Source organism: Streptomyces sp. NPDC093546, from assembly GCF_044765045.1.
Taxonomy (GTDB): domain Bacteria; phylum Actinomycetota; class Actinomycetes; order Streptomycetales; family Streptomycetaceae; genus Streptomyces.
Window position 1 is genome coordinate 1 of sequence record NZ_JBIWJG010000007.1, and the last position, 425,892, is coordinate 425,892.

General features: G+C 72.6%; 393 protein-coding genes, 8 tRNA genes, 1 rRNA gene, 6 pseudogenes and 1 riboswitch. Of the genes and pseudogenes, 138 read left to right on the forward strand and 270 right to left on the reverse strand.

The genetic code is table 11. The annotated features are described in order from the left end of the window. Positions 1–159: 159 nt before the first annotated feature. The 4 genes from fxsA (ACIRNI_RS17065) to ACIRNI_RS17080 form a co-directional block, all read right to left on the reverse strand. The gene (gene fxsA / locus ACIRNI_RS17065) at positions 160–741 is read right to left on the reverse strand and encodes an FxsA family membrane protein (protein ID WP_403552219.1); all 582 of its coding nucleotides are present in this window, start codon (positions 739–741) and stop codon (positions 160–162) included. A 69-nt stretch (positions 742–810) separates the two neighbouring features. Next, a complete protein-coding gene (locus tag ACIRNI_RS17070) occupies positions 811–1,605 on the reverse strand; it encodes a polyprenol monophosphomannose synthase (RefSeq protein WP_403552220.1) in 795 nt (264 codons plus the stop codon). A gap of 409 nt (positions 1,606–2,014) precedes the next feature. Then, positions 2,015–3,625 carry an amidohydrolase gene (locus ACIRNI_RS17075; protein ID WP_403552221.1) on the reverse strand — a complete coding sequence of 537 codons (1,611 nt, stop codon included), beginning with the start codon at positions 3,623–3,625 and terminating at the stop codon, positions 2,015–2,017. A 22-nt stretch (positions 3,626–3,647) separates the two neighbouring features. After that, positions 3,648–4,088, reverse strand: a complete 441-nt coding sequence (locus tag ACIRNI_RS17080; RefSeq protein WP_236239047.1) for an Lrp/AsnC family transcriptional regulator — start codon at positions 4,086–4,088, stop codon at positions 3,648–3,650. A gap of 204 nt (positions 4,089–4,292) precedes the next feature. On the opposite strand from ACIRNI_RS17080, the gene ACIRNI_RS17085 reads away from it, so the two are divergent. Continuing rightward, positions 4,293–4,694: a hypothetical protein gene (locus ACIRNI_RS17085; RefSeq protein ID WP_355367315.1), complete on the forward strand. Its 402-nt coding sequence runs from the start codon at positions 4,293–4,295 to the stop codon at positions 4,692–4,694. 127 nt (positions 4,695–4,821) lie between these two features. Here ACIRNI_RS17085 and ACIRNI_RS17090 read toward each other — a convergent pair whose 3' ends face one another. From ACIRNI_RS17090 to ACIRNI_RS17100, 3 genes are all read right to left on the reverse strand, one after another. Continuing rightward, positions 4,822–5,994, reverse strand: coding sequence for an acyl-CoA dehydrogenase family protein (locus tag ACIRNI_RS17090; protein WP_403552222.1), 1,173 nt, complete (start codon positions 5,992–5,994; stop codon positions 4,822–4,824). Positions 5,995–6,189: 195 nt separating this feature from the next. Beyond that, positions 6,190–6,330 (reverse strand): SCO1431 family membrane protein, encoded by a 141-nt coding sequence (locus ACIRNI_RS17095; RefSeq protein ID WP_355367307.1) that lies wholly within the window; start codon positions 6,328–6,330, stop codon positions 6,190–6,192. Between the two features lie 147 nt (positions 6,331–6,477). Next, positions 6,478–7,893, reverse strand: coding sequence for a C39 family peptidase (locus ACIRNI_RS17100; RefSeq protein ID WP_403552223.1), 1,416 nt, complete (start codon positions 7,891–7,893; stop codon positions 6,478–6,480). Positions 7,894–8,050: 157 nt separating this feature from the next. Here ACIRNI_RS17100 and ACIRNI_RS17105 point away from each other — a divergent pair, with 157 nt between their 5' ends. After that, on the forward strand, positions 8,051–8,680 hold the full coding sequence (locus ACIRNI_RS17105; protein WP_403552224.1) for a uridine kinase: 630 nt from the start codon (positions 8,051–8,053) through the stop codon (positions 8,678–8,680). A 434-nt stretch (positions 8,681–9,114) separates the two neighbouring features. Continuing rightward, the gene (locus ACIRNI_RS17110; protein ID WP_403552225.1) at positions 9,115–11,076 is read left to right on the forward strand and encodes an AAA family ATPase; all 1,962 of its coding nucleotides are present in this window, start codon (positions 9,115–9,117) and stop codon (positions 11,074–11,076) included. Between the two features lie 35 nt (positions 11,077–11,111). Here ACIRNI_RS17110 and ACIRNI_RS17115 read toward each other — a convergent pair whose 3' ends face one another. The 10 genes from ACIRNI_RS17115 to ribD all read right to left on the reverse strand — a co-directional run bounded on the left by ACIRNI_RS17115 (position 11,112) and on the right by ribD (position 19,690). Continuing rightward, the gene (locus tag ACIRNI_RS17115; RefSeq protein ID WP_403552226.1) at positions 11,112–12,263 is read right to left on the reverse strand and encodes a hemolysin family protein; all 1,152 of its coding nucleotides are present in this window, start codon (positions 12,261–12,263) and stop codon (positions 11,112–11,114) included. Continuing rightward, a complete protein-coding gene (locus tag ACIRNI_RS17120) occupies positions 12,260–13,600 on the reverse strand; it encodes a hemolysin family protein (RefSeq protein WP_403552227.1) in 1,341 nt (446 codons plus the stop codon). The genes ACIRNI_RS17115 and ACIRNI_RS17120 overlap by 4 nt, the downstream gene beginning before the upstream one ends. Before the next feature lie 245 nt (positions 13,601–13,845). Next, entirely contained in the window at positions 13,846–14,295 is a 450-nt protein-coding gene (locus tag ACIRNI_RS17125; protein WP_355367290.1) for a PH domain-containing protein, read from the reverse strand. A 39-nt stretch (positions 14,296–14,334) separates the two neighbouring features. After that, positions 14,335–15,183, reverse strand: coding sequence for an ATP phosphoribosyltransferase (gene hisG / locus ACIRNI_RS17130; protein ID WP_403552228.1), 849 nt, complete (start codon positions 15,181–15,183; stop codon positions 14,335–14,337). Positions 15,184–15,235: 52 nt separating this feature from the next. After that, positions 15,236–15,508 (reverse strand): phosphoribosyl-ATP diphosphatase, encoded by a 273-nt coding sequence (locus tag ACIRNI_RS17135; RefSeq protein ID WP_403552229.1) that lies wholly within the window; start codon positions 15,506–15,508, stop codon positions 15,236–15,238. 85 nt (positions 15,509–15,593) lie between these two features. Beyond that, positions 15,594–16,079 (reverse strand): 6,7-dimethyl-8-ribityllumazine synthase, encoded by a 486-nt coding sequence (gene ribH, locus ACIRNI_RS17140; protein WP_361429192.1) that lies wholly within the window; start codon positions 16,077–16,079, stop codon positions 15,594–15,596. A gap of 32 nt (positions 16,080–16,111) precedes the next feature. Then, entirely contained in the window at positions 16,112–17,392 is a 1,281-nt protein-coding gene (locus tag ACIRNI_RS17145) for a bifunctional 3,4-dihydroxy-2-butanone-4-phosphate synthase/GTP cyclohydrolase II (protein ID WP_403552230.1), read from the reverse strand. Beyond that, positions 17,389–18,024, reverse strand: a complete 636-nt coding sequence (locus ACIRNI_RS17150) for a nicotinamide riboside transporter PnuC (protein ID WP_403552231.1) — start codon at positions 18,022–18,024, stop codon at positions 17,389–17,391. The genes ACIRNI_RS17145 and ACIRNI_RS17150 overlap by 4 nt, the downstream gene beginning before the upstream one ends. Then, a complete protein-coding gene (locus tag ACIRNI_RS17155; protein WP_403552232.1) occupies positions 18,021–18,629 on the reverse strand; it encodes a riboflavin synthase in 609 nt (202 codons plus the stop codon). Before ACIRNI_RS17155 ends, ACIRNI_RS17150 begins: the two co-directional genes overlap by 4 nt. Positions 18,630–18,631: 2 nt before the next feature. Beyond that, on the reverse strand, positions 18,632–19,690 hold the full coding sequence (gene ribD, locus ACIRNI_RS17160) for a bifunctional diaminohydroxyphosphoribosylaminopyrimidine deaminase/5-amino-6-(5-phosphoribosylamino)uracil reductase RibD (protein ID WP_403552529.1): 1,059 nt from the start codon (positions 19,688–19,690) through the stop codon (positions 18,632–18,634). Positions 19,691–19,927: 237 nt separating this feature from the next. After that, positions 19,928–20,058: riboswitch (FMN riboswitch) on the reverse strand. A gap of 238 nt (positions 20,059–20,296) precedes the next feature. On the opposite strand from ribD, the gene ACIRNI_RS17165 reads away from it, so the two are divergent. After that, positions 20,297–22,639 (forward strand): chitinase C-terminal domain-containing protein, encoded by a 2,343-nt coding sequence (locus ACIRNI_RS17165; RefSeq protein ID WP_403552233.1) that lies wholly within the window; start codon positions 20,297–20,299, stop codon positions 22,637–22,639. Positions 22,640–22,729: 90 nt separating this feature from the next. On the opposite strand, the gene ACIRNI_RS17170 is transcribed toward ACIRNI_RS17165, so the two are convergent. Further along, positions 22,730–23,920, reverse strand: a complete 1,191-nt coding sequence (locus ACIRNI_RS17170) for an ROK family transcriptional regulator (protein ID WP_403552234.1) — start codon at positions 23,918–23,920, stop codon at positions 22,730–22,732. A gap of 99 nt (positions 23,921–24,019) precedes the next feature. Here ACIRNI_RS17170 and ACIRNI_RS17175 point away from each other — a divergent pair, with 99 nt between their 5' ends. Beyond that, on the forward strand, positions 24,020–25,222 hold the full coding sequence (locus ACIRNI_RS17175) for an MFS transporter (protein ID WP_403552235.1): 1,203 nt from the start codon (positions 24,020–24,022) through the stop codon (positions 25,220–25,222). A 153-nt stretch (positions 25,223–25,375) separates the two neighbouring features. After that, positions 25,376–26,782: a uracil-xanthine permease family protein gene (locus ACIRNI_RS17180; protein ID WP_403552236.1), complete on the forward strand. Its 1,407-nt coding sequence runs from the start codon at positions 25,376–25,378 to the stop codon at positions 26,780–26,782. Here the strand turns inward: ACIRNI_RS17180 and ACIRNI_RS17185 are convergent. Then, a pseudogene (locus ACIRNI_RS17185) lies at positions 26,761–26,962 on the reverse strand (glycoside hydrolase family 6 protein); the annotation flags it as partial. The gene ACIRNI_RS17180 and the pseudogene ACIRNI_RS17185 sit on opposite strands and share 22 nt — an antisense overlap. A 193-nt stretch (positions 26,963–27,155) precedes the next feature. On the opposite strand from ACIRNI_RS17185, the gene ACIRNI_RS17190 reads away from it, so the two are divergent. After that, positions 27,156–27,920 carry a DUF5995 family protein gene (locus ACIRNI_RS17190; protein ID WP_403552237.1) on the forward strand — a complete coding sequence of 255 codons (765 nt, stop codon included), beginning with the start codon at positions 27,156–27,158 and terminating at the stop codon, positions 27,918–27,920. Here ACIRNI_RS17190 and ACIRNI_RS17195 read toward each other — a convergent pair. The 4 genes from ACIRNI_RS17195 to ACIRNI_RS17210 all read right to left on the reverse strand — a co-directional run bounded on the left by ACIRNI_RS17195 (position 27,881) and on the right by ACIRNI_RS17210 (position 32,652). Beyond that, positions 27,881–29,575, reverse strand: coding sequence for an NAD(P)/FAD-dependent oxidoreductase (locus tag ACIRNI_RS17195; protein ID WP_355367259.1), 1,695 nt, complete (start codon positions 29,573–29,575; stop codon positions 27,881–27,883). The two genes, ACIRNI_RS17190 and ACIRNI_RS17195, sit on opposite strands and share 40 nt — an antisense overlap. Before the next feature lie 84 nt (positions 29,576–29,659). After that, positions 29,660–30,457 (reverse strand): carbon-nitrogen hydrolase family protein, encoded by a 798-nt coding sequence (locus ACIRNI_RS17200; protein WP_403552238.1) that lies wholly within the window; start codon positions 30,455–30,457, stop codon positions 29,660–29,662. A gap of 265 nt (positions 30,458–30,722) precedes the next feature. Further along, entirely contained in the window at positions 30,723–31,178 is a 456-nt protein-coding gene (locus tag ACIRNI_RS17205; RefSeq protein WP_031078195.1) for an Lrp/AsnC family transcriptional regulator, read from the reverse strand. A gap of 10 nt (positions 31,179–31,188) precedes the next feature. Further along, a complete protein-coding gene (locus ACIRNI_RS17210) occupies positions 31,189–32,652 on the reverse strand; it encodes an amino acid permease (protein WP_403552239.1) in 1,464 nt (487 codons plus the stop codon). A 294-nt stretch (positions 32,653–32,946) separates the two neighbouring features. Here ACIRNI_RS17210 and ACIRNI_RS17215 point away from each other — a divergent pair, with 294 nt between their 5' ends. The 8 genes from ACIRNI_RS17215 to ACIRNI_RS17250 all read left to right on the forward strand — a co-directional run bounded on the left by ACIRNI_RS17215 (position 32,947) and on the right by ACIRNI_RS17250 (position 39,208). Then, entirely contained in the window at positions 32,947–34,077 is a 1,131-nt protein-coding gene (locus ACIRNI_RS17215; RefSeq protein ID WP_403552240.1) for an SGNH/GDSL hydrolase family protein, read from the forward strand. A 67-nt stretch (positions 34,078–34,144) separates the two neighbouring features. Continuing rightward, entirely contained in the window at positions 34,145–34,375 is a 231-nt protein-coding gene (locus ACIRNI_RS17220; protein WP_403552241.1) for a DUF5133 domain-containing protein, read from the forward strand. A gap of 196 nt (positions 34,376–34,571) precedes the next feature. Beyond that, positions 34,572–35,465: an STAS domain-containing protein gene (locus ACIRNI_RS17225; protein WP_403552242.1), complete on the forward strand. Its 894-nt coding sequence runs from the start codon at positions 34,572–34,574 to the stop codon at positions 35,463–35,465. Further along, positions 35,462–35,866, forward strand: coding sequence for an STAS domain-containing protein (locus ACIRNI_RS17230; RefSeq protein ID WP_403552243.1), 405 nt, complete (start codon positions 35,462–35,464; stop codon positions 35,864–35,866). The genes ACIRNI_RS17225 and ACIRNI_RS17230 overlap by 4 nt, the downstream gene beginning before the upstream one ends. After that, positions 35,863–36,474 carry an ATP-binding protein gene (locus tag ACIRNI_RS17235; protein WP_403552244.1) on the forward strand — a complete coding sequence of 204 codons (612 nt, stop codon included), beginning with the start codon at positions 35,863–35,865 and terminating at the stop codon, positions 36,472–36,474. Before ACIRNI_RS17230 ends, ACIRNI_RS17235 begins: the two co-directional genes overlap by 4 nt. Then, positions 36,474–37,484 carry an ATP-binding protein gene (locus ACIRNI_RS17240; protein ID WP_403552245.1) on the forward strand — a complete coding sequence of 337 codons (1,011 nt, stop codon included), beginning with the start codon at positions 36,474–36,476 and terminating at the stop codon, positions 37,482–37,484. Before ACIRNI_RS17235 ends, ACIRNI_RS17240 begins: the two co-directional genes overlap by 1 nt. Continuing rightward, a complete protein-coding gene (locus ACIRNI_RS17245) occupies positions 37,481–38,800 on the forward strand; it encodes a PP2C family protein-serine/threonine phosphatase (RefSeq protein ID WP_403552246.1) in 1,320 nt (439 codons plus the stop codon). The genes ACIRNI_RS17240 and ACIRNI_RS17245 overlap by 4 nt, the downstream gene beginning before the upstream one ends. A gap of 48 nt (positions 38,801–38,848) precedes the next feature. Further along, positions 38,849–39,208 (forward strand): ATP-binding protein, encoded by a 360-nt coding sequence (locus tag ACIRNI_RS17250; RefSeq protein WP_403552247.1) that lies wholly within the window; start codon positions 38,849–38,851, stop codon positions 39,206–39,208. A 69-nt stretch (positions 39,209–39,277) separates the two neighbouring features. Here the strand turns inward: ACIRNI_RS17250 and ACIRNI_RS17255 are convergent, their stop codons facing one another. From ACIRNI_RS17255 to fmt, 6 genes are all read right to left on the reverse strand, one after another. Beyond that, positions 39,278–40,126: an RNA polymerase sigma factor SigF gene (locus ACIRNI_RS17255; RefSeq protein WP_403552248.1), complete on the reverse strand. Its 849-nt coding sequence runs from the start codon at positions 40,124–40,126 to the stop codon at positions 39,278–39,280. A 208-nt stretch (positions 40,127–40,334) separates the two neighbouring features. After that, positions 40,335–41,777 carry a GuaB1 family IMP dehydrogenase-related protein gene (locus tag ACIRNI_RS17260; protein WP_403552249.1) on the reverse strand — a complete coding sequence of 481 codons (1,443 nt, stop codon included), beginning with the start codon at positions 41,775–41,777 and terminating at the stop codon, positions 40,335–40,337. A 156-nt stretch (positions 41,778–41,933) separates the two neighbouring features. Beyond that, positions 41,934–42,947, reverse strand: a complete 1,014-nt coding sequence (locus ACIRNI_RS17265; protein WP_355367414.1) for a sugar-binding domain-containing protein — start codon at positions 42,945–42,947, stop codon at positions 41,934–41,936. Between the two features lie 121 nt (positions 42,948–43,068). Next, a complete protein-coding gene (rpe, locus tag ACIRNI_RS17270) occupies positions 43,069–43,752 on the reverse strand; it encodes a ribulose-phosphate 3-epimerase (RefSeq protein WP_355367381.1) in 684 nt (227 codons plus the stop codon). 108 nt (positions 43,753–43,860) lie between these two features. Continuing rightward, on the reverse strand, positions 43,861–45,282 hold the full coding sequence (locus ACIRNI_RS17275; protein ID WP_403552250.1) for an RsmB/NOP family class I SAM-dependent RNA methyltransferase: 1,422 nt from the start codon (positions 45,280–45,282) through the stop codon (positions 43,861–43,863). A gap of 40 nt (positions 45,283–45,322) precedes the next feature. Then, a complete protein-coding gene (fmt, locus tag ACIRNI_RS17280; RefSeq protein WP_403552251.1) occupies positions 45,323–46,264 on the reverse strand; it encodes a methionyl-tRNA formyltransferase in 942 nt (313 codons plus the stop codon). A gap of 233 nt (positions 46,265–46,497) precedes the next feature. Here fmt and ACIRNI_RS17285 point away from each other — a divergent pair, with 233 nt between their 5' ends. Next, positions 46,498–47,022 carry a hypothetical protein gene (locus tag ACIRNI_RS17285; RefSeq protein WP_403552252.1) on the forward strand — a complete coding sequence of 175 codons (525 nt, stop codon included), beginning with the start codon at positions 46,498–46,500 and terminating at the stop codon, positions 47,020–47,022. A gap of 163 nt (positions 47,023–47,185) precedes the next feature. Here ACIRNI_RS17285 and ACIRNI_RS17290 read toward each other — a convergent pair whose 3' ends face one another. After that, the gene (locus tag ACIRNI_RS17290) at positions 47,186–49,342 is read right to left on the reverse strand and encodes a primosomal protein N' (protein WP_403552253.1); all 2,157 of its coding nucleotides are present in this window, start codon (positions 49,340–49,342) and stop codon (positions 47,186–47,188) included. Between the two features lie 68 nt (positions 49,343–49,410). Between ACIRNI_RS17290 and ACIRNI_RS17295 the strand changes: the two genes are divergently transcribed. The 5 genes from ACIRNI_RS17295 to ACIRNI_RS17315 all read left to right on the forward strand — a co-directional run bounded on the left by ACIRNI_RS17295 (position 49,411) and on the right by ACIRNI_RS17315 (position 55,558). Then, complete coding sequence (locus ACIRNI_RS17295; protein ID WP_403552254.1) at positions 49,411–50,091, forward strand: hypothetical protein; 681 nt, start codon at positions 49,411–49,413, stop codon at positions 50,089–50,091. Between the two features lie 189 nt (positions 50,092–50,280). Then, the gene (locus ACIRNI_RS17300) at positions 50,281–51,561 is read left to right on the forward strand and encodes a helix-turn-helix domain-containing protein (RefSeq protein WP_403552255.1); all 1,281 of its coding nucleotides are present in this window, start codon (positions 50,281–50,283) and stop codon (positions 51,559–51,561) included. A 78-nt stretch (positions 51,562–51,639) separates the two neighbouring features. After that, on the forward strand, positions 51,640–52,380 hold the full coding sequence (locus ACIRNI_RS17305; protein ID WP_403552256.1) for a toll/interleukin-1 receptor domain-containing protein: 741 nt from the start codon (positions 51,640–51,642) through the stop codon (positions 52,378–52,380). Beyond that, entirely contained in the window at positions 52,377–54,410 is a 2,034-nt protein-coding gene (locus ACIRNI_RS17310; protein WP_403552257.1) for a hypothetical protein, read from the forward strand. The genes ACIRNI_RS17305 and ACIRNI_RS17310 overlap by 4 nt, the downstream gene beginning before the upstream one ends. Then, the gene (locus ACIRNI_RS17315) at positions 54,407–55,558 is read left to right on the forward strand and encodes a hypothetical protein (RefSeq protein ID WP_403552258.1); all 1,152 of its coding nucleotides are present in this window, start codon (positions 54,407–54,409) and stop codon (positions 55,556–55,558) included. The genes ACIRNI_RS17310 and ACIRNI_RS17315 overlap by 4 nt, the downstream gene beginning before the upstream one ends. A gap of 81 nt (positions 55,559–55,639) precedes the next feature. Here ACIRNI_RS17315 and metK read toward each other — a convergent pair whose 3' ends face one another. From metK to pyrR, 13 genes are all read right to left on the reverse strand, one after another. After that, positions 55,640–56,848, reverse strand: a complete 1,209-nt coding sequence (metK, locus tag ACIRNI_RS17320; RefSeq protein ID WP_355367351.1) for a methionine adenosyltransferase — start codon at positions 56,846–56,848, stop codon at positions 55,640–55,642. A gap of 258 nt (positions 56,849–57,106) precedes the next feature. After that, positions 57,107–58,309, reverse strand: coding sequence for a bifunctional phosphopantothenoylcysteine decarboxylase/phosphopantothenate--cysteine ligase CoaBC (gene coaBC, locus ACIRNI_RS17325; RefSeq protein WP_403552259.1), 1,203 nt, complete (start codon positions 58,307–58,309; stop codon positions 57,107–57,109). 143 nt (positions 58,310–58,452) lie between these two features. Then, positions 58,453–58,725, reverse strand: a complete 273-nt coding sequence (rpoZ, locus tag ACIRNI_RS17330) for a DNA-directed RNA polymerase subunit omega (protein WP_355367345.1) — start codon at positions 58,723–58,725, stop codon at positions 58,453–58,455. Positions 58,726–58,764: 39 nt separating this feature from the next. Next, the gene (gmk, locus tag ACIRNI_RS17335; protein ID WP_403552260.1) at positions 58,765–59,334 is read right to left on the reverse strand and encodes a guanylate kinase; all 570 of its coding nucleotides are present in this window, start codon (positions 59,332–59,334) and stop codon (positions 58,765–58,767) included. A gap of 49 nt (positions 59,335–59,383) precedes the next feature. Further along, entirely contained in the window at positions 59,384–59,707 is a 324-nt protein-coding gene (locus tag ACIRNI_RS17340; protein ID WP_355367339.1) for an integration host factor, read from the reverse strand. Between the two features lie 288 nt (positions 59,708–59,995). Further along, entirely contained in the window at positions 59,996–60,838 is an 843-nt protein-coding gene (pyrF, locus tag ACIRNI_RS17345; protein WP_356648893.1) for an orotidine-5'-phosphate decarboxylase, read from the reverse strand. Then, positions 60,835–61,938 (reverse strand): quinone-dependent dihydroorotate dehydrogenase, encoded by a 1,104-nt coding sequence (locus tag ACIRNI_RS17350; protein ID WP_403552530.1) that lies wholly within the window; start codon positions 61,936–61,938, stop codon positions 60,835–60,837. The genes pyrF and ACIRNI_RS17350 overlap by 4 nt, the downstream gene beginning before the upstream one ends. A gap of 75 nt (positions 61,939–62,013) precedes the next feature. Then, positions 62,014–65,325 (reverse strand): carbamoyl-phosphate synthase large subunit, encoded by a 3,312-nt coding sequence (gene carB / locus ACIRNI_RS17355; RefSeq protein ID WP_403552261.1) that lies wholly within the window; start codon positions 65,323–65,325, stop codon positions 62,014–62,016. Further along, positions 65,318–66,460 carry a glutamine-hydrolyzing carbamoyl-phosphate synthase small subunit gene (gene carA, locus ACIRNI_RS17360; protein ID WP_403552262.1) on the reverse strand — a complete coding sequence of 381 codons (1,143 nt, stop codon included), beginning with the start codon at positions 66,458–66,460 and terminating at the stop codon, positions 65,318–65,320. Before carA ends, carB begins: the two co-directional genes overlap by 8 nt. Beyond that, positions 66,457–67,017, reverse strand: a complete 561-nt coding sequence (locus ACIRNI_RS17365; RefSeq protein ID WP_403552263.1) for a hypothetical protein — start codon at positions 67,015–67,017, stop codon at positions 66,457–66,459. The genes carA and ACIRNI_RS17365 overlap by 4 nt, the downstream gene beginning before the upstream one ends. Continuing rightward, the gene (locus ACIRNI_RS17370; protein ID WP_403552264.1) at positions 67,014–68,300 is read right to left on the reverse strand and encodes a dihydroorotase; all 1,287 of its coding nucleotides are present in this window, start codon (positions 68,298–68,300) and stop codon (positions 67,014–67,016) included. The genes ACIRNI_RS17365 and ACIRNI_RS17370 overlap by 4 nt, the downstream gene beginning before the upstream one ends. 5 nt (positions 68,301–68,305) lie before the next feature. Further along, entirely contained in the window at positions 68,306–69,283 is a 978-nt protein-coding gene (locus ACIRNI_RS17375) for an aspartate carbamoyltransferase catalytic subunit (protein WP_403552265.1), read from the reverse strand. Positions 69,284–69,409: 126 nt separating this feature from the next. Next, complete coding sequence (pyrR, locus tag ACIRNI_RS17380) at positions 69,410–69,988, reverse strand: bifunctional pyr operon transcriptional regulator/uracil phosphoribosyltransferase PyrR (protein ID WP_355365523.1); 579 nt, start codon at positions 69,986–69,988, stop codon at positions 69,410–69,412. A gap of 198 nt (positions 69,989–70,186) precedes the next feature. Here pyrR and bldD point away from each other — a divergent pair, with 198 nt between their 5' ends. Then, positions 70,187–70,687 carry a transcriptional regulator BldD gene (gene bldD, locus ACIRNI_RS17385; protein WP_064068023.1) on the forward strand — a complete coding sequence of 167 codons (501 nt, stop codon included), beginning with the start codon at positions 70,187–70,189 and terminating at the stop codon, positions 70,685–70,687. A gap of 213 nt (positions 70,688–70,900) precedes the next feature. Here bldD and nusB read toward each other — a convergent pair whose 3' ends face one another. The 15 genes from nusB to ACIRNI_RS17460 form a co-directional block, all read right to left on the reverse strand. Then, positions 70,901–71,329 (reverse strand): transcription antitermination factor NusB, encoded by a 429-nt coding sequence (nusB, locus tag ACIRNI_RS17390; RefSeq protein WP_355365527.1) that lies wholly within the window; start codon positions 71,327–71,329, stop codon positions 70,901–70,903. 2 nt (positions 71,330–71,331) lie between these two features. Then, complete coding sequence (gene efp, locus ACIRNI_RS17395; protein ID WP_355365530.1) at positions 71,332–71,898, reverse strand: elongation factor P; 567 nt, start codon at positions 71,896–71,898, stop codon at positions 71,332–71,334. Between the two features lie 77 nt (positions 71,899–71,975). Continuing rightward, positions 71,976–73,082 carry an aminopeptidase P family protein gene (locus tag ACIRNI_RS17400; protein WP_403552266.1) on the reverse strand — a complete coding sequence of 369 codons (1,107 nt, stop codon included), beginning with the start codon at positions 73,080–73,082 and terminating at the stop codon, positions 71,976–71,978. Between the two features lie 109 nt (positions 73,083–73,191). Next, a complete protein-coding gene (locus tag ACIRNI_RS17405) occupies positions 73,192–74,064 on the reverse strand; it encodes a Pro-rich N-terminal domain-containing protein (RefSeq protein WP_403552267.1) in 873 nt (290 codons plus the stop codon). Positions 74,065–74,192: 128 nt separating this feature from the next. Continuing rightward, positions 74,193–74,636 carry a type II 3-dehydroquinate dehydratase gene (gene aroQ, locus ACIRNI_RS17410; protein WP_403552268.1) on the reverse strand — a complete coding sequence of 148 codons (444 nt, stop codon included), beginning with the start codon at positions 74,634–74,636 and terminating at the stop codon, positions 74,193–74,195. Continuing rightward, on the reverse strand, positions 74,633–75,727 hold the full coding sequence (aroB, locus tag ACIRNI_RS17415; RefSeq protein WP_403552269.1) for a 3-dehydroquinate synthase: 1,095 nt from the start codon (positions 75,725–75,727) through the stop codon (positions 74,633–74,635). Before aroB ends, aroQ begins: the two co-directional genes overlap by 4 nt. Then, complete coding sequence (locus ACIRNI_RS17420) at positions 75,724–76,239, reverse strand: shikimate kinase (protein ID WP_403552270.1); 516 nt, start codon at positions 76,237–76,239, stop codon at positions 75,724–75,726. The genes aroB and ACIRNI_RS17420 overlap by 4 nt, the downstream gene beginning before the upstream one ends. After that, on the reverse strand, positions 76,236–77,420 hold the full coding sequence (gene aroC / locus ACIRNI_RS17425; RefSeq protein ID WP_355365548.1) for a chorismate synthase: 1,185 nt from the start codon (positions 77,418–77,420) through the stop codon (positions 76,236–76,238). Before aroC ends, ACIRNI_RS17420 begins: the two co-directional genes overlap by 4 nt. Before the next feature lie 139 nt (positions 77,421–77,559). Beyond that, a complete protein-coding gene (locus ACIRNI_RS17430) occupies positions 77,560–77,721 on the reverse strand; it encodes a hypothetical protein (protein WP_403552271.1) in 162 nt (53 codons plus the stop codon). Positions 77,722–77,757: 36 nt separating this feature from the next. Next, on the reverse strand, positions 77,758–78,690 hold the full coding sequence (locus ACIRNI_RS17435; RefSeq protein ID WP_403552272.1) for a shikimate dehydrogenase: 933 nt from the start codon (positions 78,688–78,690) through the stop codon (positions 77,758–77,760). Beyond that, complete coding sequence (gene mltG, locus ACIRNI_RS17440; RefSeq protein ID WP_403552273.1) at positions 78,668–80,380, reverse strand: endolytic transglycosylase MltG; 1,713 nt, start codon at positions 80,378–80,380, stop codon at positions 78,668–78,670. The genes ACIRNI_RS17435 and mltG overlap by 23 nt, the downstream gene beginning before the upstream one ends. Positions 80,381–80,479: 99 nt before the next feature. Further along, entirely contained in the window at positions 80,480–80,944 is a 465-nt protein-coding gene (gene ruvX / locus ACIRNI_RS17445) for a Holliday junction resolvase RuvX (protein WP_403552274.1), read from the reverse strand. Further along, positions 80,944–83,613, reverse strand: a complete 2,670-nt coding sequence (gene alaS, locus ACIRNI_RS17450; RefSeq protein ID WP_403552275.1) for an alanine--tRNA ligase — start codon at positions 83,611–83,613, stop codon at positions 80,944–80,946. Before alaS ends, ruvX begins: the two co-directional genes overlap by 1 nt. Next, positions 83,613–83,969: a DUF6167 family protein gene (locus ACIRNI_RS17455; RefSeq protein WP_403552276.1), complete on the reverse strand. Its 357-nt coding sequence runs from the start codon at positions 83,967–83,969 to the stop codon at positions 83,613–83,615. The genes alaS and ACIRNI_RS17455 overlap by 1 nt, the downstream gene beginning before the upstream one ends. A gap of 7 nt (positions 83,970–83,976) precedes the next feature. Continuing rightward, the gene (locus tag ACIRNI_RS17460) at positions 83,977–84,414 is read right to left on the reverse strand and encodes a DUF948 domain-containing protein (RefSeq protein ID WP_403552277.1); all 438 of its coding nucleotides are present in this window, start codon (positions 84,412–84,414) and stop codon (positions 83,977–83,979) included. A 174-nt stretch (positions 84,415–84,588) separates the two neighbouring features. Between ACIRNI_RS17460 and ACIRNI_RS17465 the strand changes: the two genes are divergently transcribed. Next, positions 84,589–86,667, forward strand: coding sequence for an ATP-binding protein (locus ACIRNI_RS17465; protein WP_403552278.1), 2,079 nt, complete (start codon positions 84,589–84,591; stop codon positions 86,665–86,667). A gap of 123 nt (positions 86,668–86,790) precedes the next feature. Here the strand turns inward: ACIRNI_RS17465 and rpsD are convergent, their stop codons facing one another. After that, the gene (rpsD, locus tag ACIRNI_RS17470) at positions 86,791–87,405 is read right to left on the reverse strand and encodes a 30S ribosomal protein S4 (protein WP_064068039.1); all 615 of its coding nucleotides are present in this window, start codon (positions 87,403–87,405) and stop codon (positions 86,791–86,793) included. A gap of 194 nt (positions 87,406–87,599) precedes the next feature. Here rpsD and ACIRNI_RS17475 point away from each other — a divergent pair, with 194 nt between their 5' ends. After that, positions 87,600–88,280, forward strand: coding sequence for a DUF2470 domain-containing protein (locus ACIRNI_RS17475; RefSeq protein ID WP_403552279.1), 681 nt, complete (start codon positions 87,600–87,602; stop codon positions 88,278–88,280). Between the two features lie 14 nt (positions 88,281–88,294). Here the strand turns inward: ACIRNI_RS17475 and ACIRNI_RS17480 are convergent, their stop codons facing one another. The 4 genes from ACIRNI_RS17480 to ACIRNI_RS17495 form a co-directional block, all read right to left on the reverse strand. Further along, the gene (locus tag ACIRNI_RS17480) at positions 88,295–89,653 is read right to left on the reverse strand and encodes a replication-associated recombination protein A (RefSeq protein WP_403552280.1); all 1,359 of its coding nucleotides are present in this window, start codon (positions 89,651–89,653) and stop codon (positions 88,295–88,297) included. 57 nt (positions 89,654–89,710) lie between these two features. Beyond that, complete coding sequence (locus ACIRNI_RS17485) at positions 89,711–90,331, reverse strand: vitamin K epoxide reductase family protein (protein WP_403552281.1); 621 nt, start codon at positions 90,329–90,331, stop codon at positions 89,711–89,713. A gap of 130 nt (positions 90,332–90,461) precedes the next feature. Beyond that, positions 90,462–91,724, reverse strand: coding sequence for a histidine--tRNA ligase (gene hisS, locus ACIRNI_RS17490; protein WP_403552282.1), 1,263 nt, complete (start codon positions 91,722–91,724; stop codon positions 90,462–90,464). 11 nt (positions 91,725–91,735) lie between these two features. Continuing rightward, the gene (locus ACIRNI_RS17495; protein WP_403552283.1) at positions 91,736–92,443 is read right to left on the reverse strand and encodes an MBL fold metallo-hydrolase; all 708 of its coding nucleotides are present in this window, start codon (positions 92,441–92,443) and stop codon (positions 91,736–91,738) included. Positions 92,444–92,610: 167 nt separating this feature from the next. Here ACIRNI_RS17495 and ACIRNI_RS17500 point away from each other — a divergent pair, with 167 nt between their 5' ends. Both ACIRNI_RS17500 and ACIRNI_RS17505 read left to right on the forward strand, forming a co-directional pair. After that, the gene (locus ACIRNI_RS17500; protein ID WP_403552284.1) at positions 92,611–93,390 is read left to right on the forward strand and encodes a peptidylprolyl isomerase; all 780 of its coding nucleotides are present in this window, start codon (positions 92,611–92,613) and stop codon (positions 93,388–93,390) included. A gap of 212 nt (positions 93,391–93,602) precedes the next feature. Beyond that, positions 93,603–94,832, forward strand: coding sequence for a DUF349 domain-containing protein (locus ACIRNI_RS17505; RefSeq protein WP_403552285.1), 1,230 nt, complete (start codon positions 93,603–93,605; stop codon positions 94,830–94,832). Between the two features lie 67 nt (positions 94,833–94,899). Here the strand turns inward: ACIRNI_RS17505 and ACIRNI_RS17510 are convergent, their stop codons facing one another. The 18 genes from ACIRNI_RS17510 to pgsA all read right to left on the reverse strand — a co-directional run bounded on the left by ACIRNI_RS17510 (position 94,900) and on the right by pgsA (position 112,459). After that, positions 94,900–97,392, reverse strand: a complete 2,493-nt coding sequence (locus ACIRNI_RS17510) for a RelA/SpoT family protein (protein ID WP_403552286.1) — start codon at positions 97,390–97,392, stop codon at positions 94,900–94,902. 171 nt (positions 97,393–97,563) lie between these two features. Further along, positions 97,564–98,109, reverse strand: coding sequence for an adenine phosphoribosyltransferase (locus tag ACIRNI_RS17515; RefSeq protein WP_355365598.1), 546 nt, complete (start codon positions 98,107–98,109; stop codon positions 97,564–97,566). Then, positions 98,106–99,221: a protein translocase subunit SecF gene (secF, locus tag ACIRNI_RS17520; protein ID WP_403552287.1), complete on the reverse strand. Its 1,116-nt coding sequence runs from the start codon at positions 99,219–99,221 to the stop codon at positions 98,106–98,108. The genes ACIRNI_RS17515 and secF overlap by 4 nt, the downstream gene beginning before the upstream one ends. 1 nt (position 99,222) lies before the next feature. After that, a complete protein-coding gene (secD, locus tag ACIRNI_RS17525; protein ID WP_403552288.1) occupies positions 99,223–100,995 on the reverse strand; it encodes a protein translocase subunit SecD in 1,773 nt (590 codons plus the stop codon). 153 nt (positions 100,996–101,148) lie between these two features. Continuing rightward, a complete protein-coding gene (yajC, locus tag ACIRNI_RS17530) occupies positions 101,149–101,631 on the reverse strand; it encodes a preprotein translocase subunit YajC (RefSeq protein WP_403552289.1) in 483 nt (160 codons plus the stop codon). Positions 101,632–101,807: 176 nt separating this feature from the next. Beyond that, the gene (ruvB, locus tag ACIRNI_RS17535) at positions 101,808–102,896 is read right to left on the reverse strand and encodes a Holliday junction branch migration DNA helicase RuvB (RefSeq protein ID WP_355365610.1); all 1,089 of its coding nucleotides are present in this window, start codon (positions 102,894–102,896) and stop codon (positions 101,808–101,810) included. A 19-nt stretch (positions 102,897–102,915) separates the two neighbouring features. Further along, entirely contained in the window at positions 102,916–103,527 is a 612-nt protein-coding gene (gene ruvA / locus ACIRNI_RS17540; RefSeq protein ID WP_403552290.1) for a Holliday junction branch migration protein RuvA, read from the reverse strand. Next, entirely contained in the window at positions 103,524–104,111 is a 588-nt protein-coding gene (gene ruvC / locus ACIRNI_RS17545) for a crossover junction endodeoxyribonuclease RuvC (RefSeq protein ID WP_403552291.1), read from the reverse strand. The genes ruvA and ruvC overlap by 4 nt, the downstream gene beginning before the upstream one ends. A 129-nt stretch (positions 104,112–104,240) precedes the next feature. Continuing rightward, positions 104,241–104,993 (reverse strand): YebC/PmpR family DNA-binding transcriptional regulator, encoded by a 753-nt coding sequence (locus ACIRNI_RS17550; RefSeq protein WP_351823323.1) that lies wholly within the window; start codon positions 104,991–104,993, stop codon positions 104,241–104,243. 62 nt (positions 104,994–105,055) lie between these two features. Further along, complete coding sequence (gene pdxT / locus ACIRNI_RS17555) at positions 105,056–105,649, reverse strand: pyridoxal 5'-phosphate synthase glutaminase subunit PdxT (RefSeq protein WP_403552292.1); 594 nt, start codon at positions 105,647–105,649, stop codon at positions 105,056–105,058. 13 nt (positions 105,650–105,662) lie between these two features. Then, positions 105,663–106,511, reverse strand: a complete 849-nt coding sequence (gene pdxS, locus ACIRNI_RS17560; RefSeq protein WP_403552531.1) for a pyridoxal 5'-phosphate synthase lyase subunit PdxS — start codon at positions 106,509–106,511, stop codon at positions 105,663–105,665. 184 nt (positions 106,512–106,695) lie between these two features. Beyond that, a complete protein-coding gene (locus ACIRNI_RS17565) occupies positions 106,696–107,235 on the reverse strand; it encodes a hypothetical protein (RefSeq protein WP_403552293.1) in 540 nt (179 codons plus the stop codon). A gap of 11 nt (positions 107,236–107,246) precedes the next feature. Beyond that, complete coding sequence (locus tag ACIRNI_RS17570; protein ID WP_403552294.1) at positions 107,247–107,960, reverse strand: N-acyl homoserine lactonase family protein; 714 nt, start codon at positions 107,958–107,960, stop codon at positions 107,247–107,249. 14 nt (positions 107,961–107,974) lie between these two features. Next, the gene (locus tag ACIRNI_RS17575; protein WP_403552295.1) at positions 107,975–108,721 is read right to left on the reverse strand and encodes a class I SAM-dependent methyltransferase; all 747 of its coding nucleotides are present in this window, start codon (positions 108,719–108,721) and stop codon (positions 107,975–107,977) included. A gap of 224 nt (positions 108,722–108,945) precedes the next feature. Next, the gene (locus ACIRNI_RS17580; protein WP_403552296.1) at positions 108,946–109,623 is read right to left on the reverse strand and encodes a class I SAM-dependent methyltransferase; all 678 of its coding nucleotides are present in this window, start codon (positions 109,621–109,623) and stop codon (positions 108,946–108,948) included. A gap of 57 nt (positions 109,624–109,680) precedes the next feature. Then, complete coding sequence (locus ACIRNI_RS17585) at positions 109,681–110,844, reverse strand: glycosyltransferase family 4 protein (RefSeq protein ID WP_403552297.1); 1,164 nt, start codon at positions 110,842–110,844, stop codon at positions 109,681–109,683. Beyond that, positions 110,841–111,803, reverse strand: a complete 963-nt coding sequence (locus tag ACIRNI_RS17590; protein WP_403552298.1) for a phosphatidylinositol mannoside acyltransferase — start codon at positions 111,801–111,803, stop codon at positions 110,841–110,843. Before ACIRNI_RS17590 ends, ACIRNI_RS17585 begins: the two co-directional genes overlap by 4 nt. Beyond that, positions 111,800–112,459 (reverse strand): phosphatidylinositol phosphate synthase, encoded by a 660-nt coding sequence (gene pgsA, locus ACIRNI_RS17595; protein ID WP_403552299.1) that lies wholly within the window; start codon positions 112,457–112,459, stop codon positions 111,800–111,802. Before pgsA ends, ACIRNI_RS17590 begins: the two co-directional genes overlap by 4 nt. Positions 112,460–112,799: 340 nt before the next feature. Here pgsA and ACIRNI_RS17600 point away from each other — a divergent pair, with 340 nt between their 5' ends. Continuing rightward, positions 112,800–115,010, forward strand: a complete 2,211-nt coding sequence (locus tag ACIRNI_RS17600; protein ID WP_403552300.1) for an elongation factor G-like protein EF-G2 — start codon at positions 112,800–112,802, stop codon at positions 115,008–115,010. A 192-nt stretch (positions 115,011–115,202) separates the two neighbouring features. Continuing rightward, the gene (locus tag ACIRNI_RS17605; RefSeq protein WP_403552532.1) at positions 115,203–116,846 is read left to right on the forward strand and encodes a hypothetical protein; all 1,644 of its coding nucleotides are present in this window, start codon (positions 115,203–115,205) and stop codon (positions 116,844–116,846) included. A gap of 9 nt (positions 116,847–116,855) precedes the next feature. On the opposite strand, the gene ACIRNI_RS17610 is transcribed toward ACIRNI_RS17605, so the two are convergent. The 4 genes from ACIRNI_RS17610 to ACIRNI_RS17625 all read right to left on the reverse strand — a co-directional run bounded on the left by ACIRNI_RS17610 (position 116,856) and on the right by ACIRNI_RS17625 (position 121,396). Further along, entirely contained in the window at positions 116,856–117,422 is a 567-nt protein-coding gene (locus ACIRNI_RS17610; RefSeq protein WP_403552301.1) for an HIT family protein, read from the reverse strand. A 72-nt stretch (positions 117,423–117,494) separates the two neighbouring features. Then, on the reverse strand, positions 117,495–119,477 hold the full coding sequence (gene thrS, locus ACIRNI_RS17615; protein ID WP_403552302.1) for a threonine--tRNA ligase: 1,983 nt from the start codon (positions 119,475–119,477) through the stop codon (positions 117,495–117,497). 108 nt (positions 119,478–119,585) lie between these two features. Continuing rightward, a complete protein-coding gene (locus ACIRNI_RS17620; RefSeq protein WP_403552533.1) occupies positions 119,586–120,833 on the reverse strand; it encodes a hypothetical protein in 1,248 nt (415 codons plus the stop codon). Then, positions 120,830–121,396 carry a DUF4365 domain-containing protein gene (locus ACIRNI_RS17625; protein ID WP_403552303.1) on the reverse strand — a complete coding sequence of 189 codons (567 nt, stop codon included), beginning with the start codon at positions 121,394–121,396 and terminating at the stop codon, positions 120,830–120,832. Before ACIRNI_RS17625 ends, ACIRNI_RS17620 begins: the two co-directional genes overlap by 4 nt. A gap of 156 nt (positions 121,397–121,552) precedes the next feature. On the opposite strand from ACIRNI_RS17625, the gene ACIRNI_RS17630 reads away from it, so the two are divergent. After that, positions 121,553–122,281 carry a 3'-5' exonuclease gene (locus ACIRNI_RS17630; protein WP_403552304.1) on the forward strand — a complete coding sequence of 243 codons (729 nt, stop codon included), beginning with the start codon at positions 121,553–121,555 and terminating at the stop codon, positions 122,279–122,281. A 57-nt stretch (positions 122,282–122,338) separates the two neighbouring features. Here ACIRNI_RS17630 and ACIRNI_RS17635 read toward each other — a convergent pair. Continuing rightward, a tRNA-Val gene (locus ACIRNI_RS17635) sits at positions 122,339–122,413 on the reverse strand. A 142-nt stretch (positions 122,414–122,555) separates the two neighbouring features. Here ACIRNI_RS17635 and ACIRNI_RS17640 point away from each other — a divergent pair. Beyond that, a complete protein-coding gene (locus ACIRNI_RS17640) occupies positions 122,556–124,895 on the forward strand; it encodes an SCO7613 C-terminal domain-containing membrane protein (RefSeq protein ID WP_403552305.1) in 2,340 nt (779 codons plus the stop codon). A 69-nt stretch (positions 124,896–124,964) separates the two neighbouring features. Here ACIRNI_RS17640 and ACIRNI_RS17645 read toward each other — a convergent pair. After that, positions 124,965–125,039, reverse strand: a tRNA-Val gene (locus tag ACIRNI_RS17645). A 77-nt stretch (positions 125,040–125,116) separates the two neighbouring features. Continuing rightward, complete coding sequence (locus ACIRNI_RS17650; protein WP_403552306.1) at positions 125,117–125,581, reverse strand: TIGR02611 family protein; 465 nt, start codon at positions 125,579–125,581, stop codon at positions 125,117–125,119. 190 nt (positions 125,582–125,771) lie between these two features. On the opposite strand from ACIRNI_RS17650, the gene ACIRNI_RS17655 reads away from it, so the two are divergent. Together ACIRNI_RS17655 and ACIRNI_RS17660 are read left to right on the forward strand one after the other, a co-directional pair. After that, positions 125,772–126,185: an SsgA family sporulation/cell division regulator gene (locus tag ACIRNI_RS17655; protein WP_003959770.1), complete on the forward strand. Its 414-nt coding sequence runs from the start codon at positions 125,772–125,774 to the stop codon at positions 126,183–126,185. Positions 126,186–126,483: 298 nt separating this feature from the next. Further along, positions 126,484–127,044: a CGNR zinc finger domain-containing protein gene (locus ACIRNI_RS17660; protein WP_403552307.1), complete on the forward strand. Its 561-nt coding sequence runs from the start codon at positions 126,484–126,486 to the stop codon at positions 127,042–127,044. A 7-nt stretch (positions 127,045–127,051) separates the two neighbouring features. On the opposite strand, the gene ACIRNI_RS17665 is transcribed toward ACIRNI_RS17660, so the two are convergent. Both ACIRNI_RS17665 and ACIRNI_RS17670 read right to left on the reverse strand, forming a co-directional pair. Continuing rightward, the gene (locus ACIRNI_RS17665) at positions 127,052–127,258 is read right to left on the reverse strand and encodes a hypothetical protein (protein ID WP_403552553.1); all 207 of its coding nucleotides are present in this window, start codon (positions 127,256–127,258) and stop codon (positions 127,052–127,054) included. Positions 127,259–127,308: 50 nt separating this feature from the next. After that, entirely contained in the window at positions 127,309–127,737 is a 429-nt protein-coding gene (locus ACIRNI_RS17670; RefSeq protein ID WP_355368396.1) for a hypothetical protein, read from the reverse strand. 146 nt (positions 127,738–127,883) lie between these two features. On the opposite strand from ACIRNI_RS17670, the gene ACIRNI_RS17675 reads away from it, so the two are divergent. Beyond that, positions 127,884–128,417 carry a DsbA family protein gene (locus tag ACIRNI_RS17675; protein WP_403552308.1) on the forward strand — a complete coding sequence of 178 codons (534 nt, stop codon included), beginning with the start codon at positions 127,884–127,886 and terminating at the stop codon, positions 128,415–128,417. 10 nt (positions 128,418–128,427) lie between these two features. On the opposite strand, the gene ACIRNI_RS17680 is transcribed toward ACIRNI_RS17675, so the two are convergent. The 4 genes from ACIRNI_RS17680 to ACIRNI_RS17695 form a co-directional block, all read right to left on the reverse strand. Further along, on the reverse strand, positions 128,428–129,081 hold the full coding sequence (locus ACIRNI_RS17680) for a 1,4-alpha-glucan branching protein (protein ID WP_403552309.1): 654 nt from the start codon (positions 129,079–129,081) through the stop codon (positions 128,428–128,430). A 107-nt stretch (positions 129,082–129,188) separates the two neighbouring features. Continuing rightward, entirely contained in the window at positions 129,189–130,037 is an 849-nt protein-coding gene (locus ACIRNI_RS17685) for a GNAT family N-acetyltransferase (RefSeq protein ID WP_403552310.1), read from the reverse strand. A 33-nt stretch (positions 130,038–130,070) separates the two neighbouring features. After that, on the reverse strand, positions 130,071–130,883 hold the full coding sequence (locus tag ACIRNI_RS17690) for an aminotransferase class IV (protein ID WP_403552311.1): 813 nt from the start codon (positions 130,881–130,883) through the stop codon (positions 130,071–130,073). Further along, on the reverse strand, positions 130,880–131,935 hold the full coding sequence (locus ACIRNI_RS17695) for a chorismate-binding protein (RefSeq protein ID WP_403552312.1): 1,056 nt from the start codon (positions 131,933–131,935) through the stop codon (positions 130,880–130,882). The genes ACIRNI_RS17690 and ACIRNI_RS17695 overlap by 4 nt, the downstream gene beginning before the upstream one ends. Before the next feature lie 145 nt (positions 131,936–132,080). On the opposite strand from ACIRNI_RS17695, the gene ACIRNI_RS17700 reads away from it, so the two are divergent. The 5 genes from ACIRNI_RS17700 (at position 132,081) to ACIRNI_RS17720 (ending at position 132,554) form a co-directional block, all read left to right on the forward strand. Beyond that, positions 132,081–132,153, forward strand: a tRNA-Gly gene (locus ACIRNI_RS17700). 35 nt (positions 132,154–132,188) lie between these two features. Further along, positions 132,189–132,262: transfer RNA gene (locus tag ACIRNI_RS17705), tRNA-Cys, on the forward strand. 1 nt (position 132,263) lies between these two features. After that, a tRNA-Val gene (locus tag ACIRNI_RS17710) sits at positions 132,264–132,335 on the forward strand. Positions 132,336–132,369: 34 nt separating this feature from the next. After that, positions 132,370–132,441: transfer RNA gene (locus ACIRNI_RS17715), tRNA-Val, on the forward strand. A gap of 41 nt (positions 132,442–132,482) precedes the next feature. Then, positions 132,483–132,554 (forward strand) — tRNA-Val (locus ACIRNI_RS17720). A gap of 56 nt (positions 132,555–132,610) precedes the next feature. Here the strand turns inward: ACIRNI_RS17720 and ACIRNI_RS17725 are convergent. The 3 genes from ACIRNI_RS17725 to ACIRNI_RS17735 all read right to left on the reverse strand — a co-directional run bounded on the left by ACIRNI_RS17725 (position 132,611) and on the right by ACIRNI_RS17735 (position 134,269). Further along, on the reverse strand, positions 132,611–132,892 hold the full coding sequence (locus ACIRNI_RS17725) for a zf-TFIIB domain-containing protein (protein ID WP_356649241.1): 282 nt from the start codon (positions 132,890–132,892) through the stop codon (positions 132,611–132,613). Positions 132,893–132,933: 41 nt separating this feature from the next. After that, positions 132,934–133,914 carry a phosphotransferase family protein gene (locus ACIRNI_RS17730; protein ID WP_403552313.1) on the reverse strand — a complete coding sequence of 327 codons (981 nt, stop codon included), beginning with the start codon at positions 133,912–133,914 and terminating at the stop codon, positions 132,934–132,936. Positions 133,915–134,062: 148 nt separating this feature from the next. Continuing rightward, complete coding sequence (locus tag ACIRNI_RS17735) at positions 134,063–134,269, reverse strand: hypothetical protein (RefSeq protein ID WP_403552314.1); 207 nt, start codon at positions 134,267–134,269, stop codon at positions 134,063–134,065. Positions 134,270–134,770: 501 nt separating this feature from the next. On the opposite strand from ACIRNI_RS17735, the gene ACIRNI_RS17740 reads away from it, so the two are divergent. Further along, a complete protein-coding gene (locus tag ACIRNI_RS17740; RefSeq protein ID WP_403552315.1) occupies positions 134,771–135,988 on the forward strand; it encodes a serine/threonine-protein kinase in 1,218 nt (405 codons plus the stop codon). 31 nt (positions 135,989–136,019) lie between these two features. On the opposite strand, the gene ACIRNI_RS17745 is transcribed toward ACIRNI_RS17740, so the two are convergent. The 8 genes from ACIRNI_RS17745 to ACIRNI_RS17780 form a co-directional block, all read right to left on the reverse strand. Next, positions 136,020–136,838 (reverse strand): TrmH family RNA methyltransferase, encoded by an 819-nt coding sequence (locus ACIRNI_RS17745; RefSeq protein ID WP_403552316.1) that lies wholly within the window; start codon positions 136,836–136,838, stop codon positions 136,020–136,022. Between the two features lie 34 nt (positions 136,839–136,872). Further along, a complete protein-coding gene (cobA, locus tag ACIRNI_RS17750) occupies positions 136,873–138,114 on the reverse strand; it encodes a uroporphyrinogen-III C-methyltransferase (RefSeq protein ID WP_403552317.1) in 1,242 nt (413 codons plus the stop codon). A 349-nt stretch (positions 138,115–138,463) separates the two neighbouring features. Beyond that, positions 138,464–141,718 carry a nicotinate-nucleotide--dimethylbenzimidazole phosphoribosyltransferase gene (gene cobT / locus ACIRNI_RS17755; RefSeq protein ID WP_403552318.1) on the reverse strand — a complete coding sequence of 1,085 codons (3,255 nt, stop codon included), beginning with the start codon at positions 141,716–141,718 and terminating at the stop codon, positions 138,464–138,466. Positions 141,719–142,031: 313 nt separating this feature from the next. Next, the gene (gene cbiE, locus ACIRNI_RS17760) at positions 142,032–143,240 is read right to left on the reverse strand and encodes a precorrin-6y C5,15-methyltransferase (decarboxylating) subunit CbiE (RefSeq protein ID WP_403552319.1); all 1,209 of its coding nucleotides are present in this window, start codon (positions 143,238–143,240) and stop codon (positions 142,032–142,034) included. Positions 143,241–143,307: 67 nt separating this feature from the next. Continuing rightward, positions 143,308–143,943 carry a GNAT family N-acetyltransferase gene (locus ACIRNI_RS17765; RefSeq protein ID WP_403552320.1) on the reverse strand — a complete coding sequence of 212 codons (636 nt, stop codon included), beginning with the start codon at positions 143,941–143,943 and terminating at the stop codon, positions 143,308–143,310. 171 nt (positions 143,944–144,114) lie between these two features. Further along, the gene (locus ACIRNI_RS17770) at positions 144,115–144,975 is read right to left on the reverse strand and encodes a MetQ/NlpA family ABC transporter substrate-binding protein (protein ID WP_403552321.1); all 861 of its coding nucleotides are present in this window, start codon (positions 144,973–144,975) and stop codon (positions 144,115–144,117) included. A gap of 68 nt (positions 144,976–145,043) precedes the next feature. Further along, entirely contained in the window at positions 145,044–145,715 is a 672-nt protein-coding gene (locus ACIRNI_RS17775; RefSeq protein WP_355362481.1) for a methionine ABC transporter permease, read from the reverse strand. After that, positions 145,712–146,800, reverse strand: a complete 1,089-nt coding sequence (locus ACIRNI_RS17780; RefSeq protein WP_403552322.1) for a methionine ABC transporter ATP-binding protein — start codon at positions 146,798–146,800, stop codon at positions 145,712–145,714. The genes ACIRNI_RS17775 and ACIRNI_RS17780 overlap by 4 nt, the downstream gene beginning before the upstream one ends. A 550-nt stretch (positions 146,801–147,350) precedes the next feature. On the opposite strand from ACIRNI_RS17780, the gene ACIRNI_RS17785 reads away from it, so the two are divergent. After that, positions 147,351–147,710 (forward strand): hypothetical protein, encoded by a 360-nt coding sequence (locus ACIRNI_RS17785; RefSeq protein ID WP_355362477.1) that lies wholly within the window; start codon positions 147,351–147,353, stop codon positions 147,708–147,710. A gap of 1 nt (position 147,711) precedes the next feature. Then, the gene (locus ACIRNI_RS17790; RefSeq protein ID WP_355362475.1) at positions 147,712–148,131 is read left to right on the forward strand and encodes a hypothetical protein; all 420 of its coding nucleotides are present in this window, start codon (positions 147,712–147,714) and stop codon (positions 148,129–148,131) included. Here ACIRNI_RS17790 and ACIRNI_RS17795 read toward each other — a convergent pair. From ACIRNI_RS17795 to ACIRNI_RS17805, 3 genes are all read right to left on the reverse strand, one after another. Then, the gene (locus ACIRNI_RS17795; protein WP_403552323.1) at positions 148,109–148,585 is read right to left on the reverse strand and encodes a GNAT family N-acetyltransferase; all 477 of its coding nucleotides are present in this window, start codon (positions 148,583–148,585) and stop codon (positions 148,109–148,111) included. The genes ACIRNI_RS17790 and ACIRNI_RS17795 overlap by 23 nt on opposite strands. A 39-nt stretch (positions 148,586–148,624) precedes the next feature. Continuing rightward, positions 148,625–149,203, reverse strand: a complete 579-nt coding sequence (locus ACIRNI_RS17800; RefSeq protein ID WP_403552324.1) for a sigma-70 family RNA polymerase sigma factor — start codon at positions 149,201–149,203, stop codon at positions 148,625–148,627. Between the two features lie 74 nt (positions 149,204–149,277). After that, positions 149,278–150,423: a glycerophosphodiester phosphodiesterase gene (locus ACIRNI_RS17805; RefSeq protein ID WP_403552325.1), complete on the reverse strand. Its 1,146-nt coding sequence runs from the start codon at positions 150,421–150,423 to the stop codon at positions 149,278–149,280. A gap of 280 nt (positions 150,424–150,703) precedes the next feature. Between ACIRNI_RS17805 and ACIRNI_RS17810 the strand changes: the two genes are divergently transcribed. Continuing rightward, positions 150,704–151,333, forward strand: coding sequence for a lysophospholipid acyltransferase family protein (locus tag ACIRNI_RS17810; RefSeq protein WP_355362507.1), 630 nt, complete (start codon positions 150,704–150,706; stop codon positions 151,331–151,333). Between the two features lie 92 nt (positions 151,334–151,425). Here ACIRNI_RS17810 and ACIRNI_RS17815 read toward each other — a convergent pair whose 3' ends face one another. Both ACIRNI_RS17815 and ACIRNI_RS17820 read right to left on the reverse strand, forming a co-directional pair. After that, positions 151,426–152,970 carry an MFS transporter gene (locus ACIRNI_RS17815; protein WP_403552326.1) on the reverse strand — a complete coding sequence of 515 codons (1,545 nt, stop codon included), beginning with the start codon at positions 152,968–152,970 and terminating at the stop codon, positions 151,426–151,428. Next, positions 152,967–153,518, reverse strand: coding sequence for a helix-turn-helix domain-containing protein (locus ACIRNI_RS17820; RefSeq protein WP_355362465.1), 552 nt, complete (start codon positions 153,516–153,518; stop codon positions 152,967–152,969). The genes ACIRNI_RS17815 and ACIRNI_RS17820 overlap by 4 nt, the downstream gene beginning before the upstream one ends. Before the next feature lie 86 nt (positions 153,519–153,604). Between ACIRNI_RS17820 and ACIRNI_RS17825 the strand changes: the two genes are divergently transcribed. After that, complete coding sequence (locus ACIRNI_RS17825) at positions 153,605–154,114, forward strand: HAD domain-containing protein (RefSeq protein WP_403552327.1); 510 nt, start codon at positions 153,605–153,607, stop codon at positions 154,112–154,114. A 9-nt stretch (positions 154,115–154,123) separates the two neighbouring features. Here the strand turns inward: ACIRNI_RS17825 and argH are convergent, their stop codons facing one another. Then, on the reverse strand, positions 154,124–155,551 hold the full coding sequence (gene argH, locus ACIRNI_RS17830; protein ID WP_403552328.1) for an argininosuccinate lyase: 1,428 nt from the start codon (positions 155,549–155,551) through the stop codon (positions 154,124–154,126). A gap of 95 nt (positions 155,552–155,646) precedes the next feature. Then, a complete protein-coding gene (locus ACIRNI_RS17835; RefSeq protein ID WP_403552329.1) occupies positions 155,647–156,840 on the reverse strand; it encodes an argininosuccinate synthase in 1,194 nt (397 codons plus the stop codon). A gap of 214 nt (positions 156,841–157,054) precedes the next feature. On the opposite strand from ACIRNI_RS17835, the gene ACIRNI_RS17840 reads away from it, so the two are divergent. From ACIRNI_RS17840 to ACIRNI_RS17860, 5 genes are read left to right on the forward strand one after another with little or no spacing between them, the layout of a single operon-like run. Further along, positions 157,055–157,231 (forward strand): hypothetical protein, encoded by a 177-nt coding sequence (locus ACIRNI_RS17840; protein ID WP_403552330.1) that lies wholly within the window; start codon positions 157,055–157,057, stop codon positions 157,229–157,231. 7 nt (positions 157,232–157,238) lie between these two features. Further along, positions 157,239–157,832 (forward strand): pyridoxamine 5'-phosphate oxidase family protein, encoded by a 594-nt coding sequence (locus ACIRNI_RS17845; RefSeq protein ID WP_403552331.1) that lies wholly within the window; start codon positions 157,239–157,241, stop codon positions 157,830–157,832. Between the two features lie 45 nt (positions 157,833–157,877). Then, a complete protein-coding gene (locus ACIRNI_RS17850; protein WP_403552332.1) occupies positions 157,878–162,851 on the forward strand; it encodes a caspase family protein in 4,974 nt (1,657 codons plus the stop codon). After that, entirely contained in the window at positions 162,844–163,218 is a 375-nt protein-coding gene (locus tag ACIRNI_RS17855; RefSeq protein WP_403552333.1) for a hypothetical protein, read from the forward strand. Before ACIRNI_RS17850 ends, ACIRNI_RS17855 begins: the two co-directional genes overlap by 8 nt. Beyond that, positions 163,215–163,817: a hypothetical protein gene (locus ACIRNI_RS17860; protein WP_403552334.1), complete on the forward strand. Its 603-nt coding sequence runs from the start codon at positions 163,215–163,217 to the stop codon at positions 163,815–163,817. Before ACIRNI_RS17855 ends, ACIRNI_RS17860 begins: the two co-directional genes overlap by 4 nt. 29 nt (positions 163,818–163,846) lie before the next feature. On the opposite strand, the gene ACIRNI_RS17865 is transcribed toward ACIRNI_RS17860, so the two are convergent. From ACIRNI_RS17865 to ACIRNI_RS17900, 8 genes are all read right to left on the reverse strand, one after another. Continuing rightward, a complete protein-coding gene (locus tag ACIRNI_RS17865) occupies positions 163,847–164,383 on the reverse strand; it encodes an arginine repressor (protein ID WP_403552335.1) in 537 nt (178 codons plus the stop codon). Between the two features lie 7 nt (positions 164,384–164,390). Beyond that, a complete protein-coding gene (locus ACIRNI_RS17870; RefSeq protein ID WP_403552336.1) occupies positions 164,391–165,602 on the reverse strand; it encodes an acetylornithine transaminase in 1,212 nt (403 codons plus the stop codon). Beyond that, positions 165,599–166,498: an acetylglutamate kinase gene (gene argB / locus ACIRNI_RS17875; RefSeq protein WP_355362447.1), complete on the reverse strand. Its 900-nt coding sequence runs from the start codon at positions 166,496–166,498 to the stop codon at positions 165,599–165,601. Before argB ends, ACIRNI_RS17870 begins: the two co-directional genes overlap by 4 nt. Before the next feature lie 6 nt (positions 166,499–166,504). Further along, positions 166,505–167,656, reverse strand: coding sequence for a bifunctional glutamate N-acetyltransferase/amino-acid acetyltransferase ArgJ (gene argJ / locus ACIRNI_RS17880; protein ID WP_403552337.1), 1,152 nt, complete (start codon positions 167,654–167,656; stop codon positions 166,505–166,507). Next, positions 167,653–168,681, reverse strand: a complete 1,029-nt coding sequence (argC, locus tag ACIRNI_RS17885; RefSeq protein WP_403552338.1) for an N-acetyl-gamma-glutamyl-phosphate reductase — start codon at positions 168,679–168,681, stop codon at positions 167,653–167,655. Before argC ends, argJ begins: the two co-directional genes overlap by 4 nt. Before the next feature lie 83 nt (positions 168,682–168,764). Then, the gene (locus ACIRNI_RS17890) at positions 168,765–171,158 is read right to left on the reverse strand and encodes an ATP-binding cassette domain-containing protein (protein ID WP_403552339.1); all 2,394 of its coding nucleotides are present in this window, start codon (positions 171,156–171,158) and stop codon (positions 168,765–168,767) included. Positions 171,159–171,383: 225 nt separating this feature from the next. Next, entirely contained in the window at positions 171,384–171,800 is a 417-nt protein-coding gene (locus ACIRNI_RS17895) for a VOC family protein (protein WP_403552340.1), read from the reverse strand. Positions 171,801–171,810: 10 nt separating this feature from the next. Continuing rightward, the gene (locus ACIRNI_RS17900; protein ID WP_403552341.1) at positions 171,811–172,293 is read right to left on the reverse strand and encodes a helix-turn-helix transcriptional regulator; all 483 of its coding nucleotides are present in this window, start codon (positions 172,291–172,293) and stop codon (positions 171,811–171,813) included. Between the two features lie 91 nt (positions 172,294–172,384). Between ACIRNI_RS17900 and ACIRNI_RS17905 the strand changes: the two genes are divergently transcribed. Both ACIRNI_RS17905 and ACIRNI_RS17910 read left to right on the forward strand, forming a co-directional pair. Continuing rightward, the gene (locus ACIRNI_RS17905) at positions 172,385–173,227 is read left to right on the forward strand and encodes a class I SAM-dependent methyltransferase (protein WP_403552342.1); all 843 of its coding nucleotides are present in this window, start codon (positions 172,385–172,387) and stop codon (positions 173,225–173,227) included. After that, a complete protein-coding gene (locus tag ACIRNI_RS17910) occupies positions 173,227–173,817 on the forward strand; it encodes a TetR/AcrR family transcriptional regulator (RefSeq protein WP_403552343.1) in 591 nt (196 codons plus the stop codon). The genes ACIRNI_RS17905 and ACIRNI_RS17910 overlap by 1 nt, the downstream gene beginning before the upstream one ends. A gap of 15 nt (positions 173,818–173,832) precedes the next feature. Here the strand turns inward: ACIRNI_RS17910 and ACIRNI_RS17915 are convergent, their stop codons facing one another. The 4 genes from ACIRNI_RS17915 to ACIRNI_RS17930 are packed head-to-tail and all read right to left on the reverse strand — an operon-like array spanning position 173,833 to position 178,006. Continuing rightward, on the reverse strand, positions 173,833–174,513 hold the full coding sequence (locus tag ACIRNI_RS17915) for a response regulator (protein WP_403552344.1): 681 nt from the start codon (positions 174,511–174,513) through the stop codon (positions 173,833–173,835). After that, positions 174,510–175,847: a sensor histidine kinase gene (locus ACIRNI_RS17920; RefSeq protein ID WP_403552534.1), complete on the reverse strand. Its 1,338-nt coding sequence runs from the start codon at positions 175,845–175,847 to the stop codon at positions 174,510–174,512. The genes ACIRNI_RS17915 and ACIRNI_RS17920 overlap by 4 nt, the downstream gene beginning before the upstream one ends. Before the next feature lie 25 nt (positions 175,848–175,872). Beyond that, positions 175,873–177,063, reverse strand: a complete 1,191-nt coding sequence (locus tag ACIRNI_RS17925; protein WP_403552345.1) for an acyltransferase — start codon at positions 177,061–177,063, stop codon at positions 175,873–175,875. After that, positions 177,056–178,006, reverse strand: a complete 951-nt coding sequence (locus ACIRNI_RS17930; protein WP_403552346.1) for an alpha/beta hydrolase — start codon at positions 178,004–178,006, stop codon at positions 177,056–177,058. The genes ACIRNI_RS17925 and ACIRNI_RS17930 overlap by 8 nt, the downstream gene beginning before the upstream one ends. Positions 178,007–178,284: 278 nt before the next feature. Between ACIRNI_RS17930 and ACIRNI_RS17935 the strand changes: the two genes are divergently transcribed. Next, positions 178,285–179,508 carry a beta-ketoacyl-[acyl-carrier-protein] synthase family protein gene (locus ACIRNI_RS17935; RefSeq protein WP_403552347.1) on the forward strand — a complete coding sequence of 408 codons (1,224 nt, stop codon included), beginning with the start codon at positions 178,285–178,287 and terminating at the stop codon, positions 179,506–179,508. A 33-nt stretch (positions 179,509–179,541) separates the two neighbouring features. Here the strand turns inward: ACIRNI_RS17935 and ACIRNI_RS17940 are convergent, their stop codons facing one another. The 3 genes from ACIRNI_RS17940 to ACIRNI_RS17950 all read right to left on the reverse strand — a co-directional run bounded on the left by ACIRNI_RS17940 (position 179,542) and on the right by ACIRNI_RS17950 (position 182,730). After that, positions 179,542–180,711, reverse strand: a complete 1,170-nt coding sequence (locus ACIRNI_RS17940) for a methyltransferase (RefSeq protein ID WP_403552348.1) — start codon at positions 180,709–180,711, stop codon at positions 179,542–179,544. A gap of 31 nt (positions 180,712–180,742) precedes the next feature. After that, positions 180,743–181,183 (reverse strand): GNAT family N-acetyltransferase, encoded by a 441-nt coding sequence (locus tag ACIRNI_RS17945; RefSeq protein WP_403552349.1) that lies wholly within the window; start codon positions 181,181–181,183, stop codon positions 180,743–180,745. Positions 181,184–181,290: 107 nt separating this feature from the next. Further along, complete coding sequence (locus ACIRNI_RS17950) at positions 181,291–182,730, reverse strand: PLP-dependent aminotransferase family protein (protein ID WP_403552350.1); 1,440 nt, start codon at positions 182,728–182,730, stop codon at positions 181,291–181,293. Here ACIRNI_RS17950 and ACIRNI_RS17955 point away from each other — a divergent pair. Beyond that, complete coding sequence (locus ACIRNI_RS17955) at positions 182,729–183,706, forward strand: DMT family transporter (RefSeq protein WP_403552351.1); 978 nt, start codon at positions 182,729–182,731, stop codon at positions 183,704–183,706. The two genes, ACIRNI_RS17950 and ACIRNI_RS17955, sit on opposite strands and share 2 nt — an antisense overlap. Positions 183,707–183,816: 110 nt before the next feature. Beyond that, positions 183,817–184,008 (forward strand): DUF1918 domain-containing protein, encoded by a 192-nt coding sequence (locus ACIRNI_RS17960; RefSeq protein ID WP_355362415.1) that lies wholly within the window; start codon positions 183,817–183,819, stop codon positions 184,006–184,008. A gap of 62 nt (positions 184,009–184,070) precedes the next feature. On the opposite strand, the gene ACIRNI_RS17965 is transcribed toward ACIRNI_RS17960, so the two are convergent. Then, a complete protein-coding gene (locus ACIRNI_RS17965; protein WP_403552352.1) occupies positions 184,071–185,351 on the reverse strand; it encodes a glycoside hydrolase family 10 protein in 1,281 nt (426 codons plus the stop codon). A gap of 160 nt (positions 185,352–185,511) precedes the next feature. Here ACIRNI_RS17965 and ACIRNI_RS17970 point away from each other — a divergent pair, with 160 nt between their 5' ends. Then, on the forward strand, positions 185,512–186,372 hold the full coding sequence (locus ACIRNI_RS17970; RefSeq protein WP_403552353.1) for a 3-hydroxybutyryl-CoA dehydrogenase: 861 nt from the start codon (positions 185,512–185,514) through the stop codon (positions 186,370–186,372). Between the two features lie 134 nt (positions 186,373–186,506). Next, positions 186,507–186,767, forward strand: coding sequence for a hypothetical protein (locus ACIRNI_RS17975; protein ID WP_355362409.1), 261 nt, complete (start codon positions 186,507–186,509; stop codon positions 186,765–186,767). 14 nt (positions 186,768–186,781) lie between these two features. Here ACIRNI_RS17975 and ACIRNI_RS17980 read toward each other — a convergent pair whose 3' ends face one another. From ACIRNI_RS17980 to infC, 10 genes are all read right to left on the reverse strand, one after another. Beyond that, positions 186,782–187,312 carry an NUDIX hydrolase gene (locus ACIRNI_RS17980; protein WP_403552354.1) on the reverse strand — a complete coding sequence of 177 codons (531 nt, stop codon included), beginning with the start codon at positions 187,310–187,312 and terminating at the stop codon, positions 186,782–186,784. A gap of 51 nt (positions 187,313–187,363) precedes the next feature. Then, the gene (locus tag ACIRNI_RS17985) at positions 187,364–188,704 is read right to left on the reverse strand and encodes a transcriptional regulator (protein WP_403552355.1); all 1,341 of its coding nucleotides are present in this window, start codon (positions 188,702–188,704) and stop codon (positions 187,364–187,366) included. 148 nt (positions 188,705–188,852) lie between these two features. Further along, positions 188,853–189,953 (reverse strand): PP2C family protein-serine/threonine phosphatase, encoded by a 1,101-nt coding sequence (locus tag ACIRNI_RS17990; protein WP_403552535.1) that lies wholly within the window; start codon positions 189,951–189,953, stop codon positions 188,853–188,855. Between the two features lie 159 nt (positions 189,954–190,112). Next, complete coding sequence (gene pheT / locus ACIRNI_RS17995) at positions 190,113–192,641, reverse strand: phenylalanine--tRNA ligase subunit beta (RefSeq protein WP_403552356.1); 2,529 nt, start codon at positions 192,639–192,641, stop codon at positions 190,113–190,115. Then, complete coding sequence (gene pheS, locus ACIRNI_RS18000; RefSeq protein ID WP_403552357.1) at positions 192,641–193,765, reverse strand: phenylalanine--tRNA ligase subunit alpha; 1,125 nt, start codon at positions 193,763–193,765, stop codon at positions 192,641–192,643. The genes pheT and pheS overlap by 1 nt, the downstream gene beginning before the upstream one ends. Before the next feature lie 139 nt (positions 193,766–193,904). After that, positions 193,905–195,062, reverse strand: coding sequence for an ATP-binding protein (locus tag ACIRNI_RS18005; protein WP_403552358.1), 1,158 nt, complete (start codon positions 195,060–195,062; stop codon positions 193,905–193,907). A 60-nt stretch (positions 195,063–195,122) separates the two neighbouring features. After that, positions 195,123–195,986 (reverse strand): TrmH family RNA methyltransferase, encoded by an 864-nt coding sequence (locus ACIRNI_RS18010; RefSeq protein WP_403552536.1) that lies wholly within the window; start codon positions 195,984–195,986, stop codon positions 195,123–195,125. Positions 195,987–196,087: 101 nt separating this feature from the next. After that, positions 196,088–196,474: a 50S ribosomal protein L20 gene (gene rplT, locus ACIRNI_RS18015; protein ID WP_031080021.1), complete on the reverse strand. Its 387-nt coding sequence runs from the start codon at positions 196,472–196,474 to the stop codon at positions 196,088–196,090. A gap of 105 nt (positions 196,475–196,579) precedes the next feature. Beyond that, a complete protein-coding gene (gene rpmI, locus ACIRNI_RS18020; protein WP_010476245.1) occupies positions 196,580–196,774 on the reverse strand; it encodes a 50S ribosomal protein L35 in 195 nt (64 codons plus the stop codon). Between the two features lie 124 nt (positions 196,775–196,898). Beyond that, positions 196,899–197,606 carry a translation initiation factor IF-3 gene (gene infC / locus ACIRNI_RS18025; protein WP_403552359.1) on the reverse strand — a complete coding sequence of 236 codons (708 nt, stop codon included), beginning with the start codon at positions 197,604–197,606 and terminating at the stop codon, positions 196,899–196,901. A gap of 292 nt (positions 197,607–197,898) precedes the next feature. Between infC and ACIRNI_RS18030 the strand changes: the two genes are divergently transcribed. After that, positions 197,899–198,306, forward strand: a complete 408-nt coding sequence (locus ACIRNI_RS18030) for a DUF1844 domain-containing protein (RefSeq protein WP_403552360.1) — start codon at positions 197,899–197,901, stop codon at positions 198,304–198,306. Between the two features lie 4 nt (positions 198,307–198,310). On the opposite strand, the gene ACIRNI_RS18035 is transcribed toward ACIRNI_RS18030, so the two are convergent. Genes ACIRNI_RS18035 through ACIRNI_RS18045 form a run of 3 tightly spaced genes read right to left on the reverse strand, consistent with a single transcriptional unit; the run spans position 198,311 to position 201,092 of the window. After that, a complete protein-coding gene (locus tag ACIRNI_RS18035; RefSeq protein ID WP_403552361.1) occupies positions 198,311–199,048 on the reverse strand; it encodes an SseB family protein in 738 nt (245 codons plus the stop codon). Positions 199,049–199,068: 20 nt separating this feature from the next. Beyond that, on the reverse strand, positions 199,069–200,247 hold the full coding sequence (gene mycP / locus ACIRNI_RS18040; protein ID WP_403552362.1) for a type VII secretion-associated serine protease mycosin: 1,179 nt from the start codon (positions 200,245–200,247) through the stop codon (positions 199,069–199,071). Next, complete coding sequence (locus ACIRNI_RS18045; protein ID WP_403552537.1) at positions 200,244–201,092, reverse strand: hypothetical protein; 849 nt, start codon at positions 201,090–201,092, stop codon at positions 200,244–200,246. Before ACIRNI_RS18045 ends, mycP begins: the two co-directional genes overlap by 4 nt. Positions 201,093–201,864: 772 nt before the next feature. Here ACIRNI_RS18045 and ACIRNI_RS18050 point away from each other — a divergent pair. Further along, positions 201,865–203,067: an amino acid deaminase/aldolase gene (locus ACIRNI_RS18050; RefSeq protein WP_403552363.1), complete on the forward strand. Its 1,203-nt coding sequence runs from the start codon at positions 201,865–201,867 to the stop codon at positions 203,065–203,067. 52 nt (positions 203,068–203,119) lie between these two features. Here ACIRNI_RS18050 and ACIRNI_RS18055 read toward each other — a convergent pair whose 3' ends face one another. Genes ACIRNI_RS18055 through ACIRNI_RS18070 form a run of 4 tightly spaced genes read right to left on the reverse strand, consistent with a single transcriptional unit; the run spans position 203,120 to position 207,598 of the window. After that, positions 203,120–204,007, reverse strand: a complete 888-nt coding sequence (locus ACIRNI_RS18055; RefSeq protein ID WP_403552364.1) for a DUF2510 domain-containing protein — start codon at positions 204,005–204,007, stop codon at positions 203,120–203,122. A gap of 55 nt (positions 204,008–204,062) precedes the next feature. Further along, a complete protein-coding gene (locus ACIRNI_RS18060) occupies positions 204,063–204,845 on the reverse strand; it encodes a 3-oxoacyl-ACP reductase (protein WP_403552365.1) in 783 nt (260 codons plus the stop codon). Positions 204,846–204,851: 6 nt separating this feature from the next. Continuing rightward, a complete protein-coding gene (locus ACIRNI_RS18065) occupies positions 204,852–206,225 on the reverse strand; it encodes an aldehyde dehydrogenase family protein (protein ID WP_403552366.1) in 1,374 nt (457 codons plus the stop codon). An 8-nt stretch (positions 206,226–206,233) separates the two neighbouring features. Further along, positions 206,234–207,598 carry a glutamine synthetase family protein gene (locus ACIRNI_RS18070; RefSeq protein WP_356645745.1) on the reverse strand — a complete coding sequence of 455 codons (1,365 nt, stop codon included), beginning with the start codon at positions 207,596–207,598 and terminating at the stop codon, positions 206,234–206,236. A gap of 78 nt (positions 207,599–207,676) precedes the next feature. Here ACIRNI_RS18070 and ACIRNI_RS18075 point away from each other — a divergent pair, with 78 nt between their 5' ends. From ACIRNI_RS18075 to ACIRNI_RS18085, 3 genes are all read left to right on the forward strand, one after another. Then, on the forward strand, positions 207,677–208,414 hold the full coding sequence (locus ACIRNI_RS18075; RefSeq protein WP_403552367.1) for a FadR/GntR family transcriptional regulator: 738 nt from the start codon (positions 207,677–207,679) through the stop codon (positions 208,412–208,414). A gap of 139 nt (positions 208,415–208,553) precedes the next feature. Next, positions 208,554–210,002 carry an ethanolamine permease gene (gene eat, locus ACIRNI_RS18080; RefSeq protein WP_403552368.1) on the forward strand — a complete coding sequence of 483 codons (1,449 nt, stop codon included), beginning with the start codon at positions 208,554–208,556 and terminating at the stop codon, positions 210,000–210,002. A 12-nt stretch (positions 210,003–210,014) separates the two neighbouring features. After that, positions 210,015–210,698 (forward strand): gamma-glutamyl-gamma-aminobutyrate hydrolase family protein, encoded by a 684-nt coding sequence (locus ACIRNI_RS18085; RefSeq protein ID WP_403552369.1) that lies wholly within the window; start codon positions 210,015–210,017, stop codon positions 210,696–210,698. On the opposite strand, the gene ACIRNI_RS18090 is transcribed toward ACIRNI_RS18085, so the two are convergent. Next, a complete protein-coding gene (locus tag ACIRNI_RS18090) occupies positions 210,695–211,600 on the reverse strand; it encodes a LysR family transcriptional regulator (protein WP_403552370.1) in 906 nt (301 codons plus the stop codon). The two genes, ACIRNI_RS18085 and ACIRNI_RS18090, sit on opposite strands and share 4 nt — an antisense overlap. 71 nt (positions 211,601–211,671) lie before the next feature. On the opposite strand from ACIRNI_RS18090, the gene ACIRNI_RS18095 reads away from it, so the two are divergent. After that, complete coding sequence (locus tag ACIRNI_RS18095; RefSeq protein WP_403552371.1) at positions 211,672–212,790, forward strand: TDT family transporter; 1,119 nt, start codon at positions 211,672–211,674, stop codon at positions 212,788–212,790. Here the strand turns inward: ACIRNI_RS18095 and ACIRNI_RS18100 are convergent. Together ACIRNI_RS18100 and ACIRNI_RS18105 are read right to left on the reverse strand one after the other, a co-directional pair. Beyond that, positions 212,729–213,445, reverse strand: coding sequence for a helical backbone metal receptor (locus ACIRNI_RS18100; protein ID WP_403552372.1), 717 nt, complete (start codon positions 213,443–213,445; stop codon positions 212,729–212,731). The genes ACIRNI_RS18095 and ACIRNI_RS18100 overlap by 62 nt on opposite strands. After that, on the reverse strand, positions 213,438–213,989 hold the full coding sequence (locus ACIRNI_RS18105) for a helix-turn-helix domain-containing protein (protein WP_403552373.1): 552 nt from the start codon (positions 213,987–213,989) through the stop codon (positions 213,438–213,440). The genes ACIRNI_RS18100 and ACIRNI_RS18105 overlap by 8 nt, the downstream gene beginning before the upstream one ends. Before the next feature lie 168 nt (positions 213,990–214,157). Here ACIRNI_RS18105 and ACIRNI_RS18110 point away from each other — a divergent pair, with 168 nt between their 5' ends. Further along, positions 214,158–215,069, forward strand: coding sequence for a 5'-3' exonuclease H3TH domain-containing protein (locus tag ACIRNI_RS18110; RefSeq protein WP_403552538.1), 912 nt, complete (start codon positions 214,158–214,160; stop codon positions 215,067–215,069). Positions 215,070–215,126: 57 nt separating this feature from the next. Continuing rightward, the gene (locus ACIRNI_RS18115; protein WP_403552374.1) at positions 215,127–215,984 is read left to right on the forward strand and encodes a siderophore-interacting protein; all 858 of its coding nucleotides are present in this window, start codon (positions 215,127–215,129) and stop codon (positions 215,982–215,984) included. A gap of 211 nt (positions 215,985–216,195) precedes the next feature. Here the strand turns inward: ACIRNI_RS18115 and ACIRNI_RS18120 are convergent. Next, a pseudogene (locus ACIRNI_RS18120) lies at positions 216,196–216,851 on the reverse strand (MerR family transcriptional regulator); the annotation flags it as partial. Between the two features lie 16 nt (positions 216,852–216,867). On the opposite strand from ACIRNI_RS18120, the pseudogene ACIRNI_RS18125 reads away from it, so the two are divergent. Both ACIRNI_RS18125 and ACIRNI_RS18130 read left to right on the forward strand, forming a co-directional pair. After that, positions 216,868–217,287 (forward strand): annotated as a pseudogene (locus ACIRNI_RS18125) (hypothetical protein); the annotation flags it as partial. A gap of 142 nt (positions 217,288–217,429) precedes the next feature. Then, a pseudogene (locus tag ACIRNI_RS18130) lies at positions 217,430–217,804 on the forward strand (ADP-ribosylglycohydrolase family protein); the annotation flags it as partial. 16 nt (positions 217,805–217,820) lie between these two features. Here the strand turns inward: ACIRNI_RS18130 and ACIRNI_RS18135 are convergent. The 11 genes from ACIRNI_RS18135 to ACIRNI_RS18185 all read right to left on the reverse strand — a co-directional run bounded on the left by ACIRNI_RS18135 (position 217,821) and on the right by ACIRNI_RS18185 (position 229,106). Then, positions 217,821–220,649, reverse strand: coding sequence for a DEAD/DEAH box helicase (locus ACIRNI_RS18135; RefSeq protein ID WP_403552375.1), 2,829 nt, complete (start codon positions 220,647–220,649; stop codon positions 217,821–217,823). 106 nt (positions 220,650–220,755) lie between these two features. Next, positions 220,756–221,709 (reverse strand): twin-arginine translocase subunit TatC, encoded by a 954-nt coding sequence (gene tatC, locus ACIRNI_RS18140; protein WP_403552376.1) that lies wholly within the window; start codon positions 221,707–221,709, stop codon positions 220,756–220,758. Positions 221,710–221,761: 52 nt separating this feature from the next. After that, positions 221,762–222,040 (reverse strand): Sec-independent protein translocase subunit TatA, encoded by a 279-nt coding sequence (gene tatA / locus ACIRNI_RS18145; protein WP_403552377.1) that lies wholly within the window; start codon positions 222,038–222,040, stop codon positions 221,762–221,764. Positions 222,041–222,259: 219 nt separating this feature from the next. After that, positions 222,260–222,457, reverse strand: coding sequence for a hypothetical protein (locus ACIRNI_RS18150; protein WP_355362351.1), 198 nt, complete (start codon positions 222,455–222,457; stop codon positions 222,260–222,262). Between the two features lie 19 nt (positions 222,458–222,476). Continuing rightward, positions 222,477–222,782 (reverse strand): hypothetical protein, encoded by a 306-nt coding sequence (locus ACIRNI_RS18155; protein ID WP_403552378.1) that lies wholly within the window; start codon positions 222,780–222,782, stop codon positions 222,477–222,479. A gap of 84 nt (positions 222,783–222,866) precedes the next feature. Beyond that, entirely contained in the window at positions 222,867–223,832 is a 966-nt protein-coding gene (locus ACIRNI_RS18160) for a helix-turn-helix transcriptional regulator (protein ID WP_403552379.1), read from the reverse strand. Between the two features lie 16 nt (positions 223,833–223,848). Then, entirely contained in the window at positions 223,849–224,805 is a 957-nt protein-coding gene (locus ACIRNI_RS18165; protein ID WP_403552380.1) for a helix-turn-helix transcriptional regulator, read from the reverse strand. 154 nt (positions 224,806–224,959) lie between these two features. Next, positions 224,960–225,340, reverse strand: a complete 381-nt coding sequence (locus ACIRNI_RS18170; protein WP_403552381.1) for an FKBP-type peptidyl-prolyl cis-trans isomerase — start codon at positions 225,338–225,340, stop codon at positions 224,960–224,962. Between the two features lie 55 nt (positions 225,341–225,395). Continuing rightward, positions 225,396–226,346: an FKBP-type peptidyl-prolyl cis-trans isomerase gene (locus ACIRNI_RS18175; RefSeq protein WP_403552382.1), complete on the reverse strand. Its 951-nt coding sequence runs from the start codon at positions 226,344–226,346 to the stop codon at positions 225,396–225,398. A gap of 108 nt (positions 226,347–226,454) precedes the next feature. Then, positions 226,455–227,816, reverse strand: coding sequence for a Pup--protein ligase (pafA, locus tag ACIRNI_RS18180; protein WP_355362339.1), 1,362 nt, complete (start codon positions 227,814–227,816; stop codon positions 226,455–226,457). Between the two features lie 9 nt (positions 227,817–227,825). Then, a complete protein-coding gene (locus tag ACIRNI_RS18185; RefSeq protein WP_403552383.1) occupies positions 227,826–229,106 on the reverse strand; it encodes an MFS transporter in 1,281 nt (426 codons plus the stop codon). A 132-nt stretch (positions 229,107–229,238) separates the two neighbouring features. Here ACIRNI_RS18185 and ACIRNI_RS18190 point away from each other — a divergent pair, with 132 nt between their 5' ends. Beyond that, complete coding sequence (locus ACIRNI_RS18190) at positions 229,239–230,276, forward strand: LacI family DNA-binding transcriptional regulator (RefSeq protein ID WP_403552384.1); 1,038 nt, start codon at positions 229,239–229,241, stop codon at positions 230,274–230,276. 76 nt (positions 230,277–230,352) lie between these two features. Here the strand turns inward: ACIRNI_RS18190 and prcA are convergent, their stop codons facing one another. The 5 genes from prcA to arc all read right to left on the reverse strand — a co-directional run bounded on the left by prcA (position 230,353) and on the right by arc (position 236,090). Then, positions 230,353–231,105 (reverse strand): proteasome subunit alpha, encoded by a 753-nt coding sequence (prcA, locus tag ACIRNI_RS18195; protein ID WP_403552385.1) that lies wholly within the window; start codon positions 231,103–231,105, stop codon positions 230,353–230,355. Positions 231,106–231,139: 34 nt separating this feature from the next. Continuing rightward, positions 231,140–231,985, reverse strand: coding sequence for a proteasome subunit beta (prcB, locus tag ACIRNI_RS18200; RefSeq protein ID WP_403552386.1), 846 nt, complete (start codon positions 231,983–231,985; stop codon positions 231,140–231,142). A gap of 171 nt (positions 231,986–232,156) precedes the next feature. After that, positions 232,157–232,375 carry a ubiquitin-like protein Pup gene (locus ACIRNI_RS18205; protein ID WP_062646942.1) on the reverse strand — a complete coding sequence of 73 codons (219 nt, stop codon included), beginning with the start codon at positions 232,373–232,375 and terminating at the stop codon, positions 232,157–232,159. Positions 232,376–232,540: 165 nt separating this feature from the next. Further along, entirely contained in the window at positions 232,541–234,052 is a 1,512-nt protein-coding gene (gene dop, locus ACIRNI_RS18210; protein ID WP_403552387.1) for a depupylase/deamidase Dop, read from the reverse strand. A gap of 271 nt (positions 234,053–234,323) precedes the next feature. Continuing rightward, on the reverse strand, positions 234,324–236,090 hold the full coding sequence (arc, locus tag ACIRNI_RS18215) for a proteasome ATPase (protein WP_403552388.1): 1,767 nt from the start codon (positions 236,088–236,090) through the stop codon (positions 234,324–234,326). 238 nt (positions 236,091–236,328) lie between these two features. On the opposite strand from arc, the gene ACIRNI_RS18220 reads away from it, so the two are divergent. Beyond that, the gene (locus ACIRNI_RS18220) at positions 236,329–236,634 is read left to right on the forward strand and encodes a ferredoxin (protein WP_403552389.1); all 306 of its coding nucleotides are present in this window, start codon (positions 236,329–236,331) and stop codon (positions 236,632–236,634) included. Between the two features lie 22 nt (positions 236,635–236,656). Here ACIRNI_RS18220 and ACIRNI_RS18225 read toward each other — a convergent pair whose 3' ends face one another. From ACIRNI_RS18225 to ACIRNI_RS18235, 3 genes are all read right to left on the reverse strand, one after another. Beyond that, entirely contained in the window at positions 236,657–237,247 is a 591-nt protein-coding gene (locus ACIRNI_RS18225) for a hypothetical protein (protein ID WP_403552390.1), read from the reverse strand. A 199-nt stretch (positions 237,248–237,446) separates the two neighbouring features. Beyond that, entirely contained in the window at positions 237,447–238,334 is an 888-nt protein-coding gene (locus ACIRNI_RS18230; RefSeq protein WP_355366909.1) for a tRNA (adenine-N1)-methyltransferase, read from the reverse strand. Between the two features lie 18 nt (positions 238,335–238,352). After that, positions 238,353–239,591 carry a site-2 protease family protein gene (locus ACIRNI_RS18235; protein WP_403552391.1) on the reverse strand — a complete coding sequence of 413 codons (1,239 nt, stop codon included), beginning with the start codon at positions 239,589–239,591 and terminating at the stop codon, positions 238,353–238,355. 113 nt (positions 239,592–239,704) lie between these two features. Here ACIRNI_RS18235 and ACIRNI_RS18240 point away from each other — a divergent pair, with 113 nt between their 5' ends. Together ACIRNI_RS18240 and ACIRNI_RS18245 are read left to right on the forward strand one after the other, a co-directional pair. Then, positions 239,705–240,631 (forward strand): RecB family exonuclease, encoded by a 927-nt coding sequence (locus ACIRNI_RS18240; RefSeq protein ID WP_403552392.1) that lies wholly within the window; start codon positions 239,705–239,707, stop codon positions 240,629–240,631. Between the two features lie 9 nt (positions 240,632–240,640). Further along, the gene (locus ACIRNI_RS18245; protein WP_355366900.1) at positions 240,641–241,315 is read left to right on the forward strand and encodes a response regulator transcription factor; all 675 of its coding nucleotides are present in this window, start codon (positions 240,641–240,643) and stop codon (positions 241,313–241,315) included. 90 nt (positions 241,316–241,405) lie between these two features. Here ACIRNI_RS18245 and ACIRNI_RS18250 read toward each other — a convergent pair whose 3' ends face one another. The 4 genes from ACIRNI_RS18250 to metH form a co-directional block, all read right to left on the reverse strand. Then, on the reverse strand, positions 241,406–242,989 hold the full coding sequence (locus ACIRNI_RS18250; protein ID WP_403552393.1) for an ABC transporter substrate-binding protein: 1,584 nt from the start codon (positions 242,987–242,989) through the stop codon (positions 241,406–241,408). A 66-nt stretch (positions 242,990–243,055) separates the two neighbouring features. Beyond that, on the reverse strand, positions 243,056–244,657 hold the full coding sequence (locus ACIRNI_RS18255; protein ID WP_403552394.1) for an ABC transporter substrate-binding protein: 1,602 nt from the start codon (positions 244,655–244,657) through the stop codon (positions 243,056–243,058). Positions 244,658–245,112: 455 nt separating this feature from the next. Beyond that, positions 245,113–245,814: an HAD family hydrolase gene (locus ACIRNI_RS18260; RefSeq protein ID WP_403552395.1), complete on the reverse strand. Its 702-nt coding sequence runs from the start codon at positions 245,812–245,814 to the stop codon at positions 245,113–245,115. 169 nt (positions 245,815–245,983) lie between these two features. Then, a complete protein-coding gene (gene metH / locus ACIRNI_RS18265; protein ID WP_403552396.1) occupies positions 245,984–249,517 on the reverse strand; it encodes a methionine synthase in 3,534 nt (1,177 codons plus the stop codon). 250 nt (positions 249,518–249,767) lie between these two features. Here metH and ACIRNI_RS18270 point away from each other — a divergent pair, with 250 nt between their 5' ends. The 5 genes from ACIRNI_RS18270 (at position 249,768) to ACIRNI_RS18290 (ending at position 256,169) form a co-directional block, all read left to right on the forward strand. Beyond that, positions 249,768–250,532: an IclR family transcriptional regulator gene (locus ACIRNI_RS18270; RefSeq protein WP_403552397.1), complete on the forward strand. Its 765-nt coding sequence runs from the start codon at positions 249,768–249,770 to the stop codon at positions 250,530–250,532. Positions 250,533–250,968: 436 nt separating this feature from the next. Continuing rightward, a complete protein-coding gene (locus ACIRNI_RS18275; protein WP_403552398.1) occupies positions 250,969–251,763 on the forward strand; it encodes an MIP/aquaporin family protein in 795 nt (264 codons plus the stop codon). A 38-nt stretch (positions 251,764–251,801) separates the two neighbouring features. After that, positions 251,802–253,328, forward strand: coding sequence for a glycerol kinase GlpK (glpK, locus tag ACIRNI_RS18280; RefSeq protein WP_403552399.1), 1,527 nt, complete (start codon positions 251,802–251,804; stop codon positions 253,326–253,328). A 6-nt stretch (positions 253,329–253,334) separates the two neighbouring features. Beyond that, positions 253,335–254,945 carry an FAD-dependent oxidoreductase gene (locus ACIRNI_RS18285; protein WP_403552400.1) on the forward strand — a complete coding sequence of 537 codons (1,611 nt, stop codon included), beginning with the start codon at positions 253,335–253,337 and terminating at the stop codon, positions 254,943–254,945. Between the two features lie 177 nt (positions 254,946–255,122). Next, positions 255,123–256,169 carry a PAC2 family protein gene (locus tag ACIRNI_RS18290; RefSeq protein WP_403552401.1) on the forward strand — a complete coding sequence of 349 codons (1,047 nt, stop codon included), beginning with the start codon at positions 255,123–255,125 and terminating at the stop codon, positions 256,167–256,169. Between the two features lie 120 nt (positions 256,170–256,289). Here the strand turns inward: ACIRNI_RS18290 and mshC are convergent, their stop codons facing one another. The 4 genes from mshC to ACIRNI_RS18310 form a co-directional block, all read right to left on the reverse strand. Then, entirely contained in the window at positions 256,290–257,519 is a 1,230-nt protein-coding gene (gene mshC / locus ACIRNI_RS18295; RefSeq protein ID WP_403552402.1) for a cysteine--1-D-myo-inosityl 2-amino-2-deoxy-alpha-D-glucopyranoside ligase, read from the reverse strand. Between the two features lie 143 nt (positions 257,520–257,662). Next, complete coding sequence (locus tag ACIRNI_RS18300) at positions 257,663–258,502, reverse strand: SCO1664 family protein (RefSeq protein WP_403552403.1); 840 nt, start codon at positions 258,500–258,502, stop codon at positions 257,663–257,665. Next, positions 258,466–259,056 (reverse strand): DUF3090 domain-containing protein, encoded by a 591-nt coding sequence (locus ACIRNI_RS18305; RefSeq protein WP_355366865.1) that lies wholly within the window; start codon positions 259,054–259,056, stop codon positions 258,466–258,468. Before ACIRNI_RS18305 ends, ACIRNI_RS18300 begins: the two co-directional genes overlap by 37 nt. A gap of 89 nt (positions 259,057–259,145) precedes the next feature. After that, positions 259,146–259,832 (reverse strand): histidine phosphatase family protein, encoded by a 687-nt coding sequence (locus tag ACIRNI_RS18310; RefSeq protein WP_403552404.1) that lies wholly within the window; start codon positions 259,830–259,832, stop codon positions 259,146–259,148. Positions 259,833–260,112: 280 nt separating this feature from the next. Between ACIRNI_RS18310 and corA the strand changes: the two genes are divergently transcribed. Further along, complete coding sequence (gene corA, locus ACIRNI_RS18315; protein WP_403552539.1) at positions 260,113–261,108, forward strand: magnesium/cobalt transporter CorA; 996 nt, start codon at positions 260,113–260,115, stop codon at positions 261,106–261,108. Positions 261,109–261,162: 54 nt separating this feature from the next. Here the strand turns inward: corA and ACIRNI_RS18320 are convergent, their stop codons facing one another. Together ACIRNI_RS18320 and ACIRNI_RS18325 are read right to left on the reverse strand one after the other, a co-directional pair. Next, positions 261,163–261,948 (reverse strand): ferritin-like domain-containing protein, encoded by a 786-nt coding sequence (locus ACIRNI_RS18320; protein WP_403552405.1) that lies wholly within the window; start codon positions 261,946–261,948, stop codon positions 261,163–261,165. Between the two features lie 268 nt (positions 261,949–262,216). Then, entirely contained in the window at positions 262,217–263,269 is a 1,053-nt protein-coding gene (locus ACIRNI_RS18325) for an LLM class F420-dependent oxidoreductase (RefSeq protein WP_355366856.1), read from the reverse strand. Between the two features lie 146 nt (positions 263,270–263,415). On the opposite strand from ACIRNI_RS18325, the gene ACIRNI_RS18330 reads away from it, so the two are divergent. Continuing rightward, positions 263,416–264,399, forward strand: coding sequence for an aldo/keto reductase (locus tag ACIRNI_RS18330; RefSeq protein WP_355366853.1), 984 nt, complete (start codon positions 263,416–263,418; stop codon positions 264,397–264,399). Then, complete coding sequence (locus tag ACIRNI_RS18335) at positions 264,396–266,585, forward strand: helix-hairpin-helix domain-containing protein (RefSeq protein ID WP_403552406.1); 2,190 nt, start codon at positions 264,396–264,398, stop codon at positions 266,583–266,585. The genes ACIRNI_RS18330 and ACIRNI_RS18335 overlap by 4 nt, the downstream gene beginning before the upstream one ends. Before the next feature lie 49 nt (positions 266,586–266,634). Here ACIRNI_RS18335 and ACIRNI_RS18340 read toward each other — a convergent pair whose 3' ends face one another. Then, positions 266,635–267,303 carry a hypothetical protein gene (locus tag ACIRNI_RS18340; protein WP_403552407.1) on the reverse strand — a complete coding sequence of 223 codons (669 nt, stop codon included), beginning with the start codon at positions 267,301–267,303 and terminating at the stop codon, positions 266,635–266,637. A gap of 47 nt (positions 267,304–267,350) precedes the next feature. On the opposite strand from ACIRNI_RS18340, the gene ACIRNI_RS18345 reads away from it, so the two are divergent. Then, positions 267,351–267,539, forward strand: a complete 189-nt coding sequence (locus tag ACIRNI_RS18345) for a DUF5703 family protein (RefSeq protein WP_005319466.1) — start codon at positions 267,351–267,353, stop codon at positions 267,537–267,539. Positions 267,540–267,620: 81 nt separating this feature from the next. Here ACIRNI_RS18345 and ACIRNI_RS18350 read toward each other — a convergent pair whose 3' ends face one another. From ACIRNI_RS18350 to ACIRNI_RS18360, 3 genes are all read right to left on the reverse strand, one after another. Beyond that, the gene (locus ACIRNI_RS18350) at positions 267,621–268,406 is read right to left on the reverse strand and encodes a chaplin (RefSeq protein ID WP_403552408.1); all 786 of its coding nucleotides are present in this window, start codon (positions 268,404–268,406) and stop codon (positions 267,621–267,623) included. 140 nt (positions 268,407–268,546) lie between these two features. Then, on the reverse strand, positions 268,547–268,780 hold the full coding sequence (gene chpH / locus ACIRNI_RS18355) for a chaplin ChpH (RefSeq protein WP_403552409.1): 234 nt from the start codon (positions 268,778–268,780) through the stop codon (positions 268,547–268,549). 168 nt (positions 268,781–268,948) lie between these two features. Continuing rightward, positions 268,949–270,283 carry a M20/M25/M40 family metallo-hydrolase gene (locus ACIRNI_RS18360; protein WP_355357261.1) on the reverse strand — a complete coding sequence of 445 codons (1,335 nt, stop codon included), beginning with the start codon at positions 270,281–270,283 and terminating at the stop codon, positions 268,949–268,951. 142 nt (positions 270,284–270,425) lie between these two features. On the opposite strand from ACIRNI_RS18360, the gene ACIRNI_RS18365 reads away from it, so the two are divergent. Together ACIRNI_RS18365 and ACIRNI_RS18370 are read left to right on the forward strand one after the other, a co-directional pair. Beyond that, a tRNA-Leu gene (locus tag ACIRNI_RS18365) sits at positions 270,426–270,510 on the forward strand. A 79-nt stretch (positions 270,511–270,589) separates the two neighbouring features. Continuing rightward, positions 270,590–271,852: an ROK family protein gene (locus tag ACIRNI_RS18370; RefSeq protein ID WP_403552410.1), complete on the forward strand. Its 1,263-nt coding sequence runs from the start codon at positions 270,590–270,592 to the stop codon at positions 271,850–271,852. Positions 271,853–271,899: 47 nt separating this feature from the next. Here ACIRNI_RS18370 and xylA read toward each other — a convergent pair whose 3' ends face one another. Next, positions 271,900–273,078, reverse strand: a complete 1,179-nt coding sequence (xylA, locus tag ACIRNI_RS18375) for a xylose isomerase (protein ID WP_355357257.1) — start codon at positions 273,076–273,078, stop codon at positions 271,900–271,902. A 103-nt stretch (positions 273,079–273,181) separates the two neighbouring features. Between xylA and xylB the strand changes: the two genes are divergently transcribed. The 4 genes from xylB to phsA are packed head-to-tail and all read left to right on the forward strand — an operon-like array spanning position 273,182 to position 279,835. Beyond that, positions 273,182–274,630, forward strand: coding sequence for a xylulokinase (gene xylB / locus ACIRNI_RS18380; protein ID WP_403552411.1), 1,449 nt, complete (start codon positions 273,182–273,184; stop codon positions 274,628–274,630). After that, a complete protein-coding gene (yicI, locus tag ACIRNI_RS18385; RefSeq protein WP_403552412.1) occupies positions 274,627–276,897 on the forward strand; it encodes an alpha-xylosidase in 2,271 nt (756 codons plus the stop codon). Before xylB ends, yicI begins: the two co-directional genes overlap by 4 nt. A 23-nt stretch (positions 276,898–276,920) precedes the next feature. Next, positions 276,921–277,892, forward strand: a complete 972-nt coding sequence (locus ACIRNI_RS18390) for an RluA family pseudouridine synthase (protein ID WP_403552413.1) — start codon at positions 276,921–276,923, stop codon at positions 277,890–277,892. A 59-nt stretch (positions 277,893–277,951) separates the two neighbouring features. Further along, entirely contained in the window at positions 277,952–279,835 is a 1,884-nt protein-coding gene (gene phsA / locus ACIRNI_RS18395) for an O-aminophenol oxidase PhsA (protein ID WP_403552414.1), read from the forward strand. Positions 279,836–279,922: 87 nt separating this feature from the next. On the opposite strand, the gene ACIRNI_RS18400 is transcribed toward phsA, so the two are convergent. Together ACIRNI_RS18400 and ACIRNI_RS18405 are read right to left on the reverse strand one after the other, a co-directional pair. Continuing rightward, positions 279,923–281,389 (reverse strand): amino acid permease, encoded by a 1,467-nt coding sequence (locus tag ACIRNI_RS18400; RefSeq protein WP_403552415.1) that lies wholly within the window; start codon positions 281,387–281,389, stop codon positions 279,923–279,925. A gap of 200 nt (positions 281,390–281,589) precedes the next feature. Next, positions 281,590–282,291 carry a FadR/GntR family transcriptional regulator gene (locus tag ACIRNI_RS18405; RefSeq protein ID WP_403552416.1) on the reverse strand — a complete coding sequence of 234 codons (702 nt, stop codon included), beginning with the start codon at positions 282,289–282,291 and terminating at the stop codon, positions 281,590–281,592. A gap of 119 nt (positions 282,292–282,410) precedes the next feature. Here ACIRNI_RS18405 and ACIRNI_RS18410 point away from each other — a divergent pair, with 119 nt between their 5' ends. Genes ACIRNI_RS18410 through ACIRNI_RS18420 form a run of 3 tightly spaced genes read left to right on the forward strand, consistent with a single transcriptional unit; the run spans position 282,411 to position 284,829 of the window. After that, positions 282,411–282,926 (forward strand): gluconokinase, encoded by a 516-nt coding sequence (locus ACIRNI_RS18410; protein ID WP_403552417.1) that lies wholly within the window; start codon positions 282,411–282,413, stop codon positions 282,924–282,926. Between the two features lie 58 nt (positions 282,927–282,984). Further along, positions 282,985–284,382, forward strand: coding sequence for a GntP family permease (locus ACIRNI_RS18415; RefSeq protein ID WP_403552418.1), 1,398 nt, complete (start codon positions 282,985–282,987; stop codon positions 284,380–284,382). Positions 284,383–284,442: 60 nt separating this feature from the next. Continuing rightward, positions 284,443–284,829, forward strand: coding sequence for a VOC family protein (locus ACIRNI_RS18420; protein WP_355357238.1), 387 nt, complete (start codon positions 284,443–284,445; stop codon positions 284,827–284,829). Between the two features lie 7 nt (positions 284,830–284,836). Here ACIRNI_RS18420 and ACIRNI_RS18425 read toward each other — a convergent pair whose 3' ends face one another. Beyond that, a complete protein-coding gene (locus ACIRNI_RS18425; RefSeq protein ID WP_403552419.1) occupies positions 284,837–285,436 on the reverse strand; it encodes a hypothetical protein in 600 nt (199 codons plus the stop codon). 95 nt (positions 285,437–285,531) lie between these two features. Further along, a complete protein-coding gene (locus ACIRNI_RS18430) occupies positions 285,532–287,187 on the reverse strand; it encodes an FAD-binding dehydrogenase (protein ID WP_403552420.1) in 1,656 nt (551 codons plus the stop codon). Positions 287,188–287,275: 88 nt separating this feature from the next. Between ACIRNI_RS18430 and ACIRNI_RS18435 the strand changes: the two genes are divergently transcribed. The 3 genes from ACIRNI_RS18435 to ACIRNI_RS18445 are packed head-to-tail and all read left to right on the forward strand — an operon-like array spanning position 287,276 to position 288,600. Then, complete coding sequence (locus ACIRNI_RS18435; protein ID WP_403552421.1) at positions 287,276–287,809, forward strand: NUDIX domain-containing protein; 534 nt, start codon at positions 287,276–287,278, stop codon at positions 287,807–287,809. A gap of 9 nt (positions 287,810–287,818) precedes the next feature. Continuing rightward, on the forward strand, positions 287,819–288,211 hold the full coding sequence (locus tag ACIRNI_RS18440; protein ID WP_403552422.1) for a YidH family protein: 393 nt from the start codon (positions 287,819–287,821) through the stop codon (positions 288,209–288,211). Next, positions 288,211–288,600, forward strand: a complete 390-nt coding sequence (locus ACIRNI_RS18445; RefSeq protein ID WP_403552423.1) for a DUF202 domain-containing protein — start codon at positions 288,211–288,213, stop codon at positions 288,598–288,600. Before ACIRNI_RS18440 ends, ACIRNI_RS18445 begins: the two co-directional genes overlap by 1 nt. A 10-nt stretch (positions 288,601–288,610) precedes the next feature. Here ACIRNI_RS18445 and ACIRNI_RS18450 read toward each other — a convergent pair whose 3' ends face one another. Next, the gene (locus ACIRNI_RS18450) at positions 288,611–289,546 is read right to left on the reverse strand and encodes an NADP-dependent oxidoreductase (protein WP_403552424.1); all 936 of its coding nucleotides are present in this window, start codon (positions 289,544–289,546) and stop codon (positions 288,611–288,613) included. A gap of 115 nt (positions 289,547–289,661) precedes the next feature. Between ACIRNI_RS18450 and ACIRNI_RS18455 the strand changes: the two genes are divergently transcribed. Beyond that, positions 289,662–289,961 carry a hypothetical protein gene (locus tag ACIRNI_RS18455; RefSeq protein WP_403552425.1) on the forward strand — a complete coding sequence of 100 codons (300 nt, stop codon included), beginning with the start codon at positions 289,662–289,664 and terminating at the stop codon, positions 289,959–289,961. On the opposite strand, the gene ACIRNI_RS18460 is transcribed toward ACIRNI_RS18455, so the two are convergent. The 4 genes from ACIRNI_RS18460 to ACIRNI_RS18475 are packed head-to-tail and all read right to left on the reverse strand — an operon-like array spanning position 289,958 to position 292,880. Continuing rightward, positions 289,958–291,016 (reverse strand): serine hydrolase domain-containing protein, encoded by a 1,059-nt coding sequence (locus ACIRNI_RS18460; protein ID WP_403552426.1) that lies wholly within the window; start codon positions 291,014–291,016, stop codon positions 289,958–289,960. The genes ACIRNI_RS18455 and ACIRNI_RS18460 overlap by 4 nt on opposite strands. Continuing rightward, entirely contained in the window at positions 290,997–291,929 is a 933-nt protein-coding gene (locus tag ACIRNI_RS18465) for a DUF6895 family protein (RefSeq protein WP_403552427.1), read from the reverse strand. The genes ACIRNI_RS18460 and ACIRNI_RS18465 overlap by 20 nt, the downstream gene beginning before the upstream one ends. Then, the gene (locus ACIRNI_RS18470) at positions 291,926–292,639 is read right to left on the reverse strand and encodes a hypothetical protein (protein WP_403552428.1); all 714 of its coding nucleotides are present in this window, start codon (positions 292,637–292,639) and stop codon (positions 291,926–291,928) included. Before ACIRNI_RS18470 ends, ACIRNI_RS18465 begins: the two co-directional genes overlap by 4 nt. 46 nt (positions 292,640–292,685) lie before the next feature. Next, the gene (locus tag ACIRNI_RS18475) at positions 292,686–292,880 is read right to left on the reverse strand and encodes a hypothetical protein (protein WP_403552429.1); all 195 of its coding nucleotides are present in this window, start codon (positions 292,878–292,880) and stop codon (positions 292,686–292,688) included. Between the two features lie 286 nt (positions 292,881–293,166). Between ACIRNI_RS18475 and ACIRNI_RS18480 the strand changes: the two genes are divergently transcribed. Next, positions 293,167–294,078, forward strand: a complete 912-nt coding sequence (locus ACIRNI_RS18480; RefSeq protein ID WP_403552430.1) for an MBL fold metallo-hydrolase — start codon at positions 293,167–293,169, stop codon at positions 294,076–294,078. A gap of 19 nt (positions 294,079–294,097) precedes the next feature. Here ACIRNI_RS18480 and ACIRNI_RS18485 read toward each other — a convergent pair whose 3' ends face one another. Continuing rightward, complete coding sequence (locus ACIRNI_RS18485) at positions 294,098–295,414, reverse strand: enolase C-terminal domain-like protein (RefSeq protein WP_403552431.1); 1,317 nt, start codon at positions 295,412–295,414, stop codon at positions 294,098–294,100. A 173-nt stretch (positions 295,415–295,587) separates the two neighbouring features. Here ACIRNI_RS18485 and ACIRNI_RS18490 point away from each other — a divergent pair, with 173 nt between their 5' ends. Then, positions 295,588–296,616, forward strand: coding sequence for a phosphotransferase family protein (locus tag ACIRNI_RS18490; protein WP_403552432.1), 1,029 nt, complete (start codon positions 295,588–295,590; stop codon positions 296,614–296,616). Between the two features lie 5 nt (positions 296,617–296,621). Continuing rightward, on the forward strand, positions 296,622–297,836 hold the full coding sequence (locus tag ACIRNI_RS18495; RefSeq protein ID WP_403552433.1) for an acyl-CoA dehydrogenase family protein: 1,215 nt from the start codon (positions 296,622–296,624) through the stop codon (positions 297,834–297,836). A gap of 48 nt (positions 297,837–297,884) precedes the next feature. Here ACIRNI_RS18495 and ACIRNI_RS18500 read toward each other — a convergent pair whose 3' ends face one another. Genes ACIRNI_RS18500 through ACIRNI_RS18510 form a run of 3 tightly spaced genes read right to left on the reverse strand, consistent with a single transcriptional unit; the run spans position 297,885 to position 300,950 of the window. After that, the gene (locus tag ACIRNI_RS18500) at positions 297,885–298,478 is read right to left on the reverse strand and encodes a TetR/AcrR family transcriptional regulator (RefSeq protein WP_403552434.1); all 594 of its coding nucleotides are present in this window, start codon (positions 298,476–298,478) and stop codon (positions 297,885–297,887) included. Between the two features lie 49 nt (positions 298,479–298,527). Continuing rightward, positions 298,528–300,186, reverse strand: a complete 1,659-nt coding sequence (locus ACIRNI_RS18505; protein WP_403552435.1) for an AMP-binding protein — start codon at positions 300,184–300,186, stop codon at positions 298,528–298,530. Further along, positions 300,183–300,950 carry an SDR family oxidoreductase gene (locus tag ACIRNI_RS18510; RefSeq protein ID WP_403552436.1) on the reverse strand — a complete coding sequence of 256 codons (768 nt, stop codon included), beginning with the start codon at positions 300,948–300,950 and terminating at the stop codon, positions 300,183–300,185. The genes ACIRNI_RS18505 and ACIRNI_RS18510 overlap by 4 nt, the downstream gene beginning before the upstream one ends. 156 nt (positions 300,951–301,106) lie before the next feature. On the opposite strand from ACIRNI_RS18510, the gene ACIRNI_RS18515 reads away from it, so the two are divergent. The 6 genes from ACIRNI_RS18515 to ACIRNI_RS18540 all read left to right on the forward strand — a co-directional run bounded on the left by ACIRNI_RS18515 (position 301,107) and on the right by ACIRNI_RS18540 (position 306,318). Then, complete coding sequence (locus tag ACIRNI_RS18515) at positions 301,107–302,348, forward strand: exo-beta-N-acetylmuramidase NamZ domain-containing protein (protein ID WP_403552437.1); 1,242 nt, start codon at positions 301,107–301,109, stop codon at positions 302,346–302,348. Positions 302,349–302,512: 164 nt separating this feature from the next. Then, positions 302,513–303,154, forward strand: a complete 642-nt coding sequence (locus ACIRNI_RS18520; RefSeq protein WP_403552438.1) for a hypothetical protein — start codon at positions 302,513–302,515, stop codon at positions 303,152–303,154. Between the two features lie 176 nt (positions 303,155–303,330). Beyond that, positions 303,331–304,053, forward strand: coding sequence for a 3-keto-5-aminohexanoate cleavage protein (locus tag ACIRNI_RS18525; protein ID WP_403552439.1), 723 nt, complete (start codon positions 303,331–303,333; stop codon positions 304,051–304,053). 105 nt (positions 304,054–304,158) lie between these two features. After that, positions 304,159–305,229: an RNA ligase (ATP) gene (locus ACIRNI_RS18530; protein WP_403552440.1), complete on the forward strand. Its 1,071-nt coding sequence runs from the start codon at positions 304,159–304,161 to the stop codon at positions 305,227–305,229. A 104-nt stretch (positions 305,230–305,333) separates the two neighbouring features. Beyond that, positions 305,334–305,759 carry an Hsp20/alpha crystallin family protein gene (locus ACIRNI_RS18535; protein ID WP_403552540.1) on the forward strand — a complete coding sequence of 142 codons (426 nt, stop codon included), beginning with the start codon at positions 305,334–305,336 and terminating at the stop codon, positions 305,757–305,759. Between the two features lie 91 nt (positions 305,760–305,850). Further along, positions 305,851–306,318, forward strand: a complete 468-nt coding sequence (locus tag ACIRNI_RS18540) for a DUF2267 domain-containing protein (RefSeq protein WP_403552441.1) — start codon at positions 305,851–305,853, stop codon at positions 306,316–306,318. Between the two features lie 19 nt (positions 306,319–306,337). On the opposite strand, the gene soxR is transcribed toward ACIRNI_RS18540, so the two are convergent. Beyond that, positions 306,338–306,826, reverse strand: a complete 489-nt coding sequence (gene soxR, locus ACIRNI_RS18545; protein ID WP_403552442.1) for a redox-sensitive transcriptional activator SoxR — start codon at positions 306,824–306,826, stop codon at positions 306,338–306,340. A gap of 123 nt (positions 306,827–306,949) precedes the next feature. Here soxR and ACIRNI_RS18550 point away from each other — a divergent pair, with 123 nt between their 5' ends. Next, a complete protein-coding gene (locus tag ACIRNI_RS18550) occupies positions 306,950–307,411 on the forward strand; it encodes a MaoC family dehydratase (RefSeq protein ID WP_403552443.1) in 462 nt (153 codons plus the stop codon). Here ACIRNI_RS18550 and ACIRNI_RS18555 read toward each other — a convergent pair. After that, positions 307,402–308,046, reverse strand: a complete 645-nt coding sequence (locus ACIRNI_RS18555) for a TetR/AcrR family transcriptional regulator (RefSeq protein WP_403552444.1) — start codon at positions 308,044–308,046, stop codon at positions 307,402–307,404. The two genes, ACIRNI_RS18550 and ACIRNI_RS18555, sit on opposite strands and share 10 nt — an antisense overlap. A gap of 410 nt (positions 308,047–308,456) precedes the next feature. Between ACIRNI_RS18555 and ACIRNI_RS18560 the strand changes: the two genes are divergently transcribed. Further along, on the forward strand, positions 308,457–308,762 hold the full coding sequence (locus ACIRNI_RS18560) for a cupin domain-containing protein (RefSeq protein WP_403552445.1): 306 nt from the start codon (positions 308,457–308,459) through the stop codon (positions 308,760–308,762). 89 nt (positions 308,763–308,851) lie between these two features. On the opposite strand, the gene ACIRNI_RS18565 is transcribed toward ACIRNI_RS18560, so the two are convergent. Then, positions 308,852–309,139: a YiaA/YiaB family inner membrane protein gene (locus ACIRNI_RS18565; protein ID WP_403552446.1), complete on the reverse strand. Its 288-nt coding sequence runs from the start codon at positions 309,137–309,139 to the stop codon at positions 308,852–308,854. A gap of 61 nt (positions 309,140–309,200) precedes the next feature. Further along, positions 309,201–310,352, reverse strand: coding sequence for an acyl-CoA dehydrogenase family protein (locus tag ACIRNI_RS18570; RefSeq protein WP_403552447.1), 1,152 nt, complete (start codon positions 310,350–310,352; stop codon positions 309,201–309,203). Between the two features lie 65 nt (positions 310,353–310,417). Between ACIRNI_RS18570 and ACIRNI_RS18575 the strand changes: the two genes are divergently transcribed. The 3 genes from ACIRNI_RS18575 to ACIRNI_RS18585 are packed head-to-tail and all read left to right on the forward strand — an operon-like array spanning position 310,418 to position 312,780. Further along, positions 310,418–311,086 (forward strand): TetR/AcrR family transcriptional regulator, encoded by a 669-nt coding sequence (locus ACIRNI_RS18575; RefSeq protein WP_403552448.1) that lies wholly within the window; start codon positions 310,418–310,420, stop codon positions 311,084–311,086. An 18-nt stretch (positions 311,087–311,104) separates the two neighbouring features. Further along, positions 311,105–311,803, forward strand: a complete 699-nt coding sequence (locus ACIRNI_RS18580; RefSeq protein ID WP_403552449.1) for an ArsR/SmtB family transcription factor — start codon at positions 311,105–311,107, stop codon at positions 311,801–311,803. Positions 311,804–311,835: 32 nt separating this feature from the next. Next, a complete protein-coding gene (locus ACIRNI_RS18585) occupies positions 311,836–312,780 on the forward strand; it encodes a DMT family transporter (RefSeq protein ID WP_403552450.1) in 945 nt (314 codons plus the stop codon). On the opposite strand, the gene ACIRNI_RS18590 is transcribed toward ACIRNI_RS18585, so the two are convergent. The 5 genes from ACIRNI_RS18590 to ACIRNI_RS18610 all read right to left on the reverse strand — a co-directional run bounded on the left by ACIRNI_RS18590 (position 312,777) and on the right by ACIRNI_RS18610 (position 319,076). After that, entirely contained in the window at positions 312,777–313,856 is a 1,080-nt protein-coding gene (locus tag ACIRNI_RS18590; protein ID WP_403552451.1) for a Zn-dependent alcohol dehydrogenase, read from the reverse strand. The two genes, ACIRNI_RS18585 and ACIRNI_RS18590, sit on opposite strands and share 4 nt — an antisense overlap. A 20-nt stretch (positions 313,857–313,876) precedes the next feature. Continuing rightward, positions 313,877–315,271 carry an aldehyde dehydrogenase family protein gene (locus ACIRNI_RS18595; RefSeq protein ID WP_403552452.1) on the reverse strand — a complete coding sequence of 465 codons (1,395 nt, stop codon included), beginning with the start codon at positions 315,269–315,271 and terminating at the stop codon, positions 313,877–313,879. 107 nt (positions 315,272–315,378) lie between these two features. Continuing rightward, entirely contained in the window at positions 315,379–315,858 is a 480-nt protein-coding gene (locus tag ACIRNI_RS18600) for a DUF3574 domain-containing protein (RefSeq protein ID WP_403552453.1), read from the reverse strand. 133 nt (positions 315,859–315,991) lie between these two features. Further along, positions 315,992–317,572, reverse strand: coding sequence for an amidohydrolase (locus ACIRNI_RS18605; protein ID WP_403552454.1), 1,581 nt, complete (start codon positions 317,570–317,572; stop codon positions 315,992–315,994). A 13-nt stretch (positions 317,573–317,585) separates the two neighbouring features. Then, a complete protein-coding gene (locus ACIRNI_RS18610) occupies positions 317,586–319,076 on the reverse strand; it encodes an APC family permease (protein ID WP_403552455.1) in 1,491 nt (496 codons plus the stop codon). A gap of 134 nt (positions 319,077–319,210) precedes the next feature. Between ACIRNI_RS18610 and ACIRNI_RS18615 the strand changes: the two genes are divergently transcribed. After that, the gene (locus ACIRNI_RS18615; RefSeq protein WP_403552456.1) at positions 319,211–319,861 is read left to right on the forward strand and encodes a TetR/AcrR family transcriptional regulator; all 651 of its coding nucleotides are present in this window, start codon (positions 319,211–319,213) and stop codon (positions 319,859–319,861) included. Here the strand turns inward: ACIRNI_RS18615 and ACIRNI_RS18620 are convergent. The 3 genes from ACIRNI_RS18620 to ACIRNI_RS18630 form a co-directional block, all read right to left on the reverse strand. Further along, entirely contained in the window at positions 319,846–321,108 is a 1,263-nt protein-coding gene (locus tag ACIRNI_RS18620; RefSeq protein WP_403552457.1) for an MFS transporter, read from the reverse strand. The genes ACIRNI_RS18615 and ACIRNI_RS18620 overlap by 16 nt on opposite strands. Further along, on the reverse strand, positions 321,108–322,505 hold the full coding sequence (locus ACIRNI_RS18625; protein ID WP_403552458.1) for a CitMHS family transporter: 1,398 nt from the start codon (positions 322,503–322,505) through the stop codon (positions 321,108–321,110). Before ACIRNI_RS18625 ends, ACIRNI_RS18620 begins: the two co-directional genes overlap by 1 nt. Before the next feature lie 123 nt (positions 322,506–322,628). Next, the gene (locus ACIRNI_RS18630) at positions 322,629–324,827 is read right to left on the reverse strand and encodes a molybdopterin oxidoreductase family protein (protein WP_403552459.1); all 2,199 of its coding nucleotides are present in this window, start codon (positions 324,825–324,827) and stop codon (positions 322,629–322,631) included. A 295-nt stretch (positions 324,828–325,122) separates the two neighbouring features. Between ACIRNI_RS18630 and hmgA the strand changes: the two genes are divergently transcribed. From hmgA to ACIRNI_RS18645, 3 genes are read left to right on the forward strand one after another with little or no spacing between them, the layout of a single operon-like run. Then, the gene (hmgA, locus tag ACIRNI_RS18635) at positions 325,123–326,454 is read left to right on the forward strand and encodes a homogentisate 1,2-dioxygenase (RefSeq protein ID WP_403552460.1); all 1,332 of its coding nucleotides are present in this window, start codon (positions 325,123–325,125) and stop codon (positions 326,452–326,454) included. Between the two features lie 12 nt (positions 326,455–326,466). Further along, entirely contained in the window at positions 326,467–327,216 is a 750-nt protein-coding gene (locus ACIRNI_RS18640; protein ID WP_403552461.1) for a GntR family transcriptional regulator, read from the forward strand. 14 nt (positions 327,217–327,230) lie between these two features. Beyond that, positions 327,231–328,448, forward strand: a complete 1,218-nt coding sequence (locus ACIRNI_RS18645) for a type ISP restriction/modification enzyme (RefSeq protein WP_403552462.1) — start codon at positions 327,231–327,233, stop codon at positions 328,446–328,448. Between the two features lie 22 nt (positions 328,449–328,470). Here ACIRNI_RS18645 and ACIRNI_RS18650 read toward each other — a convergent pair whose 3' ends face one another. Beyond that, the gene (locus tag ACIRNI_RS18650) at positions 328,471–329,178 is read right to left on the reverse strand and encodes a TetR/AcrR family transcriptional regulator C-terminal domain-containing protein (protein ID WP_355357132.1); all 708 of its coding nucleotides are present in this window, start codon (positions 329,176–329,178) and stop codon (positions 328,471–328,473) included. A gap of 63 nt (positions 329,179–329,241) precedes the next feature. Between ACIRNI_RS18650 and ACIRNI_RS18655 the strand changes: the two genes are divergently transcribed. Genes ACIRNI_RS18655 through ACIRNI_RS18665 form a run of 3 tightly spaced genes read left to right on the forward strand, consistent with a single transcriptional unit; the run spans position 329,242 to position 332,211 of the window. Further along, positions 329,242–330,180, forward strand: a complete 939-nt coding sequence (locus ACIRNI_RS18655) for an ATP-binding cassette domain-containing protein (protein ID WP_355357130.1) — start codon at positions 329,242–329,244, stop codon at positions 330,178–330,180. Next, positions 330,177–330,959: an ABC transporter permease gene (locus ACIRNI_RS18660; RefSeq protein ID WP_355357128.1), complete on the forward strand. Its 783-nt coding sequence runs from the start codon at positions 330,177–330,179 to the stop codon at positions 330,957–330,959. The genes ACIRNI_RS18655 and ACIRNI_RS18660 overlap by 4 nt, the downstream gene beginning before the upstream one ends. A gap of 49 nt (positions 330,960–331,008) precedes the next feature. Then, positions 331,009–332,211, forward strand: coding sequence for a CaiB/BaiF CoA transferase family protein (locus tag ACIRNI_RS18665; protein WP_403552463.1), 1,203 nt, complete (start codon positions 331,009–331,011; stop codon positions 332,209–332,211). A gap of 183 nt (positions 332,212–332,394) precedes the next feature. On the opposite strand, the gene ACIRNI_RS18670 is transcribed toward ACIRNI_RS18665, so the two are convergent. Next, positions 332,395–332,658: a hypothetical protein gene (locus tag ACIRNI_RS18670; RefSeq protein WP_403552464.1), complete on the reverse strand. Its 264-nt coding sequence runs from the start codon at positions 332,656–332,658 to the stop codon at positions 332,395–332,397. 223 nt (positions 332,659–332,881) lie between these two features. Between ACIRNI_RS18670 and ACIRNI_RS18675 the strand changes: the two genes are divergently transcribed. After that, positions 332,882–334,492, forward strand: a complete 1,611-nt coding sequence (locus ACIRNI_RS18675; protein WP_403552465.1) for a serine/threonine-protein kinase — start codon at positions 332,882–332,884, stop codon at positions 334,490–334,492. Here the strand turns inward: ACIRNI_RS18675 and ACIRNI_RS18680 are convergent. Further along, a complete protein-coding gene (locus ACIRNI_RS18680) occupies positions 334,476–335,282 on the reverse strand; it encodes an SGNH/GDSL hydrolase family protein (RefSeq protein WP_403552466.1) in 807 nt (268 codons plus the stop codon). The genes ACIRNI_RS18675 and ACIRNI_RS18680 overlap by 17 nt on opposite strands. 369 nt (positions 335,283–335,651) lie before the next feature. On the opposite strand from ACIRNI_RS18680, the gene ACIRNI_RS18685 reads away from it, so the two are divergent. Beyond that, on the forward strand, positions 335,652–336,761 hold the full coding sequence (locus tag ACIRNI_RS18685; RefSeq protein ID WP_403552467.1) for a DUF5925 domain-containing protein: 1,110 nt from the start codon (positions 335,652–335,654) through the stop codon (positions 336,759–336,761). A 25-nt stretch (positions 336,762–336,786) separates the two neighbouring features. Here the strand turns inward: ACIRNI_RS18685 and ACIRNI_RS18690 are convergent, their stop codons facing one another. Next, the gene (locus ACIRNI_RS18690; protein ID WP_403552468.1) at positions 336,787–337,176 is read right to left on the reverse strand and encodes a GntR family transcriptional regulator; all 390 of its coding nucleotides are present in this window, start codon (positions 337,174–337,176) and stop codon (positions 336,787–336,789) included. A gap of 83 nt (positions 337,177–337,259) precedes the next feature. On the opposite strand from ACIRNI_RS18690, the gene ACIRNI_RS18695 reads away from it, so the two are divergent. Together ACIRNI_RS18695 and ACIRNI_RS18700 are read left to right on the forward strand one after the other, a co-directional pair. Next, positions 337,260–338,183: a GNAT family N-acetyltransferase gene (locus tag ACIRNI_RS18695; protein ID WP_403552469.1), complete on the forward strand. Its 924-nt coding sequence runs from the start codon at positions 337,260–337,262 to the stop codon at positions 338,181–338,183. After that, positions 338,164–338,685 (forward strand): DUF402 domain-containing protein, encoded by a 522-nt coding sequence (locus ACIRNI_RS18700; protein ID WP_403552470.1) that lies wholly within the window; start codon positions 338,164–338,166, stop codon positions 338,683–338,685. Before ACIRNI_RS18695 ends, ACIRNI_RS18700 begins: the two co-directional genes overlap by 20 nt. Here ACIRNI_RS18700 and ACIRNI_RS18705 read toward each other — a convergent pair. From ACIRNI_RS18705 to ACIRNI_RS18720, 4 genes are read right to left on the reverse strand one after another with little or no spacing between them, the layout of a single operon-like run. Next, on the reverse strand, positions 338,664–339,113 hold the full coding sequence (locus ACIRNI_RS18705; protein ID WP_403552471.1) for a GNAT family N-acetyltransferase: 450 nt from the start codon (positions 339,111–339,113) through the stop codon (positions 338,664–338,666). The genes ACIRNI_RS18700 and ACIRNI_RS18705 overlap by 22 nt on opposite strands. Continuing rightward, complete coding sequence (locus ACIRNI_RS18710) at positions 339,110–340,606, reverse strand: tripartite tricarboxylate transporter permease (RefSeq protein WP_403552472.1); 1,497 nt, start codon at positions 340,604–340,606, stop codon at positions 339,110–339,112. Before ACIRNI_RS18710 ends, ACIRNI_RS18705 begins: the two co-directional genes overlap by 4 nt. Further along, a complete protein-coding gene (locus tag ACIRNI_RS18715) occupies positions 340,606–341,121 on the reverse strand; it encodes a tripartite tricarboxylate transporter TctB family protein (protein ID WP_403552473.1) in 516 nt (171 codons plus the stop codon). The genes ACIRNI_RS18710 and ACIRNI_RS18715 overlap by 1 nt, the downstream gene beginning before the upstream one ends. Next, positions 341,118–342,101, reverse strand: a complete 984-nt coding sequence (locus ACIRNI_RS18720) for a Bug family tripartite tricarboxylate transporter substrate binding protein (protein ID WP_403552474.1) — start codon at positions 342,099–342,101, stop codon at positions 341,118–341,120. Before ACIRNI_RS18720 ends, ACIRNI_RS18715 begins: the two co-directional genes overlap by 4 nt. Positions 342,102–342,224: 123 nt before the next feature. Here ACIRNI_RS18720 and ACIRNI_RS18725 point away from each other — a divergent pair, with 123 nt between their 5' ends. Next, positions 342,225–342,893 carry a response regulator gene (locus ACIRNI_RS18725; RefSeq protein WP_403552475.1) on the forward strand — a complete coding sequence of 223 codons (669 nt, stop codon included), beginning with the start codon at positions 342,225–342,227 and terminating at the stop codon, positions 342,891–342,893. A 69-nt stretch (positions 342,894–342,962) separates the two neighbouring features. Here ACIRNI_RS18725 and ACIRNI_RS18730 read toward each other — a convergent pair whose 3' ends face one another. From ACIRNI_RS18730 to ACIRNI_RS18740, 3 genes and pseudogenes are all read right to left on the reverse strand, one after another. Further along, positions 342,963–343,748: a hypothetical protein gene (locus ACIRNI_RS18730; RefSeq protein ID WP_403552476.1), complete on the reverse strand. Its 786-nt coding sequence runs from the start codon at positions 343,746–343,748 to the stop codon at positions 342,963–342,965. Between the two features lie 277 nt (positions 343,749–344,025). Beyond that, positions 344,026–344,448, reverse strand: coding sequence for a tyrosine-type recombinase/integrase (locus ACIRNI_RS18735; RefSeq protein ID WP_403552541.1), 423 nt, complete (start codon positions 344,446–344,448; stop codon positions 344,026–344,028). After that, positions 344,431–345,077 (reverse strand): annotated as a pseudogene (locus ACIRNI_RS18740) (transposase); the annotation flags it as partial. The pseudogene ACIRNI_RS18740 and the gene ACIRNI_RS18735, both read right to left, overlap by 18 nt. A gap of 99 nt (positions 345,078–345,176) precedes the next feature. On the opposite strand from ACIRNI_RS18740, the gene ACIRNI_RS18745 reads away from it, so the two are divergent. From ACIRNI_RS18745 to ACIRNI_RS18760, 4 genes and pseudogenes are all read left to right on the forward strand, one after another. Beyond that, the gene (locus tag ACIRNI_RS18745) at positions 345,177–345,599 is read left to right on the forward strand and encodes a hypothetical protein (RefSeq protein ID WP_403552477.1); all 423 of its coding nucleotides are present in this window, start codon (positions 345,177–345,179) and stop codon (positions 345,597–345,599) included. Between the two features lie 118 nt (positions 345,600–345,717). Further along, positions 345,718–346,287, forward strand: a complete 570-nt coding sequence (locus tag ACIRNI_RS18750) for a suppressor of fused domain protein (RefSeq protein WP_403552478.1) — start codon at positions 345,718–345,720, stop codon at positions 346,285–346,287. A gap of 67 nt (positions 346,288–346,354) precedes the next feature. Beyond that, a pseudogene (locus ACIRNI_RS18755) lies at positions 346,355–346,522 on the forward strand (transposase); the annotation flags it as partial. Between the two features lie 427 nt (positions 346,523–346,949). After that, positions 346,950–347,981, forward strand: coding sequence for a lytic polysaccharide monooxygenase (locus tag ACIRNI_RS18760; protein ID WP_403552542.1), 1,032 nt, complete (start codon positions 346,950–346,952; stop codon positions 347,979–347,981). A gap of 101 nt (positions 347,982–348,082) precedes the next feature. Here ACIRNI_RS18760 and ACIRNI_RS18765 read toward each other — a convergent pair whose 3' ends face one another. The 3 genes from ACIRNI_RS18765 to ACIRNI_RS18775 all read right to left on the reverse strand — a co-directional run bounded on the left by ACIRNI_RS18765 (position 348,083) and on the right by ACIRNI_RS18775 (position 353,640). Beyond that, positions 348,083–348,967, reverse strand: coding sequence for an esterase/lipase family protein (locus ACIRNI_RS18765; protein WP_403552479.1), 885 nt, complete (start codon positions 348,965–348,967; stop codon positions 348,083–348,085). Positions 348,968–349,222: 255 nt separating this feature from the next. Next, positions 349,223–350,197, reverse strand: coding sequence for a DNA polymerase thumb domain-containing protein (locus ACIRNI_RS18770; protein ID WP_403552480.1), 975 nt, complete (start codon positions 350,195–350,197; stop codon positions 349,223–349,225). Continuing rightward, positions 350,194–353,640: a DNA polymerase III subunit alpha gene (locus ACIRNI_RS18775; protein WP_403552481.1), complete on the reverse strand. Its 3,447-nt coding sequence runs from the start codon at positions 353,638–353,640 to the stop codon at positions 350,194–350,196. The genes ACIRNI_RS18770 and ACIRNI_RS18775 overlap by 4 nt, the downstream gene beginning before the upstream one ends. A 187-nt stretch (positions 353,641–353,827) precedes the next feature. On the opposite strand from ACIRNI_RS18775, the gene ACIRNI_RS18780 reads away from it, so the two are divergent. After that, a complete protein-coding gene (locus ACIRNI_RS18780) occupies positions 353,828–354,835 on the forward strand; it encodes a DUF3533 domain-containing protein (RefSeq protein WP_403552482.1) in 1,008 nt (335 codons plus the stop codon). 72 nt (positions 354,836–354,907) lie between these two features. Here the strand turns inward: ACIRNI_RS18780 and ACIRNI_RS18785 are convergent, their stop codons facing one another. After that, positions 354,908–355,981: a S1 family peptidase gene (locus tag ACIRNI_RS18785; protein WP_403552483.1), complete on the reverse strand. Its 1,074-nt coding sequence runs from the start codon at positions 355,979–355,981 to the stop codon at positions 354,908–354,910. A gap of 234 nt (positions 355,982–356,215) precedes the next feature. Here ACIRNI_RS18785 and ACIRNI_RS18790 point away from each other — a divergent pair, with 234 nt between their 5' ends. Then, positions 356,216–357,103, forward strand: a complete 888-nt coding sequence (locus ACIRNI_RS18790; RefSeq protein WP_403552484.1) for an alpha/beta fold hydrolase — start codon at positions 356,216–356,218, stop codon at positions 357,101–357,103. A 26-nt stretch (positions 357,104–357,129) separates the two neighbouring features. Here the strand turns inward: ACIRNI_RS18790 and fxsT are convergent, their stop codons facing one another. The 4 genes from fxsT to fxsA (ACIRNI_RS18810) all read right to left on the reverse strand — a co-directional run bounded on the left by fxsT (position 357,130) and on the right by fxsA (ACIRNI_RS18810) (position 364,906). Next, entirely contained in the window at positions 357,130–361,074 is a 3,945-nt protein-coding gene (gene fxsT, locus ACIRNI_RS18795) for an FxSxx-COOH system tetratricopeptide repeat protein (RefSeq protein WP_403552485.1), read from the reverse strand. Beyond that, complete coding sequence (gene fsxC / locus ACIRNI_RS18800) at positions 361,058–362,389, reverse strand: FxsC protein (RefSeq protein ID WP_355357069.1); 1,332 nt, start codon at positions 362,387–362,389, stop codon at positions 361,058–361,060. Before fsxC ends, fxsT begins: the two co-directional genes overlap by 17 nt. A 121-nt stretch (positions 362,390–362,510) precedes the next feature. Next, positions 362,511–364,718, reverse strand: coding sequence for a radical SAM/SPASM protein FxsBH, inactivated beta-hydroxylase extension form (fxsBH, locus tag ACIRNI_RS18805; RefSeq protein WP_403552486.1), 2,208 nt, complete (start codon positions 364,716–364,718; stop codon positions 362,511–362,513). Positions 364,719–364,759: 41 nt separating this feature from the next. Further along, positions 364,760–364,906: an FxSxx-COOH cyclophane-containing RiPP peptide gene (gene fxsA, locus ACIRNI_RS18810; RefSeq protein WP_403552487.1), complete on the reverse strand. Its 147-nt coding sequence runs from the start codon at positions 364,904–364,906 to the stop codon at positions 364,760–364,762. 249 nt (positions 364,907–365,155) lie between these two features. Here fxsA (ACIRNI_RS18810) and ACIRNI_RS18815 point away from each other — a divergent pair, with 249 nt between their 5' ends. Beyond that, positions 365,156–366,055, forward strand: coding sequence for a DUF4231 domain-containing protein (locus ACIRNI_RS18815; RefSeq protein WP_403552488.1), 900 nt, complete (start codon positions 365,156–365,158; stop codon positions 366,053–366,055). Between the two features lie 44 nt (positions 366,056–366,099). On the opposite strand, the gene ACIRNI_RS18820 is transcribed toward ACIRNI_RS18815, so the two are convergent. From ACIRNI_RS18820 to ACIRNI_RS18830, 3 genes are all read right to left on the reverse strand, one after another. After that, complete coding sequence (locus ACIRNI_RS18820; RefSeq protein ID WP_403552489.1) at positions 366,100–366,579, reverse strand: hypothetical protein; 480 nt, start codon at positions 366,577–366,579, stop codon at positions 366,100–366,102. Between the two features lie 146 nt (positions 366,580–366,725). Then, complete coding sequence (locus tag ACIRNI_RS18825; RefSeq protein WP_403552490.1) at positions 366,726–367,628, reverse strand: S1 family peptidase; 903 nt, start codon at positions 367,626–367,628, stop codon at positions 366,726–366,728. Between the two features lie 266 nt (positions 367,629–367,894). Then, complete coding sequence (locus ACIRNI_RS18830; protein WP_403552491.1) at positions 367,895–369,163, reverse strand: DUF5685 family protein; 1,269 nt, start codon at positions 369,161–369,163, stop codon at positions 367,895–367,897. Between the two features lie 296 nt (positions 369,164–369,459). Between ACIRNI_RS18830 and ACIRNI_RS18835 the strand changes: the two genes are divergently transcribed. Further along, positions 369,460–369,894 (forward strand): cell division protein SepF, encoded by a 435-nt coding sequence (locus tag ACIRNI_RS18835; protein ID WP_355357055.1) that lies wholly within the window; start codon positions 369,460–369,462, stop codon positions 369,892–369,894. Between the two features lie 10 nt (positions 369,895–369,904). On the opposite strand, the gene ACIRNI_RS18840 is transcribed toward ACIRNI_RS18835, so the two are convergent. Together ACIRNI_RS18840 and ACIRNI_RS18845 are read right to left on the reverse strand one after the other, a co-directional pair. Next, positions 369,905–371,095 (reverse strand): acyl-CoA dehydrogenase family protein, encoded by a 1,191-nt coding sequence (locus ACIRNI_RS18840; RefSeq protein ID WP_403552492.1) that lies wholly within the window; start codon positions 371,093–371,095, stop codon positions 369,905–369,907. A 112-nt stretch (positions 371,096–371,207) separates the two neighbouring features. Next, positions 371,208–372,938, reverse strand: a complete 1,731-nt coding sequence (locus tag ACIRNI_RS18845) for an MFS transporter (RefSeq protein ID WP_403552493.1) — start codon at positions 372,936–372,938, stop codon at positions 371,208–371,210. Positions 372,939–373,349: 411 nt separating this feature from the next. On the opposite strand from ACIRNI_RS18845, the gene ACIRNI_RS18850 reads away from it, so the two are divergent. Continuing rightward, complete coding sequence (locus ACIRNI_RS18850) at positions 373,350–374,441, forward strand: phosphatase PAP2 family protein (protein WP_403552494.1); 1,092 nt, start codon at positions 373,350–373,352, stop codon at positions 374,439–374,441. Between the two features lie 68 nt (positions 374,442–374,509). Here the strand turns inward: ACIRNI_RS18850 and ACIRNI_RS18855 are convergent, their stop codons facing one another. The 5 genes from ACIRNI_RS18855 to ACIRNI_RS18875 all read right to left on the reverse strand — a co-directional run bounded on the left by ACIRNI_RS18855 (position 374,510) and on the right by ACIRNI_RS18875 (position 378,980). Further along, positions 374,510–374,725 (reverse strand): I78 family peptidase inhibitor, encoded by a 216-nt coding sequence (locus tag ACIRNI_RS18855; RefSeq protein ID WP_403552495.1) that lies wholly within the window; start codon positions 374,723–374,725, stop codon positions 374,510–374,512. A 273-nt stretch (positions 374,726–374,998) separates the two neighbouring features. Beyond that, positions 374,999–375,793 (reverse strand): hypothetical protein, encoded by a 795-nt coding sequence (locus ACIRNI_RS18860; RefSeq protein ID WP_403552496.1) that lies wholly within the window; start codon positions 375,791–375,793, stop codon positions 374,999–375,001. Continuing rightward, positions 375,790–377,073, reverse strand: coding sequence for a glycosyltransferase family 4 protein (locus tag ACIRNI_RS18865; RefSeq protein WP_403552497.1), 1,284 nt, complete (start codon positions 377,071–377,073; stop codon positions 375,790–375,792). The genes ACIRNI_RS18860 and ACIRNI_RS18865 overlap by 4 nt, the downstream gene beginning before the upstream one ends. Before the next feature lie 94 nt (positions 377,074–377,167). Further along, positions 377,168–378,472 (reverse strand): ABC transporter substrate-binding protein, encoded by a 1,305-nt coding sequence (locus ACIRNI_RS18870; RefSeq protein ID WP_403552498.1) that lies wholly within the window; start codon positions 378,470–378,472, stop codon positions 377,168–377,170. Further along, complete coding sequence (locus ACIRNI_RS18875; protein WP_403552499.1) at positions 378,447–378,980, reverse strand: hypothetical protein; 534 nt, start codon at positions 378,978–378,980, stop codon at positions 378,447–378,449. The genes ACIRNI_RS18870 and ACIRNI_RS18875 overlap by 26 nt, the downstream gene beginning before the upstream one ends. Before the next feature lie 93 nt (positions 378,981–379,073). Here ACIRNI_RS18875 and ACIRNI_RS18880 point away from each other — a divergent pair, with 93 nt between their 5' ends. The 3 genes from ACIRNI_RS18880 to ACIRNI_RS18890 are packed head-to-tail and all read left to right on the forward strand — an operon-like array spanning position 379,074 to position 382,921. Then, on the forward strand, positions 379,074–379,478 hold the full coding sequence (locus tag ACIRNI_RS18880) for a hypothetical protein (RefSeq protein ID WP_403552500.1): 405 nt from the start codon (positions 379,074–379,076) through the stop codon (positions 379,476–379,478). A 3-nt stretch (positions 379,479–379,481) separates the two neighbouring features. Continuing rightward, the gene (locus ACIRNI_RS18885; protein WP_403552501.1) at positions 379,482–382,196 is read left to right on the forward strand and encodes an ATP-binding cassette domain-containing protein; all 2,715 of its coding nucleotides are present in this window, start codon (positions 379,482–379,484) and stop codon (positions 382,194–382,196) included. A gap of 8 nt (positions 382,197–382,204) precedes the next feature. Beyond that, positions 382,205–382,921, forward strand: coding sequence for an ATP-binding cassette domain-containing protein (locus ACIRNI_RS18890; RefSeq protein ID WP_403552543.1), 717 nt, complete (start codon positions 382,205–382,207; stop codon positions 382,919–382,921). Here ACIRNI_RS18890 and ACIRNI_RS18895 read toward each other — a convergent pair. Then, positions 382,863–383,432, reverse strand: coding sequence for a transglycosylase family protein (locus ACIRNI_RS18895; RefSeq protein WP_403552502.1), 570 nt, complete (start codon positions 383,430–383,432; stop codon positions 382,863–382,865). The genes ACIRNI_RS18890 and ACIRNI_RS18895 overlap by 59 nt on opposite strands. Before the next feature lie 141 nt (positions 383,433–383,573). Between ACIRNI_RS18895 and ACIRNI_RS18900 the strand changes: the two genes are divergently transcribed. Together ACIRNI_RS18900 and ACIRNI_RS18905 are read left to right on the forward strand one after the other, a co-directional pair. Next, complete coding sequence (locus ACIRNI_RS18900) at positions 383,574–384,383, forward strand: hypothetical protein (protein ID WP_403552503.1); 810 nt, start codon at positions 383,574–383,576, stop codon at positions 384,381–384,383. 59 nt (positions 384,384–384,442) lie between these two features. Continuing rightward, a complete protein-coding gene (locus ACIRNI_RS18905; protein WP_403552504.1) occupies positions 384,443–384,793 on the forward strand; it encodes a hypothetical protein in 351 nt (116 codons plus the stop codon). Positions 384,794–384,870: 77 nt separating this feature from the next. Here ACIRNI_RS18905 and der read toward each other — a convergent pair whose 3' ends face one another. The 5 genes from der to aroH form a co-directional block, all read right to left on the reverse strand. After that, on the reverse strand, positions 384,871–386,319 hold the full coding sequence (der, locus tag ACIRNI_RS18910; protein WP_403552505.1) for a ribosome biogenesis GTPase Der: 1,449 nt from the start codon (positions 386,317–386,319) through the stop codon (positions 384,871–384,873). A gap of 57 nt (positions 386,320–386,376) precedes the next feature. Beyond that, a complete protein-coding gene (locus ACIRNI_RS18915) occupies positions 386,377–387,057 on the reverse strand; it encodes a lysophospholipid acyltransferase family protein (protein WP_403552506.1) in 681 nt (226 codons plus the stop codon). Beyond that, positions 387,015–387,677, reverse strand: a complete 663-nt coding sequence (gene cmk, locus ACIRNI_RS18920; RefSeq protein ID WP_403552544.1) for a (d)CMP kinase — start codon at positions 387,675–387,677, stop codon at positions 387,015–387,017. Before cmk ends, ACIRNI_RS18915 begins: the two co-directional genes overlap by 43 nt. Before the next feature lie 145 nt (positions 387,678–387,822). After that, on the reverse strand, positions 387,823–388,908 hold the full coding sequence (locus tag ACIRNI_RS18925; protein WP_403552507.1) for a prephenate dehydrogenase: 1,086 nt from the start codon (positions 388,906–388,908) through the stop codon (positions 387,823–387,825). Further along, complete coding sequence (gene aroH, locus ACIRNI_RS18930; protein ID WP_403552508.1) at positions 388,905–389,267, reverse strand: chorismate mutase; 363 nt, start codon at positions 389,265–389,267, stop codon at positions 388,905–388,907. The genes ACIRNI_RS18925 and aroH overlap by 4 nt, the downstream gene beginning before the upstream one ends. A gap of 74 nt (positions 389,268–389,341) precedes the next feature. Here aroH and ACIRNI_RS18935 point away from each other — a divergent pair, with 74 nt between their 5' ends. The 3 genes from ACIRNI_RS18935 (at position 389,342) to ACIRNI_RS18945 (ending at position 390,937) form a co-directional block, all read left to right on the forward strand. Next, positions 389,342–389,665: a DUF952 domain-containing protein gene (locus ACIRNI_RS18935; protein WP_403552509.1), complete on the forward strand. Its 324-nt coding sequence runs from the start codon at positions 389,342–389,344 to the stop codon at positions 389,663–389,665. Between the two features lie 64 nt (positions 389,666–389,729). Next, on the forward strand, positions 389,730–390,140 hold the full coding sequence (locus ACIRNI_RS18940) for a Rieske (2Fe-2S) protein (protein ID WP_403552510.1): 411 nt from the start codon (positions 389,730–389,732) through the stop codon (positions 390,138–390,140). Positions 390,141–390,148: 8 nt separating this feature from the next. After that, complete coding sequence (locus tag ACIRNI_RS18945; protein ID WP_403552511.1) at positions 390,149–390,937, forward strand: DNA polymerase beta superfamily protein; 789 nt, start codon at positions 390,149–390,151, stop codon at positions 390,935–390,937. Here ACIRNI_RS18945 and ACIRNI_RS18950 read toward each other — a convergent pair. The 12 genes from ACIRNI_RS18950 to ACIRNI_RS19005 form a co-directional block, all read right to left on the reverse strand. Then, positions 390,845–391,624 (reverse strand): DNA polymerase beta superfamily protein, encoded by a 780-nt coding sequence (locus ACIRNI_RS18950; protein ID WP_403552512.1) that lies wholly within the window; start codon positions 391,622–391,624, stop codon positions 390,845–390,847. The genes ACIRNI_RS18945 and ACIRNI_RS18950 overlap by 93 nt on opposite strands. 4 nt (positions 391,625–391,628) lie before the next feature. Next, positions 391,629–392,678, reverse strand: a complete 1,050-nt coding sequence (locus tag ACIRNI_RS18955) for an ADP-ribosylglycohydrolase family protein (protein ID WP_403552513.1) — start codon at positions 392,676–392,678, stop codon at positions 391,629–391,631. Continuing rightward, complete coding sequence (locus tag ACIRNI_RS18960; RefSeq protein WP_403552514.1) at positions 392,675–393,427, reverse strand: NUDIX hydrolase; 753 nt, start codon at positions 393,425–393,427, stop codon at positions 392,675–392,677. The genes ACIRNI_RS18955 and ACIRNI_RS18960 overlap by 4 nt, the downstream gene beginning before the upstream one ends. Positions 393,428–393,635: 208 nt before the next feature. Next, positions 393,636–394,763, reverse strand: coding sequence for a pseudouridine synthase (locus ACIRNI_RS18965; protein ID WP_403552515.1), 1,128 nt, complete (start codon positions 394,761–394,763; stop codon positions 393,636–393,638). Next, positions 394,763–395,344, reverse strand: coding sequence for an SMC-Scp complex subunit ScpB (scpB, locus tag ACIRNI_RS18970; protein WP_356645219.1), 582 nt, complete (start codon positions 395,342–395,344; stop codon positions 394,763–394,765). Before scpB ends, ACIRNI_RS18965 begins: the two co-directional genes overlap by 1 nt. Further along, on the reverse strand, positions 395,344–396,294 hold the full coding sequence (locus ACIRNI_RS18975; protein ID WP_403552516.1) for a segregation and condensation protein A: 951 nt from the start codon (positions 396,292–396,294) through the stop codon (positions 395,344–395,346). Before ACIRNI_RS18975 ends, scpB begins: the two co-directional genes overlap by 1 nt. A gap of 88 nt (positions 396,295–396,382) precedes the next feature. Further along, positions 396,383–396,892: a hypothetical protein gene (locus tag ACIRNI_RS18980; protein WP_403552545.1), complete on the reverse strand. Its 510-nt coding sequence runs from the start codon at positions 396,890–396,892 to the stop codon at positions 396,383–396,385. After that, a complete protein-coding gene (locus ACIRNI_RS18985; protein ID WP_355357000.1) occupies positions 396,889–397,914 on the reverse strand; it encodes a ParA family protein in 1,026 nt (341 codons plus the stop codon). Before ACIRNI_RS18985 ends, ACIRNI_RS18980 begins: the two co-directional genes overlap by 4 nt. A 475-nt stretch (positions 397,915–398,389) precedes the next feature. Then, positions 398,390–399,505: an alanine dehydrogenase gene (gene ald, locus ACIRNI_RS18990; RefSeq protein ID WP_403552546.1), complete on the reverse strand. Its 1,116-nt coding sequence runs from the start codon at positions 399,503–399,505 to the stop codon at positions 398,390–398,392. 143 nt (positions 399,506–399,648) lie between these two features. Beyond that, positions 399,649–401,682 (reverse strand): tetratricopeptide repeat protein, encoded by a 2,034-nt coding sequence (locus ACIRNI_RS18995; RefSeq protein WP_403552517.1) that lies wholly within the window; start codon positions 401,680–401,682, stop codon positions 399,649–399,651. A 146-nt stretch (positions 401,683–401,828) separates the two neighbouring features. Then, on the reverse strand, positions 401,829–402,455 hold the full coding sequence (locus ACIRNI_RS19000; RefSeq protein WP_403552518.1) for an NUDIX domain-containing protein: 627 nt from the start codon (positions 402,453–402,455) through the stop codon (positions 401,829–401,831). Between the two features lie 85 nt (positions 402,456–402,540). Next, the gene (locus tag ACIRNI_RS19005) at positions 402,541–404,190 is read right to left on the reverse strand and encodes a CTP synthase (protein ID WP_355356994.1); all 1,650 of its coding nucleotides are present in this window, start codon (positions 404,188–404,190) and stop codon (positions 402,541–402,543) included. Positions 404,191–404,581: 391 nt separating this feature from the next. On the opposite strand from ACIRNI_RS19005, the gene ACIRNI_RS19010 reads away from it, so the two are divergent. Further along, positions 404,582–406,387 (forward strand): glycoside hydrolase family 15 protein, encoded by a 1,806-nt coding sequence (locus tag ACIRNI_RS19010; RefSeq protein WP_403552547.1) that lies wholly within the window; start codon positions 404,582–404,584, stop codon positions 406,385–406,387. Here ACIRNI_RS19010 and ACIRNI_RS19015 read toward each other — a convergent pair. Beyond that, a complete protein-coding gene (locus tag ACIRNI_RS19015) occupies positions 406,384–408,015 on the reverse strand; it encodes a flavin monoamine oxidase family protein (protein ID WP_403552519.1) in 1,632 nt (543 codons plus the stop codon). The two genes, ACIRNI_RS19010 and ACIRNI_RS19015, sit on opposite strands and share 4 nt — an antisense overlap. Positions 408,016–408,092: 77 nt before the next feature. Next, positions 408,093–409,604 carry an APC family permease gene (locus tag ACIRNI_RS19020; RefSeq protein ID WP_403552520.1) on the reverse strand — a complete coding sequence of 504 codons (1,512 nt, stop codon included), beginning with the start codon at positions 409,602–409,604 and terminating at the stop codon, positions 408,093–408,095. Between the two features lie 160 nt (positions 409,605–409,764). On the opposite strand from ACIRNI_RS19020, the gene ACIRNI_RS19025 reads away from it, so the two are divergent. Then, positions 409,765–411,402, forward strand: coding sequence for a PucR family transcriptional regulator (locus tag ACIRNI_RS19025; RefSeq protein ID WP_403552548.1), 1,638 nt, complete (start codon positions 409,765–409,767; stop codon positions 411,400–411,402). Between the two features lie 254 nt (positions 411,403–411,656). Here ACIRNI_RS19025 and ACIRNI_RS19030 read toward each other — a convergent pair whose 3' ends face one another. The 6 genes from ACIRNI_RS19030 to ACIRNI_RS19055 form a co-directional block, all read right to left on the reverse strand. Beyond that, the gene (locus ACIRNI_RS19030) at positions 411,657–412,754 is read right to left on the reverse strand and encodes a glycosyltransferase family 4 protein (protein WP_403552521.1); all 1,098 of its coding nucleotides are present in this window, start codon (positions 412,752–412,754) and stop codon (positions 411,657–411,659) included. A 90-nt stretch (positions 412,755–412,844) separates the two neighbouring features. Further along, entirely contained in the window at positions 412,845–413,600 is a 756-nt protein-coding gene (locus tag ACIRNI_RS19035; protein ID WP_403552522.1) for a hypothetical protein, read from the reverse strand. Between the two features lie 222 nt (positions 413,601–413,822). After that, positions 413,823–415,541 carry a DNA repair protein RecN gene (gene recN, locus ACIRNI_RS19040; protein WP_403552549.1) on the reverse strand — a complete coding sequence of 573 codons (1,719 nt, stop codon included), beginning with the start codon at positions 415,539–415,541 and terminating at the stop codon, positions 413,823–413,825. A 202-nt stretch (positions 415,542–415,743) separates the two neighbouring features. Beyond that, positions 415,744–416,670, reverse strand: coding sequence for an NAD kinase (locus ACIRNI_RS19045; protein WP_355356982.1), 927 nt, complete (start codon positions 416,668–416,670; stop codon positions 415,744–415,746). Next, complete coding sequence (locus ACIRNI_RS19050) at positions 416,667–417,482, reverse strand: TlyA family RNA methyltransferase (RefSeq protein ID WP_403552523.1); 816 nt, start codon at positions 417,480–417,482, stop codon at positions 416,667–416,669. Before ACIRNI_RS19050 ends, ACIRNI_RS19045 begins: the two co-directional genes overlap by 4 nt. 7 nt (positions 417,483–417,489) lie before the next feature. Further along, positions 417,490–417,777: a hypothetical protein gene (locus tag ACIRNI_RS19055; RefSeq protein ID WP_403552524.1), complete on the reverse strand. Its 288-nt coding sequence runs from the start codon at positions 417,775–417,777 to the stop codon at positions 417,490–417,492. 42 nt (positions 417,778–417,819) lie between these two features. Here ACIRNI_RS19055 and ACIRNI_RS19060 point away from each other — a divergent pair, with 42 nt between their 5' ends. Next, positions 417,820–418,167 carry an SCP2 sterol-binding domain-containing protein gene (locus ACIRNI_RS19060; RefSeq protein WP_355356978.1) on the forward strand — a complete coding sequence of 116 codons (348 nt, stop codon included), beginning with the start codon at positions 417,820–417,822 and terminating at the stop codon, positions 418,165–418,167. Here the strand turns inward: ACIRNI_RS19060 and ACIRNI_RS19065 are convergent. The 4 genes from ACIRNI_RS19065 to ACIRNI_RS19080 all read right to left on the reverse strand — a co-directional run bounded on the left by ACIRNI_RS19065 (position 418,156) and on the right by ACIRNI_RS19080 (position 422,410). Further along, complete coding sequence (locus ACIRNI_RS19065) at positions 418,156–418,977, reverse strand: ABC transporter ATP-binding protein (protein WP_403552550.1); 822 nt, start codon at positions 418,975–418,977, stop codon at positions 418,156–418,158. The two genes, ACIRNI_RS19060 and ACIRNI_RS19065, sit on opposite strands and share 12 nt — an antisense overlap. A gap of 89 nt (positions 418,978–419,066) precedes the next feature. Beyond that, entirely contained in the window at positions 419,067–420,080 is a 1,014-nt protein-coding gene (locus ACIRNI_RS19070; protein ID WP_403552551.1) for a FecCD family ABC transporter permease, read from the reverse strand. 20 nt (positions 420,081–420,100) lie between these two features. Continuing rightward, entirely contained in the window at positions 420,101–421,114 is a 1,014-nt protein-coding gene (locus ACIRNI_RS19075) for a FecCD family ABC transporter permease (protein WP_403552552.1), read from the reverse strand. Positions 421,115–421,345: 231 nt separating this feature from the next. Then, a complete protein-coding gene (locus ACIRNI_RS19080; protein ID WP_403552525.1) occupies positions 421,346–422,410 on the reverse strand; it encodes an HAD-IIA family hydrolase in 1,065 nt (354 codons plus the stop codon). Between the two features lie 70 nt (positions 422,411–422,480). On the opposite strand from ACIRNI_RS19080, the gene ACIRNI_RS19085 reads away from it, so the two are divergent. After that, the gene (locus tag ACIRNI_RS19085) at positions 422,481–423,770 is read left to right on the forward strand and encodes a DUF1015 domain-containing protein (protein WP_403552526.1); all 1,290 of its coding nucleotides are present in this window, start codon (positions 422,481–422,483) and stop codon (positions 423,768–423,770) included. Positions 423,771–423,817: 47 nt separating this feature from the next. On the opposite strand, the gene ACIRNI_RS19090 is transcribed toward ACIRNI_RS19085, so the two are convergent. The 3 genes from ACIRNI_RS19090 to rrf form a co-directional block, all read right to left on the reverse strand. Further along, positions 423,818–424,516, reverse strand: coding sequence for a tetratricopeptide repeat protein (locus tag ACIRNI_RS19090; RefSeq protein ID WP_403552527.1), 699 nt, complete (start codon positions 424,514–424,516; stop codon positions 423,818–423,820). Next, complete coding sequence (locus tag ACIRNI_RS19095; RefSeq protein WP_403552528.1) at positions 424,513–425,544, reverse strand: hypothetical protein; 1,032 nt, start codon at positions 425,542–425,544, stop codon at positions 424,513–424,515. The genes ACIRNI_RS19090 and ACIRNI_RS19095 overlap by 4 nt, the downstream gene beginning before the upstream one ends. A 256-nt stretch (positions 425,545–425,800) precedes the next feature. Next, positions 425,801–425,892, reverse strand: a 5S ribosomal RNA gene (gene rrf, locus ACIRNI_RS19100); the annotation flags it as partial.

Sequence of the window (425,892 nt, forward strand, 5' to 3'; positions counted from 1 at the left end):
GTGCCCCCCCTCCCCGCGCCCTTCCCCGCTGGCGCCCCCCCCCCCCCCCCCCCCCCCCCCCCGGCCGGGGCGGGGGGCCCGCCCCCCCCCCCCCCCCCCCCCCCCCCGCGGCTCTTGGCGTCGTACGGCCCGCTATGCGCGCGGTACGCGGAGGACGGGTCAGGGCGTCAGCGGCGGGCGGGGGCCCTCGTCGCCGTTCGGGCCCGGCCTCTGTCCCGGTGCGTCGGGGCGGATGACCTCGCCCTGCACGACCTTGCCGTCCGGCCGGTGCATACGGGCCTGCTGGAAGGCGTCGTTCAGGGAACCGGGCACCATCGCGCGCATCCGCCGGTCCAGCGCCCGGTCCGCGTAACGCCCCGCCATGGCACGGACCGGCGGCAGCAGCAGGAGCAGGCCGGCCACGTCCGACAGCAGCCCGGGCAGCATCAGCAGCAGGCCACCGAGCATCAGGAAGCCGTTTCCGGTGCTCCCCCGGTCCGGGGCGGGACCCGCGCCCGTCTGCTGCTGCTGGAGCGTCTCGGTGAGCGTCCGGAAGGCCCGCCGGCCCGCCCGCTTGACCACCGCGGCGCCGAGGATCCCGGCCCCGACCAGCAGGGCGAACACGGTGAGCCCGCCGGCGGCGCCGCCCACGAGGGTCAGCAGCCAGATCTCCACCACCAGCCAGGCGGCGACGGCGAGAGGGACGAGCGTGCGGGCGCGTGAGCGCTTACGGGCAGGAGGGGGCGGTGAGCCGGTCATCATGCCCCCCAGTGTGCCCAAGACCGCGCCAGGGCGACGTAAAGGGGTGGCCAGGAGGACGAGCGGCGGCGCTCAGGAGCGCTTGCGGCCCATGATGCGGTCGGCGCGGGAGCCGATGCCCCAGGCGGTGACGCGCCACAGCGCCTCGACCACGATGTCCCGGCTCATCTTGGAGTCGCCGTGCTCGCGCTCGACGAAGGTGATCGGGACCTCGACGACGTGGTACCCGGCGGCGACCGCGCGGCGGGCGAGGTCGACCTGGAAGCAGTAGCCCTGGGACGCCACGTCGTCGAGGCCGAGGCCCTCCAGGGTCTCCTTGCGGAAGGCCCGGAAGCCGCCGGTGACGTCGCGGATGGGGACGTCCAGCAGGAGGCGCGAGTAGGTGCTGCCGCCGCGGGAGAGGAACTCGCGGGACTTGGGCCAGTTGACCACCCGGCCGCCGGGGACCCAGCGGGAGCCCAGCACCAGGTCGGCGCCCTTGAGGGCGGTCAGCAGGCGCGGCAGCTCCTCGGGCTGGTGGGAGCCGTCGGCGTCCATCTCGACGAGCACGCCGTAGCCGTGCTCGATGCCCCACCGGAACCCCGCCAGGTAGGCCGCGCCCAGCCCTTCCTTGCCCTTGCGGTGCAGGACGTGGACGTGGTCGTCCTCGGCGGCCAGCTCGTCGGCGAGCTTGCCGGTGCCGTCCGGGCTGTTGTCGTCGGCGACCAGGACGTGGGCGTCGGGCACGGCGGCCCGCACCCTGGTCACGATCGGCTTGATGTTCTCGGCCTCGTTGTAGGTGGGGATGATCACCAGGGCCTTGCCGAGCGGACCGTATCGCCTCTGACCGGTCCGGCCACTCTGGCGACTCTGACCACCGTCGTTCACTGCTGCCCCTTACGTCCGTACGCTGGGCTCCACCATAGCGACCAGCGGCGTCGCAGGGGTCCGCGGACCGGGGCCCGGCGTCCTTCGGGCCGACCTGGGGCCCGCTGGCTGCGGGTCGACCGAGAGCCGTTGTCTACTGAACGTCCGGGCCCCACCCGGGTCGCACCCTCCTCCCCCGCTCCGTGGGAGCAGGGACCACCGGCCGGAAGAATCCTCGTTCCCCGCCGGCCGGACGGACGTCGCTCGGACGCCCTGTGGTGGACCCGGCCGAACCTACCGGCCGCCGACCGTTCGCTGTCAACACCCCTGCGACCTGCGGCTCTTGGCCGTACGGCCAGGTCAGCGACGAAGATCCGCAGGTCGCGGAGGACCCCCGCCGGGCGCGAATCCTGTACGAAATGTCCCTATCTCACTCGTTCGGTCGCACGAAGACGGTCCGCCCCGCGACGACCGTGCGCAGGCAGACGGGGAGCTCCAGCCCCGGCGTGAGATCGGGCAGGCCCGGCGTCCCGGAGCGCGGGTCGGTGGACCAGCGGGCGACCCGGTCGTCGGGCGCCTGGACGACCAGGTCGCCGGTGCGCCAGACCGCGTAGTCGGCCGGGGCGCCCGGGACGAGCACACCGGCGTCGTCCCGGCCGATCGCCCGCCACCCGCCGCGCGTGTGGGCGGTGAAGGCGGCCCGTACGGAGATCCGGTGCTCCGGCGTGCGGTGGAAGGCGGCGGCGCGGACGGTGCCCCACGGGTCCAGCGGGGTCACCGGGCTGTCGGACCCGAAGGCGAGCGGCACCCCGGCGCGCAGGAGGGCGGCGTACGGGTTCAGCGTGCGTGCCCGCTCGGCGCCGAGCCGCTGGGCGTACATGCCGTCCTCGCCGCCCCAGGCCGCGTCGAACGCGGGCTGCACGGAGGCGGTGAGGCCGAGCTCGGCGAAGGCGGCGATGGTCTCGGGGGTGAGCATCTCGGCGTGCTCGACGCGGTGGCGCGCGGCGCGCACGCGGGCCAGGCCGAGGGTCTCGGCGGCCGTCCGTACGCCCTCGACGACCGCGCCGACGGCGGCGTCCCCGATGGCGTGGAAGCCGGCCTGGAGGCCCTCCTCGGTGCAGGCGGTGACGTGGGCGGCGACGGCGGACGCGTCGAGGTGGGCCGTACCGGTGTGGTCGGCGTCGGCGTACGCCTCGTGGAGGCAGGCGGTGTGGGAGCCGAGGGAGCCGTCCACGAAGAGGTCGCCGGCCGCGCCGAGGGCACCGAGGGCCCGCGCCCGCTTCACGTCGGTGTCGGCCCAGTAGCCGACGACGCGGGGCCCGGGCTCGTCGGCGGCGAGGGCCAGCAGGGCGGTGAAGTCGTCCTCGTCGGAGATCTCGGGGCCGCCGCACTCGTGGAGGGTGCCGATGCCGAGCGAGGCGGCCCGGCGCAGGGTGGCGCGCTGGGCCTCGGCGCGCTGGCCCGGCGTGACAGCGGCGTGCGCGGCCGCGCGCACCGCGTGGTGGGCGGCGGCGGTGAGCGGCCGCTCGGGGTGGTAGCCGGTCAGGCCGGTCACGCCGGGCACCAGGTCGAGCAGGGCGCTGGTGACGACCGCCGAGTGGACGTCGATCCGCGGCAGGTACAGCGGGCGTCCTCCGGTGGCCTCGTCGAGCTCCGTACGGGACGGGGGGCGCTGTTCGGGCCAGCGGGAGGCGTCCCAGCCGTGCCCGAGGAGGATCCGGTCGCCGGGGCGCGCGGCGCTGTGCGCCCGTACGAGCTCCAGGGCCTCGGCGAGCGTACGGGCGCCGGACAGGTCGAGGCCGGTGAGGGCGAGGCCGGTGGCCGTGGTGTGCACGTGGGCGTCGGTGAAGGCGGGGGTCACCAGGGCGCCTTCGAGGTCGATCACCTCGTCCACACCCGAGGCGAAGGCGTCCGCCGCTCCCTCCGAGCCCACCCACGCGACATGGCCGCGCTCCACGACCATCGCGGTGGCGAAGGGATCGGCGGGGCTGTGGACTTCTCCACCGCGCAGGAGCACGGTGCGGTGTGCGGTCTCGGTCATGGTGACCAGCCTAGATACGTGTTCAGACGCGCGGCGGCCGGGCCTCGTACGGGGTGGACAGGACCACCGTCGTCCGGGTGGAGACGCCCGACTGGGAGCGGATCCGGGTGAGGAGGTGCTCCAGCTCCAGCGGGGTCGCCACGCGCACCTTCAGGATGTAGTTCTCGTCGCCGGCGACGCTGTGGCAGGCCTCGATCTCGGGGATGTCGGCGAGCCGGTCCGCGATGTCGTCGGGGGCGCTGGGGTCGAACGGTTTCACCGAGATGAACGCCGTCAGCGGCAGGCCGACCGCTTCGGGGTCGACGACCGCGGCGTAGCCGCGGATGACTCCGCGCTGCTCGAGACGGCGTACGCGCTGATGCACCGCCGAAGTGGACAGGCCCGTGGCCTTGCCCAGGTCGGTGTAGCTCATGCGCCCGTCTTTGACGAGCAACTCGACGATCTGACGATCCAGCTCCTCCATGCGGTCAACCTATTGCCCCGGGTGCCCTACGGCACAGTCGGAGGCACGTCAGAGGGGCACCTGCGAGCGGCATGTGACCAACACCACAGGTTTGGGGCCCGAGTCATCCGTAACCGGATGGTTATTCGGTGGACCGGAAGGGAATTGCTTGCTGTGGTCGAGGCCGCATGAGCCTGGTCGGCCCACCCGAGGGGGAGATTCTCCATGCAGGAGCCTGTTGATTCGGTCGAGACGGACGAGCTCGACCCCTATGACACGTACGAGATGGTCCGGGTCATCTGCCCGGACTGCGCACAGCCCATCGCGCTGCTGGCGGACGAGGACGTGCTGCCCGAGCACGCGCTGTGCCCCACACCGTGGAACCCGTTCGTGCTGTCGGTGTGTTCCGGCACCGGACGGCCCGCCTCGGAGGCGCGCCCCGCCGACGAGTCGCTGGACCTCCAGGAGCAGGACACCGGACTGCTGTTGACGCTCCCTCAGGGGCTCGACTGGCGGACGCAGCCCTTCTCGCACGTGGGCGGCCCCGGCTCGCGTCCGATCAAGGTGCCGCGCAGGGCGGAGGCGCAGCAGGCGCCCCAGGTGCCGCAGATGCGGCGGGCCGCCTGAGGCGCGCGCCAGACGCTCCATGACGATCGGCGTCGCCCGGTCCCGCACCGGCGTGGTGCGGGACCGGGCGAATTGCTGCCCGGTTCGGTACGGGGGGCCACGCCCGTCCGTGCCGCGCTGGGTGCCGTCAGCGGGACTCGGGGCCCAGCAGGTGCCGGGCGACGACCATGCGCTGGATCTGGTTGGTGCCCTCGACGATCTGGAGCACCTTCGCCTCCCGCAGGTAGCGCTCCACCGGGAAGTCGGCGGTGTAGCCGTACCCGCCGAGCACCTGGACCGCGTCGGTGGTGACGCGCATCGCCGCGTCCGTGCAGAACAGCTTCGCCATCGCCGCCTCGCGCGAGAAGGGGCGGCCCGCGTCGCGCAGCCGGGCCGCGGCGAGGTACAGGGAGCGGCCCGCCGCGATCTGGGTGGCCATGTCGGCGAGCATGAACCGCAGGCCCTGGAAGTCCGCGATGGGGTGGCCGAACTGCTGCCGCTGCGTGGCGTACGCGGCGGCCTCCTCCAGCGCCGCCTGGGCGACGCCGATGGCGCAGGCCGCGATGCCGAGGCGGCCGGAGTCCAGCGCGGACAGGGCGATGGCGAAGCCCTGGCCCTCGTCGCCGATGCGGCGCGCGTCCGGGACGCGGACGCCGTCGAAGTGCAGCTGGGCGGTGGGCGAGCCCTTCAGGCCCATCTTCTTCTCGGGCGCCGCGGCGCTGAGGCCCTCGGCGTCGCCGGGCACCAGGAACGCGGTGATGCCGCGCGCGCCCTCGCCGCCCGTACGGGCCATGACCGTGTAGAAGTCGGCGACGCCGCCGTGGGTGATCCAGGCCTTGGTGCCGCTGATGACCCAGTCGTCGCCGTCCCGGACGGCCCTGGTGCGCAGCGAGGCCGCGTCCGAGCCGGAGGACGGCTCGGAGAGGCAGTACGCGCCCAGCAGACCGCCGCCGAGCATGGCGGGCAGGTGCTCGGTCCGCTGCTCCTTGGTGCCGTACGCGGCCAGACCGTGGCAGGAGAGCGAGTGGACGCTGACGCCGAGGCCGACGGTGAGGCGGGCGGCGGCGAGCTCTTCGAGGACCTGGAGGTAGACCTCGTACGGCTGGTCACCGCCGCCGAAGTCGGAGCCGTACGGCAGGCCGAGCAGGCCCGCTTCGGAGAGCAGGGTGAAGATCTCCCGGGGGAAGCGGCCGGCGTCCTCCTCCTCGGCCGCGCGGGGAGCGATCTCCCGCTGCGCGATGTCGCGTACCAGGGCGATGAGATCCCTGGACTCCTCGGTGGGCAGCTGACGTTCCACCGGCTGCGGGGCGCGGTCGGACATTGCGGCGCTCTCCTCCCTGTCGGGCGCTACGGCGGACGCACGCGACTAGGGTGGGCGGCACCGCCGATCTCACTGCCTCGCCGATGCTGCCCTCCCGGATCACGGAAATGAGCTGGCCAGCGGCTGTGGCGCGTTGAGTATGCCCGATCAGCGGTCTCCCGTCACGGGGTCACCGGCGGGGGCCGCGGGCGGGGCTCAGAAGAGGCCGACGCGGGTGACGAGCATGGCGAACACGACGACGAGCACCCAGCCCAGGATGTGCTCGAGCAGCTCGGGGCCGTCGTCCTTCGGCCCTCCGGTACGGACGCGGGGGGCGGCAGCGGCGGCAGCGGTCATGGGGGTCTCCGGGCGGTGTGCGGTGTGGTCGGGCGGGGCCTTCCGTGGACGACGCCACGGCGCCCATCCACAGTGCCAGCGCGGGCGGGCCCCGGGGTAGAGACGTTCATCACGCCCCGGGGCCGCCTGGCGCCGTCCCGGTGCCGCTCAGCGGACGCCGACCGCCTCCAATGCCCTGCGCTGCGCGGCCGTGGGGTGGGCGGGCCAGTACAGGTAGCAGACGCCCCCTGTGCCGGACGCCACTTTCCCGGCGGCGTTGTAGCGCTTCGTCCGGAGCCAGATGTTCTCCCACTCCCGGCGCCGGTAGACGCGGCGGACGGCCGCGTTCGACGGTGACGCGGGGTCGTTGGCGATCACGTCGCCGTCGTCCGTGAAGCCGATCACCGTCATCAGGTGGCCCGCCGTGCCGTAACCGGCTCCGGTCAGCTCCTCCTTGAGGAAGGACTGCGAGGTGATGGCCGGGATGCCGGCCCGGATCAGGGTCTCCAGCTCGGTCAGCGACCGCAGCCGCGTGACGACGGCGTTCAGGTCGTCGTACGTGGCGGCGTAGGCGGCGTTGAAGGGCCAGTTGCCGCAGCCGTCGTACTGGTGGTCGTAGGTGTGGCGGGCCGCGTGGCAGACCTGCGGGTCCCCGAAGGCGGGGTTCACCCAGGCGAGCTGGGCCGCCGTGGGCCGGCGGCCCCAGTACTCGATGACCATCTGCGAGGAGGTGGGGCTGCACCAGGCCTCGCCACCGCCCCCGTACTCCGGGTACTGCCCGATGTGCGTGTGCTGGGAGTAGCGCGGCACCACCAGCTCACGGGCGGGACCGGGCTCGGAGGCCGGGACGGTGAAGCGGTCCGGGATGTCCGACGCCATCACGCCGAGCCGCCACACCGTGGGCGTGAGCCCGCTGCCCGGCCGGCGGTGGAGGGTGAGCCGCAGCCGGTACGCGACCAGGCGCACGCCGCTCGCGGCGTCGTCGACGGCGACGGTGTCGGTGAAGACGGTGCTCCGGCCGTCGCCCTGCCCGTCGACCGAGGTGCGGCGGATGTCCGTGTCACCCGCCGCCCAGCGGCCCATCACATACCAGGGGGTCTCGGTGCCGTCCGCGTACCGGCCGCGCAGTTCCACGGCGATCCAGGTGCCGGGCGGGGTGTCGGCGTTCCAGGAGGCGATGAGCTCGGTGGCCGGGACGGTGGAGGTGTGGCGGGGCGAGGTCCAGGTGGCGTACTCCCACTCGGACGTGCTGCCGGTGTGCGGGTCGGTGTGGTCGGTACGCCCGGCGGGGGCGCCGATCACCAGGGCGGGCCGGCGTGTGGCGACCGGGCGGGTGCCGGCGTGGTCGCCGGAGCGCCAGTCGGTGTACGAGGCCCAGAAGCGGTTGTCGACGAGGCCGGCGGGCGTCGCGGCCGGGGCTGCGGAGGTGGTGGGGGCGGTGGGCGAAGCGACCGCCGGGGCGGCGGACGCCGCCGCGGAGCCCGCGGCGGCGAGGGCGGCGGCCAGCACGGTTCTGCGCGCCGCGCCCGCCGATGCGGAGGGCGGTGTGGACGGTGGCGTGGAGGGCGGCGTGGAGCTGGTCATGGCGGTGACCCCCAGTCGGGATGTACGGACAGCTGTACGGATGGGGCGACAAGTGCACGACAGGTGCGCCCACTATCCGACGTCGGGGCCGGATCCACCAGCAACGGCGCCGGGGAGCGGCCGACCGGCTTCGATCGGGGCTTTGTAGGGTGGCCGCATGGACCAGCCCCGCCGCCTCGACCTCCGCCGCCTGGCCGGCGAACTGGCAGGGCTGCCGCCCTCCTGCGGGCCGGTGCGTCTCATCGCGGTCGACGGCCACGCCGGCTCGGGCAAGTCCACGTTCGCGGAGCGGCTCGCGGCGGCCCTCGGCGGCGCTCCGGTCCTCCATCTGGACGACATCGCCAGCCACGACGAGCTGTTCGCGTGGACGGACCGTTTCCGGGCCCAGGTTCTCGATCCGCTGCACCGCGGCGAGGTGGCGCGCTTTCACTCGTACGACTGGATTTCGCGCCGCTTCGCCGGTCCGGCCCGGGAGCTGCCGCCCGCCCCCGTTGCCCTGATCGAGGGCGTGGGCGCGGGCCGCCGTGACCTGCGCCCCTCTCTGGCACGGCTGCTCTGGATGGAGCGCGGGGCCGCCGAGTCGTGGGCGCGGGGCCGTCACCGGGACGGACCGGCGCAGTCCGCGTTCTGGGACGGATGGACAGTGGCGGAGACACGCCATTTCGAAGCGGACCCGTCCCGTCCCTACGCCGACACCCTGGTACGGGAGTGTCCAGAGGGATACGAGTGGCTGCCAGGGCCTGCCGGGACAGCCGGTCAGAACCACGTCGTCACTGAGTGTGACTGACTTCGGCCACCGTACCGAGCAGTCGGAATTCAGCCTCCGAGAGTGCCTCAACTTCGCTTGACCGACGGGGCGTACTGGTCTTACGTTCTCAATGTGCGGCTTTCCGGAGCCGCCGCAGACGCGAAGCCCCCGGTTGTTCCCCCGTGATCGGGGGCTTCGTTCTGCCCTCCACCCCCTCCCCCGCCGCCGCTCGGGCCGCCGCCGCTCACCGTCGGTCACTGTGGTCGGCGGGCGTCCGAAGCCGTTCGCCACCGCCCTCGGACCCTCTCGGCGCCCTTCGTCGCACACGCAGTGCGCAGGTACGATGCCTCTCGGTACACCTCGGTGCACCTCGGTGCGGCAGATCCCGTTCACAAGAGGGCGATTGGGCAGGCTTCCGCGGGCGGCGACGCCCGGCGGGAGGAGGTACGAGGGCACGGTTTGTGGGGGACCTGATGGACTTCGGCACGCAGGGCGGCGCGCTCGCCCCGGCCGACCTCGCCTGGCTGCGCGGCGTGGACGCCTACACCATGGGCGCGTATCCGCAGGCGGAGGAGGAGTTCCGCACCGCGGTGCGGATCGATCCCGGCATGGCCGACGGCTGGCTCGGGCTGCACGCGCTGAGAGTGGACACGACCACGGCGCTGCTGCGCATGTACCGCAACCGCGACCGCTTCGGCGAGCAGCGCGCCCGCCACCGCCGCAAGCTCAACTCCTGGTACTGGCTGGGCTGGTGGGTGCAGCCGGTGTTGGAGAGCCCGCGCGACCTGCTGCTCGCGCACGCCTCGCACTGGCTGGACGGCCGCCATGTGCCGGAGCTGGACCGGGCGCTGGCGGGGCTCCCGCCCGTCGACACCGATCCGCAGGTGCGGTTCCTGCACGCCTGCCGGGCCTACCTGGTCAAGGACTGGGACCAGCTCGTACGCCACACCGAGCCGCTCGTCGACGATCCGCTGCTCGGCATCGAGGCCGGCCTGTTCGGCGGCATGGCCCGGGTCAGGCTGGAGATGTACGGGCAGGCCGAGCCGATGCTGTCCGCCGCGCTGATGCGCTGCCGCAGCGAGCAGCCGCAGCGCAAGGAGCTGCGTTACTGGCTGGCGCGGGCCCATGAGGGCACCGGGCGCACCGCCGCCGCGCTCCCGCTGTACCGGGCCGTACACCGGGTGGATCCGGCGTTCATGGACACCGCGGCGCGGCTGGCCGCGATCGCCGAGTACGACGGGTTCGACGGCTCGGACGAAGCGGCGGCCGCGGCGGCCGGTCTCGCGGCGGTGTCGCTGGCCGGTACGGGGGCCGGGGCCGGGCAGGACGGCGTCCTCGACGGCCGGGACTCCGGGGACCTGCCCGAGGGCGGCGTGGACGCGCCGCCTCAGACACCGCAAGGGCCTCAGGCCCCGCCCCCGCCGTCCTCGCCGCCGTCCCAGCCGCCGCGGGGCGGGGCGGTACCCCCCGTCCACGGCGTACGGGAGAAGGCGGCGGGCCCCGGCCGGCCGAAGTCGCCGCCGTTCCCGGCGAGTCCGACCGACCCGGCGCTGCTCGCCGAGGCGCTCGCCGAGCTGGAGCGGATGGTGGGCCTGGAGCCGGTGAAGCGGCAGGTGAAGGCACTGTCGGCGCAGCTGGAGATGGCCAGGCTGCGCGCGGCGCAGGGGCTTCCGGTCCAGCCGCCGAAACGTCACTTTGTGTTCTCGGGTCCCTCCGGTACCGGGAAGACCACCGTGGCCCGGATCCTCGGGCGGGTCTTCTACGCGCTGGGGCTGCTCGGCGGCGACCACCTGGTGGAGGCGCAACGCGCGGACCTGGTGGGTGAGTTCCTGGGCCAGACGGCGGTGAAGGCCAACGAGCTGATCGACTCCGCCCTCGGCGGGGTGCTCTTCGTCGACGAGGCGTACGCCCTCTCCAACTCCGGCTACAGCAAGGGCGACGCGTACGGCGACGAAGCGCTCCAGGTGCTGCTCAAGCGCGCCGAGGACAACCGCGACCACCTGGTGGTGATCCTGGCCGGCTACCCCGAGGGCATGGACCGGCTCCTGGCCACCAACCCCGGCCTGTCGTCGCGGTTCACGACGCGCGTGGACTTCCCGTCGTACCGGCCGCTCGAACTGACCGCGATCGGCGAGGTGCTGGCCGCGGCGAACGGCGACGCGTGGGACGAGGAGGCGCTGGAGGAGCTGCGCTCGATCAGCGCGCACGTGGTGGAGCAGGGCTGGATCGACGAGCTGGGCAACGGCCGGTTCCTGCGCACGCTGTACGAGAAGTCGTGCGCGTACCGCGATCTGCGGTTGTCGGGCTACACCGGGACGCCCGGCCGCGAGGACCTGGCCACGCTGCGGCTGCCGGACCTGATGCAGGCGTACGGCGAGGTGCTGTCGGGCCGCGGTCCGGTGGACCGCGGCCCGCAGGAGCCGCCGGGTTACTGAGCCGGGTTACCGGGCCGGCACCCGGACCGGCCCCGCTACTGCGCGGCGAGCACGCCCTCCGCAGCGGCCGGGCGCGGCCCGACGGCCTCGGAGCCGCGGACGGCCCCGGTGAACGCGTCGGCCGCCGGCTCCACTGCCGCGGGCGCGGGCGCCGGCGCGCGGTGCGCGGGGTCGCGTACCTCGCCGACCAGCATCTCCAGCACGTCCTCCAGCGCCACCAGCCCGAGGACCCGTCCGGACGCGTCCGCGACCTGCGCGAGGTGCGTGGCCGCGCGGCGCATCACCGTGAGGGCGTCGTCGAGCGGCAGCTCGGCCCGCAGGGTGGCCATCGGCCGCCACACACGCTGCGGTACGGCCTTGTCGGCGTCCTCCAGGTCCAGCACGTCCTTGACGTGCACGAACCCCATGAAGACCCCGCCGCCGCCTTCCGCGCGCACGGGGAAGCGGGAGTACCCGGTCCGGACCGTCAGCGCCTCGACCTGCGCCGGGGTGACCGACGGGGTGACCGTCACCAGGGACGTACGCGGGATGAGGACGTCGGAGACGGGGCGGCTGCCCAGCTCCAGCGCGTCCTCCAGGCGCTCCTGCTCGGCCGGGTCGAGCAGCCCGGCCTGGCGGGAGTCCTCGACGAGCCGTCCGAGTTCGGCGCTGGTGAACACGGCCTCGACCTCGTCCTTGGGCTCGACGCCGAAGGCCTTCAGGACGAGCCGGGAGCACGCCCCGAGCGCCGCCGTCACCGGGCGGCACAGCCGGGCGAAGCCGACCAGCCCCGGGCTGAGCCACAGCGCGGTCCGCTCGGGCGCGGCCATGGCCAGATTCTTCGGGAGCATCTCGCCGATGACGAGGTGGAGGAAGACGACGACGGCGAGCGCGATGACGTAGCCGAGGGGATGGATCAGTCCCTCGGGCAGGTGCACGGCGTGGAACACGGGCTCCAGCAGGTGCGCCACGGTCGGCTCGGCGACGGCGCCCAGGGTGAGCGAGCAGATGGTGATGCCGAACTGCGCGGCGGCCATCATCTGCGGCAGGTTCTCCAGGCCGTACAGCACCTGGCGGGCCCGCGTGGACGCGGCGGCGAGGGGTTCGATCTGGCTGCGGCGCACGGACACGAGGGCGAACTCGGCGCCGACGAAGAAGCCGTTCGCGAGGACCAGCAGGCCCGCGAACAGGAGTTGGAGCACGCTCATCGGGCCGCCTCCACGGCGTGGGCCAGGTCGGCGGTGCGGACGAGCCGGACGCGCTCGGCGCGGTAGCGGTCGACCTGGCGGACGGCCAGGCGCCAGCCGGGCAGTTCGGCGCGGTCGCCGGGGGCCGGGATGCGGCCGAGCAGGTCGGCGACGAGCCCGGCGACGGTCTCGTACGGCCCGTCGGGGACGTCGAGGCCTATCCGCTTGAGCGTGTGGACGCGGCAGCTGCCGTCGGCCTCCCAGGCGGGGTGGCCGTCCTCGGCGGGGACGGAGACGAGCTCGGGCAGGTCGTCGCCCTCGGCGTCGTGCTCGTCGCGGACCTCGCCGACGAGCTCCTCGACGATGTCCTCCAGGGTGACGACCCCGGCCGTGCCGCCGTACTCGTCCACGACGACGGCTATCGGCTGCTCGCTGCGCAGCTGCTCCAGGAGTGCCTGGACGGGCAGCGTCTCGGGGACGAGGAGGGGCGGCAGGGCCACGTCGGCCACCGGGGTGCGCAGCCGCTGGGCGGCGGGCACGGCGAGCGCGTCCTTGAGGTGCACCATGCCGATGACCTCGTCGATGCGGTCCCGGTAGACCGGGAACCGCGACAGACCGGTCGCGCGGGTGAGGTTGACGACGTCCGCGGCGGTGGCGTCGGAGCGCAGGGCGCTGACCTTCACGCGCGGCGTCATCAGGTGCTGCGCGGTCAGCCCGCCGAGGGCGAGCGTCCGGACGAAGAGGTCGGCGGTGTCCTGTTCGAGGGCGCCGGCCCGCGCCGAGTGCCGGGCGAGCGAGACCAGCTCGCCGGGCGTGCGGGCGGAGGCGAGCTCCTCGGTGGGCTCGACGCCCAGGAGCCGTACCAGCCGGTTGGCGACGGCGTTGAGCAGCGCGATGACCGGCCGGAAGAGGGTGGAGAAGGCGTGCTGCGGGCCGGCGACGAACCGCGCCACCTGCAGCGGGCGGGAGACCGCCCAGTTCTTGGGTACGAGCTCGCCGATCACCATCTGGACGGCGGACGCGCCCAGCATGCCGATCACCACCGCGACGCCGGAGACGGCCCCCTGGGGCAGCCCGGTCGCGGTGAGCGGCCCGTCGAGGAGCTGCGCGAGCGCGGGCTCGGCGAGCATGCCGACGACGAGTGAGGTGATGGTGATGCCGAGCTGGGTGCCGGAGAGCTGGAACGACAGCTCCCGCAGCGCCCGGACGACGGTACGGGCCCGCCGGTCGCCCTCGGCGGCGGCGCGCTCGGCGTCCGCCCGCTCCACCGTGACCAGGCCGAACTCGGCGGCCACGAAGAAGCCGTTGGCGAGGATCAGAAGGAATGCCGCGGCGAGCAGCAGAAGGGGGATGATCATGCCGCCGCCTCTTCGAAGGGGGCGGCGCAGGTACTACCGGACGATCCGTCCATTGCTGGAGGGAGTCACTCCTCGGGTCGCAGGTGCCCCGCCGGCGGAAAGGTGCTGCTGCTGCCGCCGTATGCGCGAGGCGGTGGCGCACTCGGCGCCACCGCCACAAGAGTAAACACGCCAGGGCCGGGTGGGGCAGGGGGTCGGCGCCCGTACGAGGGACATACGCCCCGCGGGCGACCGATTCGTCCAGGTCAGCGCTCCGCCGACGTGCCCCGGCTCTCGGCCAGGGCCCGCAGGGCGCGCGCGTCGCGGATGGCCTGCTGCTTGCCGATGCCCGGCTGGATGCCGAGCGCGGGCAGGCTGGTGCCGTCGCTGAGGTCGAGGAAGACCCAGGGGTCGCCCTCGCGGAGGTTCACGCGCAGGATCTCCGCCCACTCCAGGCGGCGGGTGCGGGTGAGATTGACGACGGTGACGCCGGACTCGTCGGCGACGACCTTCGGGCGGCTCAGCAGGGCCAGGACGGCGAAGAAGAGGGCCGCGACGAAGACGAAGCTCGCGCGCTCACCGGCGTTGAGCCGCTCCAGCATGAGGGCGACCGCCGTGATGACGGCGAACATCACCGCGCCCACGGACAGGAGCACCACTCTTGTGCGGAGGGGCCGGAACGTGACCGGGAGCGCGGGGATCTGGGTGTCGGACATGGGCGCCGTTCTCATGGGGGCCGTTCTCAGGGAGCCGTCTCAGAGGCGGCAGGCGTGGATCTCGGTCGTCAGGATCGCCCGCGCGCCGAGGGCGTACAGGTCGTCCATGATCCGCTGCGCCTCCCGGGCGGGGACCATGGCGCGCACGGCGACCCAGCCCTCGTGGTGCAGCGGGGATACGGTCGGCGACTCCAGGCCCGGGGTGAGGGCGACGGCCTGCTCCAGGTGCTCGACGCGGCAGTCGTAGTCCATCATCACGTAACTGCGGGCGACCAGGACCCCCTGGAGGCGGCGCAGGAACTGCTGCACCTTCGGGTCGTCGGCCGGGGCGCCGGTGCGGCGGATGACGACCGCCTCGGACTTCAGGATCGGCTCGCCGATGACCTCCAGGCCCGCGTTGCGCAGGGAGGTGCCGGTCTCGACGACGTCCGCGATGACCTGGGCGACGCCGAGCTCGATGGCGGTCTCGACCGCGCCGTCGAGGTGGACGACGGAGGCGTCGATGCCCTGGTCCGCGAGGTGCTTGGCGACGATGCCCTCGTAGGAGGTCGCGATCGTCATGCCGCCGAAGTCGGCGGGGCCGCTCGCGGTGCCGGGCTTCGTGGCGTACCGGAAGGTGGAGCGGGCGAAGCCGAGCTGGAGGATCTCCTCGGCGTTGGCGCCGGAGTCCAGCAGCAGGTCGCGGCCGGTGATGCCGATGTCGAGCTTGCCGGAGCTGACGTAGATGGCGATGTCGCGGGGGCGGAGGTAGAAGAACTCGACCTCGTTCTCCGGGTCCACCAGCACCAGCTCTTTGGACTCCTTGCGCTGCTGGTAGCCGGCCTCATGGAGCATCGCCGACGCAGGTCCGGACAGTGAACCCTTGTTGGGGACGGCGATGCGCAGCATGGGGTGGGCTTCCTAACTGTGAAAAGGAGGTTCTCGTTGAAAGAGGAGCGGCTCAGAGGTGGGCGTAGACGTCGTCGAGGGAGATCCCGCGCGCGACCATCATCACCTGGACGTGGTACAGCAGCTGCGAGATCTCCTCGGCGGCGGCGTCCTTGCTCTCGTACTCGGCGGCCATCCAGACCTCGGCGGCCTCCTCGACGACCTTCTTGCCGATGGCATGCACGCCCTTGTCCACCAGCTCGGCGGTGCGGGAGGAGGCGGGGTCGCCGGTCTTGGCCTTGAGCTCCAGCTCGGCGAAGAGCTCTTCGAAGGTTTTGTTCGCCATGATGGTCCTAAGAGTACGGGGTGCCAAAAGGCGGGCGCGTAGCGCCTCCGTTGATGGGGTGGTGGTGGGCGACGGGTGGGCGCGCTCAGCGCCAGGGTTCGCTCACCGTACGCAGTGTGGCGGCGGTGGCGACGGCGGCGGTGACGGCCTCGTGGCCCTTGTCCTCGTTGGATCCCTCCAGACCGGCGCGGTCGAGGGCCTGCTCCTCGGTGTCGCAGGTCAGCACGCCGAAGCCGACGGGAACGCCGGTGTCGACGGAGACCTGGACGAGCCCCTGGGTGACGCCCTGGCAGACGTACTCGAAGTGGGGGGTGCCGCCGCGGATGACGACGCCGAGCGCGACGACCGCGTCGTAGCCGCGGCCGGCGAGGACCTTGGCGACGACGGGGAGCTCGAAGCTGCCGGGGACCCGGAGCAGGGTCGGCTCGTCGATGCCGAGCTCGTGCAGGGCGCGCAGGGCACCGTTGACGAGGCCGTCCATGATCTTCTCGTGCCACTGGGCCGCGACCACGGCGACGCGGAGGTCGCCGCAGTTCTTCACGCTCAGTTCGGGTGCACCCTTGCCGCTCACGTGCGTACTCTCCTCGTGCTTCGTTCTCGGGGTTACTGGTTGTTGCAGGGGGACGCGCCGGCGGCGGCGTCGAGCCAGGGCAGGTCGTGGCCCATCCGGTCGCGCTTGGTCCGCAGGTAGCGCAGGTTGTGCTCGCCGGCCTGGACGGGCATGGGCTCGCGGCCGTTGACCGTGAGTCCGTGCCGGACGAGCGCGGTCATCTTGTCGGGGTTGTTGGTCATCAGGCGCAGGCTGCGTACGCCGAGGTCGGCGAGCATCTGCGCGCCGGCGGCGTAGTCGCGGGCGTCGGCGGGCAGGCCGAGCTCCAGGTTGGCGTCGAGGGTGTCGTGGCCGCGCTCCTGGAGTTCGTACGCGCGCAGCTTGGACAGCAGGCCGATGCCGCGGCCCTCGTGGCCGCGCAGGTAGACGACGACGCCGCGGCCGGCCTCGGTGACGCGGCGCATGGACTCCTCGAGCTGGGGGCCGCAGTCGCAGCGCTGCGAGTGGAAGATGTCGCCGGTCAGGCACTCGGAGTGGAGGCGTACGAGGACGTCGTCGCCGTCGCCGACCTCGCCGTGGACGAGCGCGACGTGCTCCACGCCGTCGACGGTGGAGCGGTAGCCGTACGCGGTGAAGTCGCCGTACGCCGTCGGGAGGCGGACCTCGGCCTCGCGGCGGACGGTGGGCTCGTTGCTGCGGCGGTAGGCGATCAGGTCCTCGATGGAGATGATCGTCAGGCCGTGCTTGCGGGCGAAGGGCACCAGCTCGGGCAGGCGCAGCATCACGCCGTCCTCGCCGGCGATCTCGACGATCGCGCCGGCCGGGCGCAGCCCGGCGAGGCGGGCGAGGTCGACGGCGGCCTCGGTGTGGCCGTTGCGGACGAGGACGCCGCCGGGCCGGGCGCGCAGCGGGAAGATGTGGCCGGGGCGGACGAAGTCCGACGGCTCGGAGGTGCCGGCCGCCAGCAGCTGGAGGGTGGTGGCGCGGTCGGCGGCGGAGATGCCGGTGGTGACGCCGTGGACGGGGGCCGCGTCGACGGAGACGGTGAAGGCCGTCTTCATCGACTCGGTGTTGTCGGTGACCATCTGCGGCAGCTGGAGCCGGTCGAGCTCGTCGGCCTCCATGGGGGCACAGATAAGGCCGCGGCACTCGCTCATCATGAAGGCGACGATCTCGGGGGTGGCCTTCTCGGCGGCGATGACGAGGTCGCCCTCGTTCTCCCGGTCCTCGTCGTCGACGACCACGACGGGGCGGCCGGCGGCGATGTCACGGATGGCCTGCTCGACGGGGTCGAGGGCGAGGTCGGTGGCGTCCCAGATGCTGAGGGCGGTCATGCGGGTGCTCCTTCCAGGGCGGGAGTGCGCGTCCGAAGCCACCAGTCGCGCATGCCCCAGATGACGAGGGCGAAGTAGATCACGTACACCAGGCCGGAGAAGGCGAGGCCGCTGCTGAACGCGAGGGGGACGCCGACCAGGTCGACGAGGAGCCAGGCGAACCAGAACTCCACCAGGCCACGGGCCTGGGCCACCATCGCGACGAGCGTGCCGACGAAGATGTACGCGTCGGCCCAGGGGCTCCAGGAGAGTGTCGGGTACAGGGTGAACAGCCCACCCACGGCGAGGGTGCCGAGGACGGCGCCGGCCAGCAGCAGCCCGCGCTCCTTCCAGGAGGCGAACCGGACGGCGATGGAGCCGTCCTGTGCCTGCTGCCTGCCCTGGTGCCACTGCCGCCATCCCCACAGGGCGACGCCGATGACCAGGAGCTGCTTGCCCACACCGCCGCTGAGCTGGGCGGAGGCGTAGGCGGCGATCAGGATGACCCCGGACAGGAACTGCGCCGGCCAGGTCAGGATGGAGCGGCGCCAGCCGAGCGCGAGGGCGATCAGGCCGATGGTGTTGCCGAGCATGTCCGACCAGAGGATGTGCTGGCCGAAGGCGGTGAAGGCCTCGGAGTTGAGCCAGTTCACTGGGCTGCCTCCCGGCTGCGGTCGCCGAGCATGCGCTCGACGTACTTGGCGATCACGTCGACCTCGAGGTTCACCGGGTCGCCGGGCTCCTTGAGGCCGAGCGTGGTGAGGGCGAGGGTGGTCGGGATGAGGCTGACCGTGAAGTAGTCGGGGCCCGCGTCGACGACCGTGAGGCTGACGCCGTCGACCGTGATGGAGCCCTTCTCGACGACGTAGCGGCTCAGCTCCGCCGGGAGGGAGATCTTGATGATCTCCCAGTTCTCGGAGGGGGTGCGCGCCAGGATGGTGCCGGTGCCGTCGACGTGGCCCTGGACGATGTGGCCGCCGAGGCGGTCGCCGACCGCCATGGGGCGTTCCAGGTTGACGCGGGAGCCGGGGCCCAGCGCGCCGAGGCTGGAGCGGTTCAGCGTCTCGGCCATCACGTCGGCGGTGAACTCGCCGTCGGCGGTGTCCACGACGGTGAGGCAGACGCCGTTGACGGCGATCGAGTCGCCGTGCTTGGCGCCCTCGGTGACGAGGCGGCCGCGCAGACGGAAGCGGGAGGCGTCGCCGAGGCGTTCGACGGCGGTGACCTCACCCAGCTCTTCGACGATTCCGGTGAACACGCTCAGCGCTCCTTCGATGCGACGGTGGCAGTGATACGAAGATCGGGGCCGATGCGGACGGTCTCGGTGACGTCGAGCCGCAGCGCGTCGGTGAGGGTGGTGATCCCGGCGTCGGCGAGGGCGGCCGGGCCCGCGCCGAGGAGGACCGGGGCGAGGTAGGCGACGACCTTGTCGAGGGCCCCCGCGGCGACGAAGGCCCCGGCGAGGGTCGGGCCGCCTTCCAGGAGTACGGAGCGGACGCCGCGGTCGTGCAGGGCGGCGAGCAGCGCCGGGACGGACAGCCCCCGGCCGTCCGCCGAGCGGGGCAGCCGCACGGCCTCGGGCAGGCGGGTCTCGGCGTCCTCGGCGACCGCGATCAGGGTCGGCGCGGCGTCGTCCAGGACGCGGGCGCCGGGCTTGACGGCGGTGGCCTCGGTGTCGACGACGACCCGCAGCGGCTGGACGGCGCCCTCAATGCCGCGTACCGCGAGGTGCGGGTCGTCCGCGCGGGCGGTGCCGGCGCCGACGACGACGGCGTCGGCCTCGGCGCGCAGCCGGTGGACGTCGGCGCGGGACTCCGCGGAGGAGATCCAGCGGCTGGTGCGGTCCTGCGCGGCGATGCGGCCGTCGAGGGTGGCGGCGTACTTCCACAGGACGTAGGGGCGGCCGAGGCGTACGGAGGTGAGCCAGGCGGCGTTCCCGGCCTCGGCCTCGGCGGCCAGGACTCCGGGGACGACCTCGATCCCGGCGGCGCGCAGGGTGTCGGCGCCGCCGGTGGCCTGGGGGTTCGGGTCGGCGACCGCGTACACGACCCGGGCGATGCCGGCCTCGATGAGGGCCTGCGCGCAGGGGCCGGTGCGGCCGGTGTGGTTGCAGGGTTCGAGGGTGACGTACGCGGTGCCGCCGCGGGCGAGGACGCCGGCCTGGCGCAGGGCGTGGATCTCGGCGTGCGGGCCGCCGGCGCGCTCGTGCCAGCCGGCGCCGACCTCGTGTCCGGAGGCGTCGAGGATGACGCAGCCGACGACGGGGTTGGGGCTGGTGGAGCCGAGTCCGCGGGCGGCGAGTGCGAGGGCGCGGTGCATCGCGGCGCGGTCGGCGGTGTCGACGCGGTCGGCGTCTGCCGTGCCGGGCACGTGGGCGTCCGCTGCGGGGGCCACCGGGTCCTCCTGCCTCTTCGGGCGCGGACTCCGGGGCCTGTCGATGACGACAGAGAGCGGGACGACACCATCGCACAGGGAGGCCGAGGCCGACGGGACCGGGCGCCGGAAAACCGGCGACCAGCACACCTACGGCCGGCACACCCACTGAGGGGTCGCCCGCCGCGCACTGCCTCCCATCCGGACTTTCACCGTCGGTCCAGGAATTTCACCTGGTCAACCGGCCACTGGATGCGGCCGGGTCGCGGACTGTAACCGCCGGTTCGGAATTACACCGACCCCGGAGTGCGCTGCTGCTGATACAGGGCAAGTGTGCCACGGACGATCGTCGGCCACGCGGGCGGATGGTGTGTCCTGACTCACAGACCGGTCGGCGGCCCGCCGGCCATCGATCGGTGGTCCAGACCTATTGACCCGTTGGTCTAGTCCTTTTAATCTCTGCGTCACCCGCCGGTGTGCGCACACCAGGGCCGAACACGACCCATCCCCTTGCCAGTTGTGTGCCCTGAACCTCCACAGGAGGAACCGACCGTGCTGTCCCCCACACACAGACGAGCCACGCTGCTCGCATCCGGCGTCGCCGCCGCCGGGCTGCTGCTCGGCTCGCTGACCGGTGGCGTCTCCCACGCCGCCACCGACCACGAGAGCTGTCGCCCCGACGGCCTGTACAAGACCTCCGGCGTCGACGTCCCCTACTGCTCGGTCTACGACACCGAGGGCCGCGAGAAGATGGGCGCCGACCACCAGCGCCGCGTCATCGGCTACTTCACCGGCTGGCGCACCGGCAAGGACGGCACGCCCGCCTACCTCGCCTCGAACATCCCGTGGGACAAGGTCACCCACATCAATTACGCCTTCGGTCACATCGACTCCGCCAACAAGCTGTCGGTCGGCACGGACGGCCCGAACAACGCCGCCACCGGCATGACCTGGCCGGGCGTCGCGGGCGCGGAGATGGACCCCTCGTACACGTACAAGGGGCATTTCAACCTGCTGAACAAATTCAAGAAGCAGCACCCGGACGTCAAGACGCTGATCTCGGTGGGCGGCTGGGCCGAGACCGGCGGGTACTTCGACGACAGCGGCAAGCGCGTCAACTCCGGCGGCTTCTACACGATGGCCACCAACGCCGACGGCTCGGTGAACCAGGCGGGCATCGACACCTTCGCCGACTCGGCGGTCGCCTTCATCAAGAAGTACGGCTTCAACGGCGTCGACATCGACTACGAGTACCCGACGTCGATGAAGGACGCGGGCAACCCGCTGGACTACTCCGTCTCCAACGCCCGCCGGGCGGGTCTGGTCAAGGGCTACGCGGCCCTGATGAAGACCCTGCGCGAGAAGCTGGACAAGGCGGGCGCGGCCGACGGCAAGCACTACCTGCTGACCGTCGCGGCGCCCTCCTCGGGCTACCTGCTGCGCGGGATGGAGACCTTCCAGGTCCAGAAGTACCTGGACTACGTCAACATCATGTCCTACGACCTGCACGGCGCCTGGAACGAGTACGTCGGCCCGAACGCCTCGCTCTTCGACGACGGCAAGGACGCCGAGCTGGCGGCGGCGAACGTCTACGGCAGCCAGCAGTACGGCGGCATCGGCTACCTCAACACCGACTGGGCGTACCACTACTTCCGCGGCTCGATGCCGGCCGGGCGCATCAACATCGGCCTGCCGTACTACACCCGCGGCCACAAGAACGTGCAGGGCGGCACGGACGGACTGTGGGGCAAGGCGGCCGCGACCACCTGCCCGGCCGGGTCCGGCCTGACCAAGTGCGGTGACGGCGCGGTCGGCATCGACAACCTGTGGCACGACAAGGACGACAACGGCAAGGAGTCGCCGGCCGGCTCCAACCCCATGTGGCACGCCAAGAACCTGGAGAAGGGGGTTCTGGGCGACTACCTGAAGAGCTACGGCTTCCCCGCCGACACCCGTCTGACCGGCACGTACGCGCGCAAGTACGACTCGACGCTGGTCGCGCCGTGGCTGTGGAACGCCGAGAAGAGGGTCTTCCTGTCGACCGAGGACGAGCAGTCGGTCGCGCGCAAGGCGGACTACGTCGTGGACAAGGGCATCGGCGGCACGATGGTGTGGGAGCTGGCCGGCGACTACGGCTGGAACGCGGCCAAGGGGCAGTACGAGCCCGGCTCCACGCTGACCTCGCTGATGTACGACAAGTTCAAGGCGGCCACGCCGTACGGCGCGAAGGTCGCGAACAAGGCGCTGCCCACCAAGGCCGTCAACATCGGTGTGGAGTTCGGCGAGTTCAAGCTCGGTGACTCCAACTACCCGATCACGCCGAAGGTGAAGATCACCAACCACACGAAGACGACGCTGCCGGGCGGTACGGAGTTCCAGTTCGACTACTCCACCTCGGCCCCGGGCAACGCCTCGGACCAGTCCGGCTTCGGTACGAAGGTGATCAGCAGCGATCACACCGGGTCCAATGTGGGCGGGCTCAAGGGTGACTTCCACCGCGTGTCGCTGAAGCTGCCGGCGTGGCAGACGCTGGCGCCGGGTGCGTCGGTGGAGCTGTCCTTCAACTACTACCTGCCGGTGTCGACGCCGTGGAACTGGACCGTGAACATCGGCGGCACGACGTACGCGCTGGCCGGGGACCTGGCGCGGGGCACGACGGTGGTCGAGCCGGGCTCGGGCACCGGTCCGTCGCCCGACCCGACGAACCCGACCCCCACGCCGACGCCGACGCCGGGTGCGTGCACCGCGCCCGCGTGGAGCGCGGCCACCGCGTACGGCTCCGGCACCACGGTGTCCCATGCGTCCCGCACCTGGAAGGCGAAGTGGTGGACAAAGGGCGAGGAGCCCGGCACCACCGGCGAGTGGGGTGTCTGGCAGGACCTCGGCGCCTGCTGACCCGGTAGCGGGACGGAGCCCGGCGGCGGATGAACGGCCCTTGCCGCCGCCGGGCCTCTTGGCGTTGGCCGGCGCACCGCGCGGAAGTCCTCAGCGCGGGGCGCCGAACAGTTCGTCCTGCGCCCGGTCGCGGACGGTCAGCAGCGCACCGCGCAGGACCGCCGCTCCGCCGAGGGCGCTCGCGCGGACCTCGGTGCGCAGCGGCGAGAGGGCGGCCAGCCGGGTCTCGACGCGGGCGGCGAGGGCGGGGCCGCCCGCGAGGCCGATCTCGCCGCCCAGAACGACGCAGCCGGGGTCCAGTACGGCGCTGACGGCGGCCGCGCCGAGGGCGATGCGTTCGGCGAGCGCGTCCAGGAAGGCGCCCGCGGCCGGCGAACCGGTCTGCGCGAGTGCCGTGCGGACCGCCGCCGCGCCCGGCGGTTCCTGGCCCCCGGCGGTGTCGTCGGCCTCGATGGCGTACCGGCTCGCGAGCGCGTGGATCGCCGCGGAGCCCGCCAGCGCGTGGAAGCCGCCGTCGCAGCCGGTCGCCGACGGCAGCCCGCCCGTGCCCGGCACCGGCAGGAAGCCGATCTCGCCGGCGCCGCCGGACGCGCCGCGCCGCAGCCTGCCCTCCAGGACGACGGCCGCGCCGACGCCGTGCCCGAGCCACAGCAGGACGAAGGTGTCGCGGTCGCGCGCGGCGCCTTCGCGCTGTTCGGCGACGGCGGCGACATTGGTCTCGTTCTCGACGTGGACGGCCACGCCGGGCAGGCGCTTCTGCAGGACGGGGACGAGCCGCCGGTGCCAGGCGGGCAGTTGGGCCGAGTCCCGCAGTTCGCCGGTGGCCGGGTCGACGAGTCCGGGCGCCCCGATGCCGATGGTGTGCAGCCGCGCGGCGCCGGCCTTCCGCGTGGTGCGCTCCAGGAGGGCCGCCGCGCGCTCGACGGCCGGCTCGTCGCCGAGGCCCTCCATGGGCAGTGACGCCTCGGCGAGCGGGGCGCCCAGCAGGTCGGTGACGACGACGGAGACGCTGCGGGTGCGGACGTCGAGGGCGGCGAGGTGGGCGCGGTCGGCGACGATCCCGTACAGCCGGGCGTTCGGGCCGCGCCGGTCGCCGCCGGTCTCCCCGACGACCTGGATCAGTCCGGCGTCCTGGAGCCGTTCCACCAGGTCGGCGACGGTGGGCCGGGACAGCCCGGTCAGTTCCTTCAGCCGGCCCGCCGTCAGCGGACCCTCCTCCTGGAGGAGTCGCAGCGCGAGCCGGTCGTTGATGGCCCGGGCGGTGCTGGGCGATGCGGGCATGCCGTCATCCTCTCAGGGCTCGTCATACCAGCTTACTATCAGGCAGGCTTCCTGATAATTTACGGGACCGGGGAAGCGACGGGATGGACGGAGGGGCCGATGGCACAGGACGTGGCGTTCGGCAAGGAGCGGCTGAAGCGGGCACGGTACGCCGTGGCCGCCGTCTTCTGTGTGCACGGCGCCGTCACCGGCAGCTTCGCCACCCGCATCCCCTGGATCCAGGAGCACGCCGGGGTCAGCGCCGGCCAGCTCGGCCTCGCGCTCGCCTTCCCGGCGATCGGCGCCTCGCTGGTGATGCCGCTGGCCAGCGCGATCAGCCACCGCTTCGGCGCCCGCGCCGCGCTGCGCGGCCTGCTGGCCCTGTGGACCCTCTCGCTCGCCCTGCCCTCCCTCGCGCCGAACGTCTACGCCCTGTGCGCCGCGCTGTTCGTCTACGGCGCCACCGCCGGCATGTCCGACGTGGCCATGAACGCGCTGGGCGTCGAGGTCGAGAACCGCCTCGACAAGTCGATCATGTCGAGCCTGCACGGCATGTGGAGCGCGGGCGCGCTGATCGGCTCGGCCACCGGCACACTCGCCGCGCACCTCGGCGGCGACGCCCGGCTGCACCACCTCGCCGCGGCGATCGTCCTCACCGTCCTCGGGGCGGTGTTCTGCCAGGGCGTACTGGACCTGCGCAGCGCGCCGGACGAGGAGCCGCCGCCGCGGTTCGCGCTGCCGCCGCGCTCGGCGCTGGTGATCGGCCTGGTCGGCTTCTGCGGTGTGTTCGCGGAGGGCGCCAGCCTGGACTGGTCGGCGGTCTACCTGAAGGAGCAGCTCGGTACGTCGGCGGGCCTCGCGGCCGCCTCCACGACCGCGTTCGCGCTGACCATGGCGGTGACACGGCTGGTCGGCGACAAGGTCGTGGACCGGTTCGGCGCGGTGCGCACGGTACGGGTCGGGGGCCTCGCGGCGACGCTCGGCGGCGCCCTGGTGGTGCTGGCGCCGCACCCGGCGGTGGCGCTCGCGGGCTTCGGGCTCATCGGGCTCGGCGTCGCCGCCGTCGTACCGCTGGCCTTCGCCGCGGCGGGGCGCAGCGGCCCGAACCCGAGCCAGGCGATCGCGGGCGTGGCCACCATCACGTACACCTCGGGTCTCATCGCCCCCTCGGCGATCGGCGGTGTGGCCGACGTGACGTCGTTGACGGTGTCGTTCGGCCTGGTCACGCTGCTGGCGTTCGGCCTGGTCCTGGGCGCGGGCGTGCTGCGCACGGGCGACCGGACGGCGGCCCGCTCGGACGCGGGCGCGGAGGCCCGGCGGTAGCGAGGCAGTCCGCACAGGCACGCCCGTCCAGGTTCGTAGGAAAGTCGCACTACCATGGCGACCGGTCTTTTTCGGCCGCTCCCCGGCCGGGACCCGGCCGCGAGGCCGCGGCCGCCGAACCGGAGAACGAACCGGAGAAGTGGAGCCACCCCCATGAACCTCGGCGTGCGCTGGAGCCTGCACGGCGACGGCCGGACCCCCGCGCCCGGAGCCGTCGTCCGGCCCGACGAGCGGCTCTCCTGGCCGCGTACGGTCGGCCTCGGCGCACAGCACGTGGTGGCCATGTTCGGCGCGTCGTTCGTGGCGCCCGTCCTGATGGGGCTCGACCCGAACCTCGCGATCATGATGTCCGGCGTGGCGACGGTCATCTTCCTGCTCGCCACCCGGGGCAAGGTCCCCAGCTACCTGGGCTGCTCGCTCTCCTTCGTCGGCGTGGCCGCCACCATCCGGGCCACCGGCGGCGACAGCGCCACGGTCACCGGCGCGGTGCTGGTGGTCGGCGCCGTGCTGTTCCTGGTGGGGCTGGCGGTACGGCGCTTCGGGGCGCGGATCATCCACGCGGCGATGCCGCCGGTCGTGACCGGTGCCGTCGTCATGCTGATCGGGTTCAACCTGGCACCGGTCACCGCGTCGACGTACTGGCCGCAGGACCAGTGGACCGCGCTGCTGGTGATGCTCTTCACCGGGCTCGCGGTCGTCTGCCTGCGCGGCTTCTGGTCGCGCGTGGCGATCTTCCTGGGCCTGATCTTCGGCTACGCCGTCTCCTGGCTCTTCGACCTGGCCTTCGGGAAGATCCACTCGCCGCTGGGCGGTGCCGAGGCCGTCGACCACTGGCGCCTGGACCTGTCCGGCGTGGCCAAGGCCGACTGGATCGGCCTGCCGTCCTTCCACGCCCCCGCCTTCGAGTGGTCCGCGATCCTCGTCGCCCTCCCGGTCGTCATCGCGCTCGTCGCGGAGAACGCCGGGCACGTCAAGGCCGTCGGCGAGATGACCGGCGACCCGCTCGACGACAAGCTGGGCACCGCCATCGCCGCCGACGGCGCCGCGTCCGTGCTGTCCACCGCCGTGGGCGGCCCGCCGAACACCACGTACTCCGAGAACATCGGCGTCATGGCCGCCACCCGCGTCTACTCGACCGCCGCCTACTGGGCCGCCGCGGGCTTCGCGCTCCTCTTCGGCCTGTGCCCCAAGTTCGGCGCGGTCGTCGCCGCCATCCCCGGCGGTGTCCTGGGCGGGATCACCGTCATCCTGTACGGCATGATCGGCCTGCTGGGCGCGCAGATCTGGATCAACGCCAAGGTCGACCTGCGCAGCCCGCTCAACCTGGTCCCGGCCGCCGCGGGCATCATCATCGGCGTCGGTGGCGTCAACCTGAAGATCACCGACAACTTCGAGCTGGGCGGCATCGCGCTCGGCACGATCGTCGTCATCACCGGCTACCACGTGCTGCGCGCCTTCGCGCCCGCCCACCTCAAGGGGCAGGAGCCACTGCTGGACTCGGGCACGTCCGCGTACGACACCGACGAGGGCGACGACGCTCAGCCGGTCGCCAAGTCGTAGGCGCCGTCGGCGGAGAACTCCCCCGGCGACCCCGAGCAGCCGTCCGACTCCCCCCGGCAGCTTGATCCACAGGTAGGCGTCGATCCGGGCCTCGCCGGTCGTGGTCGTGGGCGTACGGCCCAGGGCGCGGCCGGACGGGTCGCACCACTCGCCGCGCGGCGGTGCGCCGTTGCGGGCCCGCGGGGCCGGCTCCTTCGGCTCCTTGGTGCCGGGCTTCGCCGTGGCCGAGGGTGCGCGCACGCCTGACACCGTGAGATCCCCCTCCCACGAAGGCGCCCCCCAAGGCCCTTCCCCCGGCCGGCGGTTTCCCCGTTTCGGGGAAGCCCCGGCTCGATGGCGCCGCCGGAAGCGTACCGACTGCGACCCTGCACCCATGGCACAGACCCAGCAGTTCACGTCGGCGGCCGGCTCCGTCGACCCCGTGGTGGCCCGGATGCGGGCGCTGCGTTCGCTGTGGCCGGAGAGCGACGGGGTGGCGGTCTTCAACCGGGTCTATCTGGCGGTCACCGAGGAGATCGACCAGCACATCGACGCGGGCTGCTTCGCGGACCGGCGGGCCGCCGTCACCTTGGACGTCCGCTTCGCGGAGCGCTATCTCGCGGCGGTGGACACGGTCGCCGCGGGCGGGCGCCCGCCGGAGTGCTGGCGGCCGCTGTTCCAGTACCGCCGCCATCCCGGCGTACGGCCGCTGCAGTTCGCGCTCGCCGGCATCAACGCGCACATCGGGCACGACCTGGCGCTGGCGGTGGTGGACACCTGCCGTACGCTCCGCTGCGAACCGGCCGACCTGGAGGGGGAGTTCGATCGCGTGGGCGACATCCTCACGCTGTTGGAGGAGCGCATCCGCGAAGAGGTGATGCCGGGCCCCGACCTGCTGGAGGTCGCGGACCCGCTGACGCATCTGCTCGGCTGCTGGAGCCTGGAGCGGGCCCGCGACGCGGCCTGGCTCGCGGCCCGCTCCCTCTGGCAGCTGCACCGGTTCCCCGGCCTGCCGGAGCTGGCCGAGGAGTTCACCGAACGCCTCGACCGCTCCGTGGGCCTGGTGAGCCGGATGCTGCTGACCCCCCTGGGGGCTTCCCCCAGGGGTCCCCTCTGCGCTCAGTCCTCCGGCAGCTCGACCGGCGCGATCTCGTCGTAGACGTCGCCCGGGCCCGGGTTGGACGGGTCGGTCTCGCCGCCGAAGTGGTGCATGACGCCCCACACGGCGTTCAGCGCGGTCTGCACGGCGCCCTCGGCCCAGCCGGCCGTCCACGAGATGTCGTCACCGGCGAGGAAGATGCCCCGCTTGTCCTCGGGCAGCCGGTCCTGCATGAAGTGCGTGAACAGGCGGCGCTGGTAGCGGTAGTGGCCGGGCAGGTTGGCCTTGAACGCGCCCATGAAGTAGGGCTCGTTCTCCCAGGACACGGTCACCGGGTTGCCGATGATGTGCTTGCGGATGTCGACCTTCGGGTAGATCTCGCCGAGCGACTTGAGCATGACCTCCATGCGCTCCTGCGCGGACAGCGGGAGCCACTTGAGGCTGTCGTCGCACCAGGTGTACGAGAGGCAGATGACGGCCGGCTTGTCCGGGCCGTCGTCCAGCAGGTACGTGCCGCGGGTCATACGGTCGGTGAGCGTCATCGACATGACGTCCCGGCCGGTCTCCTCGTCCTTGTCCAGCCAGAAGGGGCGGTCGACCGGGACGAAGAGCTTGGACGACTCCATGTAGTGGGTGCGCTCCATCGCCGTCCAGTGGTCGATGGGGAAGAGCGAGTCGTCACAGGCGATCTTGGACAGCAGCATCCAGGACTGGGCGGTGAAGATCGCCGCCTGGTAGGTGCGGATGTCGCCGTTCGCGTCGGTGACGGTGATGCGGTTGCCGGCGGTGCGGTGCAGGCGGGTCACGGCGGGCTTGGGGTCGCCGCCGTGCAGCTTCGCCAGCGAGGTGCCCTGCTCCCAGTGGACGATCTTCTCCGGCTCGCGCTCCCACAGGCGCAGCGGCAGCTGCTGCGAGCCGCCGACGATGCCGCGGTGGTGGTCGTCGGCCTCGGTGTAGACGACGCGGAGGATCTCCAGGATGGAGTTGGGGAAGTCGGTGTCCCAGCCGCCGGTGCCGAAGCCGACCTGGCCGAAGATCTCGCGGTGCCGGAAGGACTTGAAGGCCTCGGACTCGCACAGGAAGCCGTAGAAGGTCTGGTTGTCGAGCTTCTCGACGAGCTTGGCCCAGATCTCGCGGATGCGCGGGACGTCGCGCTCGCGCATGGCGCGGTTCATGTCGGAGAAGTCCGCGCCCTCCTCCAGGCAGTCGTTCCACGCCTTGGCGACGTCGCGGTAGACCTGCGGCAGGTCGTCGATGGTCTCCGCGTAGTGGGACTCGCCCTTGAGGTCGACGACGGTCGACGGGGTGGCCTCGGCCAGCGGGTTCGGGAACGGCCGGGTCTCCAGGCCCACGAGGTCGATGTAGTGCTGGAGCGCGGTCGAGGAGGGCGGGAAGCGCATGGCGCCCATCTCGGCGGTCAGGCCCTCGGTGCCGGTGCCCTCGAAGCCGACGGTGCGCAGGCGGCCGCCGATCTGGTCGGCCTCGTAGACGACCGGCTTGAGGCCCATCTTCATCAGCTCGTACGCGGCGACGATGCCGGAGAGCCCGCCGCCGATGACGGCGACCTCGGTGCCGTGCTCGGTCGCGGGTATCTGGCCGAGCCCGGCCGGGTGGGCCAGGAAGTCGTCGTACGCGTACGGGAAGTCCGGTCCGAACATGGTGATCGGCGGCTGCGCGTCGGTGTGCTGGACGGCGGTGGGCACCGTGGACGTCATGGGGTACGGACTCCTTGCACGGGTGAAGAAAGAGGGGCGAGCGGGGGCTCGGGTCAGGGGCCTGAGATCGGCGAGTCAGGGGGCTCAGATCAGCGAGGTGTAGAGGCCGGGGCGGCGGTCGCGCAGGTACGGGTTGGCCTCGCGCGAGGCCCGCAGCAGCTCCGGGTCGGCGTCGCCGGTGACCAGTTCCTCGGCGCGGCCCGCGCGGGCGCGGGCGGTGCCGTCGGGGCCGGCGAGGGCGGACAGGCCGACGAACTCGAAGTCGCCCTCCTGACCGATCCGGTTGGCGTACGCGATGTACAGCTGGTTCTCGAAGGCGCGCACCGGTACGACGGACTCGGCGACGACCTCGGCCGGGTGCATCAGCGCGGTCGGCACCAGGAGGAGGTCGGTGCCGGCCAGGGCGTGCGCCCGGACGTTCTCGGGGAACTCCACGTCGTAGCAGATCATCAGGCCGACGCGCAGGCCGCCGAGCTCGGTCTGCACGACGGGCTGGTCGCCGGGCGTGAACGAGTCGCTCTCGAAGCCACCGTAGAGGTGGGTCTTGCGGTAGCTCAGCAGCCGGGTGCCGTCCGGGCCGATCAGCTGCGCGGAGTTGTACACCTTCTCCCCGTCGCGCTCCGGGTAGCCGTAGGCGACGGCCACGCCGTGGCGTACGGCGAGGTCGGCGATCGCGTCGGCCCCCTCACCGTCGGCGGGCTCGGCCAGCCGGGCGACGCCGTCGCCGATCGCGTACCCGGTGAGGAACATCTCGGGGGCGACCAGCAGGCCGGCGCCGGTGGCGGCGGCACGGGCGGCGGCCTCGTCGAGGACCTTGAGGTTGGCGGCGACGTCACCGGGCTGTCCGGAGCTCTGGAGCAGGGCGGTGCGCAGCGGCGGCATCGGCAGACCTCTGTCGGGGTGCGTGAACGGGGAGGAAAAGAGCGTCGAGAAGACCTTCAAAACGGTACGGTCCGGCGTTCTCCCCGGACAAGGCGTGAGCGTTGCGGACCGACGATCGATCCATTGCGTGGATCTCCCCCTCTGCGGAGATTCATTGCGCGCCGCCGCGCCCGGGCCCCCGTAGGACCGGCCGCGCACGCACGAACGCCGCGGCGCTGCCCTGGCGACCGCGGCGGTGGAGGAGGAGGGAGGCTTCGTACGGGAGCTACGCCGGCGAGCCGGACGAGAAGCGGCGCAGCAGCGGGGAGAGGACCAGGACCGACTTGGTGCGCTCCACGAACGGCTCGCCCGCGATCCGCTCCAGCACCCGCTCGAAGTGACGCATGTCGGAGGCGAAGACCTGGACGATCGCGTCCGCGTCACCGGTGACGGTGGACGCGGACGCGATCTCCGGGTAGCGCTCGAGACCGCGCTGGATGGTCTCGGGCGAGGTGTTGCCGCGTGCGTAGATCTCGATGAAGCCCTCGGTCTCCCAGCCGAGCGCCGCCGGGTCGACCCGCACCGTGAAGCCGGTGATGGCGCCCTCCGCCCGCAGCCTGTCCACGCGCCGCTTGACGGCGGGTGCGGACAGGCCCACGAGCGAGCCGATGTCGGCGTAGGAGCGGCGGGCGTCCTCAGCCAGGGCGTGGACGATGCGTTCGTCGAGATCGTTCAGTCGCACTACGGGTGGGTCACTTCTCTGCGGTCGCCAGTCTGGAGCGGCTCATGCCGTACACGAAGTAGACCACGAGACCCACGGCCATCCAGATACCGAAGTAGACCCAGGTGATCATGTCGAGGCTGTACATGCTGTAGCCGCAGAAGAGGAAGCCCAGCACCGGGAAGACCGGGCCGAACGGCACCTTGAAGGTGCGCGACAGCTCGGGCCTGGTGAAGCGGAGCACGACGACCGCGATGTTGACCAGCGCGAAGGCGAACAGCGTGCCGATGCTGGTGGCGTTGACGAGCTCGCCGAGCGGGATCGCCGCGGCGAGGATGCCGCAGAAGAGCGAGACGATCACGGTGTTGACGCGCGGGGTGCCGGTCTTGGGGCTGACCTTGCCGAAGACCTTCGGCACCAGGCCGTCGCGGGACATCGCGAAGAGGATGCGGGTCTGGCCGTAGAGCACGGTCAGGACGACGCTGGCGATGGAGATGACCGCGCCGGCGGCGAGCAGGGTGCCCCAGAAGCTCTGACCGGTGACGTCGTTCATGATCGCGGCGAGCGAGGCCTCGGAGCCCTCGAACTTCTTCCAGTCCCAGGCGCCCACGGCGACGGCCGCGACGAGCACGTACAGCGCGGTGACGATGACCAGCGAGAGCATGATCGCCCGCGGCAGGTCGCGCTTCGGGTCCTTGGCCTCCTCACCGGCGGTGGAGGCGGCGTCGAAGCCGATGTACGAGAAGAAGAGGATGGCGCCCGCGGCACCGACGCTGCTCACGCCGAGCGGCATGAAGTCGGAGTAGTTGCCGGACGAGAAGCCCATGAAGCCGATGACGCAGAAGAGGACGAGCGCCGCGATCTTGACGGCCACCATGATGGTGTTGGCGCGGGCGGACTCCTTGGCGCCGCCGAGCAGGAACACCATCGCCAGCATCACGACGATCAGGGCCGGCAGGTTGAATATGCCGCCCTCGCCGGGGGGCGCGGTGAGCGCCGCGGGCAGGGTGACGCCGACCGTGCCGTCGAGGAGCTGGTTGAGGTAGTCGCCCCAGCCGACCGCCACGGCGGCGACGGACACGCCGTACTCCAGGAGCAGGCACCAGCCGCAGACCCAGGCGACGAGTTCGCCCATCGTTGCGTACGCGTACGAGTACGACGAGCCGGCGACGGGGATGGTGCCCGCCAGCTCGGCGTACGAGAGGGCCGAGAAGAGCGCCGTGAGACCGGCGAAGACGAAGGCCAGGGTGACGGCGGGGCCGGCCAGCGGGACGGCTTCGCCGAGGACGACGAAGATGCCGGTGCCGAGCGTGGCACCGATGCTGATCATGGTCAGCTGCCACATGGAGAGCGAGCGGCGGAGGCTGCCGCCCTCACCCTGCCCACCCTCTGCGACCAGCACATCCACCGGCTTGCGCCGGGTGAGAGCGGAGAGCCCGGACGCCTTGGGCGCGGATGGCTCGGTGGCGGGAGGGGCTGCGCCTTGGTCCAGCACTGCGGTGGCTCCTTCATCGCTGCGGGGGTCGGCGACGGCGACTCCGCGGCGGCTCACGGGGCGCAGCGCGCAACCCGCGGGGGAAGGGGACCGCCGAGCAGGCGGTCGCCGCCACTCCTGGTACGGGGCACGAGCCTAAGCGCCGAGCTTCGCGCTTGTAATGCAGCGTTGTTGCGCATCGACGCATGATCATTGCGCACTTGGGGCACGGACGGGGAAACATTGCGCCCTGCCGCACGAATCGACACATTGGGGCCGGGAGCAGGCACTTTTCACCGGCACGAGGAGATCCGTATGAGGTGGCTGGACCCGGCGCCGTTTCTGCGCGGTACGGCCTGGTTCGACGAGGCGGACGACGGCCGCGTCGCGGTGCGCGCAGCGCCGGACGTGCTGCCCCGGCTGCCGTGGGACACCGCCCAGCGGGCCGCGCTGCCCATCGGGGTGCGCCTGGAGTTCACGGCGTCGCCGGGCACCCGCGCCGTCGAGATCCGCTACCGGACGGCCGTACCGGAGGGCGGCGGCGACCCCGGGGACGGCGCACAGGAGCCGGACGGCCGCGACCACGGGGACGGCGAGGCGGGGCCGGACGGCCGCGACCACGGGGACGGCGCAGAGGCGCTGGGTGCGCTCGGCCACTGCTTCGCGCTCTGGCAGGACGACCGGTGCCTCGGCGAGACGTGTACGAAACCGGAGGACGGCGCCGAGGAGACCGTGATCACCCTGGAGCTGCCCGGAGCCCACCCCGGGCCCTTCACCGTCCACCCGCCCGAGGCCCTCGGACCCGTGATCCTCGGAGTGCGGGCGGTCGGCGGCGGCATCGCGCCCGCCGCGCCGCGACCGCGCTGGGTGGTGCACGGCGACTCGATCACCGAGGGCTGGTGGTCGACCCGCCCCGCGCACGCGTGGCCCGCCGTCGCCGGGCGCCTGCTCGGCGTGGACGCGGTGAACCTCGGCTACGCGGGCTCCGCGCGCGGCGAGCTGCCGGTGGCCGAGCAGCTCGCGGCCCTCCCCGCCGAGCTGCTGACCCTCGCGTTCGGCACGAACTGCTGGTCCGGCACCCCGTACTCCGCGCCGCTGCTGTACGAGACGGTGCGGGCCTTCGTCGCGCTCGTACGGCGCGGCCATCCGGACACGCCGCTGCTGGTGGTCTCGCCACTGCTCCGCCCGGACGCCGAGGCCACGCCCAACACGCTGGGCGCGACGCTGTCCGAGCTGCGGACGGCCATGGAGGAGGCCGTACGGGACCTGGTCGCCGCCGGGGACGCGCGGCTGTCGCTGCTCCCCGGCCGCGACGTACTGGGGCCGGAGCACCTGGTGGACGGGCTCCACCCCGACGACACCGGCCACGCCCGGATCGCGGCGGCGGTGGCGCGGGCGCTGCGCCCGTACACGGGTCGGGGCGAGTCGCCGCACTCACCGGAATGAGCGCGCGAACTCGGGGTAGGGGCGCCTTCGGTCGGTGACATCGCTCCGAGGAGGTTCAGTCGTGCTGATGGCACATCCGACGGTCCTGCGCAAGCTCGTGGCGCGGTACGAGGAGTTGACCGCGGCGGCGTCCGCCCCGGATCCGGCGCTCACGCGTCAACGCGAGGACACCGCCTACACGTTGTGCGTGTCGACGGGGACCCGGGACGTGCAGGACGCGCTGCGGGTGGCGAGACGAGCGCTGGAGGCGGGAGGCGGCCGGACCACCGCCCCCTCCCTGACCACGGCCGCGCGCTGAGGCGGGCGGGAAGGGCGGTGACCGGAGCGCCGGTCACCGCCCTTCCCGCCTCGCGCGACGAGGTCGTTTTCCTCCGGTTCGCGAACGCCATTACCATCCAACGGCCGTTGAACATGAGAAGCGGGCCGCGTACATCGACCTTCCGGCACCTGCATCCGGAAACCCGTCCGCCCGTTTCCGATTGGGAGAGGTGCTTGTGAACATCAGCGAATCCAACGCGCGTGACCGCCTGTGCGAGGCTCTGCGGGAGCGCGAGGAGGAGATCGCGGACCGGTGGGTCCGGCTCCAGCTGGAGCAGGCCTCGGTGCTCGGCTCCGACATGAGCGAGCAGGAGGTACGGGAAGAGGCGGACCTGCTCATCTCCGCCCTGGCCGCCGGCCTGGCGGGCGATACGCCCATGGAGCGGCTGGTCACCTCCCGCAACGAGCTGCGTCAGACGGTGATAGAGCTGTCCCTGCGCCGCGCGCGGGCGGGCGTCTCGCCGACGGCCACCTCGCTGGCCGTGCTGTCGCTCAAGGAGGCGCTGCTCTCCGCGGTCCAGCACACCACGCGCGACTCTGCCGACCTGTTCTCCGCCGCGATCCTCATCAACCGGCTGCTGGACGCGGCCGGTGTGCTCTCCTTCGAGACGTACGTGGAGGGGCGCGAGGAGATCATCCAGCGGCAGAGCCGGCAGCTCCTCGAAGTCTCGACGCCCGTCGTACGGCTGTGGCGGCACGTGCTGGCCGTACCGCTGATCGGCACGCTGGACACCGCGCGGACGCAGGTGGTGATGGAGAGCCTGCTGCAGGCCATCCAGGACAACGAGGCGCAGGTCGCCATCATCGACATCACCGGCGTACCGGCCGTGGACACCGCCGTCGCCCAGCACCTAATGCACACCGTCAACGCCGTACGGCTGATGGGCGCCGACTGCGTGATCAGCGGGATCCGGCCGCCGATCGCGCAGACGATCGCCCAGCTGGGGATCGACCTGTCGACCATCCTGACGCGGGCGACCCTGGCGGACGCGCTGGCGGCGGCCATCCGGCTCACCGACCAGCCCGACGTCGACTCCGCTTCGGCCTCGTCCCGGCCGGTGAACGCGTGACCACGCGCCGCGCCACGGGCGTTCCCATCCTCCGGCTCGGCGACGTGCTGATCACCGGGCTGCTCAACGAGCTGGACGATCAGTCGGCGCTGGCCTTCACCGACGAGCTCACCGAGCGGATCGCCTCCGACGGCGCCCGCGGCGTGCTGATCGACATCTCCCGCCTGGACATCATCGACTCGTTCGTGGCACGCACGCTGATGGAGCTGGCCACCATGGCCCGTCTGCTGGGAGCGCGGGTCATCGTCGCGGGGATGCGGCCGGCGGTCGCCATCACCCTGGTCGAGCTCGGGCTCCAGCTGACCGGTGTCGAGACCGCGCTCAACGCGGAGCAGGGCCTCACGGCCCTCGGCTGGCATCGCATGCCCCATCCCCCATCCCCCGGCGGAGGTCCTGAGTGACGTTCCACGGTGAACGGCTGGCGCCGGGTGTCGAGCTGGTACCCCAGCGGGGCCCGGTGACCGAGTCCGTCGGCAGAGGCCGGCCCACGCCCCGCCCCGGTGACCCCCGGGGCGGTGACGCCCGGGACGGTGGCGCGAGCAGCGGTGAGGCCGACCCCGCCGAGGTCGGAGCGGGCGACCCCGGAGCCGCCGCCGCGGACCTCCCGGACGGTGCGGCCCGCTACACCGTCGCCTCGGAGGAGGACCTCCTGACGGCTCGTCACGCCGTACGCGCCGCGACGGTCGCGGCCGGCTTCGGGCTCGTCGACCAGACCAGGATCGTCACGGCGGCCAGCGAACTCGCCCGCAACGCCTGCGTACACGGCGGTGGCGGCACTCTGGAGATCCGGCTCGTCTCCACGTCCGGCCGGCGCGGCCTGCGGCTCACCGTCCGCGACGAGGGCCCGGGCATCCCGGACGTCGAGAAGGCCCTCACCGACGGCTTCACCACGGGCACGGGCCTCGGTCACGGCCTGGGCGGAGCGCGGCGGCTGATGCACGAGTTCCAGGTGGACAGCGCCCCGGGCCGGGGCACCACCGTCGTCGTCACCCGCTGGAACGACCGCTGATGTCCGTCACCACCCACATCCCGGTCGACCACTACAGCGCCGTCCAGCTCGCCGCCTCCGCCGCGCGCCGGACGGCGCTCGACCAGGGGCTCACCGGCGCCCTGCCGGACCGGGCGGCCGTCCTGGCGAGCGAGCTGGCCAGCAATGTGTCCCGGCACGGCCGACAGGGGTCGCTGTACCTCCAGCCGCTGCCGCTGCGCCGGGGCGTGGAGATCCTCGCCGTGGACCGGGGCCCGGGCATGGCCGACCCCGAGCGCTGCATGACCGACGGCTACAGCACCGGCGGCTCACTCGGCTCGGGCCTCGGAGCCGTCCGCAGGATCGCCGACGAGTTCACCCTCCGTACGAAGGAGGGCACCGGGACGCTGGTGTGCGCCCGGCTCGGCGAACCGGGTGCCGACGACGGCTGGGCGGCGGACGGGACTCCGACGGTGGGGGCGGTACGCGTCCCCGCCGACGGCGAGAGCGCCTGCGGGGACTCCTGGGGCGTGGCCGTGACCGACGGCGCCGAGACGGCCCTGGTCGTCGACGGCCTGGGCCACGGCTCCGCCGCCTCCGAGGCGGCGGAGCTCGCCCTGCGCACCTTCCACCGCGACCCGGGGCAGCCGCTGCCGCAACTGATGAGGGCGATGCACCGGGCGCTGCGGCACAGCCGGGGCGCCGCGGTGGCCGTGCTGCGCCGGACGGCGGACGTGCTGGAGCTGTCCTCCGTGGGCAATGTGCGCGGGCTGCTGCTGACGCCGGGCGGCGTACGGCAGCGCTTCGGCGGCCAGCCGGGCGTCGTCGGCTGGAACATGCCGGAGCCCCGGGTGCAGCGGATCCCCGCCGAGCCGGGCACCGTCTCGCTGCTGCACAGCGACGGCATCGACGCCCGCTGGGCGGACTCCCCCTCGCCGTTCCTCACCTCGCTGCCCGCCCCGCTGCTCGCCGCCGCGCTCGTCCACGCGCACCGGCGCAGCCGCGACGACGCGACCGTCCTGACCCTCGGCCCGGTCCGGAGGGACCCATGAGCGAAAGCCCCGTGAAGCCGCAGACCACCACGCACCACTCGCTCGCCGGGCTGCGCACCACCTTGCGCCGCCTCGCGCACCGGGCCGGTCTGTCCGTCGAGACGCGCTACCGTCTCGCGCTGTCGGCGACCCGGGTGGCGGCCCCCGAGCTGCAGGCCGGGCGGCCCGTGTTCCTGGAGACGGTGCCCCCGTGCCCGGCCGAGACCGACGGCGCCGGAAACGGCGACGGCGACCGCGACGGCCGGCTGACCGTACGGCTCCACATGCCGTACGCGCCGCACCGGCCGGCCCTGGACGGGCTGCCGCTGCCGGCGGAGCGGCTGCCGGGGCCGGCGGTCGTGTGGCGGGTGCCCGCCGCTTCCTCCGCCTCCTGCGGTTCCTCCGGTTCCTCCGCCTCCTCGGCGTCGGAGCCGTCGGGCGACGGTCCGCCGGGGCTCGTGGAGCTCCTGGAGGAGGAGCTGAGCGCGGCGGTCGAACGCATGGACGCGCTCGCCGCGGACCACCAGCGGCTCAAGCACGAGCTGGCCGAGACGAACAGCGGCGTGCTGGCCCTCTACGTACAGCTGGAGGAGCGCGACGAGCAGCTGCGGCAGGCGCACGGGCGGATACTGCGCCAGCTGGAGGACGCGCTGCGCCCGCCGCCGGTGCGGGTACCCGGCCTGGAGCTGGCCGTCCACTACGAACCGGCGGAGAAGCACGCCCCGACGGGCGGCGACCTGTACGACTGGTTCGTCCTGCCGGACGGCACGGTGCACATCACGGTGGTCGACGCGCTGGGGCACGGGCTGACCAGTACGCGCAGCGCGCTCAACGTCACGCACGCGGTACGGACGCTGGCGCTGGAGGGGCACTCCTTGGAGTCCATCGTGGCCCGCACGGACGAGGTCCTGGCCACGTTCGACCACGAGCTGATGGCCACGGTGCAGCTCGTCCGGCTCGATCCGCGGAGCGGCGAGCTCGTGCTGGCCAACGGCAGCCACCCGCCCGCCCTGCTCGTCCGCGGCGACGGTGACACCCGGCTGCTGGAGGTACGCGGCCGGGGCATCGGCTTCCCGCTGCCGGGCAGCGAGCGGCTGCTGCGGGACCGGCTGGACCCCGGCGACCTGCTGGTGCTCTACACCGACGGGCTCACCGAGAGCCGCCGCGACCCGCGCGAGGGCGAGCAGCGACTGGCGAAGGCGGCGCGACGCCACCGGCACCGGCCGATAGAGGAGATCCCGGCCGCCATCGCCGAGGAGATGCACACGGTCATCCTGCACCCGGACGACACGGTGGCCCTCACCGTGCGGCGTGCCGACACCAACCGGGGTGGTTAACCCCCGGGGGCCGGGTAGGCGAATAGCTGACGCGAGGAGGAGCCGCCCATGTATGTCATGGAGTCGCCGCCCGGCGACAGCACCTCGGTCCGCTCCGTGACCGCCGGTTTCCTGGCCGAGCACTGTCCCTGGGTCGATCGGGACGCCGTGCAGCTCGTCGTGACGGAGCTCACGGCAAACGCCCTGCGCCACACCCAAGGGTGGTGGCGCCTGCGCCTGCGCGCCGAGGCCGACGAACTGTGCGTGGAGCTGGACGACGGAAGCACCCGCGCCCCGAAGGTGCGCACCCCGGACTTCACCGGCGGTGGCGGCTTCGGGTGGCCGATGGTGCTGAGCCTGGCGGGCCGGGTGGAGGTCCGGCGCCGCCCGTACGGCAAGACGGTCCGCGCGGTATGGGCGCGGTCGTGACCGGAACGCGGGAAGGCCCCGGCCGTGACGGCCCGGCGCCTTCCCGCGACTCCACTCACCCCACTGGATTCACTCCACCGCCAGCAGGCCCTCCCGCAGCCGCGCGGTGATCCGTGCCAGCAGCCGGGACACGTGCATCTGCGACACACCCAGTTCCGCTCCGATCTGGGACTGCGTCATCTCCTCCACGTACCGCATCCGCAGGATCTCGCGGTCGCGCTCGTCGAACTCCTCGATGAGGGGCTTGAGCGCCTGCACGTTCTCGACGATCTCCAGCTCCTTGTCGGGCTCGCCCAGCCGGTCGCCGAGGGTCTCCGACGCGGCGGCGTCCCCCGCGTCGTCCAGGGGCAGGTCGAGGGAGCCGGCCGAGTAGCCGTTGGCGGCGACGAGGCCCTCGATGACCTCGTCCTCCTCGATGCCCAGGTGGGCGGCGAGCTCGGCGGGCGTCGGCGAGCGGTCCAGCTGCTGGAACAGCACGTCGGTGGCGCGGGCCAGGTCGATGCGGAGCTCCTGGAGCCGGCGCGGCACGTGCACGGACCAGCTGGTGTCCCGGAAGAAGCGCTTGATCTCACCGACCACGCACGGCATCGCGAAGGTCGTGAACTCGACCTCACGGCTCAGCTCGAAGCGGTCGATGGCCTTGATCAGGCCGATGGTGCCGACCTGGATGATGTCCTCCATCTGGTCGGAGCGGCTGCGGAAGCGCGTGGCCGCGTACTTGACCAGGGACAGGTTGAGCTCGATGAGCGTGTTGCGAACGTACTGGTATTCCTCCGTGCCTTCCTCCAGCACGGCCATCCGTTCGAAGAACTGCTTCGAAAGTTCCTTCGCGTCCCTCGGAGCCACCTCGCCGGGGTTCGGCACGTCCGGCAGCTGGGTCGTCGGAGCGTCGGTCCCCGTCGAGATCGTGGTCGCCATGGACACTGCACCCTCCCTATCGTTCTCCTACGGTCGCAGGGCGCGGGTACCCGCTTCACCCGAGTGCACGCATCCGAATCCGGTCAAGCCCCGGGAAAAAACGATGGGCCGTTTACGCCAACGGCGCAAACGGCCCCGTCGTCTTGACGCGTGGGGACGCGGGGGCCGCACCGGCCGTCATGCAAGCGACCGGGCGGCTTACGGAGCGTCAGCTCCAGCTGGAGTGCAGCGGCTTGCCCTCGGCGTAACCCGCGGCGCTCTGGATGCCGACGATCGCCTTCTCGGCGAACTCCTCCAGCGAGCCGGCACCGGCGTAGGTGCAGGAGGAGCGGACGCCCGCGATGATCGAGTCGATCAGGTCCTCGACGCCCGGCCGGGACGGGTCGAGGAACATCCGCGAGTGCGAGATGCCCTCCTCGAAGATCGCCTTGCGGGCCCGGTCGTACGCGGACTCCTCGCTCGTGCGGTTGCGGACGGCGCGCTTGGACGCCATCCCGAAGGACTCCTTGTACAGACGCCCGTTGGCGTCCTGCTGGAGGTCGCCCGGGGACTCGTACGTCCCGGCGAACCAGGAGCCGATCATCACGTTGGACGCACCGGCGGCGAGCGCCATGGCGACGTCGCGCGGGTGGCGGACACCGCCGTCGGCCCACACGTGCTTGCCGTACTTCTTCGCCTCGGCGGCGCACTCCAGGACGGCGGAGAACTGCGGCCGGCCCACACCGGTCATCATGCGGGTGGTGCACATGGCGCCGGGGCCCACACCGACCTTGATGATGTCCGCGCCGGCCTCGATCAGGTCGCGCACGCCCTCGGCGGCGACGATGTTGCCCGCGACGATCGGCACCTGCGGGTCGAGGCCGCGGACGGCCTTGACCGCGGCGATCATCGACTCCTGGTGCCCGTGCGCGGTGTCCACGACGAGCGTGTCGACCCCCGCGTCGAGGAGCTGCTTGGCCTTGCCCTCGACGTCGCCGTTGATGCCGACGGCGGCGGCGATGCGCAGCTTGCCGTCGGCGTCGACGGCGGGGCTGTAGAGGGTCGCGCGCAGGGCGCCCTTGCGGGTCAGGATGCCGGCGAGGCGGCCGTCCTTGTCCACGGCGGGGGCGTAGCGGCGGTTGTGGTGGTCCAGCGTGTTGAACGCCTCGCGCGGGTCGATGTCCGCGTCGAGGAGCAGCAGGTCCTTGGACATGACCTCGGAGAGCTGCGTGAAGCGGTCCACGCCGGTCAGGTCCTGGTCGGTGACAACACCGATGGGACGCTGGTCGGCGTCGACGACCACACCGGCGTTGTGCGCGCGCTTCGGCAGCAGCGACAGCGCGTCGGCGACGGTCTGGTGCGGGTCGAGGACGATCGGGGTGTCGAGCACGTGGTGGCGGCTCTTGACCCAGGAGATGACGTCTGTGACGACCTCGATCGGGATGTCCTGCGGGATGACGACGAGACCACCGCGGCGGGCGACGGTCTCGGCCATCCGGCGGCCGGCGATCGCGGTCATGTTGGCGACGACCAGCGGGATGGTGGTCCCGGTCCCGTCGGGGGAGGAGAGGTCGACACCCTGGCGGGAGCCCACGGCCGAGCGGCTAGGCACCATGAATACGTCGTCGTACGTCAGGTCGTACGGCGGCTTCAGGTCATTGAGGAAACGCACGTGCTGAACATCCCAGTCGTTCGGAGTTGGCCCCCGGGCATTTCAGCCGGGGGGAAAACGCACGTACTTCATTGTCCCACGGCGCCGCCGGTATCGACCCCAGGCGAAAGCTCCAGGCCACGCGAGGTGCCCTGGTAGCTTCCTACAAGTGCGTCGCTATGCGTCGGGGTCGGCGCGGTCCAGGGCCGGCCGGGGGCCCGGGGTGAACTCGGTGAGCAGGTAGTCGGCGGCCGAGGTGTCCGTGACCAGGCTGGTGACCAGTCCGGACCGCAGGACGGCGCCGATGGCCGCGGCCTTGCGCTGCCCGCCCGCGATGGCCACCACCTCGGGGATGCGGCGGAGCCGGTCGGCCTCGACGGTGATGCACCGCTCGCCGAGGTCGCGGCCGACGCGCCGGCCGTGGGTGTCGAAGAGGTGGGCCGACATCTCGGCGGCGACGCCGAGGGAGGCGTAGTGGGCCCGCTCCTCGTCGCTGAGCATGTCGTGGACGGTGGAGATGCCCGGCTCCCACGAGCCGATGGAGACCGCCGCGACCGTCACCTTGTCGAAGTACTCGAAGGCGCGGGCGATGCCGGTCTGGCTGCGCAGCGCGGCGGCGGTGGCCGGGTCGGGCAGCAGCATCGGCGCGTAGATCGGGTGCGCCTCGCCGCCGGAGACCTGGGCGGCACGGCGTACGGCCTCGACCGAGCCGCGCTCGGCGGTGCCGGCGTCGTACACCCCGGTGAGCTGGACGACCGTGCAGGGCGGCAGCCGGTCGAGGGCGGCCGCCATGTGGATGGTGGAGCGGCCCCAGGCCAGGCCCAGGACGTCGCCCTCGTTCACGAGCTCGCCGAGCAGGTCGGCGGCGACCTCGCCGAGGTTCTCCGGGTCGGGCGACTCGTCCTCGCCCTCGGGCGGAGACTCCACGACGACCGCGTGGCGCAGCCCGTACCGGGCGCGCAGCGCGTCGGAGCGCTCCGCGTCGAGCTCGGCGGGCACCCGGATCTCGATCCGTACGAGATCGCGCTCCAGGGCGGTCTCCAGGACCCGCGCGACCTTGAAGCGGCTTACGCCGAACTCCTCCGCGATCTGGATCTTGGATTTGCCCTCGAGGTAGAAGCGACGGGCCATGGCCGCCGCCTGCACCAGCTCCGCGGGTCCCATCCGCAGGGCTGGCCGTCCCGCCGACATTGCAGACACCGCGATCTCCTCACTGCTGTTCGCACTCCGGATTGCCATCCTTGCAGATCCGGGGTTCCTTGATCAGTCCTGTTGGTTTGCGTTCACCGGGCCGTTGCTCGCCGGACCGGACTCAGTGGGCGCAGGCCCAGGCGGCGGACGCGGTGGTCCGCTCCGCCTTGTCGCGCAGCGCCCGTACGGCGGCGGCCGGGTCCTCGGCCCCGTACACCGCGGAACCGGCGACGAAGACGTCGGCGCCGGCCTCGGCGCAGCGCTCGATGGTCGACTCCGAGACACCGCCGTCGACCTGGAGCCACAGCTGGAGGCCGTGCTTGGAGATCAGCTCCCGGGTGCGGCGGATCTTCGGCAGCATGATGTCCAAGAAGGCCTGGCCTCCGAAGCCCGGCTCCACCGTCATGATCAGCAGCATGTCGAGCTCGGGCAGCAGGTCCTCGTACGGCTCGATCGGCGTCGCGGGCTTCAGCGCCATCGACGCCCGCGCCCCCTTGGCGCGGATCTCCCGCGCCAGCCGCACGGGCGCGGCGGCCGCCTCCGCGTGGAAGGTGACCGACCCGGCCCCGGCCTCCACGTACTGCGGGGCCCAGCGGTCCGGGTCCTCGATCATCAGATGGCAGTCCAGCGGGATGTCCGTCGCGCGCCGCAGCGATTCCACGATCGGCACACCGAGGGTCAGGTTGGGCACGAAGTGGTTGTCCATGACGTCGACGTGGAGCCAGTCGGCGCCTTCCACGGCCCGCGCCTCCTCGGCGAGACGGGCGAAGTCGGCGGACAGGATGCTGGGGTTGATCTGTGCCATGAGCCAAGCCTGCCATGCCTCATGGCGTTTCCTTTACCCGATGCCGGTCCGGGTCCCGGCGGACCGGTCGCACAAGCCGCATTCCCGGCGCAATCGCCACGCCCGCCGTCACGCCGTGCGCCGCAGCAGCGCCAGGTACATCGCGTCCGTGCCGTGCAGATGCGGCCACAGCTGTACGTCGGGGCCGTCGCCGAGCGCGGGGACGCCCGGCATCAGGGGCCTGGCGTCGATGAGCTCCGCGCCGCCGTGCTTCTTCAGTACGTCGTCGACGACGACCCGCGTCTCGGCCAGGTGGGGCGAGCAGGTGGCGTACCCGACCACGCCGCCGACCCGCGCCGCCCGCAACGCCTCGACGAGCAGGGTGCGTTGCAGCGGAGCGAAGCTGTCGAGGTCCTCCGGGCGCCGGCGCCAGCGGGCCTCGGGCCGACGGCGCAGCGCGCCCAGGCCCGAGCACGGCACGTCGACGAGGACGCGGTCGAAGGAGCCGGGGCGCCACGGCGGACGCGTGCCGTCGGCGGCGATCACCTGGTACGGGCCGGGGTTCCCGGTCAGCGCCCGGTCCACCAGGCGCGCGCGGTGCGGCTGCTTCTCGGAGGCGAGCAGCGCGGCACCACGCTCGGCGGCCAGCGCGCCCAGCAGGGCCGCCTTGCCACCGGGGCCCGCGCAGCCGTCGAGCCAGCGCCCGTCGGGGCCGTCGAGCGGGGCGTTGGCGAGGGCGATCGCCACGAGCTGGCTGCCCTCGTCCTGGACCCCGGCCCGGCCCTCGCGCACGGCGTCGATCGCGCCGGGCTCGCCGCCCTCGGGGAGCCGCACGGCGTACGGGGACCAGCGCCCGGGCAGGCCCGCCTCCTCGCCGAGCACGTCCAGCAGCTCGGCCGCGGTGGAGCGGCCCGGGCGGGCCACCAGTGTGACCTCGGGCCGTTCGTTGTCGGCCTCCAGCAGGTCCTCGATCCCGGCGCGGCCGCCGCCCAGCGCGTCCCAGAGCGCCGAGACGACCCAGCGCGGGTGCGAGTGCACGACCGCCAGGTGGTCCTCGGCGTCCTCCTCGTACGGCGGAGCCACCTGCTCCAGCCAGTCGTCGAGCTCGCGCTGCGCGATCTTCCGCAGGACGGCGTTGACGAACTTGGCGCGCCCGTCGCCCAGCACCACCCGCGCGAGCTCGACACTCGCCGAGACCGCCGCGTGCGTGGGGATGCGCGTCCCCAGCAGCTGGTGCGCGCCGAGCGAGAGCACGTCGAGGACCGGCGGGTCGACCTCGCGCAGCGGCCGGTCCACGCAGGCCGCGATGATCGCGTCGTACGTGCCCTGCCGGCGCAGCGTCCCGTACACCAGCTCCGTCGCGAGCGCCGCGTCGCGCCCGTCGAACCCGTCCTTCTCGCGCGCCTTCTTCAGCAGGGGCGGCAGGACGAGGTTGGCGTACGCGTCCCGCTCGTCGACCGCGCGCAGCGCCTCGAAGGCCAGCAGGCGCACCGGGTCCTTCTTGGGACGGCGGTACGGCTTGGACGGACGGCGACGGGACTGCTCGCTCAAAAGGTGCTCCGCTTTTCGGTGTTTCCGGTTCCCTTTCAGCCTACGCCGCGTGAACCCCCGCCTTCTCGCCCGGGGCGATCCGCACACCCCGCGCCCAGTCGGCGCCGCGCATCGGCTTCTTGCCCTGCGGCTGCACCCAGAGCAGCTCGACGGCGTGGGAGCCGGTGCCGACGTACACGTTGTTCTTGGCGGCCGCCAGCTCGCCCGGGGCCAGGTCCGTGCGGTCGGGCACCGGAGCGGCCTGGACGACCTTGAGCCGCTCGTCGCGGAAGACGGTCCAGGCGCCGGGCGCGGGCGTGCAGCCCCGTACGACGCGGTCCACGCGGAGCGCCGGGGCGTTCCAGTCGATCCGCGCGTCCTCGACGGTGATCTTCGGGGCGAGGGTGATGCCCTCGGCCGGCTGCGGCACCGCCTTCAGGGTGCCGTCCTCGATGCCGTCCATGGTCGCCACGAGCAGCCCGGCACCGGCGAAGGCGAGCCGCGTGAGCAGGTCGCCGCTGGTGTCGGTGGGCCGTACCTCCTCGGTGATCACGCCGTACACCGGCCCGGAGTCCAGGCCCTCCTCGATCCGGAACGTCGACGCGCCGGTCACCTCGTCCCCGGCCATGATCGCGTGCTGTACGGGCGCGGCACCGCGCCAGGCGGGAAGCAGCGAGAAGTGGAGGTTGACCCAGCCGTGCGCGGGAATGTCGAGCGCCGCCTTGGGCAGCAGCGCGCCGTAGGCGACGACCGGGCAGCAGTCCGGCGCGATCTCCCGCAGCCGCGCCTGGAACGCCTCGTCGCGGGGCCTGGCCGGCTTGAGGACCTCGATCCCCTCCTCCTCGGCGCGCTGCGCGACGGGACTGGCGACCAGCCGGCGCCCCCGCCCGGCGGGCGCGTCGGGCCGGGTGACGACGGCGGCCACCTCGTGCCGGTCCGAGGCGATCAGGGCGTCCAGGGCGGGTACGGCGACCTCGGGGGTGCCTGCGAAGACGAGCTTCATCGGTGGCTGACTGCCTGTCTGTTGGAGGCGGTGGTGGGCAACGCACCAGTCTAGGTCGTGGCCGCGGGGGGCGTACGCAGTCATGCGCGCCCCGCGCATATGCGGATACGCCTCTTCAGCGTGACCCCGACCACGGGTGGAGCGTTGGTCAAGCAGAGATTGACCGAAACGGGCCGCCCCGGTGCCCCAGGTGCGGCCCGACCCTTTTCAACGCCGGTTCGAGAGGCTTGTAAATGGCCGACCACGCAACCCACGACGCCCAAGCCCGGGCAAGCCTGCACCTGTTGGTGCGGGACATCGAGCGGGTCCGCCGGCAGGTGGACGCACTGCGCACGCTCACCGCCCAGCTGGGCAATGTCTACCGCCCGCGGCGATCCGGCCCGTCCACGGGCTTCGTCGTCTACGGCAGGGCCCCGGCCCCGACCGTCAGGCTCGCCCAGGAGCTGCGGGACAGCGTCGAGACACTGGTGACCGCGGCGGTCGACTTCGACCGCTCGCTCGGGTTCTCGTGGGACGCGGTGGGCTCGGCGCTCGGGGTCACGAAGCAGGCGGTCCACCGCCGGTACGGCTCCCGCGGCCGTCAGCCGGCCGCGCCGGAGCAGGACCGCGCGCCCGAGCCCGGCACCACCCGCACCATGCCGGTCGTCCCCCCGGTCCCTGCGGTCCCCGCGGCCCGCTCGATGCCGCCCCAGCCGACGGCCGGCTCGCTCCGCGAGGAGCCCCGCCCGAGCGCGTTCCCCTCCCCGCGCAACGGCTGACCCGCGCGACGACGGACCCGTACGACAGCTGACCCGTACACCAGCTGATCCACGCAGCGGCCGACCTACGCGGCGGCTCACGGAGCCGCTGCGGTCACCCGGCCCCCGCCCCGCCGGCCTCGCGGGGCGGGGGCCGACGCACGTCAGCCGATGGTCGCGCCCGTCACCCGATGTCCGGTGGGTCCACCCGGACCCGTACCGGGTCTCCCCCACCCCGTGCCAGCCGGGCCGCCTGCGCCGCCTTCAGCGCGGCGGCCAGCGCCGCCCCACTGCCCGGCGGCACGCGGAGCAGCGCCCGCTCCCACACCTCGCCGGGCGGGGGGTCGCCGGGGCGGCGCGGGGCCCCCGGCGGCGGGGGCGGCAGCGGCACCGGCCCCAGCACCTCGGTCTCGCGCGGCAGCTCGGCCGCCGCGAGGAACGCCGCCACCGCCTCCGCGCACCCCGTCACCGCCGCCATCCGCGACACCGGCGGGAACCCGAGCTCCGCGCGCTCGGCCAGCTCCCGCTGGGCGTGGCCCACCGGGTCCCAGCGCACCAGCGCCTGCACCGGCCGCAGGGTCGGCTCGGCCACCACGACCACGGTGCCGCCCTCGGCCTGCCCGCGCACCAGCGACGCCGCGTCGATCCAGCGCCGCAGCGCCTCCTCGCCCGCCCGCAGGTCGGGCCGGCCGAGCATGGCCCAGCCGTCGAGCAGCAGCGCCGCCGCGTAGCCGCCGCCCTCGGCGACCGGTTCGGCGCCCGGCGTGCTCACCACCAGCGCCGGCCGCGCGGGCACGGTGTCCAGCACGTGGTCGCGCCCCGACGTCCGCACCGGAACGGCCGGGAACGCCCGGCCCAGCTCCTCCGCCGTGCGCCGCGCGCCCACCACCTGCGCCCGCAGCCGCACGGCACCGCACTCCACGCAACTCCAGTCCGGCGCGCCGCGCCCGCACCAGCCGCACCGCAGGTCGCGCTGCTCGGGCGCCTCCAGCGGTCCCGCGCAGTGCCGGCAGCGCGCGGGCGTACGGCACCGCTCGCACGCCAGCCTCGGTACGTAGCCCCGGCGCGGCACCTGCACGAGCACCGGCCCGGTCTTCAGGCCCTCGCGTACGGCCTGCCAGGCCAGCGACGGCAGCCGGGCGGCGCGGGCGGCCTCGTCGCGCGCCAGCTCCCCGTCCCCCACGGTCCGTACCAGCGGTGCGGCGGCCCGCACCTGTTCGCGGGGCGCCAGGAGGGGCCGGGCCCAGCCGGTCTCGACGAGCTGCGCGGCCTCCACCGTGCAGCTGGTGGAGCCCAGGAGGAAGCCGCACTTGTCGTGGGCGGCGCGCAGCAGCAGCACCTCGCGGGCGTGCGGCAGCGGCGCGTGGGGCTCGCTGTGACTTCCGTCGCCGTCGTCCCACAGGGCGACGAGACCGAGGTCGGCCACCGGCGCGAACATCGCCGCGCGCGTCCCGACGACCGCGCGCACGGCCCCGCGCCGTACGGCGAGCCACTGCGCGTACCGCTTCTCGGGGCCCGCCTCGGCGGTGAGCAGGGCGTGCCGCCCCTCCCCCAGCACGCCCGTCAGGGCGGTGTCGACGCGCGCGGCGGCCCGCCCGTCGGGCACGACGACGAGCGCGCCGCGCCCGGAGGCGAGCGTGGCGGCCACCGCGCGGGCGAGCTCCTCCGCCCAGTGGGGCCCGGGCAGGGCGTTCCACACCGCCCGGGGCGCGCCCCCCTGGGCGAGCGCCCGCAGGAAGGCCGGCCCCTGCGCGTACCGCTCCCAGGTGCCGGGCTCGGGCGCGGCGGGCGGCGGCAGCGGTGCGGGCGACGGCCGGGCCTCGGCGCGGGCGTTGCGCGGCGGGATCGCCAGCTGGAGCACATCGGCGAGGCTCCCGGCGTACCGGTCGGCCACCGCGCGCGCGAGCCGCAGCAGCTCGTCGCTGAGCACCGGCTCGGGCGACACGACGTCGGCGAGCGCGGCGAGCGGCCCGGAGTAGTCGGACTCGGCGCGCCGCTCGATCAGGAACCCGTCGATGAGCCGCCCGCCCTCGCGCCGCCCGTCGCGCACCTGGTGGGACCCGGCCCCGAACCGCACCCGCACCCGCACGCCCGGCCGCGCTACGGCGTCGAGCTCCTCGGGCACGGCGTAGTCGAAGAACTGGTCCAGGTGGAGCACGCCCTTGTTGACCACGACCCGCGCGACCGGCAGCTCCTTGGCCAGCGCGGCCCCCCGCCAGGTCCGCGGCTTGGCCCGCGGCACCTTGGCCCTGCGCACGGTCTCGCGTATGAGCGCGAGCTGCTCGGGCGGCTCGGCCGCCTCCCGACCGCCGCCCTCCGGCTTCCCGTTGTCGCTGCTCACAGCCCCATTCCTACCAGAGCCCACTGACAACGCCCGCTGCCGTCAGTGGCATGGGCTTGGATGATCGCGTGACCGTCTACGACACCGCGAAGCTGCTGCCCTCGATATCCGCCCTGCGCGACCACTGCCGCGCGCTCGCCACGCTGGAGGCGATCATCCGCGCGGACGATCCCTTCTTCCGCCGGTACGCCTTCGACGCACGCTGGTCCGCGGCCGAGGAGCTCGCCACCATGAGCACGGGCTGGGGTGACGAGTTCTCCATCGTCTTCTCCCCGGCCGGCGCCTGGATCCGGGGGTTCGACCACTTCTCCCCGATGAGCCCGTACGTCGACGACGCGCCGTGGCCCGGAGTCGTCGACGAGGTCCCGGAGGACTTCCGGCGCTATGTGGAGGAGCCCGCGTTCTCGGACCCCGACGGGTTCCCAGTGGTGACCGCCTGCCTGTGGCGAACTACCGACGACGACACCTGGCGCACGGGCACGATCGACTTCCCGGAGAACGACAACGACGGCGACGACCCGGACGGCGCGGCGTACCTCTTCCAGCACCTGACGGACCGCTCCGCCGAGGCGTACCAGGAGTTCGCCGTCGAGCGCCACCAGGTCCCGGTCGACCTGACCGCCGTACGCCACGTCCTCGCCCTGCGCCCGCTCACCACCGAGGTGGTCACGGCCCTGCGCCCGGACCGCACCCTCGCGGACCTGGCCGACGACCTCGCGACCATCGGCTATCCGCGCGCCGGCCACTGAGAACGCCGCACAGCGGGAGCGGCGGAGCCAACATGGCTGAAATCCAGGGCGCTCACGATGAACCACTACAAGAGGAAACGGGAAACATCACCGAGTGCCTTGCTCACGGCATCGCTTTGCATCGAATCTTGCACGCGGCAAGCAACGACGTGACGGCGTCAAGACGAAGGCGAAACCGGAGGGGTACGGGTGACTCTGCAGCCACGCACGTTCGGTGGTGCGCTTCGAAGGCTCCGGATTGCCGCCGGTCTGACGCTGACCGACCTGGCGTCGCGCATCCACTACAGCAAGGGTCAGCTCAGCAAGGTCGAGACAGGGCAGAAGCGCCCTACTGCCGAGCTGGCCCGCCTCTGCGACGTCGTGCTCGAAACGGGAGGGGAACTGGAGGCACTGTTACGGAGCCCGGGCCCGATGGCCCGGGTCCCGGCCCTGCCCCCGGGGCAAGGACAGCCTGCAAGCACCACTGGACAGGAACTGGGCCGACGCCAGGTCATGACGGCCGGAGCGATGGGTGTGCTGGGTCTGGGCGCCGTCTCCCCCGACCAGGACATCGCCGAGACGGGCGGCGAGACACTACTGGACGTCGTCCGGACGCTGTTCGATCAATTCCGGCTACTCGGACAGTCCACGCCGCCGGAGGCCCTTCTTCCGGCTCTTGAGGGGCACGTCCGGTTGCTGCGTTCGCTCGCCAGGCGTACAGGTTCCCGCACTGCCATGGAGCTGGTGGCCCTGGCGGCGCGATACGCCGAGTTCGCAGGCTGGATGGCTCAGGAGGCGGGAGAGGAGCGGGACGCCCTCCGCTGGACGGAACAGGCTGTCGAGCTCGCCACGGCCTCGGGAGATCGGCACCTGTCCTCGTACGCCCTGGTGCGCCGAGCGCTGGTGGCGTACTACCGCGGTGATGCCTCGGCCACGATCGATCTGGCAGGAGGTGCCCGCTCGGGTTCTCTGCCTCCCCGCATCCGGGGGCTCGCGGCTCAGCGTCAGGCGCAGGGATATGCCCTCGCCGGCGACTACAGCGCCTGTATGCGGGCGCTCGACACTGCCCGCGAACTGCTGGAAGTCTCCGCGCGATCGGAGGAGACGCCGGTCCTCGGCACCACGAACCTCCGCAATCCGGCCGACATGACGATCGGCTGGTGTCTCCTCGATCTGGGACGTCCGGCAGAGGCCGCCGAGGTACTGGATCGTGAGTGCGCGCGCATCCCCGCTCAGGCCCTCCGCACACAAGCGCGGTATGGAATCAGGCAGGCCTTGGCTCATGCGCTGTCAGGAGAGCTGGAGGTCGCCTGCGAGGTGACCGGCCGGCTCCTCCTGACGACCGAGCTGGTCGGATCGGCAACCATCGCCACTGACGTAAGGCGCCTGGCCCGAGCCCTGTCCCGGCATTCTCGGCACCCCGCATATCTGGCGATCGCACCGCAGCTCGCCGCCTGCCTGGCCACCGCCCGTGGAGCGGATAAGCGTTGACGAGGCTGTGCCTGCCGCCCGTCCACCCGCTTTACCTCCTGTCCCCTCACGATTCCCGTCTAGCAGAGGAGCTCCGCCATGCCTGATGTATTCGTCAACTACCGCACGGGAGACGGCGAAGAAACCGCTGTCGCGATCGAACGGGAACTGTCGCATCGCTTTCCCGGTGGGCGCATTTTTCGCGCCGGCAAGTCGCTGACACCAGGACGGCCCTTCGGCCCCGACCTGATCACGAATGTGCGGCGCAGCGGCGCCCTCATCGCCGTCATCGGGCCGCGTTGGACGGAGTACACCCAGCTGCACGATGCGGGCGACTGGGTGCGCAAGGAGATCGAGGAGGCGTTCCGCTGCGCCGTGCCGGTAATCCCCGTGCTAGTCGGCCGAACAACGGAACGGCTCAGGGAGGAGGGCCTGCCGCCTTCTCTGGCGCCGCTTGCCGCATGCCACTCCATCCGCTTCGACACCCACGACGCGGAGTACGGCCTGCGGCGCATCGGTGACGCCGTCGCCGACCTGGTTCCCGGGCTCGCGTCCTACGCGCGGCAGGCCGGGCCCGACGCCGACCCAGGAACGAGCCCCTACAACTCCATGGCCAATGTCTCGGGCGGCACGAACATCCAGGCCAGGGATATCGGCGGAGACGCAGGAGGCACGATCATCAAGGACGTACACGCCTCGCTGCACCTCGGTTCCGGGGCCCAGCACAACCACGCGCCTCATCTCTCCGGCGACGGCGCCCAGTACGTAGCCGGCGACAACAACGGCGGTGTCCACCACTCCTGGAACCGGGAGCGGCGCAAGGAGGACGGGAGCCGGTGAACGACGTTCCCCCGGCATGGGTCCACGGGGTCACGGGGTCGGTCCACTCTGGAACAGGATCGCAGTACAACATTTACCACCAATACCCCGGCCGGCCCGTCGGCCCCGATGATCCCCGCACACTGCTCAACAACAGCGAGGGCAAGGCTCCTCGCGCCGTCGCCGAGGACGAGCTCATATGGCTGCGGCGGCATTTCATCCATCCGCGCGGCTACGACCGGGCGTACGAACTCCTCGAACGACGGCACACGGTCCTGCTCGATGGGCACCCGGGGAGTGGACGCACTGCCACCGCTTGGATGCTTCTGCGAGATGTGCCTCGTGCCGGCGGAAAGTTCCTGGAACTCCTGCCGGACGGGGACGAGGAGGAGCGGCGCCTCGACCCGGACAGGGTGGGCGAGGCGGACCAGCTGTTACTCGATCTGTCGGACGCGGATCAACAGGTGTGGCGGGGAATCCAGGCCGAGCTTTCGGGCTTCCGCGCGTCCGTCAGCCAGAAGCGCGCCCATCTGGTGGTCGTCCTGCCGCCACAGGTGGGGCACCACCTACACCAGGAGTACGCGGCCTTGCGGGTGGAGATCAGCCGCCCGCCGGGCATGCGGCTGGAGCTGGACATCATCCGAAGGCGCCTTCGGTACGCAGGGGTCGACCCCACTGTGGCCGAGTCGGTGCCGGATACCCTCCGCGACTACCTGGTCCAGCGACCGCCCCTGCGCGAGGTCGCCGGTCTGGCACGGTTGCTGTGCGAAGAAGCGGCACGCTTACCTACGCCCGCACGCTCGTTCGACGACTGGTGCGCGGCGGCGGTGGATGCGGCGACGCGCCGCGAACCGCAGGTGGCGGAGCTCCTCGAGGGCCTGTCTCAGGCGCCCGAGCGGGCACTCCTCCTGTCAGCCGCGATGCTGCACGGGGCACGGGCTGACAGTGTGCACAAGGCCTCGGTCGATCTGCTGGCCGCCGTCGGACACCCAGAGGACGCCACTTCCTTGCTGGAACGACGTGGGCTGGACGAGCGGCTCCAGGCGATCAAGGCAGCCACGGACACACGAAGACTCGTCAGGTTTGATCAGCTTCGCTTCGATGAGGCCGTCCGTCATCACTTCTGGGACAACCACCCCGATCTCAGGCCATCCCTCCGCACGTGGATCGGCGGGGCGCTCGCACTGCCCGGCCTCACCGACGCCGACCGGGACCGTCTGGTACAGCGTTTCGCCGAGCAGTGCTGTCGTACCCGCCGTGCTGAGGACCTGTTCGGACTCGTGGAACGGTGGGCGGGCACAAGCGACCGGGGTCCTGGCATTCGCGCGGCGGCCCAGCTGCTGAAGCACGGTTTGGACAACGCGGAGCTGGGTCGCGCTTGCCGCAGCCGGATCTACACCTGGGCCACGGGACAGCGGCTCTCCAGAGGGCTCCGCCGAGTGCTGATCAGCGTATGCCTGGAAGTGATGCCCGTGCGGCATCCGTACGCGGCCATGGTCCGGCTGCATCATCTCGCCGCACGGGAGACTCCCGGCGACGAGGCCCGCCGGGCACTGGTTGAGCTCGTCCTCGGCGATCATCGGCTCCACCGCCGCATGCTGGAGCGGCTGGCATCCCCGTCGTCGCAGCGGGACGCGGTTACGGACGTCAGCCTGTTCCTGGAACTGGCGGACCCCCGAGCGTTGACCGAGGCAGGCCTCCGTGCGTTTCCCCTACTGGCCGAAGCACACGTGGGTCACTGGCTCACGGAGGGGTGGCGAAACGTCTTCCGCAGCCGCCCCTGGGGGGAATGGCGGAGTCGGGCGGAGAGCTGGTTCGACGCAGCATGCGACGGCCTACCGTACGGGCACCGGTTCCTCGACATCCTCACCGCGGCATGCACGGAGGACGTAGGCGTCCAGGCCCGCCTCCACGCTTCCGCCCGTGACTGGGCGCGAGCCCATCCGCATCCAGGTCCAGAGCGTGCCGGTCTGGCGGCCGCGCTCCTCAAATCGATCATGACGAAACGAAATCTTCGTTCGGCAGTGCAGCAGGAGGCAGCCGCGCCATGACCACCGGCCAGAAGACCATCATCCTCTTCGTCACCGTGATCGCTGCCTTGCTCGTGACCATCCTCGGGCTGTACCAGCGGTGGCCTGGTTGGGCGTGGCCGGTGGCAGCGGCTGTCCTGTGCCTGGCGCCAGCGCTGGCCATCAGGGCAGGGAGCCGGAACCCCGAGCCGTTTCCGCCCGGCACACTGCCGGATCCGGATCTGCCGATCCCTCCGGTAGAACGGCGGGAACTGCGGGTTTGTGACGTGGCCCTGCCCAGCGCGGAGCAGGACTACGACTTCCTCTTCTCCGCCACGGTGCGCTGGTGTCCCCTGGAGCCATCAGCGGAGTCCCCGACGGTGAATGCCAGCGGTCTGGCTGTGGAGGCGATCCTCAACAGGGCGCGTTCCGTCACAGCAAGCCGGGCTCCCTCCGTCAGCACCTTCATCCAGCATGAGCTCGCCGGTGCTCTGGCGACCATGCACCCGGATGAGAGTGGACAGCTCCAGGCCATGGCGCTCGACGTCTCGCTGGTCCTGTCGAAGGACGATCAGGAGCGTCTGGACAAGCTGGCGGCTGTCCGGAAGGACGAGGCGGTGTGGGCGCATGAGCGGAAGTACGAACAGAGCCGCCGTGCGTATCTGGGGGAGGACGTGCTCAAGGACACGGGAAGTGCGGTCGTGTGGTGGCTGCACAAGAACGACGACCAGGTGGCCAGGACGGTGCAGGACATAGGGCTTCTGGCCCAGCTCACCTCGGCTTCGAAGAACGAGCACGTAGCCGAGCCGTTCAGGCATCTCGTCCCGGATGCCGCTCCTGACCCCGGCAGCGGCAGCTTCGAGGGTGATCGCTCCGGCGCCTCCCCCGCTTCCCCGGAAACAAAGGTGGGTACCGAGGCCTCCGCGAGGGCTCCGGAGGATGTTCTCGCCGAGTTCCTGGATGCTGCGGGCTTCAGCCCCGCGGACGCAGAGTACTTCTTCCTCAGTGCTCAGGCTGCGGAGACCCTGGAACAGCTCAAGCCTGATGTGGCGGCCGCGATCCGGCGGCGCTTCGATGACACACCGGCTCCGCACACGGAGCCGGTCCCGCCTCAACCACAGCCCTTCTCCATGAACGGCCACGCTCCCATGACCGGCGAAGCGTCCGGCCTCGGTGACGCACCGCACTGACGCGCCGAAAAGGGCCTGACAGGCACGCGATGGCCCCGGACCGTGTGGGTCCGGGGCCATCGCACCACATCAATACAGTCGTTACAGACCGGCGGCCGCGCGCAGCGCGTCCACGCGGTCCGTGCGCTCCCAGGTGAAGTCGGGGAGCTCGCGGCCGAAGTGGCCGTAGGCGGCCGTCTGGGAGTAGATCGGGCGCAGCAGGTCGAGGTCGCGGATGATCGCGGCCGGGCGGAGGTCGAAGACCTCGGCGATGGCGGTCTCGATCTTCTCGACGTCCACCTTGGCGGTGCCGAAGGTCTCGACGAAGAGGCCGACGGGCTCGGCCTTGCCGATGGCGTAGGCGACCTGGACCTCGCAGCGGGAGGCCAGGCCGGCCGCCACGACGTTCTTGGCGACCCAGCGCATGGCGTAGGCGGCCGAGCGGTCGACCTTGGACGGGTCCTTGCCGGAGAAGGCGCCGCCGCCGTGGCGGGCCATGCCGCCGTAGGTGTCGATGATGATCTTGCGGCCGGTCAGGCCGGCGTCGCCCATCGGGCCGCCGATCTCGAAGCGGCCGGTCGGGTTGACCAGCAGGCGGTAGCCCTCGGTCTCCAGCTTGATGCCGTCGTCCAGGAGCTGCTTGAGCACGTGCTCGACGACGAACTCGCGGATGTCGGGCGCGAGCAGCGACTCGAGGTCGATGTCGGAGGCGTGCTGCGAGGAGACGACGACCGTGTCGAGGCGGACGGCCTTGTCGCCGTCGTACTCGATGGTGACCTGGGTCTTGCCGTCGGGGCGCAGGTAGGGGATGGTGCCGTTCTTGCGGACCTCGGTCAGGCGGCGGGAGAGCCGGTGGGCGAGGTGGATCGGGAGCGGCATGAGCTCCGGCGTCTCGTCCGACGCGTACCCGAACATCAGGCCCTGGTCGCCGGCGCCCTGCTTGTCGAGCTCGTCCTCATCGCCCTCGACCCGCTGCTCGTACGCGGTGTCGACACCCTGCGCGATGTCCGGGGACTGGGCGCCGATGGAGACCGAGACGCCGCAGGACGCGCCGTCGAAGCCCTTCTTCGAGGAGTCGTAGCCGATCTCGAGGATCTTGTTGCGCACGAGCGTGGGGATGTCGGCGTACGCCTTGGTCGTCACCTCGCCGGCCACGTGCACCAGGCCGGTGGTGATCAACGTCTCCACTGCGACACGGGAGGTGGGGTCCTCCCGCAGCAGCGCGTCGAGAATCGTGTCGCTGATCTGGTCAGCGATCTTGTCGGGGTGACCCTCGGTCACGGACTCCGAGGTGAAGAGACGACGGGACACAACGCTCCCTGGGTTTGCAGCGGCTGCTGGCTGATCGTTTGCGGACCGGCAGGGGGCTGCGCCCCGCGTCGTTCCGAGGACAGTTTATCGGGCGCTCTCGATCGTCGGACCAGGTGTCTCGCACCGTGGGAGTCGGATTGGCCACGCACAGCCGTTCGTGGCTCGAATTCGCTCCCGTTCCTACCCAGAACGCCCGTCTTCTTACGGTTTCATCCCCACAAAGGGGCGTATGTGACATTCATCAGGCTTTTAGCCGTTTCACCCCAGACGGGGTACGACGAGGTCCCAGACGGTGTCCGCCAGGGCCTCCTTCGGGCCGTACGGAACGGGCGTCTCGGTACCGTCCGCCGCCAGCACCACGGCCTCGTTCTCGGCGGAGCCGAAGGTCTTGCGCTCCCCCACCTCGTTGACGACGAGGAGGTCGCAGCCCTTGCGGCGGAGCTTGTCCCGGCCGTTGGCGAGGACGTCGTCGGTCTCGGCGGCGAAACCGACGACCACCTGGCCGGGGCGGGCGCGGTCGGCGGAGATCTCGGCGAGGACGTCCGGGTTGCGGACCAGCTCGACGGGCGCGGGCTCCTGGCCCTCGCGCTTCTTGATCTTGCCTTCGGCGTACATGGCGGGACGGAAGTCCGCGACGGCCGCGGCCATCACCACGGCGTCCGCGTCCGCCGCCGCCTTGAGCACGGCCTCGCGCAGCTGGACGGCGGTTCCCACGTGGACCACGTCGACGCCCGCCGGGTCCGGCATGCCGGTGTTGGCCTCGATGAGCGTCACCCGGGCGCCCCGGGCCGCCGCGGTCCGCGCGAGGGCGTAGCCCTGCTTGCCGGAGGAACGGTTCCCCAGGTAGCGGACGGGGTCCAGCGGCTCGCGCGTACCGCCCGCGCTGACGACGACGTGCCGGCCCGCGAGGTCGGGCGCGGCAGCGCCCCGGGCGAGCACGCGGCGGCAGACCTCGAAGATCTCGTCCGGGTCGGGCAGCCGGCCCTTGCCCGTGTCGGCGCCGGTCAGGCGGCCGACGGCGGGCTCGATGACGACGGCGCCGCGCCGCCGCAGCGTGGCGACGTTCTCCTGGGTGGCGGGGTGCTCCCACATCTCGGTGTGCATGGCGGGCGCGAAGACGACCGGACACCGGGCGGTGAGGAGCGTGTTGGTGAGCAGGTCGTCGGCGAGGCCGTGCGCGGCCTTCGCCAGCATGTCGGCGGTGGCGGGGGCCACGACGACGAGGTCGGCCTGCTGCCCGATCCGGACGTGCGGGACCTCGTGGACGTCGGACCAGACCTCGGTCGAGACGGGGTTCCCGGAGAGGGCGGACCAGGTGGCGGCGCCCACGAAGTGCAGCGCGGAGTCGGTCGGGACGACGCGGACGTCGTGGCCGGACTCGGTCAGCCGCCGCAGCAGCTCGCACGCCTTGTAGGCGGCGATGCCGCCGCTGACGCCCAGGACGACCTTCTGCTTGTGCACTCGTGCCTCCTCAAGGCATTTCCCACCGCGATGACACCACCACACGGCACATCACCGCACGGCACATCACATGACACACCACAGGCCCGGCGGTGGGTACCGCCGGGCCTGCGAACGACGTGCTGATGCTGAAAAGCGCTGCTTCAGTGCGCCGGGCCCTCAACGGCCTCGGACGTCAGCAGACCCGCGTTGATCTCGCGCAGCGCGATCGACAGCGGCTTCTCGTGGACGTGGGTGTCCACCAGCGGACCGACGTACTCCAGCAGGCCCTCACCGAGCTGCGAGTAGTACGCGTTGATCTGACGCGCGCGCTTGGCCGCGTAGATCACGAGGCTGTACTTCGAGTCCGTGGCCTCGAGCAGCTCGTCGATCGGCGGGTTGATGATGCCCTCGGGCGCAGTGATGGAAGAGGACACGCTCTACCTTCCGAAAACTTCTGGAAAATGGGACAAAGATCAAACAACTTGCATCAAGGCTAGCAGCTCACGCGCTACGTCCTCGACCGAGGTGTTGACGAGCGTGGTGTCGAACTCCGATTCGGCGGCGAGTTCGATCTTGGCGACCGCGAGCCGGCGCTCGATGACCTCCGGCGGCTCGGTGCCGCGCCCGGTCAGGCGGCGGACCAGCTCGTCCCAGCTCGGCGGGGCGAGGAAGACCAACTGGGCCTCGGGCATCGACTCGCGGACGAGCCGGGCGCCCTGGAGGTCGATCTCCAGCAGGACGGGCTCGCCCGCCTCCAGCCGCTCCATGACGGCGCGGCGGGGGGTGCCGTAGCGGTTGCCCGCGAACTCGGCCCACTCCAGCAGCTCGCCGTTGGCGATCAGCTTGTCGAACTCGTCATCGCTGACGAAGTGGTACTGGACGCCGTCCCGCTCGCCGGGCCGCGGCTTACGGGTCGTGGCGGACACCGACAGCCAGACCTCGGGGTGCACCTTGCGCATATGAGCGACGACCGTGCTCTTGCCGACCCCGGAGGGGCCGGAGAGCACGGTCAGCCGCGGACGTACGTCCGATGTTGCAGCCATGGGGCGATTATTCCAGGTTTACCTCGATGCCCCGGACCGGCCCCGGTCGTCAGGCTCCGGAGCCACCGAACTCGCGCTCCAGGGACGCGATCTGGTTGGAGCCGAGCCCTCGCACGCGACGGCTCTCGGAGATGCCCAGCCGTTCCATGATCTGCTTGGCGCGGACCTTGCCCACGCCCGGCAGCGACTCGAGGAGGGCGGACACCTTCATCTTGCCGATGACGTCGTTCTTCTGGCCCTGCTGGATGACGTCGTGGAGGGAGGCACCGGAGTGCTTGAGTCGATTCTTGACCTCGGCCCGCTCCCGGCGAGCCGCGGCGGCCTTTTCGAGCGCGGCTGCGCGCTGTTCAGGGGTAAGGGGCGGAAGAGCCACGCCTACGTCACCTCGGATGTCGAACTGTCGGATACGGACCGGTGAGGAACCTAGTCGGCCCACACCAGGGGAGCAACGAGCAACGCAGTGCACGTTGGCTCTGCGACGGAGACTAGCGGCCATGGCCGCTGGAGTCAGCGAGAACAGACGAAAAGTCCTGGTCAGCATCGCTCTACCACGACAATACGGGCATATCGGTCGGGTTTTGCGGCCTGTTCCCGCCCTCTCGCCGTCAATGGACCCGCGAACAGCACCACCGTGTGGCGTGATGCAGCTCACACGACAGTCTCACGCATCGGTCGCCGCGCGCACCTCGTCCGCGTACCGCACCGCCGCCTCGCGCAGCGCCGCCGCGTCCGGGCCGTGCCGCAGCACGCCGCGGCTGACGTTCGGCACCACGTTCCGCACGGCCGCGCCGAAGACGCCCGGGAGGTCGGCGGGGGTGGCGCCCTGCGCGCCGATGCCGGGGGCGAGCAGCGGGCCGTTGATGTCCAGGTCGTACGAGGAGAGGTCGCCGAGCGTCGCGCCGACGACCGCGCCGAAGGAGCCGAGCGGGGTCTCTCCCGCGTTCTCCTCGGCGAGGTGGGCCAGCATGGTGGCGCCGATGGTGCGGCCGTCCTCGCGTACCGCGCGCTGCACCTCGGCGCCCTCCGGGTTGGAGGTCAGGGCGAGCACGAACAGCCCGGCGCCGCTCTCGCGCGCCAGGTCGACGGCCGGCTTCAGGGAGCCGTACCCGAGGTAGGGCGAGACGGTCAGGGCGTCCGAGAAGAGCGGGGAGTCCTTGCGCAGGTACGTCTCGGCGTACGCCGCCATCGTGGAGCCGATGTCACCGCGCTTGGCGTCCATGACGACCAGCGCGCCCGCGTCCCGCAGGTCCGCCACGGCCCGCTCCAGGACGGCGATGCCGCGCGAGCCGAACCGCTCGAAGAAGGCGCTCTGCGGCTTGAAGACGGCGACGGTGCCGGCGAGGGCGTCGACGACGGTGCGGGTGAAGGTCTCCAGGCCCGCCACGTCGTCGTTCAGGCCCCAGGCGGCCAGGAGGGAGCTGTGCGGGTCGATGCCGACGCACAGCGGGCCACGGGTGTCCATGGCGCGGCGGAGACGGGCGCCGAAGGGTTCGAGCGGGCTCATACGGTGGCCTTTCGGGTGTCGGCGCCGACGGCCTCGGCGAGGGTGGCGTACGGGGAGGCGTTCAGCCGGGCGGCGAGGCCCTTGTGGATCGTGCGGGCGTAGAACGGGCCCTCGTAGATGAAGGCGCTGTAGCCCTGGACGAGCGTGGCGCCCGCGAGGATCCTCTGCCAGGCGTCCTCGGCGTTCTCGATGCCGCCGACGCCCACGAGGGTGACGCGGTCGCCCACGCGCGCGTAGAGGCGGCGCAGGACCTCCAGGGAGCGCTCCTTCAGCGGCGCGCCGGACAGGCCGCCGGTCTCGCTCGTCAGGTACGCCGGGGACTTCAGGCCCTCTCGGCCGATGGTCGTGTTGGTGGCGATGATGCCGTCCAGGCCGAGCTCGACGGCGAGGTCGGCGACGGCGTCGACGTCCTCGTCGGCGAGGTCGGGCGCGATCTTGACGAGCAGCGGTACGCGGCGGCCGGTGACCGTGCGGTCGGCGGCCTCGCGCACGGCGCTCAGCAGGGGCCGCAGGTGCTCCACGGCCTGGAGGTTGCGCAGGCCGGGCGTGTTCGGCGAGGAGACGTTGACGACCAGGTAGTCGGCGTGGCGCGCGAGCCGCTCCGTGGACTTCACGTAGTCGCCGACGGCCTCGGCCTCCGGCACGACCTTCGTCTTGCCGATGTTGACGCCGACGACGGTCTTGAAGACCGGCACGCGCGCGTCGAGGCGGTCCGCGACGGCGGCCGAACCGTCGTTGTTGAAGCCCATGCGGTTGATCAGGGCGCGGTCCGCGACGAGGCGGAAGAGGCGCTTCTTGGGGTTGCCGGGCTGCGGCTCGCCGGTGACCGTGCCGATCTCGACGTGGTCGAAGCCGAGCATCGCCATGCCGTCGACAGCCACGGCGTTCTTGTCGAAGCCGGCCGCGAGCCCGAAGGGGCCGTGCATGCGCAGGCCGAGCGCCTCGGTGCGCAGCTCCTTGTAGCGGGGGGCGAGGGCGGCGGCGAGGAACGTGCGCAGCACGGGGACGCGGACGGCCAGGCGGATCCAGCGGAAGGCGAGGTAGTGGGCCTTCTCGGGGTCCATCCGCTTGAAGACCAGGTGGAAGAAGAGCTTGTACATGGTGTGTGTCCTCATGAACGGCTTCATGAGAAGGGGGACACCGGTTGTGCCGGTGTCCCCCTCCCCCGTGGCTGACTAGTCCTCGCGGGCCGCGGTCAGGTGCTGGGCGTGTTCCTGGAGGGAACGGACGCCCACGCCGCCGTGGTTGAGGGCGTCGATGCCCTGGACGGCGGCGGCGAGCGCCTGGACCGTGGTCAGGCACGGCACCCCGCGGGCGACGGCGGCGGTGCGGATCTCGTAGCCGTCGAGACGGCCGCCGGTGCCGTAGGGGGTGTTGACGATCAGGTCGACCTCACCGTCGTGGATGAGGCGCACGATGGTCTTCTCCCCGCCCGGCCCTTCACCTTCGGACTGCTTGCGCACGACGGTGGCGTTGATGCCGTTGCGCTTGAGGACCTCGGCGGTACCGGAGGTGGCCAGCAGCTCGAAACCGTGCGCGACCAGCTCACGCGCCGGGAAGATCATCGACCGCTTGTCCCGGTTGGCCACCGAGATGAACGCCCGCCCCTTGGTCGGCAGCGGACCATACGCACCGGCCTGCGACTTCGCGTACGCGGTGCCGAAGACCGCGTCGATGCCCATGACCTCACCGGTCGAGCGCATCTCCGGACCCAGGACGGTGTCCACACCCTGGCCCTGGACGTCGCGGAAGCGCGACCACGGCATCACGGCCTCCTTGACGGAGATCGGCGCGTCCAGCGGCAGGGTGCCACCGTCGCCGGTCTTCGGCAGCAGTCCCTCGGCACGCAGCTCCGCGATCGTCGCTCCCAGGGAGATGCGGGCGGCGGCCTTCGCCAACGGCACCGCGGTCGCCTTCGAGGTGAAGGGCACCGTGCGCGAAGCGCGGGGGTTGGCTTCCAGGACGTAGAGGATGTCGCCGGCCATCGCGAACTGGATGTTGATCAGCCCGCGTACACCGACACCGCGCGCGATGGCTTCGGTGGAGGCGCGCAGGCGCTTGATGTCATGCCCGCCCAGGGTGATGGGAGGCAGGGCGCAGGCGGAGTCACCGGAGTGGATACCGGCTTCCTCGATGTGCTCCATCACGCCGCCCAGGTAGAGCTCGGTACCGTCGTACAGCGCGTCGACATCGATCTCGATCGCATCGTCCAGGAACCGGTCGACCAGGACCGGGCGGGTCGGGGAGATCTCGGTGGACTCGGCGATGTACGCCTCCAGGCGCGCCTCGTCGTACACGATCTCCATGCCGCGGCCGCCCAGCACGTAGGAGGGGCGCACCAGGACGGGGTAGCCGATCTCGTCGGCGATCGCCTTGGCCTCGGCGAACGTGGTCGCCGTACCGTGCTTCGGCGCCGGCAGCCCCGCCTCGTGCAGGACCCGGCCGAACGCGCCGCGGTCCTCAGCGGCGTGAATCGCCTCCGGAGACGTACCCACGACCGGTACGCCGTTGTCCTTCAGCGCCTGGGCCAGACCCAGCGGCGTCTGGCCGCCGAGCTGGACCACGACACCGGCGATGGGGCCGGCGAGGGACTCGGCGTGGACGATCTCCAGCACGTCCTCGAGCGTCAGCGGCTCGAAATACAGGCGGTCGGAGGTGTCGTAGTCCGTCGAGACCGTCTCCGGGTTGCAGTTGACCATCACCGTCTCGTAGCCCGCCTCCGACAGGGCGAAGGAGGCGTGGACGCAGGAGTAGTCGAACTCGATACCCTGCCCGATGCGGTTCGGGCCCGAGCCCAGGATGATCACGGCGGGCTTCTCCCGCGGCGCGACCTCGCTCTCCTCGTCGTAGGAGGAGTAGAAATACGGCGTCTTCGCCGCGAACTCCGCCGCACACGTGTCGACCGTCTTGTAGACCGGGCGCACACCAAGAGCCTGGCGGACCTCGCGCACCACGTCCTCACGCAGGCCCCGGATCTCGGCGATCTGGAAGTCCGAGAAGCCGTGACGCTTGGCCTCGGCGAGGAGGTCGGCATCCAGGCGGTCGGCGGCGGCCAGCTCGTCGGCGATCTCCTTGATCAGGAAGAGCTGGTCGACGAACCACGGGTCGATCTTCGTCGCGTCGAAGACCTCCTCCGGCGTGGCACCCGCACGGATCGCCTGCATGACCGTGTTGATCCGGCCGTCAGTAGGCCGCTGGGCCTCCTGCAGAAGAGCGGCACACTCTCCCGGCTCCCCCACGAACGTGAACTGGCTGCCCTTCTTCTCCAGCGACCGCAGCGCCTTCTGCAGCGCCTCGGTGAAGTTACGGCCAATCGCCATCGCCTCGCCCACCGACTTCATGGTCGTGGTCAGCGTGGAGTCGGCGGACGGGAACTTCTCGAACGCGAACCGCGGCGCCTTCACCACCACGTAGTCGAGCGTCGGCTCGAACGACGCCGGAGTCTTCTCCGTGATGTCGTTCGGGATCTCATCGAGCGTGTAGCCCACCGCCAGCTTCGCTGCGATCTTGGCGATCGGGAAACCAGTCGCCTTCGAGGCGAGGGCGGAGGAGCGCGAGACGCGGGGGTTCATCTCGATCACGATGACCCGGCCATCGACCGGGTTGACCGCGAACTGGATGTTGCAGCCGCCGGTGTCCACGCCGACCTCGCGGATGATCGCGATACCGACATCACGCAAGATCTGGTACTCGCGGTCGGTCAGGGTCATCGCCGGGGCGACGGTGATCGAGTCACCGGTGTGCACGCCCATCGGGTCGAAGTTCTCAATCGAGCACACGACCACGACGTTGTCGTGCTTGTCCCGCATCAACTCCAGCTCGTACTCCTTCCACCCCAGGATCGACTCCTCCAGGAGCACCTCGGTAGTCGGAGACAGCGTCAGACCCTGCCCTGCGATGCGGCGCAGCTCCTCCTCGTTGTGGGCGAAGCCGGAGCCGGCGCCGCCCATGGTGAAGGAGGGGCGCACGACGACGGGGTAGCCGCCGAGGGTGTCGACGCCCTTGAGGACGTCGTCCATGGAGTGGCAGATCACCGAACGGGCCGACTCACCGTGCCCGATCTTCTTCCGGACCTCTTCCACGACGCCCTTGAACAGGTCGCGGTCCTCGCCCTTGTGGATGGCCTCCACGTTGGCGCCGATCAGCTCCACGCCGTACTTCTCCAGCACACCCTGCTCGTGCATGGAGATCGCGGTGTTCAGCGCCGTCTGACCACCCAGGGTGGGCAGCAGCGCATCAGGGCGTTCCTTGGCGATGATCTTCTCGACGAACTCGGGGGTGATCGGTTCGACGTAGGTGGCGTCGGCGATCTCCGGGTCGGTCATGATCGTCGCGGGGTTGGAGTTGACCAGGATGACCCGCAGGCCCTCCGCCTTCAGCACGCGGCACGCCTGGGTACCGGAATAGTCGAACTCGGCGGCCTGGCCGATCACGATCGGGCCGGAGCCGATGACCAGGACGGACTGGATATCGGTGCGCTTAGGCACGCTCGGCCTCCATCAGGGATACAAAACGGTCGAACAGATACGCGGCGTCGTGCGGTCCGGCAGCCGCCTCCGGGTGGTACTGCACACTGAAAGCCGGCTGGTCCAGCAGCTGGAGGCCCTCCACCACGTTGTCGTTCAAACACACGTGGGAAACCTCAGCCCGGCCGAAGGGGGTGTCGGACGGCTTGTCCAGCGGAGCGTCCACGGCGAAGCCGTGGTTGTGCGCGGTCACCTCGACCTTGCCGGTCGTACGGTCCTGCACGGGCTGGTTGATCCCCCGATGCCCGTACTTCAACTTGTAGGTGCCAAAACCGAGCGCCCGGCCCAGGATCTGGTTGCCGAAGCAGATACCGAACAGGGGCGTCCGGCGCTCCAGGACGGCCTGCATGAGCGCGACAGGGTGATCGGCGGTAGCAGGGTCGCCGGGGCCGTTGGAGAAGAACACACCGTCGGGGTTGACGGCGTATACGTCGTCGGCGGTGGCGGTGGCGGGCAGCACATGCACCTCGATGCCACGCTCGGCCATCCGGTGCGGGGTCATGCCCTTGATGCCAAGGTCGATGGCGGCGACGGTGAACTTCTTCTCGCCGATCGCCGGCACGACATACGGCTCACTCGTGGCGACCTCGGCCGACAGGTTCGCACCCTTCATCTGCGGCTGCGCCTGGACCTTCGTCAGCATGTCGGCGTCGCCGCCGATCGCGTCACCGGAGAAGATGCCGACGCGCATGGCGCCGCGCTCGCGCAGGTGGCGGGTGAGCGCGCGGGTGTCGATGCCGCTGATGCCGACGACGCCCTGGGCGGCCAGCTCCTCGTCCAGCGTCCGCGTAGCGCGCCAGCTGGACGGGATACGGGCGGGGTCGCGGACGACGTAGCCGGAGACCCAGATCTTCTTCGACTCGGGGTCCTCGTCATTCACACCCGTATTACCGACGTGCGGCGCCGTCATCACCACCACCTGGCGGTGGTACGACGGGTCGGTCAGGGTCTCCTGGTAGCCGGTCATACCGGTGGAGAAGACGGCCTCGCCGAAAGTCTCCCCCACGGCCCCGTAGGCGCGGCCGCGGAAGGCGCGGCCGTCCTCCAGGACGAGTACGGCGGGAGTCTTGGCAGCTCCCCTTGTGGAGGTGGTCATCGTGCGGTGCCTTCCGTCGTAGTGATCATGGTGTTCAAGGTGTCGACCCAGGTGGCGTGCTCCGCCGCCCGGTCCGAGCGGAAGCCGGAGTCGATCAGCTTCTCGCCGTGCGCCCAGGTGACGATCAGCAGACCGCCCTCGGCGAGGACCTTGCCCGCGATGCCCTTGTCGAGCCGGGCCTCGCGCAGCTGCTCCGCCGGGACGAAGAAGTCGCGCGCCCCCGGGCGTACGACCGCCAGGCCCGCGTCGGTGAGCGTCAGCTCGACGCGGCTTCGGGTGCCCAGGCCGTGGGCGACGATGCGGTCGAGCCACTGCCCCGCGGTGGTGGAGCCGTGGTAGCGGCCGCTCATCGTCAGTTTCGGCTCACCGGGCGCGTCCGGCATTCCCGGCAGGTCCGGGAGGTCCGACTGGAGGGTGCCGCGCCATTTCCAGCCCTGGCGCATCAGCCAGTAGACGAAGGCCACGAAGAGGAGCAGTCCGGCGACCCAGCCGAGCCGGGCGGCCCAGTCGGTCACCTCGGCGGACTTCTGTTCCGCCGCCAGTTCGAAGAGTGTCACGCCAGCTTCCCGTCCATGAGCGTCGCCCGGCCCCGCAGGAAGGTGTGGGTGACACGGCCCGGCAGCTCGCGGCCCTCGTAGGGCGTGTTGCGGCTGCGGGAGGCGAAGCCCGCGGGGTCCACGACACCACGGTATGCCGGATCGACCAGGGTGAGGTTGGCGGGCTCACCAGCCGAGACGGGGCGGCCGTGGCCGGTGGCGCGGCCGATCCGCGCGGGCGCGAAGGACATGCGGTCGGCGACGCCGGCCCAGTCGAGCAGCCCGGTCTCGACCATCGTGTGCTGGACGACGGAGAGGGCGGTCTCCAGGCCGACCATGCCCATGGCGGCCGCGGCCCACTCGCAGTCCTTGTCCTCGTGCGGATGCGGGGCGTGGTCGGTGGCGACGATGTCGATCGTGCCGTCGGCGAGCGCCTCCCGCAGCGCCATCACGTCGCGCTCGGTGCGCAGCGGCGGGTTGACCTTGTAGACGGGGTTGTACGAGCGGACCAGCTCGTCCGTCAGGAGGAGGTGGTGCGGGGTGACCTCGGCGGTGACGTCGATGCCACGGGACTTGGCCCACCGGACGATCTCGACGGACCCGGCGGTCGACAGGTGGCAGATGTGCACGCGGGAGCCGACGTGCTCGGCGAGGAGCACATCGCGGGCGATGATCGACTCCTCGGCGACGGCCGGCCAGCCGCCGAGACCGAGCTCGGCGGAGACGACGCCCTCGTTCATCTGGGCGCCCTCGGTGAGGCGGGGCTCCTGGGCGTGCTGGGCGACGACGCCGCCGAAGGCCTTCACGTACTCGAGGGCGCGGCGCATGATCACGGCGTCGTCGACGCACTTGCCGTCGTCGGAGAAGACGGTGACGCCGGCGGCGGACTCGTGCATGGCGCCCAGCTCGGCGAGCTTCTTGCCCTCCAGGCCGACGGTGACGGCGCCGATGGGCTGTACGTCGCAGTAGCCGTGCTCCTGGCCGAGCCGGTAGACCTGCTCGACGACACCGGCGGTGTCGGCCACCGGGAAGGTGTTGGCCATGGCGAACACGGACGTGTAGCCGCCGCCGGCGGCGGCGCGGGTGCCGGTGAGGACGGTCTCGGAGTCCTCGCGGCCCGGCTCGCGCAGGTGGGTGTGGAGGTCCACCAGGCCGGGCAGCAGGACCTGCCCCTCGGCCTCGACGACGGTCGCGCCCTCGGCGCTGAGCCCGCTGCCGACCTCGGCGATGGTCTCGCCGTTGATCAGGACGTCCTGGGCCTCGCCGCCCAGCACCCGCGCACCACGGATCAGGATCTTGCTCATGGGTCTTACTTCTCCTCGGTACGGGGGTTGGCGACGGCGGACTCGTTGCCGCCGAGAAGCAGGTAGAGGACGGCCATGCGGATGGAGACGCCGTTGGCGACCTGCTCGACGACCGTGCAGCGGTCGGAGTCGGCGACCTCGGCGGTGATCTCCATGCCGCGGACCATGGGCCCGGGGTGCATGACGATGGCGTGCTCCGGCATCTTCGCCATGCGGTCGCCGTCCAGGCCGTAGCGGCGCGAGTACTCGCGCTCGGTGGGGAAGAACGCGGCGTTCATGCGTTCCCGCTGGACGCGCAGCATCATCACGGCGTCGGACTTCGGCAGGGTGCTGTCGAGGTCGTACGACACCTCACAGGGCCACGTTTCGACGCCGACCGGGACGAGCGTGGGCGGGGCGACGAGGGTGACCTCGGCGCCGAGGGTGTGCAGCAGGTCGACGTTGGAGCGGGCGACCCGGCTGTGCAGGACGTCGCCGACGATCGTGATGTGCTTGCCGGCCAGGTCCCGGCCCAGGCCCGCGTCGCGGCCGACCAGTCGGCGGCGCATGGTGAAGGCGTCGAGCAGCGCCTGCGTGGGGTGCTGGTGGGTGCCGTCGCCGGCGTTGATGACGACGGCGTCGATCCAGCCGGAGGTGGCCAGGCGGTACGGGGCGCCGGAGGCGCCGTGCCGGATGACGACGGCGTCGACGCCCATAGCCTCCAGGGTCTGCGCGGTGTCCTTCAGGGACTCGCCCTTGGAGACCGAGGAGCCCTTGGCGCTGAAGTTGATGACGTCGGCGGAGAGGCGCTTCTCGGCGGCCTCGAAGGAGATGCGGGTGCGGGTGGAATCCTCGAAGAAGAGGTTGACCACGGTCCGGCCGCGCAGGGTGGGCAGCTTCTTGATCGGCCGGTCGGCGACCCGGGCCATCTCCTCGGCGGTGTCGAGGATGTGGACGGCGTCGTCGCGGGTGAGGTCGGCGGCCGAGATGAGGTGGCGCATCATCGGGGGTGTTTCTCCGGGTTCGTGGAGTTCGAGGGCCGAGGCGAGTCCTGCTGCGGGGGCCCAGGAGACGTGCGGGGGCGCAGCGAGGCCGCGCACCGTACGGCGGGGACGTACGGGGCGTGCGTGCTACCGCTCGGCGGCCGGGGTGGTCTCGCGGACGCCGAGCAGCACGGCGTCGCGGCCGTCCTCCTCGGCGAGCTGGACCTTGACCGTCTCCCGGAGCGACGTCGGGAGGTTCTTGCCGACGTAGTCGGCGCGGATGGGGAGCTCGCGGTGGCCGCGGTCGACGAGGACGGCGAGCTGGACCGCTCGGGGGCGGCCGAGGTCGCCGAGGGCGTCGAGGGCGGCGCGGATGGTGCGACCGGAGAAGAGCACGTCGTCGACGAGGACGACCAGGCGGCCGTCGATGCCGTCACCGGGGATCTCGGTGCGGGCCAGCGCGCGCGCCGGGCGCATGCGCAGGTCGTCGCGGTACATGGTGATGTCGAGGGAGCCGACCGGCACCGTGCGTCCGGTGATCTGGTCGAGCTTGTCGGCGAGACGGCGGGCGAGGAACACGCCGCGCGTGGGAATGCCGAGGAGGACCACGTCGTCGGCGCCCTTGGCACGTTCGACGATCTCGTGGGCGATACGGGTCAGAACCCGGGCGATGTCGGGACCCTCAAGAACAGGGCGCGCCGCATCGGACTGCTGAATGGCGTCCATACGAAAAGGACCTCCTTCTCCGCCTCACGGGACGGACCTTAAAGGACGTCGTCATTGCGCCATCCACCGTACCAGGCCCCGACGACTGCTCCCGCGCCCACCCCGTGAAGACGGTCGGTATGGACCATTCGGCTTGACGCAGCCAAGTAACGCTGCGTAACCTCACAGTGAGTTACCACTCTTCGTCCCGGGAGCTATATGTCCAGCGAATACGCAAAACAGCTCGGGGCCAAGCTCCGTGCCATCCGCACCCAGCAGGGCCTCTCCCTCCACGGGGTGGAGGAGAAGTCCCAGGGCCGCTGGAAGGCCGTCGTGGTCGGTTCGTACGAGCGCGGCGACCGCGCCGTGACCGTACAGCGCCTCGCCGAGCTGGCCGACTTCTATGGCGTCCCGGTGCAGGAGCTGCTGCCGGGCACCACGCCGGGCGGGGCCGCCGAGCCGCCGCCGAAGCTGGTCCTGGACCTGGAGCGCCTGGCGCACGTCCCCGCCGAGAAGGCGGGCCCGCTGCAGCGCTACGCCGCGACGATCCAGTCGCAGCGCGGCGACTACAACGGCAAGGTGCTCTCCATCCGCCAGGACGACCTGCGCACGCTCGCGGTCATCTACGACCAGTCGCCCTCGGTCCTCACCGAGCAGCTCATCAGCTGGGGCGTGCTGGACGCGGACGCGCGGCGGGCAGTCGCCCACGAAGAGGCCTGAGCCGGCCCTTTCCCCGTACGTACACGTCGTACCTACACGTCCGTACACGTCCGTACACAGCAGAAACGTTGCCGCCAGGAGCGGCGGGACCTCGCGGGGTTCCTGCCGCACCTGGCGGCTTTCGTATGCGTACGTATATGCGTACGCGTCCGGGTACGCCGAAGGGCCCGCGGCGCTCGGCGGCGCTGCGGGCCCTTCGTACGGGCTTGGATCTCAGGCCCGGCGGAGGCTGGGCTTCAGGTCCTTGAAGCGGCCCAGGAGGCCGTTGACGAACGACGGGGAGTCGTCGGTGGAGAACTCCTTGGCGAGCTGTACCGCCTCGTCGATCACCACGGCGTCCGGGGTGCCGTCCACCCACACCAGTTCGTACGCACCGAGGCGCAGGATGTTCCGGTCGACGACCGGCATGCGGTCGAGCGTCCAGCCCTCGGCGTAGGTGGAGATGAGCTCGTCGATGCGGGCGGCGTACGGCGCGTACCCCTCGACCAGCTCCATCGTGTACTCGCTGACCGGCGGCTGCCGGTCGTCCGACCGGGCGTGCCGGATCCAGTCCGCGAGGACCTCCTGCACGGACACGCCGCGCTGGTCGGCCTCGAAGAGGATCTGGAAGGCCCGCTTGCGGGCCTTGTTGCGGGCAGCCACGGTTAGCTGTTCACCCGGCCGAGGTAGTCGCTGGTGCGGGTGTCGACCTTGATCTTCTCACCGGTGGTGATGAAGAGCGGGACCTGGATCTGGTGGCCGGTCTCCAGGGTGGCCGGCTTGGTGCCACCGGTGGAGCGGTCGCCCTGGACGCCCGGCTCCGTCTCCTTGATGGTCAGCTCGACGGCGGCGGGGAGCTCGACGTAGAGCACCTCGCCCTCGTGGGTGGCGACGGTGGCGGTGAAGCCCTCGATCAGGAAGTTGGCGGCGTCGCCGACGGCCTTGCGGTCGACGTGCAGCTGGTCGTACGTCTGCATGTCCATGAAGACGAAGTGCTCGCCGTCCATGTACGAGAACTGCATGTCGCGGCGGTCGACGGTGGCGGTCTCGACCTTCACACCGGCGTTGAAGGTCTTGTCGACGATCTTGCCGGAGAGCACGTTCTTGAGCTTGGTGCGCACGAAGGCCGGGCCCTTGCCGGGCTTGACGTGCTGGAACTCGACGACGGACCACAGCTGGTCGTTGTCGAGCTTGAGCACCATGCCGTTCTTGAGGTCGTTCGTGGTGGCCACGGTTGCGGAATCTCCTGGACTGACGCTGGTGGACGACCGAGGCGTGGTGCGTTGCGCGCCGATTTAGGGCGCGAGCCCTAGAGCGCGAGCAGCTCCTTGGTCGTGATGGTGAGTAGCTCGGGTCCGCCGTCCGCCTCCTGGCGCACGACGAGCGTGTCATCGATCCGGACCCCGCCCCGGCCCGGGAGGTGGACCCCCGGTTCGACGGTGACCGGCACACAAGCGTCCAGTTTACCCATGGCGGCGGGTGCCAGCTGCGGGTCCTCCTCGATTTCGAGCCCGACACCGTGTCCGAGGAAGGGCGCGATGGCGTCACCGTACCCCGCCGCGTCCAGGATCTGGCGGGCGGCGCGGTCCACGTCGCGGTACGCGGTGCCGGGGGCGAGGGTCTCCCGGGCGGCCCGCTGAGCGGCGAAGACGAGGTCGTACAGCTCGATCTGCCAGTCGGCCGGAGAGGTGCCGATGACGAAGGTGCGGCCGATCTCGCAGCGGTAGCCCCGGTAGTTCGCGCCGAGGCAGACCGAGAGGAAATCGCCTTCCTCGACGCGGCGGTCGGAGGGGCGGTGGCCACCGCGGCCCGCGTGCGGGCCGGTGGCGACGGAGGTGGGGAAGGCGGGGCCGTCGGCGCCGTGGTCGACGAGGCGGCGCTCCAGTTCGAGGGCGAGGTGGCGTTCGGTGCGGCCGACGAGGATCGACTCGAGGAGCTCACCGAGGGCCTGGTCGGTGATCTCGGCGGCGATCCGGAGACAGGTGATCTCGTCCTCGTCCTTGACGATACGTTCCTGCTCGATGGCGCGGCCGAGGTCGGCCAGACGCAGGCGGGGCGCGACGGAGCCCATCGCGCGGTAGCGGGCGACGCTGAGGTGGTGCTCCTCGACGGCGAGCGTCTCCGTGCCCGCCTTGCGGGCGAAGTCGCAGGCGGCGACGGCGGGGTCGCCGCCGGAGGCCTGGAGCACGACCTGGCGCAGGTCCTCGTCGAGGCGGCCCTCGACGAGGTCGCCGGTGGGGGGCCGGGGGCACACCAGCACGTCGTCGTCGGCACCGATCAACAGGACCGCGCCGGGGGGCGAGCCGCCCGCGAGGTAGCGGACGTTCGCGGGACGGGAGACCAGAGCCGCCGCTGTGCCGGCCGCCGCACACCGGTCGCGCAGCCGCCCGCGGCGGGCCGCATACACCTGTGACATGCCACGAGCCTACGATCGCGGCGCCGCCCCGGCAGTTCGAGCAGGTCCGGACGGGGTGCGGCGCGTCTCCACAGGCGCCGGGGCTCCCCCGGCCCCGGTCCGTTCCCGGTCAGTACGACGGGGGGCTGGCTATCGAGCGGGCCAGGATGTCGTCCAGGACGCGGGCCGTGGTCTCGACGTCGTACGTGGAGTTGTCGATGATCGGCAGCCCGGAGCCGTACCACCCGGCCATGCGACCGTGGATGCCCGCGACCTCCTCGTCCGACAGGCGCCGGTTGCCGCTGCGCTCGGCGTTGCGCTCCAGGACGATCTCCAGGCCCGGCAGCAGCACCACGGGCAGCAGGCCCGGGCCGACGTGGCGCTTCCAGCCGCCGAGGCCGACGACGGGGCGGTCGGGGAACACGGCGTCGTCGAGGATGCAGGAGATGCCGTTGGCGAGGAAGTTCCGGGCGGCGAAGCCGCAGGTGCGGCGGGCGAGGCGGTACTGGGCCTCCGACTGGTCGTTCCAGCCGTCCTGGGGGTCGGCGAAGCCCGCGCAGACCCATTCGCGTACGTCGTCGAGGCTGATGTGCGCCGTGGGGACCTGGCGGTTCCTGGCCCAGTGGCGGGCCACCGTGGTCTTGCCCGCCCCGGCCGGGCCGATGAGGAGGACGGCGAGGGTGGCGTTGCCGGTGCCGTGGCCGGTGTGCGGCGGGGTGGGCACGGCCACCGGGCCGCCGGGCGGCAGCTGGATGTGTCCGGTGGCGTCACGCGGGGGCGCGACCGGCGGCGCGGTCTGCGGGGGCATGGCCTGCGGCGGCGCGGCCTGCGGCGGCGTCTGTGGGCCGGGGGCGGTCCAGCCCGGTGCGGGCGGGGTGTGCGGGATGGGTGGCGGCCCTGGTGGGGTGGGGGGCTGGAGGTGCTGGTGCTGGTTCATCCATGCGGCGGCTGCGTGCCCCGGCTGGTGGGGCGGCGGCAGCGGAGCCCCCACTGCGTGCTGCATCCGGTGCCACTCCGTCTCGTCCGATCGGCGCTGGTCGGACGGCCGTTGGGGCCGCCCGTTACCGAACCGTACCCTCCCCGGCCGCCCCTATGGGAACGGCCGGGGTGAGTAGGGGGAGGGTACGGCCGTCAGACCGTCAGTTCCTCGGCGAGGGCGCGCAGCGCGAGGCGGTATGAGCCGATTCCGAAGCCCGCGACCGTGCCGCTGGCCACGGCGGCGACCACGGAGGTGTGGCGGAACTCCTCGCGCGCGTACGGGTTGGAGATGTGCACCTCGATGAGCGGGGCGGTGCGCTGCGCGGCCGCGTCCCTCATGCCGTACGAGTAGTGCGTGAAGGCGCCGGGGTTGAGGACGACCGGGAGGGAGCCGTCGGCCGCCTCGTGGAGCCAGCGGATCATCTCGCCCTCGTCGTTGGTCTCGCGTACGTCGACGTCGAAGCCGAGCTCCTTGCCGAGCGTGCGGCAGGCGTCGACGAGACCGGCGTAGGAGGTGGAGCCGTAGACGTCTGGCTCGCGCGAGCCGAGGCGGCCGAGGTTGGGGCCGTTGAGGACGAGGACCCGGCGGGCGGTCACGCGGAGACCTCCCCGTACGCGGCGACCAGGATGGCCGGATCCGGGCCTTCGAGGACCGTCGGCCTGGCGAGGCCGTCGAGGACGATGAAGCGCAGCAGGTCGCCGCGGGACTTCTTGTCGACCTTCATGGTCTCCAGCAGCTTGGGCCACTGGTCGCCGCGGTAGGTGAGGGGAAGGCCGACGGCCTCCAGGACCGTGCGGTGCCGGTCGGCGGTGGCGTCGTCCAGACGGCCGGCGAGGCGGCCGAGCTCGGCGGCGAAGACCATGCCGACGGAGACGGCGGCGCCGTGGCGCCACTTGTAGCGCTCGTTCTTCTCGATGGCGTGCGCGAGGGTGTGGCCGTAGTTGAGGATCTCGCGCAGGCCCGACTCCTTGAGGTCGGACGAGACGACGTCGGCCTTGACGCGGATGGAGCGCTCGATCAGCTCGGCGGTGTGCGGGCCGTCGGGCGCACGGGCGCCGGCCGGGTCGGCCTCGATCAGGTCGAGGATCACCGGGTCGGCGATGAAGCCCGCCTTGATGATCTCGGCGAGGCCGCTGACGTAGTCGTGGACCGGGAGGGAGTCGAGCGCGGCGAGGTCGCACAGGACGCCGGCGGGCGGGTGGAAGGCGCCGACGAGGTTCTTGCCCTCGGCGGTGTTGATGCCGGTCTTGCCGCCGACGGCCGCGTCGACCATCGCCAGCACGGTGGTGGGGACGGCGATCCAGCGCACGCCGCGCAGCCAGGTCGCCGCCACGAACCCGGCGAGGTCGGTCGTGGCGCCGCCGCCCACGCCGACGATGACGTCGGTGCGGGTGAAGCCGGTCTGGCCGAGCGCCTTCCAGCAGTACGCGGCGACCTCGGCGGTCTTCGCCTCCTCGGCGTTCGGCACCTGGATGGCGACCGCCTCGTACCCCTGCTCGGCGAGGTCGGCGCGCAGGGCCTCGCCGGTCTCGGCGAGCGCCTCGGGGTGGATGACGGCGACGCGCTTGGCCCTGGGGCCGATGAGGCCGGGGAGTTCGCCGAGCAGCTGCCGGCCCACCAGTACCTCGTACGGGTCGGTGCCGGCGGTGCCGGCGACCTGGATGCGGGTCACTGCGTGGTCAGTCACTTCTGAAGCTCCAGTGCGTCGAGGACCGCCTGGGCGACCTCGTCGGGGGTCTTGTCGTCCGTGGCCACGACGACCCGGGCGACCTCGGTGTACAGGTGCCGCCGGGCGTCCATCAGCTCGCGCCACTGGCGGCGCGGGTTGACGGCGAGCAGCGGGCGGGCGGTGTTGAGGCCGACGCGGCGGACCGCTTCCTCGACGTCCATCGAGAGGTAGACGACCGGGAGCCCGGAGAGGAGCTGCCGGGTACCGGCGTCGAGGATGGCGCCGCCGCCGAGGGCGAGGACGCCCGTGTGTTCGGCGACGGCGGCCCGTACGGCCTCGCGCTCCAGCTCGCGGAAGTGCTCTTCGCCGTCCTCGATGAAGATGTCGGAGATCTCGCGGCCCTCGGCGGCGACGATGTCGGCGTCGGTGTCCCGGTAGGACGTGTCGAGCCGCTCGGCGAGCAGCGCGCCCACGGTGGACTTGCCGGAGCCCATCGGTCCGACCAGGACGATCAGCGGGCCGGTGCTCACCGGATCTGGAGGTTGTCGAGGTACGAGCGGACGTTGCGGCGGGTCTCCGTCACGCTGTCGCCGCCGAACTTCTCCGCCACCGCGTCCGCGAGGACCAGCGCCACCATCGCCTCGGCGACGATCCCGGCGGCCGGTACGGCGCAGACGTCGGAGCGCTGGTGGTGGGCCTTGGCGGCCTCGCCGGTGACCACGTCGACCGTGGCGAGCGCCCGCGGAACGGTCGCGATGGGCTTCATCGCCGCCCGCACGCGCAGCAGCTCGCCTGTGGTCAGGCCGCCCTCCGTACCGCCGGAGCGGCCGGTGGTGCGCTTGATGCCCTCGGGCGTGGAGACGATCTCGTCGTGGGCCTTCGAGCCCGGCACGCGGGCCAGTTCGAAGCCGTCACCGACCTCGACACCCTTGATGGCCTGGATGCCCATGAGCGCGGCCGCGAGACGGGCGTCGAGGCGGCGGTCCCAGTGGACGTGCGAGCCGAGGCCGACGGGCACCCCGTAGGCGAGGACCTCGACCACACCGCCGAGGGTGTCGCCGTCCTTGTGGGCCTGGTCGATCTCCGCGACCATCGCCTTCGACGCGTCCGCGTCCAGGCACCGCACCGGGTCGGCGTCCAGCTTCTCGACGTCGGCGGGGGTCGGGTAGACGCCGTACGGGGCCTTCGCCGCCGCCAGCTCCACCACATGGCTGACGATCTCGATACCGGCCGTCTCCTTGAGGTAGGAGCGGGCCACGGCACCGAGGGCCACGCGGGCGGCGGTCTCGCGGGCGGAGGCGCGCTCCAGCACGGGCCGGGCCTCGTCGAAGCCGTACTTCTGCATGCCGGCCAGGTCGGCGTGGCCGGGGCGCGGGCGGGTCAGCGGGGCGTTGCGGGCGGACTCGGCGAGCTCGGCCGGGTCGACCGGGTCGGCCGCCATGACCTTCTCCCACTTGGGCCACTCGGTGTTGCCGACCATGACCGCGACCGGTGAGCCCATGGTGAGACCGTGGCGGACGCCGCCGAGGAAGGTGACCTCGTCCTGCTCGAACTTCATCCGCGCGCCGCGTCCATATCCGAGGCGCCGCCGGGCCAGGTGGTCCGCCACCATCTCCGTGGTGATCGGGACACCGGCGGGAAGGCCCTCCAGCGTCGCCACCAGTGCGGGGCCGTGCGACTCCCCCGCGGTCAGCCAGCGCAACCTGCTCAACGGTGCTCCTCTTGCTCGCGCCTCGACTGCGACGGCGCGACCGGGTGCGCGGCCCTGGCCCGCCTTACCCCGATCCTCCCATGTCCCGGGGCCGGACCGGTCGACCGGTCCAGCAGGCGGACGCGACTTCGCAGCAGGATCAGGTCCGGTATCTGCGCCGGACCTTCGCCACCAGAGCGGCCACGACGCAGGCCGCGACGACCGCGGCGAAGGTCCACATCACCCACTTGGGCAGCATGGCGAAGATCGCGCGGGTGATCGCGGCGCCGTTCGACGCCGCCAGGTGCTGCCCATGGTCCATGCCGTGCTCCGCCTCGTTCGGGTGATCCGGCGGATCCTAGTGGGCGGGGTCCTCGTGGGCGGGGTCCTCGTGGGCGGGGTCCTCGTGGGCGGGGTCCTCGTGGGCGGGGTCCTCGTGGGCGGGGTCCTCGTGGGCGCCGAGGGCCTGCTCCCCCGCGGCCCTCATGGCCGCCAGCGGGGCCGGGGCCAAGCCGGTCATCTGCTCGACCTGGAGCACGGCCTGGTGGACAAGCAGGTCCAGGCCGCCCACGACGGCACCGCCGCGCGCCGACCAGGCGGCCGCCAGGGCCGTCGGCCAGGGGTCGTACAGCACGTCGAAGAGGGTGCCCGGCCGGTCGGGGACCGCGACGGCGAGCGCGTCGGCCGTCCCGGCGGGCGTGGTGGCGATGACGAGCGGCGCCCGGAAAGCCTCGGCGGCGTCGCTCCAGGGGGCCGTACGGACCTGGACGCCGAGCCGCTCGCCCCAGACGCGCATCTCGGCGGCGCGGGCCTCGCTGCGTACGTACGCGGTGACGGGTCCCGTACAGATGCGGGACAGCGCGGCGAGCGCGGAGGAGGCGGTGGCGCCGGCGCCGAGGATCGCGGCGGAGTCCACCCGCTCCACGCCGCGCTCGCGCAGTGCGGCGACCATGCCCGGGATGTCGGTGTTGCCGCCGACGCGGCGGCCGTCGGGCCTGAGGACCACGGTGTTGACGGCCTCCACCGACGCCGCCGTCTCGGTGATCTCGTCGAGGAGCGGTATGACGGCCCGCTTGAGCGGCATGGTCAGCGACAGCCCCGCCCAGCTCTCGTCCATCCTCTCGAAGAACCCGGGGAGCGCGGTCTCGTCCACGTCGTACCGGTCGTACGTCCAGTGGGTGAGGCCGAGCTCCGCGTAGGCGGCCCGGTGCAGGACCGGGGAGAGGGAGTGGGCGATGGGCGATCCGAGGACGGCGGCCCTGCGCGGGTCAGCCCCTGCCCTTGCTGTCATTGAATTTATCCTTCAGTTTCAGGAATTCGTCGTGCGTCTTCGCGAATTCCGTCTTGTTCATGCCGTCGGTCGCGACGAAGTACATCCAGCCTTCCTTCGTCGGATTCATGGCGGCTTCCAGCGCCTCGATACCGGGATTGCTGATCGGCCCGGGGGTGAGGCCCTTCTGGGTGTACGTGTTGTACGGGTCCTGGTTGCTGTTGATCTCGGCTTCGCTGATGTCGATGTTGCTCTCGCCCTGGAGGTAATTGAAGGCGGAGTCGAACTGCAGCAGCTGGTTGGTCTCGGTGTTGGTGGGCTTGAGGCGGTTGTACACGACCTCGCTCATCCTGCGGAAGTCGTCGTCCGTCTTGCCCTCGACCTGGACCAGGCTGGCGACCGTGAGCAGCTCCCAAGGGTTCTTCAGGCCAAGGGACTTGGCCTTGCCCTCCAGATCGGCCTTGGTGTACTCGGCCTTCGCGCGAGCGACCATCTTCTTGAGGACGTCCTCCGGCTTGGCGCCCTTCGCGACCGGATAGCTGGCCGGGAAGAGGAAGCCCTCCAGGGGGTCCTTGACGTCGCGGTGGCCGACCGCCCATGCGGGGAGGCCGAGGTTCTTCGCCTCCGCCGCGGCCACCGCTTCGGTGGTTCCGGCCTTCAGCTGGAGCTTCTTGTCGATCTGCTCGTAGATCCAGGCATTGCGCCTGCCCTCGGGAATGATGAGGGTGCTCTGGCTCTGGGGATTCAGCATCAGTTCGACGGCGCTCGCCGCGGACATGCCCTTCTTGAGGGTGTAGACGCCCGCCTGGATGTTCTTGCCCTTGGGGTGCTTGCTCTGCGCGGAGACAAAAGCGCCCTGGCTCTTCACGACACCGTTCTTGACGAGAATGCTGCCGATTTCGTAGCCGCCGGCGCCCTGCGGGATCGTCACCTGGACGGTCTCGCTGGTGCCCGTGCCCTCGAAGTCGGGGGCCGCGCCGAACTGGCTCTGCCAGAACTGGTAGCCGAAGTACGCGACGCCGCCCGCGCCGCCCACCAGCACGAGGGCGACGACGAGGCAGGCCACGCCGTTGCGGCTCTTGCGCTTCTTCGCCTTCTTGGAGTCCTTGGAGCCCTTGGCGGTCCTCGACCGGCCGCGGCGCTCGCTCCGGGTGGACGCGGGGTCGTCGGCCTCGGGGTCGTCGCGGTCGGCGTCGTCGCCGTTCGAGAAGAAGGGGTGGTTCTCCTCCTCGTGCTCGGGCTCCCGCTCCTCCGCATAGGCGGGCTGCGGGTCGGCCGGGCGCCGCTGGCCCGGGGGCTGCGGCGGCGGGTAGGCCTCGGGGGTGCGGTACGGGTCGGGGTCGCCGGCGCCGTACGGGGCGGCCGGGGCAGGCGGGGTGCCGTACGGCATCGCCGCCTGCTGGCCGGTGTCCCAAGCCCCGTCGTACTGCTGACCGTCGTACTGCTGGCCGTTGTGCTGCTGGCCGTCGTACTGCTGCCCGGTGAACTGCTGTCCGCCGTACTGCTGGGCGCCGTATACCGCGGCCTGCTCCTGGTACTGGTACTGCTGGCCGTCGTACGGCTGCGGGTGCGGCCCCGGGTGCGCCTGCGGCTGCTGGGCGTGGTGGTGGGGCGAGCCGTCGGTCTGCTGACCTCTCCACCCCTGGTCCCCATACAGCGGGTCCTCGGGGTGCCACGGCTCGGAGCCGGGGCCCCGTCCATATCCAGTCATCGATCCCCAAACGGCCGCGAGGCTTCCGGACATCCGCCTCTACGTAGTACGGCGCTTGTTCGAACGCGCCGCATCGCGCGGAACGTTACCGTATCGCGATCAGATGACCACTTCGACGCTCTCGCCGGGCGGATTACCGGATACCCGTTCGGACTCAAGAGCGTTCTGGAGGATGATCACAGCGGCTGCCTGGTCAATCACAGACCGGCCTTTTTTGGACTTGACGCCCGACGCGCGGAGTCCCTGAGTGGCCGTCACTGTGGTCATCCTCTCGTCCACCAGCCGCACCGGCACCGGCGCGACCGAGCGGGCGAGCTCCTGGGCGAAGGCCCGGACCTTGACCGCCGCCGGGCCCTCGCCCCCGCTGAGGGAACGAGGGAGCCCGACGACGATCTCGATCGGTTCGTACTCCTCGGCGATCTGCCGCAGCCGCCGGTGCGCGGCCGGGACGTCCCGCCCCGGCACGGTCTCCACCGGCGTCGCGAGGACCCCGTCGGGGTCGCACGAGGCGACCCCGATCCGGGCGTCCCCGACGTCTATCGCGAGGCGACGGCCGCGTCGCATCAGGCCGTTTCCGCGACGAGCCGCTCGACGGCCTCGACGGCCTCGCCGATCGCCTCGACGTTCTGGCCGCCGCCCTGGGCGACGTCCGGCTTGCCGCCACCGCCACCACCGAGGGTCTTGGCGGCCGTACGGACCAGCTCGCCGGCCTTCAGGCCGCGCTCGCGGGCGGCCTCGTTGGTGGCGATGACCGTCAGCGGGCGGCCGTTGGCGGTGGTGAACAGCGCGACGACGGCCGGGCGGTCACCCGGGATGCGGCCGCGCACGTCGAGGACCAGCTTGCGCAGGTCGTCGGCGGACGTGCCGTCCGGCACCTGGCCCGTCACCACGGCCACGCCCCGTACGTCCTTGGCGCCCTGGACGAGCCCGGCGGCGGCCTGGAGGACCTTCTCGGCGCGGAACTTCTCGATCTCCTTCTCGGCGTCCTTCAGCTTGCCGAGCATGGCGGAGATCTTGTCCGGCAGCTCCTCGGGGCGGCCCTTGACCAGCTCCTGGAGCTGGGCGACGACCGTGTGCTCCTTGGCGAGGAAGTGGTACGCGTCGACGCCGACGAGGGCCTCGATACGGCGCACGCCGGAGCCGATCGACGACTCGCCGAGCAGCTTCACCAGGCCCAGCTGGGCGGTGTTGTGGACGTGCGTGCCACCGCACAGCTCCTTGGAGAAGTCGCCGATGGTGACGACGCGGACCTTCTCGCCGTACTTCTCGCCGAACTCGGCGATGGCGCCCTGCCGCTTGGCCTCGTCGATCGGCATGACCTCGGCGTGCACGTCGAGCTCGCGGGCGAGGACCTCGTTGATCTTCTGCTCGACGTCGGTCATGACCGTCTGCGGCACGGCGGACGGCGAGCCGAAGTCGAAGCGGAACCGGCCGGGCTGGTTCTCCGAACCGGCCTGGGCGGCCGTCGGGCCGAGGGCGTCGCGCAGCGCCTGGTGGGTGAGGTGGGTGGCGCTGTGGGCGCGGGCGATGGCCCGGCGGCGCTTGACGTCGATCGTGGCGTACGCCGTGGAGCCCACGGTCACCTCGCCGACCTGCACCGAGCCCTTGTGGACGGAGACGCCCGGGACCGGCTGCTGGACGTCGCGCACCTCGATGACCGCGCCGCTGTGCAGCCGGATGCGGCCGGTGTCGGCGATCTGGCCGCCGCCCTCGGCGTAGAAGGGGGTGCGGTCGAGGACGACCTCGACCTCGTCGCCCTCGGTGGCGGCGGGCGAGGACACGCCGTTGACGAGCAGGCCGACGACCGTGGTCTCGCCCTCGGTGTTGGTGTAGCCCACGAACTCGGTGGCGCCGGCGGTGTCGGCGATCGAGCGGTAGGCGGAGACGTCGGCGTGGCCGGTCTTCTTGGCCAGGGCGTCGGCCTTGGCGCGCTCCCGCTGCTCCTTCATCAGGCGGCGGAAGCCCTCCTCGTCCACGGAGAGGCCCTGCTCGGCGGCCATCTCCAGGGTGAGGTCGATCGGGAAGCCCCAGGTGTCGTGGAGCAGGAACGCCTTGTCACCGGGGAGCACCGTGCCACCGGCGGCCTTGGTCTCGTTGACGGCGGTGTCGAGGATGTTGGTGCCGCCCTTGAGGGCCTTGAGGAACGCGGCCTCCTCGGCGAGCGCGACCGTCTCGATGCGCTTGCGGTCGGTCTCCAGCTCCGGGTACTGCTCGCCCATCGTGCGGATGACGGTGTCGACGAGCGCGCCGACGACCGGGCCCGAGGCACCGAGCAGCCGCATGTTGCGGACGGCGCGGCGCATGATGCGGCGCAGTACGTAGCCGCGGCCTTCGTTGCCGGGGGTGACGCCGTCGCCGATGAGCATCACGGAGGTGCGCATGTGGTCGGCGACCACACGGAGCGAGACGTCGCTCTCCTGGGACTGGCCGTAGCGCACACCGGTCAGCTCGGTGGCCTTGTCGATGACGACCTTCAGGGTGTCGGTCTCGTACATGTTCTGTACGCCTTGGAGGATCATCGCCAGGCGCTCCAGACCGAGGCCCGTGTCGATGTTCTTGCTCGGCAGGTCGCCGAGGATCTCGAAGTCGTCCTTGCCGGTGCCCTGGCCGCGCTCGTACTGCATGAAGACGAGGTTCCAGATCTCGACGTACCGCTCGTCGTTGACGGCCGGGCCGCCCTCGACGCCGAACTCGGGGCCGCGGTCGTAGTTGATCTCGGAGCAGGGGCCGCAGGGGCCGGGGACGCCCATGGACCAGAAGTTGTCCTTCTTGCCCAGGCGCTGGATGCGCTCGGCGGGGACGCCCACGACGTCGCGCCAGATCTGCTCGGCCTCGTCGTCGTCCTGGTAGACGGTGATCCAGAGCTTCTCCGGCTCCAGGCCGTAGCCGCCGTGCTCGACGGAGCTGGTCAGCAGCTCCCAGGCGAGCTTGATAGCGCCTTCCTTGAAGTAGTCGCCGAAGGAGAAGTTGCCGCACATCTGGAAGAACGTGCCGTGCCGGGTGGTCTTGCCGACCTCCTCGATGTCCGGCGTGCGCACGCACTTCTGGACGCTGGAGGCGCGCGCGAACGGCGGCTTGACCTCACCCAGGAAGTACGGCTTGAACGGGACCATGCCCGCGGGGACGAGGAGCAGAGTCGGGTCGTCCGCGATGAGCGACGCCGAAGGGACGACGGTGTGCCCGCGCTCCTCGAAGAAGCTCAGCCAGCGGCGGCGGATTTCAGCCGACTCCATCAGTGGTCCTCATTCCGGTTGTACGAGTGGTGGGTACGGGGGTGGTGCGGGTCCCGGCGGTCGGGGTGGTGGGCCCCGGGCTCCAGCGCCGCCGACCGGCGGGGGGCCGGGAGCGCGCGGTCGTCGACCGGCGCCTGAAGACCCAGCGCCTCGCCCAGCTCGGCCTCGCGCTGGAGCATGCCCGCGCGGACGTCGAGCGCGAAGTCCTTGAGCCGGTGGCCGGTCTCGATCGCCTTGTCGGCGGCCTGCGCGGCGAGGCTCTCGGGGGTCAGCTGCTTGAGCTTGCGGTTGACCTTGGTGGTGGCCCACACGCCGGCTGCTGCGCCCGCGGTGAACCAGAAAGCACGGCGGAACATCCCTGCGTCAGCCCTTCCGCTTCTTCCTGCTGCTCCGGGCCGACGGCACCGTACGGCCGACGACGACCGTGCGCCGGGGTCGCTCGGCCGGCGTGTCGTTCCTGCTCCGGCTCATCGCCCGGCGCACGCCGTAGCCGAACGCCGCGACCTTGACCAGCGGTCCGCCGAACGTCGAGGCGACCGTGGTGGAGAGTGCGGAGGCGTTGGAGGTGACCTCCTGGACGTCCGTCGCGATGGCGTCGACCCGGTCCAGCTGGGTCTGTGCGGCGCGCACCGTCGTGGAGGCGTCGGCCAGTAGCGGAACCGCCTGCTCCGTCACCTCTGCCACGAGCCGGGTGGTCGCCTTCAGCGTCTGGGCCAGCCTCACCAGCACCACGGCCAGGAAGGAGACCAGGATCGCCCAGAAGACGGCCACCAGAATCCCGGCAACCTCTCCACCGGTCACTGCGCACCGCTCTCTCAATGGATGCTTCGAAAAGTCGTGATCCGAGCCTATCGCGCCCGCCCGCGCTCCCCGAACCGCATTACGCGTGGCCTGGGGCGGAGATGAGGACGAGCCCCGCGGAGCCGTACCGTCCGATTGTACGGAGCGCTGCGGTCTCGGTACCCTCCGTGTTCCATGCGACGGAGCAACCTTCCGGCAGAGCTGAACCGGTTCGTCGGGCGCGAGGGCGAACTGGGCGAGTTGAGACGGCTCCTGGCGGAGTTTCGGCTCGTGACGGTGGTGGGCGTCGGCGGGGTGGGAAAGTCCCGGCTGGCGCTGCGCGTCGCGGCGACCGTGGCCGACGGCGTGGCGAAACGCTCCTGCGACGGGGTCCGGCTGGCCGGGCTCGCCACCCTGCGGGACGCGGGGCTGCTGGAGCACGCGCTGATGGAGGCGCTGGGCCTGACCGACCACACGTGCCGGCCGCCGCGCGAGGTGCTGGTGGAGTACCTCGCCGAGCGGCGGCTGCTGCTCGTGCTGGACGGTTTCGAGCACCTCGTGGAGGGGTGCGCCGCGCTCGTACGGGAGTTGCTGTGCCGTGCGCCGGGGCTGACCGTGCTGGCCGCCGGGCGCAGGCCGCTGCGGATCGACGGCGAGGCGGTGCTGCCGCTGGCGCCGATGTCCGACGACGACGCGGTGCGGCTCTTCCTCGACCGGGCCGCGGCGGCCGTGCCCGGCTTCCGGGCCGCCGACCCCGGCGCCGTACGGGAGCTGTGCCGCCGCCTGGACGGGATCCCGCTGGCGCTGGAGCTGGCGGCGGGGCGGCTGCCGGCCCTCGGCCTCGAGGGCCTGCTGCACCGGCTGGACGACCGTTTCCGGCTGCTGACCTGCGGGGCCAGGGGTGAGCTCGCGCGCCATCGCACGCTGCGGACCGCCATCGGCTGGAGCCATGAGCTGTGCACGCCCGAGGAGCGGCTGCTGTGGGCGCGGCTGTCGGTCTTCGCCGGGCCGTTCGACCTGGAGGCCGTCGAGTACGTGTGCGCCGGCCCGCAGCTGCCCGCCGAGCGGGTGCTGGACGTGCTCGGGGAGCTGATCGCCCAGTCGGTGGTGGTGCGCGAGGACACGGCGGCGGGCGTGCGGTACCGGATGCTCGACACGGTCCGGGCGTACGGCGCCGAGTGGCTGTCGGCGCTGGGTGACGAGGACCGGCTGCGGCGGCGGCACCGGGACTGGTACCTGGGCCTGGCCGCGTGGTGCGAGCTGGACTGGTTCGGCCCGCGCCAGGCCGAGGTCGCGGCGTGCACCGACAGCGCCCTGCCCGACCTGCGGGCCGCGCTGGAGCTGTGCCTGGAGGAGCCCGGCGAAGCGCACCTGGCGCAGCACCTCGCCGGAACGCTGTGGTTCTACTGGGTGGGGTGCGGGCGGCTCGCGGAGGGCCGGCACTGGCTGGACCGGGCCGTGGCGCTGGAGTCCCGCCACGGCGAGGCGCGGCTGAAGGCGCTGTGGGTGCTGGGCTATGTGGCGATCCTCCAGGGCGACACCATCGCGGCGATGGCCGCGCTCTACACCTGCGAGGAGGACGCGGCGCGGTCGGGGAACGCGCTGGCCGCCGCGTACGCCGTCCACCGGATGGGGTGTCTGGCGCTGATCTCGGACGACATGCCGTACGCGGAGGAGCTGCTGGGGCGGGCGCAGGAGGCCTACCGGGCGCTGGGCGAGCTCAACAGCCAGGTGCTGATGGCCCAGGTCGAACTGGCCATGGCGAAGGTGTTCCTGGGGGACCTCGACGGTGCGGTGGCGCTGTGCCGGGAGGTCCGCGAGGCCTGCGAGGAGCGCGGCGAGCGGTGGACCCGGGCGTACGCGCTGTACGTGCTGGCCTACGCGGCCTGGACGCGCGGCGAGCACGGCGAGGCGCGGGGCCTGCTCGGCGAGTGCATCACCATCGACCACGCCTTCCACGACCTGGTGGGGCTGGTGCTGGCGGTGGAGCTGCTCGCGCTGGTGACGGCGAGCGAGGGGGACCCGGCGGAGGCGGCGGTGCTCCAGGGCGCGGCCGCGCCGATGTGGGAGGCGGTCGGCCTGCCCCTGTTCGGCTCCGGCTACTTCGGTGCGCCCCGCGCCCTGTGCGAACGACGGGCGACCGAGCTGCTGGGCGCGGAGCGCTATCGCGCGTACGAGGCGGAGGGGCGGGCCCTGCCCCTGGAGGCGACGGTGGCGCGGGCGCTGGCGGGCGGGCCGGAGGAGGCGCGGGCGTGCTCGGCGCCGTCGGCCTGAGGGGCGGGAGCCCCCGGGGGCGACCCCGGAAGGCGGCCCGGGAACGCGGCCCGGAAATGCGGAGAGCCCGCCGCCTCCCCAACGGGAAGCGGCGGGCTCGAAGCCGGTGAGGCTACGCCTGCGTCAGCGGGCGTAGTACTCGACGACCAGCTGCTCGTCGCAGATGACCGGGATTTCCTTGCGGTTCGGCTCGCGGTCCAGGCGGAAGGCCAGGGCCTTCAGGTTGACCTGGAGGTAGCGCGGGGTCTCACCGTCGGGGGCGAAGCCACCCTCGCGGGCGACCTGGAACAGCGTCTTGCTGCGGCTGCGCTCGCGGACCATCACGACGTCGTCGGGGCGCACGCGGAAGGACGGCTTGTCGACCTTGCCACCGTTGACCTCGATGTGGCCGTGGACGACCATCTGGCGGGCCTGGTAGATGGTGCGGGCGATGCCCGAACGCAGGACCAGGGCGTCGAGGCGGCGCTCGAGCTCGACGACCAGCGCCTCGCCCGTCTTGCCCTCGGCCTTCTTGGCGCGGTCGTACGCACGCGCCATCTGGCGCTCGCTGATGTCGTACTGGGCGCGCAGACGCTGCTTCTCGAGCAGACGGACCTTGTAGTCCGAGTTCTGCTTGCGGCCACGGCCGTGCTCACCCGGCGGGTAGGGGCGAGCCTCGAAGTACTTGACGGCCTTCGGCGTCAGCGCGATACCGAGCGCACGGGACTTCTTGACCTTGGGACGCGACTGGTTAGGCACGTTCTCCAGACCTCCGATATAGGTTAGGTTAGGCTTACCTTAATCAAGGAGATCGCATGTCGAGCCCTGGGAACACCACGCGCATCACAGACTGCAGCACAAAGAGCGATGCTCCTGCCTCGCAGAGCATCGATGTGACGGAGGTCCGATCAGCTCATGGTCAGCCGCGTCCCAGCGGGCTTGAAACCGCCCGGATGCCGTCAGCAGCCGAGCGCACACGAACTCTCGTACAGAGTACATGCTCCGCAGTACTCATCGCGCCGGGGACCGAGGGCGCCCGCCCCGAGCAGCTGGTGCCCGACGCCCGGACCGTCGGCACCGGCGGCGAGGTCTTCCTCCTGTACCCCGCCGACTCCCCCGCCGTACGCGCCGCGACGCACGCGCAGGACGACGAACTGCCCGCCGTACTGGAGCTGACCGACGTCGCCCCGGTCGCCGTCCCGGACCGGATCCGTGGCCGCGCCTGGGTCTCCGGCTGGCTGACCAGCGCGCCCGGCATCGCCGCCCCCGGCCACATGATGCTGCGCCTGGAGGTCGGCGAGGTGTACGTCGACGACCTCTGGGGCGACGCGGCGGTCGAGCCCGAGGACTTCGCGGCGGCCCGGCCCGACCCGCTCACCGGGTACGAGACCGAACTGCTCCAGCACCTCGCCGCCGCCCACGACGACCACGTCCAGGCCCTGAGCACCCTGCTCGGGCGCGATGACGTGAAGAGCGTCGTGCCGCTCGCGGTGGACCGGTTCGGGCTGCGGGTGCGGTGCCGCGACGCGGCCGGGGGTGCGTTCGACGCGCGCTTCGACTTCCCCACGCCGGTGACGGACGTCCACGGGCTGCGGCGCGCCATGCACACCCTCTTCCAGGCGGCGCGGAGCTGACCCGCCGGCGCCGATTAGGCGGTGCCCTCGCCGCGCAGCCGCTCGCGCACCTTCTCCACCACGTCCGCGTACCGCGCCTCCGCGCCGTACCGCGTCGGTTCGTAGTACCGCTTGCCGTGGATCGCGTCCGGCGCGTACTGCTGGGCGGCGATGCCGCCCGGGACGTCGTGGGGGTAGACGTATCCCTGGGCGTGACCCAGCTTGGCCGCGCCCTTGTAGTGGCCGTCGCGCAGATGGGGCGGCACCGGTCCCGCCAGCCCGTTCCGCACGTCCGCCTGGGCGGCGAAGATCGCCGTCGTAGCGGCGTTCGACTTCGGGGCCAGGGCCAGCGCGATCGTGGCGTGGCTCAGCGTGAGAGCCGCCTCCGGGAAGCCGATCATGGCCACCGCCTGGGCCGCCGCGACCGCGAGGGGCAGCGCCGTCGGGTCCGCGAGCCCGATGTCCTCGCTCGCGGAGATCATCAGCCGGCGGGCGATGAACCGCGGGTCCTCCCCCGCCTCGATCATCCGCGCCAGATAGTGCAGGGCCGCGTCCACGTCCGACCCGCGGATCGACTTGATCAGCGCGCTCGCCACGTCGTAGTGCTGGTCGCCGTCCCGGTCGTACTTCACCGCTGCCCGGTCGACCGTCTCCTCCACGGTGGCGAGGGTGATCTCCGGCTCCCCCTTGGCTATCGCCGCACCGGCGGCCGCCTCCAGGGCGGTCAGCGCCCGGCGGGCGTCGCCGCCCGCGATCCGCAGCAGATGCGCCCGGGCGTCCTCGGGCAGGGTGACCGCGCCGCCCAGGCCCCTCTCGTCGACGAGCGCGCGCTCCAGCAGGCCACTGATGTCGTCGTCGGTGAGCGGCTCCAGGGTGAGCAGGAGCGAGCGGGAGAGCAGCGGAGAGATCACCGAGAAGTACGGGTTCTCGGTGGTGGCGGCGATGAGGGTGACCCAGCGGTTCTCGACCGCCGGCAGGAGCGAGTCCTGCTGGGCCTTGCTGAAGCGGTGGATCTCGTCGAGGAAGAGGACGGTCTCCTTGCCGAACCCGCCGGCCGCGCGGCGGGCCCCGTCGATGACCGCGCGGACCTCCTTGACGCCGGCCGTGATCGCGGACAGTTCGACGAAGCGCTTGTTGGTCGCCTTCGAGACGACGTACGCCAGGGTCGTCTTCCCGGTGCCGGGCGGTCCCCACAGGATCACGGAGGAAGCGCCCGCCGGGCCGCCGGCGCCCTCGCCGACCAGGCGGCGCAGCGGTGATCCGGGCTTGAGCAGATGCTGCTGGCCGACGACCTCGTCCAGCGTGCGCGGACGCATCCGGACGGCCAGGGGGCGGCCGGCCGGATCCTTCTCCTGGCGGTCTTCGGCTGCGGCGGTAAAGAGGTCGGGCTCCACATCCAGAAGCCTATGTCAGCCCACTGACAGTCCCGGCCGGGCCGGTCAGCCGACCGGTCAGCTGGTCCAGAAGTCCCACCAGCGGGTGAGGATCAGCATCCCGATGATCCCGATGTGGACGGCCGGCAGGACCCAGGTGAACTCGTCGAAGAAGCCGCGCAGCACGCGGGGCGCGGGCAGCAGCCCGTTGCGGACGTTGTGCGAGGTCACGTACCAGAACATGACGATCGTCGCGACCCACGCCAGCGAGCACCAGAGGCACAGGGCGTTGATCTCGTACAGCGACTGGTACATCAGCCACATGCAGAAGCCGACACCGAAGAGCGTGCCCGCGTTCAGGCCGAGCCAGTACCAGCGGCGGTAGCGGGCGCCGCCGAGCAGCGCGACGCCGATGGCGATCACCATGGCGTACGTGACCAGGCCGAGCATCGGGTTGGGGAAACCGAAGGCCGACGCCTGCTCGCTCTTCATGATGTTGCCGCAGGAGACGACCGGGTTCAGGCTGCAGCCCGGCGTGAAGGTCGGGTCCTCCAGCAGCTTGAACTTGTCCAGCGTGATCACCCACGCCGCCAGGAGCCCCGCCGCGCCCGTGACCACCAGCATCCACGCGAACGCCCGGCCCGCCCCCGTACCCGCACGGGAGTCCGGGGACACGTCCTGAACCGTCGCAGTCGTCATATCGCCGTTCCATCGTTCGGAGGCTGGTGGGCAGGGGTCATTTTGCCGCACCCGGGCCCCCGTCCGCCGTTCGGTGGACATAAGAAGGGCGGGGTCCGGCCATGACCGGACCCCGCCCCGGGCGTGCGTGTCAGGCGTAGCGCGCCTGGAGCACCTCGACGACCGAGTCCAGCGCGACCGCCTCCTGCTCGCCGGACTCCATGTCCTTGAGCTGGACCACGCCGTCGGCCAGGTCGCGCTCGCCGGCGACCAGCGTGTACCGGGCGCCCGACCTGTTGGCCATCTTCATGGCGCCCTTCAGGCCGCGGCCGCCGTACGCGAAGTCCGTCGCGACCCCGGCCCGGCGCAGCTCGGTGACGATGCCGAACAGGATCCGGCGCGCCTCCTCGCCCACCGGCACGGCGAAGACGCTCGTCGTCGCCGGCAGGTCGAGGGTGAGGCCCTCCGCCTCCAGCGCAAGGACCGTGCGGTCCACGCCCAGGGCCCAGCCGACGGACGGCAGGGCCGGGCCGCCGATCATCTCGGAGAGGCCGTCGTAGCGGCCGCCGCCGCCGACCGCGGACTGGGAGCCGAGGCCGTCGTGGACGAACTCGAAGGTCGTGCGCGTGTAGTAGTCCAGGCCGCGCACCAGCTTCTCGTCGTCCTCGAAGGCGACACCCGCCGCCGTCAGCAGCTCGCGCACCTGCTCGTGGTACGCCTTGCACGCCTCGCACAGGGAGTCGCGCAGGAGCGGCGCGCCGACGAGCTGCTTCTGGACCTCGGCGCGCTTGTCGTCGAGGACCCGCAGCGGGTTGATCTCGACGCGGCGGCGGGTGTCCTCGTCCAGGTCGAGGTCGCGCAGGAAGCCCTGGAGGGCCTCGCGGTAGGCGGGGCGGCACTCGCGGCAGCCCAGGGAGTTCAGCAGGATGCGGAACTCACGCAGGCCCAGCGAGCGGTACGCCTGGTCGGCGAGGATGATCAGCTCGGCGTCGAGCGCCGGGTCCTCCGCGCCGATCGCCTCGGCGCCGACCTGCGAGAAGTGGCGGTAGCGGCCCTTCTGCGGGCGCTCGTAGCGGTAGTACGAGCCCGAGTACCAGAGCTTGACGGGGAGGTTGCCCGCCTTGTGGAGGTTGGCCTCCAGCGCGGCGCGCAGCACGGACGCGGTGCCCTCGGGGCGCAGGGCCAGCTTGTCGCCGCCCTTGGTCTCGAAGGCGTACATCTCCTTGGTGACGATGTCGGTGGACTCGCCGACACCGCGCGCGAACAGCTCGACGTTCTCGAAGCCGGGGGTCTCGACATAGCCGTAGCCGGAGTTCTTCAGCGGCGCGGCGATGGCCTCGCGTACCGCCAGGTACGTCGCCGAGTCCGGCGGAAGCAGGTCGTACGTGCCCTTGGGGGCCTGGAAAGTACTCACGGAAAGTCTCGTCACATTCCTCGTCGGGGAGCGTCCACGCTCCCGAGGCCGGCGGCCACTTCCCGCAGGTACGGGTTGGTGGCGCGCTCGCGGCCGATGGTCGTCTGGGGACCGTGGCCGGACAGCACCACGGTCGAGTCGTCGAGCGGCAGGCACACGCGGGCAAGCGACGCGAGCATCTCGTCCATGTCACCGCCCGGCAGGTCGGTGCGTCCGATGGAGCCGGCGAACAGCAGGTCGCCCGAGAAGAAGACGGGCGGGATGTCCGCCGCCTCGGGCATGCCGAAGGTCACCGACCCCTTGGTATGGCCGGGCGCGTGCGACACGGTCAGCTCCAGACCCGCGAGGCTCAGCTTCGCCCCGTCGGTGAGCTCGTGGACGTCGTCCGGCTCCCCCACGGTCAGCTCGCCCATGAGCGGCATCCCGATCGAGCGGCCGAGGGACCTCTCCGGGTCGCTCATCATGTACCGGTCGGCGGGGTGGATCCACGCGGGTACGTCATGGGCGCCGCAGACCGGGACGACGGAGGCGACGTGGTCGATGTGGCCGTGGGTCAGCACGACGGCGACGGGCTTCAGCCGATGCTTCTTGAGCGTCTCCTCGACTCCCTGGGCGGCCTGGTGGCCCGGGTCGATGATCACGCACTCCTCACCGGCGGCGGGGGCGACCAGGTAGCAATTGGTCCCCCAGGCCCCGGCGGGGAACCCGGCAATGAGCACGATCGTCCTTAAAAAGTCGTCCGGCGGAAGAATGCAGCAGATCAGAGCCTACCGGCGCTGCTCATTCCACAGCCAACCCGTATACGGTACGGGCACGCTCCGCCAGGACAGGTGGGAACGGACGGACGGCCGACAACCGACCGACAACCGACAAGGAGAAACACCCGGTGGTCAGCAGCGATCAGCGGCGGCGCCAGCTCGCCAGAGAGAAGTACGAGCGGCAGATGAAGCGCCGTGAGGAGGCCCGTAAGAAGGCCAAGCGCCGCAACACGGTCATCATCGCCTCGGTCGTGGCGGTGCTGGTGGTCGGCGCCGGGGCGTACACCACCTTCCGCTCCGAGTCCGCCGCGGACGCGAAGAAGCCCGTCGACCTCCCCCCGTCGCCGTCGGCGAGCGAGAGCTCCGCGCCGGAGCCGAAGATGGCCATCGACGCCAAGGCGAAGTACACGATGGCGCTCACCACCAACCACGGCGGCATCAAGATCGCCATGGACGCGGCGAAGACCCCGCGCACGGTGAACTCGTTCAAGCACCTCGCGGACAAGAAGTACTTCGACAACACCAAGTGCCACCGCCTCACCACCCAGGGCATCTTCGTGCTCCAGTGCGGCGACCCGAAGGGCGACGGCACGGGCGGCCCCGGCTACACCATCCCGGACGAGAACCTGACCGCGCTGGGCAAGGCGGGCGCGGACGGCACGGTGACCTTCCCCGCCGGGACGGTGGCGATGGCCAACACCATGCAGCCGAACACCGGCGGCAGCCAGTTCTTCCTCGTCTACAAGGACACCAAGCTGCCCCCGCAGTTCACTCCTTTCGGCACGATGGACGCGGCGGGCCTGAAGGCCGTCCAGGAGATCGCCGAGGGCGGGGTCGAGGGCGGCACCACGGACGGCGCGCCGAAGAAGGCCGTCACCATCGAGAAGGCCACCGTCGGCAAGGCGTGAGGCGCCTCCCGCCCGCCCGGGGCGGAGTGACGCGTGAACTGCCGAATTTCGGTCGCGCTGAGTGCGGACAGCCGGGCGGCCGGTCGCCTAGATTGGCGTTGTGCAGCGCGACCTCGACCGGCGCGTTGTGGAGGGCGGGCGAGGCCCGTCAGGGAACTGTGGACGATGCCCGGGGGTGACCGCCCTCGTCGGCATCATGTGGAGGAGGCGCTGTGAGCAGCGACCCGTGGGGCCGCGTCGACGAGACGGGCACCGTGTACGTGCGTACAGCCGACGGCGAGAAGGTCGTCGGATCGTGGCAGGCCGGTTCCCCCGAGGAGGCACTGGCCTACTTCGAGCGCAAGTACGAGGGCTTGGTGGTCGAAATCGGCCTCCTCGAGAAGCGGGTGAAGACCACCGATCTGTCGGCCAAGGACGCGATGGCCGCGATCGACCACATCCGTCACCAGGTGGACGAGCACCACGCCGTGGGTGACCTCGACGCGCTGCGCAAGCGGCTGGACCAGCTGGTCGCGACCGTCGAGGCGCGGCGCGAGCAGCGCAAGGCCCAGAAGGCCAAGCAGACCGACGAGGCCCGCAAGGCCAAGGAGGCGCTGGTCGTCGAGGCCGAGGAGCTGGCCCAGAGCGAGCAGTGGCGGGCCGCCGGTGAGCGGCTGCGGGCGCTGGTGGACACCTGGAAGGGCCTGCCGCGGCTCGACCGGAAGTCCGACGACGAGCTGTGGCACCGGTTCTCGCACGCCCGGTCGGCGTTCTCCAAGCGGCGCAAGGCGCACTTCGCGTCGCTGGACGCGCAGCGCGAGGAGGCCCGCAAGGTCAAGGAGAAGCTGGTCGCCGAGGCTGAGGCGCTGTCCGGATCCACGGACTGGGGTGTCACGGCCGCCCGCTACCGGGAGCTGATGGCGGAGTGGAAGGCCGCGGGCCGCGCCCAGCGCGAGCACGAGGACGAGCTGTGGAACCGTTTCCGCGGCGCCCAGGACGTGTTCTTCGCCGCGCGCAGCGAGGTCTTCGCGGAGCGTGACGCCGAGCAGGCCGAGAACCTCAAGCTGAAGGAGGAGCTCGCCGGCGAGGCCGAGAAGCTGGTGCCGGTGACGGACCTGAAGGCGGCCCGCGCGGCCTTCCGGGCCATCAACGAGCGCTGGGAGGCCATCGGGCACGTACCGCGCGACGCCCGGCCGAAGGTCGAGGGCCGGATGCACGCCGTGGAGCGGGCCATCCAGGAGGCCGAGGAGGCCGAGTGGCGGCGTACGAACCCGGAGGCACGCGCGCGTGCGGCGGGTCTGACGGGGCAGCTGCAGGACGCGGTCGACAAGCTGAAGAAGCAGATCGACGCGGCCCGGGCGGCGGGCAACGACGCCAAGGCCGACAAGCTGGCGCGTGAGCTGGAGGGCCGGCAGGCGCTGCTGGACCAGGCGCTGAAGGGCCTGCAGGAGTTCGGCGGCTGATCGACGCACACGTCGACGCACACGGAAAAGGGCCTCCCCTGGCGGGGAGGCCCTTTTCCGTGCCTTGTTACGGCCGGCGGGCCGAGGTCACGCGGTACACGTCGTACACGCCCTCCACGCCGCGCACCGCCTTCAGGACGTGGCCCAGGTGCTTGGGGTCGCCCATCTCGAAGGTGAAGCGTGAGGTGGCGACGCGGTCGCGGGAGGTCTGGACGGCCGCCGACAGGATGTTGACGTGCTGGTCGGACAGGACGCGGGTGACGTCCGACAGGAGCCGGGAGCGGTCCAGCGCCTCGACCTGGATGGCGACCAGGAAGACGGACGACTGGGTCGGCGCCCATTCGACGTCGAGGATCCGCTCGGGCTGCTGCGAGAGCGAGTCGACGTTGACGCAGTCGGCGCGGTGAACCGATACGCCGCTGCCGCGGGTGACGAAGCCGATGATCGGGTCGCCCGGCACCGGCGTACAGCAGCGGGCCAGTTTGACCCACACGTCCTCGACGCCCTTGACCACGACGCCCGGGTCGGCCTTGGTGCGGCGCTTGCCGCGGCCGCGGCTCGGCGGCGCCGACTCGGCGATGTCCTCGCTGGCGGCCTCCTCGCCGCCGAGGGCCTGCACCAGCTTCTGGACGATGGACTGGGCGGTGACATGGCCCTCGCCGATCGCCGCGTACAGCGACGAGATGTCGCTGTAGCGCATCTCGTGCGCCAGCGTGACCAGTGAGTCGCCGGTGAGGATGCGCTGGATCGGCAGGTTCTGCTTGCGCATGGCGCGCGCGATGGCGTCCTTGCCCTGCTCGATCGCCTCGTCGCGGCGCTCCTTGGAGAACCAGGCGCGGATCTTGTTCCTCGCCCGGGGCGACTTGACGAAGCCGAGCCAGTCGCGGGAGGGGCCGGCGCCGGCGGCCTTGGAGGTGAAGACCTCCACCAGGTCGCCGTTGTCGAGGGTGGACTCGAGCGGGACGAGCCGCCCGTTGACCCGGGCTCCTATGGTGCGGTGGCCGACCTCGGTGTGGACGGCGTACGCGAAGTCGACCGGCGTCGCCCCGGCGGGCAGCGCTATGACGTCGCCCTTCGGGGTGAAGACGAAGACCTCGTTGCGGGAGAGGTCGAAGCGCAGCGACTCCAGGAACTCGCTCGGGTCCTCGGTCTCCTTCTGCCAGTCGAGCAGTTGGCGCAGCCACGCCATGTCGTTGATGTGGTCGTCCTTGCCGGGCTTCTTCGGTACGTCGGTGCGCACCTTGGAGGCGCCGGCGACGGCCTCCTGCTTGTACTTCCAGTGGGCGGCGATGCCGTACTCGGCGCGGCGGTGCATGTCGAAGGTGCGGATCTGCAGCTCGACCGGCTTGCCGTTGGGGCCGATGACCGTCGTGTGGAGCGACTGGTACATGTTGAACTTCGGCATCGCGATGTAGTCCTTGAACCGGCCGGGGACCGGGTTCCATCGCGCGTGGACGGTGCCGAGGGCGGCGTAGCAGTCGCGGACCGTGTCGACGAGGACGCGGATGCCGACCAGGTCGTAGATCTCCGCGAAGTCGCGGCCGCGGACGATCATCTTCTGGTACACGCTGTAGTAGTGCTTCGGCCGCCCGGTGACGGTGGCCTTGATGCGGGCGGCGCGCAGGTCGGACTGGACCTCGTCGATGACGGTGGCGAGGTACTCGTCGCGCTTGGGGGCGCGCTCGGCGACGAGGCGGACGATCTCGTCGTACATCTTGGGGTAGAGGATCGCGAAGGCGAGGTCCTCGAGCTCCCACTTGATGGTGTTCATGCCCAGGCGGTGGGCGAGCGGCGCGTAGATCTCCAGGGTCTCGCGCGCCTTCTTCTCCTGCTTCTCCCGCTTGAGGTAGCGCATGGTGCGCATGTTGTGCAGGCGGTCGGCGAGCTTGATGACCAGGACGCGGGGGTCCTTGGCCATGGCGACGACCATCTTGCGGACGGTCTCGGCCTGCGCCGCCTCGCCGAACTTGACCTTGTCGAGCTTGGTGACGCCGTCGACGAGGAGGGCGACCTGGTCGCCGAAGTCCTTGCGCAGCTGCTCCAGGCCGTACTCGGTGTCCTCGACGGTGTCGTGGAGGAGGCCCGCCATCAGCGTCGCGGGGTCCATGCCGAGCTCGGCGAGGATGGTGGTGACGGCGAGCGGGTGCGTGATGTACGGGTCGCCGCTCTTGCGCTTCTGGCCGCGGTGCCAGCGCTCGGCGACCTGGTAGGCGCGCTCGATCTGGCGGAGCGTCGACGTCTCGATCTTCGGGTCGTTGCTGCGGACTATGCGCAGCAGGGGCTCCAGGACCGGGTTGTACGGCGACGAGCGCTGCACGCCGAGCCGGGCGAGGCGGGCGCGGACGCGGTTGGAGGAGCCGCCGGAGCGGGCGGCGGCGGTCGGGGTGGGCTTCGGGGCCGAGACGGGGGCCGGGCCGGAGGCGCGCTGCGGAGTGGCCGGGGGCCTGGGCGCGCCCTCCGCGGGCTCGTTCCGGTTCTGGGGCGTGGCTGGGGACGCCGCGGCCTGGTCGGCCCGCTGGTCGGGTTTCGCGGCGGAGAGTGGCTGGGCCTCGTCTGGCAAGAGCGCTCCTCGTGCGGGTCCCGGGTCCCCCGGTCGAGCCCGGACACCCATGGTATCGACCCGGGCGGCCGGGTGCTTCACGCGGTTGCGGACGGGGAAGGCGGTACGCCGACGGGCGCCGCGGGGGTGTTCCCCGGGGCGCCCGTCGTCGTACGTGCCTGCCTCGCGTGGTCAGAGCGTGATGAGGGCCTCCAGCGGCGCGCCGCCCAGAGCGGGCTCCAGGCGGGCCCGGCCGCCCAGGAAGCCGAGCTCCATGAGGACCGCGACGCCCGCGACCTCCGCGCCGGCCCGCCGGATGAGCTCCAGCGAGGCCTCGGCGGTGCCGCCGGTGGCGAGGACGTCGTCGATGACCATCACGCGGTCACCGGGGAGGAGGTCCTCGGCGTGCACCTCGATCTCGGCGGAGCCGTACTCCAGGTCGTACGCCTGGCTCAGTGTGGCGCCGGGCAGCTTGCCCGCCTTGCGGACGGGGATGAAGCCCAGCTGCGCCGTGACGGCGACCGGCGCGGCCAGGATGAAGCCGCGCGCTTCCAGGCCGACGATCTTGGTGGCGCCGCTGCGGACGCAGAGCTCGGCCAGCGCGCCGGTGAGCGCGTGGAACGCCTGCGGGTCGGCGAGCAGCGGGGTGATGTCCTTGAAGACCACGCCGGGCTTGGGGTAGTCCGGGACGTCCCGGATGCGGCTGAGCAGGAGCTCCTGTGTGCTGCTGACGGTCATCGCCGCTTCCCCCGGCCGCGGGTCGGCTGACGGCGCTGGCCGACGACCGCCCCGGCGGGCGTCGCGTCCTCGGCGTCCCGGTCCGCGCCGTCCTGCGGCTCGGCGCCGCCGTCCGTGGCGTCGGCGCCGGCGGACTCGCCCTTGGCGGCGGCGGCGCGCTTGGCCAGGACGCGCTTCTTCAGCGCCTTCATGCTCGGGTCGCGCTCCTTGAGGTCGGCGACGAGCGGCGTGGCGATGAAGATCGAGGAGTACGCGCCGGCGGCGAGGCCGACGAAGAGCGACAGCGAGATGTCGTTCAGCATGCCGGCGCCCAGGAAGCCGCCGCCGATGAAGAGCAGACCCGCCACCGGCAGCAGCGCCACCACGGTGGTGTTGATGGAGCGCACCAGGGTGCTGTTGAGGCTGCGGTTGGCGATCTCGCTGTACGTCCAGCGGGTCTGCTTGGTGATGTCCTTCGACGCCTCCTTGAGACCGTCGAAGACGACGACGGTGTCGTAGAGGGAGTAACCGAGGATCGTGAGCAGACCGATCACGGTGCCGGGCGTGACCTCGAAGCCGACCAGGGCGTAGATGCCGACCGTGATGGTGAGGTCGTGGATCAGGGCGATCAGCGCGGCGACCGCCATGCGCCACTCGAAGGCGATCGCGAGGTAGATCACCACGAGGATCATGAAGACGCCGAGGCCCGTCCAGGCCTTGTTGGCGATCTGCTCGCCCCAGCTGGGTCCGACCTGCTGGGCGTTGAGCTGGTCCTCGGGGACCTTCAGGTCGTCGGAGAGGGCTGCGGCGATCTTGTCCGCCTGAGCCGTGTCGACGTCGCTGATCTGGATGCGCAGGCCGCCGTTGCCCAGCTCCTGGACGATCGGGGTGTGGCCGGAGACCTCCGCGGTGGCGTCCCGGGCCTCGGCGACGGAGACCGAGGTCTTGGGGGTCGTGATGACCACGCCGCCCTTGAACTCGATGCCCATGTTGAGGCCCTGGACCATCAGGCCGGCGATGGCCGTGATGGTGATCAGGATGGAGACGCCGTACCAGAGCATCCGCTTGCCGACGAAGTCGTAACCGACCTCACCGCGGTACAGGCGGGCGCCGAGGGTGCCGAGTCGTGACATCTCACGCCTCCTTCGGGTCGATGGTCACGGAGGCGGAGCGGCGCGAGCGGCGCAGCGGAGGCTTGACTCCGAGGCGCTTCGGGTCCAGACCCGACCACGCGTGGCCGCTGCCGAAGAACTTCGTCCGGGCGAACAGCGTCATCAGCGGCTTGGTGAAGAGGAACACGACGACGACGTCGAGGAGGGTCGTCAGGCCGAGCGTGAACGCGAAGCCCTGGACCTTGCCGACGGTCACGATGAACAGCACCGCGGCGGCGAGGAACGACACGAAGTCGGAGACGAGGATCGTGCGCCGGGCGCGCGGCCAGGCCCGCTCGACGGCCGGGCGGAGCGTGCGGCCCTCGCGGATCTCGTCACGGATGCGTTCGAAGTACACGATGAACGAGTCCGCGGTGATGCCGATCGCCACGATGGCACCGCAGACGGCCGGCAGGTTCAGCGCGAAGCCGATGGCCGGGCCGAGCAGCGACATCAGGGCGTAGGTGAGGACCGCGGAGGCGAGGAGGCTGAGGAGCGCGATGAGCGCCAGGCCCCGGTAGTACACCACCAGGTAGATCACGACGAGCGCGAGGCCGATGGCACCGGCGATCAGACCGGCCATGAGCTGCTCACCGCCGAGCGCCGGGCTGACGGTGTCGACGCTCTCCTCCTCGAAGGACAGCGGGAGCGCGCCGTAGGACAGGATGTTGGCCAGGTCGGTGGCGGTGTCCTGGTTGAAGCTGCCGGTGATCTCGGCGCTGCCGCCGCCGATGACGCTGTTGACGGACGGGGCGGAGACCACCTGGCCGTCGAGCATGATCGCGAACTGGTTCATCGGCGGGGCCTGCGAGGCGAGCTTGCCGGTGGTGGCGGCGAACTTCTTGGCGCCCTTGTCGGTGAAGCCGAGCTGGACGATCCAGATGCCGCGCTGCGGGTCGAGAACGCCCTTGGCCTCGTCGACGTCCGTGCCCTCGACCTCGGACGGGCCGAGGATGTACTTGGCGTCGCCCTCGCTGCCGCAGGCCACGGTGGGCTTGGCCGGGTCGGCGTTGCGCGCCGGGTTGGGCACTTCCTTGTTCTCGCCCTTCGGACGGCAGTCGAGGGCGGCGAACTGCGCGTCCAGGGCGGCGGTGCCCGCGTCGGCGGAGCCGGACGGCTTCGGGGCGCCGGACGGGGTGCCGGAGGGGCTGCCGGACGGGGCCGGCTTGCCGGAGGTGGTCGCCGACGGCGAGGGGGCCTTCTTCAGGGCGTCCGGGACGGCACGGCCCTGGGTGGTGGCGCTGGGCGAAGGGGTCGCCTTCCCACTGGGCGTGGCCTTGCCGCTGGGGCTGGCGCTGGGGCTCGGAGAGCCGCTCGCGGCGGGCGGCTCCCCGACGGGGCCGCTGCCGGCGGCGGTCAGCACCGGCCGGAAGTACAGCTGGGCGGTGGTGCCGACCTGCTCACGGGCCTGCTTGGGGTCCGTCGCCTTGGGGATGTTGACGATGATGTGCCGCTCGCCCTGCTGCTGGACCTCCGACTCCGAGACACCCAGACCGTTGACGCGGCGCTCGATGATGCCGATCGCGGTCTGCATGTTGGTGTCGTTGATGGAGTCCGGCTTACCGGGCTGGTTCTCCGCCCTGAGCGTGATGCTCGTGCCGCCGGCGAGGTCGATGCCCAGGCGCGGGGTGAGGTCCCCGGACGCGAACATCCCGCCGATCAGGGCGCCCATGACGATCAGGATCAGGGCCAGGGCACGCCCTGGCCTGCCCTGGCCCCCCGTCGCCTGTCCTCTGCCCTTCTTGGGTGCTGCCACCTTCTCGTTTCTCCCTGTCCAACCGCCACGCGCCGGGTGAGCGTCGAGGCGGCCACGAAGTGGTGTGGGGATTCCCCCGCGTGTGTCGGCACGGACGCGCGGACCGCGGTCCGCCGCTACGCGGCGTCGCGCGGTCCCCGGATGATGCCAGCCTTACTTCGCGTCGGTGTCGCCGTCGCTCTTGTCGTCGCTCTTGGCGTCCTTGGCGTCCTTGGTCGCGTCGATCGCCTCGGGAGCGGTGCCGGCGTCGTCGGCCGCGTCCTTCTTGCCCAGGTCGATCTTGTCACCCTCGGTGAGCGAGGAGATGTCGTCCGGGACGACGGCCTCGTCGGCATCGGCGTCGGTGCCGGTCGTGTCACCGTGGACGATGCGGTTGTACTCCTCGTCCTCGAGGACGGCGCCGATCGCGTTCTTCGCGTAGACGGCGTGGACGCCCGGGGCGACCTCGAGGAGGACCGTGTCGTCGCCGACCTCCTTGACGGTGGCGTACATCCCCCCGATCGTCCGCACGCCGGAACCGGGCTGCATCTGGTTGCGCATCGCCGCTGCCTGCTGCTGCTTCTTCTTGGCGGAGCGGGTCATCAGGAACATGGCCCCGATGAGGACGATGAACGGGAGAAGGGTCACGATATCCACGGGACGACAAATCCTTCGCACGGTCGCGGTCGGCGTCGGGGTCGGCCGCGGCCTGGTCTTCGGGGGTGGGTACGCCGACCGAAGGGTCGGCATCGGCGGAGTCTAGGCGAGTCCGCATCAATGGAACAACGCCCAGCATGGCACCGTGGTTCCGGGCCCGGCGAGTGACCTCGCCGTCACGCCCCGAACAGCCCCTGTTGTCCGCTTCCCGCGCCCTGGGCCTGCGGCGGTACGAGGCCGAGGTGGGCCCACGCGGCGGGCGTCGCGACCCGCCCCCTGGGCGTACGGGCCAGCAGGCCTTCCCGTACGAGGAAGGGCTCGGCGACCTCCTCGACGGTCTCGCGCTCCTCGCCCACGGCGACGGCGAGCGTGGACAGCCCGACCGGGCCGCCGCCGAAGAGCTTGAGGAGCGCCTGGAGCACCGCGCGGTCGAGCCGGTCGAGACCGCGGCCGTCCACCTCGTACACCGCGAGCGCGGTGGCGGCGATCTCGCGGGTGATCACGCCGTCGGCCTTGACCTGGGCGTAGTCGCGGACGCGGCGCAGCAGGCGGTTGGCGATGCGGGGCGTGCCGCGGGAGCGGCCGGCGATCTCGGCGGCGCCGTCGGCCTCGATCTCGACGTCGAGGAGCCGGGCGGAGCGGTGGATGACGCGCTCCAGTTCGCCGGGGGCGTAGAACTCCATGTGCGCGGTGAAGCCGAAGCGGTCGCGCAGCGGGGGCGGCAGCAGGCCGGCCCGGGTGGTGGCGCCGACCAGGGTGAAGGGCGGCAGCTCCAGCGGGATGGCGGTGGCGCCGGGGCCCTTGCCGACGATGACGTCGACGCGGAAGTCCTCCATCGCCATGTAGAGCATCTCCTCGGCGGGCCGGGACATCCGGTGGATCTCGTCGAGGAAGAGGACCTCGCCCTCCTGGAGGGAGGAGAGGATCGCGGCGAGGTCGCCGGCGTGCTGGATGGCGGGGCCGGAGGTGATCCGGATGGGGGCGCCCATCTCGGCCGCGATGATCATGGAGAGGGTGGTCTTGCCGAGGCCGGGGGCGCCGGAGAGCAGGACGTGGTCGGCGGTGGCCCCGCGTGCCAGGGCTGCCTTGAGGACCAGGTCCAGCTGCTCGCGCACCCGCTCCTGGCCCACGAACTCGTCCAGCGACTTGGGGCGCAGGGCGGCCTCGACGGCCTGGTCCTCGCCGTCGGCGGCGGCTCCGACCAGCCGCTCGCCGGGGGCGGTCGCGGTGTCGTCGGCCGGGGGTGCGGTGTCGTCCCAGTTCACAGTGGAATGCCTCGTGGGGTCAGCGGGTGCGGTTGAGGGTCTGGAGCGCGGCCTTGAGGAGCTGCCCGATCTGGGGCTCGCCGCCGACCGCCTCGGCCTGCGGGGTGACGGCGGCGACCGCCTCGTCGGCCTCGCGGGTGGCGTAGCCGAGGCCGATCAGGGCGGCGTGCAGCTGGTCGCTCCAGGAGCGGACGGTCGTCGCTGCGCGGGCGGCGGGTACCGAGCCGATGGGCTCGCCGAGCCGGTCCTTGAGTTCGAGCAGCAGCTTCTGGGCGCCCTTCTTGCCGATGCCGGGCACGGCGGTGAGCGCCTTCTCGTCGCCGGAGGCCACCGCGGCACGCAGCGCGTCGGGGCTGTGCACGGCGAGCATGGCCTGCGCGAGGCGGGGGCCGACGCCGCTCGCCGTCTGGAGCAGCTCGAAGACCTGGCGCTCGTCGTCGTCGGCGAAGCCGTACAGCGTGAGGGAGTCCTCCCGTACGACCAACGAGGTGGCGAGGCGGGCATCCTGACCCACCTTCAGGCCGGCGATCGTGTGCGGCGTGCACTGGACGGCCATGCCGATGCCGCCGACCTCGATCACGGCGGTGGTCGGTGCGAGGGCGGCGACGGGGCCGCTCACGAAGGCGATCATGCGGTACGGCCTTTCACGGTCATGGCTTGGTTCGTGGCCCGGTTCGTGGCCTGGTTCGTGGCCTGGTTCGTGGCCCGGTGGGCGGCGACGGCCTGCTGGAGCCGGTTCTGGGCGGGGGCCCGCCAGATGTGGCAGATGGCGAGGGCGAGGGCGTCGGCGGCGTCGGCCGGTTTCGGCGGGGCGTCGAGCCGCAGCAGCCGGGTCACCATGGCGCCGACCTGCGCCTTGTCGGCGCGGCCGCTGCCGGTGACGGCGGCCTTCACCTCGCTGGGGGTGTGGAGGGCGACGGGCAGTCCGCGGCGCGAGGCGCACAGGATGGCGACGGCGCTGGCCTGGGCCGTGCCCATCACCGTACGGACGTTGTGCTGGCTGAAGACGCGCTCCACGGCGACCAGTTCGGGCCGGTGCTCGTCCAGCCACTCCTCGATGCCGCGCTCGATGGCGACGAGACGGTGTCCGGTCTCCGCGTCGGCCGGTGTGCGCACGACTCCGACGCCGAGCATCGTCAGCGGACGGCCGGCGACGCCCTCGACGACGCCGACGCCGCACCGCGTCAGCCCTGGGTCCACCCCGAGAACGCGCACGCCACCCCTCCTTCGTTCAGCCGTTCAGCTGTTTGTGCAGGCTATCGGGTGGCACTGACAACGCGACGGGCCGGCAAGGTACGTGTCCCTTGCCGGCCCGTCGCGTACCGCTGCGTCAGGTGTCGCCCGTCAGGCGTCGACCTTCGCCATGACGTCGTCGGAGACGTCGAAGTTGGCGAAGACGTTCTGCACGTCGTCGCTGTCCTCGAGCGCGTCGATCAGCTTGAAGATCTTGCGCGCGCCCTCCTCGTCCAGCTCGACCTGCATGGTCGGGACGAAGTTGGCGTCGGCCGAGTCGTAGTCGATGCCGGCCTCCTGGAGGGCGGTGCGCACCGCGACCAGGTCGGTGGCCTCGCTGATCACCTCGAAGCTCTCACCGAGGTCGTTGACTTCCTCGGCACCCGCGTCCAGGACCGCGCCGAGCACGTCGTCCTCGGTCAGCTCGCCCTTGGGGACGATGACGACGCCCTTGCGGTTGAACAGGTACGAGACCGAGCCCGGGTCGGCCATCGAGCCGCCGTTGCGGGTCATGGCGACCCGGACGTCGGAGGCGGCGCGGTTGCGGTTGTCGGTGAGGCACTCGATGAGCACGGCGACACCGTTCGGCCCGTACCCCTCGTACATGATCGTCTCGTAGTCGGCGCCACCGGCCTCCAGGCCGGCGCCGCGCTTGACCGCGGAGTCGATGTTCTTGTTCGGGACGGAGCTCTTCTTCGCCTTCTGAATGGCGTCGTAGAGCGTCGGGTTACCGTCCGGGTCGCCGCCGCCGGTGCGGGCCGCCACCTCGATGTTCTTGATCAGCTTCGCGAAGAGCTTGCCGCGCTTGGCGTCGATCACGGCCTTCTTGTGCTTCGTCGTAGCCCATTTAGAGTGGCCGGACATCTGCCTGTCTCCTTCGCGTAACCCATTTCAGAACGAACCCCAGAGATCCTACCGGGATCGGATCAGCGGGCGGCGCGCACCATCTCCACGAACAGGCCGTGGACGCGGTGGTCGCCCGTCAGTTCCGGGTGGAACGACGTGGCGAGCGCGTTGCCCTGCCGTACGGCGACGATGTGGCCGTCGTACTCGGCGATGACCTCGGCCTGGGCGCCGACCGACTCGACCCAGGGGGCGCGGATGAAGACGCCTTCCACGGGGCCGCCGTCGATGCCCGCGACCTCGACGCCCGCCTCGAAGGACTCGTTCTGCCGCCCGAAGGCGTTGCGCCGCACGATCATGTCGATGCCGCCGAGGGTCTCCTGGCCCGAGCGCGGGTCGAGGATCTTGTCGGCGAGCATGATCAGGCCGGCGCAGGTGCCGTAGACGGGCATGCCCGCCTCGACGCGCTCGCGCAGGGGCTCCATGAGCCCGAAGAGCACGGCCAGCTTGGAGATGGTGGTGGACTCGCCGCCGGGGATGACCAGGCCGTCGACCTCGGCGAGCTCTTCGGGGCGCCGGACCGGCCTGGCCACGGCGTCCGCCGCGGCCAGGGCGATCAGGTGCTCCCGTACGTCGCCCTGGAGGGCCAGGACGCCTATCACGGGGGTGTCACTCATGGTGTTCTGTGCCCTACCAGCCGCGGTTCGCGTAGCGCTCGGTCTCGGGGAGGGTGTCGCAGTTGATGCCGACCATGGCCTCGCCCAGGTTGCGGGAGGCGTCGGCGATGATCTTCGGGTCGTCGTAGAAGGTGGTGGCCTTCACGATGGCGGCGGCGCGCTTGGCCGGGTCGCCCGACTTGAAGATGCCGGAGCCGACGAAGACGCCCTCGGCGCCCAGCTGGCGCATCAGCGCGGCGTCGGCGGGGGTGGCGACGCCACCGGCGGAGAACAGCACGACCGGCAGCTTGCCGAGCTCGGCGACCTCCTTGACGAGCTCGTACGGGGCGCGCAGCTCCTTGGCGGCGGCGAACAGCTCGTTGTTGTCGAAGCCGCGCAGCTTGGCGATCTCGTTCTTGATCTGGCGCAGGTGGCGGACGGCCTCGACGACGTTGCCGGTGCCGGCCTCGCCCTTGGAGCGGATCATGGCCGCGCCCTCGGCGATGCGGCGCAGGGCCTCACCGAGGTTGGTGGCGCCGCAGACGAAGGGGGTGGTGAAGGCCCACTTGTCGGAGTGGTTGACCTCGTCGGCCGGGGTGAGGACCTCGGACTCGTCGATGTAGTCGACGCCGAGGGACTGCAGCACCTGGGCCTCGACGAAGTGGCCGATGCGGGACTTGGCCATGACCGGGATGGAGACCGCGTCGATGATCTCCTCGATCATGTTCGGGTCGGACATCCGGGCCACGCCGCCGTCCTTACGGATGTCGGCGGGGACCCGCTCCAGGGCCATGACCGCGACGGCGCCGGCGTCCTCGGCGATCTTCGCCTGCTCGGCGTTGACCACGTCCATGATCACGCCGCCCTTGAGCTGCTCGGCCATGCCGCGCTTCACGCGGGCGGTGCCGGTCTCGGGGGACTGCGGGGTGGTGGGGAGCGTGCTGGACACGAGGGACCTCACTCGAAAGAACAGGGGGTTTTCGACAACATTGAGGAAACCCGGCGCGGCCAGTCCACATCAAGGGCCAATAGTGAGGTGGTGGCTCGTTTTTCCCACGGTGTGGGCGTTACGGCCGGTCCGCGAGTGCCACGGGGGGCTCGTCGTCCATCTCGAACGCCATCGGGAACGGCGCGTGGCCCGCCAGCCGGAACCAGCGCACCGTGCGGTGCCTGCGCAGCGCCCGCGCCGCCCGTACGGCGTCGTTGTGGAACCGCCGTGCCATAGGCACCCGGCGCACCGCCGCCGCGAGCTCCAGGGCCGCTTCCTCGCCGCCGGGCGCCTCCCGGACCGCCTCCATCTGCTCCGGCTCCCCGAACACCGCGCGCAGCGCCTGGCTGAGCTCGCTCTCGGCGACCTCGCGGTGCTCCTCCTCGGCCTGCCGGGCCGCGTGCGCCGCCTCGTACAGCACGATCGACGCCGCCGGGTCCAGCACCTTGGAGGTGGCCAGTTCCTGGGCGACGGACGCACGCCGTACGAGCTGGGCGTCGAGCGCGGCGCGGGCGGCGTCGATCCGGGCGTGCAACCGGTCGAGCCGGCCCGCGGTCCAGCTCAGGTAGAGACCGATCGCGACCAGGCCGACGACGATCCAGATGAGGGTTTCGATCACGGGCGCACAGGCTACCGGGGCGCCGGCATGCGCCCTTCCCACACCGACCGGTCGTGCGCGAAGAGGACGCGGCTCGGCTTGAGCTCGGCGAGCCGGTCCAGCCACGGCCGGTAGCGGCCCTCGAACTGCTCGACCCCCTCGGCGCGGGCGCGGCGGGCCATCTCGTCGGACGCGAACTCCGAGGCGAAGTCGTACGCCTGCCCCGCCAGCACCGTGGTGCCCTCGCTCCCGGAGAGCACCAGGGACTGGTGCCCGGCCGTGTGCCCGGGCGTCGGGACGACACGGACCCCCGGCCACACCTCGGCCTCGCCGTCGAGCTCCTCGTAGCGGGCGCCGGGGAAGTCGACGAGCGCGTCGATGGTGTAGTCGCCGGCGCGGGCGGTGGCGAGTTCGCCGCGCTGGACGAGGACGGGACGGCCCGCGAGGAGCGGGTTCCCGCCGCAGTGGTCGAAGTGGAGGTGGCAGTTCACGACGATGTCGATGTCGTCCGGCGTCACGCCGCGCGCCGCGAGCGCCGCGACGAGATCCTTGCGGCGCGGCCGGTAGTGCGCCTCCGCCTCGGGGTCTCCGGCACCGAGGCCGGTGTCGAAGAGCAGGAGCCCGGCCTCGTGCCGTACGAGGTACGCGAGTACGGGCTCGACACGCGGGTGCTCGGTGCCCGCCTCGGCGGCGGGGCGGACGAAGTACCCGAGGTCGAGCCTTTCGATGGCGGTGTGCTGTCCCATGCCCCCCATGGTCTCTACGCGTTGGCGCGGCGGAAGAGGGCCGTCCACAGGAAGGGCTCGCCGAAGCGCGGTGACTCGTGCGGTTCGTCGCGCATCCGGCGCAGCTCGACCTCGGTCAGCCCGGCGAAGACGCGGCGCAGCGCGTCGGGCGTGTAGGCGAGGCCGCCGTGGAGTCCGCCCTCGCGGTCCTCGCGGTAGAAGGACGCGTCGGGCAGCTCCGAGCCCATGCCGCCGGGACCGGCCGCGAAGCACGCCAGGCCGAAGTGGCCCCCGGGCGCGAGGACCCGGTCCAGGAGGGCGAGGTAGCTCACGCGGCGGTGAGGCGGCAGGTGGTGGAAGCAGCCGGAGTCGTACACCAGGTCGTACGGGCCACCGGGCCGGTCGGCGTCGAAGGCGTTTCCGCAGTGGAAGCGGACCTTCGCCCCCGTCTCGCGGGCGCGCTCCTCGGCCCAGGCGATGGCAGCCGGGGACAGGTCGACGGCGTCCACCTCGCACCCGAGGGAGGCGAGGTACAGGGCGTTGCGCCCGGGCCCGCAGCCCAGGTCCAGGACGCGGGCGCCAGGCGCGAGCAGCCCGCGTTCCCCGTACGAGACGAGGTTCTCGTCCGGCTTCCCCACGAAGAACGGCACCGGCTTGGACCGGTCCGCGTAGAACCCGTCCCACCAGCCCGCCGCCCCGCCCGTCCACCGGTCGGCCTCTGGCGCGAAGAGCCCGTCCAGGAGCGCCATGACGTCGTTCATCGTGCGAATGTCCCGGTCCATCCGGTCCCCCTCCCGTGTGGTCCCGATCGTAGGCGGGAACACGCTAAAACCCCAGGTCACCAGGGGTGTGGCGGACCCGCTGGGGGCCTCACGGCGGGTTTCCCGCAGGCGACCCGGCCCTGTCCCAGGCCCCGCCGAAGCCCGGGAAGGGGCCTTTACGGACGGCTCCGGAACGGCTTTTTCACCGCCGGCCGCGCCCGCCCCTTCTGGCGCCCTTCGCCGCCTCACACCCGCGCCACCACCGCGTACCGCTCGTCCTCCACCGGGCCGCCCCACAGCTCCGCGGCACCGCTGAGCGGCTCGACCTCCAGGTCGGCGACGAGCGGACGCACCACCGAGGCCAGCTCGTCCGCGCCCACGCCACCGTTCCACGGCAGGCCCTCGGCGCCCGGTACGTAGGCGGCGGGCCCGGCCTCCCGCCAGCGGCCCTCGACCAGCACCAGCCGGCCGCCCGGGCGGATCCGGTCCACCCACGCGCGCAGCGCCGCCTCGGGGTCCGGCAGCGTCCATATCAGGTGCCGCGAGACCAGCATGTCGAACCGGTCCTCGCCCGTGGGCGGCGCCGCCGCGTCACCGACGAGGAAGCGCGCGCCGAGCCCGGCGGCGGCCGCCTTGGCCCGCGCCCGCTCGACCATCCGCGGCGCCAGGTCCACGCCGGTCACCCGGTGCCCGGCCGAGGCGAGGAGCGCGGAGAGCGAGCCGGTGCCGCAGCCCACGTCCAGTACGTCGGACGGCTCGGGCGGCGCCCACCGCAGCACCCGGCTCCGCCACGCGGCACGGGTGGGCGCCGCCCGCAGGCCGTGATCGGGCTCGTCGTCGAACGTCGCCGCGGCGGCGTCCCAGTAGCGCGAGATGGCGGAGGTCAGCTCGGCCTGATCGGTCGGTGCGGTCGGCTCGGTCATGGAAGTGATCGTCGCAGGCACCACTGACAACGCCCGGCAAGATCCGGAAGACAGGCCCTAGTCCCGCGCCAGCCCCCAGCGGGCCCGCAGACCACCCACCCGCTCGTCGGCTGCCACTGAGGCCGCGCCGTCCGTCACCGTCTCGTACACCGACAGGATGTCCGCGCCGACCGTCGACCAGTCGAAGCGCCGTACATGCGCGCTGCCCCGCTCGTGGAGTTCCTGGCGGCGGGCCGGGTCGCCGAGGAGGCGGATCGCCGCGTCCGCCAGCGCGTCCGCGTCCTCGTTGGCGAACAGCTCGCCCGCCGCGCCCTTGTCCAGCACCTGCGTGAACGCGTCCAGGTCGCTGGCCAGCACCGGCGCGCCCGCCGACATGGCCTCGACCAGGATGATGCCGAAGCTCTCGCCGCCCGTGTTGGGCGCCACGTACACGTCCACGCTGCGCAGCAGCCGCGCCTTGTCCTCGTCGCTGACCATGCCGAGGAACTCCACCCGGCGGCGCATGGCGGCCGGGAGGGAGGCGACGGCCTCCTCCTCGTCGCCCCGGCCCGCGACCAGCAGCCGGGTCTCGGGCCGTGCCTCCAGGATCCTCGGCAGCGCCTTCATCAGCACCGGCAGCCCCTTGCGCGGCTCGTCGATCCGGCCGATGAAGCCCAGCGTGTTGCCCTGCCACTCCGGCTTGGGGTCGGCCTTGGCGAAGAAGTCGACGTCCACCCCGTTCGGGATGACCACGGCGTCCCCGCCCAGGTGCTCGACGAGCGTCCGGCGGGCGTACTCGCTCACCGCGATCCGCGCGCTGATCTTCTCGAGCGCCGGCTGGAGGATCGGGTACGCCGCGATCATCGCGCGTGAGCGCGGGTTGGAGGTGTGGAAGGTGGCCACGATGGGCCCCTGCGCCGCCCAGCACGCCAGCAGCCCCAGCGACGGCGACGCCGGCTCGTGGATGTGGATCACGTCGAACGTGCCGTCGTGCAGCCAGCGCCGCACGCGCGCCGCCGACAGGAAGCCGAAGTTCAGCCGGGCCACCGAGCCGTTGTACGGCACGGGCACCGCCCGCCCCGCCGACACCACGAACGGCGGCAGCGGCGTGTCGTCGTCGGACGGGGCGAGGACGGACACCTCGTGCCCGAGCCGGATCAGGTGGTCCGCGAGGTCACGGATGTGGAACTGGACGCCGCCCGGCACATCCCAGGCGTACGGGCATACGATGCCGATCCTCACGACGTCACCTGGTCCTGGTTCTGACCCCGGTCCTGGCCCCGGCCCCGGCCCCGGTCCCGGTCCTGGTCCAGGTCCGCCAGCCACAGCCGCTGCAGCATGTGCCAGTCCTCCGGGTGCTCGGCGATCCCGGTGGCGAAGGCGTCGGCCAGCGCCTGCGTCATGGCCGCCGTCTTCTCCGCCCGCGTCCCCGTCTCCGGCACCTCCACCGGCGGATGGATCCGCGCCTTCAGGACCGGCGTGTCGTCGTACCAGAGCGTCGCCGGCAGCAGCAGCGCACCCGTCTGCTGCGCCAGCATCGCGGGCCCCGCCGGCATCCGCGCCGCCTCTCCGAAGAACTGCACCTCGACGCCCGACGACGCCGACAGGTCCCGGTCCGCCACCAGGCACACCAGCCCGCCCGCGCGCAGCCGCCGCGCCAGCGTCCCGAACGCCGACCCGCCGGTGTGCGGCAGCACCTCCATGCCCAGCGACTCGCGGTACGCCACGAACCGGTCGTACAGCGACTCCGGCTTCAGCCGCTCGGCCACCGTCGTGAACGGCACGCCCAGCGACCGCGTCACCCACACCCCGGCCAGGTCCCAGTTCGCCAGGTGCGGCAGGGCCAGCACCACTCCGCGTCCGGAGGCCAGCCCGTCCGTCAGGCGGTGGACCTCCCGCACCTCGACGCTGTCGGCGACCCGCCGCGCACTCCACGCGGGCAGCCGGAAGGACTCCATCCAGTAGCGCATGTACGAGCGCATCCCGGCCCGGGACAGCTCGGCCAGCCGCTCCGGGGACGCGTCGGGCACCACGCGCGCGAGGTTGGACTCCAGCCGCAGCACGCCCTTGCCGCGCCGCTTCCACGCCGTGTCGGCGATGCCCCGCCCGAGGCCCACCGCCACCGGCTCGGGCAGCTTCTTGACCGCCGCCCAGCCCAGCCCGTACAGCGCGTCCGTCAACCGGTCACTCGCCCCGCTCATGTGGCCTCACTCCCCCGTGCCCCGGCGGCGTCCGCCTCCGCGGCCTCACGCCGCACCGTCACCACCCGCTGACCCAGGGTCACCACGCTTCCCACGGCCACCAGCCACAGGGCGATCGGCAGCAGCACCTGGATGCCCGGTACGCCGAAGCCGTGCAGCCCCGCGAGGCCCGCCGCCACCAGCGAGACGACCAGCCGCTCCGCGCGCTCGACCAGGCCGTTCACCGCCACCGGCAGGCCGATGGACTCGCCCCGCGCCTTCGTGTACGACACCACCTGGCCGCTCGCCAGGCAGAAGATGGCCACGGCACACAGCACATTGTCGTCGCCCTTGCCCGCGTACCACAGCGCGAAGCCACCGAAGATGGCGCCGTCCGCCACCCGGTCCAGGGTCGAGTCCAGGAAGGCCCCCCAGCGGCTGGAGATCCCGGCCTGACGGGCCATGTTGCCGTCCACCAGGTCCGAGAACACGAACAGCGTGATGACGATCGTGCCCCAGAAGAACTCGCCCCGCGGGAAGAAGACCAGCGCCCCGGCCACCACCCCCGCCGTGCCGATGAGGGTGACGGCGTCGGGACTCACTCCGCGGCGGAGCAGAAACGCGGCGAACGGTGTGAGAACACGCGTGAAAAACGCACGCGCGTACTTGTTCAGCATGGCCTTCCCGAGGGTCGGTGAGCCGCGCGGCCCCATCGGCCACCGGCTGGCCCATCGTAGCCAGCGCCGCCCCGTCAATACCCCCGGGCACCGCACACCCCACGTGGCGTCGGCGAATACCCGCTCGCGGCCCGTCGCGTACAGCCCGCATACATCCCGCGCACATCCCGCGTACGTCCGTCGTATGTCCGTCGTATGGACGCGGCCTGACCGGAGTGGAAAGCTCGAAAGACCACCGCGGGCACCGCCGGAGCTGCCCCGCTCAGGGTCGCTCCCCCGCGCCCGCGCCCCCCACCTCCACCGTGCACGCACCGTGCACCGGCGATCAGGAGGAAGAATCATGGGCGACAAGGCGAACACCCACCCAGGAGCCGCCGGCAGGGCTCTTACGGCCGACCAGCCCGCATCGGTACGGAATGTGGTGCTGGTCGGCCACAGCGGATCCGGCAAAACCACCCTCGTCGAGGCCCTCGCGCTGACCGCCGGAGCGGTCAACCGGGCAGGACGGGTCGAGGACGGCGCCACGGTCTCCGACTACGACGAGATCGAGCACCGTCAGCAACGCTCCGTACAGCTCTCCCTCGTCCCCGTCGGCTGGGACGGCTACAAGATCAACCTGCTCGACACCCCCGGGTACGCCGACTTCGTCGGCGAGCTCCGGGCCGGCCTGCGCGCCGCGGACGCGGCCCTCTTCGTCATATCGGCGGCCCAGGAGGCCGACGCGGTCGCCGGCTCCACCCGCATGGTCTGGGAGGAGTGCGCGGCCGTCGGCATGCCCCGCGCCATCGTCGTCACGCACCTCGACACCGCGCGCACCGACTTCGAGCGGCTCACCCAGGTCCTCGCCGGCATCTTCGGCGGCGACGACCCCGACGCCATACTCCCGCTCTACCTGCCCGTGCTCGGCCCCGAGGCGCCCGACGGGCATGCCCCGGCCACCGGCCTGGTCGGCCTGCTCACCCAGAAGATCTTCGACTACTCCTCCGGCGAACGGAAGGAGAACCCTCCCGACGACACCCAGCGCGACCTCATCGCCGAGGCCCGCAACCGCCTGATCGAAGGGATCATCGCCGAGAGCGAGGACGAGACCCTCATGGACCGCTATCTCGGCGGCGAGGAGATCGACCTCAAGACCCTCATCGAGGACCTGGAGAAGGCCGTCGCACGCGGCACCTTCCACCCCGTCCTGGCCGCCGCCCCCGCCGCCCCCGGCGGCAAGCAGGGCCTCGGCACCGTCGAACTGCTGGAGCTGATCACCCGCGGCTTCCCCACGCCCCTGGAGCGCGAGGCACCCGCCGTGACCACCCCGGACGGCAGGCCGCGCCCGGCGATCGGCTGCGACCCCGACGGGCCGCTGGTGGCCGAGGTCGTCAAGACGTCGTCCGACCCGTACGTCGGCCGGATCTCACTGGTACGCGTCTTCTCCGGCACCCTGCGCCCCGACGAGACCGTCCACGTCTCGGGGCACGGCCTCGCCGACCGCGGCCACGAGGACCACGACGTCGACGAACGCGTCGGCTCCCTGTCCGCGCCCTTCGGCAAGCAGCAGCGGCAGATGAACCACTGCATCGCCGGCGACCTGTGCTGCGTGGGCAAACTGGTCCGCGCCGAAACCGGGGACACCCTCTCCGCCAAGGACGACCCGCTCCTCATGGAGCCCTGGACCATGCCCGACCCGCTGCTGCCGCTCGCCATCCAGGCCCACAGCAAGGCGGACGAGGACAAGCTCTCCCAGGGCCTCGCGCGGCTCGCCGCCGAAGACCCCACCATGCGCCTCGAACAGAACCAGGACACCGGACAGGTCGTCCTGTGGTGCCTGGGCGAGGCCCACATGGACGTCGCCCTGGAACGGCTGCGCACCCGCTACGGCGTCCAGGTCGACGCCGTACCGCACAAGGTGGCGCTCCGCGAGACGTTCGCCGACGCGTCGGCGGGACGCGGACGGCACGTCAAACAGTCCGGCGGACACGGCCAGTACGCCATCTGCGAGATCGAGGTCGAACCGCTGCCCCAGGGCTCCGGCATCGAGTTCGTCGACAAGGTGGTGGGCGGCGCGGTGCCCCGCCAGTTCATCCCGTCCGTCGAGAAGGGCGTACGGGCCCAGGCCGCGAAGGGCGTCGCCGCCGGGCACCCGCTCGTCGACGTACGCGTCACCCTCCGCGACGGCAAGGCGCACTCGGTGGACTCCTCCGACGCCGCCTTCCAGACCGCCGGCGCCCTGGCCCTGCGCGAAGCCGCCGCCGACGCCCGGATCAACCTTCTCGAACCCGTCGCCGAACTGCAGGTCCTCGTCCCCGACGAGTACGTCGGCCCCGTCATGAGCGACCTGTCCGGCCGCCGGGGCCGCGTCGTCGGCACCGAACAGGCCGGCCCCGGACGGACCCTCGTCCGCGCCGAGGTGCCCGAGCTGGAGATCGGACGGTACGCCGTCGACCTCCGCTCCCTCTCCCACGGCACGGGCCGGTTCGACCGGACGTACGCGCGCCACGAACCCATGCCCGCCCATGTGGCCGAGAAGATCCGAGAAAAGACCGAAATCCGACAAAGCTGACCCCGACTGATCAGCCGCCCGCCGCAACTCACCCGCGGTGGGCGGCATTCAGCCGTCTCCGGACACCGGACCGCGCACCCCGATAGGCTGTAGTGCTCAGCTCAGCCCGGCCACCAGGTGTGCCGGGCACGGTCGTTGGGAAGGCCGCAGAGCGGACAGCTGTGAGAGGTGGGGGCAGCGGCAGTGACGACGATGAACAGTTTCGGCCCCGGGGCACAGATCCCGATCCAGGGCTCGGCCGGACAGACGGCGGCGACGCACGCCCTCGCGTCCGCCGCGTACCGCGACGACAAGATCGAGAAGATCCTCGAGACCAACAACGAATGGCACGAGTCGACGGTGAAGAAGGGCAGGTTCTCGCTCTTCGAACCCAACCTCGGCGAAGCCTTCTCCCGCGCCGTACAGGTCAGGATGCTGGGCGGCGCCCGCAAGCCGCTCATCCAGTCCTTCGGCGCCGAACCCCAGACGGTCGTCGAGCACTGCCTGGCCGCCACCAACATCCGCAAGCAGCGCGACAAGCTCCTCACCCTGATCACCGTCTTCCTCGGCGTCGTCTTCCTGCCCGGCATGCTCGTCTGGATGACGGTCTTCCAGGTGCGCAGCAGCCTGGCGAAGTCCTCCAAGAACAAGAACGCCGGCGCCCTGGGCACCGGCCTCCTCGTCGGCGTCGGCATCCTCGCCGTCATCTTCCTGCTCCGGCTGCCCTTCACCGGCCTCCTGGCGCTCTACCTCCGGCTCATGATCGTCGCCCCGTTCATCGGCTGGTTCCTCGCGAAACGGGTCTGCGAGCGCACCGCCACGGACCTGCGCGCCCGCTGGGACTCCCTGCTCAGCGGGGGCGGCGGCATCGGCCCCAAGATCCCCGAGGCCGTGCCCCACGACCCCAACGAGACCGCCGCCGAGGAGCTGCGCCAGTCCCTGGAGAAGCTCACCGCCGAACAGCGCTCCAACGTCGTCTTCTACGCCGGCCCCAAGGGCATACTCGGCATGGGCACCCGCTGGGGCAGCTGGCACCTCGCCGAGGAGCTCGTCCCCAAGGACGGCAAGGAGATCCACGCGTTCCGCACCTGGGACGTCATCCGCCCCATCCACGACCAGCTCAAGATGCTCGAACGCGGCACCCTCAAGACCGGCTTCCCCACCCCGTCGGTCAACCACTGGATCGTCTCCCCCGTCGGCGAAGGCGCCAAGGAGGTCGCCCGCCCCGAGGGCGAGGACGTCGTCGCGTACCAGGTCAAGCCGCACGAGATACAGCGCGTCTGCAACGAGAACCAGTTCGGCAAGGGCAACCGCCACTACCTCGGCGTGCAGTTCGTCCTCTGGGACGGCCAGCTGGTCCTCACCATGATGGTCACCGTCACCGCCCTCCTGCACACGCTCCGCATCGAGGTCACCGGCCACGCCCTCGGCCCCGTCCACTCCCTCTTCACGACGAAGCCGGAGGCGCCGAAGAAAGAGGTCTCCAAGACCGTCCGGTTCTGGGAGACCAAGGAGGTGCTGCTGCCGCTGATCACCAACGACGAGGTCGTACGGCTGGCCGTCCGCGCCCCGCTGACCTGGTTCCCGCCGGTCCTCGACTTCCTCGGCGGCAAGCTCGTCCTGCCCGAGCCCTTCGGCCTGCGGCACGCCTGGGCCGCCCAGCCCTGGCGCCACCGCTTCATGGCCGACGACGCCATCCGCGCGGCCACGCCCGTCCTTCGGGCGGTGCACTCCGCGACCATCAAGATGCTCGACGAGCACGGCGTGGACACGGAGCGCTTCACCAACCGCTCGATGGTGCTCAGCGGGTTCGTCCAGGACCCGGTACCGAAGAAGGCGGACGTGTACGACGCGTGAGGCGTGTGCCTAGGCGGTCGTCGTCGGCCAGGCGTCGGCGAGCATCCTGCGGGTGTCCGCGAGGAGTTGCGGCAGCACCTTGGTATGGGCGATGGCCGGCATGAAGTTGGTGTCGCCGCCCCAGCGCGGCACGACGTGCTGATGCAGATGGGCGGCGATCCCAGCGCCGGCGGCCGAGCCTTGGTTCATGCCGATGTTGAACCCGTGCGCGCCGGAGGCGGTGCGCAGGGCGGTCATCGCCTGCTTGGTGAACACCGCCAGCTCGGCGGTCTCGGCGTCGTCGAGCTCGGTGTAGTCGGCGACGTGCCGGAACGGGACGACCATGAGGTGCCCGCCGTTGTACGGGTACAGGTTCAGCACCGCGTACACCTTCTCGCCCCGCGTGACGATCAGCCCGTCCTCGTCGGACTTCGCCGGGATGGTGCAGAACGGGCAGCCGTCGTCGGCCCCGGGGCCGGTGGGCTTGTTCTCACCCTGGATGTACGCCATCCGATGGGGCGTCCACAGGCGCTGGAACGCGTCAGGCGTCCCTACTCCGATCTGCTGCTCCGGCTCAGTCGTCATGCGAGCCAGCATATTCGCTGGGGGTGACGGCGGATGCGGCGAGGGGCGGTCCCATAAGGGACCGCCCCTCGCCGTGCCTCGGGGTCAGACCTGGACGCGGCGCTCCACCACGTCGAGGACCTTGGCGATGGCCTCGTCCTTCGGGATGCCGTTCTCCTGCGAACCGTCGCGGTAGCGGAAGGAGACCGTGCCCGCCGCCATGTCATCGTCACCGACGATGATCATGAACGGAACCTTGCTGCGCTGCGCGTTGCGGATCTTCTTCTGCATCCGGTCCGAGGACGCGTCCACCTCGACCCGCAGGCCCTTCTTCTTCGCCTCGGCGGCGAACTCCTGGAGGTACGGGACGTGCGCGTCGCCGACCGGGATGCCGACCGCCTGGACCGGAGCCAGCCAGGCCGGGAAGGCGCCCGCGTAGTGCTCCAGCAGCACCGCGAAGAACCGCTCGATCGAGCCGAAGAGCGCCCGGTGGATCATGACCGGCCGCTGCTTGGAGCCGTCGGCCGCCGTGTACTCCAGGTTGAACCGCTTGGGCTGCTGGAAGTCGACCTGGATGGTCGACATCTGCCAGGAGCGGCCGATGGCGTCCCGCGCCTGCACCGAGATCTTCGGGCCGTAGTACGCCGCGCCGCCCGGGTCCGGGACCAACGGCAGGCCCTGCTTCTCGGCCGCCTGGCGCAGCGCCTCGGTGGCCTCCTCCCACTCCTCGTCCTCGCCGATGAACTTGTCGGACTCCGGGTCGCGGGTCGACAGCTCCAGCTCGAAGTCGGTCAGGCCGTAGTCGCGCAGCAGGTCGAGGACGAAGGTGAGGAGCGAGTCGAGCTCCTGCGGCATCTGCTCCTTGGTGCAGTAGATGTGCGAGTCGTCCTGGGTGAAGCCGCGGGCGCGGGTCAGGCCGTGCACCACGCCCGACTTCTCGTACCGGTAGACCGTGCCGAACTCGAACAGCCGCAGGGGCAGCTCGCGGTACGACCGGCCGCGTGCGCGGAAGATCAGGTTGTGCATGGGGCAGTTCATCGCCTTGAGGCGGTAGTTCTGCCCGTCGAACTCCAGCGGCGGGAACATCGCGTCCGCGTAGTTCGGCAGGTGCCCGGAGGTCTCGAAGAGCTGCTCCTTCGAGATGTGCGGCGTGTTGACGAACTCGTAGTCGGCGTCCTCGTGGCGCTTGCGCGAGTACGCCTCCATCTCGCGGCGGACGATGCCGCCCCGGGGGTGGAAGACGGCCAGGCCGGAGCCCAGCTCCTCCGGGATCGAGAAGAGGTCCAGCTCGGCACCCAGCTTGCGGTGGTCGCGCTTCTCGGCCTCGACCAGGAAGTCGAGGTACGCCTTCAGCTCGTCCTTGGACGGCCAGGCGGTGCCGTAGATGCGCTGGAGCTGCGGGTTCTTCTCGCTGCCGCGCCAGTAGGCGGCAGCCGAGCGCATCAGCTTGAACGCCGGGATGTTGCGGGTGGTGGGCAGGTGCGGGCCCCTGCAGAGGTCCTTCCAGCAGAGCTCGCCGGTCTTGGCGTCGAGGTTGTCGTAGATCGTCAGCTCGCCGCCACCTACCTCGGCGTCGGCGCCCTCGGCGGCCTGCGCGGCGTTGCCCTTGAGGCCGATGAGCTCCAGCTTGTACGGCTCGTTCGCCAGCTCCTCGCGGGCGGCCTCATCGGTGGTGACCCGGCGCGAGAACTTCTGGCCCCGCTTCTGGATCTCCTGCATCTTCTTCTCGATGCGCTTGATGTCCTCGGGGGTGAACGGCTCCGCGACGTCGAAGTCGTAGTAGAACCCGTCCTTCACCGGCGGCCCGATGCCCAGCTTCGCCTCGGGGAAGAGCTCCTGCACGGCCTGCGCCATCACGTGCGCGGTGGAGTGGCGCAGGATGTTGAGGCCGTCCTCGGAGGAGATCTCGACCGGTTCGACGGTCTCGCCGTCGCGGACCTCGTACGCGAGGTCCTTGAGCTCGCCCGCGACGCGCGCCGCGACGATGGTGCGCTCGCCGGCGAAGAGGTCGGCGGCGGTAGTGCCCGTCGTCACCACGCGCTCTTCCCGCTCGGAATCGCGTTGGATGATCACACGGACGTCTGACACCGGTCTCTCCTACCTGAAGGGGAAGCGCCGCATTCGTATCGCGCGCGCCGTACCGAATGGTACCGAGGGACCGAGTCCGCCCGCGAAACGGTTTCCCCTTTCGCCCGCTCAGTCCGCGGGCCCGTCCGCCTCCCCGAAGAAGCCCAGGTTCTCCTGGAGGGACTTCATCAGCCGGTCCCGTTCCGCCTCGTCGACCTGGACGGGTACGACGTCGGAGGCGTCGGTCAGCCGCCGGAAGCCGCCCCGGCTCTCCAGGCGCCCGGTGACCCGGAGGGGCAGGCCGTGCAGGTGGGCGTGGCCCGCCGTGCGGTACGCGTCCTCGTCCAGCGCCACCCGCACGTGCGGCACCTCCGCCCCTGCCAGCACCCGGAGCCGTACGGTGCCGGCCCCGCGCGGTCCCGAGCGGCGCAGGCGTACGACGGCTCCGGTGAGGCGGACGGGGACGGAGGGCTCGTCCTGGAGGTAGCGGGCGCCGGCCTCGCGCAGGGCGGGCAGGTCGCCCGGGGAGAACTCGACCGGTTCGGGGCGGGGCGCGCACCCTTCGGGCGCTCCGGCGGCGGGGGCCCAGGCGAGGGCGATCGCGGCCCCTTCGGCGCCTCGTACGAACGCGATGAGGGCCTCGGTGAGCTCTCGGCTGGCGCCGGCCTCGACGGCGGCGTCGAAGGCGTCGTGCCGGCCGGTGGCCCGCTGGTAGTCGACGGCCTCGCGGGTGGCGTACAGGGCGTGGTAGAGCCGTGCGGTGACCGCCCGGCCGGGTTCGACGGGGACGAAGGCGGTGAGGCCGCGTCCGCCGGGGGCCGCCGCCACGAGGACGCCGTTCAGGAGGGCCTGGGCCTGCCGGCGGTGGCGTGCGCCGTGGTAGCGGGCGCGGCCGCGTACGGCGAGGGCTCCGGCGAGGAGGATCTGGCGGGCGGCGGAGCGCAGCTGTTCCTGGGCGCTCCAGGTGGCGGTGGCGGAGGGGCCCGGGGGTGTGTCGCGCCACCAGCGGATCTCGTCGCTGGGCACGGTGAGGCCGACGAGCACCTCGCGGGCGGAGGGCGCGGGGCAGCGGGCGAGCGCGGTGAGGGCTTCGCCGAGGAGGTCGTCGCAGTCCGGGAAGGCGCGGCTTTCGGGGACGAGGAGGCTGATGGGTGTGGTGCCGGGCCCGGGCGGGGTCCAGCGGCTGTAGTGGCCGGTCGCGCCGCCGCGACGCCGCCAGCCGTGCCGGCCGAGCAGCGCGCCGAGGACGAGCGGGTCGACGCGGGCGGGGTCGAGGGCGGGGCCCGTCCACGGGGACGCCGGGGATGCCGGGGGCGGGGCCCCGGTCACAGGGTGGGGGTGGGGCCGCATGGGCTCATCGGTCGGCCGGTGCATCAGGGTCTTCCTCCCGCCCCGACCCGGGTCATGATCTCGCAGAGTGCCCGGTCGTCGAAGATCCGTGTGGTGGGGATGCGCACGGTGGTGCGGCGCCTGCCGGTGACCGGGTGGCCCGCGAGGTTGGTCCAGTAGCAGCAGTGCCGCAGGTCGAGGCCGTCGTGGCCGGCGCGCAGCCACTCCTCCCGGACCCTGGGGACGATCATCACGACCAGGATCTTGTGCACGGCGACGGGGGTGCGGGCGAGCTTCACCAGGTGCTCGTTGTCGAGAGTGAAGGAGAAAGTCGGCCCCCGGGGATGCGGTGGGATCTGGTACGTGGCCTTGAGCTGCACCTTGATGGTGACTTCGTCGTCGACCACGTGCCCGGGGGCGCTGTGGCTGACGTGCCAGTCGATGCCGTTGTCGGGAAAGGGCTGGGAGAGCGAGCAGCCGGCGGCGGCCGCGACCGCGTGGAGGTAACCCACTTGGAGGGTCTCCATGCAGGCGGTGGTGGCGAGTGCGCCCCGCAGCGGTGCGATCTGCTGGGGAAGCAGCCCCCCGTGTTCGGGCTGCGCGAGCGCCATGGCTCTTCATGCCTTCCAGGCGACGACGGGGCGTCAGTTCGACAACCCCTCACCTGTGTTGTCACCGTGTTGCGTACGGTGCAAACGGCGCGGGTATCACCGTTCCGGGCAGATCGCATGACGCCATCTGCCGGGTACGCGCGAGGAGTTCGGGGTATGACGCTCTGGTACGAGGGGCCCCTGGCCGCATTCGACACGGAAACCACGGGAGTTGACGTCGAGCGGGACCGGATCGTGTCGGCCGCCGTCGTCGTTCAGGACACCGCGGGCGGGCGGGTCCGGGCCACACGGTGGCTGGTGAATCCGGGGATACCGGTGCCGCCCGAGGCGACCGAGGTGCACGGCCTGACGGACGATCACCTGCGGCGCAACGGGCGCTGGCCGGCTCCGGTGATGGAGGAGATAGGCCGGGCGCTGGCGGATCACTGTGCGGCGGGGCGGCCGCTGGTGGTGATGAACGCGCCGTTCGATCTGACGCTGCTGGACCGGGAGCTGCGCCGTCATCGGGCCTCGTCGTTCGGGCGCTACCTGGAGAACGTGCCGTTGTGCGTGCTGGATCCGAGGGTGCTGGACAAGCATCTGGACCGGTACCGCAAGGGCCGGCGCACGCTGTCGGACCTGTGTGCCGAGTACGAGGTCGCGCTGGAGGGAGCGCACGACGCGGCGGCGGACGCGACGGCGGCGCTGGAGGTGGTACGGGCCCTGGGGCGGCGGTTCGCGGCGCGCCTGGAGCGGCTGTCGCCGGCGGAGCTGCACACCTTGCAGGCGGTGTGGCACGCGGCGCAGGCGCGTGGGCTGCAGGCGTGGTTCGCGCGCAACGGGACGCAGGAGGTGGTGGATCCGGCGTGGCCCCTGCGTCCGGAGGTGCCGGCGGCGGCCGCGTAGTACCGCTTCATGGGATACGAAAAAGCCGGTCCGTACGGTGACGGACCGGCTTCCCGGTGGTGGGCGATACTGGGTTCGAACCAGTGACCTCTTCGGTGTGAACGAAGCGCTCTCCCACTGAGCTAATCGCCCGGGAACGCACTGAACCATACAGGTCCGGGTGCGTTTCCTTCAAACCCGTTGCGCTGGGTCCTCGTGGGTCGGGGCGTACTCACGCGCATCTGAGTACGAGCGCCGATGCCGGGGCCGCGTGACGGGCGCCACACTCCGCCGTATGGACAACATTCCGCCGCCCGCGCAGGAGCTGGTGCTCCTCGACCGTGAGCTGGCTCGACTGGATGCGCGCCGCGCGCAGTTGCTGGCGCGCCGGGCATGGCTGCTGAGCGTGCTGCACTCCCCTCTTCCGTCCGTTGCGCCGATGGCGGGGCGTGGAACCGCGCCCGGGGAAACCACGCCCCGGAGCGCGCAGAACGTGCTGCTGATGCTGGGCGGGGTGCTGCTGGCGGTGGCCGCCGTCGCCTTCACGCTGGTCAGCTGGGGCCACTTGGGGATCGGTGGCCGTGCCGCCGTGCTCGGTGTCGTGACGGCCGTGGCGCTGGCGGCGCCGGTGGCGCTGCTGCGGCGGGGGCTGGCGTCGACGGCCGAGTCGGTGGCGGCGCTGGGTCTGGTGTTGATGGTGCTGGACGCGTACGCGCTGCACCGGGTGGCGCTGCCGGGCGCGGACGGGCTGGGGTACGCGGCGGTCGCCTCGGGCGTGCTGGCGGTGGTGTGGGCGGGCTACGGCGCGGGGGCCGGGCGGCTGCGGCTGCCGTTGCCCGCGGCGGTGGCGGCGGCGCAACTTCCGTTGCCGCTGGGGGCGCTGGCGGCGGACGCGGGCGCGTTGTCGGTGGCGTGGGCGATGCTGGTGACAGCCGGGTTGGACGCGGTGCTGGCGCTGTGGGCGCGGCCGTCGATGGCGGTGCGCGGGGTGGCGTGTGCCGGGGCGTGTGTGGCGGGTGCCTGGGTGGTGCTGACGGGTGTCCGGCTGTCGGTGGTGACCGGTGGCGCCGGGGCGGCGGTGCTGCTGCTGGCGGCGTCGGGCCTGGCGCTGTACGTGGCGTGGCGCACGGCCGTGCTCCGGGAGGACGTGGCGGTGGTGTGCGCCGTGGTGGCGGGCCTGGCGGCGGTGGCCGGTGTGGGCGGGCTGCTGCGGGGGCCGCTGCCGGCGGGGTGGGCGGTGCCGGGGTATCTGCTGTGCGCGGTGGCCGTGGCGGCGGCGGCCTGGGCCGGGCGGGTGCCCGGCGGTGTGCGGCTGGGGCTGCTCGGCGCGTCGGGCGTGGTCCAGGGTCTGTCGGTGGCGTGGGCGGTGGCGCCGCTGGCGGTGGCCGTGGTGCGGCCGGGCCATGGGGTGCCGTGGACGACGCCGGTGGTGCTGGTGACGGTGGCTGCGGCGCTCATGGCGCCTCGGCGGGCGGAGGCCCGCACGGGTGCGCTGATCGTGGCGTCGGCGGCGGCCCTGTCCCTCCCGGAGGCCGTGCGGCTGCCGTACGCGGCGTCCCTGACGGCGCGGCTGGTGCTGACGGCGGCACTGCTGGCGCTGGTGGCCCGTCCGGGGCCGTGGGCGCGGCGGCTGCCGCGGGAGGGCCGGACGGGTGCTCCCGGCGGTGTTCTGGCGGCCGTGGCGCTCGCCTGCGCACTGGCGTCGGCCGCGGTGGCCGCGTGGGCGGCGAGTACGGGGCCGGTGGCCTCGGTGGTGGTGCCTGGGGTGCTGGCCGCGCTGTTCGCGGGCGCGGCGCTGGCGGCGGTGGCGCAGGGCGTGACCGTACGGGCGGTGGCGGCGTGCGTGGCGGTCGTGGCCGCGACGGGGTGCGTGGGCGCGGGCGCCGGCCTCGCCGCGCTGCCGGCGCACGGCACGGCGCTCGCGTTGCTCGCCGTACCCGCCGCGACCGTCGCCGTGGGTGCCCGGCTGCGGCTCCACCCGGTGGCGCTGCCGGTCGAGCTGACCGGTGCGGGCGTGGCGCTCGTGGCGGTGGGGCTCACGGCCGTCCGCCCGGCTCACCTGGCGCTGGTGCTGGCGCTGTGCGGTGTGCTGGCGGCGGCGACGGCGCTGCGCCCGGAGCGGCGTCCTGCCGCGGGGTACGCGGCCGCGGTGCTGTTCGTGGCGGCGGCGTGGGTGCGGCTGGCCGCCTCGGGGGTGGCGGCGCCGGAGGCGTACACGCTGCCGGTGACGGTGCCGGCGCTGGTGGTGGGCGTGCTGCGCAGGCGGCGCGACCCGGAGGCGTCGTCGTGGACGGCGTACGGGCCGGGGCTGGCCGCGACGCTGGTGCCGAGCCTGGTCGCGGCGTGGGGCGACGCGGGATGGGCGCGGCCGCTGCTGCTGGGGCTGGGGGCGCTCGCGGTCACGCTGGCGGGGGCGCGGCTGCGGCTCCAGGCGCCGCTGGTGCTGGGCGGTGCGGCACTGGCGCTGGTGGGGCTGCACGAGCTGGCGCCGTACATCGCGCAGGTGGTGGGCGCGCTGCCGCGCTGGCTGCCGCCGGCCCTGGTGGGGCTGCTGCTCCTCGCGGTGGGCGCGACGTACGAGCAGCGGCTGCGGGACGCGCGCCGGCTGCGGGAGACGGTGGGCCGGATGCGTTGACGGCGCGAGGTCCGGGCGGAACGCCGGAGGCCCGGAGACGTGATCACGTCTCCGGGCCTCCGGTCCGGGTGGTGGGCGATACTGGGTTCGAACCAGTGACCTCTTCGGTGTGAACGAAGCGCTCTCCCACTGAGCTAATCGCCCGGGCGCACCGCAAACATTACCGCATGTCAGAGGGTCCCCCCGCCGCAGGTGGGGGAAGGGTGCCTCCGACCACCTGATCAGCGCGGGATCCTCCACGGCATGACGATGCCGTACTTCCAGACGTAGACGCCGACGAGCGCCGCGACGATCACCAGACCGATGGTGGTGAGGATGATGTTGCGCCTGCGTACCCTCGGGTCGAGGGCGCGCTGTGCCGCCTCGGTGACCTTCCGCTTCGTCCAGCGCAGCACCAGCTGGGCCCAGACGAACTCGGTGGCCCAGATCGCCATCCCGCCGAAGATCACCACCCAGCCCGGGCCCGGCAGCGGGAGCATGACGACACCCGTCCCGACCACGGCGAGGCCGACGACGAAGACGCCGACCTGCCAGCTGAGGTGGAGCGTGCGCCGCGCCTTGATGAAGGCGGGCGCCCGCGAACCGAGCTCCCGTTCGGTGTCCTCGCCGCTCGTCACGTCCCCCGTGGCGGGTACCGGAGCCGCCGGTTGGGCGCCTCTCCTCCGCTCGTCACTCTCCGCTTTCATGAGGCCCAACCTACCGGACGGGGCGGCGACACCGGAATGGCCGTATAACCACCGGTTACACACCGCCGTACGAGCGAGCTCAACCATCACAAAACAGACAGAGGGGTTTACAACGGCACCGTAGGTGGCATGTCGATTTCGCCGACGTGCGAATCCCCGAGCGCACACTGAGCGAAAGGCCCTGGCGCTTATGAACACCACGGTCAGCTGCGAGCTGCACCTGCGCCTCGTTGTATCGAGCGAGTCCTCACTGCCTGTACCGGCGGGCCTGCGGTATGACACGGCCGATCCCTATGCCGTGCACGCCACCTTCCACACCGGAGCCGAGGAGACGGTCGAGTGGGTGTTCGCCCGCGACCTTCTCGCCGAGGGGCTGCACCGCCCCACCGGAACCGGCGACGTCCGTGTCTGGCCGTCTCGCAGTCACGGCCAGGGCGTCGTCTGCATCGCGCTGAGCTCCCCGGAGGGAGAAGCCCTGCTCGAAGCCCCGGCGAGGGCCCTGGAGTCGTTCCTGAAGCGGACCGACGCCGCCGTCCCGCCGGGCACCGAGCACCGACACTTCGACCTCGACACGGAGCTCTCGCACATCCTGGCCGAAAGCTGACCGGCTGACGAGCTGAGCGGCTGAGCCAGGCCGAGAGCCGCACGGCGCCGTCCGACTCGGGGCGACGGCGCCGCGCGGACAACCCCACACGGCCACCGACAGGCCGTACAGGACGGACACCGCGCCGTCACGGTGGAACCACCGCCGTGGCGGCGCGGTCGTGCTCCGTCCCGCTCCCCCGTGCGAGCCGGTGCGAAACCGGCACGCATCCGGCGCGGCGCGCACGAGCCGCTAGAGTCGGCGCCACATGCGGCGGGCGTCCGCCCGCGGCATCAGGCCAGGGAGCGGAGCGGAATACGTGCTGATCCCCCACGACACCCGGATCGCCCTCGACACCGTCGTCGACCTGATGAACACGGCGCCCGAGGGCGGGCGGGACGACACACTCGGGGACGTCGCCGCCTTGTACGCGTTCGTACGAAGCCACGACGTGAGCGGCGTCGACGCGCTCGACGCGCGGGATCTGAAGGCGGTGCAGGACGTACGGAAACGGTTCGCCGAGGTGTTCGCGGCGCCCGACGCCCATGCCGCCGCCGAGCTGATCAACCAGCTGGTGGCCGCGGCCGGCACCACGCCGCAGCTCACCGACCACGACGGCTACGACTGGCACGTGCACTACTTCGCGCCGGGCGCGTCGGTCGCCGACCACCTGGCCGCCGACTGTGGCATGGCCCTCGCGTTCATCCTGGTCGCGGGCGAACGGGAGCGTCTGCGGCGCTGCGAGGCACCGGACTGCGGGCGGGCCTTCGTCGATCTGTCCCGCAACCGCTCCCGCCGCTACTGCGACAGCCGTACCTGCGGTAACCGTCTGCATGTGGCGGCGTACCGGGCCCGCCGCAAGGAAGCCACGACCGGCTGATCCGGAGTCACAGCAGGAACAGGTCGTGGACCGCGGCCATGAGCAGCAGGCCACCGATCACCCCGAGGAAGATCATCAGCGGGGGCTGGGACAGCGCGAAGAGGCAGCCGCGCGGCTCTTTCGTGGTGGCGGGGGGACGCTCCCGCGAGGTATCCAGCATCTCGGGCCCGATGATGGCGCAATCGGGGTCCCGCTGATCGGGGAATACGCTCATCAACACGCTTGTGGGGGACGCCGGATGCTTCGGCTCCCCTCAGCGGCTCGTCAGATGCCGTGCTTCTTGAGGATGGCCTCGATGTCGCTGAAGTCGTCGGCGGAGCCGGACTTCCCGGCCGGGCGACGCCCGGTGGCTGTACCCGTACCCGCGCCGGAGCCGGTACCCAAGGAGGGCGCCGACGCGGCGGGCGCGACCGCGTCCGGCTGCGCGCGCCTGCCGGCCCGGCGCCGCTCGACGGCCCTGGTGGTCGTGAACAGCAGCCACGCCACCCCGAGCACGCCGAACCCGGCCCACGCCACCGGACTGAAGGCCGTGCCCGCCAGCCACTCCACGGCGCCGGTCATCACCAGCCCGAGCGGGACGAGCGCGTAGGCGGCGATACGGGCGGCGGCGAGGAACCGCCTGCGGTACGCGGTGATGGCCGCGATGCCCAGCCCTGCCGCCGACACGGCGGAGCAAACGGTCTCGGCGAGCATCCGGTCCTCCAGGGTCTGGGCGGCGGGCGGGGTCGTACGTCCCTTCCATCCTGCACCGGGCACGCACCCGGCGGCCATGGTGACCGGCCAACCTCAGGGAGATCTCCGGGTTGGGGGCGCGCGGCTCCTGCTGGAAGACTGGCCTCATGAGCGACTCCACCACCGACCGCACCGCCGAGCGCACCGCCGACCCCGTCGTCCTCGACGTCTGGTGCGAGCTCCAGTGCCCCGACTGCCACGCCGCGCTGGAGGACCTGCGCGCCCTGCGGGCCCGTTACGGCGACCGGCTGGAGGTGCGGCTGCGGCACTTCCCGCTGGAGCGGCACAAGCACGCCTACGCGGCGGCGCAGGCCGCCGAGGAGGCGCTGGAGCAGGGCAAGGGCTGGCCGTACGCGGAGGCGGTGCTGGCCAGGACCGAGGAGCTGGCGTCGCGGGGCGAGCCGCTGCTGCTGGAGGTGGCGGCGGAACTGGGCCTGGACGCCGAGGAGTTCGACACGGCGCTGATCGACGGCCGGCATCTGCTGATCGTCGACGCCGACGAGGCCGAGGGCAAGGCGATCGGCGTCACGGGCACGCCCACGTATGTGATCGGGGGCGAGCGGCTGGACGGCGGCAAGAGCCAGGAGGGTCTGCGCGAGCGCATCGAGGAGATCGCCGACCGGCTCCTGGCCCAGGACTAGGCCGCCGCTCTCAGCGCCGCAGGACGGCGACCAGGCCCCGCGCCCGGCTGCCGTCCGGCAGCTCCCAGGCGCCCGCGACATGGCCGACGGCCCCCTCGGGCAGGTCCGCCGGGCCGTCGGAAGCGGGGCTGAGGATCCGGTGCAGGAGGAGCGTCGTGCCGTCCGGCGCGGACAGCTCGGTGCGGTCGCGATGATCGACGACGGTGGTGAGGTCCGCCGGGACCGGGCCGTCGCCGGTGAAGGAGCGGGCGACCTCCTCGTCGACGGTGTCGCTGATGCTCTGGGCCTGGGCCTGGACCCGGCCCTCGATCAGGGCGAGCAGCTGGGCGACGAGGACCGGGTCGTGGCAGCCGTCGTAGACCCAGCGCTTGCCGAGCACCCCGTGCTCCGCGGTGCTGACGAGCGCGTGCTCCGCGCCCTCCAGCGGGGCGCCGCGGTAGGTGAGCGGCACCAGATAGCAAGCCGGGGCCGCGCCGGTTGCGGCGTCGGTGACCACCATGAACTCGATGCCGACCTCGCCCTCCGGGTCGTCCAGCCGGAAACCGCCGGCCGTCGTCAGCCGCGGCTCCCCCTCGCCTCCTCGGTACCACGGGCGTGAGGGCAGCCAGGAGGTGAGCATCTCCAGCTTGCTCGGCGTGATGGTGGTCTGGTGGATGACGGCCATGCCGTGGACTCTCCTCGTCGGGCGGTCGGGCGGGGTACGTACCAAGATCCACAAGGTACGCCGCCGCCTCACCGGCTGCCTAGCCCCGCTCCGGCCATGAAGCGGCCCTACAGCAGGGGCTTGAAGACGTGGAGGTGCGTCGTGGCGTAGCCGAGCGACTCGTAGAGCCGGGCCGCCGGGGTGTTGCCCGCGAAGACGTGGAGGCCGACGCGGCGCAGTCCCCAGCCGTGGGCGGTCCGTTCGGCGGCGAGCATGAGGGCCCGGCCGTAGCCCTGGCCGCGATGGCCCTCGGCGACCTCGATGTCGTACACGTACGCGACCGGCTCGCCACCGGGGTCCAGCGCGCGCCGGCCGGTCCATATGTGGCCGGCGACGGCGCCGCCGTCGCGTACGGCCACGTGGAAGGCGGTGCCCTCGGTGGCGAGGCCGTCGGGGAGGTTCGTGCGGTGGCTGGTTTCGGACGCCGCCCTGGCCGGGGCCTCCGGCACACCGCGCGCGGTCCACTCGCGGGCGAAGGCGTCCTCGGCCGTGGCGTACCACTCCTGGAACTCGGCCTCGCTCATCGGCCTCACCGTCACGCCGTCCTCGAGCAGCGGGGGCGGCGGCCCGGTGAGCTCCTTGGCCATGGTGCGGCCGCGCTCGGTGTAGCCGAGGGCCTCGGTCAGACGGAGCGCGACGGTGGCCTCGACGGGGACGGCGACCTGGACCTGGCGGCAGCCCCACCCCCGCAGGACCTCCTCGGCGGCGAGCGCGGCCACGGTGGCGCGGCCGCGCCGCCGGTCGGGCTCGTCGACGCGCAGCGAGCGGACGGTGCCGATCGCCGTGCCGAAGCCGGGCAGGGTGGCGAGCTCGACCGCGCCGACGGGACGGCTGTTCACGCAGATGTCGTACGCGCGTGAGCGCACGCCGTCGGGGGCCTGCTGAAGCGGCCCGGTCGGCCGCAGGGTGGTGGTCATCAGCTGGTTCCTACCCACCCCGCGACCGGGGGCTCACATCTGCGCGGCACGCTCCGCGAAGATCCGCATCGCCTTGGCGGTGACGGGCCCGGGTGCGCCGGGCAGGTCGCGCCCGTCGACCCGGTGGACGGCCTGGACGTCGCGCAGGGTGGAGGTCAGGAAGATCTCCTCGGCGCTCTGGAGGACGTCCATCGGCAGGTCGGTCTCCTGGGCGCCGGTCCACTCCACGGTCAGGGCGCGGGTGATGCCGGCGAGGCACCCGGAGGCGAGCGGCGGGGTGTGCAGCTGCCCGTCGACGACGACGAAGACGTTGGAGCCGGTGCCCTCGCAGAGCTGTCCGACGGTGTTGGGGAAGAGCGCCTCGGAGGCGCCCTCGGCGTGAGCCCTGGCGAGGGCGACGACGTTCTCGGCGTACGAGGTGGTCTTCAGGCCCGTGAGGGCGCCGCGTTCGTTGCGGGTGAAGGGAACGGTGATCACGGCCGTGGTGTCGGGACGGCGCTTGGCCTCGCCGAGGGCGACGATCAGGGTGGGCCCGGTGTCGCCGCGCTCGGAGCCGAGCGGGGACAGGCCGCCGGTGTAGGTGATGCGCAGCCGCCCGAGCGGCATGGGGTTGGCCTCCAGGACGGCGGCGCAGGCGCGGCGCACCTCGTCGAGGTCCGGGTCGGGCAGGCCGAGGCCGCGGGCGGAGCGGGTGAGCCGGTCGAGGTGGAGGTCGAGCGCGAACAGGCGGCCGTCCTCGGCCTTGACCGTCTCGAAGATCCCGTCGCCCACGGTCAGGCCGTGGTCCAGTACGGAGATCCGGGCGGTGTCCGCGTCACGCAGCCCGCCGTCGACCCACAGCTTCATTTTCCGATGGTCCTTCCGCTCGCCTCGTACGTCCCCGACGCTACCGCGAGCAGCCGGGAGGCCTTGAGTTCGGTCTCGGCCCACTCGCGCTCCGGGTCCGAGCCCCAGGTGATGCCCGCGCCGGTGCCGAAGCGCAGAACGCTTCCGCCGTCCGTACGGTCGATCCAGAAGGTGCGTATGCCGACGGCGAGCTCCCCGGTGCCTCGGTCGGCGTCGACCCAGCCGATGCCGCCGCAGTACGGACCGCGGGGCGCGGTCTCCAGCGCCTCGATGATCCGCAGGGCGCTGGACTTGGGGGCGCCGGTGACGGAGCCGGGCGGGAAGGTGGCGTCCAGCAGGTCCTTCCAGCCCGCTCGCGGGGCGAGCTCGCCGCGCACGGTGGAGACGAGGTGGACGAGTCCGGGGTGTGCCTCGACGGCGCAGAGGGCGGGGACGGTGACCGATCCGGTGGCGCAGACGCGGCCCAGGTCGTTGCGGACCAGGTCGACGATCATCACGTTCTCGGCGTGGTCCTTGTCGAGCAGGTCCTCGGGGGTGCGGCCGGTGCCCTTGATCGGGCCGGACTCGACGGTGCGGCCGTCGCGCCGCAGGTAGAGCTCGGGGGACGCGGTGGCGATCTCCACGCCGTGGGCCGGAAGCCGAATCGTTCCGGCGTACGGCGCGGGGTTGCCGCGCGCGAGGAGCGCGGTGAGCGCGTCGACGTCGGCGGCACCGTCCGGCAGGGGCGCGGAGAGCACCCGGCAGAGGTTGGCCTGGTAGACCTCGCCCGCCGCGATGTGCTCCCGGATCCTGCGGACGCCCGCGGTGTACGCGGCGCGGTCGAGCGACGACGTCCAGTCGCCGGCCGCGGGTCCGCTCCAGGCGCCGGGGACGGGCGCGGGGACCGGGGCCGTACGGACGTCACCGAAGCGAGCGCAGGTCAGGCGGCCCTCGAAGTCGGCGCTGACGGCCCAGAAGCCGGTCGAGTCGAGGGCCTCGGGGTCACTGGTGACATCCCGCAGGTCGGTGGCGAGGAGGCCGCCGAAGCGGGCCAGAGGAGCGAGGTCGTGCACGCTTGCGAGTCTATGGCGGGGGCCGGCGGGACGGCGCCGGGCGAGGTCAGGGCAGCACGCTGGGCAAACGCGTTTTTGTACTGGCCCGGGAATCCGCTAGAGTTCAACACGTCGCCGGGACGCGAAAGCGAAACGGAAACGACAAGCGGACGTGGCTCAGTTGGTAGAGCATCACCTTGCCAAGGTGAGGGTCGCGAGTTCGAATCTCGTCGTCCGCTCGAAGTGGGGGATCTTCCCGACCCCCTGCACTCCGGGTGGAGTGGCCGAGAGGCGAGGCAACGGCCTGCAAAGCCGTCTACACGGGTTCAAATCCCGTCTCCACCTCCAAGGACGATTAGCTCAGCGGGAGAGCGCTTCCCTGACACGGAAGAGGTCACTGGTTCAATCCCAGTATCGTCCACTGGATCTTCGGATCCCGGATCTTCGGATCCCCCGCGCGATTAGCTCAGCGGGAGAGCGCTTCCCTGACACGGAAGAGGTCACTGGTTCAATCCCAGTATCGCGCACGCAGTGCCCTTGATCCCGATGCTTTGGATCATGGTCCCGAGGACGATTAGCTCAGCGGGAGAGCGCTTCCCTGACACGGAAGAGGTCACTGGTTCAATCCCAGTATCGTCCACACCGTCCGGAGCCCCGGCCGCGTCTCGCGGCCGGGGCTCCGTGCTGTTCCCCCGCTCAGGAGGAGAAGAGCAGACGGCCGAAGCCGCGGTGGTGGCTGCCGTGGTGCCCGTGGTGGCCGTGGTGCGGCGCGCCCCAGGCGGGGGCGGAGGGAGCCGGGTAGGCCTGCGGGGCCGGCGGCGCGGGCGGGGCCTGCTGCACCCACTGGGCCTCCAGACGGGTCAGCGCCTCCAGCTCGCCGTAGTCGAGGAAGATCCCCCGGCAGCCGCTGCACTGCTCGATCTGGACGCCGTTGCGGTTGTACGTGTGCATGGGCGCATGGCACTTGGGACACTGCATGGTTGGGCTCAACTCCTCGCCGTACGGATGGTGTCCTCACCCTACGACGTGCAGTCGGGGTCCAACTCGGGCAGGAGTGTCGCAATTCGGGTACAGGCTTCCACGACGGCGAGCTCGACGTCGTCCAGGTCCCGGTGCTCGGCACGGGACTTGGCGACCGCGAGGGCGGCGGTCTGCACCGTCAGCGCGCGGGCCGGTACGTCGAGCCGGGGCCACGGATCGCCGTCCGGAGGGACCGCCGGGCCCCCTGCCGCGCGGTACGCGCCCAGGAACCGCGCCCACACGTCGGGCGCCAGCAGGCCGGCCGCGTACCAGGCCGCCGGGCGGGCCAGGTCCCAGGCGGGGTCGCCGAGGCCGAGGTCGTCGACGTCGATGAGCAGCCAGGGGCCCGTGGCGGCCGGGTGGCGAACGAGCTGGCCGAGGTGGAGGTCGCCGTGGCAGAGCGCCGTAAGAGGGGGGTCCGGTGGCTCGGGCTCGGCGCGGGCCCAGGGCGGGAGGCGGGCCCAGGCGGCCAGGACGGGAGCCGCCGCCGGGTGCGGCCCGGCGGCGCGCATGCGGGCCACGGCCAGGGCCGCCTTGGCCGGGCCGCGCATGGGCGGCAGCGGGCCGGGGAGCTCGGCGGGCGGTACGGCGTGGAGGCGGGCCAGCAGCGTCGCCGCCTCCTCCCAGGGCGCGGCGTCCGGGTCGGTGGGGTCGACGGGCGTGCCGTACGGCCAGGCCGTCACGGGGCGGCCCCGCACCTCGGCGGCGCTCACCGGCAGGGGCGGCAGCAGGATGCCGGACAGCCGCGGATGCGCGGCGACCGCGAGACGCGTGCGGTGCGCGGCATCGTCTGTGCCGGGCGCGTGCGCCTTGGCGACGGCGTGCCCGTGCCGTACGACGGTCCCGTCCGCCCGGTCGGCCAGCACGGCGGGCGCGACCCGGCCGCACGCGGGGCACCCCGCGCGCGCCGGCCCGCGAGGATGCGCGGCACGCCGCGCGACCCCGGCGAGTTCCTGGACGAGTGCCTTCCCGGTCTCCATGCGCCGACCCTACGGCCCGGGAAAAACCTGGTGGCCGGCAGCTCCCCAGCTGCCGGCCACCCATAGCCGTCCGCCGCACCCCCGTCCCCACGGGGTTGTTGGCCGGATGTCCCCGACCCGGGCCGCTCTCCCGGATCCGGGGCGCCGCTCAGCGCCCCAGCATCACGCCCACGGACGACGCCTGTGTGAGCACCGCGTCCCAGCCGCCGAAGGCGACCGCCAGCAGTGCCGCCAGGGGAAGAACCATCGCGGTCGCCACCAGCGGGTGGCGCCTGCCGGACGGGCGGTCGCCGAACGGGGCGTAGGCCTTCCGTCCCTGCGTGCGGACCAGGGTCCGCGGTGCCGTGTCCGCCATGGTTCCTCTCCTGTCGATCTGGCAGCGGCGGGCGTCCGACCTCGGGGGACGAGTACCGCACCCGCCGCTTGACCTCAACATTAGGGACGCGGCGGGTCGAGGGCGTCATGCCCGCGTACCGATTGCCAGGCCTCCCGGAGGATGAGCCGCGGGCCCGGCGCGTACTCCCCTGGGTGGAGACGCAGGCCCGGCGATGGGGGACATCCCCGAGGGGGCGGTAGGGGTCCCTCGGGGGGTGGGGGCTGCGGGGTGACGTCGATCACCCCGTCCGGCGCCGGCGCGGGACGTTTCCCTGCCGCGGCCCAACTCCCCCTTGCGCGGCGGGTCGTGAGACGCGCGCCCGCCGGAAGCCGTCTCCGGGAGGCTTCCTGACCCCTCCTCAATCCGGCTGCCAGGGCGCGGCCTATGAGCACACCGGGGCGCGGGTACGTAAGCTGTGCCCGTCAAACGGATAACCGCGGCTGCGGGGTGGGGGCTCCCCACCGTAGGTAGGGGACGGACATGGCGATGATGCGGCTCCGGCGCGAGGATCCGCGTGTCGTCGGCTCGTTCCGGCTGCACCGGCGGCTGGGCGCCGGCGGCATGGGGGTCGTATACCTGGGCTCCGACCGGCGTGGACAGCGGGTGGCCCTGAAGGTGATCCGGCCGGATCTCGCCGAGGACCAGGAGTTCAGGTCGCGGTTCGCCCGCGAGGTGTCGGCCGCGCGGCGCATCCGCGGCGGATGCACGGCGCGGCTCGTGGCGGCCGACCTGGAGGCGGACCGCCCGTGGTTCGCCACCCAGTACGTACCCGGCCCTTCCCTCCACGACAAGGTCGCCGAGGAGGGGCCGCTGTCGGCGGCCGACGTCGCCGCCATCGGCGCCGCGCTCTCCGAAGGGCTGGTGGCCGTCCACGAGGCCGGCGTCGTCCACCGTGACCTCAAGCCGTCGAACATCCTGCTGTCCCCCAAGGGCCCCCGGATCATCGACTTCGGCATCGCCTGGGCCACCGGCGCCTCCACCCTCACGCATGTCGGCACAGCGGTCGGCTCCCCCGGCTTCCTCGCGCCCGAGCAGGTGCGGGGCGCGGCGGTCACCCCCGCCACGGACGTCTTCTCGCTGGGCGCGACCCTCGCGTACGCGGCGATGGCCGACTCGCCGTTCGGGCACGGCAGTTCCGAGGTCATGCTCTACCGGGTGGTGCACGAGGAGCCGCAGCTGCGCGGCGTACCGGACGCGCTCGCCCCGCTCGTACGGGCCTGCCTGGCGAAGGACCCGGAGGAGCGGCCCAGCACGCTGCAGCTGTCCATGCGGCTCAAGGAGATCGCCGCGCGGGAGGCGCAGGGCCTGTCGGAGCGGCCCCTCGCCCAGCGGTCGGCGGGGCGGACCCTCGACGAGCGGCCCACGGACCGGCTCACCGAGCAGTACACGGACCGGAACGGGGAACGGGCTCCCGGGCGGGACACGGAACGCAACACCGGCCGGAACACCGGTGCGCGTACGACCCAGGGGCGCGGCGGACCGCGGACGCCGGCGCCGCATCCCTCGCGCGGCGGCGCGCGTACCGGCGGCGGCCGCCCCGGGGCCCGGCCCGCGGGGTCCCGCCCCGGTGTGCGGACCTCCCCCGGCGGGCGCCGGCCCGCGAACCCGCGGCTGCTGCGCCAGCGGATCGTCGTCTTCGTCGTCGTGACGCTGATCGTGCTGCTGGGGATCGCGGCCGCCCAGGGCCTTCAGGGGTAGGTGCTCAGGGCCGGGCGTTGACGGCCGGCGGTCAGGACGCGGGGCGGCCGGTGGCCACCGCGTAGAACGCGACCGCGGCCGCCGCGCCCACGTTCAGCGAGTCCACCCCGTGCGCCATCGGGATGCGGACCCATGCGTCGGCCGCCCGCAGCGCCTTCGCCGACAGGCCCTCGCCCTCCGCGCCCAGCATCAGCGCCACCCGCTCCATGCGGTGCGGGGCCACCTCGTCGATCGCCACCGCCTTCTCGTGCGGCGTCAGCGCGAGCAGCCGGAAACCCGCCTCCCGTACCGTCTCCAGACCCTGGGGCCAGGACTCCAGCCGGGCGTACGGCACGGAGAACACCGCGCCCATCGAGACCTTCACCGAGCGGCGGTACAGCGGGTCCGCGCAGTCCGGCGACAGCAGCACCGCGTCCATGCCGAGCGCGGCGGCGCTGCGGAAGATCGCGCCGATGTTGGTGTGGTCGTTCACGCCCTCCATCACGGCGACGCGGCGGGCGCCGGACAGCAGCTCGTCCGCCGTCGGCAGCTGCTTGCGCTGCATCGAGGCGAGCGCGCCGCGGTGCACGTGGTAGCCGGTCACCCGCTCGGCGAGCTCCGGGCTCACCACGTACACCGGCGCCTCGGCCCGCTCGATGACGTCCCGCATGACGTCGACCCACTTCGCCGACAGCAGCATCGACCGCATCGTGTAACCGGCCTCGGCGGCCCGCCGGATGACCTTCTCGCCCTCGGCGATGAACAGCCCCTCCGCCGGTTCGCGCCTGCGGCGCAGCTCGACGTCGGTCAGGCCCGTGTAGTCGCGCAGGCGCGGGTCGTCGGGGTCGTCGAGGGTGAGGAGTTCCGCCACGGGGATGCTGCCTTGTCGTCGTCGGGAGGAAAAGTTACGCGGAAGGCGCGAGGTGCTTGTGCGGACCCTCGTGGACGACGTCGCCGATGACGATGACCGCCGGCGGACGTACGTCCTCCGCCTCGACCGTCTCCGCCACGGTCGCGAGCGTCGCGTCCACGCGCCGCTGCGTGGCCGTCGTACCCTCCTGGATCAGCGCCAGCGGCGTCTGCGGGTCCTTGCCGTACGCGACCAGCGCCCGCGCGATCGCGCCGATCTTGTCCACGCCCATGAGGATCACCAGGGTGCCGCGCAGCTTCGCGAGGGACTCCCAGTCCACGAGCGAGCGCGGGTCGTCGGGCGCCACATGGCCGCTGACCACCGTGAACTCGTGCGCCACGCCGCGGTGCGTCACCGGGATGCCCGCCGCGCCCGGCACGCTGATCGAGCTGGAGATGCCCGGCACCACCGTGCACGCGATGCCCGCCTCCGCGAGCGCCTGCGCCTCCTCCATGCCCCGGCCGAAGACGAACGGGTCGCCGCCCTTGAGGCGGACCACGGACCTGCCCGCCTTCGCGTGCTCGATCAGCGCGTTGTTGATCGCCTCCTGGGCCATGAAACGGCCGTACGGGATCTTCGCCGCGTCGATCACCTCGACGTGCGGCGGCAGCTCGTCGAGGAGGTCACGCGGGCCCAGGCGGTCCGCGATGACGACGTCCGCCTCCGCGAGCAGGCGGCGGCCGCGGACCGTGATCAGGTCCGGGTCACCGGGGCCGCCGCCGACCAGGGCGACGAACGGCGTACGGGCGCGGTGGTGCGGCGCGCCGATCGAGCCGTCCCGCAGGCCCTCGAGGATCGCGTCCCGCACGGCGGCGGAGCGGCGCGGGTCGTGGCCCGTGAGGACCGCGACCGTGACGCCCTCGCCCCGGCCCGTCGCCGGGGTCCAGGCCGTGGCCGCCTCGGCGTCGTCGGAGCGCACGCACCACACGCGGTGGCGCTCCGCCTCGGCGGAGGCGCGGGCGTTGGCCTCGGGGTCGGTGGACGCGACCAGCGCGTACCAGGCGTCGGCGAGGTCGCCGTCCTCGTAACGGCGCCTCACCCAGGTGATCTCGCCCGCCTCCGCCATGGCCTCGACGGACGGGGTCGCGGACGGCGACACGAGGGTGATGTCGGCGCCGGCCGCGATGAGGGCGGGCAGGCGGCGCTGGGCGACCTGGCCGCCGCCGATGACGACGACCCGGCGCCCGGAGAGGCGAAGTCCGACGGGGTAGGCGGGCTGCTCGGCGTACTCGACCATGAGGGTGCGGCTCCTCGGCGGGGGCGGTGGTGCGGTGTGCGGTCTGCGATGTGCTGTCTGCGAGGCCGCTGCGACGGTGAAGCGGCTGGTGGGGCAGGGGGTGGCGCGGGAGGCGCGCGGCGGTGGGGCGCTTGCGACCACCTTACGGTGCGGCCCGGGCGGGTGGTCCGGGGGCTTTCGCGCCGGGGGCGGGGCGGCTCGCGTGGTGGGCCGGTGCGGCTTGTGCTCGCGGGCGGGGGCCGGTGGGCCGGTGCTTGGGGGCGAGGGGCTGGTGGGCCGGTGCTTGGGGCCACCCCCTCACGTGAGGGGGTGGCCCCAAGGTGGTGCTCCGAGCTGTGGGGGGCGTCCCCTACTTCTCCGTGACGCCCGCCGAGTCGAACGTCGCCACCTCGTGCATCGCGCGCGCCGCGCTCTGGACCACCGGGAGGGCCAGCAGCGCGCCCGTGCCCTCGCCGAGACGGAGGTCCAGGTCGACCAGCGGGCGCAGGCCCAGCTTGTTGAGGGCCGCGACGTGGCCCGGCTCCGCGCTGCGGTGGCCCGCGATGCACGCCGCCAGGGCCTCGGGCGCGATGGCGCGCGCCACGAGCGCCGCGGCGCCCGCGCTGACGCCGTCCAGGATGACGGGCGTACGCAGCGACGCGCCGCCGAGGATGAAGCCGGCCAGCGCCGCGTGCTCCAGGCCGCCGACGGCCGCGAGGACACCGATGGGGTCGGCCGGGTCCGGCTGGTGCAGCTCCAGGGCCCGGCGGACGACGTCCACCTTCCGGGCGTGCATCTCGTCGTTGATGCCCGTGCCGCGACCGGTGACCTCCGCCGGGTCGACCCCCGTGTACACGGAGATCAGCGCGGCGGACGAGGTGGTGTTCGCGATGCCCATCTCGCCGGTGAGCAGGCCCTTGTTGCCGGCCGCGACCAGGTCGCGGGCCGTCTCGATGCCCACCTCGATCGCGGCGAGCACCTCCTCGCGGCTGAGGGCGGGGCCGATGGTGAAGTCGGCCGTGCCGGGGCGCACCTTGCGGGGCAGCAGGCCCGGCGTGGCGGGCAGGTCGCCCGCGACGCCGACGTCGACGACGCAGACCTCCGCGCCCACCTGGTTGGCGAAGGCGTTGCAGACCGCGCCGCCGCCGAGGAAGTTGGCGACCATCTGGGCCGTCACCTCCTGGGGCCAGGCGGTGACACCCTGGGCGTGGACGCCGTGGTCGCCCGCGAAGATCGCCACGGCGGCGGGCTCCGGGATCGGCGGCGGGCACATCCGGGACAGGCCGGAGAGCTGGGCGGAGATGATCTCCAGCATGCCGAGCGCCCCGGCGGGCTTCGTCATGCGCTTCTGCCGCTCCCACGCCTCGCCGAGCGCCTTCGCGTCCAGCGGGCGGATGTTGGCGACGGTCTCCTGGAGGAGGTCGTGCGGCTCCTCGCCGGGCAGCGCGCGGCGGCCGTACGTCTCCTCGTGGACGACCCACGAGAGCGGGCGGCGCTTGGACCAGCCCGCCTGCATCAGCTCCGGCTCCTCCGGGAACTCGTCGACGTAACCGACGCAGAGGTACGCGACGACTTCGAGGTGCTCGGGCAGGCCGAGGGCGCGGACCATCTCGCGCTCGTCGAAGAAGCTGACCCAGCCGACGCCGAGGCCCTCGGCGCGGGCGGCGAGCCACAGGTTCTCGACCGCGAGGGCCGACGAGTACGGCGCCATCTGCGGCTGCGTGTGGCGGCCCAGCGTGTGGCGGCCGCCCCGGGTCGGGTCGGCGGTGACGACGATGTTGACCGGGGTGTCGAGGATCGCCTCGATCTTCAGTTCCTTGAACTGCTTGGCCCGGCCCTTGGGCAGCGACTTCGCGTACGCGTCGCGCTGGCGCTGGGCGAGCTCGTGCATCGTGCGCCGGGTCTCGGCGGAGCGGATGACGACGAAGTCCCACGGCTGCGAGTGGCCGACGGACGGGGCCGTGTGGGCGGCTTCGAGGACCCGGAGCAGGACCTCGTGCGGGATCGGGTCGCTGCGGAAGCCGTTGCGGATGTCGCGGCGCTCCCGCATCACGCGCAGGACCGCCTCGCGCTCGGCATCGTCGTAGCCGGGGGCGGGCGGGGTGGCCGCTTCGGGGGCCGGGGCCGTCTCCGGGACCGCTTCTTCGGTCACTGGAGCCGTCTCCGGGATCACTTCTTCGGTCGCTGGGGCCGTCTCCGGGGCCGTTTCAGTGGCCGGAGCCGTCTCCGGGGCCGTTTCGGTCCCGGGAGTGGTGTCGGCCGCGGGCGGCTCGTCGGCGGGGGCCTCGGGTGCCGCGACCTGCTCGGGCTGCTCGACCTGGACCGGGGCTTCCTGGACCGGAGCTTCCTGGACCGGTTCCTCGACGACCGGAGGCTCTGCGACCGGTTCCTCGACGACCGGGGTCTCGGCCACGGGGGCCTCGACGGGCTGCTCCTGGACGGGCTGCTCCTCGACGGCCGGGGCCTGGGCCACGGGGACCTCGGGCATCGGCTGCTCGATTACCTCGGGGGCCACAGGCGCCGCAGGCACCTCGGGGGCCTCAGGGGCCTCAGGGGCCTCGGGCGCCTCAGCCACCGGAGCGGCCTCGGGCTCCTGCGGGGCCACCTCGACGGGGGCCGGGGCCTCCGCCGGTGCCACGGGCTCAGGGGCGGCCGCGCGCTGCGCCGGTACGGTCGCGACCGGCTCAGGAGCGGGCTCGGCGACGGGCTCCTGGGCGGAAGGCTCCGGGGCGGACGGCTCCACCGGCGGCTCCGGAACGACCGTTTCTGCTGGGACCGGGGCCTCCGGCTGGGGCTCCTGTGCCACGGGCGACGGCTGAACGGTCTCGACGGGCTCCACCGCCTCCACGGGCTGCGGGAACCACGGCTCCGCGCCCTGCGGCGGGATCTCCGTGAGCTGCGGCGCGGCCACGACGGGCGCCGGCTCCTCGTGGGCCGCTGCGAAGTACTCGGGGCCGGTCGCCACCGGGGCGGGGTGCTGTACCGGCACCGGCTCCGGGGCCGGAGCGGGGGCGGGAGCCGACGGAGCAGCGGCCGGGCCACGGTCGGCGAGGGAGCGGACCACACCGGACGGCGCGTCCGACACCGGCGGCCCCATGTGCAGCGGGCGCCGCGCGGACGGCGGACCCTGGACGGCCGGGGCCGGGGCCGGGGCCGACGCCGGGGCGGGCATGGGTGCGGGCGCGGGAGCCTGTGGCGGCATCCGTACGGCGCCGAGGTCGACCGACCCCGAGTCACGGCCGCCCGCCACGTGCGCGTCCGCCTCCGGGGCGACCGGTTCGTACGCCGCCTGCGGCTGCGGCTGCTGCTGCTGCTCGGGGGCGACCGGTTCGTACGCCTCGTACGCCTCCGGCACCTGAGGTGCCTCCGCGACCGGGGTCTCGTGCGCCGGCATCGCCTGCGCCTGAGCGGGCATCTGCGGGGGCGGGGGCGCCACGGCGGCGGCCTGCGGGTCGCTGCCCCACGCGCCCTGGGCGCCCGGCATCAGCAGCAGGTCGTCGTCCTCGGCGGCGGTGTCGGCAGGGTCCAGGAAGGTGTACGCGTCCGGAGCGGGGATGCCCGGCTGCTCCACCATGCCCGGGCTCTCCGGCTGTCCCTCGCCCGGGACCTGGCCGGTGTCAGTCATGCGTACCCCTCGCCCATCGGTTGTGCTCCTTCAGACCTTCGCCCGCCCTCACCGAAGAGAACGAGCGTGCGCGCCGCGCGGCACGAAGGGCCCGCGGGACACCACGTATTCTCGCGGGCTTCGGCCAGGCATGGCAGCGGGTTCCGCCACCGTTGGCTGTGGACTGCGCCACGTCGCGCACCCCCCGATCGCGCCATACCACAGAGGCCACCCCAAACGGGGCTCCTTTTCCGGACATTGGCGTACGAAGTGCCGAACGCCCGGCTGCGGTACAACAATCCGCCAGCCTACCTCCCGCGCCGTAGTGGCATGGTCACGGGGCCGGTGCCGGCCTGGTCCCTGCCAGCAGGAACACCACGGAGCGGTCGCGTTCCCGCCAGGCGGAGGTGTCGAGTTCGACGCTCTGGAGCAGCGCGCACTCGACCGCGTATCCGCCCTCCGCCAGGGCGGCGCCGATCGCCTCGGCCTCGTCCCTGGTGGTGGCGTGCGCCACGATCCGCTCGGGGCGGCGGTCGGCGCAGGCGGCCACGACCGGCACTCCCCCGCCCCCGACGCGTACGACATCGGGCTCGGGCAGCCGTTCCAGGACGTGCGGCGCGCGGCCCGCGACGGTCTGGAGCTGGACGCCGAAGCGGCGCGCGGCGGCCTCGGTGCGGGCGCAGGCGTCCGGGTCGGCGTCGACGGCGATGACGGCGGCGCCGAAGCGGGCGGCCTCCACGGCGAGCGCGCCGGAGCCGCAGCCGATGTCCCAGACGAGGTCGCCGGGGCGGGGGCCGAGGCGGGCGAGCTGGGCGGCGCGCAGGTCCGCGGACTCGCCGCGGGAGGGTTCGCCGTCGTACGCGCCGGGCGGCAGCGCCCAGCCGCGTACGGGGCCGGGGTCGCGGCCCATCAGCCAGGGCCCGGTGGAGGCGGGGGGCGTGGCGCCGCCGATGACGATGACGACGTTGGGGTCGCGCCAGGCGTGGTCGGCGGCCTTGTCGGAGGTGAGGACCGTGACCTGTTCGCGCTCGGTGCCGAGCTCCTCGCAGATGACGAAGGTGCGGTGTACGCCGTCGAGGAGCAGGGCGAGTTCGGCGGGGCCGGCGCCCGGGGAGGTGAGGACGGCGACCTTGGTGTGGGCGCGGCACACGTTGACGGCCCGTCGCAGCGTACGGCTGTGGGCGACGACGACCTGCGCGTCGTCCCAGGGCATGCCGGCCCGGGCGAAGGCGGCGGCGACGGAGGAGACGGCGGGCACGACCTCCACCTCCAGCCCGTGCTCGGGTGCGCGCAGGGTGCGGACGACGCCGAAGAAGCCCGGGTCGCCGTCGGCGAGGACGACGGCGGTGCCGCGGTGGCCGGCGATGCGGCGCGCGGCGAGGTCGAGGCTGCCGAGCCGGATGCGCTCGGCGTTCGGCGGCACCTCGGGGAGCGCCAGGTGGTGGGCGGCTCCGGCCACCAGGGTGGCGGCCGAGAGGGCGGAGCGCGCGGCCGCGGTGAGGGGCGAGCCGTCCCAGCCGATCACCGTGACCCGGTCGGCCATCTTCGTCTGTCTCCTGGGGTGTTGGTGCAGGTCGGGGGCAGCCTGAGGGTACCGCGCGGGGCGGCGGTCAGTTCCAGTCGGTGAAGCCGGAGTAGCCGGCGTCGGCGTGCTGGTCGGCGGCGCCTTCGAGGTCCTCGGGGAGCAGGCTCCAGACGATCAGGTCGGTGCGGATGTCGGTCCAGCCGCCGTCCTCCGTCCGGCTGCGGGCTATCCACGCGTTGCGCAGCACGCCTTCGCTGATGCAGCCGATCTTCTGGGCGACCTGCTGCGAGGCGGTGTTGCCGGCCGCGGTGCGCAGTTCGAGGCGCTCGAAGTGCCGGTCGCGGAACAGCCACTGGGCGACGGCGAGGAGGGATTCGGTGGCGTAGCCCTCGCCGCGGGCCCAGGGGGCGGTGACGTAGGCGGCCTCGGTGGCGCGGGTGTGCCAGTTGGTGTTGCGGAGGTGGACGGTGCCGACGAGCCGCTGGGTGAGGAACTCGGTGACGGCGAGGACGATGCCGCGGCCTTCGGTGCGCTCCGCAGGAGCGATCCTGCTGACCCACTCCTCGGAGTGGGCGGTGGTGTAGGGGTGGGGGACGGTGGTCCAGGCGACGATCAGCTCGTCGTTCATCATCTCGGTGTGGGCGGGAATGTCGGTTTCGTCGTAGGGGCGCAGCACCAACCGTTCCGTGCTGATGGAGATGTCCGGAAAGGTGGATGTCATGCGCTGCTCCATGCCGAAGACCGTCCGTAAAGCCATGAACGCACAGCATGCAGCATGGGGCACGCGGTACGCATGGGCGGGTCGGTACGGCCGCGTCGTTACGTCACCGTTGTGACGCCGCAGGCCCCGCGTACCGGACGGGGTGCGCGGGGCCTGCGGGGTTCAGGGGTGTTACTTCGCGGCGCCGAAGGCGGGGATGACGGCGCCGTTGCTGTAGGTGTCCTCGATGTACTTCTTCACCTCGGGCGAGTTCAGCAGCTTGACGAGCTTCTGCACACGGGCGTCGTTCTCGTTGCCCTGCTTGACGGCGAGGAAGTTGGCGTACGGGTTGCCATCGGCCTTCTCCAGCGCCAGGGCGTCCTTGGCGGGGTTGAGCTTGGCCTCGATGGCGTAGTTGCCGTTGATCACGGCGGCGTCGACGTCGTTCAGGGCGCGGGGCACGGTGGCGGCCTCCAGCTCCTTGAACTCCAGGCCCTTCTTGTCCTTGATGTCGGAGAGCTTGGCGTCGGCGCCGACGCCGTCCTTGAGGGTGATGACACCGTGGTCCGCGAGCAGCTTGAGCGCGCGGCCCTCGTTGGTGGTGTCGTTGGGGACGGCGATGGTCTGGCCGGCCTTCAGCTCCTTCAGGTCCTTGACCTTCTTGGAGTAGAAGCCGAGCGGCTCCAGGTGGACGTTGACCACCGGGACGATGTGCGTGCCGTTCTTCTTGTTGAAGTCGTCGAGGTACGGCTTGTGCTGGAAGTAGTTGGCGTCGACCTGGCCCTGCTCGGTGGCGGTGTTCGGCAGGACGTAGTCCGTGAATTCCTTCACCTCCAGCTTCAGGCCGGCCTTCTCGGCCAGGTTGTCCTTGACGAAGGTGAGGATGTCGGCGTGCGGCGTCGGGGACGCGGCGACGACGAGCGGCTTCGACGGGTCGGCCTTGCCGGAGTCGGACTTGGCGCCCGGGTCGGAGGCCGTGCCGCAGGCGGTGAGGCCGAGGGCGAGGGCGGTGATGCCGGCGAACGCGGACGTGAGCTTGATGTTCTTACGCACGAAAAGTGCCTCTTTCTGGTGGTGCGGACAACGCCCGGACAAGGAGTGCGGGCTGTGTGGGGGAAAGGTCAGGAAGCGGTACGCCCCCGGCGGGCGAGGAGCCGTACGGCGAGGTCGCCGATGAGCTGGACGACGGTGACGATGACGATCAGCAGCACCACGGTGATGAGCATGAACTCGGTCTCGAAGCGCTGGTAGCCGTAGGTGATGACCTTGGAGCCGAGCCCCTCGCCGCCGACCGCGCCGGCCAGCGCCGAGTAGCTGATCAGGGTGATGACCGTGGTGGTGAGGGCGGCGATCAGGGACGGCAGGGCCTGCGGGAGCAGCACCTTCCGCACGATCGTCGGGATGGAGCCGCCCATGGACTGGACGGCTTCGACCAGCCCGTGGTCGACCTCGCGGATCGCCGTCTCGACCAGGCGCGCGAAGAAGGGGATGGCGCCGATGGAGAGCGGCACGATCATCGCGCTCGGGCCGATGAAGGTGCCGACCACGAAGGTGGTGAAGGGGATCAGCGCGACGAGCAGGATGATGAACGGCAGCGAGCGGCCGACGTTCACGATCGCGCCGATGACCTTGTTCACCGGACGGTTCTGCAGCAGTCCGCCCTTGTCGGTGAGGACGAGGAGGACACCGAGTGGCAGACCGCCGATGACGGTGACGACGGTGGACCACAGCACCATGTAGAGCGTGTCGACGGTGCCCTGCTCCAGCAGGGGCCGCATCTCTTCCCAGGTCACTTCGCGACCTCCTTGACCAGCAGCGGCTCTTCGGTGGCGTCGATGACCTCGACCTGGAGGCCCTGCTCGCGCAGGAAGCCGACGGGCACGACGTTCTCCTCGTAACGACCGGGCAGCTCGATGCGCATGCGCCCGATCTGCTTGCCGCCGACGGTGTCCATGGCGGCGCCGAGGATCGAGATGTCGACGTTGTACGTACGCGACAGCTGGGAGATCACCGGCTGGGTGGCGGCCTCGCCGTGGAAGGTGACGTCGAGGACCGTGCGGTCCGGGCCGGTGGGGGCGCCGGTGACCGGGAACAGCTCGTGGGCGAGCTCGGAGCCGGGGGTGGCGAGGAGCTCGGAGACCGTGCCGGACTCGACGATCCGGCCCTTCTTCATCAGGGCGGCGGAGTCGCAGATCTGCTTGACGACGTCCATCTCGTGCGTGATGAGGAGGACGGTGAGGCCGAGCTGCCGGTTGAGGTCGCGCAGCAGCTGGAGGATGGAGCGGGTGGTCTCCGGGTCCAGTGCGCTGGTCGCCTCGTCGGAGAGCAGCACCTTGGGGTTGCCGGCGAGCGCGCGGGCGATGCCGACGCGCTGCTTCTGGCCGCCGGAGAGCTGGCCGGGGTACGCCTTGGCCTTGTCGGCGAGGCCGACGAGGTCGAGGAGTTCGAGCGCGCGGGCCGAGCGCCTGGCGGCGGAGACGCCGAGGATCTCCAGGGGCAGCTCGATGTTGTCCTGGACGGTGCGCGAGGACAGCAGGTTGAAGTGCTGGAAGACCATGCCGATGCGGCTGCGCGCGCGGCGCAGTTCCTTGCCGGCGCGGCGGCCCCGGCCGGCGAGCGCGGTGAGGTCGGTGCCGTCGACCGTCACGGTGCCGGAGGTGGGGCGCTCCAGGAGGTTGACGCAGCGGATGAGCGAGGACTTGCCGGCGCCGCTCTGTCCGATGACGCCGAAGACCTCTCCTTCGCGGACGTGGAGGTCGACGCCGTCCAGAGCGGTGACCTGGCGGCCTCTCGTCTCGTAGACCTTGGTCAGGCCCGAGGTGGTGATCACAGGGGTTTCCGTCACTGTCGAGTGCGCGGCGCGGTGTCCGCCGGGCACGGGGCATTCGTCAATCGGACGCGTGGCACGGCTGGTTCGGCGGGTGGCCGGGGGGTGGCACGTGCGCGGGGCGGGCGGCGTGGTCCGGCGGTCGCGGTGTGGGTTCCGCTTGCGTACGGACGCGGCGGCCGGCTCGGCTGTCGGTCTCGCTTCGGGGCGCGAGGCTCACGCGGGGGCCCTCAGAAGGCGCACATTCGACACATACAACGAGCACCGGGCGTCATCATCGCCTCGGTCGCAAGGGTGCGGCTGCTCGTCGTGGTCATGCGTGCCAGTAAAGCAGACACCCCTCCGGGCTTCGGACGGTTGTCCGTATAGCGGACTGCCGCGTCACACCATCCGGACGGCGGCGTTCCGCTCGCCGCGCGGCGGCACCACCCGGGTGACCTGCGCGGATGCCGTGCGGCGACCGCTACGGCGGCCTCGGCGGCGTCCTCCGCGCGGTGGCATGTTGTGGTCAAGACCACGGCTGCGGGAGCGGCGGACCGAGCCGGGCGCCGCCACCGGGGCCGGTCGCACCGGGCTTTTTGGCCCGTATTAGTCTCGGCGCATGCTCGACGCCCTGACGGTCGCGGTCTCCGTGGCCGCGCTCGCCCTCGCCGCCTGGTGCGGCTTCGCCGCCTACCGGGACCAGCCCACGAAGGACTGGCACTTCATCGGCATGGCGGTGGTGACGGTCCTGGCGCTGGCTCAGCTGGTCTTCGGCATCGTGCAGCTGGCGCGCGGCGAGAAGGCCGACGAGGGCACGGCCATCTTCGTGGCGTACCTGCTCGGCGCGTTCTGCGCGGTACCGGCGGCCGGCTTCATGTCGCTGGCGGAGCGCACCCGCTGGGGCTCGGCGACCGTCGCGGCGGGCGCGGTGGTGCTGGCCGTGCTGGAAGTGCGCCTCTTCGACATCTGGGGGGCCTGACATGGCGGCGGGCGCGGCGGGACGCAGGCTGGTCCAGGGCCCGGGCATGCTCGTGGTCTGGCTGTACGGGGTGATGTCGGTCGGCGCCGTGTCGCGGTCGGCGTACCAGATCGCGACCGAGTTCGACCGGGCGCCGCTGCCGTACACGCTGTCCGCGCTCGCGGCCCTGGTGTACGTCTTCATCACGTACACGCTCGTTCGGGGCGGGGAGACGGCCCGCAAGGCGGCGCTCGTGTGCTGCGCCGCCGAGCTCGTGGGCGTACTGGCCGTGGGCACCTGGACCCTGCTGGACCCGGGCGCCTTCCCGGACTCCACGGTGTGGTCCCGGTACGGGTACGGCTACGTCTTCATCCCGGTGCTGCTGCCGGTGACCGGGATCCTGTGGCTGCGGAAGGCGGCTACGCGGCCTTCTCCAGCGTGACCAGCGTGAGGCGCGGGCCCACCTGCCGGGTGGCGACCGCCTCGTATCCCTTCTTGCGGTAGAGGCGCAGGTTGCCGTCGCTGCGGTGGCCGGTGAAGAGCTGGTAGCGCTTGGCGGCGGGGTCGGCGGCGAAGTGCTGCTCGATGGCGTCGAGCAGGCGGCTGCCGAGGCCGTGGCGGCGCATGCGCGGGTGGACGATGAGCTTGGCGATGCGGGCCGTGCCGGTGCCGTCGATCTCACCGCGCACGGAGGCGACGACCTCGCCGCCGAGCCGCGCCACGAGGGCGTGGCCGCGGGCGATCTCGGCCTTCAGGTCGTCGAGGGTCTGGGTGAGGGGCTCGATGGTGTAGTCGCCGTAGAGCTCGGCCTCGCTCTGGTAGCAGAGGTACTGCAGCTTGAGGATGTGTTCCGCGTCGTGCTCGTCCGCCGCTGAGATGGTCACGCTCATGCCCATGTGTGCATGCCTCCGGCTCACCTGATACGCCCTGTCGGTCTACCGCACCCTTCCCCGATGGGCGGGAGCGGCAACCTCTGCCGGCAGCATTCTGCGCAGACATCCCAGGCAACGGGAACGCATGGGCCCTAGACTCCCCTGTGAGATACCCAACTCTCCTGCGATTTCGCGGTAGGTCGGGTCCTTTGGGGACAACATCGCAGCCAGCAGCCTTCGGCAGTGGGCGGGCGCGCGGTTGATCGCCTTCTCCAGGACGCGGCGCCGTTCGGCGGTGAGCGCGGCGCTCTCGGGCTCGGGTTCGCGCCCGGCGTCCGGGAACCGCTCCTCGCCGCCGTACGGGTGCTCCCGTACGGCCGTACGGCGGGCGCGGCGGGCCTCCGCGCGGACGGCGCGGCGCAGCCAGTCGGCGGGGTCGTCCGGGACGCCGGGCCGGGCGGCGGGGCCGGCGCCGTCCAGCCGCTCCAGGAGGCGGAGCCACACCGCCTGTTCGAGGTCGCCCGACTCGACCCCGGCGGCCGTGGCCTCGGCGTGACACTCGGCGGCGAGGAGGGGCGCGAGGGCGCGGAAGGGCTCGGGGAGGTGGGGGGTGGCGGGGGCCCCGGTCGGTGTCGTCGTCATGCCGTGCATGACTCGGGCGGTTCGGGCGACGGTTTCCGCGCGCCGCCCAAACCGCCCGTGAGGGTGACCTCGGGTCAGCGGGTGCGGGTCCCCTCCGCGCGGGCGTCCGCCGCCGCCAGCAGGGCCGTGTCCGGGTGGTCGGTGAAGATGCCGTCGATGCCCGTGGCGAAGTACTTCTCGTAGGCACCGAAGACGTCCCCGAACGCCGCCGGGTCCGTGCCGCGGCGGAAGTCGGCGGGCAGGAAGCTGTTCTCGTTGCGCAGCGTGTACGGGTGGACCAGCAGCTTCGCGGCGTGCGCGTCGCGCACCAGGGTGGTCGTCCTGCCCAGCTTGCCGTCCTTGTCCTTCGGGATGACCAGGTCGAGCAGCGGGCCGATGCCCTGCGCGTACGACGCGATGCCCTTCAGGCCCTCGGGCGTGATCAGGTCGGCGACCGTGCGCGGGTCGCCCGTCTCGCGGAAGTCCCACGGACGGTCGTCCGGGGTCCACAGCAGCACGACGCGCGGCGTGGAGACGAGCTTCGCCATGCGTTCCATGCTGGTCGGCTCGAAGGACTGGAGGAAGGTCGGCGAGTCGGCGCCGTGGCGCCCGTACCGGCGCAGCAGCCGGGCGAGCGGCTCCTCCAGGGGGAGGCCGAGCTTGCGGAAGTAGGTGGGGTGCTTGGTCTCGACGTACAGCCAGACCGGCCGGCCGCGCCGGCGGCCCTCCTTCTCGGCCCAGCGCAGCACCTCCTCGAAGGTGGGGACGGTCCAGCGCCCGTCGTAGAGGGTGTTCTCCTGGCGGGTGGCCGGGATGCGCTCCTTGGCACGCAGCGTCTTCAGCTCCGCGAGGGTGAAGTCCTCGGTGAACCAGCCGGTGAGGGAGGTCCCGTCGACGGTCTTGGTCGTCTTGCGGGAGGCGAACTCGGGGCGGTCGGCGACGTCCGTGGTGCCGGTGATGTCGTTCTCGTGGCGGCAGACGAGGTGGCCGTCCTTCGTCGGGACGAGGTCCTGCTCGATGACGTGCGCCCCCATGTCGAGGGCCAGCTGGTACGAGCCGAGGGTGTGCTCCGGCCGGTAGCCGCTGGCGCCGCGGTGCGCGATGACCGTGGGGACGGGCAGCCGCCGGTGCGGGGCGGATGGCCTGGCCTGCGCCGTACCGGCGCTCCCCGCCGAGAGGACGGCGGCCGAGCCGAGCACCGCCGCGCCGATGACGGCTCGCCTGCGCGCACCGTGTGTCATGAAGGCTCCTTACGTCAGCGTGATCGTCCTTTCGGACGAATGAGCGAGGCCCGATCGTAGGTAGTTACGCCTTACATAGGGGAGACCCCCGACGAACGTGTGGAAAACACAGGTCAACGTCGTGTATCGGGTATGTCAACCCGATGTGCGGCGCGGGGTGACCCGCGAGTATCGTCCTCACCCGCACATACTGGTCACATACTCGGTTGGCTTCTCGGCTACTTCGTCGGAGGACTCGTTGTCCCGCTTCGCCCTCATCAAGGCAGTGCTCGGCCCCGTCATGCGCCTGATGTTCCGCCCTCAGGTGGAGGGCGCGGAGAACATCCCCGGCTCGGGGCCGGTCATCCTCGCGGGCAACCACCTGACCTTCATCGACTCGATCGTCCTGCCGATCGTCTGCGACCGGCAGGTCTGCTTCATCGGCAAGGACGAGTACGTCACGGGCAAGGGCCTCAAGGGCCGCCTGATGGCCTGGTTCTTCACCGGCGTCGGCATGATCCCGGTGGACCGCGACGGCGCCAACGGCGGCGTCGCCGCGCTGATGACCGGCCGCCGGATCCTGGAGGAGGGCCGGGTCTTCGGCATCTACCCGGAGGGCACCCGCTCCCCCGACGGCCGGCTCTACCGGGGCCGTACGGGCATCGCGCGGCTGACGCTGATGACGGGCGCGCCGGTGGTGCCGTTCGCGATGATCGGCACGGACAAGCTCCAGCCGGGCGGCGCCGGGCTGCCGCGCCCCGGCCGGGTGACGGTGCGCTTCGGGGAGCCGATGGAGTTCTCCCGGTACGAGGGCATGGACCGCGACCGGTATGTGCTGCGGGCGGTGACGGACTCCGTGATGGCGGAGGTCATGCGGCTGTCGGGCCAGGAGTACGTGGACATGTACGCCACGAAGGCGAAGGCCGCGTAAGGCGGCATAGCCGGTACGTATACGAAAGGAGCCGCACCCGGCGTGGGGTGCGGCCCTTCGTCTTTCGGTTTCTTCTTCGGTGTTCCGCGGTGCTACGGGTGCTCGATGCCCTCCGCCAGCTTCTGGCCCCGCAGCAGGAACCACGCCGCGACCGCCGTCGCCAGCAGGACCACCGCGCCGGCGCCCGCCGCGATGCGCAGGCCGTCGACGAAGGCGTCCTGCGCGGCCGTGACGAGCGCGGTGGCCGTGGCGTCCGGCAGGCCGGCGGACGCCTCCACCGCGCCGCCCAGCGATTGGTGCGCGGCCGCGGCGGTACCGGCGGGCACGCCGTCCGGCGTGGCGAAGTCGCTGTAGACGCCGGTGACGACGGAGCCGAGGAGCGCGATGCCGAGCGCCGCGCCGAGTTCGTACGCCGTCTCGGAGACCGCGGACGCGGCGCCCGCCTGCTCCCGGGGGACGCTGGAGAGGATGACGTCCGCGGTGACGGTGAACGCGAAGCCCGCGCCCACGCCCACGACGAGCAGCGACGCCCCGAGCAGCGGATAGCCGGTGGAGCGGTCGAGCAGCGTCAGCGTGGCGAGGGCCAGGCCCACGGCGGCGAGGCCGCCGGAGACGACCGACCGCACCGTGAAGCGGCGGGCGACGGTGCCCGCCATCAGACCGGCCGTCACGGCGCCGATCGCGGCGGGCAGTTCGGCGAGGCCCGCCTCCAGCGGGGGGCGGCCCTGGACCAGCTGGAGGAACTGGGAGAGGAAGAACACCAGCCCGGACAGGCCCAGGATGGTCAGCAGGTCCGCGAGGACCGCCCCGGAGAAGCCCCGGTGGTGGAAGAGCCGCATGTCGAGCAGGGGCGACTCGAGCCGGAGCTGGCGCCGTACGAACCAGGTCAGCGCGGTGAGACCGATCACGGCGGCGACGGCCATGTCGAGGTGCAGGCCGTGCGCGGCCGCCTCCTTGACGGCGTACACGACACCGATCATGCCGACGAGCGAGAGCGCGACGCTGGGCAGGTCCCAGGGGCCGGGCGCGGGGTTCTTGGACTCGGGGATGAACTTGATGCCGACGACGACCAGGACCACCATCACGGGCAGGTTGATCAGGAAGACCGAGCCCCACCAGAAGTGCTCCAGCAGGAAGCCGCCCACGACCGGGCCGACGGCCGCGCCGGCCGACGCCATGGCGCCCCAGATGCCGATGGCGAGGCTGCGCTCGCGCGGGTCGTGGAAGAGGTTGCGGATGAGCGCCAGCGTGGACGGCATGAGGGTCGCGCCGGCGACGCCGAGCAGCGCGCGGGCGACGATCATCAGCTCGGGGGTGGTGGCGTACGCGTTGAGGACGGACACCGCGCCGAAGGCGGCGGCACCGGTCAGCAGCAGCTTCTTGCGGCCGATGCGGTCGCCGAGGCTGCCCATGGAGACGAGCAGGCCGGCGATGACGAAGGAGTAGACGTCACCGATCCACAGCAGCTGGGTGCCGGTGGGGCGCAGGTCCTCGCTGAGGAAGGGGGTGGCCAGGCCGAGGACGGTGGCGTCGACCGCGACGAGCAGCACGGCCAGGACGAGTACGGCGAGCGCCAGCCACCGCCCGGGGCGGCGTACAACCTCCGATCCCTTGGTGAGCTGTTCTGTACGGGTCATCTCTCCACGCTCCTGCGTGCTCCGCCGAGCAGCAACTCGGCGATCATGTACTGGAAGTCCTTGCCGGCGACCCGGCCGTCCTGCACGGCCCAGGCACAGGTGCCGATGAGGCCGTAGAGCGCCTCGGTCAGCCAGGCGGGCGTGAGGTCGATCCGGAACGCGCCCTCCTCCTGGCCGCGCCGGAAGAGCGCGGCCACGCGGGCGTCGAGGCGGGCCCAGCCCTCGTTCATCTGGTCGCCCTCGAAGAGCTGGTTCTCGGTGACGAGGAACGCGAGCAGTCCCGCGACGGGCTCCACTCCGGCGATGAGCCGGCGCAGCGCCGCCTCGGCGGGGCCGTCGTCGAGCCGGGCGGCGTCGATGGCCGCCTCGAACTCCTGGATGCCGAGCGCCTCCAGCGCCCTGACCAGCGCGTCCCGCCCGGCGAAGTGCCGGTGGAGGGTGGCCCGGCCGATGCCCGCGGCGCGGGCGACCTCGTCCATGGTGGCGGTCGCCTTGCGGGAGAGGAGGGCGGCGGCGGTGCGCAGCACCTGCTCACGATCGACTGTCATGAGACAACCATAGCCCAGGTGAGACATCAACGTCTCATTCGAAATAGGATCGACTCACCACAGGAAGGAACAGGATGCTGAGGCGCATGAAGAAGCCGCTGCTGCTGATCGACGTGGACGGTCCGCTCAACCCGTATGCCGCCCAGGCCCAGCGAAGACCGGAGGGGTACACCACCCACCGCATGCGACCCACGGGGTGGACAGAAGGCAAGCCCCTGCGGGTGTGGCTCGATCCCGGGCACGGCGAAGAGCTGCTCGGCCTCGCGGAGGACTACGAGCTCGTGTGGGCCACCACCTGGAAGGGGGAGGCCAACGACTGGATCGGGCCGCACCTGGGCCTGCCCGAGCTGCCCTACATCGACTGGCCCCAGATGCACGGAAAGGCCCCTCGCGGGACCTTCTGGAAGACGCAGTACATCCTCGAGTACGCGGCGGGGCGGCCGTTCGCGTGGGTGGACGACGACATCACGGCGTACGACCGCGAGTACGTGGAGCGGGAACACCTCGCCGCCGCCCTGTTGCTGCACGTCGACCCCCGTATCGGACTGATACGGCCGGACTTCGACGCGCTCGCGGAGTGGGCGGCGGCGCTGTGACCTGTGGTGTCAGTGCTTGGCGGTGGCCCAGGCGCGCTGGATCACCAGGTCGGCCTTGACCTCGGCGAGCTGGGTGGCGACGGCCGAGGGGGCCGTGCCGCCGCGGCCGTCGCGGGAGGCGAGGGCGCCGCGGACGTTCAGGACCGTGCGGACCTCGGGGGTGAGGTGCTCGGAGATCTTGGCGAACTGCTCGTCGGTGAGCTGGTGCAGCTCGATGCCGTGCGCCTCGCACTCCTTGACGCACTCGCCCGCGACCTCGTGCGCCACGCGGAACGGCACGCCCCGCTTGACCAGCCACTCGGCGATGTCGGTGGCGAGCGAGAAGCCGGCCGGGGCCAGCTCCTCCATGCGCTCCCGGTTGACGGTGAGCGTGGCCATCATGCCGGTGAAGGCGGGGAGCAGGACCTCCAGCTGGTCGCAGGAGTCGAAGACCGGCTCCTTGTCCTCCTGGAGGTCGCGGTTGTAGGCGAGGGGCAGGGCCTTGAGGGTGGCCATGAGCCCGGTGAGGTTGCCGATCAGGCGGCCCGACTTGCCGCGCGCCAGCTCCGCGATGTCGGGGTTCTTCTTCTGCGGCATGATCGACGAGCCGGTGGAGAAGGCGTCGTGGAGGGTGACGAAGGAGAACTCCTTCGTGTTCCAGATGATGATCTCCTCGGCGATCCGGGAGAGGTTCACCCCGATCATCGCGGTGATGAAGGCGAACTCGGCGACGAAGTCGCGCGAGGCCGTGCCGTCGATGGAGTTGCTCGCGCTGCCGTTCTCGAAGCCCAGGTCCTTGGCGACCGCCTCCGGGTCGAGCCCGAGGGACGAGCCGGCGAGGGCGCCGGAGCCGTACGGGGAGACCGCCGTGCGCTTGTCCCACTGGCGCAGCCGCTCGGCGTCCCGGGAGAGCGACTGCACGTGCGCGAGGACGTGGTGGGCGAAGAGCACCGGCTGCGCGTGCTGAAGGTGCGTACGGCCCGGCATGGCGACGTCCGGGTGGGCCTCGGCCAGGCCGACCAGCGCGTCCTGGAGGTCGGCGAGGAGGCCGCCGATGATCCGGGCGTGGTCGCGCAGGTACATCCGGAAGAGCGTGGCGACCTGGTCGTTGCGGGACCGGCCGGCCCGCAGCTTGCCGCCGAGGTCCGGGCCGAGCCGCTCCAGCAGGCCGCGCTCGAGGGCGGTGTGGACGTCCTCGTCGGCGATGGTGCCCGTGAAGGAGCCGTCGGCGACGTCCGCCTCCAGCCGGTCGAGGCCCGCCAGCATGCGCGTCAGCTCGTCCTCGGTGAGCAGCCCCGCCTTGTGCAGCACGCGCGCGTGGGCACGGGAGCCGGCGATGTCGTACGGCGCGAGGCGCCAGTCGAAGTGCACGGACGCCGACAGCTTGGCCAGGGCCTCGGCGGGGCCGTCGGCGAAACGGCCGCCCCAGAGCCGGACGTCACCGGTGTTGCTGCTCACTTGCTCAAGCTCCTCAAGGCTGTGGAACGGCTGTGGAAGGACGACGCCTCCCCCTCCGGGCGCGGACGGGGAGGCGGCTGTCGAACGAGTCGGCGTCAGGCCAGGTCACGCCGGGCGGCGATCTTCGCCGAGAGGGCGAAGATGTCGATGAAGCCCTGCGCCTTCGACTGGTCGAAGGTGTCGCCGGTGTCGTACGTGGCGAGGTTGAAGTCGTACAGCGCCTGCTCCGACTTCCGGCCGGTGACGACGGCGCGGCCGCCGTGCAGGGTCATCCGGATGTCGCCGGAGACGTGCTGGTTGGCCTCGTTGATGAAGCCGTCCAGGGCCCGCTTGAGCGGGGAGAACCACAGGCCGTCGTAGACGAGCTCGCCCCAGCGCTGCTCGACCTGCCGCTTGTAGCGGGCCAGCTCGCGCTCGACGGTGACGTTCTCCAGCTCCTGGTGGGCGGTGATCAGGGCGATCGCGCCGGGGGCCTCGTAGACCTCGCGGGACTTGATGCCGACGAGGCGGTCCTCGACCATGTCGATCCGGCCGACGCCCTGGGCGCCGGCGCGCTCGTTGAGCTGCTGGATGGCCTGGAGGACGGTGACGGGCTTGCCGTCGATGGCGACCGGGACGCCCTCCTTGAAGGTGATGACGACCTCGTCGGCCTCGCGCGGGGTGGCGGGGTTCGAGGTGTACTCGTAGATGTCCTCGATCGGCGCGTTCCAGATGTCCTCGAGGAAGCCGGTCTCGATGGCGCGGCCGAAGACGTTCTGGTCGATGGAGTACGGGGACTTCTTGGTGGTGGCGATCGGCAGCTCCGCCTTCTCGGCGAAGGCGATGGCCTTGTCCCGGGTCATCGCGTAGTCCCGGACCGGGGCGATGCACTTCAGGTCGGGGCCGAGGGCCTGGATGCCGGCCTCGAAGCGGACCTGGTCGTTGCCCTTGCCGGTGCAGCCGTGCGCGACGATGCCGGCGTTGTGCTTCTTCGCGGCGGCGACCAGGTGCTTGACGATCGCGGGGCGGGACAGCGCCGAGACCAGCGGGTAGCGGTCCATGTACAGGGCGTTGGCCTTGATCGCCGGGAGGCAGTACTCGTCGGCGAACTCGTCCTTGGCGTCCGCGACCTCCGCCTCGACCGCACCGCAGGCGAGCGCGCGCTTGCGGATGACGTCCAGGTCCTCGCCGCCCTGGCCGACGTCCACGGCGACGGCGATGACCTCGGCACCCGTCTCCTCGGCGATCCAGCCGATGGCGACGGAGGTGTCCAGTCCGCCCGAATAGGCGAGTACGACGCGCTCGGTCACGGGTTTCTCCTTACAGTGCATGCGGTGATGGGTATAAGTATGCAGAGGTCTGTATGGTTCGTCAATCTCGACCCCCGGGCGCGACGCCAGCCGATCCGGCCGCGCTCCTGCTCTACGTGCTGTACCGGGTGGGGCCGGCGGGCGCCGTCTTCCAGGCGGTGAACACCCTGGACCGGGGCATGGGCGCGCTGAACCTGCCGTACGCGGCGCCCGCGTGTCGCGCGAGTGCGCGCTGCCGGTCATCGCGCACCGGTACTCCACGATCCGGGCGGCGGACGTCATCGTCGTCCTGGAGGGCGGACGGGCCGTCGCCGCGGGCACGCACAACAAGTTGTCGTCCGCGAGCGACCATCATCGTTTCCCGGCCCGGGCTCAACGGGTGAGTCGATAATGAGCCCATGGGACAACGATATGAACGCATCGAAGGCCGGATACGCGACTTCATCGAAGAGCAGCCGGTCTTCTTCACCGCCACCGCCCCGCTGACGGGCGACGGCCATGTCAACCTCTCCCCCAAGGGCCGCAAGGGCACCCTCGTCGTCATCGACGAACTGACGCTCGCCTACCTGGACTTCGGCGGCAGCGGCGCCGAGACCATCGCCCACCTGCGCGAGGAGGGCAACGGCCGGATCACGCTGATGTGGTGTGCGTTCAGCGGTCCCCCGAAGGTGCTGCGGGTGCACGGGACGGGCGAGGCGGTCTTCCGGGACGATCCGCGCTGGGCGGAGTACATCGCGCACTTCAAGGATGTTGACGGCCCGTCGGCCCGCGCGGTCATCGTCGTCCGCGCGAAGCGGATCAGCGACGCGTGCGGCTACGCCGTGCCGTTCATGGACTACCGCGAGGAGCGCACCCTGCACGCCGAGCACTTCGGCCGCAAGACGGACGAGGAGTTCGCGGCGTACTGCGAGAAGAAGGACCACATCGGCGTGAGCTTGGACGGCCTGCCGGCGCTGCCGTTGCCCCTGCCGCCGCGCGCGGACGTGGTCTGACGCCCGGCCGGTACGATCACGGGGCTCTGTTCGGGGGGAGAGACCATGGCGGAAACCCGCGTCGCGCTGCTCATCGGAGTGGCGTCCACACCGGACGCCGAGCACAGGTTCGGCCGCCTCGAAGAAGCGGTCGCCGCCGACCAGCGGGCTCTGGGCGACTCGCTCCGAGCCGCCGGCTACACGGTCGAGACGCTGCCCCACGCGACGCGGGCCGAGATCACCACCACCATCCACGAGGTGTCCCGGCGCGTGCCGTCCGACGGCACCCTCCTGATCCACTTCTCCGGGCACGGCATCCGGGTCGGTGACACCGACTACCTCGTCCCGGCCGACGCCCGCGCGCCGCACACGGCCGGAGACGCGTGGTGGCAGCCGTACCTCGCCACGCTCGTCCCGGCCGACATCAGCCCGTTCCTCGCCGCCTCCGCGGCCGGCACGGTGCTCTGGCTGATCGACGCCTGCCGCAGCGGCGACACCGACGGCACGGAGCCGTTCGGCAGCCGCATCCTCAGAGGCCAGCCCTCGGGCCGCTTCGCGGTGATGACCGCGTGCGGGCCCGCTCAGCAGGCCGGGTTCACGTCCGAGGGCAGCTTCTTCACCCTCGCCCTCGCGGAGGCCCTCGGCCCCCTGACCCGCGCACGCACCGTCCAGGAGGTGTACGAGGCGGCCAAGCAGCGCACCGTGCGCATGGCCCGCCGACGGGCGGGCGCACGCCAGGAACCACAGGTCTATTACGGCACCGAGCTGGGCGAGGAGGCCCGGACCGCGGTCGTCTGCGAAGGGCGGCCGCTGCTGGACGCCTGGCGCGGTGCCGCGGTGGACACCCCCCTGTGGGAACGGGTCACCGACCGGGAAGGGCTCGGCGTGCGGGCGCTCCAGGAGCACCTGGCCGCGCTGGCCGAGACCTGCGCCTCCGTGGTCCACCTCGCCCAGAAGCGCATGCCGGACCCCTGGGCGGACGACGCCTTCCCCGTCCGGCTCCTGCGGGACCGGCTGCCGGGGCTGCTGCCCAAGGCGGTGAGGCTCGACCCCGTCGAAGCCGCCGCGCTGGTCGCCGCGCCGTTCCTGTACGAGGCGGCCCGGGCCCGGCTGCTGAGCCAGGCGCGGGACATCAAGGCGTACACGGTGTGGCGCCGGGAGGACGGCGACGCCTGGCGCAGGCACTACGAGCAGGTGGCCGAGCACCATCCGCACATCGCGCAGAAGGTGTCCGCGTGCTGGTTGAACGGTTCGCGCGAGGAGGCCATGAGCGTGGCGCTCTGGCTGGTGCACCGGTGGATCGAGGAGCGGTTCGAGACCGACGAGGACCCCGTCCCGGACGTGGAGGCCGGACCGTTCGCCGCGGCCCTGCTGAGCAGGCAGGGTGACGGGGGCGGCCGGGCGCCCGCACTGGCGGCGGCTCTGCGGGCGGTCGCCGCGGGCATCGCCGTCGGGGCTCCCGAGGAGGACCCGCCGGGCCTCGCCTCCGGCCGGATCCTGCTACCCGGCGGACACCAGACCCTGCGCCTGCGCGAACTGGCGGGGCTGCTGCGCCTCGCCGCCGTCCTCGCGCTCGATGCCCGCACCCTGCCCGACGTCATCGCCGAGCACCTCGCCGTCTCGGACCCCGTCCTGCCGCAGGACGTGGTCGACGGCGTACGGCGAGCGGCATGGGACACCGACGACCACGGCACCCACCTGGACCTGGAGTGCTCCCATCCCGCACTCCACGCCGCGCTCGCGGGCGTCGTCGAGCACGCGGACGAGCTCGCGCGCGCCCTGAGGGAGTCCGCGCAGCAGCTGCCGCCGTCGCGCGCCGGCCTGCTGGCCGGGGTGCCGGCCCGGGTGACGGACCGGGGGCTGCGCCCCTCCGGGGACAACGGCCGCAACGCCTACGACGTCCCGCTGCTGCGTTTCAGTCTCGCGCAGACCGAGGTACGGGACCTCCTCATGGGAGAGCGGCTCTACGAGGGCGAGTCGGCGCTGGCCGTGCGCGAGCTGTACCAGAACGCCATGGACGCCTGCCGCTACCGGGCGATGCGATGGCGCTACCTGGACAGCAGGGGCAGCGAACCGGTGAGGTGGTCGGGCCGCATCTCGCTCACCGAGGGCGAGGACGAGCGCGGGCGCTACATCGAGTGCCTGGACAACGGCGTGGGCATGAGCGTGGAGCAGCTGAAGAGCACTTTCACGCAAGCCGGCCGCCGGTTCGGGCAGACACGTGCCTTCCGGCAGGAGCAGGCCGCCTGGCTGCGGCACGACCAGAGCCTGCGGCTCTACCCCAACAGTCGTTTCGGTATCGGCGTGTTCAGCTACTTCATGCTGGCCGACGAGATGTCCATCGTCACGAGGCCCGTCGCCCCCGACGGCACGGTGGCGGGCAGGGGCCTGAGGGTCGACATCTCCAGCAGCGGCAGCCTGTTCCGGATCCAGGAGTACGGCCGCGGGGAGGGGGGCTGCGCCGAGGGCGGGACACGCGTGCGGCTGTATCTGCGCGACTCCGCCCGGGCGGTGTCGTGTCTGGCCACGCTGCGCGAGCTCGTGCTGGTCAGCGAGTTCGACCTGCGGGTGTCCGACGCGTCCGGACGGGAGAAGCACTGGCGCGCCGGAGAGCTCCAGCCGCCTGCAGAGGCCGACGGCACATGGGCGGTGGAGGCCGTTCCCGGGGTGCTGTGGTGGGTGGCCGACGGCGGTGCGGTGCTGTGCGACGGGATCCGCACGGACAAGAAGCCGTTCGGGTACGTGCTCAACCTCACCGGGCCGCACGCCGGTGAGCTGAGCGTCAACCGCAAGAAGCTGCAGTCGTACGACCACCGTTGGGCGACGGCGATGTGGCGGGAAGGTGCCGGCGCGCTGGCGTCGTCGTCGGGGCTGTCGTTCGAGTGGCTTTGGACCCTGGAGAGCCGGAACCCCTCCGCGGCCCGGCAGCTCTGGCGGGACTGGCAGGGCAAGGGTCTGCGGATGGACGCGTGGGGCGCGCCGAAGGACCTCGACACCGTCGGCTGGTTCCACTGGGACGCGAACGTCATGAGGAGCAGTCCCGCGCCGTACCGGAACGAGAACCGCTGGGCCTACACCAGGGCATGGCGGGCGGCTGCCCTCGGCAACCGCCATCTGGCACGCCAGGAGCCCGCTCCGGCGTCGCTGGCGGGGTACCCCGTGCCGGAGCCCGGCTGGGCGGGCGTCGTGTCGGCGGTCACGCAGGACTGGCGTACGGCAGTGGCGGCGGCGTACGCACAGGGCGTCACCGTGGCCGCGGTGCTGCGGGCGGCACGCGCCCTGCGCGTTGCCCATCCGCGGCTGGCGCCGCCGGCTGTGCGCCGGCCAGGGGACCTGGAGTGGGTGCCCGATACGCGTGACTCCCAGATCATGAAAGGCTTGCTGGGGCCGGAGGCCGAACCCTGGCAGAAGCGCGAGGGCAACAACTACCGGCACTCCCCCGACGACCTCGGTGGCCTGGTCCGGGCCTCCGCCGCCGCGCACCTCCCCCTCGGTGACCTGGCACGGGCGGCCGAGCGCTACGCGCCCTTCCTGCGGGCGCCGGTCGCCGCCGTACCGGAGCACCATGACAAGCATGTGTGCGACAACGGCGATCTCCAGATCCTCTACCTGGAGGAGAACGACGCATGGCGCCGGACACGGTGGCCGTGGGACGTGGTGCGTATCGCGCGCCGACTGCACCTCGATCCGCACTCCGTACGGGAACGCCTGGCGCTTTTCGACTGGTTGGGATGGACGGCTCCCAGCGAGCGGTCCGTCGAGCGGTGGGATCGCCTTCCGTTCGACATCCTGAACGTGGTCGTGGACTATCTGCTCCCCACCGAGGATGGGGGCGTGGAACTGGCCTGGGGAGCGACCGTCAAGCTCGCGGCGCAGTGGGAGGTCTCCCTGCGCAAGGCGGAGAAGGAACTGTCGCGCTGGGCCGCGCTCCTGGGCCTGCGCCACACGCGGCGCTACCGAAAAGGGACCGGCAAGGGCGTCCACGTGGAGCCGGACACCGCCGCGCTCCTGAGCAGCGCCTATACCTGCGGCATCCGGCCCGAGAACGGGCTGACGCTGCGCGACCTGGCGTACGCACGGCCCCATGACATGGACTGGGAGGGGCTGTCGTACGCGGTCGAGGAGCTGCAAACCGCCGGACTGGACGTTCCCCCAGCCGGCGCCCTGCTGCGGTCATGGAGCGCCATGCCGCTGACGGATCAGTACCTGTTCTCGGGTCAGGACACGTCGTTCGACGCGTCCGACTACCCCGTGCTGCCCACCGGGGACGTGCTCTACTCCGCAGCCCTCCTGCTGAGGTCGCCGCTGGGCAAGACGTGGAAGCGGGCCCGGCGGTGCGCGAAGGGCCTCGGCCTCACCGTGCCTCCGCTGCCGGCGGAACTGGCGGATCTGCGCCCCGGCCGTGAGGAGGCGGGTGCCCTGCTGGGGTGGGGCGACGACGATGACGACCCCCTGCGCGACGGCGAGTGGTTCGAGCCGCCGCGGTGGGCGCCGCTGACGGCCGACAGACTCGCCGAGTACGCCCGCGCGCTCCACATCGGGCCCCGCGACGCCTACCGCCGCCTGTCGCGGCTGAGGCCCGTCGGAGCGCTCGTGCCGGAGCTCACCGAGGGGGAGGTGGGGTGCCTTCCGCAGGAAAGGCCAGAGGCCGAGGACCAGCTGGCCCTCAAGGCCGAACTCCGCGTCTCCGCTGCGGGGTCCCCGCTCGTACCGCTCGACCTGGTCGGTATCGCGGCGCGGCTCGGCGAGGACGTGCGTCGCAGCTGGCGGCGCGTCGCGCCGTACCTCTGCATGGAGGAGACGCCCCGCCTGCCCGGATGGCCGCAGCCGGCCGTGCCGGAGGTGCTGCCCCTGTGGCAGGACCTGATCCTGCTGTCCGCGTACGGGGACGGCATGCTGCCCGCCCTGCACGGGCCCGTGAGCGCGCACCAGGTGAGCTTCGCCGCCCACGCCACCGGCGCGACCGAGGCGTGGGTGAGGGAGCGCCTGCGCCTGTACGCACCGCTGTTCGAGCTGACCATGGAGGACGAGGTTGACTGACCACCCCGCCGCGCACGACGTCGGCGTTCCGTACCTGGAGACCGACTTGGGGCGTGCCGTCACACCCTTCTCCCAGCGCACCACGGCGGACGGCCTGCGGATCGTGGTCGAGGGTGTCTGCCCGCGCTGTTACGGGCCCACGGTCACCGAGTATCCGTACGGCATGCCCGGTGTCGGTATGAAGAGCCCGTGGCCCTTCCGGGCCCGCGCGGCGCATCCCGCTCCCGATGTCCTCGCCGACGAGGTGCACTTCTGCGAGTGCGGCCATCCGCATCCGTCCCTGCCCCCGGACGCCGCCTTCGTCGGCTGCGGTGCGAGCTGGCGTCTGGCGGCCGGCGCGGAAGCGGCCGCGGACGGCGGGTCGTGAGTACGCGGTCGGACCGGCGCTGGGCGGAGCTGGCGCGGGAGCTGGAGTTCACCCAGCTTCCCGAGCTGCGCCGCCAGGCCGAGGGCTGGAGGAACGGGCTGGCGGGTCTGACGGCCCTGCTCGCCGTCCTCACGGTGGTCAAGGGGCAGGACCAGCTGTCCGGGCTGCCCGCCGCCACCGGCCGGTGGGCCGCCGGGCTGGCCGCGGCGGCCTTCGCGGCGCTGGTGTGCGGCGCCCTGCTCGCCGTGCGGGCCGCGCACGGGCGTCCGGGGAAGCGGATCGTTCTCAGCGGTCAGAACCTGCGCCGCTGGACGGCGGGCGAAGTGGTCCGCGTCACCCGCTCGCTGCGGTGGGCCGCCGTGTGCTGCGTCTCGGGGCTGGCGCTCGCCGCCGGGGCCACCGGAGTGGTGTGGACGGCGGCCGCCGCGCCGCCGGGGCATCCCGTGCGGGTCACCACGCCGTCGGCCGAGCTGTGCGGCGATCTGGTGAAGGCGGATCGCGCCGGTGTCGTGGTGCGGACCGGGCGGGGCGCCGCCAAGGCGCTCCACACCGTTCCGCACACGGCCCTGGTGTCCCTCACCCCGGTCGGCGGTTGCTGACCAGGGCCGTTGCCGACCAGGGCATCGCCCTACCCCTCCTTCTGCGCCAGCCGCAGCAGATGGTCCGCGAGCGCCTGGCCGCCCGACGGGTCGCGGGAGATGAGGAGCAGGGTGTCGTCGCCCGCGATGGTGCCGAGGACCGCGTGGAGCTCGGCCTGGTCGATCGCGGAGGCGAGGAACTGGGCCGCGCCCGGCGGGGTGCGCAGCACCACCAGGTTGGCGGAGGCCTCGGCGGAGATCAGCAGTTCGCCGGAGAGGCGCCGCATGCGCTCCTCCTTGGCGGACTCGCCGAGGGGCGCCTGCGGGGTGCGGAACCCGCCCTCGCTGGGGACGGCGTAGATCAGTTCGCCGCCCGTGTTGCGGATCTTCACCGCGCCGAGCTCGTCGAGGTCGCGGGAGAGCGTCGCCTGGGTGACGCTCAGCCCGTCGTCCGCGAGGAGCTTCGCCAGCTGGCTCTGGGAGCGGACCGGCTGCCGGTTGAGGATGTCCACGATCCGGCGGTGGCGTGCGGTGCGCGTCTGCGGAACGGACGGCCCGCCGTGCTCGTTGTCCTGGGCCTCGCTCATCGTCGTCTCATTCTCCGGATCGTCCGTCCCCGTTGGCACTTGCGTCGAGGGCGCCGGGCAGGGCCCGGAGGAAGGCGTCCACCACGTCGTCGCCGATGATCAGCGGGGGCATGAGCCGTACGACATCGGGGGCGGGCGCGTTCACCAGGAGGCCGGCGTCCTGAGCCGCCTGCTGCACCCGCGGTGCGAGGGGCTCGGTGAGCACGATACCCAGCAGGAGGCCGGCACCACGGACGTGGGAGACCAGCGGGTGGCCCAGGGCCTCGATTCCGTCGCGCAGCTTCTCGCCGACGCGCTTGACCTGGTCGAGGGCCCCGTCGGCCGCGAGGGTGTCGATCACGGCGAGTCCGGCGGCGCAGGCGACGGGGTTGCCGCCGAAGGTGGTGCCGTGGTGTCCGGGCTTCAGCAGGTCGGCCGCCGGGCCGAAGGCGACGGTCGCGCCGAGCGGCAGGCCGCCGCCGAGGCCCTTGGCGAGGGTGACGATGTCCGGGTCGACGCCGTGCGCCTGGTGCTCGAACCAGTGGCCGCACCGGCCGATGCCCGTCTGCACCTCGTCGAGGACGAGGAGCGTGCCGGTGGCGCGGGTGATCTCCCGGGCCGCCTTCAGGTAGCCGGCGGGCGGGACGACGACGCCGTTCTCGCCCTGGATCGGCTCGATGACGACGAACGCCGTCTCCTCGGTGACGGCTGCGCGCAGCGCGTCGGCGTCTCCGTACGGTACGTGCGTGACGTCACCGGGCAGCGGCAGGAACGGCTGCTGCTTGGCGGGCTGGCCGGTGAGGGCGAGCGCGCCCATGGTGCGGCCGTGGAAGCCACCGTCGGTGGCGACCATGTGGGTGCGCCCGGTCAGCCGGCCGATCTTGAAGGCGGCTTCGTTGGCCTCGGCCCCGGAGTTGCAGAAGAAGACCCGGCCGGGCCGGCCGAAGAGCTGGAGCAGCCGCTCGGCGAGCGCGACGGGCGGCTCGGCGACGAAGAGGTTGGAGACGTGGCCGAGGGACGCGATCTGCGTGGAGACGGCCTCCACGATCGCGGGGTGGGCGTGGCCGAGGGCGTTGACGGCGATGCCGCCGACGAAGTCGAGGTACTCGGTGCCGTCGGCGTCCCAGACCTTGGCGCCCTCACCGCGTACGAGGGGGAGCCGGGGCGTGCCGTAGTTGTCCATCAGCGCGCCCTGCCACCGCTGGGTCAGCTGCGCGTTGCCGCTCGTGGTCGCGGTCATGACTCCCCCTGTCCGTCCGGCACGACCATCGTGCCGATGCCCTCGTCGGTGAAGATCTCCAGCAGGATGGAGTGCTGCACGCGGCCGTCGATGACGCGCGCGGTCGTCACGCCGTTGCGTACGGCGTGGAGGCAGCCCTCCATCTTGGGGACCATGCCGCTGGAGAGCTCGGGCAGCAGCTTCTCCAGCTGGGTGGCGGTGAGTCGGCTGATGACCTCGTCGGAGTGGGGCCAGTCCTCGTACAGGCCCTCGACATCGGTCAGGACCATCAGCGTCTCGGCGCCCAGCGCCGCAGCGAGTGCCGCAGCCGCCGTATCAGCATTGACGTTGTAGACATGTCCGTCGTCCTGGGAACGGGCAATCGACGAGACGACCGGGATGCGGCCGTCGGCGAGCAGGGCCTCGATGGCGCCGGTGTCGATCCCGGTGATCTCCCCGACGCGCCCGATGTCGACGAGCTCGCCGTCGATGCGCGGCTGGTGCTTGGTGGCGGTGATGGTGTGGGCGTCCTCGCCGGTGAGGCCGACGGCGAGCGGGCCGTGCTGGTTGAGCAGCCCGACGAGCTCGCGCTGGACCTGTCCGGCCAGGACCATCCGTACGACGTCCATCGCGTCCTCGGTGGTGACCCGGAGGCCCGCCTTGAACTCGCTGACGATGCCGTGGCGGTCGAGCGCGGCGCTGATCTGCGGGCCGCCGCCGTGCACGACGACCGGCTTGAGGCCGGCGTGGTGCAGGAAGACGACGTCCTGGGCGAAGGCGGCTTTCAGGTCCTCGTCGATCATGGCGTTGCCGCCGAACTTGATGACGACGGTCTTGCCGCGGTGGCGGGTCAGCCAGGGCAGCGCCTCGATGAGGATCTGGGCCTTGGGCAGGGCGGTGTGCTTACGGGTGCTCATGAGTCCTCAGGAGGAGTACGCGCTGTTCTCGTGGACGTAGTCGGCGGTGAGGTCGTTGGTCCAGATGACGGCGGACTCGGACCCGGCGGCGAGGTCGGCGGTGATCGTCACCTCGCGGTAACGCATGTCGACGAGGTCGCGGTCCTCGCCGACCGAGCCGTTCTTGCAGACCCAGACGCCGTTGATGGCGACGTTGAGCCGGTCCGGCTCGAAGGCGGCCTTGGTGGTGCCGATGGCGGACAGGACGCGGCCCCAGTTGGGGTCCTCGCCGTGGATGGCGCACTTGAGGAGGTTGTTGCGGGCGATGGAGCGGCCCACCTCGACGGCGTCCTCCTCGGAGGCGGCGTTGACCACCTCGATACGGATGTCCTTGGACGCGCCCTCGGCGTCGCCGATGAGCTGCCGGCCGAGGTCGTCGCAGACGGTGCGTACGGCGTCGGCGAACTCCTCGTACGCGGGCGTCGCGCCGGAGGCGCCGGAGGCGAGCAGCAGGACGGTGTCGTTGGTGGACATGCAGCCGTCGGAGTCGACCCGGTCGAAGGTGACGCGGGTGGCGTCGCGCAGCGCCTTGTCGAGCGTCGGGGCGTCGAGGTCGGCGTCGGTGGTGAGGACGACGAGCATGGTGGCGAGGCCGGGGGCGAGCATGCCCGCCCCCTTAGCCATGCCGCCGACGGTCCACCCGTCCTTGGTCACCACAGACGTCTTGTGGACGGTGTCGGTGGTCTTGATCGCGATGGCGGCCTTCTCGCCGCCGTGCTCGCTGAGCGCCTCGGCGGCCTTCTCCACGCCCGGCAGGAGCTTGTCCATGGGCAGGAGTACGCCGATGAGGCCGGTCGACGCGACGGCGACCTCGCCCGCGCCGATGTCCAGGACGTCGGCGACCTTCTCGGCGGTGGCGTGGGTGTCCTGGAAGCCCTTCGGGCCGGTGCAGGCGTTGGCGCCGCCGGAGTTGAGGACGACGGCGGTCAGCTCGCCGCTCTTCAGGACCTGCTCGGACCACTGGACGGGCGCCGCCTTGACGCGGTTGGAGGTGAAGACGCCCGCGGCTGCGCGGCGGGGCCCGGTGTTGACCACGAGGGCCAGGTCCGGGTTGCCGTTCTGCTTGATCCCGGCGGCGATGCCCGCCGCCGTGAATCCCTTCGCTGCCGTGACGCTCACGGTGCCACTCCGATCGTGGAAAGTCCGGTGGTCTCCTCGAGACCGAGGGCGATGTTCATGCTCTGCACCGCGCCGCCGGCGGTGCCCTTGGTGAGGTTGTCGATGGCGCTGATCGCGATGACGCGGCCGGCCGTCTCGTCGTACGCGACCTGGACCTGGACGGCGTTGGAGCCGTAGACGGAGGCGGTCGCGGGCCACTGCCCCTCCGGGAGGAGGTGGACGAACGGCTCGTCGGCGTACGCCTTCTCGTACGCGGCGCGTACGTCCTCGGCCGTGGTGTCCGGCTTGGCCTTGGCGCTGCAGGTGGCGAGGATGCCGCGGGCCATGGGGGCGAGGGTCGGGGTGAAGGAGACGGTGACCTTCTCCCCCGCCACACCGCTGAGGTTCTGGCTCATCTCGGGGGTGTGCCGGTGCCCGCCGCCCACGCCGTACGGGGACATGGAGCCCATGACCTCGGAGCCGAGGAGGTGCGGCTTGAGCGCCTTGCCCGCGCCGGAGGTGCCGGTGGCCGCGACGATCACGGCGTCCGGCTCGACGAGCCCGCCGCCGTACGCCGGGAAGAGCGCGAGCGATACGGCGGTGGGGTAACAGCCGGGCACCGCGACGCGCCGGGACCCCTCCAGCGCGGCGCGGGCGCCCGGCAGCTCGGGAAGGCCGTAGGGCCAGGTCCCGGCGTGCGGGGAGCCGTAGAACTTCTCCCAGTCGGCGGCGTCCTCCAGCCGGAAGTCGGCGCCCATGTCGACGACGAGGACGTCGTCGCCGAGCTGCTCGGCGACGGCGGCGGACTGCCCGTGCGGCAGCGCCAGGAACACGACGTCGTGCCCGGCGAGGACCTCCGCGGTGGTCGGCTCCAGCACCCGGTCGGCGAGCGGCAGCAGGTGCGGCTGGAGCCCGCCGAAGCGCTGTCCGGCGTTGGAGTTGCCGGTCAGGGCGCCGATCTCGACGCGGGGGTGGGCGAGAAGCAGGCGGAGGAGCTCTCCGCCCGCGTATCCGCTCGCGCCCGCCACTGCTGCTCGTACTGCCATCGGTCCTCCTCGGTGATGGCATGACTATACGCAGCTATGCAGTTTTATGCAAAGGTTTTCCGGAGTCCCGCCGGCCGTCCCGCTCAGGCCCCGACGTACGCCGCGAGGTGCTCGCCGGTGAGGGTGGAGCGGGCGGCGACGAGGTCGGCGGGGGCACCTTCGAAGACGATCCGGCCGCCGTCGTGGCCGGCGCCCGGGCCGAGGTCGATGATCCAGTCGGCGTGCGCCATGACCGCCTGGTGGTGCTCGATGACGATGACCGACTTGCCCGAGTCGACGAGCCTGTCGAGCAGGCCGAGCAGCTGCTCGACGTCGGCGAGGTGGAGGCCGGTGGTCGGCTCGTCGAGGACGTACACACCGCCCTTCTCCGCCATGTGCGTGGCGAGCTTGAGCCGCTGCCGCTCGCCGCCGGAGAGCGTGGTGAGCGGCTGGCCCAGGGTGAGGTAGCCGAGCCCGACGTCGGCGAGCCGCGTCAGGATCTTGTGGGCCGCCGGGGTGCGCGCCTCGCCGGTGGAGAAGAACTCCTCGGCCTCGGTCACCGACATCGCGAGCACCTCGCTGATGTCCCGGCCGCCGAGGTGGTGGTCGAGGACGGAGGCCTGGAACCGCTTGCCCTCGCACTCCTCGCAGACGGTGGCGACGCCCGCCATCATCGCCAGGTCGGTGTAGATGACGCCCGCGCCGTTGCAGGTGGGGCAGGCGCCTTCGCTGTTGGCGCTGAAGAGCGCCGGCTTGACGCCGTTGGCCTTGGCGAAGGCCTTGCGGATGGGGTCGAGCAGCCCGGTGTACGTCGCCGGGTTGCTGCGCCGCGAGCCGCGGATCGGGGTCTGGTCGATGGACACCACGCCGTCGTCCGGGCGGATCGACCCGTGGATGAGGGAGCTCTTGCCGGAGCCGGCCACGCCCGTGACCACGCAGAGCACCCCGAGCGGGACGTCGACGTCGACACCTTGCAGGTTGTTCGTCGTCGCGCCGCGGATCTCCAGCGTGCCGGTGGGCTTGCGCACCGCCTCCTTGAGGGCGGCCCGGTCGTCGAGGTGGCGGCCGGTGACGGTGTCGGCGGCCCGCAGCCCCGCGACGGTGCCCTCGAAGCAGACCGTGCCGCCCGCCGTGCCGGCGCCGGGGCCGAGGTCGACGACGTGGTCGGCGATGGCGATCACCTCGGGCTTGTGCTCCACGACGAGCACGGTGTTGCCCTTGTCGCGCAGCCGCAGCAGCAGGTCGTTCATCCGCTGGATGTCATGGGGGTGCAGGCCCGCGGTCGGCTCGTCGAAGACGTAGGTGACGTCGGTGAGCGAGGAGCCGAGGTGGCGGATCATCTTGACGCGCTGCGCCTCGCCGCCCGACAGCGTGCCCGACGGCCGGTCGAGCGAGAGGTAGCCGAGACCGATCTCCACGAAGGAGTCCAGGGTCTGCCGCAGCGAGGCGAGCAGCGGCGCCGCCGAGGGCTCGTCGAGACCGCGGACCCATGCGGCGAGGTCGCTGATCTGCATCGCGCAGGCGTCGGCGATGCCGACGCCGCCGATCTTGGAGGAGCGGGCCGCCTCGGTGAGCCGGGTGCCGTCGCAGTCGGGGCAGGTGGTGAAGGTGACGGCCCGGTCCACGAACGCCCGGATGTGCGGCTGGAGCGCCTCCCGGTCCTTGGACAGCATCGACTTCCGGAGCTTCGGGATCAGTCCCTCGTAGGTGAGGTTGATGCCCTCGACCTTGATCTTGGTCGGCTCCTTGTGGAGGAGGGCGTCCAGCTCCTTCTCGGTGAAGTCGCGGATCGGCTTGTCGGGGTCGAAGAAGCCGCAGCCGCTGTAGATGCGGCCGTACCAACCGTCCATGGTGTAGCCGGGGATGGTGAGCGCGCCCTCGTTGAGCGACTTGGAGTCGTCGTACAGCTGGGCCAGGTCGACGTCGGAGACCCTGCCCATGCCCTCGCAGCGCGGGCACATCCCGCCGGTGATCTTGAAGTCGCGCCGCTCCTTCGTCGTCTTCCCGCCGCGTTCGAAGGTGACCGCGCCCGCTCCGCTGATGGAGGCGACGTTGAAGGAGAAGGCCTGCGGCGAGCCGATGTGCGGGCGGCCGAGCCGGCTGAAGAGGATGCGCAGCATCGCGTGGGCGTCGGTGACGGTGCCCACCGTGGAGCGGGGGTTGGCGCCCATCCGCTGCTGGTCGACGATGATCGCGGTCGTCAGGCCTTCGAGTACGTCGACGTCGGGCCGCGCCAGTGTCGGCATGAAGCCTTGGACGAAGGCGCTGTAGGTCTCGTTGATCAGCCGCTGCGACTCCGCGGCGATCGTGTCGAACACCAGCGAGCTCTTGCCCGAACCGGAGACTCCGGTGAACACCGCCAGCCGGCGCTTGGGGATCTCCAGGCTGACGTCCTTGAGGTTGTTCACACGCGCGCCGTGCACACGGATCAGGTCGTGGCTGTCCGCGGTGTGCGGCGGCACGGGCGACTGCGTGTCCGTCGTCGTGGCCATGCTCATCGTCTCTCCCTCTGCGGGCGGGGCCGGTGTCTCTGTCGGCCGCTGCGGCCGGCGATCTTGCGGCGTCGGGGAAGTATCCCTCCTGCCGGGGAGCGCGACCACCGCCGGCCGCGCTCCCCGACGGGACGGCCGAGTCGCTTGCCCCGCCGGGGAGTTGGAGCGCTCCGCGGCAGGGGGCCGGACCCGGCCGAGGCCGGTCCTTACCGCGGCCTGCGGGGCTGGTCCTTACCGCTTGCGGGGCTGGTTGAAGCGGAGCATGTTGCCGGCCGGGTCGCGGAAGGCGCAGTCGCGCACGCCGTACGGCTGGTCGATCGGCTCCTGCAGCACCTCGCCGCCGGCGGCCCGGATGCGTTCGAAGGTGGCGTCGCAGTCGTCGGTGGTGAAGATCACGCCGCGCAGCATGCCCTTGGCCAGCAGTTCGGCCATCGCCTGCCGGTCGGCGGGCGAGGCGTTGGGGTCGGCGAGCGGCGGCTCCAGAACGATCTCCACGTCCGGCTGCGCGGGCGAGCCGACGGTCACCCAGCGCATCCCCTCGAACGCGACGTCGTTGCGCACCTCGAAGCCGAGGACGTCGCGGTAGAAGGCGAGCGCCTTGTCATGGTCGTCGACGGCGATGAAGCACTGCGAGAGTTTGATGTCCATGCCCTCGACGCTACGAGGCGGCGGCGGCTTCCGCTTCTCCGATCCTGACCGATGCTTCTCCGGCCCCGACCGGTTGTTCCCCGACCCTCACCGGTTCGCGGTTCCTGGCCGGTCGGGTGAGGACCTTGGCGACGCACGCCGGGATCCCGGCACCGGCCTCGTGGGGGCGGGCCCGGTAGGCGCTCGGGCTCTCGCCCACGAGCTCGGTGAAGCGCGAGCTGAACGAGCCGAGCGAGGTACATCCCACCGCGAAGCAGACCTCGGTCACGCTCATGTCGCCCCGCCGCAGCAGCGCCTTCGCCCGCTCGATGCGGCGGGTCATCAGGTAGTTGTAGGGCGTCTCCCCGAACGCGGCGCGGAAGCTGCGGGAGAAGTGCCCGGCCGACATGTGGGCGACCCTGGCCAGCGCGGGCACGTCCAGCGGCTGCGCGTAGTCGCGGTCCATCACGTCCCGGGCGCGTCGCAGCCGTACCAGGTCATCCAGGGTCGCCATACGCACCAGCATGGCACGCGGCCGGGGCGCCGGGGCGGGCGCGGCGTCGTGGACCTTGACGAGTGGGCATGCGCCCACTAAGGATGGGCACATGCCCACTCCACCGGAGCGAGGTCGCTCCTCCGCGCACGAGCCTCACCAACACCGCCGGGTGGCCGAGTCGTTCGGCACGGACGCCGAGCGCTACGACCGGGCCCGGCCTCGCTATCCCCAGGCCCTGGTGGAGCGGATCGTCGCCGGCAGCCCGGGCCCCGGCGTCCTCGACGTCGGGTGCGGTACCGGCATCGCCGCCCGGCAGTTCCAGGAGGCCGGCTGCCGGGTCCTCGGGGTCGAGCCCGACCCGCGTATGGCCGACCGGGCGCGGCGGCTGGGAACCGAGGTGGAGGTGGCGACGTTCGAGGCGTGGGATCCGGCGGGCCGGGCCTTCGACGCGGTCGTCGCCGGCCAGGCCTGGCACTGGATCGACCCCGCCGCGGGAGCGGCCCAGGCCGCGCGCGTACTGCGCCCCGGCGGCCTGCTGGCCCCGTTCTGGAGCGCCTTCGAGTTCCCGTCCGACCTGGCGGAAGCCGTCGCCGAGGTCTGCCGGCGGGCGCTGCCCGACGCGCCGTTCGACCCCCACGCGATGGCGCGGGGCGCCCTGGACGCGTACCGGGCGGTCTTCGCCAAGGCGGCCGACGGCATGCGCGAGGCGGGCGGCTTCGGCGCCCCGGAGCAGTGGCGCTTCGACTGGGAGTGGTCCTACACGCGAGACGCGTGGCTGGATCAGATGCCCACCCAGGGCGCCTTCACCCGCCTCCCGCCGGACAAGCTGGCGGAGGTTTTGGAGGGTGTCGGGGCCGCCATCGACGCGCGGGGCGGCGGCTTCACGATGCGTTACGTCACGGTGGCGGTCACCGCGGTGCGAGGCGGGGCCGGAACTCGAGGCGGGGCCTGATGCCGACGGGAGTGGCCCTCCGCGACGCCCGCGAGCAGCTGTTCGACGCCGCCGAGCGCGTCCTGCTCCGGGACGGGCCGAACGCGTTGACCAGCCGGGCGGTCACCACGGAGGCGGGCTGCGCCAAGGGCGTCCTGCACCGGCACTTCGCCGACTTCGACGCCTTCCTCGCCGAGCTCGTACGCGACCGGGTCCGGCGCATCGACGACCAGGCCGGGGCCCTGCGCGCCTGCGCCGGGAGCGGTTCGGTCACCGACAACCTCACCGGCGCGCTGACGGGCCTGTTCCGGTCGGTCGCCGTGTCCATCGTCGCCCTCGTCATCTCCCGCGACGAGCTGCGCGCCCGGCTGCGCCGGGACAGGCCGGCCGGCGTCCCGGTCCTGGCGGAAGCCGCCGCGATGATCGCCTCGTACCTGACCGCCGAGCGGGAACGGGGGCGCATCGACGCCGACGCCGACGTCGACACCCTGGCTCCCACGCTCATCGGCGCCGTGCACCTGCTGTTCGCCGACCGGGAAGGCGCGCCGCCGGAGGACGGAGCCGTCGCCAAGGTCGTGACCGCGGTCCTCGCCGGCGCCGTACGCCGGTGAGGGCGCCCGACCGGCTCAATACCCGGCCGGGCGGACCAGGCCCGTCTCGTACGCGAAGACCGCCGCCTGCGTGCGGTCGCGCAGGCCCAGTTTGACGAGGATCCGGCCGACGTGGGTCTTCACGGTCTGCTCGGCGACGACCAGACGCTCGGCGATCTCCGCGTTGGACAGGCCCTGCGCGATCAGCGCCAGCACTTCGGTCTCGCGCTCCGTCAGGTCGCCGGCGCGGCCCTGGCGCGGGGTGCGGACGGTGGCGGTGCGGGTCACGCGGGCGAACTCGGCGATGAGCCGCTTGGTGATGTTCGGCGCGAGCAGTGCCTCGCCCCCGGCCACGACCCGTACCGCCTGGGCGAGTTCGTCGGCCGACGCGTCCTTGAGGAGGAAGCCGGAGGCGCCCGCGCGCAGCGCCTCGTACACGTACTCGTCGAGGTCGAAGGTGGTCAGGACCAGGACGCGCGCGGTGGCTCCGGGTGCCGCGGTGATGCGGCGCGTGGCCTCGATGCCGCCGAGGCCGGGCATGCGGATGTCCATCAGGACGACGTCCGGGGCGAGTTCGGCGACCTTGGCGACGGCGTCGAGACCGTCCACGGCCTGGCCGACGACCTCGATGCCCGGTTCGGCGTTGAGCAGCACCGTGAAGCCCTGGCGGACCATCATCTGGTCGTCGGCGATCAGGACGCGGATGGGGGTCGTCATACGGGGTCCTCGGTGGTCGGGTTCGTCGCGTGCGCCGGCAGGACCGCGGTCACCTCGTAACCGCCGTCCGGGGTGGGCCCGGTGGCGAGGTCGCCGCCGAGCATCGCCGTGCGCTCCCGCATGCCGAGCAGTCCGTGACCGGTGCCTGGCGAAGGCTGGGCGGGGTGGAGCGGCGGAGTGTTGGTGACGCGGACGGTGAGCCCGGAGGGGTGGTACCCCGTCTCCACGCGCACCTCCGCCCCGGGCGCGTGCCGCATCACGTTGCTGAGCGCCTCCTGCACGATACGGAACGCCGACAGCTCGACACCCGGCGGCAGCGGACGCGGGGTTCCGGTGGTGCGGGCCGTGACGGTGACACCGGCGCCGCGCACGCCCGCGACGAGCTCGTCCAGCTGGGCGAGGGTCGGCTGCGGGGCGTGGCGCGCGCCCTCGGCGAGGGCCTCCTCGGAGCGCAGGACGCCGAGGACGCGGCGGAGTTCGGTGAGGGCCTCGACGGCGTTCTGCCGGATGCCGGCGAGGTTCTCACGCAGCTCGTCGGACGGGTCGGCGACGAGGTGCGGGGCGACCTGCGCCTGGATGGAGATGACCGACATGTGGTGGGCGACCACGTCGTGCAGCTCGCGCGCGATCCGGTGGCGCTCCTCCAGCAGGGTGCGCCGGGCCCGTTCCCCGGCGGTGAGCTCCGCCTGGGCGACCAGTTCGGTACGGGCCACCTGGCGGCCGCGCAGAGCCGAGCCGAGCACGGTCGCGCCCACGAGGACCGGCACGGCCAGGCTGACACTCCCGAGGTGGTATCCGGAGCCCACGGCGTCCAGCAGCAGAAGGAGGCCCGCCAGGAGGGTGAGGACCAGTGCCGTGGCCGCGGCCCGCAGCCGCACCCGCAGGGCGAGCAGGAACAGCACGCCCGCCTGCACCACCAGCCCGCCGGACGTCCAGGGGTACGGCACCCCCGCGTGGGCCGGGAGCGGGCCCGGTATCCAGGAGTGCGGGGCGACGGCGCCGTCGGCCACCGGCTGCGTGGCCATGATCATGACGAGTGTCGCCGCCCACCAGGCCGGGACAGGGAAGTACAGCCCGGCGACGAGCGCCGCAGCCTGGACGGAGGCGAGCAGCAGGCCCAGCCCGTCGCCCAGTCCGTAGTCCTCGCCGTACTCCTCGGTGCCCAGGATGACCAGCGTCCCGGCGATCAGCATCAGCGGCACCACGAGCGCGGGCCGCCAGTCGAGCCAGCGCGGGGCCCGGGCACCCGGCAGTCCTTCCGGGTCCGCCGTCAGCAGGTCCTCGCGCAGGGCGCGCAGCACCGCACGCGGGCCCTTCGCCCAGCGCTCCCCCATGATCCCCCTCGTCACAGGGCTCACCCTAAAGCGTGTCTTGCCGGTCACGCCGCGCCTCCCTATCCCGCGCGGGGCCGCCCACGCGCACCACTCGGCTCGCGCCCGGACCCGAGGGCCTGCCGGAGCCCTGTTCGTACGTGCGGAACGCCACCCGGCACACCAGCAGCGCCGCCGCGAACAGCGGCAGCCAGGCGAGGCGGGCCAGGATCCAGCCGGCGCCGTCCGGCACGGTGTGCAGCCCCGGAAGGGGCCCGTCCGCGAGCAGGCCGAGCGCGGTGACGGCCATCATCGCGGTCTGGTGCCAGAGGAAGACGGTCATCGCGGAGAGGTTCACCAGCGCCACGGCCGCCCACGCCGCGGGCCGCCTCAGCACCCGCCGCAGCGGGCCCGTCAGCAACAGCGCCGCCCCGCACTGGGCGAGTCCGAAGGTGACGGCGGCGAGCGTCGGCGGGTTGAGGTTGGAGACCGCGGCGCCGGGCACCCCGACCATGGACGCCGGGTAGCCGGCGAACAGGACGAGACCGGCGGTGGCGGCGGCGCCGACGGCGAGCAGCGCCCATCCCGTCGTACGCCCCGGCAGGCCGTGCCGCGCCCAGAGCGTGCCCAGGCAGTACGGCACCAGCCAGCCGGCCGCCACGTTGGCCCAGCCGAGCGCGTCCGGGCCGCCGAGGCCGAAGCGCGCCAGGTCGACGTGGAGCACGACGGCGAGCGGCCACAGCGGGTGCAGCCGCGCGACCAGCGGGGTCGCCGCCGTCAGCGCCGCGAGGACGAGCAGGAACCACAGGGGCGACAGCACCAACTTGAGCAGGGCGCGTACGGTCCCGTCGCCCGCCCCGGCGGCCAGCATCGCGACCGCCGCCACGGCCCACACCGCCACCACGGCGACCACCGGCCGGGACAGCCGGACCAGGCGCGCGCCGAGCCACCTCCGGTACGGCGCACCCCCGGCGCGCGCCGCCGCGTGGCTCTGCGCGGCCACGTACCCGCCGACGAGGAAGAAGACGGCGAGGGTCTGCAACAGCCAGGAGACGGGGGCGAGGTGGGGCAGGTACGACACCGGGCTGGTGGCACGGACCGTGCCGCTGTCGGCGACGAGGGCCGTCACCAGCCAGTGCCCGAGGACCACGCCGAGGATGGCGAGCGCGCGCAGGGCGTCGACGGCGCGGTCGCGACCGGGCGGGGTGGCGGCGTCGATCCGCCGGACGAGCTCACGCATCGGGAACCTCCCCGGAGACGATGCGGGCGAGGGTGCGCAGGGGTACGGAACCGGGTGCGAGGTAGTCGCTGTGGCCGCCCGCTCCGGCGTCGAAGACGCGCGCGCCGAACTCCGGAGACACCGGATCGGTCCCGAACCCGACGGTGGTGAGGAAGGGGACCCGGAGCCGTACGTGCGGCACGTCGGCGATCCAGTCGGCGGCGCCCCGGCCCGCCCAGACGGTGGCCGTGGTGCGCAGCTGCCGGGCGGTGCCGGTGCGGCCCGTGCCCGGGCTGCCGTACAGGACGATGTCGGCGACGGGCAGGCCCGGGGCCGCGTCGGCGCAGACGACGGAGCCGTACGAGTGGCACAGGAGCGCGATCCGGGCGGCGGGCTTGGCGCGGGCCAACTCCCTTACGAAGGCGGCCAGTCGCGGCCCGGCGTCCGCGGCCCGGCCGTCCGTCAGGGCCTCGGGGCCCAGGGTGCGCGGCGTCGCGTAGCCGAGCCAGGCGACGACGGCCGCCCGGTCGCCCAGCTCGCGCTGGAGCGCCACGGCGCCGGCGTGGAAGCGCCCGTACGTATCGAGGCCGGTGTCGGCGCCCGGGACCAGGACCGCGACGCGGTCGGCGCGTGCCAGGTCCCCGACGACCTCGGCGGTGCGGCCGCCGTCGCGGCCGTCGAAGTGGAGGAAGCGGCGTTCCGGGTCCGCCATCGCGCGCAGCGCGGCGGCCCGCCGGCGGTCGCCGTGGCCGGCGGCCATGCGCTCGGCCGCGCGGAGGGAGGCGCGGTTCGCGGCGTACCGCGCGTCGAGCGTCCCGGGCGTGGCCGTGGCGGCCGTCAGCGGCGCGAGGCGGGGCGGGGCGGGCGCCGGGACGGCCGAGGGGCGGGCCGCGGCCGACACCGGCAGCGCCACCGAGGTGGTGAGGAGCGCGGCGAGCAGGGCGCGGCGCAGGCGGGACGCCATGAGCGGTCCTTCCGTACCGGAGGAGGTGTGGTGGTGCGTGCTTCCGGTGCGGACGTTATGGATCGCGTCGGGTGATCCGCGTCCCGCCAGGGTGGGCATTCGGGCGGTGGCTCTCAGGTATGACGGGTAGGGGGTGGCGGCCCACGTGACTGTGGGTTTCCTCTAAACACGCGCGACCGGATTCCGTGGAGACACGCACCTGACGATGGATCGGATCGCTGACAGAGTGACAGGCGAAGTGATCTTGTTGTGTGGTTTCAATAAAGGAGGGTGTGCCAGTGAGCGCTTACACGAGTGACGTGGTGGTGACGGGTCTCGGCGCCACCACCCCGCTCGGCGGGGACGCCGCCGCCACGTGGGCGGGGATGCTGGCCGGCCGGTCGGGGATCCGCCCGATCGAGGAGGAGTGGGCGGCCGGGCTGCCCGTACGGATCGCGGGCCGGCTCGCGGTCGAGCCGACCGAGGTCCTGGACCGCGTCCAGGCCCGGCGCCTGGACCGCTGCGAGCAGGTCGCGCTCGTCGCCGCCCGGGAGGCGTGGGCCGACGCGGGGGCGCCGGAGGTCGAGCCGGAGCGGCTGGCCGTGGTGGTCGGTACGGGCACGGGCGGGGCCCTGACCATGCTCGGCCAGGACGACGTGCTGGAGGCGTCCGGGGTCCGGCGGGTGTCCCCGCACACGGTGCCGATGCTGATGGCGAACGGCCCGGCCGCCTGGGTCAGCATCGAGCTCGGCGCCCGGGGCGGCGCGCACACCCCGGTCAGCGCCTGCGCGTCCGGCGCGGAGGCGATCGCCATGGGCCTGGACCTGATCCGGCTGGGCCGGGCGGACGTGGTGGTGGCGGGCGGCGCCGAGGCGTGCGTCTGCCCGCTGACGCTGGCCGGGTTCGCGCAGGCCAGGGCCCACTCGACGCGTAACGACGCCCCGGAGCGGGCGTCCCGGCCCTTCGACGTGGACCGGGACGGCTTCGTCATCGGCGAGGGGGCCGGGGTGGTGGTGCTGGAGCGCGCGGACTTCGCCGCGGCGCGGGCGGCTCGCGCCCATGCGGCGCTCGCCGGGGCGGGCGTGACGTCGGACGCGTACCACATCACGGCCGCGCACCCGGAGGGCCAGGTGCGCGCGATGCGCCTGGCGCTGGCGGCGGCGGGCCTGTCACCGCTGGACATCGGGCACGTCAGCGCCCACGCGACCTCCACGCCCAAGGGCGACCTGGCGGAGGCGCAGTCGGTGGCCGAGGCCGTCGGCACGCACGCGGCCGTGACCGCGACCAAGTCGATGACGGGTCATCTCTTCGGCGCGGCGGGAGCGGTGGGCGCGCTGGCGGCGATCCTGGCGGTGCGCGACGGCGTCGTCCCGCCGACGGTGAACGTCGAGACGCTGGACCCGGAGGTGAAGCTGGACGTCGTCACCGGGGCGCCGCGGCGGGGGCCGGTGGGCGCGGCGCTGACGAACGCGTTCGGCTTCGGCGGGCACAACGCCTCGCTGGTGTTCACGGCGGCGCCGTAGGGCCCGTGCCGACACCCCCCTAGGGGGCGGGCGTTACCGCTTCGCCGCCCGCAGGACCACGAACTTCGGGCTGCCGGCGACGACCTGGCAGTTGCCGAAGATCCGCCGCAGCGTCAGGTGGTAGCCCAGGTGCCGGTTGCCGACGACCCACAGCTCTCCGCCGGGCCGCAGCGCGCGGCGCGCGTGCGTGAACATGCGCCGGGCCGTGCGGTCGGTGGTGGCCTGGTGGCTGTGGAAGGGCGGGTTGTTCAGGACGAGGTCCACGGAGTCCGCGGGGACGTCCGCGAGCCCGTCGCCGACCAGGAACTCCGCCTTCGTCCCGCCCGGGCCGCTCTCCCGGTACGTCTCCTCCGCCGACGCCACCGCCTGGTACGACTCGTCGGCGAAGAGCAGTTCCGCGTCCGGGTCGGCGAGCGCCATCGCGAGGCCGACGACGCCGTTGCCGCAACCGAGGTCGACGACGCGGCGGCCCGGACCCGCCGCCGGCAGGTGCCGGAGGAAGAAGCGCGTGCCGATGTCGAGGCGGTCGGCGCAGAAGACGCCCGCGTGGTTGACGACGGTCCGGCCGGCCACGGGGGCCGGGGCGTCGTCGGGCAGCGCGTACCGGTACGGCCAGGGGCTCGTGGTGCGCGGCAGCGACGGGTCCGGCGTGGAGAAGATCAGGCGGGCCTTCTTGACGGCCAGCGAGGTGCGGGTGGGGCCGACGAGCCGCTCGAAGAGCTGCAGCGTGGAGGTGTGGATCTCCTTGACCATGCCGGTGCCGACGACGACCGTGCCCGCGTGCAGCGCGGGGGCGAGGCGGTGCAGCTGGTCCTCCAGGAGCGCGAGGCTCCTGGGGACGCGGACGAGCAGCACGTCGACGCGGTCGGGCGGGGTGTCGCGCGTGGTGAGGAGCCGCACGGACGCCTCCTCGACCCCGTTGCGGGCGAGGTTGGCGCGGGTGGCCTCGCGGGCGAGGAAGGAGTCGGTGATCTGTACGGGGGCGGGGCCGGTCCGTTCGCGGTGGAGCCCGGCGAGCGAGGTGACCAAGGCCCCCCACCGGTCGCCGACGACGGCCACGGTGCCGGAGAGGTCGGTGGACTCCTCCGCCAGGTGGCGCAGCAGGTACTCGTCGGCGGCGTCCCACGCGCGCAGCGGGTCGCGCGGGTCCTCGGGGAAGCGGGCGAGCTCGGCATCGCCCCAGGGCGTGGTCAGACGGTTCATCGTGACCTCAGGCTAGCCGCTCGCCCGCGGCCTACCGGAATCGGAGCGCCATCCAGTGCTCGGGCACGTCGAGGGAGCGGAAGCCCACCTTCTCGTACACGCCGTGCGCGTCCTCGGTGGCGAGCATGATGCGCTTGACGCCCAGGGGGGCGAAGTGGTCGCGGACCGCTTCGACGAGGGCGGTGCCCAGGCCCTTGCCGCGGGCGGCGCGGTCGACGTAGACGTCGCAGAGCCAGGCGAAGGTGGCGTGGTCGGTGACGGCACGGGCGTAGCCGACGAGTTCACCCGAGCCGGTCTCGTAGAGGCCAAAGTTGAGCGATCCGTCGATCGCCCGGTCCTGCTTGTCGCGGCTGCGGCCGAGCGCCCAGTACGCGTCGGTCGACAGCCAGTGGTGGACGCGGGCGCGGTCGAGGCGGGCGGGGTCGGTGGAGATCTCGTACGCGTCCAGGGCGTTCGCCGTCAGGGGGTCCATGATCGGACTCTGGCAGGGCGGGGGGCGGTTGTCAGTGGCGCGTGCCACGCTTTTCTGCGAGGGGCCGGTTTCCCCGAGGGGCCGGTTTCCCCGAGGGGCCGGTTCGCTCACCGCCGCAGTTCGTCGTGGGCGGCGCGCAGCCGGCGTACGCCCTCGGCGAGCTCGGCCGGTCCGGCGACGGCGGCGAAGCTGAGGCGTACGTGCCCGGCGGGCGGTTCGGCGCAGAAGTAGGGGCGGCCGGGGGCGACGGCGACGCCCGCGCGCAGGGCGGCGGCGAGCAGGGCGGGCTCGTCGGTGGTGTCGGGGAGGCGGAGCCAGAGATGGTGGCCGCCGGTGGGGAGGTGCGGGAGGGCGAGTTCGGGCAGGTGCAGCGCGAGCGCGGCGGCCATGGCGTCGCGCCGGGACTTCAACTCGGCCGACACGGCGCGGAGGTGACGGCTCCAGGCCGGAGACCCGACGAGCTCCAGGGCGGCTTCCTGGAGGGGGCGCGGCACGAAGAAGGTGTCGACGACCTGGATGGCGCGGAGCCGTTCCAGCACCGGGCCGCGCGCGGCCAGCGCGCCGACCCGCAGGCTGGGCGAGGCGATCTTGGTGAGCGAGCGGACGTGGACGACGACGCCGTCCGGGTCCTCGGCGGCGAGCGGCGCGGGGAGCGGGCCCGCGTCCTCGTGGACGAGGTGGCGGGCGAAGTCGTCCTCGACGACGAAGGCACCGGCCTCGCGGGCGATGCGCACCACCTCGCGGCGCCGCTCGGCGGGGAGGACCGCGCCGGTGGGGTTCTGGAAGAGCGGCTGGGTGACGAAGACACGGGCGCCCGTGGCCCGGAAGGCGGCGGCCAGCAGGTCGGGGCGGACGCCGTCGCGGTCGGCCGGTACGGGCACGGGGCGGACCCCGGTGGCGCGGGCGACGGCCAGCATGCCCGGATAGGTGGGTGACTCGACGAGGACGGGGGCGCCGGGCGGGGCGAGGGCCCGCAGCGCGGTGGCGATCGCGGACTGGCCGCCCGCGGTGATCAGGACGTCGGCGGCGGTGACGGTGCCGCCGATCTCGCGGGCGAACCAGTCGCGCAGCTCGTGCAGTCCGTCGGTGGGCGGCCGGCTCCAGGCGCCGGGCCGCCGTCCGGCGCGGGCGAGCGCGGCGGCGAGGGCCCGCTCGGGCTGGAGGGAGGGGTGGAGATAGCCGCCGTTGAACTCGACCACGCCGGTGTGCGGCGCGGCGAGGGTGACGAGGACACCGGACGCGTCGACGGAGCGCGGCACGAGCTCGGTCGCGGAGTCGGCGCTGAGGGCGACCTCCTGCCAGGAGGTGTCGCCCGCCTCCGGTGTGCCGGTGGCGCGCGGCCGGGCCCGGAAGGCGCCCGCGCCGGGGCGGGTGACGACCAGGCCCTCGGCGGAGAGCTGGGCGAGGGCCCGGGAGACGGTCACCGGGGAGACCCGGTAGCGCTCGACCAGGGCCCGACTGGAGGGCAGCTTTCCACCTGGAGAGTAGCGGTCCAGCTCCTTTTTCAGGGTGGCTGCCAGTTCAGCGACGCTGCTACGCTCGTGCATGACAGCACAGAATAGCGCTACCACCCCGAACGCGATAGCGGTGGAGACCCCCGCCGCCCCCCGGACCCCGACGCCCGCACCCGCGTCCGGGACCCCGACGCCCGGGGCCGCCGCCGACCGCCGCGGCATGGGCACGCTGCTCGCCTCGCTGGGCGTCGTCTCCTTCTCGCTCACCTTCCCGTCCACCGCCTGGGGACTGGAGAGCTTCGGCCCCTGGTCGCTCGTCGCCGTGCGCTCCACGCTCGCCGCGCTGATCGCCGGAGCCTTCCTGCTCGCGCTGCGCGTACCGGTCCCGGACCGCCGCCACTGGGCCGGGCTCGCGGTGGTCGGCGGCGGTGTCGTGGTGGGCTTCCCCCTGCTGACCACGCTGGCGCTGCGGACCTCGACCACCTCGCACGCCGCCGTGGTGGTGGGGCTGCTGCCGCTGACGACCGCCGTGTTCGCCGCGGTGCGCACCGGCCGGCGGCCGTCGCGCGCCTTCTGGGCGGCCGCGCTGGCCGGGGCGGCGGTGGTGATCGCGTTCACCGTGCAGCAGAGCGGCGGCGACGTGTCGGCCGGCGACCTGTATCTGTTCGGGGCGCTACTGGTGTGTGCGGCCGGTTACACCGAGGGTGGCCGGCTGGCCCGGGTGATGCCGGGCTGGCAGGTCATCGGCTGGGCGCTGGTGATGTGTCTGCCGCTCGCCGTGGCCGGTTCGGCGGTCGCGCTGGCCTACGAGCCGGTGCGGCTGACCACGCACGGCGTCGTGGGTCTGGTCTGGGTGGCGGCCGGATCGACCTTCTTCGGGCTGTACGTCTGGTACCGGGGCATGGCGGCGGTGGGCATCGCCCGGGCCAGCCAGCTCCAGCTGGCCCAGCCGCTGCTCACCCTGGCCTGGTCGGTGTGGCTGCTGGGCGAGTCGGTGTCGGCCGCCGCGCCGCTGGCGGCCGGAGCGGTCCTCGTCTGCATCGCGGTCACCCAGCGGACCGGCTCCTGAGCCCCCCGACACTCGGGTGACGCGGGACACACCCTCGGACGTAGACTCCCCATACGGGACAACTCCGACAAGTCCGACGGCGCCGATGCACGGCGCGAGGAGGTCACTCGATGCACGCGAGCAAGGGCGACAAATTGACGGTCCACGGCAGGACCGTCGGCCAGCACGACCGGACGGCCGAGGTCGTCGAAGTGCTGGGAAAGGACGGCAACCCCCCGTACCGCGTCCGCTTCGAGGACGGGCACGAGACGGTGATGTCCCCCGGCCCCGACAGCGTCGTCCGGCACGACGAACCGAGGTAGGCCAACCGGCCGGCGACCCGCCGGCCGGTCAGCAGCCACCTCGACGGCCGGTCGGCGGCCGGTCAGCGCCATGGACGGGCCGGGGCCGGGTAGTGGTCGGCCACCACCCGCGCCATCGCCCCGACGCGGTCCGCCCGGACCTCCCTGGCCGCGAAGAAGACATGGCCGCGCACCTGGTCGTACCGCTCCGTCAGCGTGAGGTGGCGCGACAGCTCGGCCGGGTCCTGCCAGGGCTCGGGCTGGGCCGGGTCACCCGCCTTGTACAGCGCCTCCCCCACGTACAGCCGCACGCCCGTGTCCCGGACGACGTCGTTCCACCAGGGCACCAGCTTGGCGTAGTCGGCGGCGGCGAACCCGATGTGCCAGTAGAGCTGCGGCACCACGTAGTCGATCCAGCGCTCCTTCACCCAGGTGCGGGTGTCGGCGTGCAGGTCGTCGTACGTCTGGACGCCCGCCCGGGTGTCGGAGCCGAGCGGGTCGGTCGCGGCGTTGCGCCACACCCCGAAGGGGCTGACCCCGAAGCGGGCACGCTGCCTCGTCTCCTTGATCCGGTACGACATCTCGCGCACCAGCCGGTCGATGTTGTCCCGCCGCCAGGCGGCCCGGTCCGGGAAGCCCGCGCCGTACGCCTCGTACGCCTCGTCGTCGTCGAAGGACTGCCCGGCCACCGGGTACGGGTAGAAGTAGTCGTCGAAGTGGACGCCGTCGACCGCGTACCGGCGTACGGCGTCGAGCATGGCGTCCTGCACGAAGCGCCGCACCTCGGGCAGGCCCGGGTTGTAGTAGAGCTTCCCGCCGTACGGCACCACCCAGTCGGGGTGCACCCGGGCGGGGTGGTTCTCCGCCAGGCGCGCCGGATCGGTGTGGTTGGCCACGCGGTACGGGTTGAACCAGGCGTGCAGCTCCAGGCCGCGCCGGTGCGCCTCCTCGACGGCCGTCCCCAGCGGGTCCCAGCCGGGGTCCTTGCCCTGCACCCCGGTCAGCACGTGCGACCAGGGCTCGTACGGCGAGGGCCACAGGGCGTCGGCGGTGGGCCGCACCTGGAAGACCACCGCGTTGAGCCGCCGCTCGACGGCGGTGTCGAGGTGGGCGAGCAGTTCGGCGCGCTGTGCGTCGGCGGTCAGCCCGGGCCGGGAGGGCCAGTCCCGGCCCGCGACCGTGGCCAGCCACATCCCGCGGAAGTCCTTGCCGCCGGGTGCGCGTGCCGCGGAGGAGGCGGGCGCCGTCCGCTGCCGGGCGCCCGCGCCCGCCTCGGCCGCCGCCCAGAGCGAAGTCAGCGCCGCCGCCGCGCCCACCACCAGACCTCTTCTCCGGATACTTCCGTTCCTTCCGATCTGCCGCATTCATCGCCCCTTACCGGTTGGATTGTCCGGACGTCCCCGCAGAGCATGCCCGCCCCGGGCCGCGCCCCACCGGCCCGAACGGAGTAACGTCAGGGGGTCGAGGCGGGCGCCGGAATCACACGGGGAACCTGCCACCGGGAAGAACAGCGAAAGGCACGATGTGACCGACATCGAACGCGTCGGAGTGGTGGGCTGCGGCCAGATGGGCGCGGGCATCGCGGAGGTGTGCGCCCGCAGCGGCCTCGAGGTCAAGGTCGCCGAGACGACCGGCGAGGCGCTGGAGATCGGCCGTACCCGGCTGTACAACTCGCTCTCCAAGGCCGCCGAGCGCGGCAAGATCACCCAGGAGGAGCACGACGCGACGCTGGCCCGCCTCAGTTTCACCACCGACCTCGGCGAGTTCGCCGACCGTGACCTGGTCATCGAGGCGGTCGTGGAGAACGAGCAGGTCAAAACGGAGATCTTCCAGGTCCTCGACCAGGTCGTGACCCGTCGGGACGCGATCCTCGCCTCCAACACCTCCTCCATCCCGCTGGTGAAGCTGGCCGTGGCGACGTCCCGCCCCGACCAGGTCATCGGCATCCACTTCTTCAACCCGGCCCCGGTGCAGCAGCTCGTCGAGCTGATCCCGGCGCTCACCACCTCCGAGGGCACGCTCAGCCGCGCCCAGGCCGTGGTCGAGAAGGTGCTGGGCAAGCACGCCATCCGTGCCCAGGACCGCTCCGGTTTCGTGGTGAACGCGCTGCTGATCCCGTACCTCCTCTCCGCGATCCGGATGTTCGAGTCGGGCATCGCCAGCCGCGAGGACATCGACAACGGCATGGAGCTGGGCTGCGCCCACCCGATGGGCCCGCTGAAGCTCGCGGACCTCATCGGCCTGGACACCGTCGCCTCGGTCGCCGACTCGATGTACGCGGAGTACAAGGAGCCGCTGTACGCCGCGCCCCCGCTGCTCCAGCGGATGGTGGACGCGGGCCGGCTCGGCCGCAAGACGGGCTCGGGCTTCTACCCGTACGCGTAACGCGGCCTTCGGGGAGCGTGATTCGCACGGGGTGTGCGGAGCGTGTGCGCATATGCCCTTCGCACACGCTCCCCCCGCTCCACCAGGGGGAGTTGACTCGGCTGCGGCCCGTCAACGAAGAGGAGCGTAGAACCGTGACCACCACCGACCCCGAACACTTAGCGGCCGTCGAGGAGTTTGCAGAGCTGCGGCGCTGTCTCGACGTCGGTCTCGCCCGGATCGACGGCCAACTGGCGCTGCTCGCCCAGCGCCACGGCCAGATCGATCGCGATCTGACCGATCTGGCCTCGCGCGTCTCCGCACTGGAGCACACCAGGTGGCCCTTGCCCGCGCTGTCCGTGCTGACCGCGGTGGGTGCGCTCGCGGTCGCGGTGTGGCAGGCCCTCGGGCGCTGACGTCCGGGCGGGCCTCAGCCCAGCCGCAGATGGTGCAGCATCAGCAGCCCGGCCGCCATGTTGGCGGCCGGGACCTCGCCGCGGGCGATCATGTCGGGCACCAGCTTCAGCGGGACCCACTCGCGGCGCGAGGACTCGAAGGCGTCCTCGGGAGGCCCGGTGTAGGTGGCCTCGTCCGCCCAGTAGAGGTGATGACGGGCGTCGGTGAGGCCGTTGGACGGCTCCACGGTGAGCAGGTGCCGCAGGGGCCCCGGGCGCCAGCCCGTCTCCTCCTCCATCTCCCGCGCCGCCGCGGCCTGGACGTCCTCGCCGTCCTCGACGACCCCCGCCGCCAGCTCCCACCCCCAGCTGTCGGTGATGAAGCGGTGGCGCCACAGCAGCAGCACCTCGTTGGCCTCGTTGACGGCGGTCGCCACCGCGACCGGGCGCAGCCGGATGAGGAAGTGGTCGAGGTGCCGGCCGTCGGGGAGTGCGACGTCCGCGAGGTTCACCTTGAACCAGCGGTTCTCATACACGGTTTGTTCGTTTAAGTTCGTCCACTGCACAGTTCTGCCACCTTCCGACACGTAGGTGGCAATATCGCAGCAGGTGCGGGGTCACAGGGGAACGCGCAACGCCCCGTCGATGAGCTCGGCCGCCTCCCGCGCCTCACCGCACCCGCTCGCCACCAGGTGCTCCCGCACCGCGCGCAGCCGGTCCCGCAGCCGCAGCGACTCCATCCCCCGGGCCCGCTCGGCCATCTCCACGGCGGTCCGCGCGGCGCGATCGGCCTCGCCCTGCCGCAGCTCGATCTGGCTGAGCATCGCCAGCCGGTGGACCCTGCCCCGGTCGTGCGCCGGCGTGCGCACGGCGGCCGCCGCGTGCTCCCGGGCGCCGCTCAGGTCCCCCAGGCTGAGCAGCGCCTCCGCGACCTGCACATTGACCAGCCCGGGCTGGACGTAGCCGGTCTCGTCGGGCTCGCGCCCCGGCCGGATCCGGTCCGCCTCCGCCTCCGCGTGCCGGATGCACCGCAGCGCCCCGGCACCGTCGCCGAGGTGCGCGTACGCCTTCGCCTGCATGGCGTACAGGTCGGCGGTGAGCGCCGGGGTGATCTGCCCGCCCGCGGTGCGCAGCGCCGCCTCCGCGAACGCCACCGCCTGCCGGTGCTCCCCCAGGAACAGCGACTGGTTGACCAGCAGCGCGATCACATACGCACCGAGCCCGCGGTCCCCGCTCGCCTTCGCCAGCCGCAGCGCCTGGTGGAAGTAGCGCTGCGCGAGCCCGTGCGCGTCGGAGTCATACGCGCAGATGCCGGCCACCGCCACCAGGCCGCCGGTGGCGCGGTGCAGCTGCCGGCCGAGGGCGTCGCTGTAGGAGCCGCGCAGCAGCGGCGCGGTCTCGGCGTTGAGGAACCCGACGATCCGGGCGCGCGTGGCGATGCCGCCCGCCTTGCGGTACATCAGCTCGTAGTGCGCCCGGGCGGCGCGCAGCATCTGGATGTCGCCGTCCGAGACGTGCGTCTGCCCGTCGCGCGAGACGTCCGCGTCCTCGGGAGGGTTCTCCCACTCCCACACGGGCATCACGGCGGGCGTGCCGGTGACGGCCGGGGCGCCCAGTATGTGCGGCCGCTGCTGCTCGTCCGAGCGCCACAGGGCGGTCGCCCGCTCGACGAAACCGGACAGCGGCGAGCCGTGCCCGGCGGCGGTGTCACCGGCCACGCCGAGGCCGACGTCGTCGAGCGTGACCGGCCGGTGCAGCCGGGCGCTCAGCACCTCGCAGATCAGGTCCGGCACCTGGCCGCGCGGACGCTGGCCCTTCAACCACCGGGCCACCGCGGTGTGTTCGTACCGCAGCGCCATGCCTCTGGCGCGGCCGGCCTGGTTCACGTGCGCGGCGAGGCCGGCGTGGGAGATGCCCGCCTCGTCGAGCAGGGCGTCGAGCAGGGTGTTGGGCTGCATGGGGCCCCTCCGATGCCTCGGTGCGGCCAGCGTAGTGCAGGCGCGTTCGCACGGGGTGTGAACCAAGTGCCCCGGTCCGTGCCCCGCGTACGCTCCCGCCCTGCCGCGGGCGCCGGTTGACTGAGCTGTCTCTCACAGAGGCGGCGGGTCACCGGCTCCCCCTCGTACAGTTGCGGTGGCCCGTCGCGCGCCGTCCGTCCTGCCGGATCTGCCCGATACTCCGCGGCAGGGCGGGCGGCGCCAACGACGGGCGGCCGACGTCGTTGCGCAGGACGACCAGGGCGACGTCGTCGGTCAGCCGCCCGCCGGTGTGCCGCAGCAGCGCCGCGTGCACGCGCTGCACGACCGCCGTCGGCGGCGCGCCCGTCCGCGCGGCCCGTTCCAGCACCTCCTCCAGCCGGAAGAACCGCCCCTCCCGGTCCCTCGCGTCCTCGGCGCCGTCCGTGTGCAGGAACAGCGCCTGCCCCGGCAGCAGCCGGGTGCACCGCTGCGCGGGCAGCTCGTCGGGGAGCGGGAAGACACCCAGCGGCGGCAGGGGGTCGCCCGCCGCGACCGGTTCCGCACCGGGGCCGAGCCGGTAGGGCCAGGGGTGCCCGCAGTTGAGCGCCCGCACCTCGCCGTCCCGGGCTACCTCCAGCAGCAGGACGGTGACGAACTCCTCCGCCGACGGGCTGAGCGGGTTCCAGCAGCCGGAGGCCGGGTGCTCGTGGCGCGCCCGCTCGCGCAGGTGCCGCGCCAGCGCCCGGTCCAGCCTCCGCAGTACGCCGCCGAGTTCCGGCTCGTCGTGCGCGGCCTCCCGGAAGCTGCCGAGGACGGCGGCCACCGCGCCCAGGGCGCCGAGCCCATGACCGCGTACGTCCCCGATGACGACGCGCACGCCGTACGGCGTGGCCACCGCCTCGTACAGGTCGCCGCCCACGGCCGCGCCCGGGGCGGCGGAGAGCTGGCCCGCGGCGACGGACAGGCCGTCCAGCCGGGGCGGCAGCGGGCGCAGCAGCACCTGCTGCGTGGCCTGCGCGATGGCCCTGACCTGCCGCAGCTCCCGCGCCAGTCCCCGCCAGAGGCCCCAGATGAGCCCGGTGCCCACGGTGAAGAAGACGACGCTGGTGGCGAGCCGGGTGGGCAGGCTCTCCTGCTGGGCCAGCGGGCAGGTGAGCTTCCACAGCACGGCGACCCCGCCCCAGAGGGTGGGCAGCGCGAGCGGGACGGGCGAGGCGGGGTGGCGAGGCCGGGATCGCGTACGGGCCATACGGATCATGCGGACCGCCCTTCTTCAGGCCCCTGTCGCGGTCGGGACGATTCTGTCGATCGTCGCCGTCGCGGGGCGAGGTCCACCAGACTTCCCACTCGAACGAGTGAGGGGCATGGCCGGTGTTCCGGCCATGCCCCTCATCGTGCTTCGGATCGGTCAGGCGCCGCGCAGCACCGCGCCCGTCCGCTCGGCGGCCAGCGCCACCGCGGTGTCACGGGCGGCCGAGGCCTCCTCGACGGTCAGCGTGCGGTCGGCGGCGCGGAAGCGCAGCGCGTACGCCAGCGACTTCCTGCCCTCGCCGATCTGCTCGCCCTCGAAGACGTCGAACAGCCGGAGGGACTCCAGCAGTTCGCCCGCGCCCTCGCGCAGCGCGCGCTCGACGTCGGCGGCCGGCACGTCCTTGCCGACGACCAGCGCGACGTCCTGCGTGGCGACCGGGAACGTCGAGATCCGCGGCGCGCGCAGGGCACCGCCCGAGGAGCGCTCGACGGTGTCGAGGTTCAGCTCCATCGCGCACGTACGGGCGGGCAGGTGCAGCGCCTTGACGACGCGCGGGTGCAGCTCACCGGCGTACCCGACGACCTGCTCCTCGCCCTCCACGACGACCGCCAGCTCGGCGCAGCGGCCCGGGTGCCACGGGCCGTACTGGCCCTGGCGGACGACGAGCTCGGCGCCGGCCTCGCGGGCGACGCTCCGCGCGGCCTCGACCGCGTCGGCCCAGTCGGCCGGGCGGTCCCGGCCCCACCAGCCGGCCTGCTCGCGCGCGCCGGCGAGGACGACCGCGACGTGGCGCGGCTGCTCGGGGAGCGGGGCGTTGAGGGCCGCGATCTCCTCGTCGGTGGGACGGCGGTCGACGGGCAGGACCACGGCGGTGCCGGCCTCGGCGGCCGGGTGGAAGACCAGCCCGGTCTCGAAGAGCGCCAGGTCGTGGCTGCCGCGCCCGTCGTTGCGGCGCAGGGCGCCGAGCAGCCCGGGCAGCAGCGTGGTGCGCAGCGCCGGCTCTTCGTCGGAGAGCGGGTTGACGAGCTTCACGACCTTGCGATTCGGGTCGTCCGCCGCCAGGCCCAGCTGGTCGAAGACCTGCTCGGCGACGAACGGGTAGTTCGGCGCCTCGACGTACCCGGCGCCCGCGAGGACCCGCCCGACGCGGCGGTGCAGCCGCTGCCGCGCGGTCAGGCCGCGGCCGGCCGGGGGCTTCGGCAGCGTGGACGGGAGGTTCTCGTACCCCTCCAGCCGGATGACCTCTTCGGCAAGGTCGTTCGGGTGGGCGAGGTCCGGGCGCCACGACGGGACGGTGACGGTCAGCTCGTCCTGCCCCAGGACGTCGCAGCCGACCTCCTGGAGGCGGCGGACGACGGTCTCGCGGCCGTAGACGACACCGGCGACGCGGTCGGGGTGGTCGGCGGCCATCGTCACCGTGCGCGGGGCGGACGGCGCGATGATCTCGGTGACGCCGGCCTCGGCGGTGCCGCCCGCGAGCAGGACCAGCAGGTCCACGGTGCGCTGCGCGGCAGCGGCGGCGGCCTGCGGGTCGACGCCGCGCTCGAAGCGCCGGGACGCCTCGGAGGACAGCTTGTGGCGGCGCGCGGTGCGGGCGATGGCGACCGGGTCGAAGTGGGCGGCCTCGATGACGACCTCGGTGGTGCCGCGCACCTCGCCGGTCTCGGGGTCGGTGACGGAGTCGGCGATCTCGGTGTTCGCGCCGCCCATCACGCCCGCGAGGCCGATGGGCCCGCGCTCGTCCGTGATCACCAGGTCCTCGGCGTCGAGGACGCGCTTGACGCCGTCGAGGGTGGTGAACTTCTCGCCCTCCTCCGCGCGGCGCACGCCGATCGCGCCCTGGACGCGGGTGCGGTCGTACGCGTGCAGCGGCTGGCCGAGCTCGAGCATCACGTAGTTGGTGACGTCGACGGCGAGCGAGATCGGGCGCATGCCGGCCTTCTGGAGGCGGCGCCGCAGCCAGATCGGGGAGCGCGCCTCGGGGTCGAGCCCGACGACGGTGCGCGCGGTGAAGCGGTCGCAGCCGACGGGGTCGGAGACCTTCACGGGGTAGCCGTACGCGTTCGGCGCGGGCACGTCGAGCAGCGCCGGGTCGCGCAGCGGCAGGCCGTAGGCGGTGGCGGCCTCGCGGGCGACGCCGCGCATCGACAGGCAGTAGCCGCGGTCGGGCGTGACGGCGATGTCGAGGACCTCGTCGTACAGCTCCAGCAGCTCGGTGGCGTCGATGCCGATCTCGATCTCCGGCGGCAGCACGATGATGCCGTGCGTGCCGTCGTCGCCCATGCCGAGCTCGTCGGTGGAGCAGATCATGCCGCGGGACATCCGGCCGTACGTCTTGCGCTCGGCGATCCGGAAGTCGCCGGGGAGCACGGCGCCGGGCAGGGCCACGACGACCTTGTCGCCCTCGGCGAAGTTGCGGGCGCCGCAGATGATCTCCTGGGGCTCGCCGGTGCCGTTGGCCTGGCCGACGTTGACGGTGCAGAAGCGGATGGGCTTCTTGAACTCGGTCAGCTCCTCGATGGTGAGGACCTGGCCGACGACCAGCGGGCCCGTGAGCCCGGCGCCGAGCTGCTCGACGGTCTCGACCTCCAGGCCCGCCGACACCAGCTTTGCCTGTACGTCACGGCCGGTTTCCGTCGCCGGCAGGTCGACGTACTCCCGCAGCCACGAAAGCGGGACCCGCATCAGATCTCCATCCCGAACGGCCGGGTGAACCGGACGTCACCCTCGACCATGTCTCGCATGTCTTCGACGTTGTGGCGGAACATCAGCATCCGCTCGATGCCGAACCCGAAGGCGAAGCCGCTGTACTTCTCCGGGTCCACGCCGCAGGCGGTCAGCACCTTGGGGTTGACCATGCCGCAGCCGCCGAGCTCGATCCAGCCCTCGCTGGAGCAGGTGCGGCAGGGGCGCTCCGGGTTGCCGACGGACTCGCCGCGGCACACGTAGCAGACCATGTCCATCTCGGCGGACGGCTCGGTGAAGGGGAAGAAGTTCGGCCGCAGCCGGGTCTTCATGCCCTCACCGCCGAAGAGCGCCTGGACCATGTGGTCGAGGGTGCCCTTGAGGTCGGCCATGGTCAGGCCCTCGTCGACGGCGAGCAGCTCGACCTGGTGGAAGACCGGGGTGTGCGTGGCGTCCAGCTCGTCCGTGCGGTACACGCGGCCGGGGCAGATCACGTACACCGGGGGCTCGCGGTCCAGCATGGAGCGGACCTGGACCGGCGAGGTGTGCGTGCGCAGCACGACACCCGAGCCGGAGGTGCCCTCGGCGTCGGCGACGAAGAAGGTGTCCTGCTCACCGCGGGCGGGGTGGTCGACGGCGATGTTCAGCGCGTCGAAGTTGAGCCACTCGGACTCGACCTCGGGGCCCTCGGCGACCTCGTAGCCCATGGCGACGAAGACGTCCTCGATGCGCTCCATGAGGGTGGTCAGCGGGTGGCGGGCGCCGGCCGGGACGCGGTCGTACGGAAGGGTGACGTCCACCGCCTCCTCGACCAGGACGCGCGTGTCGCGCTCGGCCTCCAGCTCGGCCTGGCGGGCGGACAGTGCCTTGTTCACGGCACCGCGGGCCTGGCCCACGCGCTTGCCGGCCTCGGCCTTGGCGTGCGGGGGCAGGGCTCCGATCTCCCGGTTGGCGAGCGCCAGCGGCGAGGTGGGGCCGGTCTGCGCGACCTTCGCCTCGTGCAACGCGTCGAGGTCGCCGGCGGCGGCGAAGGCGGCGAGCGCCTCGTCCCGCATGCGCTCGATCTCTTCCGGTTTCAGTGCCTCGACCTCAACAGGGTCGTACGACTTATTGGGTGCCGACATCTCTTCCGTACTTCCGATGGGCTGGCTGGGGACCCCGCTCGACGACCGAGGACGCAAAGGTGCCAAAGGACGAGTCTAACGGGGGATGGAGTGGCGGATGCGCCGAGGATCAGCCCGTGGACACCTGCGCGGCCTTCCGTTACGCCAGGTAGGCCGGGGCGCCCACGGGCAGCGTAAATCGGAACTCGGCGCCGCCGGCCGGTCCGCGGCCGACGGTGATCGTCCCGCCGTGCGCCTCGACGATGCCCTTGACGATGTACAGGCCGAGGCCGGTCCCGCCGCGCTTGCTCCCCCGCCAGAAGCGGGTGAAGACACGGCCCATCGACTCCTCGGGGATGCCGGGGCCTTCGTCGCTCACGGTGACCGCCGTTCCCTTCTCGTCGTCGCCGGCGCCGGTGGGTGCCACCTCGATGGTGACGGTTCCCTCGCCGTGGCGCACCGCATTTTCGAGGAGGTTGCCGAGGACCTGGTCGATCTTGTCGGGGTCGGCCCACAGGTCGGGCAGCGGGCGGCGTACGCGGACGAAGAAGCGGTCCGGGGACTGGCCGCGCGCGGTGTGCGCCTGGATGTGGCGGCCGATGGCCGCGGCGATGTCGACGGGCTGGCGGCGCACCTCGAGGCGGCCGGAGTCTATTCGCGAGATGTCGAGCAGCTCGGCGATGAGCCGGGTGACGCGGCCCGCGTCGGCGTCGACGGTCTCCAGCATCAGCCGCTTCTGGTCGTCGGTGAACCGCTCCCACTTGGCGAGGAGCGTGGCGGTGAAGCCCTTGACGGAGGTGAGCGGGGAGCGCAGCTCGTGGGCGACGGTGGCGATCAGCTCGGCGTGGCTGCGTTCGGTACGGCGCCGGGCCTCGGTGCCGCGCAGGGTGACGACGACCTTCCGGACCGGGCCCAGGGGGTGCTCGCGCACGTAGCGGGCGGCGACCAGGACCTCCCGGTTGCCGGGCAGCAGCAGGTTGCGCTCGGGCTGGCCGCCTCGGATGGCGAGCCCGCCGTACGGGTCGGTCAGCGCCCACCAGCGGCGCCCTTTGAGGTCCTCCAGGGGGAGGGCCTCCTCCAGCGGGCGCCCGAGGGCCGCGTCGCGGCGGACGGCGGTGAGGCGCTCGGCCGCGGCGTTGAAGCAGACCACGGTGCCGTGCCGGTCGGCGATGACCAGGCCGTCGGGGAGGTCGTCGGGCTCGTACCCGCAGGCGTACGCGCCCGCGGCGTCGGGTTCGGCGAGCGCGCTGGTCTCGGCGGGCGCGTTGAGTAAAGCGCCCCGCGTCGTCGCCGACGGCCTGCTCGTCCCGGGCGTCATCCCCGAATCCCACCCCTCCGTACCGCACAGTGGGCCGTTCCCCCGCGGCCCGCCAGCCTACTAGCTGGAGGTGACGGAGCGGCACCCTCCGGCAGCGCGCTGCGCACGCGCGGAGCCGTAGAGGCATACGGCGGCGGCGGTCGCCAGGTTCAGGCTCTCGGCCTTGCCGTGGATCGGTACGCGAACGACCGCGTCGGCGAGGGCGCGGGTCTCCTCGGGGAGGCCCCAGGCCTCGTTGCCGAAGATCCAGGCGGTGGGGCCGCCCATGGTGCCCGCGTCGAGCTCGGCGTCCAGGTCGGCCTCGCCCGCCCCGTCGGCGGCGAGGATCCGCACCCCGGCGCTCCGGAGTCCGGCGACGGCCTGCTCGACGGGGACGCCCACCGCGACCGGCAGGTGGAAGACGGAGCCGACGGAGGCGCGTACCGCCTTGGGGTTGTACAGGTCGACCGAGGCGTCGGTGAGGACCACGGCGTCGGCACCGGCCGCGTCGGCGCAGCGCAGCACGGTGCCGGCGTTGCCGGGGTCGCGTACGTGGGCGAGGACGGCGACGAGCTTGGGGCGGTTCTTGAGGATCTCCTCGAACGGCGAGTCCAGGAACCGGCAGACCCCGAGGAGGCCCTGCGGGGTCACGGTCTGCGAGACCTCGGCGAGGACGGCGTCGGAGGCGTGGTGGACGCGGGCGCCGGCGGCGCGGGCGGCCTCGACGATGTCGGCGTACCGCTCGGCGGCCTCGACGGTGGTGAAGAGCTCGATCAGCGTCGGCTCACCGCCGCCGCGGTGGGCGACGGCCTCCCGCACGGCCTGCGGGCCCTCGGCGATGAACCGCCGCTCCTTGCCCCGGAAGTTCCGCTTGGCGAGCCGCCGGGCGGCGATGACGCGCGGGGAGCGGGGGGAGATCGGCTCGGGGAGCTCGGGGGTGCCCATGGTGGTCGGCGGCTCTCTTCTCGTACGCACGGGGGTCGAACAGACCGGACCCGCAGGCTCGCGGCCTGCGGGTCCGGGAGGAAGAACTGCGGCCTGGGAGATCAGGCGGCGGCCTTCGGGGCGTTGACGTCGCTCGGGAGCGCCTTCTGGGCGGCCTCGACGAGCGCGGCGAACGCGTTGGCGTCGTTGACGGCCAGCTCGGCCAGGATCTTGCGGTCCACCTCGATGTTGGCGGCCTTCAGACCCTGGATGAAGCGGTTGTAGGTGATGCCGTTGGCGCGGGCAGCGGCGTTGATGCGCTGGATCCACAGCTGACGGAAGTCGCCCTTGCGCTTCTTGCGGTCGTTGTAGTTGTAGACGAGGGAGTGGGTGACCTGCTCCTTCGCCTTGCGGTACAGGCGCGAGCGCTGGCCGCGGTAACCGCTGGCCTGCTCGAGGATCGCCCGGCGCTTCTTGTGGGCGTTGACTGCCCGCTTGACGCGTGCCACGTGTTAACTCCTTGTAGCGGGGTCGTGGTTGGACTCACACGACCCGGAAACGAATGGATCCCGGCGGTGACCGGATGCCCCCGTCACCGAGGGCGGGAGGTCAAGTCAGATGCCCAGCATCTTCTTGATCTTGGCGCTGTCACCCGGGGCCATCTCGGCGTTGCCGGTGAGGCGACGCGTCAGCTTGGACGACTTGTGCTCGAGCAGGTGGCGCTTGCCGGCGCGCTCGCGCAGCACCTTGCCGGAGCCGGTGATCTTGAAGCGCTTCTTGGCACCGCTGTGCGTCTTGTTCTTCGGCATAGCGCCGTTCTCTCCTCGTCAGTGGCGCTCCCAGCCGGTCCGGGGACCGGCACGCGGGAGCGTCAGGTGTATCGGTTGAGTCCCGGGCGGATGCCCCGGACACAGGCCCTCGGGGTCCTCGGGCCTACTGGGCGGACTCCGCCTCGGCGGGCTGCTCCACCTCGGTGGGCTCGTCCGCCTGAGCGGGCTGGCCCTGGCGCTCCGCCTTGCGGGCGGCCTGCGCCTCGCGGGCCTCGGCCATGGCCTCGGTCTTCTTCTTGTGCGGACCGAGAACCATGATCATGTTGCGGCCGTCCTGCTTCGGGTTCGACTCGATGAAGCCGAGGTCCTGGACGTCCTCCGCCAGCCGCTGCAGCAGTCGGTAGCCGAGCTCCGGCCGGGACTGCTCGCGACCACGGAACATGATCGTGATCTTGACCTTGTCGCCCTGCTTGAGGAACCGGACGACGTGACCCTTCTTGGTGTCGTAGTCGTGCGGGTCGATCTTCGGCCGGAGCTTCATTTCCTTGATGACCGTGTGCGCCTGGTTCTTGCGCGCCTCACGGGCCTTCATGGCCGACTCGTACTTGAACTTGCCGTAGTCCATGAGCTTGCAGACCGGCGGCCGTGCGGACGCCGCGACCTCAACCAGGTCCAGGTCGTACTCCTGCGCAAGCTCCAGCGCCTTGGCGAGCGGCACAATGCCCACCTGCTCGCCGCTGGGACCGACAAGTCGCACCTCGGGAACGCGAATCCGGTCGTTGATGCGGGGCTCGGTGCTGATGGATCCTCCTCGGTAGCACCACGCGACCGCCTGGCGGACGGACGCGTAACGTCTGTTTTGTGAGACCAACCGCGCCGGTGCATGAAAAATGCCCCGGACGGGACACAGGCGGGGCTCCTCGTCATACCGGAGCACCGCCACGGGTGTACCGCGGGGCGCGCATTCGGATGGCCCCATCGTCCGTACGGAACGATGGTCGCCACCTGACCGGTGACCCGCCGTCCCGGAGGACGGTCAGGTGGGAGAGCGGAGCCTCCACTTGTGGGCCGGAGCACGAGTCGTGTCCAGCCGGTCGTCACACCAGGTTAGCAGCTCCCGGGGGGTGCGGCTAACTGTGAGGCCTGCGCCTATCGTGGGCGTCATGAGTGACGCCACGCCGAGCAACGCCTCCGCCTCCTCCCCCGCCTCCGCCTCCGCACCGGAGACGGCCGGGACGACCGACTTCGAGACCATGACCCGCGACATCGCGGAGGTGCCCGCGGTCGAGGTGATCGTCACGGTCGCCGTCAACCTGATGAGCGCCGCGGCCGTCAAGCTCGGTCTCACCGAGGAGGGCGACGCGTACAAGGACCTCGACGAGGCGCGCAAGCTGATCCACGCGCTGGCGGGTCTGCTGGACGCGGGCGTGACGGAGATCAGCTCGTTCCACGCGGCGCCGCTGCGCGACGGGCTGAAGTCGCTGCAGCTGGCGTTCCGCGAGGCGTCGATCGTGCCGGACGAGCCGGGTCAGGGGCCGGGCGAGAAGTACACGGGTCCCGTGTACGGCTGACCGCTCACCGCTTGACGTAGAAGGGCTCGCCAGGGGGCGTGGCCTCGGCCGGCAGCAGCGCCAGGTCCAGGCCCCGCACCAGGCGGGCCCTCAGTGTTTCGTCGGCCGCGAGCGCGCGGGCCACGCGCTGGGCGGTCTCGGCGGGCGGCGCGGCCGGACCGGTGACGAGCGCGAGCGTGCCGTCCGCGCCGCCGCCGGACACCAGGTACGCGCGGAGCACGGCGGGCTCGGCGGCCACCACGGCGCGTACCGCCTCGGTGACGGCGGGGTCCGCGAGCGGGTCGGTCGTCGTGCGCCCCTCGGCGGCGGCGAGCAGCGCGCGGCCGGTCAGCTGGTACGGCACCGGTCCCGCGAGGTCCAGCACCAGCGTGTCGGCCTTCTCGTGGGCGGCCGCCTGGAGCGCCTGGTGCAGCGGTACGGCGACGGGGCGCGCGGCCGGGTCCCACAGGGCCAGCGACGCGATCGACGTGAACGCGGGCAGGGCGCGGCGGTCGCCGGCGGTGAGCGTCGGCACGGCCATGTCGCTGGTCTTCTCGCGGCGCAGCCCGGTCTCCTCGTCCTCCTCGACCTCGCCGAGGACGGCGACGACGGGAACCAGCAGCCGGGCGCCCTTGAGCGCCGCGAGCACGCGCGGCTCGGCCGACCGGTCCTCGGCCCAGGCCGCCAGCGCGGCCGTGAGCTCGGGGTCGGCGGTGCCGTCGTCGTCGGAGAAACCGGGGTCGGGGATGTTCTTGAGCGCCACGCGTCGAGCCTATCCGGGGGTCAGTACCCGCTCGCGCGGCCCCCTCGCCACAGCACGACCGCGACGATCACCAGCAGCACGCCGACGCCGCCGGTGACGGGTGCGAGCAGCCCGGTGCCCGCCCCCTCCTCGGGCGCGGGGCTCGGGCCGGTGCCGAAGTAGCGCTTGGCGTAGCCGGACGTGGCGGCCTTCGGGTCGGCCGGGCGCAGCCTGCTCCCCGCCTCGATCGCGGCGGCGGGGTCGACCGTGCCGTACCCCTTGTCGTCGTCGTGGCCGCCGCCCCTGGGGCGGTCGCGGGCCGTGTCGGCGAGGAGCTTCTTGATCTGCGCGGGGGTCAGTTCGGGGTGGGCGGCGCGGACCAGGGCGACGGCTCCGGAGACGAACGCGGAGGCGGCGCTGGTGCCCCAGCCCTGGTAGTACTTGCGGTCGGGGTCGGGGATGACGATGTCGACGCCGGGCGCGCTGACGGTGGCGTACCAGCGGCTGGTGGAGAAGGCGGCGTGGGTGCCGTAGCGGTCGACGGCGGTGACGGCGATGACGCCGGGGTAGGCGGCGGGGTACGAGATGTGGTCGCCCTTCTCGCCGCCGTTGCCGGCGGAGGCGACGACGACCACGCCCTTGGAGAGGGCGTACTGGACCGCGGCGTCCTCACCGGCGTCGGGGTGGGCGGACTCGCTGTCGTCGCCGAGGGAGAGGTTGATGACGTCCGCGCCCTGGTCGACGGCCCAGCGGATGCCCTTGGCGAGGGCGGTGCCGCGCGTGGCGCGGGCCTTGGTCCGGGCGGGGTCGGAGCCTTCGAGGATGACGCGGACGGGGAGGATCTTCGCCTCGGGCGCGATACCGAGGACGCCGTCCTGGCCGCCGCGCCCATGGCCGTGACCGGCGATGATCCCGGCCATGGCGGTGCCGTGGCGGGCCCAGGCGCGCTCGCCGCGGCCGGCGCCGAAGCCGATGAGGTCCTTGCCCGGCAGGACGTTGCCCGCGAGGTCGGGGTGGGTGTCGTCGACGCCCGTGTCGAGGACCGCGACGGTGACACCCGCGCCCTTGGTCGTACGCCAGGCCTGGGTGGTGTGCATGGCCTCCAGGCCCCACTGCTGGGCGCGGATCGCGTCGGCGTGGGCGGGGGCGGCGGGCAGCAACGCGAAGCCGACGGCGGCGAGGGCGGCGGTGAGGGCGCGGGCGCGGGGGCGGCGTCTCACCGCGGCTCCTGGGTGCTGGTGGCCTTGGCGAGGGTGGTGCGCAGTCCGCGCTCGACGCGGTCGGCTATGCCCTTGGCCTCGTGGCCGAGGCCGGCCTGCGCGGACGCGGTCGTCTGGCCCTCCGCCATGGCCTCGGTGGCGGGCTGCGGGTCGGGGACGGTGCGGCCGTCGGCGAAGCCGGAGACGGCGTACACGATCACCGGTGCCTCGGTGAGGACGCTCACCCGCCAGCTGGCGCGCTGCTTGTCGCCGAAGCCGGCGGCGACGGTGCCGGGGGCCGGGAGGGTGCGGGGCATCAGGTCGGCGCGCTCGTCGAGGCTCTCGTCGCCGAAGCGGGCCCTGAGGGCGGTCATGGCGGTGGCATCGGCCTCGGTGAAGACCATGCCGACGGTGGTGACGCTGGTCGAGGTGGCGTCGGTGTACGTGGCGCGCAGCACGCGTGCGCAGCCGACGGGGCGCAGCGCCTTGAGGAGCAGCGGGTCGAGCGCGCCCGCGCAGGGGCCGTCGGGCGCCACGGCCACACGCGTCCACACCCGGTCGGCGCGGCCGGGTCCGGCGCCGTCGCCCTTGAGGGTGCGGGGGAAGAGGGTGTCGACGGGGACGCTGTGCCAGAGGGTGCGGGCCTCGGTGTACGCGGTACGGGTGGCCGGGTCGGGGCCCGAGTCCCCGGCGAGCCACGCACCGGCCACGGCGCCGCCGATCAGTCCGAGCCCGAGCACCAGGCACGCGACGGCCACCCCGGCGCGCGCCGGGTGCCGGTCGCGGACGGGGCGCAGGCGGGTGGTCTGCTCCACGGGCGCCTCGGGGGGCAGCGGCCCCCAGTACGGGTGCGCGGCGTGGGGCAGGGCCCCCTGGGGCGGGGTGCCCTGGGGTGGGCCGGAGGGCGCCGGCCCGAGGTTGACGGCCCCGACGGGCAGCCGCCGCGAGGGCGCGGGGGCCCCGGCCGTACCGGACGTACCGGACTGCTGCGGCACGGGCCGGAGGCGGGCGGTGGACTCGGCGCCCGGCTCCTGCCGCACGGGCCGCAGGCGCGCGGTGGTCTCGGCGGGGGCGGGCTGCTGCGGCTGTTCCGGTCCCGTCGGGCGCGGGGGCCCGGCCGGGGGCTGTGCGTGCGGTACGCCGGGGGCGCGCGGCGGCTCCTGGGCGGCGGCGGGCGCGGGCAGGGGGGCGGCGGGGCGCGGCGGGGTGGACTGCGCGGTGCCCGGCGCAGTGCCCGGCGCGAGCGGCGGCAGCGGGGCGGAGGCGGAGGTACGCGGCGGCGTGGCCGACGGCGCGCTCTGGGCGAGCGGCGGCAGCGGGGCGGCCTTGCGCGGCTCTCCGGAGGGCGCGGACGGCGGCGCAGGCGGGGCCGGAGGGTCCGGCGGGGCGGGGCGCTCCGGAGGGAGGAAGGCGTCGCCGATACGGGAGGACGGGCGTCGTGCTTCGGTGCTCATCCGCCCCCCTGGTTGTCGTCCGGATCGCCTTTCGGGGCAGGCCCGTTCGTCGGCGCGTGTCGTCACTCTAAGGCTTCCGCCCAGGTCCGCCGCAACGCGGCCGCAGGTGGGAGGGGCAGGCCCGCACCGATCTGACCGGAACATCCCCCTACCCGGAGGTAGCACCGTCTGGCAGGCTCGGGCCATGACTCCCCGTGCCGCTGACCGGGCCCGGTACGACCGGGCCACCGCCCATCTCGACGCGCCGCTGGCCGTCGTCGATCTGGAGGCCTTCGACGCGAACGCCGACGACCTGGTCCGCCGGGCCGGCGGGAAGCCGATCCGGGTGGCGAGCAAGTCGGTACGGTGCCGGGCGCTGCTGGAGCGGGTGCTCGCGCGGGACGGGTTCGCCGGGATCATGTCGTTCACGCTGGACGAGTCGCTGTGGCTGGCGCGGGCGGGGTTCGAGGACGTCCTGCTGGCGTACCCCTCGGTGGACCGGGCCGGTTTCTCGGAGCTCGCACGGGACGCGAAGCTCGCGCGCGCGGTGACGGTGATGGTCGACGACCCGGCGCAGCTGGAGCTGATCGACCGGGCCCGCGAGGGCGGGGCCGAGGAGATCCGGGTCTGCCTGGAGCTGGACACGTCGCTGCGCCTGCTGGGCGGTCGCGTACGGATCGGGGCGCGGCGCTCCCCGCTCCGCACGCCCGCGCAGGTGGCCGAGGTCGCCCGGGCGGTGGCGCGGCGGCCCGGCTTCCGGCTGGTCGGGCTGATGGCGTACGAAGGGCATGTCGCGGGTGTCGGGGACGCGGTCGCCGGGCGGCCGGCGCGGTCGCGGGCCGTGCGGCTGATGCAGGCGGCCGCCCGCAGGGAGCTGGCGGTGCGGCGGGCGGCCGTGGTGGACGCGGTCCGGGCGGTGGCGCCGGAGCTGGAGTTCGTCAACGGCGGCGGTACGGGAAGCGTGCAGCACACGGCGGCCGAGGACGCGGTGACCGAGATCGCGGCGGGGTCGGGGCTCTATCTGCCGCGGCTGTTCGACCACTACACCTCCTTCACGGGCCGGCCTGCCGCGCTGTTCGCGCAGCCCGTCGTCCGCCGCCCGGGCGTGGGCGCGGTGACCGTGCTCGGCGGCGGCTACCCCGCGTCGGGCGCGCCGGGCAGGGACCGGCTGCCGGTGCCGTACCTGCCCGAAGGCCTGCGGTACGACCCGCAGGAGGGTGCGGGCGAGGTGCAGACGCCGCTGCTGGGCTCCCCCGCCGACGATCTGCTGATCGGCGACAAGGTGTGGTTCCGGCACGCGAAGGCGGGCGAGCTGTGCGAGCGGTTCGACGCGCTGCACCTGATCGAGGGCGACCGGATCACGGCGACCGTGCCGACGTACCGGGGTGAGGGCCGGACCTTCTTGTAAGCCGGACCCTTTGGTAAGCCGGGGTTGCAAGCCGGACCTTCTTGTCAGGAGGTCAGGGCCCGATGGAGCTGCCGACGCCGCCGCCCGTGGCGCTGCCGATGGGGCGGATCCCGCGCGTGATCTCGTCCATGAGGGCGAGGGGCGGGCCCGCCGGGCCGGCGTCGAAGGCGAACCGTACGACCACGGGGGCCCCGGTGCCGGAGGGGGAGGGGAAGGCGAGCGACTGGACGTACCCGCCCGGGCCGTTGCCGGTGGTGACCTGCCAGCGGACCAGGTGGCCGGTGCGACCCGCGACGACGGCCGGGCGCGAGGCGACCACCTTGTGGGAACGGATGCCGCCGTGGAGGCGGTTGCCGAGGGCGTCCGCCTCGTATGCCCGGTCGGCGGCGGTCACGACGTCCTGTTCGGCGATGGTCTTGAAGCTGCTGCCCTCCGGCGCGCTGACGGTCCAGGAGCCGACGGTTCCGGGCTTGCAGAAGCGGCGGGTGTGGCCGGGGCAGGGGACGTCGGCCACGGTGGTGAGGGTGGCGACGTCGGCGACGGTGTGTTCCGGCTTCTCCCAGCCGTCGGGGATGGGGAGGGTGATGCCGTTGAGCTGGTCGACGAGGACCGCGGGGCCGTCCTCGGTACCGGACGGCGAAGGGGTGGGTGTCGCCGCGGGCGTCGTCACCGGGGCCGCGGTGGAGGGCGGCGGAGCGAGCGCCTCGCCGTCGTCGGAGCCGTCGGACGGCCCGAGGACGACCGCCGCCACGGCGACCGCCGCCACCAGGGCGGTGCCCGCGACGGCGAGTGGCAGCACGCCGCTCCTGCCCCGGGTGGGGCGCGGGCCGGGGTGGGCGGCGGGACGGGTCTGTCCGGTCCACGCGGCGCCGTCCCACCAGTGCTCGACGGCGGGGTCGCCCGGGTCCGGGTACCAGCCGGGAGGAGTCGTCATGCTCATGCGGTCAGCCTAGGCCGGGCGTCGCGCGACGGCGCCCGGCCCTCCGGCGGTGTGCCTACAGGGGCGTGACGTACGCGCCCGAGATGCCGCCGTCGACGAGGAAGTCGGTGGCGTTGACGAAGGACGAGTCGTCGCTGGCGAGGAACGCGACGGCGGCCGCGATCTCCTCGGCCTCGGCGAAGCGGCCGACGGGGATGTGGACGAGGCGGCGCGCGGCCCGCTCCGGGTCCTTGGCGAACAGCTCCTGGAGGAGCGGGGTGTTGACCGGCCCGGGGCACAGGGCGTTGACACGGATGCCCTCGCGGGCGAACTGCACGCCGAGCTCGCGCGACATGGCGAGCACGCCGCCCTTGGAGGCGGTGTACGAGATCTGGCTGGTGGCCGCGCCCATGCGGGCGACGAAGGAGGCGGTGTTGATGATGGAGCCCTTGCCCTGGCGCCGCATGTAGGGGATGGCGGCCTTGCAGCACAGGTAGACCGAGGTGAGGTTGACCTCCTGGACGCGCTTCCACGCCTCCAGGCCGGTCTCCAGGATGGAGTCGTCGTCGGGCGGCGAGATGCCCGCGTTGTTGAAGGCGATGTCGACGCTGCCGTAGGTGTCGTACGCCGTCTTGAAGAGCGCCTCGACCTGTTCGGCGTCGGTGACGTCGACGCGTACGAAGGTGCCGCCGACCTCGTCGGCCGCGGCCTTGCCGGCCTTCTCGTCGATGTCGCCGCAGACGACGTGGGCGCCTTCCGCGGCGAGGCGGCGGGCGGTGGCGAGGCCGATGCCGCTGCCGGCGCCGGTGATGACGGCGGTACGGCCGACCAGGCGGCGGCACACGATGTTCTCGGTCATGGGGTCTCAGGCCTCCGTGCTGATGAAGACGTTCTTGGTTTCGGTGAAGGCGGTCAGGGCGTCGGGGCCGAGCTCACGGCCGAGGCCGGACTGCTTGAAGCCGCCGAACGGCGTCCAGTAGCGGACGCTGGAGTGGGAGTTGACGGAGAGGGCGCCCGCGCGGACGGCGCCGGAGACGCGCAGGGCGCGGCCGACGTCGCGGGTCCAGATGGAGCCGGACAGGCCGTACTCGGTGGCGTTGGCGAGCCGTACGGCGTCCTCCTCGTCCTCGAAGGGGAGGACGACGGCGACGGGTCCGAAGATCTCCTCCACGGCGGCGGGCGCGTCGGCCGGGAGGCCGGTGAGGACGGTGGGCGGGAACCAGAAACCGGGTCCCTCCGGGGCCTTGCCGCGGATCGCGTCCGCGCCCTCGGGGACGTACCCCCGCACCCTCTCCAGCTGCGTGCGTGAGATCAGCGGGCCCATCTGGGTCCGCTCGTCGGACGGGTCCCCGACGACGACCTCCTCGATGGCGGGGACGAGGAGCTCCAGGAAGCGGTCGTACGCGCCGCGCTGGACGAGGATGCGGGTGCGGGCGCAGCAGTCCTGGCCGGAGTTGTCGAGGAACGCCATGGGGGCGGAGGCGGCAGCGGCCTCGATGTCGGCGTCGGCGAAGACGATGTTGGGGCTCTTGCCGCCGAGTTCGAGCGTCACGCGCTTCACGCGGTCGGCGCACTTCGCCATGATCTGCTTGCCGACGCGCGTGGAGCCGGTGAAGACGATCTTGGCGACGCCGGGGTGCTCGACGAGGGCGTTTCCGGCGACGGGGCCGGCTCCGGGCAGCACCTGGAACAGGTGCTCCGGAAGGCCCGCCTCCAGGGCGAGTTCGGCGAGCCGGAGCGCGGTGAGGGGGGTGGTCTCGGCGGGCTTGAGGACGACGGCGTTGCCGGCCGCGAGGGCGGGGGCGGTGCCCCAGGCGGCGATGGGCATCGGGAAGTTCCAGGGGGCGATCACGCCGACGACGCCGAGGGGTTCGAGGATCGTCACGTCCAGGCCGCCCGGGACGGGGATCTGGCGGCCGTTGAGGCGCTCCACTCCCCCGGCGGCGTAATCCAGCAGGTCCCGGACGTTGCCCGCCTCCCAGCGGGCGTTGCCGAGGGTGTGGCCGGCCTCGCGGACCTCCAGCCGGGCCAGCTCCTCCACGTGCTCGTCGACGGCGGCGGCGAAGCGGCGCAGGAGGCGGGCGCGGTCGGCGGGGGCGGCGGCGGCCCAGGCCCGCTGGGCGGCGGCAGCGCGCGTGACGGCGGCGTCGACGTCGGCGGCGGTGGCCGCCGGGACGGTGGCGACGACCTCCTCGGTGGCGGGGTTCAGTACGAGGTGCTCGGTGGGCTCGGTGCTCACGTGGGTCCTTACATCCGTTCGAAGGAGCGGCGCAGCTCCCAGTCGGTGACCGCGGCGTCGAAGGCGTCCAGTTCGACCCGCGCCATGTTGCGGTAGTGGGCGACGACCTCGTCCCCGAACGCCGCCTTCGCCAGGGGGCTGTTCTCCCACAGTTCGGCCGCCTCGCGCAGGGTGGTCGGCACGTGGGCGTAGTCGGCGGTGTAGGCGTTCCCCTCGCACGGCTCGGGCAGCTCCAGCTCGTGCTCGATGCCGTAGAGACCGGCCGCGACGAGGCCCGCGACGGCGAGGTGCGGGTTGACGTCACCGCCGGGGAGGCGGTTTTCGAAGCGCAGGGAGCGGCCGTGGCCGACCACCCGGAGGGAGCAGGTGCGGTTGTCGTACCCCCAGGCGACGGCGGTGGGGGCGAAGGAGCCGGGCTGGAAGCGCTTGTACGAGTTGATGTTGGGCGCGTAGAGGAGGGAGAAGTCGCGGAGGGCGGCGAGCTGCCCGGCGAGGAAGTGGCGCATGACCGGGGACATGCCGCCGGGTCCGTCGCCCGCCATGGCGTTGCGGCCCTCGGCGTCCTGGAGGGAGAGGTGGATGTGGCAGGAGTTGCCCTCGCGCTCGTTGTACTTCGCCATGAAGGTGAGCGAGACGCCCTCCTGGGCGGCGATCTCCTTGGCGCCCGTCTTGTAGATGGCGTGCTGGTCGCAGGTGACCAGGGCTTCGTCGTACTTGAAGGCGATCTCGTGCTGGCCGGGGTTGCACTCGCCCTTGGCGGACTCGACGGTGAGGCCCGCGGCCGCCATCTCGTTGCGGATGCGGCGCAGGAGGGGCTCGATGCGGCCGGTGCCGAGGACCGAGTAGTCGATGTTGTACTGGTTGGCCGGGGTGAGGCCCTGGTAGCCGGCGTCCCACGCCTGCTCGTAGGTGTCCTTGAAGACGATGAACTCGAGCTCCGTGCCGACGTGCGCGGTGTAGCCGTGCTCGGCGAGCCGTTCCAGCTGGCGGCGCAGGATCTGGCGGGGGGCTGCGACGACCGGGGTGCCGTCGCTCCAGGCGAGGTCGGCGATGAGGAGCGCCGTGGCCTCGTTCCAGGGGACGCGGCGCAGGGTGGACAGGTCGGGGCGCATGGCGAAGTCGCCGTAGCCGTTGTTCCATGAGGACATCGCGTAGCCGTCGACGGTGTTCAGCTCGACGTCCACGGCGAGGAGGTAGTTGCAGCCCTCCGTGCCGTGCTCCAGCACGTCGGAGAGGAAGAACGGTGCGGCGAACCGCTTGCCCTGGAGCCGCCCTTGCATATCGGGGAAGGCCAGGACCACTGTGTCGATCTCACCGCTCGCGACGAGGGCGCGCAGCTCCTCGACGGTGAGCGGGGGTTTGCGGTCTGCCACGGGAATGCTCCTCCTTCGGTCAGCCGGGAGCCATAAGGTATTGCCGGAGACCATTGCTTGGGAAGGGGAAACCGCGAGGTGGCGAAGAAGAGCGAACCGGAGGACCGGCTCACGCCGGTCCTGCGCCCGGTGCGGGCGGGCAACGGCTTCGAGGAGGCGCTGGAGCAGATCCTCCAGGTCGTCCGGCTCGGCCTGGTGCCCGGCGGGGAGCGCCTGCCCGCCGAGCGGGAGCTGGCCGAGCGGATGGGCATCAGCCGGGTCACCCTGCGCGAGGTGCTGAAGGTCCTCCAGGAGCAGGGGCTCGTGGAGAGCCGGCGCGGCCGCTACGGCGGAACGTTTGTGCTGCGCCGCGACCGCGCGCCCGGCGACCAGGGCGAGGAGGAGCTGCGCCGCCGCGTCGCCGCCGTCGACGTCGAGGACACGCTGCGCTTCCGCGAGGTGCTGGAGGTGGGCGCGGCCGGGCTGTGCGCCGCGCACGGGCTCTCCGAGGAGGGCGCGGAGCGGCTGCGTACGGCGCTGCGGGCCACGCACGACGCACCGCTGGAGGACTACCGGCGCCAGGACACGCTGCTGCACCTCACGCTGGCGGAGCTGTCGGGGTCGCCGACGCTGACGGCGCAGTACGCGGCGGTCCGGGCGACGGTGAACGACCTGCTGGACTGCATCCCGCTGCTGGTGCGGAACCTGGAGCACTCGCAGCACCAGCACACCGCGCTGGTGGAGGCGGTGCTGGAGGGGGACGCGGACGCGGCGCGCGAGGTGATGCGGGAGCACTGCGCGGGGACGGCGGCGCTGCTGCGCGGCTTCCTGGCGTGAGCCGGTGTCCGGGCCCGGGCCCGGCGGCCCGGCCCGGCGTAACCGGAACGTAACGCACGGGGGTTGCGCTCCCCTCCCGGCCACCGCAAAGGTATGGGTCCATTCCATTGGGCCCCGACCGATGCGGGAGCACGCTGCCATGACGCTGGAAGAAACCAAGGACACCCCCGGAGCGGCCGGCTCCGACGACTACCTCAAGCGCCGGGCCCTGCGGCAGGGCAGCGCGGGCTGGCTGCTGCTCACCGGCCTCGGGGTCGGCTACGTCGTCTCGGGGGACTTCTCCGGCTGGAACATCGGCCTGGCGGAGGGCGGTTTCGGCGGGCTCGCGATCGCCACCCTCCTGATGGGCGTGATGTACGCCTGCCTGGTGTACGCGCTCGCCGAGCTGTCCGCCATCCTCCCCGCCGCGGGAGGCGGCTACGGCTTCGCGCGCCGCGCGCTCGGCACCTGGGGCGGCTTCCTGACCGGGACGGCCATCCTCATCGAGTACGTCCTCGCCCCGGCCGCCATCTCCATCTTCATCGGCGACTACGTCGAATCGCTCGGCCTGTTCGGCCTGGAGTCCGGCTGGCCGGTGTATCTGGCCTGCTTCGTCGTCTTCATCGGCATCCATCTGTGGGGCGTTGGCGAGGCGCTGCGCTTCAGCCTGATCGTGACGGCGATCGCGGTGGCGGCGCTGCTGATCTTCGCGGCCGGCGCCCTCACGGAGTTCCGTGCCGACGGGCTGGACGACATCCCGGTGGACGGATCGGCCTTCGGGGCGAGCTCCTGGCTGCCCTTCGGCCTGCTCGGCATCTGGGCGGCCTTCCCCTTCGGGATGTGGTTCTTCCTGGGCGTGGAGGGCGTGCCGCTGGCCGCCGAGGAGGCCAAGGACCCGGTGCGGTCCATGCCGCGTGCGCTGTCCCTGTCGATGATGGTGCTGGTGCTGCTCGCCGTGCTGACGTTCTTCGCGGCCACGGGGGCGCGGGGCTCGGCGGCCATCCAGGACGCGGGCAATCCGCTCGTCGTCGCGCTCCAGGGGGACGGCGGCCCGACCCCGCTGAGCCGGTTCGTCAACTACGCGGGCCTCGCGGGCCTGGTGGCGTCGTTCTTCTCGCTCATCTACGCGGGCTCGCGCCAGCTGTTCGCCCTGTCCCGCGCGGGCTACCTGCCCCGCTTCCTGTCGCTGACCAGCCGCCGCAGGTCCCCGTACCTGGGGCTGCTGATCCCGGGCGCGATCGGCTTCGCGCTGGCGGCCGGGACCGGCGACGGCGCGCGGATGCTGAACATCGCGGTCTTCGGCGCCACCATCTCCTACGCCCTCATGGCGCTGTCCCACATCGTGCTGCGGCGCCGGGAGCCGGACCTGCCCCGCCCCTACCGCACGCCGGGCGGGGTCCTGACGTCGTCCGTCGCGCTCGTCCTCGCGCTGTCCGCGCTGGTGGCGACGTTTCTGGTCGACGTGGACGCGGCACTCATCGCGCTGGGGGTGTACGTCGTCGCCCTCGCGTACTTCGCCTTCTACAGTCGGCACCGTCTCGTCGCGAGCGCGCCCGAGGAGGAGTTCGCGGCGCTGGCGGCGGCCGAAGCCGAGCTCGAACGCAACTGAGAGGAACCAGCCGTGCCGAAGCCGCTCATCGGCCTCACCACCTACCTGGACCGCGCCCGGTGGGGCGTATGGGACATGCCGGCGGCGCTGCTGCCGGAGACGTACCCGCGCCTGGTCCAGGCGGCGGGCGGTATCGCCGCGATGCTCCCGCCGGACGCGCCCGCCACGGCCGCGGAGGCGGTGGCCCGCCTGGACGGCCTGGTCGTCGCGGGCGGCGCCGACGTCGACCCCGCACGGTACGGCGCCGAGCGCGACCCCCGTACCGGCCCGGCGGCCGCGGAGCGCGACTCCTGGGAGCTCGCGCTGATCGACGCGGCCCTCGCGACCGGCACGCCGCTGCTGGGCGTCTGCCGCGGCATGCAGCTGCTCAACGTGGCCCTCGGCGGCACGCTGGTGCAGCACCTGGACGGCCACACCGGCGGCGTCGGCGTCTTCGCGGCCCACACGGTGAAGCCGGTCCCGGGCACGCGGTACGCCTCGCTGGTCCCGGAGGCGGTGACGGTCCCGACGTACCACCACCAGGCGGTGGACCGGCTCGGCAGCGGCCTGACCGCTTCGGCGCACGCGGAGGACGGCACGGTGGAGGCGGTGGAGCTGCCGGGCATGCGCTGGGCCCTGGGCGTGCAGTGGCACCCCGAGATGGACGCCGACCTTCGGGTGGTGGAGGGGCTGGTGGCCGCGGCGTCCGACGGTTAGGGGGTGCCCCGCGCCAGCGAGAGCAGGTCGCGGGCCGGGCCCGTCGGCAGGGGGCCCGTCGGCCAGACCGCGCGCAGGGCGCGGTGGAGGTGGACGCCCTCGACCGGTATCTCCACCAGGCGGCGGGAGGCGAGCTCCTCGGTGACCGCGAGCTCGCTGAGGACCGCCGGGCCCGCGCCGGTCACGGCCGCCGCCTTGACGGCCGTGGTGGAGGCCAGCTCCAGCAGCGGGTCCGCGAGGCCGCCGTGGTCGGCGAGGGCGGCGTCCAGCACCTGACGGGTGCCGGAGCCGTACTCGCGCAGCACCAGGGGGGTCGCCGCCAGCTCCGCCGGGGTGACGGGGCCGCGGCGGCGGGCCCAGCGGTGCGAGGGCGCCGCGACCACCACGAGCCGGTCGTGCGCGACGACCACCGCGTCCAGGCCGTCCGGCACGGCGAGGCCCTCGACGTACCCGAGATCCGCCTCGCCCGCGAGCAGGCAGGCGGCGACGGCCGCCGAGTTGCCCGCCTGGAGCGAGACGGCCGTGTCGGGGCGCTCGGCGCGCAGCGCGATGAGCCATCCGGGCAGCAGGTACTCCGCGATGGTCATGGACGCGGCGACCCGGAGGCGCGAGTCGCGCCGGTCCCGCAGCGCCTGCGCCCCCACGTCGAACGCCTCCGCCGCCTCCACCACCCGCCGCGCCCAGTCGGTGACGAGCGCGCCCGCGTCGGTGAGCCGCGAGCCGCGCGGCGAGCGGTCCACCAGGGCGACGCCGAGCTGCCGCTCCATGGAGCGGATCCGGCTGCTGGCGGCCGGCTGCGTGATGCCCACCTCGCGCGCGGCCCGGCCCAGGCTGCCGTGCCGGGCGACGGCGAGCAGCAGTTCGAGGGCTCCGAGGTCGGGGACGCGATGCGACAGGCTCATAACCTCAGTTTATGGGGTCATAGGAACAAGATCCCTGGTGGTGGGCATCAGCGCAGGTCAGGGTGGGGGATATGGCAACAACGCTCGCGCAGTACACCCCCCTCCCCCGCGTCCCCCGCACCCTGGCGGTCCGCCACCTCGGACCCAACTGGTACGCGACGGTGATGGGTACCGCGATCGTCGCCGGCGCGGGCGCCGCCCTGCCCGTCCGGGTGCCCGGCCTGCACACCGCCTGCACCGCCGTCTGGGCCCTGTCCCTGATGATGCTCGCCGTGCTCCTCGTGGCGCGGACGCTGCACTGGGCGCACCACCGCGACCAAGCCCTGGCGCATCTGCTGGACCCGGCCATGGCGCCGTTCTACGGGTGCGTGGCCATGGCCCTGGTCTCGGTCGGCGGGGGCGCCCTGACCGTCGGCAGGGACTGGATCGGGCTGGACGCGGCCCTCGCCCTGGACGGTGTGCTGTTCACCGTGGGCACGGCGCTCGGCGTGGCGGTCGCGGTGACCGTCCCGTACCTGATGGTGGTGCACCACCGGATAGAGGCGGCGTCGCCGGTGTGGCTGCTGCCGGTCGTGGCGCCCATGGTGTCCGCCGCGCAGGGCCCCTTCCTCGTCCCTCACCTGCCGGCGGGGCAGTGGCAGGGGACGCTGCTGCTCACCTGCTACGGGCTGTTCGGGCTGAGCCTGCTCGCGGTGCTGCTGATGCTTCCGCTGGTCTTCGGGCGGCTGGTGACGGGCGGGCCGCTGCCGCTCGCCCTGACCCCGACGCTCTTCCTGGTCCTCGGCCCGCTGGGCCAGTCCACGGCGGCCGCGAACAACTTCGCCGACGCCGCCCCGCACCTTCCCTACGGGACGACGCTGGCAGTCCTGTACGGCGTGCCCGTCATGGGCTTCGCCCTGCTGTGGCTGGTCCTGGCCGGTGCGCTGGTGGTGCGAGCCCGCCGGAAGGGCATGGGTTTCGCGATGACGTGGTGGGCGCTGACGTTCCCCGTCGGGGTGTGCGTCACCGGAGCGGAGGGGCTGGCCCGCCACACCGGGCTCACGCCGCTGCTGTGGCTGGCGGTGGGGCTGTACGTGCTGCTGGTGGCGGTCTGGCTGGTGGCCGCGGTGCGGACCGTACGGGGGCTCATCAGCGGAGCGCTGCTCGCAGCGCCGCCGGTGCCGTCGCCAGTGACGGCCCGTACCACGTGAGGTGGCGCCCGTCGACGAGCGCGGCGGGGATCCCCTCGAACGCCTCGGGCCCGTCGTCCGCCGTGAAGCGGTACGGCTCGTCCGGCAGGACCACCAGGTCGGCGCCGGAGGCACGCAGCTCGTCGAGCGGGACGCGCGGGTAGCGCTCGGCGTGGTCCGCGTACACGTTGGCCACACCGAGGCGGGCCAGCAGGTCGCCCGCGAAGGTGTCGCGGCCCAGCACCATCCAGGGGCGGCGCCAGATGGGCACGACGGCCCGGCGGTACGGGTGCGGGGTGAGCCCGGCCCAGGCCGCCTCGGCCTCGTCGAGCCAGCGCGGCCGCGTCCGCACCCCGCAGGCCCGCAGGACGCGGTCCAGCTCGGCGAAGGCCTGCTCCAGGGTGCGCACCTCCGTCACCAGCACCTCCGGTCCGGCGGCGCGCAGGGCGGCGAGGTCGGGGGCGCGGTTCTCCTCCTCGTTGGCGAGGACGAGGTCGGGACGCAGGGCGGTGATGGCGTCCACGTCCGGGTTCTTGGTACCGCCGATCCGGGCGACGTCAAGCCCGGACGGGTGAGTGCACCAGTCCGTGGCCCCGACGAGCAGGCCGGGCGCCGTGGCGGCGACGGTCTCGGTCAGGGAGGGCACCAGGGAGACGACCCGCGGGCGCTCAGCCATCGCGCGGCGCCGTCCCCATGTGCTCGGCGACGGCGACGACCAGGATGCGGGTGGCGGGCCCGGCGGCGCGCCAGCGGTGGCGCACGCCACCGGAGAGGTACAGCGTGTCGCCGCGTTCGAGCTGGTAGGCGCGGCCCTCGGCCTCGACCTGGGCCGCGCCGTCGGCGACGTACAGCAGGGCGTCGTTGCGCAGGACGAGCTCCCGTCCGGCGTCGTGCTCGCCGGTGAACTCGTCGGCGTGCATCTGGTGCTCGCCGCGCACCAGGGGCCGTACGCCGGGCACGCCGGAGGCGTCGTCGGCCCGTACGACGTCGACGGTGCGCGTCGAGTCGGCCGCGTAGAGCAGCTCCACGGCCGTGGTCTCCAGTGCGTCCGCGACCCGCTCCAGGGAGCGGGTGCTGGGCCGGGCGCGCTCGTTCTCGATCTGGCTGAGAAACGGCACGGACAGTCCACTGCGCTCGGCCACCGCGGCGAGGGTGAGCGAGAGTGCTCTTCGCCTCCGGCGGACGGCCGCTCCCACGCGAAGCGTCTCCTTGTCGTCCATCTCTACGGCTCCCTCCCTCTCCGACCACCTTACGCAGCGGCGGTACCACCGAGTAGCGCCACGGGTGGGAAAGGCGCGATACGGAGGGCCTCCCGTGCAGCTCGTCACCGACGCGACGACCGGCTGTCAGTGGGGTGGTGCATGATCGGTGGTGTGACGCGACGCCTGATGCTCCTCGACACCGCCTCCCTGTACTTCCGCGCCTATTTCGGGGTCCCGGACTCCGTGAAGGCGCCGGACGGCACGCCGGTCAACGCCGTGCGGGGGCTGCTGGACTTCATCGCCCGGCTGGTCCAGGACCACCGGCCGGACGAGCTGGTGGCGTGCATGGACGCGGACTGGCGCCCGCACTGGCGGGTGGAGCTGATCCCGTCGTACAAGGCGCACCGGGTGGCGGAGGAGGCCCCTGCGGGGGCGGGGCCGGACGAGGAGGAGATCCCGGACACGCTGTCGCCGCAGGTGCCGGTGATCGAGGCGGTGCTGGACGCGGTCGGCATCGCCCGGGTCGGCGTCGCGGGGTACGAGGCGGACGACGTGATCGGCACGCTCACGGCGCGGGCGGCGGGGCCGGTGGACATCGTCACCGGGGACCGCGACCTGTACCAGCTGGTGGACGACGCCCGGGGTGTGCGGGTGCTGTATCCGCTCAAGGGCGTGGGCAGCCTCCAGGTGACGGACGAGGACTGGCTGCGGTCGAAGTACGGCGTGGACGGGCGGGGGTACGCCGATCTGGCGCTGCTGCGCGGGGACCCGAGCGACGGGCTGCCGGGGGTGCCGGGCATCGGGGAGAAGACCGCCGCGAAGCTCCTGGCGGCTTACGGGGACCTCGCCGGGATCATGGCGGCGGTCGACGATCCGGCGGCGAAGCTGTCGCCGGCGCAGCGCAGGCGGCTGGACGAGTCGCGGGAGTACGTGGCGGTCGCGCCGAAGGTGGTGCGGGTCGCCGACGACGTGCCGCTGCCGCGGTTCGACCCCGCGCTGCCGGCGGCGCCGCTGGATCCGGAGGCGCTGGACGGGCTGGCGGCGCGGTGGGGCCTGGGCGGCTCGCTCGACCGTTTGCTCTCCGTGCTGCGGGGGTGAGGTGTTAGCTTAGGTAAGCCTAAGCAACCACATTCGGGGAGAGACGGGGAGACCACCGTGGCGCAGCAGCCTGCTCGCAAGGCACCGAAGGCCCGCGAAGCTCGTGTCGTTCGCACCGAGCGGCTCACGCCGCACATGGTGCGGGTCGTCCTCGGCGGTGAGGGGCTGTCCGATTTCCGCGCGGACGAGTTCACCGACCACTACATCAAGCTGCTCTTCCCGGCTCCGGGTGTGACCTACCCGGAGCCGTTCGACATGGACCGCATCCGGGAGGAGTTCCCGCGTGAGCAGTGGCCGACGACCCGTACGTACACGGTACGGGCGTGGGACGCCGCCGAGCGGGAGCTGACCGTCGACTTCGTCGTCCACGGCGACGAGGGCCTCGCCGGCCCCTGGGCGGCCTCCGCCCAGGCAGGCGAAACGATTCGCTTCCTCGGCCCGGGCGGCGGGTACGCGCCGGACCCGGCGGCCGACTGGCACCTGCTCGTGGGCGACGAGAGCGCGCTGCCGGCGATCGCCGCGTCGCTGGAACGGCTGCCGGAGGGCGCCGTGGGGCACGCCTTCGTGGAGGTCGAGTCCCCCGACGACGAACAGAAGATCGCGGCCCCGCCCGGCGTCGAGCTCCGCTGGTTCCACCGCACGGGCCGCCCGGTCGGCGAGGCGCTCCTCACCGCGGTCCGGGACCTGGACTTCCCGCCCGGCGACGTCCACGCCTTCGTCCACGGCGAAGCGGGCTTCGTCAAGGACCTCCGCCGCCACCTCCGCCTGGACCGCCAGATCTCCCGGGAACGCCTCTCGATCTCGGGCTACTGGCGCCTGGGCCAGACGGACGAGGCCTGGCGCGCGATCAAGCGCGACTGGAACGCCCAGGTGGAACGCGAACAGGAATCCCCGGCGGACCCGGCGGCCGCCTGACACCGGCTCTCCGCGACGGCCCTCCACGACGGCTCGCTGCTCCGACTCGCCACTCCGGCGACGGCCGGAGGCCGATGGAGCCGCGAGGGGCTGGTCGCCGGGCGCGGCGGCGGCCGGGCTCGCCGGGCGCCAGGCCGCCTGGCACGGGGCGACAGCCCCGCCGGGTCCGGGGCGGAGCCCCGGTTTCGGGAAGGGGCGGGGTGGGGGAAGAGCCCGCCGCAGGCGTCCCCGCCCCCGCGTCCTCCCCCTCCCCGTACCACCGCGCCGACGCGTCCACATGCGCCAACCGCCGCAGCGCCGCGAACACCGCCTCCCCCAGCACCGTCCGATCACCGCGCTCTCCACCAGGTCCTTCCGCTTGACGCCCCCCGCGACGTACGCGAGGTCCACCGCGGCGACGCGCTCCGCCGCGTCCGCGTAGGTGTCCAGGCTCTGCCGGAGGAAGCCCGCGTGCCCCACGCGCCGTAGTGCGGCCAGGGCTCCGGCGAGCACGTCCAGCCCGGGGTTGTCGTCCCCGACGCGCCACGCGCGCTCCGCCACCAACTCCCGCGCCGTCTCGCGGGCCGCCTCCAGCTCCGGGTTCGCCTCGCCGCCGCTCTTCGCCGCGAGGCGGTGAGTCGCCTCGCCCAGCACCTTGCGCACCGGCTGCTCGGTGTCGTCGATCGCGTCGAGCACCTCGCGCAGGGCCGCCACCGACATTCCGCCGACGTCGATCAGGGCCCGGACCGAGCGGAGCCGACGCTCGTGCGTCTCGTCGTAGGACGCCTGATTGGGGCTGGTCAGCCGCCCGGCCGGAAGCAGTCCTTCCCGTACGTAGTACTTGATCGTCGGAACCGACACCCCGGTCCGTCGGCTCAACTCCCCCACGCGCGTGCCGGGCGTCTCCGAGGTGGTCGGCGCGCACAGCGTCGGCGTACCGGACGGAGGCCCGGGCATGCCCCTCACCGGCTGGTCGACGACCGGCGGCGACCTGCGCATCCCGCACTTCGTCGGCATGCACGCGCTCCAGCTGCTCCCGCTCTTCCTGCTCGTCCTCCTCGCCCTGGCCCCTCGGTTCGTCCTGCTGCGCGACGCACGCGTACGCCTGCGACTGGTGCTCGTGGCATCGGCCGCGTACGCGGCGGTCTTCGCCCTGGTCACCTGGCAGGCCCTGCGCGGCCGGCCGCTGGTCGACCCGGACGGCGCGACGCTCACCGCCGCGGGTGTCATCGCGCTGCTCACGGCGGCCGGTGGCTGGGCGGCGCTGCGCACCACGGCATCGACGCCCGCGTCCGACCCCGCGCGGCTGGAGCGCGCGGCCTGACCGTCCCCCTCTTCGGCCCGAGCCACACAACACCCCCTAGCCTGAACGGATGCGCCACCTCGACCGCGTCACCGGCACCGTCCTGGGCTCCGCCGTCGGCGACGCCCTCGGCGCGCCCTTCGAGTTCGGCCTCCCGGGCGTGTACCGCGCCCGGTTCCCGGTCCTCGCGCCCGGCTGGCACCCGGACGACGCCACCGAGTTCAACGGCGCCGTCTGGCCGTGCCTCGGCTCCGCGCTCTGGGCCCTGCGGACGACCGGCTCCTTCGAGGAGGCACTGGCGGCGGCGATCGACCTGGGCGGCGACACCGACACCGTCGCGGCCGTGACCGGCGCGCTGGCGGGCGCGGTGTACGGCGCGGACGCCATCCCGCCGCGCTGGACGTCACCGCTGCACGTCCCCCTCCCGGGCCACGGTGACCGGGTCCTGCGCGCTCCCGAACTCGCCACCCTCGCCGAACGCCTCAGCACAAAGAACCAGGGCCCGGCCGGATCATTCCGGCCGGGCCCCAGCCCTTAACAGGGGTGAAACGCCGTCAGCCCACCGAGCTGTACGCCACCACACCCCGCAGCAGTCCGTCGACCGCCTTGCGCGCGCTCTTGGCGACCGTGCTGTCCTCCCGCGGGGCCGCGGCCGCGATCTGGCCGAGGACGTCGATCACCTGCTTGCACCAGCGGACGAAGTCGCCGGCCGGCATCTCCGTCTCGCGCAGCACCTCGTCGAGGCCGCTGCCGGAGGCCCACTGGTGGGCCGCCCAGGCGAAGCCGAGGTCCGGCTCCCGCTGGCCGACGCCCTCCGTCTGGTTGATCCTGAACTCCTCCTCCAAGGCGTCCAGGCGGCCCCAGATCCGGACCATCTCGCCGAGCGCGGCCTTGCTGCGGCCCGTCGGCAGCTTCGGGGCGACGGCGTCGTCCGACTGCCGGGACTCGTACACCAACGCCGAGACGCAGGCGGCCAGTTCGGCCGGGTTGAGGCCCTCCCACACCCCCTCGCGCAGGCACTCGCTGGCCAGCAGGTCCAGTTCGCCGTAGAGGCGGGCGAGCCGCTTGCCGTTCTCGGTGACCTCGTCGGCGCGGAGGTAGTCCATCTCGGTCAGCAGCGCGACGATCCGGTCGAAGGTGCGGGCGATCGTGTTCGTCCGGCCCTCGATGCGCCGCTCCAGCTGGCGCGTGTCCCGCTGGAGGCGGTGGTACCGCTCCGCCCACCGGGCGTGGTCCTCGCGCTCGTCGCACCCGTGGCAGGGGTGCGCGCGCAGGGCCTTGCGCAGCCGGGCGATCTCGCGGTCGTCGGCCGCCTCGGAGCGCTGCTTGCGCTGCCGGTCCGGGACGATGTGCCCGGCCTTGGTGCGCAGCGCGGACGCGAGGTCGCGCCGCGACTGCGGGGAACGGGGGTTGAAGGTACGCGGAATCCGCATCCGCTCCAAAGGCTCCACCGGCACCGGGAAGTCGATGGCGGCGAGCCGCTTGACCTGCCGTTCGGCGGTGAGCACCAGCGGCCGCGGCCCGTCGGCGTGCTCGAAGCCGCGGTGCCCGTTGGACCGGCCGGCCGGCAGACCGGGGTCCAGGACCAGCGCCAGCCCGGCGAACTTGCCGGTCGGCACGTGGATGACGTCACCGGGCTTGAGCTTCTCCAGCGAGGAGGCGGCCGCCGCGCGCCGCTGCGCCGCGCCCTGCTTGGCCAGTTCGTTTTCGCGGTCCTTGAGTTCGCGGCGCAGCCGCGCGTACTCCTCGAAGTCCCCGAGGTGGCAGGTCATGCCCTCGCGGTAGCCCTCGAGCCCCTCCTCGTTGCGCTGGACCTGCCGGGAGATGCCGACCACCGACTTGTCCGCCTGGAACTGCGCGAACGACGTCTCCAGCAGCTCGCGCGAACGGTGCCGCCCGAACTGGTCGACCAGGTTCACCGCCATGTTGTACGACGGCTTGAAGCTGGAGCGCAGCGGGTACGTGCGCGTGCCGGCGAGGCCCGCCAGGTACTCGGGGTCCATGCCCCGCTGCCAGAGCACGACGGCGTGGCCCTCGATGTCGATACCGCGCCGCCCGGCGCGCCCGGTCAGCTGGGTGTACTCGCCCGGCGTGATGTCGGCGTGCTGTTCGCCGTTCCACTTGACGAGCTTCTCCAGCACCACCGACCGCGCGGGCATGTTGATGCCCAGCGCGAGCGTCTCCGTGGCGAACACCGCCTTGACCAGGCCCCGTACGAAGAGCTCCTCGACGACCTCCTTGAAGGTCGGCAGCATGCCGGCGTGGTGCGCGGCGATGCCCCGCTCCAGGCCTTCGAGCCATTCGTAGTACCCGAGGACGTGCAGGTCCTCCGTCGGGATGGACGCGGTGCGCTCCTCGACGATCTCCCGCACCCGCCGGCGCGACTCCTCGTCGTTGAGGCGGAGCCCCGCGTACAGGCACTGCTGTACGGCGGCCTCGCAGCCGGCTCGGCTGAAGATGAAGGTGATGGCGGGCAGCAGCCCTTCGGCGTCGAGCCGCTCGATCACCTCCGGCCGTCCGGGTGTCCAGATCCGCGAGCGCTGGCGGCGCTCGCGCTCCCGGTCGGCCTCACTCATCCTGCCGCGCCGCCGGTCACGGCCGTTGAATGGGCGGGAGTTCTCCATGCGGGCCAGGCGCAGCAGGTCGGGGTTGACCTCGCGCCGCGCGGAGCCGCGGCCGCCGTGGTCGGTCTCCTCCTCGAAGAGGTCGTACATCCGGCGCCCGGCCAGCACGTGCTGCCACAGGGGGACGGGGCGGCTCTCGGAGACGATCACCTCGGTGTCGCCGCGGACGGTGTCCAGCCAGTCGCCGAACTCCTCGGCGTTGGACACGGTCGCCGAGAGCGACACAAGCGTCACCGAGTCGGGGAGGTGGATGATCACTTCCTCCCACACGGCGCCGCGGAACCGGTCGGAGAGGTAGTGCACCTCGTCCATGACCACATAGCCGAGGCCGCGCAGCGACTGGGAGCCCGCGTACAGCATGTTCCGCAGGACCTCGGTGGTCATCACGACCACCGGCGCCTCGGAGTTGACGCTGTTGTCGCCGGTGAGCAGGCCGACCTTCTCGGGGCCGTAGCGTTTGACGAGGTCGGCGTACTTCTGGTTGGACAGCGCCTTGATCGGCGTGGTGTAGAAGCACTTGCGCCCCTGCTCCAGGGCGAGGTGCACGGCGAACTCACCGACGATGGTCTTGCCGGAGCCGGTGGGCGCCGCGACGAGTACGCCCTTGCCGTCCTCCAGGGCACGGCAGGCCTCGATCTGGAACGGGTCCAGCTCGAAGTCGTACAGGTCCCGGAAGGGAGCGAGCGCGGTCGCCTGCTCGGCGGCGCGGCGCCGGGCCGCCGCGTACGCCTCCGCGGGTGTGAGGTCTTCTTGGGTCATCTTGTTATCGAGCGTACCCGTCGGCACTGACAGTCAGCTCGATCTTTAATCTGCCTTGCACCACACCACGGGCGGCGAGGGGATGACCGCGGTACGTCGCCGCGCCTCAGGTGATGTCGTCGTAGCCGTTCAGCCGCTGCGGACGGGAGCCGCCGGACTCACCGGTGGCCTGCTCGGGCAGGGCGGCTCGCGCGGACGACACGGTTTCCACCTCGCCGATCGGGGCCGGGGTGAGGTCGACCGGGGCGGCCTCGTCGTCGTCCAGCTCGGCGTCCGGGTCGTTGCGCCGTCGCCGCTTGTCGTTGAGGAGGGCGATGCCGACGGCGAGGAAGTACAGCAGGATGATGGGCCCGGAAAGGGCGATCATGCCGAGCGGGTCCGTGGACGGGGTGGCGATCGCTCCGAAGACGAAGATGCCCATGATCACACCGCGCCACCAGCCGGCCATGCGCCGTCCGGTGACGATCCCGGCGGCATTGAGCATGATCAGCAGCACCGGCAGCTCGAACGAGAAGCCGAAGATCAGGACCATCCGGACCGTGAAGTCCAGGATCTTGTCGACTTCGAGCAGGTTGGCCGCGGGGTCCGGCGTGATGCTGAGCAGCACGCTCATGCTCACCGGCATGATCAGGTACGCGACGTAGACGCCGGCGGCGAAGAGCGGGACCGCGGCGGCGGCGAAGTAGTACGTGTACTTCTTCTCGCTCTTGTGCAGGCCGGGCGCGACGAAGGCCCACAGCTGGTAGAGCCAGACCGGGCAGGACAGGACGATGCCCGCCATCAGGACGACCTTGACCGTGGTCGTGAACGGGGACAGCAGGTCGTTGTAGACGATGGTGGCGCACGTGCCACCGGTCTCCATGACTCCCTTCGGGCACCGTTCGACCGGTGACGAGAGGAAGTCCATCAACTCCTGGCTGTAGAACGCCGCGGCGATGGACGTGATGGTGATCGCCAGCATGGCCTTCGCGAGCCGGTTGCGGAGCTCGCGCAGGTGGTCCGCGAGCGGCATCCGCCCCTCGGGGTCCTTCTCCTTCTTACTGCGGGCAGGCTTGAGCAACCCACGTCCTCATCTCGTGCGGCGGGCCGTCGGTGCGGCCGGCGGCCTTGGGTCAGCGCTGGGTGGTGTCGGACGGCTCGGTGACCGGGCGGGCGCTCGTCACATCGCCGGGCGCGGCCTTGATGGTGCGCTGGGCCGGGGGCTGGTCGGCCGGCGGGTCGGCCGGGGCGGGCTGCTGCCCGTCCGTCTTCATGGCCTTGGCCTCGCTCTTCAGGATGCGGGCGGACTTGCCGAGCGAACGGGCCATCTCCGGGAGCTTCTTGGCGCCGAAGAGGAGGACGATGGCCAGGACGATGAGAGTGATCTCAAGAGGGCCGATCTGTCGGAACATAACTGTTGTCTACCTTCTCACCGAGGCGGCTTGGGGCGGGCTCCCGACCGGTGAACCGGACTGGTGTCCGAGCCAACGGCCGTCAGGATCGTAACGCGCACGGGTAAACGCCCGGCAATCCCTGTGCGTACTCCCGTTTGCGGCGGATATCGGGAATCCGTCGCAATCAGCAGCGTACCTTCCGGCAGTGGACGCGAGGAGGCCGCGTGCGCTATCGCGTCACCGCAGAGTCTCGCCGGTACGGGCCAGATCGGTGGCCGCCCGTTCCAGGTCCTCGGCCGCACGATTGATCCGCTGTGTGGCGTGCGTCACTTGACGGCCGAGGCGCTGGGCCTCGATGAACACCCGGATCCCCAGGACGCCGAGGACGGCGATGCCGAGGAAACCGAGGGCGATGGCGAGCATGGGCCAGAACATGCGCAGAGCCTAGACCTCGTCAGACGGTGGAGTGGAGGCGCAGCGTCCGCACGCCGCCCCCGGTGAGGAGTTCGATGATGCGTTCGCCGGCCGGCTTGCGGACGGCCGAGCCGCACGCGGGGCAGGTGAAGGAGTAGAAGGTGGTACGGCGGCTGGCGCCGATGGCGAGCCGGAGCGAGCCGGCGGAGAGTTCGCAGCGGGCGTGGCACTCGGAGCAGGCGGCCCTGAAGAGGACCGGCACGAGCGACGAGGCCACGACCCCGGCACCGGTCCCGGCACCGGATCCGTTGCCGACGCTGGTTCCGGTTCCGGGCGTCGCGGACATATCGCTCAATCCCCTCGACTTTTCGTCTACTCGCCGGCTCTCATATGGCCGGTTCTCGGCGGCCGTCGTCTCACGAAGGAGGCGTCAGGCCCCGTCGTACGCGGCCAGCGCCTCGGCCGCCGCCCGCCGCGCGCTCTCGGCCAGCTCCGGCGGCGAGACGATCCGCCCGTCCCGCCCCAGCCGCAGCGCGAGCCGCCGCAGCGAGGCCGGATCGGGTGTGCGCACGGTGATGCGCAGGCCGCCGTCGGGCAGCTCCTCGGCGCTGTCGTGCGGGTAGTACTCGGCGACCCACCGGCCGCCGGGGCCCACCTCGATCACCACCTCGGGGTCGTCGGCCGACGGCTGCACGAGCCCCTCGGACAGGTCGCGCAGCTCGATCTCCGGCGGCGCCGACGGCTCGTCGAGGATCCGGATCTCGGCCACCCGGTCGAGCCGGAAGGTGCGCCGCGCCTCGGAGAGCCGGCACCAGGCCTCCATGTACGTGTGCCCGACGGCGAAGAGCCGGATCGGGTCGACCTCGCGCTCGGTGAGCTCGTCGCGCGCGGGCGAGTAGTACCGCACCCACAGCCGGCGCCGCTCCGAGATGGCGCGGTCGACCTCGGCGAAGACGCCGCCCTCGGACTCGAAGGTCACCGAGAGGCGGGAGCTCGCACCCGCCGCCTCACCGGCCGCGGCCTCCAGCTTCGCGGTGGCGCGCAGCAGCGCCTCGCGGTCGCCCTCGCGCAGCCCCGGCAGGGTGGCGACGGCCCGCGCCGCGACCAGCAGCGCGGTCGCCTCGTCCGCGGCGAGCCGCAGCGGCTCGGCCGCCTCCGCCGCGAGGGCGGCCGGGTTGTGCCACCAGATCCGCTCGCCGTCGGTGTCGATGTCCAGCAGGTCGCCGCCGCGGAAGCTGGTCCCGCACATGGGCAGCACGTCGAGGTCCGAGATCAGCTCGTCCTCGGTGATCCCGAAGGCCCGGGCGACGTCGCCGACGTGCGCGCCGGGGCGCTCACGCAGGTACGTCACCAGGGACAGCATCCGCCGGGTCTGGTCGATCGCGTTCGTGGCCATCGTTTCGTACGTCCCCTCAACCCTTGGCCACGGCACGCAGCCGGTCCACCACGTCGGCCCGCAGATCGGCCGGTTCCAGTACGACGACGTCCGGCCCGAACTCGACGAGCCAGGCGTCCAGGCCGTGCCCGTACGGAATCTCCAGCTCGTCCCAGCCGTCGCCCAGCTCCCGCACGGACAGGGCGCGGGCGCGCAGCGGGTAGCCGCAGTCGGTGCGCAGCCGGATCCGCGCGGAGCGGGTCGCGCTCTCCCCCGCCCACCGCTCGACGGTCTCGCGGACGGTCGAGACGTCCGGTACGGGCGCGGTGAAGGCACCCGCCCGGGAGCGGACCGTGCCGGTGATCCGGGAGAGGCGGAAGACGCGCCCGGCGCCCCGCTCGCGGTCCCAGCCTGCCAGGTACCAGTGGCCGCGCCAGCACTCCAGCGTCCACGGTTCGACCTGGCGGGTCTCGGGGCGGGCGGCGTTGGCCTTGCGGTACTGGAAGACGACCGGGCGGCGGTCGCGGCAGGCCAGCATGAGCGGCTCGAAGGCGGCCTCGTGGACCGGGATGCGCGGTTCGAGGGCGCTGTGCCGGTCGTCGAAGGCGTCCTCGGCCTCGGGCATGCCCGCGGCGCGCAGCTTCTGCAGGGCGCCGCTGGCGGCGCCGGCCAGACGCGCCTGCTGCCACACCTTGGCGGCGAGGCCGAGCGCGGCGGCCTCCTCGGCGTCGAGCCGGACGGGCGGCAGGCGGTTGGAGTCGCGGCGGGCGAGATAACCGGTCTCGCCGTCGAGGTTCTCCACGGTCTCGATGACCAGGCCCAGTTCGCGCAGGTCGTCCTTGTCCCGCTCGAACATGCGGTTGAAGGAGTCGTCCGAGCCGGCTTCCAGATACGCCTCGATGGAGCCGCGCAGCTCGCGCTTGCTCAGCGGGCGGCGGGTCCCGAGCAGGCACAGCGCCAGATTCATCAGCCGCTCGGCCTTGGCAATGGCCATCGACGCCCTGCACCCACCTCTGCTCGTGGAGACACTCTCGGCGATGACGGTACCGCCCCGGGGTGTCGCGGCAAAAGCCGAGGCCCACGCCGCGGAAACGGCGTGGGCCTCGAACGACCGGTACGACCGAGAACGGTCTCGACGGCCGGGCGCGTCAGCGCTTGCGGACGGCCACCAGGTCGCAGACGAAGATCAGGGTCTCGCCCGGCGCGATGGCGGAACCGGCACCGCGGTCACCGTACGCGAGGTGCGCGGGGATGATCAGCTGGCGGCGGCCGCCGACCTTCATGCCCTGCACGCCCTGGTCCCAGCCCTCGATGACCTGGCCGACACCGAGCTGGAAGTCCAGCGGGGTGCCGCGGTTCCAGGAAGCGTCGAACTCCTCGCCGGTGGAGAAGGCGACACCCACGTAGTGGACCCTGACGAGGTCGCCGGCCTCGGCGACCTCGCCGTCGCCCTCCCAGACGTCCTTGATCTCAAGGTCGGCCGGCGGCTCGCCGCCCGGGAAGTCGACCTCGGGCTTGTCGATGCTCACGGAAACATGCTCCTTGGTGTGCGATGTGCAAAGGGACAGTCTTACAGACGCCCGCTCACACGACCCCGAGGATGTCCACCGAGAAGACGAGCGTCGCCTTGGGCGGGATCGGTCCCTGACCCTGGTCGCCGTACGCCTTGTCCGGCGGTACGACGAGGAGCACGCGGCTGCCGACCTTCTTGCCCGCCAGGCCCTCGGACCAGCCGGGGATGACGTTGGCCAGCGGGAAGGTGATCGGCGCGCCCTTCGAGAAGCTGCTGTCGAACTCCTTGCCGCCGTCCCACAGGACACCCTTGTAGTGCACGGCGACCGTGTCGCTCGGCTTCACCGCCGGGCCGGTGCCCTCGATGACGTAGTTCGAGACCAGCTTCTTCGGCGCGGCCTTCTTCGGCACCTCGATCGACGGGGCCTTGCCGTCGGTGTTGGTGCCGACCTTGGGCAGGTCGATGTTGTCCTGCGCGACCTCGGTGCCCTTGGCGGAGGACATGAAGGTCGTGGCCTTCACGATGTCCATCACGAACACGAGCGTGGAGTTCGGCTTGATCTGGCCCTGGCCCTGCGCGCCGTAACCGAGCTCCGGCGGAATCGACACCTCCAGGCGGCTGCCGACCTTCTGGCCGTCGAGCGCCTTCTGCCAGCCCTCGATGACACCGCCCCCGCCGATGGACACGGAGAAGGGCTCACCACGGTCGAAACTGTTGTCGAAGGGCTTGTCGGAGTCCCAGGTCTGCCCGAGGTAGTGGACCTGGGCCTGGTCGCCCTTCTTGAGCTGCTGGCCCTTGCCCTCGCTGAGGACCTCGACCTTGAGCTCCTTGGGCGGGGCGCCCTCGCCCTTGGCGAGGGTGGGCTTCTCTCCGAACTTGGCTCCCGCGGTGATCGCCGGGAGGCCGTTCTTCATCGAGGCGGTTTCGGAGGCGTTAGAGGCGTTGGAGCCCTTGTCGTCACCGCACGCCGCCGTGGACAGCAGCAGCAACGGGACGACGAGTAGGCCGGCAAGTCGGCGCACGTGTTCCTCAGATCTCAGACGGCACAGTGGTCGTCCGCCACTCTAGGGCGTGACAGAGCCCCGCACGAGAAACGTACGGGGCCCTGTTCTCGTCCGGCGGGATCCGGATCACATCCCGGCGATCAGCTTCTCCACCCGGTCGTCGACCGAGCGGAAGGGGTCCTTGCACAGCACCGTGCGCTGCGCCTGGTCGTTCAGCTTGAGGTGCACCCAGTCGACCGTGAAGTCCCGGCGCTGCTCCTGGGCGCGGCGGATGAAGTCGCCGCGCAGCCGTGCGCGGGTGGTCTGCGGGGGCACGGACTTGCCCTCGAAGATCTTCACGTCGTTGCAGATCCGGGCGGCCTGGCCGTTCTTCTCCAGCAGGTAGTAGAGCCCGCGCCGACGGTGGATGTCGTGGTACGCGAGGTCTATCTGGGCGACCCGCGGGTGCGACATGGTCATGTTGTGCTTGGCCCGGTAGCGCTCGAGCAGCTTGTACTTCATGACCCAGTCGATCTCGGTGTCGATCCGGTCGAGGTCCTCCTGCTCGATGGCGTCGAGGGTGCGGCCCCACAGCTCCAGCACCTGGGCGACCGTGCCGGTGCGGATGCCGCGCCGGTCGACGAAGTCGACCGCCTTGTCGTAGTACTCGCGCTGGACCTCCAGGGCGGACGCCTCCCGTCCGCTGGCGAGGCGCACCTTGCGCTGGCCGGTGATGTCGTGGCTGACCTCGCGGATGGCCCGGATCGGGTTCTCCAGGGTGAGGTCGCGCATGACCGTGCCCGCCTCGATCATGCGCAGGACGAGGTCGGTGGCGCCGACCTTGAGCAGCATGGTCGTCTCGGACATGTTCGAGTCGCCGACGATGACGTGGAGCCGGCGGTAGCGCTCGGCGTCGGCGTGCGGTTCGTCGCGGGTGTTGATGATGGGCCGGGAGCGGGTCGTCGCGGAGCTGACGCCCTCCCAGATGTGCTCGGCGCGCTGGCTGACGCAGTACACGGCGCCGCGCGGGGTCTGCAGCACCTTGCCGGCACCGCAGAGCAGCTGCCTTGTCACCAGGAACGGAATGAGGATGTCCGCGAGCCGGGAGAACTCTCCGTGGCGGGCGACCAGATAGTTCTCGTGGCAGCCGTAGGAGTTTCCCGCCGAGTCGGTGTTGTTCTTGAAGAGATAGACGTCGCCCGCGATTCCCTCCTCGTGCAGACGGCGTTCTGCGTCGACGAGCAGGCCTTCCAGAATGCGCTCGCCGGCCTTGTCGTGGGTGACCAGTTCGGTCACGTTGTCGCATTCGGGCGTTGCGTATTCCGGATGCGATCCCACGTCGAGGTAGAGACGGGCGCCGTTCCGCAGGAAGACGTTGCTGCTGCGGCCCCATGACACGACACGGCGGAAGAGGTAGCGCGCCACTTCGTCAGGAGACAGTCGGCGCTGTCCCCTGAACGTGCACGTGACGCCGTACTCGTTCTCCAGCCCGAAAATGCGGCGGTCCATGATGGAACATTACGCCTGATGGCCCGTGCTGAAACCGGGTTCGACTACACCGTTTCGATCATTTTCCGAAGTCGCCACGACATCGTCGGCGGGTTGTGCCGTACGCGGCGGAACTGCCAGCACCCGCTGGGTGGCCAGCAGGACCAGCAGGGCGGCGAATCCGGCGGCGCCCGCGACGGCGAAACTCGCGGCCGTGCCGGCGAGCTCTACTGCCGGACCCGCCATGGCCGTTCCCGCCGCGGCGCCCACACCGAACGTGGTGACCAGCCAGGAGAACGCCTCGGTGACCGTGCCGCGCGGCGCGTGCCGGTCGACGACGATGAAGGCGCAGGCGATGGCGGGCGCCAGGAAGACGCCGGAGAGGGCCGCCAGGGCGGTCATGGCAATCACGCCCGGGGTGAGCATCAGCGGCAGATAGCCGAGCGCCAGCAGGGCCACGAGGGCGCTCAGCCGCCGCTCGGGGGCCCCGGCCCACTGGCGGGCGCCGTACAGCCCGCCGCCGATCAGGGCGCCGAGCCCGAGGGCGGCCATCAGCCAGCCGTACACCGACTGGCTGCCGTGGTCCTCGGCGTACGCGTACGCCGCGACCGTGATGGAGCCCAGGGCGAGCCCGACGAAGAAGAAGGAGCCGAGCAGCGCGAGCAGCCCGGGCGAGCGCAGGGCGCCCAGCCAGTGCGCGTCACGGGGCGCGGAGCGCCAGGTGCGGGACGGCTCGGAGACGACGACGGAGAGGGCGCCGAGAACCCCGAGGGCGTTGATGACCAGCAGCGCGGCGGAGGGCGACCAGAGCGCGACGAGCACCGTGACGAGCAACGGGCCCACGGTGAACATGACTTCCTGGGCGATCGCGTCCATGGCGTACGCCCGGTGCACCCGGTCCTCGCGGCCCAGCACGCTCGGCCACAGGGCGCGCAGCCCGCCCTCCAGCGGCGGGGTGAACAGTCCGGCGACGGCGACGGCCGCGTACGTCAGCGGCAGGGGGTCGGTTCCGGTGAGGACCAGCAGCGCCATGCCGAGCGCGGAGACGACGGCGGCGGGCAGCTGCACGCGGGGCTGGCCGTAGAGGTCGACGGCGCGGCCGAGGAGGGGCTGACCGACGGCGTTGGCCAGGCCGTACACGCCGGCGAGGGCGCCGGCGAGGCTGTAGCTGCCGCCCTCCGCCCGGGTGAAGACCATGATCGCGATGGGCCCGGTGCCGTTGGGCAGCCGCCCCACGAGGGTGCCGACGAGCAGCCGGAGGGCATGGGGTGCCCGGAGTATGTCGGCGTATCCGCCGGCCGTGGCGGCCATGTGCTGCCCCTCTCCCCCGGCGGCGCGCCGAGGTTTTACGTATAACGTCCTGCGTCATACGTACCATGACGGCATTCCGCGGGTCCAGCCCGCGGCCCTTGATCGTCGAGACGTCGAGACGCGGAGGCGCGCGTGCACCACCCGGACCCGGACCCGGCACCCAGGGCCACGGCCCCGCCCACCAGCCGGGACGTGGCACGCGCGGCCGGGGTGTCGCAGGCCACCGTGTCGCTCGTGCTCGGCGACAAGTGGCGCGGCCGGGTCTCGGAGCGGACCGCCGCCGTGGTGCGGGACGCGGCGGACGAGCTCGGCTACCGGCCCAACCTCGCCGCGCGCAACCTGCGCCTCGGCCGCACGCGCACGGCCCTGCTGGTGGTACCCGCCCTCACCAACGAGTTCTTCGCCCGCGTCTACACCGGCGCGGCCGCCGTCGCCGCCCAGCACGACTTCGGCGTGGTCCTCTACCCCTCACCCGAGGGCGTCGGCCCGGCGAAGGACCCGTTCGCCTCGGCACGCGCCGCACTGGACGGGGTCATCGCCTCCTCGATGGCCGCCGACGCGCTGCGGGCGATCCGCGGCACGGACCTGCCCCTGGTGATGCTCGACAGCGACCCCGCCGACCCGGGCGCGGCCGCCCATGTGAACCTCGACGTCGCCGACGGCATGCGGCAGGTGCTGGACCACCTGCTGGACCTGGGCCACCGCCGCTTCCTGCACCTGTCGTCGGCCGTGCCCTCCTGGACCTTCGACGTACGGGCCCGGGCCCTCGCCACCCGCCTGCGCGGCGTGCCCGACGTCGACGTACGGACCGTCCCGGCGCGCCTCAGCGTCGCGGGCGGCCGCGAGGCGGCCGAGCGGGCGCTGAGCAGATCGGGGCCCCGCCCCACGGCCGTCGTCTGCGACGACGACATCCTGGCGGCCGGCGCCTGCAAAGCGGCACGGCGCCTGGGGCTGCGGGTACCCGAGGACGTGTCGGTCACCGGCTTCGACGACCTGGCGCTGGCCACCGCGGTGGAGCCCGAGCTCACGACGGTGCGGCTGCCCGCCGAACGCATCGGCGAACGCGGCATGGCGGCACTCCTCGCCGTGCTGACCGGCCGCTCCCCCGAGCCCGGCGACCTCCCGGTGACCCTGATGCCCCGCGGCTCCTCGGGCCCCGCCCCCGCCTAACCGGGCCCCGGCGCGCGGATGCCCCCGTCCCGCCTGAGCGGTCCGGGGGCATCCACGGCGCGAAGGAACCCGAGGGCTACTCCTCCTCCGCCTCGTCCGAAGGCGCGTCCGTCGGGGTCGAGGCCGCGCCGTCCGCCTCCAGCAGACGGACCAGCTGCCGGCCGACGATCCGCTTGAACTTGCGCTGCTGCGGGCGCGTACGGTCCAGGACCGCCACCTCCAGCCGCTCCGCGGGGATCTCCCGCTCGCTGCCGTTGGTGTCCCGGGACAGCGCCTGCACGGCGAGCTTCAGCGCCTCGGCGAGCGACATCCCGTCGCGGTGCCGCTGGTCGAGGAAGCTGCTGATCTGCTCCGCGTTGCCGCCGACCGCGACCGAGCCGTGCTCGTCCACGATCGACCCGTCGTGCGGCAGCCGGTAGATCTGGTCGCCCTCCGGGGAGGTGCCGACCTCGGCGACGACCAGCTCCACCTCGTACGGCTTCTCGCCCGCGCTGGAGAAGATGGTGCCGAGCGTCTGCGCGTAGACGTTGGCCAGCCCACGGGCCGTCACATCGGCCCGGTCGTAGGTGTAGCCGCGCAGGTCGGCGTAGCGCACACCGCCGATCCGCAGGTTCTCGTACTCGTTGTACTTGCCGGCGGCGGCGAAGGCGATCCTGTCGTAGATCTCGCTGAACTTGTGCAGGGCGCGGGACGGGTTCTCACCGACGAAGACGATGCCGTCGGCGTACTGCAGCACAACCAGGCTGCGTCCACGGGCGATGCCCTTCCGGGCGTACTCCGCCCGGTCCTGCATGGCCTGGGCGGGCGAGACATAGAACGGCGTCGTCACCGGCTATCCGTCCCTTTCTTCAGTGGCGGGTTCATCAGAGCAGCGCGGCGCGCGGGCCGTCGGGCTGTTCGAGGCGGCGCTCCAGCACCGAGCGGGAGATCTCGGAGGCCTCGGCCTCGGTGAGCCGCCGGAAGCCCTCGTCCGTGATCACGGTGAGGACCGGGAAGATACGGCGGGCCACGTCGGGGCCGCCGGTCGCCGAGTCGTCGTCCGCCGCGTCGTACAGCGCCTGCACGACGAGGGTGACCGCCTGCTGCTCGGTGAGGTCCTCGCGGTAGAGCTTCTTCATGGAGCCGCGCGCGAAGATCGAACCCGAGCCGGTGGCCGCGAAGCCGTGCTCCTCGGAGCGGCCGCCCGTCACGTCGTACGAGAAGATCCGGCCCTTCTCGCGCTCGACGTCCCAGCCGGCGAAGAGCGGGACGACGGCCAGGCCCTGCATGGCCATGCCCAGGTTGCTGCGGATCATCGTGGAGAGGCGGTTGGCCTTGCCCTCCAGGGAGAGCTGGGTGCCCTCGACCTTCTCGAAGTGCTCCAGCTCCAGCTGGAAGAGCTTGACCATCTCCACGGCGAGGCCGGCGGTGCCGGCGATGCCCACGGCCGAGTACTCGTCGGCCGGGAAGACCTTCTCGATGTCGCGCTGCGCGATCATGTTGCCCATGGTGGCCCGCCGGTCACCGGCGAGGACCACGCCGCCGGGGAACGTGGCGGCGACGATGGTGGTCCCGTGCGGGGCTTCGATGGCCCCCTGCAGGGGCGGCAGCGTCCGGTTGCCGGGAAGCAGCTCCGGCGAGTGGTCGGCCAGGAAGTCCATGAAGGACGAGGAGCCAGGCGTCAGGAAGGCTGCCGGCAGACGCCCGGTGCTACGAGGGTTGGCTTCCACGCGAATCCTTCCGAAATGAGGCGGCGGCCCGCCGCTGCGACGGCCGGGCCGATCATGCGTGCTGTGCACGGACCTTACCCGTGCCGTCGCCGGTCATCCGCCCCGGTGCCGTCGGGATCGGAGTCCTTGGCGGAGCTCCTCCACCGACGGCCCGGAAACGGACAACGTCTTTTACTGTCCGCCCTTTTGCACGAAGGACCGCACGAAGTCCTCTGCGTTCTCCTCGAGCACGTCGTCGATTTCGTCCAGCACGGAGTCGACGTCGTCCGACAGCTTCTCCTGGCGCTCCTTGAGGTCCTCGGAGGCCTGCGCCTCCGGGGCCTGCTCCTCGACCTCCTCGGTGGAGCGCGTCGCCTTCTGCTGCCCGCCGCCGGTGTCCTTGGTCGCCATATCCCTCACCCCGCTCGGTTTGCCCGCTTGGTTCGGTCTCTCAAGATCAGACCCTACAAGGACGGTCTGACATCGGCCCTGCACTTTCCTCAACGTCCAGGGATCACCCCCATGATTCCCGGAGATCCCCGGCCGAAGCTCTTTTCGAAAGACTGATCCGTTGTCTCAGTGGCCGGACAGGACGCGCACCAGCTCCTCGGCCGTGCGGCAGCGGTCCAGCAGCGCCTTCACGTGGTCACGTGTACCGCGCAACGGTTCCAGGGTCGGCACGCGCTGCAGGGAGTCGCGGCCGGGCAGGTCGAAGATGACCGAGTCCCACGAGGCCGCCGCGACGTCGTCCGCGTACTGCTCCAGGCACCGGCCGCGGAAGTAGGCCCGGGTGTCCTCCGGAGGCTTGCTCTGGGCCCGCTGGACCGCTTCCTCGTCCAGCAGGCGCTTCATCTTCCCGCGGGCCACCAGACGGTTGTACAGGCCCTTGTCGGGGCGTACGTCGGCGTACTGGAGGTCCACCAGGTGGAGCCGGGCGGCGTCCCAGTCGAGGTTGTCGCGGCGCCGGTAGCCCTCCATGAGCTCGCGCTTCGCGATCCAGTCGAGCTCGCCGGCGAGGCTCATCGGGTCGTTCTCGAGCCGGTTGAGGGTGTCCTCCCAGCGGGAGAGGACGTCCTTGGTCTGCTCGTCGGCGTCGGCCCCGAACCGTTCCTCCACGTACTTGCGGGCCAGCTCGAAGTACTCCATCTGCAGCTGCACGGCGGTGAGCGTCCGGCCGTTACGGAGCGTGATGAGCCGCTGCAGTGAGGGGTCGTGCGAGACCTGGTGGAGGGTGCGGACCGGCTGGTCGACGGCGAGGTCGACCGTGATGAAGCCGTCCTCGATCATGGACAGGACCAGGGAGGTCGTGCCGAGCTTGAGGTACGTCGAGATCTCCGACAGATTCGCGTCGCCGATGATCACATGGAGGCGGCGGTATTTCTCGGCGTCGGCGTGCGGCTCGTCGCGGGTGTTGATGATGGGCCGTTTGAGGGTGGTCTCCAGGCCGACCTCGACCTCGAAGTAGTCGGCGCGCTGGCTGATCTGGAAGCCGTGCTCGTGGCCGTCCTGGCCGATGCCGACCCGGCCGGCGCCGGTGACGACCTGCCGGGAGACGAAGAACGGCGTCAGGTGGCGCACGATGTCCGAGAAGGGGGTCTCCCGCTTCATCAGGTAGTTCTCGTGCGTGCCGTAGGAGGCGCCCTTGTTGTCGGTGTTGTTCTTGTAGAGGTGGATCGGCTGGGCGCCGGGCAGCTGGGCCGCCCGCTCGGCGGCCTCGGCCATGATCCGCTCGCCCGCCTTGTCCCACAGGACGGCGTCGCGCGGATTGGTGACCTCGGGGGCGCTGTACTCGGGGTGGGCGTGGTCCACGTAGAGCCGGGCGCCGTTCGTGAGGATCACGTTGGCCAGGCCGATGTCCTCGTCGGTGAGCTGGCTGGAGTCGGCGGCCTCGCGGGCGAGGTCGAAGCCGCGGGCGTCCCGCAGCGGGTTCTCCTCCTCGAAGTCCCAGCGGGCGCGGCGCGCCCGGTGCATCGCCGCCGCGTAGGCGTTGACGATCTGGGACGAGGTGAGCATGGCATTGGCGTTCGGGTGCCCAGGGACGGAGATCCCGTACTCCGTCTCGATGCCCATTACTCGCCGTACAGTCATGCGGCCCTCCTTGCCCGGCGGCGTCCCCGTTCGGAAACGGCGCTCAAGTACCGCTGCTTCCCCGATGCGCATGCGGTGCCCGTCCCCGCACTGCGCGACTCGGCGGTACGGAAGAGCCTAGAACGCCTCCGCGCTGGTGGGGAGATCCATTGCGTCATTGCTGCGGTGTGGTCGGAATGATGCCCCCGTGGCCGTTCATTCGCTCATTTGTTCATCACGTAAAGCAACCGGCTGCGGATGCCCGGTACGGACACCCGCAGCCGGTTTGCGTTTACAGGTACTGGCCGGTATTCGCCACCGTGTCGATGGAGCGACCGGTGTCCGCGCCCTGCTTTCCGGTGACGAGGGTGCGGATGAAGACGATCCGCTCGCCCTTCTTTCCGGAGATCCGGGCCCAGTCGTCCGGGTTGGTGGTGTTCGGCAGGTCCTCGTTCTCCTTGAACTCGTCCACGCACGCCTGGAGGAGGTGGGAGACCCTCAGACCCTTCTGGTTGTGGTCGAGGAATGCCTTGATGGCCATTTTCTTCGCCCGGTCGACGATGTTCTGGATCATCGCTCCGGAGTTGAAGTCCTTGAAGTACAGGACTTCCTTGTCGCCGTTCGCGTACGTGACCTCGAGGAACCGGTTCTCCTCGGACTCCGCGTACATCTGCTCCACGACCGACTGGATCATGGCGTCGACGGCGGCTTCCTTGTTGCCGTTGTGCTCGGCCAGGTCGTCGGCGTGCAGCGGCAGCGAAGGTGTCAGGTACTTGGCGAAGATGTCCTTGGCCGCCTCGGCGTCCGGACGCTCGATCTTGATCTTCACATCGAGTCGGCCGGGCCGCAGGATGGCGGGGTCGATCATGTCCTCGCGGTTGGAGGCGCCGATGACGATGACGTTCTCCAGGCCCTCCACACCGTCGATCTCGGCGAGCAGCTGGGGGACGATGGTGTTCTCCACGTCCGAGCTGACGCCGGAGCCGCGGGTGCGGAAGAGGGACTCCATCTCGTCGAAGAAGACGATGACGGGGGTTCCCTCGCTCGCCTTCTCGCGAGCGCGCTGGAAGACCAGGCGGATGTGCCGCTCGGTCTCGCCGACGTACTTGTTGAGGAGCTCGGGGCCCTTGATGTTGAGGAAGTAGCTCTTCCCCGCGGGCTGGCCGGTCACCTCGGCGACCTTCTTGGCAAGGGAGTTGGCGACGGCCTTCGCGATCAGCGTCTTGCCGCAGCCGGGCGGGCCGTAGAGCAGGATGCCCTTCGGCGGCCGCAGTTCGTGCTCCTGGAAGAGGTCGGGGTAGAGGTACGGGAGCTCGACCGCGTCGCGGATCAGCTCGATCTGGTTGCCCAGACCGCCGATCTTGGTGTAGTCGACGTCCGGAACCTCTTCGAGGACGAGCTCCTCGACCTCGCTCTTCGGGATGACCTCGTACACATAGCCGGACCTGGGTTCCAGCAGCAGGGCGTCGCCGGGGCGGATGGTGGTGTCCAGCAGCGGCTCGGCGAGCCTCACCACCCGTTCCTCGTCGGTGTGCCCGAGCACCAGGGCCCGCTCGCCGTCCTCGAGGATCTCCTTGAGGGTGACGATGTCCCCGGCGCGCTCGAACTCCATGGCCTCGACCACGTTGAGCGCTTCGTTGAGCATGAGTTCCTGGCCGCGCCGCAGCTCGTCGAGCTCGACGCTGGGGCTGACGTTCACCCGGAGCTTGCGGCCCCCGGTGAAGATGTCGCAGGTGCCGTCCTCGTTCGCCTGCAGGAAGACACCGAAGCCGGCCGGCGGCTGCGCGAGCCGGTCGACCTCCTCCTTGAGGGCCACGATCTGATCGCGGGCCTCACGGAGCGTGTTGGCGAGCCGCTCGTTCTGCGCGGACACGCCGGCCAGATTGGTCTGCAGCTCGACGATCCGCTCTTCGAGAATCCTCGTGTGACGCGGAGAGTCGGCGAGCTTACGTCGCAGGACGGCGATTTCCTGCTCGAGATAGGCAACCTGGCCGGCTGGGTCCTCAGACCCCCGCCCGGGCCGGATGCCGCGGTTGATGTCGTCGTCGTGGGCTGCCACGGTCCTCACCTCCTCCAAGGGGAGCTGGACGCTTCCTGACCCTACCTGGGTGGGTGGTGATTGAAACCCCTAGATCACAAAGACTCTCGAGGTGTGTCCGATCTTCACCCTTGCGCTCTCCCTCACTGCCAGGGGGATACCCACCCATCAACATCTGAAAGCGGGCGGTTGTATGGTCGGAGGGGCCAACACCCGTCAGGGGTGGCCGGACTTAGACGAACGAAGCTAGGGGAATGGCGTGCAGCACGAGGCTCCGACCGCGGGCGCCGACGAGGCCCTTGAGGTGTGGATCGACCAGGACCTCTGCACCGGTGACGGGATCTGTGCGCAGTACGCCCCCGAGGTCTTTGAACTGGACATCGACGGGCTGGCGTACGTCAAGAGCGGCGACGACGAGCTGTTGCAGGACAAGGGCGCCACGACGCCCGTGCCGCTGCCGATCCTCCAGGACGTCGTCGACTCCGCCAAGGAATGTCCGGGCGACTGCATCCATGTACGACGCGTTTCGGACAAGGTCGAGGTGTACGGTCCCGACGCTGAGTGACAGCGTCGATACGGACATACCTCTACATATCACTGGGCTCGGCGACCGCTGAGCGGACGAACTTTCCGCCGGTCCACCGCCACTTGACCGTCTCCACCTGATCCGGGCAGCAGCGCGGCACGTCCGCCGACGAGTACCCCATGAGCGTCGCGGTGACCGCTCCGTCACGGACCGCGAGCTCGCTCGCGGAGAGCCGCTCGGCGGGTTCCACCAGGGTGGCCACCACGCGCGCACCGGTGCCGTCGCGCCGCGTCGCGAGGACGTAGAGGCCGCTCGGCGGCGTACCGGAACCGGCGTCGCAGCGGACGGCGGTGACCGTCTCGGGGCGGCCGTCCCCGTCGAGGTCCCCCGACGCGTCCTTGGCCACCGCGGTGGGCGCTCCGCCGCACTCCAGCGGGTACGTCGCCGCTCTCGCGTCCGGAGCGGGGGCCGGCGCCGGGGCGCCCGGGGCCGCGGCCGTGGTGACGGCGCTGCCGCTCTGCGAGGCGGTGGCGGCGCCGGGTTGCAGCAGTCCGGCGGCCGCGACCACCGCGGCCATCGCCGTGGCGGTGGCGAGCCAGTGCACCGGGCGGGCGTGGGTGTGCGCGAGGTCCAGGGCGGCGGAGGGCTGCACGCGGAGTGCCTCCTGTGGGCTGTGCGGTGGGGTGGCCAGCATCGTGCCATATGTCACAGGTGGGCGGAACAGCGGGGTCGGGCCCGGGTGAACGGGAAGGCGCCGCCCTCCGGTTCTCGCGTCGGTGGCGGGAACTGGAGGGCGGCGCCCTTGCGTTGTCGGGGCGTCAGCCGCAGAGCGAGGCGTCAGCCTGAGGGCGTCAGCCCTTGTTGGGGCCTTCGTAGTCCTCGCCGTACGCGCCCTTGGCGGGGCGGCGGCGCCGCATCGGCGGCTCGACGCCGTCCGCGAGGCGGCGGGCGGTGACCAGGAAGCCGGTGTGGCCGATCATCCGGTGGTCGGGGCGGACGGCCAGGCCTTCGACGTGCCAGTTGCGGATCATCGACTCCCAGGGCTGCGGCTCGGCGTAGCAGCCGATCTCGCGGATGGACTCGACGGTGCGCGCGAGCTGGGTCGTGGTCGCCACATAGCAGCAGAGGATGCCGCCGGGGACGAGCGCCTTCGAGACGGCCTCCAGGCACTCCCAGGGGGCGAGCATGTCCAGGATGACGCGGTCGACGTCGGCGTCCGACAGGTTGTCCTGGAGGTCGCCGACGGTGAGCTGCCAGGCGGGGTGCGGGCCGCCGAAGTAGCGCTCGACGTTGGCCTTCGCGATCTCGGCGAAGTCCTCGCGGCGCTCGTAGGAGTGCAGCATGCCGCTGTCCCCGATGGCGCGCAGCAGGAAGCTGCTGAGCGAGCCGGAGCCCACCCCCGCCTCGACGACGCGCGCGCCGGGGAAGATGTCGGCGAAGGCCAGGATCTGCCCCGCGTCCTTGGGGTAGACCACGGCGGCGCCGCGGGGCATGGACAGGACGTAGTCGGGGAGCAGGGGGCGCAGCGCGAGGTAGGCGACGTTTCCCGTGGTTCGGACAACACTGCCCTCGGGAGCACCGATCAGCTCGTCGTGCGGGAAGGAACCCTTGTGGGTGTGGAAGTTCTTCCCGGCCTCGAGCGTGAACGTGTAGTGGCGTCCCTTGGGGTCGGTGAGCTGGACCTGGTCCCCGACCTTGAAGGGCCCGCGACGGCGGGCGGCACCGGTCGGTTCGGACATGTGACCAGTGTATGGGGTTTACGAACCGGGCCGTGCCATGGCCTGGACGAAGGCCCGCTCGACGTCGGCCGTGGACAGGACGCCGTAGATCTCGCCGGTCTCCTCGACGACGAGGTACTCGCTGGCGGGGGTGGCGCGCAGGCGGTCCAGGAGCGCCTCTCCGGCGAGCTCGGCGGGGACCCGCATGCCCTCGGTGAGCTCCTGGGCGAGGCCGCTGACGGCGACCCAGGGGCGGCGGTGCTGGGGGACGCCGACGATGGCGGTCTCGCGGACCAGGGCGGTCGGTTCGCCGTGGCCGTCGACGACGACGAGGGCGCGGGCGCCGGCTTCGTTGGCGCGGCGCAGGGCCTCGGAGAGGGGGGTGTCGGACTCGACGGGGACGGCGCGCCGGGTGAGGGCGCGGGCGCGCAGGTCGGGGAGGTGTTCGCGCAGGCGGGCCATGCGCAGGCTGTTGCCGGCGCCGGTCCAGATGATCGCGGCGAGGATGGCGGCCAGGAGGGCGTCGGTGACGGTCTCCATGCCGCTGATCTCGTCGCCGGCGGTGCCGAGGGCGCCGGTGTGGGTGAGCAGCGGGAGCCCGATGAGGACGGCGACGGCGAGGGCGCGGCCCACCCAGGCGGCGGCGACGGTGCCGGCCATGGGCCTGCCGGTGATCTTCCAGACGACGGCGCGGAGCATGCGGCCGCCGTCCAGGGGCAGGCCGGGGAGGAGGTTGAACGCGGCGACGATCAGGTTGGAGATCATCAGGCCGGCGAGGAGGACGCCGGGGACGGTGCCGGGCTCGACGGCGTACAGCGCGGCGTAGAAGACGCCGGCGAGGATCAGGGAGAGGAGGGGGCCGACGAAGGCGAGGACGAATTCGCGGCCGGGGGTCTCGGACTCCTTCTCGATCTCGGAGACGCCGCCGAAGAACTGGAGCTGGATGCGGCGCACCGGCAGTTTGAAGCGGAGCGCGGCGAGGGTGTGGGCCAGTTCGTGGACGAGTACGGAGGCGTAGAAGGCGACCGCGAAGAAGAGGGAGACCAGGTAGCGGATGTTGCCGAGCTCGGGCAGGACGCGGTCGAGCTGGCCGCCGAAGACCCAGGTGATGAGGGCGGCCACCAGGAACCAGCTGGGGGCCACGTATACGGGCACGCCGAAGAGGCGGCCCATGAGGATGCCACCGCCGGGTTCGCGTGGTGTGCCGGTGTCGGGGCCGGCTCCGGCCGTGTCGGACCTCGGGCGGGGGGTCTCGCCGCTCTCGTCGTCCTTTTTCACGGGTTCCCTTCGGTGCGTAGCGTGATGAGCTACTCACGATCATGCAATGGCGGGGGGTCTGGCGTCGATGGTATGCCGCTCGCTGTCAGTGGCGGGCCGTAGGGTTCTGAACCATGACCACGAGCCCTTCCAGCTCGCCGGGCCCGGTCGGCCCCGCGAGCCCCCGGCCGCCCGCGTCGCTGTCGCCGTCGCGGGCGAGCGACTTCATGCAGTGCCCGCTGCTGTACCGGTTCCGGGTGATCGACAAGCTGCCCGAGAAGCCGAGCGAGGCGGCGACGCGGGGCACGCTGGTGCACGCGGTGCTGGAGCGGCTCTTCGACGCCCCGGCGGCGGAGCGTACGGCTCCGCGGGCGAGGTCGCTGGTGCCCGGGCAGTGGGAGCGGCTGCTGGAGGCGCGGCCGGAGCTCGGGGAGCTGTTCGAGGGAGATGCAGAGGGCGAGCGGCTGACGCTGTGGCTGGCGGAGGCGGAGCAGCTGGTCGAGCGGTGGTTCACGCTGGAGGATCCGACGCGGCTGGAGCCGGCGGAGCGGGAGCTGTTCGTGGAGACGGAGCTGGAGTCGGGGCTTCGGCTGCGGGGGGTGATCGACCGGGTCGACGTTGCTCCTTCGGGTGAGGTGCGGATCGTCGACTACAAGACGGGCAAGGCGCCGCGGCCGGAGTACAGCGAGGGGGCGCTGTTCCAGATGACGTTCTACGCCCTGGTGGTGTGGCGGCTGAAGGGCGTGGTGCCGCGCCGGCTGCAGCTGGTGTATCTGGGGAGCGGCGATGTGATGACGTACGACCCGGTGGAGGCGGATCTGCTGCGGGTGGAGCGCAAGCTGCTGGCGCTGTGGGACGCGATCCGCCGGGCGACCGAGACGGGTGACTGGCGGCCGCGGCCGACGAAGCTGTGCGGTTGGTGCGACCACCAGTCGTTCTGCCCGGAGTTCGGCGGGACGCCTCCGGTGTACCCGCTGCCGGTGATCCCGGCGCAGCGGGCGGACGCGCCGGAGGGGGCAGGGCAGAATGGGGCCGGTCAGCCGAGCCTTGACGGCCCTTAAGGAGTTCTCGTGGCCATCCGCGTCCTACTGGTCGACGACCAGCCGCTGTTGCGCACCGGTTTCCGGATGATTCTGGAGGCGGAGCAGGACATCGCGGTCGTCGGGGAGGCCGGGGACGGCCTCCAGGCCCTCGACCAGGTGCGGGCGCTGCAGCCCGATGTGGTGCTGATGGACATCCGGATGCCGCGGATGGACGGGGTGGAGGCAACCCGGCAGATCACCGGGCCGGAGCGGGACGGGCCGGCGAAGGTGCTGGTGCTGACGACCTTCGACCTGGACGAGTACGTGGTGGAGGCGTTGCGGGCGGGGGCGAGCGGCTTCCTGTTGAAGGACGCGCCCGCCCATGAGCTGGTGCAGGCGATCCGGGTGGTCGCGGCGGGTGAGGCGATGCTGGCGCCGAGCATCACGCGCCGGCTGCTGGACAAGTACGCGGGCCATCTGCCCTCCGGCGAGGAGCCGGTGCCGGACGCGCTGAACACGCTGACGGACCGTGAGGTCGAGGTGCTGAAGCTGGTGGCGCGCGGGCTGTCGAACGCGGAGATCGCCGCGGATCTGTTCGTCAGCGAGACGACGGTCAAGACGCATGTGGGCCATGTGCTGACGAAGCTGGGTCTGCGCGACCGGGTGCAGGCGGCGGTGTACGCGTACGAGAGCGGGCTGGTGCGTCCCGGGGCGCAGCAGTAGCGGGGTCTGCCGGTACAGCGAGGCGGAGTACGACGAGACGGGGTGTCCGGCAGTCGCCGGGCACCCCGTCTCGTCTTCGTCTGGAGCCGGTCAGGCCTTCTTGATCTCCCAGAAGCGGAAGACGGTGGACGTGTCGAGCGTCCATTCCAGGCCGGTGATGCCGTCGCGGGCCACGGCGTACTGCTTGCCCTGCCACAGCGGGAGGATCGGCAGTTCCTCGGCGACGAGGTCCTGGAGCTTGCCGAAGTCGTCCTCGGTGGCCGTGCGGTCGGCGGCGGCGGCGGTCTTGGGGATGATCGTCCCGCTGATCCGCTTGTTCTCGTAGTTGTTCTCGAGGACGTTGCCCTCACCGAAGAACGGCGCGGTGAAGTTGTCGGGGTCCGGGTAGTCGGGGACCCAGCCCTTGACGTAGACGCCGTACTTGCCGGCCTTGATGTCCTTCTCGTACTGCTCGTACTCGACGGACTTCACGGTGACGTCGAACAGGCCGCTGGCGTTGAGCTGCTTGGCGATCGCCTTCAACTCCTCGTCCGTGGAGGGGCCGTAGCGGCTGGGGGTGGACCACAGGGTGAGCTGGACCTTGCCCTCGACGCCGGCGGACTTCAGGGCCTGCTTGGCCTTCTCGGGCTGCGGCCGGTCGCCGTAGGTGTCGAAGAAGGCGGTGTTGTGGCCGGTGATGCCGGCCGGGACGATGGAGTAGAGCGAGGTGGCGGTGGCCCGGTGGACGTCCTGCACCAGGGCGTCGCGGTCGACGAGGTAGGCGATGGCCTTGCGGACGCCGAGCTTGCCGACGACGGGGTCCTTCACGTTGAAGACGAGGTGCTTGACCTCGGCGCTGGTGCCCTCGATGACCTCGATCTTGGAGTCGGCCGTCGCCGACTCCTTCAGCTCGGCGATGTCGGCGGCGGCGAGGCCGCGGTAGGCGACGTCGATGTCGCCCTTCTTCAGGGCGTCGGCGAGGGACTTGCGGTCGCCGTTGTAGAACTTCAGCGTGACGCCGCTGTTCTTCACCTTGGCGGTGCCGTGGTACTCGTCGTTGACCGAGAAGACGGCCTTGCCGTCGGAGTACGACTCCAGCTTGTACGGGCCGGAGCCGACGGCCTTGCCGTCGGTGCGCAGGCTTCCGGCGTCGTACTCGCGGTGGTCGACGATGGAGCCCGCGCCGGAGGCGATCTTGCTGGGGAAGGTGGCGTCGGGGACCTTCAGCTTGAAGACGACGTTCTGCTCGTCGGGGGTGTCGATCGACGCGATCGTGGACAGCAGCGGCGCGGGGCCGGCCGGGTCGTTGATCTTCAGCGCCCGCTCGAAGGAGAACTTCACGTCCTCGGAGGTCAGCGGGTTGCCGTTGCTGAACTTCAGGTCGTCGCGGAGCGTGCAGCGGAAGATTGTGCTGCTGCCCTGGTCGAAGCCGCACTTCTCGGCCGCTTCCGGCTGGGGCGTGGAACCGCCCTTGGGGAAGCTCAGCAGGGACTGGAAGACGTTGTTGAACAGCAGCCAGGAGCCGGGGTCGTAACCGGCGGCGGGGTCGGTCGACAGGACGTCGTCGGACATGCCGACGAGCACCGTGACGCCGCTCTCACCCGCGTCGCCCTTCTCCGAACCGCAGCCGCTCAGCATGGCGGCCGCCAGCACTGCCGAGAGGGGGGCGGTCAGCCACTTGTTGTGCACCTTCACAGGAACCTTGCCTCTGGATCTTGCATGTGACGACCGCGCCCGTCGCGCGGCCGGGTACATCGTGGGTCAGGCGATGCCTCGGGCCAGCTCCCAGAGCTGGAGGTCCGAGGAGGTGTTGAGGGCCCACTCGACACCGGTGAGGTCGTTGCGGTGGGCGACGTACTGCTTGCCCTGCCACAGCGGGAGCACGGGGACGTCGTTGGCGACGATGTCCTGGAGCTGCTCGAAGGCGGGCGAGGCGGAGTTGCGGTCGGCCGCGCGGCGCGACTGCGGGATGAGCTTGCCGCGCGCCTCGGTGCTGACGTAGGGGGAGTTGAGGAAGTTGTCCGCGTCGAGGAACGGCGCGATGTAGTTGTCCGGGTCGGGGAAGTCGGGGACCCAGCCGAGCCCGTAGACGGCGTACTCGCCGCGCTTCTGGGCGGGCCGGAACGTCGACCACGGAACGCCCTCGACGCGGACGTCGAAGAGCTTGGTGGCGTTGAGCTGGTCGCGCAGCGCCTCGAACTCCTTGGCGGTGCCCGGGCCGTAGTAGTCGCTGGTGTAGTGCAGGGTCAGCTTGACCGGGGTGGAGATGTCGGCTTCGCGCAGGATGGAGGCGGCCTTCTGGCTGCTGGGCTCGCCGTACTTGTTGAAGAACGAGTTGGTGTGCGCGGTGATCGTCGACGGGATCAGCGAGTAGAGCGGGGTGGCCGTGGAGCCGTAGACCTTGGCGGCGATCTGGCCACGGTCGACGACGGCGGCGACGGCCTGGCGGACGGCCTTGTCCTGGACGGAGGCGTCCTGGGTGTTGAAGGCGAGGTAGCGGATCTCCAGGCCCGGCATCTCGCGGAGCTCGATGCCCTCCTTGGAGTGCTCGGCGAGGTCCTTGATCTGCTCGGGCGACATGGTGCGGGTCATCATGTCGATGGAGCCGGCTTGCAGGGCGTCGCCCATGGCCGCGGAGTCGTCGAAGGAGCGCAGCTCGACGCGGTCGTTGCGGAGCTTGATGTCGCCCTTGTAGTGCTCGTTCCGGGTGAAGACGATCTTCGTGACCTGGTCGTCCCGCACCTCGGCCCGCATGGTGTACGGGCCGGAGCCGTCGACCTGGAAGCCGTCGCGGAGCTTCTTGGCGTCGTACTTGTCCCCGCTGAGGATGCCCGCGACGGGCGTGGACAGCTTGTACGGGAAGGTGGCGTCGGGCGTCTTCAGGTGGAAGACGACCTCGTCGTCGGCCTTGGTCTCGATGGTGTCGATGTTCGAGAGGAGGCCGGCGGCGCCGTTGTCGGAGTTGATGGCGAGGACGCGTTCGATGGAGAACTTCACGTCCTTGGCCGTGATGGGCGTCCCGTCGGAGAAGGTCAGGCCTTCGCGCAGGGTGCAGCGGTAGCGCTCGCTGGCCCGGTCGGTGAAGGAGCACTGGGAGGCGGCCTCGGGGACCGGCGTGCCGCCGCCGCGCGGGACGCGCATCAGGGTCTGCACGGTCTGGCGCAGGACGTTCCAGGCGCCGGCGTCGTACGCGAAGGCCGGGTCGAAGGGGGCGGAGGCGTCCTTCGTGGCGGTGAACCGGTCCGTGGTGCCGACGACGATGGCGCTGCCGTCGCCGGATCCCGCCTCCGAGCCGCCGCAGGCTGCGAGTGCGGGGGCCAGCAGGCCGATGACGGCCGGCAGCACCAAGGTCTTGCGGTTCATCTGGACGTTCTCCTCATCCGGCACTGGGTACAGCGTGGGGCGTACTCCGCCGCGGCCACCCGGTCTGGGCGGGGCGATCGGGCCGGGATACAGAGCGATCGGTCCGGTGTCCGGCGCCTGCTGGTGGCTTGACGCGAACACGCGGATTAGTGCGGCGAAGTTCTCGCCAAGAGATTAGTGGGCGGTGCCAGGCGCTCTTGAACGGGCTTGAGTTGAGCCCGCATCAGACAGTGAGGAGTAATGCGTCATCGGCGATCACTATGCGCGGAATGTTTCGTACACCCCTTGATGAATCGGGACACAAAGGTGCACCCGAGGGGCCGGAAGCGGGGCCCGGGGGCCCCGGGGTCACGGCTCGATCACCACGGAGCGTGACCAACGTCACGCCGGATTCCTCTTTTCCCGGTTACGGAAAAGACCCGGCCGGGCGCTCTCGGTTTTCCCCGATGTGGGGTTCAGTTCATTCCGTTGATCAATGAACGGAGAAAACCGAGGTCGACCTCTTCCAGGGAACGGACGACGGCCCGGCCGGCGGCGGGAGCGATGGGCGCGACGGACGGGACGGCGACCACCCGGCAGCCCGCGGCCTCGGCGGCGGCGACCCCGGTGGCGGTGTCCTCGATGACGGCGCACCGGCCCGGCTCGGCGCCCACGCCGCGGGCAGCGAGCAGGTACGGGTCGGGGTGCGGCTTCGTACGGGGCACCTCGTCGCCCGCGACGGTGAGGGTGAACCGCTCGGGGCCCAGGGAGCGCAGGACGCGGTCGATGATGCGGCGGTGCGAGGCGGAGACGAGCGCGGTGGGGACCTCGTGCGCGGCGAGCTCGGCCAGCAGCCGCTCGGCCCCCGGCATGAGCGGCACACCGTGGCCGATGCGCTGTTCGAATCTGTCGTTGAGCAGCACGGTCAGCTCGGGGAGGGCGATGTCGGCGCCGGTGGCCTCGATGAGGAACCCGGCGCTGCGGGTCATCGGCCCGCCGACCACCACGTCACGCCAGGACTCGTCGAGCCGGTGGCCCAGTTCGCCGAAGACCTCGACCTCCGCGTCCCACCAGAAGCCCTCGGTGTCGACCAGCGTGCCGTCCATGTCCAGGAAGACGGCCTGAAGGGCGGCTCCATCGGCCGTACGGGTCAGGGACGCGGGGACCGTGCTGGTCATCGGCACACCTCCATCGAGGGACGAGAAGGCCGGTCGCGCTCCCCGTGGGGGAACCCCCGGTGGGAAGAGCGACCGGCCTGCACTGGACCGACCAGTGTACGTCGCGTTCCGGAAACGCGCCTTCAGTGATGCGGTGTGCTGCTTCAGCGAGGTGCCTCAGCGGCCTGCCTCAGCGGGCGTTGAAGTACTTCGCCTCCGGGTGGTGGAGCACGATCGCGTCCGTGGACTGCTCCGGGTGGAGCTGGAACTCCTCGGAGAGGTGGACGCCGATGCGCTCCGGCTGGAGGAGGTCGGCGATCTTGGCGCGGTCCTCCAGGTCGGGGCAGGCGCCGTAGCCCAGGGAGAAGCGGGCGCCGCGGTACTTCAGCGCGAACATGTCCTCCACGTCGGCCGGGTCCTCGCCGGCGAAGCCGAGCTCGGCGCGCACGCGCGCGTGCCAGTACTCGGCGAGGGCCTCGGCGAGCTGGACGGACAGGCCGTGCAGCTCGAGGTAGTCGCGGTAGGAGTCGGCGGCGAACAGCTCGGCGGTGGCCTCGCCGATCTTCGAGCCGACGGTGACGACCTGGAGGCCGACGACGTCGGTCTCGCCGGACTCCTCCGGGCGGAAGAAGTCCGCCAGGCACAGGCGTCGGCCGCGGCGCTGACGCGGGAAGGTGAACCGCGTGCGCTCGTGGCCGCTGTCGTCGAGGAGGATCAGGTCGTCGCCCTTGGACACGCACGGGAAGTAGCCGTAGACGACGGCGGCCTCGAGCATGTTCTCGGTGTGGAGCCGGTCCAGCCAGCCGCGCAGCCGCGGCCGGCCCTCGGTCTCCACGAGCTCCTCGTACGTGGGGCCGTCGCCGGTACGCGCCTGCTTCAGGCCCCACTGGCCCTTGAACAGCGCGCCCTCGTCGAGCCAGGACGCGTAGTCCTTGAGCGGGATGCCCTTGACGACGCGGGTGCCCCAGAACGGCGGATCGGGCACCGGGTTGTCGGTGGCGACGTCGGAGCGGACACCGCCCTCCGGGGCCGGCTCCTCCACCACGGTGGCGGCCGCCCTGACGCGGCGCTGCTTGAGCTCGGGCAGGGTGGCGCCGGGCACTCCGCGCTTGACGGCGATCAGGGCGTCCATCAGGCGCAGGCCCTCGAACGCGTCGCGGGCGTAGCGGACTTCGCCCTCGTAGATCTCGTGGAGGTCCTGCTCGACGTACGCGCGGGTGAGGGCGGCGCCGCCGAGGATGACGGGGAAGCGGGCGGCCAGGCCGCGCTGGTTGAGCTCCTCCAGGTTCTCCTTCATGATCACCGTGGACTTGACCAGGAGCCCGGACATGCCGATGACGTCGGCCCTGTGCTCGTCGGCGGCCTCGAGGATGGCCGAAACCGGCTGCTTGATGCCGAGGTTGACGACGTTGTAGCCGTTGTTCGACAGGATGATGTCGACGAGGTTCTTGCCGATGTCGTGGACGTCGCCGCGCACGGTGGCCAGGACGATGGTGCCCTTGCCGGCCTCTTCGCCCTCGACCTTCTCCATGTGGGGTTCGAGGTAGGCGACCGCGGTCTTCATGACCTCGGCGGACTGGAGCACGAACGGCAGCTGCATCTGGCCCGAGCCGAACAGCTCACCGACGACCTTCATGCCGTCCAGCAGCGTCTCGTTGACGATGTCGAGCGCGGGGCGGGTGGTGAGGGCCTCGTCGAGGTCGGCCTCCAGGCCGTTGCGCTCGCCGTCGATGATGCGGCGCTTGAGCCGCTCCTCCAGCGGCAGCGCGGCCAGCTCCTCGGCCTTGCCGGCCTTCAGCGACTTGGCGGTGGCGCCCTCGAACAGCTGCATGAGCTTCTGGAGCGGGTCGTAGCCCTCGGCACGGCGGTCGTAGATCAGGTCCAGAGCGGTCTGGACCTCCTCCTCGCTGAACCGGGCGATCGGCAGGATCTTGGAGGCGTGCACGATCGCCGAGTCGAGGCCCGCCTTGACGCACTCGTCGAGGAAGACGGAGTTGAGCAGGATCCGGGCGGCCGGGTTGAGCCCGAAGGAGATGTTGGACAGGCCGAGCGTGGTCTGGACGTCCGGGTGGCGGCGCTTGAGCTCGCGGATCGCCTCGATGGTGGCGATGCCGTCCTTGCGGGACTCCTCCTGGCCGGTACAGATGGTGAAGGTCAGGGTGTCGATGAGGATGTCCGACTCGTGGATGCCCCAGTTGCCGGTCAGGTCGGCGATCAGCCGCTCGGCGATCTCCACCTTCTTCTCCGGCGTACGGGCCTGGCCCTCCTCGTCGATGGTGAGCGCGATCAGGGCGGCGCCGTGCTCCTTGGCGAGCGCGGTGACCTGGGCGAAGCGTGACTCGGGGCCGTCGCCGTCCTCGTAGTTCACCGAGTTGATCACCGCGCGGCCGCCGAGCTTCTCCAGGCCGGCGCGGATGACCTCGACCTCGGTGGAGTCCAGCACGATCGGCAGCGTGGAGGCGGTGGCGAAGCGCCCGGCGAGCTCCTCCATGTCGGCGACGCCGTCACGGCCGACGTAGTCCACGCACAGGTCCAGCATGTGGGCGCCTTCGCGGATCTGGTCGCGGGCCATCTCCACGCAGTCGTCCCAGCGGCCCTCCAGCATGGCCTCGCGGAACTTCTTCGAACCGTTGGCGTTCGTCCGCTCGCCGATGGCGAGGTAGGAGGTGTCCTGGCGGAACGGCACCGTCTGGTACAGCGACGCGGCGCCCGGCTCGGGGCGCGGGTCGCGCGGGGACGGGCTCAGGCCGCGGACGCGCTCGACGACCTGGCGCAGGTGCTCCGGGGTCGTACCGCAGCAGCCGCCGACCAGCGACAGCCCGTACTCGCGCACGAAGGTCTCCTGCGCGTCGGCGAGCTCGGGGGCGGTCAGCGGGTAGTGCGCGCCGTTCTTGCCCAGGACCGGCAGGCCGGCGTTGGGCATGCAGGACAGCGGGATGCGCGAGTGGCGGGCCAGGTAGCGCAGGTGCTCGCTCATCTCGGCGGGGCCGGTGGCGCAGTTCAGCCCGATCATGTCGATGCCGAGCGGTTCCAGGGCGGTGAGCGCCGCGCCGATCTCGGAGCCGAGCAGCATGGTGCCCGTCGTCTCGACGGTGACGGAGACGATGAGGGGCAGGTCGGCGCCGAGCGCCTCGAGGCCGCGGCGCGCGCCGAGGACGGCGGCCTTGGTCTGGAGCAGGTCCTGCGTGGTCTCCACGAGCAGGGCGTCGGCGCCGCCGGCGATCATGCCCTCGGCGTTCTGCTGGTAGGCGTCGCGGAGCGCGGTGTACGGGGCGTGGCCGAGCGTCGGCAGCTTGGTGCCGGGGCCCATGGAGCCGAGCACCCAGCGCTGCTGTCCGGTGGAGGCGGTGTACTCGTCGGCGACCTCGCGGGCGATGCGGGCGCCGGCCTCGGACAGCTCGTGGACGCGCTCGGGGATGTCGTACTCCCCCAGGGCCGCGAGGTTCGCGCCGAAGGTGTTGGTCTCGACGCAGTCCACGCCCACGGCGAAGTACGCGTCGTGGACCGCGCGGACGATGTCGGGGCGGGTGACGTTGAGGATCTCGTTGCAGCCTTCGAGGTTCTCGAAGTCCTCGAGGCTCGGGTCCTGTGCCTGGAGCATGGTGCCCATGGCTCCGTCGGCCACGACCACACGGGTGGCGAGGGCCTCGCGGAGGGCGGCGGCTCGGGTCCTGCTGTCAGTGATCTGATTGCTGTCAGCGGAAGGGGTCGGCGACGAGGCCATGGAAGTGCTCCCTAGATGCGACGGCTGTCGGCTTTGCGCCTCCATCCAGTGGGAAGCGCACCGGGTCAGGGTAACCGCGTACCCCCTGGGGTGGACATCTCGTTCCACGTGCCGGACTGCATGCTGTCCCCATGCTGTCGGGGGTGGCCGGTTTCCGAGTACTCCTCGGGTTACTCCTCGGGTGTGGCTCAAGGTCGGCATCGGCCGATAGTGTTCAGCATTGTCGAACTGTGGAAGAAGGGCCGGGGCGATGCCGAAGAACATCCAGTCGCTTGAACGAGCGGCGGCGATGCTGCGCCTGCTCGCGGGTGGGGAGCGCCGTCTCGGTCTGTCCGACATCGCCTCGTCGCTGGATCTCGCGAAGGGTACGGCGCACGGCATCCTGCGCACCCTCCAGGCGGAGGGGTTCGTCGAGCAGGACCCGGCCTCCGGGCGCTACCAGCTGGGCGCGGAGCTGCTGCGGCTGGGCAACAGCTATCTGGACGTGCACGAGCTGCGGGCGCGGGCCCTGGTGTGGACGGACGACCTGGCCCGCTCCAGCGGCGAGAGCGTCCACCTGGGCGTGCTGCACCAGCACGGCGTGCTCGTCATCCACCACGTCTTCCGCCCGGACGACAGCCGCCAAGTGCTGGAGGTCGGGGCGATGCAGCCGCTGCACTCCACGGCGCTGGGCAAGGTGCTCTCGGCGTACGACCCGGTGGCGCACAGCGAGGCCGTGGAGGCCGACCGCAAGGCCTTCACGCCGCGCACCATCACGACGCTGGACGACTTCGAGACCGTACTGGAGATGACGCGGGCGCGCGGCTGGGCGGCCGACGTCGAGGAGACCTGGGAGGGCGTGGCCTCGGTGGCGGCGCCCATCCACGACCGGCGCCGGATGCCGGTCGGCGCGGTCGCCATCACGGGCGCGGTGGAGCGGGTCTGCAACGACGGCGAGCTGCGCTCGGAGCTGATCGCGGCGGTACGGGACTGCGCCCGCGCCGTCTCCCGCGACCTGGGCGCGAGCCGCTTCTGACCCACGCGCGAGGCCGTCGATTCCGACCCGCGCGCGAGGCCGACGCCTCCGGCGCACGCGCCCCGGGCCTTGGGCGGCTTGCGCCGCCGTGCACCCCCCGGACCGTCCGCATCCCCTCCGAGGACACCCCTCCGAGGGGCGCACTCTCTTGCCCCCAGGCCTTTGCGGGCTCCGCGCCCGCGTGCCCGGGGCCGGGCACTCCCCTGCCGCCTCAGGCCTGGTAACGAACGCGTTTCGGCCAGCCGAACCCATTGACGCCGCGTTTAACCGACGGCAAAACTGCCGTTCATCGGTCGGCATTGTCGAACACCTACCGGCAATAGGCGCTAGAGTGTGGCAACGCCAGGAGGCCGGTTAACGCCCTCAGCCGAGGGCGCGGACCACCGGAGGGACCCGGGGTTCGCCTTCCCCTGGACGAAGGACAAAGGAGTCGCGGGTGTCCAGCTCCGACATCTTCATCGGCGAGATCATTGGTACCGCCGTACTCATCCTGCTCGGCGGTGGCGTGTGCGCCGCCGTCACACTGAAGCGCTCGAAGGCGCAGAACGCCGGCTGGCTTGCCATCACCTTCGGGTGGGGCTTCGCGGTCCTGACCGCGGTCTACATGACGGGTTCCCTGTCGGGCGCCCATCTCAACCCGGCCGTCACCGTCGGCATCGCGATCAAGGACGGGGACTGGAAGAACGTCCCCGTCTACTTCGCGGGCCAGCTCCTCGGTGCCATGATCGGCGCCGCGCTGGTCTGGATCGCGTACTACGGCCAGTTCCACGCGCACCTCACCGATCGCGAGATCGTGGGTGACGACCCCGCGGACAAGGCCATCGAAGGCCCGCACAACGAGAGCGCCGCCAAGGCCGGGCCCGTCCTCGGCGTCTTCTCCACCGGCCCCGAGGTCCGCAACGTGTGGCAGAACCTCGCCACCGAGATCATCGGCACCGTGGTGCTCGTCCTGGCCGTGCTGACGCAGGGCCTCAACGACAGCGGCAAGGGCCTCGGCACGCTGGGCGCCCTGATCACGGCGCTCGTCGTGGTCAGCATCGGCCTCTCGCTCGGCGGTCCGACCGGTTACGCCATCAACCCGGCCCGCGACCTCGGCCCGCGCATCGTGCACGCCCTGCTCCCGCTGCCGAACAAGGGTGGCTCCGACTGGGGGTACGCCTGGATCCCCGTCGCCGGCCCGCTGATCGGCGGAGCCCTCGCCGCGGGTATCTACACCCTCGCCTTCGCCTGAGCCGTCCTTCGTCCTCTTACCGACTTCCGGGAGCAACCGTGACCGACGCACACACCACCGGCCCCTTCATCGCGGCCATCGACCAGGGCACCACCTCCAGCCGCTGCATCGTCTTCGACCGCGACGGACGCATCGTCTCCGTCGACCAGAAGGAGCACGAGCAGATCTTCCCCAAGCCCGGCTGGGTGGAGCACAACGCGGCCGAGATCTGGACCAACGTCCAGGAGGTCGTCGCCGGCGCCATCGAGAAGGCCGGCATCACCGCCGCCGACGTCAAGGCCATCGGCATCACCAACCAGCGCGAGACCACGCTGCTGTGGGACAAGAACACCGGTGAGCCCGTCCACAACGCCATCGTCTGGCAGGACACCCGCACCGACGCCCTCTGCCGGGAGCTCGGCCGCAACGTCGGCCAGGACCGCTTCCGCCGCGAGACCGGCCTGCCGCTCGCGTCGTACTTCGCCGGGCCGAAGGTGCGCTGGCTGCTCGACAACGTCGAGGGCCTGCGCGAGCGCGCCGAGCGCGGCGACATCCTCTTCGGCACCATGGACTCCTGGGTCATCTGGAACCTCACGGGCGGTGTGGACGGCGGTCGCCACGTCACCGACGTCACCAACGCCTCCCGGACCATGCTGATGAACCTCCACACCATGGAGTGGGACGACAAGATCGCCCAGTCCATGGAGGTCCCGATGACGGTCCTGCCGGAGATCCGCTCCTCCGCCGAGGTCTACGGCACCGTCAAGGGCGGCGTCCTCGACGGCGTCCCGGTCGCCTCCGCGCTCGGCGACCAGCAGGCCGCCCTCTTCGGCCAGACCTGCTTCTCCGAGGGCGAGGCGAAGTCGACGTACGGCACGGGCACCTTCCTGCTGCTGAACACCGGCGAGAAGATCATCAACTCGTACTCGGGCCTCATCACCACCGTCGGCTACAAGATCGGCGACCAGGCCCCGGTCTACGCCCTGGAAGGCTCCATCGCCGTCACCGGCTCCCTGGTGCAGTGGATGCGCGACCAGATGGGCCTGATCAGCACCGCCGCCGAGATCGAGACCCTCGCCTCCTCCGTCGAGGACAACGGCGGCGCGTACTTCGTGCCGGCCTTCTCCGGCCTCTTCGCCCCGTACTGGCGCTCCGACGCCCGCGGTGTGATCGCCGGCCTCACCCGGTACGTCACCAAGGCGCACATCGCCCGCGCCGTGCTGGAGGCCACCGCCTGGCAGACCCGCGAGATCACCGACGCCATGACCAAGGACTCCGGCGTCGAGCTCGCCGCGCTCAAGGTCGACGGCGGCATGACCTCCAACAACCTGCTGATGCAGACCCTCTCGGACTTCCTGGACGCACCCGTCGTGCGCCCGATGGTCGCCGAGACCACCTGCCTCGGCGCCGCCTACGCCGCCGGTCTGGCCGTCGGCTTCTGGCCCGACACCGACGCGCTCCGCGCCAACTGGCGCCGTGCCGCCGAATGGACCCCCCGCATGGACGCGGACATCCGCGACCGCGAGTACAAGAACTGGCTCAAGGCCGTCGAGCGGACCATGGGCTGGATCGAGGACGAGGAGTAAATCGACATGACCACCCTGCAGAGCGTCCCTGCCCTCGGGACGCACCCGGCTGCCGGTTCCCTGCCGAGCCGTGCGGAGACGCGGGAGCAGCTCTCCAAGGCGACGTACGACCTCCTGGTGATCGGCGGCGGCATCCTGGGCATCTCCACCGCCTGGCACGCCGCCCAGTCCGGGCTGCGGGTGGCCCTGGTGGACGCCGGCGACTTCGCCGGCGCCACCTCCTCCGCCTCCTCCAAGCTGCTCCACGGCGGCCTGCGTTACCTGCAGACCGGCGCGGTGAAGCTGGTCGCGGAGAACCACTTCGAGCGCCGTGCGGTCTCCCGCCAGGTGGCCCCGCACCTGGCGAACCCGCTCACCTTCTACCTGCCGGTCTACAAGGGCGGCCCGCACGGCGCCGCCAAGCTCGGCGCGGGCGTCTTCGCCTACTCGGCGCTCTCCGCCTTCGGCGACGGCGTCGGCCACCTGCTCAGCCCGGCCAAGGCCGCGCAGGACGTGCCGGAGCTGCGCACCGACAACCTCAAGGCCGTCGCCGTGTACGGGGACGACCAGATGAACGACGCGCGCATGGCGCTGATGACCGTGCGCGCCGCCGTCGACGCGGGCGCCACCGTCCTCAACCACGCCGAGGTCACCGGCCTGCGCTTCACCCGCGGCCGGGTCACCGGCGCGGACCTCAAGGACCGCCTCACCGGCGAGGAGTTCGGCGTCGACGCGCGCCTCGTGCTCAACGCCACCGGCCCCTGGGTCGACCACCTGCGCCGCTTGGAGGACCCGAACGCGGCCCCCTCCATCCGCCTGTCCAAGGGCGCGCACCTGGTCCTGAAGCGCACCTCCCCCTGGCGGGCCGCGCTCGCCACCCCCATCGACAAGTACCGCATCACCTTCGCCCTCCCCTGGGAGGACATGCTGCTGCTCGGTACGACCGACGAGGAGTACGAGGGCGACCCGGGCGAGGTCGCGGTCAACGACAAGGACGTCACCCAGATCCTGGACGAGGCCGCGTTCTCCATCCGCGACCAGCAGCTGTCCCGGGACCTGATCACGTACTCCTTCGCCGGTCTGCGGGTGCTGCCCGGAGGCCCCGGCGACACCTCCAAGGCCAAGCGCGAGACGGTCGTGACCGAGGGCCGCGGCGGCATGCTGTCGGTGGCCGGCGGGAAGTGGACGACCTTCCGCCACATCGGCCGTACGGTGATGAACAAGCTGGCGTCCCTGCCCGGCGGCCCCCTCGGCGAGGACATGGAGCCGATCTCGGCCCTGCCGAAGAAGCTCCCGCTGCCCGGCATAGCCAACCCCAACGCCGTGGCCCACCGGCTGCTGGTCGACGGCGGCACGCCGGGCCCGCGCATGGCCGCCGACACCGCCCGCCACCTGGCGACGCACTACGGCTCGCTCTCCTTCGACATCGCGCGCATGGCGTACGACAACCCGGAGCTGGGCGAGCGCATCCACCCGGACGCCCCGGAGATCTGGGCGCAGGTCGCCTACGCCCGGGACCACGAGTGGGCGGAGACGGCGGACGACGTGCTGCGCCGCCGTACGACGCTGACGATCCGTGGCCTGGCGACGGACGAGATCCGCGCCAAGGTCGAGGACATGCTCGGCAAGAAGGCCTGATCCCGCGGGGTCTTGTGACGACGAGGGCGGCTCCCGACGGGGGCCGCCCTCGCCCCGCTTCCGGGGGTGGCCGCCCGGGCTCGAACAGAGCACTCGGACGTGTACAGGGGCTGCGGCCGGGCCCCCTGGAAGCCGTAAGGTTGGTTCGTACGCACGGAACTTCGGAAGGAGGCCTGGGTGATCGAGCTCGAGGGGGTTCCCGAGCTGATCGACCCGGTCATGGTGGCCGCGTTCGAGGGCTGGAACGACGCCGGCGACGCCGCCTCCACCGCGGTCGCGCACCTGGAGCGGGAGTGGAAGGGCGAGGTGTTCGCGGCGCTCGACGCCGAGGACTACTACGACTTCCAGGTCAACCGCCCCACGGTGTACCTGGACGGCGGGGTACGGAAGATCACCTGGCCCACCACCAGACTGTCGGTGGTCCGGGTGGGCGGCGACAAGCCGCGTGATCTGGTGCTGGTCCGCGGTATCGAACCGTCGATGCGCTGGCGCTCGTTCTGCAACGAGCTGCTGGGCTTCGCCCACGAACTGGGCGTGGAGATGGTGGTCATCCTGGGCGCGCTGCTCGGCGACACCCCGCACACCCGGCCGGTGCCGGTCACCGGCGTGACGTCCGACCCGGACCTGGCGCGCACCATGGACCTGGAGGAGACCCGGTACGAAGGGCCGACGGGCATCGTCGGCATCCTCCAGGAGGCGTGCACGCACGCGGGCGTGCCGGCGGTGAGCCTGTGGGCGGCGGTGCCGCACTACGTGTCGCAGCCGCCGAACCCGAAGGCGACGCTGGCGCTGCTCAACCGGCTGGAGGACCTGATCGACCTGCGCATCCCGCTGGGTGAGCTGGCGGAGGACGCGCGGGCCTGGCAGGTCGGCGTCGACCAGCTCGCCTCGGAGGACAGCGAGGTGGCGGAGTACGTGCAGACGCTGGAGGAGGCGCGGGACACCGCGGAGCTTCCGGAGGCGTCGGGCGAGGCCATCGCCCGGGAGTTCGAGCGGTACCTGCGGCGTCGCGACGGCGGCCCCGCAACCGGTCCAGGGGCCGGGGGCCAGGGAGCCGCTCCGGGGCACGCGACCGACATGGGCGACAGCTCGTACCTGCGCGACACCTCCAGCGGGCGTACGCGGCCGCCGAAGCCGCCGAAGCGGGAGACCGAGTCCGGGCCGGGAGCGGGGCCGGAAGCCGGGCCCGATTCCGGTGAGGAAGACGGCTCCGCCGAGGAGTGACAGCGCGGCGGAAGGGGCGGCACCGAGGAATCGGTGCCGCCCCTCCGTCATGGTCGCGGCTGCCGAACGGCCGCCCGGCGCCCGCCGCCTGACGGTACGTCGGGCGGCGGGCGGAAGGCGCTACAGCGCGACGCCCATCAGCGCGTCGACGGTACGGGAGACGAGACCGGGCGCGGTCTCGTCCGTGCCGCCGCCGGACTCCTGGAGCGCGGCCCAGCGGTCCACGGCCGCCAGTGCGCGCGGGGTATCGAGGTCGTCGGCGAGCGCCTCACGGACCTCCTCGACCAGGGCGTCGGCGGACGGGCCGTCGGGGCGGGAGACGGCGGCGCGCCAGCGGTCGAGCCGCTCGACGGCGTCCTGGAGGACCTGGTCGGTCCACTCCCAGTCGGCGCGGTAGTGGTGGGCGAGGAGCGTGAGCCGGATGGCGGCCGGGTCGACGCCGTCGCGGCGGAGCTTGGAGACGAAGACCAGATTGCCCTTGGACTTGGACATCTTCTCGCCGTGGAGGGCGACCATCCCGGCGTGCACGTACGCCTTGGCGAACGGGTGCTCGCCGGTCAGGGCCTGCGCGTGCGAGGCGCCCATCTCGTGGTGCGGGAAGATCAGGTCCGAGCCGCCGCCCTGGACGTCGAAGCCCATGCCGAGGTGGTCGAGGGCGATGGCCACGCACTCGATGTGCCAGCCGGGCCGTCCGGGGCCGAGGCTGGCGCCGTCCCAGCTGGGCTCGCCGTCGCGGGCGGCCATCCACAGCATCGGGTCGAGGGGGTTCTTCTTGCCCGGGCGGTCCGGGTCGCCGCCGCGCTCGGCGGACAGGGCCCGCATGACCTCGTGGTCGTAGCGGGACACCTCGCCGAAGTGCGGGTCCGCCTCGACGGAGAAGTAGACGTCCCCTTCGAGTTCGTACGCGGCGCCGGCGTCGCGCAGCCGCTCGATGAGCGGCACGATGCCGGGTATCGCCTCGACGGCACCGATGTAGTGCTGCGGCGGCAGCATCCGCAGGGCGGTCATGTCCTCGCGGAACAGCGCGGTCTCGCGCTCGGCGAGGCCGACCCAGTCGATGCCGTCCCGCTGGGCCCGCTCCAGGAGCGGGTCGTCGACGTCGGTGACGTTCTGGACGTAGTGGACCTGCCGCTTGGTGTCGAGCCACACGCGCTGAACGAGGTCGAACGCGTTGTAGGTCGCCGCGTGACCCATGTGGGTCGCGTCGTACGGCGTGATGCCGCAGACGTAGATACGGGCGACGGGGCCGGGGGCGAGGGTCACTCGCCCGCCGGTCGCGGTGTCGTGGATCCGGAGGTCGCGGCCCTTGCCGGGCAGGGCGGGGACCTCAGAAGCGGGCCAGGCATACATGTCACGAGCGTAACCGGACGGGTGTTCCGGATACGAACCGGATCCAGGATCATGACGCGATGGGCACTCTTGCACTGCGGCGCCGTTTGTGCAGGTGGCGCCCGGTCACGCCGCGGCCGGGGTGCCGGGGATGCAGGGGTGCGTCAGACCGGGGGCCAGGGGATCGCGGGCCACTGCCCCGACGGCTCGGGGTGGCGGGCGGACTTGCGCAGCTCCGCCACCCGGTCCCGGGCCGCCGTCACCTCGGCGGGCGTGAGCAGCTCGGCCAGGCGGGTGGCGAGGGCCGCGCCGGGGGCCAGGGCGGCGTCCAGGCGGGCCAGGACCTCGAGCGCGTCCTCCGGGAGCGGCTCGCCCGCCCAGCCCCACAGCAGCGTGCGCAGCTTGTCGTCCACATGGAAGGTCACGCCGTGGTCGATGGCGTACAGCCGCCCGTCCGGCCCCGGCAGCAGGTGTCCGCCCTTGCGGTCGCCGTTGTTGATCACCGCGTCCAGGACGGCGAGCCGTCGCAGCCGTACGTCGTCGGCGTGGACGAGCAGCGCCGTGCGGCCCTCGCCGACCTCCGCGAGACCCACCGCCTTCCAGCCCTCCCCCGGGTCGTCCTCGTCGACGAGGGCGAGGAGCGGGGCGGCCGACGGGTCGCCGTCGATCCACAGCTGGACCATGCCCGGACCGTACGGCCCGTCCCGCAGGACCGTCGGCGGGACCAGGCCCCAGCCGGTCGCCTCGGACACCTCGTACGCCGCGACCTCGCGTTGCGCCAGGGTCCCGTCCGGGAAGTCCCACAGGGGGCGCTCCCCCGCGACGGGTTTGTAGACGCAGTCGGCTTCCCGGCCTTCGTACGCGACGGAACAGAGCAGCACCGCGTTGGACGCCTCGCGGACCTGGCCGCGTACGGTCAGCTCCCCCTCGGCGAGCAGATCGAGCTGCTCCACCACGTCGAGGCCGGTCAGGCCCCTCGGCGGTATCCGTTCTGACGCGGGCATACGTGTCCTTCCGGATCGAGCGGCAGGCTGCACAGCGGGCACGGCGGCCGGCCGGCGTTGACGACGTCGAGGGCGCGCTTGGCGAAGGCCCGCGCCTGGGCCCCGGTGAGCCGGACGCGCAGCATCGGCGGGCCGTTCTCCTCGTCCTGGAGCAGCCGCTCCTCGGCCTCGGCGAGGTCCTCCTCGGAGTCCGCGTCGAGTTCGACGAGCGCCTGCGCCTCGACGATCATGCGCTGGTTCTCGCCGTCCCACGCGAGCGCCATCGTGCCCACCCGGAACTCCTCCTCGATGGGGGCGTCCAGGGGGGCCGTGTCGGCGGTGTCGGGGGGAGCCACGGCCGGGACCGGGGCGTTGCCGCCGGTCCGCCGTACCACCTCGTCGAGCAGTTCGTCGATCCGCTCGGCGAGCGCGGCCACCTGCGTCTTCTCCAGCGCGACGCTGGTGACCCGGCCCCCGGCGGACGCCTGCAGGAAGAACGTACGGCGCCCCGGCAGCCCGACCGTGCCGGCCACGAAGCGCTCCGGTGGGTCATAGAGGAACACCTGACGGGACACGTTCCCTCTCCCTTGCGTCCTTGAGTTGTGCGGTGCGACGGCATGCGTCCGACGGCACTTCGGCCCGTCCACCCTACTGTGCCGGGCGATCACGGTGCGCCCGCGCCGCCGCCCACCTCCGCCGCCCCTCCGCCGCTGCGCTCGCGCGGTATCAGCGCCGCGAAGTCGCCGGTGTCGCCGAGCCGTACGAGAAACGGCCGCAACCGGGTGTAACGGATCACGGTCACGGAGCAGGGATCCACATGGACCCGCTGGAACAGATCGAGATGCAGGCCGAGGGCGTCGGCCACCAGGGATTTGATGATGTCGCCGTGCGAGCACATCAGATACACGGCGTCCTCGCCGTACTCCGCCTCCACGCGCGCGTTCCACTCCCGTACGGCGTCGACGGCGCGCGCCTGCATGGCGCGGATCGACTCGCCGCCGGGGAAGGCCGCGGCGGAGGGGTGCTGCTGGACGACCTCCATCAGCGGTTCGTCGGCGAGCTCGGCGAGCTTGCGCCCCGACCAGTCGCCGTATTGGCACTCGCCGATCCGCTCGTCGGTGTGGACGGGCAGCTCGGGACGGGCGTCCAGGAGCGGCTGGAGGGTCTCCCTGCAGCGCTGGAGCGGGCTGGTGACGGCGGCGGCTATCGGCACGCCGGCCAGCCGCCCGGGCAGCGCGGCGGCCTGCGCGGCGCCGCGCTCGTCGAGCGCGACACCGGGCGTCCAGCCCGCGAGCACACCGGCCGTATTGGCGGTCGAACGTCCGTGCCTTACGAGGATCAGCGTGGCCATGCCTGCCAGCCTAGGGCCTGTCTTCCGGATCTTGCCGGGCTCGCGCGGCCTGGCACCGCACCTCGCCGCGTTGTCGTCGGTCGCCAATGGCCCCCGTAGCCCTTCGGGCACGGGAGGTGCCCCCACCGCAGTGGCTCCCTCCTCCGCCTTGCGATCCGTCCCCTAGGCCCTGCGGGCCTGGGGAGACCCCATGCACCAGACCCCGCTCCCTGATCCAGCCTGATCCGGAAGACAGGCCCTAGGCGGATTGGGGAGTGCAAAGGCGCGAGGGCGGGGAAGAATACGCGCCGTGATCGTGGACTGCGCCATCTACCGGGACGGGCACCGTAGCGAGGGCCCCTCAGACTTCTCCGACGCCTTGGACCAGGCAAGAGCGTGGGGCGGCGACGCGTTCCTGTGGATCGGGTTGCACGAGCCGACGGAGAGTGAGTTCGATCACGTCGCGGAGGAGTTCGGGCTGCACCCGCTCGCCGTGGAGGACGCCCTCAAGGCGCACCAGCGGCCGAAGCTGGAGGTGTACGACGACTCGCTGTTCATGGTCCTCAAGCCGGTGGTGTACGAGCCGCAGGGCGACACCGTCACCACCGGCGAGCTGATGGTGTTCATGGGCGACTCCTTCGTGGTCACCGTCCGGCACGGCGAGGGCGCGCCGCTGGGGGCCGTGCGCAAGCGGCTGGAGGCGGAGCCGGAGCTGCTCCGGCACGGGCCGACGTCGGTGCTGTACGCGATCAGCGACGCCGTCGTGGACCACTACATAGAGGTGGCGGGCGAGCTCCAGGTCGACCTGGAGGAGATGGAGACGGAGGTCTTCCAGCCCACGGGTAGCGACGCCAAGAACACGGCCTCACGGATCTACATGTTCAAGCGCCAGGTCCTGGAGTTCCGGCGGGCCACGGGTCCGCTGGCCGCGCCGATGACCCGCCTCGCGGGCGCGGGCGTGCCGTTCGTGAACGAGGAGGCCCAGCCGTTCTTCCGGGACGTCAGCGACCATCTGACCCGGGCCACCGAGCAGGTGGAGGGGCTGGACCGACTGCTTTCGGACATCCTTTCGGCGCACCTCGCGCAGATGGGCGTGCGCCAGAACGACGACATGCGCAAGATCTCGGCGTGGGCGGCGATGGCGGCGGTGCCCACGATGGTCGCGGGCGTCTACGGCATGAACTTCGAGCACATGCCGGAGCTGGACTGGGTGTTCGGCTACCCCATGGTGATCGTCCTGATGGCCGTCGCGTGCGCGGGCCTGTACCGACTCTTCAAGCGCCGCGGCTGGCTCTAGGGCCTGTCTTCCGGATCTTGCCGCGACCGTCGCACGCGGGACCGGGCCGGCCCGTCAGAAGGCCGGGGCCGGCTCGGCCGGGCCGCCGAGCGCGTCGCGCCGCTGGGGCATGGTGAGGCTGACCATCCGCCGCCAGCCGCCGGCCCGTTCGTACGCGTACATGGCCCGGATGCCGAGGGCGAGGGCCGTCCTCTTGGGGCGGGGCCACTTCAGGAGGCGGCCCATGTGGTCCATGACGGCGAGGCTGACGTCGCGGTAGACCTCGACCTCGGCGAGGGCGGACTCGCGCAGGGTGCGCTGGATGGTGCGGCCGTGTCCGGCGCGCGCGAGGCGCAGCAGCTCCTCGTGGCAGTACGCGAGGTGGTTGTCCTCGTCGTTGCAGATCATGCGGATGGCCTTGCCCACCTCGGGGTGGTCGGAGAAGTGCTTGACCAGCATGTCCATCTGGTCGGCGGCGCGCTGCTCGGTGACCCGGCTGTGGGACAGGTAGACGACGATGTCGTGTTCCGTCAGCGGCTCGTCGCGGCGGAGCTTGTCGTGGGCCAGGCCGATGCCGCGCCGCTCCAGCAGCATGGTGTAGTCGGTCTCCGGCGGGACGGGGACCGGGTCCAGGCCGCGCTTCTTGAGCAGGGCGTGGAAGATCCGGCCGTGCTTGTCCTCGTCGGCGCCGTGCCGGGTGATCTTGGGGGCGAGCTCGCTCATGCTCTCGGGGACGAGGGCGGCGATCCGAGCGTTCTCCCACCCGCCCTGGGCTTCGCCGCTGGCGGCGATGGAGCAGAACAGCCGGTAGGAGTCGTCGTTGTCCAGGATCTCCTGGAACAGGCTTCGCGCCGAAAGCATCACTGCACCTCCGTACAGGGCGGTCGGCCCTGTTTGTCCGCACTTACGCAAAGAACGAGTCAAGTGCGGTGAGGGGGGCGTGGCAACAGGGCCACGGGACAACTCCGTCGAAAGGAGCAGCGCGGAGGCGGACCGGGCGCTTCCCGACGCGTCCAGGCAGTAACCGACGGGGGCGGTGGCGCGTTGTGCAGCGTGACGGCCGTGGCGGGGATGACCCCGAGCCCCCACCACGGCCGCAGGCTTGTCCGCCCGCGGCGGACGCGACCGTCTAGTCCGCGAGGCCGGCGCGCTCCAGGGCCTCCGTACCGGCGCGGAGCGCGGCGATCCGCTCCTCCAGGGTGAAGCCGGCCGGGGCGAGCGTCAGCGTGGTGACACCGGCCGCCGCGTAGGCCGCCATCCGGTCGGCGATCCGCTCCACGGAGCCCAGCAGCGTGGTCTGGTCGATCAGCCGGTGCGGTACGGCGGCCGCCGCGCCCGCCTTGTCGCCGGAGAGGTACTTCTCCTGGATCTCGGCGGCTTCCTTCTCGTACCCCATGCGCTGGGCGAGCTGGTTGTAGAAGTTCTGCTTGCGGCTGCCCATGCCGCCGACGTACAGGGCGGTGTACGGGCGGAAGGTGTCAGCGAGCGCGGGGATGTCGTCGCCGAGGGCGAGCGGGACGGTCGGGACGACGTCGAAGCCCTCCATGGTCAGGCCGGCCTTCTCGCGGCCCGCGCGCAGGTGCCGCAGCGCGGTCTCCTCCAGGTGCTCGGCGGAGGGGAAGATCAGCAGCGCGCCGTCGGCGATCTCGCCGGTCTGCTCCAGGTTCTTCGGGCCGATGGCCGCGATGTAGAGCGGGATGTGCTCGCGCTGCGGGTGCACGGTCAGCTTGATGGGCTTGCCGGGGCCGCCCGGGAGCGGGAGGGTCCAGTGCTCGCCCTCGTGGGTCAGGCGCTCGCGTGCCATCGCCTTGCGGACGATCTCGACGTACTCACGGGTCCGGGAGAGCGGCTTGTCGAACTTCACGCCGTACCAGCCCTCGGAGACCTGCGGGCCGGAGACGCCGAGGCCGAGGCGGAACCGGCCGCCGGAGAGCGTGTCGAGCGTCGCGGCCGTCATCGCCGTCATGGCGGGCTGGCGGGCCGGGATCTGCATGATCGCCGAGCCGATGTCGATGTTCTCGGTCTGCGCGGCGACCCAGGCCAGGACGGTCGGGGCGTCGGAGCCGTACGCCTCCGCGGCCCAGCACACGTCGTAGCCGAGGCGGTCGGCCTCCTGGGCGACGGCGAGATTGTCGCCGTCCATGCCGGCGCCCCAGTAGCCGAGGTTGATGCCAAGCCGCATACCGGCCCCTCTCACTCATCTACCCATCAGTAATGTCCTGGTGCCGGACTCTAGCGCGCGAGCCCCCGTACGCGGCAGGGGACGGCCGCGGGGAGGTTGTCCACAGGGTCTCTGCGCGTGGGCCCTTGGCCAGTAATCTCGCGACCATGGAGCAGAGGCATCTCGGCCGTACGGGCCTGCGTGTGTCCCGGATCGGGCTCGGCACCCTCACCTGGGGCCGGGACACCGACGAGCACGACGCCGCGGACCAGCTGAAACTGTTCTGGGAAGCGGGCGGGACGCTGATCGACACGGCGGACGTGTACGGCGGCGGCGAGGCGGAGTATCTGCTCGGGCAGCTCGTGGAGCGGCTCGTGCCGCGGCGGGATCTGGTCATCGCGACGAAGGCCGGCAGCGTGCCGGACCCGGACCGGCGGTTCGACGGCTCGCGCGGCCATCTCTTGGCGGCGCTCGACGCCTCGCTGGCCCGGTTGGGCACGGACTACGTGGACCTGTGGCAGATCCACGCCTACGACCCCGAGACGCCGCTGGAGGAAACGCTCCAGGCCCTCGACATCGCGGTGAGCAGCGGACGCGCGCGGTACGTGGGCGTGTCGAACTTCTGCGGCTGGCAGCTGGCGAAGGCGGCCACCTGGCAGCTCGCGCACAGCGGGATACGCGCCCGGCTGGCCAGCACGCAGATGGAGTACTCGCTGCTCCAGCGGGGCGTGGAGCGCGAGGTGCTGCCCGCCGCGCGGGACCTGGGCGTGGGCCTGCTGCCGTCGTCGCCGCTGGGGCGGGGAGTGCTGACGGGCAAGTACCGGCACGCCACCCCGGCCGATTCGCGGGGCGCGTCGGAGCGGCTGGCGGCGTTCGTGGAGCCGTACCTGGAGGAGGCGTCGAGCCGGATCGTGGACGCGGTGGTGACGGCGGCGGACGGGCTCGCGACCACCCCGCTGCACGTGGCGCTGGCGTGGGTGCGGGACCGGCCGGGCGTGGTGGCGCCGATCGTGGGCGCGCGCGACGCGCGGCAGCTCGGCGAGGCGCTGTCAGTGGAGAGCCTTAGTCTTCCAGACGAGATCCGCCGGGCGCTGGACGATGTGTCCGCCCCGGTGCACCGCTATCCCGACCAGGACTGGAGCACGCTGTGACCGCGCTTCCCCGGGGGACCGCCCCCGGCCCCTCCTCCGACGACCAGGCGCCCGCTGTGGAGCCCGAACCGGGCGTACCGGCCGAGGGCGAGGCCGAGGCCACCGCGGAGGAGAGCTCGGAGGCGGGTGCCGAGGAGAGCTCTGAACCGAGCGCGGAGCCGGGTACGGAGTCGGACACGGAGGCGGATGCGGAGCAGGGTTCGGCGGGGCTCTCCGAGGCGGAGGCCGAGCTGGCCGCCCAGCGGGAGCTGCGGACCCGCATCGAGCGGCGCAAGGCCGAGCAGGCCGGGCCCATCGAGGCGGGCACCAAGCTCAGCGGGCGCGCGGCGGACCTGCTCGCGGCGGTCCGGGCCGTGGAGAGCGGCGAGAAGCCCGCCGCCTCCTTCCTGGACTCCCCCGCGCCCGCTCCCCGGCGCCCCGCCCCCGAACCGTCCGCGCCCGAGCGGCCCCGGGCCGTCGAGGCCCCGCGCCCGCCGCGCACGGCCGACGCCGACACCGTGGCGGCCGTGCGGGCGGTGCTGGCCGAGGGCGGCGCGCCGGAGGCCCTCGCCGTCCGGGTGGCGACGGTGCTCGGCGAGTCGGCGGCGCAGGTGCTGCGCGACGACCCGTGGCAGCTGCTGGCGGTGCCGGGTGTGCTGCCCGAGCAGGCCGACGGCTTCGCGCGGGCGCTGCTCGGCGCGGAGTGCGGACCGGGCGACGAGCGCCGGGCGGCCGCGCTCATCGGATGGCTGCTGGAGCGGGCGGCGCTCCAGGGGCACACGGCGCTGGAGGCGGCCGCCGTGCGCGCGGCGCTGGCGGAGCGCTCGGTTCCGGAGCCCGACGAGGCCGTACGGCACGCCATCGCCGAAGGCGTGGTGCTCGTCTTCCACGAGGAGGAGGAGCCGGAGGAAGGACCGGAGGAGGAGCCCGCCGAGGCGTCCGCCGACCCTGCGGAGCCGGTGCCCGTGCTGCTCGGGCTGGACCGGTACGCGCTCGCCGAGGAGAGCCTCGCCGACGGCCTGGCCCGGCTGGCCAAGTCGGGGCCCGACCCCCGCTGGGAGTCCGCCGAGCCGACCGAGCTGACCCGCGCGGTCGCCGAGCACGGGCTGGTCGCGCACACGGGCGGCGAGGCGGCTCGCGCGGAGCCGCTGGCCCTGGCCGAGGCGGCACACGGGCTGGGCCTGCGGGCCGCGGTGGCCGCGTACACGGAGAACGGCCGCCGCAGGCTCGGCGAAGGCGCGGACGCGGGCGCGGGCGCGGACCATGGTGTGGAGACCGTGACGGTCGCCGGTCTGCTCGCGGGAGCCGTGGACACGGCCGCACTGGACCTGCTGGTGGTGCTGGACGCCCCGCAGCTGGACGTGGAGACCGCCGCGATGCTGGTGGAGTCCCTGCCGGACGGCTGCCGGCTGGTGCTCAGCGGCGATCCGGGGGTGCTGTGGTCGGCGGGCGCGGGGCGGGTGTTCGCGGACGTCCTGGCGGCGCGGGTGTGCCCGCAGATCGCCTCCCGCAGGCCGGATCCGGGACCCCTGGGTGAGCTGGTCTCCGGCATCGGGATCGGCGAGCTGCACCAGGTGGAGGCGCCGGGCAAGGAGGTCGTGATCGTCCCGGTGCGGGACGCGGGCGAGGCCGTGCACCGTACGGTGCAGCTGGTCGCGGACTCGGTGCCGCGGGCGTTCGGGATCCCCGCCGAGCAGACCCGGGTGATCACCGTCGGCCACGGCGGCTCGGCGGGCACCCGGGCGCTGAACGCGGCGCTGAAGCAGCGGCTCAACCCGGGGCCGGGCCGTTTCGGCGGCTTCGACCCGGGCGACCGTGTCGCGTACGCCCCGGCGCCGGGCCGTACGGTGCCGGGCACGGTGGTGTCGGCCGACGCGCAGGGGCTGCACCTCGACTGCGAGGGCGAGCGGGTCGTCGTACCGAAGGAGCGGGTGGAGTCGGCGGTCCGCCACGGCTGGGCGCTGACCGCGCACCAGGCGGCCGGCGCGCGCTGGCCGGCGGCGGTCGTGGTCCTGCCGGGCGACGCGGCGCAGGGCCTGAACCGGGCGTGGGTGTACACCGCGTTCAGCCGCGCCGAGCGGCATCTGTCGGTGGTGCACGGCGTGGACCAGGCCCTCCCCCGCGCGGTCGCCGAGGTGCTGCCCGCGCCGCGGACGACCCGGCTGCGCGCGCTGCTGGAGTCGCTGCTGGCGGCGCCGCAGGAGTAGGCACGGGGCAGCCCCCGCCCGGGTCGGCCGGGCGGGGGCGCCCCACGGGTCAGGAGCTGCCGGGCGGGGCCTCGTCCGGGTCGCCGTGGAGCTCGTCCTCGTCGAACACCGCGCTCACGTCGAAGCGGCAGATCACCCGCCCCGGGTCCGCCTGGTCGAAGGGCGTGCTCAGCCATTCGCCCGGTTCGGGAAGCTCGTCGGCGGCGGCGACCCAGAGCGTCGAGTCGCCCTCCTCCAGGCCGAACTCCTTGTGCCGCGAGGCGATCTCGTCCGGCTCGAACTCGCCGAAGAGCACGCCGAGCGCCGCGTGCACGCTCGACCCCACCACCGCGGCCGCGTCCGCGCCGTCCTCCTCGCGGTCCCCCCGGTCCAGGTCGGCGATGCGCTGTGCCTGGGCCAGCAGCCGGTGGGGCTCGGCCACGGCGTAGTCGCGGCGGATCAGCACGGTGAGGGCGCTCGGGTCCTCGGGGCCCTCGTAAGGCGGCAGTGAGTCCTCCACGCCCGGGATTTCGAAGGGCGTGACCTCGTCGTAGCGGTCGTAGAGACGTTCGTCGTACGCCTCGGCCGCCGCGGCGAGGTCGTTGAACGCGGCGTAGACGGCCGGGTCGTCGTCACCGGTGCGGTTCTCGACCGCCTCCAGGTGGCGGTCCAGTGCGGCTTTGACCGCCTCGGCGGCGGCGCGTACCTCGGCAGCGGTGGGCTGCGCAGCATCAGACATACCCCAGACGCTATCCGTACGAAGCCCGTGCTTGCACAATAGATGCGATGCCGGAATACGAATTTGTCGACGTGTACGTACCTCGCGGGGTGTCCCGCAAGGAGGCGACCCGTCTGCTGACCGACCATGCCGAGTACGGACACTGGGAGTTGGACCGACTGAGTCTGCACCGGGACGGCAGCCGCCGTGTGCGGCTGCGCCGGCGCATCATCCGTCAGGTACGCGCCACCTGGTGAGGTGGCGCACAGGACGGAGCGGGCCCCGCGATCGCGGGGCCCGCTCCGTCGTTTGCGTACGCCGGTGACTACCGACGGCGACTACGAGGACTGCCGGGCGCGGCGGTAGAGGACCGTCCCGCCGAGCAGGAGGCCCGCACCCGCCGGGATGAGCATCCCGAGCGCGCCGGCACCGGTCTGCGCCAGCTCGTCCTCCGCCTTCGGCGGGGTGACGGTCTGGGCGCCGGGCTCGTTCGGCTCGATCGGGGAGCCGGGCTCGTCCGGAGTGGTCGGCTCGTCCGGGTTGGCCGGCTGACCGGGCTTGCCGGGCTCGTCCGGGCCGGGCTGGCCCGGCTCACCGGGACCAGGGTTACCGGGGTTGCCGGGGTTGCCGGGCTCACCGGGGCCCGGGTTACCGGGGTTGCCGGGGTTACCCGGGTTGCCGGGACCGGGGTTGCCCGGGTGGCTGGGCTCCTCGTGGCCGTTGCCGCAGCCGTTGCCGAACGCCGGGTTCATCGCGCCGACGACGTCGACGCTGTTGCCGCAGGCGTTGACCGGCACGCTCACCGGGGCCTGGACGTTGTTGCCGGACGCGACACCGGGCGAGTTGCTGGTCGCACCGCTCGCCTTGGCGCCGCTCGACTTGTTGACGCACTTGTTCCCGAACGCGGGGTTGAGCGCCCCCACGACGTTCACGGAGTTGCCGCACGCGTTCACCGGCACGCTGACCGGCGCCTGGACCGAGTTCCCGGACGCGACGCCCGGGGAGTTCGTCGCGGCACCGTGGGCGCCGGCGCCGTTGTGCGCCTGTGCGTACCCGCCGCCGAGAGCGAGTACCCCGCCCGCGGCCGCCATGATGGTCAGGCCCTTTCGCGTGACCTGTCGCATAGCTAGTTCCCTGCCTTCTGGGCTCCGGAAATACCCCCGGGCACACCGCGCGGAGGCGTCATGTCCACCGGCCCCGGAGCGCGTCGCGCGCGCTCCGGGGCCGGCCGGGCCTCATACCCTCGCGGGCCGAGGCCCGGGCATCACTTGTTGATGCAGACGTTGCCGAAGGCCGGGTTCAGCAGGCCGACGATGTTGATCGTGTTGCCGCAGACGTTCACCGGGATGTGGATGGGAACCTGAACCACATTGCCCGAGATGACGCCCGGGGAGCCCACAGCGGCACCGTGCGCACCGGCGTCGGCGACGGCCATGCCAGCGCCCGCCAGAACCAGGCCCCCGGTGGCGGCCGCGATGGCGACGACCTTCTTGATCATTATTCCTCCTTGTTGGCAATGCGATCCCAGCCGCGGACCGCATCACCTGTAACGAGGGGGAAGTAAGGGGGCTACGTCGTGATGACCGTGTTCACCCTTTTCGGTCGCATGTGCACAGGCGGTCGATTATTGGAGTTTCGTTTCAGCCGACTAATCCCCCGAGAGGACTCAGCTGGCGTCGATGAAGCGGTCCAGCACCCGCACGCCGAACTTCAGCCCCTCCACCGGCACCCGCTCGTCCACGCCGTGGAACATCCCGGCGAAGTCCAGCTCCGGCGGCAGCTTCAGCGGCGCGAAGCCGAAGCAGCGGATGCCAAGGTCGTCGAAGGACTTGGCGTCGGTGCCGCCGGAGAGCATGTACGGCACGGCCCGGGCGATCGGGTCCTCCGCCCGCAGCGCGGTCTGCATGGCGTCCACCAGGTCCCCGTCGAAGCTGGTCTCCAGCGCCTTGTCGGCGTGGACGTCCTCGCGCCGCACGCGCGGGCCCAGGATCCGGTCGAGGTCGGCGAGGAACTCCTCCTCGTACCCGGGCAGGAAGCGCCCGTCCACATGGGCGGTGGCCTGCCCGGGGATGACGTTGACCTTGTAGCCGGCGCCCAGCATGGTCGGGGCGGCCGAGTTGCGGAGCGTGGCGCCGATCATCTTGGCGATGCCGCCGAGCTTGGCGAGCGTCGCCTCCATGTCCTCGGGGTCCAGCGGGGTGCCGAGCGCGTCCGAGAGCTCGTCCAGGAAGGACCGCACGGTCTTGGTCACCCTGACCGGCCAGGTGTGGCGGCCCAGGCGGCCCACGGCCTCGCACAGCTCCGTGATGGCGTTGTCGGTGTTGGTCATGGAGCCGTGGCCGGCCGTGCCCTCGACGGTCAGCCGCATCCAGTGCATGCCCTTCTGGGCGGTCTCCACCAGGTACAGGCGCAGGTTCTCGTTGACCGTGAAGGAGAAGCCGCCGACCTCGCCGATCGCCTCCGTGACGCCCTCGAAGAGCCCGGGGTGCTTGTCGACCAGATGGCGGGCGCCGTACGTGCCGCCCGCCTCCTCGTCGGCGAGGAACGCCAGGACGATGTCGCGCGGGGGCTTGCGGCCGCTGCGCAGCCGGTCCCGTACGACCGCGAGGGTCATCGCGTCCATGTCCTTCATGTCGACCGCGCCGCGGCCCCAGACGCAGCCGTCGGCGACCTCGCCGGCGAAGGGGTCGTACGTCCAGTCGGCGGCGTCGGCGGGCACCACGTCGGTGTGGCCGTGGATGAGGAGGGCGGGCCGGGACGGGTCCTCGCCCTCGATGCGGGCCACCGTGGAGGCGCGGCCCGGGTGCGACTCGATGATCTTCGGTTCGAGCCCGACCTCGGCGAGCTTCTCGGCGATGTACTCGGCGGCCGCGCGCTCCCCGGGGCCCGAGTGGTCGCCGTAGTTGCTGGTGTCGATCCGGATGAGGTCGCGGCAGAGGTCGGTGACCTCGTCCTCGCCCGCCGTGACGTTGGCGGTCCGTGCCGTGCTCGACTCGCTCACGCTGGTTCCTCCCGCGTAGCTGCTGCTGGGTCCCCTCATCCTGCCCCCTCCCCCGGTACGGGCGGGGGCGTGATCGAGCACCTCGAATGTTTGCTATGGTTTTCCACGTCGGAACGGCCACGGGCCGCGAGACAGACACCTTGTCCGGGTGGCGGAATGGCAGACGCGCTAGCTTGAGGTGCTAGTGCCCTTTATCGGGCGTGGGGGTTCAAGTCCCCCCTCGGACACAGAGAAGGAGAGCGGGTCCGGTCGGCAGACCGGGCCCGCTCTTCGCATGCCGGGGCTTCGCATAGGCTCGGCGGCACGATGAGGAACACGCTGGATCCGCTGGAGCCCAAGGCCGACAAGGCGACCGTGCGCCGGCACAACCTGAGCCTGGTGCTGCGGGCCGTGCACGACGAGGGCGAGGCGACCCGCGCGGCGGTCGCGGCGCGGGTCGGGCTGACCAGGGCGGCGGTGTCGTCGCTGGTCGAGCAGCTGATGGTGAGCGGTTTCCTCACCGAGTCGGGCAAGACGTTCAGCGGGCACGCGGGGCGGCCGGGGACGGCACTGCGGGTGGCGCGCACCGGGCCCGCGGGGCTCGGCGTGGAGATCAACATCGACTACGTCTCGGTCTGCGCCGTGGACCTCGCCGGCGCCGACCGCGTACGGCTGACCGAGCACCTCGACAACCGCGGCGCCGAGCCGGGCGAGGTGCTGGAGCGGGCGGCGCGGATCGCGGCGCGGGCGCTCGGGGCGGCGGCGGAGGAGCGGCTGGATCCCGCCGGGGTGCGGCTCGCGCTGCCGGGTCTGGTGTCGGGCGGGAGCGTGCGCCAGGCACCGAACCTGGGCTGGAACGGGGTGGCGGCCGAGGAGCTGTTCGGGCGGGCGCTGGGCGGGCTGCTGCCCGGGCGGCCGGCGCTGCCCGTCGGGTCGGACAACGAGGCCAACGCGGCCGCCCTCGCGGAGCTGTGGTTCGGCGGGCCGGACCGGGTCCGCAGCTTCCTGTACCTGTCGGGCGAGATCGGGGTGGGCGGCGCGATCGTCGTCGACGGCGAGCTGCTGCGCGGGGCGCACGGTTTCGCCGGGGAGATCGGGCACGTGGTGGTGGACCGCGACGGGCCGGAGTGCCGGTGCGGCTCGCGGGGCTGCCTGGAGCAGTACGCGGGCCAGGCGGCGCTGCTGCGGGGCGCGGGGCTCGACGAGGCCGCCGGGATGCCGGGGGTGGCGCGGCTGGAGCGGCGGGCCCGGCGCGGGGACGCGGCGGCCGTGGCGGCGCTGGAGCGCGCCGGGCGGATGCTGGGTCTCGTGGTGTCGGGTGCGGTGAATCTGCTGGACCCGGAGGCGGTGGTGCTGGGCGGGATCTACCGGGGACTGATGCCGTGGCTGGGCCCGGCGGCGGACCGGGAGCTGACGGCGCGGGTGGTCTCGGGCCTGTGGTCCGCGGGGAGCGGCCGGCTGCGGGCGTCGTCGTCCTCGGGGGACGCGGCGCGCGGGGCCGCGGCGCTGGTGGTGCGGGACGTGATCGCGGACCCGGCGGGGTACGTGGAGCGGGCGGGCGCCGCCCCGTCCCACGCCCCCTTGGCGTAAAGCGCCGCCAGGGAGCGCGGGGCGTCTCGCGCGGGTGCCGGCGGGAGTCAGCGGGTGGCGAGCAGGTGCTCCCACGCCAGCTGGTCGAGGCGCTCGAAGGACATGGAGCGGGCGGCCGCCGCCTCGGGGTCGAAGGACTCGTACGCGGAGGCGTCCGCGAGGAGGCCCGCGAGGCCGTCCTCGGCGGTGGGGCGGGCGAGCTCGGGGAGGCGGGAGGCGGCCAGGGCCTCCTGGACCTCGGGGTCGGCGCGGAATGCGGCGGCGCGGGACTTGAGGATCAGGTAGTTGCGCATGCAGTTCTTCGCGGACTCCCAGACGCCGTCGGAGCCGTCCGTGCGCACGGGCTTGAAGTCGAAGTGGCGCGGCCCCTCGTAGCCGGCGCTCTCCAGGAGGTCGACCAGCCAGAACGCCTGGCGCAGGTCGCCGGCGCCGAAGCGGAAGTCCTGGTCGTACTTGATGCCGGACTGGCCGTTGAGGTCGATGTGGAACAGCTTGCCGGCCCACAGGGCCTGGGCGATGCCGTGCGGGAAGTTGAGGCCCGCCATCTGCTCGTGGCCGACCTCGGGGTTGACGCCGACCAGGTCGGGGCGCTCCAGGCGCTCGATGAAGGCCAGGGCGTGGCCGATGGTGGGCAGGAGGATGTCGCCGCGCGGCTCGTTGGGCTTGGGCTCGATGGCGAAGCGCAGGTCGTAGCCCTGCTCGGTGACGTACTGGCCGAGCAGGTCGAACGCCTCCTTCATGCGGTCGAGTGCGGCGCGGACGTCCTTCGCGGCGCCGGATTCGGCGCCCTCGCGGCCGCCCCAGGCGACGTACACCGTGGCGCCGAGTTCGACGGCGAGGTCGATGTTGCGGAGGGTCTTGCGCAGGGCGAAGCGGCGGACGTCGCGGTCGTTGGCGGTGAAGCCGCCGTCCTTGAAGACCGGGTGCGTGAACAGGTTCGTCGTGGCCATGGGCACCTTGAGGCCGGTGCGGTCGAGGGCGGCGCGGAACCGCTTGACGGCGGCCTCGCGCTCGGCGTCGGAGGACCCGAAGGGGATGAGGTCGTCGTCGTGGAAGGTCACGCCGTACGCGCCGAGCTCGGCGAGGCGCTCCACCGACTCGACGGGGTCGAGCGCGGGGCGGGTGGCGGTGCCGAAGGGGTCGACTCCCTGCCAGCCCACCGTCCACAGGCCGAACGTGAACTTGTCCTCGGGGGTAGGGATGAAGCGTTCCGGGCGTTCCGGCATGTGCGGGCCTCCAGGTCTATTTGTTTTCTCGCATTACTAATACGCTACGGATGCCCCGCCGCCAAGCACCGAGTACACCGAGAGAACCGAAGAGAGGTACGCGATGCCGTCGTCCCCGGCCGTCATCGGCGTGGACAGCTCCACGCAGTCCACCAAGGCGGTGGTGGTGGACGCCGCCTCCGGGCGGGTCCTGGCCATGGGCCGGGCCGCCCACACCGTCAGCGGCTCGGACGGTGCCCGCGAGAGCGACCCCGAGCAGTGGTGGCGGGCGCTCACCGAGGCCGTCGCCGAGGCGCTGCGCGGGCTGGACCCGCGCGCCGTCACCGGGATCGCGGTCGCGGGGCAGCAGCACGGCCTGGTGGTCCTGGACGGCGCCGGGCGGCCGCTGCGCCCCGCCGTGCTGTGGAACGACACCCGCTCGGCGCCGCAGGCCGCCGCCCTCACCCGCGAGCTCGGCGCCCAGGGCTGGCTGGACCGCACCGGGTCGGTGCCGGTGGCGTCCATGACGGCCGCCAAGTGGCGGTGGCTGCGCGAGAACGAGCCGGCTGCGGCCGACGCGGCCGCCGCCGTACGGCTCCCGCACGACTTCCTCACCGAGCGGCTGGGCGGGGTGGCCGCGACCGATCCGGGCGACGCCTCGGGCACCTGCTGGTACAGCACCGCGACGGGCGCGTACGACCCGTTCCTGCTGGAGCTGCTGGAGCTGGACGAAGGGCTGCTGCCGGCCGTCGCGCCGGGCGGGGCCACGGCCGTCGGCGCGCTGACCCCCGCCGCGGCGAAGGAGCTCGGGCTGCCGGAGGGCATCCCGGTCGCCGCCGGTACCGGGGACAACATGGCCGCCGCCGTCGGCCTGGGGCTCGGGCGGGCGGGGCTCCTGGACCACCCGGTGGTCTCGCTCGGCACCTCCGGGACCGTCTTCGCGGCCACCCGCACCCGGCCCGCGACGGCCGCGCTCGCCGGTTTCGCCGCCGCCGACGCCCCCGGGACGTACCTGCCGCTCGGCTGCACGCTGAACTGCACGCTCGCCGTCGACAAGGTCGCCGCGCTGCTCGGGCTGGACCGCGAGGACGCCGCGCCCGGCGGGGAGGCCGTCCTCATGCCGTACCTCGACGGCGAGCGCACCCCCGACCTGCCGCGCGCCTCCGGGCTGCTCACCGGGCTGCGCCACGCCACCACGCCGCAGCAGCTCCTCGGGGCGGCGTACGAGGGTGCCGCGTTCACCGTGCTGCGGGCGCTGGACGCGCTGCCCGGGGCCGCCGGGGAGGAGGTGCCGCTGCGGCTCGTCGGGGGCGGCGCCCAGGGGCGTACGTGGGTGGAGACCGTGCGCCGGCTCTCCGGGCGGGCCGTCGTCGTGCCCCGTACGACCGAGCTCGTCGCCCTGGGCGCCGCCGCGCTCGCCGCCGGGGCGGCCACGGGTGAGGACCCGGTGGCCCTCGCGACCGCCTGGGGCACCGGGGACGGCGAGACGATGCCGCCCGTCGAGCGCGACCATGCCACCTGGGGCCGGATCGCCGCGGCCCTGGACACCTACGTCTCCCTGGGGGCGCTGTGAAGTTCACGGACGGCTTCTGGCTGATGCGCGACGGCGTCGACGTCGCGTACGCCACCGAGGTGCGGGACCTGCACGTCAGCGACGACCACTTCACCGCGTACGCGGCCGTCCGGCGCGTGGAGCACCGGGGGCACACCCTCAACTCGCCGCTGATCACCGTGGAGTGCTTCTCGCCCGCCGAGGGCGTCATCGGCGTCCGCGCCACCCACCACGCCGGGAAGGCGCACCGGGGGCCGGACTTCGCCCTGCTGGGCGACGGGACGCCGTACGCGGCGCGCACCCGGCGCGAGGGGTCCGTGACGGAGCTGACGAGCGGGCCGCTCACGGTGCGGCTGGACCGGGAGGGGCCCTGGGGGCTGACCTTCCTGGACGCGCAGGGCCGGCGGCTGACCGCCGTCGAGGCCAAGGGCACGGCCTTCGCCACGACCGGCGACGGCGCCCACCACATGGTCGCGCAGCTCGCGCTCGGCGTCGGCGAGCACGTGTACGGGCTCGGCGAGCGCTTCACGCCGTTCGTGAAGAACGGCCAGAGCGTCGACATCTGGCAGGCCGACGGCGGCACCAGCAGCGAGCAGGCGTACAAGAACGTGCCCTTCCACCTCTCCTCGCGGGGGTACGGCGTCTTCGTCAACCATCCCGGGCGGGTGTCGTACGAGGTCGGCTCCGAGTCGGTCGGACAGGTGCAGTTCAGCGTCGAGGACCAGTCGATCGAGTACTACGTCGTCGCCGGGCCGACGCCGAAGGAGGTACTGGCCCGCTACACGGCGCTGACGGGGCGGCCCGCGCTGCCGCCGGCCTGGTCGTTCGGGCTGTGGCTGACGACGTCGTTCTGCACGCCGTACGACGAGGAGACGGTGACGTCCTTCGTGGAGGGGATGGCGGAGCGGAACATTCCCTTGTCGGTCTTCCACTTCGACTGCTTCTGGATGCGCGAGTACCAGTGGAGCGACTTCCGGTGGGATCCGGACACCTTTCCGGACCCGGCGGGGATGCTGTCCCGGCTCAAGGAGCGCGGGCTGCGGATCAGCCTGTGGATCAATCCGTACGTCGCGCAGAAGTCGGCGCTCTTCGAGGAGGGCGCCCGCCGCGGCTATCTGGTGAAGCGGGCGAACGGCGACGTCTGGCAGTGGGACCTGTGGCAGGCCGGGATGGCGCTGGTCGACTTCACGAACCCGGAGGCGCGGGCGTGGTTCCAGTCGAAGCTGCGGGGCCTGCTCGACCAGGGCGTGGACTGCTTCAAGACGGACTTCGGCGAGCGGGTGCCGACGGATGTGGTGTGGCACGACGGCTCCGACCCGGAGCGGATGCACAACTACTACGCACAGCTGTACAACGGTTGCGTCTTCGAGCTGCTGGAGAAGGAGCGCGGGGCGGGCGAGGCCGTGCTGTTCGCGCGGTCGGCGACGGCGGGCGGGCAGCGGTTCCCGGTGCACTGGGGCGGCGACTGCTTCTCGTCGTTCGGCGCGATGGCGGAGTCGCTGCGGGGCGGGCTGTCGCTGTCCCTGTCCGGGTTCGGCTTCTGGAGCCATGACATCGGCGGGTTCGAGGGCACGCCCGACCCGGAGGTGTTCAAGCGGTGGCTGGCGTTCGGCCTGCTGTCGTCGCACAGCCGGCTGCACGGGAACATGTCGTACCGCGTGCCGTGGGAGTTCGGCGACGAGGCGGTGGACGTGGCGCGGCAGTTCACCGAGCTGAAGCACCGGCTGATGCCGTACCTGTACGGGGCGGCGGTGGAGGCGCACCGTACGGGAACGCCGCTGATGCGGCCCATGCTGCTGGAGTTCCCGGACGACCCGGGCTGCCGGACGCTGGACCGGCAGTACATGCTCGGCCCGGACCTGCTGGTGGCGCCGGTGTTCACGGCGGAGGGGGACGTCGAGTTCTACCTCCCGGAGGGCGTCTGGACGCATCTGCTGACCGGCGAGACGGCGACCGGGCCGGGCTGGCGGCGCGAGCGGCACGGTGTCGACAGCCTGCCGCTGTACGTGCGGCCGGGCGCGGTGCTGCCGCTCGGCGCGGACGACCAGCGGCCGGACGGCGACTGGACGGCGGGCCTGACGCTGCTCGTCGCCCCGGGCGCGGACGGCCGGTCGGTATCGGTGACCGTTCCGGACCACGGCGGGGCCCCGGCCGCCACGTACACCGTCGAACGCGAGGGAGGCGCGGTGCGGGTCACGGCGACCGGTACGGACCGGCCCTTCCGGGTGCGCGTGGTCGGCGGAGGGTCGGCCCTCGGGGCGGGCGAGGTGACCGTGCCGCCGCGCTGAACGGCGCGGTTTACGGTGGGGCGGTGAGACGCAGAACGAAGCCCCCGGCGGCCCCGCTGCCGCAGCGCGCCGGCATCGACCCGGTGCGGCTGCGGCTGCCCGCCGACCACGGCGGGAGCTGGGCGACCGTACGCGACCACCTGGTGGGGCGGTACGCGGCGGCGATCGGTGAGGGGCGGGTGGACGCGATGTTCGCCGAGGGCCGGTTCGTCGGCGCGGACGGGGTGCCGGTCGCGGCGGACGAGCCGTACGCGGAGGGCCGGTACCTGTGGTTCCACCGGGACTTCCCCGCCGAGGAGCGGGTGCCGTTCGAGGTCGGCGTCGTGTACCGCGACGAGCGGATCGTCGTCGCCGACAAGCCGCACTTCCTGGCGACGACGCCGCGCGGCCGGCACGTGACCGAGACGGCGCTGGCCCGGCTGCGGCGCGACCTCGGCCTGCCCGCGCTCCAGCCCGCGCACCGGCTGGACCGGCTGACGGCGGGGCTCGCGCTCTTCGTCGTACGGCCGGAGGACCGGGGCGCGTACCAGACGCTGTTCCGGGACCGGCGGGTGCGCAAGGAGTACGAGGCGGTGGCTCCGTACGACCCGGACCTGGCCCTGCCCGTGACCGTCCGGAGCCGGATCGTGAAGGAGCGGGGCGTGCTGGCGGCCCGGGAGGAGCCGGGCGAGCCGAACAGCGTCAGCCGGGTCGAGCTGCTGGAGCGGCGGGCGGGGCTCGGCCGGTACCGGCTGGTGCCGGAGACCGGCCAGACCCATCAGCTGCGGGTCCACATGAACCGCCTGGGCATACCGATCCTCGACGACCCGCTGTATCCGGTCGTACGGGAGGACGGTACGGAGGACTACGCGCGGCCCTTGCGGCTGCTCGCGCGGGTGCTGGAGTTCACCGATCCGGTCACCGGTGAGGAGCGGCGGTTCGTCAGCGGGCTGACGCTCGGCGAGCTGTCCACCCGGGGACCGGTTTCGGCCGAAGGGAGCTCGGGCGGAAACTGATCGGCGGACCGGGGCGTCCTCACGAGTGCAGGGCCACACCACTGCGCTACGGGGGAAACATGACACAAACCGTCGAAGAGGGCGAGACCGTCGAGAACCTCGCCCAGAAGATCGTCGAGGCAGTCTCGGGCAGCGCCGCCACGAGGGACGGGGAGCTCGTTCCGTACGTCGACCCGCTGACCGTCCCGCCCGTCATCCGGCCCGACCAGCCGGACATACGGCAGGAGATCGAGATCGCGCTCCGGCCGACGTGGGTGCGGATGCACTCGCAGCTGCCGCCGACGCTGATGTGGGGGTACGAGGGCAGCGTCCCCGGCCCCACCATCGAGGTGCGGCGCGGGCAGCGCATCCGGATCGCCTGGACCAACCGCATCCCGCCGGGCAGCGAGTACCCGGTCACCGCCGTGGAGGTGGAGCGGGTGGCGGGGCGGCCCGACCCGCACAACCGGCCCGGGCGGGAGGGCGTCGAGCCCAGCAAGGACGTGGCGGCGCTGCCCGCCTGGTCCGTGACGCACCTGCACGGCGCCCAGACGGGCGGCGGGAACGACGGCTGGGCGGACAACGCCGTCGGGTCCGGCGACGCCCAGCTGTCGGAGTACCCGAACGACCACCAGGCCGTGCACTGGTGGTACCACGACCACGCCATGAACATCACCCGCTGGAACGTCTACGCGGGGCTCGTCGGCACGTACCTCGTACGGGACGACGAGGAGGACGCGCTCGGGCTGCCCTCCGGTGCGCGGGAGCTGCCGCTGGTCCTCGCCGACCGGAACCTGGACACCGAGGAGGACGGGCGGCTGAACGGGCGGCTGCTGCACAAGACGACCGTGCTGACGCGGGAGCACCCGGAGACGGGCAAGCCGGTGACGCTGCCGTTCCTGGGTCCGTACACGACCGTCAACGGCACGATCTGGCCGTATCTGGACGTGGAGGACGGCTGGTACCGCTTCCGGCTGGTGAACGCCTCCAACGCCCGCGTGTACGACCTGGTGCTGGTCGACGAGGAGGACAACCCGGTGCCGGGGGTCGTCCACCAGATCGGCAGCGACGGCGGGCTGCTTCCGCGGCCGGTGGCGGTGGACTTCGAGGGCGGTGAGCCGCTGACGATCGCCCCGGCCGAGCGGTTCGACCTGCTGCTCGACTTCCGGGGGCTCGCGGGGCGGAGCGTGCGACTGGTGAACAAGGCGGCGGGGCAGGCGCCCGGTGTGCCGGACGCGACGCGGAACGTGCCGTATCCGCAGGTGATGGAGTTCCGGGTGGCGGAGGGCGCGTGCGCCGACACCTTCGAGCTGCCGCGGGTGCTGTCGGGGTCGTTCCGGCGGTTCGACCACGACCACATCGACCACGGGCACCGGCTGATCGTGCTGACGCCGCCGGCGACGGTGGGCGGGGGCGGTCACCCGGAGATCTGGGAGATGACCGAGGTCAAGGATGTCGACGTACAGGTGCCGACGACCGGGATCATCCAGGTGAAGGGCCCCGACGGCAAGGTGCGTACGTACCGGCGCACGGCCCGCACCTTCAACGACGGGCTCGGCTTCACCATCGGGGAGGGGACGTACGAGCAGTGGTCGTTCCTGAACCTGGGTGCGCCGCTGCATCCCATGCACATCCACCTCGCGGACTTCCAGGTGGTGGGCCGGGACGCGTACTCGGTCGCCGAGTTCGACCCGGCGCTGGGCGGGACGCGGGCGCCGGTGGCGTACGACCCGGGGCGGCCGATTCCGGTGCCGGCGAACGAGCAGGGCTGGAAGGACGTGTTCCGGGTGGCTCAGGGCGAGATGGTGCGGGTGATGGGCCGGTTCGACGGGGCGTACGGGCGGTTCATGTACCACTGCCACCTGCTGGAGCACGAGGACATGGGCATGATGCGGCCGTTCGTGGTGATGCCGAGGGAGGCGCTGAGGTTCGACCACGGCGGCGGACACGGCGGGCACCACTGACGCCCGTATGACGAAAGCCCCCGCACGACGAAGCCCCCGCCGGACGACGCTGTCCGGCGGGGGCTCCGTGCTTCGTACGGGAGGGGGTCAGTCCTGCTGCCGCGCCGCGGCGAGGGCGAGGACGCGCTTGCGGACCACGAACCAGCCGCCGACGAGCAGCGCCGCGATGACCGGCAGCAGGTTGACGGTGGTGCGGCCGACGCCGCCGCCGTACCACATCAGGAACAGGACGGTGGCGAGGAAGACCAGCGTCACGATCTGCGTGTACGGGGCCCACGGGAGCTTGTAGGAGGGGCGGGTGACCCTGCCGTCCTTGGAGCGGAACCAGAACAGCAGCGAGCAGAGCATGATCATGCCCCAGGTGCCGAGGATGCCGATGGAGGCGAGGTTCAGCACGATCTCGAAGGCCTCGCCGGGCATGACGTAGTTCAGGCCGACGCCCAGGACGCCGAAGGCAGCGGTGAGCAGGATGCCGCCGTAGGGCACCTGGCCCTTGTTCATGCGGGCGGTGAACTTGGGCGCGGAGCCGGACATGGCCATCGAGCGCAGGATGCGGCCGGTGGAGTACAGGCCGGAGTTCAGGCTGGACAGGGCGGCCGTGAGGACGACCAGGTTCATGATGTGGGCCGTGCCCGGGATGCCCAGCTTGTCGAAGACGGTGACGAAGGGGCTCTGGTCCGCGGAGTACGAGGTGTACGGGAGCAGCAGCGCCAGCAGCACGACCGAGCCGACGTAGAACAGGCCCACGCGCCACATGATCGAGTTGATCGCCTTCGGCATGATCTTCTCGGGGTTCTTGGTCTCACCGGCGGCGACACCGACCAGCTCGACGGAGGCGTACGCGAAGACGACGCCCTGGACCACCATCAGCATCGGCAGCACGCCGGTCGGCAGGATGCCGCCGTTGTCGGTGATGGTGGCGAGACCCGGGGTGTGTCCGCCGACCTCGTGCTGGGTGACGACGAGGAAGATGCCGACGCACATGAAGATCACCAGCGCGGCGACCTTGATGATCGCGAACCAGAACTCCATCTCGCCGAAGTACTTCACCGAGATCAGGTTCGCGGTGAGGACCACGGCGAGGGCGATCATGGCGAGCACCCACTGCGGGATGTCGCTGAACAGTGACCAGTAGTGGGCGAAGACCGCGGCCGCGGTGATGTCGGCGACGGCGGTGGTCGACCAGTTGAGGAAGTACAGCCAGCCGGCCGTGTAGGCGCCCTTCTCGCCCATGAACTCACGGGCGTAGGAGACGAAGGCGCCGGAGGAGGGCCGGTAGAGCACCAGCTCACCGAGGGCCCGGACCACGAAGAAGGCGAAGACGCCGCAGACGGCGTACGCGATGGCGAGCGAGGGGCCCGCGCCGGCCAGGCGGCCACCGGCGCCGAGGAAGAGGCCGGTACCGATCGCACCACCGATGGCGATCATGTTGACGTGGCGGGACTTGAGGTCCTTGCTGTAACCGGCGTCACCGGCGTCGATGTGGGGGGCGTCCGTCGCCGCCGGGGATCCGGGGCTCAGGGTGTCGGCCGCAGGCATGGTGCGGTCACTCATCTGGAAGTCGCCTTTGTGAGGGGTCGTGCGGTATCAGCCGTACGCAGGTGATGAGGGTGGTCACCGGGGCACGCAGGCCAGGGGCCATAGTCACGGCTACGCTGCCGTTTTGGCTGTGGCCTATGTCACGTACGGGCGGATCTGAGATGTTTTTGAGGTTACCGGCCGGTTAATCGGCGTCAGCAGTTTAAGCGCGCCGCTCAGGGGGCGAGCACATCGAGCTCACGCAGGGCGCCGACCGCGATCTGCCGGGTGAGCTCCTCGGCGCGCGCCGCGTCCCGCTCCCGTACGGCCTCGGCGACCTGGACGTGGAGCGTGACGGCGGCCGGGTCGGGGTCCTCGAACATGACGTGGTGGTGGGTGCGGCCGGCCAGGACCTCCGCGACGACGTCCCCGAGGCGGGCGAACATCTCGTTCCCGGAGGCGTTGAGGATGACGCGGTGGAAGGCGATGTCGTGCACCAGGTAGCCCTCCAGCTGCCCGCCGCGCGAGGTGGCGACCATGCCGAGCGCCTGCTCGGTCAGCTCCCGGCACTGCTCGGGGGTGGCGTGGACGGCGGCGAGGCCCGCGGCGACCGGTTCGACGGCGGAGCGCAGGACGGTGAGCGAGCGCAGCTGGCGGGGGCGGTCGGCGCCGGCCAGCCGCCAGCGGATCACCTGCGGGTCGTAGACGTTCCACTGCGCGCTCGGGCGGACGGTCACACCGACGCGGCGGCGCGACTCGACGAGGTGCATGGACTCCAGGACGCGGACCACCTCGCGGATGACCGTACGGGACACCTCGAAGCGCTGCGCGAGCTCGTCGGTGCGCAGGACGCTGCCGGGCGGGTACTCCCCCGCGGAGATCGCCAGGCCCAGGGTGTCCAGCACGTGCGTATGGAGGCCCCGGGTCTGAGTCGTCATGCACATAGCGTAACCGGCCCAATTAAGTATGACTTTTAAGTCACAGGGTCTTGAATATGTCGTACCCGATGGGTTTCAGTGTGCGGCGACAGTGAGTCGGCGTCGATGTCAGGAGACCCATGCAGAACCCCCCAGTCGTCGTGGTGATGGGCGTCGCCGGCACCGGCAAGACCACGATCGGTCCGCTGGTCGCCGAGCGCCTGGGCGTGCCGTACGCCGAAGGCGACGACTTCCACCCCGAGGCGAACATCGCCAAGATGTCGGCCGGCACCCCGCTGGACGACGACGACCGGTGGCCCTGGCTCGACGCGATCGGGCGGTGGGCGCAGGGCCGCGAGGGCCTCGGCGGGGTGGTGAGCAGCTCGGCGCTGAAGCGGTCCTACCGCGACCGGCTGCGGGCGGTCGCCCCCGGCGTCGTGTTCCTGCACCTGACCGGCGACCGGGCGCTGATCGAGGAGCGGATGACGGCGCGCAAGGGGCACTTCATGCCGACGGCGCTGCTGGACTCGCAGTTCGCCACGCTGCAGCCGCTGGCCGACGACGAGGCGGGCGTCGCCGTCGACGTCTCCGGCGGTCCGGAGGCCATCGCCGACCGCGCCGTCGAGGCGCTGCGGCGGCTCCTGACGAACCCCTGACCCCCACTCCCAACCCCACCCCCGGGCACCCTTCCCCCCCGACCCCCGAGGACCCCCTGTGACCAGTCTCAACGTCGAGATGCTGGCAGCGGACGCCACCGAACCGATCACCTCGGCCGGCAACGCTCACCTGGGCATCGCCGTGCTGGCGGGCATCGCCGTCATCGTCCTGCTCATCACCAGGTTCAAGCTCCACGCCTTCCTGGCCCTGACCATAGGCACGCTGGGGCTCGGCGCCTTCGCCTCCGCCCCGCTCGACGCAACCATCGCGTCGTTCACCAAGGGCCTCGGTTCGACCGTCGCCAGCGTGGGCGTGCTCATCGCGCTGGGCGCGATCCTCGGCAAGCTGCTCGCGGACTCCGGGGGCGCGGACCAGATCGTCGACACGATCCTGGAGAAGGCGGGCGGGCGCTCCATGCCGTGGGCGATGGTGCTGATCGCGTCCGTGATCGGCCTGCCGCTCTTCTTCGAGGTCGGCATCGTGCTGCTGATCCCGGTGGTGCTGCTGGTCGCCAAGCGCGGCAACTACTCGCTCATGCGGATCGGCGTCCCCGCGCTCGCCGGACTGTCCGTCATGCACGGGCTCGTCCCGCCCCACCCCGGGCCGCTCGTCGCGATCGACGCGCTCGGCGCGAACCTCGGCGTCACGCTGGCGCTGGGCGTGCTCGTCGCCGTCCCGACGGTGATCATCGCCGGTCCGGTGTTCTCGCGGTACGCGGCCCGCTGGGTCGACATCCCGGCGCCCGACCGCATGATCCCCGAGCGGGCCACCGAGGACCTGGAGCGGCGGCCGGGCTTCGGTGCCACCGTCGCCACGGTGCTGCTGCCGGTGGTGCTGATGCTGGCCAAGGCGCTGGTGGACATCGTCGTCGACGATCCCGAGAACCACGTCCAGCGGGTCTTCGACGTCGTCGGCTCGCCGCTGATCGCCCTGCTGGCGGCGGTCGTCGTGGGCATCTTCACGCTGGGCCGCGCGGCCGGCTTCACCAAGGAGCGGATCTCCTCCACGGTCGAGACCTCCCTCGCGCCCATCGCGGGCGTACTGCTGATCGTGGGCGCGGGCGGCGGCTTCAAGCAGACGCTCATCGACGTGGGCGTCGGCCGGATGATCCTGGAGTTCTCCGAGGACTGGTCGATCCCGGCGCTGCTGCTGGCCTGGCTGATCGCGGTGGCCATCCGGCTCGCGACCGGCTCGGCGACGGTGGCCACCATCTCGGCGGCCGGCCTGGTGGCACCGCTGGCGGCCGACATGTCGACGACGCACGCGGCGCTGCTGGTGCTGGCGATCGGCGCCGGCTCGCTCTTCTTCAGCCATGTGAACGACGCCGGATTCTGGCTGGTGAAGGAGTACTTCGGGATGAACGTCGGCCAGACCATCAAGACCTGGTCGGTGATGGAGACGATCATCTCGGTCGTCGGCATCGCCGTGGTGCTGCTGCTGTCGCTGGTGTTGTAGCCGCCCGCGCGCACCATGCGCGCAGCCTGCGTGCCGGCGTTCCGGGCGTAGGCTGCGCGCATGGTGCATGTACTCGGCAGCAGGATCCTGCTGCGCCCCATGGATCCGCAGCGCTCGCGCGACTTCTACGGCGGGGCGCTGGGGCTCGCGGTGTACCGGGAGTTCGGTACGGGGCCCGAGCGGGGCACGGTGTACTTCCTCGGCGGCGGGTTCCTCGAACTGTCCGGCCGCTCGGACGTCCCGCCCTCCCCCGGCATGCGGCTGTGGCTCCAAGTGGCCGACGTCCAGGCCGCGTACGAGGAGTTGCGCGGGCGCGGGGTGGAGGTGCTGCGGCCGCCGCTGAAGGAGCCGTGGGGGCTGGTCGAGATGTGGATCGCGGACCCGGACGGGGTGCGCATCGCGGTGGTGGAGGTACCGGAGGACCACCCGCTGCGCTACCGGCCCTGACGAGGTGTCAGCGCGCGAGGGGCAGGTTCCACAGGGCGTGCTCGCGTGACTCCTTGGTGACGTGGGTCTCGAAGGACAGCCACCGTGCGTCGGCGGGGACGTTGACGCGCACCGGGACCGTGACGCGCTCGCCCTCCGCGAGGGTGTCGGGGAACCAGTCGTCGTCCTTGCGCGGGTTCTTGGCATCGTAGGCCAGCCCCGCCATGGGGCCGGTGCCGCCCTTGTCCGCGGTGATCTCCTCGAAGTCGCCGATCTCGACGGTCCCGTCACCGCCGTTGACGTACGTCACCGAGAACTCGTAGGTCAGCTCGCCGGGCCGGCGCCGCTCGTCGTTCGGTACGGGCGGGATGCGCCGCGCCTCGCTCACCGTGGCGCGTACGCCGTCCTCGTACGTGGCCGTCCACCCCGGCTCGAGGCCGTAGCCCTCCCCGGTCAGGTCGATGCTCGCCGCGTCCTTCTCCGCCTCCAGGGACCGCTCCAGGTAGACGGCACCCGCCACGAAGACGCCCAGGACGGCGAGGACGACCCCGCCGACCGTCCAGGCCAGGATGCGGAGGAAGGAGCTCAGGGGCGTACGGCCCTCGGTGAGGAGCGGGTCGCTGGTCATGCCCCTGACGCTACGGCCTGCCCACCGCGCTGCCCTGCGGTGGACTACTCAATTCCGCGTGGGGCGCCGTACTCAGGCGGCCTCAGCCGACCGCCTCAGCCGACCGCCTTCGCCGCCGCGCGTCCCGCCGTACGGCCGGAGAAGAGGCAGCCGCCGAGGAAGGTGCCCTCCAGGGAGCGGTAGCCGTGAACGCCGCCGCCGCCGAAGCCGGCGGCCTCACCGGCCGCGTACACGCCGGGCAGCGGGGTGCCGTCCGGGGTGAGGACGCGGGCGGAGAGGTCGGTGGCCAGGCCGCCGAGGGACTTGCGGGTGAGGATGTTGAGGCGCACGGCGATCAGCGGGCCGGCCTTGGGGTCGAGGATGCGGTGGGGTGCGACCGTGCGGATCAGGCGGTCGCCGAGGTACGAGCGGGCGCCGCGGATCGCCGTCACCTGGAGGTCCTTGGTGAAGGGGTTGGCGACCTCGCGGTCGCGGGCGACGATCTCGCGGCGCAGCGCGGCCTCGTCGACGAGCGGTTCCTCGGTGAGCGCGTTCATGCCGCGCACCAGGGACGACAGGTCCCGCTCGATGACGAAGTCGGCGCCGTGGTCCATGAACGCCTTCACCGGGCCGGGCACGTCGGCGCGGGCGCGGTCGAGGACGCCGCGTACGGACCTGCCGGTAAGGTCCGGGTTCTGCTCGGAGCCGGAGAGGGTGAACTCCTTGCCGATGATGCGCCGGTTGAGGACGAACCAGGTGTAGCCGTACCCGGACCGCATGATGTGTTCGAGGGTGCCGAGGGTGTCGAAGCCGGGGAAGAGCGGAACGGGCAGGCGGCGGCCGCGGGCGTCCAGCCAGAGGGAGGACGGGCCGGGCAGGATGCGGATGCCGTGCCGGGCCCAGATGGGGTTCCAGTTCTCGATGCCCTCGGTGTAGTGCCACATCCGGTCGCGGTTGATGTGGTGGGCGCCGGCCTTCTCCGTGATGCCGAGCATCAGGCCGTCGACGTGGGCGGGCACGCCCGAGAGCAGCTTCTCGGGCGGGGTGCCGAGCCGCTCCGGCCAGTGGGCGCGCACGAGGTCGTGGTTGCCGCCGATGCCGCCCGAGGTGACGATCACTGCCTGCGCCCGGTACTCGAAGGCCCCCGTGACAGCACGGCTGCTGGCGGTGCCGCGCTCGGCGTCCGACGGCTCCAGGATCTCGCCGCTGACGGTGTCGACGGAGCCGGCGGTGCGGCCGAGGGCGGTGACGCGGTGCCGGAACCCCAGGCGTACGAGGCCCTTGGCGACGCCCTCGCGGACCCGCCGTTCGAAGGGGGCGAGGAGCCCGGGGCCGGTGCCCCAGGTGATGTGGAAGCGCGGCACCGAATTGCCGTGCCCGGTGGCGTCGTAACCGCCGCGCTCGGCCCAGCCGACGACCGGGAAGAAGCGGACGCCCTGCCGGTGCAGCCAGGGGCGCTTCTCGCCGGCCGCGAAGTCGACGTACGCCTCGGCCCACTTGCGGGGCCAGTGGTCCTCGGGGCGGTCGAATCCGGCCGTGCCGAGCCAGTCCTGGAGGGCGAGGTCGCGGCTGTCCCGGATGCGCATCCGGCGCTGCTCGGGCGAGTCGACGAAGAAGAGGCCGCCGAAGGACCAGTGGGCCTGGCCGCCGATCGACTGCTCCGGCTCCTGGTCGAGGAGGAGGACGCTGCGCCCCGCGTCGACCAGCTCGGCGGTGGCGGTCAGGCCGGCGAGGCCCGCCCCGATCACGATCACATCAGCGTCGTACGCCATGGGCCTCTTCCTTGTCGGCGCCGGCAGGTGCTCCGATCTTCGGTACGCGGGAGTAACCCGTCAACCACCGGGGTGGTTTCATGTCGGCATGACTTCCCCCGCTGACGAGATCCTGGACGTCGTCGACGAGAACGACGTGGTGGTGGGGCAGGCCCCGCGCGGCGAGGTGTACGCCCGGGGCCTGCGCCACCGCTGCGCGTTCGTCCTGGTGCGGGACGCCGAGGACCGGATCTTCGTGCACCGCCGGACGCCCACCAAGCTGGTGTTCCCCTCGATGTACGACATGTTCGTCGGCGGTGTCGTCGGCGCGGGCGAGAGCTACGACGAGGCGGCGCTGCGCGAGGCCGAGGAGGAGCTGGGCGTGAGCGGCCTGCCGCGGCCCACGCCGCTCTTCCGGTTCCTGTACGGGGACGGCGGCGGGCACGGGTCCTGGTGGTCGGCCGTCTACGAGGTGCGGTGCACGCTCCCGGTGGCGCCGCAGCCGGAGGAGGTGGCCTGGCACGCCTTCCTGCCGGAGGCGGAGGTGCGGGCACGGCTGGCCGACTGGCCGTGGGTGCCGGACGGCGCCGCCGCGTACGAGCGCCTGCGGGCGTACCGGGCGGACTCCTCCACACCCCGTTAGTGTGATCATGTGAGCGATTTCGTGCGAGGGCTGCGGCTGTGGATAGCGCCGCGGCGGATCCGGGACGAGGGCGACACACCGGACTACCGCTTCTCCCTCGCCAACGAGCGCACGTTCCTCGCCTGGATACGCACCGCGCTCGCGCTCGTCGGGGGCGGCTTCGCCGTCGACCAGTTCCTGCCCGATCTGCGGTGGGGCGTACGGGTCGGGATGGCGCTCGCGCTGCTGGCCGCCGGGGCGCTGTGCGCCTTGCGGGCAATGAACCACTGGGTGCGGTGCGAGCGGGCGATGCGGCGCGGCGAGGACCTGCCGATGAGCCGGTTCCCGGCGCTGCTGAGCATCGCGGTGGGGGTGGTCGCCGGCGCGATGGTGATGGTCGTGCTCTTCGGGTGGCGGGACTGATGAGGGCGGCGGGGCCGGCCGGGGCCGCGGGCTCGGGCGCCGGCGCGGGTACGGGCGCCGGCGACGGTTCCGGTGCGGCGGCGGGCGAGGTGCGGGACCCCGGCCTCCAGCCGGAGCGGACTCGGCTCGCGTGGCGGCGTACCACGCTCTCGGCGACGGTCGCCGCGGTGCTGGCCGCCAAGCAGGCGGTGCACGACGAGATCACGGCGGGCGGCCTGGTGGGGGCGGCGCTGTCGCTGCTGGTCTGGCTGGCGTTCCTGGGCGTGGCGCACCGCCGGATGCGGGCCCTGGGCGCCGTCCGGCCCCCGTCGCTAGCGCCGCGGGGCGCGCTCGCGGCGGTGGCCTGTACGGTCGCGCTCGCCGCGTTCGCGGTGGCGGTGGTGGTGTGAGGGAGCGCCTTCAGCCGGTCCGGTCGACGGTGACGACGACCTTGCCGCCGAGGCCGCCCTCCCTGTTCGCCCGCTGGGCGTCGGCGGCGTGCTCCAGCGGAAACGTCTTGGCGACCCGTACGGCCAGCGCCCCCTGCTCCGCCAGCTCGGCGAGCGCCGTCAGGTCCGCCGGGTCCGGGCGGACCCAGCAGTAGCGGCCGCCGAGGCCGATCACCTCGCCGTCCGCGACGGAGGCGAGGCGGCCCTCGGGGGCCAGCAGGTTGGCCGCGTCCTTGAGGGCCTGGCCGCCGAGGGTGTCGAAGGCCGCGTCGACGCCGTGCGGCGCCAGGGCCTTGACCCGTCGGGTGAAGCCGTCGCCGTACAGCACCGGCTCGGCACCGAGCTCGCGGACCCGCTCCTCGCCCGACGCGCGGGCCGCGCCGATGACACGGGCGCCGAGGTGGCGGGCGATCTGGACGGCCATGGAGCCGACTCCCCCGGATGCCGCGTGCACCAGCACGGTCTCGCCCTGCCGCACCTGGAGGGCCCCTTTGAGCACCTGGTAGGCGGTCAGTCCGGCCAGCGGGAGACCCGCCGCCTCCTCGAAGCCGAGGGTGCGGGGCTTGCGCGCCAGGGTCCGTACGGGCGCGGCGACGTACTCGGCGAAGGTGCCGTGCCACAGGGCGTCCTCGCGGACGTACCCCATGACCTCGTCACCGACCCCGAACTCGGTGACGGAGATCCCCGGCTGGACGACCACCCCGGAGACGTCCCACCCGGGGATGACCGGGAAGACGGCGTCCAGAGCCGTGTCCATGTACCCGGCCTGCACCTTCCAGTCGACCGGGTTGACGGCCGCGGCGCGCACTTCGACGAGCACCTTGTCCGGCCCGACCTTGGGATCGGGATGCTCACCGAACTCCAGGACCTCGGGGCCGCCGTAACGGCTGTAGCTGATCGCCTTCATGCTCCGACCCTCCGGTCCGCTCCGCACGGGCGCAAGCCGAAAGGGATCAACCGCAACAAAGGGGATTAGCCTGGAAGTGTCACGACCCTCCGTACAGGCTCCCCAGGGGCGCGCCATGACCGTTCCGCTGCACCACGAGCACCTGGCCCACGAGCACGCGCACGGTCCGGCCTGCGGGCACGAGGCCGTCACCCACAACGATCATCTCGACTACGTCCACGAGGGGCATCTGCACCGCGAGCACGCGGGCCACTGGGACGAGTGCGAGCCGGGCGAGCACATCGCCCACAGCGGGCACGCCCATGAGCACGGCAACGGCTGCGGACACCCGGCCGTCGCCCACGGCGACCACGTCGACTACGTCCATGAGGGGCACCGGCACGCCGCCCACGGCGGGCACTGGGACGACCACTAGGCAAGTGCCTGGCTCCGCAGGAGGAGGTAGGCGTTCTGGACGAACCGGCTGGTCGGGGTGGGGCTGGTGTTGGTGAGGGCGACGACTGCGGTGAGGGGGTGGGGGCAGAAGCCGATGAAGGCGGTGAAGCCCCTGGTGGCGCCGCTGTGGAAGTACAGGTGGCGATCCCGCACGGTTCGTCTGCTCCAGCCCAGGGGCGTGTCCGGTTGTGGCGGCCCGGGGTGGAGCACGGTGTGCAGGCCGGTGCGCAGGGCGGTGCCCCATGGGTGCCGCTCCGCTGGGCAGGCGTCGGGTGCCGCCAGGCAGCGCAGGTAGTGCAGGAGGTCGCGGGCGCTGGAGCGCACGGCGCCCGCGGCGGGCAGGGCGGGGATGAGGCTCGGCGGGCGGGGGCGGCCGTGCCAGTGGCCGGTGGCCTGGGCGCAGCCGGGGTCGTCGGTGGTGTCGGTGAGTCCCAGCGGGTGGAGGACGTGGTCGCGGAGCAGCGCGGAGTAGCCGCGGCCGGTGGCGCGGGACATGAGGTGGCCGAGGAGGCCGACGCCGAAGTTCGAGTAGTGGCGCCGGGTGCCCGGTGGGTGGCGCAGCCGGGTGCGTGCCAGGGAGGCCCACAGGAGGTCGGGGCTGTAGGACTGGTAGGGGTTGGTGGTCCAGGTGGCCAGGGCGGTGCGGAGCAGGCCGGGTGGCAGGCGGGGCAGCCCTGCCGTGTGGGTGGCCAGGTGGCGTGCGGTGATGTCGGTGGCTCCGGGCCCGCGCGGGAGTGCTCCGCTCGGGACGTGGCGGGCGAGGGGCTCGTCCAGGGCGAGCGTGCCGTGGGCCGCCAGGGTGGCCAGGAGCAGGGCGGTGAAGGTCTTCGTGGCGGACCCGATCTCGAAGCGGGTGCGGTCGGTGACCGGGAGCGTACGGGTGCGGTCGGTGTGGCCGTGGCACAGCAGGGAGGTCACCCCGTGGCCGTGCACCGCCACGACGGTGCCCGCGTGGCGGCCTGCCGCCTCGATCGCGGCCTGCGCGCGTGCCGGTATGGGCGCCGGGCGCCCGGAGTCAGTCGAGGGGTACGGCATCGCTGTCACGGAGCAGGGTCAGGGCTCCGGCCATCACCGCCACGGCGGTGGTGTGGTGGTGATCGGTGAACGCCTGCCGCTCCCCGCTGTCGACGGGCTTGCCGTCGCGGGGCACGAGTCCGTCGGCACGCTGGACGGACGCCAACCGCCGCCACACGTCCGCCGTGCACCGGGGCTGCGGCAGGCACGCGTCGACGATGACGAGCTCGGCGAGCAGGTCCCATTCGGAGATCTCCGCCCACACCTGCATCCACACCGGCAGCCAGTGCGTCAGGTACTCCACCACAGGGTCGGGCAGCGCGTGCGGTCGCCGGCCCCAGTCGGTGACGTGGAAGACGGTGTGGGTCATGCAGTAGGCCGTCATCCAGTCGAGCAACCACGGTTCGGGTCGCCGTCCGAGCCAGGTCGCCTCCGTGAGCGAGGCCCAGTCGCCGTCGACCGGCAGGCCGGTGAGGCGGGCGGCGTTGGCGACGGCCAGGCGCCGGTTGGGCATCTGTTCCACCGCCCAGTAGGAACCCGTGACGGTGAGGTGGGCCAGCAGCCCGTCCAGCCGGCCGTGCCGGTAGCCCGCCGCGGCGAAGGGCGCGTAGACCTCCAGCGGGTCGGTCATGGTCGGGTAGCGCAACTGCCGCTCGTACAGCAGATCACCGCGCCGCAACTGGTCCCAGCCGAACTCCAGCAGTGCTCGCGCGGCGTTCTCCTTGTCGGGCAGGACCCCGGCGGCGCGCCGGGCCATGCCGGCGGCCAACGCCGATTCGCCCAGCGGCTTGTACACGCCGTCGGGGTCGGCGAGCTCGGCCGACGTGTCGGCGGGGAAGGAGCCCAGGTGGCGGTTGCGGTGGAGCCATCCCAGCGCGCGTGCGGACACCTGACGCGCCAGGTCCCGCCGCTCCACGGCCTCGTCCTGACTCATCCTTCCTCCTGCCGGGCCGGGCTCAGACGCTGGAGGACGGCCACGTCCAGCGCCATACGGGCACTGCTGCTGCCGCACTGGACCACGTGGGCCACCACGGGCTCCAGCCGCAGAGCCTCCGCCGCGCCATGCCCGTTCACCAGCGCCGACCAGCGGGCCAGCCGGGCCGCTGTCGGGTAGTCACGCCGCAGCATCGCCCGCACCACTCCCCTGCTCACATCCAGGCTCCGCCGACGGGCCAGGTCGGCGACGGCGCTCTCGCACCTCGGCAGAGCCAGGGGGGACATCCGCGCGAGACACTGCGCGAAGGAGACCCAGTCCGCGTCGGCGAGGGTCGTGGCTTCCGTCCGGTGCTGCCGGGTCCCGGCGTCCGGGCGGTCCGAGCGCGCGATCACCGCGGCCTGCGCCTCGGCCAGGACGATCGCCTCGACCGGCTCTCCCGGACCGACGGGGAACGCGCGCAACGCCTCCGCGACCGCCTCGCGATCCAGGGGGCCGGGCAGCACCCCGGCCAGCAGCGCGGGTGCGAAGACGTCCGGTCCCAGCACCCGCACCGCGGCCAACGCCGCCTTCGTGTCGGCGGCCCGGCGGACATGCCCGGCCACCACCCCGTCACTGTGCACGGGCTCGAGCAGAGCTTCGTGCAGGCACTGCGCCAGGCTCTCCACCGATGCGGCGTACGCCGCCGCCGGCGCGTTCGAAAGCGGCATCTGCTCGTGGTCCTCCTCCCGGGAAGCGGTCAGATCCCCGTCGCCGTCACCGCTCCCCGGGCTCCTTCGGCTCCTTCGGGGAGAGCAGCGTCAGGACGAGGATCAGGGCGGCTGCTTCCGGTGTGTAGACCGGTGCGCCGCTGACAGGGGCCTCCGGGGCGCTGATCAGCGCGGTGACGGCGGCCTGTTCCTGTGCGGTGGCCGGGGCCACGGGACGCGAGAGCAGAGCTGATGTGGACATGTTGCCTCCCAACCGGCGTACCGGGACGCGAGCCCGGTCACCGTGATCGGTCAAGGTGCGGAAGATGCGCGGACGCCCATCTCTCACCGGAGCGTTTCCGCTGCACCGAGCACGAAATTTCCCCGAGGCCACCACCACCCGGAAGAGTGAAGAGGGATGTCGACAACTCGCCTTGACCGACGGTTTGGTGATCTTTTCCCCTCGGTTCCGATGCCGCTGTCCCCATCTCATCAGTCAACTGGCAGGCTCGCTCGGAACAGTTGACCAACGATCCCTGGGAGCGCCGGTGCCCGCCACCGATCCGTACACCGTCCAGCTCGCCCCTGGCGTGCACGCCTACGTCCAGCCGGACGGCGGCTGGTGCCTCAACAACGCCGGTTTCGTCACGGACGGCGAGACCACCGTCCTCGTCGACACCGCCGCCACCGAGCGGCGTGCGCGGTGGTTGCGCGACGCGCTGCTGGAGCACGGTGCCGCTCTGCCGCGGTTCGTGGTCAACACGCACCACCACGGGGACCACACGTACGGCAACTCCGTCTTCACGCCCGGCGCGACGGTCGTCGGCCACGGGGCCTGCCGGCGGGAGGTGCTGGCGGCGGGGAAGCAGCTGCACCTGGTGTGGCCGCAGACCGACTTCGGCGACATCCGGGTCACCGCGCCCTCGCTCACGTACGAGGACCGGCTCACGCTGCACGTGGGCTCCACGGAGGTGGAGCTGATCCACCCGGGCGTGGCGCACACGCCCGGGGACACGATCGTGCACCTGCCCGAGCAGTCCGTCGTCTTCACGGGAGACCTGGTCTTCGAGGGCGGTACGCCGTTCCTGGCCTCCGGCTCGCTGCGGGGGTCGCTGCGCGCGGTGGAGCTGCTGCGCTCGCTGGGCGCGCGCACCGTGGTGCCCGGGCACGGCCCGCTCACCGGCCCGGCGGCGTACGACGCGACCGAGCGCTATCTGCGGTACGTCGCCGAGCTCGCCGAAGAGGGGCACGCGAAGGGGCTGAAGCCCCTGGAGGTGGCGCGCCGGGCGGACCTGGGCGAGTTCGCCGAGTGGCGGGAGAGCGAGCGGCTGGTGGCCAACGTGCACCGGGCGTACGCGGAGCTGGACGGCGAGCCGGAGGGTGCGCCGCTCGACATAGCGGCCGTCTTCGGGGACATGACGGTGATGAACGGCGGGGTGCCGGTGGCCTGCCACGCCTGACCGCTTCCGAGTTCCGCGTTCACCAGCGCGGCACGGCGGGCGTGACCCACGTGGGGTCCGCCCTGCGCATCGCCGCCGCGTCGTCGCGCTCGCGCAGTGTGCCGTCGTCGTCCAGCCAGCGGCGGTGGAGGGCGGCGAGCCGCTCCCGGTCGAGCTCCACGCCGAGGCCCGGCGCGTCGGAGACGGCGAGCCGGCCCTCCGCGAAGACGTGGCGGGCGGTGATGACGTCCTCGGACTGCCAGGGGTAGTGGGTGTCGCAGGCGTAGTCGAGGTGGGAGACGGTCGCGGCGACGTGGTTCATGGCGGCGAGGCTGATGCCGAGGTGGGTGTTGGAGTGCATGGACAGGCCGATCCCGTACGTTCGGCAGATCGCGGCCAGTTCGCGGGTGCGGTGCAGGCCGCCCCAGTAGTGGTGGTCGGAGAGCACCACCTGGACGGCGCCGCGGGCGAACGCGTCGGGGATCTCGGCGAACGTCGTCACGCACATGTTGGTGGCGAGGGGCACGCCGGTGCGGGCTGCGGCGATCTCGGCCATGCGGTGGGTGCCGCTCGCCGGGTCCTCCAGGTACTCCAGGACGCCGGCGAGCCGCTCGGCGACGTACAGGGAGGTGTCCACGGACCAGGCGCCGTTCGGGTCGAGGCGCAGCGGGAGGCCGGGGAACGCCTCGGCGAGGGCCTCTACGGCGGCGATCTCCCGCTCCGGCGGGAAGACGCCGCCCTTGAGCTTGAAGGAGCGGAAGCCGTGGTCGCGGACGAGGCGCCGCGCCTGGGCGACGATCCCGGGCGGGTCGAGCGCGGCGCCCCAGTCGTCCTGCTCGCCGCCGGCGCCGGCGGGGTGCTCGGCCCAGCGGTAGAAGAGGTAGGCGCTGTAGTCGACGTGGTCGCGGACCTTGCCGCCGAGCAGCGCGTGGACCGGCAGGCCGAGCGTCTTGCCGAGGGCGTCGAGGCAGGCGACCTCGAAGCCGGAGACGACGGAGAGGCGCAGCTTCTCGGCGGTGCGGACGCCGCGCAGCCCGCCCGCGTCGACGCCCGCCCCGACGAGGTCCTCGGTGACACGCGCACCGCCGCACACCTCGTCGGCGGCGAGGAACAGGCCGTTCACGTCCGTGACCGAGCGCCCGGGAAGGACCTCGGCGAGCGACCGGGCGAGGTCGAGGTACACCCCGTCGCCGTAGGTCTCACCGACGCCGGTCACGCCGCCTCGGGTGACGACCTCCACGATGAGGCGCGGCGTGTAGGGCTGGTGCACTCCCTGGGTGTTGAGGAGGGGCGGGTCGGCGATCAGGACCGGGGTCAGCCGGACGTCCTCGATCAGCAGCGCAGCGCTCGTATCCATACGTGAACCCTATTCATGGTCACGACCCTGGGGCCAGAGCCGCGCAGGCGGTTTCCGGCCCGGCACTGGACGACATACCGACTGGTCGGTCATGCTGCTCCGTACGACCGCCGTACGACCGGCTCCAGCGGCCCCGCCCCAGTCCCAGTTCCTTCACCCCGGAGGTGCGAACGATGAGCGCAGTCCATCCACCAGGTCTCGACCCCGAGCAGTTGCGCGGCTTCCTCGACCGCGAGCGGCCCGGACTGGTGAGCGGACCGCTCAGCGCCCGGATCGTGGAGGGCGGCCGGTCGAACCTCACGTACGTCGTCACCGACGGCACCGGCCGGTGGGTCGTACGCCGCCCGCCCCTCGGCCACGTCCTGGCCACCGCGCACGACATGAAGCGCGAGCACCGGGTCATCAGCGCCCTGCACCCGACGCCCGTCCCGGTCCCGGAGCCGGTGGTGCTCTGCGAGGACGAGTCGGTGCTCGGAGCGCCGTTCTACGTCATGGAGTTCGTGACCGGCACCCCGTACCGCACGGCGGAGCAGCTCGCCCCGCTCGGCGCCGAGCGCACGCGCGCCGCACTCCTCGGGCTCGTCGACACGCTGGTCGACCTGCACGCCGTGGAGCCGGAGGCGGTGGGCCTCGGCGACTTCGGGCGGCCCGACGGCTTCCTGGACCGGCAGTTGCGTCGCTGGGGCAAGCAGCTGGACGCCTCGCGCAGCCGCGAGCTGGCCGGGATCGACGAGCTGCACGCCACGCTGGGGCGCCGGCTCCCGGTCTCGCCCGCCGCCGCCGTCGTCCACGGCGACTACCGCCTCGACAACGTCCTGCTGGGCGAGGACGACTGCGTCAACGCCGTACTGGACTGGGAGATGTCCACGCTCGGCGACCCGCTCACGGACGTGGGCCTGCTGTCGATGTACAGCGTCCGGCTGGACCTGCCCGGCTCGCCCATCTCCACCACGGCGGCCGCCCCCGGCCACCCCTCCCCCGGCGAGCTGATCGCGCGGTACGCCGAGCGCTCCGGCCGCGACGTCTCCGCCCTCCCCTGGTACACGGCGTTCGCCTGGTTCAAGCTCGCCGTGATCCTGGAGGGCATCCACTACCGCTACACGCTCGGGCAGACCGTCGGGGCCGGTTTCGACCGGATCGGCGAGCTGGTCCCCGTCTTCATCGAGCACGGCCTGACCACCCTCCGCCGCCAGGAAGGCTGACCCCCATGGACTTCGCATTCGACGCGCGTACCGAGGAGCTGCGGGCCAGGCTACTGGCCTTCATGGACGAGCACGTGTACCCGGCGGAGGCCGTGGCGCACGCGCAGCGGGCGGAGCTCGCCTCGCCGTGGGACACCCCGCCGGTCGTGGAGGAGCTCAAGGCGGAGGCGCGCAGGCAGGGCCTGTGGAACCTCTTCCTCCCCGACACGGAGTACGGCGCCGGGCTGACGAACCTCCAGTACGCGCCGCTCGCCGAGATCACCGGCCGCTCGCCGCAGCTGGCGCCCACCGCGCTGAACTGCGCGGCGCCCGACACCGGGAACATGGAGGTGCTCGCCCAGTTCGGCGACGAGCGCCAGAGGAAGCAGTGGCTGGAGCCGCTGCTGGCCGGGGAGATCCGCTCCGCGTTCGCGATGACGGAGCCGGAAGTGGCCTCGTCCGACGCGACGAACATCGAGACCCGGATCGAGCGGGACGGCGACGCGTACGTCGTCACCGGACGCAAGTGGTACATCTCCGGGGCGATGAACCCGGACTGCGCGATCTTCATCGTCATGGGCAAGACCGACCCGGACGGCGAGGACATCCGGCGCCAGCAGTCGATGATCCTGGTCCCGCGCGACACCCCCGGCGTCGAGGTGCGGCGCGCGATGCAGGTGTACGGGTACGAGGACCACTCCCACGGCGGCCACGCCGAGGTGGTCTTCGACGGCGTCCGCGTCCCGGCCGCGAACCTGATCGGAGAGGAGGGCGGCGGCTTCGCCATCGCCCAGGCGCGGCTCGGTCCCGGCCGGATCCACCACTGCATGCGGCTGATCGGCATGGCCGAGCGGGCCATCGAGCTGATGTGCCGCCGGGCGGTGTCCCGTACGGCCTTCGGCAAGCCGCTGGCCGCGCAGGGCCAGGTCCAGGCGTGGATCGCGGACGCCCGGGTGACGGTCGAGCAGCTGCGGCTGCTGGTGCTGAAGACGGCCTGGTTGATGGACACGGTCGGCAACCGGGGGGCGCACACCGAGATCCAGGCCATCAAGATCGCCACCCCCCGCGCGGTGGTGGACATCCTCGACAAGGCCGTCCAGGTGCACGGCGCGGGCGGTGTCAGCCAGGACTTCCCGCTCGCCGAACTGTGGGCCTCGGCGCGGACGCTGAAGCTGGCGGACGGGCCGGACGAGGTGCACCAGCGGTCGCTGGCCCGCCGGGAGCTGAAGAAGTACGCCTAGGAAGCCGGGGGCCGGGGATTCACGGCCAGGAAGGCCGGGACCCGGGTTTCACGGCCGCAGGGCCCTCAGCAGGAGGTCGGCCAGGTGGTCGGCCACCTGCTGGGGGGTGAGGGGCCCGTCCGGGCGGTACCAGGTGGACAGGTGGTGGACGGAGCCGAAGTGGTAGTCCACCACCAGGTCGGCCGGGGTGGCGGAGGAGAAGACGCCGGCGGTCTGTCCCTCCTGGACGAGCGCCCGGAACCGCTCGTGGTAGCGGCGCCGCTCGGCCCGTACCTGCTTGTTCTTCTCGGGGCTGAGGTGGTGCATGGAGCGGAAGAAGATGGACGCGTCGTCGAGGTTCTCGATGGTGGTGACCACCACGTCGGCGGCGGCGTCGCGCAGCCGCTCCTCCACGGGCGCGTCGGCGCCCGCGAAGGCGTCCAGCCGTTCCTGCTGGAGCCGCAGCACGCGCGCGTAGACCTCCTGGAGGAGGTCCTCCTTGGAGCCGAAGTAGTGGTAGAGGGCGCCCTTGGTGACGCCGGCCGATTCGACGATCTCCTGGACCGAGGTGCGGTCGTAGCCCTGTTCGGCGAAGAGCCGGGTGGCGGCGGCCAGCAGCCTCTGGGGGACGGGGGTGCCGCTCCCGTCCGTCGTCCTGGCCATGTGCCGCCACCTCTCTCGTGTCTCGTGTCTGTCTCGATCTCGACGCTGCCTACGCGGGGGAACGCAGTTCCCGCCTGAGGATCTTCCCACTCGTCGTCTTGGGCAGCTCCGGCAGGATCTCGACCTCGCGGGGATATTTGTACGCCGCCAGGCGCTGCTCGCAGTAGGCGGAGAGCTCGGCGGGCTCGGCCGAGGCGCCCGGCCGCAGGCTGACGTACGCCTTGACCGTCTCCCCCCGGTACGCGTCGGGGACGCCGACGACGGCCGCCTCGCGCACCGCGGGGTGGGTGTAGAGCACGTCCTCGACCTCGCGCGGCCAGACCTTGAAGCCGGACGCGTTGATCATGTCCTTCTTGCGGTCGACGACGTACAGCCAGCCGTCCGGGTCCATGAAGCCGATGTCGCCGGTGCGCAGTTCGCCGTCCGGGAAGGCCTCGGCGGTGGCGTCGGGGAGCCGCCAGTAGCCGGGGACCACCTGGGGGCCGCTCACGGCGATCTCGCCGAGCTCCCCGAAGGGCACCTCCCGGCCGTTCTCGTCCAGGATCCGGACGACGGTGTCGGGCCCCGGGACGCCGACCGAGAGGGTGCCGGACGCCGGGTCGACGGGGGCCTCCTTCTCGGGCGGGACGGAGGCGCAGGGGGCGGTGCACTCGGTCAGGCCGTAGCCGTTGCGGATGTACGGGCCGAAGCCGGCGCGGAACTTCTCGACCAGCGCCGGGGGAAGCGGCGCACCGCCCGAGGAGATCACCTGGAAGGAAGCGAAGTGGTCCGGCGTGGCGGAGGGGTGGGCGGCCAGCGCCATGAAGGCGGTGGACGGGCCCACGGTGTAGGCCGGGCGGTGCTCGGCGAAGGCGTCGAGGACGACGCCGGCCTCGAAGCGGTACGCGAGGACGAGGGTGCCGGCGTTGGCGACGCAGGCGCCGAGCTCGCAGACCATGCCGGTGATGTGGAACAGCGGCGCGAGCGCGAAGTAGGCGGAGCCTTCGGCGATGGCGTGGCCGGTGCGCTGCCGTTCGGCGTTGTACGTGATGCCGCCGTGCAGGTTCATGGCGCCCTTGGGCGTGCCGCTGGTGCCGGAGGTGTAACTGATGAGCGCCACGTCGGCGGCGCCGGGCTCCCGGTCCGTGGGGGCCGGGTGGCCGGCGCGGGCGACGGCGGTGAGGTCGTCGGTGTCGGCCGGCGCGGGGAGCCGTTCGAAACCGAGCACGCGCGGGTCGTCGCGGGTCTGCAGGTCCTTCTCGCACGCGGTGAGGGCGACGCGTACGGAGGAGCCGGCGGCCGTGTCGCGCAGGTACGTCTCCCAGGCGCGGTCCGCGCAGACGAGGGCGGTGGCCCCGGAGTCCTTCAGGACGTGCGCGACCTCGGCGGACTTGTACATCGGGTTCAGCGGGACGACGGTGGCGCCCGCCTTCCAGGCGCCGAGCAGCGCGAGCACGAAGTGCGGGGTGTTCTGGAGCATGATCGCGACCCGGTCGCCGTGCCGTACACCGCGGGCGGCGAGGAATCCGGCCACCGAGTCGGAGAGCTCGTCGGTCTCGCGGTAGGTCAGGCGCCCGTCGAAGTAGGCGAGGGCGGTGTGCTCGGGGGCGCGGGCCACGGCCGCGCGGAAGGCGTGCACCACGGTCGGCGCGGGCCGTATCGGTGCCCGCTGGGCGTCACTGAGCTGCGCGAGCCACGGCTTGGCCACGTAGATCGAGGTCGCGGTCACTGTCCGGTGCCCTCCCACTTCTGCTGGATGTGGCTCATATTGTTCAGCCAGCGCTCCGGGTCGCTCGCCCGGGCCCGGTAGTAACCGGCCACCTCGGGGTGGGGCAGGATCAGGAACCGGTCGGCCTCGATGCCCTCGAAGAGCGCGTCGGCGACGTCCTCCGGCTCGATGGCGGTGGGCGCGAGGACGAGTTCGCCGGCCGTTCCGGCGGCCGTGAGCATGTCCGTACGGACGCCTTGCGGGCAGATGGCGTGCACCTTGAGGCCGCGGTGGCGGTAGGTGAGGGAGAGCCATTCGGCGAACGCGTACGCGCCGTGCTTGGAGACGCTGTACGGTGCGGCGCCGACCATGGTGAGCAGTCCGGCGGCGGAGACGGTGGAGACGAAGCGGCCCTGCCCGCGCTCCAGCCAGTCGGGCAGCAGGGCCCGTGCGGCGCGCACGTGGGCCATGACGTTGACGTCCCAGGCGGCCGCCCAGACGTCCTCGTCGGCGAAGGCGTCGCCGGGTGAGGCCAGTCCGGCGTTGGCGCAGTAGACGTCGACGGTGCCGCCGAGCGCCTCGCGGGCCTCCTCGACGATCGCGGAGGCGTCGCCGGGGACGGGCGTCGCGCCGATCTCGTCGGCGATGGCCTTGGTACGGCCCGGGTCGATGTCGTTGACGACGACCCGCGCGCCTTCGGCGACGAACCTGCGGGCGAGCGCGGCGCCGATGCCGCCGCCCGCTCCGGTGACCACCACGCCCGCGCCCTGGACCGTCGTACTCATCGAGACCCGCCTCTTCCGTCGTGACTGCGGCAACGGCCACAGACTAACCAGTCGGTATGTACGGGGGGAAGGCCACGGCGCGCGCTTCGTTCCCTGCGGCCGAGGCGCGCGCTAGCGTGCGTGGACGGATCGGTCGAACGTCACGGAGGTGTGCGGATGAGCGTGTCCAGACGAGGTCTGCTGATCGCCGGCGGCGTGGCGGGGGCGGCTGCCGCCGCGCCCGCCCGTGCCGGCGCGCACGAGCGCGGCCGCCGGGTGCGGACCGGTTTCGACCGGCTCGCGGCCGACGGGTACGCGGCGCTGGCGGGGCAGCGCGTGGGCGTGGTGACCAACCCGACCGGGGTCACGGCCGAGGTGCGGCACATCGTGGACGTCATGCACGCCGACGAACGGGTGGACCTGGCGGCCGTGTTCGGCCCCGAGCACGGTTTCCGGGGCACCGCGCAGGCGGGCGGCTCGGAAGGCCGGTACGACGACCCGGCGACGGGGCTGCCGGTGTACGACACGTACCTGAAGAGCGGGCAGGCGCTGGCGGACGTCTTCACCGCCTCGGGCGTCGACACGGTGGTGTTCGACATCCAGGACGTGGGCGCGCGGTTCTACACGTACATCTGGACGCTGTACGACTGCATGGTGGCGGCCGCCCTGGCGGAGAAACGTTTCGTGGTGCTGGACCGGCCGAACCCGGTGACCGGGCGGGCGGCCCTCGGGCCCGTACTGGACAAGGCGTTCGCGACCTTCGTCGGGCGCGAGCCGATCGCGCAGGCGCACGGGATGACGGTGGCGGAGCTGGCGCGGCTGTTCCAGGCCGAGTTCCTGACGCGGCCGCTGGAGCTCGCGACCGTACGGATGTCGGGGTGGCGGCGGACGGACTTCTTCGACTCGACGGGGCTCCCCTGGGTGCCCCCGAGCCCCAACATGCCGACCCCGGACACCGCGCTGGTGTACGCGGGCACCTGCCTGTTCGAGGGGACGAACCTGTCCGAGGGGCGGGGCACCACCCGCCCCTTCGAACTGCTCGGGGCGGAGGGCGTCGACCGACGCTGGGCGGAGGCGGCGAACGCGCTGGAGCTGCCCGGAGTGCGGTTCCGGGAGGCCTACTTCACGCCCACCTTCTCCAAGTTCCAGGGCAGGACGGTGGGCGGGGTGCAGCTGCACGTCCACGACCGCGCGGCGTACGACCCGGTACGGACGGGGATCGGGCTCCTGGTGACGGCGAAGCGCACCTGGAGCGGCTTCGCGTGGCGCCCGGACCACTGGATCGACAAGCTGACCGGCTCCGCGAAGGTGCGCACCCTGATCGACGCGGGCGCGGGAACGGACGACGTCGTGGCGGCGTGGGAAGCGGACCTGGCGGCCTTCCGGGCGGTACGGCGGCGGTACTTGGCGTACCGGTGAGGTGAGCGGCCGTCACTTTCCGCCGCTCCCCACGCGGCGCGACGGGCACGTTTCGCGCCAGATGTACCGATGATGGCTCCCATCCGTTTTTCGATGGAGCCGGAACGGGCACTCGTACGTCCATTCATCGACGCCGAAGTACGAGCGACGGAGGTGGCAGTGCGATGGCCGGTTTCCGCAGTCTTGCGAGACAAGTCCGCGATCCGGGGTGCGATCTGGCGCTGCGGCGGTATTCGCTGCGCAAGTGCCTGGAGCGGTTCGCCCCTTACGGGCACCGAGCCACTTGGGACCACCTGTGCGGCAGGCACAGGTTCGGGCCCGAGGACCGGGCGCCGGATCCGGCGCGGCTGGTGGCCGCGCTCGACGAGGTGGAGGAGGCGCGGGCCGTGTGGCTCGCGTACGAGGAGGAGTTCGCGGCGCGCCGCAAGCGCGAGAAGCACGACGGGCTGCGCCGGCCGGGCTGGATCGACGACTGGCACCGGCGCACCTGGGGCGGCAACGGCGTCGCCCGGTGCGACGACCCGTCGCTGCATCCCACCCTGCCGCTGGCGGAGGCCCTGCGTCGGCTGATCACGGCACTGGAGTCGGCGCCCGGGGAGAACTGCCCGGTGTGCGCGGACGACCGGATCGTGTGGCGGCCGGAGCTGGGCGCGGAGCCGTGGTTCGGGCCCGTCTGCACGGGCTGCGGGATCGTGGTGCCGCAGCCCGTGCTGACCCCCGAGGCGCTGGCGGAGGCCAAGCGGCGGATGCGGATGGGGGTACGGACGGCGCCGCGACCGCGCAGGGAACTCGTGTCGGTGGGGTGAGACGAGTCGACGCAACGGGGCAACGGGGGCACGGGGGACACACGGGGTTTACGGGGGGCGCACGGTCGGGGGGGGCCGCGGGGGCGTGGCGCGCGCCGGGCCGGGGTGGGGTCCCGGCGCCGGCGTCGGCGTCGGCGTACCGGTCCGTTGTCAGTGGTGGGTGCCACCATCGAGGCATGATTCAGGTCTGTCTCAACGGGCCGCGCGGAGCGGGTGATTCCGCGGCCGTGCCCATGTCTCCGGCGGCCATGGCCGAGTCGGCGGCCGCGGCCGTGGCGGCCGGCGCCGCCGAGGTGCACGTGCATCCCAAGACGCCGTGCGGGCATGACACGCTGTCGGCGCGCGTGTTGGAACCCGTTCTCACGGCGATACGGGACGCGGTGGACGTACCGGTCGGGGTGACCACCGGCGCGTGGGCCGAGCCGGACCCGGAGCGCCGTGCGCAGCGGGTGCGTTCCTGGACGGTGCTGCCCGACCACGCCTCGGTCAACTGGCACGAGCGCGGCGCCGAGGAGGTCGCGGCCGCGCTGCTGGAGCGCGGCGTGGGCGTCGAGGCGGGCATCTGGTCGGGTACGGACGCGGCTCGCCGCTTCCTGGCCTCTCCCCTGGCACCCCGCGTGACGCGCGTGCTGGCCGAGGTGACGGACCCTGACCCCGCGACCGCGAGCGCCACGGCCCGGGCCTTGCTGGACGAGCTGGGCCCGGCCCGTGGCGTACCGGTGCTGCTGCACGGCGAGGACGGCGGGGCGTGGCCCGTGGCGCTGCTGGCGATACGGCTGGGGCTGGACACCCGCATCGGCCTGGAGGACACCCTGTTCCTCCCGGACGGGCGGCCCGCCCGGTCCAACGCCGAGTTGGTGGAGGCGCTCCGGCGACTGCGGCTGCCCGGAAGCGCGTGACGCTACCAGCCGGAAAACCACTGGGCCATCCGATTCGGCGCCGGAACAGTGGTCGGCGATGCGAAAACACCGCTGAACACGCCGAACGCACCTGAGGGGTCCCCCATGTCGACGCTGCGCGTCACCGCCGAGCTGCTGACCGTCCACGAGCATCCCAACGCCGACGCCCTGGAGCTGGCCCAGGTGGGCCTGTACCGGGCCGTCGTCGCCAAGGGCGCCTATCGCAGCGGTGACGCCGCCGTGTACATACCGGAGCAGGCCGTGCTGCCGCCCGCGCTCATAGCGGAGCTGGGGCTGACCGGCCGTCTGGCGGGCAAGGCGTCCGACCGCGTCAAGGCGGTGCGGCTGCGCGGGGAGCTGTCGCAGGGCATCGTGTGCCGACCGCGCGCGCTCGCCGACGTGGACCTGGTGCGTGCCGTCGCCGAGGGGACGGACTTCGCGGAGCTGCTGGGCATCACCAAGTGGGTGCCGCCGGTGCCGACGACGATGGACGGCGAGGTGGAGGCGGCGCCCGACCTTCTGCCGTGGGTCGACGTCGAGAACGTCCAGCGGTATCCGGACGTCTTCGAGCCCGGCGAGCCGGTGGTGCTGACGGAGAAGGTGCACGGCACGGCGTGTCTGGTGACGTACGTCGCCGAGGACGAGCGGGTGTACGTGTCCTCCAAGGGCTTCGGCGCCAAGGGGCTGGCCCTGAAGGAGGACCCCGGCAACCTGTACTGGCGGGCCGTGCGCGCGTACGACGTCCCGGCGGTCGCCGCGCGCCTCGCCACCCGTCTCGGTGCCACGCGGGTCGGGATCTTCGGCGAGGTGTACGGCGCGGGGGTCCAGGACCTGGCGTACGGCGCGAACGGCCGCGGCGAGGACGGGCCGGGGTACGCGGTCTTCGACGTGTCGGCCGAGATCGACGGCCGGGTGTGCTGGCTGGCGGCGGACGAGCTGCCGACCGGCGAGCTGCCGCTGGTACCACGGCTGTACGCGGGGCCGTACGACATCGCGACCGTGCTGGAGCTGGCAACCGGCCGGGAGACCGTGTCGGGGCGGGCGCTGCACCTGCGGGAGGGGGTGGTGATCCGTCCGGCGGCGGAGCGGTACAGCCCGGTCGTGGGCGGGCGGGCCATCGCGAAGGCGGTCAGCCCGGCGTACCTCACCCGGAAGGGCGGCACGGAGTACGAGTGAGCTTTCTTGAGTCCCCTCTTGTCAACTTCGGAAGGGCGCGCTATAGAAGAAATGTAACGGTCAGCACCATCTGCGAGGACATGGAGCAGACAGAGGAGGGACCGATGATGCTGATGCGTACCGAGCCCTTCCGTGAGCTCGACCGGCTCACCGAGCGGCTGACGGGCACCGCCGCGCATCCCGCGGCCATGCCGATGGACGCGTACCGCGAGGGAGACACCTTCGTCGTGCGGCTCGACCTCCCGGGTGTCACACCGGAGAGCATCGACCTGGACGTCGAGCGGAACGTCCTGACCGTCCGGGCCGAGCGCCGTACGGCCCCGCAGGAGGGGGCCGAGGTGGTGATCGCGGAGCGGCCGGCCGGCACCTTCAGCCGCCGGCTCTTCCTCGGCGAGACCCTGGACACCGACCGCATCGAGGCCACCTACGACATGGGTGTCCTGACGCTGCGGATCCCGGTCGCCGAGCAGGCGAAGCCGCGCAGGATCTCCGTCAGCGGGGGCGGCGACCGCAAGGAGATCAGCGGCTGAGCCGGGCCGCCACATCCCGCCGTACGCCGCACGGGGGCGGGGACCCGGCCCGAGCCCCCCGGCCCACTGGTCGAAAGGCCCAGGGAGAACCATGCGCATGCACTGGGACGCGTTCCTGACCGCGGTGCAGGAACGCGGCGAATACCCGTCCACACGGGAGGCCGACCGCGCCACCCGCGTCGTCCTCGCCCTGCTCGGTGCCCACCTGGTCGGCAACGAGCGGGCCGAGCTGGCCGCCGGGCTGCCGGAGACGTGCGCCCTGGTCCTGCTCAACCCGCTCACCGCGGCGGAACCCCTCAGCCCGGAGCGGTTCGTGCGCGCGACCGCCGCGTGGATAGAGGGAGCCACCGAGGAGACCGCCAAGTGGGACATCGGCGCCGTGCTGAGCGTCGTGGCCGACACGGCGGACGAGGACCTGATGCGCCGGATCCTGCTCCAGCTGCCGCCGGGCTACGACCTGCTCTTCGGCCGGCCCGGCATGACGGAGCGGGAGCCGGAGCCCGGGCAGCCGTACCGGGACCGGGCCGAGCGGCCCGAGCGGTCCGCGGCTTCCGAGTAGCCGGCCGGCCCCGGCCCGGTCAGCCCTCTGCCGGCTGCGCGGGCGTCGGCCGGCCGGCTTCGGGCATGAGGCGGGAGCCCGTCATGCGCTCGCCGAAGACGTCGTCCGGGTTGGAGAGCACGCAGGTCTTCAGCGACAGGCAGCCGCATCCGATGCAGTCGGTGAGGTGGTCCCGCAGCCGGCTCAGCTGCTTGATGCGTTCGTCCAGCTCCGAGCGCCAGGTCTCGGAGAGGCGGGCCCAGTCCTCCCGGGTCGGCGTGCGCTCCTCGGGGAGTTCGGCGAGGGCGTCCCGGATCGTGGCGAGCGGGATGCCGACGCGCTGCGCGGCGCGGACGAAGGCCACCCGGCGCAGCGCGTCCCTGCCGTAGCGGCGCTGGTTGCCGCTGGTGCGCCGACTGCTGATCAGGCCCTTGGACTCGTAGAAGTGCAGGGCGGACACGGCCGCGCCGCTGCGCGCGGACAGCTGTCCGACCGTGAGCTCGTGGATCTTCTCTGGAATCTTCGGCACCCGCCGCACCCTACTGGCCGCGCCGGAGCGTCCGTTGACAGGAGTGCCTCCCCCCGACCATGCTGAGCAAGCGCTTAGACACCCGAGTCGAGTCAGTGAGAGTCAGGTCAGGGGAGCTGGGACATGGCAGAGCCGAGGATCTTCACGTCCGCCGACGAGCTGCGCGCCGCGGTCGGCGAACAGCTGGGCCACAGCGACTGGCTGGAGATCGACCAGAAGCGGATCGACCTCTTCGCCGAGGCGACCGGCGACCACCAGTGGATCCACGTGGACCCGGAGCGCGCGGCGACCGGGCCGTTCGGCACGACCATCGCGCACGGCTACCTCACGCTGTCGCTGCTGCCGCTGTTCGTGCCGCAGGTGCTGCGGGTCGACGGCGTGAAGATGGGCGTCAACTACGGGGCCAACAAGGTCCGCTTCCCCGCCCCTGTGCCGGTCGGCTCGCGGCTGCGCGCGACCGCCGTGCTCAAGGCCGTCGACGAGGCGGGCGGCGGCGTACAGGTGACCGCGCTCGTGACGGTGGAGCGCGAGGGCGGCGACAAGCCGGTGTGCGTCGCCGAGTCGGTGTCCCGCTACTACTTCTGAGCCCCGGGGGCCGGCTGGGCCCCCACCATGCGCAGGACGAGGTCGGCGTAGAGCGCGCCGACCTCGTCGGGCGTCCGGCGCCCCGCGGTGTTGAACCAGCGGGCCACGTCGATGCAGAGCGAGAGCACCGCGAGGGTGGTCCCGGAGACGTCCGGCACGTCGAACTCGCCCGCCGCGACGCCCTCCTTGAGGATGCGGCGCACCACCGCGTCGCTCCTGCGGCGCAGCTCGAAGATCTCGGCGCGGTGCTCCTCGCTCAGCGATTCGAGCTCGTACTGGACGACCCGCGCGGTGGTGCGCCGCCCGGCGTGCCAGCGGACGAAGGAGCGAACGGCGTCGGCGAGCCGCTCGGCGGCGGTGCCGCGGCCGTTCTCCGCCGCTTCCAGGATCTTCAGGGCCTTGTCGTGCCCGATCCGGCTGATCCGGTGGAGCAGCTCTTCCTTCGTCTTGTAGTGGATGTAGAGCGCGGCCGGGCTCATCCCGGCGCGGCTCGCGATGTCACGCGTCGTGGTGGCGTGGTAGCCGCGCTCGGCGAAGGCGTCGACGGCGGCGACCAGCAGCCTCCTGGCCGCCTCGGGTGTGACCTCGTCCCACGGCGTGTCCTCGCCGCCGGCCGTCTCCTCCGCCGTGCTCATCGTGCGCCCCTTCCATGACCACCAGGACGAACACCATACCGCGACGGTGAGCAAGCGCTTAGAGAAGCGGGGTACGGGGCGCCGCCCGGGTCGCCGGCGAGGCCGTCGCGAATCAGCAGCCGGGGCAGGTACCCGCACGCGCTCAGTGCGTCGCGGGCCCGTGTGGCGACAGCGTGGACGAGCCTGCGTGATGGCGAATCGCTCGTCTTGTGCGCCGAGGTGCGGTGGCCGGGTGATGGATGAGCCTCTGGCGTGGTCCGGGGGTTGGCTTCGGTCTGGCCCCGGCGACAGGCTTTGCCAAACGGTCGACCACTTGTTTTCCCTGGCCAGGTAGCTTTCAGGGCATCCATTGATCTTTATGTGCGGGTCCGTTCGGCGTGATCGCCCGGGTCCGTGAGGAGGGGTGTGCCATGAGTGTGGTCGACCTGGCGGAGACGGCGGCCGGCCTGCCGGACGCGTGGAGCTCTCGCAGGCTGGGCATGGTGGGGGCAGCCTGCGTGAAGGTACTGCGAATGGACGAGCTACCGGTCGAGGAAGAGAGCCATGGGGCCGCCGAGGCGTTGCTGGTCCTCGACGGCCGGCTGGAGCTGGAGGTGGACGGCATGCCAGTGTCGGTGCGGGCGGGCGAGCTGTTCATGGTGGCGGCGGGAGCTGCACACGCGGTCCGCCCCGGAAGCCGGGGCACGTTGGTGATCGTGGAACTGCCGGAGGAGTGACGGCTCTTCAGGCTGCCTTGGCCGGGCAATCTGTCCAGGTGCGGTGGGCGAACCCGAGGGCGAAGCAGCGCAGGGCGGCGAACTCATCCTCAGAGCTTCTGGAACGGGTCGTGCTCGGCGAGCAGTTTCTCCAGACGGGCCTGGTCGACCCGGCTGACGATGTGGCCGGCCTCCTGGCGGTCGCGTACGACCTTGGCGAGGGTGAAGGCGGAGGTGGTGAGGTACAGGACCGCGATGCCCAGGAAGGCCCGCACCCAGGCGTCGGCGTCCAGGTTGAAGATGCCGATGGCCACCGCGCCCAGGGCGATCGCGAAGGAGGCCACGGCCTGGCCGTAGTAGGCGGCCGTGTTCTGCTGCTTGACCGGTGTGTCGCTCATGGCCACGAGCATGCGCGGCCGCGGACCCGCCCACATCCGCTCCCGTACTCAGAAGCCGTACTCAGAAGGCGGAAACCCCCGTCAGCGCCCGCCCGATGATGAGCTTCTGGATCTGGCTGGTGCCTTCGTACAGGGTCATCACGCGCGCGTCCCGCAGCAGCTTGCCGACGGGGTACTCGTCGATGTAGCCGTAACCGCCGAAGACCTGGAGGGCGTTGTTCGCGCAGCGCACGGCGGCCTCGGAGGCGAACAGCTTCGCCTGGGAGGCGGCGGTGGCGAACTCCTCGCCGCGGTCGACGAGGTCGGCGACCCGCCAGGTCAGCAGCCGCGCCGCGTCGACGTCCACGGCGATGTCGCTGATCAGCTCCTGCACGAGCTGGTACGAGGCGATCGGCTTGCCGAACTGCTCGCGCTCGCCCGCGTACCGTACGGCCGCGTCCAGCGCGGCCTGTGCGATGCCGACGCACCCGGCGGCGACCGACATGCGTCCCTTGGCGAGCGCGGACATCGCGATCGAGAAGCCCTTGCCCTCCGGGCCGAGGAGGGCGGCGGCGGGCACCCGCACGTCCTCGAGGACCAGCTCGGCGGTGGCCTGGCCGCGCAGGCCGAGCTTGCCGTGGACGGTGCGGCGGGTCAGGCCGGGGGTGTCGGCCGGCACGAGGAAGGCGGAGACGCCCCGGTGGCCGGGGGTGTCGTTGGTGCGGGCGAAGAGGAGCACCACATCGGCCCAGGTGCCGTTGGTGATGAACATCTTGCTGCCGTTGATCACGTACTCCTCGCCGTCGCGCACCGCGCGCGTGGTGAGGCTTCCGGCGTCGGAGCCGGTGCCGGGCTCGGTGAGGCCGAAGCAGCCCAGGGCGTCCCCGGCGGTGAGGCGGGGCAGCCAGTGGCGCTTCTGCTCCTCGCTGCCCCAGGCGGCGATGGTCTTGGTGACCAGGCCGAGCGAGACGGAGACGATGCCGCGCACGGACGAGTCGCCGCGCCCGAGCTCCTCGGTGACCAGGCAGTACGCGAGGTGGTCGCCGCCGCTGCCGCCGTACTCCTCGGGGATGGTGAGGCCGAGGAAGCCGACCTCGCCTAGCTTCCTCACGATCGACCGGTCGACGCTCTCGGCGCGGTCCCAGGCGACGACGTGCGGGGCGATCTCGCGCCGCACGAACTCCTCGGCGAGCTGCCGGACGGCTGCCTGCTCCTCGCTCAGCTCCAGGTCCACGGCGGACACCCTCCCTTTAACTACCACTGCTAGTTTCTTTTTCGGCAGGGCCTACTATGTGCCGCATGGCCCGACCGCGCAAGCCCCTCCTCAGCAGAGAACGCATCGTCACCACGGCACTCGCGCTCGTGGACGCGGAGGGCCTGGAAGCGGTCTCGACCCGCCGCCTCGCCGCCGAGCTGGGCGTCAGCGGCCCCTCGCTCTACAACCACTTCCGCAACAAGGACGAGATCCTGGACGCGGTCGCCGACTCCGTCAGCGCCCAGGTCGACCTGTCGATGTTCGACGAGGCCGACGGCCGCGACTGGCGTACGGCGCTGCACGACTGGGCGGTCTCCTACCGCGCCGCGCTGGCCGACCACCCCCACATCGTCCCCGTCCTGGCCCGCGGCCCCGGCCGCCGACCGGCCGGCCTGCGCGTGGCCGACGCCGTCTTCGGCGCGATGGTCCGCGCGGGCTGGCCCCCGGCGCACGCCACCCACATCGGCGCGCTGATGCGGTACTTCATCACCGGCTCGGCGCTCGGCTCCTTCGCGCGCGGCTTCGTCGACGACGAGACGGCGTACGACCCCGCCGACTACCCGCACCTGGGCCAGGCGCACCTGCTCGCCGAGCACCAGCAGCAGGTCGACGAGGGCGCCTTCGAGACGGGCCTGCGGGCGCTGCTGGACGGGCTGGCGGTGCGGTACGGAGCCGTACGCGGCGGGCACGCTTCGGCCGCCGCCGAACAGTAGGTGCTCCATTCTGGGGGCATGGCTCCCAAAGACCTCGCCGCGTTCGCGGCGCTCTTCGCCGACGAGACGCGCGCCTCCTTCTGCCTCGCCCTGCTCGACGGGCGGGCCTGGACCGCCGGGGAGCTGGCCCGGCACGCGCGGGTGGCGGCGTCGACCGCCAGCGAGCACCTGGGGCGGCTCGTCGCGGGCGGGGTGCTCGTGGAGGAGCGGCAGGGGCGGCACCGGTACGTGCGGCTGGCCGGGGAGCGCGTCGCGCACCTGGTCGAGGACCTGGCGGCGCAGGCGGGGAGCGGGCGGGGGCCGTCGGCGCCGCGCTCGCTGCGGGCGGCGAGCGCGGACAGCGCCATGGCGCGCGGGCGCACCTGTTACGACCACCTCGCCGGGAGGCTCGGCATCGCGATCACTCAGGCCCTGACCGTACGGGGGTTGCTGCGGCAGGACACCGGGTTCGCGCTCACCGACGCGGGCGTGGGCTGGTTCGCAGCGAGAGGGATCCCGCTGGAGCCGAAGGGGCGGCGTCCGCTGGCACGCGGCTGCCTGGACTGGACGGAACGCCAACCCCACCTGGCGGGGGTGGCGGGCGCGGCACTGTGCCGGCACGCGCTCGACGCCGGCTGGTGCGTACGGATCGGGTCCGAGCGCGCGGTGAAGGTGACGGCGGACGGCGAGCGGGCACTGTACGCGCTGCTCGGGATCGAGCCCGGGATATTGCGGTGAGCGCCGAACGGTTCCGCCCGTACGGTCGGCCCATGACGAACCCCCACTCCCCGGCCCCGTCCTCAAGGGTCCTTCCGCTCGCCGCCGCCGGTGTCACCGTCGTGCTGTGGGCCTCGGCCTTCGTGTCGATCCGCAGCGCCGGCGCCGCGTACTCGCCGGGGGCCCTCGCCCTCGGGCGGCTGCTCGCGGGTGCGCTCACGCTCGGGTGCGTTCTGCTGATCCGCCGCGAAGGGCTGCCGCCGCGCGCCGCCTGGCGCGGGATCGCGGTGTCCGGCCTGCTGTGGTTCGGCGTCTACATGGTGGTGCTCAACTGGGGTGAGCAGGAGGTCGACGCGGGCACCGCCGCGATGATCGTGAACATCGGGCCGGTCCTGATCGTCCTGCTCGGCGCGCGGCTGCTGGGCGAGGCTCTGCCGCCGCGCCTGCTCACCGGGATGGCGGTGTCGTTCGCGGGCGCGGTCGCCGTGGGCCTGTCCATGTCGGGCCGGGACGGCGAGGGCCACGCCTCGGTCCTGGGGGTGCTGCTGTGCCTGCTGGCGGCGGTCGGGTACGCGGCCGGCGTCGTGGCGCAGAAGCCGGCGCTGGCGCACGCGAGCGCACTGCAGGTGACGGCGTACGGCTGTCTGACCGGCGCGGTGCTGTGCCTGCCGTTCGCCGGGCAGCTCGTCGACGAGGCGGGCCGCGCGCCGCTGGCCGCCACGCTCAACATGGTCTACCTGGGCGTCTTCCCGACCGCGCTGGCGTTCACGACGTGGGCGTACGCGCTGGCCCGTACGACGGCGGGGCGGCTGGGCGCCACGACGTACGCCGTGCCCGCGCTGGTGGTGGCCATGTCGTGGCTGTTCCTCGACGAGCTGCCGGGGGCCCTGACGCTGGCCGGTGGCGCCCTGTGCCTCGCGGGCGTGGCGGTGTCGCGCTCCCGGCCGCGGCGCGCGGCGCGGCCGGGAGCTCCGCAACAGGGGCAGGAGCCGGGCTAGAAGACGACCAGCGCCCGGCCGCCCTTGCCCGCGATCATGTTCTCGAAGGCGGCGGGGATGCCGTCCAGCGCGATCCGCTCGGTCACCAGGGCGCCCAGGTCGAGGCGGCCGGCCCGGATGTGCCCGGCGAGGAGCGGCAGGTCCTCGGCCGGGTTGGAGTTGCCGAACACGCAGCCGGACAGGGTGCGCCCCCAGTGGAAGATCTCCAGGGCGTTGAAGGTGACCTGCTGGTCCTTGCCGCCGATGCCGACGACCGTGGTGCGGCCGCCGCGCCGGGTGGAGTCCCAGGCGGTGCGGATGGTGGCGGCGCGGCCGACGCACTCGATGGCCACGTCGGCGCCGTGGCCGCCGGTGAGCTTGCGGATCTCCCTGGCGGTGGTCTCGGAGGCGACCACGTACTCGGTGGCACCGGCCCGGCGGGCCAGCTCCTCCTTCTCCGGCGACACGTCGACGGCGATGAGGGGGCCCGCTCCCGCGATCCGCGCCGCCTGGAGGGTGGCGAGGCCCACCCCGCCGACGCCGAACACGACGACCGACTCGCCCGCGCGGACGCGGGCGGAGTGGTGGACCGCGCCCCAGCCGGTGAGGACGGCGCAGCCGAGCAGGGCGGCGTCGACGAGCGGGACACCGTCCGGGACGGGCAGGACGCAGTTGGCGGCGACGACGGTCTCCTCGGCGAACGCGGCGACGTTCAGACCCGGGTGGAGCTCCGTGCCGTCCTCGGTGACGGCGTAGACGCTGCCCGCGCCGGTGAGGGCGTCGGCGCACAGCCACACCTCGCCGAGCGAGCAGGGGTGGCAGGAGCCGCAGGACGGCGCCCAGTTGAGGACGACGCCGTCGCCGGGGGCGACGTGCGTGACGCCCTCGCCGACGGCGAGGACGGTGCCGGCGCCCTCGTGGCCGAGGACGGCGGGGACGGGCACGCGCATGGTGCCGTTGGACAGGGACAGGTCGGAGTGGCAGACACCGGCGGCGGCGAGGCGGACCCTCACCTGGCCGGGTCCGGGCTCCGGGAGCTCGATGCCGGTGATCTCCAGCGGAGCACCTATGGCGGGCAGGACGGCGGCGCGGACCACGATCTTCTTCTCCCGGGCGGTCAGAACTGGAGGGACTTGGTCTGGAGGTACTCGGCGAGGCCGTGGGTCCCGAGCTCGCGCCCGACGCCCGACTGCTTGTAACCGCCGAAGGGGGCCAGCGGGTTGAACCGTCCGCCGTTGATGTCGACCTGGCCCGCCTCCATGCGGCGCGCGAAGGCGGCCGCCTCCGCCTCCTCGCCGGCCCACACCGCGCCCGCGAGGCCGTACACCGTGCCGTTGGCGATGCGCAGGGCGTCGTCCTCGTCCTCGTACCGGAGGAAGGAGACGACGGGCCCGAAGATCTCCTCCTGGGCGATCGTCATCTCGGGCGTGACGTCCGCGAAGATCGTCGGGCTGACGTAGTAGCCCCGGTCGAGGGGCGCCTCGGCGCCGCCCACGACGAGCCGCGCGCCCTCCTCGACGCCCTTCTCGATGTAACCGCGCACGCGCTGCAGCTGCTTGGCGTTGACCATCGGCCCGAGCCGGTCGCCCGGGGTGTACTTGGCGACCGCCTCCGCGGCGAGGGCGACGGCCTCGTCGTACTGGTCCTTGTGCACCAGGACGCGGGTGAGGGCGCTGCACCGCTGGCCGGAGTTGGACAGGGCGTTGGCGAGGCCGGTGTGGACCGCCTTGGCCAGGTCGGCGGAGGGCAGGATGACGTTGGCGGACTTGCCGCCGAGCTCCAGCGCGACCTTCTTGACGGCGGCGCCCGCGATCGCGCCGATCTTCCTGCCGACGGCGGTCGAGCCGGTGAAGGAGATCAGGTCCACGCCGTCGTGCTCGGCCAGGGCCTGGCCGGCGACCGGGCCGAGACCCGTCACCAGGTTGAACACCCCGGCGGGGAACCCGGCGTCGTGGACGGCCTGGGCGAAGAGCTGCGCCGTCAGGGGGGTGTCCTCGGCGGGTTTGAGGACGACGGTGCACCCGGCGGCCAAGGCGGGCGCCACCTTGGCGACGACCTGGTGCAGCGGGTAGTTCCAGGGCGTGATCGCGCCCACCACGCCGACCGGTTCGAGCAGCACGGTGGAGTTGCCCACCTTCTCCTCGAACGGGTACGAGGCCGCCATCTCGGCGTATGTGCCGGTGACCATGACCGGCAGGCCGACGTGCACCTGCTGGGCGAGCTGCCGGGGCGCGCCGAGTTCCGCCGTCACGGTCTCGGCGATCTCCTCCTGGCGCGCGGTGAGTATGTCGCGCAGGGCGGCGAGCAGGGCGGCCCGCTCGGCGGGCGCGGTGGCGGCCCACGCCGGGAAGGCCGCGCGGGCGGCCCGTACCGCGGCGTCGACGTCCTCGGCCGTGCCGGCCGGGACGTGGGCGATGACCTGCTCGTCCGCCGGGTTCACCACGGCGATGGTGTCGGTGCCGGCGGCGGGCCGCCACGCCCCGCCGATGTACAAGCCGTCGTGGGCCTTCATCCGCTTCTCCTTCATGGGCCTTCGGAGCTGTGCCACTGGGTCGTCCCCACCCAAACTAGCGGTGGTAGTTTTCTGGCGCCAGGGGGTGCGGGACCGACCACATCACATCAGAAGTCCACGGAGGTGCGTTCGTCGAGGCGGGCCACCGACTCCTGGCCGAAGGCGGCCCGGTAGGCGTCGCGGATGCGCTCGATCCTCGGATGGCGGGCCTCGGCCTGTGCCGCCGGGTACAGCAGGACCAGTTCGTACGACCGCTCCCGCTGGATCCGGCCGCTCGCGTCCCGCCACTGCCCGCGCCCGACCTGCACGGTCAGCCCCTCCGGGAAGGAGGGCGTGACCTCCCGGTCGACGAACGCCGTGAACTGCGCGTCCGTGACGTCCGGGCCGCCGTCGGACCGTTCGGTACCGAAGAGGAGCCGCGTCTCCAGATAGGCCTGGCCGCGGACGGTCGTCACCCTGGCGGCCGGGGCCGGCTCGTCGCCGAGGGTCGCGTACGCGGCGGGGGCGCCGGCGGCGAGCAGGACGGTCGCCGTGGTGACGGCCAGGCGGGCGCGGGTGCGGGCGCGGGTGGTGGTGAGGATCGGCATGGCGGGCCCTTTCCGTGCGGGGGTACGCGGGCGTGCGCGAAGAGCGCGGGCGCCGATCACTCTGGCAGTCCGACGCCGCGCGGTCCGGCCCGAACCGCGGGTTCGGCCGGATCCCACCGCGGCGGCGCGCCGTTCACGCCGCCCGGTGCGTCACCCGCCCCGCCGCGACCGTGAGCCGGATCGGCGCCTCGGCGACCTCGTCGGCCGGCGCCTCCACCGGGTCCACCGCGAACGCCGTCAGGTCGGCGCGCAGGCCCGGCGCGACGCGGCCCGCCACGGACTGCTCGCCCGCCGCGACCGCCGCGTGCGTGGTGCACCCCTCCAGGGCCATCAGCCCCGTCAGCCCCCGGCCCGCCGACGCGGCCCCGCGCGGCGCTCGGCCGGTGGCAAGCACCTGCCGGGCGTCGTAGTGGGCGATCGGCCAGTCGGAGCCGAGCGCGAGGTACGCCCCCGCGTCCCGCAGGTCGCGGCAGCGCCACGCGCGCGCGGCACGCTCGTCGCCGAGCCGCCTGGACCACTCGTCGGTGTGGTCGGCGCGCGTGTACGCGGTGTGCGGCGGCTGCATGGAGGCGATGACGCCCAACTCGGCGAAGCGGGCGAGCTGGTCGGCGGGAAGCGTCTCGATGTGCTCGATCCGGTGCCTGAGCCACCCGCCCTCCCCCAGTGACGCGACGGTGTCGAGGACGTGCCGTACGGCGGCGTCGCCGATGGCGTGGGTGGCGGTCCGTACGCCCGCCGCGTGGAGCCGGCGTACGGCGGCGCTGTACGCGGCCGGGTCGGGCCAGAAGGCGTCCGTGCCCTGGCCGTGGCAGTCGGCGTGCTCCAGCCAGGCGGTGCCGCCCTCGACGGTGCCGTCCATGAAGAACTTGACGCCGCCGACGAGCCAGTCCCGTCCGCGCAGCCGCTGCAGGGCGACCAGTTCGTCCAGCGCCTCCTCGTCGGCGCCGGGCATGCACCAGGGGGCCAGGCGCAGCCGCAGCGGCAGGTCGGCCGCCTCCTCGACGGCCGTCAGCAGCTCCGGTACGTCGCCGTCGCCGAGGTCCATGGCATGGGCGCCGGTCAGGCCGGTGGCGGCCATGGCGGACAGCAGCTCGACGAGCCGGGCGCGCCGCTGCGCGTGCGACGGCTTCGGCATCACCGCGGTGACCAGGGCCATGGCGGCGTGCTCGATCAGATGGCCGGTGGGCCGGCCCTCCGCGTCGCACACGATCTCGGAGCGCTGGTCGAAGGAGCGGGGCCCGTCGATGCCCGCGGCCCGCAGCGCGGCCGCGTTGGCGAGGGCGGAGTGGCCGTCGTACAGGCGGATGAAGGCGGGGACGCCGGGCAGCGCCTCCTCGATCAGCGCCCGGTCGACGGGGCGGCCGCCGAAGGTGTTGTGGTCGAGGCCGTACGCGACGACCCAGCCTCCGGTGCGCTCGGCGCCGCGCAGCGCCGCCCGCAGGCCGTCGAGGTCGGTGACGGCGGAGAGGTCGAGCCCGGTGGCCATCTCCAGGCCCCAGACGGGGTGGCTGTGGGAGTCGGTGAGGCCGGGGGTGAGGGTGGCTCCGGCGAGGTCGAGCGTCTCGGTGCCGGGGCCGGTCCACGCGCGTGCGTCGGCGGCGTCGCCGACGGCGGCGATGAGGCCGTCCCGTACGGCCACGGCGGTGGCGTGCGGCCGGGCGGGGTCGAGGGTGCGGACCCGGGCGCCGGTGAGGACGAGGTCGGCTGCGGTCACGTGCGTCACTCCCCTATTCGGTGCTGCTGGTCGTGGTGTCCGCCGGCTCCTCGGCGAAGCGCGCGTACACCTCCGGGCGGGTGCGCCGCAGCCGGAAGGCGAGCAGCACGCCGAGGACGAAGACGGCCGGTACGAGCGCGACCAGGATGGTATTGACGGTGGTGGAGGCCCCGGTGAAGACGTCGATCTTCGAGACGACCAACGCGATCGCGGCGGTGAGCAGGACGGCGGCGGCGACGGGCGCGACCACCGTCCGCACCACGCCCTCGCTGTGGCGGACGCGGCGGAAGTAGAACGGGATGGCGAGGGCGGCGAGCAGCTGGAGCGCCATCAGGCCGATGCCGCCGGGGGTGTTGAGCCACAGCAGGAGCTGGGTGTACGGGTCGGCGCCGGCGAGCGCGAAGGCGAGGACCAGGGCCAGGCCCAGGGCGGTCTGGACGGCGCCGACGACGTACGGCGAGCGGTGGCGCGGCTGCACCTTGGCGAGGGCCCTGGGCAGGACGCCCTCCTCGGCGAGGGCGAGGCCGTAGCGGTTGATGGCGTTGTGGAAGGCGAGCAGCGAGGCGAGGATGCTGGTCACGATGAAGACGTGCATCAGGTCCGCGGCCCAGCCGCCCACGAAGGTGGTGATGGCGGCGAAGAACAGCCCGCCGGGGTCGTCGCCCGCCGCCCTGACGACCTGCGCGTCACCGAAGGCCTGGATCACGGTCCAGACGATGAAGGCGTAGAACAGCCCCAGGAAGCACACGGCGATGTACGTCGCCCGGGGGATGGTGCGGCCGGGCTCGCGGGCCTCGCGGCGGTAGATCACCGTGGACTCGAAGCCGGTGAAGGCGGTGAACGCGAAGGCGAGGACGGCGGCCGTGCCGGGCACCAGGAAGCTGTCGGGCGCGAAGGACGCGAGCGAGAGCCCGTCCGCGCCGCCCTTGAGGAGGACGCCGCCCGCGAGGAGGACGAGTATGCCGGTCTCGGCGACGAGCAGGACGCCGAGGACCTTGGCGCCGAAGTCGATGGAGCGGTAGCCGCCGTACCAGATGAGCAGCAGCCCGGCGAGGGAGACCGGCAGCCACGGGACGTCGACGTCCCACAGGGCGTGGGCGGTGTCGGCGGTGGCGGTGCCGAGGAGCCCGTACACCCCGATCTCCATGCCGTTGTAGCCGATCAGGGCGAGGAGGGCGGCGCCGACGCCGACGGGTTTGCCGAGGCCCCGGGTGATGTACGCGTAGAAGGCGCCGCCGCTGCGGACGTGGCGGCTCATGGCGGTGAAGCCGACGGCGAAGATCGCGAGGGTGACGCCGGCGATGAGGTAGCCGACGGGCGCGCCGATCCCGCCGAGCACGAGGGCGATGGGTGCGACGCCCGCCATGACGGTGAGCGGGGCGGCGGCGGAGACGACGAAGAAGGCGATGTCGGAGGTTCCGAGCGTGCCGGTACGGAGCCGGACGGCGGGCGACGCGGGACCGTCGGCTCTCTCCGGGGAGGCCTGGTCGGAGGTCACGGACATGGGTGTGGGTGAGCCCTTCTGCGTACGAAAAGCGGGGCTACGGCCTGGGGGAAACGAAAACCTAAAGGCTTTCGGTTGCGGCAATGTAGCCTCCGTGAGGGCATCCGGGAAGACCTCACGAAGGGGACGCGACGATGGGACGGCCGCGCACGCCACTGCTCGACCGGGCACGCATCACCACGACGGCGCTCGAACTCGTCGCGGAACATGGGGAGTTCAGCGTTCCGCAGATCGCCCGGCGGCTCGGGGTGCAGACGGCCTCGGTGTACCACCATGTGGACGGGCGGGACGGCATCGTCGAGCTGATGCGCGAACGGGTGTGCGCGGCCGTCGACACCGCCACCCTCGAGGCGGCCCCGTGGGACGAGGCCCTGACCGCCTGGGCCCGCTCCTACCGCGCCGCCTTCGCCGCGCATCCGCGCGTCATCCCGCTGCTCATGACGTCACCGGTGCGCGCGCCGAAGGTGCTGGAGCAGTACGAGAAGGCCGTCGGCCTGCTGCTGGGCGCGGGGTTCGCGGCACAGGACGTCATGCCGCTGCTCACCGGCCTGGAGAACCTGGTCCTCGGCTCGGCGCTCGACCTGTCGGCGCCCGAGGCGATGTGGGAGCTGCCCGACGAGACGAGCACGCCCCGGCTGGCGCACGCCCTGGCGGCGGTGGGCGCGGGGCGCGCCGAGGCGGCCTTCGAGGCGGCGCTGGAGGGGCTGGTGGCGCACTGCCGGGCGGTGCTGGCGGCGACGAAGGCGGCGCGCCCGGAGCCGCACGGGCCTCAGCGGGACGGCTGACGTGCCCGACGGCGCCGGGCGACCGGCTCGGGCCCGCCGTCCACGGCGCCGGGCTCCTCGCCCTGCGCCGCGCCGGGCTGCCGCCCCACCCGTACCCCGAGTCCTGCTGCCACCAGCAGCAGCCCGCCGAGCACCACGAACGGTGCGGCCGGGCCCGCGGCGCCCGCCACCAGCCCCGCCGAGGCGGGCGCCGCGACCTGGCCGAGGCGGTTGCCGGTCAGGCGCAGGGCCAGCGCGGTGGACCGGGCGCGGTCGGGGGCGGCCCGCACCACGGTCGTCATCGACAGCGGCTGGCCGACACCGAGGCAGAAGCCCAGCACCAGCAGCATCGGCGCGAGCACGGACACCGGGACGGGCAGCGCGATGGCCGCGCACAGCAGCCCGGCGAGCAGACAGGTGCCGGTCAGCAGCACCGTGCGGCCCAGCAGCCGGATCATCGGGGGCATGACCAGGCGGCAGGCGATCGTGGCGGCGGCGCGCAGGCTCAGCAGCAGTCCGACGGTGGCGGGGGCGATGGAGCGGTGCTCGCCGATGACCGGCAGGTAGGCGGTGAGGATGTCCGTCGCCGACAGCACGGCGAGGCTGATGAAGATCCCGGCCGGCACACCGCGCGCCCGCAGGATGCGGCGGACGGGGACCTTGTCCGCCGCCGCGCGCGCGTGCGGCCGTTCCGTACGGTGCTCGATGCGCCAGAGCGACGCCAGCGACACGGCGCCGACGGCCGCCGACACGACGAGCGCGAGGGCGCTCGTACGGCCCAGGGCGCCGTCCTCGCCGGAGATCAGCAGGCCGGCCGCGACCGGTCCGACGAGCTGGCCCAGCGAGGCGCCGATGGTGAAGTGTCCGAAGTTGCGGTCCTGTTCGGCCGCGGCGGGCGGGGACTGGCGGGCGACGATCGACTGGGCGCCGATCACGAAGCACAGGTGCCCGAGCCCCATGACGCCGCTCCACGCCGCCATCGCGGGCAGGGACCCCGCCGTCCCGCTGAGCGCGCAGCCGCCCGCTATCAGCACCACCCCGGCGGGCAGCAGGGGCGCGCACCGCCCCCGGTCGGTCCTGCGCCCGAGCGGCACGGCCGCGAACAGCGGCAGCAGCGCGTACACGCCCGCGATGACGCCGACCGCGCGCTCGTCCGCGCCCAGGGAGAGGGCGCGGTACGAGACGGCGGGCCGCGCCATCGACACCGCCGCCTGCGCGAAGCCGAAGGCGAGGACGAGGCGCAGCAGCCAGTACCGGTTCGGCCGCATCAGATGATGCCGAAGAGGATTCCCGCGCCGAGCACCACGAGCGAGGTGAGCGCCGCCCACTTCACGGTGAAGCGGGTGTGGTCGCCGAACTCGACCTTCGCCATGCCGACCAGGACGTACACCGCCGGCACCAGCGGGCTCGACATGTGGAGGGCCTGGCCGACGAGCGAGGCGCGGGCGATCTCCAGCGGCGACACCCCGTGCGCGGCACCGGCCTCGGCGAGGACCGGCAGGACGCCGAAGTAGAAGCCGTCGTTCGACATGAAGTACGTGAGCGGGAGGCTGAGCAGACCGGTGACGAGGGCCATGTGCGGGCCCATGCCCTCGGGGATGGCGCCGACGAGCCAGTCGGCCATGTGCTTGACCATGCCGGTGCCGGTGAGGACGCCGGTGAAGACGGCCGCGGCGAAGACCATGCCGGAGACGTTGAGGACGTTGTCGGCGTGGGCGGCGATACGGGCCTTCTGGTCGGGCATGTGGGGGAAGTTGACCGTGAGGGCGAGGGCCGCGCCGATCAGGAAGAGCACCGGGATCGGCAGCAGTTCCATGATCATGGCGGCGAGGAGGGCCACGGTGAGCGCCGCGTTGAACCAGTACAGCTTGGGGCGGAGGGTGGGCCGGTTCGGGTCGAGGCCCTGGAAGCCGTCTGCGGCCTCCGGCACGTCCGCCTCCGGTCCGTCCGCGGTGCCACCGCCGGTCGCCGCCGTGGGCCGGTCCTCTCCGCCGCCGGCCTTGACCAGCACGGTGTCGGTCTGCGGCTCCAGGACCTCGTCCAGCGTCAGGTGGCCGAGCCGCTTGCGCTCGCGCCGCCCGAGCACGTACGCCAGGGCGAAGACGAAGAGCAGGCCGACGCCGAGGGCCGGGATCATCGGGACGAAGATGTCGCCGGCGTCCAGCTTGAGGGCGGTGGCGGCGCGGGCCGTGGGGCCGCCCCAGGGGAGGGTGTTCATGACGCCGTTGGCGGTGGCGGCGATGCCCGTCATCACGACCAGGCTCATCTTCAGGCGCTTGTAGAGCGGGTACATCGCCGAGACCGTGATCATGAAGGTGGTGGAGCCGTCGCCGTCGAGCGAGACGATCGCGGCGAGCACCGCCGTACCGACCACGACGCGCATCGGGTCGGCCTTGCAGAAGCGCAGGATGCCCCGGACGATCGGGTCGAAGAGGCCGACGTCGATCATCACGCCGAAGTAGACGATGGCGAACATCAGCATCGCGGCGGTGGGCGCGAGGTTGCCGACCCCTTCGATGACGTAGTCGCCCAGCTGCGCGCCTTGTCCGACGAGGACGCAGAAGAGTGCGGGGATCAGGACGAGCGCCGCGATCGGCGACATCTTCTTCATCATGATCAGGACCAGGAAGGTCGCGATCATGGCGAAGCCGAGGATTGTCAGCATGGAGGACACCTAACGTTCACCCTTGAACTCCACCGGGGGGAGCGGCGGTCCGGATGACGTTAGGTGCCTCGTTCAGCCGTTAACAAGGTGTTGACGCGTGAGCAATACGAGCAAAACCCCAGGTCATCGCGTGGGTGTGACCTCGACGGGGAAGCCGTTCAGCACGGCGGTGCCCGACAGCGGGTCGAGCAGGCTCCCGTCGAGGAGCTGGTTGACGTTGACGCCCGGGCGCGCCCCGGCGACCGCCATGCGCGTGCCGGGCCGGTCGTGACCCCAGCCGTGCGGCAGGCTCACCACTCCCCGGCGCACCACGTCGGTGACCTCGACCGGGGCCTCCAGCTCCCCGCCGTCCCCCTTGATCCGGGCCGGGGCGCCGTCGGTGAGGCCGAGGCGGGCGGCGTCGTCGGGGTGGACCTGGAGGGTGCAGGTGTTGGTGCCGCTGTTGAGGGCGGGGATGTTGTGCAGCCAGCTGTTGTTGGAGCGCAGGTGGCGGCGCCCGACCAGGACGAGGGAGTCGCCGCGCGGCTCCAGGGCGGCGCGCAGCCGGGGCAGGTCGGCGGCGATGGGTTCGGGCAGGAGCTCGACGCGCCCGCTGCGGGTCTTGAGGACCTGCGCGAGGCGCGGCTTCAGCGCGCCCAGGTCGATGCCGTGCGGGTGCTCGCGGAGCCGGTCGAGGGTGAGGCCGTCGTACGGGCCGAGGCGCAGCATCAGGTCCAGGCGCCGCTCCGGGCCCGTGCGTCCGACGAGCCCGGCCGCGTACTCCTTCGGATCCCGGCCGTACGCGGGTGAGTGCGGCTCGGTCACGGCCTTGGCGAGGGTGCGCTCGACGACCAGGGCGTCGACGGTGTCGGGCTCGGCGCCGTGCCCACCGGTCATGGCGAGGATGAGGCGGGCGTGGATCTCGCACTCGTCCATCCGCCCGGGCTCCAGGGGGACGGCCGCCGGGGTGTAGCGGACCTGGTCGCGGACGGCGAAGGCGTTGAACGCGAAGTCGAAGTGGGCGCTCTGGGAGGGCGGCGGCGGGGGCAGGACCACATCGGCGTGGCGGGAGGTCTCGTTGAGGTACGGGTCCACGCTCACCATGAAGTCCAGCCCGGCGAGCGCCCGGTCGAGCCGGTCGCCGTCGGGCGCGGAGAGGACCGGGTTGGCGGCGATGGAGATCAGGGCGCGGACGCGGCCGTCGCCGGGGGTCTCGATCTCCTCCGCGAGGGCGGCGAGCGGCAGTTCGCCCTTGGCCTCGGGATGGCCGGAGACCCGGCTCTTCCAGCGGCCCAGGGCGAAGCCCCGGCCGGGCCCGGCGGGGCGGGGCGCGGGGGCGGTGGCGGAGAGCGGGAACAGGGCGCCGCCGGGCCGGTCGAGGTTGCCGGTGAGGATGTTGAGGACGTCGACGAGCCAGTTGGTGAGGGTGCCGTACGCGACGGTGCTGCCGCCGACGCGCCCGTAGACGGCGGCCGAGGGGGCCGTCGCCAGCTCGCGGGCGAGCGCGCGGATGGTGGCGGCGTCCACGTCGCACGCGCCGGCGACGGCCTCGGGCGTGAAGTCCCGTAGGGCCGCCTCGACTTCCGCGACACCCTGGACGTGGTCCGCGAGGCCGCCGAGGTCGGTGAGGCCCTCGGCGAAGAGCACCTGGGCGAGGGCGGCGAGCAACAGCGCGTCGGTGCCGGGGCGGATGGCGACGTGCCGGTCGGCGAGGCGCGCGGTGCGGGTGCGGCGCGGGTCGACGACCGTGAGGGTGCCGCCGCGCTTGCGCAGGGCCTTCAGCCTGCCCGGGAAGTCGGGGGCGGTGCAGAGGCTGCCGTTGGACTCCACGGGGTTGGCGCCGATCACCAGCAGGTGCGCGGTGCGGTCCAGGTCGGGGACCGGGATGGCGAACGCGTCACCGAAGAGCAGCCCGCTGGAGACGTGCTTGGGCATCTGGTCGACCGTGGAGGCGGTGAAGACGTTGCGGGTGCGCATCGCCCCGAGCAGCACGGGCGGGTAGAGGGCGCCGGCCATGGTGTGGACGTTGGGGTTGCCGAGGACGACACCGAGGGCGTCGGCGCCGTACCGCTCGACGAGCGGCGGCAGGCGGCGTGCGATGGCGTCGAACGCCTCCTCCCAGGTCGCTTCCCGCAGGGCGCCGCCCTCGCGGAGGAGCGGCGTGCGAAGCCGGTCGGGGTCGGCGTCGATCTCGGCGAAGGACGCGCCCTTGGGGCAGATGAAGCCCTGGCTGAAGACGTCGTCCCGGTCGCCGCGGGCGCCGGTGACGCGAGGGCCGTCGAGGGTGAGGGTGAGCCCGCAGGTGGCTTCGCAGAGCGGGCATATGCGCAGGGCGGTGGGCATGGAGGCCTCCGGGACAGCGGCGGTGACGCGCGGGTGCGGCGAGCATACCGACCGGTAGGCACGGTGGCGATGGCCTTGCGGGCCGGAACCGCGCGGGCGCGGGACCCGCAGCCGGGCTGCCCGGGCCCGGGGCCACCCCCGCACCGGAACCCGGGCCGGGCCGGGAACCACCCTCGCGCGGGCACCGTCCAAGCCGCACGCCTCCCGCCTAGGGGGTGGGTGTCTTGCCCCGTTGACGGCGGCGCCACGGAATCCTACGGTCTTACATAGGATTCCTTCTGAGCAGGAGCGGGCGATGACGATCAACGACACCGAACGGGCAGCCCAGGCGCGAAAGCTCGCCGACGCCCTGGAGTACTCCCCCGGCTTCGGCAACGAGCACAGCTCCGAGGCCCTGCCCGGCGCGCTGCCGCTCGGCCGGAACTCGCCCCAGCGCGCGCCCCTCGGCCTGTACGCCGAGCAGCTGAGCGGCAGCGCGTTCACCGAGCCGCGCGCCCACAACCGCCGCTCGTGGCTCTACCGCATCCGCCCCTCGGCCGCGCACCCGCCGTTCGTCCGCACCGACAACGGCGCCCTGCGCACGGCCCCCTTCACCGAGACCGTCCCCGACCCCAACCGGCTGCGCTGGAACCCGCTCCCGGACCCGGCGCCCGGCACCGACTGGCTGGCCGGCCTGTGGACCCTCGGCGGCAACGGCGACGCCACGCAGCGCACCGGCATGGCCGTGCACCTCTACCACGCGAACGCGCCCATGGACCGCGTCTTCAGCGACGCCGACGGCGAGCTGCTGATCGTCCCCGAGCGCGGCGGCCTGCTGCTGCGCACGGAGTTCGGCGTGCTCGCCGCCCGCCCCGGCGACGTGGCCCTGATCCCGCGCGGCGTGCGCTTCCGCGTCGAGCTGCTCGACGCGACGGCGCGCGGGTACGTGTGCGAGAACTACGGCCAGCCCTTCCAGCTCCCCGACCTCGGCCCGATCGGTGCCAACGGCCTCGCCAACCCCCGCGACTTCCGGGCGCCGGTCGCCGCGTACGAGGACGTCGAGGGCGAGGTCGAGGTGGTGAACAAGTACTGCGGCAACCTCTGGACCGCGACGTACGGCCACTCCCCGCTCGACGTCGTCGCCTGGCACGGCAACCACGTGCCGTACGTCTACGACCTGCGCACCTTCAATGTCATCGGGACGATCTCCTACGACCACCCCGACCCGTCGATCTTCACGGTGCTCACCTCGCCGTCCGACACCCCCGGCCTCGCGGGCGTCGACTTCGTCGTCTTCGCGCCGCGCTGGCTGGTCGGCGAGGACACCTTCCGCCCGCCGTACTTCCACCGGAACGTGATGAGCGAGTACATGGGCCTGATCGAGGGCGCGTACGACGCCAAGGCCGAGGGCTTCGTGCCCGGCGGCGGCTCGCTGCACAACATGATGTCCGCGCACGGCCCGGACCGGGAGACCTTCGACAAGGCGAGCGCCGCCGAGCTGCGGCCGCAGAAGATCGACGACGGTCTGGCCTTCATGTTCGAGACGCGCTGGCCGGTCACGGCCACCGCCCAGGCGGCGAACGCCGACCACCTTCAGCGGGGGTACGACGACGTGTGGCAGGGTCTTGAGCGCCACTTTCGGCCGTAGTACGGAGTACACGTGACCGCCTTCGCCCCCGACTCGCTCGTCCTGAACCGGAAGCTGCCGCTCTGGTACCAGGTCTCGCAGTCCCTGCGCGCCTCCATACTCGGCCGCGCGCCGGACGCCTCGCTGCGCCTGCCCACGGAGGAGCAGCTCGCCGCGCACTACGGCGTGAGCGTGCTGACCATGCGGCAGGCGCTCAAGGAGCTGGAGGCGGAGGGCCTGATCAGCCGGCACCGGCGGCGCGGCACCTTCATCGAACCGGGCGCCCGGCGCAGCACACCGCGCCGGCTGCTCGGTTCGATCGACGCCATCGTGGCGCAGCAGTCGGGCGAACTGACCACGATCCTCGACCACGGCGAGGCCAAGGTCCCCGGCGAACTCGCCGAGTACTTCCCGGACCTGGCGGAGGTGGTCACGTACAAGCGGCTGCGCCGCGACGGCGAGAGCGGCGAGCCGACGAACTGGGCGGAGAACGCCGTCCGCCCCGAGGTGGCGGCCGGGATCGACCTCGCCGACCTGGAGCGCTGGCCGATGACGAAGGTGCTGCGGGACGCGGTCGGCGTGCGGATCAGCCGGATCACCGACACGGTCGAGGCCCGGCTCGCCGACCCGGAGACGGCCGAGCTCCTCCAAGTGCCGCTGCTGTCGCCGATCCTGCACTACACGGGCGTGACGTACGACGAGGGCGGCCGGGTGGTGGACGTGGCGCGGATCCGCTACCGGGGCGACCGGTTCTCCTTCACGGTCACGGTGGAGGCGGACTGAGCGCGGTCACTAGCATGCAGCGCGTGAACGAGGATGTCCCGCTGCTCGACGACCTCATGCCGTGGTCCGTGGCGCCCCTGCGGCTCGGGCGTTCCTGGGTCGTCGCCCCGGACGTGCGGACGCTGCGGGCCCGCTGGGACGCGTTGGTACGGGCCGGGGGCGGCGAGCGGGAGGCCCTCTTCCGGCCCACCCGGGCGCGGACGCTCACGTCGGCGGTCGCCGCGCTGCCGGGGCAGCGGACCGGGACGGCCCGGTTCGCGCGGGAGGCGGGGCCGTGCCCGGAGCCGGTGCGGCTGGCGCACGGGCCCTTCGACGAGCAGTGGCTGCTCCCGGACCACCGGCTGCTGGACGTGGCCCGCCCGGAGCTGTGGCGGGTGGCGGACGACCGGCAGCTCTTCGCCGTCGAGCAGGGGTACGTGCCGCAGGGCCCCGGCACCCCGGCGCCCGGCCCGGCGCTGCTGGTGACGGCCGTGCTGCCGGACGGCCGCTCCCCGGCGGGCCGCCCGGGCCGCATCAGGCCGCTGTACCGGCGGCCCGGCGGCCGGGAGCCGAACGTCACGCCGGGGCTTCTCGCGGTGCTGAGCACGCGGTACGGCTGCGAGGTCGGGCCCGAGGACCTGCCGGCGTGGGCGCTGGCCGCCGCCCGCCCCTCCCCCGCCGGGTGCGTCGTCCCGCTCCCCACCGACCCGGCCGTCTGGGCGTCCGGCGTGGCGCTGGGCCGCCGCATGGCGGAGGTCCAGCTGCGCGGCGCCCGGGGCGGCGAACGCCCCCGCCTGCCCGGCGGCCGCCGGCCCTACGTCCGCGCCGCGCTGCCGCCGCACCCGGCCTCCCTGGCGTACGACGCCGAGGGCGAGGCGCTGCTGGTCGGCGACGGCGGCCGCATCGCGCCCGTACCGGCCGAGGCGTGGGAGTACCGGGTGGGCGGGGTCCGGATGCTGGAGCTCTGGTTCGAGCAGCGCACCGCCCCGGCCGCCGAGCCGGGCTCCCTGGAGGCGATCCGCCCCGCCGCGTGGCCGCAGGAGTGGACCTCCGAGCTGCTGGAGCTGATCACGGTGCTGGCGCTCCAGGCCGCACTGGAGTCACAGCGGCCGGACCTGTCCGCCACGGACCTCATCACCCGCGCCGAGCTCCGCACGGCCGGGGTCCTCCCCGCCCCTGCCCCGACCCGCCGGCCCGCGTCCGTGCTGGACCGGGAGGAAGAGGGCCCCGAGGGCCAGCTGGCCCTGCTGTAGTCGGCCCGAGGCCGGCCGGTGGCTAGCCGAAGGAGTCCAGCAACCGCCGGAGTGCCCGGTCGAAGACCTCGTCCGGATCATCCGGCACGGGCCCCTCCGCGAGCAGCGCGGCGAGCCGCGGGTACGCCCCGCCCGCCACCTCCCGCCCGAGGTAGGCGGCGCGCACGGCCTGCTCCTGCTCCTCCGACCACGGCAGCCCGCGGCTGCGCTCCGCCATGGCGAGCTCGTTCGCGACGGTGACCATGGCAGTGCCGTTGACCATCGCGATCAGCTCCATCTTGGCTCCGCCGGGCGCGTCGAGCGGCGCCAGGACCTCCAGGCAGTGCTCCAGGTAGCGCAGGGCGTGGGGGCTGAAGCCGTACACGGTCGACATCACCCGGGTGAGCCACGGGTGCCGGTACATGATGGCCCGGGTCTGCCGGCCCAGCGTCAGCATGTCGGCCTTCCAGTCACCGCTGGGAGTGTCGGACAGCTCGTACTCGCCGCTGACCGCGTCGACCATCAGCTCGTACAGGTCCTCCTTGCGCGGCACGTAGTTGTACAGCGACATCGTGCCGCAGCCCAGCTCGGCAGCCACGCGCCGCATGGACACCCCGTCGATGCCGTCGGCGTCCGCGATCCCGACCGCCGCCGCCGCGATGTCCGCGCGGCTGTAGGCCGGTTTGGGGCCGCGGCCCGCGCGCTCGGGGCGCGCCCAGATCACTTCCGGTTCGGCCGCTCGGCCCGCCATGGATCATCACCTCGCCCCCCATCCTAGTTACGTACAGCGTACGTAGTGCGCTATGGTCACGCCATGACTACTACGTACGCTGTACTTAGTGAGGGTCTGTGCAAGCGTTACGGCGAGGTGCGCGCGCTCCGCGGGCTCGACCTGGCGGTCCGGGAGGGCACGGTCTGCGGCGTCCTGGGCCCCAACGGCGCCGGCAAGACCACCGCCGTCCGGGTGCTCACCACGCTCACCACACCGGACTCCGGCAGCGCCCGGGTCGCCGGCCACGACGTGGTGCGCGATCCCGCCGCCGTACGCCGCCACATCGGTGTCACCGGCCAGTACGCCTCCGTAGACGGGGACCTGACCGGCGCCGAGAACCTGCGCCTGTTCGCCCGGCTGCTGCGCGCGCCGCGTGCCCGCGCCGACGAGCTGCTGGAGCGGTTCGGGCTGTCGGAGGCGGCCGGGCGGCCGGCGCGCACCTACTCCGGCGGCATGCGCCGCCGCCTCGACCTCGCCGCGAGCCTGCTCGTCCGGCCCAGGGTGCTCTTCCTCGACGAGCCGACCACCGGCCTCGACCCGCACAGCCGCAATGCCATCTGGGACGCCGTACGGGGGTTGGCGTCCCAGGGCACGACCGTGCTGCTCACCACCCAGTACCTGGAGGAGGCCGACCGGCTCGCCGACGACATCGTGCTCATCGACGAGGGCCGGGCCGCGCACAGCGGCACGCCCGCCCAGCTCAAGGCGATGATCGGCAGTTACGCCCACGTCGTCGTCGCCGATCCGTCCGGCCTGCCCACCGCCGCGGCAGTCCTCGACCAGCTCACCGGCTCAGAGCCGGACCTGGACGCCGAAGCACGCACCGCCGGGGCGGTCACGACCGACCCCACCCTGACGCTCCCCCGGATCGTCCGCGAGCTCGACGCGGCGGGCGTCCTGATCGTCGACGCGGCTCTGCGCCCGCCCACTCTCGACGAGGTGTTCCTCCGCCTCACCACCCGTAAGGAGCTCGCGATATGAGCGCCGTCCTCCACGACGGGGTCGCCGTACTCGGCCGTCACCTCCAGCGCGTCAGGCACGCGCCCGCAATGCTGGTGATGACACAGACGATGCCGATCGTCTTCCTGCTCTTCTTCGGGTATGTCTTCGGCAGCGCGCTCGCCATGCCGGGCACCGAGTACCGGGCCTACCTGGTGCCGGGGCTGCTGGTCGCCACGGCCGCGAACGGCGTCATGACCGGGATGTTCACCGCCGCCCAGGACGCGCACCGGGGCGTGATGGAGCGGTTCCGTACGCTGCCGATGAGCCGGGCGGCCGTACCGCTGGGCCAGGCGGCGGCCGACCTGCTGACGACGGCCACCGGGCTCGTGCCGCTGCTGCTGGTGGGTCTCGCGATGGGCTGGCGCGTCGAGGGAAGCACCCTCGAAGCAGCGGGCGCCTTCGGGCTGTTGCTGCTGTTCCGGTTCGCGACGACCTGGCTCGGGATCCTGCTGGGGCTCGCCTCGCGCAGCGAGGAGGCGGCGGGCCAGCTGGGCAGCGCCACGTTCATGCTGCCGCTGCTGTCGAACGCGTACATCCCCACCGACGACATGCCCGGCTGGCTGCGGACGGTCGCGGAGTGGAACCCCATCTCGGCGGTGACGACGGCGGTACGGGTCCTGTTCGGCAACGCCCCCGTGCCGGAGGGCGCCGCCTGGCCGGTGGCGCACCCGGTCGCGGGCGCGATGTGCTGGTCTCTGCTGCTGGTGGCGGTGTGCGCACCGCTGGCCGTGCGGAGGTACGCGGCGCCGGAACGGTGAGGCCGCGGGGGGTGACAAAGGTGGTACGTACACGATAGGTACGGCTGTCATGAGCACTCAGCCGCTGCCCCTGCCCCTCGAAGGCGTCACCGTCGTCGCCGTCGAGCAGGCCGTCTCCGCGCCCTTCGCCACCCGCCAGCTCGCCGACCTCGGCGCCCGCGTCATCAAGATCGAGCGCCCCGACGGCGGTGACTTCGCGCGCGGCTACGACACGGCGGCGGCCGGCCTCGCCTCGCACTTCGTCTGGTGCAACCGGGGCAAGGAGTCGGTGGCCCTCGACCTGAAGGACCCGCGCGGTCTGGAGGTGGCGCGGCGGCTGGTGGCCGGTGCCGATGTGTTCGTCCAGAACCTGGCGCACGGCGCGGCGGCGCGGCTGGGCCTCGACGCGGCGACGCTCTGCGCGGCGGATCCCCGGCTGATCGCGGTGGACATCTCCGGGTACGGGGCGGGCGGGCCGTACGCGCACAAGCGGGCGTACGACATGCTCGTGCAGTGCGAGGCGGGCCTGGTGTCGGTCACCGGCACGCCGGAGCAGCCGGTCAAGGCGGGCATCCCGGCGGCCGACATCGCGGCGGCGATGTACGCCTTCTCCGGGGTGCTGGCGGCGCTGCTGCGGCGGGCGGCGACGGGGCGCGGCGGGCCGCTGGAGATCTCCATGCTGGAGTCACTCGCCGAGTGGATGGGGCATCCGCTGCACCACGGGATGCACGGGGGCGAGGCGCCGGCGCGCACGGGGGTCGCGCACGCCGTCATCGCGCCGTACGACGCGTACGCGACGGCCGACGGGGGCCAGGTGCTGCTGTCGGTGCAGAACGACCGCGAGTGGCGGCGGCTGGCCGAGCAGGTGCTGGAGCGGCCGGAGCTGGGCGACGACCCGGCGTTCGCGACGAACACGGCGCGGGTCGCGCACCGCGAGAAGACGGACGCGGTGGTCGCGGAGGCGCTGGCCCGGCTGGCGACGGCGGAGGCGGTCGCCCGGCTGGAGACGGCGGGCATCGCCTGCGCCCGTCTGAACACGGTCGCCGACGTGGCGGCCCACCCCCAGCTCGCGGCCCGCGACCGCTGGCGCGAGGCCCCCACCCCGGCGGGCCCCCTGCGGGCCATGCTGCCGCCGATCACCCTCCCGGGCGGCCCGGAGCCCCGCATGGGCGCGGTCCCGGCACTGGGCGAACACACGGACGCGGTTCTGGAGGAGCTGGGCATCGCGGAGGAGACCCGCGCCCGGCTGCGACGGGAGGGCGTGGTGGCCTGAGGCGGGCGGCTGCGCGTCGGTGGGCCCTGCACCTGCCGGTGGGGTGCGGTGCGGGACCCCTCCGGCCCCACCCCGGCCGGTGGGCGACCTCGGGCCGGAGGCCGCACCTGGTCGTGGGCCGTCGTTCCGCGCGGCGGAACGGGTGGGAAGCGGGGCGGGGCCTGGGCGCTCGGAGGCCGGGGCTCAGCCGTGGTTGCCGAAGAGCGAGCGGCGCAGGCGGCGCAGCGGCGCGAAGAGGCGAACGCGCGCGCTCTTGCTCGCGCGGGTGTGCACGATGTCACGCGTCGTCAGCTCCCGCATGAGCAACGTCGCCTCGGCCGTCTCCCGCTGCGGCACCGCCGGGCCGCCGAGCACCGAGAGATGGCGGTCGAGGCGCGAACTCGTCGCGCTGCTCCCGCAGGTGATGGCAGGCACACGCGGCCTGCTGCGCACTGTTATCCGTTCCATGACACTCCCCACCCGTACGAAGGCACCCGGCCCGGGCAGGTTAACCCTATCGTTCCCGCAACTCACGCGTGTATCCCGGTGGCGTGATTCACCACCCACGTACGGGTGTTGACGATTACTCTCCGAATACATCTGATTCCAGGGCGAGTTGGACACATTCCCAGTCGGGCCGACTTCGGCTAACTTGGAGTGGTTTCCGCCGCATCGTCTGAAGGGGGCCCCGGTGACCGAAGGGACGGGCGGAGAACGGCTGGTGGCGGGCCGTTACCGACTGCGGGGGCCGCTCGGCGAAGGCGGCATGGGCGTCGTGTGGCGGGCCCGTGACGAGGTGCTGGGGCGCGAGGTCGCCGTCAAGGAGGTGCGCGCGCCCGCCGGGCTCGGCGCGGCGGACGTGCGGCGGCTGTACGCGCGCCTGGAGCGGGAGGCGTGGGCGGCGGCCCGGGTGGCGCACCGCAACGTGGTCACGGTGTACGACGTGGCCACCGAGGACGACCGGCCCTGGATCGTGATGGAGCTGGTCCGCGGGGTGACGCTCGCCGAGGTCCTCGACGCCGAGGGCCCGATGCCGCCCCGGCGGGCCGCGCGTGTCGGGGCGGAGGTGCTGGCGGCCCTGCGCGCCGCGCACGGGGCGGGGGTGCTGCACCGGGACGTCAAGCCGGCCAACGTGCTGCTCTCCAACGACGGCCGCGTGGTGCTGACGGACTTCGGCATCGCGGTGGTGGAGGGTGCGTCGAACCTCACCATGACGGGTGAGCTGATCGGCTCGCCGGAGTTCCTCGCCCCGGAGCGTGCCCTGGGGCAGACGCCGGGGCCGGCGTCGGACCTGTGGTCGCTGGGTGTGCTGCTGTACGCGGCGGTCGAGGGCCATTCGCCGTTCCGGCAGCACACGCCGCTCGGCACGCTGCGCGCGGTGGTCGACGAGGAGCTGCCGCCGCCGCGCCGGGCCGGGGCGCTGGAGCCGGTGATCGAGGGGCTGCTGCGCAAGGACCCCGCCGAGCGGCTCGCGGCCGAGGAGGCCGAGCACCTGTTGCGGGTCGTGGCCGCGGGCGGCACCGCGCGCACGGTTCCGCTCGCGTCGTCGGAGCCGTACGCGCCGACGGCCGTCGTCGGCACGGGCGAGGGGCCGGCGGGGCGGCCGGTCCCGGCGGAGGAGCCGGAGAGCCGGGAGGCGCGGGAGGAGCGGCACTCGCGGCCCGCGGTCGGCGTCCTCGCGGTGGGCGTCGCCGTACTGCTGCTGGCGGTGGCGGGGCTCACGTACGCGCTGCTGCGCGACGGCGGCAAGGACCCGGCCGCCGCCAACGGCACCACCGCCTCGCCGTCGCCCGTGCCCACGCGGACGACGCCGAGCCCGACGCCGTCCGCGCATAAGCCGTCGCCGACCCCCACGCCGACGCCGACGGCGACGCCGCAGCAGTCGGTGCTGGTGTACGCGCGCGCCGTGCGCGGGAGTTACAGCGGGGCCTGTCCGCCCCCGGCCGCCGAGGCGCCGGCCTTCTCGGGGACGGTCACGGTGGGGCGTACGCCCGCGACGGTCGAGTACCGCTGGGTCACCGAGGCCGGAGAAAGCGGCGGGGGCTCCGGGTGGACGTCACTGGAGTTCCCCGCGGGCGGCCGCGAGGAGCAGCAGGTGCGCCACACGGTGGAGGCGTACCGGGACGGCGAGACGTACCGCGACCGGGTCCGGATGGAGGTCCGGAGCCCGGTCGCGGCGCGGTCGAACTGGGTGGGGTTCTCGGTCACGTGCCACGACCCGAGCCCCACGGACGGCGGGTCGCCCGGGGGTTCCGCGAGCGGTTCCCCCTCGTCGGGTCAGAGCGTCACGCCGTCGCCCTGAAGACGGGCAGGTAGCCACTGGACTGGCCGGTGGCGGTGGGGTGGTACGACTCGCCGATGTTGAGCCAGTTGACGCTGCGCAGCCAGGACGCGCCCGAGCAGATCTCGTGGCCGGTGAAGGCCCCGGCGACGCCGGCGAAGGTGTAGCCGTGGTCGGCGGCGCGCTTGGCGGTGGCCGCGTTGAGGTGGTCGGAGCCGCCGTTGATGGCGCGGCGCTCGTTCTCGGTGAGGCCGGCGATGCAGCTGCCGTCCAGTTTGTAGAAGCGGGGGTAGCCGAGGACGACGACGCGCGCCGAGGGGGCTTTGGCGCGGATCGCCCGGTACATGGTGTCGAGGCGGCCCGGGAGGGTGGTGTCGACGTATCTCTTGGCTTCGTTGACGCGGGCGATGCAGGTGGCTTCGGACTGGAGGACGCAGGTGGTCATGACGTCGGCGAAGCCGGCGTCGTTGCCGCCGGCGGTGACGGAGACCAGGTCGGTGGCGGCGGAGAGCGGGCCGAGCTGGTTGGCGGTCACGTCGGTCGTGCGGGCGCCGGAGCAGGCGGTGAACGCGAACGACGAGGGGGAGTTGGCGGCGGCCCACAGCGCGGGGTAGGCGCGGGGGGTGCGCTTGCAGTCGCCGCTGGCGCTGTCGTAGTTGCCGGCGCCGACTCCGGAGGAGTACGAGTCGCCGAGCGCCACGTAGTCGACGGCCGATGACGAGGCGGCCTGTGCGGCCCCCGCTCCGGTCAGGGCGAGGACGGCGCTCAGGAGGAGTGAGGACGAGAATGCCGCGGCTCGGGACAGTTTCATGGAACCTCCCTTGAGCAGTGTTTCTGCCTGCTCTGGTGGTAGCAGCCTGGAGTGTCCATGCCAAGACTTGCGGGAGGCTCCCGGATGACCGGCGGACGGCGCACGGAAGCACGGGAGTTGGGGAGCGGGCCTCCGTCAGCCGTCACCGGGCGGCATGAATGGGGCACAGCCCATTTCCCCCAGGGAAGGATCTGCTCCCGTTTTTACGGGCGTTACGGCTGTTACGGCCTTTACGGTCAAGGCGTATTTCTTTTGCCAAAGAAGCGAAAAGGCTCCACGTGCGGCGCGCCGGGGCGGTCCCGGGGCGCATCCGCGACATCCGTACATAAACGCCGTGCGGTGGCGGCGGGCATGCCGGATCATGGGGCCATGTCTGCCAACCCGCATGAGGCCCTGCCGATCCGGCTCAACGTCGACGACAGCGACTCCCCCGCCGATGTCGTCGACGCGCTGTTCCTCGGGCGTTTCGCGACGGGCGAGCAGCCGTACGCGCGGAGCACCACCATCGACCGCGTCAAGCCCGGCGTGGAGCTGCTCCCACCGGGCGGCGCGGTGCTGCGCGCGGCGCGCGACGACGACCGCAGCGCGACCCTCGCCGAGGGCGACGGCTGGACGCTGCTGGTCTCCCGCTGGAGCCGCGGCGCCGACGTCACCGTCACGGCGGTCGACGCGGAGCTGGCCGAGCGGATCCTCACGCAGGCCACCGAGGGCGCCCAGGACGAGCCGGAGCCGCAGCCCGACGACGTCACCATGGGCTTCTGGTACGTGTCGCCGCGGCGTGGCCCGCACCGTACGACCCGCCGCATCGCGGCGGGCACGTGGGAGGAGGTGCGGCCCAACTACACGGCTCCGGTGGCCGACACGATGGACCGGCTGATGAAGGTCACGCCGGACGACATCGCGGGCCGGCTGCTGCTCCTGCACGGCCCGCCGGGCACGGGCAAGACGTCGGCGCTGCGCACGCTGGCCCGGTCGTGGCGCGACTGGTGCCAGGTGGACTGCGTGCTGGACCCGGAGCGGCTGTTCAACGACGTCGGCTATCTGATGGACATCGCGATCGGCGAGGACGAGGGCACCGCCAACGGCCGCTGGCGGCTGCTGCTCCTGGAGGACTGCGACGAGCTGATCCGCGGCGAGGCCCGGCACACGGCGGGCCAGGCCCTGTCCCGGCTGCTGAACCTGACGGACGGCCTGCTGGGCCAGGGACGCAACGTCCTGGTGGGTGTCACCACCAACGAGGACCTGGAGCGTCTCCACCCCGCGGTGGTCCGCCCCGGGCGCTGCCTCGCCCGCATCGAGGTGGGGCCGCTCACGCGCGAGGAGTCGATGGCCTGGCTGGGCGACGAGTTCCCCGGCCGGGAGGAAGCCGTCGGCCGCGACGGCGCGACCCTGGCCGAGCTGTACGCCCTGCGGCGCGGCACGGGCCCGGCGTCGATCCCGGACCAGCCGAAGGGCCGCGACGCGGGGCTGTACCTGTAGGGGGACGGGCGGTGGTCGGCGGTGGCTAGTCGCCGTCGTCACCGTCGCCGTACGCCGCGCGCAGGGCGTCCGTGACCGCCGCGAGGGCCTCGGCGCGGGTGAGGCCCAGGCGGTGGGCCTCCGTCGCGTACGCGGCGGCGGCCGTGGCGGCCTGGCGGGCGGCGGCGTCGGCCGCCGGGGCGATGAACGTGCCGGCGCGGCCGCGGGTTTCGATCACGCCGTCCGCCTCCAGCACCCGGTACGCCTTGGCGACCGTGTTCGCGGCGAGGCCCAGCTCCTCCGCGAGGCCGCGGACCGTCGGCAGCTTGTAGCCGACCGGGAGGCCGCCGGAGCGGGCCTGCTCGGAGATCTGGGCGCGGAGCTGTTCGTACGGGGCGGTCGGGGAGCCCGCGTCGATGGAGATCTTCAAGGTCACGGGGCCGATTGTCCCCCACGTACCGGTCGGCAAGCGGAAATTGGGAGGCGGCCGTCGTCGGGCCGCGCGTAGCGTGCGGCCCCATGACTGTGATCGTGCGTGACTTCCGTCCCGAGGATGCCGAGGCCGTGGCGGCGTCGCGGCGTGTCATCCTGCCTTTCATCGCGGTGACGCCCCGCTCCGTCCTCTTCGACGTGGAGACGGCGAACCCCGCCCAGAAGATGCGGCTGCTGGTCGCCGAGAAGGACGGCGAGATCATCGGTACGGCCTATGCCGGCGTCGCGTACGACAGCAGCGAACCGGGCCAGTCCCACGCGACCCCGCAGGTCCACCCGGACCACCGGGGCCAGGGCGCGGGCGGCCTCCTGCTGCGCGCGGCCGAGGAGCACCTGGCCGCCGAGGGTGCCACGACGATGTACACGTGGGTGATGGACGCACCCGAGAACCGGGCGTTCGCCGAGAAGCGCGGCTACCGCCCCACCCGGACCGCGCACTTCCAGCACCTGGACCTCGCGCACGCGGCCCTTCCCGAGGTGCCCGGCGCGCTTCCGCCGGGTGTCGAGCTGCGTACCGCCGCGGACTACGAGGCCGACCCGCGCCCGATGTTCGAGGCGGACGCGGAGGCGACGTCGGACGAGCCGAGCGACATCGACACGGACCTCGACGACTACGAGGACTGGATCGCCCACATCTGGAACAACCCGCTGCTGCACCGCGGCCTGTCGACCGTCGTGACCGTGGACGGCCGGGTGGCGTCGTACACCGCCGCCTACACCGACGGCGGGACGCGGTACGTCTCCGCCATGACCGGCACCCTGCGCGCGTACCGCGGCCGGGGCCTGGCCAAGCTGGCCAAGACGGACTCGCTGCACCGCGCCCGCGCGGCCGGCTACACCGACGCGTACACCAGCAACGACGGGGCGAACGAGCCGATGCTGGCCATCAACAAGTGGTTCGGGTACGAGATCTGCGCGACGGAGGTCCGGCATGTCCGCGCGCTCGGCTGAGATCGCCGTCCGGCTCGTCAAGGCGGGCCGGACGAAGATCCGCTACCCGGCGGAGGTGGTCGCGGACGACGGCACGCGCCTCACCGTCCGCGCGCCCTGGGCCGTGGACGGGGTGCGGGACTTCGGCTTCGTCCGGTTCGAACCGGGCGACGTCTTCACGGAGCACTACTGGCGGGACCGGTGGTACGCGGTGAAGGAGGTCCGGGACGGGACCGGCACCCTCAAGGGCTGGTACTGCGACATCACGCGGCCCGCCGTCGTCGAGGGCGGCGAGGTGGTGGTCGAGGACCTGGACCTCGACCTGTGGGTGTCGGCGGACGGCGGTGAGGTCCTGCGCCTGGACGAGGACGAGTTCGCGGCGAGCGGCCTCGCGGAGCGGGAGCCGGCGTCGGCCGCCGCCGCCCGCGAGGCGCTGGACGCGCTGGAGGTCCTGGCCCGCGACGGCCGCCTGCCGGGCGCGGAGCCCGTTGAAGAGCCCGGTCAGGAGACCGGCTTGCGGTAGTGGATCCGGTCGTACGGGCCGTCGAGACGCCGCTCGACGACCTCGTAGCCGTACCGCTCGTACATCTTCTGGTTCTCCCACATCATCGCGTTCGTCAGCAGCCGCACCTCGGGGAGCCCGAGTGCGCGGGCGCGCTCCTCCACGAAGGCGAGCAGGCGCCGGCCGAGGCCGGTGCCCTGCGCGTCGGGGTGGACGGCGAGGTTGTCGAGGTACAGGTGGTCGGCCTCGGTCCGCACCACCGCCAGGCCGGCCACCGGGTCACCGACGACGAACACCCTGCCCGCCGCGACATCGGCCGCGTGGTCCGCCTCCATCGGGGCCGGTACGAGACCGATCCGCGCGATGTAGTGGTGGTAGGCCGCGTCCGTGACGGCCTTCACGCGGTCGGTGTCGGCGGCGGTCGCGAGCCGGATCTCGAGATCGTTCATGCCGGTACGTTACGGCGGCGGGCGAGCACCTTCCTCAGGAGGGGCCAGGCCAGCAGCAGCACGATCACCGCGTACACGGCCACCGAGAAAGGCGTGTTGACCAGGCCGGTGACGCTGCCGTCGCTGATCTGGAGCGCCCGGCGCAGCTGCTGCTCGGCGGCCGGGCCGAGGATGACGCCGATGACGGCGGGCAGCACCGGCAGCCCGTAGCGGCGCATGCCGAACCCGATGAGGCCGATGACCAGCAGGATCACCAGGTCGAGTGCCTCGCCGCCGACCGCGTACGCGCCGACCGCCGCGAAGAACAGGATCCCGGCGTACAGGTACGGGCGCGGGATGCGCAGCAGCTTCGCCCACAGGGGCGCGAGCGGCAGGTTCAGCGCGAGCAGCAGCACCATGCCGACGAAGAGCGAGGCGATCAGGCCCCACACCAGGTCCGGTTCGCGTTGGAAGAGCAGCGGTCCGGGCTGGATGCCGTACTGCTGGAAGGCGGCGAGCATCACGGCGGCGACGGCCGTGGTGGGCAGCCCGAGGGTGAGCATCGAGACGAGGGTGCCGGCGGCGGAGGCGGAGGCGGCGGACTCCGGTCCGGCGACGCCCTCGATGGCGCCGCGCCCGAACTCGTCCTTGTGCTTCGACAGTCTCTTCTCGGTGACGTAGGACAGGAAGGTCGGGATCTCCGCGCCGCCGGCCGGGATCGCGCCGAAGGGGAAGCCGATCAGCGGTCCGCGCAGCCACGGCTTCCAGGTGCGCCGCATGTCCGCCCTGCCCAGCCAGGGCCGTCCGACGGGGATCGCGCCGCCGCCGGTACGCCGCAGATGGGCGGCGACCCACAGGGCCTCGCCGATCGCGAAGAGGCCGACCGCGACGATGACGACGTCGATGCCGTCGGCCAGCTGGAGCGAGCCGAAGGTGAGCCGCTGCTGGCCCGTCATCTGGTCCAGGCCGACGAGGCCGAGGGTGAGGCCGATGAGGAGGGAGGCCAGGCCCCGGACGCGGGACGAGCCCAGGACCGAGGTCACGGCGATGAACGCCAGCACCATGAGGGCGAAGTAGTCGGGCGCGCCGATGTCCACCGCCAGGTCGGCGACGGTCGGGGCGAGGGCGACGAGCAGGATCGTGCCGATCATGCCGCCCGCGAAGTGCCCGCCGGCCGCGGCGGCGAGCGCCTGGGCGCCGCGCCCCGCCTTGGCCATCGGGTTGCCCTCGATGGCGGCGACCACGGCCGCGCTCTCGCCCGGGGTGTTGAGCAGGATGGAGGTGGTCGAGCCGCCGAACATGGCGCCGTAGTAGATGCCCGCGAACATGATGAACGCGCCGGTGGGCTCCAGCCCGTACGTCACGGGCAGCAGCAGCGCGACGGCCATGGCGGGGCCGATGCCGGGCAGGACGCCGATGGCGGTGCCGAGCAGCACCCCTGTCGCCGCCCACAGGAGGTTCATGGGGGTGAGGGCGGTGGAGAAGCCGCCGAGGAGGGAGTTGAGGGCATCCATCAGAGCACTCCCATCAGCGGGCCGCCGGGGAGCGGGACGCCGAGCAGGTGGGTGAAGACGACGTAGGTGAGGAGGGAGAGGACGGCCGCGATGAGCGGGTCGCGGTCGAGGCGCCGGCTGCCGAGCGCGTACGCGGAGCCCCAGAAGAGCAGCGCGCCGGAGACCGGGAAGCCGAGCGGGCCGATGAGGACGGCGTTGGCGAGGAACACCCCGGCGAGGAGGAGGACCGTGCGCCAGTCGCTCGGCTCGGACAGGTCGACGTCCTCGCCGCCCTCGGCTTCGCCCCGGCCGCCGCGCAGGACGTCCACGGCGAGGAGGACGGCGACGACGAGGAGACCCGCGCCGACGACGACGGGGACGGTGGTGGGTCCGACGGGCCCGCGCTGCGCGAGGTCGACGTCCATCGTCAGCGCGTCGGTCAGGACGAGGACGCCGAGGACGGCGAGGAGCAGGCCGACGCCGAGCTCGGAGTGCTCGCGCAGCCAGGCACGTCCTGATGTGGCGGGTGTGCTCACAGCCCCAGCTCCTTCAGTACGGAGCCGACGCGGCGGTCCTGCTCGTCGAGGAACGCGCCGAACGCGTCCCCGGCGAGGAAGGCGTCGTCCCAGCCGTTCTTCTTGAGGGAGTCGCGCCACTGCGGGGAGTCGTGCAGTGCGGTGACGAGGCCGATGAGCTTGTCGCGCTCGGCGGCGGAGAGGCCGGGCGGGGCGACGACGCCGCGCCAGTTGGTGAACTCGGTGTCGAGGCCCGCCTCGCGGAGGGTCGGCGCGTCGAGGCCGGGGACGCGCTTCGGGCCGGTGACGGCCAGCAGCCGCAGCTCGCCCGCCTTGATCTGGTCGAGGTACTCGCCGACGCCCGAGACGCCGAAGGCGACCTTGTTGCCGAGGATGGAGGCGAGCAGCTCGCCGCCGCCGTCGAACGGGATGTAGTTGACGGATTTCGGGGCGATCCCGGCGGCCTGCGCCATCAGCATGGGCGCGAGGTGGTCCGGCCCGCCGGGCGACGAGCCGCCGCCGACGGGCAGTTTGCCGGGGTTCTTCCGCCAGGCCGCCAGCAGGTCCTGGATGGTCTTGTACGGGGAGTCCTTGCCGACGACCACGATGTCCTGCTCCTCGGTGAGCCGGGCGATGGGTGTCGTGTCGGCGAGGGTCGCGGGGGTCTTGTTGGTGTGTACGGCTCCGACGACGCCGAGGCCCATGGACATGGCGAGCTTGCCGTTGCCGTGTTCGCCGACGAGCCGGGTGAGGCCGACGGTGCCGCCGGCGCCGGGGAGGTTGAAGACCTCGACGTTGTGGGTGAGGCCCGCGTCCTCGGCGTTCTTGGCCGCGGTGCGCGCGGTGATGTCGTAGCCGCCGCCGGGGGTGTTGGGGACCATGAGGCGCAGGCCGGGGATCTGCGTGCCCGTGTCGGAGCCGCTGCCCGTCGTGAGCAGCGGCGGTCCCACGAGGACCAGCAGCGCCGCGCCGAGCAGGGCGAGCGGGGTGCGCAAGCGCAACGGAGCCGCCTTTCTTCGGAAGGGTGTGAAGTGGCCCACATGTTGCCCGCGCGTTAAGAAGCTGTCTCCCTTCCGCAACCAACGGACGTTGTGGTCCTTGTGGTCGCGACCTAGCGTGTCGCCGTGACGAAGGTGCTGGTGGTCGACGACGACTTCATGGTCGCCAAGCTGCACGGCCGCTATGTGTCCGCCGTGGACGGCTTCGAGGTCGTCGGGGTCGCGCACACCGGTGCGGAGGCGCTGCGCGCGGCCGACGCCCTGCGTCCGGACCTGATCCTGCTGGACGTGTACCTGCCCGACATTGACGGGATCGGCGTGCTGCGCGCGCTGCGGGAGGCGGGGCACGGCGTGGACGCGCTGTTCATCACGGCGGCGCGGGACGCGGGCACGGTCCGCTCGGCGCTGCGCGCCGGGGCGCTGCACTATCTGATCAAGCCCTTCAGCCAGGCGGCGCTGCGGGAGCAACTGCTGCACGTGGCGGCGCTGCGCAGCCGCCTGGAGGCGCTGGAGGAGGCGCGCCAGGAGGACGTGGACCAGATCTTCGGCACGCGCCCGCCGGGCTCGCGCGAGCTCCCGAAGGGCCTGGCGCCGCACACGGCGGAGCTGGTGGACCGCATCCTGCGGGCCCACCCGTCGGGCCTGTCGGCCACGGAGTGCGCGGAGGCGGGCTCGCTGTCGCGCGTGAGCGCCCGCCGCTACCTGGAGTACTTCGCGGAGACGGGCCGGGCGGAGGTGACCCTGCGGTACGGCGGCACGGGCCGTCCCGAACGGCGGTACCGGAAGGTGGGGTGAGACACGGCCGAGGCCCGTCCTGCCCCGAGGGGCGGGACGGGCCTCGTTCAGCGTCCGTCAGCGGCGGGATCAGCCGCCGAGCTTCTCCAGGTCGATGATCTGGTCGGCGGGCGGCGCCGTCACGGTGACGGGCTTGCCGAAGTCGCCGAAGGCGCCCGAAGCGGGCGCCGCGCCGCCCACCACGGTGTACTTGAGCAGGTACGGCTCGCCCTTGGCGGCGACGTAGAGCGTCGTGGTCTCGGCGCCGTCCTTCTTGGTCAGGACGGCCGCGGGCTGCCCGTCGACGGTGGTGTCGGCGCCCCGGGTGAGGCCGGTGACGTCGTCGCCGACGTCGAGGAGGCCGTCGGAGTCGCACATCTCGGCCATGCCCTCCGCCTCGGCGTCCGCCTGCGGCATCTCCACCCAGCGGCCCTTGAGGAGCTCGACCATGGCGTCGACCTCCTCCTTGGGGGTGTCCTCCTCACCCTGCCGCCAGTACTTCTCGTCGCCCTTCAGGTAGTACGCCTTCGCGGCGTGCCGGAACTGCACGCTCGCCCCTTCGCTGGTCAGCGTGCCGTCGCACTCGCCGGTCTTGCTCACCACGACCTCGAAGGTCTCGGGCACCTTCTCCACCGTGTCGGTGACCTTGGCCTTGAGGGAGTCGACGGCCTTGGTGACGTCCAGCGACTTGTCGGCGATCTGGTCGGCCGTCATGCCCTTGAACGGGTCCACGGGCTTGGACGGCGTCGACGCCGCGCTCGGGGTCGCCTTGCCGGTCTTGTCGGACGAGCCGCCGTCACTCTTCGAGCAACCCGTCAGGGCCAGGGCCACGGCGGCGCACACGGCCGCGCTCACGAGCGTCTTGTTGATCGCCATGATTGTTCTCCTCATTCGCATGCGCTTCAGCGCGTCATGCCAGACCCTCGGGGTCGCACGAGGGATGTACGCCTCAAACGTGATGTCCGACACAGGGGGGAGAAGGGCCTCTCCGCATCCTGCCGAGGCCGGCGCGGGGGGGGCGGAAGGCGCGGCTTCCTCAGCCCCCTCTTAGCGGTTCCTTAAACGGAGCGTAACGGTCACGCGGCCCTCTCCGGCGGTGTATGTGCAGGTCAGAGAGAGGCCACGAGACTGCCCGGGTAGCTCGGGGAGCCATTCAGGGAGCCACTGGGGGCGTGACAGGGCCCTCGTGCCCTTCATTGCCCGCGGGGGCGTCATCGCGCCCGAAGATGTCGTCCATCGCCTTGGCGCCCTCTTCGATCACCGGCCTCAACTGCTTCCGGTAGACCTTCTCCGTGGTGCCGCTGCCGCTGTGCCCAACCACACGCGCGATGACTTCGATCGGGATCCCGTGATCCGAGAGCAGGGATACGAGGCTGGTTCTCAACTCCCTCGTCGTCCATTCGTGAGGCTGGTCGACCCCCGCATCCCTCAGCTGCGCACGGAAGTGCCTTCGCACGTCGAGAGCAGTTCGCAACTGCCCGTTCTCGTTGGGGAAGACGAGCCCATCCTTGCTCCATGCCTTGCCGGCCGCTTTGAACTCCGCCTGCTGACGAGAGCGGAAGCCGGCGTCCAGCACGACCAGGATCTCCGGATCACCCGCGGACCACTGGCCCGCGGCGACGAGCCGTTCGACCACTTCGCGGACCTGGTCGGCAGTGACAGCGGCCAGGTCGGCGCCGGGGCCAGGCGGACCGCGTCCAGGAACGCGGACCAGGAGGTGCGGCCGCTCTCCAGGGCGACGACGACCGAGTACGGCCAGCCGGGCATCATCTGGTGCTTGGCGTTGCCGCGGCCGTAGGTGTGGCAGAACGAGCGGTCCGGCGCGGTCCCGGCGTCCGGGCGAAGCCAGGGTGAGACGTCCACCGCCAGGACCAGCCGGCCGTCCGCGGCCCGGGGCAGCGGTACTCCGGCCAGGACCCGCCGCAGCCGGGCGACGTCCACCCGGCCGCGGTTGAGACCGGCGTAGAGGGCGCCGTGGCCCCAGCGGTGCTCGGGCGCCAGCGCGAGGTCGACCAGCGAGCGCACCGGCCCGTCGGTGCACAGCACCGCGTCCGTCAGCTCGAACAACGCGTCCGCGCGCGCGGGCAGGCAGTCGTAGAAGTCGGTCCGGAACCGAGACAACACGGCCAGGGACTCAACGCGGACAGCGTCGTGCAGCAGACTCACCCTCGCAGCCGTGATCAATAGCGTCTCGACAACGCACATGATCACACCAATTCGGCACTGCTCCGCACCGGCCTTGATGCCAGGCCGCAGCACCGCGGTCTCCTGGCCTGTCAGTCACGCCGGGCAGAATGCGGCCTCGTGAGCCTCCACTTTGAAGTCGTCTTCACCTGCTTCCTCCGGGACAACACCCCCGACGCTGTGCTGGAAGCCCTGCGTTGGCACCTCGACATGGTCCCCGAGCGCCCGAGCGGGCTCAACGCGGACGAGCACATGTTCCCAGTGCTGGCACCGGATCCGGACGGCCGCTTGCCAGGAGGGGACTTCGCGTCTCTCCGGCGTCAGTCCCGAGGCTTCGCAGCTGGCCGAGAGCTCTACGCATGGGGACTGTTCAGCCGCAACTACTGGAAGGACGACGAGATGGGTGAGCTGGTCACGATCCTTGACCTGCTGGCGCCCCACGTCGAAGAGCCCGGTTACGGCGGATACTTCCGCGAGCAGTACGACTCTGAGCCGACCGTTTTCACCTTCCAGAACGGCACCTACGGGCCGTTGAAACTCTGACCGAGGTCAGCTGCTGAGCGCCGAGGAGGTTAAATAACAAGCTGTGGACCTGTTGCGGAGCGTAATTGGTGACGGCCCCGGTGGCGTGCACCGGAGAGCGATCGTGCAGGCTGGACACATGGCCAATCGCGTTGAGAAGTACCTCGCCCATCTTGATCGACTTTCCGGAGGAAGAGAGCCCCGCTTCTTCCCTGTCGAGTCGACCAAGCAGGGTCTGCGGGGCGTAACGGAGATCGTGTACGACAACCTGCCGGACGGGCTTCTCACGGCGCTCACCTACGGCCTGTCCCTGGCAGAACATCCGGATTGGCAGCACGGCTCGCCGGAACTCTGCCTCAGTGTGAACTCGACAAACGTGATTTGGGCCCACGCGGTGGGATTCCTCGCCGAGCAGCTCCGTGGAACCTGCCCATTCAGTTACGGCAGCACGATCAACTTCGGTGAGCGCATCGTGCCCGAGTCAGAGATGACAGCCTTCTGCGTGTTCGCGCCACTGGCCCTCGGCAAAGACGACTACCTGGGCATCGACGTGGGGGTTCCGGGACACGAGGGCCACGACGTGATCAACATCCAAGGCATGTACCCCATCCACGAGGTCGAGCGGCAGTTCATCAACGAGCACGGGCTTGAAGCCTTCTGGAAGAGCGACTGGGAGCCCACCGACGTGCTGCGGCGCCCCGCGATCTGAATTTGGGTAGGGCCGCGGCCCTTCCCACAGTTTCCAGGCGTTGGTGAAACCCTCGTTCCATCGAGGACACGGTTCAGGACTGGGCAAGGTGCGTTGGGCGGTCGAGCGCGCCTTCGCCTGGCTGCACCAGTTCAAACGGCTCCGCGTCCGCTACAAGCGACGCGCTGATCTCCACCTGGGCCTGCTCGAGCTGGCCTGCAGCCTCATATGCCTTCGCCGCCTGCGAACCTCATAGAGTCGGCCCGTCTGTGGCCGCCTCCCACCTGCCGATGCGTGACTCAGCGTGGCCAGGCCGCAGAACCTGAGCCAGAACCGGTTCTCGTGAACAAAGCCAGAGGGGGAGCCACATCGGGAGCCACCGGAAGCGAGACGACTCGGCCTCTCGTGGACAACCACGGACGATCGATGTCGGACAGCGAGGCCAGGAACACGACTACAGCCCCGCTTCCTGAGCCCCCACTTAGCGCTTCCTTAAACGGAGCATAAGAATCCCCATCCACCGCTCCCAGCAGGCGATTTCGGGGTTTCGAGGGGCTAGCTTGCTGATCACCGGGCTGATCCGGGCCGTCGGCGCCGAGCTCATCGGGGGGCTGCGCCGCCCGTCCGGATCCGTTTCCGTAGCCACCCCCCACATCGCCGTTCCCTCGAAGGAGTACGTCACCATGAGCCCTCGCCGCCGTACGGCCGCCGCAGCCGCCGTCCTCGGGGCCGCGCCGCTCGCGCTGGCAGGACTGGCCGCCTCCCCGGCCGCCGCGCACGGGACGATGACGGACCCCGTCAGCCGGGTGTCCGCCTGTTACGCCGAGGGGCCCGAGAGCCCCGACTCGGCAGCCTGCAAGGCGGCGGTCGCGGCGAGCGGAGCGCAGGCGTTCTACGACTGGAACGAGGTCAACATCGCCAACGCCGCCGGGAACCACAAGCGGCTCATCCCGGACGGCAAGCTCTGCAGCGCCAACCGCGACAAGTACAAGGGGCTCGACCTGCCCCGCGCCGACTGGCCGTCCTCGCCGCTCGCCGCCGGCAAGCACACCTTCCAGTACAAGGCGACCGCGCCGCACAAGGGCTCCTTCGAGCTGTACATCACGAAGGACGGCTACGACCCGTCCAAGCCGCTGAAGTGGTCGGACCTGGAGGCCAGGCCGTTCGCGACGGTCACCAACCCGAAGCTGGAGAACGGCGCGTACGTCTTCGACGGCGTCGTCCCGGCGAAGTCCGGGCGCCACCTGATCTACTCGATCTGGCAGCGCTCCGACTCGCCCGAGGCGTTCTACACCTGCTCCGACGTGGTCTTCGGCAAGGACAGCGGCGGCTCCGCCCCGGCGCCGACCGCCTCGGCCCCCTCCGACCAGCAGATCGAGGACGGCGCCGACCAGTCGACGGTCGACCACGGCGGCCACGGTGGCGACGACCACCACACCCCGCAGCCGTCGGCGGAGCCCAAGGGGCCGGAGCAGGCGAAGGACACGAACAACACGCCCGAGGCCAACGCGCCGCAGGCGAACGGCGCGGGCACCCCGTCGCCCGCCGCCGCGCCCGCGTCCGCGCCCGGCGGGGAGAACCTCGCCGAGACCGGAGCCGACGGCATGACCCCGTACGTGGCGATCGGCGGCGCGGCCGTCCTGGCGATCGGCGCCGCGGTGCTGTTCGGCGCCGCGCGCCGCAAGTCCGCCCCGGCGGGGCGGCACGGCCGCTGAGGGGCCTGAGGGCTGACAGACCGACGGTGCCGGGGTCCGCGCGGAGGCGGGCCCCGGCACCGTCATGTCCGCGCCGGGCGCCGGACGCCGGGCGCCGGGCGTCAGCCGAGGACGGACGCGCAGGTGGTGGGCGTCGCGTGCGCCGGGTCGAGCGCGTTCACGACCTCGTGGAACGTGATCCGGTCGGTCAGCCCGATCGCCACGTGCTCGGAGAGGTCCAGCGGGCACAGGTCCTGAAGGAGCACGTTGCGGACGTTCGGGCCGTCGAGGAACTGGGAGCGGTACGGCGTGACGACCTGGTCGTACTTGGTGGCGATGACGGTGTAGTCGACGCCCGGAACGGTGTCGCCGCCCTCGTTGAGCTTCGACATGAACGGCGAGCCGGCCACCTGGTCGGCGAGGGCCGGCGTCTTCTCGTTCAGCAGGTCGCCCACGCCGGGGAAGTACGGCAGCAGCGCGGTCAGGCCGAGCAGCGTGGTGCCGTGGTTGTCGGGCGCGATGCCGACGAGGGCGTTCACCTTCTCCGCGCCGCCGAGGAACTTGAGGTAGTAGCGGGGCATCATGCCGCCCTGCGAGTGACCGACGAGGTCGGCTTCGGCGGCGCCGGTCGCGGCGAGGACCTCGTCGACGTACGCGTCGAGCTGTTCGGCCGACTTCGCGATGGGGCCGAGGCCGTGGACGAACGGCACGCCGGGCAGCTGCCCGTAGTCGAGCGAGAAGACGCAGTAGCCGCGCCGGACCAGGTACGGCGCGAGGCCGAGCCAGTTGTCGACGGAGTTGGCGAACGTGCCGTGGACGAGCACGACGGGCCGCGGGTGGGCGGCGGACGGCTTGCAGGAGTAGTCGTTCCAGCCGCCGCTGGGCGCGGTGGCGGCCTGGGCGGTTCCCGCGCCCGGGGCGAGGGTCGCGGCGGTAGCGAGGGCGAGGACGGCCAGCGTCGCTCTGAACGCGCGCCGGAGGCGCGAGGGCATGCGTGAGGGCAGCATCGAGTGGTCTCCCTGCGGCTCAAGGAATGGGTGGGGCGTCGGCGGGACGCCCCGTGGCCCGGACCACTGATGGGGGACGCGACATGGGGACTGCCGCGTTCATGCCAAGTTACGTGCGGGTAGCGGAGGCTGGGAAGTTACGCGTCGGTAAAAAAGAAGCGGAGTTACCGCGTCGACCCCACCCGCGCGCGACGGGACGGCAGGAGGCGCGCCGGCGCCGCGTCGGCCGTACGCCGCCCCGCTCGCCCCAGCGCCCTACGCCGCCAGCGAGCCCGGCCCGATGATGCCCGGCCCGAACCGCGCCCGCGCCTTGTCCGCCACCGCCTCCAGCCGCCGCGCCTTCTCGTCCGCCGCGTCGAACGACAGCTGGTGCGCGGCGTGTTCGGCGGGCACCAGCCCCTCCGCGCGCAGCCCCACGGCCCGCACCCGCGCCCGCTGCAGCCCGAGCGCCTCGTGCATCGCGTACGCGGTGGCGGCCAGGTCCGCCGAGTGGGCGCTCGGTTCGCGCAGCGTCCGCGTCCGCGTGGTCGCGGTCCGGTCGGCGTACCGCACGGTCAGCGTCAGCGAGCGGCACACCTGCCCCTCGCCCCGCATCCGCGCGCCCAGCTCCCCGGCGAGCGACAGCAGGGCGCGCCGGTGCCGCTCCTGGTCCAGCTCGTCGCGGTCGAAGGGCCGTTCAGCGGCGACGGAGCGGGAGGCGGCGTTCGGGACGACGGCCGTGCGGTCGACGCCCCGCGCCCGCTCCCACAGTTCGCGTCCGGCCCGCGCGCCGACGATCCGCTGGAGCACGGCGAGCGGCGCGGCGGCCACGCGCCCGATGGAGTCGAGCCCGTACGCGCAGAGCGTGCGCGCGGTGGCGGGGCCGACGCCGTACAGCGCGGCGACCGGCTTGTCCCGCAGGAACGCCTCGGCGTCCTCCACCACCAGCGTCGTCCCGGGTGCCGCGTCGCGCGCCGCCATGCGCGCGAGCATGGGGTTCGGCCCGGCCCCGATGGCGCACTCGACGCCGTACAGGGCGAGCGCCCGGACGCGGATCACGGCGGCCAGTTCGGCGGGGCCGCGCCCGAAGTACCGTACGGCCCCGCGCACGTCCGCGAGGGCGGCGTCGGGCGGGGCCGCCTCGACGACGGGCGTGAACTGGCCTAGCATGCCGACCAGTTGCGGAAGCAGCGCCTCGGCCCCTCCGCTTTCAAGAGTGGGCTCCAGCCGGAATCGTACGTAGAGGATCATCCCGCGCTCCCCTGACTCTGGTGCCACAGCTTCTTCGGGACCTTCGCCGTCCCCTCGCCCGCCGGGCGCAGGTCGGCCCAGGGGTTCATCTCGTAGCCCGTCGGCATCGTGATGCGCCGCCCGCTGTCGGAGGACGGCGGCGGGGCGCCGCCCGGCGCCGGCTCGGCCAGCCGTGCCGCGACCGCGTCCAGGCCGCCCTCGCGCCGCAGCTCCACCAGTTCGGCGAGGTTCCAGGCGGCGGAGCCGACCACGCTGAGGCTGCGCGGGCCGCGCCGCTGCACCACGCCGCGTACGAGCAGCAGCCAGGAGTGGAAGACGGTGTGCGCGCACCGCTCGTGGCTGTCGTCGAAGAAGGCGAGGTCGACCAGGCCGGTCCCGTCGTCGAGCGTGGTGAAGATGACGCGCTTGCCGGACCGGATCGGCGGGGTCTGGGTGGCCGCCTTGGCGCCCGCGACCAGCACGGTCTGCCCGTGCGGGGCCGTGCGCAGCCGCTGCGCGGAGACGACGCCGAGCTCGGCGAGGAAGGCCTGGTGATCGCTCATCAGGTTCCGCGAGGCGTCCATGGACAGCACGCCCAGCTCGGCGCTGAGCCGCTCCTCTTCGGTGAGGTCCGGCAGCCCGATCGGCGCGGACCTCCGGCCGCCGGCGAGCGGCAGCTGGTCGCCGTACGAGCCGGAGCCCCGCTGCATGCGGTGGAGTTCGGAGAGGTGCAGCAGCAGGTCGCGGCGGTTGCCGCCGAAGGCGTCCAACGCGCCGACCTGGGCGAGCCGCTCGGCGACGGGCCGGCTGGGCCTGGCCCGCTCCCAGAAGTCGAGCAGCGAGGCGTACGGCTGCCCGGCCTCGATGCGCGCCGCCTCCGCCTCGCTCATCCCGTGGACGTCCGCGAGGGCGAGCCGCAGGCCCCACTTCCCCAGCGAACCGGACACCAGTTCGATCCGGTGGGCGACCGCCGACCGGTTCACATCCACCGGCAGCACCGGCACCCCGCGCCGCCTCGCGTCCGCCAGCAGCAGCCGCTTGGGGTACATCCCGGGATCGTGCGTGAGCAACCCGGCGTAGAAGGCGGCCGGGTAATGCGCCTTCAGCCACGCCGACTGATACGTCGGTACGGCGAAGGCCACCGCGTGCGCCTTGCAGAAGCCGTACGAACCGAAGGCCTCGACGATCTCCCAGGTCCGGGCGACCACGCCCTCCGCGTACCCCTTCGCCCGCGCGTGGTGCTCGAACCAGACCTTGATGCGGCCCTGCGACTCGGGGTCGGACAGCCCGCGCCGCACCGCGTCGGCCTCCTCCCGCCCGCAGCCGGTCATGATGTCGAGGATCTTGATGATCTGCTCGTGGAAGACGACGACTCCGTACGTCTCCTTCAGCGCGTCCTCCAGATCCGGGTGCGGGTAGCGGACGGGCGCGCGGCCGTGCCGGGCCTCGATGAACGGCCGCACCATGTCGGCCGCGACCGGTCCGGGCCGGAAGAGGGAGATGTCCACGACCAGGTCGTGGAAGGTGGACGGCTGGAGCCGTCCGACCAGGTCGCGCTGGCCCGGCGACTCGATCTGGAAACAGCCGAGCGTCTCGGCCGACCTGATCAGCTCGTACGTGGCGGGGTCGCCGGGCCGCACCTGCTCCGGGTCGTCGATGTCGACGACCTCGCCGCTCGCCCGCTCGACCTCGGCGACCGCGTGCGCCATCGCCGACTGCATCCGCACCCCGAGCACGTCGAGCTTGAGCAGGCCGAGCTCCTCCACGTCGTCCTTGTCGAACTGGGACATGGGGAAGCCCTCGCCGCTGGTCGGCACCACCGGCGTACGCCGCAGCAGCGAGGCGTCCGAGAGCAGCACCCCGCACGGGTGCATGGCGACGCCGCGCGGCAGCGCGTCCAGCGCCTCGACCAGCTCCCACAGCCTGCCGTACTTCTCCTTCTCTCCCGCGAGCGCGCGCAGCTCGGGCAGCTCGTCCAGCGCGGCGCGGGCGTCGCGGGCGCGGATGTGCGGGAAGGACTTGGCGATCCGGTCGATGTCGGCCGGGTCCATGGACAGCGCGGCGCCCACGTCCCGTACGGCGTGGCGCACCCGGTACGTCTCGGGCATGGCGACGGCGGCGACCCGCTCGGGGCCGAAGCGGTCGAGGATCGCGCGGTAGACCTCCAGGCGGCGCGCGGACTCCACGTCGATGTCGATGTCGGGCAGCGCGGGCCGCCGCACGGAGAGGAACCGCTCCATCAGCAGGCCCTGTTCGACGGGGTCGGCGTGGGCGATGCCGAGGAGGTGGTTGACGAGCGACCCGGCGCCGGAGCCGCGCGCGGCGACCCGGATGCCCATGGTCCGGGTGTCCTCGACGACCTGGGCGACGGTGAGGAAGTACGTGGCGAACCCGAGCCGCTCGATCGTCCGCAGCTCGTCCTCCAGGCGGGACCAGTACGCGCGCTTCCGGTCGTGGCCGCGCAGCACCATCCCGGCGGCGCAGCGCGAGCGCAGCACCCGCTCGGCGGTGCGCCGGTCCGCGCCGACGAGGTGCGCCTCGGGGAAGTGCACACTGCCCATGCCGAGGTCGTCCTCGGAGTCGACCAGGCACGCGGCGGCGGTCTCCTCGGTGAGGGCGAGCAGCCGGTGCGCGGTGTCGCGGCGGAAGCCGGCGGCCTCGGCGACGCGCTCGGCGGTGGCCGCCATCGCGGCCGGGTCCTTGAGCCAGCGCTCCCCGCTGTCGAGGCCCTTGCGCGGGTCGATGGGCATCAGGCGGCGGGCCGCGTCGAGGACGTCGGCGACCGGGCCGAGGCCGGGGTCGGCGTACCGCACGGCGTTGGTCAGTACGGCGCGGACGCCCTGTTCGGCGGCGAGGCCGAGGGTGCGGGCGGCGTGCCGCAGCGAGCCGGGACCGGTGCCGGTGCGGCCGTGGTGGACGACCTCCAGGCGCAGGGCGTCGCCGTACGTCTCGCGCCAGGGGGCGAGGAGGCGGGCGGCGCGGTCGGGCCGTCCGGCGGCGAGGGCGCGGCCGACCTCGGAGTCGGGTCCGAGCAGGACGGTCACGTCGCCGCCGTGGTTCTCCTGCCAGGGCAGCAGCGGGGAGGGGCCTTCGGCGGCGTGCGCGGCGGTGATCAGCCGGCACACGGTGGCCCAGCCCTCCCGGGAGCGGGCGAGGAAGAGCGCGCGGGGCGCGGACTCGTCGACGAAGGCGCCGCCGCGCACGGGGGTGCGGCGCCGCTCGGTGCGCGAGCCCTCCTCCCGTACGGGCGCGCCGATCGCGAGGTCGACGCCGAACAGCGGGCGGACGCCCTCCTTGGCGCAGGCCAGGGCGAAGCGGACCGCGCCCGCGACGGTGTCGCGGTCGGTCAGGGCGACGGCGTCCATGCCGCGCTCGGCGGCGCGCGCCGCGAGCCGCTCCGGGTGGGAGGCCCCGTACCGCAGGGAGAAGCCCGAAACGGTGTGCAGATGCGTGAAGCCTGGCACCCGCACCTCCTGGATCGATCCGCTCTCACCTCCCCCACTCACCACCATAGACCAATTTCGAACGCCTGTACGACACGCTTTCCGAACGCCTCCGCCGAACGCCTCCACCACACGCCTCCGCCCCGCCGGGTCCGCCATTCAGCCCACTCCACCTGCGAAGACGCGGACCGCCCCGGAGCGTGGGGGCATGAAGTTCGCCGACGAGGTCAAGAACGCCGTCACCCCGCGGGCCGCGCTGCTGGTCGTCGGCGTCCTCGCCCTGCAGCTGCTCTTCATCGCCTCCTACGTGGGCGCCCTGCACCATCCGAAACCCCAGGACGTGCCCTTCGGCGTGGTGGCCCCCGGCCCCGCCGCCGCCCAGGCCGCCGACCGCCTGGGCCGGCTGCCCGGGGACCCGCTCGACCCCCGGGTGCTCCGCGACGAGGCGGAGGCGCGCCGGCAGATCATGGACCGGAAGATCGACGGCGCCCTGCTCGTCGACCCGCAGGGCACCACCGACACCCTGCTGGTCGCCTCCGGCGGGGGCGCCGCCCTCGCGAACGCCCTGACCCGGATCACCACCGAGGTCGAACACAACCAGCGGCGCGCCGTCCGGACCGTCGACGTCGCCCCGGCCTCCCCCGGCGACTTCAACGGCCTCTCGGCCTTCTACCTCGTCGTCGGCTGGTGCGTGGGCGGCTACCTGTGCGCGTCGATCGTCGCGATCAGCGCGGGCTCCCGCCCCTCGAACCCCCAGCGCGCGATCATCCGCCTCGCCGTCCTCGCGCTCTCCGGAATCGCCGGCGGCCTCGGCGGCGCGCTCATCGTCGGGCCCGCGCTCGACGCGCTGCCCGGCAGCATCCTGGGCCTGTGGGGCCTGGGCGCCCTCGTCGTCTTCGCGGTCGGCGCGGCCACCCTCGCGCTCCAGGCGGTCACCGGCGTCGTCGGCATCGGCCTGGCGGTCCTGCTCATCGTGATCGCCGGAAACCCGAGCGCGGGCGGCGCCTTCCCGGCCCCGATGCTCCCCGACTTCTGGCGCGCGATCGGCCCCGGCCTGCCGCCGGGCGCCGGTACGTGGGCGGCGCGCTCGATCGCGTACTTCAAGGGGAACGCGGTCTCCGGCCCGGCGCAGGTGCTCGCCATCTGGGCGCTGATCGGCACGGTGATCACGCTGGTGGCGTCGGCGGTGCGCAGGGAGAAGAACATGCCGGCATGACAAGGCCCGGGTCGCCACCAAGACGACCCGGGCCTTGCGACCGTGTCAGCCGAACGGGTCGGCCGATGCGTGTCAGCCGATCCGCGCGCCGTACGCCGCCAGCGCCTCCGTCACCGGCTGGAAGAAGGTCGTCCCGCCCGCCGTGCAGTTGCCGCTGCCGCCGGAGGTCATCCCGATCGCGGTGTCGCCCGCGAAGAGCGAGCCGCCGCTGTCGCCCGGCTCGGCGCAGACGTTGGTCTGGATGAGGCCGTGCACGATCTGGCCGTTGCCGTAGTTGACCGTGGCGTTGAGGCCGGTGACCTCACCGGAATGCACCTGGGTGGTCGAGCCGCTGCGGGTCACCTTCATCCCGACGGTCGCCTCGCCCGCCTTGGTGATCTTCTGCACGCTGCCGTTGTAGAGGTTCACCTCGCTCGGCTCCGGGGCCATGCTGTGGTACCTGACCAGCGAGAAGTCGTCGCCCGGGAAGCGCGAGTCGACCATCGTGCCGATCGCGGGACCGCCCGCGGTCGCCGACCAGCGGCTGCCCGCCTCGCCGCAGTGGCCCGCGGTGAGGAAGTGCGGCTGGCCGTCCTTGACCACGTTGAAGCCCAGCGAGCAGCGCCCGCCCCCGCTGTGGATGGCGTCACCGCCCCGCAGGAACGGCCGGAACGCACCCGAGGTGCGCTTCAGTTCGGCCTTCGACCCCAGGCCCCGCACCACGCCGCTCAGCTTCTCCCACGACGCGCCCTTCACGGTCCCGTCCGCCGTGACGACCATCTTGTTCGTCACCGGGTCCAGGGCCCAGGAGGTGCCCGGTATGGTCGCCCGCTCCCGCAGCGTCCGCCCGGCCTCGGTGAGCTCGGCCAGACTGTGCTCGACGACTCTCGCCTCACCGCCCGCCTCGCGCACGGTGTCGGCCGCGGCCTCGTCGACCACGTTGACCACGAGCGTCCTGGACTTCGCGTCGTAGTACGCGCCGGCCGCGTCGCCGCCGAGCCGCTCGGTGAGCGTCGAGGCGAGGTTTCCGGCCGCCGTCACCGACAGCGGCCTCACCTCCGCGTCGCTGGCGTTCGCCGTCTGGAACGTGATGCCCGCGCCCAGCAGGGCCACCGCGGCTCCGCCGGCCAGCGCCGCACGCCTTTTGGGTATGCGTCGATGCTTCAACTTCGACCTCCTGTGGGGGGCCGTACCAGGACAAGTGGGGTGACCTGACACGGAGGATGGGAGTCCACTATCCCGACGCAAACAGGTAGCACACAAGGTCGACTTCGGGACGCGCACGCGATTTTCACTATGCGCCCCCGGCGCTCCCACGCCGGTAAGGCGACAATGCGTCCCCCGCGCGCCCCCTCTGATGGGTCATCATCAGACCTGTGACCCAGCGGAGGAGGCGGGGGCTTGCGACGTCGCGTACGCACGGCGGACGGCCGGCATCTCATGGTGGAGCGCCTCGGGGACCCGCGGGGCCGTCCTGTCTTCCTGCTCCACGGCACACCGGGCAGCAGACTCGGTCCGGCACCCCGCGGCATGGTGCTCTACCAGCGCGGCATGCAGCTCATCGCGTACGACCGCCCCGGCTACGGCGGTTCGGACCGGCTGCCCGGCCGCAGCGTGGCGGACGTGGTCCAGGACGTCACGGCCATCGCCGACGCGCTGGAGCTGGAGCGGTTCGCGGTGGTGGGCCGCTCCGGCGGCGCCCCGCACGCGCTGGCCTGCGCGGCGCTCATACCCGAGCGGGTGACGCGCACCGCCGCGCTCGTCACGCTGGCGCCCCGTGACGCGGACGGGCTCGACTGGTTCGAGGGCATGGCCGCGTCGAACGTCATCGAGTACACGGCCGCCACCATCGACCCCGACGGCGTCGCCGCCCGCCTCACCCCCCGCGCCGACGCAATCCGCAAGGACCCGGTCCGGCTCCTGGACGACCTGCGCCGCGAACTGACCGCCTCCGACCGGATGGTGGTCTCCGACGCGGGCGTCCGCTCGATGCTGCTGCGCAACTACCAGGAGGCGCTGCGGACCTCGGCGTACGGCTGGATCGACGACGCCCTGGCCTTCTGCAGCCCGTGGGGCTTCGACCCGGCGGACATACCGGGCGAGGTGCTCCTCTGGCACGGCGAGCAGGACGTCTTCTCGCCGGTGGGCCACTCGCGCTGGCTGGCCCAGCGCATCCCGGGCGCGACGGCGGTGCTGGAGCCGTCGGCCGCGCACTTCGACGCGCTGCACGCGCTGCCCCGCGTGCTGACCTGGCTCCTGGAGGAGCCCCCGGCCCGGCCGCTCGCCTAGGGGAGTGGCCGGGGGCTCCGGCGGCGTCACACCGCCAGCGGCTCCAGGTCCCGGTGGACCCGGCGCTCGTCGCGGGCCAGGCGCGTCAGCGCGTGGTCCTCGCCGAGCTGGCGCGACAGCTCCTCCGCGGTCTCGGCGCGCAGGTGCGCCGCCTCGTCCTTGCGGCCCAGCGCGCCGAGCGTCACGGACATGTTGGAGGCCACGGCCAGCACCTCCGGGTGGTTGCCGCCCAGCACCTCGCGCAGGGCGCCCACCGTGCGGCGCTCGATGCCCAGCGCCTCCTCCAGCTCGCCGAGGTCCGCCTTGGCGTTGGCGAGGTTCACCGTGCAGAACAGCACGTGCGGGTGCCGGTCGCCGAGCACCTCCCGCAGCACCCGCAGCGTGGCCTGCAGGGTCTGCTCGGCGGTGTCGGGCATCCCGCAGCCCCACTGGTAGATGCCGAGGTTGTTGAGCGCGGCGAGGGTGTACGGGTGCCGCTCCCCCGGCACCTTCATGTACTGGTCCACGACCTCCTGCGCGAGGTCCCGCGCCGCGACCGGCTCCCCGGCCGCGTACAGGTCCGCCGCCAGGTTGAGGTCGCAGGCGAGGGAGTCGGGGTTGGCCGAGGTGTACTTGGCGCGGTACCGGTTCCGGGTGGCGGTGGTGAGCCGCCGCGCGTCCTCCAGGCGCCCGGCCCGCCGCAGCGACACGGCGAGCGACTTGGCCGCCGCGAGCGTGCCGGGGAAGGCCCGGCCGAGGGTGTCCTTGTAGATCTGGTACGTCCGGCTCAGCAGCGTCACCGAGTCCTCGTACCGCCCGACCTCCCGCAGGTCGCGGGCGAGCGAGGTGGCGGACGACAGGGTGTACGGGTGCTCGGGCCCCAGCACCTCGGTGCGGCGGTCGAAGACCTCCTGGTCGATCTCCCGGGCCCGGGCGTACTGCCCGACCATGCGCAGGTTGAGCGCCAGGTTGTTGGCGGCGGCCAGCGTCCTCGGGTGCGCCTCGTGGAAGATCTGGCTGAAGCCCTCGTGCGCCTCGGTCGCCAGCTCCATGGCTCTGCCGTACTCGCCCAGCGTGCCCAGGTCCATGGCAAGCCCGCTGGTCGTCATGTACGTGTGCGGGTGCGAGGGGCCGAGGACCTCCCGCTGCCGCTCCAGGGTGACCTCGTCGAGCTCCCTGGCCTCCACGTAACGGCCCTGCGAGCGCAGGATGTTCGACAGGTGGAAGCGCAGGTAGAGATACTGGAGGTCGTCGTTGCCCAGCATCTCGCGCCAGGCGTCCCTCAGCTCGGTGCCGAGCGACCACGCGGTCTGCCAGTCGCCGCGCTTCCACAGGTAGCGCACCCGGTCGATGAGGAGCCGCCGGGTCTCGGGGTCCCGGCACAGGCGCGCCTCCGACGGGCCGAGGTGGGGCCAGATGGTGGCGAACCGGGGCCAGGTCTCGGGGTTGTCGATCGGCTCGTCGTCGTCGGGCCGCGCCCCGGCGAGGATCCGGTGGACGGCGTGCCGGGCCTCCTTCTGCTCCTCCTCCGAGAGCTGCGCGCGGATGACGGCCTGCACCAGCCGGTGCACCTGGATGGAGTTGGAGACCTGGTCGACCTTGGCGAGGGCGAACCGCCCGATCTCCCGGATCACCCGCCCCAGCACCAGCTTCTCCTGGAGCGAGGCGTCGTACGGCTTGAGGGCCTCGATCATCTGCTTGCTGTACAGCAGGTTGGCGTGGATCGGCTCGGGCGCGAAGAAGGCGCACAGCTGGAGCAGCCGCACGGCGGCCGGTGAGCGCTCCTGGAGCCGTTCGATGGAGACGTTCCAGGTGGCGGCGACCGGCTCCGGGTAGCCGGCCGGCTGGTTGAGGGCCAGGGTCCTGGCGGCGGCCTGGTCCAGCTGCTCCAGGTAGGCGGAGACGGGTGTGGCGGTCTCCGCGATCCAGGCGGCCGCCTGTTCGACGGCGAGCGGCAGGTCGCCGACGGCGGTCGCCACCTTGTCGGCGTCCTCGACGCTCAGCCCCTTGGCGCGGCGCTGGAGGTGCTCGATGGACTCCTCGCGCAGGAACACGTCGACGGGCAGCGCGTCCCCGTACTGCGACCACGTCTGGTTCCGGGAGGTGACCAGGATGTGGCCGCCCGTGGGGAAGAAGCGCTTCAGCGCGTCGGGGTCGTCGGCGTTGTCGAAGACGAGCAGCCAGCGGTTGGTGGGCACCCCGCGCCGCAGCAGGTCGATGGCCTCCTGGGACGCGGAGGCCATGTCCTCGCCGACCTGCGCGCCGAGCCGTACGGCGAGCTCGGCCAGCGAGGCGATGACGTCGTCCGTCTGCTCGGCGGAGACCCACCACACCAGGTCGTAGTCGGCCATGAAGCGGTGTACGTACTCCAGCGCCACCTGCGTCTTGCCGACGCCGCCGAGCCCGTACAGCGTCTGCGGCTGCGGCAGGACGACGGCCAGCCCGCCGCCGAGCTGGTCGCGCATCCGCTCCAGCACCATCGACCGGCCGGTGAAGCCGGGGTTGCGGGGCGGCGCGTTCCAGATCTTCGGCACGGTGCCGGGGAACCGCGGCCCGGGCGGCACGCCTTCGTTGAGCTTGACGGGCCGGTCCAGGGCGCGCAGCAGCGCGGCGGTGGCGCCCACCTCGTCGAGCCGGTACAGGTCCACGGGGTTCCTGTCGATGTACGGGGCGGTGAGCCGGACGTCGCCGACGCGCACCGGCAGCAGCTGGCGCCGCCCGCCGCCCGGGTCTTCGGCGGCGGCCCGCTCCCAGACCTGCACGGCGCGGGAGGACTTCAGGTAGGCGCTGGAGAGCAGGACCACCGTGCGGGCGGCGCTCTCGGCGGCCTCCAGGGGATCGCTGCCGGAGACGGCGGGGTCGGCGGAGACGTCGCGGGGGACGACGCGGAAGCCGGCCCGGGTGAGGACGGACTCGATCCAGTCGGCCCACATGCGGTTCTCGGCGACGTACGACAGGAACAGGTCGGCGGGCTGGGCGGGGCGGCGGCGGGTGAAGGCGTCCCGGATCCGCAGCCGCACCTCGTCGTTGACGGACGGCATGGCGGTGACCTCGCCGTCGGTGATGACGGCGGTGAGCCGCTCGAAGGCGGAGAGCAGCGAGTTGGCGATGCCCGCGTCGTCGCCGAAGGTGGCGAGGGTCTCCTCGTAGGCGTAGTAGGGCCGGTACGGGATCTCGACGGCGCCCCAGTAGGAGGCGAGCTCCTCGCCGGTGAGCCCGCTGGGGAAGCCGTCGAACTTCAGCCGGGCCAGGGCGCGGCCGGCGTCGGCCTTCTCCTTCTCGCCCTCGTCGATGCGCATGGGGACGGGGAAGATCCGGATGCCGCGGCCGCCGTACCGCTCGTCGATCTGGCGGGCGACGGCGGCGGCGCCGTCCATGGACTGGTCGCTCAGGGTGAAGCAGTCGACCAGGGCGTCCGGGAGGTGGACGGTGCAGATGTCGGCGATGTCGCTGAGGCCGGTGCGGCTGTCGATGAGGACGTAGTCGTAGGCGGCCTTCATGTCGTCGCGCAGGGCGTCGAAGAAGTGCCCACCGCCGAGGCGGTCGTAGAAGTTGTCCCAGTCGAAGGTGGAGACGGTGGCGGAGTACTCGCGGTTCTGCCGTCCGGCGGAGACGAAGTCGAGGGTGCCGCCGTCGGGGAACTGCCAGCCGAGCGCCTCGGGGGTGAGGGAGACGGCGTGCGGCTGGATGCGCGCGTAGTCGCGGTGCCAGTCGTCGGGCCGCTGGACGGGGCTGGTGGCGGCCCAGGCGTACTCGGTGATCAGGTCGATGACGCCGGTGGTGGCGCCGAGCGTGGACGGGTCGAGGAAGGGGTGGAAGAAGCGGTGCAGGCCGGGCGCCTCCAGGTCCCAGTCGACGGCCAGGACCCGCTTGCCGTTCGCGGCGAGGATCCAGGCCGTGTTGGCCAGGGCCATCGTCCGTCCCGTACCACCCTTGTACGAGTAGAAGGTGACGATGCGTCCGTCACGGCGTCCGTCACGACTGGCGGTCATCCAAGTCCTCCGCATCGGGCGCGATCTCGTGCGTCTCGGGGATGAAGTGCGTGGTGCCGAACTCGCCCGCCATCGGGCCGCGCAGCCGTGGCCGCTCGGTGTGGCGGCCGCCCGCCGGCGGGTAGACCGCGGCGTGCCGCAGGTACTGCTGGGCGGCCGCCTCGACCACCTGGGGCAGGATCTGGCCGAAGGCCTCCATGCTCGGTACGCCGCGGGCGGCGGCGCGGCTGGCGGCACGGCCCTGGCTCATCTTGACGGGCATGGTCGCCTCGAGCTTCTGGGTGAGCTCGGTGTCGGCGGCGCGGCTCTGGTAGTCCATGTGGTTGCGGGGGACGACGACGCTGACCCAGGGCCGGTGTTCGGCGTCGAAGGCGGCCAGCCGCTCGCGGCGGTCCTCGTCCTGGAGGGCCCAGCGGTCGACGAGGAGTATCTCGGGCCGGGTGGGGGGCTGCTTGGCGTCCAGCGGGCCGGTGTCGTGGTCGAAGGAGGCGACCGTGGCCTGGTAGTTGAGCGCGCGGACGAGGTCCTGGGCGACGTAGGCGAGGGGCCGGGAGGATTCGGGGTGGTACGGGTTCCAGTCCTGCGGCAGGTCGCCGTAGTACTCGGGGGCGCGGCCCTCGGGGAGGTCGTGGCGGGTGGGTGCGGCGACGGTGACCTGGATGGGGCGGGGGCCGCCGCCGGGCTGGCCGAAGGCGCTGGGGGCGAGCCGGTAGTCGACGGGTCTGCCGGGTCCGATGGCGGTGGAGTCGGCGACGGAGACGATCCGTTTGGCCAGTTCGTAGACGGCCCTTTCGTACTCCTCGGCGAATATGCGGAGTTTGATCAGGCCGTACAGTCCGTCGGTGACGTAGCGGTCGCCGAAGGCGCGGTGGTTGAACTGGAGCCGTTCGGCGGGGCCGGGAAGCTGTTCCGGGGGGACGGGGACCCACAGGGCGGGGACGATGGCGTCGGCGGGTCTGTTGTGTTTCGCCTGGTGGTAGATGGCGCGCTGGGCGAAGGCGAACCATTCCTTGCCGCACATCTCGCTGGCGAAATAGCGCGGTGAGAAGAGCGGGACGAAGACCCGGCAGTTGGCCAGGACCTCACCCAGCCGTTCCGACCAGCCTTCTCCGGAGCGTATCTCCCGGTCCATGAATCCGGCTTCGGCCCCGGCCGGCAGATCGGTCATGGCCATTACATGGCCGCACAGATCGCGGAACAGCCGCTCCACCCACATGTCGGGATCGGGGCCTCCGGCTCCGTACCTCGGCGTGTGCGCGTAACTCAGAAAAAAGTACGGCCGATGGTCCGCCCCTCGCCGCTGCGGTGACGTCACGCGACCCCCGTCCTGTGTGAACCACTCGCATCAAGGATGGGAAGGATACGAGCGAATCAATCATTCCGGAGCAGGTTCGCTCCGCCCCCACGACGTTCAGTCAATCAACGCCGCTTTTCAGTCATCCGTGGCCATGGCGCAGCTCTTCCCGCAGGGCGGCCACCAGCGCTTTGCCGCTGACGGTGAGCTCGGCGGCGCCGTCGAGCCGGTCCAGGGCCCGCTCGGCGTGTGCGGCGTGTTCCAGGTGGCCGGGTTCGTACGCCGCGAGGCCGGCCCGTTCGTACGCCCCGGCGAGCAGCGCGGAGACCGGGACCGGCGCCTGCTGCCAGGGCGCGGGGTGGCTCCAGGCGCCGTCCTGCGCGTAGAGGTCCGTCACGTCGCACAGCGCTCGCAGCTTGGCGCGCCGGAAACCGCGCAGCAGCGCCCGCGCCAGCTCGTCGGCGCCGCCCCGCAGCGGCAGCCCGAGCGCGCCGTAGCCGTGCCGGCCCACGCAGGGCGCGGTTCCGGTGACCGGGGTCAGGGTCGTCAGATGGGCGGCGGCCTCGGCGGCCTGGCCGGGCACGGCGTCCCGCAGCAGCCGCCAGGCGGCCTCCAGGCGCCCGCTCCAGTCGGCGGCGTCGGCGACGGTGAGCCGCCCGGTGGCGGGCGCGGCGAAGCGGTCGCGGTACGGGTCGAGGTCGTCGAGCGCGCGGCCGCCGCCCGCGGGGCGCCGCACGGGGAGCCACCGGGGGCTCTCCTCGTCGAGCCGTTCGACGCGCTGCTCGGCACCGCCGGCCCGCGCGACGAAGCCGTCCGCGGTCGGGCGTACCTCCACGGCGCCGGAGGCGTGGCCGGACAGCACGCCGAGCGTGGGCAGGTGCAGCGGGCCGCCCGGGTGCGGGACGCGGACCGGGGTGTCGACCCGGCCGCGTACGGCCGCGGCGGCGACGTACCGCGCCAGTTGCCGGGCGAGGCCGGGTGCGGTGGGGCGGTCCTCGTGCAGGGCGTCGAGGGATTCGAGGAGCCAGGTGCGGGTGTAGGGGTGGGCGAGCACCTCGTCGAGGCCGTCGGAGCGGTGCTCGACGGCGGCGGCGAGCTCCCAGGCCTCGTCCCACGGCTCGCCACCGCGCCCGTCGAGCCGGCTGTGCAGCTCGGCGAGGAGGACGCGGGTCAGGTCGTGCTGTTCGGCGGCGAGGGCGGCCGGGTCGGCCACGGCGGGGGACGCCGTCCGCGCCGCCGTGCGGTCCTCGATGCCGCGCACCAGGGCTTCGAGGTCGGCGCAGTAGACGGAGGGGTTGGCGAAGCCGGTGCCGTCCGCGCGGTAGCGGTGGGTGTAGAGCCCGCCGCCGCAGGAGCGGACCACGGGGCAGCGCCGGCAGGTGGCGCTCACCCCGGCGAGCCCGAGCTGGCGGACGCGGACGCCGGGGTGGGCGGCGACCTCGTCGAAGGAGTGCCGGTACACGTCGAATCCGGTGGCGGCGGCGCCGTCGTAGGCGCTCTTGAGCGAGTCGACCTGTTCGAGGGTGCCGTCGGTCTCCACCACGACGAGGTCGGTGGGGGCGAGGCCGAGGGACTCGGTGAGGCTGGGGCCGCCGCTCAGGGTGGAGAGCACGGACTCGAAGAGCCGTACGGGGACGGGCCTGCCCTGCCGGTCCCACCGGTCGAAGACGGTGAGGACCCAGTCGGCGTACGCGGTGGGCGAGCCGTCCGGGCGGGGCGGCGGGTTCTGCCAGGTGGCGTGTGGCAGCAGGAAGTCGATGCGCGGCGGTTCCAGCGCGGCCAGCGCGTCGTAGACGGCGACGGGGTCGTTGGCCACGTCGATGGTGCAGAGCAGCCCGAGGTCGAGGTGGCGGTAGCGCTCCTGGCGCAGCAGGCCGACGGCCCGGAGGACGAGGGGGTGGCTGGAGCGGCCGTCGGCGAAGCGGCGGTGGCGGTCGTTGGCGGCCTTGTCGCCGTCGAGGGAGATGCCCACGCGGACGCCGTACTCGGCGAAGAGGTCGAGGTAGCGGGGGCCGAGCTGGAGGCCGTTGGTGTGGATGCGCAGGTCGAGCGCGGTGTGGGGGCCGAGCGTCCGGGTCAGTTCCTCACAGACGCGCCGCAGCCGGGCCGGTCCTGCCAGCAGCGGCTCCCCTCCGTGCAGGATCACTGTCACGGAGGGCAGGGCATGTTCCTTCGCATGCTCGGCCAGTCGCAGAGCTGTCCAGGAAATCGCCTCGTCAGAGATCGCCTTCGGGCGGGTACGCCAGCTCTGATCAGCGTGTTCGTACACATAGCAGTGGTCGCATGCGAGATCGCACCTGCTGTGCACTTTCAGAACGATCTCGCGGAAAGGGACCAGCGGTCCGGTCATTCCGCCAGTTTAGAGCTACTTCAGGGCTGTTTTCGGCCGCTTCAGAGCGCGGAGTTGAACGTCGCTCCCCGTCCGGTACGGTCACCGATGGCGGGCAGCACCCGGCTGATCTTCTTGGCCGCTTCCGCCGCCCGCACGTCGATCTCGGCGAGCGGGACACGATTCTTCTTCGCGACAGCGAATGTCATAGAGGTCTGAAAGCTCACGGCGGCCGTCCTTGGGCATATGTGGCGATCTGAGGGGAACCGCACCGTTGCAGTGTCGGCGGCACGACTTTACTCTCGTGGCCACTCACGGCAAATCAGCGCGAACAGTTGAAACAAATGCGTTGCGCCAGTATTCCCCGACCTCCCCGGAACGATCCATTCCACCGAAAGAGTGACACAAAACCGCAGACGGGGGTGCGTATGACCGGGTATCAGGGCCCACTGCAGAGCATGGTGTTCCGAAGCGCGGATCTGCCGGCGCTGTTCCACCGGGCGGACGAGACAGCCATCGCCCGGCAGCGCGAGGCGGTGCGGGACACCCGGACGCAGCTGCTCCTGCTGGTGCTCGGCGCCTGCCTGGTGGCGATACCCGGCGGCTGGCGGATCGGGTCCACCTTCCAACTGGCGGGCGCGCTCAGCGCGTTGGCGTACGCCGGCGTACTCCTGGCCGGCTACCGCGCCTCCAGGCGCCGTGCGAAGTCGCATTGGCAACTGAACCGTTCCGCGGCGGAGTTCATCAAATCGATGTGCTGGCGGTACGCGGTCCACGGCGCCCCCTTCGACGCCGATTCCCGCGACCCCGAAGGGGAATTCCTCCTGCGCCTGGAGGAGGGGCTCGCCGAACTGCGCAAGGTCGGCTGGCTGGACCCCCGGGAACAGGGTCACGACGCCGCGGCCGACCTCATCACCCCGGCCATGCGGATGCTGCGCGACAAACCCTTCCGGGTACGCAAGGAGACGTACGTACGGGACCGGCTGATCGAGCAGCGCAACTGGTACCACCGTCGGACGGAGGTGTCGCGGCGGGCCACCGCCCTGTGGCGGGCCAGCACCGCCGTGCTCACCCTCGTCGCCTTCCTCCTCGGGCTGTTCCAGACCTTCTCCGCCGGCGGGTCGGCCGTGCTCGCGGGCCTGCTGTCCGCCACGGCGGCCTCCGGTGTCGCCTGGAGCGAGATCCGCCGCCACCAGCCGCTCATCGCCGCGCACTCGCTGGTGGAGGAGGACCTCGCGGCGATGCACACCGCGATGGAGACGACGGTCGGCGAGGACAGGTGGCCGGCGGCGGTGTACGAGACCGAGCGCATCGTCTCGCCGCAGCACACGGACTGGCTGGTGCAGCACCGCAGGTAGGGGGTCGCGTCTGCCGTCGGGGCCGCGGCCTCGGCGCCGCGGCCTCAGGCGCGCTCGACGCCCGCGCGCCAGATGACCGTCACCGGTGTGCCCCGTTCGCGGGCGTACCGCACGATGTCGCCCGTGCCGCCCAGGCCGCGCGCCGGGCGGCCGTCCCAGACCGCGAGCAGCCGGTCGCAGTGGTCGGCGATGTACGTGCCGGCCGCGTAGTACGCCTCGTCGGTGGAGTGCGGGAACGCCATCCGGACCTCCCGGGTGGCGCGCTTCCTCAGGCCCCGGTAGCGGGCCAGTTCGGCGGCGTCCGCGAAGCCGTCCTCGTAGTCCCCGCTCGGGATGACGGCGACCAGCCCGGCCCCGCACGCCAGCGCGATGTCCGCGAAGAGCTGGTCCGCCCCGGTGGCGAGGCTGGAAAGCGCCTCCAGGACGCCGTCGTGCCCCAGGAACGCCGCCTGCATCGCGGCGCGGACATGGGCGTGGAGCTCGTCGGGGATGTCCCTGTGGCCGGTCACTCCGATGCGCTTCATCCGCCCCCCGCTCCCCTGTGCCCGACCGTCCTGCGCCCGACCGTCCTCACATCCCCTCAAATGTGGACGACCGCGGGCAGCGCGTCGAGTCCCCCGGCCGGAATCCGGCCGGGGGACTCACCCGGAAGGGCGCGCCGGCGGACCGATCAGTAGACGCTGACGCCGTACGCGCTCAGCGCCTCGGTGACCGGCTGGAAGAAGGTGGTCCCGCCGGAGGAGCAGTTGCCGCTGCCGCCGGAGGTGAGGCCGATGGCGCGGCTGCCGGAGTAGAGCGGGCCGCCGCTGTCGCCGGGCTCGGCGCACACGTTCGTCCGGATCATGCCGTAGACGACGTCGCCGCCGCCGTAGTTCACCGTGGCGTTCAGGCCGGTGACGCTGCCGCTGTGGGTGCCGGTGGTGGAACCGCGGCGGGTGACGGACATGCCGACGGTGGCGTTGGCGGCACTGGTGATGTCCACGTTGCCGACGGTGCCCGACTTGGTGACGGAGCTGTTGGTGTAGCGGACGATCCCGTAGTCGTTGTTCGGGAAGCTGGACCCGGACGTGGAGCCCAGCACCGTGGTGCGACCGGAGTTGGAGTACCAGGTGCCCGCGCCGTCGGTGCAGTGGCCGGCGGTGAGGAAGTAGTACGCGCCCGCGCTGTCGCGGACGTTGAAGCCGAGGGAGCAGCGCCAGCTGCTGGCGTAGATGGCGTCGCCACCGGAGATGAGCTTGGTGAACTTGCCCGGGGTGCGCTCGATGCGCAGGGCACCGGCGTTGGTGCCGGCTTCACGCTTGATCTTCGCGATCTCGTCCTTCGAGACGGTCGAGTCGGCGGTGACGACCAGGGTGTTGGTCTTGGCGTCGACGTGCCAGGCGGTGCCCGGTACGTCGGCCTCCAGCACGGCGGCGCCGGCGGCGGACAGGTCGGCCGCGCTGTAGGTCCGGGGAGAGTCCGCGTTCGCGGCGGGAACCGCGAGGGCGGCGGCGGAGACCAGACCGACGGAGACGGCGAGCAGACGGGTGCGTCTGGCTATGCCGCCGCGGGGGGTGGTGCGCTTGATCCTCACTTCACGTTCCTCCGAGGGAATCGGGGGCCCGCCGTGGGGTGTCGGGCCCGTGAGGCGCAGTCAGTGCATTTTGGGGGCTCGGTTCGCCTCTGGGGGAGAGGCTCACTCGCCCTGGCACGGCGATGTTCGGATTGCGAACACGTCGTGCCCCTGACAAGCGCTGCTCCGGGAGTATTCGCGGGATCAACTACTGCGCGCAAGGGTGCCTTTCGGCCGTACCGGACCGGTACGGCCGGACGCGGTCGCCCGCGTCTGCGGTACGGGCGTCAGCAGCCGTCGCAGGGGCAGCAGCAGTCACAGCTTCCGACGTTGCAGTCGCAGTCGCGGCAGCACCCCTCGCGCTTCTTGCGCGACCAGGGGCCCTCGTACTCCTTGGCGCAGCAGATCTGGCAGGTGCAGAAGAGCCAGGTGAAGGCCGCGCACCCGGCCAGGAAGCCGCGGGGCTTGGGCCGGGACGGCTCCCCGCCCCCGGGCCCGCCGCCGTAGCCGGGCGGCATGCCGCCGCCCGGACCTCCGGGGTGGCCGCCGTACGCGTGGGGCGCGCCCTGATAGGGACCCCCCTGGTACGGGCCTCCCTGATAGGGACCGCCCTGGTAGGGGCCTCCCGGGTACGGGCCGCCGGGCTGCTGCGGCGGCGGGCCGTACGCCCCCTGGCCCCCGTACCCCTGGTGGGAGCAGCTCGCCGTCCCGAACGCCCGGTCCACCGACCGGCGCAGCTCGTGGGCGAGCAGCACGTGCAGCAGCTTGTCGTCCGCGAACTCCGCGTCCCGCAGGGCCAGCCGTATCCCGTGCAGCGCGTCGTCCGCGAGGCGCCGCGCCTCGGCGAGCGGGGTGCCGGTCGCGGTGAGCGGGTTCCAGGCGCCGGAGGCGGCGTCGGCCTCCCGGTCCTCGACGGCGTCGAGGAGGTGCGCGAGGCGCCCGAAGAGCCGGCCCGCCTCGGCCAGCGGCGCGGCGTTCGACGGCCGGCCCGCCAGGACGGCGGTGTGCGCGAAGGCCGCGGCGGTGGCGGTCTCCGTCGGCTCGGTGACCGCGAGCAGCGGCGTACCGGGGCCGGCCAGCGCCTCGATGCCGGTCTGCCGGTCCACCGCGTCGACCAGGACGGCCGTGTCGAAGCCGAGCTCGCGCCCGGTCCTCGCGCCGGCGCGGTCCCAGCCCCGGGCGACGCGCCGGGCGGCGGCGGCCATCGGGCGGCGGGCCAGGAGCCCGTCCCGGTCGGCGACATGGTCCCGTACCTTCGCGGAGGCCAGCACCAGCGAGACGGCGGCGGCCAGCCGCGCGCCCTCGCCCCGCGCGACCGGCGCGGTGCGCATCGCGCGCAGCGGGCAGGGCCCGGCGGTGCGGCGCGCGGCCGGGTCGGGCCCGGCCTGAGCCTCCGTCAGAACGGAGATGATGAGGCCGTCGTAGTTGGTGGCGATCCGGGCGAACTGCCCGTGATCCCCCCTCAGGGCCAGGCAGAGGCCGCAGAGATGGGCCATCCACTCCGTCTTGAGCCCGTCGGTGAGTCTGTGCGTGCAGGGCCTGACGATTCCGAACACGTGCTTTTCCCGCTCCCCCGTGTGTCGTGCGACTGTGCGGCGGGCATCGTATCGGCCTGATCCGTTCACCCGTACGTCCGCTCGCTCACCCATCCGGCCCGAATGTCATATATGAGTTGCGGAAGCCCTCCTTCAGGGGCCGTATGCCCGCAGAATCTTGACGAATCGCCACATCCTCTGCACCAGTACCGTCACGAATCGCCTGCGCGGCGACTATCCACTTGGCGCGCGATCCGCATGATGGTCGACCATAGGGATAGCGGAACCACAAGTGACCGCGACGAAAGGAGGCGTCCATGGGATCGGTGCGCAAGGCGAGTGCATGGCTGGGTCTCGTCGAGGACAACGACGAGCGTTACTACGACGACGAGTACGCCGGGAGCGACCGCGACGGCGACGCCTGGGTGACCGACCCGCGGGTGCGGGTCGCCTCCGAGACCGCGCAGGAGGAGGGCCGGCGAATCGCCACGGTCTCCCCGGACGGCTTCCGGGACGCCCGGGCGATCGGCGAGCTCTTCCGGGACGGCGTCCCGGTCATCATGAACCTCACCACCATGGAGCCCGCCGACGCCAAGCGCGTGGTCGACTTCGCGGCCGGCCTGACCTTCGGGCTGCGCGGCTCGATCGAGCGCGTGGCGACCCGGGTCTTCCTACTGACGCCCGCGAACACGGAGATCGTCAACGGCGAGGCCGGGTCGCGCACCGAGGACGGCTTCTTCAACCAGAGCTAGGGGGTGGCGCCTACCGGAAGGCGTCGAGTCCGGTGAGCGCCTTGCCCAGCACCAGCTGGTGCATCTCCACGGTGCCCTCGTAGGTGAGCACCGATTCCAGGTTGGTGGCGTGCCGCATGACGGGGTATTCGAGGGAGATCCCGTTGGCGCCGAGGATGGTGCGCGAGGTGCGGCAGATCTCGATCGCCTCCCGCACGTTGTTCAGCTTGCCGAAGCTGACCTGCTCGGGGCGGAGCTTCCCGGCGTCGAGCCGGCGCCCGAGGTGGTGGGCGAGCAGGACGCCCTTGTGCAGCTCCACGGCCATGTCGGCGAGCTTGGCCTGGGTGAGCTGGAAGCCGCCGATGGGCTTGCCGAACTGCTCACGCGTCTTCGCGTACTGAAGCGCCGCCTCGAACGAGGAGCGCGCGGCGCCCATGGCGCCCCACACGATTCCGTATCGGGCATGGCTCAGACAGCTGAGCGGCCCCTTCAGCCCGGTGACGCCCGGCAGCACCGCGTCGGCCGGGAGCCGTACGTCGTCCAGGACCAGCTCGCTGGTGACGCTCGCGCGCAGCGACCACTTGTGCGTGATCTCGGGCGCGGAGAAACCGGGGCTGTCGGTCGGTACGACGAAGCCGCGGATGCCCTCGTCCGTCTGCGCCCAGACGACGGCGACCCCGGCGACCGAGCCGTTGGTGATCCACATCTTGCGGCCGTTGAGCACCCAGTCGGTGCCGTCCTTCTTGGCGTACGTCCGCATCGCGGCCGGGTCCGAGCCGTGGTCGGGCTCGGTCAGGCCGAAGCAGCCGATGGTCTCGCCCGCCGCCATCGACGGCAGCCAGCGCTGCTTCTGCTCCTCGGAGCCGAAGCGGTGGATGGCGTACATGGCGAGTGAGCCCTGGACCGAGACCAGGGAGCGGATGCCGGAGTCGGCGGCCTCCAGCTCCAGGCAGGCCAGTCCGTACTGGACGGCGCTCGCGCCCGCGCAGCCGTACCCCTCCAGCGACATGCCGAGCGCGCCGAGGGAGCCGAGCTCGCGCGCCAGCTCGCGGATGCCGGGCAGCTCGCCCTTCTCGTACCACTCGGCGATGTGCGGCAGCACCCGGTCGGCGGCCCAGTCGCGGACGGTGTCGCGGATGGCGAGGTCCTCGGGTTCGAGGAGGTCGTCGATGCCGAGGGGGTCGCTGGGGTCGAAGGGCGGGAGCTTCGCGGGTGCGGACACGACGGGACCTCCGGGGGCCGGCCACTAAAACTAACGCCGTTAGGTACGGCTCGGCGCCGACGTTACGACGCGGTGTGCGGCGGCGTCCAGCCCCCACCGCCCCGGCACGGGCTCAGTGTGCCGTACGCCCTGCCGGACGCCCCGACCCGGCCGGCTCCGCGGGCTCGCGCCGCGCGGGCACGTGCAGCAGTTCGCGCTCCTGGGACGGCGCCGGGCGCGCGCCGGGCACCGTGTCCGGCCGGGCCTCCGGCCCGGAGGCGGGCGCCGGCTCGGGCGCCACGCCGAGGCGGGCGTCGAGGTCCGCCTGGGACTCCATGGCGCGCGGCAGGCGCAGCGCCATCGCGGCGCCCGCGAGCAGCAGCCCCGCGCTGACGACGAGCGTGACGTGCAGACCGTGCACGAACGAGTGCCGGGCGGCCGTGCGCAGCGCCTCGCCCGCCGCGCCGCCGAGCTGAGCGGCCACCTGGTACGCCTCGCCCAGCGAGTTCGCCGCCGCGGCACCCGCGGGCTCGGGCACGCCCGGCACCCGGGCGAGCCCGGGGGCGTACGCGGCGTTCATGACGCTGCCGAGGAGCGCGATGCCCATGCCGGCGCCGAGCTGGTAGGAGGTCTCGCCGATGGCCGCCGCGCCGCCCGCGCTGTGCGCCGGCGCCTCGCTGAGCATCGACTCGTACGCGCCGAAGAGCGTGGTCTGGAGGCCGAAGCCGAGCAGGACGAAGCCGGTCGTCAGCAGCAGCGGACGGTCGTGGTGCCCCATGAGCACCAGCAGCAGCACGGCGCCGGCCGTGAGGACGAAGCCCCAGCCGACCATCCGGCGCGGCCCGACGCGCCGCAGCGTGTACGAACCGGTGGCCCCGGCGGCCATCGCGGCGAAGGTCAGCGGCAGCAGCCGCAGCCCCGTCTCGACCGGGCTCAGCTCCAGCACCAGCTGGAGGTACTGGACGGCGATCAGCTCCAGCCCGACCAGCGCCAGCATGGCCAGCACGATGCAGCCGACGGAGGTCGTGAAGGCGGCGCGGGAGAACATCCGCATGTCGATCAGCGGGTGGGGCCGCCGCTTCTGCCGCCGTACGAACAGCACCAGCAGCGCGGCGCCCACCAGCAGCGGGCCGACCGTCGCCGGGCTCAGCGGCGAGTCGTCGCCCGCGCCGAGCCGCTTGACGCCGAGGACCACGCCCATGACGCCGGCGGCTGCCATGAGCGCGCCGAGGACGTCCCAGGGGCCGTCGCCGCTGCCCTTCGACTCGGGCAGCAGCCAGCGGCCGACGGGCAGGATCACCGCCATCAGCGGGATGTTGATGAGGAAGACCGAGCCCCACCAGAAGTGCTCCAGCAGGAAGCCGCCGAGCACCGGCCCGGTCGCGGCGCCCACGGCGGCCACGGCGGTCCAGATGCCGATGGCGGTGGCGCGCTCGCGCCGGTCGGGGAAGACCGCGCGGAGGATCGACAGCGTCGCCGGCATGATCATGGCGCCGCCGATGCCCAGCAGGGCGCGCGCGGCGATCAGCACGTGCGGTGTCTCGGCGAACGCCGCGACCGCCGAGGCCACGCCGAACAGTCCGTAACCGGCCAGCAGGACCCTGCGCCGCCCGAGCCGGTCGCCGAGCGTGCCGAAGAGGATCAGCAGCGCGGCGCACACCAGCGGATAGGCGTCCACGATCCACAGCAGCGCGGTGGAGCTGGGGCGCAGGTCCTCGGTGACGGCGGGGACGGCGACGTGCAGCACGGTCGCGTCGAGCGCGACGAGCAGCAGGCTGACGCAGAGGACGAACAGGACGACCCAGCGGTTGGCACCGCCACCGGCGGCACGGAGCCGTGCCGAAGCCGTGGTCGTCCCGAGCATGTACGTACCTCCCACAGATGAATCCCTCGCGCTCGGTGGGCACTGGCCGGGGGGAGGGACGCCCCCGGGCGGCCCGGCATCGACGGGCGAGTGAGCCGTCAGCGTACGCGAGTCGGGGCGGGTGGCGCGTGGTCCACCTCTCACCGGGGCAGACGCGAGGGTGTGGCGTACGCCACTCGGGGCGCGCGGTGTGTCGGGGTGAATTCCGGACGGCCGTACTCCCCGCGCTTTTCCGCGCCACCCGGATGCGGTTCCTCCGGCGACCTCGGCGGTAAATACGACACACGGTCCGAACGGTTTATGGATAAGCATGGAATAAGCAGGTGGCTGAGACACACTCCACATCACATCGTCATCACGAAGAGACCGGATCGGCCTGAACGGCCCCTCACTCGCTGTAACGTCGATTGGGTGCGTACCGACATCTTCGCCCGGCTGGACCGGGAGCCGGAACCGCCGAAGATTGAGATCCCGCGGATGAGCCGCACCCGTCTCGCCCTCTTCGGCGGGACGGCGGCGTTCTATCTCGCGATCGTGGTGGCCGTGCTCGTCTCGTCGTGGCTGGTGACCCTCGACTGGAAGGTCATGCTGTTCCGGCCGTATCAGCAGTGGCCGGAAGTGCACGCGACGCTCGACTACTTCGTGGTGCTCGGCCAGCGCGGTCCCACCGCGGTGATGGTGGCGTGCTGGCTGGGCTGGCGCTCCTGGCGCCAGCACACGCTGCGGCCGCTGCTGGTGCTGGGCGCCGCGCTGCTGCTGCTGAACGTCACGGTCGGCGCGGTCAAGATCGGTCTGGGCAGGCTCGGGCCCCATTACGCGACGCAGATCGGCTCGGCCGAGCTGTTCGCGGGCGGCGATATATTCCCTTCCGGACACACCGCCAACGCGGTGGTGACCTGGGGAATCCTCTCCTACCTGGCCACCACGCCGCGCGCCCGGCGCCACCTGTCGGCGCTGTCGGCCGTGGTCGCCCTCGGGGTCGGCCTGACCACCGTCTACCTCGGTACGCACTGGCTGAGCGATGTGCTGCTGGGCTGGGCCGCCGGCCTGCTGATCCTGCTGGCGCTGCCGTGGTGCGAGCCGCTGATCGCCCGCGCCGAGGCGATGATCCTCGGAGCCCGCGACCGGCTGCGCGCATACCTGCGGGCGCGGCGTCGCCTGGTGCCCTCGGTGCCGGTGGCGGCGGGCGGGCCCCGGCCCGCGATGTACCCGCAGCGCGCGGGCGCGGCGGCAGCGCCGGTCGGCGAGGAGCCGGTCGCGGAGCCGGAGCCCGTGGGTGCGGGCGCGGAGCCGGAGCCCGTGGGTGCGGGCGCGGAGCCGGTGGGCGCGGGCGCCGGTCCCTCGGGGGGCTCCGGCGGCGGCCGTACGGCGGGTGTGCGCGCCACGCTGGCCCAGCCGCGGCCGCACGCGGTGGTGCGCTCGGAGCGGACGCCGGTCACGCCCGTCGGCAGCCGCAGGCCGCCGCACGCACGGCCGCACGACGGCCGCCTGACGGGCAACTGACACCACGGAGGACGAAGGCCCCGGCCGCTGATGCGGCCGGGGCCTTCGTCGTCGGCGCGGGCGGGCCGTCAGCCCACCCAGCAGCGGGTGACCGTGTGGTCGTCCACCTCGAAGTTGATCCGGCCCACGAGGAACTCCATGGTGATGATCGAGCCGGGCGGCAGTGAGCGCACCGTGGTCCAGCCACGGGAGCGGGCCAGCTGCTCGGCGTCGCGCTCGTCGAGTCCCACGTAGGAGTCGGGGGTGTCGTCGGGCTGTGCGGGAGGAGTCGGAATCGGTGCCATGCCCTTCACCGTAGGCGGCGCCGCACAGTGACGGAAGCCGAGCCGACCGGCCCCACCAGACACATGTCCCCCACCGGTCACGCTTGTGTCACAGAACCACGACACATGTTTGGGAGGAATTCTTCACCCCTCAGGATGCCGTTCCGGCCGGATTACGCCGGATTACGCACGCCGCCGCACCAGGCCGCGGAGCCGAATTCGCAGAGCCCCCGATATTCCTTTCGGCATATCACCGGGAAATCACCGCGCCACGGAAATAGGACGCTTCGCACGTCACGCCGTCACACGCACGCACAAGGTGTTGTCGGTCGTGTAGCAGGGCGCCGCCCGGTAGCCCTCGGCCTGGTGTGCGGGGTAGACGAAGACGCTCTTGCGGTCCCAGACGTCGTCGAGGATCCGGGAGACGCGCACCGGCTCGGCGTCCGCGTCGGGGCGCAGCCACAGCTCCCACAGCAGCTCCCCGTCGGCCGGCCGGTCCTCGGCGAGCGGCTCGTAGGGCAGGGTGAAGACGAAGGCGCCCTTCTCGCCGGCGGTCGGCACCCGGTGGACCCGCTCCCCCAGCCGCGCCTCGGCGACCGCGCCGGGTCCGAGCCCGGCCCCGTACAGCGTCCCCTCGACCGTGCAGGCGCCCTCGCCGAAGGAGAGGTCACCGGCCTCGGCGTGCGGGCCGCGCACCCAGCTGCGCACGGCGAGCCGCCCGTCGGCCGTCGGGTACGGGATGCGGACCGCGACCGGGCCCTCCTCGTCGGGGATCCGGTCGACGAGCGAGCGCAGGTCCCGGATGCCGGGCTCGACCGCCCGCTCGCCCAGGTACACGTCCCAGCGGCCTTCGGGGAGCTCCATGGTGCTGGGCAGCACGGCCCGCAGATGGCCCGCGCCCGCCGGGGTGAGCGGCAGCCGGGCCTCGTCGGCCGGGCCGCCGGTGCCGCCGCGTCTGCGCAGGACCAGGGCCGGCTCGGCGGTGTCGACGACCGCGATGTCGAAGGTGATGCCGCCGGCGGCGTCCGCGACGCAGTCCGCGCGCGGCGGCTCGCCGGGCACGGGGGCCGGGGTCGTGGCGTCGGTCATGAGGGCTTCCCCTTCCGGAGCACGTCGGCGGCCTTGTAGCGCAGGGTGAACGCGGCGTCGAGGACGGCGCCGCGGGTGCGGTGCAGCGTGTCGCGCACCCGGCTGCGGGAGCGGCCGTTGGCGCCCCGGGCGACCAGCTCGGCGAAGATCGCCTCGTGGCGCTCGGCGATGCGGGCCGGGTCGAAGCGCCGGGAGGCCGCCAGCGCGGCCTCGCCGGTGCGGCGGCGCAGCTCGTCGTCCTGGATGAGGGCGAGCAGCGCGCCGGCGATGGCGTCCACGTCGCCGACGGGCACGAGCCGTCCGTCGACGCCGTCCTCGATGATCTCGCCGGGACCGTGCGGGCAGTCGGTGGAGACCACCGGCAGGCCGCAGCGCATCGCCTCGACGATGGTCATGCCGAAGGCTTCGAGGCGGGAGGTGACGGCGGCGATGGAGCCCTTGACCCACTCGGGCTCCAGCGGGTTCGCCGGGCCCATCAGGTAGACGTGGTTGTGCAGGCCGCGCTCGTCGATGAGGGCGCGCAGCGCGTTCTTCTCGTTGCCGGTCGCGTCGCCGGAGCCGTAGATCCGCAGCCGCCAGTCGGGGCGGGCGGCGACCACCTTCGCGAACGCCTCGACCAGCAGGTCGTACCGCTTGACCCGGGTGAGCCGGCCGGCCGCGACGACCCACTTGGCCGTGGTGTCGGCGGGCTCCACGGACGGGGCCGGGACGCTGTTGGGCACGGCGTCGATGCGTACGCCCGGCAGCTTGAGCTTCGCCCGGTAGGAGCGGGCGTCGGCCTCGGTGACGGTGGTGACGGCGTCGAGCAGGGCGTAGCGGTGGCCGATCTCGCGGCGCAGCCGGTAGCCGTGGCTGTCGAGGGTGAGGTGCTCCTGGCCGACGCGCACCGCTCCGCGGCGGGTCTGGCGCGCGATGTGCACGTTGAGCCCGGGGCGGGTGCCGACGACGACGTCGGCCTCCAGGGCCTTCAAGTGGGCGGCGATGCGGGCGTCGGTGAGGCGGCTGTACTGCTTCCAGCGGCCGTCGCCGCGCGGGAAGACCTTGGCGGGCCGCTTGTAGTCGGGGTGGTCGCCGTCGTACGTGGGGCTCTTCTTGCGCAGGTCGACCAGGTGCTTCATGGTCACGCCGGCGGGGGCGCCCAGCGTCGGCTCCTCGCGGTGGCGGAAGACGGACACGATCTCGACGTCGTGCCGCTCGGCCAGGGCCGCGGCGAGGTTGAACGTCGTGCGGATGGTGCCGCCGATCCCGTACGCGTTGTGGAGCAGGAATGAGATGTGCATCGCGTTGCCGCGTCCCCCAGGTCCAGCAGTTCTCGGATGGTCGTCAGGCATGGACTGTACTTGGGATTGAGGACGCGGTTTTCGGCACGCGGGTTCAGGGCCGGTAGCCGAGCTGGGGGACGGTGGCGCAGTTGCGGTACATGTCACCGCCCTGGGTGACCCAGCCGCGGCCGTCCTGCCAGCGGGCGACGGACAGGCAGGTGCGGCTGGTCTTCGGCGGTTCGGGGAGCCGCTGGAAGACGGCCGGCAGGAGCAGTCCGCGCGCGGTGTACCCCTCGGGCCGGTTGACGAACCGTTCGACGCACGCCCGCGTGAGGCCCGCTTCGGCCCGGACGCACGAGCGGGCCGCGTCCGTGAACCACATGGCGGCGGCCCACCCCTCCAGCGCCCACTGGGAGAGCGGCCGGCCCCCCATGGCGTCGCGGAACTCCCGTACGGCCGGGTGGGACGTCTCGTCGTGGTTGCGGCTGGCGCCGGTCGCCCACAGGGCGTTGCGGCAGTGCGGGGCGTCCCTGAAGTCGCGCGGCACGCCCTCGTTCCAGTTCTGGACGTTGGTGACCTTGGCGGTGACGCGCACGCCGACGGCGTCCATCGCCTCGCACAGCTGCGCGTTGCCGTGTGTGTCCAGGGCGTCGAAGACGACGTCGACGCCCTGTTCGCGCAGGTCGGCGGCGACGGCCCGGTAGTTGGGCAGTGCGAAGTCGACCTGTTCGCTGACGACCCGGTACCCCTCGGCCCGCAGGCCCCGCTCCACGTACGCGGCGTACCGCGCGGAGGAGGCCTGGTTGTACGCGACGACGGCCGCGGTACGGGCGCCGAGCTCGCGCTTGAACCAGCGGTAGACCTCGGTGCCGCCGTACAGGACGCCGCCCCAGCCGGGCTCGCCGCCGGTGCGCGGGGCGGCGCTGCCGTAGATGCCGTACAGGTGCGGATGGGTGTCGTACGCCGGGCCGATGGGCTGGCCGCCGATGTCGGGGACGCCGGCGGCGGCGACGCGCGCGGCGCCCGCGTAGTCGAAGGCGGTGGTGGCGACGAGCGCGAAGACCTCGGCCTCGTCGACGAGTTCGTGGACGCACTCGTTGTTGCCGACGCCGCTGCCGCCGTCGTCGCAGGTGAGCACCTCGACGCGGCGGCCGTCGAGGCCGCCGCGCGCGTTGAGGGCGTCGAAGTACGCCCGGGCGCCGTCGCGCGGCCCGGTGAAGGCGGAGCCGCCGACGGGGCTGGTGGCGCTGGTGATGATGCCGATGCGGATCGGAGGGCGGGCATCCGTCGGCGCCGGGCGCCGGGCGGTGAAGTCGCTCTCCGGCAGGCGGCTGCCGCAGGCGGCGCTCAGCAGCAGGGCGAACAGCAGGAGCGCCGCCGCCGGCAGGGATTCAGCAACCCGGCACGGCTGTCGCATCGGGGCTGAGCTTGACCAGCGCGCACAGCGTCTTCACGGACACCTTCCAGGTGTCCTGCTGCTGCACGGCGGTGCCCTTGGTGTTGGACAGCGCCGGGGTGCCGCCGACCAGCAGGTCGTAGGTGACGTCGGCCTCGGTCGCCGAGGTGAAGGCGACGTCGTCGACGCTCGCGGACGTCTGCGCGGCCTGTGGGTTGGCCGAGAAGGCCTCCAGGACGGGCCGCATCCGGTCGCCGTTCTCCAGCAGCTTGACCTTCTCGTCGACCGGCGTCTTCGGATTGAAGAAGGCCGCCCAGTTCTTCTCGATCTGCTGCCGGGCCGCGGTCTGGTCCGCGGGCTGGTCACCGGTCGGCGAGGTCGCCGTCGCGGTCGGGGACCTCCCCGCATCGCCGTTGCCGTTGCCGTCGCCGCAGGCCGCGGCGGTCGGCACCAGGACCAGGACCGCGGCGGCCGCGAGGGCCGTGGTGCGGGGGTGCCTGCGAAGACTCGTGCGCGTGGTGTGGACCATATGGCTCACCGCCGGTTTCCGGGGTCTGTGCCTTTTTTGTCCTTCTTGGGCATAGTGCAAGGAATCGCCCTCTCTCGCCAGCGGAGGCCCGGGATGCCGACATCGCGATCGCCGTGGTGGGGCGGGGCCGTGGCCGTCGCCGCGGGCGCGGTGCTGTGCGTGGTGGGCTGGTACGGGGTGTCGGGCGAGCGGTTCGCGGAACGGCAGATCCCGTACCTGGCGTCGTGCACCGTCCCGGGGGCGGCGCTGATCGTGGCGGGCGCGGTGCTGCTGGGCGGGCCCGGCCCGCGCCGCACCTCCCAGGGCAGGGACGACCGCGCCCCCGAGGAGCCCCCGGCCACGGTGGACCGGCCCTCCTCGGACGCGCCGCCGGTGCGGGTCCCGGGCGGGACGCTGGCCCACCGCCCGGACTGCCCGCTGGTCGCGGGCCGGGCGGACGCGGTCCCGGTCGGGGACGCGCGGCTGGAGCCCTGCCCGGTGTGCGATCCCGAGAGCTGACCCGTGTCCTCGCTGACGTACGAACTCTTCCTCGCCGGGCTCGCGGTCGGCGGCGCGGCGGCCCTGACCGGCATCGGCCTGATCGTCACGTACCGGGCGACCGGCGTGCTGAACCTCGCGCACGGCGCGGTCGCCATGGTCTGCGCGTACGTGCTGCGCCAGCTGGTGGTCGAGTGGGGCTGGCCGCTGCCGCTCGCCGCGTGCGTGACGCTGCTGCTGGTCGGCCCCGGCATCGGGCTGGTCCTCGACCGGGTGGTGTTCCGCCCGGCGGCGGTGCTCGGCTCGGACCCGGCGACGACGCTGGTGGCCTCGATCGGCGTGTTCGTGCTGCTCGTCGGCGCGGCCGCGCTGCTGTGGGGCGGCGGGGCGCGGGACGACGCGCCGGTGCTGCTGGGCGACGACCCGTGGCTGCACGTCGGGGCGGCCGTCCTGCTGGCGGTGGCGGTGGGGGCGGCGACCCGCTGGACGCGGCTGGGGCGGGAGCTGCGGGCGGTGGTCGACAACCGGGAGCTGGCGGCGCTGGGCGGCATCGACGCGGACCGGGTGTCGGCGGTGGGCTGGGCGTTCGGGTCGTTCACAGCGGGCCTGACGGGCGTGCTGCTCGCGCCGTACGTACGGCTCGACCCGTACGGGCTGCCGCTGCTGGTCGTCGAGGTGATCGCGGTGGCGGTGGTGGCCCGGATGCGGAGCGTGCCGGTGGCGGTGCTGACCGCGCTGGCCGTCGGGGTCGGGCAGGCGCAGCTGACCCGCTTCCACCCCGTGGGCTGGTCCGGGCCGTTGGTCCAGGCCGTCGCCACGAACCTCTTCGTCGTCGCCCTGCTGGTCGCCGCGCTGGCCCTGCCGGGTGTGGGGGCGCGGGACGCCCTGCCGCGCGCCTCGACGGCGGGGGCGCGGGTGCCGCCGGGGGTGTGGGGGGTGGCGGCCGTGCTGTTCCTGCTGCCGCTCGGCTTCGCGGGCACGGACCTGCACACGGCGATCCAGGTCCCGGCGCTCGCCGTGATCCTGCTGTCGCTCGTGGTCGTCACCGGCCGGGGCGGCCAGATCTCGCTGGGCCAGGCGGCGTACGCGGGCCTGGGCGCACTGTTCACGGCACTGCTGGCGGCGGGCCGCTTCCCGGGCCTGCCCCGGCTGCCGGAGCTCACCGCGCTGGTGGTGGCCGTGGTGCTGGTCGCCCCGCTGGGCCTGCTCACGGGGTGGCCGGCGATCCGCCGCCGCGGGCTCGCCCTGGCGCTGGCGACGCTGGCGGTCGGTGTGGCGGTGAGCCGCTTCGTCTTCGCGCAGCCGTACGCGACGGCGGGCCTGGCCGCGGCGCGCCCGGCGGGCTTCGCCTCGGACCGCGCCTACTACGCCCTGGAGCTGGTGCTCCTGGCGTCCGCCCTGCTCCTGGTCGCCGCCATGCGCCGGGGCCGTACGGGCAGGGCGCTGGCCGCGCTGCGCGACCACGAGGCGGGCGCGTCGGCCGCGGGCGTCCCGGTCGGCGCCCTGAAGGTCCTCGCCTTCGTGGCGGGCGCGGCCCTCGCGGCCCTGGGCGGCGGGCTGCTGGGCATGGGCCTGCGGGCCTTCGACCCGGCGGCGTACGACCCGGTGCGGGGCCTGCTCTGGTTCGCGGCGGTCCTGGTCCTGGGCGCGGACAGCCTCCTCTCCCCGCTGGCCGCGGCGGCCCTCCTGGTGGGCCTGGACGCGGGCGCCCGCGGTGGCGCGGCAGCGGCCCTGATCGGCCTCCTGGCGGCCCTGACGTCCCGTGTCCCCCCGCTGATGTCGCTGCTGCCGTCCGCGCCCCGCCGCAAGGCGCCACCCACCGCCGGCCTGCGGTCCCTGCCGCGGGGCCCCGCACCCGGGCCCGCGCGGGGCCACCGCGAGCAGCCACCCCCGACGGAGGTTCGCGGGCTGGGGGGTGTCTTGTCGATCAGGCCGGATCAGGGAGCGGCGTCTGGTGCATGGGGTCTCCCCAGGCCCCCTGGGGCCGAGGGGACGGATCGCAAGGCGGAGGAGGGAGCCACTGCGGAGCATTGGCGACCGACGACAACGCGGCGAGGCGCGGTGCCAGACGCCGCGAGCCCGGCAAGATCGGCAAGACACCCCCTGGAGGCCCACCACCTCACCCTCCGCCACCCCACCGGCCTCACCGCTCTCGACCGTGTCACCCTGCGCCTTCCGCCCGGCCGCCTCACCGCCCTCGTGGGGCCCAACGGCGCGGGCAAGAGCACCCTCTTCCACTGCCTGGCCGGCACCGCGCGCCCCACCGCCGGCCGCGTCACCCTCGACGGCGTCGACATCACCACGCGCCCCGCCCACGCCCGTACCCGCCTGGGCATCGCCCGGACGTTCCAGGAGCTCGCGGTCTTCGCGTCGCTCACCGTCGAGGAGAACGTCCGCGTCGGCGCGGAACACGGCCGCGTCCGCGACCCCCGCCACGTCGAGCGGGTACTGCGCCTGCTGGGCCTCACCGCCGTGCGGGACCTGCCGGCCGCCGGCCTGGCGACCGGCACCCTGCGCCGCGTCGAGGTGGCGCGCGCCCTCGCGGGGCGGCCGCACACGCTGCTGCTGGACGAGCCCGCCGCGGGGCTCGACGCCGCCGAGACCGCCGCACTCGCCCGCGTACTGAAGGCGCTGGCCGCCGACGGCATGGCGGTCCTCGTCGTCGAACACGACCTCGACCTGGTCGCGGACATCGCGGACACGGTCCACGTCATGGAGGCGGGGCGGATCGTGTCGTGAGCGTCGAGATGGAACTCCGCGCCGCCCGCGTGCGCTACGGCCCTTTGGAAGCCCTGCACGGCGTCGACCTGCCCGCCCCCGCCGCCGCCCTCACCGTGCTCCTCGGCCGCAACGGCTCCGGCCGTACGACGGTGCTGCGCGCCCTCGCCGGCACGGTTCCGCTCTCCGCCGGGCGCGTCCTGTGGCGCGGCGCCGACGTCACCCGCCTGCGCGCCCACGACCGCGCGCGCCGCGGCCTGTGCTTCGTGCCGGATCGGCACGCCGTGCACCCGGGCCTCACCGTCGCGGAGAACCTCGGGCTCGCCGCCCACCCCACGGCCGCGCCCGCCCTCGACGCGTACCCGGAGCTGTGCCCGCTGCTCGACCGCCGCGCCGGTACGCTCTCGGGCGGCGAGCAGCGGATGCTCGCCCTCTCCCGCGTGGTGCTGTCGGGCGCCCGTGTCGTCCTCGTCGACGAACCGGCCCTCGGCCTGTCCCCGCCGGTCGCGGCGCGCACGTACACCTTGCTTGCGGAACTGGCGCGCACGGCCGCCGTCGTCGTGGCCGAGCAGCGCCTTCCGCCCGGCCTGCCGCCGGGCACCCTCGTGCACGGACTGCGCCGCGGCGCGATCGCCTTCAGCGGTGAGGCGACGGAACTGACGTCTGAAGGGCTCACACCGGAAGGGCTCACACCGGGAGGGACAGCATCATCCCCGGACGGATCCGGTTCGGATCGGTCCCGATGACGGTCTGGTTCGCCTGGTGGAGCGCCTTCCAGCCGCCCTTCACCTTGAACCGCCGTGCGACGGCGGAGAGCGTGTCCCCGGGCTGGACCACGTGCGCGCGTCCGGACAGCCCGTACCGCTTGGAGCAGACCGGCCAGGCGCCCCAGCCCTGCCACCGGAGCACCTCCTCCGCGACCGTGATCTGCTGCTGCCGGCTCGCCAGGTCGGCGCGGGGGGCGTACTTCAGCCCGCCGTACGCCTCCCACGTGGACTGCGCGAACTGCAGCCCCCCGTAGTAGCCGTTGCCGGTGTTGATGTGCCAGCGGCCGCCGCTCTCGCACTCGGCGACGCAGCCCCAGGGCCACTGGTCGGCGGCGCAGTCGGCGAGCGGGTACGCGGGCCCCGGCCCGGGCCTGGGCGGCGGCGGATGGCGGCCGGCCGCCCCGGTGTCGGCGCCGGCGACACCGGCACCCTGCATGAGCAGCACCGCCGCCGGCACGACGACCGACGGCCAGAAACGGTTCTTCAGCACCGGGTCACGCTAGGCACCACCCCGCCCCGCACCCGCGCCGCCGCGCGCGTGACCCCGGCCCCGGTTCACCCGTTGAGCTCTTCATGAGACGAGCCGGGAACCGCCCGGCCTCGAACCGCACACCACTCCGAGGAGCCACCCGTGCCGCGCATGCTCGACGTCAGCGAGGACGTACGCGCCGAGATCGGCGATGAGGAAGCCGAGCGGCTGCTCGCCGGCGAGAACGCCCCGGGCAGCTACGACTGCACCTCCTGCCGCACCCCGGGCGACTCCGAGCAGGAACGCACGAGCACCGTGCTGTTCGTCGGCGAGGAGACCGCCGTCCTCGCCTTCGCCCACGCCACCTGCATCCCCTCCCAGGTCGTCAAGGTCGCCGAGGAGCAGCTCCAGGGCGCCGTCCGGTCCATCACCGGCAGCCCGGCCGCCGCCCCCGCGGCCCCCGCCCCCTCCATCCCGGCGCAGTCCCCGGCCACCGGTGAGCAGGCGGTCCTGGGCGTCACCAGCGGCCTCGTCCTGATCGACGGCGAGCTGCACCCGGCGCTGGTCGTCGAACCGACCGCGCCCATCGCCCGCCCCGGTTCCACCGCCGGCATCGACGAGTTCCTGCCGCTGCTGATGGAGCACGGCTTCCTCCCGGTCACCGACGTCAACCAGAAGCCGAGCCCGCTGCACGGCTGGTCGGTGCTGCTCGCCATGGGTCAGCTGCACGCCATCCTCCAGCCGGGCACGGTCGGGGGCAGCCCGGTCGCCTGGTGGCAGGCGCACCAGCCGCTCCAGGTCACGGAGGGCTGGCGGGCCGCGGCGAACAAGTCGCACACGGTCCTCGTCTTCGCCGCGCCGGTCGGCTCCATCGGCCAGCAGCCGCGCGAGGACCTGCTGCGCGACGCGCTGGAGAAGGCCTCCGCCGACGGGCGCCTGGTGGCCGCCGCGCTGCCGCTGGCGGGCACGTGACAGCCAGGCGCGTCACGGCGAGGCCGCATCCGACGGGCGGCGAGGTCGTTGGCACCTACGTGCACGCATACGAACCCTCCCGCTACGAGTCGTCCCGCTACGAGTCCTCCCGTCAGCCGTACCACCAGATCCCCGCGATGCGCCCGGCGCAGGACGGCATGTCCGGCGCCTCGGCCACGCCGATCTACGACGCGCTGTACTCCGAGTACCTGAGGACGTTCAGGACGCTGCCGGGCGACCGCAGCGGCGAGGAGGACCTGGACTTCCGGTCGTTCGCCGCCGTGGCGGGCGCGCACCGCCCGGTGAGCGCGACCACGACCACGACCGCGTACCCGGGGATGTGGCAGCGCCAGCACCCTCCGGTCCACGTCCCGGCGGCGCTGCCACCGGCGCGCAGGGGCGGCCTGTGACCCGGTGAGACGCACCGACGACGGCGGGGCCGGAGCGAGATCTCTCGCTCCGGCCCCGCCGTCGTCATGTCAGCCGGTCACTTCTTGCGGCCGCGCTTCTCGCGCACCCGCACCGAGATGTGGATCGGCGTGCCCTCGAAGCCGAACTCCTCGCGCAGGCGCCGCTCGACGAAGCGCCGGTAGCCGTGCTCGAGGAAACCGGAGGCGAAGAGCACGAACCGGGGCGGCTTGGTGCCCGCCTGCGTACCGAACAGGATGCGGGGCTGCTTGCCGCCGCGGATCGGGTGCGGGTGGGCCGCGACGAGCTCGCCGAGGAAGGCGTTCAGCCTGCCGGTCGGCACGCGGGTCTCCCAGCCGGCCAGCGCCGTCTCGATCGCCGGGACCAGCCGGTCCATGTGGCGGCCGGTGCGGGCGGAGACGTTGACGCGCGGGGCCCAGGAGACCTGCTGCATCTCGGTCTCGATCTCGCGCTCGAGGTAGTAGCGGCGCTCCTCGTCGAGGTCGTCCCACTTGTTGTACGCGATGACGACGGCGCGCCCCGCCTCGACGGCCATGGTGATGATCCGCTGGTCCTGGACGGAGATGGACTCGGTGGTGTCGATCAGGACGACGGCCACCTCGGCCTTCTCCACGGCGGCGGCGGTACGCAGCGAGGCGTAGTAGTCCGCGCCCTCCTGGAGGTGGACCTTCTTGCGGATACCGGCGGTGTCCACGAACTTCCAGGTCGTGCCGCCGAGCTCGATCAGCTCGTCGACCGGGTCGCGGGTGGTGCCGGCCATCTCGTTGACGACGACCCGCTCCTCGCCCGCGAGCTTGTTGAGCAGGGACGACTTGCCGACGTTCGGGCGGCCGATGAGCGCGATGCGGCGCGGGCCGCCGACAGCGGCGCCGAAGGTCTGCTCCGGGGCCTCCGGCAGCGCCTTCAGCACCTCGTCCAGCAGGTCGCCGGTGCCGCGTCCGTGCAGCGCGGAGACCGGGAAGGGCTCGCCGAGACCCAGGGACCACAGCATGGCGGCGTCGGCCTCGGCGGAGGGGCCGTCGACCTTGTTGGCGGCGAGGACGACGGGCTTTCCGGCCCGGCGCAGCAGCTTGACGACGGCCTCGTCGGTGTCCGTGGCGCCCACGGTGGCGTCCACCACGAAGACGACGGCGTCGGCGGCTTCGATGGCGTACTCGGCCTGGGCGGCGACGGAGGCGTCGATGCCGAGGACGTCCTGCTCCCAGCCGCCGGTGTCGACGACCTTGAAGCGGCGGCCGGCCCACTCGGCCTCGTACGTGACGCGGTCGCGGGTGACGCCGGGCTTGTCCTCGACGACGGCCTCGCGGCGGCCGATGATGCGGTTCACAAGGGTCGACTTGCCGACGTTCGGCCGGCCGACGACGGCGAGGACCGGGAGCGGGCCGTGCCCGGCCTCCTCGATCGCGCCTTCGACGTCCTCGATGTCGAAGCCCTCTTCGGCGGCGAGCTCCATGAACTCCGCGTACTCGGTGTCGCCGAGTGCCCCGTGGTCGTGCTGGTCGTTCATGAAGTCCGTTCCTCGTTCATCATCGGCGGATCGAGTGATCCGCTACTCAAGTCTCGCTCAGCGGCCGGTGAGGCGCTTGGCGTTTTCCAGGTGGGCGGTGAGCCGCTCCTGGATGCGTACGGTGGCGTCGTCCAGCGCCTTGCGGGTACGGCGACCACCGGGCTCCCCCGCCTCGAAGGCGTCGCCGAAGACGACGTCGACGCGGCTGCGCAGGGGCGGCAGCGCCTTTATCAACCGTCCGCGGCGCTCGGTGCTTCCCAGCACGGCGACCGGGACGATCGGCGCGCCGCTGCGCACCGCGAAGTACGCCAGTCCGGCGCGCAGCGAGGCGAAGTCGCCCTCGCCGCGGGTGCCCTCCGGGAAGATGCCGAGCACGCCGCCGCCTCCCAGCACCTCCAGGGCGCCGGTGATGGCGGTGCGGTCGGGCGCCGAGCGGTCCACCTTCAGCTGCCCGATGCCCTCCAGGAACGGGCCGAGAGGCCCGATGAAGGCCTCCTTCTTGATCAGGAAGTGCACGGGCCTGGGTGCGGTGCCCATGAGCATGGGGCCGTCGAGGTTGTGCGCGTGGTTGACGGCGAGGATCACGGGCCCGGAGGCCGGGACGCGCCAGGCGCCGAGGACGCGCGGCTTCCACAGCCCGTACATCAGGCCGATGCCGATGCCCCGGCCGACTGCGGCGCCCTTCTCGGAAGGGGTCACTTGGCGGCTCGCTTCTCCTCGACGAGGGTGACGACGCACTCGATGACCTGCTGGAGGGTGAGGTCGGTGGTGTCGACCTCGACCGCGTCGTCCGCCTTGGCGAGCGGGGACGTCTTGCGGCTGGAGTCGGCCGCGTCCCGCTTGATGAGCGCCTCGCGGGTGGCGTGGACGTCGGCGCCCTTGAGCTCGCCGGAGCGGCGGGCGGCACGGGCCTCGGGGGACGCGGTCAGGAAGATCTTGAGGTCGGCGTCCGGGAGGACGGTCGTGCCGATGTCGCGGCCCTCGACGACGATGCCCTCCACGGCGCTCGCCGCGATGGTGCGCTGGAGCTCGGTGATCCGGGTGCGCACCTCGGGGACCGCGCTGACGGCGCTGACCTTGGAGGTGACCTCCTGGGTGCGGATGGGACCGGAGGCGTCCACGCCGTCGACCGTGATGGTGGGGTGGGACGGGTCGGTCCCGGAGACGATCGTGGGCTTGCCGGCGGCCGAGGCGATGGCCTCGGGGTCGTCGGTGTCCACGCCGTTGCTGATCATCCACCAGGTGATCGCGCGGTACTGCGCGCCGGTGTCCAGGTAGCTGAGCCCCAGCTTGGCGGCGACCGCCTTGGAGGTGCTCGACTTGCCCGTGCCGGAGGGCCCGTCGATGGCGACGATCACGGTTTCCACGGTGTCGGACACCTTCCTGGTACGCGGGAGAGGGGCCGGCCGGTTGCCAAGGGGCCCGGCACAAGGTTACCGACTGCGGGCCGGACCCCTTGCACCCGTTCGGCCGACCCCCGGCCGGGCACCCCGCGGCCCTCTGCTACGGCCGCAGCCCCCAGCCCCGTTCCCGCAGGGCCGCCGCCAGGACCGGGGCCGCCTTCGGCTCCACCATCAGCTGGATGAGACCCGCCTGCTGCCCGGTCGCATGCTCGATGCGGACGTCCTCGATGTTCACACCCGCACGGCCCGCGTCGGCGAAGATCCGGGCCAGCTCGCCCGGCTGGTCGCTGAGCAGGACCGCCACCGTCTCGTACGCCACCGGGCCGCCGCCGTGCTTGCCCGGGACACGGGCGCGGCCGGCGTTGCCGCGGCGCAGGACGTCCTCGACGCCGCTCGCGCCGTCGCGGCGCTTGTCGTCGTCGGCGGACTGGAGCGAGCGCAGGGCCTCGACCGTCTCCTCCAGGTCGGCGGCGACGCTCGCGAGGACGTCGGCGACCGGGCCCGGGTTCGCCGAGAGGATTTCGACCCACATGCGGGGGTCGGACGCCGCGATGCGCGTCACGTCCCGGATGCCCTGCCCGCAGAGCCGTACCGCCGTCTCGTCGGCGTCCGCCAGCCGGGCGGCGACCATCGAGGAGACCAGCTGCGGGGTGTGGGAGACGAGCGCGACGGCCCTGTCGTGGGCGTCCGCGTCCATGACGACCGGCACGGCCCGGCACAGCGCGACGAGCTCCAGCGCCAGGTTCAGCACCTCGGTGTCGGTGTCGCGGGTGGGCGTCAGCACCCAGGGGCGGCCCTCGAAGAGGTCGGCGGTCGCGGCCATCGGCCCCGACTGCTCCTTGCCGGACATCGGGTGCGTACCGATGTACGCCGTCAGGTCGAGGCCCGTCTCCTCCAGCTCCCGCTTGGGCCCGCCCTTGACGCTGCCCACGTCCAGGTACGCGCGGGCCACCTCGCGGCGCATCGCGTCGGCGAGCGTGGCGGCGATGTGCGCCGGCGGTACGGCGACGACGGCGAGGTCGACCGGGCCCTCGGGGGGCTCGTCGGTGCCGGCGCCGCGTGCCGCGGCGGTGCGCGCGCGGGCCGGGTCGTGGTCCACGAGGTGGACGGTGACGCCGCGCCCGGTCAGGGCGAGGGCGGCCGAGGTGCCGATCAGGCCGGTTCCGATGACGAGTGCGGTTCTCACTGGGCGATGTCCTTGCGCAGGGCGGCCGCGGCACCGAGGTACACGTGCGCGACGGCGGATTTGGGCAGAGCGGTCTCGACGTGCGCGAGCAGCCGTACGACGCGGGGCATGGCGCCGTCGACGTCCAGTTCCTGCGCGCAGATCAGCGGTACGTCCACGATGCCGAGCGCGCGCACCGCGGCGGCGGGGAAGTCGCTGTGCAGGTCGGGCGTGGCCGTGAACCAGATGCTGATCAGGTCGTCCGTGGTGAGGCCGTTGCGCTCCAGTACGGCGGTGAGCAGCTCGCCGACCTGGTCCCGCATGTGCCCGGCGTCGTCCCGCTCCAGCTGGACGGCCCCTCGGACCGCTCGTACCGCCACGTCCCGCTCCTTCGTCGGCTTGGGTGCTGCTGCTGATCAGCCTAGTCAGCCCTGGATGGGCTAGAACTGTCCGCATGCTCTTTCACGTGGTCCCCCTCGCCCAGTGGTCCGCCCGTCCGGAGGATCCGTACGCGCCCGACTCGCTCGCCGGCGAGGGCTTCGTGCACTGCTCCCCGGACGAGGCGGCCGCCCTCGCCGTCGCCGACGCCCACTACCGGGACACGCCCGGCCCGCTGCTGGTGCTGCGGATCGACGAGGAGCGGCTGTCGTCGGAGGTCCGCTGGGAGGGCGGGTTCCCGCACGTGTACGGGCCGGTCGACCGCGCCGCCGTGACCGGGGTCCTGGAGGTGCGCCGGGACGCGGACGGCACCGCCACGGGGCTGCTTCCCCGGGCGTAACGTGCGGCCCGGACCACCGCGCGGCTCCCTCGTGCGCCGCGCTCCGGGCGTCAGGATGTCGCGCATGGATGCAGCCGCCACGCCCCGCCGTACCGTTCTGGCCGCCCCGGCCGCCCTGCTCACCGCCTGCGGCGGCGGGGGCGACGGCCCCGCGGACGGTGACCCCACGGACGGCGGGTCGCCGGCCGGCGACGCGCTCGCGAGGACCACGGACATCCCGGTCGGCGGCGGCCGGGTCTTCGCCGACCGGCAGGTCGTGGTGACCCAGCCGGAGGAGGGCGAGTTCAGGGCCTTCTCGGCGATCTGCACGCATCAGCGCTGCACGGTCGGCTCGGTCGCGAACGGTGTCATCCGCTGCCCCTGCCACGGCAGCACCTTCCGCGTCCAGGACGCGTCGGTCGTGACGGGTCCGGCCACCAGACCGCTGCCCGCCCGGGAGATCTCGGTGTCGGAGGGCACCATCCGGCTGGGATGATCGCGGTCATGACAGCGCTGCCCCCTCCGGCCCCGCCGACCCCCGAAGACCTGGTGCGCGACCACACCGTCTACTCCTGTGTCATGGGGTCGCGCGCCTTCGGGCTGGCCACGGACGGCAGCGACACCGACCGGCGCGGTGTGTTCCTGGCACCCACAGCGCTCCAGTGGCGCTTCACCAAGCCGCCCACGCACATAGAGGGCCCGGCGGAGGAGCAGTTCAGCTGGGAGCTGGAGCGCTTCTGCGAGCTCGCGCTCCGCGCCAACCCGAACATCCTGGAGTGCCTGCACTCCCCGCTCGTCGAGCACGTCGACGACACCGGCCGCGAACTGCTGTCGTTGCGCCGCGCGTTCCTCTCCCGCCAGGTCCACCAGACGTTCGTGCGGTACGCGGTGGCCCAGCGCAAGAAGCTGGACGCGGACGTCCGCCGCCACGGGGCCCCGCGCTGGAAGCACGCCATGCACCTGCTGCGGCTCGTGACGAGCTGCCGCGACCTGCTGCGCACGGGCGAGCTGGTCCTCGACGTCGGCGACGCCCGCGAGCGCCTGCTGGCGGTCAAGGGCGGCGAGGTGCCGTGGCCGGAGGTGGAGGCGTGGATGGCGCGCCTGGCGGCGGAGGCGGACGACGCCGCGACGAGGTCCCCGCTCCCGGCGGAGCCGGACCGCCGGGCCGTGGAGGACTTCCTCTTCCGCACCCGCCGGGCCTCAGCCCTCCGGGCGCTCGAGACGGTCCAGGCGGGCCCGAACGACGAAGTCGTGGAGCGCGTCGTACGCGGCGGCGGCGGGCCCGTCCGGTAGCGCCGACGCCGCCTGCGCCTCGTCCAGCACGGCGTGCAGGGCCTCCACGTCCGCGCGTACCCGCTCGGTGTCGACGCCGGTGGCGAGACCGTGCTCGGCGTCGGACTTGGCGGCGATGAGCTCGGCGACGTACTCCGGCGCGGGCACCGACCCGAGGAGCGTCGGCAGGTGGGCCACCACCTCGCCCGTACGCATCAGGTGGATGCCGGTCAGCAGCACCCGGAAGGTGTACAGCAGCGGCTTGAGCTCCCCGTTCTTCTCGAACAACCGCCACTGGGTGGCGGCGAAGCCACGGTAGTGGTGCGCGTGGTGGGTGGTGAGCACACTCGGCGCGAGCGCGGCCAACTCGGCGTGCGCGTCCGTGGTGTGGGCCACCAACGGCGACAGCAACTGCTCCAGTACGTAGCCGTTGCGCCGCAGCATGAGCCGGACGAACTTGCGCAGGTCGTGCGTGACGAGGTCCATCTCGACCCCGTCGGCCTCCCACATCCGGGACCGGGTCTCCTCGGGCTCGCGCAGCCCGATCATCGCGTCCACCGGCAGCAGGTGCACCCCGCGCAGGTCCACGTCCGAGTCCAGGGACGGGAAGCCGTACAGGTGCGCGCCGGAAACGGTCGCGAAGAGCAGCGGATCGGGCTGTTCGGCGACGACGGAGGCCAGGTCGGGAAGGTCCACGAGTGGGGTCATGGGATCAAGCGTCCCAGAGCGCCCCCAGCGTCAGCAGCTCACTTCCGTACTCGATCCGGTCCGCCCACTCCCCCGGCCAGGCCCCGGCGCCCAGGTGCGCCCCGGCGAAGGCGCCCGCGAGGCAGGCGATCGAGTCCGAGTCCCCCTTGGTGCAGGCGGCCCGGCGCAGGGCCGTGAGCGGCTCCTTTGGGAAGAGCAGGAAGCACAGCAGCCCGGTGGCGAGGGCCTCCTCGGCGATCCAGCCCTCGCCCGTCAGAAGACACGGGTCGGTCTCCGGGTCGGCGGTGCGCAGGGCGGACTCCAGGGTGGTGAGGGCGGCGACGCACTCGTCCCAGCCGCGCTCGATGAAGGTCTGGGGCGTGGCGTCGTGGGCGTACGTCCACAGGTCGCCGAGCCACTTGGCGTGGTAGCGGGAACGGTTCTCGTGCGCGTACGCGAGCAGCTGCCCGACCAGGCCGGCCGGGTCCGCGCCCTGCGACAGCAGGTACACCGCCCGCGCGGTGAGGTCCGAGGCGGCGAGCGCGGTCGGGTGCCCGTGCGTGAGCGCGGCCTGGAGCTGGGCGGCACCGGCGCGCTGCTCCGCGTCCAGCCGGGGTACGAGTCCGAGGGGCGCGACCCGCATGTTCGCGCCGCAGCCCTTGGACCCGATCTGGCTGGCTTCCTGCCAGGGCCGGCCGCTGTCGAGCTTGCCGCAGGCGACCAGGCACGTACGGCCGGGCGCCCGGTTGTTCTCGGGTGAGTGGTACCAGGCGACGAACTCGTCGCGCACGGGCCGCGTCAGCCGCTCCGGGGTCAGCGGCCCCCGGTCCATCGCGGTGCGGACGCCCCGCGCCAGCGCCAGCGTCATCTGGGTGTCGTCCGTGACGAAGGCGGGCCTGGGCAGCTCCATCCCCCGCCAAGGGCCGCACTTGGCGAGGATCGACGGCACGTCGTTGAACTCGGTCGGGAAGCCGAGGGCGTCACCGAGCGCGAGCCCGATGAGCGAGCCGGTGGCCGCCCGCTTGACGGTGGTGGTCCTGGCGGTGGCCGTTCCTGTCGTCGTTCCAGCGGTCATGCCTGCCGTCCTTCCGGTCGCAGCAGTGGCGGGTGCAGGGCCGTGGCCCCGCCCGCCCGGTACAGGGCGGCCGGTTTCCCCCGTCCGCCGGTCAGGCGCGGCGGTCCCTCCACGGCCTCGACGAAGCCGGGCGTGGCGAGGACCTTGCGCCGGAAGTTGGGGCGGTCGAGCTCGACGCCCCAGACCGTCTCGTACACCTGGCGCAGCTCGCCGAGCGTGAACTCGGGCGGGCAGAAGGCGGTGGCGAGGCAGGTGTACTCGAGCTTGGCGCCCACGCGCTCGTGCGCGTCGGCGAGGATCGTGTCGTGGTCGAAGGCGAGGGGCCCGTACGAGCCGTGGGGCAGCCACTGCGCGTGCGCCGCGTCGCCGCCGCCCCGGGGCTCCGGCAGGTCCGGTACGAGGGCGGTGTACGCGACGGAGACCACCCGCATCCTCGGGTCGCGGTCCGGGTCGCTGTAGGTGCGCAGCTGCTCCAGGTGGAGGCGGGCGGCGGTGGCGCCGGAGATTCCGGTCTCCTCGGCCAGCTCCCGCCGCGCGGCCTCTTCGGCGGACTCGCGGGGCAGGACGAAGCCGCCGGGCAGGGCCCAGCAGTCCTGGTACGGCTCCTGGCCGCGCCGGACGAGCAGGACGTGCAGCCGCTCGTCGCGGACGGTGAAGACGGCGAGGTCGACGGTGACGGCGAAGGGCTCGAAGGCGTGCGGGTCGTACCCCTCGGGACGTTCGGCCTTCGGCGTGCCGTGCGTGGTCATACCCGCATCACCCCCGCCGCACGGGTGTCGGAGCCCGGGCCACCCCCGTGGGTCCAGGTTCGCCTGCCGTGCGCGGCAGGGGTGATGGGGAGTCGCAACGCCGCCTCCTTAAGAGTCACTATGACTATAAAGCCGGAGGAGTGTGTCCCACAAGCGCGAAAGCCCGCACCCCGGAAGGGGTGCGGGCTTTCGCGCGGAAATGTGCCGTTTACAGGCCGACTTCCTTCATCAGCATGCCGACCTCGGTGTTCGTCAGGCGCCGCAGCCAGCCCGACTTCTGGTCGCCCAGCTGGATCGGGCCGAACGCGGTCCGGACGAGCTTGTCCACCGGGAAGCCCGCCTCGGCGAGCATGCGGCGCACGATGTGCTTGCGGCCCTCGTGGAGGACCACCTCGACCAGGTAGTTCTTGCCGGTCTGCTCGACGACCCGGAAGTGGTCGGCGCGGGCGTAGCCGTCCTCGAGCTGGATGCCCTCCTTGAGGAGCTTGCCGACCTCGCGCGGGAGCGGGCCGGTGATGGCGGCCAGGTAGGTCTTCTGCACGCCGTACTTCGGGTGCGTGAGACGGTGGGCCAGCTCGCCGTGGTTGGTGAGCAGGATGATGCCCTCGGTCTCGGTGTCGAGCCGCCCGACGTGGAAGAGGCGCGTCTCGCGGTTGGTGACGTAGTCGCCGAGGCACTGGCGCCCGTCCGGGTCCTCCATCGTCGACACCACGCCCGCGGGCTTGTTGAGCGCGAAGAAGAGGTACGACTGGGTCGCCACGGTCAGGCCGTCGACCTTGATCTCGTCCTTCTCGGGGTCGACGCGCGTGCCCTGCTCGACCACGATCTTGCCGTTGACCTCGACGCGACCGGCGTCGATCAGCTCCTCGCAGGCGCGGCGCGAGCCCATGCCCGCCCTGGCCAGCACCTTCTGCAGGCGCTCGCCCTCCTGCTCCCCGAAGGTCTTCGGGGTCTTGATCTCGGGCCGGTTCGCGTACCGCTCGCGGTTGCGCTCCTCGATCCGGGCGTCCAGCTCGCGCGGGCGCGCCGGGGTCGTACGGCCGCCGCCGCGCTGCGGGGACTGCCGGGGGCCGCCCTTGGCGCCGCCGCGGGCCGCCGCGCCGCGTCCGCGCTTCGGGGCCTCGGAGGCGCCGGAGGGGCCGCCCACGTCGTAGCTGCGCTCCTCGGGGCGGGGGCGGCGCGGGTTGCTGCCGCCCTTGGGGCCCTGGCGGTCGTCGCGGCTGTTACCGGCACCCCGGTAATTGCCGCGGCCGCCGCTGCTGCCGCGGCCGCCGCTGTTGCCACCACGGCTCCCGCCGTTGTTTCCGCTGCTGTTCCTGCCGCTGCTGCTTCGCATCAAAGTTCCGTCTTGTCGTCGTCGGGGTCGAACGACGGAAGCCCTTCCTGGCTCTCGGCCTCGATCGCGTCCGCCTCGGGGAGGAAGGGAGCGAGCTCCGGGAGCTCGTCCAGACCGCGCAGGCCCATCCGCTCCAGAAAGTAGTTCGTCGTCCTGTACAGGATCGCACCTGTTTCGGGTTCCGTGCCCGCCTCCTCGACCAGACCGCGCTGGAGGAGGGTGCGCATGACGCCGTCGCAGTTCACGCCGCGTACCGCCGAGACCCTCGACCGGCTGACCGGCTGGCGGTACGCAACGACCGCGAGGGTCTCCAGGGCGGCCTGGGTGAGCCGGGCCTGCTGCCCGTCGAGGACGAAGCGCTCGACGGCCTCGGCGTACTCGGGGCGCGTGTAGAACCGCCAGCCGCCCGCCACCAGCCGCAGCTCGAAGCCGCGCCGCTGCACGGCGTACTCGTCGGCCAGCTCGCGCAGCGCGTCGGCGACCTCGCGGCGGGGACGGTCCAGCACCTTGGCGAGGTGCTCCTCGGTCGCCGGCTCGTCGACGACCATGAGGACGGCCTCCAGGGCCGGCTTCAGCTCCATCACGTCTCCTCCCGGCCGCTCTCGCGGTCGAACTCGTCCGTCACGGCGACACCGTCCGCTCCCGTCCACCGCACGGTGAGCTCCCCGAGTGCGTCGTCCTGGTCCAGGGCGACGGCCTTCTCCCGGTACAGCTCCAGCAGCGCGAGGAAGCGGGCGACGACGGTGAGGGTGTCGGGTGCGTCCTCGGCGAGCTCCCGGAAGGTCGCCTCGCCGCGCTCCCGCAGCCGCGCGACCACCACCTCGGCCTGCTCGCGCACGCTGACCAGCGGGGCGTGGATGTGCTCCACGTACACCTGCGGCTTGGCCCGGGGCTGCATGGCCTTCACGGCGAGCTTGGCGAAGCCCTCGGCGCCGATGCTGATGACCACGTCCGGCAGCAGCTCGGCGTGGTGCGGCTCCAGCCCGACGGTACGCGGGTACCGCCGGCCCTCGCTCTCCAGCCGCTCGCTGAAGATGTCCGCGACCTGCTTGTACGCGCGGTACTGGAGCAGCCGCGCGAAGAGCAGGTCCCGCGCCTCCAGCAGCGCGAGGTCGGCCTCGTCCTCGACCTCGGCGGCGGGCAGCAGGCGGGCGGCCTTGAGGTCGAGCAGGGTCGCGGCCACCACCAGGAACTCGGTGGTCTGGTCCAGGTCCCAGTCGGGGCCCATGGCGCGGATGTGGGCCGTGAACTCGTCGGTGACCTTGGAGAGGGCGACCTCGGTGACGTCGAGCTTGTGCTTGGCGATCAGCTGCAGCAGCAGGTCGAAGGGTCCCTCGAAGTTCGCCAGCCGTACGGTGAACCGCCCGTCGCCTTCGCCGTGCCTCTCGGCCCCGGCCTCGGGTTCGGGCGCCACCGGCGGCTCGGGCGCCACCAGCGGCACCGGCTCCTCGGGCGGCGGGCTGGGCGGAGCCCCCGGGCCGCGGCCCAGGGGGCGGCGTGCGCGGCGGGGCGGGTCGTCGGTCGGGGGCATCGTGGTCCAGGGGCGTGGCGAGCGGGGCCCCGCCGGGAGCACCGGAGGGACGGGAGGCGGCCCGCGCAGGCTACCGCCGGCGGCGCCGTCAGCGCCCGCGCAGCCGCCGTACGAGGATGCTCGCGTCGCCGCGTGACTCCAGGTCCGCCAGGACCACGGCGACCGCCTCGCGGACGATGCGGCCGCGGTCGACGGCGAGCCCGTGCTCGCCGCGCAGGACCAGGCGCGCGTGCTCCAGGTCCATGAGCTCCTCGGCGGAGACGTACACCGTGATCTTCTCGTCGTGGCGTTCGCGCCCGCTGGGCCGCCGGTTCGCGGACCGGCCGCGGCGCCGGGGCGCCGGGGCGGCAGCGGCCGGCTTCGCGGGGGCGGGCTCCGCCTCGCGGGTGCGGGGCTCCGCCGCCTCGGCCTCGGCGGCCGCGTGCTCCTCCGGGGAGACCGGAGCGGCGGAGGCGGCCGCCGTGGGGTCGCTCTCGCCCGCCGGCGCCGGCACGCGCGGCTCGCCGTTCGCCGCGCTCGCCTGGCGCCTGGGGGTCGACGCCTGCAGCGCCATGCCCCCGGTCGTACGGAACAGCTCGTCGGCACCGGGCAGACTCACTCGGCGTGACACCGGGCGAGCACCTCCCTGGCGAGCTGGCGGTAGGCGGCCGCGCCGACCGAGTTCGAGGCGTACGTGGTGATCGGCTCACCGGCGACCGTGGTCTCCGGGAAGCGCACGGTCCGGCCGATCACCGTGTGGTAGACGTGGTCGTCGAAGGCCTCGACGACCCGGGCCAGCACCTCGCGGCTGTGCACGGTGCGGGAGTCGTACATCGTGGCGAGGATGCCGTCGAGCTCCAGGTCGGGGTTGAGCCGTTCCTGGACCTTCTCGATGGTCTCGGTCAGCAGGGCCACCCCGCGCAGCGCGAAGAACTCGCACTCCAGCGGCACTATCACCTTGTGAGCCGCCGTCAGCGCGTTGACGGTCAGCAGACCGAGCGAGGGCTGACAGTCGATCACGATGTAGTCGTAGTCCGGCAGCAGCGGCTTCAGGGCCCGCTGGAGCGTGGACTCGCGCGCGACCTCGCTCACCAACTGCACTTCCGCCGCAGACAAATCGATATTGCTGGGCAGCAGGTCCATGTTGGGCACGGCGGTCTTCAGCAGCACCTCGTCCGCCGACATGCCCCGCTCCATGAGCAGGTTGTAGACGGTGAGGTCGAGCTCCATGGGGTTGACGCCGAGGCCGACCGACAGGGCGCCCTGCGGGTCGAAGTCGACGAGCAGGACGCGCCGTCCGTACTCCGCGAGCGCGGCGCCCAGGTTGATGGTCGACGTCGTCTTGCCGACGCCGCCCTTCTGGTTGCACATCGCGATGATCTTCGCGGGGCCGTGGTCGGTCAGCGGGCCCGGGATCGGGAAGTAGGGCAGGGGCCGTCCGGTGGGGCCGATCCGCTCGCGGCGCTGGCGGGCAGCGTCCGGGGCGAGGGTGGCCGCGTACTCCGGATCGGGCTCGTACTCGGCGTCGGGGTCGTAGAAGTGCCCCTCGGGCACCTCGTCGTAGGCGGCGAAGTGGGTGGACTCTCGGCCACTCTCGTTGCCGGCCATGGCGTTCACGTGTTGGCCGTCCATCATCTTCATCGTGTGGGCTGTCGTCAGGTGCTGCGGGCCGGTCTGACTGGTCGCGAAGGTGCGGACAGCGACGGAACCGGCATCGCCGACCGATCCTGGCTGTCCACCTCCTGGAGTAAATGTCGACTCATTCACAAGTCGTCTTACCTCCTTGGAAGTGGCCAGGGGACTTATCGATAGGTCAGCGTGGCACCATGCCGACGGTTGGCGACTCTATGGCGTGTCACCGCTCCGCAGCAACACAATCGCCCGGACGCGGGCCGATGTGTCGGCAAAGAAACACTCCTCTGTCAAGGGCGCACAGCCACTCATCGACACATTTCCCGGGTGTGCGAAACGGTTAAAGGGTTACGTTCGAGACGACTTGAACGAGGGTCGGGAAGCGTCCGGACACACGTCCGGCCGGACCTTGCTACCAAGGTCCGGCCGGATGTGTGAGGTTGACGGCAACCGTTGACGGTCGGTCCCCGTCAGCCCGGGCTCGTCAGCCGATGAAGGTGGCGGGGTCCACGTACTCCAGGTCGTGGGCCTCGGCGACCTCCTTGTAAACGACCTTGCCGTCATGGGTGTTGAGGCCCTTGGCGAGCGAGGCGTCGCGGCGCAGCGCCTCGACCCAGCCGTTGTTGGCGAGCGAGACGATGTACGGCAGCGTGGCGTTGGTCAGCGCGTACGTCGAGGTGTTCGGGACGGCGCCCGGCATGTTGGCGACGCAGTAGAAGACCGAGTCGTGGACCTGGAAGGTCGGCTCGGCGTGCGTGGTCGGACGGGAGTCCTCGAAGCAGCCGCCCTGGTCGATCGCAATGTCGACAAGGACACTTCCGGGCTTCATCTTGGCGACGAGCTCGTTGGTGACCAGCTTCGGGGCCTTGGCGCCCGGGATGAGGACGGCGCCGATGACGAGGTCGGCCTCGACGACGGCCTTCTCCAGCTCGTAGGCGTTGGAGACGACCGTCTGCACCTGGGTGCCGAAGATCTTGTCGGCCTCGCGCAGCTTGTTGATGTCGCGGTCGAGCAGGGTCACGTGGAAGCCCATGCCGACGGCGATCTGGGTGGCGTTCCAACCCGAGACACCGCCACCGATGACCACGGCCCTGCCCGCGTGCGTACCGGGGACGCCGCCCGGCAGGACGCCGCGGCCGCCGGCCGAGCGCATCAGGTGGTAGGCGCCGACCTGCGGGGCCAGGCGGCCCGCGACCTCGGACATCGGGGCGAGCAGCGGCAGGGCGCGGTTCGCGGTCTCGACCGTCTCGTACGCGATGGCGGTGGTGCCCGAGGCCAGCAGCGCGTCCGTGCACTCGCGGGAGGCGGCGAGGTGCAGGTAGGTGAAGAGCGTCTGGTCCTTGCGGAGGCGGTGGTACTCCTCCGCGATGGGCTCCTTGACCTTGAGCAGCAGGTCGGCGGTGGCCCAGACCTCGTCGGCGGTGGGCAGGATCTGCGCGCCGGCGGCCACGTACTCGTCGTCCGTGATCGAGGAGCCGACGCCGGCGTTCTGCTCGATGAAGACCTGGTGGCCGTTGCGGACGAGCTCGTGCACGCCGGCGGGGGTGATGGCCACCCGGAACTCGTTGTTCTTGACCTCGCGGGGGATGCCGACCTTCACGTCGATCACGGTCCTTGGCTCGGGGGGTACTGGGGGCAATGCAATACATACCCGGATGCAGTGGACGCACCGGGATAGACCGCGGTCAATCGCGGCTCACCCAGTCTATTGAAGGACTTCCCGTTGTCTAGCCTTGCAAAGACCTAATCTTTGGCTGAAGCACTGCGGATTTCGTAGGCGGATCCTTCCGTTCCCAGCAGTCGATCAGCTGCCGCGCGGTGCAGCCGCGCCGCCGCCGGATCGCCGAGCCGGTCGAGCGTGTCGGCGAGCCGCAGCTGGAGCGCGGCGAGAAGCCGCATGTCGTCGGCGCGCCGGGCCCACTCGATCGCCTCCTCGCAGGTGCGCAGCGACTCGTGCGGCCGGCCCGCGTACTCCTGGACCCGGGCGACTTCGCTCAACGCCCGTGCGTGGCCCGGGAGATCACCGAGGCGGCGATATCCGGCCGCGGCCGCCCGCCAGCTGCGCAGCGCCTCGCCGTACCGCCCGGCATAGGTGTGGACGGCGCCGAGCCTGCCGTACAGCCGCGCCTGGTCGGCGCGCTCGTCGCGGGCGAGGCGCTGGGAGAGGGCCCGCCCGTACCAGTCGGCGGCCCGCTGCCAGTCCCCCAGCTCCTGGTACGCGCCCCCTACGGATTCCATCGCCCGGCCGGTCGCGTACGGGTCGTTCGCGTCGCGTCCGGCGTCCAGCGCCGCGCGATACCGCACCAGGGCGTCCTCGGTCCGGCCGGTCGCGGCGTCCAGGTCGGCGAGGTTCAGCAGGGCGGCGGCCCGCTCGCGGTGCAGGCCGCGCCGCTCGGCGACGTCGAGGACCAGCTGGTGCAGCCCGTACAGCTCGGGCGCCGCCGTCTCGGGGCCCCGGTGCGCGGTGAGCGCCCGGACGAGCGCGGCGATCAGCCGGCGGGCCAGGGTGTCGAGCTCCCCGTCGGCGACCGCGAGCCGGGCGGAGGCCAGCAGCGCGGGCTGCCGGGTGCGCAGCCACTGGCTGGCGGTGCCCACGCTGGGGAAGCGCAGGGCGCGCGGCAGCCCGGCGAGCCTGCGCCGCGCGATGGAGCCCTCGGGCTCGGTGACCGCCCGGCACGACTGGAGCAGCCGCACGGTCCGCTCCAGCATCCGCGCCCGCGCCAGCTGCACCTCGGCGGGCCGGTCCTCGCTCTCCAGCAGCTCCCGCAGCAGCGGTACGAGACAGCCGGGGACCTCGTACTGGCCGCCCCGCTGCCCGTCCCGTACGAGCCCGAAGGCGACGAAGCCCTCCAGCGTCGAGCGGGCGGCCGACACCGAGCAGCCGGCCAGCGCGGAGGCGGTCTGCGCGTCGGCGAGGCCGAGCGGCGCGAGGGCGAGGAGCCGCAGCATCCGGGCGGCGGGCGGCGGCAGCGCCTCGTACGCGAGGCGGAAGGCGCGGGCGAGGGGGCGGGAGGCGGTGGGCCGGCCGGGGTCGTCGGGCAGGGACCGCAGCCGTTTGGCGAGGTCGGCGACGGACGACATGGGGCGGGCGGCGAGCCAGCCGCCGGCCAGCACGAGCGCGGCCGGCTGGCCGCCGCACAGCTCGGTCAGCGTCTCGGCGGCCTGCGGGTCGACGGTGATGCGTACGGAGCCGGTGAACCGGTCGAGGAGCTCGATCGCCGACTTGGAATCCAGCCCGCCCAGCGTGCAGGGCCGCACCCCGGGCAGCCCGGTGAGCGGCCCCTGGGCGACGGCCACCACCAGGCAGTCGGAGGTGTCCGGCAGCAGGGGGGCGACCTGGCCGGCGTCGGTGACGTCGTCGAGGAGGAGCACCATGCGCCGCCGGGCGAGGGCTCCGCGCAGCAGCTGCGACAGCTCGTCCTCGTCGGCCCCGGCGGGCGCCTCGATGCCGAGGTCCACCAGGAGGTCCCGGGCGGTCCGCTCGGTGGGGACGGGCGCCCCGCCGGGCTCGGTCAGCCGGGCCCGCAGCACCCCGTCGTCGTACGCGCCCTCCGCGAGGAGCCCGCGCACGAGCTCCCCGGCGAGCGCGGTGCGCCCGCTGCCCGGCCGCCCGGCGATGAGCAGCACCCGGGGGCGGGGCGTGGTGCGCCCGGCGATGGTGTCGAGCCCGGCGTTCTCGATGTCGGCCCGCAGTGCCTTCAACTCGCGCTGGCGGCCGAAGAACCGGCTGCTCTCCGGCTCAGCGCCCTCGTCGAAGTCCACCGCCTGCTCCGCCACGGGTCACGCTCCCGTCCACTGCGCCACGTGCTGTCCCGCCGGGTCTCCGGCGGGTGATCCGAGCGTAGTTCAGCCGGGTGGGCCACCCCTGCGGAGCAGGGCGGACAGGTCCCTCTTTCGGATCAGCAGATCGTCACACCAGAGGGTCAGGCGTCGAACGGCCTGGCCGGCCAGGGCGCGTCCGCGGGGCGGAGGGCGTCCAGGCCGTCGCCCGACCGGGCCGCCAGCAGCGAGAGCACGCCCACCACCAGGCAGGTGTTGTGCAGGTCGCCGGCGAGCACGCCGCGGGCCAGTTCGTCGAGCGGTACGCGCGCGAGCTCCATGTCGGCCTCCTCCTCGGCGACCTCGAAGCGCTCGCCCTCCGCCGCCGACAGACCGCGCGCCAGGAAGATCCGGACGGCTTCGTCGCAGCCGCCGGGCGTGGTGTAGACGTCGGTGAGGACGTTCCACCGCTCGGCCTTGACGTGCGCCTCCTCGTACAGCTCGCGCACCGCCGCGTTGAGCGGGTTCTCGCCGGGGACGTCCAGCAGGCCGGCCGGGATCTCCCACAGCTTGTGCCGCACCGGGTGGCGGTACTGGCGCAGCACGAGGACCCGGTCCTCGTCGTCGAGGGCGAGGACGGCGACGGAGCCGGGGTGGACCTGGTAGTCGCGGCGTACGACGGACCCGTCCGGCATGACCACGTCGTCGGTGCGGACACTCGTCTTGTTGCCCCGGAACGGCACCTCGGTCGCGGTGACCTGCCACTCCTCGGGCGTGTCCTTGATGGTCATGAAAGACGTCCTCCCTCGTACGCAAGAAAACCGGGGCACGTGCCCTGATCAGGCGCGTACCCCGGTCAACCGTATCGCTAGCGGGTCACTTGCCCGTCTTGCGCTCCACAGCGGCCTTCACCAGACCGGCGAAGAGCGGGTGCGGACGCGTGGGGCGCGAGCGCAGCTCCGGGTGCGCCTGGGTGGCGACCAGGTAGGGGTGCACCTCGCGCGGGTACTCGACGTACTCGACGAGCTTGTTGTCCGGGGACGTACCGGAGAAGACGATGCCCGCCTTCTTCTCCAGCTCCGCGCGGTAGGCGTTGTTCACCTCGTAGCGGTGGCGGTGGCGCTCGTCGACGTACGGCTGGTCGCCGTAGACCTCGCGGACGATGGAGCCCTCGGCGAGCTTCGCCGGGTACAGGCCCAGGCGCATCGTTCCGCCCAGGTCGCCCGCGCCCTCGACGTACGCCAGCTGCTCCTCCATCGTCGAGATGACGGGGTGCGAGGTGGCGGGGTCGAACTCGGTGGAGTTGGCGTCCGCGATGCCGGCGAGGTTCCGCGCGGCCTCGACGACGATGCACTGCAGGCCCAGGCACAGGCCGAGCAGCGGGATCTTGTTCTCGCGGGCGTACTGGATGGCGCCGACCTTGCCGTTGACGCCGCGCTCGCCGAAGCCGCCGGGGATGACGATCGCGTCGACGTCGCCGAGCTGCTTGGCCGCGCCCGCCTGCGTCTTGCAGTCGTCGGAGGTGACCCACTTGACCTTGACGCGGGCCTTGTTGGCGAAGCCGCCGGCGCGCATCGCCTCGGTCACGGAGAGGTACGCGTCGGGCAGGTCGATGTACTTGCCGACGAGCGCGACCGTGACCTCGTGGTCGGGGTTGTGGACGCGGTCCAGCAGGTCGTCCCACGTCGTCCAGTCGACGTCGCGGAACGGCAGGTCCAGCTTGCGCACGACGTACGCGTCGAGGCCCTCGGTGTGGAGCACCTTCGGGATGTCGTAGATCGACTTGGCGTCGATGGCGGCGACGACGGCCGCCTCGTCGACGTCGCACATCAGCGAGATCTTGCGCTTGATCGCGGTCGGCACGTCGCGGTCGGCGCGCAGCACGATCGCGTCGGGCTGGATACCGATGTTGCGCAGGGCGGCGACGGAGTGCTGGGTCGGCTTGGTCTTCAGCTCGCCGGAGGGGCCGATGTAGGGCAGCAGCGAGATGTGCACGACGAAGACGTTGTCCCGGCCCACCTCGTGGCGGACCTGGCGGACGGTCTCCAGGAACGGCAGCGACTCGATGTCGCCGACCGTGCCGCCGACCTCGGTGATCACGACGTCGACGTCGTCCGTCGCCATGCGGCGGATGCGGTGCTTGATCTCGTTGGTGATGTGCGGGATGACCTGGACGGTGTCGCCGAGGTACTCGCCGCGGCGCTCCTTGGCGATGACCGTCGAGTAGACCTGGCCGGTGGTGACGTTGGCCGAGCCGTCGAGGTCGACGTCGAGGAAGCGCTCGTAGTGGCCGATGTCCAGGTCGGTCTCGGCGCCGTCGTTGGTGACGAACACCTCACCGTGCTGGAACGGGTTCATGGTGCCGGGGTCGACGTTCAGGTACGGGTCGAGCTTCTGCATCGTGACCCGCAGGCCCCGCGCCTTGAGCAGCGCACCCAGGCTGGAGGCGGTCAGCCCCTTGCCGAGGGAGGACGCGACACCCCCGGTGACGAAGATGTGCTTGGTCGTCGTGGATTTGGGCGGCATGGCCAAGAGGGGGCTCCCGTGGTCGCGGTTTGGAGGTGCGTACCGGCGTCCGGTCCGGAGGTCTCCAGGGACTTCCGGGGGTGCCGTCGCTGCGGTTCGGGGGCCGCCGTTTCGTTGTGCGGCGCCCACCGGTCCACGGGCTACCAGGGTATCAGCGCCGGGGGGAGACCGCTTCCGGGCACGCGCGGCACCTGGATTGGCACGGCGTGCGACGGGCACGAGAGTGGGCACCCGTCGGGCACCCGTTCGGCTCAGAAGGAGGTGTCCGCCCCATCAGGACGATCACACGGAGGAGCTGGCAGCATCGTATTCTGCTCTGACATTCTCCCTTGACCCCCTGAACCAGTAAGCGCCCCACGGGGCGAACGTGGCCGTTCGACTGGAGATGCACGTGGCCGGGCGCATCGAAGACTACGCACTCATCGGAGACATGCAGACCGCTGCCCTGGTCTGCCGGGACGGCACGGCCGACTGGCTGTGCCTGCCGCGCTTCGATTCGCACGCCGTCTTCGCGGGCCTCCTCGGTACCGAGGAGCACGGCTTCTGGCGGATCGGGCCGGCGTACGCCGACGACGCCGAGCCACCGGCCGCCGACCGGCGCCGGTACGTCGGCGACTCGCTCATCCTCGAATCCGAGTGGGACACCCCGGGCCGGGGCACGGTCCGCGTCACCGACTTCATGCCGCCGCGTGACGGCGCGCCGCAGCTGGTGCGGATCGTGGAGGGTGTCAGCGGCCGGGTGCGGATGCGCTCGGCGCTGCGCATGCGGTTCAGCTACGGGCGCGTGGTGCCCTGGGTGCACCAGGTCGACGGCCGGACGGTCGCCGTCGCCGGTCCGGACTCGATCTGGCTGGACACCGAGGTGGAGACGCACGGCGAGGACCTCACCACGTACTCGGACTTCACGATCAAGGAGGGCGACCGGGTCGCCTTCACCATCAGCTGGCAGCCCTCGCACCACCCGCAGCCGCCGCTGGCGGACCCGATGGGCGCGCTCCAGGCGACCTCCGAGTTCTGGCGCGAGTGGGTCGACCACTGCACCTACCGGGGCCCCTACCGCGAGGCCGTGATCCGCTCGCTGATCACGCTGAAGGCGCTGACGTACGCCCCCACGGGCGGCATCGTCGCCGCGCCGACCACCTCGCTGCCCGAGGACATCGGCGGCGTGCGGAACTGGGACTACCGCTACACCTGGCTGCGGGACGCCGCGATCACCCTCTCCTCGCTGCTGCGCACCGGCTACCGCGAGGAGGCCCGCGCCTGGCGCGAGTGGCTGCTGCGCGCGGTCGCCGGCGACCCGGAGAACCTGCAGATCATGTACGGCATCGCCGGCGAGCGCGAGCTCGGCGAGGCGGAGCTGGACTGGCTGCCGGGGTACGAGAACTCCGCCCCGGTCCGGGTCGGCAACGGCGCGGCGGCGCAGCTCCAGCTGGACGTGTACGGCGAGGTCACCGAGGCGCTGCACCTGGCGCACATGACGGGCCTGGCGCGCAACGACTACGCCTCGCTCCTCCAACTGAAGCTGATCCGGTACCTGGAGGACCACTGGGACCAGCCCGACGAGGGCATCTGGGAGGTGCGCGGGCCGCGCCGGCACTTCACGCACTCCAAGGTCATGGCGTGGGTCGCGGTGGACCGGACGATCAAGCTGATCGAGTCGGGCGACGCGGACGGGCCGCTGGAGCGGTGGCGCGCGCTGCGCGACGAGATCCACCGGGACGTGTGCGAGAAGGGCTACGACCCGGAGCGCAACACCTTCACGCAGTCGTACGGCTCGAAGGAGCTGGACGCCTCGCTGCTGCTGATCCCGCAGATGGGCTTCCTGCCGCCGGACGACAAGCGCGTGATCGGCACGATCGAGGCGATCCAGCGGGAACTGTCCACGGAGGACGGCTTCATCCTGCGCTACCCGACCGAGGGCGCGGAGGAGGGCGTGGACGGCCTGCCCGGCGACGAGGGCGCGTTCCTGGCGTGCTCGTTCTGGATGGCCGACGACCTGGCGATGATCGGCCGGGTCGACGAGGCGCGCAGGCTCTTCGAGAAGCTGCTGGGGCTGCGGAACGACCTGGGGCTGCTGGCGGAGGAGTGGGATCCGCGCCTGCAGCGCCAGGTCGGCAACTTCCCGCAGGCCTTCAGCCACGTGCCGCTGATCGACACGGCACTGCGGCTGACGGCCTCGGGCGCGTACGGCGGCTAGGCGAGCTTTCCGATCACCTCCCGGGCGGCGCGCTCACCCTCGGTCGCGCCGCCTTCCATGAAGCCCTGGAAGTCGTAACTGCAGTGCTCGCCGCCGATGTGGATGCGGCCGCCGGGCCCCTGCGGGGTGCCCTCGTAGCCGGCGTACCGGTGCAGGTAGCCGACGGGCCACATCGAGTACGCGCCGAGCGTGTACGGGTTGCGGTGCCAGGCGGAGAGCTGGGCGCGGCCCGTCCACGCCCTGGAGGTGCCGGGGAAGAAGGCGTCGATGCCGCGCAGGCGGCGGGCGACGAGGTCGCGGACGTACGGGTCGGACTCGGTGGAGAACGGCCCGGCCGGGGTGAGGGTCTTGGCGAGGGTGCCGCCGGCGTACTGGATGAGGATGCCGCCCGTGCCCGGCTGGATCTTGGTGGTGTCCCAGGTCTGCTGGACGTCGGTGTCGGTGAAGCAGTCGCCCGCCGAGACGCCCGGCCAGGGCCCGGTGCCGCGCCAGGGGCGGGTGCCGAACTGCATGTTGAGCTTGGTGCAGTGCCCCATGCGCGCGTCGCGCAGGAGGTCGCGCATGCGCGCGTCGAAGCCCGCCTGGGTGAGGTCGAGCCGCTGCAGGACGGGCAGCGGCACGCACAGGATCGTGTGGTCGGCGGTGACCGTGCGGGTGGTGCCGCCCTCGCTGAAGGTGAGGGTCTGCGTCCCGTCGGAGTTGGCGCGTACGGCGCTCAGCGACCAGCCCATGCGCAGGGTGCCGGCGGGCAGTGAGGCGGCGATGGCGCGCGGGAGTTGGTCGTTGCCGCCGGTGATGTGGTAGCGCTCGTTGGACAGGCCCCAGACGTTGAAGTTGCCCGGATTGGTCTGGTAGCCCATCAGCAGGACGAGCGCGAGGGACGACTGCTCGGTGGTGTCGGCGCCGTACTCGACGTTGTAGGCGACGTCGATGAAGCGGCCCAGCGGCGAGGAGTGCCCGCCGGGGACGCGGCTCTCGATCCAGTCGTATATCGACATGTTGTCCAGGGCGGTGCCGGCCGGGGTGGTCTGGTTCCACTTCACCTCGCCGGCTTCCTGGAGGTCCCGGTGGAGCTGCTGGTAGACCGCCTTGAAGTCCTCGTCGGCCTGGTGGCGGGGGTAGTAGGTGCCGTTGAACCACAGCACCTCCTCGGCGCCGGTGGGTCCGCCGCCGAGGAAGTCCTCCAGGGACAGGCCGAAGCGGCGGCAGAGCTCCTGGATCTTCTTGTGGCTGGTGTCGATCAGCTCGCCGCCGATCTCGGAGATCTGGCCGTACGCCCAGTGGTCGCGCTGCGTCCACATGCGGCCGCCGACGCGGGTGGGGTTGGCCTCGTAGAGCGTGCAGGCGAGGCCCGCGTCGCGGAGGGTGAGGGCGGCGGTGAGGCCGGCGATGCCGGCGCCGACGACGGCGATGCGGGGCTGTGCGCCGGTCTCGGCGGCGCGGGCGGGTGTCGGCCGGGCCGCCACGGCGGCACCGGCGCTCGCCGCGAGGCCCAGGGCGGCGGCGCGCTGGAGGAGTTGGCGGCGGGTGGAGCCGCGGACTTCGGCGACGGGCATGTCGAGCCGCTCGGCGGCGGCGCGGTGGGCGGCGATGTCGCGCAGGGCGCGCATCAGGGGCGTACGGGACATGGGGGCTCCTCGGAGGGGGACTCGCCCGGACGGTGGCGGGGATCAGGCGGTGGCGGTGATCGGACGGGTGGCGGGGATCAGACGGTGGCGGTCTGGGGAACGTCGTCTTCACGCTCGGCCGCGTCCTCGAGGACGATCCGGCCGATGATCTCGTAGCGCTGCGGCTGCCTGGCCCGCAGGTAGAAGCCGAGGGCGAGGCCGCCGAAGAAGACGAGCCCGACGATCCACGGGATCAGGGTGAAGAAGAGGGAGTCGGCGGCGAGGCCCGCGGCGGTCTCCATGTTGAGCACGAGCAGGACGACGACCGCCGTCATGCCGATGCCGCCGAGGAGGGGCGCGGTGAAGGTCTTGAACCAGTGCCGGTCCTCGGGGTGGTTCTTGCGGAAGTACCCGATGACGGCGAAGGAGCAGAGCGTCTGGACGATGAGGATCGCCATCGTGCCGAGGATGGCGAGCAGGGTGTACAGATGGATGTACGGGTCCTGCCCGGTGAGCCAGAAGGCGCCCACGAGCGCGACGGCGATGGCGCTCTGGACGTACGAGGCGATGTACGGCGAGCCGTGCTTGGCGTGCGTACGGCCGAGGGCGGGGTGGAGGAAGCCCTCGCGGCCGATGGCGTACAGGTAGCGCGAGGCGCACTGGTGGAAGGCCATGCCGCAGGCGAAGGAGCCGGTGAGCAGCAGCCACTGGAAGGCATCCACGGCCCAGGCCCCGATGTACGACTGGGTGGGGTTGAAGAACAGGTCGAGCGGCGTCGCGGAGGCGGAGACCTCGACGGCTCCCTTGAGGCCGTTGCCCGCGATGGTCATCCAGGACACGTAGATGTAGAAGAGGCCGACGCCGATGACGGAGACGAGCGTGGCGCGCGGGATGACGCGCTTGGGATCGCGGGACTCCTCGCCGTACATCGCCGTGGATTCGAAGCCGACCCACGACCAGAAGGCGAAGAAGAGGCCGAGTCCGGCGGAGGTGCCGGTGAAGGCGTTGGCGGGGTTGATGGGCTCGGTGGGGATGCCGTCGGGGCCGCCGCCGGCGATCAGCACCGCTGTGGCGACGGCGAACAGGACGGCGATCTCGGCGACGAGCATCACGCCGAGGGCCTTGGCGGTGAGGTTGATGTCGAAGTACGCGAGGACGGCGGTGACCGCGAGCATCCCGGCCGCGTACAGGATCCACGGGAGATCCACGCCCAGTTGGTCGGCGACGGTCGTCTTGGTGAAGTACGCGAAGACGCCGACGATGGACGCCTCGAAGACGATGTACGCGAGGACCGCGAGCATGCCGGAGGCCATGCCGGTGATCCGGCCGAGGCCGTGCGAGATGTAGCCGTAGAAGGCGCCGGCCGCGGTGATGCGTTTCGCCATGGCGACGTATCCCACGGAGAAGACGGTCAGGACGAGCGTCGCGAAGAGGTAACCGGCCGGGGCGCCGGTGCCGTTGCCGAAGCCGACCGCGATGGGGAGGTTTCCGGTCATCGCGGTGATCGGTGCGGCGGTGGCGACCGCCATGAAGACGACGCCGACCAGTCCGACGGAGTTCGCCTTGAGCCGTTGCACCTGGTGCGCTTCGGGGGTGTGGTTCTCTGCCATGCCGGGAGACCCTCCTCCGACGTGACGTACGCCACAAGCGACATGCGGTCATACAAATGCCGTGTGGGGGCGACGACTTGTCGAGCGGTGCGGCACGTCGTCACCGGCGCGTGATGTCGGCGGAACAGGGAGCCCGGTAGCGTCCCGCTGCATGAGCTCGATGGATGGTCAGGGCGGGATCACCGTGCGGCGGGCGCTTGAGCTGCCCGGTCTGCGCGGGGGCCTGCCGGAGGTGGTGGCGGGCGCGGACCGGCTGCACCGGACGGTGCGCTGGGTGCACGCCGGTGAGGTGCCGAACATCGCGTCGCTGCTGAAGGGCGGCGAGCTGCTCCTCACGACGGGCCTGGGGCTGGGTACGCGCCCGGCGGAGCAGCGGGCGTTCGTGCGGCGGCTGGCGGAGCGGGGGATCGCGGCGCTGGTGGTGGAGCTGGGGCCGCGGTTCTCGCGGCTGCCGGCGACGATCGTGGAGACGGCGCGGGCGGCGGGCCTGCCGCTGGTGCAGTTGCACCGGGAGGTGCCCTTCGTCTCGGTCACGGAGGAGGTCCACACCGAGATCGTCAACGGTCATTACGCGATGCTGCGGCAGGCCGAGGAGGTGCACCGGCGGTGCACGGAGGCGCTGCTGGGCGGGGGCGGGGTGCCGCAGGTGCTGTCGATCCTGGCGGACTTCGCCGCCAATCCGGTGTTCCTGGAGACGGCGGACGGGCAGCTGCTGTACGCCGCCGGTACCGAGGCCGGTCCCGTCTGCGCCGATCCGCTCCAGGTGTGGGACGGGCTGCGCGGCCAGCGGGCGGCCCGGGAGGCGGAGCCGCCGGCGGGCGCGGTGCTGGTGGACGTGCCGGGCGGCGGCCCGGGCGCGGCATCGGTCCGGGCCCGGCTGGTGCTCCTGTCCGTATCGGGCGTGCTGTCGCCGGTGCACCGCATGGCGGCCGAGCGGGCGGCGGGCATCCTCGCGGTGGTGCTGATGCAGGCCCGGCAGGAGGAGGAGCTCGCGGCGCGGGGCCGGGGCGACTTCCTGACGGACCTCGCGGAGGGCCGCATCCCCGCCGAGGAGGCGCCGGCGCAGGCCCGGGTGCTCGGTTTCAAGCCGGGTGACGGGCCCCTGCTGCCGGTCGTGATGCGCCTGGCCTCGGCGTCGCCGCCCGCCGGGAACTGGTCCCTGCTGACCCGGGCCGTACTGGAGGAGCTGGGCGCGGTGGGCGTGCCCGTCCTGCTGGGCGTCCGCCCGGTCGAGGGCCGGGTGCCGCTCCTGCTGGGCCTGCGCACGGAGTCCGAGCGCACGGCGGTCGCCGACCGCGTGGCGGCGGCCCTGCGGGCGGGCGTCTCCCGCGCGGGCCTCGAGCCCACGGGTGCCGGGGCGCCGGTCGTCGTGGTGGGCGTTGCGGGCGGCTGGGCCGCGGCCTCGGCGGGCCTGCGCCACGCCGCCGAAACCGCGACGGCGGCGCAGGGCCTGCCGGACCGCCCCTGGTACGACGCGCGGCGCCTCGACATCGACCTGCTCCTGTGGCGCCTGAGCCACCATGGCGAGGGCGCCGCCCTGGCCGCCTTCGTGGACCGCGCGATCGGCCCCCTGCGCGATCACGACCGCACCTCCCGCCCGCCCCTGCTCCCCACCCTGGAGACCTACCTGGCCCACGCGGGCCGCAAGGCGGAAACCGCCCGCGAACTCCACCTCAACCGCCAGACCCTCTACAACCGCCTGGCCCGCATAGGCGACCTCCTGGGCACGGACCTCGACGACCCGCAGACGGTGCTGGCCCTGTCCCTGGCCCTGCGGGCGCGGCGGCACACGGGCTGAGAGCGGGGGGCGGGGTGTGGGGTGCTGGCCCCGCAGGTGCCGCGGGGGGGTCGAGCCCTGTGGGTGCGCGGCGCGCGAAGCCGCCGCGGAGGCGGGGTATGGGGACGCAGCCCCACACACGCACCAGGGCCCGAAGGGAGCGGCGCGAAGCTGCCGCAGGGCCGGGGCGTGGGGGCGCAGCCCCCACAGGTACCCCCGGGGCCCGGGGGCGGAGCCCCCGGTTCGGGAAGGGGCGGGGTGGGGAAAAAGCCCCCTCACCGACCCCCGCACAACTCGTCGTACACACTCAGCACCTGCACCACCGTCTCGTCCTCCGTCGGCCACGTCCCCGCCTGCACCCGCCCCGCCGCCGCCAGCTCCGCCCGCCGCCCCGGGTCGGCGAGGAGCCCCGCCACCGCCTCGGCCAGCGCCCCCGCGTCCCCGTACGGCACCAGGACCGCCGCGTCGCCGACGAGTTCGGGCACTCCGCCCACCGCCGTCGCGACCAGCGGCACGCCGAGACGCAGGGCCTCCTGGGCCAGCGGGGCGCGGGCCTCCCAGCGGCTGGGGAGCAGCGCCACGTCCGCGGCGGCGAGTAGGGACGTGACGTCGTCGCGGCGCCCGAGCAGCCGTACCGGCAGGCCCTCGGCGTCGATGCGCCGCTGCAGGGCGCCCCGCTGCCGCCCCTCGCCGGCGACGGCCACCAGCGGCACGGGGTCGTGGCGCAGCCACAGCCGGGACGCGTCCAGCAGCGTGCCGTAGCCCCGGTGGGCTTCGAGCGCGCCGACCGCCATCAGCAGCGGCCGGTCCATCACGCCGAGGTCCGCGCGGGCCTTGCCGTCCGCGGCCTCGGAGCCGCGCCGGGGCGCGGGGATCGAGACGGGGCCGAGGCGTGCGTCGCGGGCGCCGCGCCGCCGCGCGCGGTCCACCAGTTCGGAGGAGGTGCCGAGCACGACGGCCGCCGCCCGCACGGCCTTGCGCTCCATCAGCCGGAGCAGCCGCGCCCGGGCGGGGCCGTCCGCGGGCGTCCGCGTGTGCCAGGTGATGACGAGCGGCACGCGATGGCGCTGCTGGGCCTGCGAACCGAGCGCCAGCGCCGCCCGCACCCCGGCGTGCACGCCGTGCGCGTGCACCACGTCCGCGCCGGCGCACGCGGCGCGCAGCACCGCGATGGCGACGGGGTCGCTGCGCCGCGGCACGGGCACGAAGTGGGCGCCGGTGCCGAGGTAGTCGTAGTCGTGGTCGAGTTCGGCGGGGGCGCACACGGTCACCCGCACGCCCCTCGCCACCAGCCCGGCGGCCAGTGATCTGACATGAGCGCTGCTGCCCGCGCTGCCGCCGCCGAGCACTTGGACCGTACGCAGCTGTGTCACGCGCCCAAGAATGCCAGTCCGTACGCGCGTTCCGGCACCAGCGAGGCCCCGTTCCCGTGTCCGGTGGCGTAACCTCGCACCCCGTATCGCTCACATGGGTGAACCTGCGATACGTCGGCTGACCTGGTCCCCGTACACCGCCGCCGCGACGACCCCGGCCGCGTGGACCACCAGCCCGAACCGGCCGTTGGCGGCGGCGACGGCGGTACCGAGCGCCGCGCCCAGCGCGTGGGCGCCCGCGTCGCCGAGCATGGTGCGCTCCCCGAGGTCGTCGGCGACGACGGCCGCGGCGGCCCCCATGGTCGCGAGGGCGAGGGGTTCGGGCCCCCGCAGCAGCCCCGGCGTACTGAGCGTGAGCACGGCGAGGGCCGCCCGCCCGGGGCGTACGTCGATGAGGTTGACCAGGTGCGCGGTGCCGGCGATCACCACGCCCGCGAGGACCTTGTCGACGGGCCGCTCCTTGAGCAGCGCGCCCGCGGCCAGCGCGGCGGCGCCGATCCCGAAGAGCTTGACGGCCCCGCTGGTGACCTCGCCGTCGCGCAGCGCGCCGAGATGGGCGCGGAAGCCCCGCCGGTGATCACCGTTCCGGTCGTCGTACGCGCCACAGGCCCCGGCCGCGAGTCCGGAGAGCGCGGCGGCGGCGCGGGTGGTGGCGGGCAGCGCGCCGAGGGCGGCCCCGACGGCCACGGCGGGCCCGGCGTACAGATCGACGGTCCGCCCGGCGTAGTTGGTCCGCTCCCAGCGCCGGTCGCCGCCCCGGCGCCGCCGCAGCCCCGCGTACACGGCACGGGTGGCCCCGGCGGCGAGACCGAACGCGGCGGCGCTCCTGCTCAAGTTTTCGATCATGACGGCCAGCCTAGGCCGCGGTCGGGGTCGATTGTCAGTGGCGTCTGTCACTCTGTGTGACGTACCCGAACGATCGGTTGAGAGGGGCACTCCCATGGCACGCGGCAGCAGCACCACGAAGCACCCGTCAGCGCCGACGGACGGGCCCGGCGGACCCACGGCACCCACGGCACCCCGCGGCACCCCGCGGCAGAACACCCGGCGGGCTCCCGCAGCCTTCGCTCAGCCGTCCGCCCGCGCCGCCGCGAGCAGCTCCTCCGCGTGCGCCCGCGCCGTCTCGGAGTCCTCCTGGCCGGCCAGCATGCGGGACAGCTCCCGCACCCGGTCCTCGCCCTCCAGGACGGTGACACCGGAGCGGGTCACGGAGCCGTCGTTGGTCTTCTCCACCAGCAGCTGGCGGTCGGCGAAGGCCGCCACCTGCGGCAGGTGCGTGACGACCACGACCTGCGCCGACTTGGCGAGCTTGGCCAGCCGCCGCCCGATCTCCACCGCCGCCTTACCACCGACCCCCGCGTCGACCTCGTCGAAGAGGTACGTCGGCACCGGGTCCGTGCCGGCGAAGACCACCTCGACCGCGAGCATCACGCGCGAGAGCTCACCGCCCGAGGCGCCCTTGGCGATCGGCCGCGGCGGCGCCCCCGGGTGGGGGGCGAGCAGCAGCTCGACCTCGTCGGCGCCGTGCGGCCCGTATGCCACCGTCCGGCCGCCGACCTCGACGCCCTCCGGGTCCTCGGTCTGCCGGATGGCGAACGACACCCGCGCGTGCGGCATGGCGAGCGACGCCAGCTCCGCCGTGACCGCGTCGGCGAACCGCGCCGCCGCCTCGGTGCGCGCGTCCGTGAGCGCCTGCGCCAGGCCGGAGAGCTCGTCGCGCAGGGCGTCCCGCTCGGCCGTCAGCTCGCCGATCCGGTCGTCGTCGCCGTCCAGTTCGGTGAGCCGGGCGGCGCCGTCCTCCGCCCACGCCAGGACGGCGTCGATGTTCTCGCCGTACTTCCGGGTGAGCGAGGTGAGCGCGGCCCGCCGCTCCTCGACGGCGGCCAGCCGCCGCGGGTCGGCGTCCAGGTTGTCGGCGTATCCGGCGAGCTCGCCCGCCACGTCCGCGAGCAGGATCGAGATCTCGCCGATCCGGTCGGCGAGCGCCGCGAGCGCGGGGTCGTGCGACCGTACGGCCTCCAGGGCCCGGCCCGCCCCCGCGACGAGGGTCGTCGCGTCGACCGCCTCCGGGTCCTCCGGGTTGCCGGCGAGCGCGCCGTGGGCGAGCGCGGCGGCGGAGGCGAGGGCCTCGGCGTGGCCGAGCCGCTCCGCCTCGGCGGCCAGCTCGGCGTCCTCGCCCGCGCGGGGCTCGACCGCCTCGATCTCGGCGAGCCCGAAGCGCAGCAGATCGGCCTCCTGCGCCCGCTCCCGTGCCCGCGTGGTCAACTCCTCCAGCTCGGCGGAGACGGACCTCAGCCGCCGGTACGCCTCGCTGTACTTGGCGAGCGGCCCGGCGACCGCCTCGCCCGCGTACCGGTCGAGCGCGCCACGCTGCCGGGCCGGCTTGAGCAGGCCCTGCTGGTCGGTCTGGCCGTGTACGGCGACGAGGTCGTCGGCGAGCTCGGCGAGTACGCCCACGGGCACGGAGCGCCCGCCCAGGTGCGCCCGCGAGCGGCCCTCCGCCGAGATGGTGCGGCTGACGATGAGCGCGCCGTCGTCGAGCTCGGCGCCCGCCTCCTCGGCCCGTACGGCCGCGGCGTCACCGGGCGCCACGCTGATCCGGCCCTCGACGACGGCCGACGGCGAGCCGATCCGCACGAGGGCGGCGTCGGCGCGCCCGCCGAGCAGCAGCCCGAGGCTCGTCACCACCATGGTCTTGCCCGCACCGGTCTCGCCGGTCACCGCGGTGAAACCGGGTGACAGCTCCACCACCGCGTCGTCGATGACTCCGAGCGACCGTATCCGCATCTCCTCCAGCACGGAGAAGACCTTACGAGGTCCGGAGCCCGGAGTGCGACGGCCCCCGCCCCGCGTCGCCGATCCCGCAGGTCGCGCCCGCGTCATCCGGGCCCCGGTCAACGCACGTGTTCCCCGGATGTCACTCCACGGAGTGGCGGGGGGGGGCGGCGCTGGCGCCACCGGGCCCGGGCGGCGCGGAGACCCGCCCGTTCTAGTGCGGCGCCCCGCGCCACCCCGACACCGGCAGGGCGAACTTCGCCACCAGCCGGTCGGTGAAGGACGCGTGGTGCAGGCGCGCCAGCCGCACGGGCACGGCGCCCCGGCGGACCTCCACCCGCGCGCCCGCGGGCAGTTCGACGGTACGGCGCCCGTCGCACCACAGCACGCCGTGCGGCGTGTGCGGCTCGACCTCCACCGCCAGCACCGAGTCGGGCGTGGTCACCAGCGGCTTGGCGAAGAGCGCGTGCGCCCCGATCGGCACCATCAGCAGCGCCTCCACCTCGGGCCAGATCACCGGCCCACCCGCCGAGAAGGCGTACGCCGTCGAGCCGGTCGGCGTCGCGCAGATCACGCCGTCGCAGCCGAAGCCCGTCACCGGCCGCCCGTCGATCGCGAGGACGACCTCCAGCATGCGCTCGGCCGACACCTTCTGGACGGCGGCCTCGTTGAGCGCCCAGTCGCTGTGCAGCACATCGCCGTTCTCGTACACGGCGACGTCGAGGGTCATGCGCTCCTCGACCTCGTAGGCCCGCGTCACCACCCGGTCCACGACCTTGTCCAGGTCGTCGCGTTCGGCCTCGGCGAGGAAGCCGACCCGCCCCAGGTTGACGCCGAGCATCGGCACCCCGGAGGCGCGCGCGAACTCGGCGCCGCGCAGCAGCGTCCCGTCACCGCCGAGCACGATCAGCAGTTCGCAGCCGTCGAGCACGTCGGGCGTCGCCTCGGGGACCGTCTCCACGGTCGGCGGCAGCGGCAGGTCCGCCGCCTCCGCCGCCAGGACGCGTACGCCGATGCCGCTGCGCAGCAGTCCGAGGACGACCAGCTCCGCGCTGCGCACCGCGGCCGGCCGGCCGGTGTGCGCGAGCAGGAAGACGGTCCGTCCGGTGGTCGCCCGTGGTGCCGCTGTCGTCGTTGTCAACGAGGTCCCTCCGCCACAGCCCGCTCCACATCCGCCGGATCCAGCGCGGGCGCCCCCGCCCGCAGCCACAGAAAGTACTCGACGTTGCCCGACGGGCCCGGCAGCGGGCTCGCGGTCACGCCGAGCACGCCGAGCCCCAGCCCGGCGGCGTGGAGGGCCACCCCCCGTACCGCCTCCGCGCGCAGCTCCGGGCTGCGGACCACTCCCCCGCTGCCCAGCCGCTCCTTGCCCACCTCGAACTGCGGCTTCACCATCAGCACCAGGTCGGCGTCGGGCGCGCACACCCGCACCAGGGCGGGCAGCACGAGCCCCAGCGGGATGAAGGAGAGGTCTCCCACCACCAGGTCCACCGGCTCTCCGTCGATCGCGTCCAGCGTCAGCTCACGTACGTTCGTACGGTCCTTGACGGTGACGCGTTCATCGCTCTGCAGCGACCAGGCGAGCTGCCCGTACCCGACGTCGACGGCGACGACGTGAGCGGCCCCGGCGCGCAGCAGCACATCGGTGAAGCCGCCGGTGGACGCGCCCGCGTCCAGCGCCCGCCGCCCCTCGACCTTCAGCCCGCGCGGCACGAAGGCCGCCAGCGCCCCGGCCAGCTTGTGCCCGCCGCGCGAGACGTAGTCGGGGTCGGTGTCGTCCTGGGCCACGACGATCGCGGCCGCGGTCTCCACCTGGGTGGCGGCCTTGGTGGCCGTGGCGCCGCCGACGGTCACCCGCCCCGCCGCGATCAGCTGGCTCGCGTGCTCGCGCGAGCGGGCGAGCTTGCGGCGTACCAGCTCGGCGTCGAGACGGCGGCGTGCGACTCCTGCCACGTTCGGTTCAGCTCCTGTGTTCGTACGGCGAAGGCATCGGCGGGCGCGCGTCGAGCGCGGTCAGCGCGTCCCGCAGCCCCCGGTGTACATCCTCGTACACCTCCAGGTGCCCGTCCGCAGGGAGGTGGTCGGCGTCTCCGAGCCGCTCGAGACCGGCGTCGACCCCCGGGTGGCCGGTGGGCACGCGCTCCACGCCGAGGGGCGCGGGCACCGCCGGCTCGTACGCCTCCGTGCCGTACGCCTCCGGGGGCGCGGGCTCCGCCGGCGGTCCGTCCTCGGGCATCACGTCGCTCATGCCCAGACGCTACCGCGAAGCGCTGGGGTACGGTCGGTGGCGATGGCCACGATCGAGGAGTGCCGCAGCGCACTCGACAGACTTTCCGACAACCTCACGCGCGCGAACGGCGAGGTGCGCGACGCCACCGCGCTCGACCGCACGCTCAGCTGCCACATCACGGACCTCGACGTCACCTTCACCGGCCGCCTCGCGGGCGGCCGGATCGAGGTGCGCGACCAGGTCGAAGGACCACCCCCGGAGCGGGCCGAGATCCGGCTGGCGATGACCGGCGACGACCTGGTGGCGCTGGTGGACGGCGAGCTGAACTTCGCCAAGGCCTGGGCCTCCGGCCGGGTCAGGCTGGAGGCCGGCTTCCGCGACCTGCTGCGCCTGCGCTCACTTCTGTAGCGCGGGCGCCGGGCGCGCCCTGCGGGCGGCCGGCACCACCAGCGGCGTCCCCGTCTCCGGGTCCTCGATGACCTGGCAACGCAGGCCGAAGACCCGCTCGACCAGCTCGGCGGTGACGATCTCGGCCGGCGGGCCCTCGGCGATGATCTCCCCGCCCCGTACGGCGATGAGGTGCGTGGCGTACCGCGCCGCGTGGTTCAGGTCGTGCAGGACGGCGACGAGGGTGCGGCCCTGCGTCTCGTGCAGCTCGGCGCACAGGTCCAGTACGTCGATCTGGTGCTGGATGTCGAGGAACGTCGTCGGCTCGTCGAGCAGCAGCAGCGGCGTCTGCTGGGCGAGCGCCATGGCGATCCACACGCGCTGGCGCTGGCCGCCGGACAGCTCGTCGACGTACCGTTCGCCGAGCTCGCCGACGCCGGTCGCGTCCATGGACTCCTGGACGATCCGCTCGTCCTCCGGGGACCACTGCCGCAGCAGCCCCTGGTGCGGGTAGCGGCCGCGGGCGACGAGGTCGGCGACGGTGATGCCGTCGGGCGCGATGGACGACTGCGGCAGCAGGCCCAGCGTGCGGGCGACCTTCTTGGCGGGCATGGAGTGGACGGCCTGGCCGTCGAGGAGCACGCGGCCCTCGGCGGGCTTCAGCATCCGGGACAGGGCGCGCAGCAGGGTCGACTTGCCGCAGGCGTTGGGGCCGACGATCACCGTGAAGGAGTTGTCCGGGATCTCGACCGACAGGTCGCGGGCGATGATCCGCTGCTCGTAGGCGAGCGTGACCGATTCGGCGCTGAGCCGCTGGTGCTGGCGCTGCATGGACGTACTCCTGGCGATCTCGGCGCTCTCGGCGAACTCGGTGTTCTCGTGGTTCGTGGGGTTGGTGGGGCTCTTGGGGTTCTTGGGGCTCATATCCGGCCTGCCTTGCGTTCCGTGACCAGCAGCCACAGCAGGTACACGCCGCCGACGACGCCGGTCACCACGCCGACCGGAAGCTGCCGCTCCCCGAAGGCGTTGGTGGCGGTCCAGTCCGCGACCAGCAGCAGCGCGGCACCGGTGAGCATGGAGGTGGCCAGGTTCGGCCCGGGCGAGCGGGTGAGTCGGCGGGCGACCTGCGGGGCGCTGAGCGCGACGAAGGTGATGGGCCCGGCCGCGGCGGTGGCGACGGAGACGAGCAGGACGGCGGAGGCGGTGAGCGCCACGCGCGTGCGCTCCACCTTCACGCCCAGGGCGTACGCCGCGTCGTCGCCCATCTCCAGCATCCGCAGCGGCCGCCCGTAGGCGAGGACCACGGGCACCAGGGCGCAGGACACCGCGAGCAGCGGCCAGAACTGGGTCCAGTCGCGCCCCTCCAGCGAGCCGGTCATCCAGACCGTGGCGCGGGTGGCGTCCACCAGGTTCGCCTTGGTGATCAGGTAGTGGATGACGGCGGTGAGCATGGCGGCCACGCCGATGCCGACGAGGACGAGCCGGAAGCCGTGGACGCCCCGCTTCCAGGCGAGCAGGTACACGGCCGCGCCGGTCAGCAGGCCGCCGACGACGGCTCCGCCCGCGACGGCGGTGGCGTCGCCGTCGAAGAGCACGATCACGGTGAGCGCGCCGACCGTCGCGCCCTGCCCGAAGCCGATCATGTCGGGGCTGCCGAGCGGGTTGCGGGTGAGGGACTGGAAGACCGCGCCGCCCAGGCCGAGCCCGGCCCCGACGAGGATCGCCACGAGGACGCGCGGCAGCCGCAGCTCCTGGACGACGAACTCCTGCACCGCCGTGCCGTCGCCGAGCAGCGTGGCGACGACGTCGGCGGGCGCGATGGGGAAGTCACCGCTGCCGATGAGGACGACCCCGGCCGCGAGCGTCACCAGGAGCAGGCCGAGGGCGACGCCCAGGCCACGCGGCTCGACCCGTACGGAGAGCCCACCGGGCATGCGTATCGCGCGTGTCGCTTTCACAGCTGGGCCATCCTCTTGCGGCGTACGAGGTGGATGAAGACGGGCCCGCCGACGATCGCGGTGACGATGCCCACCTGGAGCTCGGCGGGCCGGGCCACGACCCGCCCGATGACGTCGGCGCCGAGCAGCAACACCGGCGAGAGGACCGCCGCGTACGGCAGGATCCACCGCATGTCCGGGCCGGTGAGCGCCCGTACGAGGTACGGCACCGCGAGTCCGACGAAGACGATGGGCCCGCAGGCGGCGGTCGCGGCACCGCACAGCAGCGTCACCGCGACCATCGCGAGCACGCGCGTGCGGTTGAGGTTCGCGCCCAGCGCGCGGGCGGTGTCGTCGCCCATCTCCATGGCGTTGAGGGGCCGCGCGATCAGCAGCGCGAGGACGACCCCGACCGCGATGAACGGCGCGATCTTGCCGATGGTCGCCATGTCGGCGGTGGCCAGCGACCCCACGGTCCAGAACCGCAGCCGGTCCAGGGCCGCCGAATCCAGCAGCTGTACGGCGTTGACGTAGCCGTACAGCGCGAACGTGGTGGCCGTTCCGGCGAGCGCGAGCCGCACGGGGGTGGAACTGCGGCTGCCGCCGAGGACGTACACGACGACGGAGACGAGCGCCGCCCCGGCGAACGCGAACCACACGTACCCGGCGAGGGAGGTGACCCCGAAGAAGCTGATGGCGGTGACGACGGCGGCGGCGGCGCCCGCGTTGACGCCCATGAGCCCCGGCTCGGCGAGCGGATTGCGGGTGAGCGCCTGCATGACGGCGCCGGACAGCCCGAGCGCGACACCGACGAGCAGCCCCAGCAGGGTGCGCGGCATGCGCAGCTCGGCGATGACGACGTCGTTGCCGGTACCGGAGTTGTGGAACACGCCGTGCCACACATCCCCGACGGGGACCGGTTTGGCCCCAATCACGATGCTCGCGACACACACCAGCAGCAGGACACCGACGGCCCCCAGCAACCCCAGCGCACGCACCGAATGGCGCCTGCGCGGCGGGGCGGCGGGTATCGGCTCCGCGCTCACTTCGGAAGGACTCTCGACCAACACCCGGTTAGGTTAGCCTATCCTCCTTTGGTCGCCAGCCGCCTGACCTGCGAAGCCCCACCATCCGCCGCGCCACGGCGCGCTGCGGAGCCACCGACGGGCCGGCATACGCGCGCCGAAGAGCCACCTCACCGACGGCAGCTCACCCGACCGGACACACCACCTTCCGCCCTGAGCCGCGCTCCTGACACCCCGTCACCACCCCAGCCGGGCCAGCGCCTTCCCCGCGTCCAGCGCGCATGCCCTCGCCCCCGCCTGCGTCCACGCCGCCGCGCACAGAGCGCGCAGCCCGTCCAGGGCCTCGCCCTCGCCCTCCAGCACCAGCGCACCACCGTCACCGCTCACGGACGCGGTCCAGCCCCCGCACCCGAACCCGTCCGCCGCCGTCCCCGTCACCTCCGGCTGCCCGGTCAGCAGTCCCCGCAGATCCGCGTCCACGTACGTAGGCCGGTGCTCCGGCACCGCCGCGAGCAGCCGCGCCGGATCGGTCACCCCGGTCAGGACGAGCAGCGAGTCCACGCCGCCGTTGAACGCCCCCTCGATGTCCGTGTCCAGCCGGTCCCCGACCACCAGCGGCCGCTCCGCGCCCGTCCGCAGGATCGTCTCGCGGTGCATCGGCGTCAGCGGCTTGCCCGCCACCTGCGGCTCCGCCCCCGTCGCGATACGGACGACCTCCACCGCCGCACCGTTCCCCGGAGCGATGCCCCGCGGGCCGGGGATCGTCAGGTCGGTGTTGGACGCGAACCACGGCACCCCGCGCGCGACGGCGTACGACGCCTCCGCGAACCGCCCCCACGGCAGCTCCGGCCCCCCGTACCCCTGCACCACCGCCGCCGGCTCGTCGTCCGCCGACTCCACCGGCACCAGTCCGCGCTCGCGCAGCGCGACCCGCAGACCCTCGCCGCCGATCACCAGCACCCGCGACCCCTGCGGCACCTGCTCGGCGATCAGCCGCGCCACGGCCTGCGCGGAGGTGACCACGTCCGTGGCCTCCGCCGGCACACCCAGCTCCGTCAGGTGCGCCGCCACCGCCGCCGGTGTCCGCAGCGCGTTGTTGGTGACGTACGCCAGGTGCATGCCGCCGGCCCGCGCCGCCTCCAGCGCGTCGACGGCGTACGCGATCGCCTCGCCACCCGCGTACACCACCCCGTCCAGGTCCAGCAGCGCGGTGTCGTACGCCTCGCTCAGCGCGGTCGCGCTCCCGCTCGGCCGCGTCCGAGTCGCGCGGGTCCTGTCGTCGCCACCCTGCTGCTGCGCCATGTCCGTCGTCCTCCCTGCGAATCCACTCCCTCGATCATCGCTCATGACGTGTCCCACATACGATGCTGGGATGAACAGCACAGGTCCCGCGGCCAACGACGGTCTGCACCTGCTCCCCTTCCGTGGGCTGCGCTACGACGCCCAACGGGTGGGCAGCCTCGCCGCGGTGACCTCCCCGCCGTACGACGTCGTCGTACGGCCCGACGGCCTGAACCACCTGGAGTCGGCCGACCCCCACAACATCGTCCGGCTGATCCTCCCGCAGGCCGCCACCAACGGCGCCCGCCACCGCCAGGCCGCCGAGACCCTCGACGCGTGGCTCGCCGAGGGGGTCCTCACCCCGGAGGCCGAGCCCGCCCTGTACGTGTACGAGCAGCGCAAGGGCGACGTGCTCCAGCGCGGCCTCATCGGCGCCCTGGAGCTCTCCGCCCCCGCCGAGGGCGTCGTCCTGCCGCACGAGGACGTCATGCCGCACGTCATCGAGGACCGCGCGGCCCTGATGCGTACGACCGCCGCCAACCTGGAGCCCCTGCTCCTCACCTACCGCGGCAATGGCAGCGCCACCGGCGCGACCGCCGTCATCGAACGCACCACCCTGCGCGCCCCCGTCCTCGCCACCACCACGGAGGACGGCTTCAGCCACCGCCTGTGGGCCATCACCGACCCGGCCGACATGGAACGGATCGCCGCCGACCTCGCCCGCCACCAGGCCCTGATCGCGGACGGCCACCACCGCTGGGCGACCTATCTGCGCCTGCGCGAGGAGCACCCCTCCCCCGGCCCCTGGAACTACGGCCTGGTCCTCCTCGTCGACACCGCCCGCTACCCCCTCCAGGTCCGCGCCATCCACCGCCTGCTGAACCGCCTGCCCGTCGCCGACGCGCTCGCCGCCCTCGACGACCGCTTCCGCATACGCACCCTGGACGAGGGCACTCCGCTCCCGTCGGCGATGGAGACCCTCGCCTCCGCCGCCGCCGAAGGCAACGCGTTCCTCCTGACCGGCGCCGACGGCCGCTTCCACCTCCTCGACCGCCCCGACCCCGCCCTGCTGGCCCGCACGGTCCCGGCGGACCGCCCCGAAGCCTGGCGCACGCTCGACGCGACGGTCCTGCACGCCACCCTGATCGACCACCTCTGGCGGATCCCGGACACGCCCGAGCACATCGCGTACATCCACGACACCGAAGCCGCCGTCGGCCTGGCCTCCCGCCGAGGCGGCACGGCGGTCCTGATGCATCCGGTACGGGAAGAGGTCGTGCGCGACCTGGCCCGCCAGGGCGTCACGATGCCTCGCAAGTCGACGTCATTCGGCCCGAAGCCCGCAACGGGCCTGGTGCTCCGCAGCCTCGCCCTGGGCTGAAACGCGAAAAGGGCGGCACCCCGGGATGGGGTGCCGCCCTTTCGTCATCAGCGCTGGTCGCCGTCCTCGGCGTCCAGCTCCTCCGCGTCGTCGTCCGCGTCCGCGTCCGTGTCCTCGTCCCCGTCCTCCATGGCGGCGTCGACGAACTCGACACCGTCCATCTCGGCGAGCCGGTCGGATGCGTCGGTCGAGCCGTCCTTGTCGGCCTCCAGCGCCTTGGCGAACCACTCCCGCGCCTCGTCCTCGCGGCCCGCCTCCAGCAGCGCGTCGGCGTACGCGTACCGCAGGCGCGCCGTCCACGGCTGGATGGAGTTCGACGCCAGTTCCGGGCTCTGCAGGGTCACGATGGCGGCGTCGAGCTGCCCCATGTCCCTGCGCGCCCCCGCGGCCACGAGCCGCATCTCGACCTGGCCGGCCTTGTCGAGCTTCTGCACCTCGGGCTCACCGGCCATCGCCATCGCCCGCTCGGGCCGGCCCAGCCCGCGCTCGCAGTCCGCCATGACGGGCCACAGCTCCACGCTGCCGGTCATTCGCCGGGCCGCCCGGAACTCCGCCAGGGCCTCGGCGTACTTCTGCGTGGCGTAGGCCGCGAAGCCGGCCGCCTCCCGCACCGCAGCCACGCGCGAGGCCAGCCGCAGCGCGATGCGCGAGTACGCGTACGCCTGCTCCGGGTCCTCGTCGATGAGCTTGGCGACCATCACGAGATTCCTGGCGACATCCTCGGCGAGCGTCTTCGGCAGGCTCATGAGCTCCTGCCGCACGTCCTTGTCGATCTCGTCACCGGTGACGTCCGCCGGGATCGGCAGCCGCTTGATGGGCTCCCGCTCACGGTCCTCCCGCCGGAACCCACCACGGTCGTCCCGCCCCCGGTAGCCGCCACCGCGCCGGTCGTCACGACGGTCATCCCGGCGGTCATCACGGCGGGGCCCACGCGCTCGGTCGTCACGACGGAAGCCAGGCCGGTCGTCGCGGCGGTCATCACGCCGATCGTCCCGACGCTGCATTCGGTCGTCGCGGGGGAAGGTGCCGCGGTCGCCGCGGTCGCCGCGGTCGTCCCGACGGAACCCACCGCGGTCGCGGTCATCGCGCCGCGGAGCCCGGTCGTCCCGCGGAAACGTCGGCCGGTCGCCACCGCGACGGAAACCACCGCCACGGTTGTCGTCCCGACGGTCGTCACGGCGGTCATCCCGGCGGTCGTCGCGCCGGTCATCCCGGCGGTCGTCACGACGGAAGGCAGGCCGGTCGTCACGGCGGTCATCACGACGGTCATCACGACGGTCGTCACGACGGAAGGCAGGCCGGTCATCACGACGGTCGTCACGACGGAAGCCACCACCGCCACGGTTGTCATCCCGGCGGAACCCGCCACGGTCGCGGTCGTCACGACGGTCGTCACGACGGAAACCGCCGCCACGGTTCTCGTCACGACGGTCATCACGGCGGTCGTCCCGGCGGTCGTCGCGCCGGAAGGCAGGCCGGTCGTCACGACGGTCGTCACGACGGAAGCCACCGCCGCGGTTGTCATCCCGCCTGTCAGCGGGCCGGTCATCGCGACGGAAACCAGGTCGATCATCCCGGCGGTCGTCGCGCCGGAAGGCAGGCCGGTCATCACGGCGCTCGTCACGACGGAAGCCACCGCCGCGGTTGTCATCCCGCCTGTCAGCGGGCCGGTCATCGCGACGGAAACCGGGCCGATCGTCACGGCGGTCGTCACGACGGAAGCCGCCGCCGGCGGGGCGCCCGCCTCGGTCGTCGCGGCGGAAGCCACCGCCACGGTTGTCGTCCCGACGAGGCCCGCCGCGGTCATCACGCCGGAAGCCGCCCCGCTCGCCACCGTCCCTGCGACGCGGCTCGCGCTCCGGACGATCGTCGGAGGAGTTGGTGGACATGGGCATGACTCCTGTCATTCGGGTACCGCAGTCATTCTCGCGCAGTCGGCCGTCCGACGCGCTTCGGGAAAATCCCGCACAATTGAAAAAAGGACCCTTGGTCCCAGCATGCACGCTGGGACCAAGGGTCCTTGAAAGATTGTTCGGCGGCGTCCTACTCTCCCACAGGGTCCCCCCTGCAGTACCATCGGCGCTGAAAGGCTTAGCTTCCGGGTTCGGAATGTAACCGGGCG

What these genes read in the sequence shown, in the direction of transcription:
- ACIRNI_RS18565 (WP_403552446.1), bottom strand. Translation starts at nt 309,139, where the DNA reads ATGAGCGACACACCGGTCAAGCAGCAGAACACGGCCGCCTACTACGGC.
- ACIRNI_RS18255 (WP_403552394.1), bottom strand. Translation starts at nt 244,657, where the DNA reads ATGAACCGCAAGACCTTGGTGCTGCCGGCCGTCATCGGCCTGCTGGCC.
- ACIRNI_RS18665 (WP_403552463.1), top strand. Translation starts at nt 331,009, where the DNA reads ATGAGCACTCAGCCGCTGCCCCTGCCCCTCGAAGGCGTCACCGTCGTC.
- ACIRNI_RS17810 (WP_355362507.1), top strand. Translation starts at nt 150,704, where the DNA reads ATGCGCCTGATGTTCCGCCCTCAGGTGGAGGGCGCGGAGAACATCCCC.
- ACIRNI_RS17435 (WP_403552272.1), bottom strand. Translation starts at nt 78,690, where the DNA reads ATGACAGCAAGGGCAGGGGCTGACCCGCGCAGGGCCGCCGTCCTCGGA.
- ACIRNI_RS18270 (WP_403552397.1), top strand. Translation starts at nt 249,768, where the DNA reads ATGCCGAAGAACATCCAGTCGCTTGAACGAGCGGCGGCGATGCTGCGC.
- ACIRNI_RS17680 (WP_403552309.1), bottom strand. Translation starts at nt 129,081, where the DNA reads ATGGCCGTCATCCACCAGACCACCATCACGCCGAGCAAGCTGGAGATG.
- ACIRNI_RS18430 (WP_403552420.1), bottom strand. Translation starts at nt 287,187, where the DNA reads ATGGCGTACGACGCTGATGTGATCGTGATCGGGGCGGGCCTCGCCGGC.
- ACIRNI_RS17465 (WP_403552278.1), top strand. Translation starts at nt 84,589, where the DNA reads ATGCGACGGAGCAACCTTCCGGCAGAGCTGAACCGGTTCGTCGGGCGC.
- ACIRNI_RS18580 (WP_403552449.1), top strand. Translation starts at nt 311,105, where the DNA reads ATGGCTCCCAAAGACCTCGCCGCGTTCGCGGCGCTCTTCGCCGACGAG.
- ACIRNI_RS17240 (WP_403552245.1), top strand. Translation starts at nt 36,474, where the DNA reads ATGTCCGTCACCACCCACATCCCGGTCGACCACTACAGCGCCGTCCAG.
- ACIRNI_RS18940 (WP_403552510.1), top strand. Translation starts at nt 389,730, where the DNA reads ATGGATGCAGCCGCCACGCCCCGCCGTACCGTTCTGGCCGCCCCGGCC.
- ACIRNI_RS17870 (WP_403552336.1), bottom strand. Translation starts at nt 165,602, where the DNA reads ATGACCGCGACCACGAGCGGCAACGCGCAGCTGACCCAGCGGTGGCAG.
- ACIRNI_RS17990 (WP_403552535.1), bottom strand. Translation starts at nt 189,953, where the DNA reads ATGGCCCGTACGCGATCCCGGCCTCGCCACCCCGCCTCGCCCGTCCCG.
- ACIRNI_RS17930 (WP_403552346.1), bottom strand. Translation starts at nt 178,006, where the DNA reads ATGGCGTCCCGCCTGCGCCGCGCCCTGCTCGCCGCGCTCCTCACCACC.
- fxsA (WP_403552487.1), bottom strand. Translation starts at nt 364,906, where the DNA reads ATGACATTCGCTGTCGCGAAGAAGAATCGTGTCCCGCTCGCCGAGATC.
- ACIRNI_RS18005 (WP_403552358.1), bottom strand. Translation starts at nt 195,062, where the DNA reads ATGACGCCCGGGACGAGCAGGCCGTCGGCGACGACGCGGGGCGCTTTA.
- xylB (WP_403552411.1), top strand. Translation starts at nt 273,182, where the DNA reads ATGCCGTCGTCCCCGGCCGTCATCGGCGTGGACAGCTCCACGCAGTCC.
- ACIRNI_RS19065 (WP_403552550.1), bottom strand. Translation starts at nt 418,977, where the DNA reads ATGCAGCGCCAGCACCAGCGGCTCAGCGCCGAATCGGTCACGCTCGCC.
- ACIRNI_RS19015 (WP_403552519.1), bottom strand. Translation starts at nt 408,015, where the DNA reads ATGTCCCGTACGCCCCTGATGCGCGCCCTGCGCGACATCGCCGCCCAC.
- ACIRNI_RS18515 (WP_403552437.1), top strand. Translation starts at nt 301,107, where the DNA reads ATGAGCGTGTCCAGACGAGGTCTGCTGATCGCCGGCGGCGTGGCGGGG.
- ACIRNI_RS18585 (WP_403552450.1), top strand. Translation starts at nt 311,836, where the DNA reads ATGACGAACCCCCACTCCCCGGCCCCGTCCTCAAGGGTCCTTCCGCTC.
- ACIRNI_RS18490 (WP_403552432.1), top strand. Translation starts at nt 295,588, where the DNA reads ATGAGCGCAGTCCATCCACCAGGTCTCGACCCCGAGCAGTTGCGCGGC.
- ACIRNI_RS17950 (WP_403552350.1), bottom strand. Translation starts at nt 182,730, where the DNA reads ATGCACGAGCGTAGCAGCGTCGCTGAACTGGCAGCCACCCTGAAAAAG.
- ACIRNI_RS18685 (WP_403552467.1), top strand. Translation starts at nt 335,652, where the DNA reads ATGTCTGCCAACCCGCATGAGGCCCTGCCGATCCGGCTCAACGTCGAC.
- ACIRNI_RS17195 (WP_355367259.1), bottom strand. Translation starts at nt 29,575, where the DNA reads ATGACGTCCACGGTGCCCACCGCCGTCCAGCACACCGACGCGCAGCCG.
- ACIRNI_RS18700 (WP_403552470.1), top strand. Translation starts at nt 338,164, where the DNA reads ATGTCCGCGCGCTCGGCTGAGATCGCCGTCCGGCTCGTCAAGGCGGGC.
- ACIRNI_RS17630 (WP_403552304.1), top strand. Translation starts at nt 121,553, where the DNA reads ATGACGCTCTGGTACGAGGGGCCCCTGGCCGCATTCGACACGGAAACC.
- ACIRNI_RS18955 (WP_403552513.1), bottom strand. Translation starts at nt 392,678, where the DNA reads ATGACCGCTGGAACGACGACAGGAACGGCCACCGCCAGGACCACCACC.
- ACIRNI_RS18820 (WP_403552489.1), bottom strand. Translation starts at nt 366,579, where the DNA reads ATGAAGCGCATCGGAGTGACCGGCCACAGGGACATCCCCGACGAGCTC.
- ACIRNI_RS19080 (WP_403552525.1), bottom strand. Translation starts at nt 422,410, where the DNA reads ATGGCGCAGCAGCAGGGTGGCGACGACAGGACCCGCGCGACTCGGACG.
- ACIRNI_RS18050 (WP_403552363.1), top strand. Translation starts at nt 201,865, where the DNA reads ATGACTCCCCGTGCCGCTGACCGGGCCCGGTACGACCGGGCCACCGCC.
- ACIRNI_RS18710 (WP_403552472.1), bottom strand. Translation starts at nt 340,606, where the DNA reads ATGGATGCCCTCAACTCCCTCCTCGGCGGCTTCTCCACCGCCCTCACC.
- ACIRNI_RS17475 (WP_403552279.1), top strand. Translation starts at nt 87,600, where the DNA reads ATGCCGTCAGCAGCCGAGCGCACACGAACTCTCGTACAGAGTACATGC.
- ACIRNI_RS17305 (WP_403552256.1), top strand. Translation starts at nt 51,640, where the DNA reads ATGCCTGATGTATTCGTCAACTACCGCACGGGAGACGGCGAAGAAACC.
- ACIRNI_RS18260 (WP_403552395.1), bottom strand. Translation starts at nt 245,814, where the DNA reads ATGACCAGCACGGTCCCCGCGTCCCTGACCCGTACGGCCGATGGAGCC.
- argB (WP_355362447.1), bottom strand. Translation starts at nt 166,498, where the DNA reads ATGAGCACCCGTAAGCACACCGCCCTGCCCAAGGCCCAGATCCTCATC.
- ACIRNI_RS17655 (WP_003959770.1), top strand. Translation starts at nt 125,772, where the DNA reads ATGAACACCACGGTCAGCTGCGAGCTGCACCTGCGCCTCGTTGTATCG.
- ACIRNI_RS18445 (WP_403552423.1), top strand. Translation starts at nt 288,211, where the DNA reads ATGAGGGCGGCGGGGCCGGCCGGGGCCGCGGGCTCGGGCGCCGGCGCG.
- ACIRNI_RS19020 (WP_403552520.1), bottom strand. Translation starts at nt 409,604, where the DNA reads ATGGCAGAGAACCACACCCCCGAAGCGCACCAGGTGCAACGGCTCAAG.
- ACIRNI_RS18575 (WP_403552448.1), top strand. Translation starts at nt 310,418, where the DNA reads ATGGCCCGACCGCGCAAGCCCCTCCTCAGCAGAGAACGCATCGTCACC.
- ACIRNI_RS18230 (WP_355366909.1), bottom strand. Translation starts at nt 238,334, where the DNA reads ATGTCCGAACCGACCGGTGCCGCCCGCCGTCGCGGGCCCTTCAAGGTC.
- ACIRNI_RS18765 (WP_403552479.1), bottom strand. Translation starts at nt 348,967, where the DNA reads ATGCTGCCCTCACGCATGCCCTCGCGCCTCCGGCGCGCGTTCAGAGCG.
- ACIRNI_RS17900 (WP_403552341.1), bottom strand. Translation starts at nt 172,293, where the DNA reads ATGGCGACCCTGGATGACCTGGTACGGCTGCGACGCGCCCGGGACGTG.
- ACIRNI_RS17600 (WP_403552300.1), top strand. Translation starts at nt 112,800, where the DNA reads ATGGGCGACAAGGCGAACACCCACCCAGGAGCCGCCGGCAGGGCTCTT.
- ACIRNI_RS17730 (WP_403552313.1), bottom strand. Translation starts at nt 133,914, where the DNA reads ATGGAGACCGGGAAGGCACTCGTCCAGGAACTCGCCGGGGTCGCGCGG.
- ACIRNI_RS18560 (WP_403552445.1), top strand. Translation starts at nt 308,457, where the DNA reads ATGAGTGTGGTCGACCTGGCGGAGACGGCGGCCGGCCTGCCGGACGCG.
- ACIRNI_RS17090 (WP_403552222.1), bottom strand. Translation starts at nt 5,994, where the DNA reads ATGTCCGACCGCGCCCCGCAGCCGGTGGAACGTCAGCTGCCCACCGAG.
- ACIRNI_RS17740 (WP_403552315.1), top strand. Translation starts at nt 134,771, where the DNA reads ATGGCGATGATGCGGCTCCGGCGCGAGGATCCGCGTGTCGTCGGCTCG.
- ACIRNI_RS17685 (WP_403552310.1), bottom strand. Translation starts at nt 130,037, where the DNA reads ATGACCACCACCCTGCGGCCGACCGGGCCGCTTCAGCAGGCCCCCGAC.
- pafA (WP_355362339.1), bottom strand. Translation starts at nt 227,816, where the DNA reads ATGGACCGCCGCATTTTCGGGCTGGAGAACGAGTACGGCGTCACGTGC.
- ACIRNI_RS17795 (WP_403552323.1), bottom strand. Translation starts at nt 148,585, where the DNA reads ATGGGCATGAGCGTGACCATCTCAGCGGCGGACGAGCACGACGCGGAA.
- ACIRNI_RS18845 (WP_403552493.1), bottom strand. Translation starts at nt 372,938, where the DNA reads ATGCTCGGGACGACCACGGCTTCGGCACGGCTCCGTGCCGCCGGTGGC.
- ACIRNI_RS18780 (WP_403552482.1), top strand. Translation starts at nt 353,828, where the DNA reads ATGAAGTTCGCCGACGAGGTCAAGAACGCCGTCACCCCGCGGGCCGCG.
- ACIRNI_RS18205 (WP_062646942.1), bottom strand. Translation starts at nt 232,375, where the DNA reads ATGGCGACCAAGGACACCGGCGGCGGGCAGCAGAAGGCGACGCGCTCC.
- ACIRNI_RS19085 (WP_403552526.1), top strand. Translation starts at nt 422,481, where the DNA reads ATGAACAGCACAGGTCCCGCGGCCAACGACGGTCTGCACCTGCTCCCC.
- ACIRNI_RS17285 (WP_403552252.1), top strand. Translation starts at nt 46,498, where the DNA reads ATGGCCGACCACGCAACCCACGACGCCCAAGCCCGGGCAAGCCTGCAC.
- ACIRNI_RS17175 (WP_403552235.1), top strand. Translation starts at nt 24,020, where the DNA reads ATGGCACAGGACGTGGCGTTCGGCAAGGAGCGGCTGAAGCGGGCACGG.
- ACIRNI_RS18760 (WP_403552542.1), top strand. Translation starts at nt 346,950, where the DNA reads ATGAGCCCTCGCCGCCGTACGGCCGCCGCAGCCGCCGTCCTCGGGGCC.
- ACIRNI_RS18680 (WP_403552466.1), bottom strand. Translation starts at nt 335,282, where the DNA reads ATGAAACTGTCCCGAGCCGCGGCATTCTCGTCCTCACTCCTCCTGAGC.
- ACIRNI_RS17075 (WP_403552221.1), bottom strand. Translation starts at nt 3,625, where the DNA reads ATGACCGAGACCGCACACCGCACCGTGCTCCTGCGCGGTGGAGAAGTC.
- ACIRNI_RS17430 (WP_403552271.1), bottom strand. Translation starts at nt 77,721, where the DNA reads ATGGACCATGGGCAGCACCTGGCGGCGTCGAACGGCGCCGCGATCACC.
- ACIRNI_RS17625 (WP_403552303.1), bottom strand. Translation starts at nt 121,396, where the DNA reads ATGGCGCTCGCGCAGCCCGAACACGGGGGGCTGCTTCCCCAGCAGATC.
- ACIRNI_RS17115 (WP_403552226.1), bottom strand. Translation starts at nt 12,263, where the DNA reads ATGAGCGTGCTCCAACTCCTGTTCGCGGGCCTGCTGGTCCTCGCGAAC.
- fxsT (WP_403552485.1), bottom strand. Translation starts at nt 361,074, where the DNA reads ATGACCGCCAGTCGTGACGGACGCCGTGACGGACGCATCGTCACCTTC.
- ACIRNI_RS18485 (WP_403552431.1), bottom strand. Translation starts at nt 295,414, where the DNA reads ATGGATACGAGCGCTGCGCTGCTGATCGAGGACGTCCGGCTGACCCCG.
- ACIRNI_RS17845 (WP_403552331.1), top strand. Translation starts at nt 157,239, where the DNA reads ATGGGACAACGATATGAACGCATCGAAGGCCGGATACGCGACTTCATC.
- ACIRNI_RS17350 (WP_403552530.1), bottom strand. Translation starts at nt 61,938, where the DNA reads ATGTACAAGCTCTTCTTCCACCTGGTCTTCAAGCGGATGGACCCCGAG.
- chpH (WP_403552409.1), bottom strand. Translation starts at nt 268,780, where the DNA reads ATGATCAAGAAGGTCGTCGCCATCGCGGCCGCCACCGGGGGCCTGGTT.
- ACIRNI_RS17690 (WP_403552311.1), bottom strand. Translation starts at nt 130,883, where the DNA reads ATGAAGCTGTGGGTCGACGGCGGGCTGCGTGACGCGGACACCGCCCGG.
- ACIRNI_RS17805 (WP_403552325.1), bottom strand. Translation starts at nt 150,423, where the DNA reads ATGACACACGGTGCGCGCAGGCGAGCCGTCATCGGCGCGGCGGTGCTC.
- ACIRNI_RS19060 (WP_355356978.1), top strand. Translation starts at nt 417,820, where the DNA reads ATGGCCACGATCGAGGAGTGCCGCAGCGCACTCGACAGACTTTCCGAC.
- ACIRNI_RS17370 (WP_403552264.1), bottom strand. Translation starts at nt 68,300, where the DNA reads ATGAGCAAGATCCTGATCCGTGGTGCGCGGGTGCTGGGCGGCGAGGCC.
- pgsA (WP_403552299.1), bottom strand. Translation starts at nt 112,459, where the DNA reads ATGCTGAACAAGTACGCGCGTGCGTTTTTCACGCGTGTTCTCACACCG.
- ACIRNI_RS17485 (WP_403552281.1), bottom strand. Translation starts at nt 90,331, where the DNA reads ATGACGACTGCGACGGTTCAGGACGTGTCCCCGGACTCCCGTGCGGGT.
- ACIRNI_RS17190 (WP_403552237.1), top strand. Translation starts at nt 27,156, where the DNA reads ATGGCACAGACCCAGCAGTTCACGTCGGCGGCCGGCTCCGTCGACCCC.
- ACIRNI_RS18320 (WP_403552405.1), bottom strand. Translation starts at nt 261,948, where the DNA reads ATGCTTTCGGCGCGAAGCCTGTTCCAGGAGATCCTGGACAACGACGAC.
- pdxT (WP_403552292.1), bottom strand. Translation starts at nt 105,649, where the DNA reads ATGAGTGACACCCCCGTGATAGGCGTCCTGGCCCTCCAGGGCGACGTA.
- ACIRNI_RS18530 (WP_403552440.1), top strand. Translation starts at nt 304,159, where the DNA reads ATGTCGACGCTGCGCGTCACCGCCGAGCTGCTGACCGTCCACGAGCAT.
- argC (WP_403552338.1), bottom strand. Translation starts at nt 168,681, where the DNA reads ATGGCAGTACGAGCAGCAGTGGCGGGCGCGAGCGGATACGCGGGCGGA.
- ACIRNI_RS17765 (WP_403552320.1), bottom strand. Translation starts at nt 143,943, where the DNA reads ATGACATCCACCTTTCCGGACATCTCCATCAGCACGGAACGGTTGGTG.
- tatA (WP_403552377.1), bottom strand. Translation starts at nt 222,040, where the DNA reads ATGTTCCGACAGATCGGCCCTCTTGAGATCACTCTCATCGTCCTGGCC.
- ACIRNI_RS18595 (WP_403552452.1), bottom strand. Translation starts at nt 315,271, where the DNA reads ATGAAGGCCCACGACGGCTTGTACATCGGCGGGGCGTGGCGGCCCGCC.
- ACIRNI_RS18890 (WP_403552543.1), top strand. Translation starts at nt 382,205, where the DNA reads ATGGAACTCCGCGCCGCCCGCGTGCGCTACGGCCCTTTGGAAGCCCTG.
- ACIRNI_RS18655 (WP_355357130.1), top strand. Translation starts at nt 329,242, where the DNA reads ATGACTACTACGTACGCTGTACTTAGTGAGGGTCTGTGCAAGCGTTAC.
- ruvX (WP_403552274.1), bottom strand. Translation starts at nt 80,944, where the DNA reads ATGCGACGCGGCCGTCGCCTCGCGATAGACGTCGGGGACGCCCGGATC.
- bldD (WP_064068023.1), top strand. Translation starts at nt 70,187, where the DNA reads ATGTCCAGCGAATACGCAAAACAGCTCGGGGCCAAGCTCCGTGCCATC.
- ACIRNI_RS17965 (WP_403552352.1), bottom strand. Translation starts at nt 185,351, where the DNA reads ATGCGGCAGATCGGAAGGAACGGAAGTATCCGGAGAAGAGGTCTGGTG.
- ACIRNI_RS17515 (WP_355365598.1), bottom strand. Translation starts at nt 98,109, where the DNA reads ATGACCGTCAGCAGCACACAGGAGCTCCTGCTCAGCCGCATCCGGGAC.
- ACIRNI_RS17675 (WP_403552308.1), top strand. Translation starts at nt 127,884, where the DNA reads ATGAGCGACTCCACCACCGACCGCACCGCCGAGCGCACCGCCGACCCC.
- ACIRNI_RS17890 (WP_403552339.1), bottom strand. Translation starts at nt 171,158, where the DNA reads ATGAGCATGGCCACGACGACGGACACGCAGTCGCCCGTGCCGCCGCAC.
- fxsA (WP_403552219.1), bottom strand. Translation starts at nt 741, where the DNA reads ATGATGACCGGCTCACCGCCCCCTCCTGCCCGTAAGCGCTCACGCGCC.
- ACIRNI_RS18695 (WP_403552469.1), top strand. Translation starts at nt 337,260, where the DNA reads ATGACTGTGATCGTGCGTGACTTCCGTCCCGAGGATGCCGAGGCCGTG.
- ACIRNI_RS19035 (WP_403552522.1), bottom strand. Translation starts at nt 413,600, where the DNA reads ATGATCGAAAACTTGAGCAGGAGCGCCGCCGCGTTCGGTCTCGCCGCC.
- ACIRNI_RS17315 (WP_403552258.1), top strand. Translation starts at nt 54,407, where the DNA reads ATGACCACCGGCCAGAAGACCATCATCCTCTTCGTCACCGTGATCGCT.
- ACIRNI_RS17265 (WP_355367414.1), bottom strand. Translation starts at nt 42,947, where the DNA reads ATGTCGGCGGGACGGCCAGCCCTGCGGATGGGACCCGCGGAGCTGGTG.
- ACIRNI_RS18650 (WP_355357132.1), bottom strand. Translation starts at nt 329,178, where the DNA reads ATGGCGGGCCGAGCGGCCGAACCGGAAGTGATCTGGGCGCGCCCCGAG.
- ACIRNI_RS17905 (WP_403552342.1), top strand. Translation starts at nt 172,385, where the DNA reads ATGCCCACTCCACCGGAGCGAGGTCGCTCCTCCGCGCACGAGCCTCAC.
- ACIRNI_RS18160 (WP_403552379.1), bottom strand. Translation starts at nt 223,832, where the DNA reads ATGGCCACGAACGCGATCGACCAGACCCGGCGGATGCTGTCCCTGGTG.
- ACIRNI_RS18300 (WP_403552403.1), bottom strand. Translation starts at nt 258,502, where the DNA reads ATGCCCGCGTCAGAACGGATACCGCCGAGGGGCCTGACCGGCCTCGAC.
- ACIRNI_RS18370 (WP_403552410.1), top strand. Translation starts at nt 270,590, where the DNA reads ATGAGGAACACGCTGGATCCGCTGGAGCCCAAGGCCGACAAGGCGACC.
- ACIRNI_RS18510 (WP_403552436.1), bottom strand. Translation starts at nt 300,950, where the DNA reads ATGAGTACGACGGTCCAGGGCGCGGGCGTGGTGGTCACCGGAGCGGGC.
- ACIRNI_RS17940 (WP_403552348.1), bottom strand. Translation starts at nt 180,711, where the DNA reads ATGAACCGTCTGACCACGCCCTGGGGCGATGCCGAGCTCGCCCGCTTC.
- ACIRNI_RS18345 (WP_005319466.1), top strand. Translation starts at nt 267,351, where the DNA reads ATGCCGGAATACGAATTTGTCGACGTGTACGTACCTCGCGGGGTGTCC.
- ACIRNI_RS18865 (WP_403552497.1), bottom strand. Translation starts at nt 377,073, where the DNA reads ATGCACATCTCATTCCTGCTCCACAACGCGTACGGGATCGGCGGCACC.
- ACIRNI_RS18055 (WP_403552364.1), bottom strand. Translation starts at nt 204,007, where the DNA reads ATGAGCATGACGACTCCTCCCGGCTGGTACCCGGACCCGGGCGACCCC.
- alaS (WP_403552275.1), bottom strand. Translation starts at nt 83,613, where the DNA reads ATGGAGTCGGCTGAAATCCGCCGCCGCTGGCTGAGCTTCTTCGAGGAG.
- ACIRNI_RS17245 (WP_403552246.1), top strand. Translation starts at nt 37,481, where the DNA reads ATGAGCGAAAGCCCCGTGAAGCCGCAGACCACCACGCACCACTCGCTC.
- ACIRNI_RS18610 (WP_403552455.1), bottom strand. Translation starts at nt 319,076, where the DNA reads ATGTCCGTGACCTCCGACCAGGCCTCCCCGGAGAGAGCCGACGGTCCC.
- ACIRNI_RS17455 (WP_403552276.1), bottom strand. Translation starts at nt 83,969, where the DNA reads ATGTTCCGCCGTGCTTTCTGGTTCACCGCGGGCGCAGCAGCCGGCGTG.
- ACIRNI_RS17820 (WP_355362465.1), bottom strand. Translation starts at nt 153,518, where the DNA reads ATGACAGTCGATCGTGAGCAGGTGCTGCGCACCGCCGCCGCCCTCCTC.
- ACIRNI_RS18770 (WP_403552480.1), bottom strand. Translation starts at nt 350,197, where the DNA reads ATGATCCTCTACGTACGATTCCGGCTGGAGCCCACTCTTGAAAGCGGA.
- pdxS (WP_403552531.1), bottom strand. Translation starts at nt 106,511, where the DNA reads ATGGCCGAGCAGCTCAAGGGCGGCGTGATCATGGACGTGGTCAACGCC.
- ACIRNI_RS17670 (WP_355368396.1), bottom strand. Translation starts at nt 127,737, where the DNA reads ATGCTCGCCGAGACCGTTTGCTCCGCCGTGTCGGCGGCAGGGCTGGGC.
- ACIRNI_RS17910 (WP_403552343.1), top strand. Translation starts at nt 173,227, where the DNA reads ATGCCGACGGGAGTGGCCCTCCGCGACGCCCGCGAGCAGCTGTTCGAC.
- phsA (WP_403552414.1), top strand. Translation starts at nt 277,952, where the DNA reads ATGACACAAACCGTCGAAGAGGGCGAGACCGTCGAGAACCTCGCCCAG.
- ACIRNI_RS19070 (WP_403552551.1), bottom strand. Translation starts at nt 420,080, where the DNA reads ATGCCCGGTGGGCTCTCCGTACGGGTCGAGCCGCGTGGCCTGGGCGTC.
- ACIRNI_RS18750 (WP_403552478.1), top strand. Translation starts at nt 345,718, where the DNA reads ATGGCCAATCGCGTTGAGAAGTACCTCGCCCATCTTGATCGACTTTCC.
- ACIRNI_RS17095 (WP_355367307.1), bottom strand. Translation starts at nt 6,330, where the DNA reads ATGACCGCTGCCGCCGCTGCCGCCCCCCGCGTCCGTACCGGAGGGCCG.
- pyrF (WP_356648893.1), bottom strand. Translation starts at nt 60,838, where the DNA reads ATGAGCCCGCTCGAACCCTTCGGCGCCCGTCTCCGCCGCGCCATGGAC.
- ACIRNI_RS18060 (WP_403552365.1), bottom strand. Translation starts at nt 204,845, where the DNA reads ATGACCGAGAACATCGTGTGCCGCCGCCTGGTCGGCCGTACCGCCGTC.
- ACIRNI_RS18535 (WP_403552540.1), top strand. Translation starts at nt 305,334, where the DNA reads ATGATGCTGATGCGTACCGAGCCCTTCCGTGAGCTCGACCGGCTCACC.
- ACIRNI_RS18860 (WP_403552496.1), bottom strand. Translation starts at nt 375,793, where the DNA reads ATGACCGACGCCACGACCCCGGCCCCCGTGCCCGGCGAGCCGCCGCGC.
- ACIRNI_RS18425 (WP_403552419.1), bottom strand. Translation starts at nt 285,436, where the DNA reads ATGACCAGCGACCCGCTCCTCACCGAGGGCCGTACGCCCCTGAGCTCC.
- ACIRNI_RS19090 (WP_403552527.1), bottom strand. Translation starts at nt 424,516, where the DNA reads ATGAGCCTGCCGAAGACGCTCGCCGAGGATGTCGCCAGGAATCTCGTG.
- ruvA (WP_403552290.1), bottom strand. Translation starts at nt 103,527, where the DNA reads ATGATCGCCTTCGTGAGCGGCCCCGTCGCCGCCCTCGCACCGACCACC.
- ACIRNI_RS19000 (WP_403552518.1), bottom strand. Translation starts at nt 402,455, where the DNA reads ATGACCATCAAGGACACGCCCGAGGAGTGGCAGGTCACCGCGACCGAG.
- ACIRNI_RS18975 (WP_403552516.1), bottom strand. Translation starts at nt 396,294, where the DNA reads ATGCCCCCGACCGACGACCCGCCCCGCCGCGCACGCCGCCCCCTGGGC.
- ACIRNI_RS17925 (WP_403552345.1), bottom strand. Translation starts at nt 177,063, where the DNA reads ATGCGTGAGCTCGTCCGGCGGATCGACGCCGCCACCCCGCCCGGTCGC.
- ACIRNI_RS18945 (WP_403552511.1), top strand. Translation starts at nt 390,149, where the DNA reads ATGACAGCGCTGCCCCCTCCGGCCCCGCCGACCCCCGAAGACCTGGTG.
- recN (WP_403552549.1), bottom strand. Translation starts at nt 415,541, where the DNA reads ATGCGGATACGGTCGCTCGGAGTCATCGACGACGCGGTGGTGGAGCTG.
- ACIRNI_RS17255 (WP_403552248.1), bottom strand. Translation starts at nt 40,126, where the DNA reads ATGGCGACCACGATCTCGACGGGGACCGACGCTCCGACGACCCAGCTG.
- ACIRNI_RS17085 (WP_355367315.1), top strand. Translation starts at nt 4,293, where the DNA reads ATGCAGGAGCCTGTTGATTCGGTCGAGACGGACGAGCTCGACCCCTAT.
- ACIRNI_RS18350 (WP_403552408.1), bottom strand. Translation starts at nt 268,406, where the DNA reads ATGCGACAGGTCACGCGAAAGGGCCTGACCATCATGGCGGCCGCGGGC.
- ACIRNI_RS17105 (WP_403552224.1), top strand. Translation starts at nt 8,051, where the DNA reads ATGGACCAGCCCCGCCGCCTCGACCTCCGCCGCCTGGCCGGCGAACTG.
- ACIRNI_RS18520 (WP_403552438.1), top strand. Translation starts at nt 302,513, where the DNA reads ATGGCCGGTTTCCGCAGTCTTGCGAGACAAGTCCGCGATCCGGGGTGC.
- ACIRNI_RS17605 (WP_403552532.1), top strand. Translation starts at nt 115,203, where the DNA reads ATGAACAGTTTCGGCCCCGGGGCACAGATCCCGATCCAGGGCTCGGCC.
- ACIRNI_RS18625 (WP_403552458.1), bottom strand. Translation starts at nt 322,505, where the DNA reads ATGCTGACAATCCTCGGCTTCGCCATGATCGCGACCTTCCTGGTCCTG.
- ACIRNI_RS17955 (WP_403552351.1), top strand. Translation starts at nt 182,729, where the DNA reads ATGACAGCACAGAATAGCGCTACCACCCCGAACGCGATAGCGGTGGAG.
- ACIRNI_RS18450 (WP_403552424.1), bottom strand. Translation starts at nt 289,546, where the DNA reads ATGAAGGCGATCAGCTACAGCCGTTACGGCGGCCCCGAGGTCCTGGAG.
- ACIRNI_RS18340 (WP_403552407.1), bottom strand. Translation starts at nt 267,303, where the DNA reads ATGTCTGATGCTGCGCAGCCCACCGCTGCCGAGGTACGCGCCGCCGCC.
- ACIRNI_RS18495 (WP_403552433.1), top strand. Translation starts at nt 296,622, where the DNA reads ATGGACTTCGCATTCGACGCGCGTACCGAGGAGCTGCGGGCCAGGCTA.
- ACIRNI_RS17200 (WP_403552238.1), bottom strand. Translation starts at nt 30,457, where the DNA reads ATGCCGCCGCTGCGCACCGCCCTGCTCCAGAGCTCCGGACAGCCCGGT.
- ACIRNI_RS19025 (WP_403552548.1), top strand. Translation starts at nt 409,765, where the DNA reads ATGGATGGTCAGGGCGGGATCACCGTGCGGCGGGCGCTTGAGCTGCCC.
- ACIRNI_RS17590 (WP_403552298.1), bottom strand. Translation starts at nt 111,803, where the DNA reads ATGAGCGGGGCGAGTGACCGGTTGACGGACGCGCTGTACGGGCTGGGC.
- ACIRNI_RS18240 (WP_403552392.1), top strand. Translation starts at nt 239,705, where the DNA reads ATGACCACGAGCCCTTCCAGCTCGCCGGGCCCGGTCGGCCCCGCGAGC.
- dop (WP_403552387.1), bottom strand. Translation starts at nt 234,052, where the DNA reads ATGACTGTACGGCGAGTAATGGGCATCGAGACGGAGTACGGGATCTCC.
- ACIRNI_RS17825 (WP_403552327.1), top strand. Translation starts at nt 153,605, where the DNA reads ATGAAGAAGCCGCTGCTGCTGATCGACGTGGACGGTCCGCTCAACCCG.
- ACIRNI_RS17080 (WP_236239047.1), bottom strand. Translation starts at nt 4,088, where the DNA reads ATGGAGGAGCTGGATCGTCAGATCGTCGAGTTGCTCGTCAAAGACGGG.
- ACIRNI_RS18095 (WP_403552371.1), top strand. Translation starts at nt 211,672, where the DNA reads ATGGCAACAACGCTCGCGCAGTACACCCCCCTCCCCCGCGTCCCCCGC.
- ACIRNI_RS18540 (WP_403552441.1), top strand. Translation starts at nt 305,851, where the DNA reads ATGCGCATGCACTGGGACGCGTTCCTGACCGCGGTGCAGGAACGCGGC.
- ACIRNI_RS18630 (WP_403552459.1), bottom strand. Translation starts at nt 324,827, where the DNA reads ATGCCCACCGCCCTGCGCATATGCCCGCTCTGCGAAGCCACCTGCGGG.
- ACIRNI_RS17920 (WP_403552534.1), bottom strand. Translation starts at nt 175,847, where the DNA reads ATGGGGGAGCGCTGGGCGAAGGGCCCGCGTGCGGTGCTGCGCGCCCTG.
- ACIRNI_RS17725 (WP_356649241.1), bottom strand. Translation starts at nt 132,892, where the DNA reads ATGCAGTGTCCCAAGTGCCATGCGCCCATGCACACGTACAACCGCAAC.
- ACIRNI_RS17895 (WP_403552340.1), bottom strand. Translation starts at nt 171,800, where the DNA reads ATGGACATCAAACTCTCGCAGTGCTTCATCGCCGTCGACGACCATGAC.
- ACIRNI_RS17570 (WP_403552294.1), bottom strand. Translation starts at nt 107,960, where the DNA reads ATGGGACAGCACACCGCCATCGAAAGGCTCGACCTCGGGTACTTCGTC.
- ACIRNI_RS18600 (WP_403552453.1), bottom strand. Translation starts at nt 315,858, where the DNA reads ATGCCGATCCTCACCACCACCCGCGCCCGCACCCGCGCCCGCCTGGCC.
- ACIRNI_RS17915 (WP_403552344.1), bottom strand. Translation starts at nt 174,513, where the DNA reads ATGACGACCCCCATCCGCGTCCTGATCGCCGACGACCAGATGATGGTC.
- rpmI (WP_010476245.1), bottom strand. Translation starts at nt 196,774, where the DNA reads ATGCCGAAGAACAAGACGCACAGCGGTGCCAAGAAGCGCTTCAAGATC.
- ACIRNI_RS17120 (WP_403552227.1), bottom strand. Translation starts at nt 13,600, where the DNA reads ATGATCATCCCCCTTCTGCTGCTCGCCGCGGCATTCCTTCTGATCCTC.
- ACIRNI_RS18960 (WP_403552514.1), bottom strand. Translation starts at nt 393,427, where the DNA reads ATGACCACGCACGGCACGCCGAAGGCCGAACGTCCCGAGGGGTACGAC.
- ACIRNI_RS18435 (WP_403552421.1), top strand. Translation starts at nt 287,276, where the DNA reads ATGACTTCCCCCGCTGACGAGATCCTGGACGTCGTCGACGAGAACGAC.
- ACIRNI_RS17135 (WP_403552229.1), bottom strand. Translation starts at nt 15,508, where the DNA reads ATGGCGAACAAAACCTTCGAAGAGCTCTTCGCCGAGCTGGAGCTCAAG.
- ACIRNI_RS17575 (WP_403552295.1), bottom strand. Translation starts at nt 108,721, where the DNA reads ATGGACCGGGACATTCGCACGATGAACGACGTCATGGCGCTCCTGGAC.
- ACIRNI_RS18835 (WP_355357055.1), top strand. Translation starts at nt 369,460, where the DNA reads ATGGGATCGGTGCGCAAGGCGAGTGCATGGCTGGGTCTCGTCGAGGAC.
- ACIRNI_RS18110 (WP_403552538.1), top strand. Translation starts at nt 214,158, where the DNA reads ATGCTCCTCGACACCGCCTCCCTGTACTTCCGCGCCTATTTCGGGGTC.
- ribD (WP_403552529.1), bottom strand. Translation starts at nt 19,690, where the DNA reads ATGCACCGCGCCCTCGCACTCGCCGCCCGCGGACTCGGCTCCACCAGC.
- ACIRNI_RS17145 (WP_403552230.1), bottom strand. Translation starts at nt 17,392, where the DNA reads ATGACCGCCCTCAGCATCTGGGACGCCACCGACCTCGCCCTCGACCCC.
- ACIRNI_RS18645 (WP_403552462.1), top strand. Translation starts at nt 327,231, where the DNA reads ATGCAGCGCGTGAACGAGGATGTCCCGCTGCTCGACGACCTCATGCCG.
- ACIRNI_RS17985 (WP_403552355.1), bottom strand. Translation starts at nt 188,704, where the DNA reads ATGCAGCCCAACACCCTGCTCGACGCCCTGCTCGACGAGGCGGGCATC.
- ACIRNI_RS17815 (WP_403552326.1), bottom strand. Translation starts at nt 152,970, where the DNA reads ATGACCCGTACAGAACAGCTCACCAAGGGATCGGAGGTTGTACGCCGC.
- ACIRNI_RS18615 (WP_403552456.1), top strand. Translation starts at nt 319,211, where the DNA reads ATGGGACGGCCGCGCACGCCACTGCTCGACCGGGCACGCATCACCACG.
- ACIRNI_RS17400 (WP_403552266.1), bottom strand. Translation starts at nt 73,082, where the DNA reads ATGTCACAGGTGTATGCGGCCCGCCGCGGGCGGCTGCGCGACCGGTGT.
- ACIRNI_RS18950 (WP_403552512.1), bottom strand. Translation starts at nt 391,624, where the DNA reads ATGACCCCACTCGTGGACCTTCCCGACCTGGCCTCCGTCGTCGCCGAA.
- ACIRNI_RS17170 (WP_403552234.1), bottom strand. Translation starts at nt 23,920, where the DNA reads ATGCCCGCATCGCCCAGCACCGCCCGGGCCATCAACGACCGGCTCGCG.
- hmgA (WP_403552460.1), top strand. Translation starts at nt 325,123, where the DNA reads ATGACGATCAACGACACCGAACGGGCAGCCCAGGCGCGAAAGCTCGCC.
- ACIRNI_RS18985 (WP_355357000.1), bottom strand. Translation starts at nt 397,914, where the DNA reads ATGAAGATGATGGACGGCCAACACGTGAACGCCATGGCCGGCAACGAG.
- hisG (WP_403552228.1), bottom strand. Translation starts at nt 15,183, where the DNA reads ATGCTGCGCATCGCCGTCCCCAACAAGGGTTCACTGTCCGGACCTGCG.
- metH (WP_403552396.1), bottom strand. Translation starts at nt 249,517, where the DNA reads ATGGCCTCGTCGCCGACCCCTTCCGCTGACAGCAATCAGATCACTGAC.
- ACIRNI_RS18410 (WP_403552417.1), top strand. Translation starts at nt 282,411, where the DNA reads ATGCAGAACCCCCCAGTCGTCGTGGTGATGGGCGTCGCCGGCACCGGC.
- ACIRNI_RS17610 (WP_403552301.1), bottom strand. Translation starts at nt 117,422, where the DNA reads ATGCTGGCTCGCATGACGACTGAGCCGGAGCAGCAGATCGGAGTAGGG.
- xylA (WP_355357257.1), bottom strand. Translation starts at nt 273,078, where the DNA reads ATGCCGGAACGCCCGGAACGCTTCATCCCTACCCCCGAGGACAAGTTC.
- ACIRNI_RS18935 (WP_403552509.1), top strand. Translation starts at nt 389,342, where the DNA reads ATGCTCTTTCACGTGGTCCCCCTCGCCCAGTGGTCCGCCCGTCCGGAG.
- ACIRNI_RS18105 (WP_403552373.1), bottom strand. Translation starts at nt 213,989, where the DNA reads ATGGACGACAAGGAGACGCTTCGCGTGGGAGCGGCCGTCCGCCGGAGG.
- ACIRNI_RS18550 (WP_403552443.1), top strand. Translation starts at nt 306,950, where the DNA reads ATGGCAGAGCCGAGGATCTTCACGTCCGCCGACGAGCTGCGCGCCGCG.
- pyrR (WP_355365523.1), bottom strand. Translation starts at nt 69,988, where the DNA reads ATGGACGCCATTCAGCAGTCCGATGCGGCGCGCCCTGTTCTTGAGGGT.
- fxsBH (WP_403552486.1), bottom strand. Translation starts at nt 364,718, where the DNA reads ATGACCGGACCGCTGGTCCCTTTCCGCGAGATCGTTCTGAAAGTGCAC.
- ACIRNI_RS18155 (WP_403552378.1), bottom strand. Translation starts at nt 222,782, where the DNA reads ATGTCCGCGACGCCCGGAACCGGAACCAGCGTCGGCAACGGATCCGGT.
- ACIRNI_RS18870 (WP_403552498.1), bottom strand. Translation starts at nt 378,472, where the DNA reads ATGCGACAGCCGTGCCGGGTTGCTGAATCCCTGCCGGCGGCGGCGCTC.
- ACIRNI_RS17100 (WP_403552223.1), bottom strand. Translation starts at nt 7,893, where the DNA reads ATGACCAGCTCCACGCCGCCCTCCACGCCACCGTCCACACCGCCCTCC.
- gmk (WP_403552260.1), bottom strand. Translation starts at nt 59,334, where the DNA reads ATGGCTGCAACATCGGACGTACGTCCGCGGCTGACCGTGCTCTCCGGC.
- ACIRNI_RS19055 (WP_403552524.1), bottom strand. Translation starts at nt 417,777, where the DNA reads ATGAGCGACGTGATGCCCGAGGACGGACCGCCGGCGGAGCCCGCGCCC.
- cobA (WP_403552317.1), bottom strand. Translation starts at nt 138,114, where the DNA reads ATGGTCGAGTACGCCGAGCAGCCCGCCTACCCCGTCGGACTTCGCCTC.
- ACIRNI_RS17250 (WP_403552247.1), top strand. Translation starts at nt 38,849, where the DNA reads ATGTATGTCATGGAGTCGCCGCCCGGCGACAGCACCTCGGTCCGCTCC.
- mshC (WP_403552402.1), bottom strand. Translation starts at nt 257,519, where the DNA reads ATGTATGCCTGGCCCGCTTCTGAGGTCCCCGCCCTGCCCGGCAAGGGC.
- ACIRNI_RS17550 (WP_351823323.1), bottom strand. Translation starts at nt 104,993, where the DNA reads ATGTCCGGCCACTCTAAATGGGCTACGACGAAGCACAAGAAGGCCGTG.
- scpB (WP_356645219.1), bottom strand. Translation starts at nt 395,344, where the DNA reads ATGGAGCTGAAGCCGGCCCTGGAGGCCGTCCTCATGGTCGTCGACGAG.
- ACIRNI_RS18325 (WP_355366856.1), bottom strand. Translation starts at nt 263,269, where the DNA reads ATGCGGCTTGGCATCAACCTCGGCTACTGGGGCGCCGGCATGGACGGC.
- ACIRNI_RS17110 (WP_403552225.1), top strand. Translation starts at nt 9,115, where the DNA reads ATGGACTTCGGCACGCAGGGCGGCGCGCTCGCCCCGGCCGACCTCGCC.
- ACIRNI_RS18460 (WP_403552426.1), bottom strand. Translation starts at nt 291,016, where the DNA reads ATGCCGTACCCCTCGACTGACTCCGGGCGCCCGGCGCCCATACCGGCA.
- ACIRNI_RS18815 (WP_403552488.1), top strand. Translation starts at nt 365,156, where the DNA reads ATGGTGTTCCGAAGCGCGGATCTGCCGGCGCTGTTCCACCGGGCGGAC.
- ACIRNI_RS18185 (WP_403552383.1), bottom strand. Translation starts at nt 229,106, where the DNA reads ATGGCCGCCACGGCCGGCGGATACGCCGACATACTCCGGGCACCCCAT.
- ACIRNI_RS18090 (WP_403552370.1), bottom strand. Translation starts at nt 211,600, where the DNA reads ATGAGCCTGTCGCATCGCGTCCCCGACCTCGGAGCCCTCGAACTGCTG.
- ACIRNI_RS19005 (WP_355356994.1), bottom strand. Translation starts at nt 404,190, where the DNA reads ATGCCGCCCAAATCCACGACGACCAAGCACATCTTCGTCACCGGGGGT.
- ACIRNI_RS17665 (WP_403552553.1), bottom strand. Translation starts at nt 127,258, where the DNA reads ATGAGCGTATTCCCCGATCAGCGGGACCCCGATTGCGCCATCATCGGG.
- ACIRNI_RS18875 (WP_403552499.1), bottom strand. Translation starts at nt 378,980, where the DNA reads ATGGTCCACACCACGCGCACGAGTCTTCGCAGGCACCCCCGCACCACG.
- eat (WP_403552368.1), top strand. Translation starts at nt 208,554, where the DNA reads ATGACGCTGGAAGAAACCAAGGACACCCCCGGAGCGGCCGGCTCCGAC.
- ACIRNI_RS18100 (WP_403552372.1), bottom strand. Translation starts at nt 213,445, where the DNA reads ATGGCTGAGCGCCCGCGGGTCGTCTCCCTGGTGCCCTCCCTGACCGAG.
- cobT (WP_403552318.1), bottom strand. Translation starts at nt 141,718, where the DNA reads ATGACTGACACCGGCCAGGTCCCGGGCGAGGGACAGCCGGAGAGCCCG.
- ACIRNI_RS17785 (WP_355362477.1), top strand. Translation starts at nt 147,351, where the DNA reads ATGCTCGACGCCCTGACGGTCGCGGTCTCCGTGGCCGCGCTCGCCCTC.
- ACIRNI_RS18310 (WP_403552404.1), bottom strand. Translation starts at nt 259,832, where the DNA reads ATGGCCACGCTGATCCTCGTAAGGCACGGACGTTCGACCGCCAATACG.
- cbiE (WP_403552319.1), bottom strand. Translation starts at nt 143,240, where the DNA reads ATGGCCGACCGGGTCACGGTGATCGGCTGGGACGGCTCGCCCCTCACC.
- ACIRNI_RS18455 (WP_403552425.1), top strand. Translation starts at nt 289,662, where the DNA reads ATGACCGTTCCGCTGCACCACGAGCACCTGGCCCACGAGCACGCGCAC.
- ACIRNI_RS17800 (WP_403552324.1), bottom strand. Translation starts at nt 149,203, where the DNA reads ATGACGACGACACCGACCGGGGCCCCCGCCACCCCCCACCTCCCCGAG.
- pheT (WP_403552356.1), bottom strand. Translation starts at nt 192,641, where the DNA reads ATGCGGGTCCCGCTTTCGTGGCTGCGGGAGTACGTCGACCTGCCGGCG.
- ACIRNI_RS18285 (WP_403552400.1), top strand. Translation starts at nt 253,335, where the DNA reads ATGACCACCCTGCAGAGCGTCCCTGCCCTCGGGACGCACCCGGCTGCC.
- ACIRNI_RS18470 (WP_403552428.1), bottom strand. Translation starts at nt 292,639, where the DNA reads ATGCCGCTTTCGAACGCGCCGGCGGCGGCGTACGCCGCATCGGTGGAG.
- ACIRNI_RS18620 (WP_403552457.1), bottom strand. Translation starts at nt 321,108, where the DNA reads ATGCGGCCGAACCGGTACTGGCTGCTGCGCCTCGTCCTCGCCTTCGGC.
- ACIRNI_RS18965 (WP_403552515.1), bottom strand. Translation starts at nt 394,763, where the DNA reads ATGCGAAGCAGCAGCGGCAGGAACAGCAGCGGAAACAACGGCGGGAGC.
- ACIRNI_RS18030 (WP_403552360.1), top strand. Translation starts at nt 197,899, where the DNA reads ATGAGTGACGCCACGCCGAGCAACGCCTCCGCCTCCTCCCCCGCCTCC.
- ACIRNI_RS18660 (WP_355357128.1), top strand. Translation starts at nt 330,177, where the DNA reads ATGAGCGCCGTCCTCCACGACGGGGTCGCCGTACTCGGCCGTCACCTC.
- ACIRNI_RS18165 (WP_403552380.1), bottom strand. Translation starts at nt 224,805, where the DNA reads ATGGCCATTGCCAAGGCCGAGCGGCTGATGAATCTGGCGCTGTGCCTG.
- ACIRNI_RS18555 (WP_403552444.1), bottom strand. Translation starts at nt 308,046, where the DNA reads ATGAGCACGGCGGAGGAGACGGCCGGCGGCGAGGACACGCCGTGGGAC.
- ACIRNI_RS18880 (WP_403552500.1), top strand. Translation starts at nt 379,074, where the DNA reads ATGCCGACATCGCGATCGCCGTGGTGGGGCGGGGCCGTGGCCGTCGCC.
- ACIRNI_RS17405 (WP_403552267.1), bottom strand. Translation starts at nt 74,064, where the DNA reads ATGCAGCACGCAGTGGGGGCTCCGCTGCCGCCGCCCCACCAGCCGGGG.
- der (WP_403552505.1), bottom strand. Translation starts at nt 386,319, where the DNA reads ATGAACGACCAGCACGACCACGGGGCACTCGGCGACACCGAGTACGCG.
- ACIRNI_RS18855 (WP_403552495.1), bottom strand. Translation starts at nt 374,725, where the DNA reads ATGGCACCGATTCCGACTCCTCCCGCACAGCCCGACGACACCCCCGAC.
- ACIRNI_RS17960 (WP_355362415.1), top strand. Translation starts at nt 183,817, where the DNA reads ATGCACGCGAGCAAGGGCGACAAATTGACGGTCCACGGCAGGACCGTC.
- ACIRNI_RS18465 (WP_403552427.1), bottom strand. Translation starts at nt 291,929, where the DNA reads ATGAGTCAGGACGAGGCCGTGGAGCGGCGGGACCTGGCGCGTCAGGTG.
- ACIRNI_RS17735 (WP_403552314.1), bottom strand. Translation starts at nt 134,269, where the DNA reads ATGGCGGACACGGCACCGCGGACCCTGGTCCGCACGCAGGGACGGAAG.
- carA (WP_403552262.1), bottom strand. Translation starts at nt 66,460, where the DNA reads ATGACCACCTCCACAAGGGGAGCTGCCAAGACTCCCGCCGTACTCGTC.
- ACIRNI_RS18135 (WP_403552375.1), bottom strand. Translation starts at nt 220,649, where the DNA reads ATGACCCAAGAAGACCTCACACCCGCGGAGGCGTACGCGGCGGCCCGG.
- ACIRNI_RS18525 (WP_403552439.1), top strand. Translation starts at nt 303,331, where the DNA reads ATGATTCAGGTCTGTCTCAACGGGCCGCGCGGAGCGGGTGATTCCGCG.
- ACIRNI_RS18705 (WP_403552471.1), bottom strand. Translation starts at nt 339,113, where the DNA reads ATGAACGATCTCGAGATCCGGCTCGCGACCGCCGCCGACACCGACCGC.
- ACIRNI_RS17220 (WP_403552241.1), top strand. Translation starts at nt 34,145, where the DNA reads ATGGCACATCCGACGGTCCTGCGCAAGCTCGTGGCGCGGTACGAGGAG.
- ACIRNI_RS17125 (WP_355367290.1), bottom strand. Translation starts at nt 14,295, where the DNA reads ATGTCCGACACCCAGATCCCCGCGCTCCCGGTCACGTTCCGGCCCCTC.
- ACIRNI_RS18730 (WP_403552476.1), bottom strand. Translation starts at nt 343,748, where the DNA reads ATGGCGATCAACAAGACGCTCGTGAGCGCGGCCGTGTGCGCCGCCGTG.
- ACIRNI_RS17375 (WP_403552265.1), bottom strand. Translation starts at nt 69,283, where the DNA reads ATGATGCGCCACCTCATCTCGGCCGCCGACCTCACCCGCGACGACGCC.
- fmt (WP_403552251.1), bottom strand. Translation starts at nt 46,264, where the DNA reads ATGAAGCTCGTCTTCGCAGGCACCCCCGAGGTCGCCGTACCCGCCCTG.
- ACIRNI_RS18010 (WP_403552536.1), bottom strand. Translation starts at nt 195,986, where the DNA reads ATGGGCACCCCCGAGCTCCCCGAGCCGATCTCCCCCCGCTCCCCGCGC.
- pheS (WP_403552357.1), bottom strand. Translation starts at nt 193,765, where the DNA reads ATGTCGGCACCCAATAAGTCGTACGACCCTGTTGAGGTCGAGGCACTG.
- ACIRNI_RS18150 (WP_355362351.1), bottom strand. Translation starts at nt 222,457, where the DNA reads ATGTTCTGGCCCATGCTCGCCATCGCCCTCGGTTTCCTCGGCATCGCC.
- ACIRNI_RS17580 (WP_403552296.1), bottom strand. Translation starts at nt 109,623, where the DNA reads ATGACCGAGCCGACCGCACCGACCGATCAGGCCGAGCTGACCTCCGCC.
- mltG (WP_403552273.1), bottom strand. Translation starts at nt 80,380, where the DNA reads ATGACTGGATATGGACGGGGCCCCGGCTCCGAGCCGTGGCACCCCGAG.
- ACIRNI_RS17650 (WP_403552306.1), bottom strand. Translation starts at nt 125,581, where the DNA reads ATGAAAGCGGAGAGTGACGAGCGGAGGAGAGGCGCCCAACCGGCGGCT.
- ACIRNI_RS18330 (WP_355366853.1), top strand. Translation starts at nt 263,416, where the DNA reads ATGGAGCAGAGGCATCTCGGCCGTACGGGCCTGCGTGTGTCCCGGATC.
- ACIRNI_RS17945 (WP_403552349.1), bottom strand. Translation starts at nt 181,183, where the DNA reads ATGGACCCCCTGACGGCGAACGCCCTGGACGCGTACGAGATCTCCACC.
- ACIRNI_RS18400 (WP_403552415.1), bottom strand. Translation starts at nt 281,389, where the DNA reads ATGAGTGACCGCACCATGCCTGCGGCCGACACCCTGAGCCCCGGATCC.
- ACIRNI_RS17865 (WP_403552335.1), bottom strand. Translation starts at nt 164,383, where the DNA reads ATGAGCGAGGCCCAGGACAACGAGCACGGCGGGCCGTCCGTTCCGCAG.
- rpe (WP_355367381.1), bottom strand. Translation starts at nt 43,752, where the DNA reads ATGGCACAGATCAACCCCAGCATCCTGTCCGCCGACTTCGCCCGTCTC.
- ACIRNI_RS17215 (WP_403552240.1), top strand. Translation starts at nt 32,947, where the DNA reads ATGAGGTGGCTGGACCCGGCGCCGTTTCTGCGCGGTACGGCCTGGTTC.
- ACIRNI_RS17790 (WP_355362475.1), top strand. Translation starts at nt 147,712, where the DNA reads ATGGCGGCGGGCGCGGCGGGACGCAGGCTGGTCCAGGGCCCGGGCATG.
- ACIRNI_RS17180 (WP_403552236.1), top strand. Translation starts at nt 25,376, where the DNA reads ATGAACCTCGGCGTGCGCTGGAGCCTGCACGGCGACGGCCGGACCCCC.
- secF (WP_403552287.1), bottom strand. Translation starts at nt 99,221, where the DNA reads ATGTCACGACTCGGCACCCTCGGCGCCCGCCTGTACCGCGGTGAGGTC.
- ACIRNI_RS18405 (WP_403552416.1), bottom strand. Translation starts at nt 282,291, where the DNA reads ATGACGACTCAGACCCGGGGCCTCCATACGCACGTGCTGGACACCCTG.
- ACIRNI_RS18475 (WP_403552429.1), bottom strand. Translation starts at nt 292,880, where the DNA reads ATGTCCACATCAGCTCTGCTCTCGCGTCCCGTGGCCCCGGCCACCGCA.
- ACIRNI_RS17640 (WP_403552305.1), top strand. Translation starts at nt 122,556, where the DNA reads ATGGACAACATTCCGCCGCCCGCGCAGGAGCTGGTGCTCCTCGACCGT.
- ACIRNI_RS18670 (WP_403552464.1), bottom strand. Translation starts at nt 332,658, where the DNA reads ATGGAACGGATAACAGTGCGCAGCAGGCCGCGTGTGCCTGCCATCACC.
- ACIRNI_RS18420 (WP_355357238.1), top strand. Translation starts at nt 284,443, where the DNA reads ATGGTGCATGTACTCGGCAGCAGGATCCTGCTGCGCCCCATGGATCCG.
- ACIRNI_RS17850 (WP_403552332.1), top strand. Translation starts at nt 157,878, where the DNA reads ATGGCGGAAACCCGCGTCGCGCTGCTCATCGGAGTGGCGTCCACACCG.
- ACIRNI_RS18500 (WP_403552434.1), bottom strand. Translation starts at nt 298,478, where the DNA reads ATGGCCAGGACGACGGACGGGAGCGGCACCCCCGTCCCCCAGAGGCTG.